This window comes from Bartonella sp. AD13SXNS, from assembly GCF_042196465.1.
Lineage (GTDB): Bacteria > Pseudomonadota > Alphaproteobacteria > Rhizobiales > Rhizobiaceae > Bartonella.
The window spans coordinates 1-381,885 of record NZ_JBHIQI010000001.1 but is presented as its reverse complement, the minus strand read 5'-3'; the positions used below and the strand labels follow the sequence as shown (position 1 = coordinate 381,885).

Genomic DNA, 381,885 nt, shown 5'->3' with positions numbered 1-381,885 from the left:
GACTGCGACTGCGACTGCGACTGCGACTGCGACTGCGACTGCGACTGCGACTGCGACTGCGACTGCGACTGCGACTGCGACTGAAAAAATGTGTTATTTCAAACTCATAAGCAAGAAAAAATAACGGATATCCTTCTTAAAATTAAGAAAAATTTGATCTTTTTTCTTCAAATACCCACGCTTCTGAAAACATTTCACCAAATTATTTCCTTTTAAAAACACTTTTTAAATATACAACTTAAATATACAATGCATTGATTTATAATGATAATGCTTCTTTCTTCATACTGACCCCAACATCGTAAGATTCTCTCATTTCAAATCCTTTGATCAAAATCATTCTCTTGCTCCATTACAAGTAAGGAAGATGGATAAAATGATTAAAGAAAAAACATCTCTTATAAACGCTCTCAAGGACCAAGAGCTTTCGTAAGATTAAGAGCTAAAATAATATAATGGTGCCAACCGGTACTTTATAAAATAAAGGTGGTACTCCCTAACGGCTTCTGCATTCATGAAAGCCCTTACATTATATTATTCACGGATAACATAGTAAAATGAATTCGAGCGTACTGAGAAACATTGACTTAAACAAGAAATGTAACAATACAATAATATTCTGTTTTGGTTGCTCTGCTTTGCATGAAAAACGCAACCCCATTAAAAAATGAGGGTAATAAAAGCGTGAAGAACTGGAACAGCTCCATGATAAAAAATATTGCTATGAACGCTTTTAAAAACGATAAAATCAAATAAAAAGATGGTAACGATAGACGCTCATTTTTACCTTTACGCTCCAAAATGAATCTGTGTTCTCATCAAAGGTAAAGACGATTAAGAGCTCTATAAGCAGTTCCAGCTTTTAAATGCCAAATAGGGGCAAGGGTATCGCGTATCTCTGTTTGTGTAATCTCAGAAACGGGTAGACAGCCTAATTTAGGGAGAATATGAAGGCGTAATGGTAAAAACCAACTTCCATCTTTTCCATCCCCTTTTAATTCAGCTTTACGACTTTCAAAAGTCTCTAAAGCAATGTCTTTTAAATAATGGAGATTGCTTATTGTTTCACGCTTTTGTTTTTCACGTTCTTTAATGGAGTCACGACCTTCACGTAAAACCGAACGCCACCCAGTTGCTAATTCACGTGACTGTTTTAAAGAGACATCTCGCAACGCTCCCAAGCCCATTTATGACAGCACCCATAAATGGTATAACAGTAAATCCATTGAGCACCTCCATCTTTACGCTTATGAAGTAACAAGCCGGCACCATCATTATATTTGCCAGCCCCCAATGTTGCGACAGATCTTGCATTAAGACGGTTCATAAGAGCCATTTTTAGTCCTTTCTTATACAAATTTGATACACACACTCATCCCGCTTGTGACGTGCAAGTGTGTGGTTTTGATTGATTCAAGATAAACAGATTTGAAATGAGAGAATCTTACGTTATTCAGGACTCTCATTCAATATAAATAACGATAAATTATCATTATAAATCAATGTATTGTCAAAGATAAATAAAGCAGATATAATATTTTTCACTCTAATTGGGCATAACATCAAAACGACTCGTACAGAACAAAAACATTTTATTTTCTGTTACATGCTGCTGTATGAGATTTGACTGTAAAACAACATCAAAAACACGACCTTCATTAAGCCCACACCCTTCATTTTAATATTGCGCCGACTTTAGAAAAAGCTTTATGGATCGATATCAATTTGAACCAGAACAGAACTGGGCATTTTGGAGTATACCGCTAAGCATTGCCCCCTTATCCAAAGAACATTGCTCCTAAAATAAAAAAAGCAGCAAAAACTGAAAACGATAACACCCCCGAACCAGAACCAAAGGCGCTTCTGCTCGTTTTATCACAAAGATATTTTTTCCCGTGGCTCTACTTAATGCAATGTACATATATCATATTTTGCTGCTAGGATGCTTATTCTGAATAATATAAGAGTTCAAGTAAAGCACCTTAAGCAAAGAGACCTTCACTTTATGCGATACTGGTTTTAGAAAAAACTTTGCGGATCAATATCAATTTGAACCCGAACGGAACTGGGCATTTTGGGTGTACCGCTAAGCATTGCACGTATAAACCCTTGTATATCAAAAGAACGCTGTCCTTGCAGCAAAAGCCGAAAACGATAACGCCCCCGAACCAGAGCCAAAGGCGCTTCTGCTGGTCCCATAACAGAGATATTTTTTTCCCGTGGCGCTGCTTGACGCAATGCGCGCGCATAATGTTCTGCTGCTTGGCGCTGTTGTGCCGACACAATCAAAGAGGCAAGCCGCCCATAGGGGGGCAAATGATAATGCTGACGCGCTGCAATCTCACGTGTGTAAAAATCTTCTGGCTGGCATGCAAGTAAGGCTTTGATGACCGGATGATCTGGTTGATAAGTTTGCAATAATCCTAAACTTTTCAATCCCACACGCCCTGCTCTTCCGGTAACTTGAGAAAGCAGCTGATAGGTACGTTCACTTGCGCGTAAATCGCCATTGGCAAGACCAAGATCAGCATCAATAACACCAACCAGAGAGAGCTTGGGAAAATGATGTCCTTTAGCAACCAGCTGTGTTCCAATAATAATGTCCACATCGCCATTGGCAATGGCTTGTAATTCGCTTCGCAACTGCCCAATCCCTCCTTTGAGATCTGTTGAAAGGATCAATGATCGCGCTTGAGGAAAAAGCATTTGTGTTTCTTCGGCAATTCTTTCCACACCTGGTCCGCAAGCCACAAGATGATCTAAGGTTCCGCATTCAGGACAGGCTTCAGGAAGTGGTTCATGATATCCACAATGATGACATTTCAGTTGCCCTTGCGCACGATGTTCTACCAACCAACTTGAACAATCGGTACAATGAAAACGATGTCCGCAAATTCGGCATAAAGTCAAAGGTGCATAACCACGACGATTAAGAAAAAGAAGAGCTTGTTCGCCCTTATCAAGCGTTTGTTTTAAAGCCCTTTCAAGAGCAAAGGAAATAAAGCGCCCCTTTTGCACCCCCCCTTGGCGCATATCAACCACCCGCAACTGTGGAAGTGCAACTTCTTTAAAACGGGAAGGTAAATGCACCTTTTGATAACGCCCTTTTAAAACATTGGCTTGGCTTTCAATCGACGGTGTGGCTGAAGATAAAATAACAGGAAAACACTCAAAAGAGCCTCGTGCAACAGCCATATCACGCGCATGATAAAAAATGCGCTCTTCTTGTTTATAAGCGCTATCATGTTCTTCATCGACAACAATCAAGCCAAGCTTAGGAAAGGGAAGAAAAAGCGCCGAACGAGCCCCAGCCACAACACGCACCCGCCCTTCTGCGACTTGCCGCCAGACGCGTTCTCTACGACGTGGCGTCAAATCAGAATGCCATTCTGCTGCCGCAGCGCCAAAGCGCGCATAAAAACGATCTAAAAACTGCTGAGTTAAAGCAATTTCCGGCAATAAAATTAAAACCTGCTTGCCCCCTTTGAAAGCTTGAGCAACCGCTTCAAAATAAACCTCTGTCTTTCCAGATCCAGTCACACCATCAAGCAAAAAAACTTGAAACTGAGAAGATAAAACACCTTCCCGCAATAATGTTGCTGCTTCATTTTGTGCTCCCTGTAACTGAGGGGGACAAAAATCAGGATCAGGCATTTCCACAAGGTCAGGAGCAGGGACCATAACATCTTCGAAAACCCCTAGAGCTTTTAAACCTTCAACAACAGAAACCGAAGTTCCAGCCGCATGTGCCAGACCAGAACGTGTCCATATCTTCTCATTACGCACCAATTCCAAAACCCGTGACCGCGCTGGTGTGAGACGTTCTACATTTCCACCACAATATCGCAACCCCAGCATCTGCGCTTCCGGCTCTAAAGCAGCCGGTACAGACAAAACCAATCGCGCTACAAGACCAAAAGGTGCCATTGTATAGCGACTAACAAAACGCAAAAATGTGATCATTTCTGTCTTTAATGGGGGGCAATCAAAAACATGAAGAAGAAAGCGTAATTTTTCACGCGCCACAGGAGCGGTCCCTTGCCCATCGGCTATCTTCTCTCCAACATCCACAACAAAACCGCAAAGTTCACGCCCCATTACCGGAACCCGAACAAAAGAACCAACGTTCACCTCCATAGAAGATGGAACTTTATAACTATAAGCGTGAGCAACAGGAAGAGGAACCAATACGGATACAATCTTTTCCTCTATCATGTTTGAATTCATCTTTTAAACCAATCTACGACCTATTGAGCACCAACAAGTCTACACCTTATCTTTAAACACTCTTATAAAATTCATTGCAGGATTCAATCCCCCCGATCACAACACTTTTTTAACAAAAATTCTTTTTAACACGCATTCCATCACCAAAGTACCAATAAAAGGACCAATCTCATCGTCTATAACAAAAAACTCTATAGCAAAAAAACAGCACCATTCTTCTGTGCAAATAAAGCGCATCATTATTAAGCATTCAACATGAGATCGTAAGTGCGTCCTTCAACAAAGCGATCCCATAGTATGACTTTTTTCCAACGCACACTTTTATTTTTTACTGCCTCATATCTCAATTTATCTTCAACAGACTGATTTATAAAGATATAATCATCATTTTACCTATTGTAATAAAAAAAACTCAATACGATGAATTTTTCTCATTTCAAACCCATCGAGGAACATTTGTAAATCCTTAGTGATGAAAGAGTATCCCATGATTTTAATTATAAGGAGAATAATATTGCAAATGGAGCCGTTACAATATTTACCTTGGCTTCATGCCAAAGCGTGAAAACACGTGCGTACATCTTTCAGTTTGATTGAGAATCAAGCAACAATACAAGCAATAATCCGGTACCAACACACACCTTGCCAGCTCGTGGATGTTGCAACAAGCCCCTTGGCACTTAAAATGATTCATAAAAGGTATTTTCTCTTCTTTCTTGGACAGTTTCACTCTCCACGGCTCTTCCCGTTTGTCACCTGCAAGAAAATGATTTTTATTGATTCAACATCAAACAGGTTTAGAATGAGAAAATCTACGATATTCGGGGTTCTCATTCAACATACAAAAAGTGAATTATCTTTATAAGTCAATGCAATGCAGTACAAAAGTATAGGGTTAAAAAATTGTTTATACAGATTTTTATTGTCAAAAGATCTTTCCAATAAAATTTCTAAGACATTAAACGCTATTTTAGCCCATTTTTCTCATCATCTTATGGAACTTCCAATGATCATAAGTCAGGGTCCTCGCCACATTTCAAAAATGAAGATTCTTAACCCCGCCGATCTATAAATAATGTCCTGTACATAATGTTTTGTAAATAATCCTGCTTCCTAAACGGACTTACAACCTCTTTATGTGGTTCATATCTCCCTCCTAAAGTAAGCTAATTTATAAGATACAGCTCCTTTCTCTAAATATTTATCAAACTCTCATACAAATCCACGCCCTTTTCGCAACGCAAACCATGAATAGTATAATGATAAATCCACTGATCACCACCATCTTTACACCTCACAAAAGAGTAAACCAGCACCATCACACACCTTGCCAGCTCATGGATGTTGCAACAAACCCCTTGGCACTTGAAACGATTCATAAGAAACATCTTGAGTACTTTCTGAAATACTTATTCCCCACATTCCTGCCCCTCTTATGACGTGCAAAAAAATGATTTTAATTGATTCAATATAAAGCAAAATACGTGATGAGAAAATCTTTCTGTCTTTGGCATTATAATTCAAGTTAAACAATTATTTATCATTATAAATCAATATTTTGACCATATAAAATACTTCATGCGTAAAATTTTACATGCCTTCTTCAATGGTGTTTTATTACGACACAATGAATCCATTCGCTTACACGTGAAAGAAAATTAAACGTAAACCACGTGAAAAAGAAAGACATCTTATGAACACTCTCAAATATCAAGAGCAATCGCAAATAGGAAATGAGCAAAGTGTGTGATAATGCTAGCTTATTTTCATAAGTATAAAAATACCGCTCCGCAAAGATGCCAATACGCAAAAATGTTTGTACGCAATGAATTCTATGTCTTATTACGAACAATGCTATGAAATAGGTGTGAAAACAATAAGTAATATTTATTTACCGAAAACGAGTATATGATTAACACCATAGCATTCTTGTTCTTTACACAGATATTAATTCTTTCTCTTGCTTTTGCAGTCAACAATAGCGCATAACAAAAAATAGGATAAAAGCTAAAAAGAAGAGGTTAGATATGAAATTTTTTGTGGATAGCGCCAATATTGAAGAAATTCAAGAGTTACAGAATTTAAGCCTTGTTGATGGTGTTACCACCAATCCCTCTCTTATCCTAAAATCGGGACGCAATATTCTTGATGTTACAAAAGAAATTTGCGCCCTTGTTCGTGGACCTGTTTCTGCTGAAGTTGCAGCAACTCAATTTGAAGACATGATGAAAGAAGCGGCTGTTTTAGCAAAGGTTGCCGACAATATTTGTATCAAGCTTCCCTTAACACTTGATGGATTAAAAGCCTGTAAAGCCCTCACAGCAGCAGGACTAAAAACAAATCTCACCCTTTGTTTTTCTGCCAATCAAGCCTTATTAGCAGCCAAAGCAGGCGCGACATTCGTTTCACCTTTTATTGGGAGACTTGATGATTGCGGAAATAATGGAAGTGAACTGCTTCATGAAATACGCACAATTTATGATAACTATAACTTTGAAACACAAATCTTGGCCGCTTCAATCCGCACCGTTAATCATGTCAAAGAAGCAGCGCTCAGTGGTGCGGACGTTGCAACAGTTCCACCAGCAATCTTAAAAGCCCTGGTCAAACACCCTCTCACTGATAAAGGGTTGCAAATATTTCTCGATGACTGGAAAAAAACAGGACAAAATATTGCTTAATATTTAGAATTTTTATTGGAAAGATCTTTTGAAAGTAACAAAAAGATCTGTTCAGCCAACTCTTCCGCAACACGTTTTTTTGCATCTTCTTCTGCTTGCAGCGTTGCATATTCTTGACGAAGGCGTTCAAAAGATGCATTCATCATTGCTGTTCCTTTTGCAACAAGAGTATTTTTCATATCCTGCAAAGTGTAAGAAGCTCTGCTCATAACAGTTCCAACAGAAGGTCGTCCCTTTCTCTTTTTCTCGAAATCAACCTCTATCTGCATCGATTCTCTGGTAAAGACGGATATCTGCAATGCCAATTGATAAGCAGGTAGAGAAGGTTTAGCACCATTTCCATACAAAAGAAATAGCAGATGATTGCGCACCATTTGTCCAAAACGATCCGAAGGTTCTTCCACAACAATAGAAGCAAGCTTTTGCGCTAATCCCAAAGAAGCTTGTCCAGAAGGGTGCCCAGAAGAAGAATTCCCATAAGAAGCAGAATCCATCGCCATTGAACTCTGCAATTCTTGACGGTAAAGCGGCTCAACTTTGCATCCACACAACAGTGTGAATACACCAGCTAAAACGAAAAGAATAAAACTTTTAAAGAACGACATTCACAATCCTTTTTGGAACAACAATGATTTTTTTCACGGGCTTTTCAATCAGCTGCGCCTTTACAAAATCTAACGCCAAAACCGCTTCTTTAATCATCACCTCATCAGCAGTTGCTGCAACGCTCACCTCACCGCGTTTTTTACCATTAATTTGTACTGGCAAAGTATAGCATTCCGCAACGGTTAACGTACGATCATAAACAGGCCAAGAAAGCGCAGATATTAAACTTTTTCCCCCTAAAGCAGCATGACATTCTTCTGCTAAATGGGGCATCATTGGTGCAATCATAGCAAGAAAAAAATCCATGGCTTGACGTAAAGAAGCTTTCATTTCATCGTCAACACTTTCTATCCTATTTAACAACGGCGCCATAATATTCAAGAATTCATAAAGGCGTGCAATAGCCCGATTAAAAGCGAATTTTTCCAAATCATCTTCTACAGCGTGGAGCGTGCGATGTGCGACCTTTGAGAGTTCCAAAGCCGCTCCCTGATGCCCTGCACAAGGCGCCACATCCTTTAAAATAGAAGCACTCACAGCCACATGGCGCCAAACACGCTGTACAAAGCGATGTGCACCTTCAACACCAGATTCTGTCCAAATGACATCCCGCTCGGGAGGAGAATCTGACAACACAAACCAACGCACAGTATCAGCGCCATAAGATGCAATAATATCATCAGGATCAACGACATTCTTTTTTGATTTTGACATTTTCTCAATCAAACCAATCGTCACTTCACTTTGATCGGTTAATTTATAAGCACACCGCTTTCCATCTTTTTCAACAATGGAAATATCCGCTGGAGAAACCCACCCTTGATCATCTCGATAGGTTTCATGCACCACCATACCTTGGGTAAAAAGCCCCTTAAAAGGCTCATCGACCGTCACATGACCGACCAATTTCATAGCACGCATAAAAAAGCGCGCATAAAGAAGATGCAAAATCGCGTGCTCAATTCCACCAATATATTGTTGCACAGGCAACCATTCAGCTGTTGCTTGTTTATCAACAGGTTCCTGCGCAAAAGGAGCCGTAAAGCGTGCATAATACCAAGAAGAGTCAACAAATGTGTCCATGGTATCGGTTTCGCGTTTGGCCGGTTGACCACAGGAAGGACAAGTAACATTCTGCCATGTTTCATGTCGTGCAAGAGGATTGCCCGGTTGATCAAAAGTAACATCATCAGGCAACACAACCGGTAAATTGGCACGTGGAACAGGAACAACCCCACAAGTTGTACAATGGATCATGGGAATGGGGCACCCCCAATAACGTTGCCGTGAAATCCCCCAATCACGCAAACGAAATTGCACTGTTTTCTTCCCTTGCGGTTGCCCATTGAGCATTTGTTTTTCAAGCTTTTTAGCAGCTTCTTCAAAAGCTTGTCGGGGTGTCAAACCATCCAAAAAACTGGAATTGATCATCACCCCATCACCCGTATAAGGTGTTTCAGGTGTGACAAAATCTTCTGCTTGCTCTCCTTTTGGCAAAACCACGGGTTTTATTGGAAGATCATATTTACGCGCAAAATCGAAATCTCTCTGATCATGAGCAGGACAACCAAAAACAACCCCTGTTCCATAGTCCATAAGCACAAAATTCGCGATATAAACAGGAATATGTACTGTTGAATCGAAAGGATGAACTGCCAAAAGGGGCGTGAGAAACCCTTGTTTTTCAGCTGTTTCAAGTGCTGCCGTTGTCGTTCCACCACACCGACAATTTTCAATAAAAGCACTCAACGCTTTGTCTTTTTTTGCCAAAGCTTGTGCAATAGGATGATCAACAGACAAAGCCAAAAAGGAGGCACCAAACAGTGTATCAGGACGCGTTGAATAACAAACAACCTCATCAAATTTCTCACAAACATCATCAGCATCACCCGCCGACTTTAAAGCCCAACGAATCAGCAAACCTTGTGATTTTCCAATCCAGTTTTTTTGCATGGTGCGAACTTTTTCCGGCCATTGGTTCAGCTCTTCAAGCCCTGCCAAGAGATCTTCACTAAAGTCGCTAATTTTGAAAAACCACTGCGTCAATTCCCGCTGTTCAACCAACGCACCAGAACGCCATCCCCGTCCATCAACCACCTGTTCATTAGCCAAAACAGTATGATCAACGGGGTCCCAATTCACCTTAGCCACTTTACGCGCAACCAACCCCTTTTGATAAAAATCAAGAAACAGCATTTGCTGGCGGTGGTAATATTCCACATCACAAGTCGCAAATTCCCGAGTCCAATCTATCGAGAGCCCTAATTGTTTTAATTGCCCACGCATCACCGCAATATTTTGATAAGTCCAAGTTTTAGGGTGCACTTTATTTTGCATAGCAGCATTTTCAGCCGGCATCCCAAAAGCGTCCCACCCCATAGGATGAAGCACATTAAACCCCTTTGCGCGTTTATAGCGTGCAACCACATCCCCCATGGCATAATTGCGCACATGCCCCATGTGAATGCGCCCAGAAGGGTAAGGAAACATCTCTAAAACATAATATTTTTCACGAGCATCTTCTTGGACAGTCTGAAAAATTTTCTTTTCATCCCAAATTTCTTGCCATTTTTTTTCTCTCGCACGTGGATTATAGCGTTCGCCTATCTTATAATGCTCAATCGTCATTCCCATTATACTCTTTTAATAAAACTGAACCAAAAAACTTGTTTTATTATGCTTGACCATGGATTAACCTCATCGTCAACATTTTCGTGAAATATTTCCCTAAGTATTTTATAAAACTTTAAAAAAAACGACCAACTCTTGAACAAAAACGGTAAAGCACAAAAACATGAATACACAAACACCCCTCGATACCCCTTCCATTGAAGCATGGCAAAACCTTCAAAAAGACATTGCTGAAACATGTCAAGAGTTACAACGCCCCGTAGAAGAAATTGAACTTATCGCGGTTTCAAAAACTGTTTCTGCCACTGATATACGTCCCTTTTTGCAAGCAGGACAATCTTTGTTTGCAGAAAACCGCGTACAAGAAGCAGCACAAAAATGGCCTGCTTTACGTCAACAATTTGAAAATATTAAACTCCATCTCATCGGTCCCCTACAATCAAATAAAGCTGCTGAAGCTGTCAAAATTTTTGATGTTATTCAAACGGTTGATCGTGAAAAAATAGCCAAAGTTTTGATGGACGAAATGCAAAAGCAAAAAAAGCATCTTCCCTGCTATGTTCAAGTCAACATTGGGTTAGAACCGCAAAAAAGTGGTGTTGCACCCCAAGAAGTGATCCCTTTTGTTTCTCAATGCAAAAACAACTATGGACTCGATATCATCGGTCTTATGGGCATCCCCCCCTTAGACGAAAATCCCGGTCCCTATTTCGCACTGTTAGCAAAGCTGGCAAAACAAGCCGGTCTTCCAAAACTTTCCATGGGCATGTCCAGTGACTTCAAAACCGCTCTACAGTTTGGCTCTAACGTCCTTCGCATTGGCTCTGCTTTATTTGGAAAACGCCCTGTTTAAAGCCATTATGTAAATTCATTCTCCCTTAACACAAATTCCCATTGAAAATTCTACGAACAAGCCAAAAACAGCAGAAATGAGAAAAATATTCCCCTCAATCTCAATAAAGGAGCAATTCTAGCAAAAAAGATTCCAGTCCCTCTTTCATCCTGTTAGCAAAATAAGCAAAAAAGCTAGTCTTCTCAAATTTCTCACCGGCACATCCACAACCCGTACAATAGCTTCAAAATAGTATTGAAATTTGGCTCTCATATTCTCGCACATTGGTTCTACTTCACCTCCCCTCTGACCGCCTCTCCACCAAAAGCACGCAAAAAAGAAATCCTGAATGTAAAAGCAAAATAACAAAAATAGAGGCGTTGCACATGAATGAAAAAACTGTCGCGAAATAAATAATTGCAAAAAAATATTGACTACGATTATCGCAATGATTGCCATTAAAAACCACGAATTCTCTTAACTTCTCCAACACGCGTAAACAATTTCCCCACATGCCAATGGCATAAAGCAGACAAAAAGAGGCTTATGGTTGCATAATACAGTAACAAAACTCTTTCATGTAAGCCACTTAGCAAAATAAACATCTCAAATGCCCAATAGAGCACTAAGAGCAGCGCTAAACAACATGAATAGCAATCTATAAGGTCCAACGATAGCATAAAGGCTTTCTATGCTCTACAAAGCGTAAAATACGGTCAATATTTGCCTGAAAAATAAAAGAACGAATCCCGTGCATATGTGCATAATACATGCAGCAAAACAATAGCAATGAGACCAATTTCAATAACGATATTCCTTTGTCGTTATTCCTTTATCGTTCTCATAAACAAAGAGAAAAACTTCAACTTTTCATATGCGCAATTTTTCTAAATTTAAACTTTAATTAAGAAAAACATGGTGTCATTATTTATATTTTAAAAATTTATAAGTAATATTATTATCTTCTTAAGAAGAATATTTCACATATAAAAAAGTATTAATATAATATAGTTATTATTTATACAGTATTTTTATTAATATTTTTAAAGTTTATCTTTGTAATTTCTCTAAAAATACGTGATATACATTTGAAGTGTATCATTATGATTAATATTTTTAATGTAGATAATATTAGGAATATTAAACTGAAACATTTTGGTTCAGGTTTAACTTATACGATACATGATTCAACACCTATCATTTATGGAAATACATGTAGTACTAATGATTTTATGTCTCACATAGACGCAGGGGGGTTACATGGAGCTTTTGATGGAGGAATAGGCGGAGCAATTCTAGGTGGTATAACTGGAAGATCAGCGGATGCATTTACAGGTGGACTCTTAGGCGCCGCAGGTGGATTCTTAGCAGATGGTCTTTGGACTTTTGGAGAAAAAGGTCGTGAATGTTGGTTCTAATTTATAGAGAATAACGACAAAGATATCTCTGAAATTAGTATTTTTGTCAATATATTCGAAAGAATATACCAAATATCTATATCTATGGATAAAATAGTTTTCAGAGGTATATACTATAAAAATATTATAATAAGGCTTTTTCTATAATGGATATTCTTTATAAAATGCAAGATTATTCTTAATACTTATTGTATTCATTCCTATATATACTACTTTTGTTAAAATATTCAATGAATGGAATTGGAAATTATTTATAATAACAGGATTATTGGTAGGAATTCTATTTTTTATTTCTGATTTTTTTGCGTAGATATTTTGGCTTATATTAATATCCATAATGGTATGTATTCTTTTTAAAACAAGAGAATACAAAAAACATTCAAAGCGATAATCAATAAAGCACCTTCATCTCCCTTTTTATAGGGTATTTTTTAATATCTTTATGCTTTTATAAAAAGCTCTTTACTACAATAGGTTCTGCCACATTTGAATATCCTAAAAGCATAAAATACTCTCTTAAAGACAAACGTATCAGATTTAAAAATTGACTATTCTAATCTTTGTCATTTAGTCTACCCTCACAATGAAAAGCTTTTGGGAAAACGCGACCATAAATATAAAAATACAATGGCTGATTTTTTCAAACAATAAACAGAGGGAAACATGACCGAAAAAACTTATCCAATATCAGAAGAGATCAAAAAAAATACTTTACTCGATGAGGAAACTTATCAACAATGGTATCGAGAAAGCATTAATGATCCAGAAAGCTTTTGGGCAAAACATGGTCAACGCATTGAATGGTTTAAACCTTTTACAAAAGTAAAAAACACTTCTTTTAACGGAGATGTCTCCATTCAATGGTACGAAGATGGAATAACAAATGTTGCCTATAATTGCATTGATCGCCACCTGAAAACCCATGGAGACAAAATCGCGTTCATTTGGGAAGGAGATAATCCTTATCATGATAAAAAAATAACCTATAACGAGCTTTATGAACATGTTTGTCGTTTTGCCAATCTTTTGAAAAGTCGTGGCATTAAGAAAGGCGATAAAGTAACCATTTATCTTCCTATGATTCCCGAAGCAGCCTATGCCATGCTCGCCTGCGCCCGCATTGGTGCTATTCATTCGGTTATTTTTGCAGGCTTTTCTGCTGAAGCAATAGCAGGACGTCTTGTTGACTGTGAATCAACCTTTATGATTACTGCTGATCACGGCTTGCGTGGCGGCAAACGGATTAACTTAAAAGACAACGTTGATCATGCCATTGAGATAGCAGCACGCCAAAATGTGCATGTGGACCAAGTCATGGTTATACGGCGAACTTGTGGACCCATTCAATGGGTAGAGGGGCGTGATTTTTGGTACCACGAAGAAATAGCTCATGCCAAAACAGACTGCCCACCAGAACCAATGAATGCTGAAGATCCACTTTTTATTCTTTATACTTCAGGCTCCACCGGCAAACCTAAAGGTGTTTTGCATACCACAGCAGGCTATCTTGTTTTTGCCGCAATGACACATCAATACGTTTTTGATTACCACCCCGATGAAGTTTACTGGTGTACAGCTGATATTGGTTGGATTACCGGTCATTCTTACTTGGTTTATGGACCTTTATGCAATGGTGCGACCACTTTAATGTTTGAAGGCACACCAACCTTTCCTGACAAAGGAAGATTTTGGCAAATTGTCGACAAGCATCAAGTCAATACACTCTATACCGCACCAACAGCTATCCGCGCCTTAATGGGAGCAGGAAATTCATTTGTTGAACACTCAGACAGAACATCGTTGCGTCTTTTAGGCACGGTAGGCGAACCGATTAACCCAGAAGCATGGGAATGGTTTTATCATATAATTGGAAATGACCGTTGTCCGATTCTCGATACATGGTGGCAAACGGAAACAGGGGGGCATATGATCACGCCCTTGCCCGGTGCAACCCCCCTTAAAGCAGGATCAGCTACACGTCCATTTTTTGGTGTTCAACCCCAAATTGTTGATGCCCAAGGCAATGTTTTAGAAGGTGAAGCAGAAGGCACTCTTTGTATCAGTGATTCATGGCCCGGACAAATGCGCACACTTTATAAGGATCATGAACGCTTTATTCAAACTTATTTTTCCTCCTATAAAGGAAAATATTTTTCAGGCGATAGCTGTAGGCGCGATAGTGACGGTTATTATTGGATCACAGGACGAGTTGATGACATTCTCAATGTTTCAGGGCACAGGCTAGGAACCGCTGAAATTGAATCAGCGCTTGTTTCGCATCCCTCTGTATCAGAAGCAGCTATTGTGGGTTACCCGCATCCCATTAAAGGACAAGGAATTTATAGTTTTGTGACCCTCATGGAAGGAACAGCGCCAAGTGAAGAATTGCAAAAAGACCTTATCAAGCATGTGAGACAAGAAATAGGTTCTATTGCCATATTGGATAAAATTCAGTTTGCTCCGCAGCTTCCCAAAACACGATCAGGGAAAATTATGAGACGTATTTTACGAAAAATCGCTGAAAACGATTTTGATACTCTCGGAGATATTTCAACCCTTGCCGAACCACAAGTTGTTGAAGATCTGATTGCCAACCGACAAAATTAAAGAAACCATGGTTTAATGCACAATACCACCGGTAAGCTTTAGCCTTTTACTGAAATAAACCTAGCATTTTTGCTAAAGCTACCGGTAAACATCCAAACCAGCACCACTATTCTGTTTGCAACCCAAAATATTGCCACCACTCTTATAATATAATCCTTAGACAATATATTGATTTATAATGATAATTCACTGTTTTGTATGTTGAATGAGAGTCTCGAATAACGTAGGATTCTCTCATTTCAAAGCTGTTTATCTTGAATCAATCAAAACCACTCATTTGCATATAACAAGTAGAATGAGTGTGTGGATCAAATTTGTATAAAAAAGGAATAAAATAGCTTTTATGAACCGTCTTAATGCAAGATCTGTCGCAACATTGGGGAGCTGGCAAATATAATGATGGTGCCAGCTTGTTACTTCATAAGAGATATATTTAAACTTCAGATGTTTTTATCCACACACACACATTTCAAGTCGCAAACGAATGCCATAAAAAACTTACCATAAGTAGTAAATTTCACTGTCGGTAAAATTTTTTTATCAATTTATCAAATTGTAAAATGATAAATTATTCTTATAAATTAATCTATTTTAGCAAAAGAAAAACCAATAAACAGACTTTCAAAGTCTTTGAAAAAAATAGTTTTTTCCATAACCAATAAAAAACAAACTAAAGATTAAAATTATAAAAGATGCGCTTTAACGCACATTAAAGCGAAAAAAGCACAAGCCCCATCAACCACAAAACGAGTAAGATCAAGATCAAATCGAAAAACAGGTAAAGCAGTTCTTATGTTTCTGCTAGAAACGCCTTGGAATTCCTGCTAAAATCATAAATAAAGATAAAATAAAGCAATATAAGAGATATTTTACAAACAATACTTCTCAAGCACAAATTAAGAAATATTGGAGGCTGTGAAGCATGAATAAGATATAAAAATAGGAGCAAAAGTTCTGAAAGTAATACACTATAAAAACGGAAGTGGTAACGAAAAGTGATTCATTTTGAAAATGTCGGCCTACGCTATGGAATGGGCCCTGAGGTCCTTCGTGATATTAGCTTTCATATTCCTCCTGGATCATTTCAATTTCTCACAGGTGCCTCTGGAGCAGGGAAAACGTCGTTGATGCGTCTTATGTTTTTGGCACTCAAACCCACCCGCGGTCATATTGATCTCTTTGGAACAGACACAGCATTACTCAAACGACAAGAGCTTCCAGCACTACGACAACGTATCGGTGTAGTTTTTCAAGATTTTCGTTTACTCGACCACATGACCACTTATGAAAATGTTTCCTTACCTTTACGCATTAAAGGACAAGAAGAAGCAACCTATCGCAGTGAAGTGGAAGATCTTCTCTGTTGGGTAGGTCTTGGAGATCATATTCATGTTTTACCACCAGTTCTTTCCGGCGGAGAAAAACAAAGGGTAGCCATTGCACGCGCGCTCATTGATCAACCTGAAATTCTGCTGGCCGATGAACCCACCGGAAATGTCGACCCCCCCTTGGCAAAACGCCTCCTCCGTTTGTTTATTGAATTAAATCGTTTTGGAACAGCTGTTATCATTGCCACCCATGATATCGCCTTAATGGAACAAGTTGCAGCACGGCGTATGCTTCTCCATAATGGACGGATGACGATTCATGAATAAATCTTTCCCCATTTTTACAAGCAATAAAAAAAACACAACGGCGATTATTCCCAGTAGTAATATTTCTGGGAAAGCGCTGGTTGCAGTGATTGCAATTATGACATTTCTCTCAAGTCTCACCTTAATTGGTGTTGATTTAGTCCAACGTGCCGCCCAAAATTGGAGTAATCAAATTAGCTATGAAGCAACAATACAAATACGCCCCGTTGACAATGTTGATATCAACAAAGCACTCCATGATGCTGTACAATTGGTTAAAACATTTTCCGGTGTCCAAGATGCGAAAATTGTTGACCAAAAAGCTACAGAAAAGTTACTGGAGCCATGGCTTGGAACAGGTTTTAATTTCAATGAACTACCTCTTCCCCGTCTTATCATTGTCACCCTAAAGGGGAATGAAACAATCAATTTTGCAGCCATTAATCACGCCATTAAAACCCAAATTCCAGGAGGTCAATTTGATGATCACCGTGTTTGGGTTCATCGTTTTGTGAAAATGGCACACACAACTGTTTTCATGGGTTTTTCAATTTTAGCATTGGTTCTAGGCTCTCTTATCCTCACCATCATTTTTGCTACCCGCAATGCATTGGCAGAAAATGCACATATTATCAATGTGTTATATTTCCTTGGTACTGAAACTCTTTTCATTGCTCGCCAATTTGACTGGCATTTTTTTAAAACTGCGCTGCGTGGTGCTTTATATGGTGGTCTCACAAGCATATTTCTGTTTTCAGCCTTTTGTTTCTGGACGAATTATAACTTGGGAAGAGTAGAAGCCAGCCAAGTAACAGCTTTATTTGGACATATTTCCATACGCTCCATCCCCTATGGAAAAATCATTCTCCTTATTATTTTCGTTTCTTTTCTCACCACCCTTACAAATCGCATGACTATTTTAGCGCAACTGAAAAAAATCGATCAATGTGAAAACGGTTTATTTTAATTTTATGACTCACCACTCCTATCATTCCAACTCATTGACGCAAAATAATTTAGAACGTCCTCTTCCACAACGGCCTCACTACAGTTGGTCTCCATGCCTCTTATTTCGTTATTTTCCACCAACGACCCTTACTCTTTCAATCATTGTTTTCATTTTCTGGGGTGGTTTTATTGTTTTTTCTGAAAAAACCGAACGACTTTATCCCCCAAAGCCTCTCCCCAAAGCCGATGCCATTATCGTGCTTACAGGTGGAGACAACCGAATAGAGACAGGACTCCATCTTTTACAAAAGGGGCTTGGTTCACGTCTCCTCATCAGTGGCGTAAACACCACAACCAATCTGAAAAGTCTCATGCATAACATGCATATTACCCCACGGCTTATCTCCTGTTGTATTGACATCGGGCATCAAGCGATTAACACCAGAGGAAATGCTAAAGAAAGCGCCGATTGGATCAAAAAACACCACTATAAAACCCTTTATATTGTCACCCATGATTACCATGTGTGGCGCTCGATGCGTGAACTTAAATATTTAATGCCTGATATCCACTTCATTGCCTATCCTGTTAAAAAGAGCAATGCTGAAAGCACAATACAACAGATCAATCAAATCCGCATTCTTATATTCCAATATATTAAAACACTCCAAGTCTATATCAGAACTGCCTTCTAATCTTTATCCTTCTGACTTTTTAAAAAACTTGCCCCCTACTGACCGATTCATAGCGTTTTGTCTTTTCACTTCCACACAGGTTTCCTCCATAAGATTATAGAAAAGTCCTGCCTCTCAAGGCAAAGCAAGCGCAAAACCTATTGTGTTAGGATTGATGCTTCGCAAAATATCTTATAGCCGGCACATCTCTCCAATCCATAGCCGATCTATTGACGGTTTTATGGCGTTGTTTACCTAAGAGAGCACGTGCTTTTGTTGTTTCTTGTAAATAACATCCAACCCCAAGGCAGCAGCATGTTTGAGACAAATATTAAGACGGCTCAGTGCGTTACGCACTGTATCAACTTTTGTATGCCAAATTAGGAGCAAGGATATAGCGTATCTCTATTTGTATAATCTCCTGAAAAAGACAGACAGCCTAATTTTGATAAAATGTGAAGTTTCAAAGGTAAAAACCAGTTTCCATCTTTAGCACCTCCTTTTAATTCAGCTTTACGATCTTTAAAAGTATCTAAAGCAATGTCTTTTAAATAATGGAGATTGCTTATTGCCTCACGTTTTTGTTTGTCACATTCTTTAATTGGGTCACGACCTTCGCGAAGAACAGAGCGCCCCCCAGTTACAGTTTCACGGGCTTGTTTAAAGAGACATTTCTTAACGCCCCCAAGCCCATTTCACGACAGCAACCATGAATGGCATAACGGTAAATCCATTGTGCACCTCCATCTGTACATTTGTGAAGAAGCAAGCCAGCACCATCACCACTTTGCCAGCCCATGGGTGTTGCAGCTCTTGGCACTTAAGACAGTTCATAAGAGCCATTTTTAATTCTTTCTTATACATTTTTTTCCCACATAGCCTACCCGCTTGTGACGTGCAAGCAAGTGATTTTAATTGATTCAAGATAAGCAGGTTTAAAATGAGAGAATTTTACGGTATTCAGTATTCTAATTCCAATTGAATAACGCCAAATTATCATTATAAATTAATGCCTTGTCTTAAGTGGTTCGTACATATCCTTTGTGTCATATCCATAAAGATCAGATTGATGGGGATATAGGGACTATCCTTGGCTTGAGAATATAAAGGCAAAGTAGAATGCCTCAATATACTGGCACATTCACGTGCTTGTTTTAAAGAAACATCTCTCACATCCAAAACTTATTTCGCTGCTCTGATTTGTAGATGATATCCCAATGGGATAAAAGCCCTCGTAAATGAATCCTCCCCAGATCACTATAAGATCTATTTATACCACCATCTTTATGTTTCATAAAAAATACAAGAAACCATACACTTTGCCCATATCCGAAATATCGCAACAGCCCTTATCACTGAGTGTAAAATATACCTCTTATCAATTATCCCAAGTTCTAAGCAGTATTACGGCAAATAGTGTAACGGTGCTGGCTTATTACTTCATGAAGCCTAAAGAGGGAGGGGATAAATAGACCTTATAGCAATCTAGGGAGCTTCCTCTCAACGAACACTCTCTTTTTAATACATGCTTCAGCACCATGAAATGAACTTTGAACGCACCAAGAGATGTTTCTTTAACATAAGTGCATAAATGTGCAACATAAGTATATTCTGTTTGCAGCATTCTTTTTACCATAAGAAAACGCCCCCCTTTAAAGAACGTGAAGAACAAAAACATAAGACAATACGCACCATTCACGAGAATGTGGAGGTTTGTTTCATTATTTTTATTTTTGTGAACTTCTTTTTGATGTTTCTCTATTTAAAAAGTTGAAAGCTTGATATCGCCTGAAGCTAAACGCAATTAAAATCTATCATAAAACCAATAATAAGCTATGCCAATACACATAATAATCAATATAGTTTTAGCTTCCCAGCAACATAAACCCATAGGTGTGTTTATCGCATCCTCCATACAAAGCTAAAGCTTCGCAGGAACCTATATCTCCATCGCATAAAGCTATAAGGAATCCCAAACCAAAGGTTACTCATACGAACGTCCCTTCTATTGCCATACAATGTGTGAAAAAAAGAACCGGTCTACGAATGAACAAAAGGAAAACTCTATAGATTAACACGCCTCGTATACCAGTTGTTTTTTTGGAGGGGTGGGTTTTAAGCTGTTTTTGTCTCGACTTGCTTTTTTGTTCTTTTGTTTGTTAAAAGATATACACTTCACTTTCCCCCGCTTTTTTAGATTAAATCTTAAAAGTCAGCGCGCATTATATTTCATTTAGCTTCCTTTCCGCATCTGAAAAGACAGGGATTCTTAACGAAATCCAGTCTGTAAACAGTCTCAATTCTAGCGGATTCCGCTTAGCTTTCTGCTTAATGGGATTCACTTACAAAAGGCGCGATAAGAAAAATTTAAGAATATTCGTAAAGCATTCCCAAAACATTTAATACCTCAAGGAAGATTATACACCCCTATACCACCACATCTCACATGATGTGTTGTGCTATAAATTCATGGTCTAGTAGCATTCCACTTAACGAATACAGCATTTTTTAGGAGAAAGAAGCGAATAGTGCTAAACTTTTCCCATCCATATTCTGCTTCACAAATGTTTCATCCAAATTGATATAACAACCAATATATCTTAAATTGATAACCGCTTAATCACGCGAGAGTGCAACGACAGGATCAAGCCGTGAAGCTTGTCGCGCTGGCGAAAAGCCAAAACATATCCCAATAAGCGTCGAAAAAGTAAGAGATACAACAATTGAATCAATTGTATAAACCAAGTGGATAGGTGCCTTAAAGAGCCAAAATAAGCCTCCAATAGAAAATCCAAAGAGGATTCCTAAACCGCCTCCAATCATACACACTAAAATTGCTTCAATGAGAAATTGTTGCAAAATATCACTCTGCCGTGCACCAACAGCCATACGCACCCCAATTTCATTGATCCGCTCAGAAACCGTGACCAACATAATATTCATCACGCCAATCCCCCCTACAATCAATGAAATTGCTGCAATTGAAGACACTAAAAGCGTTAAAATATGCGTACTCTCCATGATACGTTCACGAAAAAATTCGGAATTTCTAATAAAAAAATCTTCCCCTCCATGGCGCATAATGAGAAAACGTCGAACCATAGTCTCTGCTAAATGTGAATCAATCTCATCAGCAATCTTAACCATAATGGCACGAACCTGCGTGGTCCCAAGAAAACGAGTTTGCACGGTTGTATAGGGCAAATAGATCTGCAACGTATTTGAGTTACCTCCATTATTTTGCGGATCGACCACCCCCACAATACGTGCAGGAACCTTTCCCACATGCACCACTTTTCCAAGTGGACTCTCATGGCTATGAGGAAAAAGAACAGAAACGGCTTCCTTTTCAATAACGAGATCAACAGCCCTTTCACTCACACTTTTTTGATCAAACAATTGTCCTTCAACAGCTCTAAGCCCTTGTGTTTGAAAAAATTGTTCTCCCACCCCAGCAATTACAGCATTAGCTTCAACGGAACCAAAACGAATCGTAGAACTTGCTGAAATCTGAGGCGTTACACCAGAAACATAGGGCAAGCCAGAAAGAGCTTCTGCATCCGCTTCAACAAGACTGGTTATCTTCTCTGATTGTGGATCAGAAAAACTTTTCCCAGGAAAGATTGTCAAGGTATTGGAGCCCAAACTTTTAAAATTTTCCAGTATTTTTTCCCGCGTGCCAGTCCCCAAAGCCACCATGGCAATAATTGCTCCAATACCGATAATCACCCCGAGCATTGTTAAAAAAGTCCGCATACGATGGGCATTCATAGCTAACAAAGCCATAACAAATGTTTCACGAAAACGTTCAACAAAAGAACGAAAAAAACCTAATGTTTTTTGATCTTTCAAATTTTGCTTTTCCTGAATATAAGACGCAACCTTTGTTTTTTTACCCTTTGATACAGTATCTGAAATAATTTCCCCATCACTGATTTCGATAATACGATCTGCTTTTTCAGCCACCTGCATATCATGCGTTACAATAATAATGGTGCGCCCTTCTTGATGAAGCTCATCCAAAATACGCAACACTTCTTGACCACTATGTTTATCTAAAGCGCCTGTTGGCTCATCAGCGAGGATAACCTCCGCATTATTCATCAATGCTCGCGCAATAGACACCCGCTGTTGCTGTCCTCCTGAAAGCTGATTAGGACGATGATTAACTCTCTCTCCCATGCCTAAGCGTGTTAACAAGTCCTGGGCACGTTTTTTTCTCACATCTGGAGCACAACCTGCATAAATAGCTGGAATTTCAACATTTCCAAGAGCGGTGAGTTCATTCAACAAATGATAGCGTTGAAAAATAAATCCAAAATGATTGCGCCGCAAAGCTGATAATTCATCAGCAGAAAGAGAAGCTATTTCTTTTCCTGAAATCCAATAACGACCAGAACTTGGTCGATCAAGACAGCCTAAAATATTCATCAATGTGGACTTTCCAGAACCGGAAGCCCCTACAATCGCCACCATTTCACCACGTTTAATGGTTAGATTAATTTTTTTCAAAACAGTAACAAATGTTTCACCCGCAGGAAATTCGCGCACAATATTTTCTAAAACGAAAACAGCATCTGCTTTTTCTGCTTTCATAGCTTAATTCTCATCTTCGTTCTGTTCATAAGGGATTTCTGGCATCACACCATCGCGTGAACCGGTAATAACCACATCCCCCTCCTGAAGCCCTGAAACAATTTCTGCCATCACTTTGTTATTAAGCCCCACAGTCACTTGTTTTGCCACCACTTTATTTTTTCCCACCAAAAGTGAAACCCATGCTTTGTGTTCTTTTGTTTCATCACGCAAAGCATCACTTGGAACCAACAAAACATTCTGAGCACGTCCTAGAATAATATGAACTTGAGCGGTCATATAGGTTCGCAAAAAATTGTCTTTATTATCAACATGCACAACCCCATTATAATAAATTGCCGATGACACAAGAGAGCTAGATCCTCCTGCGCCAGGATTAATACTCACATCAGCACGAATGGATTCAGGAGCCGGCTCGACTCTTTCCAAAGTGCCCTCATAACGACGGTGTGAATTGCCCAATACTGTAAAATAAAGAGGTTGTCCGGCATGAACTTTAAGAATATCAGCTTCCGAAATTTGCGCTTTGACTGTCATCTTTGATAAATCGCCTAGAATAACAATTGTAGGCGCAGACTGAACAGCATTAACATTCTGTCCTTCTTCAACAACCGTTGCCAAAACGGTTCCCGCCGAAGGAGCAGTTATCCGCGTATAACCGAGATTAACCTCTGCACTCTCCACATCAATTTTGGCTTGTACAATCTGCTGTTGCAGTTGAGCAATTTGCGCTTCGCGTATTTTCACTTGTGTTTCTGCATCATCAAGATTAGCTTTTGAAATTGCACGCGATTCTATCATTTTTTTCTGCCGCGCTAAATTTTTCTGAGCAAGGGCAAGATAAGCTTCTTGTTCCACTAAATTCGCATAGTAATGAGATAAAGCTGCTTTTTTTCTTTTCAGATCATTTTCTTGATCTGTAGGATCAATTTCTGCCAACAGATCCCCTTCTTTGACAACACTGCCTGGAAGAACGCGCATGGAAACCACCCTCCCCGTAGCACGTGCCCCAACCGCCACCAACCGATAAGGACGCACAAGTCCAGAAGCCAAAACACTTTCCTCGATATCACCACGCTTCACCACAGCTGTCATATATATTGGTGTGGATGTTCCAAAAAAAACAGAGCGTAGCCACAACAAAATGAAGATAATGAAGAGAGAAATAAGAAATAACGAAAGTTTTTTGTGTTTTCTAATGAAATCTTTGATGAAATTTTTTTTCATTGCCCTACCCTTACAAGCGAACGGGATGTACCATCAACAACTTCCGGACGTGACACATCAACGACTCCATCCCATCCCCCCCCCAATGCTTTCATCAGAGCAATATATTGGGTAGCTAAAGCAATACGGCTATCTTTAAGTGCCATTTGCGCAGAATAATAGGAACGATCAGCATTTAACAATTCAAGGAAGCTGATATTTCCATTTTCAAAAAGGCTTCGTGAAAGTTGTAAAGAATGCAAAAAAGCTTTATTTGCAATGACAAGCTTTTCAAGACGCTGATGTTCTTTTGTTAATCTCACAAGCGCGTTTTCCACATCTTCTAAAGCACTCAATACAGCCGCCCGATAAGTAATAAAAGCCTGATCACGCTGTGCCCGCGCCATCGCAATAGAGGCAACAATCTGTCCTCCATTAAAGAAAGGGAAACGAAGACCAGGTCCAAAAGACCAGCCAATGGTTGAACTTTTCCATAATTGGTCCATTGCTGTTGCTGCTGTTGAAATATTCCCCGTTAAAGTGAGGGATGGATAACGTTCTGCCTCACGCTGACCAATGCGGGCTGTTGCTTGCGCATATTGGCGCTCTGCCCGTCGTAAATCTGGACGCGACAATAAAATATCTGCTGGAATTCCTGCTGATATTGGCCATTGTGGTTGTGGAATTTTCACTTGTTTGGCATTGTTTTGCAAAAGTCCCTTCAAAGCCGTAGGGACATGACCAGTCAAAACGGAAAGGCGATGCATACTCATTGCCACATTGGCTTCCATCTGAGATATATCGGCTTCTGTATTGGCCATTTGCGCTTTTGCATTTGAAACATCAAGTTCAGAAATATCACCTGCTGCTAATTTAGCACGCATCAATTCATATGTTTTGCGTTGTGTTGCAGCAATTTGCCGCACAATCAACAACTTTTGTTGCCAACCGCGCATTTGAACATAATTTGTTGCCACCTCTCCTAACAATATGACCATGGTAGCGCGCATATCTTCCACCACCGCTTCAAGACCATATCGTGCTGCTTCAACGCCTCGCTTATGCCCACCAAAAAAATCCAGCTCCCAACTAGCATCAAATCCACTACGATATTGGCTCAATGCACCAGATTGTTCAGATCCGCTACGGGTTCCTGAAATTGTATTTGACGCACTTGGCAACAAAGATCCCAATGCTTGCCCTAAACTCGCCCGTGCCTCACGAACTCGGGCTTTAGCAACTGCAACATCATTATTCCCAGAAATAGCCTCATCCATTAACGCATTTAAAACTGGATCATTTAACCGTCGCCACCATCCAGCAAGGGCAATTGAATGCCCAGATATCTGAGCAAATTTCTGTCCCCAAGCTGCTGGAACACGAAAAGATGTTTTCTGGTAATTAGGACCAACCATACATCCTGACAAAAGCAAACACAACAAGACACTAGAAAATAATCCACGAGAAGCACCCCATTTGAGATTTCTGATATACATCCAGTCTCCCGCATTCTTTCAGAATCATTATTTAATATTAATACTTTATTTACCTCTTATTTCAAACTTGACGTGAAAAATCAAATACAGTTTGCACAGGAATATGATCTGAAGGACGTTCCCATCCGCGCGCATCACGAAAAGTTGCAAGATCCGCCACAAAAGGCGCTAAATCTGGAGAGGACCAAACATGGTCAAGCCGCCGTCCGTAATCCGTAAGCGCCCAATTGCGTGCACGATAACTCCACCATGTGTAAAGTTTAGTAGGAACAGGAATATGCAACCGCATAAGATCAACCCACCCGCCTTGACAACACAAATCCTGTAAACGCTCAGTTTCAATGGGGGTATGGCTTACAACCTTCAACAATTGCTGATGAGACCAAACATCCTCTGCCAAAGGAGCAATATTCAAATCGCCCAGCAAAAGAGAAGATATCCCCTTTTCCTGATCTGCGCGGATAAGAGACATTTCCTCTAAAAAATCAAGCTTATGACGAAATTTTTCATTCACATCAGCGTCAGGAATATCTCCCCCAGCTGGAACATAAAAATTATGAATCCGCAAGATTCTCCCATGGACTTCCACAATTACTGAGATATAGCGGCAATCTTGATTTTGACAAAAAAAACGCTTTTTTACCTTTTTAAAAGGTAAACGAGAAACAATAGCCACCCCGTTATAAGATTTTTGTCCACTCAATGCGATATGCTTATATCCTGCTGCCTCAAAGTCCCTCACTGGAAATAAAGCATCTGGACATTTTGTTTCCTGTAGACACAATACATCTGTAGGAAAGAGTTCCAAATACTGAAAAACCTGTGCAAGACGCAAACGAATAGAGTTAATATTCCAAGTCGCAATACGAAAAAACATCTGTTTTAATCTCAATGACGTGACACTATTTCTTCATTTCTGCGAAGGAAGTTTAAACATTCCATTAGCGAATCGAACATCTGTCTGCACATTCATAATCTGCACAGTAGTTTCCAAATTTTGTTGGTCAACAATTGTCCACTGCCGCAAAGCAGAACCTTGAGAATCAAAAACCATCCTTATTTGCCCTACCCCAATTGTTTGATCACGCAAAACAATCGTCACGGCCCCAGGATCTTCACGAAAGGCCAACAAACGCCCAGAAGATACGTCAATTTTATCATCCAACAGAAATTTCATTGGCGTTTGCGAAAGTTGGGAAAAGTTCCAAGTATTCAAAGCTCGATTGTTAATGCCCACAAATTGACCATCTGCAATAATCTGTAAAGGCATTTTCTTGTAAATAAAACGAATTTTCCCTGGACGCTCTAGATAAAACGTTCCTTGAGACATCTTTCCCTTTGGACTAAATTGAATAAAATCACCTGTCATTGTTTTGATTGCCGCAAAGTGGTTCACAACATTCTGCGCCTTTGCCACTTTATTAGAGGCTTGCGAAAAAGCAGGAAAAGTTAAACACCAAAAGACAATAATCCCCACAAACCCAAAGACTCTTCTTTGCGACAAAAAAGACGTTTTCATAAAAATGCTCCCAAGCAATACTTAATTGGCTTTATCATAAACAACAAATGATGAATAAATACCCTGCTTTATAAGATATAAGATATTATTTGAAAAAACTATCAAAAGATTTTTAAAAGTATTCTTCTCCAAAAGTCCCCCCACAAAATTCCCGTTTTCCCGCATAATTTGCTGAACCAATGATGCCTTCTTCTTCCATTCCCTCAATCAATGTCGCCGCACGAATTATAAGCAATGCCTAAACAGTGTTGAATATAAGCATTTGAAGCCTAATCATCACAAAGCACAACAGCAACAGCTTGACAATAATCATCTGCTCAAGAAGAAGCCCCCCAAAACATCCGTCTTATATTCTTTAACCGTTTGCGGTATTGTTTCCAAAGAAACAATCTGCCTTTAAGCCTCCCCAAAGGACCAAAATTCCTACTTTTCTGCTAATTTGCTCAACGCATAATATATTTTTTCCCACTCATAATCTGTGAAGCAACATAGATTATAGGCAATACACGGAACCAATGAAGGACGAAACATAGTACTTTGCGAATCTGAAAACTCTTTTCAGAAACAAAAAGGTTTTTTGACTTCACCAAAAAGAATAAAAGTCCTCACCCGATCAGATCTATAAACAGTTTGGATTTTAGTAGGTTCCCCTTGGCTTCTCACCCCATATGCTTCACCTTACATAAAGCTGATAACCCCTACCTTAAATATTCAATACAGCCTTTAAAAAACACTTAATATATCAAGCCTTGCATACTTTTATACTACAGCACCTCACATGACATTATTTCACATCTATACCTTGATTTATAATGGTAAATTATCATTTTTCACCGTGAATCATAATGTCAAATACCGTAAGATTTTCTCACCATATACTTATCTCATATTGAATCAATTTAAATCATTGGCTTACATATCACAAGCAAGGCCGACATATGGATAAAAATTAATAAGCTAAAGAATAAAAATACTTCTTATGAATTGTCTCAAATACCAAGGACTGGAACAATGTATGATGATATCAACTTTTTACGGCAGAGTAGGATAACCACCTATTTTTATAAGATATTATTAAAAAACGCTTATCAAGATTTTTCAAAAGCGTTCTTCTTCAGCAGGAACTAAAATTTCTCGTTTCCCTGCATGATTTGCTGGACTAATAATCCCTTCTTCTTCCATTCTCTCAATCAATGTTGCAGCACGGTTATAACCAATGCCTAAACGGCGTTGAATATAAGAAATCGAAGCCTTACGGTCACGAAGAACAATAGCAACAGCTTGACTATAGGGATCATCTTCTGAAGGAGAAGCCAAAGAAACATCAGCATCATCCTCTTCAACTTCTTGTGTAATTGTTTCCAAATAATCAGGTCGTGCTTGCGCTTTGAGATGCGCAACAACCTGCTCCACTTCATCATCCGCGACAAAAGGTCCATGCACACGCTGAATACGTCCTCCTCCCATCATGAAGAGCATATCTCCCTGCCCCAAGAGTTGTTCGGCACCTTGTTCGCCTAGAATTGTTCGGCTATCAATTTTTGAACTCACTGAAAAAGAAATGCGTGTAGGAAAATTGGCTTTAATCGTCCCAGTAATAACATCAACAGAAGGACGCTGTGTTGCCATAATCACATGGATACCAGCGGCGCGCGCCATTTGCGCTAAGCGTTGAACCGCCCCTTCAATATCTTTACCAGCAACCATCATTAAATCAGCCATTTCATCAATAATGACAACAATATAGGGCATAGGACTAAAATCAAGCGTTTCCGTTTCATAAAGAGGCTCACCTGTCTCATGATCAAAGCCAACTTGAATTGTACGCACCATTGTCTCTCCTTGACCTTCTGACTCCTTGAGACGTGCATTAAACCCATCGATATTGCGAACGCCAAGTTTGGACATTTTACTATAGCGCTCTTCCATTTCACGAACAGCCCACTTTAAAGCAATGACGGCTTTTTTAGGATCTGTCACCACCGGTGTTAATAAATGAGGAATGCCATCATAAACCGAAAGTTCAAGCATTTTGGGATCCACCATAATGAGGCGACATTGTTCAGGTGTCATCCGATAAAGCAGAGATAAAATCATTGTATTGATAGCAACAGACTTTCCTGATCCTGTTGTACCAGCAACCAAAAGATGAGGCATTTTTGCTAAATCCGCAATAACAGCTTCTCCCCCAATTGTCTTGCCCAAAGCAAGCCCTAATTTTGCTTTGCTTTCAATAAACTCCTGCGCTTGCACAATTTCTCTTAAATAAACCATCTCACGCTTTGCATTGGGCAATTCTATTCCAATCACATTGCGCCCTGGAACCACAGCAACACGAGCAGAAATCGCACGCATCGAGCGCGCAATATCATCTGCTAGACTGATGATACGAGAAGACTTAATGCCAGCAGCCGGTTCAAATTCATATAAAGTAACCACCGGTCCAGGACAGGCATCTATAATTTTCCCTTTGACCCCAAAATCTAACAAAACCCCTTCAAGTTCCTGAGAATTTGCTTTTAAAGAAGCAGGTGAAAGTTTTGCATCCCTAACAGATGGTGGTGCAACCGAAAGATAATCTAAAAGTGGAAGAACAAAACCACCATTTGAAGAAGCGGTTAAACGCTTTCGACTTTTAACAGGAGAAATTTCATTTTCCTCACACTTTTCTTTTTCATCCAAAAAAGTTGGTTCAATCCGATCAAATGGCTTTCCTCGTTTCTTACTCTGAGAACGCTTCTTGAAACAAAAAAGGCGAAAAAAATGCGCTTGTAAAAAATAAAAAAGATGTAAAATAGCGCCAAGAGTTGTCACAAAAAAACCGTGTGACACACGATCATCCTCTGCAGCATGTTCCGTATCTTCTTCCTCCTCAAAAATTGGATGAATGATTTCGTTTTTGGGTATGCTTTTTTCTTTTCTTTTCTTTGTTTGACGCCGCCATATCACATTGCCAGCAAAAGCAGCGATAAAAAAACCTAAAAGAATAAAAACAATACTGAAGCACACAGTGTAAAGTGGAGAAAGAAGAAAAGGAAAGATTGAAGAAGCAACACTTAAAGCTTTATCGCCTAAAACCCCTCCCAAGCCCATTGGCAATGGCCAATAAGTAAAAGAAGCAATAGGCGTCATAAGGGAAAAGGCAATTAAAAAACAAATCGTTGATACCATCCACAAAAAAAAGCGCCAAGGCAAATTGTAGATATTCTTTTGTGCCAACAAAAGAAAAGACCAAAATAATGGCGGCAATAAAACAGCAAGACTTGCCAAGCCAAAAAACTGCATAATAAAATCTGAAAAAATCGCACCCAACCACCCCATAAGGTTTGTCACCTCATTGGTATTTGCATGGGTTAAAGATGGGTCCGCAACATTCCAAGTTGCCAAAGCAAATACACAAAAAATAATAAAGCCCAAAAGCCCAAGCCCAATGAAAACGCCAATCTGGCGTAAGAACATTTCAATAAGCCGAAAACCTTGAGAATTTCGTGCTTCTAATGAATCATAAGGAGAAGAACTTCGGTGCATCCATCAATTCCAAATACAAAACTTTTATATTGAAAGAGTTATACCTTCCTCCCTCTTAAAAAAAGACGAAGCTTAAACTCAGCGCCAATCTGTAAACAATCCAGCTTCTTATCTAGCAGATTCTACCTTCTAACCATTTCATATCGTTCATATACCACACCTTAAGGGACAATACTTCATAAGGCGGAAAAAAAAGCCCTACTTTAAATATCTATAACACGATCAACCAAAAAACACCTCATGTGTAAAGTTTTACATAATAATGCACTCCTAAACAGAAGATGTTTTACGCTACATCATGTTAATAGCAAAAGATTAATACCGTTTTAACCATCACTAATGAGCCCATTTTTCCTTATCTATCATACGCACTAAATGCACCCCTTCGAGGGACAAACATATTAAAGAGCATTCATACAAATTAAAAAATACAATATCTTCTTTGTTTAATTTTAGTTTTCTTTTTTATCAACCAAGTGTAAAAAGAATTGAAGAAGATATTCAAAAAAGCTTATCCGATAAATCTGTAAGATGAATCACATAAATGATTAAGCAAAAAAACTCTGAAAAACTAATCTGTCACCAGATTGGCGCCAAAAAGAAACCTCGTTCTTGTAAAGCAGAAAGAAAAATAAAAGTTAAGATATTTTAGGCAATGTAAAAAGATATTCTTTTTAAAAGAAAGCAAACTATAAACAATGGAAGAAGAAGTATTGTGTGTTCTAATCGCAATAAAGACGTACAACCCAATAAAAAAATAAAATCCCATAAAACCAAACAATGTGATCTCCTCATTGCGGGAGGAGCAGCTGTCGGCTTAACACTAGCAATAGCACTCAAGCAAACAGCCCCTAATCTGAAAATAAAAATCGTTGATGCTGCTCCACAAGGAGATACCCCTGCTTCTAACATACGAACCATTGCCCTTACTGCTGCTTCTATTCGTATGTTAAAACAATTACAATGTTGGGAACCTATAGAGCCCTATGCGCAACCCATTCGTTCAGTGATCATCACAGATACAGGGACAAATGACCCTGTCAAACCCACTCTTTTAACCTTTGAAGGCGATATCACCCCCAATGAACCCTTTGCTGCTATGGTAGAACATAGAGAACTCATCAACACTTTAAAAAAACGTGTCAAAGATCTCAATATCCCTGTTATTACAAACACACGTGTCATTGATTTTCATCAAGAAGATCAACATACAACCGTCACTTTAAATAATGAAGAGGTTTGGCAAACAAAATTGCTTATTGCAGCTGACGGAGCCCATTCGAAATTACGCAAAAAAGCAGGTCTTAAAAACTTTTCTCATCCCTACAAACAAACAGCAATTATCTGCACAATTGAACATGAAAAACCCCATTATGGTCAAGCAATTCAACATTTTTTACCTGCTGGCCCTTTCGCTCTTCTCCCTCTCAAAGGCAACCGGTCCGCTATTGTGTGGAATGAAGACCATAAAACTGCGCAATATTATCTCAAAGCGGATGCACTTATTTTTGAAACAGAACTTGAAAGACGCATCGGCCATCGATTAGGAAAACTATCTTGGAATGGCGAACGTCAAGCTTTTGCTTTGAGCCTTTCTTTAACACGTCAATGTATTAAGCCACGTTTTGCCCTCGCTGGTGATGCAGCCCATACCATCCACCCCATTGCAGGACAAGGACTAAATTTAGGATTACGCGATAGCGCTGCACTGGCTGAAGTCATTATTGAAACAGCACGTTTAGGTCTTGACATTGGCTCCCTCACTGCTTTAGAGCGCTATCAAAGCTGGAGACGTTTTGAAATTGTCCGTATGGCTTTAAGCAATGACTGGCTTAATAAACTCTTCTCCAACGATAACCTTCTCTTACGGATGCTGCGCGATACCGGTCTTGGAATTGTCAACCAAGCGCCAAAAATAAAAAAATATTTCATTCAAGAAGCTTCCGGACTCACCTCCAATGCCCCACGTCTCCTACACGGCTTTCCACTTTAAGAAAAAATCCATACCATTTCATTTTTTACATCCTTTGACTTCCTCACACACCTCAAAGAAGAAAAAAATCCCTCTCGACTTGATCTGTTTACAGTCCGGATTTTTATCGAGTAGGTTTCCCTTGACCTCTTTCTCACGCATTTTACTTAAACATTAAGACTCGATAAACAAGTCATCCTTTAAGAATATTCATAACACACTGAAAAAAACATTTAATATTTCAAGGAGGTTGTATCACCACACCTCAAAGGACGCTCTTTCACAGCATAACAAAATAAACAAAGCTTTTTAGCACATAACAGTTTTATTTATAATAATAACTCATTGTTCTCATATTGAATGAGAACTCTGAAGTTTGTAAAATACTCTTAATTTCAAATCTGTATATATTGAAATAATCAAAATTATATCTTTTGCACATCACAAGCGGAATTGGCGTATAGATAAAACAATTTAAAGAAAGCAATAAAAAGCCTCTCATGAACACTCTCAAGTGCAAAAGCTATCCGCAACATAGAAATTGGCAAAGTGCGTAACGGTACCACCTTACATCCTATTACTAAAATAAAGATGGTGGTGCACAATAGATTTTATATGATCATAGGAGAACTTATACGTTATATTATTCACGAGCAGTGTCATAAAATGAGCTTAGTTACATTGAAAAGGTTTCTTTTAAAAAGCATGTAAATTGGCAACACAAATGCATCCCGTTGCGCTCTATTTTACGACAAATCCTTCAATTTATATGGAAATGCCACAATTTCAAAAACTCTGATATACAACAAAGTGTTCCGCACTCTATACCATCACATATAATTGTAAACTTGCATATTACCCCTATTTTTGCACCATAAAAGAAAACGGATAGAAATAAAAAATGCTCAATCTTTTCATTTTCAATGCACTCTTTATTCCTGATACATACATGCATATCAATGATATTTTAATCACAAACACTTAGAAATATGTCATAAAATTCTATTAAAACCCATACTAGCCATAGAAAATTTCCATTTTCAACACACTTACTCACATCTACTATACGAATAATAAATAAAGTGAATGTCTCACATATATAGTCTTACAAAAAAGACTAAACAAAATCTATGAAAAACATAAAACTCTTGTTCTACAAAACCTATTTCAAAAATATAAGGATATTAATTTAACAACATATTGATTGATAAAATTATCATTTTACGTATTGGATTAGAATCCTGACGCAATCAATTTTCTCATTTCAATCCTTTTTGTAAGGAATCAATAAAACCCATTTATGTGCACAGACTAAAAAAAGCAACGTCAGTAAAACTATAAAAAAGGAGGTAAAATGCTCCTCTTAAAATCAATGCATTGATTTATAAGGATCATTTATCGTTTTCAACTTGAATAAGAAACCCCGAATATTGTTAACCCCTCTCATTTCAAATCTCGATATATTGAAGTAACCAAAATCATACTCTAACACGTCATAAGCAGGAATAACGTGGGAGTGAAAACACGAAAAAAAAAGCGTAAAAAGCCTCACACTCCCAAGTGCTAAGGGCTCTCGCACACAGAGTTCTCACAACACCAAAAAATGTCACAATATCCAAGAGCTGACGCAGTATAGATGCTGCCAGCTTTTTCTTTTATTAAGTGTAAAGATGAGAATGCTCTATTAAACTTTATATCCTTCCTGGTAGCGCTTTATCGTTATATCCCGCACGAGCTCCAACATGAAATGGGTGTAACGAGCTTTAAGACATATCTCTTAAAAAAGCACGCACATGTGCAGCACAATAGCGTTCTATTTTATATGAGGGACGTGATTCCATTAAATGTTAAGAGTAAAATTACAGCATTTTAAGCTGGCAAACTTAATGATGATGCCAATTTATTACAACAATACCTTTTTCATTTAAATACATTGGTTCATGCTCCCTATCGTTTTATTCGATCACTCAATACTCTACATCCGTTTATTATCTTTGTATATCAAATGATCAAAAAGAGCATACTTCTTGCATTCATATTTTTTAGTATTCCCTTATCTTGTAATATTGCACATGTGTTATGTTACTTCTAGTTCATCAAGTGTATACCCATTTTCCAACCACTCTTTAATCCACTTAGGTCTACGTCCCCGCCCATTCCATAATTCCCATTGGTTATTAGGATTTCGATAATGACGCTCTTTATTTACAAGATCAGCGATATCAATTCCATGGGCATTAGCAATTTCAAGAATTTTTCGTCGCGCATTTTGCTTTTCCTTTGCTTGCCGTTTTTTCAATTCCACATCGATTTGTGTACGCATCTCTTGTAGTTCATCAAAATTCATATTTTTGAGATCATTCACCTTAATTACTCCCCTTGCAAAAAAGAACTACTCTTTGCCATATTTTAAACATAATTATAGACGATTTTTGTCTATTTGTTATCGAAATTAAAATTACGATAAATATATCACTTTGACGGAGATGTGCTTTGAACTACAAAAAGCTGTTTATTGGTATATCAATTACCAGCACTGTATATTTTTTCAGTTCAATCATGAGAACTGGTAAGTACAGTGCACAAACACCATCACACCTCTCTGACTCTCATGAGTCAGTAGTCAAAGGTAAATATAAATCGCCATTCTATAAACTATGGCAATATGCGACAAAGAACAAGCCCTCTTCCTATAATGGTAGTGTAATTTATTATGAGAATAAGAGACCCCCTCAAGTACAATGGCTTTTTACTTCGTATAAATGTTTTTTGAAAAGATTTTTGCAACTAAAAAGTTGTATAAAACAAGTCCCTTCATTAAAATCTCAGCGATCATTCTTGCTTAAAAGCATCACTTTTTTCCGTAAGTCCAATAATATTGGTTGGCGTAATGTGTCCTATTTTATCCCTCACATTGACCTCAATGGTTGGATATTGGCATATATTAAACATCTCCTTAGAAAAGAACAGTTCAATAATCACAAAGAATATTCTGAGCTAAACAATCCCATTCTGCAAATTTATAAAATCAAAAGACGGAAACAAAAAGCACCACACAGAATTGGCATTTGTATCCATAAAATTTTTCATAATAAGGTGTATTGCTGATGATTGTCTCAGATTTCACAATGTTTGCTGCTGCATATATATCCAATACCCCCCCCTGCCCAGTATTTTCAGCTCTCATCGAACAAAGAGAACAGGATAATATTTATATAACAGATAATAATAAATTATTCCGTCAATCATTTTCATTTAGAAAAGGAAGCGCAACAAATCAGCAGTTTAAACAAAGTAAACATAATTTTGACGTAAACTTGAAACAAAGTGACGTCGGAGATGTGAAATCATTTTTTCTTTTTGACACATTTGGTTTTTGCAGAAATCCTAAAGCTAAACAAACCGCTTTAACCTACCACTATGAACCAACAGCATTTGTATATAACTCTAAAGAGGATACATTACAGTCCGCGCTAAATTTCTATAATATAGGAAATTTAAATAACCTTTATATGCAGAAGATTTCTTCATTTTTTGAAGTAAAAACTTCTCATCTTGTAAATGATCAAACGTCACAAGAATCTATAGAAATTCACGAAAGAGAACAAAGACAAACAACGAAGACAGAAGCTCTTTCCAAAGAAGAACTAGAAGATGTATTTGCACATAAAGCAAGTAGCGCTCATGATGCTTTTGCAACGGAGAATTCTTCTTCATTAAGAAAAAACTAGAGTGATGATTGATGTTATCACAAATTAAAACTAAAATTTTGATAGGATATTACAATGAAAAGTAGATAAAGAAATATTAAAGCTCTAATTAGTAAGATTAGATAAAATCTCTTCTAATTGAGGGCAAAAAAAATGAAAATGATAGAACAGAACAGCGTTGATATAGCATTTAATCAGAAAGCAGCACGAGAAATTACAATTGTGATGCGCTCGGAAAGGGAATGGTATTTTACGTTTGTTGCCGATGATCCAATCACCGGAAAACCAAATAAATATACGCTTCTTACACAAAGAGGAAAACTAAGGACTTGGGCAGATCCCAAATATCTCTTTAAGTTTCTTCATGAACGAGGGGTTATTTATGGGAGTTTTAATCTTAATCAGGATGAAAAACATGAAACAATTAAATATTCTTCAAACAATAGTTCGTAATAAAACAACTCAGATCTCTGTAACTTTAATTGCATTCTTTATGACTCATCCTGTATGGGCCCAAGCACAAGGTTTAGGAAATGCAAAAAAGGCTTTAGGCGAATTTCAAAAAGAATTAACAACGATTGTCCCTATCGCAGCTGCCGTTATACTTTTATGCCTAGCAATTGGTTATGCGGGACGCTACATCGAAAAAGACACATTTGTACGATGGGCAATCGGTGTCATCATCGCAGGTTCAGCAGCTGAACTTGTGGGGATGTTATTCACAAAACCATAAAACATCTTTTTATTCAAAGAGAAACCTAAATTTCAAAGATTTTATCTATATCAATAAAAGCCATATCAGAAAAATAAAGCATTCATATCAACTGTAATCTAAATTGGGGTAAAAAATATGAAACAATCAAATATCTTTCAAAGAGCAGTTAATACAAGCATCTCAAATGTGACAATAATGACTGCTTTTTTTCTAGCACATCCCGTGTATGCTCAAGCGCAAAAGTTAGAAAATGCCAAAAATGCTTTAGATAAATTCAAGACAGAATTGATTGGAATTATTCCAATCGCTGCTGCTGTTATACTTCTAGGCTTAGCAATTGGTTATGCAGGACGTTATATTGAAAAAGATACATTTGTACGGTGGGCAATCGGTGTCATCATCGCAGGTTCAGCAGGTGAGCTTGTTGCTTTATTATTTAAACCATGAAATGTTTCTCTCATAAAAGAAAAAACTTAAATTTCAGTATTTTATTGTGTGATAAATTATTTTTTGTCCCGCAAAAAGATATTTATGCCAACCACAATTTAATGAGAAAAAATAACATGAAGAAATTAATTAGCTTTCAGAAAAATAATAATAAAATTATCGCAATTTCTGCATTCATAGCTGTATTCGTTATGGGTTCCCCTGTATATGCCCAACAAACTTTAGGAAAAGCTAAAACAGCGCTAGAGGCTTTACGGGATGACCTCATTGCAAACATTATTCCTGTCGCTGCTGCCGTCATACTTTTGTGCTTAGCAATTGGTTATGCAGGACGCTACATCGAAAAGGATACTTTTATACGATGGGCAATCGGCGTTATCATTGCCGGCTCAGCGACCCAACTTGCTAAACTGTTATTCACAGGTGCAGCCGGCTAAATTTAACTGTGAAAACATATAATACAAAATGTTTGTATAAAAAGTAAAGTTATTCGTCAGTTATAAATAAACCAATAACGGTTTTATTTACATTGGATATATGAGATGTGATTTAAAGTATTAATAAGAGGAAAACATGCAAAAATTCATTAATCTTCAATCAAAAAGTAACAATAAAATTACCATACTTTTTTCAGCTATAAGTGCCTTTATTATAACGCATCCTGTATATGCACAAGCAAAACTAGATACTGCTAAAAAAGCTTTAGAAGGTCTCCAAACAGACCTTACAACCCACATTATCCCTCTCGCCGCTGCCGTTATACTTTTATGTCTAGCAATTGGTTATGCGGGACGCTACATCGAAAAGGATACATTTATACGGTGGGCAATTGGCGTTATCATCGCTGGCTCGGCAACCCAACTTGCTACGCTTTTATTCACAGGTAAATGAAAATAACTACGTGCCAGTATAGCACATAATATTCTCAAATATTTGTCAATTTATATATGCCTTAGCAATTAAGATAGTACATATTGAAAAAAATAAAGTGTGCTTATAACGTCTTTACTCGAGATAAAAAATATGAAACAAATAAGTAATCTTCACTTAAAAACCAAAAATGGAATCGCTGCAATTTCTGTAGCTACAAGTACCTTTTTTATAACGCATCCTGCATATGCAAACCTAGGCAAGGCTAAAACAGCTTTAGAGACTCTAAGAGACGATCTTATTAATAACATTATTCCTGTTGCTGCAGCCGTCATCCTTTTGTGCTTAGCAATTGGCTATGCAGGGCGTTACATCGGAAAAGATACATTTATACGGTGGGCAATCGGCGTTATCATTGCTGGCTCAGCAACCCAACTTGTTGCAATGTTATTCAAACCTAATTGAAATCAACCATAATCAATAAAATACAGAATGTTTTAAGCATATCTACCGAGTGTAAGTTTGCACCAACAATAATATCAACATATTGCAAAAAGGAAATGTTATTCATAACACCTTCAGTTTAAATAGGAATAAAAGATATGAAGCAATTAAATATTCTTCAAGCAAAAACGTGCAACAATATTAGTATTATTGTTATCGTTTTAATTGTGTGCTTAATAACTCAATCTGCATATGCTCAAACGGAAACAAGAAGTTTAGATGTTTTTATAGGGATGCAATATGGGTTAAGTATGGTTATTCCTATTGCCGCTGCCATCATTCTTTTATTTCTTTTGCTTATTTATATACTTCGCATCATTGCAAGATCTACATTCATACGGTGGGCATTCAGTGTCATTATTGCTGGTGCAGCCTTCTATATTAGCCACATATTATTTAACATCCAATAACAAGGACATTCCATGAAATCACAAGAACAGAAATCATTCCCATTATTCAAGGGAGCGACACGTGTTCCAACAATGTGGGGTGTCCCTATGATGCCGCTTATTGTTATGGTTATGGGGGTCGCTGTTATTGCTATGACAATAAATATCTTTTTGTGGATTATAGCCCCGCCATTATGGTTCGTTATGGCGCAAATTACAAAAAACGATGACAAAGCATTTCGTATCTGGTGGTTATGGATCGATACCAAGTTTCGCAATCGCAATAAAAGCTTTTGGGGTGCATCGAGTTATAGTCCCTCTAATTATAGTAAAAGGAGATAAGCATGACAGCTGTTGAAAGCAGCAAACGTCTCGCATCAGAGACACCTGTAAGCCTGTTCCTTCCCTATTCACATCATATTACAGATACGATTATCTCTACGAAGAATGCAGAATATTTGTCAATTTGGAAAATTGACGGACGCTCGCATCAAAGTGCTTCAGAAGAAGATATTTTTCAATGGACAAAAGAGTTTAATAATACTCTACGGGGTATTGCATCGGCTAATTTATCATTTTGGACGCATATTGTACGCCGTCGTGTTTATGAGTATCCTGATTCAACATTTGATCAAATGTTTTGCTATCAGCTTGATGAAAAATATCGACAAAGCTTTACTGGTTATAATCTGATGGTTAACGATCTGTATCTGACTATCGTTTTCCAACCAATAGCAGATAAAATTATGTCGTTCTTTTCTCAACATGAGCGCGAAACGCTTGATCAAAAAAAGATGCGACAAGACTTATGTATCAAAGAACTCAATGACATTAATCGTACTTTAGGCCAATCATTAAAGCATTATGGTGCAGAACTTCTTGGTACTTATGAAAAAAATGGCCATGCTTATTCTTCTGCACTTGAATTCCTCGGAATGCTTGTCAATGGCGAATATCGCCCTATGCCAATTTGCCATGACCGTTTTTCTGACTATATGTCTATCAATCGACCTTTTTTCTCAAAATGGGGTGCTCTTGGTGAACTGCGAACAATCAGTGGAATGCGTCGATTTGGAATGCTGGAAATTAAGGAATACGACGCAACAACCAAACCAGGACAATTGAATGTTTTGCTGGAAAGTGATTTCGAATTTGTATTGACGCAGAGTTTTTCTGTGCTCTCCCGACATGCTGCTAAAGACTATTTACAACGACATCAGCGTAATCTTATTGATGCACGAGATGTAGCAACGAGCCAAATTGAACAAATTGACGAAGCACTCAATCAGCTTGTCAGTGGGCATTTTGTTATGGGGGAGCATCACTGTACATTAACCATATATGGTGATACAATTCAACAAGTTCGTGACCATATGGCCAAAGCAAGTGCAGCACTCTTAGACGTTGCGGTATTACCTAAACCTGTAGATTTAGCGATAGAGGCTGGCTATTGGGCACAACTTCCTGGCAATTGGAAATGGAGGCCCCGTCCTGCTCCAATTACATCACTGAACTTTTTATCATTTTCATCTTTTCATAATTTTATGTCAGGAAAACCCACAGGTAACCCGTGGGGACCAGCCGTCACAATTCTTAAAACGACCAGTAAAACGCCGCTTTATTTCAATTTTCATGCCTCCAGACTTGAAGAGGATTCAACCGATAAACGATTACTCGGTAACACCGCACTTATCGGACAATCTGGATCTGGTAAGACTGTGCTGCTCGGCTTTTTATTAGCACAAGCGCAAAAATTTAAGCCAACAACTGTTGTTTTCGATAAAGATCGTGGTATGGAAATTGCCATCCGAGCGATGAATGGAAAATATCTGACATTCAAGCCAGGTAAGCCAAGTGGCTTTAATCCATTTCAACTCCCTCCCACACAAGAGAATCTGATTTTCTTAAAACAATTTGTTAAAAAATTAGCAGAAGCTGGTGGCGAAATCACACATCACGATGAGGAAGAAATTAACAAAGCCGTTATGTCTGTTATGAGTAGTAACATTGACCAATCGCTGCGTCGTTTGTCTTTTCTGGTGCAATTTTTACCAAATCCACATTTGAGTGATTATAACGCACACCCGTCTGTTCACGCTCGCTTACTAAAATGGTGTGAAGGTGGTGATTATGGATGGTTGTTTGATAATCCTCATGATGCTCTTGATCTTTCAACACATCAAATTTACGGCTTTGATATCACGGAATTCTTAGATAATCTAGAGACTCGTACTCCAGTGATGATGTATTTACTTTATCGTACAGAAGGCATGATTACCGGACAACGGTTTATGTATATCTTTGATGAATTTTGGAAGCCGTTGCAAGACCCATACTTTGAAGATTTGGCAAAAAATAAACAAAAGACTATCCGTAAGCAAAATGGTATTTTTGTTTACGCAACACAAGAGCCTAGCGATGCTTTGGAAAGTAATATTGCCAAAACACTCATTCAACAATGTGCAACTTACATTTTTCTAGCCAATCCCAAAGCAAATTATGAAGATTACACAAAAGGCTTTAAATTAACAGATACTGAGTTTGAACTCGTTAAAGGGCTTGGTGAATTTAGTCGCCAATTCCTCATTAAGCAGGGAGACCAATCCGCACTTGCAGAGCTAAATCTCGGTAAATTCCATGTAACAAGCGATGGAAAAACCATCGAACATGACTTTAGTGACGAACTCTTGGTGTTATCAGGTACGCCTGATAACGCAGAGTTGGTCGAAAGCATTATCACAGAAGTTGGTGATGATCCAGCAATATGGTTACCAATTTTCTTACAGCACGTAAAAAATGACAGGAGGGAAACATGAAGAAACAAGTCATTTCAATAGCAGTAGCAATAATGTTAGGAACACCAAGCTTAGCGATGGCTTGGAGTTTTGGCCTTGGAACCGCAACTTTGGCAGAAGAGATTTCGAATTCTTTGTCTTGGGGAAGTTCAAGAAAAGCACCTAAAAAGCCTTCATCTAAAAAGCCTTCTATGCCTCAGTATTATATAGAAATTATACAACTGATAAAACAACAGCTTGAGCAAGCAAGAAAAACACACCAATCAATAACGGGAAATCGGCAATTTGATATTAAAAATCCTGCAGAGCTACAAACAGATCACAGCAGTTTTTTTCTTAAAAATCCAGAGATTATCTACAATAAAAACATCCATTTAGCTATATCTCAGTCACTTGAAAGTGTCTTAAAAGAAGAAGAAATTCCTGTCTCTATTCGTGAGTCTCGCGATTCTATTAATAAACGTATCCAATATGCAACCGCCATTGATAAAATTGTAAGTTTACAAACTTTTCAAGAAACAGAAAATCGTTTTAACCAAATCTCAGAACTCTTAAAAAAAATAAATACAACAACCGACTTAAAAAGTATTGCTGAATTACAGGCGCACATAAAAGGCATGCTAGCCATGATCCAGAATGAAACAACAAAATTGCAAATGGTTGCATATTCACGCAATACAGAACGAGCACTTATTAGTCAACAAAAACAAAAACGTAATATGAAAATTCTTAACAGTGAAAATAAAGGAATGCCAATAATACGATCTATACGATGAAAACTTTATGATAATTTTCTTGTATTATCAGCTTTTTCTGTTTGTGTTTTGTTGCACTTCTTCTAGTAATTATATTTGAGCTTATTGATTAAGTATATTTAGTAGCTTACCCACGTAATCTACAACAGATCAGTAAAATAATAACTCATATGTAAGAACCTAAATTAAACATTTGGAAAAAGGATTTTATAAACTTAATCATGTTCTTTTTAAAATTATACTGCGAATATATTTGTTGGTAAAAATATTACATTTAAACACTTATAAAAATTAATGTCATAGCAGAATTTTTTGTCACAAAAGTTAGATAATAAAAATTCAACAGCGTAAAAAAATGTTAACACTGCACAATGAGTTTTCAATGAACAAAATAATCCCCAAAATACAAACAATTAAAAATTATATAATTTGTAATCAAAAGTAAAATTATAATAAAAATATTCTAGAATATATAAAATAATCAAGAGAAAAGTAACATGAAAAAAACTACTATTTTAATAGCAATAACTGTCGCTTTAGGGATTCAAAACCCAGCAATGGCTATCATAACTCCAGGAGTCACAGATTTATCCAAACCGGGAGGAAGTTTTTGGGATACATGGGATCTATTTAAGCATGGCATAAGTAGAAATAAAATATCTGGGCTGGGCACAAATAAAAATAAAGCTCCTTCAGAAAAAAAGCGAGAGCTTCCACAAGAAGAGAAAACGCCCCCTCCTATATCATCATTTTTAGATATTTTAAATAAACAACTTGACACAACAAAAAAGCAACTTAACGAAACAATAAAAATACACCAATCCATAACAGGATCTCGTAGAGATAACATACCAAGAACTAATATAGGTATTAATTATTATTTTCAAAATCCAAAATTTATCTACGGCAAAAGTGGATTTAAAGAAAGCAGTTTTTCAGAAAATAATATAACTTCCAAAACAACTACAATGGGAGATATTATTATGAGCCAAGATCTCAGCCATCTTTCAGTTCCTGAAGCACGTCAATTTATCGAAAAGCGTAGTCAATACGCAGCGATTGTAGATAAAGCCGTAAGTTTGCAAGTTTTTGGAGAAACAGAAAGTCGTTTTAAAAAAATTGAAAATGTTTTCCATATGATAGAAGGCCCGTTGGATTTGAAAGCCGTTGTAGAATTACAATCATACATGGAAGGTACACTTTCCATTTTCGAAAATGAGGCTATAAAATTGCAAATGGTTGCGCATTTACGTAATGCAGAGCAAGCACTGATCCACCAGCAGAAATATAAACGCAACATCAAGATTTTGCATCATCAGAACAAAGGCATGCCACAGGTGAAATACGTTAGTGCTATTCAATAAGCTTTTATACGGATTATATCATAAACTTTCTTTAGATCATGGAAAAAATGAAGACATCATTCCCAATCCATCTCGATACACTAAAAAATATGTAGAAAACTTTGAACAATTTCATAGCCAAAAATGCTTTTGATAAATCGCATAAATATAAAAAACTACACATACACCCCTATTTCAAAACAATGAAAATTCGTGAAAGAAAAATACCATGAGCTTCAAAATGTTCTCACAACTGTTCAATGAAATTGATCGCGTAACAGACACATATGTCATGGATATTTCATCAAAAGCAATCGTTGCAATCACCCCCATCGCATCAATCGGTCTCACTATCAGTTTCATCATATATGGATGGCTGGTTATTCGTGGTGCAATAGATATGCCTCTCGCTGGACTTGTGAACCGTTGCTTCCGAATAAGTATTATTACTTCTATTGCACTTACTGCAGGGCTTTATCAATACGAAATCAAAGACCTTATAATGAACACACCCGATGATTTAGTAGAAGCACTTGTGGACAATCCTCAGAACAGAAGTCAATTAGCTCAGCTAATCGACAAGGTTGCTGAGAAAGGATTTGAATGTGCAAGCAAAGCTTTCGAAGAAGCTGCTTTCTTAGAAGCTGATGGGGTCCTTTATGGTCTCTTTGGCATTCTTATCTTGCTTGCAACAAGCTTCCTTACTGCCGTCGGTGGTGCACTCATCTTGTTGGCAAACATTGCAATTACACTTCTTATCGGACTCGGACCGTTCTTCATCATTTCTTTGCTTTGGCAACCAACCTATCGCTTTTTTGAGCAATGGATAGCACAAATCTTAAGCTATACAATTTTCCTTGTGTTCCTAGCAACCATGTCTAGTTTATTAATGAATATCTTTGCAAATTACGTGGCAGATTTTAAATTTGATGGCAATCAGAATGTGAGTTATGCGCTTGGTGGTGTTCTCATCTTGTCCATTATCTCCACAGTGCTGTTGTTTAAATTGTCAAGCATAGCCAATGCTTTAGCAAAAGGCGTTACATTAGGACATCTATGGAAAATTAAATCCTAAAAGAAATGATTTTTTCCTAGTTGCCACACAACCAAATGAGTGGTTAGCACCAAAATATCTGCACTAAGATTGGATTATTTTTATAAACTAAAAAATGAAATTAAGAAAAGAGGACTTACCGCAAACTATACACTTTACTTTATTATCAAAATTATAATAATGATAAAAATATTAGTCTTTTATTTATTGTAAAAAAATAGATGAGTGTTAGAATGAAATTGATTGTTTTTATAATTTTGATTACAAACCTTTTATCTGCTTGTGCGTTAGCACCAAAACTAAAGCAACCAAATGATAGGAACCGCGTACCCATTAATAAAACAATCCCTGCCGAAATCAAGCGAGGAGACAGATGAAAAGGATTCTTATTATAACAGGAATGATTATGTTCTTTGAAATGCCAAGTTTAGCTCTGGCATTTATAAGTCAAGGTGAGCGTGTTGTAAAACAAGATGCGCCTGTATCGATGAAAAGTACTTCTTCACCAAAAGGGAATCTTGAAATTATTGAGTTATTAGAAAAACAGCTTACTGAAGCAAAAGCGCAACTCCACTACATTACACAAATACACCAATCTATAACGGGCTCTAAAACGCGAAGCTCCACCGTGAAAGATGGAGATCTTCTACTTACGGAGCCACAATACATTTATGATGTGAATAAAGAAATGGAAATTGATCCGAAATTTCCTCAATTGGTTGCAGATATAAAAAAACAAGAAGAGTATTCCGCAAACTCTACCCATGAAATGCGCGCACTTATTGATTTGCGTAGTCAATATGCTTCTATCATAGATAAAGTTGTAAGTTTGCAAGTTCTTGAAGAAACAGAAAATCGTTTTTTGCAAATCGCGCAATATTTAATGGCACTTAAGGATACAAAAGATTTGAGAGCTGTTGTCGAGATACACACGCACATTAAAAGTATGCATGCCATGATTCAGAATGAAAAAACAAAATTGCAAATGGTTGCGCATTTACGTAATGCAGAGCAAGCACTGATCCACCAGCAGAAATATAAACGCAACATCAAGATTTTGCATCATCAGAACAAAGGCATGCCACAGGTGAAATACGTTAGTGCTATTCAATAAGCTTTTATACGGATTATATCATAAACTTTCTTTAGATCATGGAAAAAATGAAGACATCATTCCCAATCCATCTCGATACACTAAAAAATATGTAGAAAACTTTGAACAATTTCATAGCCAAAAATGCTTTTGATAAATCGCATAAATATAAAAAACTACACATACACCCCTATTTCAAAACAATGAAAATTCGTGAAAGAAAAATACCATGAGCTTCAAAATGTTCTCACAACTGTTCAATGAAATTGATCGCGTAACAGACACATATGTCATGGATATTTCATCAAAAGCAATCGTTGCAATCACCCCCATCGCATCAATCGGTCTCACTATCAGTTTCATCATATATGGATGGCTGGTTATTCGTGGTGCAATAGATATGCCTCTCGCTGGACTTGTGAACCGTTGCTTCCGAATAAGTATTATTACTTCTATTGCACTTACTGCAGGGCTTTATCAATACGAAATCAAAGACCTTATAATGAACACACCCGATGATTTAGTAGAAGCACTTGTGGACAATCCTCAGAACAGAAGTCAATTAGCTCAGCTAATCGACAAGGTTGCTGAGAAAGGATTTGAATGTGCAAGCAAAGCTTTCGAAGAAGCTGCTTTCTTAGAAGCTGATGGGGTCCTTTATGGTCTCTTTGGCATTCTTATCTTGCTTGCAACAAGCTTCCTTACTGCCGTCGGTGGTGCACTCATCTTGTTGGCAAACATTGCAATTACACTTCTTATCGGACTCGGACCGTTCTTCATCATTTCTTTGCTTTGGCAACCAACCTATCGCTTTTTTGAGCAATGGATAGCACAAATCTTAAGCTATACAATTTTCCTTGTGTTCCTAGCAACCATGTCTAGTTTATTAATGAATATCTTTGCAAATTACGTGGCAGATTTTAAATTTGATGGCAATCAGAATGTGAGTTATGCGCTTGGTGGTGTTCTCATCTTGTCCATTATCTCCACAGTGCTGTTGTTTAAATTGTCAAGCATAGCCAATGCTTTAGCAAAAGGCGTTACATTAGGACATCTATGGAAAATTAAATCCTAAAAGAAATGATTTTTTCCTAGTTGCCACACAACCAAATGAGTGGTTAGCACCAAAATATCTGCACTAAGATTGGATTATTTTTATAAACTAAAAAATGAAATTAAGAAAAGAGGACTTACCGCAAACTATACACTTTACTTTATTATCAAAATTATAATAATGATAAAAATATTAGTCTTTTATTTATTGTAAAAAAATAGATGAGTGTTAGAATGAAATTGATTGTTTTTATAATTTTGATTACAAACCTTTTATCTGCTTGTGCGTTAGCACCAAAACTAAAGCAACCAAATGATAGGAACCGCGTACCCATTAATAAAACAATCCCTGCCGAAATCAAGCGAGGAGACAGATGAAAACAAAACAAACAAAACCAGTGAAAGCCGAACAATTAAATAGTTATTATGAAGAAAGCCGAGGTTTAGAACGTGATCTCATAAGTGAGTTTATAAGATCGCGTAGGACGGCATGGCGTGTAGCAGGTGCTGTTGGTCTTTTTGGCTTATTTGGTATGATATGTGGAGTTGTCGGTTTTTCTCAACCAGCTCCCACCCCTTTAGTATTACGTGTTGATAATGCAACAGGTGCAGTTGATGTTATCTCGATCATGCGTGAACATGAAACCAGCTATGGTGAAGTTGTAGACAGATATTGGCTCAATCAATATGTGCTTAACCGCGAAACTTACGACTACGATACCATTCAACTGAACTATGACACAACAGCACTTTTAAGCGCAGCAGCTGTTCAACAAGAATATTTAAAAATTTATGAAGGAGAAAATGCGCGGGATAAAGTTCTGTCTAACAAAGCACGTATCACAGTTAAAGTACGATCAATCCAACCTAATGGGCTCGGTCAAGCAACTGTACGTTTTACGACCCAACAACATGACAGCACCGGTGCTGCTGGAGCAAAACAACACCAAATCGCAACAATTGGCTACACTTATGTTGGTTCACCTATGAAATCATCTGATCGATTGCTTAACCCCCTTGGTTTCCAAGTGACAAGTTATCGTTCTGATCCAGAAATACTATTGAATGATTAAGGTATTGATTGTTATGAAAAAACTTGCATTCATTGTTCTATTGTCTTCGTTTTCTTCTCTTTATACGGTGCCTGTGCAAGCACTCAAAAGCCCATCAAATTCACAATATGATCATCGTATTCGCTATATAACATATAACGAAGCTGATGTGGTTCAAATTGAAACAGTTCTTGGTGTGGCAACACATATTATTCTTGAAGAAGGTGAACAGTATATCACTCATGCCTTTGGTGATTCAGAGGCCTATGCCTTTGCGCATAAAGGGAGGCATATTTTTATTAAACCAAAGGCAGAACTTGCCAATACCAATCTCATCGTTGTAACTGACAAACGAAGTTACAAATTCCGGCTACAATTTCGCAATGACCGTGCAGGAGCAACTTATGAATTGGCTTTCCATTATCCTGATTCAAACGATGAAAAATCAGACACAAACAACCAACGCCTTGCAATTGAACGTGGTTTTCATCAAAGCGTAAAAGGTTATAATCTTAGTTACACCATGAGCGGCCACCAAGATATTGCGCCGATAAATGCTTGGGACAATGGGCGTATTACTTATTTTAAGTTTCCCGCTAACATGGACATGCCATCGATTTATGTCGTAGATGCTGAGGGGAATGAAAGCTTAATACCACGCACCGTTGTTGGCAGTTCTAATGATATTATCGCCGTTCATAAAGTCAATCCTAAATGGCTTATACGACTTGGAAAACGTGCTTTAGCTGTTTTTAATGAAGCCTATGATCCCAATGGTATACCAAATACAACTGGAACAATATCTTCGGTGGTTCATCGCGTCAATAAAGGAGGAAAATGATGTTTGGTAATGAGAAGGGAGAGGGGAAAGGTACAAGACTAGACAATGCAGAGCAACGACATGTCGAAAGCGTGTATGGAGGATCGGAACTAGGTTCTGAACGCCGTCCGACAATTCCAGGTACTCGCGCATTGTTAATGGTAGGACTTATTGTCATAATAGCGGTACCGATTGCTTTGACCTGGAAATCTTTTAAAATGCGTAACACCGTAGAAGTGGAGGAAGAGAAATCACAACAAACAGTACAGCAAATTATACCAAGCTATACCCCCCGAGTTATAGAAGAGCCAAAGTTTGTAGAAGAAGCAGATAAACCAACACAAACAGAAGACTCAACTTTGGATATTTCACCAGCCTTGAGTAAGCTTCTTCAAACAACCATTCCCTCACATCTGCTTAAAGATTCTGAAGAATTAGCACGCAAACGTATGCTCAGTTCTAGTCTTAACAACGGTGGGAGTGAAGGATCTGCAGAAACAAAAAAAGCATCGAATGATGATGGAAATAGTGGCGCATTATTCGACCGTCTCCAACCAGTTCGTTTAGGTCAATCACATGCAGCACAACTTCGTAATCGTGACTTCTTGATTACGCAAGGAACACAAATAGATTGCGCATTGGAAACAAAGATCATCACATCACAACCAGGCATGACGACATGTCATCTAACACGTGATATTTACTCCACAAGTGGTCGCGTTGTTTTGCTCGACCGTGGTTCTAAAGTTGTTGGTTTTTACCAAAGTGGCATACAACAAGGACAAACGCGTGTATTTGTGCAATGGTCACGCATTGAAACGCCTTCTGGTGTTATTGTTAATCTTGACTCACCTGGTACAGGTCCTCTTGGTGAATCAGGTATCGACGGCTGGGTTGATAGACACTTTTGGGAACGTTTTGGCAGTGCCATTATGGTGAGTATCATCGGTGATTTAGGAGAATGGGTAAGAAGCAAAATTAATAAAAATAGCAAAGAGAATAAAGAGAATTCACAAACTCAAAGTGTTCAATCTCAAAGTGCTCAGAATGCTGAATCGATAGTGACCGATGTTCTTCAAGGTTCCATCAATATTGCACCAACACTTTATAAAAACCAAGGCGAACGAGTGAACATCTTTGTTGCTCGTGATCTGGATTTCAGCGATGTCTACAGTCTCGTCACACGTTAACCCAATACAGAAAGATCAAGCCGTTTCTCAGCTTTTGCAACCGCTTGATCATTTTTTAGAAGATCCGCAGATCACTGAATTATCGATCTGCCGCCCCTGTGAAGTATGGACAAAAAGCTTTAAGGGTTGGCAGGTATATAGCGTGCCAGAGTTAACCACTGCTTTTTTGCAAACGCTTATTACGGCTATTATTGTTTATAATGGTATGGCTCCAAAAAGTATTAATTATGTGCTATTGCCTGGTGGACAACGTGGTACAATTATACAAACACCAGCTGTCATTGATGGTGCTCTTTCTTTTGTAATTCGTAAACATTCTCTTGTAGTTAAAACGTTAGAAGAACTCAAAGAAGAAGGAGCATTTGATAATTTTTCTGATGTAAGTTTTAATAAACCTTCTGAAAAAGAAGCAAATAACTTGTTATCGAAGCAGGACTTTACACGGTTGGAGCCATTTGAAGTTCGACTCTTGCAACATAAACGTGAGGGTAAAATTCTTGAATTTTTGGAAGAATGCATCCTTCACAAACGCAATATTATCATCGCAGGCAAGACAGGATCTGGGAAAACAACATTTGCCCGCTCGCTTATTGAAAAGGTTCCTGTAGAAGAGCGTATTATCACAATTGAAGATGTTCATGAGCTTTTCCTCCCCAATCATCCTAATCATGTACATATGATTTATGGTAACAATGTGGGTCGTGTTTCAGCTGAAGAATGCCTAGATGCGTGTATGCGTCAATCGCCGGACCGAATTTTTCTCGCTGAATTACGAGGCAATGAAGCATGGGAATATCTCAATTCACTAAACACGGGTCATCCTGGATCAATTACAACGACGCATGCCAACAGTGCTTTGCAGACATTTGAACGATGTGCTACCTTGATTAAAAGATCTGAAGTTGGCCGCCAACTCGAGTTAGAAATGATAAAGATCGTTCTCTACACAACAGTTGATGTAGTGTTATTCTTTAAAGATAGGCAACTTTCTGAAGTCTTTTACGACCCAATTTTTGCTAAATCAAAAATCGCTTAAGAGGGATTCTTCTCTCGATAGTATTATACAAGACAAAAAAGCCGTAACCAATTAGTTACGGCTTTTTATTTCATCCCCCTCTTCCTTTGCTTCTTCAATGCATTTTCTACACTTTTAATGAATAAAAGAAGAAAAAAATTAAGAGAAAACAACTGTACAAAAAAACCAAATCACACATGAGATTCTTTCTCAATTCTCTTAACCTTTGATCATTCTTTTTCTTTTGAAAATGTATATTTGATGTGAAAAAAATGAAGCTTAATTCGCCTATAAAAAGCTGATTGACATAGATACTTTTAATCATCGCAAATAATTATCGTCTTAAAGACAAGAGCTTATCGTTTAAAAATTCTAAGTTTTATTTTCTTCAAATGATCAATAAATATGTTTTTTAACCAAATAATCTTCAAATACAGAAAACCTAATACAAGTATACTATCATTCTGATTTAGCATGCATAAATTACATTCCATTCAAGAATAGAAAGATAGGAGCATATCGACTTCTTCCTCAAACGAGGACTCATAAACGACCCATGTGTTTTTAGAGATTTAATCTCTAAAAACACGCACAATTTTCTCCATTGCGCTTTCTTTTGATCAATCAGTCAATTTTCAAAGACGGCGTTCAACCATGAGTTTTTTAATCTCAGCAATTGCCTTAGCTGGATTTAATCCCTTTGGACAAGTTTGCGCACAATTCATAATCGTATGACAACGATAAAGGCGGAAAGGATCTTCTAAATTATCAAGACGTTCACCACACATTTCATCACGTGAATCCGCAATCCAGCGATAAGCTTGAAGCAAAACAGCAGGGCCCAAATAACGATCACCGTTCCACCAATAACTTGGACATGATGTCTGACAACACGCACACAAAATACACTCATAAAGACCATCGATTTTTTGGCGATCGGAGTAACTTTGTAACCACTCTTTTGCAGGTTCAGGAGAAACTGTTTGCAACCAAGGCTCAATGACTCTGTGTTGTGCATAAAAGCGCTTTAAATCAGGAACCAGATCTTTAACAACCGGCATGGAAGGTAAAGGATAGACCTTAATGGGATGTTTTACATCATCCATACCTTTGGTACAAGCCAATGTATTAGCTCCATCAATATTCATCGCACATGAACCACAGATACCTTCACGGCATGATCGACGAAGTGTCAAAGTTGGATCAATATGGTTTTTAATAAACAAAAGCCCATCAAGAATCATCGGACCACAAGCGGAACGATCTACGTAATAGGTATCTAAACGAGGATTTTCCTCATCATCAGGCGACCAACGATAAACGTGAAATTCTGTTAGTTTTTTAGCGCCTTTAGGTTTAGGCCAAACCTTTCCCGGTTTTACTTGAGAGTTTTTGGGAAGCTTAATTTGTACCATAATTCATTCTCCCCCTAATAAACCCGTTTTTTAGGTGCAATGCGCTTTAAATCAATCCCACCATCAGCTTCAGATGTTAACGGGTCCACATGGACAGGTCGATAGGATAACATCACCTTACCCTCTTTTGACAAATGTGAAAGCGTATGTTTACGCCAGTTTTTATCATCACGCTCTGGATAATCTTCACGCGCATGGGCACCACGGCTTTCTAAACGTGCTTCCGCCGAATAAACAGTCATGATTGCATTCGCCATGAGATTTTCAAGCTCTAATGTTTCAACCAAATCAGAATTCCATATCAGAGAACGATCTGTGACTTTGATATCAGACAATTCCTCCCAGATTTTATTCATCCGCTGACATCCTTGTTGCAAAGAATCTTCAGTACGGAAGACAGCCGCATCTTCTTGCATCGTGCGTTGCATTTTTTCACGCAATACCACTGTTGGTACTGCCCCTTTTGCAAAACGCAAACGATCAAAACGCGCTATAATTTCATCAACAGCGGCTTCATTCAGGGGTGGAATTTCTGCATTCCGATCAATAACTTCACCTGCGCGAAGAGCAGCAGCACGACCAAATACCACAAGATCAATCAATGAATTTGACCCCAAGCGATTAGCACCATGAACAGAAGCACACCCCGCTTCTCCTACTGCCATCAGCCCGGGTTGAATACGATCAGGCGCATCAGCCGTTGGATTGAGAACTTCCCCATAGTAATTTGTAGGAATCCCACCCATGTTATAATGAACTGTTGGCAAGATGGGGATAGGTTCTTTTGTTACATCCACACCTGCAAAGATCCGTGCTGATTCCGAAATCCCCGGTAAACGCTCATGCAAGATTGCAGGATCAATATGATTGAGAACCAAATGAATATGGTCCTTCTTAGGTCCCACGCCACGCCCTTCACGAATTTCAAGAGTGATACAACGCGAAACCAAATCACGTGAAGCCAAATCCTTAAAGGAAGGTGCATAGCGCTCCATAAAGCGTTCACCCTCAGAATTGATTAAATAGCCCCCCTCACCCCGAGCTCCTTCTGTAATTAAGCAACCAGAACCATAAATCCCTGTAGGATGGAATTGCACAAATTCCATATCCTGAAGTGGCAATCCAGCACGTGCGATCATTCCACCACCATCACCCGTACAGGTATGCGCCGATGTCGCGGAAAAATAAGCACGCCCATAACCACCGGTTGCAAGAACAACCATTTTGGCAGAAAAACGGTGTATTGTACCATCATCGAGATTCCATGCTACAACCCCCGTACAAACCCCATCCGTCATGATGAGATCGAGTGCAAAATATTCAATAAAAAATTGCGCGTTATGCTTTAAACTTTGTCCATAAAGCGTATGCAAAATGGCATGTCCTGTACGATCAGCTGCTGCGCAAGTACGCTGAACAGGTGGGCCTTCACCAAATTGTGTCGTATGTCCACCAAAAGGACGTTGATAAATTTTGCCTTCTTGCGTTCGCGAAAAAGGAACGCCATAATGTTCTAATTCGTAGACAGCAGCAGGTGCATTACGCACCAAATACTCCATTGCATCGGTATCACCCAACCAATCAGAACCTTTCACGGTATCATATAAATGCCACTGCCAATTATCAGGTCCCATATTTGAAAGTGATGCAGCAATACCCCCTTGTGCTGCAACCGTATGTGAACGCGTTGGAAAAACCTTCGTGATACAAGCTGTTTTTAATCCCTGCTCTGCCATACCAAGTGTTGCACGTAATCCTGCACCGCCTGCCCCAACAACAACAACATCAAATTTATGATCTACAGTGCGATAAGGGGCGTTACCTGCTTTAGCGCCCAGAGATGATCTTGTACCCGCCATATGTGTTTAACCCCCTAATGCGATTTTCAAAAGAGAAAAAATAATGACACCACCTATGAGAAAACAAAATAAAATATTTAATGCTAAAAAGAATATCCGGAAACCTTCACGTGGAATGTAATCTTCAATCACCACCTGCATACCAAGTTTCATATGATAAAGGACTGAAAAAGTCATCAATCCCATCAAAATAGCAACAATAGGGTGTGCAAGCCGTTCACGGACAATACTATAGTCTTTGCCTACAAGCGAAAGAATAAGAACAATAAAAAACATCAAAAGCGGTAGATTGATAACCCCTGTCAAACGCTGTAGCCAAAAATGCTCTGTTCCTTCATGAGCACTCCCATGCCCCCGTACTTTTCCAAGTTCCGTTCGAAAATCTTTTTTCATCTCTCTTTTCACCCCCAGCTAAACAATGCTATATCCAATAATCCAAATTATAAAAGTAATAATAAGAGAAATAAACACTGTTACCCAAGCAGTAACTGTTGCCTTTTCTTTTGCTAGGAGGCAAGGCATCGCATCCCACACAATGTGGCGAACACCACCAACCATGTGATGAACCCCTGCCAAAGTATAAAGAAACAAGATACACAATCCAAACCAAGAACTATAAATCTCATGAACTGTTTTGAATGCCTCCTCCCCACATGCAATAGCAATTAACCAAACAGCAAGAAAGACCATTCCAACATAAAGAGCCATACCTGTAACGCGATGCGCAATAGACATGGCCATAGTAATTGTCCAACGATAAATACTTATATGAGGGGAACGAGGGCGCTCTTTTATCCTAGTTGTCTCTGTCATAAAATATCCTGACATGGTTTTTACTGCAACCGTAACAAACGAGAAAGCTCGCATAAAACGACTAAATATATTATCTCGCTTTTACTTGTTTGGCATCTCAAATACCAATATTACAGGTCGGTTGTCTCAAATAACGGATTAAAGGTCACGCATAAAAAAAACCGATTACTCAACGGATATACTCCGCAAAACTTGCCTTAATCTAATACAATTTTATCTTCACGTCAAAGGTCTAACATCTTTTCTCAAATATAAACAGACATTTTTTCAAACTATCATTGTACTCTTGAGTATTCACGATATGTACAATGATATTCTAAATTTGATCCATTATTTAAGAATAAAAAAGACAAAAAATTTGATAGATTAAACATTTTTATGTCTCTTCACAGCCTTTTAAATGACAAAACGAATCACGAAAGACACAAATAAGCGGCATAAAAGCCGCTTTTGCATAAAGTTTAGCCGATATAATCTTTACTCAGCAACTTTCTTTTCAACATCTGTGCTTACGAGTGTTGCTTCTACTTTCTCAACAACCTTTTCAGCTTTTTTCCGATAATCTCTCTTTTCAGCGATACGCGCAGCTTTACCTCTCAAACCACGAAGATAATAAAGTTTTGCACGACGCACTTTACCACGGCGCACAAGCTCAACACCTTCAATCAAAGGAGAATAAACAGGAAATACCCGTTCCACTCCTTCACCGTAAGAAATCTTGCGTACTGTAAAGGTTTCATTCAACCCACCACCTGAACGTGCAATACAAACACCTTCATATGCCTGAACACGTGTCCGTGTACCTTCCGTCACACGCACCATAACACGAACTGTATCTCCTGGCTGAAAGGCTGGAAATTTGCGCTTTTCTTCAATTTTTGCACATTGTTCAGCTTCAAGCTGTGCGATAATATTCATTTCTTCTATCCTTCATGTTCTTTATCGAACAGTCAGAGCGCTCAACTCTTACCTAAAAAACCTTTAATTAAAGAAAAGGAGCTCTTTAGGTTATGCCTTACAACAGGAGCGAATACACCATTCCTTCATTTTAATTTTGGAACTACAGAAAACCTTTTATAAAAAAACTCTCTAAAAAGAGAGCCATGCAATACACCACCTTATCATATGAATCAAGTTTTCTGATGTTTTTTATCATAACGCGCATAAAGATCAGGACGACGTTGACGTGTTAGCAATTCGGCTTGGCTTTGACGCCAATCTGCAATCGCCTTGTGATGACCTGAGATCAACACAGGCGGAATCCCCCGTCCTTCGAAAAGAGAAGGGCGGGTATATTGCGGATGTTCTAGCAAACCATTTTCAAAACTTTCACACTTTGCAGAAGCTTCATTTCCCATCACTCCGGGGAGAAGGCGTATAATAGCATCTAAGATAACCAGTGCAGCTGCCTCACCCCCTGAAAGGATATAATCACCAATAGAGACTTCTTCTAATTCCCGTGCTTCTATAATCCGCTCATCAACACCTTCAAAACGTCCACAAACCAACGTTACGCCCGAATCACGAGCCAAGCTACGCGCATAAGCTTGATCAAAAGGGCGCCCACGTGGACTCATCAATAATCTTGGCGAATCCTGTGGATAACTATCAAGTGCAGCCGCTAATACATCTGCCCGCATCACCATACCAGCCCCCCCACCAGCTGGTGTATCATCAACGCTATGGTGTTTATCCAAAGCAAAATCCCTAATCTGCACAGTCTCCAGTGACCAAATCCCACGCTCTAAAGCTTGCCCTGCTAAAGAATACCCTAAAAAACCAGGAAACATTTCAGGATAAAGGGTTAAAACGCGCGCCTGAAACTTCATTTTTATTTTTTCATCCTCATTTTCTTAAACATACTCTTATAGAAAAAAGAGCACAAACCAAACCTTATAACGCTATAGCGTTAATCTAGATCTCCTCTATCTTCGCCATATTTAATATTATCCCTCTCTTCAATATTTTCACTTTGAAAATAAGACCTTTACTTTCAAATTGCCTCTAAGAATCCAAAAAACTTTTAGAAATCAAAATACCCCTCCTGCTTGGATCACTTGCATTATTAGCATTTTCTCTTTTTGATTTTTTTAGATTCAAGCCATTTCCTTTTTATCATTTTCTCCTCTATCGCTAAAACCAGCTGCCATGGGATCAACAACAAGAAAACCAGAATCCATACAAATTTCTGGTACCGCCGCCTTACTAAAGGGAATAAGAACTCTTTTACCCGTATTCAAACGTATTTCAAGCAAATCACCAGCCCCGAAATTAAAAAAACCACATACCTCACCTAAGATTTTTCCCCCACAATCTTGGACACACAAACCCATTAAATCGACTTGATAAAACTCATCCTCCATCAAATCATCAATTAATTGATCACGCATCACATAAAGGCGAATACCGTTTAAAGACTCAGCAGTATTACGATTTTCTACCCCTTTAAAACGTACAATCGCCTTATTTTTTTGCATGCGAAGAGTTATAATTTCATAAGAACGCCCCATATCATCATAAAGAGTACCATAAGACTTGAAACGCTGGAGGTCAGCACTTAAAATTCTAACAAAAACATCCCCTTTTATACCATGAGGCGTACCAATAATGGCAAGATAGACTTTATTTTTAAGCTTTTCTTTATTATACTTCATGCAAAAATATTATCTCTCAAAAATGAGCCCTTCAATCTTATAGTTTTCTATTCAATCTTGTTGCCATATGAGACAATCTTCCAAAAAGACCTTTCTTGGTGACAAAAACAAATTAATAAAGGAGAAGTCTTATGGCAAATATTATGCTATTTTACAAAGATATTACCCCAATCAACAAAGTTTCCCATAAAAATCTAAAATTTGCTCCTCCAAGTGATATGTCTTTTGCCAAAGATACGCACTGGGTTCCTTTAGCAAGTACTGAATATTTTCAAGCAGCACTAGACTATCCTATTTTATTTATGTGCGCCGAAGATGAACAAAAAAAACGGCACTATACATCCGCTGCTCTTGTAGGACTTTCTAACGACGAAAATGACTACATTACCTCTGATAAAAGTTGGAAAACCGATACTTATGTTCCCGCCTTTGTCCGCCGCTACCCTTTTGTTTTGGCACAAATTAGCAATGAAAAAGAACTTTCTGTTTGCTTTGATCAACAGTCAGGTATGTTTAATGAAGTTGCAGGAACAGAACTTTTTAATTCCGATGGCTCTATTTCTCCTTTTATGGAAGAACGTATTCGTTTTCTTGAAAGTTTTAAAATCGCTATGGAGAAAACCTCTGAGTTTATTGATGCCCTTGTGGAAATGGATCTTCTAAGCCAAAAATCAATCAATGTGAAAAACGATAAAGGTCTTTCAGCGCAATTGGAACATTTTTGGGTTGTTGATGAAGAAAAATTGAATAAGCTATCAGCAAGCCAACTTGCCAAACTTCATAAAAATGGCTTTTTAGGATTAATTTTTGCGCACTTGATGTCAACACACAACCTTTTAAAAATACTCTCTCTCAAAGGTGAAAAACAACTTATCAATCGTGAAGATCAATCCCACAGCAAAAATGGTCATTCTAACGACGAAAAATCTAAAAAGAAAGAAACCCTCAACTAGATAATGCCCATCAAAAACGACAAGAGAAAAGATGAAAATATTCCTCTCATTCCAGCAGACCATGCAATTTTAAACGCAAGGAAAAACTGGTTAGAGTGTCTCATACAAACACGTCGTCTATCCGCACAAACAGCGCAAGCTTATGAACGTGATACACGGCAATTTTTATCTTTTCTCTGTCAACACTTAAGCCATACACCAACCCTTACAGATCTTGCTAATTTACGCGTTAGTGACTTGCGTGCTTATCTTGCTTATCGGCGAACAAATAATGTAAGTGCGCGCTCTTTAAGCCGAGGGGTGGCAGGCATCCGTTCTTTTTTCAAATACTTATCACGTGAAGGAATCGTCAATGTTCCCGCGGCTCAACTTATCCGAAGCCCCAAACACCCCAAATCGCTCCCAAAACCTTTAGCGATAAAATCAGCACTCCACATAGTCAAACAAGAAAATCAACTGGAAAGTGAACCTTGGATTACCGCTCGTAATGCTGCTGTCCTCATGCTTCTTTATGGCTGTGGAATGCGAATATCAGAAGCCTTAAGCCTCACACCAGAACAATTTTCTGATCCTGAAAAAACAAGTTTATTTATAACGGGAAAAGGGGGAAAAACACGCCTTGTTCCCCTCATAAAAATTGTTTACGAAGCCGTACAAAATTATCTTCAATGTTGCCCACATCCTTTAATAGACAACCAACCCATGTTTCGTGGTGCGCGGGGTGGTCCCCTACAGCCTGCCATTATTCAGAAAGCTGTCCGTAATTTACGTGCAAGTCTTGGTTTACCAGAAACTGCCACGCCTCATACACTACGCCATTCTTTTGCCACTCATCTTTTATCAAGGGGGGGAGATTTGCGCACAATTCAAGAACTTCTTGGGCATGCTAGCCTTTCCACCACACAAACCTATACCCATGTCGATACAGATCATTTGTTAGAAATTTATCAAAAGGCACATCCTCGCTCTTAACGGCTTCTCATCAAAAAAATCAAAGAGTTTCAACCTCAAGTGCCAAAGCGTGAACACAAGTAGCAAGCTCTTCTTTTAAAACTTGATAAATCGCTCGATGTATTTCTACACGCGTCATATTGGAAAAAGAAGAAGATAAAATTTTCACCCGAAAATGTGTTTCTCCTTTACCATCAAAAGCATGTTCATCATGAGGATGTCCCTCATGAAGATGACTTTCGTTAATCACTTCCAGTTTCTGCGGATGAAAAGCATCCTGAAGCTTTCTGTTGATGATTGTTTCTATAGACATTTTTCATTCCTCAAACAAAATGAACGTGCAAAAATACACTTTTTCATAATAGAATAAGTGTGAAAACAAATTTTTCAAAAGTCAATTCTTGTAAAATTGATCAATTTTGCATAAACCAAGAATATGACAATAACATCTAAATTATTCGATTCAATTCGCATAAGCTCAAATAAAAAACAAAAAGCTGAGCCAGAAGCACAACAGTGTCAGTGGGAAGGTTGTGAAAAAACAGGGACTCATAAAGCACCGGCAGGACGAAATCACGAAGGGCAATATCTATATTTTTGTATTGAACACGTACGCGCTTATAATAAAAATTTTAATTACTTCTCTGGTCTTAGCAATAAAGATATCGCAAAATTCCAAAAGGATGCTCTTACAGGGCATCGACCAACATGGCCTACAGATCTGAGCAATAGTACATTGAAAAAAACAGCCGCTAATTATGCAAAGATTCGCTCTGGAACAGCTGCCTATCAAAATCGTATGCGCGATCCTTTTACGCTTTTTACTGAGCGGCATTCAAAAAATAATTTCTCACGGAAATTAAAACCCTTAGAGGCGAAAGCTTTTGATACACTGGGACTACAAGCAAACGCTTCAGCAGAAGATATCAAAATGAAATATAAAGAGTTGGTAAAAAAACACCATCCCGATTCCAATGGTGGTAACCGTGCTTCAGAAGAGCGCTTTCGCGATGTTTTACATGCTTATAATTTGCTAAAAAAATCTGGTTTGTGCTAAAAACACGCGCTTATATGAACCCATTCTCATTTAGACTATGATGATTTGCACAAAATATTATTTTTTGTAAAACGTTATAGAACAGTAAGCAAGATCTTTCTGCAACTCTAAAGCTCTCGTTATAGAGCATTGCATAAATGCTTTAACTCTTGTATCGTTTTCTAATGAATAAATAGCGTCCTTTCCCTTCCAGAAACACAATGACAAATCTTACCGTTGAAAATTTGCCCGATATTACACTTTGCGCTCGTGATCTGTTTCACATTGAAACAGATATGAAAATCCCCGCTTTTAGCACAAAAAGCCCCCATGTCCCTGATATCGATCCCGATTATCTTTTTGATCAGCAAACAACTTTAGCGATTCTCGCAGGTTTTACCTTTAACCGTCGTGTAATGGTTTCCGGCTATCACGGTACAGGGAAATCAACGCATATTGAACAAGTTGCTGCCCGTCTTAACTGGCCTTGTCTTCGCATTAATCTTGACAGTCACGTAAGTCGTATCGATCTTGTAGGAAAAGACGCTATCGTTTTAAAAGATGGCTTACAAATCACTGAATTTAAAGAGGGCATTTTGCCCTGGGCTTATCAAAATAATGTTGCTCTTGTTTTCGACGAATATGATGCGGGGCGTCCCGATGTTATGTTTGTCATTCAACGCGTTCTTGAAACTTCTGGAAAACTAAGCTTACTTGATCAAAGCCGTGTCATCTCTCCACATCCAGCGTTTCGTCTTTTTGCAACAGCAAATACCATTGGTCTTGGCGATACAACCGGTCTTTATCATGGTACCCAACAAATTAATCAAGCTCAAATGGACCGCTGGTCTATTGTTGCGATACTCAATTATTTACCCCATGATAAAGAGGTTGATATCATTTGTTCAAAGGTCAAATCTTTTCAAACGACTGAAAGAAAAAAGATAATTTCACAAATGGTTCATGTTGCTGATATGGTACGCCAATCTTTTATCAATGGAGATCTTTCAACTGTCATGAGTCCACGTACCGTCATTACTTGGGCAGAAAATACAACAATTTTTCAAGATGTCGGCTTTGCCTTCCGATTAACCTTTCTCAATAAATGTGATGAACTCGAACGTGCCACTGTTGCAGAATTTTATCAACGCGCCTTTGGACAAGAGCTTCCCGAATCATTCATGCAGGGCGTCTTGTCTTAAAGGAGTATGTCAATCATGGCTATCGACTTTAACGACAAAAGCAAGAATCTGACAAATAACGCTTCACCCAAAATTCTTAATAATGAAACTTTTAAGAGAGCTCTTTCCACCTGTATGCGTGCAATTGCTGGAACATCTCACCTAGAAGTTTCCTTTAGTTCCAACAGACCCTCTTTGAGCGAAAGTTGTGCACGTTTACCAGAATTACCTCAATACGCAACGAATAAAGACATCACCATTACCCGCGGATTAGGTGATTCCATGGCTCTACGCAAAGCATGGCATGATAACCGCATTCACATGCAATTTGCTCCACTAGAATCAGAAGCACGTGCTGTCTTTGATGCTCTCGAACAAACACGTGTTGAAGCAATTGGCACGTTAACCATGGAGGGGCTTGCAAAAAACCTTGATGTCATGCTCGCCGATAAATACAAAAGAGCCCATTATCATAAGATTAGCAACCAAAGTGAGGCTCCCATCCAAGAAGCGATTGCACTTTTATTGCGTGAAAAAGTAACAAAGCGCCCTGCCCCAAAAGAAGCAGGCCCTGTTTTAGAATTGTGGCGTCAAGAACTCGAACAAAAAGCCGCAGCAGAGCTTAATGAACTTACACATCATATTTACAACCAACAGACTTTTGCACAGATTGTTCGCCAAATGCTTGTTACACTCAAAATGACAGTACAACAAGCTGAAGCTTCTAACAGTGAAAACAATAAAAAATTAAAAAACGAATATGAACCTCAAGACCAAGCAGAAGAAGAGAGTAAAAACAAAAAACACGCTCAAAGTGAAGAACAAACCAGCACTGAACAAGAAAGTGATGTGCAAGACGACGGAAAAACACAAGCGACACAATCAAACAACAATGATCAAGCTGACGGCGAGCAAAAAAATGGACCTTGGCAAGAAAAGCCGCACAAACCCAAACACCTTTTTTCTGATTCGGAACAAATGGAAAGACTTGGCAATTATCAAATATTCACCCGTCAATTTGATGAAATTTTGGAAGCAACAGATTTTTGTTCTGAAAACGAGTTAGATCACTTACGCCGTTATCTTGATAAGCAAATCAATCATCTCCAAAACATCGTTGGGCGTTTAGCAAACCGTCTCCAGCGCCGCTTGATGGCGCAACAAAATCGCAACTGGAACTTTGACCTTGAAGAAGGATATCTTGATACAGCACGGCTTCCACGTCTAATTATTGACCCCATGCAACCCCTTTCTTTTAAAATGGAAAGTAATACCCAATTTCGGGATACAGTTGTTTCACTTCTCATTGATAATTCTGGCTCAATGCGCGGACGCCCCATTAGCGTTGCTGCAAGTTGTGCCGATATTTTGGCACAAACTCTTGAACGTTGTGGTGTCAAAGTTGAAATTTTAGGTTTTACCACTAAAACTTGGAAAGGAGGAAAATCACGCGAACAATGGCTTAACCAAAACAAACCCCATAATCCTGGACGTCTTAATGATTTATGCCATATCATCTATAAAAGTGCTGATACCCCATGGCGTCGAGCGCGACGCAATTTAGGTTTGATGATGCAAGAAGGATTATTAAAAGAAAATATTGATGGAGAAGCTTTGATTTGGGCGCATCAACGCCTTTTATTACGGCGTGAACAACGTCGCATTCTTATGGTCATTTCTGATGGTGCTCCTGTTGACGATTCGACACTATCGGTCAACTCCAGCAATTATCTAGAAAAACATTTACGCGCAGTGATTCAAGAAATCCAAACCCATTCCCCCATCGAACTCATCGCCATTGGAATTGGTCATGACGTCACACGTTATTATCAACGTGCTGTAACAATTATGAATGCTGAAGAACTTGCCGACGCGATAACAAAACAATTAGAAGTACTTTTTAGTGATAAAAGTCCTCATAGTTATAAGAAATAAGCCTTCCTTGAATCAACAACGATTACATTTTAAAAAATTATTTCTATCATTAAACCATCGGAATTTGATGGCTAAAAACCTGAGAAGATAATCCCACAAATTGAATATAAAACTTTAAGGAAGGCTTCTACTTTACTAGATGCATTATGAATTCTAAAAGAAATGCTCTAACCATCTTCAAAAATTATAATGAGTTTGCTTTTACTTTCCGGTTTTATTGCAACGGATAAGTTTTACTTGGAATTCTCCATTTACGACCGTATCCCAAAGTGCCATTTAAATTAAAAGACTGAATAATCACCCGTTTTTGTCTCGATCTTGTGTTATTTCCCTATATTTTAGATATTGAAAGACACGTAGACAAAACAATATCTCTACTAAACATGCCTCTAAAATGTTGCTCTCACAGAAAATATAATACTTAACCTTTCATCTTCAGTAAAACGAGAAGATAAAATTCGTATTTATGATACAGACAAGAAGAATAATCCAAAGAGGCTGTTTTAAACACTAAGAATTATTTTATAAAAGAATCAGCATAAATGGATTCATAGCGATTTTTCGGCAAAATTGCTAAAAGCAAACGACAAGCCAAACTGACACTCCATAACCATTCCAAAACAGTACTCTCCACAAGTGAATGATCAACATAAGCTCCCATCTCATTAATAAAAGCAAAAACCTTTACTCACATAAAATATAAGAAAAAACACGAAAAAAAGAATATTGCTTCATTCACGAAAAAGAACACACCGTTATATAGTGTATTCGCACGCGCCTACTCGAAGAAACATTTCACCTTGAAGCCGATTTCACGACAGTACCCATATATAGCATAATGTAGAATTCGGAATCATCCTTTACGCTTTACAAGCAAAAAGCCAACAGCAGAAACCTATTTTCAAGCTTCCAATATTTTAAGGTCAATCAGTATACTTCCAGCGTCTAATATTGCACTTTTATTGCATTAAAGCTCTTCATAAGAAGTATTTCCTTTTCAAATGGCGTTGTCTCCACGCCAATTTCTCTTGTAACATAGACAAATAAATAATTTTTATTCACTCAATAATAAAAGTATTTAAAACGCGTAAAAGTTTATGATATTGGACTTTTTCACTCAAATGAAAAACATAATTATCATTTTTTTTCACCTTAAACCGCTCATAAGAAGTATATTTAGCCCCTTCTCAAACAATTTTATTCACATTGCCTTCTTGTGAGATACAAACAAATGACTCTATTTCTTCCTCACAAGAGAATTTTGAAAGAAGAAAAGTGTTTTGTGTTAGAGTTCTTACTTAAGTTGGTAAATGATAAAGTATCATTATAAATAACGTGCCATACTAAACATAGCGTACAATTTTTTTGGCTTCAGGAAAACAAAAAGACAAAGACTATTATTTGTTACAAACAAAAGAGGAAGCATCCTTTGAATGCCCTCGATAAAGAGGAAGCTTTATAATGTTAAGAATTGTCCCATAAGGAATCAACATAAACAGACTCATAACAATTTTTACCGAAAAATCACCAAAAGCAAGTGAGAGCCAAACTGGCATGCCTATTCCTCCCAAAACAGTACTTTCCACCAGAGAACTATCAGCATAGCCTGTTATCCTATCAAGAACGGCAAAAAAGCTAGAAAAAGCAAGAGAAAAAAACAGCACTGTATCCAAAGCCGAACCAACCAATGCTGCTGCTAAAGGCGCTTTCCACCATGTTTTACGTCGCAACGGAGTAAAAACAATAATATCAAGGAGTTGCCCAAATAAAAAAGCCAGACTAGAGGCAATTGCAAGCCGTGGGGTCGCCAATACCCAAGAAACAAAGACACCCGCAAAAAAACCAGCATAAACCACACGCCGCGCAGCAGATGGACCATAAAAACGATTGGTCAAATCATTAATCAGAAAAGCAAATGGATAGGTAAAAGCCCCATAAGTCAACAGCTCATTCAAATCAAACCAGTAGACAGGATATTGAACAAAAATATTAGAAGCAGTGACAGCAAGGCACATTGCTAAAATAGAAAAAACAATATACCTTTTCTTTTGCTGTTCTAATAAAGGACCGCTTGAAGACATTTTTTTTAACCTGGGGTATGGAACCAAATAAAGTAGAGCGATCAAAAAGAAAAAAGCCGGAAACAATGACGCTAAAAATTACGCTGCTTGCTCAGCTTTTTTCTCACCTTCTTGCTCAGATTTCTTCTTAATGATTTGGCGCTTTAACAAACGCGCACGTTGCGATAACTCTTTATCGTCTGCTTTCATTAAAAAAACATCAAGACCACCACGGTGCTCAACAGAACGCAACGCACTTGCAGAAATGCGCAAGCGATAACTTTGCTGTAACACTTCTGAAATCAATGTCACATTGCAAAGATTTGGTAAAAAACGACGCCGAGTCTTATTATTTGCATGGCTAACATTATTACCATACAGAACCGTCTTCCCTGTCAATTCACATGCACGAGACATAAACTTCACCCTTAAAACTCTAAGAAACTTTCAAATCCCTATACCCAAAGGATAGAATGAACGTAAAGCACGCACAACACTACCTCGAACGGGCACCATTGGGAAGTTTCTTTCTAATAGGGGGTCGACAACAAAAGGTCAAGTCTTTTATAAAACCTTTTTCATCTCTTATGGGAGCATTTTTCATCTTTTTCTGCAATAAGGCGTACAAAATGTTTTTTTAAAGTCACACCATGTTAGAATGAAAGCTTATTGTCCTGAAAGGAAATATAAATCATGAGTAAACAAGCGTCCCCCATGACAAAGCTTCAGGACAATCCCAACCGTTTTTCTTCTTTTTTGTTTGGAACTTTATGTGTTTGTTTTTTTCTTCTCTTCAGCGCATTAGGTATATGGCAAATACAACGGTTAAACTGGAAAACAAATCTTATCACCAGTGCCAATCAGCGCGTTCACTTGCCCCCCATAAAAGCCCCTCCCAAAAATCAATGGGCAGATGTTACTTTTGAAAAATATGAATATCAACCTGTTGTTATCACGGGAAAATTTTTAACAGATAAAAATATTTTGGTCACGGCTACCGCTCAAAATACTACGGGATATTGGGTTTTGACTCCTTTACAAACCACTAATGACAATACATTGACCTTTATCAACCGTGGTTTTATCCCCATGGATGAACGTAACAATTTTCAAAACTCAGAGCAATTGGATACAAATGCCCCATCTCAGCAACATTCTACCACGGACACAGAACAAACAACGATCATAGGTTTATTACGCATGAGTGAAAAAAATGGATTTTTTCCACGCAAAAATAATCCTGACAAAAATTTATGGTATACGCGCGATCTCCCCGCTATGGCACAAAAACTTGGTTTGTCTACTGTTGCCCCTTATTTCATTGATGCCGGGAAAAAAACAACCCCACAAGCAAACCTTCCCGTTTCTGGTCTTACGATTGTACATTTTCGAAACAATCATCTCGTTTATGCAATCACGTGGTTTATTTTAGCCGCTGGGATGTTAGGAGCTTTTCTTTTTCTGCTAAGGCAAAAAAACTAAAAAATTAAAAGTAAAATACCCATCCCCCAATATAGTCTCATTAATATGCTTCATAATAGAACATATCTTAACGCTGTTGTATTAAACACACCATAAAATCTGTTTTTTCAAGAAATAATAGTTTGATAATCCTATCATTTTATAACTAAAAAAGACTTCAGATATCGTAAGACTCTTTCACTTCAAATCTTCTTATGCTGAAGCAATCAAAATCATTCTCTTGGCTCCCCACAAGCAAAGATAACCGCACGGATAAAATTATTGAAAATAAATACCTCTTCCATCTCAAGGACCAAGAGTTGTTAAAATATTGAGAACCGATCAAGAATTAAGAATACCGACTTGCGCTTTTATTTAGTAAAAATCATAGGCATACAATGAATCTGTTATCCTATTCACGAAGAATTTACACGATACTCTTCAAAAGACCATCATAAAATAGGGAGTAATTCATTAAAAAATGTCTCTTTAAAATACACACACGTGAATTGGCACCATAATAGTATTTTATTGTGCACGAAAATCGTGACCTCATTAAAGAAGCAATGCACAAAAATGTGAAGCAATGCATTATCCTCATTCTAAAAAACCACTCTAAAAAAACATTGTTATAAACGCTTTTGAAAAAACTAACACACAATTTAAAAATAACAGGCAAGATGGGCACTCATTTCTATTATATTTTTGCCTCATTTGATTGTTTGCCGTTTCAGAGATTACTCAAATTTATATACGTAATCCTCTGATCTGTATCGAACATACAAAATCATAGAGCAGAAAACGTATGGATGCGTTTTTTATTTCAAACCTGCTGCTTCATGAAGATGAGATGTTGCGTTACAAGAAACAAAAGCTTTATGAGACATAACATACTATAAATTCACCAATATACCCGCAATGGATTGGAGAAATATGCTAAATTTTAAGATAATTAATAACAACAACAATAATATACTTAGCTTTGCGTTTATTTATTTTAGTAAGCACTCGTACATATTCTTTTTTTCTTTGCACCATATTCATAAAGATCAGCTTAACAATAATCTATGGACAATCTTTGGCGAGGAAACATAAGAAGAAACCCGACACAACAACAAAGCTTTTCGTATCTTGATCATCAATAATACTTTGATTTATAATAATAATTCATTGTTTTGTATGTTGAATGAGAGTCCCGAATATCTTAAGATTCTCTCATTTCAAATTTATTTATTTTGAATCAACAAAAACCATGTCTGTTGCACATTATAAGCAGGATGAGCGTGTGGATAAAATTTGTATAAGAAAGGCTAAAAATGGCTCTTATGAATCGTCTCAAGTGCCAAAATCTTGTAGCAACACCCACGAACTGGCAAATTGTGTGATGGTACCGGCTTATTACTTCAAAAGCACTAAACTCATTGAAAAAATTTATTATCTTTTCTTTTTCTGATCAAAGTCCTTTTGCACATGAATTACATCCAATTGACATCAAACATTCTAAATTTAGAACATATCTCCATAGTTTTCATTCCCATCTATGGAATTGCCTCGCTGAAATAACAGAGATTTCTTATGAAAGTATAAAACTATGTCAAGAAATATATATGAGAGGGTAAAGGTAAGCGTGCTTATCATCGTATAAACTTTTAAAATAGTATTGTGTTTTTATGCATTTGCTTTGACAAGATATCTTGTTTTGTTCTCAATTTCATCTTTTGACGGTGCTTATAAAGGATAAGCCTCCACGGTGCTTCATTTTTAGGTTTAGTCAAGGTATAAGCAAATATTATCTTATTTCTCAGCTCTCACTTTTACTCTATTTTTGCATTTAGGGAATGTATAAGAAAAGTTTTTGTTTCTGAATGCGAGGGATAAAATGAGAAAATCTAATAGTGTTCAGTGCCATCATTCAATATAGAAAACTAAATTACTATTCTAAATCAATTTATAGTAAGCAAAGATCTGCTTCTTTTTGGCTTCCTCGCACCATATCAAAGCATGAAGATTTTTAACCCAATCTGGTTTGTAAACAATCCGGATTCTTACCGTGTGTATTTCTCATGTAAAACAGAACGTCATTGACTTGCTAATTCACGAGCTTTTTTTCAAGAAACATTTCTTAAAGCACCCAAGCTCATTTCACGGCAGCGCCCATGAAGAGTATAACGGTAATCCATTGAGCACCTCTATCTTTACGCTTGATCTTCCTATTCATACGATTACAAAGGGTCTACAAAAAAGAACTATCTTAAGAATATTGACCATGCACTAAAACAACATTTAATGTATCAATGAAACGTGTATATCCTCTATCACCACATCTTCAATGACAGCATTCCAAGATAACAGAATAATAGAAAAAAGATGAGTCATTCTTAGTGTATTTTAACAAAGGAGTTTATTCTTTCAGTGTATTTTTCTAAAGGCTTATGCTATAAATGTATAAGTTTATTTTTCTGAAATTTTAACTCTTTCATTTTTAAGGCTTCTATAATGGGTGTTGTTGCCAAAAATTTTCCCATACCTGATCTTCATCAGATTCGTCGTGTTCTTCTTTCTGTATCTGATAAAACAGGTGTTGTTGCATTTGCACAAGCCCTTCATGCGAATTATAATATTGAATTGATTTCAACAGGAGGAACAGCCCAAGCACTCATAGCTGCTGGTTTACCCGTAAAAGATGTTGCTGAAGTTACCGGATTTCCTGAAATAATGGATGGGCGTGTTAAAACACTCCACCCTTTGATTCATGGTGCTTTGTTAGGGGTAAGAGAAAATCCTAGCCATAAAGATGCCATGGAAAAGAACAACATTCATGGAATTGATCTTTTAGTTGTGAATCTTTATCCTTTTGAAGAGACAGTCCAATCAGGCGCCGACAATCAAACAATTCTTGAAAATATTGATATCGGCGGACCGGCAATGATTCGCGCAGCGGCAAAAAATTATGCTTATACCGGTGTTGTAACAGCGATAAACGACTATGATTCGATTCTAGCCGAATTAAAACAGCATAACGGATGTTTAAGCTTATCCACACGTCGTCAGCTAGCAATGCGCGCTTATGCCCACACTGCTGCTTATGATACGGCAATAGCAGCGTGGTTTGCACGGGATTTAAAAATTGAAATGCCATCGTGGCAGAGTTTTTCTGGCCATCTTGAGAGTATTATGCGCTATGGAGAAAATCCACATCAACAAGCAGCATTTTATCGCAATAATGAAAAGCGTTTTGGTATTGCAACAGCAAGACTTTTACAAGGCAAAGCGCTCTCTTATAACAACCTGAATGATACAGATGCAGCCTTTGAACTTGTGGCAGAATTTGATCCGCAAAAAACTGCTGCTGTTGCTCTTATTAAACATGCCAATCCTTGTGGTGTTGCAGAAGGCAAAAATTTGAAAGAAGCTTATTTGAAAGCTCTTATGTGTGATAATGTATCGGCATTTGGTGGAATTGTTGCTTTAAATCAGCCCCTTGATGAAGAATGTGCAGAAGAGATTGTTAAAATTTTTACAGAAGTGATTATTGCACCTGATGCCACAATGGCGGCACGTGAAATTATTGCAAAGAAAAAAAATCTTCGTTTGCTTATTACAGGTGGTATCCCTAATCCACGTTGTGGAGGACTTCTTGCTAAAACATTAGCGGGAGGCATTTTAGTGCAATCGCGTGATAATGTGGTGGTTGATGATCTTAAATTGCAAGTGGTGACAAAGCGGGCACCAACTCAAGATGAAATGCGTGATCTTCAATTTGCTTTTCGTGTAGCAAAACACGTTAAATCGAATGCTATTGTTTACGCAAAAAATAGTGCAACAGTTGGAATTGGAGCTGGACAAATGAGCCGCATTGATTCAGCAAAAATTGCTGCAAGTAAAGCAGCAGAAAGTGCGCTAAGAGCAGGCTTAACAGAAACTCTCACTAAAGGGTCTGTTGTTGCATCAGATGCATTTTTTCCTTTTGCCGATGGTTTATTAGCAGCAGCTGAAGCAGGTGCAACAGCAATTATTCAACCAGGAGGCTCCATGCGTGATGAAGAAGTTATCACAGCTGCTGATGAGCAAGGTTTAGCTATGATCTTTACAGGAACACGACATTTCCGACATTAATCATTTTGTGGTTTTCCCTTCATATAAGATAAATATTTCAAGGAATTTTTCATAATCGTCATCTGTCGATTGATAACTGTTGCAATGAGAGCAGTTATTTAATTCAAAGAATCTACGCGTAATGAATAAATTTATCACCACAACGAACAAACATAATTTAGCCATTGTTTTAGAGATAGAACAGCGTAGTCATTATTAACTTTAATAGTCTGTCCTTATTATATGAGACAAGTGTTAAAGCGGTTTCTTTTATGTGTAGATGCATACCTGTTATGACATTATAGCACAACTATTTTTAGTAATATGTTCTATCTTTAAACTAAAAAGTGTAATATAAAATTTGAGTAGAGGACATGAATATTCTACGTTCTTATAGGAATTGGCGTCGTTATCGTCGAACCGTTAACGCATTGAACCGTCTTTCAACAGATGAGCTGAGTGATCTTGGCATTTATCGAGGTAATATTAAGTCCATTGCACGGCATTATTCGTATAGATCTTTCTAAAAGTTGTTTGAAGTTGAGAGAATGCTTATGTATGAGAAAATGAGCGTTGTGCAGTTGGTTATTATGACTTCATTTTTAGTATAATAGCAAAAAGCAGAAAGAATATTTATATTTTTTCCACATGTCGTTGCTATGTGTTATTTTTTGAATTCTTAATGCTTTTATAATGAACTACATTTGATTTATAAAAAGAGTTTATTGTTTTCCACATTGAATGAGAAGTTCTGATATTGTAGGCTTTTTCCATTTCAAATTGGTTCATGTTCAATCAATAAAAATCATTCGCTTGCATATCACAAGCGAGGTTGGCGTATAGGCAAAAAAACAATCAAGAAAGAAATAAAAAAAACTTTTATAAACACTCTCAAGAGCACAAGGCTATCGCACAACATTGAGCGTAGACAAAGTAGAGTACCAGCTTGCGCTTTTATTAAGCGTAAAGATGGAAGTGCGTGCGAGTATATGCAAAACTCTAGTGGAGTATCATGTCAATGTTTTTATGCCCAAACAAAGATTATCATAGATCCCCATCAATTTGATTTTTATAAATATAACGCAAAAAACATGTATGAATACTTGTAACAAAAGCAAAGCTTGAGGAGCATTCGTAAAACTAAGTGTGTGATTGTCATTGTTTGCTTAAATATCTGATAAAATCCGAAATATTTCCCCAATCCAGCACTGGTATGTTTTACCTTTTATGATATCGTTATACTTCTAAAGCCCGTACTGTTTTCTGTTGCTTATCAATCAACACCCCCAATCTTAACACAGTAATAATGTAAGATTAAGATGGCTTAATGCTTTTCTATATCAGCTTTTTATGCAAGATGGTGACAGAAAATATTGAATATATAGATTTGGTTTACTCCTAAAATGGTAAACAACCTAATTCGACAAGAAAAGAAAATCTTAAAGATAAAAACCCATTCTTATCTTTATTATAATTTTTTACTTTGCTTTACAATTTTCAAAAGCATTGAGAATAATAGTTTTAAAGAATGGAGATTACGCATGATCACACCTTTTTCTCTCACTCTTTAATAAAATCGTATCCCTCAGGCAAAATAAAAGATCCAAAATTAAAACGACATTATATGCTGCACATTCACACGATTTTGTTTTAAGGAAACATCCCTCAATGCTTGTGATCCCCCTCTCATGATAACATTTATGAAGAATCATAAAATCTCCTGAGCATTATCTCCTTTATGCTTATGAAGAAACAAACCGGCACCATCACACACTTTGCCAGCTTGTGGGTGTGTCGGACAGCCTTTAGCACGTAAAACAATTCAGAAGAGCTATTTTTAGTCCTTTCTTGATCGTTTTTTTGCCTATACGCCAACCTCGCTTGTGATATGCAAACAAGTGATTTTGATTGATTCAACATACACAAATTTGAAATCAAAAGAATCTTACAATATTCGGGGGGGTAATTCAACATAAATAACTATAAATTATCTTTATAAATCAATATCTTGTATGTTTAATAAAGGAACAAATTATAACATCATGCCATTTTCCAGCCCCCTCATGTTGTAATAATCCTCGATACTTAAGAGTGTTCAGAAGAGCTATTTTATTCCTTTCTTCCATAGGTTTTATCTACACGCCAAGTCTTCTTATAACGTACAAACCTATACTTTTAGTTGCCTCACTATAAACAGATTTGTAAAGAGAGAATCTCACAATTTTCGAATTTTAAGTTTTAAAAAATAATTGTTATAAATCAATATGTTAATCTCTTTAAAAATGTGAAAAATAAAGCATCATCCACATTCTTTAAAAGCTGTTATTCTAGATGCTTTGAAAAATCATAAAGCAAAATAAAAAGAAACGGTAAAAATGGGAGACACAATAACCCTACACCATTTACGGGAGATTTTTACGCTATATTCTATACGGATTCCATCGTAAAATGGGAACAATAAACATTGAACGATATTTCCTTAAAACAAGAATGTGCATTTGCAGGAAAACATTTGACTATCTTAAACATGCAGCTCTCTCAGAGATAAATATTGATCACAACAGTACATGCAAAAACTTTCTAAGACACGCAACAGCTTGACTTTTTCTCCACACTTTTAAAGGATAAAAATTCTTAACCAATACCGATCTGTCAAAAATTCTGTTTCTCTGGAACCAATCCCCTTAGCACCACCTCATGAGATTCTATAGGTAAACCTTTCCTAAGAATATCCATCACATACTCTAAAAAGCACCTCATGTATAAAAATTTACATGGCCTTCAAATTTTGAAAATATTACCACAATAAGCGATGATGTTTCGCGGTATGAAGATAAAATATATGAACTATAGATCAGAACATTGTTTTGATTTTTTATCAAATGCTTTACGGATAAAACGCCAACGAACTTTTTCCTGCAATGCAGGGCGAAAATATAAAACAATTTGTTGCGTCCGTTGTGGACCTGTTAATTCCGCAAAATCAATTGAATCTTCAAGACAAATATCCGCATCAGGCGAAATAAAATACCATACTTGCCCGTTCTTTACGTGCTCATTTTTTATGGCTAAACACACACGCTTGCCATCATAATTAACTTCAACTTGTGGATGAAGATGAAAGCGAACAGCAACATGATTCTGTTCACTTTGCGCACTCTTATGTCTCTTTCTCCCTTTATCTGGCATAAAAAAGCGATCAAACCCCTCGATCATATCTCCATTTGTCGCCAAAATAAGACCACGCTCATGAATAAGATTAAAAGAGCGCACATAACCATTATGACTCGCAATAAAACCTGTCTTCTCTGAATCCTCTATACGGCGCACTTGAACATCCGTTGGTCCATCAAACAAAAAGGAAGCGCCATTTTTCTTTTTTTTATAAAAAACGCCCACCGAACAATCATTAAGCGTAGCTGTAGAATGGGCTGCAGTAACACGCCCTAAATGTCGATAATCTTCCCGCCCATCAGGATTAACACCGGCATTGATAATAAAACGGTGCCCTTGTGAAGACATTTCAAAAGACAAACACCCCGAACAAGCCTGCTGCGCTACAGAGCGAGGTGGAAACTTTCCTGTATCTGCAAGCACTGTTGTTTGATTGGCTTTTAAGCGCTGAAATCCTGAATAACGGGCATAACTAAAAGGATGCCCCCCTGTTTCATCAAGCTCCAAAAGTGATGATAATCGTTCCGACACAAGAGGACCAACCCCATTAAAATGGGCCAACGTTTGATCCTCATGGATAAAGAATCGTAAAGCTGGCAACATACGCTCAACAGAATCAATCAAAATACGGGGTGCTGTTTCATTGCTACGCATAAAAAGATGCCGTAACGACAATAAATCCGATAACAAATTCAGCAAAATAACAGGACTACGGGAAATATGCCCACCATCAACTAAGATTTGACGTGAAAGCTCCTCTATAAGCGTCGTTTGTACCTTTTTTTTCACTGCCGCAGAAACAGGCAAAGCAAGAGAGGCGAAAGTCAAAGCTGTCGCTGCTTGTAAACGTTGATCATCATACTCCATACTGCAAATTGTTACGCGCAAATAACGAAATTGCAAACCAAGCGCACGTAAAAAGCGTTTTTCAAACCGCTCACTTGCCCCCTCTAACAACATTTTTGAATGACAAATCCACGAAATCAAGCGCCGTGCCACAACAGGACTACTCCAAGCAAGCCCTTTTACCTTCTTACCAGCATGATCAAGCCAATCTTCTAAAAGAGAGCGTGCATGTGCAGAAGCTAAATTACTTTCTGCTGCCTCCATATGGCGCAACCAATGAAAATCATGTAGAGCCGTTTCCCATTCAAGCGTTGGGGGAACCAATGAAAATGGAGAAACAGCACCAGAATGAACCACATGACGAGCAAAAGCAAAACGACCATGATAAAATTCATGGGCCATCATTGGGTCAGCCACATGCAAATCAATAGGATGTGCTAAAATTTTATGAGGGCGGAATCCTGAAAATCGCCAGCGAAACAATGGTCCAACCCATAAACGCCGCATAAAGTGCTGCAGCGTATCGACATAGGCCACCACTTTTACCTGAGGAGCTTTTACTGCAACCGCCAAAATTTTATCTCCATTTATGCTGAATCAAATACAATTTCGACCATTTTTGTAAATGAAGCGTTAATTAAGCAATTTTTCGTAAGCGCGCAGCGAAAAAACCATCCATTCCTAAAAATGCAGTTTTCTCAGCATCGAAATTTTTATGACAAAAATCCGCAGGCGTTGTACGCAACATCCCCTCACAAAGCAAATGTGCCAGTGCTCCCATTTCCTCTGGATAAATAGGTTCTAAAACAATATCGTTGCGTGTTGATAAAATTTTTTCAATGAGATCTTCACCTTCTTCTCTTGCCAAGGAACAATTGGAAAAAACAATACGTCCCCCCTCCTTTACTAAGCCAATTGCTGCGACAAGCAACTCATATTGCAACGCCGCTAACTTGATAATGTCTTCCCTCGACTTCGTCCATAAAATATCCGGATGACGACGAATTGTTCCTGTAGAAGAACAAGGAGCATCAAGAAGAACCGCATCAAAAAGCTGTGTGGGGTGGAAATTTCTCACATCACCCTGCCAAGTTTGAACTAAAAAATCAAGCCGTTCCATATTTTCTTTTAAACGCCTTACGCGGTTAGCAGAAAGCTCAATTGCTGTCACTTCTGCCCCCTGCAAAGCCAATTGTGCTGTTTTCCCCCCAGGGCTTGCACAAAGATCAGCAACGCGTTTACCCCGAATATTCCCAAGTAAACAAGCAGGCAAGGCTGCGGCAAAATCTTGAACCCACCAAGCTCCTTCACAATAGCCTGGTAAATCAGAAACAGAACACTCCAGACGATTCAATCGAACAGAGCCATTAGGCAACACAACACCGCCAAGTCTTTCAGCCCATCCAACGCTATCAGATTTCACTGTCAAATCGAGAGGGGGTTCCATACTTTGAATTGCTATAATCTGATGTGCCTTTTCTGTTCCATAAGCTGACACTAAAAGCTGTCCAAACCACGCTGGAACACCTTCAATGGTAGGAACTTGTTGGCATAAAAGCTCTGCCTCACGCGCAACATTGCGCAAAAGAGCATTCACAACCCCTGAAAAACGATGCATACGAGGATCAAGTTTTGCCACACGTACAGCTAAATCAATAGCCGCATGATCAGGAATATCAAGATAAAGAATTTGTGCGACACTGATATGCAAAAGATGCTGAAGTGAAAGTGCTTGTGAAGGCAAAGGACGCATCAAAAATCGTGAGAAAGCCGCTATAATCTGCCCTCGATGACGTAATGAAGCTATCAAAATAGCCCGACACAACAAACGATCTCGTTGTGAAAGTTTTAAATAGTGTGGATGTCCGTGTTCATTATCCGTCAAACCAGAAAGAGGCGTACACTTATCAACCACCGCCCCTAAAAGGCGCACACACACCTGCCGAACAGCTAATCCTGGAACATTTTTTTCAGACACATGCCCCGCTTTTTTGTGTTTCAAAACAACAACCTTTATATCACTGTTTTCTCAAGAACTCCCAGAAATCTCCTCAAAAAATTCTATGAACGAGATCTTTTTGAATTATCATAACGAAGCCAAGAAGGACGTTTTGTCATACGCTGAAAAGTGCTGTTTTCTTGCTCTCCTGATGCATAAGCCTGACCACTGCGAAAATCTCCATAATTCATCTCATCATTGCTTTTTTTATTCATACTGCCTTCTTCATTCCATCCCCCATTTTCAGCAAGAACCCCTTTCATCTCTTCTGCTTGCCGATAAAGAGCAGCAATACGATTTGCCGTTGCAGGATGTGTTGAAAAAAGACTATCCGCTCCCTCACCGCTCAAAGGATTGATAATAAATAGATGTGCTGTTGCTGGATTATGCTCTGCTTCTTCATTATATACCCCACGTCCCCCATCAGCAATCTTACGCAATGCCGAAGCTAACCATAGAGGATTACCGCATATTTCAGCCCCTCTCCGATCTGCAGCATATTCACGTGTACGGCTAATCGCCATTTGCACCAGCATCGCTGCAAAAGGAGCCACGAGCAAGGCAATAAATCCTCCAATTGCCCCAGCGCCATGAGAATCTTCTGAAGAGTTGCGCGGTCCTCCCATAAAGAAAGCAAAATTACCAAGCATTGAAATGGCTCCTGCAATCGTTGCGGTTAGAGTCATTGTTAATGTATCACGATGCTCAATATGTGCGAGCTCATGCGCCATAACGCCGGCAATTTCCTCCGAACTCAACCGCTCTAACAATCCAGTACTTGCAGCAACAGCTGCATTTTGCGGATTACGTCCCGTTGCAAAAGCGTTTGGCTGTGGATTCTCAATAACATAAACTTTTGGTTGAGGAAGAGAAGCTCTTTGCGCTAAATCACTTACAATTTTATAGTAAACCGGTGCAGAATGCTGATCAACTTCACGCGCCCCGTACATGCGTAAAACGATTTTATCTGAATTCCAATAAGAAAAAAAGTTCAAAGCACTTGCCACCAAAAGAGCAATGACCATGCCACTGCCCCCTCCAACAAGATAACCAACCCCCATAAAGAGAGCAGTTAAAAAAGCCAAAAGCATGGCTGTACGCATTATATTCATTACTCAAAAAACTCCATGAAAAAAGTCTATTAATACTATATGATGGGGTTTTCTTTCTGCTTCTTCAATAGAATAGGTGTAAAATGAATAAAAAAGATGAGAAAACAAGCAAAAAAAATGCAACTGTCATTAAACAGCAATCTCTTTCTCCCGCAGCACAACGCGCCCTCAAAGAAGCTGAAGAACGGCGAAAAAGCGCAACAAAAAAAGAACAACCTGTCGAAAATGGTGGACGCGGCGGCAAAGACCCTTCGCGCTATGGAGATTGGGAAATTAAAGGCCGCGCCATTGATTTTTAAAATTCAACTTTTAAAAAACTAACACTCTTTTAAAACATGCTTTTAAAAGAGATCCGTTTTTGATAGACAAAAACGGATAACATTCATTCTTCTAGAACTTTTAAAGACGCATTGATTGAACAATCATGCTTCTTATGCTGAAGCAGATTCTGCTTCAGTTGCTGCCGCCGCTTCTTCTGCTGCTTGCTTTGCTGCTGCGATACGTTCTTGTGCTTTTTTACCTGGTTCACCTTTATGTGGATTATTGCGGGTTGGACGCTTTTTTAAACCAGCCGCATCTAAAAACCGTAAAACACGATCAGTTGGTTGAGCCCCTTGCCCAAGCCAATACTGGATACGTTCTTCATTAAGTTTTACCCTTGGTCCATCTTTAGGCAACATTGGATCCCATGCACCAACACGTTCAAGAAATCGCCCATCGCGCGGACTACGAACATCTGCAACGACGATATGATAGTAAGGACGTTTTTTTGAACCTCCACGGGACAAACGAATTTTCAATGCCATATTTTATCTCCTATTGTCAGCTCTGGCTTTCGTTTAAATTGACTTTTTTTGTTTTTTGCTCTTCAGCAATCACTTCATGATGACTCACAACTTCTTTAATAATAAATTTTAAAAATCTTTCAGCAAAATCAGGATCAAGATGACTATCTATAGCCAATTGCCGCAAACGCGCTACTTGATGTTTCTCCCGTAAAGGATCTACTCTAGGCAAATCATAACGTGCTTTTAAACGCCCAACAGCTTTCGTACAACGAAAACGCTCTGCTAAGATATGAATTAAGGTTGCATCAAAATTATCAATAGATGCTCGTAAATGTGCCAATTCGTTTAATACTGTTTCCTGCATCATATTCCTTTCCCTCTTTACATCTTATTTTTTCTTAGGATGCTGAGGAAATTTTCCCCTATCGGCAATGCTATTGGAAAGACCAGGAAATATAGGCCCACGCTTGGGAAGTCCAGGCAAAATCTTCCCTCCATTATCATTTTCAATCTGCTTTTGAAGCGTTGAGAATTGCTTCAAATCCATTCCCGATAAATCAGGTATAACTGGAGAATCTCCACTCAAGTTTCCCTTGCCTCCAAATCCCATTTTGGAACCAAGGCCTCCCAACATTTTTCCCATCAAACCACTTTTTCCTTTACCACCCATGGCTTTCATCATGTCAGCCATTTGGCGATACATCTTCAAAAGTTTATTAATATCAGCCGCCGTTGTACCAGACCCCTTAGCAATTCGTTGTTTACGGCTATGTTTTAAAAGCTCTGGATTTGCACGCTCTTGAGGTGTCATAGATGAAATAATAGCCAATTGGCGATTAAACAAACGATCATCAAGCCCTGCAGCCGCAATTTGCTCTTTGACCTTCCCCAATCCTGGCAACATGCCCATAATACCGCCCATTCCACCAAGTTTTTTCATTTTCTGCAACTGTTCAGCAAGATCATTCAGATCAAATTTTCCGGCTTGCATTTTTTTTGCAAAAGCAGCGGCTTTCTCATGATCCATTGTTTCAGCAGCTTTTTCAACCAAAGAAACAATATCCCCCATTCCGAGAATACGATCAGCAATACGACTGGGATGAAATTCTTCTAAAGCATCTATTTTTTCACCAGTTCCAATTGCTTTAATTGGCTTGCCTGTAACAGCACGCATGGAAAGAGCAGCACCACCCCGCCCATCACTATCCATCCGTGTTAAAATAATTCCTGTAATCCCTACACGCTCATCAAAAGAACGAGCAAGATGAACGGCATCTTGCCCCGTCAAACTATCAGCCACCAACATAATTTCATGAGGAAGGGAACACGCTTTAATTTCAGCCAATTCAAGCATCAAAGCTTCATCAATATGATTACGCCCTGCCGTATCAAGAAGAAGCACATCATAACCACCCAATTTAGCAGCTTGCACAGCACGTGATGCAATATCAACGGGCAACTGTCCCGCAATAATAGGCAAGCTTACAAGTTTCGCCTGCTCTCCCAATTGGCGCAATTGCTCTTGTGCAGCGGGACGGCGTGTATCTAATGACGCCATGAGAACTTTTTTATTGTGCTTATCCGTTAACCGTTTTGCAAGCTTTGCTGTTGTGGTTGTTTTTCCGGAACCTTGCAAACCAATCATCATGATAACAACTGGAGAAGGTGCATTCAAATCACTCAGAACGCTTTCATTTCCAAGAATATGAACCAATTCATCATGAACAATTTTAACCACCATTTGGCCTGGCTTAATCGATTTAACGATTTCGGCCCCAACAGCTTTTTCCCGAACTCTATCGGTAAAAGAGCGCACAACATCAAGAGCAACATCAGCTTCCAATAAAGCGCGACGAATTTCACGCAGCGCTTCTGCAACATCCTGATCTGACAAAGCGCCCCGCCCTGTCAAATGAGACAAGATAGAACCAAGTCGCTCTTGCAAAGATTCAAACATCATTTACCTCATTGTTGCATAACAAACAAACCAAAGTTGCACCCGAGAACGCATCGCGCCGTCGGATGTTGACCTCTGAGATCTCTTTATACCCTTAAACTGGGGTCTCAGTCGGTGGCTCCAAGTTAATTTTGTCACTGAAAGCTTGCTCCTTCAAACAATAAAACCCCAGCTTTGTCAAGTTTTATCATAAAATGTCTTTTTATACGAAGAAATAAAAACAACAAATACTATACTTCAAAACTTTCAACTTCAACACGCATAAAACAACCTGTTTCCTGTTCCATGCTCCATAATTTTCCGCTAGAGATATCAAACCAAACCCCATGCAATGTCAAAAAACCTTGATCTTTGCGAAGCTTTATCCACGGAAACGTCTCTAAATTTCTCAACGAATGACGAATAGAAAGCTGCTCTAATGCCGTCTGTCTTTCTGTCCACGACAGCGACTTATTATTCAAAACGATTTCTGCTGCTGGTGCTAAGAGACTTATCCATTGACCGATAAAATCATTTGACGATAAAGATTTACACGTCTGCTTAAGAGCAGTATGAACTCCCCCACAATGGGCATGACCAAAAACAACAATATGTCTCACTTCAAGCAATTGCACGGCATATTCGAGAGCTGCTGATGTTGCATGATATTTGTTATCGGGAGAAAAAGGAGGAACCACATTTGCCACGTTGCGTAAGGTGAAAATTTCCCCCGGCTTAGCATCAAAAATCATTTCTGGTACTGCTCGCGAATCACAACAAGCAATGACCAAAACTTCAGGTTTCTGCCCCTCAATCGCCAATTGCTGATAATCTGCTATTTTATATAAAAAATGATTGTTTATAAAGTTTTGGTAACCCCTTAAAAGTCTTTCTGGTAAATGCGCCATTCTCTCTTTACTTTTGCTTCTTTTTTTACTTTCATTTTGTATATTTTAAAAAACAAACTATTAACATACAAAAATACTAAAAATGCCCTTTCATTGACGCAAAATATTTCTTTTAAAGTACAAACTATTACTAAAAAATAGAAAAAACAAATTTATTCTCTCCAAATAAAGAGCTATTTTCTTTAGGAAGAAGGTGTTACAGTATGTAAAAATATAATGGTCTGCTTTTAAAGACCCCTAAGAGCAAAAAGGGAGAGTGAATGTGTTACAACAAAAAAAAACAGAAACAAAAAACACCCAAGATAAAATAGAACAAATTCTTTTTGCTCAAACCGATGAAGAAGATATTGCTTATTACGAAAATAAAGAACTTCAAAAAGCGGCAGCCATCGCAGTAAAAGCTTTTAATCTCCATAAAACGGGAAAAAATACTATCTACTTTGAACAAAATTTGACCCGTAATAACAAACCTATAACTGTTATCACACTTGTCAATGATAACAAACCCTTCCTTCTCGATTCTATTTTAAATGTCTTCAATCAACACAAAAACCATATTTATTTGATTGCACACCCCATTCTTGATTGTGCTTCTGGAAAACGCATCAGTCTGATGCAAATTCACATCGAGTCACTCAATAAACAGCAGACGCAGAAACTTGAAAATGAACTCACCTTAGTTCTTGAGCAGGTTAATGCTGCTGTACAAGACTGGAAACCTATGCTTGAAGAAGTTGAAAAACATATTCATGCCTACCAAACAAACCTTCCCACACACTACAAGCAAGAAGGCGAAAAGGCTATTGAATTTCTTCATTGGCTAATGGATGATAATTTCACCTTCCTTGGTATGCGCACTTACAACTTCATCAAAGATCAAAAACCCTTAAAATCCTTTACAGCGAGTAATATTGAACTTGGTATACTCACGGATGCTTCTATTCATATTGTTGACGATAAAAGTATGAAAGAACCTCCTCAAGAAGTTTTATCCTTCATGGAAAGCGATAATCTATTTATCGTGACAAAAGCGAACAGCCGCTCCAAAATTCACCGTTCTGTTTGGCTGGATTATATTGGTCTTAAAATCTTTGATAAAGAAAAGCAACTCTGTGGAGAATTACGCATTGTAGGGCTTTTTACCTCCTCAGCTTATACACGTTCTATTTTACAAATTCCTTTCTTAAAAGAAAAAGCCCAAACCATCACTCAACGTCTTGGACACAATCAAGCTGATTATTCAGGAAAAGCACTCATCAGTGTTTTAGAAACTTATCCAAGAGATGAAATGTTTCGTTCTGATGTTGATACATTGACAGAAAACATTAAACTTATTCTACAATTAGATGAGCGTCCACGTTTACGGGTTCTTGCTCACACTGATTCTTTTGGGCGCTTTGTTTCTATCCTTGTCTACGTACCACGTGACCAATACAGCAGCAGCCTACGTGAAAAAGTTGGCGAACATTTTGTTGAGCTCTATAAAGGTGATTTTTTTGAATCCTATCCGCTATTTTTGGAAAGCACCCTTATACGTGTCTATTACATCATCCATCGCAAAGGAAATGAAACTGCTCCTCTTATTGAGCGCTCCACACTTGAACAACATGTGCGTTTGATTGCACGAAGTTGGGAAGACAGAGTTCAAGCCATCGCTCTTACCCAGAAAATAACAGAGCAACAAACACATCTAGCCAGCCAATTCCCCAACAGTTATCGAGATTTATTTTCAGCTGAAGACGCTATTAACGATGCCGGACACATTCTAAGTCTTCATGATGAAAAGCCCCTTTTCGTAATCTTTTATCACGCACAAAACAAAGAAAAACAGTGCATTTCTCTTCGACTTTTTCATCGCCATGAAGCACTTGCCCTTTCCAAACGTGTGCCACTTCTTGAAAATATGGGGTTTCGCGTTATTGCTGAACAAACCCTTGAATTACCAGATGGCAATGGACACTCTGTATATCTTCATGATATGCAACTGGAAAGTATTTTCCAACGCTGTATTGATTTTGAAAAAGACGGTCAAAAACACGCTGAAACTTTTGAAGCCATTTGGGCACAAAATGCTGATAATGATGCCTTTAATGCTCTCACCCAAACAGCTGGGCTTAATTGGCATGAAATTGTTATTTTGCGCCATTATGGGCGCTATCTCCAACAAGCAGGAATTCCCTATTCGCAAGATCGCGTTGCCCAAACTTTAAATGCTTATCCTGACATTACCCAAGACCTTTATGCTTTATTTCACTTAAAGTTTCATCAAAGCCATACAGAAAAAGAACGAGAAAAAAACCAACAAGTCATTCAAAAGCGCATTGAAGAAAAATTACGGAAAGTATCTGGTTTAGATGATGATCTCATCTTACGCCGTTATTGTAATCTTATCGAGGCAAGTTTACGAACGAATGCTTTTACACCTCTCCCCGATGGAAGTCCACGACGTATTTTAGCCACCAAATTAAATCCGCGTCAGATTGAAGGTTTGCCTGAACCGCGCCCTTACCGAGAAATTTTTGTTTATGGACCAGAAGTTGAAGGGGTTCATTTGCGTTTTGGACCTATTGCCCGTGGCGGAATTCGTTGGTCTGACCGTGCATTAGATTATCGCACCGAAATTCTAAGCTTAGTCAAAGCCCAACAAGTTAAAAATGCGGTTATCGTTCCTGCCGGTGCAAAAGGTGGATTCTATCCCCACCGTCTTCCCCAAACAAATGACCGTGCTGTCATCATAGAAGCAGCACGTCAAGCTTATACAGACTTTATCACTGCTTTGCTCTCCATCACAGACAATCTGGTTAATAGCAAAATAAGTGCGCCCCACAATATCATCTGTCATGATGACCCTGACCCCTATTTTGTTGTAGCAGCAGACAAAGGGACTGCGACTTTTTCTGATACAGCCAACGCCATTAGCCAAGCAAACCACTTTTGGCTTGATGATGCTTTTGCCTCTGGTGGCTCAGCAGGCTATGATCACAAAGCCATTGCTATTACAGCCAAAGGTGCGTGGGAAGCCGTCAAAAGACATTTTAGAGAATCATTTAATCACGATATTCAAACAATGCCTTTCACCTGTATCGGTGTTGGCGATATGTCTGGTGATGTCTTTGGTAATGGAATGCTTCTTTCCAAACAAACAAAATTGATTGCCGCTTTTGATCACCGCGATATCTTTATTGATCCAGATCCAAACATAGACGAAAGCTACGCAGAGCGTACGCGCCTTTTTAAACTTCCTCGCTCAAGTTGGCAAGATTACGATAAAAGCAAATTATCAAAGGGCGGTGGTATCTTCTCACGAAAAGAAAAAACCATTACTCTCTCACCTGAAGCAGCACAAGCTATTGGTTTTGAAAAGCAAACAGGAACCCCCTTTGAAATTATCTCTGCTCTTCTCAAAGCCCCTGTTGATCTTTTATGGTTCGGCGGTATTGGCACTTATATCCGTGCGACAACAGAAAACGATGCCCAAGTAGGTGATCGTGCAAATGATGCAATACGCATTACCGGAGAACAAGTACGTGCAAAAATTATTGGCGAAGGAGCGAATCTTGGTGTTACACAACGTGGACGGATTGAATATGTCTCAAATGGTGGTCGATGTAATACGGATGCCATTGACAATTCTGCCGGTGTGAATTGTTCCGATATTGAGGTCAATCTCAAAATTGTTCTTGCATCAGCACTACGTGCCAAAACACTAACCCGCGAAGAACGCAATAAGCTCTTGAAGAAAATGACACCTCAAGTCGAACAACTCGTCTTGCGCAACAATTATCTACAACCCCTTGCGCTTTCTTTATCAGAAAACCACAGCATTGCTGATTTGCCCTATCAAATACGCTTTATGCGCGATTTGGAACAAAAAAAGCTTCTAGACCGCAGAGTTGAAATGCTCCCTGATGAACAAGTTTTACAGCAAAGAACAACCCAAGGAAAAGGTCTTTTCCGCCCAGAACTCGCCGTTATTCTTGCATATGCTAAATTGACCTTAAAAGAAGAAATTGCTAATAGCCCCATTGTTGATGATCACTATTTCAATACAGCCTTGCTGAACTATTTTCCAACCCAAATTCAAGAAAATTTTAAGAAGGAAGTTATTAACCATCAATTGCGTCGTAATATTATCGCAACGCTGATTGCCAACGACATTGTAAATCGTGGAGGTCCCACTTTTGTTAATCGACTACACGATGAAACACAACAAAAGGTTGAAAACATTATTCGCGTTTTTATTGCCATCCGCGATGGTTTTGAAATTCCTCAATTGTCTGATCAAATTGATAAGCTTGATAATAAAATACCTGGTCTTGTCCAAAACAAATTCTATGCAGCAATGACCCCAATGCTCTTTGAAACAACCAATTGGGGTTTGCACAACATGGATCTCTCACGTCCACTAGAAGAAATTGTAAAAACAATAAAGCAAGCCCGTAGTATTATTGAAAAAGAGCTTATGCATTCTCCCAACAACGATATTAATCAAAAGATTGAAGAAAAAGCACTACACTACAGTGAAGAAGGAGCACCAAAAGCATTAGCAAAACAATTGGCTCTCTTGGAAGCAGCACCAATAATCTGTGATATTTCTTTGATTGCAAAACAAAGCAACAGTGATCTTATTAAAACTGCAGAGATTTATTTCTCGCTTGCACAAATCATTCGTATAAACCGCATTAATGAAGCTCGTCGAACAATTCCCATCTTAGATTATTATGATAGTATGGCTCTAAGCCAAGCCAAAGAAAATGTTTCCGAAAGCTTACGGCAAATCGTTATGAAAATCCTCAAAAATTATGGCAAGAAAAAAGATCCTTTTGACACTTGGAAAAAAACAGAAGAAAATAATATTCATAATATTACAAACCGCATTAGTGCCCTTATTGAAAATGATCTCAATATTTCTCGTTTTACTTTTGCAGCAGGATTAATTTCTCAACTTCAAAATACTGGCTTTCAAACTTAAAAGCTGTATAAAACAGCTAAGTTTTTGCCCCTGTTCTATCTCCCCACAGCGAAACGGCAAAAATAGAGGGGGAGGTTATGTTTTTAGACATAACACCCAAAATAAAAATTCTGCTACTTATTACAACGGAATTGTTTGTAACAATTTCAAAACAACATCAGGATTGATTTCTCAACTTAAAAACATAAACTTTCAAGCTTAAAAGTAGTACAAAACAGCTAACTTTTTTCCCCTGTTTTATCCATTCGTGGCTAAACAACAAGGAAAAAACGAGGAGGTCGTTCCGCATTTTTATACAACAGATTGATTTATATTGATAATTTGGCGTTTTGCATATTGAATCAGAATCCCAAATCTCATAAGATTCTTTCATTTCAAGTCTGTTTTGTTGAATCAACCAAAACCTTTCGTTTTCACATCACAAGCAGAATAAGTGTATAGATAAAACTGTACAAGAAAAGATTAAAAATATCTCTTATGAATCGTCTCAAATGCCAAAAACTGTCGCAACACTAGAGGTTGGCAAAATGTGTGATGGTGTATGTACTCCTTCATAAGCGTAAAGATGAGAGTGCTCAATGGATTCGGTATACCATTTACGAGCACCATCGGGAAATGAGCTTGGAAGCGGTTGCAACATATCTCTTTTAAAAAAGCCCGTGAATATGCAACCTAAGTTGGTTTGGAGTGTTCTATTTTTCGTGCAGGGCATGATCCCATTAAGCAAGTACCAAAAATAAAAAATAACCCTTAAAGATTATTGGCTTGCGCGGGAAACAAGTGTTCAAAGCGTCAAGAAGCTCCATGAGCTGAACAAAGATAAGTTCAAATTTTGCTGTCAAATATCCTTCATTATAAAAGTATAATGTTTTGATTTACAATCATAATTTTATCATTTTGTATATTGAAAAAGCGTTACGATATCTTCGATTTCTTTTATTTCAAATCTATTTATATTCAATCAATTAACTCCATTTCCCCTTGCATATTGCAAATGGGAAAGCCGAATAGATAAAAACAGTAAAGAAAGGACTAAAAATGCCCCTCATAAACCGCCCCAAGTGCCAAAAGCTGCAGTAACATTGGGAGTTAGCAAATATAATATGATGGTGTTGCCCCTTATCTTATTACTCCATAACCGAAAAGATGATAGCCCTTAATGGCTTTATCGTTATACCATTCATAGACGACATCGTGAAACAAGAATTACTGAGAAATATTTTTTTAACAAATGCGTAAATATGCAATACAAATATATTCTGTTTTACGTGGAAGACATATGGCTTCATTAAAAAACATCAGAAATAAAAGGATAAGCTTAATCCATTATTTAAAAGATATAACTGTAACTGCTTTTGAAATGCGTAAAATCAAATAAAAAATGACAGTAAAGATGGATGTTGATTTTTCCCTTTACAACTTCATATTCTCCTCCAGCTAGCCTGTTTACTTGTTTTAAGAGGTTACTCCCAAACAGATATATGCAATATGCTCATTCCATATATAAAGAAAAAGGTTCCTAACAAGTACCACACCACCTGTATAAAAAGGCAATTCAGCATATTTTAAAATGCCACTTTTTCCATACAAACACTGTTGTTATATGTAGTTTGACATAAGATTTTGTACTAAGTGAAAAAAGGTTGGACGAGTTAGGAGTAGGTGGTAATTTTTTATTTTTATAGCTATTTTTTTACCATTAAATACGTATTTTGTTAAAATAGATTTTGACACTCTAAAATTGCAAAAAAGTGTGAAAATCAGAAAAAATCGAAATTTGGTAGTAAAAATGAAAAAAGACTTCGGTACAATATCTAAAGCGGAGCAAGACGACCAAGTTTTAAAAATCCTAGTTTTACCCACCCTTTGTTAATGAGCAAAGGAAGAACGGGGGCGCCATCCGCGTTTTTAGGAAAAGCACCCAAAATAAAAAATAACGCCTGAAGACTATTGGCTTGCGCAGGAAATAAGCGCTGCAGAGTGTCAAGAAGCTTCATGGACTGAACAAAGACAAGTTCAAATTTTGCTGTCAAATATCCTTCATCATCAAAAGAAAAAGGTCCACTAATACGTACCGCACCACCTGTATGAAAAGCCAACTCGCTATGCTTTAAAAGTCCACTTTTTCCATACAATCGCTGTTGCCAATTTTTTCCTTCATTTTCAGATAGAAGAGAGACATCATTCAAAATCCATTTCAAATTGCCATCAATTTTAGGAATATCAACAAAAGAAGATGTAAAAAAGAGAGAAGCATCAAAACCATCAAAAGTTATATGTCCCGATAAATGATTCTTTTCATGTTTAAGATCAAGTCGGAAAAATTCTGCCGTTATTTTTTGGGAGGCATCTTTTGGTTCTAATGGCTGAATAATTACGTCATGCGTATTTTGCAAAGATGCCGAATCTTCAATATTTTCTTGTGTTGTTTTTTTATCTGTTGTTTGTGCTCCTAATGCTTCTTGAAGCTTTTGATCTTCAAGGGAAGAGGAAAGAAATGAAATCTCAAGCCCTTCAGTTATCAACTTCAATGTCTCACCCGTTTTCCAATAAGGTTCTGTTTCAATCACCAAATTGCGCCAACGGGATACTATGGGAGCTTTTCCAGAAAAAACAATCGATGCAGGAGAATGAACATTAAACTCGACCAAATAAGGTGAATAAATTGGTGCACCAGCCGTCAAACGCCCCGTCGATAAAGAAACCCCATGTAAAGGCCAAGAAAATTGAAACTTATCACAAATAACACCGACACGTAAAGGATAACCACCCCTGCGTACATTCTCGCATACCACCGCCATATTATGGGAAGATACTTTTGCGAATATATCAGAAACATGGTCTTCTATTTTACGTGAAAAAAAAACCAGAGTGCGCTATAAATAAATATTAGAGCAAAACAAAAAAGCCCAAAAATTAAATAGCTTAAAGAAAAACTTTTTCGTCTTAATGGTAATTGAGAGGATTTGGACAACATTAAAACTTTCTTTATCTCTTAACTTTCTCCCACCCTAAAAAGGACAAAGATTTCTAACCCCGGTCAGTTTATACACAATCCACCTTCTTAATCGACCGGATTTTATCTACTGGTCACTTCAAGAAGACCCCATACATCGTTCTAAAGTACTGTATCTCATAAACTCAACAAGGTTTTCTTAAGAAGAATGATTATACCCTTTAACAAAAAATACCTCATGTGTAAAGTTTTACATAGGCCTTCTATCTCAGTCTTCAACCATACTGTTTTATAGCACAACAAAAATGATAATGAATAATGTCTCTTAACGATAAAGCCATTGAGCCCCTCCATCTTTACGCTTATGGAAGAGCAAGCCAGCACCATCATTATATTTGGCTAACCCCCAAATGTTGCAACAGCCCTTGGCACTTAAGACAGTTTATAAGAGGCATTTTTAGTCTTTTCTTATACAGTTTTTGCCCACACGTCAGCCCTACTTGTAATATGCAAGCAAGAGGTTTTTATTGAGTCAACATACACAGGTTTGGAATGAGAAAACCTTACTATATTCAGGATTCTCATTCAATATTCAAAACAGTAAATTACCTATATAAACCAAAGCGTTGCCAACAATCACACAAGTGCGGTCGGTGTACAAAAAATCTGGCGTAATGCACCTTCAAACCATTGGCTCAAAGCTCGATCATAGATTAAACGACCTTTCAAATGTGCACAAGCAGGTTGAGCACCTTTTTCAGTCAATTTATGTGCCGAACGTACAACCAAACGCCGCATCATAGCACGTGTAAATTCAGCATGAAATTGCAAACCCCATGCATTGTTTCCATAACGAAAAGCTTGTGTAGGATACGTATGCCCTGTTGCCAAAAGCATCGCCTCTTTCGGTAAATCATAAATACCCTCATCATGGAAATGGTAGACCATTTCTGGCCAATTCATCAATTCTTTCCCTTGTGGGGTTGCTTCTAGTGGATACCAACCCACTTCAACGGTTCCATCACTTCTTGTACCAACGCGCGCGCCTAGATTGCGCGCTAACATTTGTGCTCCAAGACAAATACCCAAAAAAGGCTTATTTTCCTTTAGCAACAACGAAATCCAGTCAATTTCCTCACCAATATAAGCTTCGCTGTCATTCACACTCATCGGTCCCCCTAAAATAACAACGCCAGCATAATGCTCTAATGTATCAGGAAGCTTTTGTCCAAAAATAGGACGATAAATATCAAGAACAAAACCATTTTGTTGTAAAAATTTTCCCAAACGACCAGTATAGGTAGAGCGCCGATGAATAACGACAGCAATCCTTGGTTTGTTATTTTTTTGTTTTTTATCAAGACATCTCTGATTTAAAAACATTTTTTAACCAATCACCTCTGCTACCAAGCAAAACTTTATTTTTAAAGCATAAGAGAATAATTTTATTGGACAAGACTAACGATATTTTTTCTTCTAGGTCAATTGTTTCTTCTGAAAAAACGCTCATACTACCATATTGATGTAATTTAAAATAAACGAAATTTTTTCCTCGTTAAAGACGTTTCTTCTTCTGTTTTAACCCCTGGGTCATCAACATTTAAGTGAGTTTGACTGAACATTTTTACATCTTGTTCTTTCATATCTTGTTTTTCCACCTGCGCATTATGCAAAAGAGAATCATCTATAGGTGTTAATTTTTCAAGCTTCTTATCTTCAATACCATCACTTTTTCCCATAATGTCTTCTTTATCTTCTTTTTTCTGCACACGATTAGCCGCCTCTAATGTGAGAGAAGGTGCACAAGGAGGCGCTTTCCATTCAAAACAGCCTAAACGTCCACTGATTGGAGAAACAGCTGACCAAGAAGAAAAAATAGACCCATCACACATCCATACTGGATCACGTTCAGCACGAAGTGCTAAAGAAAGCCATTGACGCACAGCGCCTTGATTATTTCCCTGTGCTTCTTCAATATCTGCCAATAATAAATAAACACTTTCCCGTGGATGACACTGCAATGCTTTTTGTGCCTGCTCTCTTGCTAATGCCGTTTCACCAGCATCCAAAGCTGCTTTAGCAAGAAGAAAAGCCGACTCAAATGCCTCTTTATTATAAGAAGCAAGTGTCTCAGCCCTTTTCAATCGCCCAATGGCTCCTTCTTCTCTTTCAAGATAAAGCATCCCCAAATCAGGATGAGGATCCTTTTGCCAAGCCGCTATAATCATTTTATCCGCTTTACGCGTTTCATTTAATTTATAAAGAATATCAGCAGCAATAACTGTTATTGGAACAAAATCAGGCGCCAATTTATGGGCTTTCAAAATTACAGCACGTGCTTGTACAGGATGTGTATCAAACAAATGAAGTGCCTGCCCACTTAACAATAAAACCTGCATATGCTGCCGCTCTGGAGTCGAGCGAACAGAACGCGGGAGAGCTTTATTTGCTCTTTCAAAAACAGTAAGTGCCTTATCCCATTTACCCTCAGCACTTAACCGATCAAGCACCACCTGATGCGCCCATAAAAGTGCTGGCGATAAAGTCAGTGCCTCTTCGGCATATTGTTGTGCTGCCTCATAAGCTTTACTCTTCATCGCTTCACGAAACAAACCATAAAGTCCAACTAATTTTGTCGAATCTTCCTTTCTCATTTCCTCGTAAAGACCGATGGCGCGAGCAGAGTTATTTTGTAAAGACAAGGTTTGTGCTTGTAAAAATTTTACCAATGGCTCTTGTTTCCCTGCAAGATATTTAGCAACCCGTGCTTCCATTTCTTGCGCTACCATAGCATCACCAGCAAAGGTTGCAAGAATCCCCTTTGAAAGAGCTTCATAACCGCGCTTTTGATAGCGTTTATAAAAATAATTGGAAAGAGCACTAGGTATGGAAAAAAAGAACGATAATAACCACCATAAAAGCACCAGCATTGCAAAAAGCAAAATAAGCACACTTAACACTGTAAGAAATGAAGCAGAAAATCTGAAATGCAAAAATGTGAGGACAAAAACACCGTTGTGGTTAGCAACCCACCCGAAAGCTAAACCGAGGATACAAACAACAAAAATATAAATAAAAACACGAATCATCTGGAGCCTATTTACATCTTTGTTGCTTTAAAAGATCCTTGTTGTACAGACAATAACAATTGCTGCAACAACTGTTGAATAGCAATATGTCTTTCAAGCTGCTTAACAAAATCCTCTGAAACATCTTTTGCACTTTGGGGCAATGATTGCCATTCGCTCAAAGCCTTTTCGTAATCACCGGTTTGAATGGCAACTTCCATGCGCGCCGCAATAGCTTCCAGCGTTGTCCCTTCAACATTTCCAATCGGTCGCGAAACAATGAGCCCTTTTATCCAAGCTAAAATTCTGTCAAAAAAACCAGCATTTGACGTAACAAGATTTTGCGTACCAACAATTGCATCAGCAACATAAGCAAAATCAACTGAAAGTTGTGCTGAGCTTGGAAGACCCACAGTAGCTGTTTTTTGTAACAAATCAATTCCATTAATCGAAGGCGATAGTTGCTGCAACAGCTTTAATTCATTATTATAAGATCCACCACGCTCTACAGCATTTTTTAATGAACTAATTGCAGTAAAGAGCGCGGTATCTATTTCTTTTTTCTTACTATTTTTAACAGCAGTTTCTTCCTGTAGTGCTTCTAACTGTTGTTTTAACGCAGCAAGATCATTTGCGTTGCTCTGCCCAACAGACAAAGCCGTCTCTATCTCTTTCGACTCTCTAACAAAAGTTTGTACAGTTTCTTCAAGAGCTTTTACTTTTTCCTCTAAAATTGCAAAAGCTTTTTTGCTTTCTTCTTTCGATAGTTCATCATTTTTCGTTGTTTTAAACTGTTGTGATGAAAAAGAAGAAAACTCTGTTTTTAACGCATCGATTTCTTGAAAGACCCGGCTCAATTGTTCCTTTGTGTCTTCACTTTGACTTTTTGCGGCTTCAGCAATCTGCAAGGCTTTTTCCTCCCCAGCAGAATTTGCCACAAAAGGAGAAGGAAAAAAACCAGCCCATTGAAGCCCCATAAAAATTCCCAAAGCAATGAATCCCCCCAAAATCCCAGAAAGGGACAAGAAAAGCCAAGTTGTACTAGAGGTACTTTTATCCTGACCTTGCATATTCTGTTTTTCTCGCGCAGGAGATTCTACAGAATTGTGGATTTTTTCCTCTGAATCATGGGGTATAGCTTCATGTTCAATAACTGGTTTCTTACGGCGCGTACCAGTATAATGTGATTTAACTTTTGGTTTTGAAGAATCGACCATCTCTGTCACTTTTTGTGCACACTTTTTTCAAAAATAAAATAATAAAATGAAAAAAGTTTTAAAAATGAAGCTTTTCTCAAATATCTTCGAAAGAGTATAAATTTACAGAAATTTTCCAAAACTCATTTTTCTCAAGAATAGTTACAATTATAGACTTTAATAGACAAGTTTTAAAAAAACATTTGCATTTTATACTCGAAAATACAGCTTTATTTTTTAATCAACGATATCATAAAATTCAAAGAAAATGCCAAAACACATATTTTTCATAGAAAAATCAATTCTAAGAGAAATACTTTGCATCTTTTTCTGTTCATGGTACGCACGCAGGAAAGAAGCTTCAATATAAGGTTTTGTTTAAAATGCGTCTGCTGGGAATAGAAACAAGTTGTGATGAAACGGCAGCGGCTGTTATTGAATATAACAATGAATCAAACAGCCGAATTCTTTCCAATGTTGTTTGGAGTCAAATTGATCACCATGCACCTTACGGCGGTGTTGTTCCTGAAATTGCTGCTCGTGCCCATGTTGAAGTTCTTGATCGTTTAATTCTGCAAGCACTAACAGAAGCAAACACAAAATTAAAAGATATTGATGGCATTGCAGCCACCAGTGGACCTGGTTTGATAGGAGGACTGTTGGTAGGGGTTATGAGCGCAAAAGCACTCTCTCTTGCTACTGGAAAACCATTTATTGCCATAAATCACTTAGAGGGACATGCTTTAACAGCTGTGTTGACGCACAATGTCAACTTTCCTTATTTATTACTTTTAGTTTCAGGTGGCCATACACAAACAATCCTTGTTCATGGAGTAGGAAACTACCAGCGTTTAGGAACCACCATTGATGATGCATTAGGAGAAGCCTTTGATAAAACAGCAAAACTTTTAGGTCTTCCTTATCCTGGTGGACCAGCACTTGAAAAAGCTGCTTTATTGGGTGATAAAAATCGCATCCCTCTTCCACGACCTTTAAAAGGTGAAAAACGGTTAGATTTTTCTTTTTCAGGACTCAAAACTGCTGTTCGACAAGCCGCAACAGCCATAGCTCCCCTTACAGAAAATGATATTGCTGACATTGCCGCAAGTTTTCAAGCCGCTGTGACTGATACGGTACGTGATCGTGTTCACCTAGCTTTACAACACTTTACCCACCAATATCCTCTCTCTGATAATCAAGAAAGGCGTTCTCCTGCTTTAGTTGTTGCGGGCGGCGTTGCCGCAAACCAAGCCATTCGCTCTACATTGCAAGAACTTGCCCATCAACATGGTTTTGAATTTATAGCCCCTCCTCTTTCCTTGTGTACCGATAATGCTGCGATGATTGCTTTTGCTGGTGCACAAAAGCTTGTACGAGGAGAAACAAGCCCTCTTGATATTGCTCCTCGCTCACGCTGGCCATTAGATGAAAAAGCCCTCCCCTTGATTGGGATGGGACGCCGTGGAACAAAAGCATAAGAAAATTGTCATCTCTCAAAGAAAGAAGACTTCCACTCAATCTGAATCTGTAAACAGTCCGAATTTCTTATCAAGCGAATTTCCCTTGGCTTCCAAATCACACAATTCACTTAACTCAAAGCTCGATACAAAAACCTCAATATTGACCACACATTCTAAAAACACTTCAGTCTCAAGAAAACAGCCTTATATCACACACCTTAAATGAAGTATTCAAGGCATTTATTTATAATGATAATTCACTGTTTGTATGTTGAATGAGAGTCTCGAATAACGTAGGATTCTCTCATTTCAAATCTGTTTATATTGCATCAATCAAAACCATTCCCTTGCACATCACAAGCGGGATGAGTGTGTGGATAAAATTTATATAAGAAAGGACTAAAAATGGCTCTTATGAACCGTCTTAATGCAAGGGCTGTCCCAACATTGGGAGCTGGCAAATATAATGATGGTGCCGGCTTGTTACTCCATAAGCGTAAAGATGGAGGTACACAATGGATTTTACGGTTTCACGGCATAATAAGACGCACTCTATCCCACAAAGCATAATATCAAGCCATCCTTTGACATTATCACCTTTGACCTTTTGTTTGTTTCATTGCCATTGTAATCTTAAAACTTTTTAGAATCAATTTTTTTGCCAAATTTTCTCCAACGCAATGCTCCAATGATCCTATAGTAACTGCGTTTCAAACCGTCGCTGAGAAGATGATTGAGCCTCCACATGGCTGAGCAATTTTAAGTCTATTCTTCGATACACTGATATATTTTTCTGCTACAAGATAAGTAAAATACCTTTATACACCATAAAGTATCAATGGAGTGCGTTTTTCTACTACAAATTATTTTGAAATAAGAAAAAACAGATAATGCCCGTTCTTTACTCCATTTTAAAAATCACCCTTGATGATATGACAAAGATACTTATAAAAAATTGGACATGACGAATGCATAACAATCTATGAAAAAGGTGAACACATGGCTTATTGGCTTTTTAAATCTGAACCCCATAAATGGTCATGGGAGATGCAAAAGAAAAAAGGAGTTAATGGCGAACAATGGGATGGTGTACGCAATTATCAAGCCCGTAACAATATGCGCGCTATGAAATATGGTGATAAAGGTTTTTTTTATCACTCAAATAAAGGTTTAGAAATTGTAGGAATTGTAGAAATATGTGCTGAAGCACACCCTGATTCTACAAGCTCTGATCCACGCTGGGAATGTGTGGATATCCGAGCACTTTATGACATGCCAACACCTGTTTCATTAAAACAAATCAAAGCCAATCCTAAACTAGCAAATATGGTGTTGGTCAAGGCCAGCCGCTTATCAGTACAACCCGTGACAGAAGAGGAATGGACAGAAGTCTGTTTGATGGGCAACCTTAAGAAGGAAATGCTTTTATCTTAAAACAATAAATTTTATTCATTAATAATACATTGATTTATAATGATAAATTACTGTTTTGCATGTTGAATAAGAGTCCCGAATATCGTAAGATTCTCTCATTTCAAATTTGTCCCCTGTTGAATCAATTAAAACCACTTTCTTGCACATAAAAAGCGGGATGAGTGTGTGAATACAAATTGTTAAAGAAAGGAGTGAAAATGGCTCTTATGAACCGTCTTAAGTGCTAAGGGCTGTCTCGACAACACCCACGAGCTGGCAAAGTGTATGATCCGGCTTACTTGTTCATAAGCGTAAAGATGGGAGTGTTCGATGGATTTACCGTTAGACTCATATGAAAAAGCACTTCATGTCGCACAAGGCATCCCTCTCTATTGATGTGTTTTCACGCTAAATACATAAATAGGATACTCTTCCTTATCATTTTTCATTCTGCACTCTTCTCAAGATAAAATGCCCCAAAACTGCCCCTCCTTCATTAGGTATTTTTTAGGCATTGCGACCAAATGTAAAGCTTAAGCAACGATTATAATAAGCAACACCACGAACATAACACACAGACCCCTTCGCACACAAATGCAACAAAAAACAAAACTGAACGTGGATAAAAAACAATAAAAATGACCGTGAAATTCTCCTAAACAGTGCATATCTGCTAGGTGTTGCACAGTTCTCTTCACGCTTAAAAAACGCATCATATTGAGTGTTCATTGTTTTGCATGTTGGATGAGAGCCTCTCATGCCGCTGGATTCTCTCATTCCCAACCTGTTTATATTGAATCAATCAAAAGCTATTTGCTTGCACATTACAAGCGGGGAAAATCCCGTATAGATAAAAAACGTGAAAGAAAGGACTAAAAATTCCTCTTATGAAGAGTCTCAAGTGCCAAGGACTGTCCGAAACACCCACGAGCTGGCAAAGTGAATGATAGTGCTAGCTTGTTTCTCTATAAGCGTAAAGATGATTGACATCTCAATGGCTAAAACACGTTCTAGAGCATAAAAAAACGCTTCCAACCAATACGTAAAATACTCTGCAAACGGAAACACCTTTTTTCAGCAAGCAACCATAGAAATTATAAAAGTTTATTTTTTCAAAGACTTTTTTTAATTTTCCTCTTTTAATTTTTCTTGCATGAAATCTCATTTTTCGTGAAACTACTTCACCAATCAGTACATCAACATGCCTATAAGGAAAAACATGAATCACTATACTCTTTTAATCATTGAAGATGATGATCTACGTCCCGTTTTGGTAGAACAATTACAAATGCATCAAGAGTTTGAAATTTTCCAAGAAAACACAGCTGAAGCAGGAATGAAAATAATCCAAGAAAAAAATATTGATCTCGCTATTTTGGGACTTGAACTTCCTGATCTTGATGGTCGCAAAGCCGTTAAACAATTACGCACTCAAGGATTTCGTGCTCCCATTATCATGATAACAAATTATGATACAGACTGCGACACCATTTTAGATCTTGAAACAGGTGCCAATGATTATGTGACAAAACCCTTTCGCTTTGCGGTGTTATTAGCGCGAATTCGAGCACAGTTACGTCAATATGAACAAAATGAAGATGCGACCTTTCAAATTGGTCACCATACTTTTAAACTAGGGCAAAAACTCCTTCTTGATCAGAACAACAATAAAATCCGTCTCACAGAAAAAGAAGCAGCGATTCTTAAGTGCCTCTATTACGCCAATGATAAAATTGTCAGCCGTGAAACATTGTTAGAACAAGTTTGGGGTTATAATGAAAATGTTATCACCCATACTTTAGAAACCCATATTTATCGTTTACGACAAAAAATCGAAAAAGATCCCTCCAATGCACAAATTCTCATGACAGATCAAAATGGTTATTGTTTAAACCTCTAATTTGATATTTACTGTTTCAAAAATAATTTTAATATCTTTCAATTAAAATACAAACAAGATGAAAAAAAATGCTTATATGCAATTTGAGTAATGCCGTATAGAACTTCCCTTATCAGCGTTCTTATGACAAAATATCACCCTCCCTTATGAAAATATTCCAACACGAAAACCCGCAACAGAAATGCTTTTACGACATACTTTGCAGCTTCTGCTTCATATGTTTTTGCTCCCTTTAAAATTTTAAATATATTTCGTCTACAAACAATCGTAATATCTTGTAGCAACATTCTTTATCATAATCATTTTCTTTAGAATATTGATATTTATCATTGTTTTTTTAAAGATACCGCTTCACGCACTGCTTTACCTCACATTTACTCGCCTAAATTGAGAGAATATTTCTTATATTTTTCCTCCATCCTTTACTTATCTCCTCTTAAAAAAACAAAATAATTAATTATATAATCTGTTTATCCTAACGATAAAGACAACCATTAAGCACAACTATCTTTATACTTAATAAAAGGGTAAGCTAGTACCATCACACACTTGAGCTTGCTCTAAAATGTTGCGATAACCCTACAGCTCTTGAGACAGTCCATAAGAAGCATGTTTTTTCTTATCCAATTTTCCCTACATGGCCCACCCACTTGCGACGTACAAGAAAATGATTTTGTTTGATTCAATATGAGGGTAATTTGACATAAGAGAATTCTCCTATATTTGCGGTTCCTATGCCAATGGCAAAATGATTAATTATCTTTATAAATTAAAATATTTCTTGTCTGTGGTGATAAAGCAGGAATAAAAATACGCCGCGACTGACGACGCTGTACCAGCAAACCTTGATAAACACGTTTTTGTGCTTGACACATTAAGAGTCCACCAAAATAAGGCAAAAGATGGCGTGCAAATGGCTCATAAAAAAATGAAAACAAGCGCGAACTATAACCTGTAGAGGGCATATAATGTACAATTTCTTGTATTGGTCCAGAAATAAAATTTGTTTTTTCGAACAAACGAATAATCTGTTGTGGACTATAAGGTTCGCCATAACCAAAAGGCGTAGTCGTATTGCGCGCCCAAAAGCCAGAGCGATTAGGAACAATAACGATCAAATGACCATTGGGTGCTAAAACACGCCATATTTCATTCAACGTTTCAAATGAATTTTCTGTATATTCTAATGCATGAACCAATAAAATACAATCAACTGACGCATCAGGAAGCGGCAAATCTTCTTCAAAAACAAGCGCTGTAGCAACTTTCTCAGCACAAGGCCAAGGCGAAGCACCCTGAACAGCTGGCATAAAAGCAAAACATTGTCGGGTACGTTCACGCAATACAGAAAGATAAGGAATCGCATAACCCAACCCCATAATCCGTTTATCCGTAAGATCAGGCCACCATAAATTTAATTGGTCACACAGCGTCTTTTGCACACGCAGCCCAAGTGCAGAAGCATAAAAATCTTTCAGCGTAACGATATCCAACTCAATATACCATGTAGAAACAAATTTCAAACATTACAGATTTTCATATATCCAACTTATATGGACTTCTGCTCTTTCTCCGCAATAGCGAACACTTCAATATTTCATATTTTAAACTTAAATGATTAAAAAAGCAGTACAACAGAATGATTATCGCGTTACAAGTGCTTTAATTATTTTCTTTGAAGATGAACTCCATAGAGGTTTTTCACACACTGCTTCTGACATCAATGAAGAAAAAAGCCAATATTGATTAATGAAAATGAAGTAATCTTTCAAGATAGTTTTTTTCTTCTTCTGAAATATGCTCCTTACCAAGGCGTTTGCGAATTTCATCCAAAATTTGCCGCGTACGCATTTGATCACTTTCTTGTGGGAGCGCCTCACCTTCTTGTTCTTCATCTGTTTTTGAAGAAAGTGGACGCCCTAACGGATCTTTAGGACCAGAATCAGCATTTTGATCATTTCCCGTTTCTTTGAGTGTTTCGCGCATTTTTTTCAAAACATTTTGTGCACCTTGCCGCAAAGATTCCAAAGCATCAGACTGATTTTTTATAGATACCTGATGATTTCCATTATCAAGAGCACTTTCTGCAAAATTCATTTGTTCTTCTGCCCTTTTCAATGCGCCACCTGTTTCAAATCCCTGTTCTGATAATTCTTTTTCTAATGTTGATAATTCAGACTGCAATTCAGCTTGACGTTTTTTTAAAGACTTTTTTTGCTGTTCAGGCACATTTTCTCCGCGTTTTTGTTCCATCTCCAATTGATGTGTTTCATTGAGAATTTCTTGCTGACGACGCATTAAATCTCCAAGCTGGTCCATCTTTTCTTTCATTTGTGCAGATTGGCTTTTTTCTCCCTCATTTTGATTACCTTTTTGCACATGCAAATGATCAAGCGTCTGTTCAACTTCCGCCAAGAGCTGTTCAGCTGCTAAAGAAGAGCCAGTTTTAGCCATTTCTTCAATGAGATTCAGCTTTTCTTGTAATGTATTCTCAGAAAGATTAGGACTTTTTAAGCTTTTAGAATTTTTAGAAACTTGACTATCTTGCGCTTTTTCAGCCAAAGCACGAATATACGCATCCATAGCTTGACGTAAATCTGCCATAAGCCGTTCGATTTCTGCCGCTGGGGCGCCATAACGCAGTGCATCCCGTAAAGCAGCTTGTGCTTGTTTTAACTTTTTTTGCACGGATTCAAGTTGATTACCTTCAATACCCAAAGCAATTTGCCATAAATAATCCACCACATCGCGCAAATCCTCTTCTGTTTGAGCCAACGAAAGTTTTGTCCACGCACTTTGTAGAACAATAAAATGTGTTGCATTTTTCAACCCCTTTTCTGGACGCACGAGCAAAGCAGAAAGCATATCCAATACACGCTCTCTCGCAGAAGCATCAAGCGCTAATAAACGACGCAATTCACTTACAGCACGCGCAACAGGATTTGAAAAAACACGCTGTGGTAATGTCATCACAAAAGTTCTGCTACGTCCTTTCTGCCCCGCACCATCTTCTGCCACTAAAGTAATTTTGACCTGCGACCCCGCCCATGGATGCGCTGATACATCTTGTACCATCCGCATTTTACCCTTTCCACCACGCGGAAGAAGAAGCTCTATTTCCGGAGCTTTATAAAGAGAAGGAACGCTTTTATTCTGAGGAAGAAAAGGCTCTATTTCAACAAAAGCCTTTGTCACACCATAATCATCATCTAACTCATATCGTAATTCTAACGACCCCGTTAAAATTCGCCCTGGTTTTTCCAGCCAGCGAATTGTTGGAAACGCGTCCTTAATCATCTGCAAATGCCACTGCTGTTTTTTATGACGTGATGATACAAACAAATTGATTGAATGCTCTAAATGTGTTTCAAAATGAACGATTGGATCACTCAAAGCTGTTTTTTCATTTTTCTCTAAAAACGAAACTTCCTTCCCATCTTCTACAGACTTTGCTTTTACTGTAACACCAGCACCATTGACAACACGCACAACAACATCACTCCCTTCAGGGATTACCAGTTGTGTTTTCTCATCTTTTGTCAAATAAATAGGTGCCACACCGGTATAAGCAGGTGGTGTTACCCAAGCATCAATTCGCATGAATTTTTCATCAACAACAGGACGAAAATCAAAGGCATCAGTCAAACGCCCCCCTCGTGAACCAAAAGAAAAACTAAAAGCACACACAAAAAGGAGAACACACAAAGCCCTCAAAGCCAAAGGATCATAAGCCGCACTATTAAGCGAGATAAATCCGGTTTTTAAATGGTACAATTGCTTTGCCATTCGGCGTTGATGTTCACGCCAAATAACAGCACCAAAATCTTCATCATTTTCAGAACATAGATGATCTGTCTGAATATTCAAAGGCTGGTGTTTAAGACCATTGACGCGTTCAAGACGGTGATCCACTTCCCGCATGGTAGGAAACTGAAAACCAATAAGAAAAAATAAACTTACCCCAGCACAAACAAGCATAACCCCGAGTAAAAGCCAATGGGACCAATAGCCCAAAACGCCAAAAAGTCCCAACCAGCTAAACGAACAAAACAGACTAAGAACAAGGAAAAATGGTAATAACCGACCCCAGATCCGTTCCAATGAAATGATCCCCCACATCAAAATGCGCACACACAAAAGCTTCATTGCAAAGCCTTTGATGTTTTTATTTTTCATAAACAAGCATTTTTCCCCTTTTACCGTGGTGCATTAAGATCATAAAACCCATAAAAGATAATTTCCAGAATAAATTGTTCCATCAAAGTTTAGTAAAAATAAGACCAAAAATATTTAAGAATGCTCAACCCAATCAGGAATATGATCACATCCCATCAATTGCGCATAATCAAGACGTGGACGAATAACTGCATAACGCATATCTTGAACGAGAACTTCAGGGACCAGAAGTCTGCTATTATAAGTACTCGCCATCACGGCACCATAAGCCCCAGCTTGCGTAATTGCCAAAAGATCACTGGGTGCCAAAATTGGCAAGCAACGATCTAATGCTAAATAATCACCAGTCTCACAAACGGAACCCACAATATCTGCACGAATAAGGGGGGCGTCTTTTGCTGCTTGTTTCACAAGGACGACATTCTGCCAAGCGTCATAAAGCGTTGGACGCATCAGATCATTCATCGCCGCATCCACAATAACAAAATTCCGCCCTTGCCCTTTTTTTAAATAGAGAACAGAGGTTACCAACACACCAGCTTGACCCACAATGCTCCGCCCCGGCTCCACCACAATATTAATCCCTAAAGGAGCAATATGCTTCTTTACCAGCGCGGCATAATCAAAAGGGGAGGGTACGGTATGTTGTTCACAACCATAGGCAATACCAAGCCCGCCACCAATATCTATATGCGTTATTGCATAACCATCACTCCACAATTGACGCACCAAATCTACGATAATAATAAATGCCTCCTCAAACGGCTTTAAATCACAAATTTGACTGCCAATATGCATATCAATACCGCAAACCTGCAATCCAGGTAAAGAGGACGCTCTTTTATAAGCCTCTCTTGCCAACAACAAGGGAATACCAAATTTATTTTCAGATTTTCCTGTTGTAATTTTCTTATGGGTCTTTGCATCAACATCTGGATTAATGCGTAATGAAACACGCGCTCTTTTTGAAAGTGCAACAGCGCGTTGCGATAACTGTTCAAGTTCCGGCTCTGATTCAACATTAAAACAATAAATATTCTGAGAAAGAGCAAAATCTATCTCTCTCACGGTTTTACCAACACCAGAATAAACAATACGATGCGCCGGAATACCAACAGCAAGAGCACGCCGTAATTCACCTTCTGAAACCACATCAGCTCCCGCTCCATTGTTAGCTAAAAGCCGCAAAACTGCTTGATTAGAATTCGCTTTAACCGCATAAGCAATCAGACTGGGCATCCCTTGAAATGCTCTTTGATAGTCCTTAAAATGTGTAACCAATGCATTGGCTGAATAACAGTAAAAAGGAGTTCCCACCTCCTGTGCAAGCATAGCAAGTGAACAACCCTCAGCATGAAGCATACCTTGATGATAGGAGAAAAAATCCACACTTGCCTCCTACTTTATCAAACGATCAAGAATAAAAGGTTTATCATCTTCACTTTTAGCAACAGATGTTCCCTGCGTAGGTTTTTCCACACTTGTAGGAGGCATCTCCAATGACCCTTTACGCCCACACCCAACAACACCCAAGCCCCCAAAAAGGACAACCATCAACCCCTTTATTATAATTTTCATCTGTCCTCTTTCCTCATCTTGCTCTCTTTTAAAATACAATCATTCAAGCTGTTATAAGACGCTTTTTCCAATACGCAATTTGCCGAAGAACCTCTGAAGGTGCTGTTCCCCCAAAGCTTTTGCGACTTTCAACAGATTTTTCAACGGTCAAAACATCAAAAAGTGTCGCATTGACATCAGGACAAATTGCTTGAAGTTCATCTAATGATAAATCCTGAAGGCGACATTGTTTTCCTTCTGCCAATGCCACAGCACGCCCTGTTATGTGATGTGCTTCACGAAAAGGAATCCCTAACTCACGGACAAGCCAATCAGCAAAATCCGTAGCGGTTGCATACCCCAAATCCGCTGCTTGTTTCATAGCTTTTTTATTCACTTTCAAGTCAGCAATCATCCCTGTCATTGCTGCTAGTGATAATTCCAAACTCAAAGCCCCATCAAATACATATTCTTTATCTTCTTGCATATCCTTTGAATAAGCAAGCGGTAATCCTTTCATCACCGTTAACAATCCCATAAGCGCTCCATTCAATCGACCTGCTTTCGCCCGTACTAACTCTGCCGCATCAGGATTTCTCTTTTGTGGCATAATAGACGAACCCGTTGAAAAAGCATCTGACAAATGAATAAAACAAAACTGTTCACTTGACCAAAGAATTATTTCTTCCGCTAAACGCGAAAGATGCATCGCACAAAGAGCACCAGCACTTAAAAACTCCAATGCAAAGTCACGATCAGAAACACTATCAATTGAATTGCGTGTAGGTTCCCGAAAACCTAGTGCTTGTGCTGTCATAAAGCGATCAATCGGAAAACTTGTTCCTGCTAAAGCAGCAGCACCCAAAGGGGATTCATTCATTCGCTCAAGAGCATCACGCATCCGCGATAAATCTCGACCAAACATTTCAACATAAGCCATCATATAATGGCCAAATGTTACGGGTTGAGCCAATTGTAAATGCGTAAAGCCTGGCATAAAGGTATCAACATGTTGTTCTGCGCGAATAAGTAATTGCTCTATCAATCCTTTTAAAGCTTGTGCTATCTTTTGCGTTGCTTCACGTACCCACAAGCGAAAATCAACAGCCACTTGATCATTGCGTGAACGCGCCGTATGCAAACGCCCAGCAACAGGACCAATCAACGCACTCAGCCGCGCTTCAATATTCATATGAATATCTTCAAGCTTTCGTGAAAAAATAAATTTATTCTCTTCAATTTCTTGGTGAATAATTTTTAAACCATGAGAAATTTTTTCATAATCAGACTGTAAAATAATCTTTGTTTGCGCTAACATCGCAGCATGAGAAAGCGAACCTTCAATATCTTGCCGATAGAGTTTTTGATCAACATCAATTGAGGCGTTAATTTCTTCCATAACTGCAGCAGGTCCTGCAATAAACCGTCCCCCCCACATTGGGTTTTTTAACTTCTCATCTGTCATAGTCTAAAAACACCTATAAAAAGGATAAAAATCATGATTCCTCAAAAATTTAATAGTCCAAAGAAGAAAAATAAAAAGCGGCAAATTTTCATAGCATCCTTTTTTGTTGTCATAATCTTCGTTGGTATCAGTTTATACGCAATAAAAAGTTATCATGACAAGAGTGGTGCTTCTTATGCCACCTTTATTTCAAAAGAAAATATCGAAAAAGTACAAGACAAAAAAATGACAGCAATCCAAAAAGCTGCAACCGGTTTGTTTGCTCACATGCGATTTACTGATACGCTCTTAGATATGAAAAATCTTTCTTTTAAGGATATTCAAAGAAAAGATCATACACTCGCTGATTTTACCGGAAAACCTATACTCATCAATCTATGGGCTATCTGGTGCGTTCCCTGCCGCACAGAAATGCCCGAACTTGCGCAATTAAAACGCGAATTGGGTGGAGAAAACTTCGACGTCATAGCGATTAATATCGATAAAGCAGCTTCTCCCGAAAAAATTCAGCAATTTTTGCAAGATATTCACGCTGATAATTTAGTCTACTATCGCGATGAAACCATGAATATCTTCAACGACATGAGAAAACAAGGACTTGCTTTAGGATTACCCGTCACTCTTCTCGTTGATAAAAATGGTTATCTCATTGCTTCATATAATGGTGCAGCTCCATGGGCCAATGACGATGCCAAAGCACTTATAAAAGCTGTCATGAAAGAAGCACAATAACCTAATAACCGCGCCTTTTTAAACGTTGGATAGTCAAATCCAATGCTGACAAAAAAGTAGAACGATCTGTACCACAAAAAGAACGCGGTCCTCCTGTGACGTGCCCCTGCTCTCTTAAATTTTCCATCAAATTGCGCATTGCTAACGCTTGACCAATTGAATTTGCATCAAAAATACGCCCTGTTGGAGAAAGACAAAAACCCCCAGCTTGCACAACCCGTGCTGCTAAAGGAATATCACTGGTAATAACGATACTCGCCTCATGTACATGTTCTACAATCCAATCATCCGCACTATCGAGCCCACCAGAAACGACGATTCTTTCAATGAGTGCTTCATCGGGAAGAGAAAGAAAACGGTTTGCGACAATGAATGTTTTAAGCTGATAACGATTCATAACACGATAAATTTCATCTTTTACAGGACAAGCATCCGCATCAACCAACAAAGTAATGGCAGGTCTTATTCTTCTATCTATCTTTTGATTTTCGTACGATCTACAGTTTTTTTCATTCATCGAAGAGAGCGCCAATAGTTACGATAAAACATTATTGCAGCGTTTATTTCACCTCCCAAAATAAAAATTGCGCTTAAGATGTAAAGAAAAATAATGGCAACCATAATAGATGCTAACCCCGCATAGGTTGAAATATAATCAAACATCGTCAAATATTGTGCAAAAGCAAGAGAAGCCATAAACCATACAAACATTGTCACCACGATTCCTGGTAAAATATCTATAAATTTCCGCCGCCCTGCTGGAAGCCATTTATGAACAATCAAAAGACTGATAAACAAAATAACGACTGCAACTGTATAACGCCATAAACGAATAATACCAATGTATTCAGTCATAAAAAAAGAATGATTTTGCATAATTTTGGTTAGCAAAGGTGCGAGAATCAATAAAAAGCTAATCACAACAAGACCAAAAGCTCCAAGGATTACAAAAAACAGACTTTGAAAACGACAAAACAACAAACTCCGTCGATCAGTAACACGGTAAGCTTTATTTAAAGCCGTACGCAAAGCCTCTATCCCATTAGAAGCAAAATAAGCCGCTCCAATGACAGAAAGCGTCAATACACCTCCTCGATGAATGGTTAAAACATTGACAATTTCCTGAGATAAAGGCTCTGCAATGACATCAGGCAATAACTGCACCAATGCTTTAATTTTTTGTGGTGTATAGGTAAAAGCCCCTAGAAAACGAGCAAAAGATATTCCAAAAATAAAGAAAGGGAAAAATGCTAAAAGCCCTGATAGCGCAACATGGCTTGCAAAAGCACTTCCATTATCACGCCAATAATGGCTTATTGCGTCACAAAAAATACGATAGCTATACCAAAAGATATTTTTTAACAAACCTCAATACTTTCTGGTAACATCCTTTTTTCAGATATCCTAAGCTTTATAAAAACCATCAAGACTTTAAAAACAAACATTTTTTAGTATAAAGGGCAATAATCCACGCGGTCAAGTCTCACTCTGTCCCAAAAATGAAAAGAATAAGCCAACAAATTGTACCAAGCAATTGTATTCTGTTTGAAGCCTTTTGTTTTACATTAAGTAGCGTAATCATAAAACGCGAAAAAAAATGTGAGGCAAAAATATTTCAATGAATTTTTTTTCACAGTGTAAAATTTCATTAAAAGGAGATAGATGAAAAAGAATTTCTCCCTTTACTTCTTTTATTATAGTGTTCTCAAATGAAGTTGTTTTCTCGCTTCAACAGATCAATCAAACAGAGAGGATATTCCCGCCCCAAACAGGCATACAAAAGCTAAAAAAACGAAAACACTGAAGCATCTTAATATTTATTTCAAACATGTTGCTGCATGAGATTTGAATATTAATTTACAATTGACAGCAATTATACAAGCTTTATGAAGAAAACCATATCATAAAATGAAAAATATACTGGCTACCGATTAGAGAATACTCTCCTATTTTTTATAAAATACTTTGCGAGACAACACTCATAATACAACACTCTTTGCATTGATTTACAGAAACTCATACACCCCCTTCTCCCTGAAAAACCCTTCGCAAATCTCTTAGATTATATTCGTGAAAATCAAATTATAGAAGAGTTTTATAGGTCTTTACTCTCAGCAATACGAAAGATTATTGAACAAAGATTTTATCTTTCAAAAAATGATTTTATACTTTTTCTAATCGTAATCCTTTGAATGAGAATTATATGTCCATTTATATGAAATAAATCAAAATTAAAGCATATCTCCATAAATTTCGCTTTAATTTTTGCGATTAGCTAACCAAAACCACAAGCACTCCTCATAAAGGTCAAAAATCATTTTAAAACATAGACTAAAAGACAAAGATAAGTGCACTTATTATCCTACAAATTATTGAGAATTGCGCTGTATTTTTATCACAACGCACAATTTAAAAGGACATATATCCCAATAAAGAGGCATAATAGGAATAAGCAAAATAACGCAAAATTCAAAAATCTCTTAATTTACATCCTCTCTTTAGGAAGACTATGACGCCCAAAGTCAGGGGCATCAATTTCCTGTCCCGCTGCGATGATATTACGGCGTACAGCACGCGTACGCGTAAAAAAATTAAACAGCGTTTCACCATCCCCTAAACGAATTGCCTGTTCTAAAAAAGCAAGCCCTTCACTAAAACGACCTAGCATTTCTAAAATAGCATCTTTATTATGCAAACAAATATCCCGCCACATAACGGGATCAGAAGATGCCAAACGCGTAAAATCACGAAAACCAGAAGCAGAATAAGCAATCACTTCTGAATTTGTTACTTTTTCTAAATCACTCGCTGTCCCAACAGTATTATACGCAATCAAATGGGGTAAATGTGAAACAATAGCCAAAACAAGATCATGATGCTTAGGCTCCATCTTTTCGACACGCGCACCACAAGCTTCCCAAAACGCTGTCAATCGTGCTACAGCCTCCGCATCACTATCTGCAAAAGGCGTTAAAATACACCAGCGATTGATAAACAAATCAGCAAAACCAGCGTCTGGACCTGAATATTCCGTTCCAGCAATAGGATGCCCTGGAATAAAATGAACCGTTTTGGGCAATAAAGGCGCCATTTCTGTAATAACCAATTCTTTTGTAGAACCAACATCACTTACAATCGCCCCCTGTTTTAGATGATCATGAATGTCTTTTGCCACCTCTGCACTTGCTCCAACAGGAACAGAAATAATAACGAGATCTGCACCTTTAACAGCCTCTGCATTATCTGTTGTATAAAAATCTCCAAGTTCTAATTCGCGCGCTCTTTTCAGTGTTTCTTGACGACGCGTTGCAATAGAAGTCTGAACTGAAAGATTTTTCTTTTTAATCACTCTTGCTAAAGAAGATCCAATCAAACCAATCCCTATGAGCGCTATTTTTTCAAATTGAATATGGAGCATCTTTCACCTTTAAAGATTCTGTGCAAAGAACAACAAAGACAATTGTAAAAATCATAATTGTCCTGTCTGTTTGTTTAAGAGTTATGCGCAAAACATTAAAAAACTACAACTAGAGAATAAAGAATAACGCAGCTTACAATCATCACCTATGCCAAGCTGACAACAGATCATTTTACCTACAAAAAATACTAAAATGAGTGATGAAAAATGTAAATGCACTCTCACCCCCCTTTATCAAGATAACAACGACGCTACACAAAATCTTACTAGTTTACTTTATCTCACTAATTTACTCTCAAAAAAAAGAATAAAAAGCCTCATATTCTCTAATGCCAAGGACTGTAACAACATTAAAAGCGAGCAAAATATATAAAGCACATAATGAGTGCCGGTTTGCACTTTCATTAAAAGCGTAAAGATAGGAGTATCCTACAGATTTTATATTCTTCGAAATTTTACCGCTATAACATTCATGAGCGTCGCCGCGAAATAGATATGATGCGCATTGAAAAATATTTCTAAAAAAGCGTAGAATTTGCCACACAAGTATATTCTGTTTGGAACATTCTGTCTTTCATGAAAGGGATTACGCTATTAGGACTCTCTGAGGACGTTTAATATTCACCACATCCTCATACAAAAACACCGAAGGCGTAAAATTTCACCTGAGCCTTATATTACTAACCTAAAGTACAGTGTTTTGCGGCACAATAAGATAATAAAACTGTATCAAAATTGTCTTTTGAAGGAAAGTTTTTATCAAACTTTCAAGCTCTAAAAACGCCTCCTCAAAAATACAGCACCTTTAACCTCTACCTGATAACGCAAGAGCTGTAATTGCTGAAAATGTCTCTGTGCTGTACTTAAAATAAAAAATCATAATATTTTTAAAACACTAAGCGGCCATCTGGCGTCGTGCAATAATTGTAAGCCCTAACAAAACTTGACGAATGATAGCTTCGCCCAAAAGCGGATTTTTACGGCTGTCTAAAACAGCACTCTGAATTCTTTCCATTGCATAAGAAATTTGTTCTAACTTCCAATATTTTAAAGCTTGTTCAACAGTTTTTTTCCGTTGAAAAAAAATAGGAGGACGTGCTTGAGAAACCACCGTAAAAGGCGATTTTCCTTCAATCTCTACCTGATAACGCAAGAGCTGTAATTGCTGAAAATGCCTCTGTGCTGTACTTAAAATAAAAAAAAGCGTTCCTTGTAATGCTACATGTCGGTTAAAATGCGCTTCAAAGCCTGATATATCGCCCAATAAAAGAGCATCAATGACTTCATCTTGAGAAAGAACACTTACATCACTTACAACAGCTTTCACATCTTCAAGAGTAATATGAACATTTTCAGCGTAAAGACAAAGCTTCTCTAATTCACCGCGAGATACAAGACGATCCGCCCCTAAACTTTCATGTAACCATCTACGTGCATCCAAAGAAAGAGTCTTCTTAAATTGTCCTAAAACCTCATCAATTAAACTGTCAAGAGAACGCATATCATCAGCAAAACAAGGCAAAGCCATTGCTTTTGACGCTGTTTCAACAACATTGCGCAACCCTGTTCCTTTTTTTAAATCCCCTGCCTCAATGAGAATAAAACAAGCTTCTGGTGGATTCTCAATTAAAAGCTTTAAAGCAGCAAGAAAACCTTTTTGGTTAGCCGCATTAGAAATCCATATCAAACGATCTCCCCCAAAAAGCGATAACGTACGCGCTTCATTTTCCAAACGTGCAGGATCTTTATCAATTTCAGCAGCATCCAAACGAACTGTTGAAAATGGATCTTCTATTGCCACCCGTGTAAGCTTAGCAAAACATTGTGCACGTTCACAAATAAGACCACGATCTGTCCCATAAATGAGAACAATAGGAAAAGCACGTGAAAAACGCGTTAGAAATTGATCAACTTCATGTGCTTTTTTCTGAGCCACATTATTAACCTATTAACAGTTCATCATCATCAAGAACTTCCCCGCGAACTTTCTGAAACATACCAATTAAATCATTTACATCCAAGCCCTTACGCTCTTCATAACTCACATCCAAAATCACTTTTCCACCATGCAACATCAATGTGCGATCACCAAAATCAAGAGCCTGACGCATAGAATGGGTCACCATGATAGTCGTTAATTTTTTCTCTTCAACGATTTTTTCAGTCAACCGCATCACAAAATCAGCCATTCCAGGATCAAGCGCTGAGGTATGTTCATCAAGCAATAAAACATCCGCATGTGCTAACGTTGCCATCACAAGACAAACGGCTTGGCGTTGTCCACCTGATAGACTATCCATAGGATTATGAATATATGCTTCAAGACCAATGCCTAATTGAGCAATTTTTTCTCGAAAAAGTTGCCGTTTCTCATGGTTTAAAGCTGAACGCAAACCACGACGGCTTCCTCGAAGAGCAGCAAGAGCCAAATTTTCTTCAATTGTTAAAGAACCACAACTTCCCTCTAAGGAATCTTGAAAAACACAAGCAATCTTTCCCGCGCGTTCACTGACTGATTGCCCAGAAACATTTTGTCCATTAATAACGACTCTTCCTTCTGTAGGAAGCGTTGCACCTGCCAAAACACTAAGCAAAGTGGATTTACCAGCACCATTTGAACCAATAACCGTAACAAAACTACCCTGCTCAATTTTGAGGTTAATATCAATTAAAGCCTGTTTTTCCAAAGGCGTTTGCGGTTTAAATGTGACCCCAACATGAAACAACTCAATCACGTTTACGCCTCCTCCAATAACGTGGCACAATAAGAGTTAAAACAACCAACAGCGAAGTAATCAACTGAAGATCTGTCGATGTATCAATACCAATACCATTTGCTTCAAATGCAAATTGCACCGCTACACGATAAAGCACAGACCCTACAATACAGCTGATTATAATCCAAAAAATATTGCGCGTACGAAAAAGAGTTTCACCGATAATCACGGCTGCCAACCCAAAAACAATAGTTCCAATTCCACCGGTAATATCTGTTGCGATGGCAGTTTGAATATAAAGAGAACCACCAAGGGCAACACATGCATTGGAAAGCCCCATACCAAAATAAATCAATGCTGATGTATGAACACCTTGCGCCGTCGCCATGCGTGGATTAGCGCCCATTGCACGCATAGCAAGACCAATTTCACTTTCCAAAAAGCGCCAAATCAAAAATGCTACAATCAGCAACACAGTACCAACGAAAAGAGGACGCACAAAAATATCAGACAAACCAAACAGATTATAAAAGGGTGTTAAAGCTGTATCAGCAAGAGCTAAATTAACATTAGACCCTCCCATAATTCCCATAATACGAAGATTAACCGTATAAAGTGCCGACATTGTTAAAATGGAAGCCAAAAGATTCAAAATGCCAAAACGCAAATTCAATAGAGCTGTTAATAAACCAGCCACCATACCTGCACAAAAAGCGCATGCCATAGCTGTCCATGCATTGAAACCCAAAAGAATCAAAACACCACAGACACAGGATCCCAGAAGAAACGAGCCATCAACTGTTAAATCAGGAAAATCCAAAACGCGAAATGAGAGATAAACCCCTATAGCAACAAACGCGTAAATAAGGCCTAATTCCACAGCGCCAGAAAACGCAAATATATTCATATAAAGACAATCCCCATGAAAACTTAACGTATTTTATTGCATCAACATCCTATTAATAAAAAATTATTGAATCACTTTTGTCGCACGGTCAATAACTGCCTGCGGAATAATAATCCCTGCTTTTTTAGCTGCTTTCATATCAATTCGAATGTCATTATTAGCCGCCTGCACAATATCAATATCACCAGGCTTTTCACCTTTTAAAATACGTACAACTAACTTACCAGCATCAACTCCTACATCATAGAAATTCACACCTTGCGTCATAAAAGGCCCGCGTCCGATAGTATTCGCATCAACAGTAAATACAGGCATATTTGCTTCTTGTGTAACCTTTATTGCACCCTCTAAAACAGATAAAATCGTATTATCAGCAGGAACAAAAATAATATCTACCTTACCGATTAAAGCACGTGTTGCTGCCTGAACATCTGAAGGTTTTGGTGCCGATGAAGGAATGATTTCAATTCCTGCTTTTTTTGCTACATCCTTTAACACCTTAAGTGTTGAAACAGAATTTGCTTCAGAAGCGTTATAAAGGTAACCAATTTTTTTCAAATCTGGTTTTACTTCTTGCAAAAGTTTAATGCTTTCTGCAACATCTATACGATCAGAACTCCCCGTCATATTACCACCAGGTTTGGTAAGCGAAGAAACTATTTTAGCTCCGATAGGATCAGAAATCGCTGCAAAGACGATAGGAATTGTTTTTGTTGCCGCAAGCATTGTTTGAGCTGAAGGCGTGGTAATTGCTACAATAACATCGGGTTTATCACCAACAAATTTACGTGCAATTTGCGTTGCTGTTGAAATATTGCCCTGCGCTGATAAAAAGGTAAGTTGAAAATTTTCACCTTGCTTATAACCATTTTCTGCAAGAACATCTTCTACACCCTTACGAACGGCATCCGCAGCAGGATGGATCATAATTTGTGTGAGCGCAACTTTAATGTGTTTAACTTGGTCATCCGCTTTTACAACACTGTTCATCATAAAAACAGCCGCCATAACAATCCCAAATATATTTACTCTCTTCAACATTATACTCCACCCCTCTCCATGCAAAAATTAAAAAAGGAATGATTTATTACTGAAGAATCTTATAAAATCAATCTTTATTTCATTTTATCGAAACATAGACAAAATAAATCAAACAGAAATGATATTTTTTTGTTGCAATTCGTAAAAGCCTACGCCATACAGACAAGATATATATCGAATCGGTGAGCGGGTGTAGCTCAGGGGTAGAGCACAACCTTGCCAAGGTTGGGGTCGTGGGTTCGAATCCCATCGCCCGCTCCATTGAATTTTGTATTTATTCATTCTTGTATGAAGTTATAGCTTGTCATCGGTTGTTGTAGCTGTATGTAGCTTGCCAGTGGGTTTTGTATCAATTTATTTTTTTCAAAGTTTTTCTAAGATTCGTAATTTCTTGTGAAGCATCCATTGGATTGGGAGCTTAGATCTAAGATAATAATTTTTAACTTAGACGAATTTTTTACAGCCCCCGTATAAAAGATTAATTTAGAAATGATGAGCAATGAAAAGAAAAACAAATGTTAAACAAATCAAAAATTGACTTATCATTAGAGAATAATTTTTTCAAAAGTACGTTTTTTACCAAAATTGTGCCCTAAAATGAAGATTGTTGATTTTTCAAATGGCGTGTCTTCTATTAATTCAACATTGGCTTCAGATACATTCAATATTATCTCTGCTAAAAATTTACAAGAAACTATACCTGTAGAGCAGGCAAAATCTATAATCGATTCCTTTAATGCGCTGAAACTACCTTTAGCTTAGTGGGTTGGACTTCATTCGTCTCATTATAAAGTTGATGAAGTTCTCTTATCTATTGGCTTAGAGCATGTTGAAACAGAGGTAGGAATGGCAGCTTTAGCGCAAGATATAGACTCACATGTTACTTCTATGCCAGATAGCTTCAAAATCAAGGAAGTTAAATCACTTCAAGATTTTAGAGATTACGGAAATGTTATGGCATCAGTATCCGATCCTTTTGATGAAGAAGCAGTTATATTTTATGAAACAATAGGAAGCTGTTATAAAAAAGATCCTGATGTAGAGATGTTCGTTGGTTATATAAATAACAATCCTGTAGCAATATGTTTTTGTATTAAAGCAGATGGAGTTGGTGGAGTGTATGATATTGTCACCAATCCAGATTTTCAAAAAAGAGGTGTGGGGACATTCATGACAAAAATTGCTATTGAGCATTTAAAAAGAAAAAGATGTCATGTTATTGGTATGCAAGCCTCTCACGAGGGAATTAGCATTTATAAAAAATTTGGTTTTACAAACTTTGGTGAATTTAAAATTTATTCCAATAAACACATGATCATTGAATAATGAATTCTTTTTCGCTCATCAACTAAAAGAATTTATTATTTTCAGCAGAGCTCAAATATGATCAAGCAATCGATAAAACCAAGGACGCTTGGCCAATCCCCTTTAATAATGATAGTGAAAAGCTAAAATCATTACAAATATAATTGTTTTAAATGACTCACTCAAATTTTCTTACTTTTATGATTTTCAGGATCATTGTCTTAAAAAAGATATCTATCACAAATCTAAGTTGAATAAGTAAAAATTTTTTATTTGATATGATCTATAATTTACTGATTATTACTGATAACTATGAAGAACTCGAAGGCAAACATTTAAAACGACAGTTGCATCATAGTTTGTTAGATGGTTAGTCTGTTAATTAATTAATAGAAAAAATTTTTGCTTTATACAATAACCAAAGGAGCTTAAAAAAACTTTCAAAGATCATTTAAAGCCTCTTTCATGAATCTTTTTCTTTTCTCAAAAATCACAATTTGAGATGATTGATTCTTGAACCGGAGACGGTTTCTTTAAACCACATGATTAAGATGTATTCACCTCTTTTATCTTAAATTTGCTAAAGGTTTTTTGGATCTGAAGGACATCATTGAGAGACAGTAGAAACTTCCCCTTAGGTATGCAAAGCATGAAAAACAATTCATTCTGAGCACTATCATAAAGCGATCAGTAATCGGCTTTTATATTGCCCTCTTCATAACAAGTATCTATGTTTCAAAAAAATATACAAAAAACGAACCCAATTCGCCATCTCAAATAATTAAAATTTTAGTTCATGCATAACCTTTCATTGCATCCAATACCTGTTGACTTATCTCCTGATGGGTAAGCCACCGCCATCCATTTTATGTTGTTTTTCGTCCTAATTTAACAGATATAAAATCAACTTTATTTTTGCGCGCACAATCAACAAGCATTTAATCATGAGAATCGAAACCAAAAATATGAAGAATACATGGTGGATTAGGTAAAAGAGCCAACTGCTCAATCAACGCGCAAGAAAATGCATGGGCAGGTGAATAAATCTATAATATGCAAATTTTAACCCACGCCATTGCATCACAGTTTCTAAAAATTGTGTCTGAGAAGTCGTACAATAATAATCCAACGGCACACACATATAGTTTTTTTGCAATACCTCAAGCTGATCCTGATGAGAAAGAAAGCGCGCGCCGCAATAATCACTTCTTGTGGCTTTAGCGACTGACACAAAGGAGCAAGCATCCCCGTGCCACCTACCACTAAATAACGATATTTCTCATCATTTTTTATCATCTCTCCCAGCTTTTTGATTTAAAAATGCACACATTTCATCAGCAAGCCGCTCACAACGTGTCCGTACCTCTTTGCTTATGACTTTCCATGCACGACCTTCATCATCTGATGTAAAATCCTCTTTAGCCGAAGCGACTTGACATTGTAGCGCATACCCATAAAGCGTACGCACCACCGGCAACAAATGTTCACACGGTTGTGCACATCTTTTTGCCGTACTCCCATGAGAAATAAGCCCAACCGGTTTACTTAAAAAGGCATCATAGGCTAAATGATCAAGAGCATTTTTTAAAACACCAGAATAAGATCCTTGATAAAGGGGGCTAGCGAGTATAACACCATCAGCTGCTGCAATTGTTTTAACAAATTGGCGGACGGCAGTACTTGGATTAGCCTCTACATGATGGTGATAATCTGGATCAGCAATCGGCAAAGGCTGTTCACGTAAATCAACCCAATGAAGAGATGCACCACGCGTCAATAGGCAATCAGCCAAGCAGTTAGCTAAAGCTCTTGTTAACGAGGGTTGACGTATAGATCCCAAAACAATCGCAATATTCAATAGGATTCTCCTTTATTTTTCATCCCATAGTTTACAAAAATGGTGAAGCGGCCCTCGCCCTTTTCCTACTTGCAAAACAGTTGAAGCTGCTAAAGTATCATTGAGATAATCTTTTGCTTGTTTAACAGCGCAAACCAAAGGTGTTGTCGGTAAAAGTGCTGCAATTGCAGCTGCAATAGTACAACCTGTACCATGATCATTGGTCGTTATGATACGTGAAGCTTCAAGTATAACAAGGTTTTCACAATCACAATAAAGATCTGGACTAGAATAATCGTAATTTTCTGTACTATTTCTGGTAAGCGTATTCAAATGCCCTCCTTTTAACAGAGCGGCATGGCACCCTAGCGCCAAGAGTCGTGGAGCATATTGATACATAGTCTCTAAAGACCATTGCACTTCACCTCCCAATAACAGTGCAGCTTCAGGCAAATTTGGTGTGATCAAAGTTGACATCGGCACAAGAACATCACGCATAATTTCAATTGCATCAGACTTTAAAAGAACATCACCACTTTTTGCAACCATAACCGGATCAAAAACAATGAAACGCGCTTTATGATAAGCAAGACGTTCTGCAATAACCTGTGCAATTTGAGCATTTGCAACCATACCAATTTTAACGGCATCAACATGGATATCCTCAAAAACAGAATCAATTTGATCTGCAACAAAAGAAGCATCTAATGCCTGAAAAGAACGCACACCCTGAGTATTTTGTGCAACAACAGCTGTAACCACACTCATACCATAAGTTTTCATAGCTGAAAAAACCTTCAAATCCGCCTGCATTCCAGCGCCACCAGAAGGATCTGTTCCCGCAATAGATAAAATCCGTGGAATAAAAAGTTTATCTTTTTGTAATTCCATTAACCTCTTTCCTTCTGTTTTTAAATATCGGAAAATGAGTTACCGAAAAAATAGATGCTTGAGAAAACATAAAGAAGATGTTTTCTCATGTAAATTATATTATATATGAAAGTTCTCTTATAGCTATAAAATGGAAAATGTAGTGCTTATCCTTCGTTCTGTTCTTTTTACGTTTGCTTTTTATACAACCACTTTCATACAAATGATTCTTTACGCTCCCGTTTATTTTTTAATGCCACGTAAAAAAGCATGGATTGTACCTAAAACATGGGCGCGCGTCACACTCTTTTTGCAAAAATACATCGCAGGCACAAGTTATGAGATTGAAGGTTTAGAAAATCTTCCCAAAGGAGCCTATATCATTGCTCCAAAGCATCAATCAGCTTGGGAAACTTTCAGTCTTGTTCCCTATTTTGATGATCCCACTCTCATTTTAAAACGTGAATTGATGTGGATTCCATTGTTTGGTTGGTATATGGCAAAAACACAAATTATCCCCATTAACCGTACAACACCCATCAAAGCCTTAAAAATGATTATACAAAAAGCAAAAGAGAAAGTAAAACAAGGGCGCCAAATCTTGATTTTTCCCGAAGGAACACGCCGACAACCCGGTCAAGAACCAGATTATAAGTCAGGAATTGTCGCGCTCTATAATGAATTAGGGCTTAAAGTAGTGCCTATTGCACACAATGCGGGTTTATATTGGCCACGCAATAATTTTCGCCGTTATCCTGGAACAATCCGCGTTCGTATTCTTCCCCCGATAGAGGCTGGTTTAAGCAAACGTGATTTTCTAGATCAACTGGTCCAAAAGACTGAAAAAGCCTGTGATGAACTGCTTCTCTTAGCAGCTCAAGATCCTACCCCTCCTCCTATGCCACCATCCGCTGTTCAAAAACTTCAAAAACTAAACCAAGACACTCATTAATTAGAATAATGCATCGCTTTGTATATTGAGCGGAGTATAGGGAACAAAAATATAAGAAAAACACTTAAAATTTCCTCATTCAAAATTATAAAAAACGATCAATGTATAAATTTTTTGAAAAAGAAATCTTCTTATCTTGAAAATCGTTTAAATAATAAACACAACATTGACAGCAAATAATAAATGCCAACATCTTTCTCCATAAACATAAGGATGAGGTTTTCTGTAAGCTTCATGTTATACTTCTTACGAGCGACGTCTTAAAAGAAACATAACGACTAATAAATATTTCTTTAAAACAGACACATGAATCGGCAACGCAACAGTATTTTATTGTGAGCGTTTTGCCTTGCACAAGGAACGTATTCTCCTATTAAAGTAAGTACATAAAGGAACCGCATAATAAGGACTTTATACTTATGCACAAACAATGCTAAAAATGCTTGACGGAGTGGAATTAGGAGAAAAATAAACAACTTCTTTAAAGAAAAGAGATAAATAAACAATATAGCATCGTATTACTTTTATGTATAAAAAATTGATTTATAATGATAAATAACTTTTCATATTAAATAATAACTCCCAATATAGTAAAATCAGCTCATTCTCCTCCTTCTCATATTGAATCTCATTAAAATTACTTCCTTGTCTGTCATAAGCAAGGTTCATGTATAGATAAAAAATACCTCATAGGCCATCTCAAGTGCCAAGAGTTGTCCTAACACAACCTAACAGAAGAGCGAGCAAAATGTATGATTATACCGGCTTGTTCCTTCCTGCGAAACATCAATTCTCCCAAAAACCTGAAATCTTGCACAATCTTCATTATTTAAAAAGTATTTCTTGAGATACTTAAGCTATCAAACCAAATTCAAGGGGAAAATGAAGATGAGTGTTGGTTTTTATCCCTGAAACACAACTGATACAGCAATTAACCATCTGTCCTTTCAATCCTGGACTCAAAAGCTTTGTGTGTTACATTAAAATAATTCTAAATAACGAATAAAAAGGAACTCGATTTAAATTAATGAAACATCTCTTCTATAATTTATTTTTTTCTTTCGTTTTGAGTTTATCCAGCGCTTCTGCTCTAGCGCAGCCTTTTATTTCTGTTGATGTTACAACGGGGCATATCTTAAAACATAATCAAGCTTTTGAGCGTTGGTATCCTGCTTCCTTGACAAAATTAATGACCGCTTATGTTATTTTTCGTGCCATGAGCCGAGGAGAAGTTTCACCAAACAAACCTATCACCATCAGCGAATACGCCGCAAAAGCTCCCTCATATCGTTCAGGCTATAAAGCTGGTTCTGTACTCACACTTGATACAGCCTTAAGTATCACCATGGTTAAATCTACCAATGATTTAGCCATTGCCATGAGTGAAGCTGTTGCAGGTTCACAGAAAGATTTTGTACGTAAAATGAATAGCGAAGCTAAACGTTTAGGCATGTTTGGCACCCATTTTGCGAACGCAAGTGGTTTACCAGACCCTCAAAACTACTCCACGGCACGCGATATTGCTCTTTTAGCCGTTCAAATACGTCGAGAATTTCCACAATATGCTCATTATTTTTCTATTCCAGCCATTGATTTTGGTAATAATCGAAAAATCCAGCATAACTCAAACAACCTCATTGGCCGTTTTTATGGGATAGACGGTATGAAAACAGGCTTTATTTGTGCCTCTGGTTTTAATCTTGTTGCCTCAGCCACCCGCAATAAACGTACAATTATTGCTGTTATTCTAGGTGCTAACAACATAAGTGAAAGAGAAGAAAAAGCTGCACAACTTCTTGAAACAGGCTTTTTGCATCAAGGAACCCCTCAATTAACACTAGCAACATTAAAACCTTATGGTAGCAAGATAACACAAGCCAGCAATATGGGAAAACAAACATGCACACCTGAAGCCATAAAAATGCATGCAAATTCATATGATGATCAAGGGAATATTATTCTCACCTCACCTTTTATCACTGCTGCACCTTCTTTTTCTCATCCTTTAGTAGTACACCTCATTCGTACGCCACAGACACCCAAAATGACAGTAAAACCACTAAGAAAACCCCATAGTGTGTCTAAAAGAAGTGCAAACTATTCTATAAAAAAGCCGTAAGCCATAATCTATAATTAATTGTAATTGATTGATTTATAATAATAATTTTGCACCTTATGTCAGAAGCACAAATATCGTAAGGTTTCCTCATTTCAAATCTGTATCTGTCGAATCAATTAAAATCAGTTTCTTGCACATCACCAGTTGGATGAACATAGAGGTAAAATAATTAAAGAAGGGAATTAAAATTCCTCTTATAAGTCTTTTCAAGTACCAAAAGTTATCACAACACTGGTCTCTGAAGAAGTGTAGCGAGTGCCTACGTATACCTTTATAAGCATAAGAATAGTGGTATAATGGATTTATGGAGAGTTTACCATTATATCCCTCACAAGTACCATTATAAATGAGATTAAACATATTAAGATATGTTTCTTTAAAACAACAAGATATTGATTTATAATGATAATTTAGCATTATTCATATTGAATTGAGAGTCCCGAATAACGTAAGATTCTCTCATTTCAAATTTGTTTATCTTGAATCAATCAAAATCACTTGCTTGCACGTCACAAGCGGGGCTAGCCATATGGATAAAAAACTATTAAGAAAGGATTAAAGTAGCTCTTATGAACCGTCTTAAGTTCTAAGAGCTGTCGCGCAACATTGGAAGCTAGCAAATAGTGTGATAATGCCGGCTTGCTTATCTACAAACGTAAAGCTGGTGGTGTTCAATGGCTTTATCGTTATACCATTCATGGTCGGCGCCATGAAATGGGATTGGGTGCTTTAAAAGATGTTTCTTTAAAACAAAACCACGGTTGATGATTAATATGAAAATAAAGCGCATTCCTCTCACGCTTATTACTGGTTTTTTAGGCTCTGGCAAAACAACTTTGCTCAACCGTATGCTAAAAGACCCTCTTCTAACAGAATGTGCTGTTATCATCAATGAATTCGGCGAAATCAGTATTGACCACCTTCTGGTTGAAAAGGCGACAGAAGGAATTATTGAGCTTGCCAATGGTTGCTTATGCTGTAATTTACGCAGTGATCTCATCGACACATTAACCGATTTAATCAATCGCGTCCAAACAGGACAAATCAAACAACTCAATCACATTATCATTGAAACAACAGGGGTGGCTGATCCTGCTCCTATTTTACAAATACTTTTAAGCCACCCACTGTTTATTCAAACATTGTCCATAAATGCTGTTTTTGCAACATTTGATACATTAAGCACGCTTTCCATATGTGAGCACTATCCTGAAATATATAAACAATTAATCTTTGCTGATAAAATTATTCTCACCAAAACAGATCTCACAGCCCCACAAATGCTTTCAAATACGCTCCTTAACACACTTAAAGCCATTAATCCTACAGCACAAATAATTGACGCCCATTCTGAAGATTTCTGCTCAAATCTATTAATAAATAACACATTATGGAATGAAAAAGTAGAAAATACAAAACTTAAACAAAATCTTACGACTACCCTCCATGATCATCCCCCCCATAAAACCATTCGTACCTTTTCACTAAACTGTGAGAGTCCTGTTGATTACGCTACAATTGAAGCTTTTTTAGATCTCCTACAAAACCGTTATGGTGCAAAGTTACTCCGTATTAAAGCAATTATCGCATTGCGTGATGATCCTTATCGCCCACTTGTATTACATGGCGTACAAACATTTTTTCATCCTCCCATAAGATTGCCAGCATGGCCAAAAGGAATAAAACAAACACGTTTTGTCATCATTGCCGATGGTGTTGAAAAAGAAGCGATAGAAAAACTTCTCAATGCTTTTTTTAATAAACCAGCAATAGATACTGCAGACAAAACAGCTCTCTTAGAAAATCCTCTGGTCATTCCAGGAATAAAGTTTTAATTTTTTCTCCCCTTCAATGATATAATATTAAATTCATTGGCACCACCATCTTTATGCTTTTAAAGGAGCAAACCGGCACCATTACACACTTTGCTAATTCCCAATGTTGAAACATCTCTTGGTACTTGAGACGGTTTGTAAAAAGCATTTTAGTCTTTCGTGCACAGTTTCACCCACGCGGCTATCCCCGCTTGTAACGTGCAAGAAAATGGTTTTAATTTATTCAACATGGAACGGCTTTGAAATGAGAGAATCTTACGGCATTCAGGGTTCTAATTTAACTTGAATAACACTAAATTATCATTACAAATCAAATTGTTATGATAAAAAATTTAATACCCATCAATCTGAAAATAGATTGTTTTCTCTCTAAATGCGCTTCATCTGCAAACCACTTCATGTGATTCATTTCACAGACCGATTAGCAAAATTATTGGTTCTAAAATATTCTGCTCAACTTTATATTTATTCAAGCTAATTGAAATCAAAATCCCTGTTAAGAAAAAAACTAAAATCAGACAGAAGCAATATCGCATTTTAAAATATGTGAATGTATCTTATATAACAGCACGACAAGACAATATTTCACAGCATAAAAGAACAAAACTCTTTTAAAGAAATAAAAAGAGAGGTACATTTTATGTTAACTTACTCTTCACTAAAAACGAAGATTGATATCAGTACCGATGTGCAAACAATCCAACTTCTTTGAGAAAATTCCTCTTGGCGTCCCACCTCAATCTAATTTACTAACATAAAGCTCTATGAACAAGACCAACGCTTTAAAATATTGACGCCTCACTTAAAAAAAGCACCTCATGCATAAAGTTATATATCCTATCTCATCACCATAAGCGACAGTGTTTTACGGTACGCAGCAGGATAAAATAACACTCACTGCATCAGAGAAACTGAAGTTTTACCAATATCGCGATTAAAAACGTAACGTTTTTCATAAACTTCAACGATTGGAGGTTTACGATTTTCTTCAAAAAAATCATAACCTTTCTTAAGCATAACCCAGAATTGATAATGAGGATCATTGCTATGACGTGACATATTATCCTCAGTCATGCGGAAAGGAAAAGCTTGTAACTGAAATGCTCTTTGCCCTCCTTTAAAAGCATCCCGTGCAAACGCATAAATTTGAGCCATATTTCTATCACTCATAGAATAACAACCAGCGGAAAAGCAAGAACCATGTACCATAAGATTGCTTCCTGTACGGCCATTTTCCTGATCATAAAGGTTTGGATATCCTATATTAAAAGAAAGATAATATTTTGAATAAGGATTCATTTGGTTTGCGCTAATCGTATAAAAACCCTCTGGTGTCTGAAGATCCCCTTCCTTATATTTAGGACCAAGCTTACCAGACCATTTGCAAATGCCATAGCGCGCCACCAACACAAAAGATCCTGAACGAGATTGCTTCCAAATTTCAGCAACATTTTCTTCCTTAAAAAACCGCATCATAATCGGTGCATATGGGTCTATATTGTACAGAGCCATTCTATTTCGGATTTCCTGCGGAAGAGGTTGCTCAACTTTAGCACGAATAGAAGCTGGTAATCTTCCTTCACATGCCGTCAATATTCCCATTACAAACACAACACACAGAGCGAGGAATCTGTTAAATGTCATCGAATAAAACTCCAATCCAAAACCCCTCACTAAAAATGACTTATACTAGTGAGCGACCAATTTGAAGGTATTTTTCCCTTCGCTCTTGTTTAAGCACTTGACCATCCTTTCCAGCCATCGCTTTTAAAGCCTCTGAAATAACATCACCCGTTGCATCAATAGCAATTTCTTTTCCACGATGTGCTCCTCCTAAAGGCTCCGAAATAATACCATCAATAATCTTTAAGCGATACAAATCTTGAGCGGTAATACGCATATTCATTGCAGCATCTTTTGCACGGGCTGGATCACGCCATAAAATAGAAGCTGCTCCTTCTGGAGAAATAACAGAGTAAATCGCATGTTCCAACATATAAACTTTATTGGCAGCCGCAATTGCTATAGCTCCCCCAGAACCACCTTCTCCAATAACAACGGATACAACAGGAACCTTTAGGCGCAAAGTTGCTGCTGTTGATTGAGCAATTGCTTCCGCTTGCCCACGTTCTTCAGCGCTTACTCCAGGATAAGCACCCGCTGTATCAATAAAAGTGAGGAGTGGCAAACCAAAGCGGTCAGCCATTTCCATAATACGTACCGCTTTACGATATCCTTCTGGACGTGCAGAACCAAAATTATAGCGCAAACGTGTTTGCGTATCGTGACCTTTCTCTTGACCAATGTAAGCAACGGCCTCCCCCTTAAAACGAGCAAAACCAGCTTGAATAGCTTCATCTTCAGCAAATTTGCGATCTCCTGCCAAAGGTGTAACATCACTCAATAAGCGTTTAGAATAGTCCATAAAATGCGGACGATCAGGATGACGAGCGACTTGTGTTTTTTGCCACGGTGTCAATTTTTTATAAATATCATTCAATGCCGTTTGGGAACGCTTTTCAAGACGCGCAATCTCGTCGCTCATATCAAGACTGTCTTTTTCCTGAGAAATTTTTTTTAATTCAAGAATTTTCCCATCGAGATCAGCAACTGGTTTTTCAAAATCAAGATAATTATACATTGTACCAACTCACTCAGTGTCACTTATACACTTATAATTCGCTTTATAAAGTCTTTTTCAAAAACAACACCTTTTCTTTAACGAGCCTTTTGCTCATCGGCAAGTGGATGATGCTCATTGACTAAACGATAAAGTCCCTCTTCCAATACATGGGTATAAATCTGAGTGGTAGAAATATCAGAATGACCCAACAAATGTTGAACGGCACGCAAATCAGCGCCATTTTGTAAAAGATGGCTAGCAAAAGCATGGCGTAACACATGGGGAGAAAAGTGATTACTTTTTATTCCAGCTCTTTTAGCAAGGTTTTTCAATTCCCGTGCAACAACTTGACGGGCAATATACCCTGTTTCTGAATGCGCTGGAAAAAGATAAAGACTTGTTGCATCTTTTCCTTGATCACGCAAATTCAACCACTGCAACAGAACTTGATATGCTTTTTTTGATAACAGCACCATTCGTTCTTTTTTTCCCTTACCACAAACCAAAATACTGTATTCTTTCCCCCGAACAGCCTGCACTGGCAAACTCACCAACTCACTAATGCGTAATCCTGTTGCATAAAGCATTTCACTCAACAACTGAAGACGCAATGCTCGCAAATAATCCTTGGACCCATAAATTGCTTGATTAACCTCCAACTGCGCCAAATCAAGAAATTTTGTCACCACATCTTCACTGATAATTTTGGGCAAAGGGCGTCCTTGGCGAGGTGCATCAATATCATGGGAAGGATCATCTGCTCTTAATCCTTCTGCATAAAGAAACTGATAAAATTGACGCAACGTCGATAAACGACGCGCTTGTGAAGATGCAGCAAAACCAAACGTATGCATAAGCGACAAAAGACCAATCAAATCTTCCTTTTGTGCTGCAAAAAGCGAAACAGAATGGGAGGACAATTCATCTTGCGCCCACTGTAAATCATGTTGATAAGCCGCAAGCGTATGAACAGAAGCACCTCGTTCAGCACTCATCATTTCAAGAAAACGTTCTATCACACTGTTATTTTTCATTGATTCATTCTCAAGGAAAGACTCAATGAATCCAAAGGGACATCAACAGACATATCCACAGTTACAGGCTCAACAAAAACCACAAGAATAATCATTATACTAAAAAGAATAATAAGCAAAATAAAAAGAATCATCAAAAATCTGGTCAATGTTGGCATAAAATAATAAACTTTTTCCAAAATACTCTATCTCTTATTCTATCTTATAAAGATTAACAGGAATTGACTTTCAAGCAGATAAATGCCGAAATAAGCTATGAAAAATAATCGACCCCAACATCCCTCTATGTCACAAGTAAAGAAACAACTCTTATCATCTCTCGATAACCAAGCTCTTGTGTTTGTTGGTCTTATGGGGGCAGGAAAATCAGTCATCGGAAAACGTGTTGCTAACATGCTTGGTTTACCCTTTTATGATTCTGATCAAGAAATCGAAAAAGCAGCACAAATGCCTATCACAGAAATTTTTAAAATCTACGGTGAAGCGGAATTTCGTACTCTTGAACAGCGTGTTATTCTCAATCTCATAAAAAAAAGCCCTCTTGTTTTAGCGACAGGTGGTGGCGCCTACATGAATCAAGATACACGAAAAGCCATCCATCAAAATGGAATATCCATCTGGCTGAAAGTAGATCTTGATATCCTTATGCAACGTGTTTCCAAGCGTCCAACACGACCACTTCTTCAAACAGCAAACCCTAAAGAAACGATGCAACAACTCATGGAACAGCGCTATCCTCTCTATGAAAAAGCAAATTTAACAATTAACAGTCATAAAGAAAGCCCCTACAGAGTAGCAAAAAATGTCATACGATCTATACAGCACTACCTCTATACAAAAAAATAACGATAGAAAGAACAAGCATGAAAGCCAAAACCGTCACCATTAAATTAGACAAGCACTGTTATAATATCATCATTGGTCCGGGTCTCATTACACAAGCTTCTTTACAGATTAAACATGCTCTTCAGCAAAAAAATTTTCATCAAACGCGTTTAGCAATTGTTACAGATACAAATGTTGCATCCCTCCATTTGGATACATTACAAACAGAGTTTAAAAAAAATAAAATCCATACTGTCCCTATTATTGTAGAAGCGGGAGAACAATCAAAATCATTTTCAACCCTGCAAGTTGTCATCGATCAAATTCTTGCTGCGCGTTTAGAAAGAGGGGACTGTGTTATTGCTTTTGGTGGTGGTGTCATTGGCGATCTAGCAGGATTTGCGGCAAGTATGATCCGCCGTGGTATGAACTTCATCCAAATGCCCACAACGCTTCTTGCGCAAATTGATTCCTCTGTTGGTGGAAAAACGGGTATCAACAGCCGATATGGCAAAAATCTTATTGGTGCGTTTTATCAACCGCAATGCGTTATTGCTGACACATGTATCCTTGATACCCTACCACTACGTGAATTTCGTGCTGGTTACGCAGAAATAGTCAAGTATGGACTCATTAACCAACCTGATTTCTTTGAATGGCTTGAAAAAAATGGACAAGAAATTTTTTCTAATGGCTCTATACGAACAGAAGCAATTGTTCGCTCATGCCAATTTAAAGCTACCATTGTAGCACGTGATGAATATGAGAAAGGAGAGCGTGCACTCTTAAACCTCGGCCATACATTTGGACACATGCTTGAAACAGCAACCGCTTATGACTCAAAGCGTTTAATTCACGGTGAAGCTGTAGCAATTGGAATGGTTCTCGCGCATCAATTCTCTGCCCAACTGAATCTAATAGACTCCACGCTCATACACCGCATCGAAGCACACCTTAAAACCATAGGATTACCTACACAATTAACAGATATCCCAGGGGGTCTACCAGATGCTGAAACTTTAATGACTCTCATCGCCCAAGACAAAAAAGTTTCACAAAATAATTTGACCTTCATCTTAACGCGCGGACTTGGTCAATCATTTATTGCAAAAAATGTTCCACCAGATGCAGTTTTGTCCTTTTTGGAACAAAAATTAACAGAAATTCGTTAATTCATATTGAATATAATTGATTCGTTTTTATACTTCTATTAAAGGAATAAAGATGATGATGTCTGCGTAGCTCAGTAGGATAGAGCACAGGATTCCTAAAGAAATTGGGCACTTTGAGGGGAAATCCCCAAAGTGAATCTGCTCAAATTCGGGGAAAGCTTCATGGGCAACTATATGCCAATCCCGAGCCAAGTCTCTCTTCAAATGAGAGAAAGGTGTAGAGACTGAACGGGCAGCACCTAAAAGGCGTAAGCTTCAAGGTGAAGAGACAGTCCAGACCACAAACAGCCGATAAGGCTGGCGGTGAAAATCGAAGTGGTATGAATCCTGGGGTCGCAGGTTCGAATCCTGCCGTAGACACCATCATATAGGATAAATTACTTTTCATATAGGGAAGCATTATGAAAAAAACTCTACATATTTTAGGATTTTTTTCCTCTTTATTATTTTTCAATGTCAGCTGTGCCTTGGCTGCTTCTTTAATCATTGAGGTATCAGATAATCCAGAAAAACAAACTATAACCTATCAATGTAATATAGGAGGAAATAAAGAACGCGTTGAAGCAACCTATCACAACGCTGACAATATTTCATTAGTTGATTTCAAATGGAAAGGCGATCACATTATCGCTGCTAATGTTATTGCTGCTTCTGGAGCAAAGTATGTGGGGGAGCAATATATTTGGTGGGAAAAAAATAAAGAAGTAACACTTTATGATCTTATTCAAGATCCAGAAGAAAAAAATCCCATCCTCTGTAAGGATGAATCACTGTTATTATTTTAAATAACTGAGGAAATATCATGAAAAAAATTACTTTTATTGTAGGATTTTTTGCTGCTTTAAGTATGCCACTATTCGGTTCACTCAATGCCCTTGCTGGCTCTTTAGTTATTGAGGTACCGGATGATCCAGAACCAACAACAGAAGTTGCTACCTATCAATGCGATACAGGCACAAGTAAAGAGCGTGTTGAAGCGACCTATCTCAATGCTGGTAACATTTCACTTGTTGATTTCAAATGGAACGGAAAGCGTATCATCGCTTCCCGTAGCATAAGTGCTTCTGGAGCAAAATATATGGGAGGACCATATATATGGTGGACAAAAGGAAACGAAGCCATACTTTCTGATCTCATTAATGATCCAGAAAATAAAAAACCTATTCAATGTGTAGAAGAACAAAAAACAGAATAAAAAAGCTTATCATCTTAAAAGTCGCTCTGGCTCGTATCACATGATATTTCTTCTGAAGCAGATGTTTGTTCTTCCATCTGACGTGATAAAAGAGCCAGCGGTTTTTTTAATTTATTTTTTGAATAGTGCCGATAAGCCGACGCTTGTGATACGAGCATAGAAGCGACAGGCATTGTTATAAATAAAAAAATCATCAACAAAAATTCATGAAAAACAAAATGATGATCTATAAAAATTGAATAAAGAAACGACGCAATAAGAATACTGCCAGCACCCCAACTTGTACTCAACGAAAGCATATGTAAACGCTTATAAAACGTGGGAAGGCGCACCAATCCTATTGTTCCAATCAATGTGAGACCAGATCCTAATATCAAAAAAAACGTAACAGCAATAGCAACAACAAGCGATACATCCTTCATTCAATAATTTCTCCTCGCATGAGAAATTTTGCCAACGCAATACTTGATACAGGACCCAACAAGCCAATAATAAGCGCCGCAACAAAATAAATAGTTGTTCCTGAACGGATATCGAATGTAAGAAATAAAAGAATAGTGATTATATAAAGAGCATCCAACCCTACAATCCGATCTTGCGCCCGTGGCCCACGAATCAACCGAAACAGTGCAAGAATCATTGCCAAACTTAAAAAAAACTGCGAAAGATAAAGTCCCCAATAAAGGATCACCATACTCATTAAAAAATCTCCAAAAGTAATTGCTCATAGCGTTTTTTGATCAATTTTTGATAATCATATTCATTTTTAAAATTTAAGACATGAAGTAAAAGTTCACTATTTTTTCTATTATAGGCAATCCAAACAGTACCTGGAGTTGCTGAAAGAATACATGCCAAAACAGCTAAAGCTGTACGACTTTCGAGCGAAATGGACACCACAATAAAACCAGACTGATGTTTTCGAGATCTTTTGGTTAAAACGAAGCAAGCCACTGCAATATTTGAAACGATAGAATCGATAAACACGCGAAAAAACAACTGAAAAACTGCCCGCCAACTTTTAATGGTTATCTTTTCCGACTCAAGAAGCCGCATCATCCAGCCCCCAAACAACGCGATGATAACACCTAAAAGAAATTGGCCGAAACTAAAGCCATTTAAGATCAGCCACATAAAAACAATTGCTACGCTAGAAAAAGGGAAAAAATAACAATATTTCATTGATTCATCCCCCTATTTTCTAGAGAAAAATCATCCAAAACGCTTCCAATATAGTTTTGAGGTTCATACAAAGTTCTGGCCGTTTCCAACATATAATGACTAACAGGACCAGCAACAATTGTAATAAGAAAACACAAAGCAAGGAGAACGGCAACAGAAGCAAATTCAATCACCTGCACCCTTGGAATTCTGCCTTCAAGAGAAACCCAAAAAGTTCGAATCCCCGTTCGTGTCATCGCAATTAAAGCCGCAAAACTAGATATGGTAACAAAAATCATAAAAAGCCAATCATGATAAACGGGCAGAGAGGTAGAAATATTTTCTTTACTATAGTTTAAGAGTGCCACGAACATCATAAACTTAGCAACAAAACCAGAAAAAGGTGGTAGACCAATAATCAAAAGTGCACAAAGCCCAAAACAAGCCCCAAGAATTGCCAAAGTTACCGGCAAATAGGTTCCCACTTCATCTTCTTCCTCCTCTTCATCGTCACCATAAACTTCCATTGTAACCGTCAAAACATTGGCTGCCACATCTTGACAACGTTCAACCAACTCCACAACAAGAAAAAAAGCACCAAGTGCCAATGTTGAGGAAACAATATAAAAGAGTGCACCTGCAATCAATGCTGTGTTGCCAATCCCAATCGCTGTCAACAAAGTCCCAGAAGAAACCAAAACACTATAAGCTGCCAAACGTACTAAGACTTGGCTTGCCAACACCCCAATAAAACCAAAAGCCATAGTGGCAAGACCACCGTAAAATAAAACCGTTTGACCAAAATGGCTAAAATGTCCACTTTCAGGCCCAAACCATAACAATGTTAAACGTAAAATAATATAAATACCAACTTTGCTTAAAAGTGCAAAAGAAGCTCCAACGGGCGCTACTGCTGCACTGTACGTTGGCATCAACCAAAAATTCAATGGCCACACTCCTGCTTTAAGCAAGAAAGCAACTCCCAAAAGCTCAGCTCCTATTTCGAATAAAATCATATCGCTAGAGGCTATATATTTTATTTTTACAGCCAAATCAGCCATATTGAGCGTGCCCACAATTCCATAAATAAGCGCCGCGCCAACCAGAAAAAACAATGAAGCAACCAGATTAACCACGACATAATGCAACCCAGCACGCACACGTAACGGACCAGATCCATGCAACGCAAGCCCATAAGAGGCTGTTAACATTACTTCGAAAAATACAAATAAATTAAATAAATCACCTGTCAAAAAAGCGCCGTTTATTCCAACCATGAAAAATTGCATCAATGACTGAAAATGAGAACCCGCTTTATACCAATGTGCTCGTGCAAAAACCAATGCTGCAGTGGTCAACAGACTAGAAAGTAAAAGCATCATAGCACTTAAGCGATCAAGCACCAAAACAATACCGAAAGGGGAAGGCCAATTACCAAGCCGATAAACATCCAAGGCTGGTGCAACTTCAAGAGCACGCCTCACCAATAAAACAGCAATAATAATTAACAATACAGCGGAAAAAATACTTATAAGTGATTTCAGTTTTGAACGGCGTTCATCATAGAAAAGAAGAAGAGCCCCTGTAATTAACGGCAAAAGAATAGGCAAAATAAGAAGATAATGCACGCAAGCTCCCATCACTGTACCTCACGTCCATCAACGTGATCTGAACCTGTTAAACCGCGTGAAACCAACAAGATAACCAAAAATAACGCTGTCGTTGCAAAACTGATCACAATCGCAGTTAAAATCAAAGCCTGAGGAAGAGGATCAACATAATTAGCTGTATTAATCACTGTAGTAGGATCAACAATTGGCGCCGCATTACTGCGGGGTCTACTCATTGCAAATATGAAAAGATTAACACCATGAGATATTAAAGACAAACCAAGAATGATTTGAAAAGTTCTAGGACGCAAAATAAGCCAAATTCCAGATCCAACAAGAACACCAATAGCCAAAGAAAGAATAATTTCCATCAATTTTCCTTCTCTTTCAAAGCGGGTTTTTTACCGATTCGGTAACTACGAATTGACTGATGTGCAAGTGCAATTAAAATGAGAACCGTTGCTCCCAACACAAGAGAAAACACACCAAAATCAAACAAAAAAGCAGATGCTATAGGAATCTTTCCAATCAACGGCACATGAATATATTGAAAAAATGATGTTAAAAAAGGATACCCAAAAAACAAAGCCCCTATTCCCGTTAGAGCCGATAGCAATAACCCGAAACCCATCCAGCGTAAAGGCAAGACTCTCAAATGGTTTTCTACCCAACGAATATCTTGTGCAAGGTATTGCAAAATAAAGCCTATCGCTAAAGTGACTCCACCGACAAATCCCCCTCCTGGAAGATCATGGCCTCGCACGAATAAATAAACAGCAAAAGCGATAATAACCGGAAAAAGCCACCCCATAATAACAGAAGGAATAACGAGATAATTCAACACTGTATCCCCCACATTCCGATCCGGCTGAGCCTTATCAAAAGCTTCCTGAACACGTTGTTGAAACGGTGCATCAATACTTTCAGGAGCAGGACGGAAGCGACGCAAAAGAGCAAAGACAGTCAGTGAAACAGCCCCCAAAACCACAATTTCTCCCATAGTATCAAAACCACGGAAATCAACCAATAACACATTCACAACATTGCGACCACCAGCACTAGAATAAGCATTCTTCAGAAAAAAATGAGAAACTGTTGTTCCTTGAGGACGTGTCATCACCGCAAAAGAGAGCCATGCAACACCAGCACCTCCCATAATTGCTATGATGAAATCACGGGCACGACGTACACGCACCCAAAAGTGAACAGACGTTGGAGCAGGATTATGCACACGCTTAGGCAACCAACGCAAACCAAGCAATAATAAAACAGCTGTCACGATTTCAACAACCAATTGCGTTATTGCCAAATCGGGCGCAGAAAGCCATAAAAAGGTTGCACAAGTCATTAGTCCTGCTCCCCCCAACAGCATGAGTGAAGCAAGACGGTGAAACTTTGCTTGCCAGGCCACTAAAAGAGCGCACAATCCACCGACTAACCAAAGAGCAAGAAAAGGGATATCAAGTGGAAAAAGTGGTAATCCTCCTAGTGCGATTAAACCATCACACCAAAGCAAAAGACCAACAAAAATAAAACACACACCAAAGATCCAATGCAACTGTATTTGCAAACGGCGTGTTGACAAAACAGATTCCACCGCACGTGCCCATTTCCAAGAAATAATCACAAGAACACGTTCAAAAATACGTGGTCCATTCAAATGACGAAAAAAAGGAGCACCATCATCACAGGATAAAAAATAACGATGCCCGACAACATAGAGCAATCCGCCCCCTAATAAAGCCACCAAGCTCATCATTAATGGCGTATTAATCCCATGCCAAACAGCTAAACTATAAGAGATCTTCATCGGTCCTAAAACAGACACAACAGCATTATCTAAAATAGGCCCGATTGTTAAATTAGGAAAAATACCAACTGCCAAACAAATAAACACCAAAAGCTCCATTGGTAAACGCATAAAATGCGGAGGTTCATGCGGAGTTTTGGGTAATTTATCCGGTTTTGGTCCCCAAAAGACACCATGAATAAAGCGTATAGAATAAGTCACACTAAACAAGCTAGCCAGCGTTGCTACATAAGGAGCAATCCAATCAAGCCATGATTCCATATGCGTTTCAACAGCCTCAGCAAAAAACATTTCTTTCGATAAAAAACCATTTAATAAAGGAACACCAGCCATCGCTGCACTTGCCACTAAAGCAAGAGTTGCTGTAATCGGCATAAAGCGATAAAGGCCTGTCAACTTACGCATATCACGTGTTCCGGTTTCATGATCAATAATGCCAGCAGCCATAAATAAAGAGGCTTTAAAAGTAGCATGATTGGCCATATGAAAAATCGCTGCAACACATGCAAGGGGACTCCCAAGGCTTAAAAGCGTGGTAATCAATCCAAGATGACTAATAGTCGAATAAGCAAGCAGTCCTTTCAAATCTTGCTGAAACATAGAAAAATAAGCTCCAAGAAGAAGTGTTGAAAGTCCTGAAAAGCCAACCAGCAAAAACCAAAGCTCTGTCCCAGAAAGCACGGGCCATAAACGAACCAGCAAAAACAACCCTGCTTTCACCATCGTTGCCGAATGCAAATAAGCCGATACAGGTGTTGGAGCAGCCATCGCGTTGGGTAGCCAAAAATGAAAGGGAAACTGCGCGCTTTTTGTTAATCCTCCCAATAAAATACAAATAAGGACAGGACTATAAAGAGAACTTGACCGGATCACATCTCCAGACTGCAGCACCTTATCCAAATCAAAACTGCCAACAATGTACCCAATCAATAAAACCCCAATAAAAAGGGCAAAACCACCAAAACCTGTAATCGTTAAAGCCATACGCGCCCCTTCACGCGCGCTAGCATTATGATACCAATAACCAATCAACAAAAAAGAAAAAATACTGGTAAGTTCCCAAAAAACAACCAAAAAAACGAGATTACCTGATAAAACAATCCCTGTCATCGAACCCATAAAGGCCAGAAAAAAGGAAAAAAATCGTGGTACAGAATCCGCCGGATCCATATAATAACGCGCATAAACAACAACAAGCAGCCCAATTCCTGTAATGAGCAAGCAAAAAAGCCACGATAGACCATCCATCCGAAGGATTAAATTTCCTCCCCATTCTGGAAGCCAAGAAATATCTAAACGTATAATATGATTTCCACAAACCGCAGGATAAAGCATGATTGTAAAAAAAAGACAGAAAAGTGCGACAATCCCAGCAAACCACGCTTCATTATTTTTTGCTGTCGAACGAAAAAAGCCAATGACAGCACTTCCACCAAAGGGAAGCAAAACGAGCAATACCAACATTGCTTCCCGTATTATCATTCTTTCAGCTCCATACTGCCCTTAAATATTTTGTCATTGACAAAACAAAATTTATATTTCCCCCCCCATTCCACACTTAATGATAATAAGATTTAATAAAACTTAAAAGCATTTAAATTTTTCAAAAACAATGCTTGCGTAAAAATACTGCGCACCATACAAGTTTTCTCCTTATTGTAAGAACAATAACGCCCACGACAAGAAGCAATTAAAATTTTATTTAATAATTCTATCCTTTAAAAAAGTGCGATAAACACTGTTTACGAGGACCATGAAAAGGCTGGAAACTATTATCATTTTTATTATAAGAGCGATAACGCACACGGCAAGATTCAATATGTTGTTTAAGCATCCATGGCTCTTTTTTTTCTAATTTTTCTGAAGAAGAAGCTAAAAACTCTCTTTTAGTATCTGATACAACTTTTAATGATGCGCCTTGTGTGCTTAAGTGCGGAGATGTAACAAATGCCGCTTCAGGATACCACCAATTATCTTTATACTTAACATAACCACGTCGATAATCATGATACCCCTTAAAACCATTAAGTTCTCTACGCCCAGTAAAAATCAAAGACACCGAATCCTCTTGGACAGAGGCGTTAGAAATCAGTTTGGCTTTAGCATCACTCCTATTTTGCACCAAATGAGTAAGAGTGGTTGTTATAATGAAAAAACTGCTAACAAATACAAAAGCTAAAGCATAATATAATTTTTTTTTCATACTCATAACGCAAAACTCAAAATAATAAACGACAGCAGTTACAGAAAGTCTTTCATTGCTAGACAGAAACAGTTTCTTTTCCTAAAATCCTTTTTTCTTGATACATTCTGTTACTCTTTATACTAAACGTTTATCTTGGCAATAAGATCCTTCAAAAAGAATGAATAAATGATGATAAAAACCCCCTATTATCTTATAGACAAATCGAAACTCATCAAAAATATGCAAACGATTTCTCGCTTACGGGAAATATCCGGAGCAAAAGTTTTGCTTGCTTTGAAATGTTTTGCCACATGGAGTGTTTTTGATTTAATGTCTGAGTTTATGGATGGAACTACATCATCATCCCTTTATGAACTTCATTTAGGAAGAGAAAAGTTTGGCAAAGAAACGCATGCCTATTCGGTTGCTTGGGCCGATCATGAAATTGATGAAGCCTGTGGTTATGCAGATAAAATTATCTTTAACTCAATCCAACAACTTCAACGCTTTTCTAATGCAACAAAAACCATTCAACGAGGTCTAAGATTAAATCCAGGAATTAGTGCATCGAATTTTGATCTTGCCAATCCATCCCGCCCTTTTAGTCGCTTAGGAGAAACAAATCAAAGTGCTATTAAAGAAGTCCTGCCTCTCATCAACGGCTTGATGATCCATAATAATTGTGAAAATGCTGATTTTAATCTTTTTAATCAAATGCTTGGGTATATGGAAGAAAAGTTTTCAGAGCTTTTTTCTGCCGTTGACTGGATAAGCCTTGGCGGCGGAATCCATTTTACCGCTGAAAATTATCCTCTAGAAGCTTTCGCAGAACGCTTAAAACACTTTTCCAAAACTCATGGTGTTACGCTTTTTCTAGAACCAGGAGAAGCCGCGATTACCAAAAGCACCACCCTAGAAGTCAGCGTTCTTGACACATTGTATAATCAAAAGAATCTTGCCATCGTCGACAGCTCAATTGAAGCACATATGCTTGACCTTCTCATTTATCGTGAAAATGCCAAATTAGAACCCAATCAAGGAGAATATGAAATTATGATCTGCGGAAAATCCTGCCTTGCCGGTGATGTTTTTGGAACTTTTCAGTTTCCAAAACCTCTTAAAATAGGGGATAGGCTGTCTTTTCAAGATGCAGCAGGGTATACAATGGTCAAGAAAAACTGGTTTAATGGTGTTACAATGCCTGCTATTGTTCTCAAAGAATGCGATGGCACATTAACACTGCAACGCCAGTTTAGCTATAACGACTATCAGGAAAGTCTTTCATAAAGATAACCATAAAAAACGTCATACAACAGTATTAAAAAGGAGATGAACCTACAATGAAGAAAAATGTTCTCATTATTGGTGCTGGAGGTGTTGCACAAGTTGTGGCGCACAAATGTGCTCAAAACAACGATATTCTTGGTGAAATTCACATTGCTTCACGAACGCTCAAAAAATGTGAAGCCATCATTGCTTCTATTAAAGAAAAAAACGCAATGAAAGAACAAGGTGTCTTCAAAAGCCATACACTCAATGCAATGAATGTAGAAGAAACTGTAAAGCTCATCCAAAAAACCAAATGCGAAATTGTCATTAATGTTGGTTCTGCCTTTCTTAATATGTCTATTCTTTCAGCTTGTATCGAAACCAAATGCGCTTATATCGATACTGCCATCCACGAAGATCCTCTTAAAATTTGTGAGACTCCTCCTTGGTATGGCAATTATGAATGGCCACGGCGTCAAGAATGTGAAAAAGCTGGTATCACCGCTATTTTGGGTGCGGGATTTGATCCCGGTGTCGTTAATGCTTACGCAGCATTAGCCCATAAATGTTATTTTGATAAAATCACAGACATCGATATTATCGATATTAATGCTGGGAATCATGGGCGTTGGTTTGCTACAAATTTTGATCCAGAAATTAACTTCCGTGAATTTACAGGACAAGTATGGTCATGGCAAAATAAAAAATGGACTTCCAATAAAATGTTTGAAGTCAGCCATGAATGGGATCTTCCAGTTGTGGGAAAACAAAAAGCCTATATGACAGGACATGATGAAATTCATTCACTTTCCAAAAATCTTGATGTAGAGAATGTCCGTTTCTGGATGGGATTTGGTGATCGTTATATCACTGTTTTTACGGTTCTAAAAAATCTTGGTCTCTTATCTGAACAGCCCATTAAGACAGCAGAAGGACAAGAAGTCGTACCCTTGAAAGTCGTAAAGGCCGTCTTACCCGACCCTTCCTCTCTCGCCCCAGACTACACAGGAAAAACCTGTATTGGAGATCTTATTAAAGGCGAAAAAGATGGAAAACCGAGAGAAATTTTTATCTATAATATAGCCGATCACAAACAAGCTTTTCATGAAACTGGGGCACAAGGCATTTCCTATACAGCTGGTGTACCAGCAGCCGCAACAGCTCTTCTTATTGCCACAGGTGAATGGGATGTTAAAACAATGGTCAACGTAGAAGAATTACCACCCCACCCTTTCCTCAAATATCTTGATCATATGGGGCTTCCCACTTTTATAAGAGAACAACAAGAGGATAAAAAATTACAATTCTAATACCTATAAAAAGCATAAACTTAATTTTTCAAGTTATCACAAAACTGCCAAATGAAAACAAACTTAATATTCTTATGAAATTATGTTTTTTCAAAAAAATTTTAGCTATTCGTTATATTTTGGTAACATTGGGATTTCTTAAAAACATTAAAGAAGATACAGATCATCTTTTTAAGATATAGCAAACCATGATAAAGAAAAATAGAATGGCAAAAAGAACTGATTTAATCACACTCTATGATCTGCCATTGTCATCAAAAAGATAGTGTTATCAACAAAAGATATAAAAATACCGCTCTTAAAAAAAGAGCGGTATTTTGTAAAATATTTGACATCCATCTTCACCTTAAAGGATGAAAATTTTTAACCGGCGCCAATCATTAAATAATTCAATTCCTCTTAATTTCTCACTTCATATGATTCATCATAATATATAACATTTTGATTTATAATGATACAATTTTCGTTCTTAATTTGAATCATAACGCCGAATACTGTAAAATTCTCTCATCATAAACTCTCTCTTATTGAATCAATTAAAATCTCTTGTCTGCACATCACAAACAAAGAAAGCGTGTAAACAAAAAACGATAAAAGAAAAGCTCCTCTTATGAAAACTCTCGAATAATAAATAGCTTTAGCAATGTTGAGGAATGGAAAAATTTAGGATAGTGTCAGCGTACATTTTTACTAAACGTGAAGATGACAGTTCATAATGAGTTTTATATACTTCACAAGGAATTTTATAGTTATACTATTCACAAACACCATAACGAAATAGCCTCTCGGAGCTTTGAAGAGATATTTTCTTAAAACAAAGCGCGCAAATAGGCTTCTACGCTCCATACCCTAGATATTTTATAACACTATAAAAAATACCTCATACGTAAATTTTTACGTAGACCAAATATCACCGCTCTAAACGATAAGATTTTACAGTACACCACGATAATCAATCAAAATAGCACAATCGAGCTCTAAAACAACAACTATTGAGCATACAACATTAAATGGAATATCTCATTATTGGTTTTATTCCTTCTAAAGTGCTATTGTATGCTTCACAAGCATTTGCTGCCCCCCTTGCTCTTTTTAAAATGTACCTTTTAAAAGATTTTTAAATATGAAGCGGTTTCGCAAATGTTGCTAAAGCTGCTTCACGCACTGCTTCCGATAAGGTAGGATGTGCATGGCAACAACGTCCCAGATCTTCTGATGAACCACCAAATTCCATTAAAACTGCAATTTCATGGATCATTTCACCAGCACCAAATCCAAGAATATGTCCCCCTAGCACCCGATCTGTTTTTTTATCAGAAAGGATTTTAACAAACCCATCACTCTTTTGCATTGCACGTGCACGACCATTAGCCATAAAAGGAAATTTGCCAACATTATACTCAATACCAGCAGTTTTTAATTCTTCTTCTGTTTTTCCTACACTAGCAATTTCCGGCTGAGTATAAACTACACTAGGAATAACATCAAAATTAACATGTCCTTTTTGACCTGCCAAAATTTCTGCCACAGCAACGCCTTCTTCCTCTGCTTTATGGGCTAACATTGGCCCTTTTACGACATCACCAATCGCATAAATTCCTGGAACATTCGTCTGCCAATGAGCATCAATTGCTATAAATCCGCGTTCATCTAACTGAACACCAGCCTCTTGTAAGCCAAGCCCCTCTGTATAGGGAGAACGTCCAGTAGCAATAAGCACAACATCAGCCTCTAAAGTTTCAGCCTCCCCCCCTTTGACAGTTTCAAAGCTCACCTGAGCCGTTGAGCCAGATTGTGTAATGGCTGTTACCTTTGCACCAGTTTTATATTCAATTCCTTGTTTTTCCATTAACTTCTGAAATTGCCGTGAAATTTCACCATCCATTGAACCCAAAATTTTATTATGATATTCAATAATGGTCACTTTAGCACCTAAACGGCTCCAAACTGATCCAAGTTCTGAACCAATAACACCAGCACCCACGACAATCATACGCGCAGGTACCTTTTCAAGTGAAAGCGCTCCCGTAGAAGAGACGATAGTCTTTTCATCAATTTCAACATTCACCCCTGGAATGCCCGAACTCTCCGAACCTGTCGCAATAATAATATTTTTTGTTTCAATCGTTTGTTTATTACCATCCTTGGCAACAACTTCCACATGACTCGCACTTAAAATTTTAGCTGTTCCCAAAAAAGTATCAATTTTATTTTTTTTCATCAAAAAAGAAACACCACTTGTATTGGCTGTCACTACAGCTTTCTTATGAACCATCATTTGTTCAAGATTAAGCTTAGGTTTCCCAATAGAAATACCAAGCGTTTCAAAACCATGCTGGATTTCAGCAAACACTTCTGAAGCATGCAACAATGCTTTAGAAGGAATACAACCAACATTGAGACATGTTCCCCCTAATGTTGTACGCTTTTCAATAATCGCTACTTTAAGCCCTAGTTGTGCCGCCTTTATTGCTGCTACATAACCACCTGGACCCGCTCCGATCACAGCCACATCATAAGACATCCGTTTCTCCTTTCATCCTGAAAACTGTATTTTACAAATCAAGAACAAGGCGTTCCGGATCTTCTAAGCTTTCCTTAACACGCACAAGGAAAGTTACAGCTTCTTGCCCATCCACAATACGGTGATCATAAGAAAGCGCTAAATACATCATGGGTCGGATTACCACTTGGCCCTCAACAACCATTGCTCGCTCTTTAATCGCATGCATTCCCAAAATACCAGATTGTGGTGCATTCAAAATCGGTGTCGACATCAACGACCCATACACACCACCATTGGTAATGGTAAAAGTTCCGCCTTGCATATCAGAAACAGCTAATTTTCCATCACGCGCAAGACGTCCCAAACGGCCAATTTCTTTTTCAATCTCTGCCAATGACATTTGATCTGCATCACGCACCACTGGAACGACAAGCCCTTTATCCGTTCCAACAGCAATTCCAACATTGACATAGTTTTTGTAAACAATATCTGTTCCATCAATTTCGGCATTAACAGCAGGAAGTTCTTTCAATGCATGACAAACAGCCTTAGTAAAAAAACCCATAAAACCAAGTTTAACACCATGTTTCTTTTCAAAAAGGTCCTTATAACGCTTGCGCAAATCCATCACCGCTGACATATCAACCTCATTAAATGTGGTTAACATTGCTGCTACATTTTGCGCATCTTTAAGACGGCGCGCAATTGTTTGACGCAATTTCGTCATACGAACCCGCTCTTCACGTATTTCTTGGACAGGAATTACCGAAGAACTTGTCGCAGAAGAAGAAAGTGTAGAGACGCTTGCTCTTTGTTCTAATCCACCAAGAACATCTTCTTTAAGAATTTGTCCACGTTTTCCAGAACCTGAAATATCGCTTTTTGCAACATTATTTTCAGCCATTAACTTTGCTGCCGAAGGTGAAGGAGGCATAGTGCTGCTCGAAGCAGGCTTCTCTGATTCAGATGAAGCAACTGGAACAGGTGCAGCAGAAGACGAAAATGATTGGGAGACACCAGCTTCGCCAGCTTCCACCGCTCCTAAAAGAGCATTCACTTCAACCGTATCGCCTTCTTTTGCGATGATTTCAGATAACTTCCCCGCAACAGGAGAAGGAACTTCAACTGTTACCTTATCAGTTTCTAATTCAACCAAAGGCTCATCCATAGCGACAGCTTCGCCAAGTTTTTTAAACCATTTGCCAACCGTTGCTTCAGTAACCGATTCGCCTAAAGTAGGAACACGGATTTCAGTAGTCATAATATTCTTTCCATACATCAGAGTAATAATAAGTTAAGAACCTAACGCGTCTTTAAGAAACGCAGCCAGTTGCTCAAGGTGTTTCACCATCAACCCAGAGGCCGGTGATGCACTCGCAGGACGTCCAGCATAACGAGCACGTGAATATTGCGCATTAATATGTGTCAAAACCCATTCCAAATAAGGCTCAATAAATGACCACGCCCCCATGTTTTTTGGTTCCTCTTGGCACCAAAAAACTTCTGCCTGCAAAAAGCGCGATAACACATTCACCAAAACTTTTGCAGGAAAAGGATAAAGTTGTTCAACACGAAGGAGATAAACATCATCGATACCCTTTTTTTCACGTTCTTCATAAAGGTCGTAATAAACCTTGCCCGTACAAAGAACGATACGACGAATTTTATTATCCTTTTGCAATTTAACGACAGAATCTTTGAGACATTCTGCATCATCAAGCAACACACGACGGAAACTCGTTTCTGGTCCCATTTCATCGAGAAAAGAAATAGCCCGCTTATGACGTAAAAGTGATTTTGGTGTCATTAAAATCAAAGGCTTACGGAAATCACGCTTAATTTGTCGACGCAAAATATGAAAATAATTTGCAGGAGTTGTACAATTAGCAACCTGCATATTATCTTCCGCACAAAGTTGAAGAAACCGTTCTAAACGTGCAGAAGAATGCTCCGGTCCTTGCCCTTCAAAACCATGAGGCAATAAGCACACAAGACCAGACATACGAAGCCACTTACGCTCTGCGGATGAAATAAATTGATCAAAAATGACCTGTGCACCATTAGAAAAATCACCAAATTGAGCTTCCCAAAGTGTTAATCCTCGCGGTTCAGCAAGAGAATACCCATATTCAAAACCAAGAACAGCTTCTTCAGAAAGCATAGAATTAACAACTTCATAAAGCGCTTGCCCCTTTTGTAAATGATTCAAAGGAATATAACGCGCTTCATTCTCTTGATCATAAAGAACTGAATGACGTTGTGAAAAAGTTCCACGTTCAACGTCCTCACCAGAAAGACGAACCGGCGCTCCTTCCAAACAAAGTGAACCAAAAGCTAAAGCTTCAGCAGTTGCCCAGTCAATTCCTTCACCGGTTTCAAACATTTTAGTACGGTTGTTTAAAAAACGCTGAATGGTTTTGTGAACATGAAAACCTTCTGGAATTTCGACAAGTTTTTGACCAATTTCCTTTAAAGTTTTTAACTCAACACCCGTTGTTTTGGAATTTTGCTCATCAGCATTACTAAAAGCTTTGATTCCCGTCCAACTTCCATCAAGCCAATCAGCCTTATTAGGCTTATAAGAAACACTTGCTTCAAACTCACCTTCAAGCTTATCGCGCCATAATTTTTTTTGTTGTTCAATTTCTTCTGAAGTAACTATTCCTTCTGCAATCAATTGGTCACCATAAAGCTGAAGAGTTGTTTTATGATTACGAATCGCCTTATACATAAGTGGCTGCGTAAAGGAAGGTTCATCACCTTCATTATGCCCATAACGGCGATAACAAAACATATCAATGACCACCGGTTTATGGAAAATTTGACGAAATTCTGTTGCTACTTTAGCAACAAAAACAACAGCCTCAGGATCATCACCATTCACATGGAAAATTGGTGCATCAATCATTTTTGCGACATCTGATGGATAAGGCGAAGAACGTGAAAAACGTGGAGCTGTTGTAAAACCAATCTGATTATTGATAATAACATGAAGTGAGCCTGCAACACGATAACCTTTAAGACCTGAAAGACCAAAAGTTTCTTGGATAACGCCTTGTCCTGCAAAAGCAGCATCACCATGAATAAGCAATGGCAACACTTTTGAACGCTCACTTAATGGGAGCGAATCAGTGTGCGTAGGTCCCACAAGTTGATCTTGTTTAGCACGAGCTTTTCCCATAACAACCGGATCAACAATCTCAAGATGAGAAGGATTAGGCAAAAGCGATAAATGAATTTTATTCCCATCAAAATCCAAATCAGCGGTAGTTCCTAAATGATATTTAACATCACCTGATCCTTCTACATCATCAGGCTTATAAGATCCGCCTTTGAATTCATGAAAGATAGCTCTATGTGGCTTGGCGAGAACTTGTGAAAGAACATTTAAACGACCACGGTGTGCCATTCCTAAAATAACTTCCCTAACCCCTAAAGCACTACCACATTTAATAATCTGTTCAAGAGCAGGAATCAGCGCTTCACCACCATCTAATCCAAAACGCTTTGTGCCTTTATATTTAGTATCTAAAAATTGTTCGAATCCTTCTGCTTGAATAAGCTTATTCAGGATAGCCTTCTTGTCTTGTTGTGTGAAAGCAATTTTATTATCTCGCCCTTCAATGCGCTCTTGAAGCCATGCTTTCTGAACCGGATCAGAAACATGCATATATTCCACACCGATTGTTGAACAATAGGTACGATTGAGGATCTCAAGCATTTGTGGAATAGTTGCATATTCCAACCCTAAAACATTATCAATAAAAATGGGACGCTCGTAATCAGCTGGAGTAAAGCCATAAGCCTCAGGAGAAAGTTCCTTATAATCTTCCAATTTTTCTGCCAATTGAAGAGGATCAAGCCGCGCACGAAGATGCCCTCGTGCTCGAAACGCACGAATCATCATAATTGCATGAACAGAATCACGCGTTGCACGAATAATATCTTGTGCACTGGAAGTTTTTTCCTTTTTTGCAGCACCTGTTACTGCTTTTTCCTTTAATTTATCACCAAGATATTTTTCAAGAGAAGACCAATCACCATCAAGAGCAGAAACCAACTCACCACCCGCCTTTAATGGCCAATGATCACGTTGCCATGTCGCTCCTTCAGCATTTTTGAGAACATCTTCTTTGTTATCATGAAGGCCTTCAAAAAAAGCACGCCACTGTGAATCAACACTGGTGTGATCTTTTTCATATTGAGCATAAAGTTGATCTATATAATCCGCATTCCCACCATAAAGAAATGACGTCTGTGCAAAAAGACTATTTATCTCATCCTGCCTTGCCATATACCTCTCCGGAACATCTATTCCGTCTCCTTATATCTTTTTTCGACCTTTCAATGCTCACAAAGCAAGCGACGCTTTGAACATTCAAAAAAGTTTTACCTTTTTATACTCAAGTTTTTTTTCACCTGAATTAAGAATATATTCTTATTCAGGTGAAATTTTCTTTTAGCCTTTCAAAACTGACATCAAAGTCTTACCTATCTGTGATGGTGAAGGAGAAACACGAATCCCTGCGGATTCCATTGCTGCAATTTTATCTTCTGCTCCACCTTTACCACCAGAAATGACAGCACCAGCATGTCCCATTGTACGTCCTGGAGGAGCCGTACGACCAGCAATAAAGCCAACAACTGGCTTTTTACGCCCTTTTCTTGCTTCATCTTGCAGAAACTGTGCGGCCTCTTCTTCAGCAGAACCACCAATTTCACCAATCATAACAATAGACTGGGTTTCATCATCCGCTAAAAACATTTCCAACACATCAATAAATTCAGTACCCTTAACAGGATCACCACCAATTCCTATAGCTGTCGTTTGTCCGAGACCTTCCTGACTCGTTTGAAAAACGGCTTCATAAGTCAAAGTTCCCGACCGTGAGACAACCCCAACAGAACCTTTTCTAAAAATAGAACCAGGCATAATACCAATTTTACATTCGTTTGGCGTGAGAATACCAGGACAATTAGGACCAATAAGACGAGATTTTGAGTTTTCTAATCGCGCCTTTACTTTCACCATATCCATAACAGGAATACCTTCCGTAATACAGATAATTAAACGAACTTCAGCTTCAATAGCTTCTATAATAGCTGCCGCAGCCCCTGCAGGAGGAACATAAATAACGGAAGCATCCGCGCCTGTTTTTTCTTTTGCTTCTGCAACATTAGCAAAGATAGGAAGAGTTTCACCTTTTGAACCTTCCCATGTTTCTCCACCTTTTTTAGGATTAACGCCACCAACCATTTGCGTGCCATGATAAGCAAGCGCCTGTTCTGTATGAAATGTTCCTGTTTTTCCTGTAAGCCCTTGAACGAGAACTTTCGTCTCTTTATTCACCAGAATCGACATAACTTACGCTCCCTTCACGGCTGCAACAATTTTTTGAGCAGCATCATCTAAATCATCAGCAGGAATAACATTCAAACCACTATCATTGATAATCGCTTTTCCCTGCTCAACATTAGTGCCTTCAAGACGAACAACCAAGGGAACCTTTAAACCAACCTCACGAACAGCAGCAACCACACCTTCAGCAATGACATCACAACGCATAATACCACCAAAAATGTTAACCAAAATGCCCTTAACATTTGGATCGGCCGTAATAATCTTAAAAGCAGCTGTCACCTTTTCCTTTGATGCTCCACCACCAACATCCAAAAAATTCGCCGGCTCAGCTCCGTAAAGTTTAATGATATCCATTGTTGCCATAGCAAGACCAGCGCCATTGACCATACAACCAATTGTGCCCTCAAGAGCAACATAAGCAAGATCATGCTTTGAAGCTTCGATTTCTTTTGGATCTTCTTCTGAAAGATCGCGCAATTCTAAAATATCTGGATGACGAAATAGAGCATTATTATCAAAAGAAACTTTCGCATCAAGAACGCGCAAGTGACCATCTTTCATCACAATAAGCGGATTGATTTCTAAAAGGCTCATATCTTTTTCACAAAATGCCTTATAGAGAATCGGAAAAAGCTTTTCACCATCTTCCCGTGCACTATCGCGCAATTCCAATGCATCACAAAGCCTTGCACAATCATCAGAAGTAACACCCTCTACAGCATCAATAGGCAGCGTGAATATTTTTTCTGGTGTCTCTTCAGCAACTGTTTCAATATCCATTCCACCTTCTGTTGAAACAACAAAAGCAATCCGACCAACGCTACGATCAACCAAAAGTGAAAGATAAAGCTCCCGTTCAATATCGGCACCATCTTCAATATAAAGGCGATTGACCTGCTTACCCTCTGGACCTGTTTGTTTTGTTACCAACGTTTTCCCAAGCATTTCTTGAACATTTGCAACAACTTCTTCAACAGATTGTGCAAGCCGAACACCACCCTTTGCATCAGAACCAAGTTCTTTAAACTTACCCTTACCACGACCACCAGCGTGTATCTGACTTTTAACCACATAGAGAGGTCCGGGTAATTTTTTTGCCCATTTTTCAGCTTGCTCTACAGAATAAACAGCAACACCATTTGCAATTGGTGCTCCATATTCATGAAGCAGACGTTTGGCCTGATACTCATGGATATTCATGCATTTGTCCTTTTCTTTTATGGATTATTATTAATCCTAAAGTTATAATATTCTAAATACTTTAATTTTAATGAACAAAATCCTGTTCAATTTACTTGAGACTAGGCACAAGAGCAATACAAGCTTCACAAAGCTTTTTAACCGCATTTACTGAATAATCAAAAGCATCTCTTTCCTCTTTATCAAGATCAATTTCAATGACCCGTTCAACACCACCTGCACCAAGTACAACAGGAACACCAACGTATGTATCGTTAACCCCATATTCCCCTGAAAGATAGGCTGCAACAGGCACAACACGCTTAGTATCCTTTAAATAGGCTTCAGCCATACAAACAGCAGAAGCTGCTGGTGCATAATAAGCAGAACCTGTTTTTAACAAACTAACAACCTCTGCACCACCATCACGGGTACGTTGAATAATTTGATCAATTCTTTCCTGTGTTGTCCAACCCATTTTAACAAGATCAGGCAAAGAAATACCACCAACTGTTGAATAACGCACCAAGGGCACCATTGAATCACCATGCCCACCTAAAACAAAAGCTGTCACATCTTTGACAGAGACTTTAAATTCTTCAGATAAAAAGTAACGAAAACGCGCTGAATCCAGAATACCAGCCATACCAACCACTTTATGCACCGGAAGACCTGAAAATTTCTGCAATGCCCATACCATTACATCAAGGGGATTTGTAACACAAATAACAAAAGCTGAAGGTGCATATTTTTTAATTCCAGCACCAACTTGTTCCATAACTTTTAGATTAACACCCAAAAGATCATCACGGCTCATACCAGGTTTCCGTGCAACCCCTGCTGTTACAATAACAACATCAACCCCTTCAATTGCATCATAAGCATTTGCCCCTTTTAAATGAACATCGAAACTATCAACAGGTGAGGACTCAGCAATATCAAGAGCTTTACCTTGTGGTACACCTTCTGCAATATCAAACAAGATAACATCACCAAGCTCTTTAAGCCCAATAATATGTGCCAAAGTACCACCAATCATACCTGAACCAATGAGAGCTATTTTTTTTCGTGCCATTTTATTTTTTCCTAACTTTTAGACAATCCAGCGCACACTCATTTGCGTCCGTATACTGAATATTTTTGACTTCAACCATATTTAAACAATATCATAAAAAGGAGTAAAGAAATGAAATTTACAAATTTCTCTCTTCACAAAAACAATAACCCTCCGCACAAACAACTATTAGAAAATTATCATGATGTATCGATAAAGTGAATTTTAAAAAAATACAACAGAATTATTGCATATCTTTAATTTCAAAGAGTTATTATTTTTACAGTTTACGTAAAGGTAAAAGTATAATCAACGCTTCTTCTTCAAAAGAAAATGTTCTTCCCAAAGTTTCAAATAATCGTGACTTTGCATTTCAAAAAGACGTGACTGTGTTCTTTGAAACTCAAATGTTTCCGTGATCTGCGCATGCCCCTTATACAAATGCTCCACATCTGCTGCTGCAGACATAAATAATCGTATGTGGCGCTCATAAAGAATATCAATAAGCAAAATAAACCGTTTTGTTTCATTGCGACATGTATCATCCATAACCGGTACATTATCGATAAAAATCGTATGATAACGCTCGCCTAATACCAAATACTCAGCCGCTGCCAAAGGCTGTACACACAAATCTCGATAATCAAAGCGTGCACATCCCGCACCAAAACGCGGAATAGGAATAAGGCGCCCTTTTATAGAAAGCTCATCAGATATCTCCTTATTTCCTTGCAATACAAGTGCCCATGCTTGATCCATGCATTCATCTGCTTTTTTCCCTAAAGGTGTTACATACACAGGCTGTAGATTTGATTTTTCAAGACGATAATCTGTTTTTGCATCAAGATTAACAACACAAACATATGCTTTCAAAATTTGAATAAAAGGCAAAAAGAGTTCGCGATTTAAACCGTTATAATAAAGGTTATCGGGCGCCACATTTGAAGTTGCAATAAAGAAAATTCCTTTGTCAAACAAAGCAGAAATAAGCCGCCCCAACACCATAGCATCAGCAATATCTGTTACACTAAATTCATCAAAACAAAGCACCTTTGCTTCTCGTGCAATATCTTCAGCAACAGCTAAAATAGGATTATCTTGTTTAGATTTTGTACGCCCAGATGCTTGACGATAAAAATTAATGCGCTCATGCACATCAGCCATAAAGTCATTAAAATGGGCGCGCTTTTTATGACCTTTCGGCAAACAAGAAAAGAACAAATCCATCAGCATGGTTTTGCCCCGTCCTACTTCACCATAAATATACAGCCCCTGAAAAGATCCATTTTCATCCCCTTGTTTTGCAACACGAGCAATATTTTGTTTTTTCCTTTTAAGTATTCTTTTTAAAAAAGACCAAAATACCCAAAACCAAGGACGAGAAACATTTTGTTCCTCAATTTTTTTTAATAAATGATCAAAATGCTCTGTTACAACTAATTGAGCTGGATCAAAACAAACTTCTCCTTCAGAGACCAACTCCTTATAGCGTGTTGAAACGAGAATCATCCAAACAACCTTTTTCAAACCGTTCTCAATGAAAAATACAAATTCTTTTCACGAATCTGTTTCTATAACTTACTTTTTCATAAACGGTCAAAAATGATCTAACGGCTTAAAACAACATGACGATCGTCAAGTGTACGTCCCTCAAAACGATCAACACTTGAAGAATAAAGAGCAACGATAACACGTCCAGAGTTATTATAAAAATATAATTTTTTTCCTTTAACCGCCCACGATCTTACTTGAGAAACAATCCCTGGACAGTGTAAAGGACCAGCACGGTACCCTTGTCCAAACTTTGTTTGTGGCGTCGCAATTCGGCAAACCTTACCCCCCATAGAAAGACTCCATACCCCAGCAATACTTGCAGGAAATAAATCAGTGGCATTGCTTGGCAATTCGAGACTAACCATTCGTCCATCACTCTGAGAATCTCCTTTTTCATACATCGAAGTATTTGCATCTTCAGATATCGACGAAGAAGCAGACGACAGATCAGACGCTTCCAATATTGTCGTTTGTTGAGATGGATAAAAAACTTCTAATGCGTTACTATTGTCATTACTACCAAACCGCGCTGTTGAACATCCCTCTAAAAGCATTACAGTTGATAGTGCAACGAAAAACGAAATTTTTGAAAACGACATATCTGTACTCTCTCCCACAGCAATAAATAAGCTTATAAAAAATCAAGTGAATATTTGTTATAGTTACAAAGATAAATTAACAAATGAAAAAAAACAGGATTAAAATTACTTATTTTAAATGAAATAATTTATATACCCAGTTTTATATTTATTAAACACTAGAAATTTATAAGATTTTCAGTCATATATCCCTTAATAAGTAATCATTAGAAATAGAGAAATTTCATGAAAACGCCATTTAGCAAAATGGACGGTCTTGGAAATCAAATTATTGTTGCGGATATGCGTGAAAGCGCACATGCTTTTACACCACAAGCAATCCTTGCTTTATCGGTAGATCCCGAAATGCATTTTGATCAAATCATGGCTATCCACACACCAACCCAGAAAGAAGCTGACTTCCGCATCGAAATATGGAATGCTGATGGTTCGAAAGCTAAAGCTTGTGGCAATGGTACCCGCTGTGTTATTGCATGGCTCACAGACCACAATTTTGGTGAAAATTTTCGTTTAGAAACCCCTGCTGGCATTATTGAAGGAAAACGCCAAACCGGCAATCTTATCTCTGTTGATATGGGATGCCCAAATTTCAATGCAAAAGAAATGCCTGTTTCACGTGAAATCATTGATACCAATCACGTAGAAATTACGGCTGGTCCTCTAAAAGATGCTTGCCTTATATCCATTGGCAATCTCCATGCTATCTTTTTTATTGAAAATGATATTCAACATTTTCCTTTAGAAAAATATGGACCCAAACTTGAACATGATCCCCTGTTTCCAGAACGGTGTAATATTTCCATTGCTTGCATAACGTCAAAGAAAAGTCTAAATTTACGCACATGGGAGAGAGGGGCAGGATTAACACAAGCATGTGGGAGTGCTGCTTGTGCAAGTGCTGTGGCTGCTTATCGTCGTGGACTTACAGAGCGCCATGTTGATGTGAATTTACCAAAGGGAACACTTAATATTTTTTACCGAGAAGACGATCATATTATCATGACAGGACCAATAAAATATCAATTTAGTGGTTTTTTAAGCCCTTTAACAGGGTGCTACAAAAAGGATCACTCCTGATGGCAGTAGAAATTGTAACTTTTGGTTGTCGACTCAATAGCTACGAATCGGAAATAATTCGCAAAGAAAGCACTTCTTCAGGGCTAGACCAGCTTAAAGATGGTGCTATTATTTTTAATACCTGCGCTGTCACTGCCGAAGCCGTACGACAAGCAAAACAAGCTATCCGCAAAGCGCACCGTGAAAATCCTCATGCGCGCATAATTGTAACAGGATGTGCAGCCCAAACAGAAGCACAAAATTTTGCCTCAATGACAGAAGTGGATCTCGTTTTAGGAAACGAAGATAAACTTCACGCCCATTCTTATCGTCAACTTCCTGATTTTGGTATTAACCATTCCGAAAAGGTGCGTATCAATGATATCATGGAAGTGAAAAAAATTGCTCCACATATGGTTGGTGCAATGCAAGAACGTACCCGCGCTTTTGTACAGGTACAAAACGGATGCGATCACCGCTGTACATTTTGCATTATTCCTTATGGACGTGGACCATCTCGTTCAGTTCCCATGGGTGCTGTCATAGAACAAATTAAAAAGCTGACAGATGTGGGTATTCAAGAAGTGGTCCTTACAGGTGTTGACCTTACAAGTTATGGTCACGATCTGCCTGGAAAAGCAAATTTGGGAAAATTAACTTCAGCAATCTTGCATCATATTCCTGACTTAGCGCGATTACGCCTCTCATCTATTGACTCTATTGAAGCAGATGAAGAACTCATAAATCTTTTAGCCTATGAAAAAAGAATCATGCCACATTTGCATTTATCCTTGCAAGCAGGTGATAATATGATTTTAAAACGGATGAAACGACGACATTTGCGTGAACATGCCATTCAATTTTGCCAAGAATTGCATGCCAAACGTCCTACAATGGTTTATGGTGCCGACTTAATTGCTGGTTTTCCTACCGAAACAGAAGAGATGTTTCAAAACAGTCTTGCTTTGATTAAAGAGTGTAATTTAACCCACCTACATGTCTTTCCCTTTAGTCCAAGAGAAGGAACACCTGCCGCACGTATGCCACAAATCAACCGTAAAATAGTGAAAATGCGTGCTGAAAGACTGCGTAAAGCAGGTGAGGAAGCTTACCAAAAGCATCTTGCTCATTTAAAAAACAGTCAACAAACAATTCTCGTTGAAAAAGATGAAATCGGACGAACGGAAGATTATACTCTTGTACAAATTAAAGGTGTAAAAGCAGGAACAATTGTTCAAGCCCTTATCGTTGACCATGATGGCGATAAATTAATTGCTGTCCTTCCAAAATTAAACGCTGCTTGAACAGGAAATTTCTTATGACAAAATCTTTTATAAAAAAAATATTTTCTTTTAACAAATCTAAAGAGCAGGAAATGGAACAAATTTCTATTCCTGATAAAAGCGATATCATAGAAAAAAAGAAGGACAAAAATGAAAGAACAAAAAACAACGAAATCTCTATAGATACAGAAAAAGAAGAACAAACAAAAAATCAAAAATCAACACCTACAAAGTGTGATAAAAAATCACCACCTTTAGAATCTCATTCTGATAAAGCTCCCCTTTCCCCTTATGGCAAAATTATTGTCACAAACACCATCCGTGAAAAAAAGGATGAAGAAATTTTGTCTGAATCCTCTGTTGAACAAAAAAAGACAGCGTGGTTTGGACGCCTTAAAAAAGGTCTATCGCTTTCTTCACAACGCCTAAGCGGATCAATTAGTGACCTCTTTGTTAAAAGAAAACTTGATGAAGCTACACTGCAAGAGCTCGAAGATATTCTGATTCAAGCTGACCTCGGTGTAGAAACGGCAACGCGCATCACGAATACTTTAGCTTCCAGTCGTTATGGAAAAGACCTCTCTCCAGATGACATTCATACTATTGTAGCTGATGAGATCAAAAAAGTTCTGGAACCTGTTGCAATACCATTAGAACTTGATCTCAGCCATAAGCCTCATGTTATTTTGCTAGTAGGTGTAAATGGCACTGGAAAAACGACAACTATTGGAAAACTTGCAGCCAAATTAACAGCAGGGGGATTAAAAGTTATGCTTGCAGCCGGTGACACTTTCCGAGCCGCAGCTATTGAGCAACTGCATATTTGGGGTGAACGTACTGATTCTCCTGTTATTTCTACAAAATTAGGTGCAGATGCTGCAAGTTTAGCCTTTGATGCTTTTGAGAAAGCAAAAAAAGCAAACAGTGATGTATTAATTATTGATACAGCAGGACGTTTACAAAATAAATCTGAATTGATGGATGAGTTAGCAAAAATTATTCGTGTTTTAAGAAAACACACCCCCCAAGCGCCCCATACAATCCTTCAAACACTTGATGCAACGACCGGACAAAATGCACTTAACCAAGTGGACATTTTCCGTGACATTGCTGGTGTTAATGGTTTGGTCATGACAAAGCTGGATGGAACAGCACGAGGAGGAATTCTTGTCGCTATCGCAGCAAAATATAAATTACCCGTTTATTTTATCGGTATAGGAGAAAATATTGAAGACCTTCAACCCTTTTCTGCTTCTGACTTTGCCGAAACTATCGCAGGAAAACATGTATGAAACAGCCTTTATCTAACCCTAATTCACATAATAATTCTGAAAAAAATGTGAATAACAATAAAAAAACGCCCCTTTCACCAACACTTAAATTTCTTTTAGAAATGGGACCATTGGTCGCCTTCTTTTTTGCCAATTATAAAGGAGAATGGTTGATAAAAAACATTGAATTTTTTCAAAATTTTAGCAAGCCTATTTTCCCTGCAACAGCTATTTTTATGGTAGCAATTATTATTTCTCTAAGCTTATCATGGATCCTTGCAAAACAAATTCCTATTATGCCTCTTATTTCGGGAATATTTGTTCTCATTTTTGGTTTTTTAACTCTCTGGCTTCATAATGAAACTTTCATAAAAATGAAACCAACAATCATTAATAGCTTATTTGCTTTGATACTTTTTGGTGGAATGTTTTTTAAAAAACCGCTTTTGCGTTATGCTCTTGACTCTACCTTAAAACTTGATGATTTAGGCTGGCAAAAACTGACCTATCGTTGGGCGTTTTTTTTCGTTTTTCTTGCTCTTTTGAATGAAATTATTTGGCGCAATTTTAGCGATAATTTTTGGACGAGTTTCAAAGTTTTTGGCGTCATGCCTATAACAGTTCTTTTCATGCTTACCCAAATGCCTATCATTATAAAACATTCAAAAGGACTTTTTACAGAAGAGGACAAATCTGATTCTTAAAAAACTTACCATTACAAATTATTTCATAGATTCATTACGAAACACTGTTCAGGAGAAAAAACATGTTGATTGAACAGTTTATCTGTCGAGAAGATAATTTTGGTGTGCTCATTCATGATGAAAAAAGCGGTATGACAGCCGCAATAGATGCTCCAGAAAGCAAAGCGATTCATAACGCTTTAAAGCGCCGCAATTGGACACTTAACACTATTTTTGTGACTCACCATCACCACGACCATGTAGAAGCCCTAGCAGAATTAAAGCAAGTTTACAATGCTATAGTTATTGGACCAGAAGCAGAAAAAGACAAGATTCACCATCTTGATCAAACACTTCACCATGATGAAAAACTTTTTTTTGGTTCTCACACACTTTTAGCTCTATCAACACCTGGCCATACGCTAGGAGCGCTATCTTACTATTTTCCTGAAAAAAAATTACTGTTTGCTGGAGATACGCTTTTTTCACTTGGTTGTGGACGTCTTTTTGAAGGAACAGCTGCACAAATGCTAAATTCTTTAAAAAAACTTCGTAAACTTCCAGATGAAACACTCCTCTATTGTGGACACGAGTACACAAAAAATAATGCTCTTTTCGCGCTAACAATTGACCCACATAATAAAAAGCTCCACCAAAGAGTAGAAGATGTTTTTTTATTGCGCGCAAAAAATGCCATGACTCTTCCTGTCACTTTAGGGCAAGAAAAAACAACAAATCCCTTTCTCCGCTGGGATGACGGTACGTTGCGAAAAAAACTTGCAATGGAAGAAGAAACAGATGAAGAAGTTTTTGCTGAAATTCGAAAAAGAAAGGATAATTTTTAATCATGTTTAAATTTCTATTGTTCTTTTTCTTTTTTTTCCCTTTTGTATCATATGCTCAAGAAAAAAAATAAGAAATAGATAATTTTTCTCTTACATCACATCTTATTGCAAATTATCCCTTAACAGAAGAACTTCTTTTAAAGCTGGAAAAAATTGAAAAAGAATGTAAAAATTCACCTCCAAAAACAAAAAATGATCTTATCACTTATGATTCTAATATTCACTCTAGTACTGAAAACTACACTTCTTATATTTCTAATAAACCAAAACTTGTGAATATTTAAAAAAAATAATATTACTCCTAAAGAGTTTTCTGCTGGGACCTTAGCACTTAAAGAAATATCAACACTTCTTGTATTTGTACCTGAAAAGGAATATTCCACTGAAAAGAATATTATATGTTCTAAACAATTTTGAATTTGTTAAAAAATATTTTTACAAAATAACGACTCTTTTAGGAGACTGTCAAAAACTCATTTTGAGTAACTAATCAGTTATGAGACGTCGAAAAATATCAATACGTTTCTATAATAAGTCAATGTATTGATTTATAATGATAATTCACTATTTTATACATTGAATCGATAAAACACATTACAAGTGAGGAGAGTTGTGTGGAGTGAAACTCTACAATAAAAATACCTTTGATAAATAGTCTTAAGTACCAAGGATTTTGAGTACATTGAGAACTGGCAGAATGTGTGATGATGCGGCTTATTTTTTCATAAGCCATAAATATAGAGAAGCTCTGTAATTTTATATTATTCATGGAGCTTTATTCTTTATACCATTTCGCAGACACCGTCCAGAAATAGACTTGAAAGCGCAAAATGCTCTTTTAAAACAAGTGCATAAATTAGCAATCCAATGGCGTCCTATTCTTCATTAGAGGCATGACTTTATTTAAATAATCATCATATTTTCAACATTCCGAATAATTACCTTATATTCCTATTATATTTATAAAATGATTTCTCTAAAAATAAAGAGCTACAGATGAGAAGTTTTTTGTTAAAATTCGAAAAATAAAGGATAATTTTTAATTATGTTTAAATTTCTATTGTTCTTTTTCTTTATTTTCCCTTTTGTATCATACGCTCAAGAAACAAAACAAGAGACAGATAAGCCTTCTTTTACATCACCTCTTATTGCAAATTATCTCTTAACAGAAGATCTTCTTTTAAAATTAGAAAAAATTGAAAAAGAATGTAAAAATTTATCACAAAATTTAAAAAAAACACATACAAAAAGGTATAGCACCACTGATAGTGATAGTATTGAAAATGATATTGCCTACATTTCTAATAAACAAGGACTCGTAAATATTTTAAGAGAAAATAATCTCACACCAAAAGATTTTATTATTGCTCTCCGTGCACTTCAAGCAAGCTTGATTGTGCTAACAAATGAAGAGAATTCTACTTATGAAAAAAACGCTATATCCTCAAGCAATATAGAATTTTCTAAAAATCATATGTATAGAATGATCAAAATTTTAAAAGGTAATTGTGAAGAAAATTCTTTTTAGAATAATTAGTTAACTTTGTAAACGTCGACAAATTTCATCTAATTGTTCTAATGAAGAGTAATGTATTTTTAAATCTCCACCTTTTTTACCATGGCGAATAATAACTTTCATTCCGATCACATCTGCAAGTAACTTTTCTAAAGATTTTGTTTCTGTATCTTTCTCTATAGTAGTACGTTTTTTAGTTTTAGGATTAGCTTGTTCATATGCAAGTATTTCTGTTTGACGTACAGAAAGCCCTTCACGTATAATTTTTTCAGCTAAATCTTGTGGATTATCCACGGTTATAAGGCAACGAGCATGACCTGCTGAAAGTTTTCCATCCGTTAAGAATTGTTGTACTTTTTCTGGAAGTTTTAATAAACGAAGCGTATTTGCAACATGACTACGACTTTTTCCAATAACTTGTGCTAAATCTACCTGCGTATAATCATGTTCATTCAAAAGCATCTCATATCCTTTTGCTTCTTCGATAGGATTAAGATCTGCTCGCTGAACATTTTCAATAATAGCCAATTCCAAAGCGGTTTTATCATCCACATCACGAATAATAACGGGTAATTGGCTTAAATTTGCACGTTGTGCAGCACGCCAACGCCGTTCACCCGCGATTAATTCAAACCGATGAGGATGATCTCTTAAAGGCCTTACAATAACAGGTTGAACCACACCGTGCTGACGAATTGATTGTGCCAAATTATCAAGTTCTGTTTCTGTAAAATGACGCCGAGGATTGTGAGGATTACGTGAAATAGATTCAAGTGGAACAAATCGTTCAGAAATGCTACCGGATTCATTTAATTTATCAAAGCTTGATGAACGTGCAAGATTGTTGTTTAAATTGATATCTCCAATCAATGCTGCTAATCCACGTCCTAGTCTTTTTTTTGAGAGATCATCATTCATAACTTTTCTCTTTGAATTTTTAGATTATTTTTTATATTTTTAAGCAGCAGCCCGTGCTTGTTTTTCACGTTGAATCACTTCTGATGCTAGACGCAAATAAGCTTGACTTCCAGCACATTTGAGATCGTAAAGCAATACGGGTTTACCAAAAGAGGGCGCTTCTGATACTCTTACATTTCGTGGAATAACAGTACGGTAAACTTTATCTCCCATAAAAGAGCGTACATCTTCAACAACTTGATTTGAGAGATTATTACGTCCATCATACATTGTTAGAACAATTCCTTGGATTTCTAAAGATGGATTAAGGACGGATCGCACCTGTTTTACTGTTTCCAGTAATTGACTTAAACCTTCAAGTGCGAGAAATTCGCATTGCATGGGTACCAAAACAGAATCTGCAGCTCCCATAGCATTGAGTGTAAGAAGATTAAGTGATGGTGGGCAATCAATTAAAACATAATTGAATTTTTTTTCCATTTCCGGATCATCATAGAGAGCTTTACGTAAGCGTTGTATGCGATCTTGTGACGAAGAAATTTCCATTTCCACGCCTAAAAGATCAAGTGTAGAGGGAACTATATGAAGATTAGGTACTGCTGTTTTTAAAGCCGCTTGTGTAATTGAAACACCTGAAACCAGAACATCATAAGACGATAAAGGACGACTATTACGATCAATTCCCAAGCCTGTACTTGCATTACCTTGTGGATCAACATCCATAATAAGGACACTTTCACCAATAGCCGCTAAAGCTGTTGCAAGATTAATTGCTGTGGTTGTTTTTCCGACTCCACCCTTTTGGTTTGCAATAGCGATAATTCGTGTTTCGCTCATTTTGCTTTACCCTCTATATGATCGAATATGAGAAATTTCCAAAATAACAGAATTTTCATCAACTTTACTTTTATGTTTTAACAGATCAAAGTGCCAATTGGCAGAGGCATTTTTTATTTCTGTAGCGTAATCCCGACCTTTTTGCAAAAGAGCGACTGTTTTTTCTGTTAATAAAGGAAAAATAAGCTGTAAAAGATTATTGAGCGGCGCTAATCCTCGGGCCGTTATAATATCAGATATAGGAATTTTTTGATATACATCTTCAATTCTAGCGTGATAAACCGTTGCTGGAAGATTAAGTTGGGCAATAACTGTTCGCAAAAAAGCGACTTTTTTTCCATTACTTTCAACAAGATTGATATGTCCTGCTTTTTTTTCTTTTAGAAAGATAGCAATCACAATTGCGGGAAAACCTCCTCCTGACCCTAAATCACACCAATGTAAAGAATGACTATACAAAGGAAAAATTTGTGCTGAATCTAAAATATGCCGTGTCCATAGATCTGGTATTGTTGCAGCAGATATCAAATTAATATGTGCATTCCATTGAAGTATTAAAGACTCAAACTGAATTAAATTTTCCATCGTTTCACGTGAAACAGAAGGTATAATATTTAATAGTTGTTGATATTTTTGTTCTGTAGAAAAATTCATTAAGCTGTTTTAGCCTTTTCACGTCGTTGACGTTGAATATATGTAATAATAAGTGATAACGCAGCGGGTGTCATGCCATCAATTTTTTGTGCATCAGCAATTGAACGAGGCGATACTTCTTGAATTTTTGATTTAAGTTCATTTGAAAGACCTGAAATTGCCTCAATATTAAGAGAAGAAGGAATTTCTAAACGTTCATCTCTTTGAAGAGAGGCAATATCTTGTGCTTGTTTATCCAAATAAACCGCATATTGTGCTTCAATTTCTAAAGCCTCAACTGTTTTAGAATCAATTACTTGTAATTGTGGCCATAAATGTGAAAGACGCTCTAAAGTCATATGAGGATAAGCAAGAAAATCATACGCCGAACGCCGAATTCCATCATGGTTAACGTGTAATCCATGAGCAGAAGCTTCATTAGGTGTTAAAAAAAGATTTTGACATATTGATCGTGCTTGATCAAGCCGTTGTTGTTTTTTCTGATAACAATCCCAACGCACTTTACTCACAATACCCCATTCTTTTGCCAAAGGTGTTAAACGCGTATCAGCATTATCAGATCTTAAAGATAAACGAAATTCAGCACGTGATGTAAACATTCTATAAGGTTCACAAACACCACGTGAAACCAAATCATCAATCATAACACCAATATAAGCAGTAGAACGACTTATAAGTATTTCATCTAATTTACCTACCTTGCGTGCAGCATTTAATCCAGCTAAAAGACCTTGTGCTGCCGCTTCCTCATATCCTGTTGTGCCATTAATTTGTCCCGCTAAAAACAAACCTGGTAAAGAGCGTACTTCCAAACTTCTCGTTAATTGTTGAGGATTAACAAAATCATATTCAATAGCATAACCAGGTTGCAAAACTGTAGCATTTTCCAATCCTTCAATGGTTTTTAATAAAGAAATTTGTACATCTTCAGGAAGAGAAGTAGAAAGACCATTTGGATAAACAGTATCATCATTTAATCCTTCTGGTTCTAGAAAAATCTGATGTCCATCACGTTCCCCAAATTTAACGATTTTATCTTCAATTGAGGGACAATAACGTGGTCCTAATCCTTCAATATTTCCAGAATATAAAGCAGAACGATAGATATTTTCGCGAATAATTTTATGTGTTTGTGCATTTGTACGCGTTATTGCACATTCAATTTGTGGCTGTTTAATTTTCTCTGTTAAAAGAGAAAAGGGAACGGGATTTTCATCTGCTTGTTGTTTTTGGAGAGTTTCCCAAGCAATTGTTTTTTTACTCAGACGAGCAGGGGTTCCTGTTTTTAATCGTCCAAGTTTTATATGATAATTTTTTAAATGTTCAGCAAGTTTGACACTTGACTGATCTCCCATACGGCCAGCAGCCCATGTTTTATCACCAATATGAATAAAGCCATTTAAAAACGTACCTGTTGTTAAAACAACAGCGCCAGAAAAAAATGTTCCTTGTTTTTTTAAAATTACACCTGATACACAATTATCTTTAACAACCAAATCAAGTACTTCATCCTCAATAAGAGTAAGATTTTCTTGTTCTTTTAAAAGTTTTTGAATTGCTTTTTTATAAAGTTGTCTATCTGCCTGTGTCCGCGGTCCTCTTACTGCCGGTCCTTTACGTCTATTAAGGAGTCTAAACTGAATTCCAGCAGCATCTGCTGCTCTTCCCATGAGACCATCTAACGCATCTATTTCACGAACAAGATGCCCTTTTCCAAGACCACCAATAGCAGGATTACACGACATTGTTCCCAGTGCTGATATTTTATGTGTAATAAGTGCTGTTTGTGCTCCTATACGCGCTGAAGCTGAAGCTGCTTCACAGCCAGCATGACCACCACCAACAATGATAACATCATATGATTGCATTTAATTCATTCCATAGAGAATATTCTAAGGTTTCACGTGAAACAAGATATAAATTACATAATCTTTATAATCTGTCTATGAAATAATCAATGTTTCACGTGAATCATTATTTACCAATACAAAACTCTGAAAAAATGATATCAAGTAAATCTTCAACATCAATATCTCCCGTAATTTTTCCAAGAAAATCACTTGCACGACGGAGATGTTCTGCACGTAAACTGAGATCAAAAGAATGATAATTGAGAGAAAATTCAATCTCTTTAACAGCTTCTTTTAATAATTGAAGTTGCCTTTTACGCGCCGGAACAAGATTTCCAATTTCACAAGCACGATGATGGCAAAATAATTCAAGTTCTTTGATAAAAGAATCAAAATTTAAACCAGTTAATGCGGAAAATTGTATAGACCAACACTGGTCGTTTTTTTCATAAAGATCAAGCTTATTACCAACATGCCATATTTCAGCCGATGTTTCTGGTAAATCAACTTGCTTAGGATTTCCTATATCATAAACCAAAATAACCAAATCAGCTTCTCTAACATGCTGTTTAGCAACTTCTATTCCCATCTGTTCTATTTTATTTTCTGTTTTTCTAAAACCAGCAGTATCGGTTAAAAAAACAGGTAAACCACCAAGAATAATTCTCATTTCTAAAGCATCACGGGTTGTTCCTGCTTCTTCCGTTACAATAGCAACAGATCGTCCTGAAAGACGATTCATAATACTTGATTTTCCAGAATTTGGGGCACCTGCAATAACAATTTTTAATCCATCACGTAAAATACTTGCACGCTCTCCTTCACTAATATGTTTTCGAAGAGAAATACAAAGATCTTCTACATCTTTCCAAACTTTATCAGATATTGCATCAGGAATATTTTCTTCATCGACAAAATCAAGTTCTGCCTCAATAAAAGCACGAACCTTCATAAGCTTATGGCGCCAATCACGATAAAGTTTTGTTAAATGTCCACTTGTCCCCATAACAGCTAAACGACGCTGGCTTTCTGTTTCTGCTTCTATTAAATCAGCAAGTCCTTCCGCTTGAACAAGATCTAATTTTCCTTCCATAAATGCACGACGTGAAAATTCACCTGCCTCTGCAATACGGCATCCGGAAAATGTAGATAATTCATCGAGAAAACGATTAACAACTGCTTTTCCTCCATGCAAATGGAATTCTGCACAATCTTCTCCCGTAAAACTATGAGGAGCAGGAAAAAAAACAGTTAAAGCAGAATCTAAAAAACTGCCATCACGAGCTATGAGATTTCCATAATGCATAAAGCGTGCTTTAGGTAAACAACCACAAAGCGTTTTAACTATATCCACAACATGAGGACCAGAAAGCCGAATGACTGCAACCCCTGAAGGTAACAATCCACTCGAAACAGCAAAGATTGTATCCACAGGTTCTATCCTAATAAAAAACTTAATGACTCTATGTATTCATTGAATCAAAAAATTCGCTATTGTTTTTTGTTTGCTTTAACTTATCAATCAAAAACTCAATTGCATCTGTTACATTCATAGGTGCTAAAATACGACGAAGAACAAAAATTTTATGTAAATCTTGTCGTGCGACCAGAAGCTCTTCCTTACGCGTTCCTGACTTTAAAATATCCATAGCAGGGAAAATTCGCTTATCAGCAACTTTACGATCAAGAACAATTTCCGAATTACCTGTTCCTTTAAATTCTTCAAAAATAACCTCATCCATACGGCTACCTGTATCAATCAAAGCCGTTGCAATAATAGTCAAAGATCCGCCTTCCTCAATATTACGTGCTGCACCAAAGAAACGTTTTGGACGCTGTAGAGCATTTGCATCCACACCCCCTGTCAAAACTTTACCTGAAGAAGGAACAACCGTATTATATGCACGCCCAAGACGTGTAATAGAGTCGAGAAGAATAACAACATCACGCCCATATTCAACGAGACGTTTGGCTTTTTCAATGACCATTTCTGCCACTTGCACATGACGTATTGCAGGTTCATCAAAAGTAGAAGAAACCACCTCTCCTTTTACTGAACGCTGCATATCAGTAACCTCTTCTGGTCTTTCATCGATTAAAAGAACAATGAGATAACATTCAGGATGATTAGTGGTAATAGAATGAGCAATATTTTGAAGTAAAACTGTCTTTCCCGTCCGTGGTGGCGCGACAATTAGTCCCCTCTGTCCTTTTCCCAATGGAGATATCAAATCAATCACACGTGATGACATATCCTTCTCTGTAGGATCTTGTATTTCCATTTGGAAACGTTCATTTGAATAAAGGGGAGTAAGATTATCAAAGTGAATTTTATAACGGATCTTTTCAGGTTTTTCAAAATTAATTGTATTAATTTTAAGGAGAGCAAAATAACGTTCCCCTTCTTTTGGACTGCGTATAAGCCCTTCAATAGTATCACCTGTTTTTAAAGAAAACGACTGAATTTGTGCAGGTGAAAGATAGATATCATCAGGCCCAGGAAGATAATTAGCATCAGCAGAGCGCAAGAATCCAAATCCATCTTGTAAAACTTCAACAACACCTTCTCCTATAATTTCTACATCTTGTAGGGCTAGTTTTTTCAAGATTGCAAACATTAATTCTTGTTTACGCATAAGGGAAGCATTTTCAACTTCTAAAGTTTCAGCAAAAGAAACAAGTTCAACTGGTTTTTTGCTTTTAAGTTCTTGTAGTTTCATTTTTTGCATGAAATATGCTCTTTTAATTAAGAAGAGGATTACCCTGAACAATTTATGGAGATTTTATGAATGAAATATTCTTTAAGAAAAAATTATTTTACACTCAATTTTTTTAATCTGCAAGTACCATTTATATGAAATTTATTTGTGTAATATCAAGTAATTGTATAAAAATTTTAAAAAACATAAAATCCGAACAGTATTTAATTATTTCGTAAGAAAAATATGAATAAAATCTATATCACTAATGAAATGCTATTCAAAAGAATTTTTTATTAATAAATTTATATTTAAAAGAGGATTCTTATTATTAAAGACTGTGGTTAATGTGAATTATTATTTATACTGTATTTATCCTCAATTTTATCCACAAAATAGAAGAAAAAAAGAATATAAATAACACTATCTTAAAGATATTATCCCCTCTTTTTTTTATAATAGGTGTTTGATTATCACAAGCATTTGATTTGTGCATAATAATGGAGAATTTTTTCTAAATTTTAGTTTTATAAAAAACAGTGAGGGTATATACACATATCTTAACAAGGAGTTAAAATTTTTGTGACAAAAGAAAAAAAATCCTTTCATTTACACATGCTTTCTGATGCAACGGGGGAGACATTAATTTCTGTTGGGAGAGCTGTAGCATCCCAATATGCAATGTGTCAGGCAACAGAGCATATCTATCCTATGATTCGTAATAAAATACAGTTGCAAAAAGTTCTTGATGAAATACAACAAGAGCCAGGTATTGTTCTTTACACAATGATTGATGAAGAACTTAAACTACTCCTTCAAAAAAAATGCAAAAAAATAGAAGTTCCCTGTATTGATATATTGTATCCTGTTTTAAATGCTTTTCAGTCTTACCTTGGAATGCCAACTCATTTACGTGTTAGTGCACAACATGATCTTAATGCAGATTATTTTCGTCGTATTGAGGCACTGGATTTTACAATAGAGCATGATGATGGACAGTCTTCCAGTAGCTTATCTGAAGCGGATGTAATCCTTGTAGGAATTTCAAGAACCTCTAAAACGCCAACAAGCATCTATTTAGCAAATCGCGGAATCAAAACGGCTAATGTTCCTCTTATTCCAGGAATTGATTTGCCAGAATCTCTTTTAGAGGTAAAAAATTCTTTAATTATTGGTTTAATTGCTTCAGCTGAAAGAATCTCACATATTCGTCAAAATAGAGATTTAGGAGAAGGTTTTGCTCTTGATAATTATACTAATCGTATCAACATAGCTGAAGAATTAATCCATGCAAAACGCATTTGCGAACGTTTTGGTTGGCCTATTATTGATGTCACAAGGCGCTCTATTGAAGAAACTGCTGCTGCAATATTTGAACTTTTATCACGGTTTCGTGAAGGAAAATGAGAGAAAATCCTCATGGACGCAGATACGTTAATATTAGCATCTCTTAGTTTTTATCGTGCACAGTTGTTGAAAAAGGCAGGTTTAAATTTTTTAATTGAAGGTGCTTCTTTTGATGAGAGAGAAGTGGAAAAAACAACAAAAGAAAAAACACCCAAAGAACTTAGCTGTTTTCTTGCAAGTGCAAAAGCAAAAAATGTTTCAGATCGTTTTCCTGATGCTTTCGTTATTGGTTGTGATCAAGTTCTTGATTTGGAAGGTAAAGTTTTTCATAAAGCAAGAAATATTAAGGAAGCACATCAACGTTTATGTGAGTTATCAGGAAAAATCCATTCTCTTCATAGTGCGGTAGCTTTATTTAAAAATGGTCAAAAAATTTGGGTTGAAGCTTTTAGTGCACATATGTCCGTCCGTTTGCTCTCGTCAGAATTTATTGAACATTATTTAGCACGCATAGGAAAAGATGTTTTAAACAGCGTGGGAGTATATCAAATTGAAGGAGAAGGGATTCATCTCTTTGAAAAAATTGAAGGAGATTTTTTTACCATTGTTGGTTTACCTTTACTGCCTTTACTCATAAAACTGCGCCACTTAGGAATTATTGATGGTTGACTTAACAATAAAAAAAACAAATTATCCGCGTGCTTTTGTTGTTGGTTCTCCAATTCATCATTCAAAATCGCCAAAAATTCACAATTTTTGGCTTAAACAATATGGTTTACAAGGAGAATATCTTGCACAGGAAGTAACATCCGAAGAATTTAGTCATTTTATTGTTTCTTTACAAAAAATGGGCTTTTGTGGAGGAAATGTTACTTTGCCTCATAAACAAGAAGCCTTTCGTTTAGCAGATTATAAAGATGAGAGAGCAACAATGATTGGTGCTGCTAATACACTTTGGTATGAAGGAGATAAGCTTTGTGCCACGAATAGCGATGCCTATGGTTTTAGCGCTAATCTTGATGATTTTGCATCTGATTGGGAAGGGGAAACAGCTCTTGTTTTTGGAGCAGGTGGTGCCGCACGCGCTATCCTATATGCTTTAAAAAAACGCGGATTTGAACAGATTTATTTGATTAACCGTACAAAACAACGCGCTGATAATTTAGCTCAGCATTTTGGAAAAATCATTAAAGTTTACGATTGGCATAAAATCCATGAAATACTTCATCAAGCTGATTTGATTGTTAATACAACCTCTATAGGCATAAAAAATCCAGAAGAAAAAAGAGATTCTTTTTTTTGTGATTTTCATAAAGCAAAAACAACGGCATTAGTAACAGATATTGTTTATACACCATTGATAACTCCTTTTTTACAACAGGCAAAGGCTTGTGATCTCAAAACGGTTGATGGGCTTGGGATGCTTCTACATCAGGCTGTTATAGGATTTGAACGGTGGTTTGGAATAAAACCACAGGTAACAAAAGCGTTAAGGACAGCCATTTTAGAGGATATGAGTGAAGAAAAAGAATGAAAATTATAGGATTAACCGGATCAATAGCTATGGGAAAATCAACAGTTGCTGATTTTTTCAGACAAGCGGGTATTTCTATTTTTAGTGCTGATGAGGCGGTACAACAACTCTATAAAAGTGAGCCAGTTTTGCCACTCATAGAGCGTATTTTTCCTGGAGTTGTTGAAAACGATGAAGTTAATCGTTTGAAACTTTCTGAAATTTTGATTGATGATAAGGAAAAATTACAAACATTAGAAAAAATAATTCATCCTTTGGTGCAAGAAAAAGAAAGAGAATTTATTGATACAGCGCGCAAACAAGGGGAAAAATTAGTTATTCTTGATATTCCACTTCTGTTTGAAACAAATGGTGAAAATCGTGTAGATAGCGTTATTGTTGTTTCTGCTCCACCAGAAATACAAAAAGAACGTGTAATGATTCGCCAAGGTATGAATGAGAAAAAATTTGCCTTTATCAATGCCCAACAAATGCCAGATGAAAAAAAACGAGAACGTGCTGATTTTATTATTGATACAGGGAAAGATTTAGAAAATACCCGTCAACAGGTTTTTGATGTGATAAAAAAATTGCTAAAGAATTAAAATCATGCGTGAAATTATTTTTGATACAGAAACAACAGGTTTAGATAAAGAGAAAGATCGCATAATCGAAATTGGTTGTGTAGAAATGGTTGATCGTTATCTTACAGGGCGCCAATTTCATGTTTATTTAAACCCTGAAGGCGTTATTATTCCTGATGAAGTTGTAGCAATTCACGGATTAACCAATGAACGCCTAAAAAACGAGAAAAGTTTTAGTGATATTGTTGATGAATTTTTGGAATTTATTAATGGCGCGACAATGATTGCGCATAATGCGAGTTTTGATATTGGTTTTATTAATGCAGAATTAAAACGCGTCAATAAGCCGCTCATCAGTGTTGATAATATTCTTGATACATTGGCTATGGCACGGCGTAAATTCCCTATGGGCCCTAATTCTCTTGATATTTTATGCAAACGCTTTGGAATTGATAACAGCCATCGTGTTCTTCATGGTGCTTTACTTGATGCAGAGATTTTGGCCGATGTTTATATTGAATTGATTGGTGGAAAGCAGGGCATATTGGGTTTTTATAACAGAAAGAGTGTTGATGAACATATTCGAAGTGACAAAGATATGCCTTATGCAGTTAAATTTCGCCCACAGGCTTTACCTTCAAGATTGAGTGCGCAAGAAAAAAGCTTGCATGCTGATTTTATCAATAAAATGGGTGAAAAAGCTCTGTGGAATAACTTCAAAGTTTATGAATAATATTCTTATCTTTTCTCTAAACAAGCTATTTAAGGTTAAAAATATAAAATTATGGATACCAAAAAAACGGTCGTTGTGGGGAGGGGAACACCACAACGACCTTGTCGCTACATTGTACCTCAGCTATCATAGGAGGAGCAAAATGAAAGCTATTAATCCTGTAACAGCAAAGAAAAGCTCTAGGTACTTAATATAAAGTGCAACGACTTCATGTCTTATGGAAAGAAAAAATGGCTTTTTAGAGGCAAAAATAAAATAAAAATGAAAAAAATATATACAGGTAATTTGTTTTTTAGCTGAAATGGAGAAATAAAATTGTCATGAAAGCAACAGATCATCTTTTGTTGGTTGACGGATCAGGCTACATTTTTCGTGCTTACTATGCTTTGCCGCCTTTAAAACGTAAAAAGGATGGACTACCAATAGGAGCGGTAGCTGGTTTTTGTAATATGTTATGGAAATTACTTTGTGATGCTCGTAATACTGCTATGGGTATTGTTCCAACACATTTTGCTGTTATTTTTGATTATTCATCTGATACTTTTCGGAAACAAATTTATCCTCAATATAAAGCGAATCGCGCTGAACCTCCTGAAGATCTAATTCCTCAATTTTCTCTGATACGCCAAGCAACAAAAGCTTTTAATTTGCCTTGTATTGAAAAGGAAGGTTTTGAAGCGGATGATTTAATTGCTACTTATGCAAAACTGGCAACGAAGGTTGGGGCAAAGACAACCATTATCTCTTCTGATAAGGATCTTATGCAACTCGTAAATACGCATGTGTCCTTGTATGATGGAATGAAAGACAAACATATAGGGATTTCAGAAGTTATAGAAAAATGGGGTGTTGCACCTGAAAAAATGATTGATTTACAAGCTTTGATTGGAGATTCAACGGATAATATACCGGGTGTTCCAGGAATTGGTCCCAAAACTGCATCCCAGTTGTTAAATGAATTTGGTTCTCTTGATCTTTTATTGCAACGCGTAACAGAAATTAAACAGACAAAACGGCGTGAAAACATTCAAGCTTATAGAGAACAAGTTAAAATGTCTCGTGAACTTGTTAGGCTTAAAACAGATGTTCCTATGGATAATGATTTAGATGATTTTGTTTTGGAGCCGCAAGATGGTCCACGTTTAATTGCTTTTTTGAAAGCGATGGAATTTTCAACATTAACGCGTCGCGTGGCAGAGGCAACGTCATGCGATGCAGCTGTTATTAATGCACTTGATATAGATGTTGAATGGGAAAAACTAAGCCCCAGGAATGATTCTGATATCAGGCATGATTCTGAAATCAAGAATACTGAGCGCGTATCTTTTCATAATTTTTCTGAAAATTCTCCACAAGTTTTTGCACAAAAACGTAAAGATCAAGCACTGTCTCAAAAAATTACAAGAGATACTTACATAACGATTCTTGAGGAGGAAACTTTAAAAGAATGGTTATGGCAAGCGCAAGAACAGGGCTTTTTTGCTTTTGATACTGAAACTACATCTCTTGATCCGATGCAAGCAAAGCTTGTTGGTTTTTCACTCGCATTACAACCAGGAAAAGCAGCCTATATACCACTTGAACATTTTGAGGAAAAAGAGGACCTTTTAAGGGATGGGCGTATTGCCTCGCAGATTGAGACCCAAAAAGCTTTAGCACTTTTAAAACCGCTATTAGAAGATTCAGCGGTGTTAAAAATTGGTCAGAATATAAAATATGATTGGTTGGTGATGAAGCAATACGACATTGTTATACGTTCTTTTGATGACACTATGCTTTTGTCATATGCTTTTGATGCTGGAATTTTAACCCATAATATGGATGATTTGTCTGAACGTTGGCTTGGACATAAACCAATTGCCTATAAGGATTTAACGCATAAAGGAAAAAAAATTACTTCTTTTGCACAAGTAGATTTAAAACAAGCTACCCTTTATGCGGCGGAAGATGCCGATATAACGCTACGCCTTTGGCAAGTTTTGAAACCGCAACTTGTTGCTCAGAAAATGGCAAAAATTTATGATCGCCTTGATCGACCACTCATAGAAGTTCTTGCAAGAATGGAAGAACGTGGGATTCTTGTTGATAGGCAGATTTTATTGCGCCTTTCAGGAGAATTGGCGCAAGCTACTTTGATTCTAGAAGAGGAAATTTACAAACAAGCTGGTGAAAAGTTTAATCTTGCTTCACCCAAGCAATTGGGGGATATCCTTTTTGGCAAAATGGGACTACCTGGAGGCGCTAAAACCAAGGGCGGACAATGGTCAACTTCTGCACAGACCTTAGAAGAGTTGTCTGCTGAAGGTCATCTATTACCGCGTAAAATTATTGAGTGGCGTCAACTTGCAAAGCTAAAATCTACCTATGCCGATGCTTTGCCTTCTTATATTTTACCAAAAACAGGGCGTGTTCATACGAATTATTCTTTGGCAATAACATCAACAGGGCGATTATCATCATCAGAGCCAAATTTGCAAAATATTCCAGTACGAACTGTTGAAGGACGTAAAATTCGAACAGCTTTTATTGCTCCCAAAGGGCACGTGTTGCTTTCTGCTGATTATAGTCAGATTGAATTGCGCATTCTTGCACATATTGCGGATATAAAAGCGTTAAAAGAAGCTTTTGCTAAAGGACACGATATTCACGCTATAACGGCGTCACAAATGTTTGGCGTTGCGATAGAGGGAATGCATTCAGATATACGACGGCGTGCAAAAGCGATTAATTTTGGTATCATTTATGGTATTTCAGCTTTTGGCTTAGCCAATCAATTAGGAATTTCACGCCAAGAAGCGGGTCGTTATATTCAATTGTATTTTGAAAGGTTTCCAGGAATTAAAGATTATATGGAAAAGACAAAAAACTTTGCACGTGAAAATGGTTATGTAGAAACAATTTTTGGACGTCGTATCCATTATCCAGAAATAAAAGCAAAGAATGTAAAAATTCGTTCCCTTAATGAACGGGCAGCGATTAATGCCCCGATTCAAGGCTCTGCTGCAGATATTATTCGCCGCGCTATGATACAGATGGAAGATGTTTTAAAAGGAGAAAATCTGTCAGCAAAAATGTTGCTGCAAGTACATGATGAACTGATTTTTGAAGTACCAAAAGAAGAGAGTAAAAAAACCATGGACGTTGTTAAAAATGTTATGGAAAATGCTACAATGCCGGTTTTATCTTTATCTGTACCCCTTGAAGTAAAAGTCATGACAGCTCAAAATTGGGATGAGGCACATTAACTTTTTTTATTTATTTTATGTTCAAGAACGTTCATGGCGTTGGCAAGATTAAGGTAGGCTTTTATAGGCAAATGATCTGAGGCAATACGTGCAAGTGGTGAATGATGATTTTCAATATTTGTTACCAATTGGTGGGGAAAAGCAAAAACGCGATCAAGGGCTAAAAGAGGAAAACGCGAAGGAAAGCTTGGCACAACTTCAAGCGTGTTATCAAAATAGGGAGAAAAATGGTTCAAAGATGAGCCTTTTCCTATCCGCCATTCATTAAAATCTCCAATGAGGAGTGTAGGCATAAGGGAGCGTTTTTGCAAAATTGCAAGGAGCATTTTTGTTTGTTGTTTACGAGAATAACGTAATAAGCCAAAATGAGCCGCAATAATACGAATAGGGCCTGCTTGCATTTCCAATTCTACAATTACAGCCCCACGTGGTTCAATACCAGGAAGAGTGACTTGTAAAGTTTCATGTACATATCCCTTTCGCAAAAAAAGAGCGTTCCCATGCCAACCATGACCATGAGGTGACATGGTATTGAGAGGCACAGGAATCAAGCCAGTTTCAGCTTTTAATAACTGAAGATTAATCAAACCAACGCGCTCTCCAAAACGTTTATCTGCTTCTTGAAGAGCAAGGATATCAACTTGTAATTCATTAATAACACGTACAATACGTGTAGGATTAAAAATTTTATCAATACCTACACATTTATGCACATTATAGGAAGCAACGGTTAGATCATAATTATCATTTGGCTTGATGATGTTTGGTTGATGATGAGAGCGGCTATAGATTGCCTTTAAAAGGGAATTATGGAGCTTTTGTTGGATAAAACCGGTAAACCAAGGAAACTTTTGCTTGTAAGGTATTTTTGTCATTTTGCGAAAAGAATATAATCTCTAAGAGGCAAAGGGTAAAAACTTACACTAAAAACAAAAGAACCTTGTTTCTTTTGGAAACAAGGTTCTTTCGTTAAGCGATGATCTTTTAAAATCAATCACGGTTTGAACCAAGAAATTGTAGCAAGAAGACAAACATATTGATGAAATCAAGATAAAGATTCAATGCACCCATAATAACTTTACGTCCTCTTGTGTCACCTTCATCTCCTTCGTAATACATCAACTTAATGTTTTGAGTATCGTAAGCTGTTAAACCAGCAAAGATAAAAACACCAATAACGGAGATAGCAAATTGCAAAGCACTTGATCCAAGAAAAATGTTCACAATCATAGAAAGTAACAAACCAATCAATCCCATAAATAAGAATGAACCGATTGCTGTAAGATCACGCTTTGTTGTGTATCCATAAAGTGAAAGAGCTCCAAAAGTTGCAGCGGAAATAACAAAGGTTTGTACAATACTTTCTGTCGTATAACGCAAAACGATTGAAGATAGTGAAAGACCAACCAGAGCAGCATAACCAAAAAAGAGGCTACGAGCAGTATTTGTGCTCAGTGTATTAATTTTAAAACTGAGGAATAAGACCGCTATGAGTGGTGCAAACATAACAATATAAGAGAATGGTGATGTATAAAATGTTACTCCAAAAGATGTTAAATAAACACTGCTATTGATTTGAGCTGCTGCTTGACTCATATCTGTTGTCGTTGCTAATGATACAATTGCATAAGCGGCAGCAGCTGTAATAAGCAAACCAATGGCCATTGTATTGTAGACACCCAACATATAGTCGCGCAATCCCAGATCAATTGATGCATCGGCATGAGAAGCAGGCGCCGAACGTAAATTTTTAAAATTAGCCATAATATAAAATCCTTTAGCATATGTTCCGTCAGATATTGGGGTTTAAAAGTATCTCTGTCATTACAGATACACACTTCGTATAAGCCTTAAATTGGCTAACACAAAAACCCTAAGAATCACTGGCGGAATTCCAGCATATCTGCTCTTATTATGGAGATTTATTTAAAAATTACAAGAGATTTATCTGAAGAAGGAACCTTACAAATTGGTAAGGAAATAGTTTATTTTGATGAAATAATATTTCCATTTTTTGCCATATTTTTGCAAGATAAAAAGACTATACTTAAAATTTTTTTACTGTTCATAGAAATTGTGTAATACAATTCTCTATAAGGTATCAACTATCTTTGCTTTGATGAAGAGAGAGGCAAGTGTCGTCGCACTGTTTTTCAACTTACAATATTACATCATTGCATCTGCTCTATACGGTTAGAAGACCTATTGAATTGAACCTTTTTATATAAAAATTGATATAAATAATAAATTATCGTTTTGTATGCTAAATTCTTCTCCGAATATCGTAAGATTCTCTGATGACAAATTTTCTTATATTAAATCAATCAAGGTTATTTATTTGCTTGCTCCACACAAGCAAGATTGGTGTGTAAAAGACATGGTTTTAATTAATTCAACATGCGAAAGTTCGAAATAAAAGAAATTTAGGGTTCTCATTCAATATACAAAATGGTAAACTATTATTATATATCAATATGTTGTATTATCAATAAAACATTGAAAATAGTTAAAGGATATTGCTTATTAAGCAATATAAATAAAAGAGGGATGTTTTTACACGAAGCGCTTAAGAAAAACACTGTAAAAATGACGCCTGTAAAAACTAAAAAACATATGAAAAGCAATTGTTTTAAGCAAATGAACAGAATTTAAATGCTGTAAAATATTTCCTCTCAGAATGGGATATAGGACATATGAGTAAAAAATTATTGGTTTCTATTTGAGTTCATTCCTTTTACACGGATCAAGTATATAAAGATCAAGTGAAAGTAAGGTCTTATAATTCCATGAAAAGAAACACATGAAATTATTAGCAAGAAGAATTGATCAAGAGAAATCAATTTGTAATCAGGCTTATGATGATCAAGAATCTCTGGTTTTTAAGGCGCTGAACATATCAATGAGAAGATGTACTGTTGGAATGACGTTTTGCCTTCATCCAAGTACGCAATTCTTCAATAAGGATGGCAATAACACCAAGAGTGATAAAACTATCTGCAAGGTTGAAAATAGCAAAATGAAAGATATCATCAATATGAAAAAGTATATAATCAGTGACATGATGAAAGCGAATACGATCAATGAGATTGCCGATTGCTCCCCCAATAATAAGGATAAGACCAAAGCGCATAAAAGATTTATTATATTCAGTATTTTTCCATAACCATAGAAGAAAGATAATCACAATGATCGTGATGGCGATGATTCCCCAGTGAGAAAAGGAAGAAAAAAATGAAAATGCAATGCCAGAATTGCGCACATGATAAAGGGAAAGAAAAGGAATAAGCGAAATTTCTGTTCCTAAAGGCATATTGTGCATAACCCAGTATTTGACAGCTTGATCAAGTACTACTGTAAAAGCCAAGCCCAAGAGAAGAAAAGGGAGTGATTTACGAATCATGTTTTTCCTCACATGGTTCCAGTATTAAATAAGGGCGACGGATTTCATAAAGCATAACAGCTGTTGCTACTGCTAGATTAAGCGAATCAGCACGTCCACTTTGTGGAATACGCGCGAGTTTATTACACCGCCTTGTAAGACGATCTGATAATCCCTGTTTTTCATTTCCCATTAAAAGGATAACAGGACCATTTTTGAAATCAAGTGTCCGATAATCCAGAGATCCTTTAAGATGCGTGCCAACGATCATGCCTTTAAAGTGAGCAGACCAGTTTAAAAAGGCGCTTTCATCAAAACGATAAAGCGGTATAGAGAAAATTGATCCCATAGTTGCACGAACTGTTTCAGGCGAGAAAGGATCTGTTGTTTCGCCAATTAAAATAACACCTTTAGCACCTACGGCATCGGCAGTTCGGATAATGGTACCAAGATTTCCAGGATCACGCACACGATCAAGCGCGATATAAACATCTTTAGTCTGTTCAGTTATCATTTCAAGAGGTTGCCATTTTTGTTTAAAAATACCAATAACTGTTTGTGGATTATCGCGTCGGGTAAGTGATTCCATAACCTTTTGTGAAGCTTTAATCACAAAACCACCATTGGCTACAACGCGTGCAGCAATATTTTCGATAGCAGCATTACCGATTTTGCTTTTAGAAAAAATAAGCGTCTGTATTGTCCAGCCGAGATCGAGAGCATCAATGACCAATTTCAATCCCTCTGCCATGAAAAGACCCTCTTTATTACGATTTTTCTTTTGGCTGAGCGCTTTAAGATCTTTTATAATAGGGTTGCTAAGAGAAGTAATTTCTTTCACTTTGCCAGTTTTAGGTCTAAACATATTCAAGCAATCCAACGGCTAAAAAGGGAAGTAGAAAGAGCACGTCCTGCAACTTCTTCACGCAAAATAAGTTCTCCTGATTCGACCGTACCACCAAGATTTACAAATGCATCACGCATTAAAGCATGAAGTGCAAAGAAGGAAGCACGAATAGAATAAGCTGTAAGCACAACAGAAAGCGGTTTATCAGAGAGAAGTTTACGACAATTTGTGATCATATCTGGTAAATGATCAAACAGTTGCCAAACTTCACCATGGGGTCCACGCCCATAAGCAGGGGGATCAAGGAGAATCATATCATAGCTTTTCTTACGACGCAGTTCACGCTCGACAAATTTCACAGCATCATCACAAATCCAGCGAATAGAATGATCTGGTAATCCTGCTCTTTCCTGATTAGCTTTTGCCCACGCAATGGCTTTTTTAGAAGCATCAACATGGGTAACGTTCGCACCCGCTCGTGCTCCAATCAAAGAGGCAACACCTGTATAGCCAAAAAGATTCAACAATTTTATAGGACGTGCGGCTTTAAAAATTTGTTCTTCTATAGAGCGCCAATGGGCATCTTGTTCAGGAAAAACCCCCACGTGACGAAAAGAAGTAAAACGGCCTAGAAAAGACAGTCCATTCCAAGAAAGTGGCCATGTCTCATTAAGTGGCTTTTTAGGAAAATGCCAACGACCAACCCCTTCTTCATCACGGTTTCCCGTGAAAATAGCATCCACATCTGCCCATTGTTTCTGTGATAAAGCGGGTTTCCATAGCGCTTGACCTTCTGGTCGAATAATGCGGTAAGCTCCATAACGTTCTAATTTTTGTCCATGACCAGAATCAATAAGGGCATAATTTTCACTTATGGCTGTTTCTAAAATAAGAGGCAACTTTTCCTGCGGATACTGATTAGTGTGGGAGGATTGAAAGCATTGTGCAGGCATGTTTTGTATCATGGTTATGAGGTATAAAAATTATATTATAAAGCTCTTAAATGTTTCGTAAAAGTACAAAAAAGCTAACGTCAATTAAAACATGTATAAAAAAAAGAAAAAGAGCACTTTTAAACTCCGTATTAATATAAAATACAGAGAGAAAAAGATTTCATTAAAATACCATTACACCAGATTTGATATAGTCGTTTTCAATTTCTCGATCTCGGCTTTACTTTTTTTGAGAGCTTTTTTACATTTGTGATAGGAAAACCAACGGATCAGATTTCCTAATAAGATACCAAAACCAAAGAAAATAAAGAGCCATATAAAGAGGGGAGCATGATAAGTAAAACTTTCAGAATTTGCTCGAAAAGGATCAAGGTTTAACGGAACCATTTGACGATTAGCTACGATAAAAACAATCAAAAACGCTGTGAGAATCACACTGATACTTGTTAGAAGAATACGTTTAATAATCATAAGTTTCTCATTGATTAAGACGGTCACGTAAATCCTTGCCAGTTTTAAAAAAGGGAATCCATTTTTCATCAACAGTAACGGCTTCACCTGTTCGTGGATTACGTCCATTACGAGCTGAACGGCTCTTTACAGAAAAAGCTCCAAATCCACGAAGTTCAACGCGATTGCCATTTGCAAGTGCTGTTGAAATTTCCTCAAAAATAGCGTTCACAATATTTTCCACATCTCTTTGAAAAAGATGCGGGTTATGACGAGCAATAATTTGCACAAGCTCTGATTTAACCACAATAGCCTCACTTTCACACAAAAAACTTTTTTATAATTGTGCACTCCATGCATATTACAATATATAAGCGGATAAAAGCAAAATAAAACAAAGAAAAAACAAATTGCAAGAAACAAAATTTTAAAATACCTCTTATAAAGGTTATACAGATTAAAAATGCGGAACATTTAAGAGATTAGGAGAATATGTTCGTACACAAACCTTATGAAGTCTTTTCTACGCGATCATCTTTTGGAGATGTTTTTAAAAAAGCATCCCGTCATTCGCGTCGCATTAGCATATTAAAAATTTTTTTACCTTTCTTAGCGTTGGTTTCAGCGTTGGTTTTTTGCTGGTTTACGTTTTTCTCAGTTCCTGTTACTTCTAATTCTATGCCTTTGAATAGCGAAGAGAGTGAAGTGATGAATTTGACGATACTCAATCCAAAATTAGAAGGGTATACGCGTGCTCATGAACCTTATTGGCTTAAAGCAGAAAAGGCATTTCAAGATCATACACACTCTGGAATAATTAGGTTGCAAAACATTACGGCTAAAGCGTCTATGGGCCAACAAAGACAGGTTTTTCTCGCAGCACAAGGGGGAGTTTACGATAATATTAATGGTTTTTTACAGTTGGATAAGCCATTCACTGTTACAACAAATGATGGGATGATAGCACAATTTATATCCGCTAGTATTAATTTATCTGAGGGGCAGTTAAAAACAGATCAACGTGTTAATATTCAGCGAGCTGGTTTGCATCTTGCAGCAAATGCTTTGCAAATTCGAGAAAAAGGAAAAAACATGTATTTTCATGGTGGTGTGCATTTAGTGCTTCAAAAGCAATGACGGAATATCAATACGAATCTTTAAAGTGGATATTTGTAAAGAAAAGTATGTGTATATAAACATGAAGAATTGAAATCATGAGATCATACAAAAGATGGATAGGTATGGCATTAGCTTTTAGCATGGGAATGTTAGAAGGAGGGATGGTTTTAGGATATGCTGAAGGGACTCATTTGGGAATAAGTCTATCAAGCGACAAAGAACCAGTAGAACTTCATGCAGATTCTTTAGAAATACGTGATAAAGAGGGGATAGCGCTTTTTCAGGGTGATGTTTCAGTAGTGCAAGGTGAACGTCTTTTACGAGCGGCAAAATTAGTTGTTTACTACGATAAAGCCTATAAAAAAACGGATAGAAACAAAGAATATACAAAGGCATCACCTGTTTCTTTATTGGGTTCGTCAAGCATAAAAAAAATGGAAGCTTTAGGAAAGGTCTATATAAAAATTGCTACGCAAATTGCTACAGGTGATAAAGGCGTTTTTGATGGAAAGTCAAAAATGATGAGTTTGACTGGGAAGCATGTTGTGTTAACTGATGGTGATAATGTGGCAACGGGGTGCAAATTAACGGCAAATATGGAAAGCGGAAAGGCTTTTTTAGAAGGTTGTGAGACGCCTGAGAAAAAAGGCCGTGTTTCTATTATTTTTAAACAAAATCAAAAGAATGGCCATTAAGATTTCATGTTTGGAATCAAAAGAAAAAAACAGACTGATAGGTATGACCTTGCAAGTGAAGCTTCAAAAAAGCGCTTAAAGGGGACCTTGATTGCCAGTCATTTAGTTAAAGTTTATAGAGGAAGACGAACTGTTAATGGTGTTTCTTTTGGCATTCGTACAGGAGAAGCTGTTGGTATTTTAGGGCCCAATGGGGCTGGTAAAACAACTTGTTTTTATATGGTTATGGGGCTCATAAAATCTGATGGAGGCTCCATTAAGATTGATGGATTTGATATTACACATTTTCCGATGTATCGACGTGCACGTTTAGGTATTGGATATCTTCCGCAGGAGGCCTCTATTTTTCGTGGACTTTCAGTAGAAAATAATATTAAAGCTGTTTTAGAGGTTGTTGAAAAAGATCGCCTTAAACAACGTGAAGAGTTAGATAGCCTTTTACATGAATTTAAAATTGATCATTTACGTAAAATGCCTGCACTTTCTTTATCTGGGGGTGAGCGTCGGCGACTTGAAATTGCGCGCGCTTTAGCGTCTCGTCCCAATTTTATGTTACTTGATGAACCATTTGCAGGAATTGATCCTATCGCTATTTTCGATATTCAACAACTTATTCGTCATTTAACGAGGCGTGGCATTGGTGTTTTAATAACGGATCATAATGTGCGTGAGACATTAGGACTTGTCGACCGCGCTTATATTATTCACACAGGTAAGGTGTTAGTTCACGGTTGTCCTAATGATATTATCAACAACGTTGATGTACGCAGAATTTATTTGGGAAATCAGTTTTCTCTTTGATTTTACAATTTTCACGAGTTTCCATTTAAGTTTAACCGAACATTATTAATTACTGAAAATCTCCTTATTTATGCCAAAACTTCTTTTATGACTATAATCTTAAAATGTTTTTATGGAGTGGTGCAGAAAGCTTCATCACTATAAGGTGAATTTGTTGCTTTATTGGTTTAGATTACGCATGATTGTATCGTAGAAAAGATATCACTAGATTAACTTGATAATGAGTGATAAATGAGGCTGTAAATAAATGTATGTGTTATTGAAAGGTAAGAGATATTCACCATATTTTTTTCTGTCGAATCAAATAACATATCGATAATGCTGTTTTGGGTATTTTGATGGGAGCACCAATTATATATTGCGGTTATTCAAGAGGGATTGTCGTGTTTTATTGGTTTGTATGGCATATTTCAAAATAGGAGCTCGTCTGTAGATATCAGAATAGATCTATAAATCTTTTAAAACAGTCATTAATTTTCTAGAAGCCTTTAGATTGTTGTCATAAGGCAGTGTTCAAGCTATACCGTAATTGTATAAAGTAAAGGTCTATTTCGCTCAGTATGTTTCCCATGTTATTAAGAGCTCGTTTTAAAAGAAAGAAAAAATTTAATTGGGAATTGTGCATTAACTCTTGTGATAAGTCTAATAAATTTTATCAATAATGACCTTTTCTAGTGTCTTAAGGAAATTAATTTTATGAGCAATTTTATTTCTTTTTTTTCTCATGCTGTTAATGAGGAGCTAAATATTATTTATTGTTGTGTTAAAAGTGATATGACATGTATTAAATCATCACCCATTATAAATTGAAAAATAAAAACACATGCAATGATGCATGAAAGTGAAAGAACTTTAAGTATCTATACCGTTTATAGGTTTATTGATTGAGCATTTGAGCGTGTAAGAGGAAAATTAAAGGATGAATTTGAGTGAGTTAATAGCACCAGAAGCAATCATTCCGACCCTTAAGGCTAATTCAAAAAAACAGGTTCTGCAAATTTTAGCCGAAAAAGCGTCTCAGCTGACAGGTCTTAGTGAGCATGTGATTTTTGATGTTGTTTTGCAACGCGAGAAGCTTGGTTCAACGGGTCTGGGTGGTGGTATTGCGATTCCTCATGGGAAATTGCCAGATATTAATCGTATTATTGGTATATTTGCACGTCTTGAAAACCCTGTTGATTTTGAAGCTCTCGATGATGAACCTATAGATCTCGTTTTTCTCCTTTTAGCACCTGAAAATGCTGGTGCAGATCACTTAAAAGCTTTATCGCAAATTGCGCGTGTTTTGCGTCACGCTGATGTTGTGCAAAAATTGCGCAATACGCATAATGCCAATGCGCTTTATGCTTTATTGATTCAAACTTCAGAATCAAATGCAGCTTAAAAGGTATTATGAGCGTGTAAGTTGCGAGGTATGCGCTACAGAGTGTAGGAAAATAATATAATTTGCATCTTAAGACTAATAACAAAAGGTTATGTCATGAGATTTAAGAAAATCACTTCTAAGTGAATCTTCTTTTTAAAAAGCAAGCAACAAAAACGGAGGGCTTGTCCTTTCTTGTTCTCGTATATTAAAGCATCTAATCATTATGTTCGTGGATTCTTTTATCCTATTATACTGTAAAAACACGATCATTTCAGATGTGGTAAAGTATGTAAGTTTCTTTAATATACTAAGAGCTTTTAGAATGTGTGGTAAATATTCTTAAAGCAGGACTTGCTTGTAGAACCTTGAGTTAACTTAATTTCATGAGTGGAAAAACAAGAGGAGCTGCGCTCGACTAAGAATCTAAACTGTTCATAAGCCAAATTGGATTAAGAATTTTCGTCCTTTGAGGGCGGGGAAGAAATCAGCGGGAAAGTTTATTTGTGCATTGAATTTTTTCGTAAGTTAATTTTGAGTATCTATGGATAATATTATTAAGGTTCAAGCTGAAATAAGGGATATTGCGTCCTTTGTATGAGAGAGGAGAGAGATCAACTATTTTAATAGATATGGTTTAGATGCCAGCTCATACTAAACAATAATTTTGCACGGTAAGAATGAAAATTATAGCTTTGGGTTGAGTGAAAGAGCTTTGTACATGGGAAGCTTTATTCAGATCCACTTTAATTGATTAAAATATTGTTTTAAAAACGGTAATGTTAGAACTGCTATAGAAAAAAGTTTTAAATTTCTTTTTATAAATTTACTTAGAAATAAGATAAGGAGACTTTCCAAAAGAGTTCTTAAGAAGTTTTTTATAACAGAAAGAAAAATATCGTCTAATACATTAAAATAATACGATTAAGCTATTATAAGCGATTAAAACCATTTTAGAAATTAATAATTGGAGATGAAATATATAGGGAAATAAGATCAAAAGAAACAAAGTTGTATGTGATTATTAATATAGAATCTAAATTCTTTATGTTTTATTATTAATATCTTGATAATATTTTATTATTTTTACAAGGTATTTTGAAGATTGAGAAAAAGTGTTATCGGGACGATATTGAATACGAAATATGAATGCACTATAATGAGTAAAAGGTGGAGTATTTTGTGAACATAAATGTATTGAATGCATAAAGTCGAGAAGTGATATTCGTAAGGCGATTAAGCTTTTTTGCGGGGAGTTCGGGGTGTATTTTCAAAATTTTGCATCAGATTGCTTGTGATATAATGCTTGTGATATAAAGAGTATGGTTTATTTCTTAACAGAGTGATGGTATATTTTTATCTCGTTTTGAAGTTCTATAGCTTAAAGAGATCGTTTTTTATACAAAAACGAAATAAGTAGCGTAAAATGAAGATGTTATTTTTTAATGTGGTTATTGAATAAGAAGTTTATGTTTTGGTAACGATTAAAAGGTCACAATGAAACGTATAAATCTATTTTGATTAGTGTGAAAATATTTCGCTTATTGAAGGAATTAGGACAATAACACATGAATATCGAGGAGTTTTTATTGAACTTTTCCAATGAAGAAATCTTGTTAGAGACTAAAGAAGTGAGCTAAATGAAGATGTTTGAAAAGACTGTTATTGCTGCATCTGTAATGGTTCTTGTTACAGCGGGAGTGGCATATGCACAAACGCCAAGCCGTTTAAATCAATTTGAAGCGTGGGGAGCCTATTCTTATAAATCGCCCAAAAATACGATTTGCTATGTGTTATCGGTACCTTTGAAGGCTCTTCCAACGACAGTTAATCATGGTGATAACTTTTTCTTGGTTACCAAGCGTTCTCATTCTCCTATTTCGTTTGAACCGCAGTTCATGGCTGGTTATACGCTTCAAGAAGGGTCTAGAGTGACAGTGACCATTGGAGGTAAGGACTTTGATTTTTTCACGAAAGATTCCTCAGCTTGGTTGGCGTCATCAGAGCTAGAAAAGCAGCTTGTTTCTGCTATGCGTGCTGGAAGCGATATGACAGTGAAAGCGATATCAAAACGAGGAACGCATACCACTTATACTTATTCCTTAAAAGGGGTTACTGCTGCATTAAATGCAGTTCAAAAGTGCCATTAAGGTTTCGATAACTCTAAAATAGTAATGTAAATTGGAAAGCAATGGCCATTTCCTATGACCTTAGACCAGTTGGTTCATGTTCAGCACGAAAAACAGATAATGTGGTCGTGAAGGAGAGTTCAAAGCTTTCTTTAATTGGTTTATCGCAAGATGAAATGGTGCAGGCATTAAAGACCGTTGGTGTACCAGAGCGTCAAACACGTATGCGTGTACGCCAGCTTTGGCATTGGCTTTATGTACGTGGTGTTTCAAATTTTGATGAAATGCTGAATATTTCTAAAGCAATGCAAGAAACACTTAAGTGTCATTTTTCCATTGCGCGCCCAGAAATTGTTGGAGAACAAATATCAAAAGATGGTACACGTAAATGGCTCTTACGTTTTCCTGCACGTGGAGCTGGGAGGCCTGTTGAGATTGAAACGGTTTATATTCCTGAGGAAGGGCGTGGTACTTTATGTCTTTCATCGCAAGTAGGGTGTACGTTAACCTGCTCCTTTTGCCATACGGGAACACAGATGCTTGTTCGCAATCTGACTGCAGAAGAAATTTTGGCACAGTTATTGGTTGCACGTGATTGTTTGGGTGATTTTCCTGATAAGAATACTCCTGATGGAGCAATTGTTCCCATTGAAGGGCGCAAAATTACCAATATTGTTATGATGGGAATGGGAGAACCTCTTTATAATTTTGAAGCTGTTAAAAAAGCTTTATTGATTGCTTCTGATGGCGATGGACTTTCTTTATCAAAACGTCGGATTACGCTTTCAACCAGTGGGGTTGTTCCTGGAATTGTCCGAACCGGAGAAGAAATTGGTGTTATGTTGGCGATTTCACTCCACGCAGTACACGATACATTAAGGGATATGCTTGTTCCCATTAATAAAAAATATCCGCTTGCTTTACTAATGGATGCTTGCCGTAATTATCCTGGTCTCTCTAATGCAAAGCGAATCACATTTGAATATGTTATGCTAAAAGATATCAATGATAGTTTAGATGATGCAAAGCGATTGATTCAGCTATTGAAAGGGATTCCTGCTAAGATCAATTTAATTCCTTTTAATCCGTGGCCAGGGAGTAACTATCAGTGTTCTGATTGGGATCAAATCGAGCGTTTTGCTGATGTCGTTAATCGAGCGGGTTATGCTTCTCCTATTCGGATACCGCGTGGACGCGATATTTTAGCTGCATGTGGACAGCTTAAATCGGCTTCAGAGCGCTTACGGAAATCTGAACGTTTACGACTTGAAAATGCTGTTGGTCATTAGTTAATGCAATTTTCAGCTATATAGCGAAGCGATATAAAGTCTGTGCTTTTTTGTTTGTAAATTAATATCCAAACCTCGTGCGATAGCATATGTGAGATAGAGATTAAGATTGGATAAATTCTAGACAAACAGTTTCAACTTTATATGCTAAATAGAAAGAAAGATATTGTATATAGTCTGTTTGCGGAATCTCTGAAATAAAGAGGCAGCCTATTTTAGAGGAAATATGAAGTTTTAGGGGGGGGCGTAAAGAATTTGAACCTTATTATCATACTCTCTAATTCGGCTTTATGGTTTTTAAAAGCATTGACGGTAATATCTTTTAAAGAGTGGAAATATACAATGCCTCATGTTTTTGTTTGTTACATTTTTTAACAAGATCACGGTTTATACATAAAACGGCGTGTCTAAAATATAAATTCCATTGTGTTGTCCATTAAAATGTTTTTAAAAAAATATTTTTTAATGTACTCCCCATCTCACGACAATGCCTGCGAAAAGTATAATACAAAATCCTCTGTGAAATATATGATACTTTAATAAAGCTGTAAGTTGGTGGCTGCATTCTATTTTTAGCTTTTCTTGTGATGTACAAGGGAAAGCTATTGTTTAATTCAACATAAACAGATTTAAAATAATAGAGTTGCACAAATATATAGAGTTATCATTTAAATTAAAAACGATAAATTACACCTTATAAATCAATTTTTTGTAACGATAAGAAGATGGAGGGCAAAGCTGGTAAAAATACCTGCAATAAGCCAGTCGAGAAAGCGAAGATAAAGAGGGTTCTGTTTAAGGATTTTGGTAAGTTTATGCGCTGTAAAAACGATTGCAATTGTAATGGGGAAAGAAATAGGAATATAAGAGAGTCCCAAAAAGAGCAGCTTTTGTGTTGCCATAGGATCATTCGCATTGATAAATTGTGGTAAGAATGTTGCGTTAAAGAGTATGACTTTAGGATTTAGAAGATTAATTCCAATACCAGCAAGATAGTTACGTTTAGAGCTTTGAGGTTTAGAAGATGTTGGTTCAAAGGAAAGTGTCGGGTTTCTCCGTAATGCTTGAAAGGCAAACCATAAAAGATAAAAGGCGCCAACAATTTTCAGAAAAACAAAGGCGTGTGGCGCAGCAAAAATAAGCGCTGATAAACCAAGTGCTACAGCTGTAACCTGAATGGCAAATCCTGTTGCACTTCCCAAGGCGCACATAATTCCAGCTTTTTTGCTTTGTGTAATGGTTCGTCCTACAGAAAGCATCATATCAGGTCCTGGAATAAGTGCTAAAATCAACGATGCTAAAGCAAACTGTACAACAATAGACCACTCCGGTAGAAATGACACGTCGATCTCCTCTTATTTTTAAGTAATGTTCATTATTTATACTTTGAGGCGTCTTTATTTATGCTTTTTGAGTCTTTTTAATGTTGTTTAAAGAGAATTTATTTTTATATTTCTTGTGTCGTTTTAATTTTTTAGAAAAAAAGAACAATTCGTATAGAGCTTTATAATGAAAAAGTGGCAAAGTATTAGAAAAGTTGTTTTGGCTTATTCGGGGGGATTGGATACGTCAATTATTCTCAAATGGTTACAAAGTGCGCTAGGCGTTGAAGTTGTGACTTTTACAGCAGATTTGGGGCAGGGAGAAGAATTAGAGCTTGCTCGTCGTAAAGCTGAAATGCTAGGTGTTAAAGAAATCTACATTGAAGATTTGCGTGAAGAATTTGTGCGTGATTTTGTTTTTCCGATGTTTCGAGCCAATACCGTTTATGAAGGGACTTATCTTTTAGGAACATCAATTGCACGTCCACTTATTTCAAAACGTCTTATTGAAATTGCTAAGGAAACAGGGGCAGATGCCATTGCTCATGGAGCAACGGGCAAAGGCAATGATCAGGTACGCTTTGAACTTTCTGCTTATGCACTTAATCCTAATATAAAGATTATTGCTCCGTGGCGTGATTGGGATTTTAAGAGTCGGACAGATCTGTTTGAATTTGCGCGTATGCATCAAATTCCTGTAGAAAAAGATAAGCAAGGCGAAGCACCTTTTTCAGTGGATGCAAATTTATTACATTCTTCATCAGAAGGAAAGATTTTAGAAAATCCAGCCCTTCCTGCTCCTGAATATGTCCATATGCGTACTCTTTCGGTGGAAGATGCTCCAGATGAAGCAACCAGAATCACTCTTGGCTTTAAAAAAGGCGATGCAGTTTCAATCAATGGAAAAAATTTATCTCCTGCAACTTTACTTGCAGAACTAAATCATTATGGGCGGGATAATGGTATTGGTCGGTTGGATTTGGTAGAAAATCGTTTTGTAGGTATGAAATCGCGGGGTATTTATGAAACACCAGGAGGGACCATTCTTTTAACAGCTCATAGAGCAATAGAATCTTTAACACTAGATCGTGGTGCAGCGCATTTGAAAGATGAATTGATGCCACGTTATGCAGAACTCATTTATTATGGCTTTTGGTTTTCTCCCGAACGTAAGATGTTGCAAGCAGCGATTGATTTATCTCAAGAACATGTTGAAGGTGAAGTCACGTTAAAGCTCTATAAAGGGAACGTGATTGTTGAAGGGCGCCAAAGCAAAAAATCACTTTATTCAAGTGAATTGGTAACTTTCGAGGATGATCAAGGTGCTTATGATCAAAGAGATGCAACTGGTTTTATTAAATTAAATGCCCTACGTTTACGTACATTAGCAAGGCGTCATCAAGGTGATAAAGAAAAGAAATAAAAATTACTTTGATAAGTATCATGTGGGGGAGTGTTTTTGTATAAAACGCTTAATTTAAGAATTTTTACCTGTTGGTTTTTACAGTTCTTTCGTTGAATGTTAGAGTTTTCGTTTTTTTGCGAATGACGGTAATAAGCAAGATCCACGAAAATAATAATGAAGGCTCTGATAATCAAAACAAGACAATTTTGCTTTATAACGTTCAATGTTTTTATTTCACTCAGAACGAAATATGTTTACAGTGAGGGTGGTTTTTGTATTGTGACTTAGGAGTATAAAGAAATTTACATCTTTTTGCTTGCTATTATTGACGAATAAATTCAAGAACCATACACCCTATTTTGGAAGATTATAATTTTTAGGATAAATAATGATGCGTAATCAGTGTGATGCCCTTAGCCTTACGTCTGAATTAAAGGATGCGGCTGCTCAATCGAGAACTTGGCCATTTGAAGAAGCACGTAAGATTATAAAACGGTATGAAAAGACGGGTTACCCAGACAGTATAATATTTGAGACCGGTTATGGACCTTCTGGTTTACCGCATATTGGAACTTTTGGGGAAGTTGCACGTACAACCATGGTGCGTCATGCATTTCATATTCTCACAGAGAATAAAGTAAAAACAAAATTACTTTGTTTTTCTGATGATATGGATGGTTTGCGCAAGGTTCCTGAGAATGTGCCTGATCGCGAGAGGATGGAACATTATCTTGGTCAACCGTTGAGCCGTGTACCTGATCCTTTTGGAGATGATTATCCTTCTTTTGGAGCGGCCAATAACGCACGTTTACGGGCTTTCCTTGATCGTTTTGGTTTTGATTATGAATTTGCAAGTGCTACGGATTATTACAATTCTGGTCGTTTTGATGAAACACTTTTAAAAATTCTTGCTTGTTATGACAAGGTGATGGCAATTATTTTACCAACATTGGGTGAAGAGCGACAGGCGACTTATTCTCTCTTTTTACCGATTTCTCCTTTTTCTGGAAAAGTATTACAAGTACCAATGATTGCGCGTAATGTTGAAAAAGGGACAGTCACTTATATTGAACCTGAAACAGGAGAAACCATAGAAACAGAGGTTACAGGGGGTAAAGTTAAGTGTCAGTGGAAGGTCGATTGGGCTATGCGTTGGGCAGCGCTTGGCATTGATTATGAAATGGCAGGAAAAGATCTTATCGATTCCACAAATCTTTCTTCTAAAATTTGTAAAGTACTGGGTGGAAAGCCTCCAGAGGGATTTAACTATGAACTCTTTTTAGATGATAAAGGGCAAAAAATTTCCAAATCCAAGGGAAATGGCTTAACCATTGATGAATGGCTTACATATGCTCCAACAGAGAGCTTAGGGCTTTATATGTTTTCAAAGCCCAAGACAGCAAAACGACTTTATTTTGATGTTATTCCCAAAGCTGTGGATGAATATTATGCGCATCTTTCTGCCTATGGTCGTCAAAGTTGGCAAGAACGGCTTAGTAATCCTGTATGGCATATTCATAATGGTTGTCCACCGCAGGTTGATTTACCTGTACCTTTTGCGATGCTTTTAAATTTGGTAAGTGCTTCAAATGCAGAGAATGCAGGGGTTCTTTGGGGTTTTATTTCTCGTTACGCTAAGGGGGCAAATGCGCAAACTTGTCCAGAACTTGATCAATTGGTGAAATTTGCCATTAAATATTTTGATGTTTTTGTTAAACCAAACAAAAAATTTCGTATACCAGATGACAGCGAACGAGCAACATTAGCACAAATTGATGCAAAATTAGCCAATTTGCCTGAAACTGTTGATGGCAACACACTACAAAATACACTTCTTGATGTTGCACGGTTAACGGAACGCTATCAAGATCATAGCAAAAAAAGCCCTGAAGGTGGGCCTGGTGTTTCCAATGTTTTTTTTCAAATGTTGTATGAGGTCCTTTTAGGACAAGAGAGAGGTCCACGATGGGGATCATTTATAGCGCTTTATGGGATTAATGAAATGCGTGCACTGATTGCTGAAGCACTTGCACGACCTATGGAGGAATAATGGAACGAAGAGTACAGGAAGTAAAGCGGCGTCGTACATTTGCAATTATTGCTCACCCAGATGCTGGGAAAACAACATTGACGGAAAAGCTTTTATTGTTTGGTGGTGCTATTCAACTTGCAGGAGAAGTAAAAGCCAAAAAAGATCGTATTCAAACTCGTTCTGACTGGATGAATATTGAGCGTGATCGTGGTATTTCTGTTGTGACTTCTGTGATGACGTTTGAATATGAAAATCATATTTTTAATCTCCTAGATACCCCAGGCCATGAAGATTTTGCAGACGATACTTATCGCACGCTTACAGCGGTTGATAGTGCTATCATGGTATTGGATGGGGCCCGCGGGATTGAGCCTAGAACATTAAAACTGTTTGAAGTGTGTCGGATGCGGGATATTCCTATTGTTACTTTTATCAATAAAATGGATCGTGAGGCGCGTGATCCTATAGAGCTTTTAGATGAAATTGAGGAAAAACTTGCGCTTGATACCGCACCCATAACATGGCCCATTGGGACAGGTAAAGATTTTGTTGGGACTTTTGATCTCCATCATAACCGTTTTCGCCAAAAAGATGATGAGATAACACAGCGGATCGTTTCAAATCCCAGTGAGGTTGTCCATTTACTTCCAGAGTATCAACGTTCCACTTTTCTTGAAGGAGTAGAACTCGCTCAAAGTGTTTGCAAGAATTTTGATCTTCAAGCTTTCCGTGAAGGTCATATGACACCGGTTTATTTTGGTTCAGCTTTACGAAATTTTGGTGTTCGTGATTTGATCAATGCGCTTATTGATTTTGGTCAAAGTCCCCGTGATCAAAGTGCAGATCAGCGCAATATCATAGCAACTGAACCTAAAATGACGGGATTTGTTTTTAAAATTCAAGCGAATATGGATCCTAATCATCGTGATCGTATTGCATTTTTTCGGGTATGTTCGGGAACACTTGAACGTGGTATGAAGACAAAATTGGTCAGAACAGGAAAACCGATGACACTTTCGGCTCCACAATTTTTCTTTGCGCGTTCGCGCCAAATTGCTGATCAAGCCTATGCTGGTGATATCGTAGGGATTCCTAATCATGGAACATTGCGTATTGGCGATACTTTGACTGAAGGAGAAGATATTCTTTTTAAGGGAGTACCCAATTTTGCACCAGAGATTTTGCGTCGTGTTTGTTTGGGCGATCCAATGAAAGCAAAAAAGCTCAAAGAAGCTTTGCAACAAATGGCTGAAGAAGGGGTTGTGCAATTGTTTATTCCTGATGATGGGTCGCCTTCTCTCATTGGTGTTATTGGTGCTTTGCAAATTGATGTTTTAAAAGAGCGATTAAAAATAGAATATTCTTTGCCAGTGAATTTTGAGTCTGCACGCTTTAATTTATGCCGTTGGATTTCAGCGCAGAGCAAAGATGAGTTGCAAAAGTTTCTCAACAATCATCGCTCTGCTCTTGCGTATGATTTAGAAGGTGATCCAGTTTTTTTAGCGGAGAACCATTTTTCATTAAATTATGAAGCAGAAAGAGCTCCTAAGATAAAATTTTCTACTTTTAAAGATTATCAAGTAAGCTCTTAATGTAAAGAAGAATTTTTTATGTAACAATTTGGTTGATAATGATTTTTCATATTGAGTTAGGGATCTGAATATTGTTATTTTTTTCTGAAAACAAAAGGAATATGTAAAAAACACTTTCAGATTGTGTTATATAAAGAGAGAAGTAAATTTATTTATAATATTCAATAAGTTATAATATATTTGTAATTGTAACGTCTTTTAAAATTTTGATATATTTTTTCACAATAGCTTAAGCCAAGGTTATATATTTAAGTATTTTGAATGTCAGCTAAAAATCTCCTGTATAAATAGAGCTTTTCAGTTTTTTCTTGTATGAAAATTGTATACAGTCAAAATAAAGCAAATAATCAATAAGATGAAATTTGTTATTCCCAATATGAGATCATATGACTTATAAGCCACGTGTCTTTTCTATATCTTCTGGAACGGCTTTTTTGCCTCACTTTGTTGATGCACTGCTCTCTGGTACCCTTATTGATAATTTCGCTCCCAATGGAGATATTCAAACTGCTCTTGCTGATAGCCTTATTTATGTTCCGACACGTCGTGCTGCGCGCGCTTTGCGTTTAGCTTTTGTTGAAAGAAGTGATACACAATCAACCTTTTTGCCAACTATTCGTGCTCTAGGAGATGTAGATGAAGACAGTTTTCTTTTTGTTGAAAATCATACTAGCGCTTTAAATCCGCCCATTGGTGAAAGTGAACGCCTACTGCTTTTAGCGCGCCTTATTCGTCCATGGCGTGAAAATTTGCCTGCGCATCTGCGTGCCATGTTTGGTACAGAAGATGTGCTTATTCCAGCTCATAGTGCTGATGCAATTTGGCTTGCTCAAGATTTAGCACATTTGATGGATGAAATTGAAACAGAAGGAGCAGATTGGTCGAAACTTAAAGATATTGCACCTGACATGGTCGCTGAATGGTGGCAGATAACGCTCGATTTTCTGACTATTGTTACGCAAAATTGGCCACAAATCTTGACAGAAAGACAACGAAGTAATCCCGCTGAATGGCGTAATCAAGCACTCACAATGCGTGCAGAGACTTTACGACGTATACAGCCTGATAAACCTATCATTGCAGCTGGTGTATCAGGTTCTATTCCCGCTGTTTCTCATCTTTTAAAGGTTATAGCTTCTCTGCCAAAAGGGGCTGTTGTTCTTCCTGGACTTGATCTCCATATGGATGAAGAACAATGGAATGCACTAAGCACAAGCAATAAAGAAAAAACAGCTTGTGATTTTTTTAATCATGCAGAAAATGTTTTTAGTCATCCTCAATATCATTTAAAAAAACTTCTTTCTCTCATGGAGTTTCAACGTCGTCATGTTTGCGAGATTGGCCAACAGAGTAGCACAAAGAAAAGGCGAATGGCTCTTTTATCGGAAGCACTCCGACCAGCTTCTACAACAGATAAATGGATACAAATTGACCGCGATGATTATGAGAATCTTTGTGCAGACTGGTCATTTATTGAAGCTATAAACGAACGTGAAGAAGCTCTTGCTATTGCTGTTGCTTTACGCAAAGCTATTGAAAAACCCCAAAAAACCGCAGCTCTTATTACAAATGATCGTAATTTAGCACGTCGTGTTTCCGCGGAATTACAGCGATTTGGAATTGAAGCAAATGATTCTGGAGGTATACCACTTGCACAAACATTGCCTGTAACGCTTTTGCGACTTATTTTAGAAAATGTGTTGCAACCTGATGATTCCATAGCTTTTCTTTCTCTCCTTAAACATCCCCTTACAGCACTCCAACAAAACCGCCATCGTTTACGGGAAATGGCAGAAAATTTTGAACTTTTTGTTCTTAGGGGGAACACAGGGCACATCAATCTTTGCGAATGTGATCAGTTTCTTGAAAAATGGATTGAAACATATTTCCATGATCGTTCTGAAATAAAAGCCCTTGATCAACAGAAATGTGAAGAAGCACATCTCCTCTGTCATCTTTTGAAGAAAGCTGTTGAACCTTTAACATCTCTTATGAAAAAAGAGAAAGAATGCACTATCAGCGAAGCCGCAATAGCAACTGTTGAGGTTTTTGAAAATTTTGGTCGCGATGAGGATAACTCTCTTGCACATCTCTATCAACACGAAGCAGGACAAGCCTTATCAAATTTTTTGCGTGAATTGGTCAGTGATCAATCAGGATTAACATTTCATCTTTGTGAATGGCCTGCTATGTTTTCTGCATTGATCGCAATGCGTTCCGTTACACCTTCTCCTGGAGGACATCCACGTTTATTCATCTGGGGTACTTTGGAATCACGTTTACAAACGGTTGATACAGTGGTTATCGGCGGTCTTAATGAAGGATCATGGCCGATATCAACCCGAAACGATGCTTTTTTATCGCGACCGATGAAAATGATGTTAACTTTGGAACCACCAGAGCAGCGTATTGGTTTTTCCGCGCATGATTTTCAATGGGCGATGGGAATGGATAAAGTGGTGATGAGTCGCGCATTGCGCGTTAATCATACCCCTTCCATTCCTTCACGTTGGCTACAACGCATAGAAACAGTTGTAGGAAAACAGGTTTGGAAACAAATCCGTGAACGAGGTGAAATACTCCTTCATTGGGCAAAGATGCTTGATCATACAAGCATGATTTCTGAGGTGAAACGTCCCTGCCCTGTACCACCTCTTGATATGCGTCCACGTCATTTTTCAGTTACTGAAATAGAAACATTGCGGTATGACCCTTATGCTATTTATGCAAAAAAAGTCTTACGGCTCAAACCTCTTAAAGCTCTTATTCATGACCCTAGTGCTTCTGAACGTGGAACACTTTATCATGCTATTCTTGCAGATTTTTGCACAAAAATAAAAGATCCGAATGCTGCAAATACATTAGATGTGTTACTCGCTATTGGACGTAAAGAATTTGATAAATTCAATTTTCCATCCGATATTGAAGTCATTTGGTGGAATAGCTTTGAAAATCTTGCTCCACGCCTTATTCAATGGGAACAAAGTTTAGGACCGCGAGAACGATATCCAGAAGTGGTATCACAAAAAATCCCTATAGGGGGAACAGGGGTAACCCTTTCCGGACGTGTGGATCGTCTTGATATTTTGCCAGATAAAACGGTTGAAATTTTAGATTTTAAAACTGGAACGCCTCCTTCATCAAAACAGGTTCGCGAATTATTATTTCCGCAATTGGCTTTAGAAACAGCTTTGCTGATGGAAGGGGCATTCCCAGATTTTCAAGATTTTACCCCCTCAAATTTATTTTACATTCCCCTTAACGGAAAAGGTGAAATTAAATCCCAATCAATTCTTTTAAAGAAAAAAGAAGGAAAAACTCACTTAGATGCTGTTAAGCTTGGTGAAATTGCGTGGAAAAATCTTATCACACTCATAACTTATTATCAAAATCCACAACAAGGCTATCTTTCACATGCCGTTCCTATGTCAAAACGATATGAAGGTGATTACGACCATTTGGCGCGGTTGTGGGAATGGTCAAGTGGTCTTCATAAAGAAGAACAATCATGACTTTTTTTTCTATTCCTGAAGTCGCTCTTGATGCACAAGAAATGGCAACACATCCCCAAAAAAACGTGTGGGTTTCTGCAAATGCTGGATCTGGAAAAACGCATGTTTTAAGTGAACGTGTTATCCGTTTGCTTTTAAACGGTACACCTCCAGCACGTATTTTATGCCTTACTTATACAAGAGCTGCTGCTGCTGTTATGCAATCACGTATTTTTCGCACGCTTTCCAGTTGGAATGAACTCGATGATGCACAGCTGCAAGAAACCTTAACACGGTTTGAAAATAAACCCGTCAATGCGCAAAAATTAACTTATGCACGACAACTCTTCGCGCGTGCTCTCGAAACACCTGGTGGCTTAAAAATCCAAACGATTCATGCTTTTTGTGAATCTCTTTTGCATCAATTTATGTTAGAAGCCAATATTGCAGGGCATTTTGAACTTCCCGATGATATCAGTCGAAAAAAATTAATACAAGAATCGCGTCGTCAACTTTTAGCGCGTCATGATGTGCAACCCGCTTTACAACAGTTACTTAAATTTATCAGTGAACATACTTTTAACCAATTGCTCTATGAAGCAACGGAAAAGCAACATAAATTGTCTGATTTTTTATCTTCCCTTCTATCTGAGAATGGAGAAGAAAAATTGCGTGCGCTTTTTAACTTAGCGCCCGATGAAACAACCCAATACCTATTGGAACAAATGCAACAGATTGCGCGCCTTCCCCTTTATGCTCTTAACCATTGTGAAACCAATGGCAGTCAAAGCTTCAAGGATATGGTGGCAAAACTTTCCCAATTAGAAGAGGTACATGATGAGACAAATATTCTCAATAGTATTTCTGATATTTATTTTACAACAAAAGGTGAGCCACGGAATTTCTCAAATTTATCTCGTAAAAAATCAGACGAAATTTGGCCTTTTATTCAACAAATGCTTGAAGATAAACAAAGCGAGCTTTCTATTCTTTTAGAGAAATATCAATGCGCAAAAGTTGCGACCCTCAATATGGCTGCTTTTCAGCTCTGTGCCGTTTATCTCAAAATATATACGAATCTAAAAAAGGCTAATAGCTTCTTAGACTTTGACGACCTTATTGAGCGTACGCTTCATTTGTTACAGCGCAAAGGTGCAAGTCAATGGGTGCATTATAAACTTGATCGTGGGCTTGATCACATTCTACTTGATGAAGCACAAGATACCAACCCCGAGCAATGGCAAATTATTCAATTGTTGGTACAAGAGTTTTTCTCAGGTTATAGCCAACGAACAAATATACGTACTCTTTTTGCTGTTGGAGATGAAAAGCAATCTATTTATTCTTTTCAAGGCGCTGCTCCAGAAAATTTTGCTGCAAATGGACGAATTATTCAAAAAAAAGTGCAGCAAACAAATCAGCAATTTGAAAAAATACAATTGCATTACTCTTTTCGCTCTACAGCAGATGTTCTTAAAAGCGTTGATCTTGTTTTTGAAACACCAGAAAATTATAAAGGGCTTTCGGCAGAAAATACAAAAACAGTGCATGAAGCTATTCGTGTTCATAGTCCGGGTGAAGTTGTTATATGGGATGCTGTTTCTAAAGAAACGAGTGAATTTCCTCAGGATTGGCATTTAAGCGTTGATCATTTAGATACACCTGAAGTCCGTTTAGCAGAAAAAATTGCTGAAACTATTGCTAATTGGTTACAAAGAGGCGAAATGCTTCTAGCAAAAGGGCGCTTAATACGAGCAAGTGATATTATGATTTTGGTCCGTAAGCGGGATCAATTTGTCTCAGCGCTTTCTCGTGCTTTTAAACACCGCAATATTCCTGTAGCAGGGGCTGACCGTTTACAACTTACTAAACATATTAGTATCCGTGATTTAATGGCACTTGCGCGTTTTGTTTTGCAGCCACAAGATGATCTTTCTCTTGCTTGTGTTTTAAAAAGTCCCCTTTTTGCTCTTAGTGAAGAGGAACTCTATCTGCTTGCCGCACACCGCACTGGCTCTCTTTGGCAAAGTTTGTGTACGCATACATCATCGCGGGTATCTTTTAAAGATGCTTTTGAAAAGCTGAACCATTATCGTACTTTAGTAGATCAAATACCGGTTTTTGAATTCTATAGCCATATTCTGAATAATGATAAGGGAAGACAAAAAATTCTGTCTCGTTTAGGATCTGAAGCAAATGACGTGCTCGATGCTTTTATGGATTATACGCTCACTATTCAAAAGACCGGATTACCAGGATTACAAGCTTTTTTAGAAACATTAAGTGCAAGCGAACCAGAAATTAAACGTGAGTTTGAACAAAATAATGAAGAAATTCGTATTATGACTGTTCACGCCGCAAAAGGACTAGAGGCTGCTGTTGTGTTTTTAGTTGATCCCGGTAGTGCGATTTGGCATCCTCAGCATGCCCCTCACTTGCTTAAAGTTCCTTTAGATAAGGCACAAGTGAATGGACAACAAGCTTTTATTTGGCGCCCCAATGAAAAGTTTGATACAAAACTTTCTAAACAAGCAATTTCACATTTAAAAGAGCGTGCAGAAGAAGAATATAGGCGCCTTCTTTATGTAGGAATGACACGCGCTGAAGATCGCTTGTTTATTTGTGGATATAAAAGTCAGAAAACGCCATCTCATACATGGTTACAACTGGTAAAAAAAGCTCTTGAACCTCATGCGGTTGCTATAAAAGGTCCTGCGGAAGATATTGCAGCTTGGCGTTATTGCATTACACCGCCTTCTTCTACTTCTATAATCCCCGAAATCGCCTGTTCTGAATGCCAAACTTTACCGCCTTTGCCTGCTTTTTTCTCTCATAAAGTACCAGCAGAACCAATTCTCCCAAAACCGTTAAAACCCTCAGTAGCGAGCCTTTCTATTGAAGCTGATACAGAACCTTCCTCAAGTCCAAAACAACTTACTATTTCACCTGTTTTAGGAGCAACGAACACAAATAGAGCTTTTTCCATTGAATATGGTAATCTCATTCACCGATTGTTACAATATTTACCCGATTGTCCCCCACAAAAACGTCGAGATTATGCTCGAAACTATCTCAATATAAAAGCCTCTCATTGGCATGAGAGCCAAAGAGAAGATGCTCTTTGCCATATTTGGAAAATATTAGATCATGTTTATCTCAAACCTCTTTTTTCTGAGCATTCACGTGCTGAGGTTTCCTTGATGGGCATTGTAAAAATTCGTGGAAAAGAACAAGCAATTTCTGGTCAAATTGACCGTCTCTACATCACGCAAAACAGCATTATCTTTGCCGATTTTAAAACGGGAATCCCACCAGAAAATGAAGCAGCTATTGCTTCTCATCATTGGTTGCAAATGGCTCTTTACCGAAAATTGTTGCAATCCATTCATCCTGATAAAGATGTTCAAGCTCTGCTTATCTACAGTAAAGAAGCCAAAATTTTCAAACTTTCTCCAGAAAAACTCGAGGCATTTCTTGGTGAAATTGCTTTATAAGTTGTTTTTTCCCTTCAAAGCATCTTAAGGCTTTTTTACTTTCATAAAATCGCCAATAAACATAATGCATAATCTCAGGTGTAAAAGAGTCTCTTAATAATTTATCTTTGCAATAACTTGATATGAATTGTTATCATACCAATGTATAGAAGTGAATATAAAGGATAAATTAATGACATGTATAAAAATTGATAAGGACAATTTCGAAAGTGAAGTTTTAACCTCTTCCACCCCTGTTGTGGTTGATTTTTGGGCAGAATGGTGTGGTCCTTGCAAAATGATTGCTCCAATTTTGGATGAAATTTCAATAGAAATGCAAAATCAAGTTAAAATTGCCAAAGTGAATATTGATGAAAATCCGGAACTTGCTACCCAATATGGAGTGCGCTCTATCCCTACATTATTAATGTTTAAAAATGGAAATGTTTCATCGAATATGATTGGCGCTGCCCCTAAAGGACGTCTTTCTGAGTGGATAAAAAATGGCCTTAATTGATGCCATACACAGTAACGATAAAGGAGAGAAATTTTAGTCTCTCCTTTTGATTTTTTTTAAACATTCTTTTCTGTAATACATTGTAAGAGCAATTCAATTAAACCAAAAATTTAAATGATTTTAAGAATCCACACTGTTATACATGATTCAATAGATCATTTTTTATCAAAAAATTGTCCTGTATGAACAATGTAGGCAATTCCTTATTTATGTGCGCGCCAACAAATATTAGGTGACGGATATTTTTTTTGGATAAGGCTATCGAGATAGGGGGGACAATACATAAAAAAGCAAATACCACTCTAGCAATAAAGAAGTTTCTGCTTGGAGTGTTTGGCAATAACAAAAGGAGATTTTAAGCAAAAATTTTACAAATTACTTTTCTAAAGTTTACAATTTTTAAGGAGAAAGAAGAAAGAAATTCACGATTGGTAAGTTAATGCTCTTCTGAGAAAATGATCACCTTGATATAAAATTCTTTTACACGTTTCTCTAAAATCAAAAGAGTTTTTTAAAAATTTTCAAAAAAAATAATCTCTAAAAGAAACGGATTAATTCCTACCAATTAACGGATGCTCTCTGCGAATTGTGCTATTTTTATAAAAGTATCAGTGTTTTGTTTTATCTTCATGGTTGGTGCATCCAGCAGGGCTTCATTTTATTCATCATTTCAAGTTTCATAGGTACTGAGGCATCACAAACTAAAAAATGATGATATCCATGATCACGTCTATGTTTTTTTTAATGTATGAATTGCAAAAGCCTGTTGCAAACGTTTAATGGAATGTGGTGCTGATCTAAGTGTTACATGGCGCCCATGAACTTCGTATTGTAAGGTAAGCGCGAAAGTGGCAAGCTCTAAAAGGGCTACACTTCTTTCTGGCCATTCAACGAGTAAAATATTGTTCTCGCATGCTTCATAAAGCCCTAATTCATCAATTTCTTCTTCCATAGAAAGGCGATAAAGATCAGCATGAATAATTTCAAACTGTGGAAGCTGATAGCTTTGCATAAGAGTAAAAGTAGGGCTTGGAACATCTATAGTGTTATCGTTTGCAAGTGTTTGGATGATTGTACGTGCAATGGTTGATTTTCCGGTTCCAAGATCTCCTTGCAGTGTTATAAGATCTCCCGGCTTTAAAGAAAGGGCTAAATTTTGTGCAAAAAGCTTTGTTGCCTCTTCATTTTCAAGAAAAAAACTAAAATTCATTAAGAGTTCCATGAGATGGATGAAAAATTTTTATTATAATAAAGGCTAAAATTAAAAAATCTTATCTCCTTTGGAGAGTGGGAAAAAACATTTAACTGTTGTTCCTTTTCCAGAACCGGTAAGAATTTCAACATGTCCACCGTGTAGTTCAACGAAACTTTTTACAAGGGAAAGGCCAAGACCTGCTCCCGCACGCCCACCATGGTGTGAATGAGAAGAAAAACGTTTAAAAACACGATCAAGAATGTCTTTAGGAATATCAGAGCCCTCATTGTGAACGCTAAAGACAATACTATCATCTTGTTCATCGACGCAAAATTCAATAGTACTCGCCTCCGTTGCAAAATTAATAGCATTACTCAGAACATTCACAAAAATTTGATGCAAACGTTTTTCATCAGCAGAAATAGAGTTTAAGGAAGGAGAAATTTGTTGTAAAAGCGTAATATGACGTCCATTAAGACGATCTTCTACACGTGCTACCGCTTGTATCATAGCATCGGCAATGTTAACCGATTTTATGTCCAACGTCATAATGCCTGCATCAAGGGTGGCAAGATCAAGAATATCGTTAACAATATTTAAAAGAGTTCCTGATTCTGAATGAATATGTCCAAGATATTCTTGTTGACGTTCATTGATAGAGCCGAAAATTTGATCACGTAAAATATCAGAAAATCCAATAATATTGGTGAGAGGTGTACGCAATTCATAGGAAACATGTTGGACAAATTCATTACGCAAACGATCAGCACTTTCTAATGCTTCATTTTTTTCTTGAAGAGCACGCGCAACATGGACAGTATCCGTAACATTCACAAAAGTAAGCATCGTTTGTCCATCGGGAAGAGGGACCAGAGTATAATCAATAATCATATCATTTTTAAGATCTATACGACCAGAATATGTTTCACGTTTTTCAGCAAAACCAGTAATAAATTTGGTAAATTGATTCCATTCTTGTCCCAAGGTTAAGGTTGAACAATGGCTTTCTAACTGCGTAATATGGGTCCCTTCTACCAGTAAATTATAAGGAAGCGACCACAATTTCGACAAGGCAGGATTAGATAAACGAAGGCGTCCATCAGTACCAAAAACGACTACGCCTTCAGAAAGTTTATCAAGTGTTTCACCTTGTATTTTAATAAGTGTATTATAACGGCGTTCAAGATCAATTTTTTCTGTAAGGTTTTCGTAAAGCCAAGTGACACCTCCTTGTGGATGAGGGTTCGAGACAACACGCACCGTACGCCCATCTGGAAGATTCCAAATTTGTTGGTTTGATTCTGTTTGTCGATAGGCTTTAAAAAGTTCTTCTTTCCACGTGCGCCAATCAGGGTGTTCAGCAATGAGACCCTTTTCACGTAAACGTTCAAGAAACAATGTATGGCTTGGTTCACTTTCTAAAAAGGAACTCTCCAACGGCCATAAAATTTTAAAAGCGTGATTGCAGAATTTTAATTTTTGGTTTGTATCAAAAATGGCTACAGCTGTTGAGATTTGGTCAAGTGTTTCACAATGGCTTTGAAGAACATATCTTAATTCATGGGCAAGATTTTCATAGGCGCTGTCATCACGTGCAAAAGCTGCCATCCCTTCGGCCGTTGTAATCCGTGTGAGATGAAAATGGTGTCGTTCTCCATCAATAACTGTGTGAACATGTTCTTGAAAAATTGTTTCTGTTTCATTTGTTTTGCGTTGTGTGTTTTCATTGAAAAGATCTCTCACTTCATCACTGCCTTCACGAAAGTTTGTCATCTCTCTAAAGGCACGGTTGACAAAACAAACTTTTCCTTCACAATCTTTTATCCATACGGGTTCTTGAATAAGATCAAGAAGATTGCGCTGCATTCTCAGTTCAGTAAGAAGGCGGGCGATATCTTTCTGTAAACGAGCGTTTTCACTTTGTTGTTTTGAAATATCTTGAAAACGAGCAATGGCAACTGTTCCTGCGATGACCCCTGTAACTTGCAGCAGCACATTGTTTGTGGTGGTGATAGAAAGTTCAAAAGGGTGACATTTACAACGGAGTTGAGTCAATGCATAATCAAGTTCTCGCAGAGAGTTTTCTTCAACCCAGAGCTCAAAACGCTGAAAATCTTTCTGATCGATTCCTATTTTTTGCAATGCAGAAAGAGCACCAACGACACGGGGTAAGGTTGTTGGATTTTCCCAAATAAGAAGGAATTGCTCGGTTTCTTCCAGAAGCCATTCATAATATTTAAGTTTTTCAGAAAAATCTGCCTGAATTATCTTCAAAGGCTTCTGTGCAGTTTTTTTTGCACGCATGATAACAGCTATGCATATGAGAAGTGAAGCACAAGAAATTCCTCCACACAGCGCTAAAAGCAGCCATGGACCATTGGGCAAAGTGAAAGAAAATGGTAAATAGTTTTCCAATGACTGAGCAACAGTGCATGTAGGAGAAAAAAAGAAAAAAAGGCAAAATATATACGTATAGATTCGGATCATTTTCTGAGCTTTTTCTTTGGGGGTATAGTCACCAAAGCTGAGCACGATATCTTTCCCTTTTTTAAAACCCAAGGAAGCATTTTAGTAACGGTAATGGTTTGGTTTATAAGGTCCTTGTGGTGTGACTCCAATATAAGCGGCTTGCTCTTCTGATAAAACAGTTAATTTTATTCCTAACCGATCAAGATGTAGGCGTGCAACTTTCTCATCAAGATGTTTAGGCAAAACAGTGACTTCATTTGTATAGTGTTCTGTACGGGTAAAAAGTTCAATTTGCGCTAAAACTTGATTGGTAAACGAAGCTGACATGACAAAAGAAGGATGCCCTGTCGCATTGCCGAGGTTTAACAATCGTCCTTCAGAGAGCAAAATAATGCGTTTTCCATCGGGAAAGGTAATCATATCAACTTGTGGTTTAATATTTGTCCATGGCAAATTTCTAAGGGCTGCGACTTGGATTTCGTTATCAAAATGACCAATATTTCCAAGAATACACATATCCTTTACTTGTCGCATATGGTCTAAACGGACAACATCTTTATTGCCTGTTGTGGTGATGATAATATCAGCACTGGAAGCAGCATCATCCAAATTAACAACTTCATAGCCATCCATAGCTGCTTGAAGAGCGCAAATAGGGTCAATTTCTGTCACTTTAACACGAGCCCCAGCACCTGAAAGAGATGCCGCTGAACCTTTTCCTACATCACCATAACCACAGACAATGGCAGTTTTACCAGCGATCATTACGTCTGTTCCACGTCGAATACCATCGACCAATGATTCTTTACATCCATATTTATTATCAAACTTTGATTTAGTGACGCTATCATTAACATTAATTGCAGGAAAAGGCAGAAGCCCTTCTTTTTGTAATTTATAAAGACGGTTTACACCTGTTGTAGTTTCTTCGCTTACACCTTTAATTGCTGCGCGCTGTCGGGTAAAAAAACCTGGCGTTGCATCCATACGCTTTTGTATTTGTTTGAAAAAAATTTCTTCTTCTTCTGTTTTGGGACGCGAGAGAATATCTTTATTTTGTTCTGCATGACTTCCCATTAAAATATAGTTTGTGGCGTCAGCTCCATCATCTAAAATCATGTTGGAAGGATTGCCATCAGGCCATTGGAAAATTGCATCTATATAAGTCCAATATTCTTCCAATGTTTCACCTTTAACGGCGAATACAGGAATACCAGTTGCGGCAATAGCTGCTGCTGCATGATCTTGCGTAGAAAAAATATTGCTAGAGCTCCACCGTATATTGGCGCCAATCGCTTTTAATGTTTCAATTAAAACAGCTGTTTGAATTGTCATATGCAATGAGCCAGAAATACGTGCTCCACGCAAAGGTTGACTGGAGGAAAACTCCTTGCGACAAGCCATCAAACCGGGCATTTCAGTTTCAGCAATGTCAAGTTCTTTACGACCATAAGCGGCAAGAGCAATATCTTTGACAACAAAATCTTGAGCTGTCATTCTTCATTCCTTTAAAATCAGTTTTCCAAGACGGTAGGAGAAATTAAAAAAAAATGCAAGACAAGAAGAAGACTTCTTTATGTGAAAAAGTTCTTTTAAAATCTTCATAAATTTGTGCAACAAATATGCATTTATGAATCTGAGTAATGATGTTACTGAGAAGGTAAGAGATTTCATGATAAGTTTGGTTATATAAACAAAATATATCAAAAAATTTTTAGTTTTCAAAATGTAAGAAATGCTAATCAATAACATCAATTAAGAGAAAAAGTTATAGAAATATGCTTCAAGTATAATTTTTTCCTATTAAACATCCGTGTCATTTCTTTAAAGGAACGCATAATTGGTAAGAAAAGAAGATAATTACTTTGTAGAGAGATAATGGATTTGTTCAATAATTTTGTGAGTTATTTCATAATAAAGGTACACAAAAATCTGTAATGCTCTTATATCTTCTTTTGATATTCTCTAACCAAGAAGTGTTTATATATTATCCTCAATTTGATCTTTATGAAGACGACATAGAGGACACATACAAACACCCATGAGATGCGTTAATGTAAAGTAAAAGATGTTCCTAATGTCGTTTTGCTGAGTAAGTGATAAAAAGCTATGCCAACATAGCGAGGACATTTTCATTTTTATAGAGTTATTTATTTAACAAACTCTATGCGTTAAGTGTTATCAAGTATTGTCGTAAATTTCTTTCAATCTAATTTTTACGAGTATGACGCAAAAAATTTATACGACCACCTGTAAGGATGAGAAAATATAAATTCAAATGTGTTATAGCCATTATTTTTGCAAAGCATCTGAAAAATCCGGAATATTTTCTCACTTCATAATAGCTGGTATGTTTTGTGTGGTGTTGTTTTCTTCATAAAACTTATGCTTTGGCTGTTATGTATAAATTAACATTTAACTTTAAGGCAATTACATAGTTAAAACAAATATTGAAATGATTAAAAACGCCCTATAAGGAACTCCAACTTTATTATATGCCAGAGTAGGGCAGATAATTATTACTGATATCTTTTCAGTAATCTCTAAACTGAAACACAAGCTAATTTAAAAAATATAAAGACATAAAGATAAAAACAAAATTCTATTCTTTTAATAGCTTTACAATTTTTAAAAATCTCTAAAGAAATATCTTTTAAATAATAAAAAATCATGTATTGCGTCATAATTTTTATATCGATTTTTTATGAGATAATATCAAAAAGAGTATCCTTTATCACTCATGCGATTATTGAAAAAGGTATTGTTACCTTTTTTAATCTTATTATTAAGCTTTTTAGCAAAATAATATAATACAGAATTATAGGTTATCATCTTTATATTTATGAATATCTAATCCAGAATCGGCTCTTCTGGATTTCAATGTTGCATCTGCTCTTACATGAAGACAGTTTATAAGAGGTGCTTTTTCTTTTTTCCAACAGTTTTTATAAAAATACTATAGATGTGCGAGGAAACATGTTTTGTGATACTAAATGGAGCATTAAAAATGCAAAAATATCACTCTAATTTAAATTTAACACTCTGACTTTAAAACAGTTAACAATAGGATATTAATCACAAATCCAATAATTAACTAGGTTCTAGGAGAATTTATTCTAGACGAGTAAGTTTTGGGAAAATTGACCATGTGGACGAAATCGCCAGAGATAACTTGGCAAGAATGCTGCCATTGCTCTAGGAGTAACTCCTACTCCTTCTAGCGTATATCCATTTTCAATAGCTTCTTGAGAAACTATATTGTCCGTTTGCAAAAAGCGTATTTGATTGGCTGTTACGAGTGTTGGTACAAGAGGCAACTTACCAATCGTTCCTAAAACTCCTCCAATCAATAGACCGACAGAAAGAGGCATAGATAGGATTGTTTTTTTACGACGAATGATTTTAAGTATATTTTCAAGAGCATTTTGGAGGGTGATAATCTGGGGACCACCAAGATCATATTTTTTTCCCCAAGCTACCTGTCCATCTAAAGCACGCGCGATAAACTCAGCAACGTCACCAACATACACGGGTTGCAATTTGCTTTGTCCACCTCCAAAAAGAGGCATAATTGGTAAAAAACGTGACAAATCTGCTAAGGTGTTAAAGAAACAATCTTCTGGTCCAAAGATAATGGATGGACGTATAATAATTGCTTGAGGATTCTTGTTATGAATGATTTGTTCACCCATAAACTTAACACGTGCATAAAGACATGCAGCGTTCTCGCTAGCCACAAGAGTCGACATATAGATAAGAGGAATACCAGCTTCTACTGTTAATTCAGCAATATTGTAAGCACCATCAATTTGTGTGCTTTTAAAATTCGATTGATTTGCCTGTTTTAAGCTACCGGGTAAAAACACTGCTGCATCAGCTCCAAGCAATGCGCGTGCAACAGAGGCACGATGCTTGATATCTGTTTTAAGCATTTGGGTTTGTCCTACTTCTCCTATTTGGAGCATGTAATAAGCTTTTTGTGGACAACGAACAGCGATGCGAACGCGATATCCCCGCTTAGTCAAAGTTTCAACGACATGTCGTCCTACAAAACCAGATCCGCCAAAAACAGTAATGAGTTTAGGATGTTTATAAAGTGCACAATCAAGTTGCATGATTAAAAAGTCTATCTTTCAAAGCTTTAAAAATAGCTAATTATCTAGCACGGTGGTGTTTTATTGTCACGCAAAATATCACCCGCAAGATAAAGAGAACCACTAATAAGGACAATAGCCTCTTTATATTCCATTTTAATTTTATGCAAAGCATCTTGTAGATGTGCTTGTGGAGTAGCAAAGATTCCTGCTTTTTGGGCTGATTCAGCTAAGTTTATTGGAGAGAGACTGGCATTATTGTCAAGCAGCGGTATCGTATATACTTTATCGACAAGGTTAGCTAAAGGACGAAAATAACCGACAGCATCTTTGGTATTAAGCATGCCAGCAATCATAATAATGGGGCGATCTGTTTTTTTTCTCCATTGTGTAAGTTCTGCCGCAATAACTTTTCCTGCAGCAGGATTGTGACCACCATCTAACCATAAATCAATATCAGGAGATAGTTGATCAACCAAAAGTCCTTGGGTAAGATGCTGCATTCGTGCGGGCCAATAAATATTTTTCAAAGCGTCATTTATGGTTTGTTCTGAAAGTTGAAAACCCGCTTGATAAACTGCTTCAAGAGATGCACCAGCATTAGCAATTTGGTGGTCTCCAATAAGGTTAGGAAGAGGAAGATCCATGAGACCTTGATGGTTTTGAAAAACCATACGTCCATGTTCTTTATAGCTTTGATAATCTTGATCAAAGAGAGCATAAGATGCTTTATTTTTATCGGCAAGGGGTATTAAAGTAGCAAGAGTTTCTTCATAATTTTGCTTTCCTATGACCACTGGAACGTTTGGTTTTATAATCCCCCCTTTTTGAAAAGCGATTTGAGCAATTGTATTTCCAAGAAAGCTCTCATGATCATAATCAATGGGCATAATAAGCGATACAGCTGGTTTGTTAACGACATTGGTAGCATCAAAACGTCCTCCCAATCCAACTTCTAAAATAACAACATCAGCTGGATGTATACTAAACAGCATAAAGGCAGCAGCTGTAAAAATTTCAAAAATAGTAATCGGCTCTTGACGATTTACTTTTATAATTTCATGGATTGTCTCAGCCAATTGGTTTTCTGTAACAAGTTGACCACCTCCTTTTTGACCTAACCGGCAGCGTTCATTCCAGTTGACGAGATGGGGCGAGCTATAAACATGAACGCGGTATCCTGCACTTTCCAAAAGAGCACGGCAAATTGCTGAAGCAGATCCTTTGCCATTTGTTCCAGCGATGTGAATAACAGGTGCAAGTTTTAAATGTGGATTACCAAGACGCTCTAAAAGGTGAACAATACGCTCTAAAGAAAGATCAAATTTTTTCGGATAATTTTTTAGTAAATCATCCACCACCCTTTGTATTTGACTTTGTTGCATAAACTTAAGCTGCTTTTGTCCTAGAAAGCGATGTTTGAGAATCTGTAGGGGATGGATCATAAGGGTTAAAAACAGCAGGGCGTTTCATCATCAAGCGTAAAATACGCGCAATTGTTGTTTTCATTTCTAAACGCGATACAACCATATCAATCATACCATGTTCAAGCAGATATTCACTACTTTGAAAACCTTCTGGTAGGGTTTCGCGTATCGTTTGTTGAATCACACGCGGACCAGCAAAACCAATCATAGCGCCAGGTTCGGCAATGTGAATATCACCAAGCATGGCGTAAGAAGCAGTAACACCACCAGTGGTTGGATTGGTTAGCACAACAATATAGGGAAGTTTTGCTTCTTTCAACATTTCAATCGCTACTGTTGTACGGGGCATTTGCATCAATGAGAGTGTTCCTTCTTGCATGCGTGCACCGCCAGAAGCAGTAAAAAGAACCAAAGGGCATCTTTCGGCAATGGCAGTATCAAAAGCTTTGATAATAGCTTCTCCTGAGGCCATACCGAGTGATCCCCCCATAAAGGCGAAATCTTGAACGGTTGCAATAATTGGCAAACCCTCAATCGTACCGCGTGCACTCAAAATATTGTCCTCAACACCGAGTTTAGAACGGTACTCTTTTAACCGATCAATATAGCGTTTTTCGTCGCGAAACTTTAAAGGGTCTGTCACAACTTTTGGATTTTCAAGAGCTGTATAAACACCATCATCAAAAAAATGCATGAGACGATTTTTGGCACTGATACGCATATGATAGCCAGAATTAGGAGCCACAAATTGATTGGCTTCCAAATCTTTATGGAAGATCATTTCACCACTGGTAGGATCTTTAATCCATAGATTTTCTGGAATTTCACGGCGTCCCAATATAGAATTAATTTTAGGGCGAACATAATTTGTAATCCAGTTCATCTTTATAACCTTCCTTTAAAATATTATACACCTTTTGCATGATTTGAAAGAATATAGAATTTAAGCAGTCACATTTGCTTTACCGGCTGACCAAACGAGTCTATTTAATACTTTTATCAGTATACGTATAGCTCTCACCTCACTGTTTTTTAATTTTTCCAATTTTACAACAATCATATGCATGAAGAGTATTTCCTATAACAAACTTCTCAGAAGTTTTAAGAACTGACATGTTTTTATTCTTTGATTTTTGTATTAAAACTCACTCCTTGCGCTCATTAACAAACGCCTTATTTTCTTTTAATGAAAATGAACATCCAGTTAATCATTAATATCAACAATTTTTAAATCAAGAAACCTTATAATATAAGCCACACTCATTCATTAAAGATAATGACTATGATAATGTTATGTTAGCGAAACGCCAACACCAGAGCAATATTTTTTCAGAATGGTCTTTCAAAGTGCACGCTTTTCACATAAAATAGAACGTCAAAAACAAAATATTGTTCTTGTTATGTATTCACGCGTTGCTAGATTTAACAGTCTCAATATTCCCAAAACTCTCTTATGACGGTACCCATGAAGAGTATAATAATCATTTCTCTATGAAGGGTATAAAATACATTATGCTCTCCATTTTTACTGAAATATAAGGTACAAAGCGGCACCATCATACTCTTTTCCAGTTCCAATGTAACAATAATTCTTGCATTGAGAGGGGGCATGAGAGGTATTTTATATCTTTTTAAAAGTTCTTTTATCCATACGACCGCCTCCGTTTATGACATTTCAACAAACGATTTTAAGTGATTCAACATGAATAGGTTAAAATAAGAAAGCTTTATGATATTTAGTTTTTTTACTTATGTCATAAAATGATAAATTATCATTATAAATCAATATATTGCCTTAATAAAAGGAAAAGAATAAAATTTTATATTATGCTTTTTGGGGCTCACAAGTTTTGTTTGATTTAAAGTTAAGGAGCATTATTTTTGTGTGATGTGTGCTATGGTTTTTTGGGAAAGCATTTTGTGTAAATGTGTCATAAAGGCGGCGGCAAAAAGCGGTGTTGCTAGATTAATAATAGGAATCGAAACAAAAATCGCTATCAATAATCCTGCGCCAAAAACTGTTGTGTAATGAGTATGTAAAAAAACACGCGCATTTTGCTCTGTTCGAAAACGGTAAGCAGCAAACAAGAAATATTCATGACCAAGCAAATAACCATTAATAACATAAAAAGCAATCAAATTAACCCCGGGTATGAAGAATAAAATAAAAGCAATTCCATTCCCAAGAAGGCTTAAAATAACAAATTTAAAGGAAATAATAAGAGAACGCCTAAATGACAGAGCTTGTCCAATAGGCTCGTTTGGATAATCCTCCTTTTCAATGATTTCAGCAGCAGAATCAATGAAAAAACCACCAATCATAGCTGTGATGGGTGCAATCAAAAAAGCCAATAAAAGAGCCAACCCAAGATTAAAGATGATAAGCATGCTAAAACCAATCCATCCCGCCCAACTAGGGAGTCCAGGAAGAAATTGAGCAATCCAAGGCCAAAAATAAGACACAAAAAGTTGGTGCACACATAACCATAGAATGGCGAGCACGAAAAAAGTAACACCCAATGCTTTTAGTATCATAATGCTGTATTGCGAGGTCAGAAGGCGTTGTAAAGCACGATAGGCAGCAGTAAAAATCATAGATTAGTAAATTAAGGAAAGAAGCAAAAAAAACAAGAAATATATTTATTGTATGATTTTTTCTTTCTTTGAATTACAAGCTCTATTTTCAATAACATTATAAAAAAACGGCTAAGGTTTCTTCATTTAAAATAAATTTTGAATAAATAAAAGTTTTGACTTTTAAAAACCAATAAGAATTTAAGAGGAAGTTATTGTAGAAGAACTTTCTAAATATTTTTGTACAGAGTTTAGATGATTGCGCTTATATGATATATAGAAAAAATTAAGGGAGTAGAGTTATTAGGGAGGGGATTTTTTTGCTTTCATTTATCTAGTAGAGCTGTTTAAGTTTGTTTATCTGCGTCCTTACTTATTTTTCAACATCTCTAATGTTTTGTAATTTTCTACCATTTGGCTGCATGCCTTTGATTCTCGATTCTATTCAAAACAATATTGAGGTTAATGGAATAAGGGTAACATAGTCGTTCTGAAGATATTCTTGTTTTGGGCGATGGAATGATTCATGGGATATAGCAATAAGGAAGGAAAGAAGCTTCAATGATTTACTGTCCATATTCCATGGCAGAGCAGTTTATTGGGGAGAAAAAAAGAAAGATGTCACTAATGATTAAAAATGGTGAGATTTTTAATTTTAAGAGCGATCAATGCAATAAAGTAAGAATTCATTGAGGCATTTTTTCATACAAGAGGTGCATTGTATCAAATAATTTTTAGGTAATAACACCATTAATTTATGAAGAGAATTGATCATTTTCAACTTGAATAAGAATCCAAAATATAGAAATATTCTTTAATTTCAAAGACTCTATTCAACATCAAAAAATTATTTACTTGCACATTATAGGCGAGACCAATGTATGGATACAAAGCTTTCGATAAAGGAATAAAAATGCTTCTCATGAAACATCACAATGTGAGGATATCATGGATAAAATTCTAGTTTTTGTGGTCTTGGTATTCTGGAGAGAGGACACAGACATTTCATCTTAAAGACTGATCATTGAGGAAAATAATAAAAGCGTTAATTTCATAAACTTATAGACAGTGGTACAATGAATTTTGTCTACACTCTTTATGAGCGTCAGCATGAAGTATGCTTAAAATTGCATTGAGATATTATAATATATTGATTTATACATTATTTTCATAGTGAATAAGAGCTCCAAATAAATTTGCCATATTTTCTTATTAGCTGCTCTCATCATGAAACAATCAAAATCATTTATTCGTATATCATAAATAGGACCAATATGGGGATAAAAACATTGAAGAGAGAAAATGCTTTTTATAAATTTTATCCAGTGCAAGAGCTTTCTCAAAATTGATGGTAGGCAAAGTGAATGATAGCTTGTTTTTTTATAAGCTGGCGAGACAGTGGTGCAATAGATCCTGCTTTTATGAAGGCTAGGGTGAGATAGGATTTTTTAAAAAACATTTCCCAACGCTCATCACACCCATTTCGCAACAGCGTTTGTGAATGGTCTATGGGTAAAGCTCTCGTGAATAATATAAAACTTATAGGGCATCACTAACTTTACGCTTAATAAAAAGAGCACGCTGGCACCATCATCCTCAGTGTTGTCTGAGACAAGCTCTTGGTTCTTGAGACGGTCCATTATAAGCGTTTTTAGTTCTTTCTTAAACGTTTTGTATTCATACAGTTATCCTTGTTTACAACGTGTAAGAAAATGATTTTTATTGATTCAACATGAGAGAGATTGGAAATGAGAGAATCTTACGATGTCTGGGATTCTAATAATATGAACAATGCTAGGTTATCATTATAAATCAAAATATTATATACTAATCGAGATAGATAGACACCTATCGTCAGTTCTATTTTATAGGTTTTTTAATATCAACGCGTTTGAAGAGTTATTATTTGAAATGGGGTATATTTTCCTCATGAGGAGTAGGTGTTTGGGGGGCAAAAAACGATACAATCACGTTTGCTAATTTTTGCGCTACGTGTTGTTTACTCATATGTTGCCATTGTTCAACTTTTTCTCTACTCACAAGATAAACTTGATTTGTATCAGAACCCATGACACTTGTACCATCTACTTGAAGAGAAATATCATTAGCAAGAATGAAATCAGCTCCTTTTTCAACACATTTCTTTTGCGCATTAGCAATAATATCGCATGTTTCAGCAGCAAAACCAATGACCAATGAGGGGCGATTTGGAGCGTGTCCAATCGTTGCTAAAATGTCAGGATTTTCAACCATGTGAAGGGATGGTGGTGTTTTATGAGCATCCTTTTTAATTTTGTGTAAAGATTGGGTTTGACTACGCCAGTCACAAACAGCGGCAACAAAGATGGCACCATCAGCAGGCAATGCGGTTTGAACGGCTTTTAACATCTGTTGTGCTGTTTCAACATGAATTGTTTTTACTTCTTGTGGGTCTGCAAGATGAACAGGTCCACAAATAAGTGTTACTTTTGCACCCAAATGTGCAAGAGCGGTTGCAATGGCATGACCTTGTTTACCTGAGGACCGATTAGCAAGATAACGTACTGGATCAATTGGTTCATGGGTAGGGCCAGAGGTAACAATGAAATGGCGGCCAAAGAGAGGTTTTTCATGCACATTCAAAAGATTCTCTATAGCAGCGACAATGGTTAAAGGTTCGCTCATACGTCCATATCCAATCTCGTCACGTTCAGCCATCTTTCCGATTTCTGGTCCGATGATATGAACGCCATCTGCGTGCAATTGTGCAACATTACGAATAGTTGCTGGATGCACCCACATGGCTGGATTCATGGCGGGTGCAATCAAGAGTGGACAGCGTGCTGCTAAAAGGACACAATCAGCCAGATCATCTCCTATGCCATGGGCTATTTTTGCAATGCGGTTGGCTGTAGCAGGAGCTAAAATAATCAGGTCAGCATCACGTGCTAATCGGATATGTCCGATATCATGTTCTTCTTCGCGTGAAAATAAATCAGTATATACAGTACCACCGCTTAAAGCTTCAGCGGCTAAAGGCGTAATAAATTTTTGCGCTGCTTTTGTCATCACAACTTTTAAATGTGCTCCACGTTCTTGTAAACGGCGAATCAAATCAAGGGCTTTATAGGATGCAATACTTCCACCAATAATAAGAAGAAGTGATTTTGATTTCAATGATTGCAATTCAACAGCACTGGCATGAAGGGGTTGTGTGGTGAGAGGAATGGGATTGCTTAAAAGGCGTCGGACTTCTTCTTCCATAGAAATACCATTTTGCGCGGCGCGTATGCGTAAAGCTTCTTTGGTTTCAGGAGACAGGTTACGAATGGTAATACTGGCCATAAAATACCTCCAAGAAATAAAATGATTGCAATGATTTCATTGTTGATATTTTTAGCATATTAAGGAGATTAGAAAAGATGAAAAAAGTAAAAAGTAAGACAAGCGCAACAAAGTGCAATGATAAAAAGACTATAACGACCATAACGGTTTCTATGACTTTGTTCCACAGCAAGTTGTTTGAGGGTAGCAGGAGAAAGATTAAAACCTGTTTTTCTCATTTGATTGAAATCTTCTTCTATTCGTTGGAAATTTTGAACCAATTGTGGTGTTTTGCGTGCCAGTGAAAGGAGAGCTTGTGCTCCTTCACTAAAGTCTTTTGCAATGCCTACGGGTCCTAAATTTTTACCAATCCATTCTTTGACAATGGGTTCAGAAGCTTTCCACATATTAAAAGTGGGGTCTAATGTGCGGGCAACACCTTCCACGACAACCATCGTTTTTTGCAGCAATAAAAGTTCAGGTCGCGTTTGCATGTCAAATAATTCAGTGACTTCAAACAATAAAGTGAGCAATTTAGCCATGGAAATGCTTTGTGCTGATTGTCCGTGAATTGGTTCGCCAATAGCGCGGTTGGCTTGCGCAAAGCTTTCAATATTATGGTGTGAAGGAACATAGCCTGCCTCAAAATGGGCACGTGCAACTCGATGGTAATCGCGGGTAATAAAGCCGTAAAGAATTTCAGCAAGGAAATGCTTTTCTTTTTTGCCAAGCCTTCCTGTAATGCCTAGATCAACAGCGACAATACATCCTTTTTCATCTACAAATAAATTACCAGGATGCATATCGGCGTGAAAAAAACCATCACGCAATGTATGGCGAAGAAAAGACTGAATAAGCGTAATAGCGAGCGCCTTCAAATCAAATCCTGCTTCTTTGAGTTTGGAAGTTTCGGATATTCTTATACCATCAATCCATTCCATTGTAAGAACATTACGTCCTGTCCGTTCCCAGTCAATACGTGGAACCCGAAAGCCTGTATCATGTTGAATATTTTCAGCCATTTCAGATATAGCTGCTGCTTCTAAGCGTAAATCCATTTCAAGCCGTGTTGTTTGTGCTAAAGTATCCACTACACAAACAGGACGAAGCCTTCGAGAGGCAGGGATATAGCGCTCTTGTAAATGAGCAATGAGATAGAATCCTCTAAGATCTTTAGAAAAACGTGCTCTGATATTGGGACGAATAACTTTTACAGCACATTTTTTCTTATGGCCAGTTTCATCACTGTATTCAGCTGGATGAACTTGAGCAATAGAAGCGGCGGCAATGGGGGGATAAAAATTTACGAATAAATCATCAATAGAGCGACCAAGAGAACTTTCAATTTGAGTAATAGCGGCGGTGCAAGAAAATGTTTGGACGCGATCTTGTAGTTGTGACAAATCTTCCGCAATATCACGGCCGACAATATCAGGCCTTGTTGCAAGAAATTGACCAAGTTTTATGTAAGAGGGTCCAAGCTTATTAATGGCATATGAAATATTTTCAGATCGCTGTTTTTTTTTCGTTTTGCGTCGTGCTAATACACGCGCTATACGATGACATAACGCTGGAAATCCTTGAAGATCATCATGAGGAAGAGCACTTAAAACACCTTCACGTGTTAAAATCCATCCTGCACGCATCAATTGAAAATAAGGGGAAATTTGCACCATTTTAAATTTTCCAACCTGAATGCAGTGCTGCAATCGCACCGGTGAGATTGCGGTACAATACCCGCGAAAATCCCGCATGCTTAATCATATGGGTAAAATCATCTTGCTTAGGAAATTTGCGAATAGATTCAACTAAATAGCGATAAGCATCACCATCATTTGCAATAAATTGACCCAGCTTAGGGATAGCATGGAAAGACCAAAGATCATAAATTTTATCCAACCAAGGCATCTCGACATTTGAAAATTCTAAACATAAGAAACGTCCACCGGGCTTTAAGACACGAAAAGCTTCTCTAAGGGCTTGATCAATATGAGGAACATTGCGAATTCCAAAAGCAATCGTGTAAGCGTCAAAGCTTTGATCTTCAAAGGGGAGATGTTCTGCATTGGCTTCAACAAAATCAATTAGAGGAGCAAGACCATTTTTTTGTGCGCGTTTTTTACCAACGCTGAGCATTGAGCCATTAATATCAAGCACTGTAGCATGGGCTTTTTGGCGTGAAGCATTAAGAATACGAAAAGCAATATCACCTGTACCGCCAGCAACATCAAGAACTTTCCAATGGGAAAGTGCTGGTGGGGAAAGCCATGCAATCATGGAATTTTTCCACACACGATGTAGCCCCAATGATAGGATATCATTCATCTTGTCATAATTTTCAGCAACAGAATGAAATACACCATCCACCATGGATTGTTTTTGTGTTTCATTAATTCTTTTAAAACCAAAAGAGCGCTCCATGCCACCTTTGGCTCCTACACGTTCTGTTTCAGCTGTCATATGGATGACCTTTCTTATTTTTCTTTTATCGTAAATGAAAGAGAGAGGGAATGTTCAAATACGAAAAAATAACGTGTAAAACTGCGATGTTTATACAGCCAAAAACAGAAGAGTACCTTTAGATATCAAGATTAGCAACGCTTAAGGCATTGTCTTGAATAAAAATACGTCTAGGTTCAACTTCATCACCCATGAGACGAGAAAAGAGTGAATCTGCATCAGTTGCATCATTAATTTTTACTTGTAAAAGAGAACGTGCATTGGGATCAAGAGTTGTTTCCCAAAGTTGTTCAGCATTCATTTCCCCAAGACCTTTATAACGTTGAAGAGTAACACCTTTTTTACCGCTTGTAAAAATGCTCTCTAAAAGGCTCATAGGACCAAAAATACGCTCTGTTTTATCTTTGCGACGTAAAAGAACAGGAGGATGATATATGTCGATAAAATTTTGGGCAATGCGATCAATTTGACGTGCATCGGTTGAGTTTATAAGTCCTGCATCGAGCGTAATAACATCTTTAACGCCACGCAAAATGCGTTCAAAACATAAACTTCCATCTGCTGTATATTGTCCACTCCAACCTTGCTCCATATCATCAGCAATCAGATTAAGGCGGTGTGCTACAGAATCTACTATTTTTTGCGCTTTTTCTGGTGTTGCAAGGGCTTCGAGATTAAAAGCACCAACAATTGCTGCTTGCTCAACAATATTGCGATCATAACGGGTATGAAGACCATTTAAAAGTTGACGTAATATACGAGCATCTTTAGCGAGTTGATACAAATCAGCTCCTGCACGAACTTCTCCCGTTGAAAGCTCAAGTGTTGTTTCTTCTAATCCAGTATCGATCAAGAATTCTTCAAACGCTGCTTCATTTTTAATATATTGGGAAGATTTTCCACGCGATACTTTATAAAGAGGAGGCTGAGCAATATAAAGATGTCCACGTTCAATCAACTCGGGCATTTGTCTAAAAAAGAAAGTGAGCAGCAGAGTACGAATATGGGCTCCATCAACGTCCGCATCCGTCATGATAATAATCTTATGATAACGTAATTTATCCGGTGAAAATTCATCTTTACCGATAGAAGTTCCAAGAGCTGTAATAAGTGTTCCAATCATATCAGATGAGAGCATGCGGTCGAAACGTGCTCGTTCAACATTGAGGATTTTACCACGAAGGGGTAAAATTGCTTGATTTTGACGTGAGCGCCCACTTTTTGCTGAACCGCCAGCCGAATCCCCCTCGACAATAAAGATTTCTGATTTTGCAGGATCTCGTTCTTGGCAATCGGCAAGCTTTCCTGGTAGAGAAGTGATATCAAGCGCTCCTTTTCGCCTTGTGAGTTCACGTGCTTTGCGTGCTGCTTCACGTGCTGTTGCAGCTTCTACCACTTTACTAATGAGAAGCTTTGCTTCATTAGGATGTTCTTCCAGCCATATCGAAAGCCCTTCATTGACCAAACTTTCAACAATAGGGCGCACTTCAGAAGAAACCAATTTGTCCTTTGTTTGTGAAGAAAATTTAGGATCAGGAACTTTGACAGAAAGAATAGCTGTTAATCCTTCACGGCAGTCGTCACCAGTTAGGTTCACTTTTTCTTTTTTGGCAATACCTGAAGATTCAGCGTAGCCATTAATTTGTCGCGTAAGAGCACTTCTAAAACCTATCAAATGGGTTCCACCGTCACGCTGAGGAATATTATTGGTAAAACACAAGACCTTTTCATGGTAGGAATCATTCCACCATAGGGCAACATCAACGCTCATACCATCTTTTTCACTTGCAATGTAAATAGGCGTGTCTAGGAGCGCTTTTTTTGATTGATCAATATATTTAACAAACTCTATTAATCCGCCTTCATAATGCAATTCAACTGATTGAATGTCAGCATGACGCTCGTCAACAAGAAGAATATGAACCCCAGAATTTAGAAAGGCCAATTCCCGTAAACGACGCTCTAAAGTTTCAAAATCAAACTCAACCATAGTAAAGGTTTCAGAACTTGGTAAAAATCTAATTTCTGTTCCACTTTCTTGATCACAATCTCCAACAACTTTTAATGGAGCATCGGCCACCCCATGGGTAAATGATATTTCATAAATTTTACCATTCCGTCTGATTTGTAATTTAAGCCAAACAGAGAGTGCATTCACAACAGAGACACCAACACCGTGTAATCCACCTGAAACTTTATAAGAGTTTTGATCAAATTTCCCGCCGGCATGAAGCTGTGTCATGATAACTTCAGCGGCAGAAATACCTTCTGTTGGATGGATATCTGTTGGAATTCCACGTCCATTATCACGAACAGAACAAGAACCATCAGCATGGAGTGTGACGTTTACAAGAGTAGCATGACCGGCTAAAGCTTCATCGATAGCATTGTCTACAACTTCATAGACCATATGGTGTAAACCCGATCCATCATCAGTGTCACCGATATACATCCCAGGACGTTTGCGTACAGCATCAAGACCTTTGAGAACTTTGATAGAAGCGGCATCATAGTCATGGCTTTGTGCCGGTGAGGTTATTTCATCACTCATAAGTTAGTCCATTCCTGTGTTCAATTTCAATATTTTATCCGCTTTTTTAAAGCTCAATGTTCTGATCAGTTATTTATGGAATAACCACATTAAACATTTACCGTATATCAGATCTAGATTCAATATCTGTCGATATATAATGGAAAGAATGATGAAATGATATGACACCATTATACAGTAAAATACCGTCATTTAGGGTGATAATATAAGACAAGTAAGCACCTCTTTGGTATATTTAAGTATTTTTACAGTGCGTGGTGAATATTCAGGGCAGGGCTTGAAAGCCTTCAGTCTAAGTGAATCACTATGGGAAGACTAAAGAAATTAAAAGCGTAATTTATCGAGAGAAGCCGACTGTTTACAGAACAACGTTGGTACGAATCCTTTTCCTTTAAAATTTGGGGACGAGGTCAATTATGCTTTACGTAAACTTTAAACGTAAATTTTTAAATTATGTGAAGAGTGATATTATTGTCTATTTTTGCATATGCATAATATTTCAAAATTAGTTGTACATCTTTATGTTACACTAACGAGACTTTTACTTTCTTACCTATAAATCAATCTTCAATCTTAATGAAGTTAATATTACGCGTTCTCTAAGTTTTTTAACTTTTTGTATGTTAAATTGAGGTGAGAATATTGTGTATATTTGTTTGTATTATTCCTGTCCATGGAGGTTACATTTCTTATTCAAAATAAAACGCCATTGTGTGGCTTATTCACGCACTTTTTTTAAGAAGCATTTTCAATGTATTTTAAAAAAATATATGAAAATTTTTAACAGTTTTAGAAAAGTGCAAGAATTTTATTGATTAAGCGCCAGATATTTTGGTGAAGTGCATTAGATAATAGCTAAGAAGAGTTACATCTTAGCTTTAAAATGGGGGAGAGATTTTGAAAATAAGAAAACCTATATGTGTAAAACAACTTCAATTGCGTTTACGGTACTTTTTACTCAATAATTTATACAATATTTTTATTCGTATTTTATTTGTAGCAGGGGGCTTTCTATTTTTCTCTTATGCAGAAGCTGAAATAACTGGAAACTTGCCTTCTTTTTTTGATTCGCATGAATATTTGATACAACCTGATACAACGGATATTGTTCGTTTGCGTTTTGTAACAACTTTTGATTTTCCTCCTTTTAATTTTCTTGATCAAACGGGCCATCTTGCAGGTTATAATATCGATTTATTGCGTGCTATTTGCTCAAAATTAGAATTAGAGAAGTTTTGTGAAGTAGAAGTTGTTCCTTGGAAAGAGCTTGTAGAGCATGTTAAAAATGGTAGTGCAGAAGTCATTATTGCAGGTTTAAAAAAAACAAATAAAACCCAGCAAGATCTTATTTTTACAAAGCCATATTTGCGTTTTCCAGCGCGATTTGTTGCTACTCGACGTTTAAATCTCGACGAACCAATAAGCGATCAATTGGTACATTTAACCAGTGGTGTTTTATCTAAAAGTGTTCACGAAAATCTCTTTCATCACTATTTTCCTGAAGCCAAAGGACAAGAATTTAAAGACAGGACGGAGCTCTATAAAGCGTTACAGGAGCGTAAAATTGATCTTATTTTTGATGATGGATTTGCTTTATCTTTATGGCTAAACGATTCAAAAACTGCGAATTGCTGTCATTTTGTTGGGGGGGCATATATGGCGCCACAGTTATTGGGGCAAGGAATGCAGCTTGCTGTTACAAAAAAGAATGAAAAATTGGTTGATATACTCAATTATGCGCTGAAATCTCTAGAAGAGGATGGTAAACTTACAGAACTTTATTTGCGTTATTTTCCAATAAGTTTTTATTGATGAATAGTTTTTTAATTAAGGGTTGTTAATCTTTCTGTACCTAGTCGATAGGAAATAGCTTCTGCGAGATGCTGGCGTGCAAGATTATCTGATCCGTCAAGATCAGCAATTGTGCGTGCAACTTTGAGAATACGATGATAAGCACGTGCGGAAAGGTGCATTTTTTCACTTACATCGCGTAAGAGTATGGCTGCACTTTTATCAGGAATGGCAATTTGTTCTATAATTTTGGCAGGGCAATCGCCATTGGTACGAATATGATCAAATCCCAATTTTCTAAAACGCTTAGACTGAATGGTACGGCACCGTGCGACGCGTTTGGCAACATCGCAGCTTTTTTCTGATTGTTCTGGTTGCATAAGGTCCATAGCCGTCAAAGCAGGGACATCAATCCGTAAATCAATTCGGTCGAGCAGAGGACCAGAAATACGGGACTGATAATCGATTTGACAGCGTATTCCTTTAGAGCAAACATGGCCTTTTTCGCCTGCCATACCACAACGGCAAGGATTCATTGCGGCAATGAGTTGGAAGCGAGCAGGATAGCTGATATGATGATTAGCCCTAGCGATAACCGATTCCCCACTTTCTAAAGGTTGACGAAGAGAATCAAGAACTTGCGGAGAAAATTCAGGCAATTCATCAAGAAATAACACACCATTATGGGCAAGAGAGATCTCTCCCGGTCGTCCTTTAAGTCCTCCACCAATCATTGCGGCCATGGAAGCGGAATGATGTGGGGAACGAAAGGGGCAATGAAGTGAAATACTATTATGAACCGTTTCTCCTGTAATAGAAGCAATCAGACAGACATCTAAAAGCTCACGGCTATCAAGAGGTGGTAAAATGGAAGGTAAGCGTTGAGCTAACATGGATTTTCCAGCACCAGGAGGACCTACAAACAAGAGGTTATGGCGTCCAGCAGCACAAACTTCTAAGGCACGTTTGGCTGTTTTCTGTCCTTTTATTTCGCAAAGATCTGGAAGTTCAGTTTCAATAGTATATTGGCGCGGTTGTGGACGTTTTTGAATTTGCGTCCCTTTAAAATGATTAACTATAGTGAGCAGAGTCTCTGGGGCAAGAATATTTATTTCTGCATTTGCCCATGCTGCCTCAGGTCCACATTGAAAGGGACAAATCAGTCCTTTATCGAGTGATAAAGCTGTCATGGCGGCTGGTAAAACACCATTAACAGCGGTAAGTGAACCATCCAATGATAATTCTCCTAAAATAACATAGTCTTGTGCTACTTCAGGAGGGAGGATTCCCATAGCAATCATTAAGCCTACGGCAATTGGCAAATCATAATGTGATCCCTCTTTAGGTAAATCAGCTGGTGCAAGATTAATCGTAATTCGTTTGGTAGGCATAGAAAGTCCACAAGCATGGAGGGCTGCTTGTACACGTTCTCGGCTTTCTGCTACTGCCTTATCGGCTAATCCAACAATAGCCATTCCTATTTTACCGGATGAAATCATAACCTGTACATCGACAGGAACGGCTTCTAGACCGCGAAAAGCAACAGTTGTAATATGTGCGATCATTGAGTTGTTTCCCCCCTTTAGATTTAGGAAAGACAATCATATCTATACATAAAAATCAAGAAGCATTTCTATGGTTTTTTTTATGGAGAAATCTATATACATACGCAGGTTTTTGTAGCGTTTTCATGGTAAGTCATTTGTACAAATTTAACCATGATAATATGTTGTGCAATAAAACAGTTATAAACATTTATAATAAGCTAAATAAATGTGTTAGGAAAAAGGAATGAGGCTGTTCGTGTTACGCAACAGTGCAGAATTTTGTGAAGATATAAGGGGTGGGTTACGTTATGTATCGCAGAGCGTTCTTTGATGTGATAAAACGTGTAAAATATGCAAAGTAATTATATTTACCTTTCTTATTTGTATATTATTTAAAGCGTAGTAGATGCAAAGTGTATTAAAGGTATCTGATTTTATGGTATACCAGACAAGAATTTTATTAAAATCAGGAACTGTGCGCTGTGTATTTATGGGCTTGTGTTTTGCTTTTGCTTTTCCACAGCCACTTGCGGCGTTTGATTTTTTGGGTCTCTCTCTTTTTGGTCAAAAGAAAACAAATTCTCCTTCAAATAATGTCAAAAGTACAGAGCGATTTTATAAAGTTGATGTTGTTGCTCCGCCAGGGGCACCATTAGAAGGTGTAAAAATAGTTAAATCTGTCTCTTCTCTTGTTGCTGATAAAGAAAAATCATCTGCTAGTTCTTCTGGTTTGTTAGCCAAAGCGCGTTCAGATTATCGGGTAATTCTTTCTGCTCTTTATGCTGATGGACGCTACGGTGGTGTTATTAGTATTAAAATTAATGGTTTAGAAGTTGCTGATTTAAGTCCGGTAACTCAACTTCCAGCACAATCTAATATTGTTATTACGATTAATGCTGGTCCACAATATGTTTTTAGTATTGCAAATATTGATAAAGTTGCTCCGTTTGCAAAACATCAAAAGCATAAAATACCCACAATTGAAGAATTGGACTATAAAGTTGGAGCTATTGCCAAATCTGAAACTATTTTGAAAGCAGAAAAATGGGCGGTAGAAGGATGGCGCCAACAAGGTTATCCTAAAGCTAAAGTTATAAAGAGAGAGATTGTGGCTGACCATGCTGCGTTGCGTGTAGAAGGACGGATTATTGTTGATCCTGGACAAAAGGCTTATTATGGTCCTTTAAGTGTGCGCAATATCAGTAATAAACCACGTGTAGATTCAGCTTATATCGCATGGATGACAGGATTGAAACCAGGACAGCAATACGATTCTGATGCATTAACCAAGGCTAGTGAGCGTCTTGCGCGCCTTGGTATTTTTCGTGCTATCAATATACGTGAGGCTGATACAATTAATCCTGATGGACGTTTACCACTTACGCTTGTTGTACAAGAACGCAAACCGCGTCGTTTTGGTATAGGTGGCGGCTACTCAACATTAGATGGTGCTGGTTTTGAGGCTTATTGGATGCATAACAATCTTTTTGGTCATGCAGAAGTCCTTAAAGTTGAGACGAAAATAAGTGGTGTTGGTAGAGATAAAAAGCAGTCATATAATTTTAAAAATTTTGATTATCTTTTGGGTGGCACATTTATAAAGCCTGGTGTATTTACTCCTAATACGGACTTCAGATCAGAATTAAAAATACAGCAAGATATTCTAGAAAATTATACGACAAAAGCGATAAAAGGGAAATTAGGTATTACGCATATTTTCAATGGTAATCTATCGGGACAGGCTGCTGTAGAAGTTTCGAATAGTTATTCACGTGATATCTATTTTGGGAACCGTAATTTTACAACAATTGGGTTTCCTAGTGGTTTGATTTACGATAGTCGTAATAATAAGCTCAATGCAACAAAAGGTTTGTATGGTGAAGTTCTGATTGAGCCTTTTTATGAAATGCGTTTTAGCAATTTTGTGACAAAAATAACGGCAGAAGGTCGTTCTTATTGGGCGTTAGATGAAGGTGGTCGTTTTGTTTTTGCTGCGCGGGCAAAGCTTGGGACCATTCTTGGGAATGAGACAGCACAGGTTCCTGCGGATACGCTTTTTTTTGCTGGTGGTGGAGGCTCTATTCGTGGTTATGCTTATCGTAATATTGGTATCAAAACAGAAAATGATGCTATTGTTGGTGGAAGGTCACTTATTGAGGGATCGGCAGAATTGCGTGTTTCTTTAAATGATAAGATAGGATTTGTCAGTTTTCTTGATGGAGGTCTCGCAGGGAAAAAGGCGAATTTTGATTTTTCTCAAAAAATTAAATGGGGAGCTGGTATAGGAGGTCGTTATATGACGGGTCTTGGTCCTTTACGCGTTGATTTAGCCTTTCCTTTAAAGAGAGAGCAGGGCGATCCTCGCATTGGTTTTTATGTGGGTATAGGACAAGCATTTTAATGAAAAAAGGTGTACGTTTATCAGTTTTCTTCTTTGGATTTTTGTGTTTTGTGGTGGGGAGTTTTGTTTTTGCGCAAAGAGGAGGAAATCTTTTCTCTAACGAGATGAAAACAGATGATCACTCATGGTTTGTTTCTTTAATTGAACGCAAGCTTTCAGCACCTAATTGTCAAGTTCGTTTACACAATATGCAAGGGACTCTGTCTTCTCAAACGTCCATTGATGCTATTACTATCAGTGATAAAAAAGGAGTTTGGCTTAAAATTACCAATGCTAAAATGGATTGGAATCGTCTAGCGTTGCTGAGAGGGCGGCTGGATATTAATCAACTTTCGGCAGAACAAGTTACGTTTTTACGCAAACCGCAAGGCAATTCTTCTCTTGTTTCTTCCCTTGAGATGGGTAAGTTTTCTCTCCCAAAATTGCCGCTTGCTCTTTCTATCAATACGCTTACAGCTCAACATATAACGTTTGAACAGAATCTTTTTGGTTTTTCTGCTGATGTGTCTTTAGAAGGCAATGTCACTTTAGATAGTGGTGATTTTAATGTTGATATAGAGACACATCGTTTAGATGCACCTGGTTCTTTTTCTATTCTAACGAAGATATCTGATAGCAATCGTACAGCCAAAATTGATATTTCTACTAATGAGCCACAAAATGGCATTTTAGCGAATGTTTTCAACATTGAAAAACACCCAGCATTAAATCTCGCCATTAAAGGTGAAGGTACTTTTGATGATTTGGTTGTTAGACTTTCGTTGGAGGCTGATCATTCTTCTGTTTTAGAGGGCAATATTATTTTTGCAAATATTGCAGAAGGACATAGTTTGTCTACGAAACTAGTGGGCAAACTGAACCCTTTAATGCCTTCTCAATATCGTGACATCTTTGAGTCTGATGTAACGTTGAAAGCACAAGCAAGAAGGACAAGAGAAGGTGTGATGCATCTTGATCAGATGGTTATTCAGAGCAAGGAAATGAATGTTTTAGCCAATGCTGAAATAACAGCTGATGGATTTTTGCGGCGGCTTTTTGTTGATGGAAAAATGGCTCTTGAGAAAGAAAAAGGATTTGTTCATTTACCAGTATCAGAGGCACATAAGCATGCGAAGAATATTTCTTTGAACATTGACTATGGTCGTGAAGGGCAACAATCTTGGAATGGGCAGCTCCTTGTACGTCATTTAAGCAATAAAAATATTTATATTCATGATGCGATTTTTGATATGGGGGGAGTGAGTGAAAATCTTGATAATGCAGCTTCTCGTCATGTTGGTATTCAGATTAATGGTAAGCTTCAAGGGATTAAAAAGATTAAGGGGTCATTAGTAGAAAATTTAAGCCAAGTGGTTCATGTGCATCTAGATACGGATATTGTTTCTAGAAAACCAATTTTGATTCATGATTTTAGTATGACGTCTCAGGGTTTTTCTTCTTGGTTAAAAGGGACGATGGAGCATTTTATTTTTAAAGGCGATCTTGGTTTAAAAGCTCAAACATTAGCTCCTTTGGAAGTATTCAGTAAGCAATCGTTCTCTGGTAGTGCAGATATTAAAGCCAAAGGAACTATCGGTTTATTGAGTGGCATTTTTGATCTCAAATTATCAGGAATGGCTAACAATATGCAAATAGGTGTGCAGCCTTTTGATCGTTTATTCAAAAATAATATCACTCTTTCAGGTGAAGCTGCTCGAAATACGAAGGGTTTTATTTTGCGTCATTTAAATTTGAAAAATCAATATGCAAACATAAAGGCTGATGGTTATTTTTCAGATGAAAGTGCTAAAATGGACTTATCTGCTCAAGTATTTGATCTAGCTCAATTAGATCCGAAGATAAGTGGTGCACTTACAATTCAAGGTACGGCGAGGGGGCGCAATAGCCATATAAAACTCAATACACGTGCTCATGTGACTGAAGCACTCTTTGTGGGGAAGAAACTTCAAAACACAACACTTAACATAGAGGCACTTATGGATAATACAGCACCGATTACTTCTTTAACAGGAGTTGTAAAAGGTGAAGGAACTTTTGCTAAAAAGCCTTTGTATTTATCTGCTTCTTTTCAAAATTCTCAGAAGATGAGAAAACTTAGAGATATCGATATTAGAGGGGGAAATGCAAAAATAACCGGTGATCTTTCTCAACAACTTGGAGGTTTTGTGAAAGGAGCGTTGCATATTGATGCCGATGATATTTCAGTGCTTTCAGCGTTATTTTTGCAGGATGGTAGTGGAAAAGTAAAAGGAGATTTTATTTTTGATGAACGAAATGGCAGACAAACAACCAATGTGAAGGCATCTGTTAACCATTTGAGTTTTGCCAAGAATAAAATAAAAAAATTGGCAATAGATGCTGACATATTCGATCCTTTTGGCATGACTCAGTTTGAAGGATTTATCAATGCAGAACATATTCAAACACCTTTGGTAATGGTCAATCGTTTAAATGCTCACGCTGATAGGAATAATGGACAAACGGTTTTTACTGTCCAGGCGATGTTGCATGATACTCTCAATGCACGGTTTTCTGGTCGTTTAATGATTGAGGAAATTGCAGACAGTATAAAACGAGAAGTGCAAATTGAAACTGTGGACTTAAAACAACATACTTTTCATGCAACATTGCCGAAGCCATCCATAATTGCTTTTGATAAAGATGGAATGACAATCAATGAATTAGGAATTGCAATAAATGGAGGCAACATCATCCTTGCAGGGAATATTCAAGATACTCTGAATTTGCAACTTACAATGAATGCACTTCCTGCTACTTTAGTCAATCTGTGGAAATCCGATCTCGGAGCAGCAGGGAGTGTAACAGGACAGGTTATGATTCGTGGTCATTTAAAAAAACCTGATATAACTTACGATATAAAAGGTGAAGGACTGACAACCGTTGCTTTTCAAGATAAAAAAATTATGCCTTTTTCTCTCTCTGCTACGGGAAAAACCGTAGATCAAAACCTTACTTTGAATGCAAATTTAATAGGAGAAGGAGTGCAAGCACAAGCACAAGGACGTGTATCTTTAGATCAAGCCAAGCTTGATCTTCATATTAATTTACAAAATGTATCTGCGCGCTTGGCGAATAGTTTTATTACAGGACAAGCGTTTGATGGGGCGGTGATAGGCACGGTTGATATTGGTGGAACAATAAAGGGTCCATCTGCTCATTTCGAGCTTTCTGGCCAAAGTTTGACCACTATGACGCCTAAAGGACCGATGTCAGTCAATATAAATGCTCGTGGTTCTTACAAAAAATCGACATTTCATATCGAGAATATGGTAGCTACTGGAGATAAAGGGTTAGATCTCTCCATCAATGGTCCTGTTTCTGTCAATGGTTTAGAGGCAAAACTAAACATTAAAGGGATAATGCCTCTTGATTTTATTAATCTCTTACTAGCGAAGCGTGGTGCATATATAACGGGTACAGCAAGAATTGATACAGCTCTTAATGGTGCGTTATCAAAGCCACAATTGATAGGAAATATTTCTATAGGCGACGGGAGCTTTTTTGATTCACAAACCAATGTAGGATTGAATAATGTAACACTTGAAGGCAAATTAAAAGGCGATCATATTCTTATAGAGAAAGCTTCAGCTTCTTCGTTTGATGGGGGGGGGATTTCTGCTTCAGGTCGTATCTCTAATGATCTAGAGGCAGATTTGATCTTTCATCTTGATAATGCCAACTATAATGATGGTTCTATGATTCTTGCAACATTGTCAGGTAAGATGACAATGACAGGTCATTTTTTGAGTGATCTTGTTATTGGTGGTGATATTATCGTTGAAAAAGCTGAAATTCTGGTTCCTGATCATTTTAAAAGTGCTAAGTTTCTTGATGTCAGAAATAAGAATTTAACCAAATCGATTCAAACAACACTTGAGCGTGCTGATGTTAAGAACGCGACCAAAAGCCGTGTTGTCACGCAAGAATCTTCATCTGTTGTGCTATCAAATATGCGCGTTACAGCACGCAATCAATTTTTTGTACGCGGAAAAGGGTTAGATGCTGAACTGGGAGGACGCATTAATTTAGCGGGCCCATTGAATGATGTACATCCAGTTGGTGAATTTAGAATGATTCGTGGACGTTTTGATATTCTTTCGCAACGTCTTAATTTTGATCAAGGACAAGCGAGTTTTAGTGGTAATCTTAATCCTACGGTTTATTTTGTAACCAACAATACCAGTGGTGATATTCGCGTCACTGTAACTGTAAGTGGGACAATTGATAATCTTGATATTAATTTTTCTTCACAACCGAATTTGCCACAGGATGAGATTTTAGCACGTTTGATTTTTAATCGCTCTCTTAATGAACTATCACCATTTCAGATTGCTCAACTTGCGGCAGCAGCAGCTGATCTTGCGGGTGCTTCTAATACATCTTTGTTGAATACTTTACGAACTAAAATTGGGCTTGATGATCTTGATGTTATGGTTAATGAAAAGGGTAAGACAGGTTTACGTATTGGACGCTACATACACAATAATATTTATTTAGGCTTTGAAGCAGGTTCTGATGGAACGACGAAAGGGACAATTAATTTGGATATTTCGCGTCATCTCAAAGCTAAAGGAGCCATAGGAAGTGAACAAAATTCTAGTATTGGTCTCTTTTATGAAAAAGACTATTAAAGATTAAATTTTCAAAAAACCAATTTCTTCGTTTTTTGTCTCTCATTTCTAAGTCTGAGGAAGGAAGCATAGGCTAGAAATCCTCTCAAAGAAGAGGGTTTTTATTGAGGCGTGAAGAGAACTATCTGAAATATTTGTTTTTTTGTTTATGACATTTTTCTAAAGAGACAAAATCTTCACGAAGGACTGTATATTATCCTATTATGCCGTAAAACACCGTTGTTTAGAGCGGTGATATAAGACATAAAAAGCTTTACATATTAAGTGTTTTCTAGATATCGTGATTAGTATTCAGGGCAGAGCTTATCTGTCGCGCTTATAAAGTAAACCGTGTGAGTGGTCAGCAGGTAGGACACGCAGAAAGAAGCTAGACTGTTGACAGCCCGATGGCTGGTTGGAATCTCTATCCTTTGAGGTGTGGGAAGGGGAGGATAATTTACTATTGTATACTTATTTTAGAGAAATACCTTACTTGAGTTTTCAACTTCATTTCATGCTATTTTTTGAAGTGTATAATGTAGAATTCATAGAGTGCCAATTTTATTTCCAAAAGCATTTAAAACAATATTTTTTAAGTAATGAAACTTACTATTTCACATTTTTGTTGATTATGTTCTTTAATAAGATCACTTTTCCTATAACGAATAGCCTCCCAAACGGAACACTCCAAAATATAATACTATTGTGTTGCGAGTTTATGTGCTTGTTTTAAAGAAGCATTTCTCAGTGTGCGCTTGAGCCTATTTCATAAGATTGCTTGTGAAATGGTATAAAATACCTCTTATGAATGGTATAAAATCCATACTACCGTTATTAATAAAGGTATAAGTATTTATTAAAGATATAAGCCGGCATTATTATCTATTTTTTAGCTTGTCATGTTGACGATAACCTTTGCACTTGAAAGCATAGAGGTATTTTTATTGCTGATCTTAAGAGTTTTTATGAACACGCTAATGTCTCTTATGGCGTACAACAAGTGCTTTGGATTGATTCATCCTCAATATAAAGAAGATTTGCAATAAGCAAATTACATCGTATTTTTTATTTGAGATGTAAAATAATAAATTATGATTATAAATAAGTGTTAAGATGTATGTCGACAGATATTTTTTGTAAAAATATTTATCAGAGTTATATGTCGTATTTTTCTATTTTAGCGGTTAAAAGAAAGAGGAATGCCATTTTGCTTTTCATCTGTTTTTTTGCATATTGAATCATAGCCTTATATAAGCATTAACGTTGTGCATTTATAAACTCTTCAAGCAGTTAAGGTATTGGAGGAATATCATTTTAGTTTCTAGATGTAGAAAAAACAGCAAAGCTTGCTTTAAAGCAAGCTACAACAGTAAAAAAGTTTTATAAAATCCTCTCTTATTTTTTCAATATTTTTCTTTTACATGGAGTGTATCTATAATTTGCAGCACAATTTATAATTGTTAGCTTATCCTGCTGTGCCATAAAAGATCATCATTTGAGGGTGTGGTAAAAGGTATGGAAGCCTCTTTGACCAAATGTTTTGAAAGCCTGTGGTGAATATTTAAGGTAGAGCTTGTTTGTTGAGCCTTGTATAGTGAATCGCATACGTCGTTATCAAGTGAAACGAACTCGATAAGAATCTGGATTATTTACAAATCAAATTGAGTAGGAATCTTTGTCCTTTAAGGTGTGTGGAGGAAAACATTGTCAGTACAAGGATTAAACACGAAAAAAGTGATCTCAATTCATCATCATAATCTGCAGGCAATTTTTTCAAAATTTGATGTTTCTCTCTTTGAGGATTCATAATACTTACGAATGTTTCATCATTTGTTTGAGTAAAGGAGAGGATTTTTGTTCTCAAGTTTCATTGTTAAAATTAATTGCATTCAACAAAATAGGAGGTAGAATTTCTAGTTTTCATCTAAATGCAAGAAGTTTATTCTTAATACAGCATCACTTCTTTGCCAATCCTTGATTGAGGGAATCCTTTTCTTTGGTAACATTTCTGTTCTACAAATGGAGTGTTATCTTCTATCAATTTCTTATTTCAAATTTTATGTAAGTATCTAGAAATTATGACGTGTGTTTTTTGAATTGAATATTATGAAGTTTTTTATAAAATCCATGTTCTTTTGCGAGCAATTCTTTCTGAGTACCTTGTTCAATTAGTTGTCCATTTTGTATGACCACAATTTTATGAGCACGAGCAATCGTTGAAAGGCGATGAGCAATAATGATCGTTGTGCGTCCTTTAGTAAGGTGGTGAATGGCTTCATTAATTTGTGCTTCGGTGTGTGAATCGAGCGCACTCGTTGCTTCATCAAGAATCAGAATTTCACTATCGTGAATCATTGCTCTAGCAATAGCAAGTCGTTGCTTTTGCCCCCCTGAAAGAGTACAGCCATTATCACCTATCTGTGTATCATAACCATTTGGCAAACTCATAATAAAGTCATGAGCATTTGCTGCTTTTGCTGCTTCGATAATTTCGTCATCACTAGCTCCTTCTTTTCCAAGCCCGATATTATATTTAACAGTTCCTTGAAAGAGAAAAGTATCCTGTCCTACATAGGCCATCAGGTTTCTCAGAGAGCGAAATGTTGTGTAGCGAATGTCTTGATCATTAATCAATATGCGTCCTTTTGTGGGGTCATAGAGGCGCATAATAAGGTTGATAAGGGTTGACTTTCCCGAACCGGATGGTCCCACCAAGGCTGTCATTTTGCCAGCTTCTATTTCTAGGTTGATGTCTTTTAATACTATTTTGTTATCAGTGTAGGCAAAAGAAACATGTTCGAAACGAATAGCTCCTTGCGTTTTATTCAGATCTTTAGCGTCTTTATGTTCTATAACGGTAAGGGGACGATCAAGTATTTCAAACATCGTACGGATATTGACCAAACCAGATTCAATTTTAACGCGTACATTTGCTAGTCTTTTTGCAGGCTCATAAGCTAAAAGTAAAGCAACAATAAAAGACATAAATTCACCTTGAACACCTGCGCGTTGAGTTGCAAGGTAACCGGAAAAACAGATAATACCAGCAATGGCGACACCCGTGAGTGTTTCCATAATCGGATTGGTAATAGCTTCGAGTGTTGCAATATGATTTGTTTGTTTTTCAACATCACAAATGGCTTTATCCATTCTTTTTTTCATGACTTCTTCTAGTGAAAAGGCCTTAATAACTCGAATGCCAACAGCCGTTTCCTGTACGATTTTGATAATTTCACCAAGTGAAAAGAGCTCTTTTTCCATAAGGTTGCGAATTCGTTTTAAAGCCATTCGAACGCCTAAAAAAGCTAGTGGTCCTACGAGTAAAGTAATGGAGATTAACACAAAGTTTTGAATGAACATGACAAGCAACAGACCACTAACGGAAAGCAAATCACGTACAAAAGTTGTGATAATAGTATCCATGATATTACGTACGGCTGTAGCATTGTGAGTTACACGAACAAGAAGATCAGATGAAGTGTTATTATGATAAAAAGAGACTCCTTGTTCCATAAGTCGTGCAAAAATTTTGCGTTGTTGTTCAGCAATGATACTATTGCCTGCTTTATTCAGAAAATAAGTTTGGGCAAAAGTTGCAACTCCTTTGAGAATAAAAATAAAAGCAATGAAGCTAGAAATCAAAACAATCATAGGAAAATTTTGTGCATCAATAATCTGATTAACAACATCCCGCATAATCCATGCACTGGTTGCTGTGGTACAAGAAATGATGATCATTGAGAAGATAGCCGCACTGTACCAACGCATATGTTTACGAAAATTTTCTCGCAAAAGGCGGATAATAAGATGTTTGTCAAAAGAGGAAATTTGTTTTTTAGCCATGAAGAGCTTCTATATTCTCTCATTATTTTATGCAAGATTGAAACACTCTTAATTAAAAAGCCCCTTAATCTTTTTTACAAAAATAGCTTTCTCTTTCAAGGTTCATCACATCAATTTCACAACGGTGAGAGTGAAGAATGTAGTGCAAAGTTTCTGTGAAAGGTATAACGAAAATTCGTTGTTCATCATTATTTTTAGTTTTCAATAAAAGGTACCGGCGAGTTTCACTATTGTATTTACCAATTTCCATATTGTGATAGCCTTTGGCACTTGAAATGGTTCACAAAACATTTCTGCTTTTTTAATAATTTTATGTATCATCTCCATTTGTGATGTGTAAGCAAACAATTTTGCCGCATTGCATGATAAGAGAGCTTAAAATAAGAAGACCTTACGATGTTTGAGTTTTCTCATTTAATATGCAAAATAACGAATTCTTCTTATAAATTGATAAAGCATTATTAAACTCTTAAAAGGATTTATACACATTTATAAAACCTTAAAAGCACCACAAAAATTCTATGTGGTGCTTCTAAATAATACTATACACATCATTTTGATGAGTTGCATGCGAATATTATTCCAATGCAAAACTATTTAGGTGCTATCACCATCATCATTTGCCGGCCTTCAAGCTTTGGCTCCAATTCGATTTTGGCAATTTCACTTGTATCTTCTTTCACACGCTGAAGAAGCTTTAATCCAAGATCTTGGTGAGCCATCTCACGACCACGAAAACGCAAAGTAATCTTTACTTTATCACCATGATCAATAAAGCGATGAACAGCCTTGAGTTTGACTCCATAATCATGGACATCAACATTTGGGCGCATCTTAATCTCTTTGATTTCGATGACTTTTTGCTTCTTACGTGTTTCAGCAGCTTTTTTTTGGGTTTGATATTTTAATTTTCCCAAATCGATGATTTTACATACAGGTGGCTCCGCATTTGGTACAATTTCAACCAAATCAAGTCCCGCATCTGCAGCCATAGCAAGAGCTTCTTGTATCGCAACGACTCCCTGATGTTGTCCCTCATCATTGATAAGCTGAACATGAGGTACCCGAATATCCTGATTTGAACGTGGTCCGTCTTTTTGGGTAGGTGTCATTTTAAACGGTTTACGAATGGTTTATGCTCCTTAAATTTTGATTCAACTACAGTTAATTTAATATACAATTATGCACCTAAAAACAACTATAATTCGTGTTATTTTCATTATTTGATTTATTACTTTTTGGAATGATTTAGATTATAAAAGTTTTTCTCTTAATTTAAAGAAATTGTTTTATGGAGGATAAAGAATCATGGATCAAAATATTCCTTGCCAGTTTTTTTCGTTTGAGAACACCGCACTTGCGGTACGCTATCGCAAGGGGCGCCAATCTCCAGGTTTGGTTTGGCTTCCTGGCTATCAATCCGATATGTTGGGAAGTAAGGCAACATTAGTTGATCAGTTTGCTCAGCAGAATGATTTATCTTGTTTACGTTTTGATTATTCTGGACATGGAGAATCTGAAGGTGATTTTTTTCAAGGAACAATTTCGCGTTGGGTTGAGGAAAGCTTAGCGGTTTTTGAAACCTATTGTGAGGGGCCGCAAATTTTGGTTGGTTCCTCTATGGGGGGGTGGATTGCGCTAAAGCTTGCTATGATGCTAGCACAAAAAAATAAGAAGCTTGCTGGCATGATATTGATTGCTCCAGCGCCTGATTTTACACAAACATTGGTAGAACCAAAATTAGGCCCAGAAGAATGGAAAATTTTGGAAGAAAAAGGCTATATTGAACGACCTGCTGTTGGTGATACAGAGCCAATGCCCTTTACAAAAACATTGATTGAAGATGGACGCGAAAATTGTGTTATGAAAGGATGCATTGATGTTGGGTGTCCAGTTCATATTCTACAAGGGATGGAAGATGAAGAGATACCCTATCAGCATACATTGACTTTACTTGATCATTTACCTCTCCATGATGTAACATTGACACTTGTTCGTGATGCAGATCATCGCTTTTCTCGTCCACAAGATTTAGATTGCCTTGAAACAGTATTGAGATCTTTTATTAATCAGATTAATGCAAAATAAGGGGTGCATTTATTTATTAATGATGAAGATAAGAATATATGAGCATTTCTGAACAACATTTTATTTTTTCTGATCGCTCTGTACCTGTACGGGTGCAGGAAAATAAGCACGCGCGCCGTCTTACCTTACGTATTGATGCCAGAAGTCAGGAGATTTGTGTAACAACACCACCAACGATAAATCTCTATGCTGTTGAAAATTTTATTGAAAAACATCGTTCTTGGATAGAGTCACGTCTTGCGCGTGTACAAATCTCTCCTGAAAATACTTCTCTAAAAGAGGGGGCGATGATTCCTTTATTAGGTGTTTCCCATACCATAAAGCATAGAGAGGGACGTGGGATAACAGAAATTATTACAGCAGATGCAGAACAAGGACCTAAAATTATTGTTTATGGTCAATTAGAATATCTTCCAAGACGCGTTGCTGACGTTTTGAAAAAACAAGCAGCACTTATTATAACACCTTTGGTGGCGCATTATGCTCATAAGGTGGAGCGTAAAGTCAAATCAATTTGTTACAAAGATACGAAAAGTCGTTGGGGGTCTTGTTCAATAGATAAGCGCCTTTCTTTTTCTTGGCGCCTTGTTATGGCACCCAAAGAAGTTGTTGAATATGTTGTTGCCCACGAAGTTGCTCATCTTGTTGAAATGAATCACGGACCAAGATTTTGGGCTCTTTGTGAAGAACTATGTCCTGATAGTAAAACGTATCGTGCTTGGTTGAAGGAAAATGCTCATAGATTGCAAGCAATTAATTTTGATTCATATAAATTAGAGGCGTAAAAAACTTTCAAATGAAGACAACATTTAACGGAACTTTTTGTTGAGTGTTTTGTTGAATGTGTGCTTGCTCATGCATAATGAGGAAGCCATTGAAGCTCTCAGCACGATTGTTCTCCCCTGCTTGGTTTGCTGAGTGTCTTCAATGTTTTGCTTTATCTTTTTTGTAATTCAGCGTAATAACCCTAAGTTCCGATGACTTATAAAAAAATGGGAAGGTTTTTTATGTCTGTTCTTACAGATCCACTTCAGCTATTACAGGCACTTATTCGTTGTCCTTCTGTTACACCTCATGAAGCAGGGGCTTTATCAACTTTGGAACAATTTTTGAAAAAAATGGGATTTCACGTCGATCGCCCTGTTTTTACGGATAAAAATACAGATAATGTTGAAAATCTTTATGCAAAAATGGGAAGTGAAGGACCCCATCTTATGTTTGCGGGTCATACGGATGTCGTACCGCCAGGCGCATTGGAAGATTGGACTTATCCACCTTTTGAAGCTGTTATAGATCAGGGGAAATTATATGGGCGGGGTGCTGTTGATATGAAGGGTGGTATCGCTTGTTTTATTGCGGCTCTAGCGCGAGTTCTTGAGAAACGACCCATTAAAGGAAGGGTAAGCCTTTTAATTACTGGTGATGAAGAAGGACCTGCCGTTAATGGTACGGTAAAACTTCTCAAATGGGCAGAAAAAAAAGGCGAAAAATGGACTGCGGCTCTTGTGGGAGAACCAACAAGCGTAAAGACTGTTGGTGATATTATCAAAATTGGTCGCCGCGGATCGATTTCTGGTGTCATTACCGTGAAGGGTTGCCAAGGTCATGTTGCTTTTCCAGAGAGGGCTGCCAATCCCTTACCTTTGGCAAGTAAGCTTATTCAAGCATTGACACAAACCGTTTTAGATAAAGGGACAGAGAATTTTCAACCGAGTAATTTAGAACTAACAACCATCGATACTGGTAACTTGGCAGTCAATGTTATTCCAGCGCAGACAACGGTTCGTTTTAATATACGCTACAATGATCTTTGGACAAAAGAAACACTGATGGAGGAAATTGAAAAGCGCCTTGCTTTGGTGCAAGCAAAAAACAATAGTGATCAATATCCCTCTTATCAGCTTGAATGGATTCCAAGTTTAGGGGATGTTTTTTTGACTAAAAATGATAAACTCATTCAAACTTTATCCAATGCTATTAAAAGTGTAACAGGGAGTATACCAGAATGTTCTACTTCTGGTGGTACTTCAGATGCGCGATTTATTAAGGATTATTGCCCAGTGGTTGAATTTGGCTTACCAGGGCAAACGATGCATATGGTAGATGAGTGTGTATCTCTTGAAGCCGTGGAAACTCTTACTACTATTTATGAGCGTTTTATTATTGAATTTTTTGCATAAAGAAATGATTGCTGGTTCAAAAATACCTTTATCTTGTTGTGCCATAAGATATTGCCATTTAAGGTGTGGTGATACGAGATTCGTAAAACTTAATATATTAAGTAGTTTTAGAGTGTATGGTGAGTATTCTTAAGTTGAGATTCTTGCCTGTAGAGTCTTTCGTTAAATGAATCTCATGAGTGGAAAGTCAAGTAGAATCTGTTTTAAGGAGCAGAACTGTGCGACAAGATTGTGTTAAAAATATTTGTCCTTTAAGATGTAGGGGGAAGTTAACACGCAAGCATATATGGAAAACAATGAACAGTTATATCACCAATTGTATGATGACAGATTGAAGCCACAAAGATATACAAAAATACGTTGCTGTTGCAAAAAGTTCGTACAACGTAAATGCATTCATTCATACCACATGTCTTAATATGATTTCTGCATGTTCATAAAATGCTTTCCTTGTTTCAATGAACTTCTCTTAAAATAAAGCCTATAGAAATACGCTTCAAGTTTATTTTATCCATATATTTTGCCATGCTCTTTTTACTCCAAAGAACCTTTATTGTAGAAAAAATCATTATGAGATAGAAAGTAAGCTTATCCAATCAGCTTTAATATTTTTGATGATAAAGATATATAGAAATTCTTCTATAGCATCACATTGACTTTTTTAGCCAAGGATTGTCCTATATTATTATTTTCAATTAGTTATAAAATAACCTTAAAGGACGTGTATAGATACCCATAAGCATGTACACATACAAGTAAGATGATATGCAACAAATACCATTTTGCTCGCCAACGAAGCAATGCCGATTCATATTTAGTATATTTGTGATTTTATGGCATTGTGTGTTTAATAAAATTCGTGATTTTGCTGTTACCTATAAATTAATATCCAGCACACAACGGCATGTCTCAAATATTGGTTCACAATTTTCTTTGTTACAACAGTTTTTATATGTCAGGGTGAGATAAAATGTTGCATGTATATCTGTTTTTGTAATCTCTTAAGATACATCACATTGATTTATAAGAATAATTCATTGTTTTGCATGTTGGGTAAGAGCCCTAATATTCGAGGATTCTCTCATTTCAAACCTGTTTATCTTAAATCAATCAATCATTTGCTTGCACATAACAAGCGAGATGAGTGTGTGGGTAAAAACTATAGAAGAAAGGAATACAAATGTCTCTTATGAACCGTCTCAAGTGCCAAGGGCCATCGCAACACCCACGAGCTGGCAAAGTTATGTGATGGTGCTCGGCTTTGCTTCTTCACAAGCAGATATACAGTCTCATTGAGGGAGGATATAAAAGCATAAAGGTGAAAATAAACGTACCTTTTTACTATCCTTTTTCATGCGATTTTACAGTTTTCAAAAGGATCTAGAGTAATATCTTTTAAATAATAGAGATTGTTTCATGTTTATGTCTCTGGTTCTTTAATAGTGCCACGATCTCATAAAGAACAAAAATCATCGTGTTATATATTCATGTGCTTGTTTTAAAGAAATTTTCTCAATGTTTATCACATTCGTGCTACAATGGTTCTTATGAATAGTGTAATATAGAATTTTCCGTGAAGTGTATAAAGTCTATAGTATTTCATCATCTTTGCGCTTATGAAAAAAGCTAGACCACTATACACTTTCCAGCTCAAAATATTGCGATATCTTTCATTTGAGAGTGTTCATAAAAGGTATTTTGCCTCTTTTTTATAGTTTTTATCCACATTCCCTATTTTTAAGGTGTAAGCGAATGGTTGTAATTAATTGACTATAAACAGATTTAAAATAAGGGAATCTTACAATATTTTAGTCTCGCTTTTGCTATAAAAAATGATCATTATGACTAAAATCAATATGTTTTTATGGAAAATTTAGTTTGCGAGCTGGCTGATGATGTGATTAAGAACAATACGTCCTTTGGCTGTTGCTTTTAAGCGTTGGTTATCGACCATTTCTATCAATTCTTGGTGTTGTAACTCGATCAGTTTTTCCATAGGGATGCGTTTGGGACTTAAGGTTTCATAGCGTATAAGTTCTAAGCCTTCGCATAGGCGTAACCCCATAAGGAGCATTTCATTTGCCTGTTGCTCAGGGGTTAATTGTTCTGTTTCAATACAGCCATGTCCTGTTGTTTCTACCAAATTAAGCCACTGTTCGGGATGCTTTTCATTTATTGTGACATAACGTTCACGGTTTTTAAGGTGTGATAATGATGTTTTTGAACAGGAAGAGGAATGATTTGGTGCATACTCAATGAAACGTCCATGTGCTCCTGGACCAAAGCCTGCATACTGGTGATAACGCCAATAAAGAAGATTATGTGCTGATTCAGCACCGGGCATGGCGTGGTTTGAAATTTCATAGGCAGGAAGTCCACGCAGTGCTGTTATTTCTTGGGTAAGATGATACAGATCTGCTGCTAGCTCTGATGGGGGGAGGATAAGTTTTCCTGCATCATGAAGGCGTTTAAAGGCGGTTCCTTCTTCGATCGTTAATTGATAAAGAGAAAGATGGTCTGCTGCCAAATCAATTGCTTGGGAAATTTCAGATTTCCATTCTTCGAGAGTTTGTTCGGGGCGGGCATAAATGAGATCAAAGGATAAACGTGGAAAAATTTGTCGTGCTAAAGCAATGGCACAAAGAGCTTGTTCCACATTATGGAGTCGTCCAAGTTTTCGCAATGCTTTATCATTAAGCGCTTGTATACCTAAAGATAAGCGATTAACACCTGCTGCACGGTATCCACGAAAGCGCTCTGCTTCCACACTGGATGGGTTAGCTTCTAATGTAATTTCAACTTTATCATCGACTATCCACTTTTTGGCAAGTGCTTGCAATAGGGCATCAACAGTTTGCGGCTCCATAAGGGAAGGGGTTCCCCCACCAATAAAAATACTTGTAATATGGCGTGGGCCTATTTTGGGGTATTGCGTTTCTATTTCGCGCTCAAACGCGGTGACAAAACGTGGTTGATCAACACCATGGATGCGAACATGTGAATTAAAGTCACAATAAGGACATTTAGCTGCACAAAAGGGCCAATGAATGTAAATGCCAAAAGGTTCATTCATGAGAATGTCAAAAGGTTTTTTGCCAAAAGTTTGAAAGCACGTGCGCGATGTGAAAGAGGGGGAATGTCATTGCGTTTCCAGCCATGTTTTTGCTCTGTTGACATTTCTCCAAAGGTATTTTCATATCCATCTGGTAAAAAAATAGGGTCAAAGCCAAAGCCTTTATCTCCTCGTGGAGGCCAAACGAATGTTCCTTCAACACATCCGCGGAAGTAATCTGCATGAGCATCAGGCCATGCAATGCAAATGACGGATATAAAACGGCATTTTCGTTGGCTTTTTTCTTTCGCTCCGACTTTTTGGAGTTTATTTTCTATTTTTTCCATAGCTTTTGGAAAATTACGTGTACCATCGGTTTGAATCGTCCAATCAGCTGTATAAACGCCTGGCGCACCATCCAATGCATCTACCTCTAATCCTGAATCATCAGACAGGGCAGGAAGTCCTGTCTTTTTTGCTGCTGAAAAAGCTTTGATATAGGCATTTTCTTCAAATGTTATTCCTGTTTCTTTTGGTTCTGGCAAGCCAAGCTCTTTTGCAGATTGTATTATTAAACCGAAAGGCGCAACCAAAGTAGTGATTTCATGCAATTTACAAGTGTTATGTGTAGCAATGACAAGTTTTTTATCTGTTATGTTTCTCATATAGATTTCTCCAAAAATGCAAGAGGAACTATTTCTGTGCTAAAAACCGGCTTAAATGCTCATATACACATATTCTGCTCGATTTTACATGATACGACCTTTTCTACATGTTTTATGATATTTTATTCAAATAAATTTTTTGTATTTTATGAAGATAACGATTGAAAAAGATACGAAAGACATGCCTTTTTCATGATAGCATTTTTACGGAAAATATCTAATTTTCTACTTGCTCTAAAGGACGAAAATTCTACTTACATTGGTTTTTGAACAATCCAGTTTCTCTTAGCACGTCGCTACAGCAGACTACTTCTACAGCCCTCTGCCTTAAATATCCATAACATAACTCTAACAAACACTACCCAATGCATAATTATATGCCTTATATCATTGCTTTAAAAGATGGTATTTTATGGCTCAATAAGATAATATAGACTATTTGACCAACCCTTAGCAAAACTTATATAAGAGAAGAGTTTTTTAAGTAGTGAAACAATTGTGATGAAACACAAACCTATTGATAATGAACTAAAATATCTTGATGAGCGTTCGCGTGATATTTTTCGCCATATTGTTGAAGCTTATCTTAATGATGGGGAACCTGTAGGGTCACGTAATCTTTCGCGGCTTTTGCAACAGACATTATCACCTGCGACGATTCGTAACGTGATGAGTGATCTTGAACATCTTGGTTTGATTTATGCACCGCATGTTTCTGCGGGACGAATGCCGACACAATCAGGTTTGCGCTTTTTTGTTGATGCCTTTATGGAAGCGGGTGATTTGCCAAATGAGGAGAGAGAAAATATTGAAATGCAAGTCAAAGAGGCTGGTCATGTGCAATCGGTTGAACATTTTCTTGTTCAAGCAAGCCGTGTTCTTTCAGATCTTTCACGTGGGGCAGGGCTTGTTCTAGCAACAAAACAAGAAGGAACATTGAAACATATTGAATTTGTGCGTCTTGATAGGGAGCATGCTCTTGCTGTTTTGGTGACTCAACAAGGTGAAGTTGAAAATCGTATTGTTCATTTACCCGAAGGGGTTACCCATGCACAATTGACAGAAGCAATGAATTTTCTTAATGCCCATATTCAAGGGCGCACACTAAGTGAAGCTAAAGGGGAAATAGCCCGCTTATGCGCAGAAACACGGGCTGCACTTGATGATTTATCGCATCATCTTGTTGAAACGGGATTAGCTCTTTGGGGAGGAGAAGATGCTGATCATAAAATACACCTCATTGTTCGCGGGCGTAGCAATTTGCTTGAAGATGTAAAAGCAGAAGAAGATTTAGAACGGTTGCGCCATTTGTTTGATGATCTTGAAACACGTGAGAGTATGGCACAGCTTCTTGATTTAACGGATGAAGGTTCGGGGGTTCGAATTTTTATTGGTTCAGAAAATAAGCTATTTTCACTTTCTGGTTCTTCTTTAGTTGTAGCTCCTTATCGTGATTCACAACAAAGAGTCATTGGTGCTTTAGGCGTTATTGGTCCCACACGGCTTAATTATGCAAGGATTGTGCCCATGGTTGATTATACAGCTCAACTTGTGTCACAGTTATTGCGTTAAAACAATGCAGGTAAGTATTTGTGCTATAAAAGCTCATTATATTAATATACATCCATACCCCTTGATTTTTGTCTGTAAAATTTCGATATCGAGAATAACAAATCTTATGAAGGAATAAAATTTTTATGTCTGATGAAAAAAACAAATTTACTGACGCTTCATTTGAAAATTGCGATTTAAAAAATTCAGCAGATCGTAATACACTTAAACAAGCGGCCGATGAATTTTTAAAAACACATAAAACAGAATCACACGGAGACGTTGAAGAAGAAGGCAATGAGATCAGTGATCCTTTAGCATCTTTGCAGGATGAAAATAAAGAACTGAAAGATCAGCTTTTACGTCTTGCTGCAGATATGGAAAATCTTCGACGTCGTACTGCGCGTGATGTGGCAGATGCGAGAACTTATTCTATTGCTAATTTTGCACGGGATATGTTATCTGTTTCTGACAATCTCAATCGTGCTTTGGAAGCGATTCCAGAAGGTGCACGGGAGAGTGATACTGGTTTGAAATCATTGGCAGAAGGCGTTGAAATGACTGAACGTGTCATGATGTCAGCGCTAGAACGTCATGGGGTGCAAAAAATTCATCCAGAGGGGCAAAAGTTTGACCCTCACTTTCATCAAGCGATGTTTGAAATTTCTAACGCTGATGTTCCAGATAATACTGTTCAACAAGTTGTTCAGGCAGGTTATATTATTGGAGAGAGAGTGCTACGTCCAGCTATAGTGGGTGTAGCCAAAGGAGGAGCAAAAGAAACTTCTGTTGAAGATGATTCGGCTTAAAATACATCAATAACAAGTTTCCAATGTAAAATGCAGCATTCTCTGCAATTTCGCATGTGTGGGATTTTTCTCAATCAAAGAGCTTTAAAGGGTGTTATAAACACCCTTTTATCTTTGAAGCGCCCAACTTCCTTTTACAAGATATACAGCATTGCTTGAGGGGGATGGCGATGACAATAAAACAAAATGATCGACCTCAAAAGGATAAAATGAAGAATTCCTTCGAAAGAACAGATAAGGAACAAGGTCTTCAGGTTTAGTATCGATTAGTCGCGCAAGAGTAATATGCGGAGTAAATTGCCTTTCATCAGGCTTTAACTCTAATTTATTTCGGATATATTGCATCTTTTCATGTAAAAGATTGAGAGCTTCACAAGGTTTAACGCGAAGAACAAGAGAGGGAGAAGCATTTTCTGAACTAAAAATATCAAAACCCTCTATTTGTAGCATAAAAGGAGGAAGCTTTATTGTATCAAAGGCGTACATAAGTGTTTTTGCTGTAGTACTTTCAATTTTACCAAAAAAAGATAAAGTGATATGAAAATTTTGCGGGTTAATCCACTGCGCATTTGGTAAGCCATTTTGCAATGATACAAGTTGTTGGATCGTTTGTTGAGGAATCTGAAGAGCACCAAATAGACGGTCCATAATGTTATCTTCTTTATAAGAAAAGATGCTACTGCTAAGCGCAATAAATGAGAACCGAATTCTACCATAGAAGATAAGGCAATAATATAGAAAAAATATCTAAAAATGCTCACCATAATTATGAATGGACAAAGCTTATTCGTTTTAAGAAAATGGTTATGATACCAATAAGAATTGCATTTTCATGATCTGCATCACAAGAATGGGCAATGGAAGATTACTTGTGCACTATAAAGGCTATAAAGTTAGCAAAAAATAAGAAAAACCGATAGATTTCTGATATGCGAAATTATCCTATTATGCCGTAAAACACCGTTGTTTAGAGCAGTGATATAAGGCATTATAAGCTTTATATATTAAATGTTTTTAGACTATCGTGATCAGTATTTTAAGGCAGGGCTTGCCCGGAGAGCCTATGAAATGGACTACATGAGTAGTTAGCAGGAGGAACCCGCCGAAAGAAGCTGGACTGTTGATAGGCCAGTGGCTGGTAAGAAGCCCTATCCTTTGAGGTGTGGGGAGGAGGTCAATTTAACATTTTTTTAGCTTAAAATATATTCAGTACAAAGTGAAGAGTTCTCTTTTCTGTAAAGATTTAATTATACGATTAAGTTGGGGAATAGCTATAATACGCAAAACTATTCAAATTGGCCAAATAATATTAGGAGAAGAAGAAAAAATTTTGCATAACAAAATTACTACAAATATTTAACGTTTATGACAATTCTGCCAATCCATAGAGGATATGAATATTGTTATAAAAGTAGAAAAAACAATAAAAATTCAAATTAGTGATGGAAAATTTCTATTCTACAAGGATATTCATCCTTTTTATAGTCAGAGGTATTAATTTTCCTCTCCAAAATTGTTATTGATGAGCTTTTCAAGAGCATTAAGGGCATCTGTTGCTTCTGGTCCTGAAACACGAATGGTGAGGTTGCAACCAGATGAGGCTGCTAACATCATAAGTCCCATAATTGATGATCCGCCAACGATTTTTCCATCCTTTTCAACTTCAACAGTAACATTAAAATTGTCAACAGTTTGTACAAATTTTGCAGAAGCACGTGCATGCAACCCACGTTTATTACAGATATTGAAATGACGACTTATACATGGGAGGGTATCTTTGGAAAGCATTGGTATTTTATTATCCGCTATGAAATCATACTTGGCACATTAATATATTTACGTCCCGCTTCTTGTGCTATTCTTAACGCATCTGATAATGAAATATCAGGACATTGGCGAATAGAAATCAGTTTAATAAGCATGGGCAAATTAACACCCGCAATCATTTCAACGCGTCCTTTTTCAATAGCAGGAATAGCTATATTTGATGGTGTTCCACCAAACACATCTGTTAATATGATGACGCCATGATCTGTATCTGTATCGGTTACTGCGGCTATGATATCACCTCGGCGCTGATCTATATCATCATCGGGATAAACGCATATTGTTGCGAACTTTTCTTGTACTCCAACAACATGTTCCACGGCATGTAAAAATTCGACAGCCAGCTCACCGTGCGTTACAAGCACGAGTCCAATCATTTACGCAAACTCCTGTTAACTAATAAGATCCGACCATATTGGTGGGAAGGATATTTTACAAGGCTTTGTCTTGCTGCCAAGAAAAATTTGCAAAAAAAAGGCAAAAAATGTGATTTTTTTATTTTTAGAAAAAAATTAAACAGGTTTACGCCACATTTTTCTAAACAAGAATGCTTCAATAGCTTGACAAATGGCTGTACAATCGGCTTCACGAAGAGAGGGTAGTTTTAAAAGAGGAATGTGCAAATTTTCAAATTGAAAAGTTTTATTTGTGGAAAAACGTTCATATTCAGGACCGAGAGAAACAACGCAATCGATAATTGTGTGTTTTTTAAATTCTATCATATAAAGACCAACACCACGAATCTCGATACCGCCCTCTAAGCTGTCAGGCGTGTACCCGTGAAGTTTTCCATTTTCCGCACGCAGCATTGTATAATCATCACTAACAAGTTTTGCTTCACGTTTTGACCACTCAGCACGGTCGATTAAAGAAAGGGTAAGGGTTGATTTTCCTGATCCCGATGGCCCTATAATTAACAGCCCCTTTTCACCCAGTTTAAGGCAATTTGCGTGGAGTATTTCACATTTTGTTTTCATGTCTTTTACTTTAGATAAAAGCTTTATTTTGCGAGGGGAAGTATAATAATAAAACGTGCACCGGTTTTATTCTTCCCAAGTGCGGGATCAATAATATTTTCGGCTGTAATTGTCCCATTATGGGCTTCGATGATTTGCCGACTAATAGAAAGACCAAGTCCAGAGTTTTGTCCAAAAGCATCTTCATTTGGTCGATCTGTATAAAAACGTTCAAAAATGCGTTCAATGTTTTCTGAACGAATACCTGGGCCATTATCTTCAATGGTTAAAATAAGGGTTGAAGCATGACTTTTCATAGTGATGCAAATTTTGCCATGATCACGGGGAATAAAGGAACGTGCATTTTCAAGAAGATTTGAAATCACTTGCCCTAAACGGAGTTCATGTCCCAATACAAGATATGCTTTTCCATGAGGACGTGGAATAATATTAAGGCTTACATCAAGAGTTTGCGTATTACGGTATACTTCCTGAACAGCATGAACAAGACTTTCCAACAGCGGTGTCATATCAACGATCTCTGCGGTTTCTCGTGCAAGTTCTGCATCGAGCCGCGATGCATCGGAAATATCCGTAATCAACCGATCAAGACGACGCACATCATGTTGAATAATTTCAAGTAATTTCTCTTGTGCTTCTTCAGTTTTAGCTAAAGGGAGCGTTTCAACAGCACTGCGTAGAGAGGTGAGGGGATTTTTTAATTCGTGGCTTACATCAGCAGCAAAGCGTTCAATGGCTTCAATACGCATATAAAGCGCATTGGTCATATCGCGAATAGAAGTTGAAAGGTGACCAATTTCATCTTCACGCATTGAAAAATCAGGAATTTCTACACGCTGATTATTGCCATTACGCACTCGGTTAGCAGAAGCAGATAATTTGCTTAGTGGATTGGCAATCGTATGGGCTAAAAAGAGAGAAAGGACCAAAAGTACGCTGCCTACAACGGCAAAAACTTTGAATATAACCAGTCTTTCACCCTTTACAATATCATCAATATCGGAGCCAGTGGTTGAAAGAAGAAGGGCTCCAACCACTGCGCGATAGCGTTGAACAGGAACGGCAACAGAAACAATTAATTGACCTTGTCTGTTACGTCTTTTGGCGGTAGCAAGAGATCCGTTTAAGGCTCGATACACTTCTGGATAAGCAATACCGCTGGTTTTTATTTGTTCTCTGTCCAGAGCAATACCTTTGCCATAAAAAATACGTGAATACCATGAAGTGAGGTGATCCCACATGTTTTGTTCTGTTTTTATTGGAGGTAAATCATAGCTAAAAACTTCTCCACTAGAATAAAGAACGCGTGAATCAAGAAGTAAAGTAGCATCACGATCATAGATACGTGCTCTTGTCGTTTTAGGTGTGATGAGACGCCGTAAAAGAGGGGCAACTTGTTCAGGGTTAATGGGGAAATCCCAAGAGTCGGTTGATTGAGGGGCGGGTGTAATGCTTTCTCCAGCCTGTAACTCTAAGAGCTTTTGGGGATCAATGAGGATAGAATTTGTATCTACGGTTGCAGAAGCAGCAATAGCCCCAGCGATAATTTTTCCTTGGGTACATAGACTTTTAATTTTTGCTTCAATTAAACCATCGCGAAATTGGTTAAGGTATAAAATGCCTGTAACCAGAACGGCAAGGGCAGCAATGTTTAATATAACAATGCGGCGTGTGAGACTGGAAAAAAGCAATTGTCTGAAGAGACGTTGTGTTTGAAGATGCAAACGAGCAAACATCAGAAATGACGTTGAGGATATGCCGTTAGAGGCTGTTTTTTGTAGAGTTTTCAGTTGAGAATTGTTTGCCATCGATTTGATTGCCGTTCAAATTTTTGCGACAAAGTAGTTTTATACCTCGTGAAAACGATAACCTACACCATAAAGTGTTTCAATCATTGCAAAATCATCATCCACTTGTTTAAACTTTTTACGCAGACGTTTAATATGACTATCAATGGTGCGATCATCTACGTAGACTTGATCACTATAGGCAGCATCCATTAAAGCATCACGACTTTTTACAACTCCTGGTCTTTGTGCTAGAGTTTGCAGAATCAAAAATTCTGTAACAGTTAGAATAACAGGTTTATCTTTCCATGTACAGGTGTGGCGTTCTTGATCCATCACAAGATCTCCACGTTTAAGAGAAGAGGTGGAAGCAGTTCCTGTAGAAGGCGGTTGGTTACGTGCATTGGAACGGCGTAAAATAGCTTTCACACGCTCAATAAGAAGACGTTGGGAGAAAGGCTTCGTAATAAAATCATCAGCGCCCATTTTGAGACCAAATAATTCATCAATTTCATCATCTTTAGAGGTCAGAAAAATAACTGGGAGATCAGATTTTTGACGCAAACGGCGCAAGAGCTCCATTCCATCCATTCGGGGCATTTTAATATCAAAAATAGCCAAGTGTGGGGGGTGAAGTGTGAGACCTTTGAGTGCAGATGCTCCATCTGTATAGCTTTCAACCCGATATCCTTCTGTCTCAAGCGCAAAAGATAGAGACGTCAGAATATTGCGATCATCATCAACAAGTACAATCGTTTGCGTGATTGTTGGTGTATCTTTCATGGTTTCTTAGACCTTTCTATTGCTGTGGTAGCAAATTACCCACACTTGTTTATATGGGAGTTCACATTTTTTTTGCAAAACAAATATGATACAAATTGTAGCAAAGTAAAAACCCTTTTGTCATTACTGTAAAATCTTGTTTTGCTTTCATAATTTATAATGTTTCTACGTCTATTAAGATCCCTTCGTTTGAGAGAAAATTTTCATAAAAGCTTTTTTTATCAAAGTTTAGTGCACAGTTTATTAGTGTTTTTGTCCCAGAATTGAACAGGTTTAGTTTTGATTGTTGAAGTTTAAAAAATCCGCCTATGTGTTTTAAGAGCAAAGAAAAGAATGTGGCGATATATACACAAAAATTTGTTTCTGTTACACGAAAGGAGGTCATAATGGGATTTTTTAATTTTATTAAAACTGTAGGGGAAAAGTTAGGTATTGGTGATCATGAACCAACAGAAAAAGACTTTAAGGCAGCATTTGATCATTTTCAACTCGGTACAGAAAAAGTAAATATTCAAGTTAAAGATGGCAAAGCTATTTTAAGCGGTGAGGTTCCAGATAGAGAAACACTTGAAAAAGCACTTCTTGTTGTTGGCAATTCACAAGGTATCTCTTCTGTAGATGTTGATCAATTAAAGGTTATAGATACGACGACTAGAAAGACTTCTCACTTTTATGAGGTTAAATCTGGTGATAATCTTTGGAAAATTGCTGAAGAAGTTTATGGAAAAGGGCAAGGTGATAAAAACACATTTATTTTTGAGGCCAATAAGCCAATGCTAAAATCTCCCGATAAAATTTATCCTGGGCAAGTTTTGCGTATTCCTGAAATTGACCATACTTAATTCATAAAAGGGATAATTTTGATTGATGGCATTAAACAAAACATAAGGAGCATGAAAAAATTTCATGCTCCTTATTTTTATAACATGTGTGTTTATAATAAAAGGAGTTTAATGAGCAGGAATGGATTTAGAAGGTGATATAGCTTTCATAGCATTTACAGAGAAATCAACATTAATGGTTCCTGCTTTTTCAAATGTCAATTTTGCACTAATTTTATCACCTAGCCTGAATGGTTGTGAAAGTCCCATAAACATAATGTGATCACCGCCAGGCTTAAGCGTAATTTCGCCATTTCCTGGAATTTCAATGCCATTGTGCATTTTTTCCATTTTCATAATATCATTAACAACTGCCATAGAGTGGATCTCTGTTGTTTTTACGCCGTTTGTTGAAATAGAAACCAAACGGTCTGGGGTATTACTATGATTAATAATGTAGAGATAACCGCTACCAACCCTTATACCTCTAGGTGTCTCTCGTGTCCAAGGATTGAGAATTTCTATGTCACCAAGTTGATATTGTTGAGCGTTTGCTGGCAGAATTATAGCAGAAAAGAGAAGAGCACACACAATATTTATAATAACTTTTTTGTATGGATATTGTGCATGTATTGTATTCTTAAAGATGAGATTTATTATTTTCTTAATAATAGATGTCATCATTGATTCACCCTCCTTCATAAAATTCACATTTTAAATGTCCTTTTTTATTTTAGCAGAGTTCTCATTTAAAATAAAAGAGAGAATTATTAAACTTAAATTGATTTGAATATAAAAATAGAAATCATAGAATTTCAGGATTTTAAAAGAAGACAGTAAAGTTTACAACGACAAAAATTTCTCAACGTTTCCATATTTATCTTATAATATTATTTGTAAACAGTATAAAATTTATAGTGCATCACTATTTTTTTAATAGAGACAAACCAAACCGATCATATACTTTATCAAAGCTTAATATTGCGATATCTTTGTGCATTTTTATATGTTTTCAAATTTCAGAATTATACAAGTAAAAAAGCTTTTTAGGTGGGTTTAGAGCACAGCTTTCAGATAGCGGTGAACAATGAGGCCATTAGAAGGGGAGTTTTTGAGAGGAGATTGATAGAGAATGTCTTTACTGATATGCGTATTTGGAAAAGTACAGCTTAACATTATGAAGGAGTCTCGTAAAAAATAGCTTCATAAGATATGATGTCTATTTTAGTTTAAGGAAGGGTTATAATATTTATGATATAAGTTATTCGCCTTTAAGCGATATTTTTAAAAAGCTTTTATGTGAGTATCTTTTATTAAAGGTGGGAGATAAAGAACAAAAGTGCAATCACTCTTTTTATTTTTTAATTTTTATAGACAGATATATTTGTTGAGAATTGCAAGAAAAATATATTATAATCTCAAGTCTTTCATAAATATGGTATTTATAGGTCATTAGAGTGCCTATTTTAAAAGAAATTTTTTATTTTGGAGATGTTTCTCTCATTATTCTCTTGTAGCAATAAAAGCCTGTTCTTATATACGAGGCAGCAAGGCTTGTTGCGACTTGCAGTTTATTATTATTTTATGTTGCTTGAAGCAATATATGGGCTTTAAGTGTTATGAGGAGCTGTCTTAAAAAGATGCTTTATAAAGGTTGAGGTAGCTTGCTGAATGGAGATTATAATATGGCAAAAGTAATTGGTATTGATTTAGGGACAACGAATTCTTGTGTGGCTGTTATGGATGGCAAAAACGCAAAGGTTATCGAAAACTCAGAAGGAGCGCGAACGACACCTTCCGTTGTTGCTTTTACTGATGGGGGCGAACGGCTTGTTGGACAGCCTGCTAAACGGCAGGCGGTAACAAATCCTGAAGGGACAGTTTTTGCAGTTAAACGTTTAATAGGGCGTCGTTTTGATGACCCTATGGTTGAAAAAGATAAAGCACTTGTTCCTTATAAAATTGTTAAAGGTGACAATGGTGATGCATGGGTTGAAGAAGCGGGTAAGAAATATTCTCCATCGCAAATTTCAGCTATGATTTTGCAAAAGATGAAGGAAACAGCTGAATCTTATCTTGGTGAAAAAGTTGAACAAGCGGTTATTACTGTTCCTGCTTATTTTAATGATGCACAACGTCAAGCGACAAAAGACGCTGGTAAAATTGCTGGACTTGAAGTTTTGCGGATTATTAATGAGCCAACTGCTGCTGCCTTAGCTTATGGTTTGGATAAGAAAGACGGGAAAACAATTGCTGTTTACGACCTTGGTGGTGGTACATTTGATATTTCAGTACTTGAAATTGGAGATGGCGTTTTTGAAGTTAAATCAACCAATGGGGATACGTTTTTAGGTGGTGAAGACTTTGATATGCGCTTGGTCGGTTATTTGGCAGATGAATTCAAAAAAGAGCAAGGGATTGATCTGAAAAATGATAAACTCGCTTTACAGCGCTTAAAAGAAGCAGCAGAAAAAGCAAAGATTGAGCTTTCTTCGTCACAGCAAACAGAAATCAATTTACCATTTATCACGGCAGATCAATCAGGTCCCAAGCATTTAACAATGAAATTGACTCGGGCAAAATTTGAATCACTCGTTGATGATTTAGTACAGCGTACCATCGAGCCTTGTAAGGCTGCGTTGAAAGATGCTGGATTAAAGGCTGGTGAAATTGACGAAGTTGTTTTAGTGGGTGGTATGACACGTATGCCCAAGATTCAGGAAGTTGTGCAGAGATTCTTTGGTAAGGACCCACATAAAGGTGTTAATCCTGATGAAGTGGTTGCAATGGGCGCTGCCATCCAAGGAGGTGTATTGCAAGGCGATGTCAAAGATGTATTGCTGTTAGATGTAACACCTTTATCTTTGGGTATTGAAACCTTAGGTGGGGTTTTCACACGCCTCATTGAGCGCAATACCACTATTCCAACGAAAAAATCGCAAGTTTTTTCGACAGCTGATGATAATCAAAGTGCTGTGACTATTCGCGTTTTCCAAGGTGAACGGGAAATGGCGAGTGATAATAAGTTATTGGCGCAATTTGATCTTGTTGGCATTCCACCAGCACCGCGTGGTATACCTCAAATTGAAGTTACTTTTGATATTGATGCGAATGGTATTGTTAATGTTTCTGCTAAGGATAAAGGAACTGGTAAAGAGCATCAAATTCGTATTCAGGCATCAGGTGGTTTAAGTGATTCTGATATTGAAAAAATGGTACAAGATGCGGAAGAGCATGCGGCTGAGGATAAAAAGCGCCGTGAAGGTGTTGAAGCCAGAAATCAAGCCGAAGCTCTTATTCATTCAACTGAAAAATCGCTTAACGAATATGGCGATAAAGTGTCAGTTGAACAAAAGGAACAGATTGAGAAAGCAATATCTGATTTGAAGTCTGCGCTTGAAGGTAGTGATACTGAAGAAATAACGACAAAGATGCAAAAATTAGCAGAAGTTAGTATGAAGTTGGGACAGGCTATGTATGAAGCTTCACAAGCAGAAACTGCTGATACTGAAACAGAGACAAAGAATGATGATGTTGTCGATGCTGATTTTGAAGAAGTTAATGATAAGAAGAAATAGTGTCAGCATATGTGTTGATTAATTTATAAACCCGGCCTTTGAAATATAAGGCTGGGCTTTGTTATTTGAGTGAGTTGCAACTTTGTTGCTAAAAATATAAATTAAAAGCAATATTATCCATAAAAATGGATGATAGAAAAATTATCAGGAATACATGATGAAGGTTGACTATTATGAAATTCTTGGCGTGACTCGAGAATGCGATGATAAAAAGTTGAAATCTGCTTTTCGTAAGTTAGCAATGCAATATCATCCTGATCGCAATGCGGGGGATAAAGAGGCAGAGCGAAAATTCAAAGAAATTGGCGAAGCCTATGAAGTTCTTAAAGACCCTCAAAAGCGTGCTGCTTATGATCGATTTGGTCACGCGGCTTTTGAAAACAGTGGTGGTCAAGGGGGAGCAAATCCCTTTAGCGGTTTTGCTGCTGGTGGTGGATTTGCTGATATTTTTGAAGACTTTTTTGGCGAAATTATGGGAGGTACCCACCGTAAGCGTGGTGATAGTCGCGAACGTGGTGCAGATTTGAGTTATAATATGGAAGTGACCTTAGAAGAGGCATTTTCAGGAAAAACAGCAGAAATTAATATTCCCAGTTCCGTTACATGCGATGTTTGTGAAGGATCAGGAGCGAGAAAGGGCTCTAAGCCACAGGTTTGTGGAACATGCCATGGATCTGGACGTGTGCGTGCTGCGCAAGGTTTCTTTTCTATTGAGAGAACATGTCCTACATGTCATGGACGGGGTGAAACTATTACCGATCCGTGCCCAAAATGTCAGGGGACAAGACGCATAGAAAAAAAACGTTCATTGAGCGTGAATGTTCCTGCTGGTATTGAAGATGGTACGCGTATTCGTCTTTCTGGTGAGGGTGATGCTGGTATTCGTGGTGGTCCCAATGGTGATCTTTATATTTTCCTTTCCGTTAAACCACATGAATTTTTTCAACGAGAAGGGGCAGATCTTCACTGTCGCGTTCCTATTTCAATGGTAACAGCTGCTTTAGGAGGAGAGTTTGAAGTTTCTGACCTTGAGGGTGTTAAAGCACGTGTTAAGATCCCAGAAGGAACACAAAATGGACGTCAATTCCGCCTTAAAGGCAAAGGAATGCCCATGTTACGGCGTCAGCAAGCAAGGGGTGATCTTTACATCCATATCACGATTGAGACACCGCAGAAATTAACGCAAGAGCAACGTGAATTGTTGCAAAAATTTGAAAAACTCTCAAATCATGAGAATTCACCGCAATCACACGGTTTTTTTTCTCGTATGAAAGAATTTTTTGAAAATATTTCTGGTTAGAATATGTGAATGTGCGTAGAATAAATTAGAAAGAACTTTGGGAAGGTTATTTTTTATTAAGCTTTCATTGTCTCTTTCATCTTTGAAAAGCTTTGTTCTTGAAAAGAAAGAGATAGCTAATTTAGAGTAAGCTCCCGCTACTGATGGTTTTGTACATTTTATGAGTTTTATGGATAAGTCTTATTTTTGAGTGTCTATGACATTTCAAAAAGGGTTTATCCATATAAGAACGCGATTGAGTGACGGATAATCAGTATTTCCAGTATCATAATAACTGCTTTTATGCATTCAGAGTTTTTTGTATTTCTTTTTAAAGGCTCTATAATAAAACTGTAAAATAGACAAGAGCTTACAAAGCAGCGCTCAATAAGCTGTTAGGCAATCCATCTTTTCAAATAAAGTATCAACTTCTTATAACCGATTTTATTTCTGGCATTTTCATAGCCTTAAACCATTGCTTTCCTTAAAATACGGGTTATTCTTATTCAAAATAACCTTTACATGCTTCATCTCAGCTTTTAGCAGTAATCATGTCTTTTTAGATTGCGGATTTAGTTTTGTATTTTAATAAAGCGCTTGCTTTTGCTGTTATCTGTAAATCAATTCAGATCTCATGGAGCAGTATGGTTGAGATAAATGAATAAATGTTAAGGCAGTTCAGTATGTTCTTTACTGTTGCAACTTTTTTATGTCGGAGTGAAACAAGAGTATTGTATATATCTGTTTAAGTAATTTTTGCAACGAGGATATAGCTAAAGTTGAGGAGAATATAAAAGCATAAAAGTAGAAAATTCCAGCTTTGCCACCTCTTTTTCACTTAGCTTTGCGCCTTTCAGAAATATTCAAAGTAGTATTTAAATAATGCAATACATAGTCCCTCACGCTTTTGTTTTCGCGATCTTTAATAGAGGTAAATCTCTTACGCCCATACAGAAGATCATTGTGTTACAAATCTATACGCTTATTTTGAAGAAACATTTCCTAATGGATGTACCCCTATTGCATGCGATGGTGCTTGAAAGGGTATAAAACTTCATTGTACACCACTTTTTTTACGCTCATGTATGCGTAAGTTGATACTATCATTCCTCGTTTCAAACATTGCTGCATCTTACTATTGAGAGCATTAATAAGAGGTATTTTAAGCTTTCTATAGTATTTATATACCAAGTTCATTTGTAACGTACAAGCCAACGGTTTTTATTGATTTGAAATGTGAGAGTTAACATGACAAAATATTCTTATATTCAGACTTCTCATTTAGGATTTTATACTATAAATATATAAATTATTATTATAAATAAATGTATTATAATTCTTCATAAAGGGATATTTAATTGACATTTTTTCATGTTCAATGATTGAAAAAAGTCAAATTTTTAAAACCCAAATTATAGTTTTCAGTCGAACTTCGTTTGACAATTTCATTAAAGAAAAATTGAGATAGGTTACTAAAGCGGTTGAGTGATTGCTTATCTTGATGATAGGTTAATTTTATATGATAAGAAACTTTATTTTTATCTTACAAAATCAATGGTTGTATATATTCTTATTCATTGTTAAGTATCCATAGGTATAAATTAATGAATTGAATATAGGGCGTCGCTTAAAAAATTTTCAAAATTTTGCTTTCCAATTTTATACATAAGATCATAAAATAATGACGTTTTTTGACACCTATTTTGTTTAATTTTTTACTGTCAATTTTTAAAGGACGTTTTTTGTGTTTCATCTTCATAAATTAAAAGAAAATTGACGATTTTCAGGGGGATGGATAGAGTAAAGCTTTGTTTTATTGTTTTCACTTTTCCTAAATTCTATTAAGAGATGGTAAAAAGTGATGAGGAGGCTCTATTAATGGATGATGCTAAAAACGGTGCTGTAGATGTTTTGGAAAAACAAGCAGCATTTTTATCGTCTGCTTTACCTTATATGCAAAAATACGAAAATGAAACGGTCGTGGTAAAATATGGCGGCCATGCTATGGGTGATCCTACTTTGGGGCGAGCATTTGCACGCGATATTGCTCTATTAAAGCAATCAGGGATTAATCCTATTGTTGTTCATGGTGGTGGACCTCAAATTGCTAAAATTTTAATGAAAATGGGGATTGAATCACGATTTGAAAACGGTTTACGGGTAACCGATGAACGGATTGTTGAAGTTGTTGAAATGGTTTTAGCGGGATCCATAAACAAAGAAATTGTTGCTCTCATCAACGCTGAGGGTGAATGGGCAATAGGGTTGTGCGGCAAGGATGGCAATATGGTTTTTGCCGAAAAGGCTTATAAAACTGTCATTGATCCTGATTCTCATATTGAACGTGTTTTAGATTTGGGATTTGTTGGTGAGCCTATTGAAGTTGATCGCACATTGCTAGATCTCTTAGCGTGTTCTGAAATGATACCAGTTCTTGCTCCTGTGGCTCCAGGACGCGATGGTAAAACTTACAATATTAATGCTGATATTTTTGCTGGAGCTATTGCTGGTGCATTAGAGGCTAAACGCCTTTTATTTCTTACTGATGTTCCTGGTGTTTTGGATAAACAGGGTAAACTTTTAAAAGAATTGACAGTTTCTGAAGCTGAGAAACTTATCAAAAATGGGACAATTTCAGGAGGCATGATTCCAAAAGTAGAGACTTGTATAAAAGCTCTTCAAAACGGCGTGGAAGGTGTTGTCATTTTAAACGGTAAAACCCCTCATCCTGTTTTACTAGAACTGTTTACCGAACAGGGAGTTGGTACGCTTATTGTTTCATAAAATTGTGAGGAAAATTGGAAGAGAAAGTTTTTCATGGTAAATCTAAAACAGTTTAAATATCCTTTATTAAGTAAGCCAGAATTGGCAATATTTACTGCGACAATATTGTGGGGCATTACATTTTTAGTCATTCACATTGCGGTACGCTATAGCGGTCCTCTGTTTTTTGTTGGATTTCGTTTTATTGTTGCATCTCTTATATGCGGGATAATTTTTTGGCGCTCTATAAAAGGTATAACTGTTTATGAAGTTTTCGCTGGGATGGCGATTGGTTTAGCCATGTTTTTTGGTTATGCTTTTCAAGCAGCTGGACTTCAAACAATAATTAGTAGTCAGTCAGCTTTTATCACAGCGCTTTATGTACCGATGGTTCCAATCTTGCAATGGATTGTGTTTAAAAAACCTCCCCGTTTAGCCTGTTGGATTGGCATTGTTTTCGCTTTTATTGGGCTTGTATTTGTTTCAGGACAAAAGCCAGGAAGTTTTGATTTTTCAAAAGGCGAAATTTTAACTTTGTTAGGCGCTTTAGCGATTGCTGGAGAAGTCATACTCATTGGAATTTTTGCGAATAAGGTTGATAGTCGGCGTGTAACCATTATTCAGTTATTTTTTAGTGGTTTTTTTTCATTTGCTTGTATGCCTTTGATGGGTGAAAGCATCCCTGAATTTTCGTGGGTGTGGTTTAATATTGGTATAGGATTGGCATTAATGAGCGCCATCATTCAGTTAGCTATGAATTGGGCACAAAAGTCTATTTCCCCTACGCGTGCGACACTCATTTACGCCGGTGAACCGGTATGGGCTGGTATTGTTGGGCGTTTGGCTGGAGAACATTTATCTCCCTTAGCTTTATTGGGCGGTTTGCTTATTCTGATTGGGATCATTGTGGCTGAATTACAACCTTCACAATGGCGTAAAAAAAATAAAGCAATTAAAAAAATTGATTAGCTATACATTTTTTTATTATGATTTTATTGCATGAGCTTTTTGCTTATAGAGTTTTCATTTTCGGAGCTTTTTTAATATTCAGATGATTAAGAAGTTCTATAAATTATTCCAGTTTTTGCATACCAAATTGGAGAAATAGTATGCTTCTATCTGTTTTCTAACCTCTGAAAACGCAAAACAAACTTCATTGAGCCAAGCATGAAGTTGTAAAAGTGAAAATTAACGCGCATCTTTACGATCATTTTTAAATTCAGCTTTAACAATTTTCCAAAACATCTACGGTAATATTTTTTAATAATGAAAATTATGCACCGTCGCACGTTATTCCTTTTGTTCTTTAACTCCCATGCAAAATAGAAACGCTCAAAGCAGGTCCCATAATGGTGTACATTAACGCACTTTTTTAAAAGACATATTTTTTCAATGGATGTTGTACCCATTGATGGTCCATGTGAAATGTATAAAGGCCATGAAATATCACCATTTTTACTTAAAATAAAAAGTTAAAGTTAATAGCATTATTTTCTTTATCAATTCCCATTACGACAAGTTTTGGTACTTGAAAGAGTTTATTAAGAGGTATTTTACTCATTCCTTAAACGGCTTTATCCACACACCAGTCCTGTTTGTCCAGTTCTGTTTGTAATGTGTAAAAAATTTGACTAATTTACTATAAGCAAGCTTAAGATGAAAAAGGCTCGCGATATTCAGGGTTTTCATTTAAATTGCAAAACAATAAATAGTCATTATAAATCAAAGCACTAATAAATTAATAGAAGAGATTTGATGTTTTTTTATCTTTAATGAAAGAAGAAAGGCGTTATATAAAAGGGCATAAAAACTTTACTCAATAAAGCCTATTTCTAAAGTTTTAAACATTGAGAAGAAAATTATCTCTCTCAATATCCATTTTATTTTATAAGATTGCTGAAAAAAACAGATTATTGCGTACAAATAAAAAAGCATTTCTTGTGAATTTTATTGCAAGCCTTAGTGATATACGCATCCATAATTGCGTTGCATATTCACGGGCTTGTTTTAAAGAAACATCTCTTAACGCTCTCAATCCCATTTCGCGACGGTGCCTATGAATAGTATAACGGTAAATCCATTGAGCACCTCCATCTTTACGCTTATGAAAAAGTAAGTCGGCACCATCATTATATTTGCAAGCTCGTGGGTGTTGCCGACAGCTCTTGCATTAAAACGGGTTCATAAGAGCCATTTTAGTTCTTTCTTATATAAATTTTATCCACACACTTATGCCGCTTGTAATGTGCAAGCAAGTGATTTTAATTGATTCAAGAGATACAGATTTGAAATGAGAGAATCTTACGGTACTCAAGGTTTTAATTCAATATAAATAATGCTAAATTATATTTATAAATCAATATCTTATTATATAATGCCAGCATATGAGTTATCAAACAAGATGTGAAAAGGTCATTTTAGCACCCTTGGATTTAATTTAGCAAACAAAAGCCTCATTTTTTAGGCTATGAAAAGTTGTGTTTTGAGAAGCTTTTTAGGTTTATATTCTTTTGATAGAAGCCGGAGCATAATTGGTCTTTGCGTTTTGTATTATTCTTTGCTAAATCGCCTTATATGACAATAGATCGTAATTATATTCGTAATTTTTCCATCGTGGCGCATATTGATCACGGCAAATCCACTTTAGCTGATCGTTTGATTCAAATAACAGGTGGGCTTGAAACACGTGAGATGAAAGAACAAGTACTCGATTCCATGGATATTGAGCGTGAACGTGGAATTACTATTAAAGCACAAACGGTACGTTTACACTATAAGGCAAAGAATGGTGAAACCTATATTTTAAATCTTATGGATACACCTGGTCATGTGGATTTTGCTTATGAGGTTTCGCGTTCATTGGCAGCTTGTGAAGGTTCTCTGTTAGTGGTGGATGCAAGCCAAGGCGTAGAGGCGCAGACGTTAGCAAATGTTTATCAAGCCATTGATAATTCCCATGAGTTAGTTGTTGTTCTCAATAAAGTTGATCTTCCAGCAGCAGAACCTGAGCGTGTTAAAGAACAAATTGAAGATGTGATAGGCATTGATACATCTCAAGCAGTAGAAATATCAGCAAAAACAGGTTTGGGTGTTCCTGATGTTTTGGAGGCAATTGTTGCACAATTACCACCTCCACGTACAGGCGATGTTGCAAATCCCTTGAAAGCAATGTTGGTTGATAGCTGGTATGATGCATATCTTGGTGTCATTGTTTTGGTACGGGTGATAGATGGTATTTTAAAAAAAGGCCAAACCATTCGTATGATGGGTACAGGAGCAAAGTATCCAGTTGAGCGCGTTGGGGTTTTTACACCTAAAATGGTACAGGTTGATGAATTAGGACCAGGCGAGATTGGTTTTATCACTGCTTCTATCAAAGAGGTAGCAGATACACGGGTTGGGGATACGATTACTGAAGAGCGTCGTCCTTGTGAAAATGCTTTGCCTGGTTTTAAGCCGGCGCAACCTGTTGTCTTTTGTGGACTTTTTCCAATTGATGCTGCCGATTTTGATGATTTGCGTGCAGCCATGGGCAAATTACGCTTAAATGATGCGAGTTTTTCTTTTGAAATGGAAACATCTGCAGCTTTGGGGTTTGGTTTTCGCTGTGGCTTTTTGGGACTTCTGCATCTTGAAATTATTCAAGAGCGATTAGAGCGTGAGTTTAATTTGGATTTAATCGCGACAGCACCTTCGGTTGTTTATCGCATGAATATGAATGATGGTTCTGTTAAAGAGTTGCACAATCCAGCGGATATGCCTGATATGGTTAAAATTTCTTCCATAGAAGAACCATGGATTCGGGCGACAATCATGACTCCTGATAATTATCTTGGGTCAATTTTAGAGCTATGTCAAGAGCGGCGCGGGGTACAGGTTGGTTTGTCCTATGTTGGAACCCGTGCTATGGTAACGTATGATTTACCACTGAATGAAGTTGTTTTTGATTTTTATGATCGGCTAAAATCGATTTCAAAGGGTTATGCTTCTTTTGATTATCAAATGACAGATTATGCAGAAGGTGATTTAGTTAAAATGTCTATTTTGGTGAATGGAGAGCCTATTGATGCATTGTCTATGCTTGTTCACCGTACGATTGCAGAAAAGCGCGGGCGTTCCATGTGTGAAAAACTGAAAGATCTTATTCCCCAGCATATGTTTCAGATTCCAGTTCAAGCGGCTATTGGTGGTAAAGTTATAGCGCGTGAAACGATTCGTGCTTTGCGTAAAGATGTAACAGCGAAATGTTACGGGGGTGATGTTACGCGTAAGCGCAAACTTTTGGAAAAGCAAAAAGAAGGCAAAAAGCGGATGCGCCAATTTGGAAAAGTAGAAATTCCACAATCGGCATTTATTCAAGCGCTCAAAATGAACAAATAACGAAAAAAGGGGTATTTTCTCTCATTGATTGCGCTTTTGATTTTGTCGATTGATTCCGTTGTTCAAGAGTGCTTTTTAATGGAAATTGCGCAATATTCACACTTTTTGGTATAATGTTTTTCATTGTGTCATATTGCTCACGTAAAACAGAATACTTTAAATAAAATACATCTGTTGTGTTGCACGTTTACGCACTTGTTTCAAAGAAACATTTCTCAACGCAACAAGCTCCATTTCACAATGGGTGCTTAAAAAAATATAATGTAAAATACACTGTGAATGATATAAAATCCATTTGGCATTACCGCCTTTACGCGTCAGAAAGGTGCAAAGCGCACCCATCATACTCTTTTTCAGCTCAAAATATTATTGACAGTTCTTATCACTTGAGAGAATTCATAAAAGTATTTCACTCTTTTCTTAAATTGTTTCTTACCTACACGCCAACTACGTTTGTAACGTGCAAGGAAATGATAGTGATTGATTCACTATGAAAGGATTTGAAATGAGAGAATCCTTGTATTTGAGGTTATTATTCAAGTTAAAAAACGAGAAAATATTATTATTGCATTAATCTTGTGTCTAAGCACGTAAAAGATCATTAATGGATGTTTTTTCTCGTGTTTTTTGATCAACGCGTTTTACAATAACAGCACAATAAAGGTTTGGGCCTGCTTCACCATTTGGTAAAGGTTTTCCGGGGAGAGAACCTGGTACAACCACTGAATAGGCTGGTACTTCACCAATAAAAATTTCACCTGTTGTACGATCAATAATCTTTGTTGATTTTCCAATAAAGACTCCCATTCCCAAAACAGCACCTTCACGGATAATACAGCCTTCAACAATTTCAGAGCGAGCACCGATAAAGCAATGATCTTCAATGATTGTTGGATTTGCTTGCAGTGGTTCTAAAACACCTCCAATACCAACACCACCAGAAAGATGGACATGTTTACCAATTTGTGCACAAGAACCAACGGTGGTCCATGTATCAACCATTGTGCCCTCATCGATAAAAGCACCAAGATTGATAAAGGATGGCATCAATATAACATTGGGTGCAATATAAGCAGAATGACGTACAATGGCTCCAGGAACGGAACGGAAATCAGCACTTTTAAAATCTGCCTCTTTCCAACCAGAGAATTTTGAAGGAACTTTATCCCACCAATGTGTCCCATTGATTCCACCAGTAATAATTTGCATAGGATTAAGCCGAAAAGAGAGTAAAACCGCTTTTTTCAACCATTGATGAACATGCCATTGTCCATTTTTTTGTCGTTCTGCAACACGGATTTCACCTTTATCAAGAAGGTTCAATGCATGTTCAACACTCTCACGTATTTCGCCTTTTGTGGTAGTATCGATAGAATCACGATCATCAAATGCTTTTTCGATAATGATTGCGAGTTGCGTAAGATGGGTCATGAGGAAAGTTCCGTTAAACAAGTTGAAAGCTTCAGGATTTATTCTTTATGACTTACGCGAAGAAATGTTTTCAGTCAATAAAACGATGAGGAAGTAGGGCAAGTGCATGAAAAAAGGCTGTAAAGAAAAAAGAAAAGCAGAGCAAGAAAACTGGACACCACTTCTCCATACGAAGGATGCTCTACAACAAATACATAAAGTCTCTAATTCAGCACAGGTGCGTTCGTCTACTTATCGTTTAGCCTATATCGATCAAGAGTTTATGATGCGTCCAGAGCTGCGCTCACAACGTATTGGTCTTGAATTTTTAAAGCCGGAAATAACCCTTAAAGAATATGATATTCAATCAACAGTTGTTTTGTTTGGTGGTGCGCGCATTCCTGAACCTGGGCAAGCAGCGTGGGCTGCAAAGAATGAAATACAAAAGAAAAATTTGCATGCTATGTCACATTATTACGATGAAGCAAGAGAGTTTGCGCGTTTGTGCTCACTTTATTCTGCTACGACAGAATATCGTGAATTTGTGGTTGTTACGGGGGGCGGACCAGGAATCATGGAGGCGGGAAATCGTGGTGCTTGTGATGTTGGGGCTCCAACAATTGGCTTGAATATTATTTTACCGCATGAGCAAGAGCCTAATTCATATGTGTCGCCGCATTTGTGTTTCAATTTTCATTATTTGGGGATGCGAAAAATGCATTTTTTAGTACGAGCGAAAGCATTAGCCATTTTTCCTGGAGGATTTGGGACTCTGGATGAACTGTTTGAAACGTTAACTTTAGTACAGACGGGGCGTATGAAACAGGTACCAATTTTATTGTTTGGCAAAGAATTTTGGAGCAATACTGTCAATTTTGAGTATCTGTCTGCACAAGGTACAATTTCTCCTACTGATATTAATTTTGTGAAATTTGTTAATACAGCAGCAGAAGCTTTTGAAGAAATTCGTTCTTTTTATAAACTGCCTTAACGACTTTTGAGATACTCACTCTTGAAGGATCATTAATACTCTACTTTGGTTAAATAAAGTCCTGAGGGGGGGGCAACAACACCACAACGTTTGCGATCTTTAGCTTGAAGAGCTGCTTCAAGATCTTGTGTTGTCCAACGCCCAATACCCACTTCCATGAGGCTTCCTGCGAATGAACGGATTTGATGATGAAGAAAAGAACGAGCTTGCGCATAAAGGAAGATTTCCTCTCCTTCTCTTTGAACATCAAGGCGTTCAAGGGTACGAATAGGGCTTTTGGCTTGGCAATGTGCTGAACGGAAAGTTGTAAAATCATGTTGTCCAACAAGCTTTTGCGCAGCTTCATGCATAGCTTCAGCATTAAGAAGCTTTGGTATCCACCATACGCGTTTGGCATTTAGAGCTGGTGGAGAGCGGCGATTGAGAATTTTAAAAAGATAATGGCGCTTTACAGCGGAAAATCGTGCATCAAAGTCATCAGGGACATTTTGTACGTTTAAGATTGAAATTGCTTCCCTCTGTTTACGTAAGAGAGCATTGAGCGCGTCACGCACAGTATGGGGATGCCAGTTTTTTATGAAATCAACATGGGCAACTTGTCCCGTAGCATGCACCCCTGCATCCGTTCGTCCTGCTGTTGTTATGGTCAATTGTTGTCCACTGAAGCAAAAAATTGCTTGTTCAAGAGCTCCTTGTATCGTGTGAAGTTCTGCTTGACGCTGCCAACCAGCATAATTTGAACCATCATATTCAAGAGTGAGTTTAAAACGTGGCATATTAAAAAACAGCAGAAATATGGGCGCCTCGCAAGAATGTTGCGCTATCAAGAATTTTACCGCCAGATCTTTGAAGAGAGGTTATTTCTATCCGTCCTTGTCCACAATGAATAATCAAAGAATTTGGTTCTATCCTCCCAATTTCAAAAGAAGCTCCTGTTGTTAAGCGACTTTCAATAATTTTTACGCGTTCTTCTCGTCCACCGATATTCATATTGCACCAGCAACTAGGAGATGGAGAGAGCGCACGGATATGTCTATGAATAAACTCTGCGGGTTTTGTCCAATCAATGCGGGTTTCTTCTTTTCTAATTTTGGCTGCATAGGTGATGCCTTCCTCTGATTGTGGGGTCAGTTTAAGTTGTCCTTTTTCAAGGGTTGATAAAGTTTCTACCATAAGTTCTGCGCCAATATGTGAAAGTCTGTTTGAAAGCTCAGCAGTGGTTGTGTTATCAGTAATGGGGATGGAGCGAGAAAGAGCGATAGGCCCTGTATCAAGTCCTTCATCCATTTTCATGATCATGATACCTGTTTCTTTATCACCAGCCATAATTGCTCGTTGAATAGGCGCAGCACCACGCCAACGTGGTAAGAGTGAAGCGTGGGTATTAAAACAACCAAAACGCGGTGCTTCGAGAATAGCTTTGGGTAACAGGAGTCCATAAGCCACCACAATAGCAGCATCAACAGAAAGTGCTGCAAATTTCTCTTGTTGTTCGGCTGTTTTAAGTGTTTGAGGCGTAAAGATAGGAATAGATTTTTCTTTTGCTACGGTGTGAACAGCTGAAGGGACTAATTTAAGCCCCCGACGTCCTGCTGGACGAGGGGGTTGACTATAAACAGCGACAACATCATGACCAGCATCCAATAAAGCGTGTAAAATGGGAACAGAAAAATCTGGTGTTCCCATAAAACTTAACCGTAATGCCATTACAAAACTGCTTCCTGTGTGTTTTTTTCTTTTGCGCGTTTTTTAAATTTTCGTATCACCATATCGCGTTTAATCTTTGAAATGTAATCAATAAAAAGACGCCCATTTAAATGATCAATTTCATGCTGTAAGCAAGTCGCCAAGAGATCATCTGCTTCGATTTCTGTCTGTTTTCCTTCACGGTCCTGATAGCGAACGCGCAGACGTTTAGGGCGTTCAACTTCCGCAAAATAGTCAGGAATAGAAAGACAACCTTCTTTATAAATATTGCGCTCATCTGAAAGCCATAAAATCTCAGGGTTGATAATAACAAGCGGTTTTTTCTGCTCATCTTCAGAATTTCCAGAGACATCCATAACCAACATACGTAGTGGTATACCAATTTGAATAGCAGCAAGACCAACACCTTTAGAATGATACATGGTCTCCAACATATCATCTGCGAGCTTTTGGAGAGCTGAATCGACCTGCTCAACGGGTTTGGACTCTTCCCGTAAAATCGGATCAGGTAAAATAACTAAAGATCTTATTGGCATAAGAAGAGATTAATCAAAGGTTTTTTATTGGTCAATATTGAATAACGGATTCTTGCATTTTTTTACCATAAGAGCGTTATATTACCTTTTATGTTTGATTCGTTTTTTTCTATACTCGTTGGTGAGTTTTTTTCTAAATTAATCGTTTTACTTTTATTTACACTTGTCTGTTTGGCATTTTTTATGCTGATACATTCTCATCGAAAAAGAACATTTTTAGAACAAGAAACTGCTGAACGTGCGCGTGAGGCACAAATGCAGATGGCTACCTTGCTAAAAACACAAGCTGAAATGCAAGGGCGAATGCAAACGATGGCGGAAATTTTTGGTCAACGGCAAGCTGAATTGAATAAATCGCTCAGTGAGCAACTCAATGGAATGACAACAAGCTTAGGTCAAACACTTCAGGTACAGACTAAATCCACTTATGAAAATTTGAATCGTTTGCAAGAACGTTTAGCAGTGATTGATGCGGCACAAAATAATATTCAATCGCTTACGGGACAAGTTGTTCAGTTGCAATCCATTTTAAGCAATAAGCAGACACGTGGTACCTTTGGTCAGGGGCGGATGGAAGCAATTATTGCTGATGCCTTACCAGCAAATGCCTATGCTTTTCAGGCTGTTCTTTCCAACGGAAAGCGCCCAGATTGTCTTATTCATATGCCCAATAAAGCACCTTCTCTTGTTGTTGATGCTAAATTCCCTCTAGAGGCTTGGAATGCTATGCGTAAAGCCGCATCAACGCAAGAGCGTCAAGAGGCAGAACGCCAATTTCGTACCGATATGGAAGTCCATATCCGTGATATTGCGCAGAAATATTTAATTCCTGGAGAAACTCATGACACCGCTTTTCTTTTTGTGCCATCGGAATCAATTTTTGCCACAATTTATGAGGACTTTGAGGCATTGGTACAAAAAGCCAATAGAGCCCATGTGATTATTGTTTCACCATCTTTGTTGATGCTCTCTGTCCAGGTTGTACAAACCATTATGAAAGATGCGCGGATGCGTGAACAAGCGCATTTAATTCAATCGGAAGTGGCAAAACTGATGGAAGATTTTGGACGAATGGATATGCGTGTTCGCGCACTACAGAAGCACTTTTACAAAGCAGGTGAAGATATAGAGGGAATTTTAATATCATCTTCCAAAATTATGAAACGGGCAAATCGCATTGAAACTTTCGAATTAAAAGAAAATTACTCTGAGCCAACAAAAATGACAACATCCGCTCAGTCACAAACATTGCGTTTAGTTGATGAGGAATAACGCAAAACAATTTTCTTAAATATCACAAGTTAGATCACGCTCTTTATTGATTGGTAATCATTTTTTAGTATCTCTATCTTGTTTTATTTCTTAAACGAGAGGAATAGAGAATATGCGACACCTTTTGTTTTTAGGGGCATTGGTGTTTCTGCTAGGGGGCTGTGCAACAACCACTCCCACTCACACAAACAACGCTTGCGCTATTTTAGCACAAAAAAATGGTTTTTTTGATAATTGGGGTAAGGCGTCTCAAAGAGCAGAAATACGCTATGGGATTCCTATGCCTATTATTCTTGCAACCATTAAGATGGAATCGAGTTTTCGTCATAATGCACGCCCTCCACGCAAAAAACTACTTGGTTTTATCCCATGGAAGCGTCGGTCGACAGCTTATGGTTATGCTCAAGCGCTTGACAGTACATGGGCAATGTATCTTCGTTCTACAGGAAAGTCTTTTGCATGGCGTACGAATTTCGCAGATGCTGCTGATTTTGTTGCTTGGTACCATCGTCAAAGTGTTCAACGCAATGGCGTGAGGTTTGATGATGCATATAGCCTTTATTTAAATTATCATATGGGACATGGGGCTTATGCGCGTAGTGGGGGGCATGCCACTGTTGCACTTTCACAGGCAGCACAGCGCATGGCGAGAATATCGAAGCTCTATGACCAGCAATTAAAGAGATGTGGATGGCGTTAGGGAGGATTTTTGAAAATATCAATTAGGGAATTGAGGGGATAAAATTATTTGAGGGCAAAATTTCTTATGGTGCGACAAGGTTATCCCGTTTTTCTGGTTTTCGAATAAAATAAATTGTTATTGAATAGAATAAACTCAAGCGACAGAAAGCTGTTGCAATGCACGATATATTTGAGCGCAATCTCTATATTTTCCCTCTTTGTTCAAAGAGTTGACAATAGAAACGATCTTCCATTTAGCGCTGGCATTGAGCACTGGGTGAAATACCAGAGATTATTGAAGGAAAAAATATAATCTCTTTTTTATTTTCATTATACGCATTATTGGTTGATTATTATATGAATATTTTCTTTGTTAAGCGTATAAAATAGCAATTAAAACAAATGCAGTTCGGGCATCATAAAAAGGGTAAAATATTCAATATAAAAAAAACGAGAAATGCATTAAATGAAAGAGTATCGTTTCATAAAAACTTTTCTTTGTATAAAGGGAGTGCTACAGCTCTTCAGAAACCTAAGTGTATTGAGTATTGTATGGAATGAAGCGTGTCTATTCATCTTTCCTGCCCCATCATTAATTAAAAAAATTATCTTGTAGTGTTGTAAAACACTATCATTTATAGGACTGTAAAGTATATATAACTTTACAGAGCAGAATATTCTGGGAAGGATTTTTCTGTAACGCCTATGAAAAAACAAATAAGCCTTCAATGTTGTGATAGCGCTTGCATTTGAGACTATTTATGAGAGGCATTTTTATTCTTTTCTTAAACGGTTTTTACTAAAAATCATTGTTTTATAACAGTAATATACCTTTATTCATATTGAATTAAGAGTTTTGAATAGCTTAGGATTTTGTCATTTCAGATCTCTTGATGTTTAACCAAGAAAAACCATTGGCTTGTACATAAGCGCGATTGGCATGTGGATAAAAACACATAAAGAAAGGACTAAAAATACCTCTTATGAACATTCTCAAATATAAGAATTTTTGCAACATTAGGGATTGAAAAGTATAATGATAGCACTGCTTTACTCCTACACCTCCAACATCGTTTGTGATGTGTAAGGAAGGAATCCTATTGATTCAATGCGTTATGGCTTATGGTGAGAGAAGTTTATTTTGTTTAGAGTTATCACTTAATAATATAAATAATTTATAATGATAACAATATGTTATTTAAGATTTAACATGCTTCAGTATTGAGTTGGTGAATACTACTCAAGGGGATAATTTTTAAAACTGGTAGGACATCTGATAAGACTAAAAATATTCAACAAAAGTTCTGATTCGCAATAATTGGAAAATATATCTTAGTCTTCTATTCCCAAATCTTTGTTTAGGTACTTCTTATCTTTTAAAAGGATATCGATAATCAACAGATTATGATTTTGTGGTGAAGAAGGATTCAAATTTTGTCCTTTAAAATATAAGGTGTCAGTTAAACAGCCCCTTTTTTATTTCTGTATAAAGCATAAAAAATGATCTCTTTCCATTGTTATGTAAAGTAAAACTTTACAATCCAACAAATGATTAGAAACGCATAATGATAGCATTAAAGCAAGGAACGCGCTACTGGAACAATGGTTACAGAGCACATAAATCTTTTAAATTGATGCACAGATTCTATAACTGATTCTCTTGATAGAAAAGCTAACCCTTTTGGTGGAGCTAAGCGGGATCGAACCGCTGACCTCTTGCATGCCATGCAAGCGCTCTCCCAGCTGAGCTATAGCCCCTATAAAAACAAACTTTCTCAAAAGAACAATACACACCCTCAGCCTTTTAAAGCGAGAAAAATTGAAGATCAAGAAGAATTTGCATTCAATAGAAAAGATGCTTTCTTTTACTTCTTTTAAGTGTCGTCATCGTTAGAAACACCGCCTCCGAGAATATCAGTAACGTCATCATCTTCATCGTCACCATCATGAGACAAAAATGTATCATCATCATCACCAAGATCTACATCACTATCTTCTAAATCAGGAAGATCGTCATCTTTAGAATCCACATCATCATCTTCAAGAAGCATAAAAGCAGATTTTTCAAGTGCTGTATCAAGCTCTTCAGTATCAACTTCTTCTTCGTTGTTTGCTTCAGCTGCCGCAACCTCAAAATAAGAACGTGGATAAGAAATTCCTGTATAAGGCGACACAATAGGATCGCGATTTAGATCGTAAAATTTTTTTCCTGTTTCTGGATCAACACGTTTAGTTCCGAGTTCTTGTTTTGCCATAAGCCGTGCCTCTTTGATTAACTATTATTCCATTAAAAGATGAATTTTATGGTGCTTAATCGAAAAATAATGCCTTTGTCAAAGATAAATACATTGCTCCGCATAGATTTTCTCATGACGTCCTTTAAAGCATGTGCTAAAGGATGCATAATTTCATAAAAGTTAGATAGAATTAAATAGAATTTCCATGCAAAAAGCAATCCCTATAACCGCCTATAAATCGAGTAGTCTCTCTGGAAAAATTCAAATACCAGGAGATAAATCAATCTCCCATCGCTCTCTTATATTGGGAGGATTAGCAAGTGGTGAGACATATATCCACGGATTACTTGAAAGCGCTGATGTACTCAATACAGCTGCTGCTATGCAAGCTATGGGCGCTTGTATTATTAAAAAAGATGACGTTTGGATCATACGAGGAACAGGGAATGGTTGCCTCTTAGCTGCGCAAAAACCTTTAGACTTTGGAAACGCTGGAACAGGTGCTCGTTTGGTTATGGGAATGGTTGGTCCGTATCATATGAAAACAACCTTTATTGGTGATGCTTCTCTCTCTAAACGTCCAATGGGACGTATCCTTGATCCACTGCGTCTCATGGGAGTTGAAATTGAAGCAACGCACGATGATCACCTTCCTTTAACGCTTTATGGACCGAAAATGGCTAATCCGATTCGCTACCGTGTTCCAATAGCTTCCTCCCAAATTAAATCAGCAATCCTGCTTGCTGGACTCAATACCGCCGGCACTACAACTGTTATTGAACCTGTTCTGACACGAGATCATACGGAAAAAATGTTAAAAGCATTCGGTGCGCAACTTGAAATAGAAAAAGATAACGAAGGTGCACGTTTGATTCATCTTAATGGTCAACCCCATCTTATTGGACAAACAATTCATATTCCGGGGGATCCTTCTTCTGCTGCTTTTCCAATTATCGCAGCCCTTCTTGTAGAAGACTCTGATATCACCATTGAAAATGTTTTGATAAATAACTCTCGCATAGGACTTATCGAAACATTGTGGGAAATGGGTGCTCAAATTGAATTTTTGAACCGACGTCAAACAGGTGGAGAGGATGTTGCTGATCTACGGATAAGATCATCGGTCCTTAGAGGCGTTACGGTGCCCAAAGAACGTGCTCCATCGATGATAGATGAATATCCTGCTTTGGCAGTAGCAGCAGCCTTTGCAGAAGGCAAAACAGTTATGTTAGGCATTAAAGAATTGCGTGTTAAAGAATCAGATCGGCTGTCTGCTGTTGCTCAAGGGTTAAAAATTAATGGCGTAGACTGTGAAGAAGGTCAAGATTTTCTTGTTGTTTATGGGAAAGCTTCCGCCAAAGGTTTGGGTGGTGGCCATGTCTCCACACATTTTGATCATCGAATTGCTATGTCTTTTCTCATTTTTGGGCTTGTATCAGAAAAACCTGTTACCATTGATGATAAACGAATGATCGCTACGAGCTTTCCAGAATTTATTTCTTTTATAAAACAACTTGGGGGGAAAATCGCTTGAAGCCTTTTGTTATTGCCATTGATGGACCAGCAGCTTCAGGCAAAGGAACCTTAGCACGCAAAATTGCTGCACATTATCATCTTCATCATCTCGATACTGGTCTCACTTATCGTGGTGTTGCTTATGCGCTTTTACAACAAAATTTATCTCTTCATGATGAAAGTAATGCTATTATTTATGCTAAAGAACTTGATTTTAATACCTTAAATCCTGCACTTCTTTCTTCTCATGAACTTGGTGAAGCGGCTTCAAAAATAGCGCTTAACCCTTCTGTACGCAAAATTCTTATCGACAAACAACGGGATTTTGCCAAAACTTTACCTGGAAGCGTACTGGATGGGCGTGATATCGGAACTATTGTTTGTCCTGATGCCGATATCAAGTTTTATATTCTAGCCAATATTCAAATACGCGCCAAACGCCGCTACCAAGAGATTTTAAAAAAAGGTATTCAGGCAAATTATCATGAAATTCTCGCTCAACTCGAACAGCGAGACAGTCGCGATATAACACGCAAACAAAGCCCACTAAAACCAGCAAAAAACGCCCACTTGCTTGATACGTCAGAATTGAGTATAGAAGCAACATTTGAAATTGCATGTAGTTTTATTGATCCAATCATAAAAATGCATATAATTGGATAAATTCGTCAAGGTGACTTCCGGCCTAGCGCTAACTTTTCTTCCTGTATTTAAGGAAAAAGGCAAGAAGTTGCTTATATTAACACTAACCTAGCGCTCATACCTTATTACATAAGGTGTATATTAGGAGTTCTTATGTCACAATACAATCCCACAACAGCGGATTTTGAAGCCCTTTTAACAGAATCTTTTCAAACTAATGATCTTAATGAAGGGTCTGTTGTTAAAGGCCGTGTTATTGCAATTGAAAAAGACATGGCCATTATTGATGCTGGACTTAAAGTCGAAGGACGTATTCCTCTCAGAGAATTTGGAGTTAAAGCAAAAGACGGCTCTTTGCAAGTTGGCGATGAAGTTGAGGTTTACATTGAACGCATTGAAAATGCGATGGGTGAAGCTGTTTTATCGCGTGAAAAAGCACGGCGCGAAGAAAGTTGGGTTCGTTTGGAAGAAAAATTCAACGCTGGTGCACGCGTTGATGGCGTTATCTTTAACCAAGTAAAAGGTGGTTTTACAGTCGATCTTGATGGTGCCATAGCTTTCTTGCCTCGCAGCCAAGTTGATATTCGTCCCATTCGTGATGTTTCACCTCTCATGCATAATTTACAGTCCTTTGAGATTTTGAAGATGGATCGTCGTCGTGGCAATATTGTTGTCTCACGTCGCACTGTCTTAGAAGAAAGTCGCGCCGAGCAACGTTCAGAAATCGTACAAAATCTTGAAGAAAATCAAATCGTTGAAGGTGTGGTGAAAAATATCACAGACTATGGTGCTTTTGTTGATCTTGGTGGGATTGATGGTCTCTTACACGTCACAGATATGGCATGGCGGCGTGTTAATCATCCATCTGAAGTCCTCACAATTGGTCAAACGATTAAAGTTCAGATTATTCGCATCAATCAAGATACGCACCGTATTTCTCTTGGAATGAAACAGCTTGAAAGTGATCCTTGGGAAAGCATCAGTGTCAGATATCCGATTGGTAAAAAAATTACGGGTGCTGTTACCAACATTACTGATTACGGTGGTTTTGTTGAAATTGAACCAGGAATCGAAGGGCTAATCCACGTTTCTGAAATGAGTTGGACAAAGAAAAATGTTCATCCTGGAAAAATTCTGTCTACATCACAGGAAGTAGAAGTGGTTGTTCTTGAAATTGATCCTTCTAAACGGCGTATTTCTCTTGGTTTAAAGCAAACATTTGAAAATCCATGGGAAGCTTTTGCCAATAAATTTCCTGTCAATTCGCAAATTGAAGGAGAGGTTAAAAATAAAACAGAATTTGGTCTCTTTATTGGGCTTGAAGGCGATGTTGACGGTATGGTTCATCTGTCTGATCTTGATTGGAACCGTCCTGGTGAACAAGTCATTGATACTTACAATAAAGGCGATATCGTTAAAGCTGTGGTTCTTGATGTTGACATTGAAAAAGAGCGTATCTCTCTTGGAATTAAGCAGCTTTCCAGCGATAAAGTTGGAGAAGCAGCTGCTTCTGGCGAATTGCGAAAAGGTGCAGTTGTAACATGCGAAGTGATTGCTGTTAACGACAATGGCATTGATGTGAAATTGATTGACCACAACCTTGAGACAACCATTCGGCGTGTTGACTTAGCGCGTGATCGTGATGAACAACGTCCTGAGCGTTTTGCAATTGGGCAAAAGGTTGATGCTCGCATCACAGCATTTGATAAAAAAACACGTAAAATTTCAGTATCAATCAAAGCGTTAGAAATTGCAGAGGAAAAAGAAGCTGTTGCACAATATGGCTCTACAGACTCAGGTGCTTCTCTTGGTGATATTCTGGGTGCAGCTTTGAAAAAACAAGAACAAGATTAATTATCAATCATTAAAGTTGATGTTGTTATTAAGGTCACTCATTTTAAGAGTGACCTTTTTATTTTCTAAAGAAATTGTCTGCTTATTTTTTAATTATTGCGTCAAAAATTGCAAATACTTGCAAATAAAAACAAAAAGTTTGTTTTTTATCTATCAACGGTTCACTATTCAGATAAAATGCTTACAATTTAAATAAAAAACGATGTAATTGAATAAACAATGGGACATGGCGTGCATAATACCCTTCATAAAATACTTTTTTCTCAAACAGAGGGAAAAGATCATTTTACTAATACAGATTTTCCTCTTCGTGCAATTTATAAAGTACAGGAAGATCTTTATAATTTAGGGCATGATATAGCTTCTGGTAAAGAAATTTTACTCCCTGAATATGAGGGAGTAGAAGATTTTCGCAAGAGATTGAATGAAAATGCTAAACTTATTCTTCATGCCTTTCATACCAGTGATTTTGCTGCCCAAAATGATGAGACCATCGCACCGTCTGCTCAATGGCTCATTGATAATCATTACGCCATTGATAAAACCATACAACAGCTACGCCGTAACCTCCCCAAGTCCTTTATAAAGCAACTTCCTCTTTCTAGACAAAAAGCAGGAATGCCACGAATTTTTATTTTAACTTGGCTTTATATCGCGCATACTGATAGTAGTTTTTCACAAGAAACACTGACTGCTATGATTAATGGATTTCAAGAAGTTTGTGCGCTCACAATTGGTGAATTGTGGGCTCTTCCTTCTGTGATGCAGATGCTGCTCATTGAAAATGTCCGTCGTCTTTCAGTCCGTATTGAAAAAGCGCGGCGTATGCGTCATCTTGCTAGTCAAGTGGCTGATAAAATTTCTCTTGTAGAAAATAAACCAAAACTCCATTCTATTTTTACGCAGTATCAACCACTTACTATTGATCCAACCTTTTCAGCGCATTTATTTTATCGTTTGCGTAGTGCATCTGTCGATTCAACCGTAGCATTAACTTGGCTTGAAAAACAATTGGAAAGCCAAGGCAGTAGCTTAGAGATTGCAACAGCCGATGAACACACCCGACAAGCAGCAGATGGTGTAACCATGGGCAATATTATCCGTGCTCTTAAAGCTATAGATGATGTTGATTGGACAGTATGGTTTGAAACAGTAAGTTGTGTCGATTCTATTTTGCGTAAAAATAGTGAATTTTCTGAAATTGATTCTCACTCACGCAATATTTATCGACAAGTCATTGAAAAAGTTGCACGCTTTTCGCCTCTTAGTGAATTGGAAGCTGCACATAAAGTCGTAGAAATAGCAAATTCCACTTCTGAAGATACGCCTCATCATTCTTGTGTGGGGTGGTATCTTGTCGATGATGGCCGTGGCATATTTGAAAAGGCTTGTGGATATACCCCGCCTTTTTTCATAAAATGGGCACGCGCTTCCTGTAGCTCAAAATTGAGAGTCATCGCCATTCCTGTCTCTTTTCTGACGCTTGCTCTTTTGCTTGCAATTTACGCTTTTTTACAAGTGTCTGGCATAACACCATGGATGTCCCTTTGCTTTACTATATTGGCGCTTTTTCCTGCTATGGATGCTACTTTTTCCTTTTTTAATACTGTTGTTTCGTGGTTTGTCCCATCAAGACAGCTTATTGGTTATGAATATAAAGAAGGTATTCCGGGATATGCACGGACAATGGTTGTTGTACCTACTTTGATGACATCACGAGATGATATTGATGAACAAGTGCGCAATCTTGAAGTGCACTATCTTTCCAATTCTAAAGGTGCCATTCATTTTGCACTCATTACAGATTGGGCGGATTCTCCCTTGAGAGAAACGCAAGATGATCTTGATTTATTGCACTATGCGCAACAGAATATTGATAAACTCAATGGTCGTTATCCTCGTGATGAATTTCCGCTTTTTTTCCTTTTGCATCGCCGACGCCTTTATAATACAAGCGAAAAATGTTGGATGGGATGGGAACGAAAGCGAGGAAAACTTCATGAACTCAATCGGCTCTTAAGAGGCGATAAAAACACGAGTTTTTATCCCCCCGATCCACACCTTCCTCTGGATTGCCGTTTTGTTATGACTCTGGATTGTGATACACGTCTTACTCCAGAGAGCGTCACACAACTTGTTGGAAAGCTTAACCATCCACTCAATCATCCCCTTTTTGATCCACAAAGTGGAAAGGTTGTAAAAGGCTATAGCATTTTACAACCACGCATTATTCCTTCTCTTACAACAGAAAAAAAAACATCAATTCTCCAACGCGTTTTTTCTACCAACCGTGGTATTGATCCTTATGTTTTTGCTGTTTTTGATACGTATCAAGATCTTTTAGGAGAAGGCACCTTTACCGGTAAAGGGCTTTATAATATTGATGCATTTGAACGAGCACTTTACGGCAAAATTAAAGAAAATACTGTTCTCAGTCATGATCTCTTAGAAGGAGGATATGCTCGTACTGCTTTTGTAAGTAGCGTAGAAATTATTGAAGATTATCCGACAGCTTATAATATTGATGTTATGCGGTATCATCGCTGGATCCGCGGTGATTGGCAACTTTTACCTTATCTTTTTTTCCCTCGTCAAATAAGTTCCGTGACGCGTTGGAAAATGCAGGATAATTTACGTCGTTCTCTTACGCCACTTATGTGGTTAATCGCAGCATTTGCAGGATGGACTCTTTTGCCATTAAAGAGTGCAATCGTCTGGCAAATATTCTTATTATTTAGCTCCTTCATTTCACCCATTCTATGTGTATTAAAAACGCTTGTCTTATCCAATATAGATCATTCTTTGCGTGGACATTTTCAATTAATTTGGAACAAAATTGCTCTTACAAGCGCTGATATATTTCTTAAAACGACGTTTCTTGCGCATTCGGCGTATTTTATGACCGATGCGATTATTCGTACACTCTATCGTATGACGATTTCAAAACAACATCTTCTTGAATGGAAAACTTCTGCCGTAACAAAATCAATGCCCAATAGTTTGCGTTTCTATGTTTTTACAATGGCACCAGCATCGCTTATTGGTATTCTTACTATAGCACTCCCTCTTTTTTCTGATAGTTTTGTAAGCTTGATTGCTTTGCCTTTTGGGATAGCATGGTTTTTTTCACCCTTTATTGCTTGGATTGTGAGTCAACCTTCAACCTTTCAAGAGAGCCTTGATATTTCTTCAAAAGATGAAAAAATTCTCCGTTCTATTGCACGGCGGACATGGCTTTATTATACAACCTTTGTCAATGCACAAAACAACTATTTGCCTCCTGATAATTTTCAAGAAGATCCTGAACCTCTTGTGGCTCAACGTACATCTCCTACGAATATCGGGGTTTATCTCCTTTCTATTATTGCAGCACGTGATTTTGGTTGGATTGGTATTGAAGAGACCATCACCCGTATTGAATGTACATTACGCTCTCTTGCAAAAATGGAAAAGTTTCGTGGTCATCTCTATAATTGGTATGAAACGGATACACTCAGACCTCTTTTACCTACTTATGTATCAACCGTTGATTCAGGAAATCTTGCCGGTCATTTGGTAACACTCTCTTCTGCTTTAAGTGAATGGGCTGAAAAACCTCATATTTTTTTTCAAAGTGACCGAGAAGGCTTATTGGATGTTTGTACTATTCTTGATGAGACTGTCAAAGAAATTCCAGATCATCAATCCAGTTTACGCCCTTTACGCCAAAGAACCGAAGAAAAAATCACTCGTTTTCATGACTCTGTCTTCATTTTTTTAGAACAAGAAAATACGATCCCTTCTCACATCATGGACCTTTCACAGGCAGCCCACGATATTGTACACTTAGTCGATGAACTTGATCAAAAAATTCAAACGATAGAATCTGCTCGTGCACTCTCTTGGGCTAAATGCCTTCTCGACACCTGCAACGCTCATCATCATGATGCTACTGATAATTGTGATACTGAAAAATTATGTAAAAAACTAAACCAGTTGGCTATAGCAGCACGGCAAATAGCCTTTGATATGGAATTTGACTTTTTAGAACAGCCTAAACGGCACCTTTTATCCATTGGATATCGTGTGCAAGAAAACAAACTCGATGAAAATTGTTATGATCTTCTTGCTTCAGAAGCACGTCTTGCAAGCTTTTTTGCTATCGCAAAGGGAGATATAAAACTTAAACATTGGTTTCATCTTGGTCGACTCCTTGTACCGATAGGTTGGAAAGGTGCACTCCTATCATGGTCTGGTTCCATGTTCGAATACCTTATGCCCTCTCTTGTGATGCATGAACCGTTAGGATCTCTACTAGATCAAACAAATCGATTAATTATTCGATGTCAAATACAATATGCCCATAAACGGGAATTGCCATGGGGTATTTCAGAGGCTGCATTTAATGCTCGCGATCATTTAATGAACTATCAATACGCTCATTTTGGTGTTCCAAGTCTCGGACTCCAACGTGGACTCTCACGCAATGCTGTCATTGCCCCCTATGCTAGTCTTCTAGCGGCACAATATGCACCTTCTTGCGCTGTCGCTAATTTAAAACGACTCCGTGATCTTGGAGCTTTAGGAACATATGGTTATTATGATTCTGTCGATTTTACCCCTTCACGCGTAAAGATAGGGGAAAAATATGCTGTTGTACGCAATTATTATGCGCACCATCATGGCATGTCTATCCTTGCTCTTAACAATGTTATTTTTCAAGGGCGAATGCGTGATCGTTTTCACCGTAATCCCGTTATTGAAGCAACTCAATTGCTCTTACAAGAAAGAGCACCCCATTTTATTCCTATTATTCATACCAAAGCTGTTAATCGTATGCGCAATAAGTCTCAAGCATTTGACGCTGCCCTTTTGCGTATTATTAAAAATCCGTTGCTCAAACCACGAGCAACTTTGCTTTTGTCTAATGGCTCTTATTCTACCATGTTAACAGCTAATGGTTCTGGTTACAGCCGTTGGCACGATTATGCGATTACGCGCTTTATTCCTGATGCAACAGAAGATCAACAAGGTACTTTATTCTTTCTACGTAATACGCATAGTGGACGCTGGTGGTCTGTTACTGGTGAACCAACACGCGTTATTGAAGAAGAAGCTGTCAGCATTTTTACAGATGAAAAGGCTGAATATACAAAAATAGTTGATGGTATTAAATCAACACTTGAATGTCTTATTACATCTGAAGGATGTGGCGAAGGGAGACGTCTTCAACTGATGAATACGACACATAAAGATTGTCTTATTGAAGTTACTTCTTATGGTGAACTGGCACTCGCAACAATGGACGTAGATAGTGCTCATCCTGTTTTTTCTCGTATGTTTATAGAGACAGAAATTGCTGAGGAAGGCAAAACAATTTTTGCCAAAAGGCGTAAACGCTCACCTAGCGACCCTGATATTCATATTGCTCATTTTGTTTCTAGTACAACAGATACTCTCCAAGAGACAGAAGCTGAAACAGATCGCTCTCTGTTTATTGGTCGGGGGCGATCTATTCATCGTCCCGCTGCATTTGACCAAAATACTCGTTTTAGTAACAGTCAAGGTTGTGTTCTAGATCCTATTATGTCATTGCGCTGCTGTGTACAAATTCCAGCCCATGGCAAAGCAGAACTTATTTTTTGGACTTTCGCTGCTCATACAAAAGAAGCGTTGCATAATCATATTAAACATTATCGACAACCTGATATGTTTCAAAAAGAACTTTCAATGGCATGGACGCGCTCACAAGTTGCACTGTATCAGAGTGGAACTCAACTTAAAGAAGCTATTGTTTATCAAAAATATGCAACACCGCTTATCTATCCAGACCGCACATGGCGTCTTCCTTCTGAAATATTAGCAAAAATGCTTGGAAAACAGTCTGATCTTTGGCCCATGTCCATTTCAGGAGACAATCCACTCTGTCTTCTTAGATTAAATAACGAGGGAAATATAACTGTACTGCGTGAGCTTCTTAAAGCACACGAATATTGGCGTATGCGCGGTCTTATTGTTGATTTGGTCATTCTCAATGAACAAGCATTTTCCTATATACAAAATACACAACGTGCTCTTGAATGGGTCTGTGAATCTTATCGTCGCCACACGCAAGAAGCAGATGGATGCCAACATATTTTCACGCTTCGGCGCGATCAAATAAGTGAACAGAGTTTTAAAACGCTTCTTGCATCAGCGCGTATTGTTCTTGATGCCCAAAATGGCTCTTTATCTGAACAGCTTAAACGGCTTGATGAGAATGATTTTGATCTCGCAATCCGTAAAAATTATCAAGGATCTTATGAACAATTAGACTCTCCGAAATATAATGAAGGAAGGCAAGTTACATCACAAACGGAACAAAATCTTTTTGCTTCCATTGGTCTTGTTAGCCAACAAAAACCATCTTCTTTCCCTACGAATGGAGAAGATCTAAGATATTGGAATGGTTACGGTGGTTTTAATCAGCATAATCATTATGTAATACGTCTTCATGGACGTACCAATACACCGCATCCGTGGATTAATGTCATTGCTAATCACAGGTTTGGTTTTCATGTCTCTGCTGAAGGTGCAATTTTTACTTGGGCTAACAATAGCCGCGATTATCAATTAACTCCTTGGGCGAATGATCCAACGTCTAACCGACCAGGAGAAGCTCTTTATCTGATTGATCGCCAGTCTTTAAAACGTTTCTCACCCGTTTCTACTGTTGAATGTGACGAAAATATTGCCTATGAGGCTTGTCATGGGTTTGGATTCTCAACTTTTAAATCAACACATTCAGAAATCGCATTAGAACTGACCCATACACTTGATCCCGAAAAACCTATTCGCTTTTCACGTCTTATCCTTACGAATGAAGGGAAAAAAACACGCAGTTTACGCCTTTATAATTATGTTGAATGGGTTTTGGGAAATGTCCGTACCAAATATACCCCCTTTATTGTTTTTTCTTATGAGGCTAGATGGGGGGCGCATTTTATTCAAAATCCCTATCACATAGAAAAATCTCAACAAGTCACATTTTTATCAGCATCCGAAATGCCAACCAGCACGACCACCAATCGCGCTGAATTTATCGGTGCAACGGGAACCGTAACACATCCAAATGCGATCCGTAAAGCTGGTGCTCTTTCGAATACCATTGCAGCAGGATGTGATCCTTGTTCAGCATTTGCCTATGATATTGATCTTTTACCAGGGCAAACAAAAGAAATCATCTTCTATCTTGGCAGTGCTGAAAATAGGCAAGAAGCTGAAAAACTACTTGATCAAGCACGTGCAAGTGATTTTGAAATTCTGCTCACAAAACAAAAACAACAATGGAGTGATTTTGTTTCTCCTTTCCAAGTCAAAACACCTGACTCTTCTTTTAATCTTATGGTCAACCACTGGCTTCCCTATCAAATTTATGCATGCCGCATCATGGCACGCGCAGGCTTTTACCAAGCGAGTGGTGCATTTGGCTTTCGTGATCAGCTACAAGATAGCTTGTCTTTGTTATTGCTGGAACCACAATTGGCTCATGACCAATTGTTAAATGCTGCAGCGCACCAATTTCTTGAAGGGGATGTGCAACATTGGTGGTTGCCTGATACAAATGCTGGTGTTCGTACGCGGATTTCTGATGATATCGTTTGGCTTGCATATGCAACAGCTCTTTATGTCAATACCACTGGCGATGATGCCTTTCTTGATACGCTCATTCCTTTTATTGAAGGTGATGTTCTCAAAAGTGGGCAACAGGATGCTTATTTTCAACCCACCCAATCCTCAAAGGTTGCAACGGTTTATGAACATTGTGCTTTAGCTTTAGACCTTGCCATTAAACGCTGCGGACCACATGGTCTCCCTCTTATTTTAGGTGGGGATTGGAATGATGGCATGAATTTGGTAGGTGTGGAAGGAAAAGGCGAAAGCATTTGGTTAGGATGGTTTCTTGGGTATACATTACAAGCATTTATCTCTTTAGCAAAGAAACGTGGTGACAACAGCCATATGCAAATATGGAGTACGTATCTTGAACATTTAACAAAATCCCTAGAGAAAAACGGTTGGGATGGTGCTTGGTATCGACGTGGTTATTTTGATGATGGAACACCTCTTGGCTCTAAAATTAATGATGAATGTCAAATTGATACCATTGCTCAATCTTGGGCTGTCATTTCTCAAATGGCATCGCTTGAACGTCAAAAACAAGCAATGACATCAATGCTGGAACATCTCTATGATAAAAAAGGTGGACTCATTCGCCTTTTTTGGCCGCCTTTTGATAAAAGTACACTCGAGCCTGGTTATATAAAAGGTTATCCTCCAGGAATTCGAGAAAATGGTGGTCAATACACGCATGGTGCCATTTGGAGTATTTTAGCATTGGCTGAAATGGGACAAAACGATGAAGCTTATGCTTTATTTTCCGCGATTAACCCTATTAATCATGGACAAGATCCTGAAACTTATCGTGTTGAACCTTATGTGATGGCGGCAGATATTTATGCTGTTGAACCACGATGTGGTCAAGGTGGCTGGACATGGTATACAGGTTCAGCTGGTTGGTTTTATCGCGCCGCAACACAAGCGATTCTTGGAATACAACGTCAGGGAGACTTGTTATTTTTACAGCCACATTTACCCTCTATTTGGCCAAAATACGAAGCAAAAATGAAATTTTGTGATGCCGTTTATACCATTAAAGTAAAATGTGGATCTGAAAATATGCTCTATGTTAATGGCAAAGAATATACTGAAGTTCATACAGGGATAAAGTTACAAAAAACAGGTCAGCATGAAATTTTACGTATTATTAAATCTTAAAAACGAAAAAAGAGAGTAGGCTTTTTTATTCTTGCCCAAAATTGTAGAGTTGTTATAGTCCTTGCGTCGCCTATATTAACCGTGTTGGTGCATAATAATTTTAGATTCGATGAGACTGAAAGAAAAAGGTTATGAATCATCCGGATATTGCTAGACGTGTTTACAATCATACTTGGAAACTTGATCCCATTATTCGTTCACTTCTTGATACGGATTTTTATAAGCTTCTTATGGTACAGATGATTTGGGGACTTTATCCCACTGTCAATGTTACTTTTTCCCTTATAAACCGCTCTAAAACAATACGTCTTGCCGATGATATTGATGAGAGTGAATTACGTGCCCAACTTGATCATGCTCTTAGTTTGCGTTTTACAAAAAAAGAAATGATCTGGCTCGCTGGTAATACATTTTATGGACGAAAGCAAATTTTTGAACCTGATTTTCTTCAGTGGCTTGAGAATTTTCAATTACCAGAATATGAATTAACCCGTAAAGATGGCCAATATATTCTTCAGTTTCATGGTCCGTGGGCGCATAGCTCTATGTGGGAAATTCCAGCTCTTGCGATTATCAGCGAATTACGTTCACGTACTGCTATGAAAAAGTTAGATCGTTTTGCTCTTGATGTACTTTATGCGCGTGCTAAAGCAAAAATGTGGAGTAAAGTTGAACGTCTCAAAAAATTGCCTGATATTAAAATATCCGACTTTGGTACAAGGCGCCGCCATTCTTTTTTATGGCAGCGCTGGTGTGTGGAAGCATTAAAAGAAGGCATTGGTAATTCTTTTACTGGAACGTCTAATGTCCTTCTCGCCATGGATACAGATTTAGAAGCTCTTGGAACCAATGCACACGAATTGCCTATGGTCATTGCTGCTCTTAGCAACAACGATGATGAATTACGCAGAGCTCCGTATCAAGTCTTGCAAGATTGGAACCGTTATTATGGTGGAAATCTTCTCATTGTTTTACCAGATACCTTTGGTACAGAAGCATTTTTACGCGATGCTCCAGATTGGGTAGCAGATTGGACGGGGTTTAGACCTGATAGTGCACCCCCTATTGAAGGTGGCGAACGTATTATTCAATGGTGGAAAGAAAAAGGAAAAGATCCACGCGAAAAACTTTTAATTTTTTCTGATGCTCTTGATGTCAATACAATCGAAAAAACCTATCATCATTTTCATGGAAGAGTGCGCATGAGTTTTGGATGGGGAACTGATCTTACCAACGACTTTACGGGCTGTGCACCTCAAGAAATTGCAACACTTGATGCTCTTTCCCTTGTTTGTAAGGTGACTCATGCCAGTGGTCGGCCAGCTGTAAAACTCTCAGATAATGCTGAAAAAACTATCGGTGATCCAGAAGAAGTACAACGTTATCTCAATTTTTTTGGTAATAAAAACGCGTTTCTAGACCTATAACGACCTAATTTCCAGCTCTTTAAACGGATATATTAACGCATCATATTATTGATAAGGTTGATCTTTCTAAGGATGAAGGTTCTTAACCTTTGCTGGTCTGAAATAGTTCGGCTGTTTTTTGAGCAGATTCTATTTAGCCTACCGCGCATACGCTTCACTTATATAAGGATCAACAGATCAGACTTAAAAATATTCACGACGCATTAAAAAAATACTTAACGTGCCAAGGAAGTTTAGCCAAGGAGATTTTCTTATATCATTGTCATAAATAACGGTGTTATACAGCATAACAAGATACTATCATTTTTCATGTTGAATGAGCGCGCACGAATATCATAAATTTTTCTCATTTCAACCCGGTTAAATCAAGCAAACTCATCTCCTTGTATGTATGAAGGTTTTCAAGTTTTAAGGGTTATTGTTGTGGTTTGACAGTAGGTTTTATACTAAGTGGGAAAAAGTGGGATTAAGTAGGAATACGTGGTAATTTATTGTTTTTATGTACAGTTTTTACAATTAAATGCGCGTTTTATGAAAATAGATTTTGACACCTAAAATTGCAAAAATTACCGAAAATCAGAAAAAAGTGCGTTTCTATAGTAAAAATGAGAAAAGGCTTTCAAAATTCTTTGAGAACACCTTTAAAACTCTTTGAAAAAATAAATTGGTACAAAATCTAGTGTCAAAATATACAAAACCATATGACAAGCTACAATTGTAACATTAAGAATTTCTATGGTAACATTGGAGAATAACAAATAGCATGGTGACTATTGGTTTGCATTTTGCAAGGCAAGGATGATGGTGCTCAATGGATTTTATACACTTTACAGGAAAAATTACTTTATCCATGTATGGACTACCATCATGAAATGAGTAAAGCATTGAGAAATGTTTCGTTAAAATAAGTGTGTAAATAACACGATTTGGGGAACCTTTTGTTTTAAAGAAACATCTCTTAAAATACCTAAGCCCGTTTTACGGCGCCGACCATGAATGGTATAATGATAAAGCCATTGAGTGTTCCCATCTTTACGTTTTTGAAGCAACAAGCCGGCATCATCATTATATATTTGCCAGCCCCCAATGTTGCAATAGCCCTTAGCACGTGAAACAGCTTATTAGGTAGGGGCTATTTCTTTTTATACAACTTTACCTACACGCCAGCTCCGTTTGTGACGTGCAAGCAAGTGATTCTGATTGATTCAACAGGGAATAGATTTGCAATGAGAGAATCCTACGATATTCGGGGTTCTAATTCAATATGAATAACGAAAGATTATCTATATAAATCAATATCTTGGTTTTAAGGGCATGGACTCATTAAAAAAACAGAGAGTGCAATAATATTTTTATTTTGAATAAGCTTTATGCAAAGTCAAAAAATTCATTCATTCGCATATTATTAAAAGAATGTGTATATGCATAAAACCATTTAAAAAGAACTCTGTTGTTTTTTATAAATTATCTTTAAGCTAAAAACAGATGCAACATTAAGATTGATATAATAGACTGGCTTCTTAACTGTATAAATATAAAAAGAGATGGTGTTGAGTAAGCTTTGTATTCTATCAAGTCCTCATCAAGAGATATCAAAACAAATGAGATGTCTTGTTAGAAAGAAATGACTATAACATCTAATGGCTTCTCAATATAGATATATATAGAGAGATCCATACGAGCATTTCTCACAAAGCAATGCTTCTCTTCATGAATGTGATCCATCATGTCTTATAAAGAAACTTTTTATGGAGACTTCGTGTTTGTGCATAGTTTTTTTCTCATAAAAATTATTTGACAAACATTTCATTGATTAATTTCTTTAAAAAAGCTTGTTATTTCATAGGTATCTTGGATATGGAGAGGTAATATCTAAAACTTGAAAATCCGCTCTCTCAATAGTTTTTACAAATAAGCCAAAGTGTAAAAAGCATCTCATAAAGCCTTTGCTATCATTATGAAGATGGACGCGTTACAATATAAACAGCAATCAACGATAATATAACCCCAGTGAATAAAGAAAACCATAAAGGAGGATGTATCATCAAGAAAAAGGATAAAAATCCTCCTGTCATACTCATCATTGCAAAAACTTTAACGAATGGAGAGATTGCTTTTTTTTCTTCCCATCGCTTAATAGGGGGACCGAAAATACGATGATTATTCAACCATTGATGAAAACGTGGAGAAGAACGCGTAAAACACCATGAGGCAACCAATAAAAAAGGCACAGTTGGCATAATAGGTAATACTACGCCGATAATACCTAATATAACCATTGCCCACCCTGCTATATAATAGCAGATACGCAAAGGGTGCGATATCTTCAAATCTTTTTTCATTTTCTCGTACTATTTTCCTCTACGCAAAACTCTACATAAAACACTGTACCTATTTTCTTATTGTTCAGATGTCTGAGCGCACAATCACTCTCTATCACTTCATGCGTAAGCATTTTTTCTGTCATAAGTTCCTTGAAAATACCGAATAGTTTACGCAATATGATAATCATTTTAAATGATTTCAAGAAATGAGAAAAAGTTTTAGAAAAAAATAAAAAGGCTGCAGAATAAATCAATGCAGCCTCTTAATTAAAATGCAGTCTTGGGGGGGGAGAATATACACTGCATTCAGTTGCTAGGCATTAGGAGGAAAATAACCTAGCGACCCAGTCTCTAACTAAAATAGGCACGAGAGACAATACATAAAAATGCATGGCTGATATGCAAGAATTTTATCATCTTAAAGTTTCTTGAACTGTATTTTGACGAAAGAAAATCATCATGAAAATAGCAATAAAAATCAATGTTAAGATTAACACAATTGTGGAAGCAGAATCAGAGCCGATAAATAAGCTGAGATAAATCCCTAAAAAACCAGAAAAAGCGGCAACAAGTATCGCGATTATTAACATAAAAGAAAATCGCTTCGTCGTAAGATAAGCAATTGCTCCCGGCGCTATTAATAAAGAAATAACAAGCACAATTCCAACAGCTTTCAAGGCCGCAACAATTGTAAGAGAAATCATTGTTAGAAGGGTATAGTGGAGTAGAGATATTGGCAATCCCATTGCACGACCTTGAATTGAATCAAAAATATACAGCATAAAGTCACGCCATTTTGCTCCTAAAATAAGAGTGACAACAATAGAAATAATTGCTGTCTGCGTAATATCAAGCCAGTTAACACCCAAGAGATTACCAAATAGAATATGATTCAAATCTAAGCTACTATAAATAGAGGTGGCTAAAACAAGCCCCAAACCAAACATTGAAGAAAAGACCACACCCATCACCGTGTCCTGTTTGATACGGCTATTGCTTCCTAAAAAACCCGTTAATAATGCACACACCATTCCTGCCACAAAAGCACCGCAAGTAATCAAAGTCATTGTAATATTCTCTGGACGCATATGCTGAACCCAAGCAAATGGCAAAGAAGTCAAAAATGCGATTACCCATGGTGTTGTCATATAACCAACAACAACACCGGGAAAAACTGCATGGGAAATGGCATCACCTAACAGTGCCCATCCTTTTAAGATAAGAAAGCAGGAAAGCATTGCCATTGGAACAGAAAGAATCATGACAATAAGCATACCCTTAAGCATAAAAGAAAATTGAAACGGAAGCAGTAATTGATCAATCATGATAATATCACACCCTTTTTTGCTGCATTTATACGTAAGCGTGCAGCAATAAACCCGTGTTTAGGAGCAAAAATAAAAGCCAAAATAAATAAAAATGCCTGAAAAAGTACCACAACCCCGCCTGTTTGCGCATTCAAAAAATAACTTACATAAACACCCAAGACACTTGTGAATGTTCCAATTATAACTGCAATAATCAAGACATTTACGAAACGATCACTTAAAAGATAGGCTGTTGCTCCAGGTGTCACGACAAGGCAAATGACCAAGAACGCTCCAACGGTTTGCATTGCAGCAACGGTACAAGCTGCCAGCAATGTGAAAAAGAGAATCTTTAAAAACTTTACGTTTAATCCAATGGCATGCGCATGCGTTTCATCAAATAATGAAACAAGAAGATCTTTCCATTTCAAAAGCAATATAAGCAAAGAAAAAAAGCCGATAAAAGCCAATTGTAGAATATCTGTTGAACTAACTGCTAAAATATTTCCTAAAACAATCGTATCAATATTAACAGCCATTGGTTTTAATGATTTGAGAAATAACCCAAAGGCAAAAAAGGAAGAAAAAATGAGCCCAATAATGGTATCTTCTTTAAGCTTTGTCCGATGGTTAAAAAAGAGCATTGCTGCTGCTGCAAGACCACCAGAAAAAAAAGCGCCAAGTGAAAAAGGTAACCCTAAAAGGTAAGCTCCTGCTACACCAGGAACAATCGAATGGGAAAGTGCATCACCAATCAATGACCAACCTTTTAACATCAAAAAAGCCGAAAGAAAGGCACAAACACACCCAACTAACCCAGAAACCCACATTGCATTCACCATATATTGATAGCTCAGTGGCTCAAGCAACCAAGAAATCATGCAACGTGCTCCACTCTTTCAATATCTTCACAAGCTGCAGACTGCTTTCTTCCCATGAAAACATCATTTTTTTTTGCGCTTTGAAGGTCAAAAATATGGTGGTGCAAAGATCCTCCAAAAGTTTTTTCCAGATTTTGCTTTGTAAAGATTTTTTCAGTTAATCCGGAAGCTAACACTGTTCCTTTTATTAAAACCGTATGATCACAAAATTCACGAACAGAACCCAAATTGTGAGTTGAAACCAAGATCACAGCTCCTTCTTTACGAAGATCTTGTAACAAAGCAATGATTTTATCTTCTGTTGTAACGTCAACCCCTGTAAACGGCTCATCTAATAAAATAGCTTTTGCTTTCTGTGCAAGAGCGCGTGCTAGGAAAACACGCTTTTTCTGTCCACCAGAAAGTTCTCCAATTTGGCGCTTGGCAAAAGCCAGCATATCAACACGTTCTAAGGCAATACGAACGGCTTCATAATCTTGTGTACGGGCATAGCGAAAGAAATTCATATGACCGTACCGCCCCATCAATACAACATCTTCAACCAAGACAGGAAAATTCCAATCAACATCTTCACTTTGAGGAACATAAGCAATAAGATTTTTTTTCAAAGCCACATCAACGGGCAAATCAAACATGCGAATTTTTCCCTTTGAGGGGCGTACAAACCCCATAATTGCTTTAAATAACGTTGACTTACCGGATCCATTAACACCAACCAATGCCGTAATAGAACCCTTTGGACTTTCAAAATTCACTTCGCGTAAAGCTGTATGTCCATTACGATAAGTTACCGTTACCCCTTGGGCAAATATTCCACATTCCGTCATTGGCTTTTTACTCCCTCTGCTAGAGCATTGCTAATACGCCCACTCGTGACACGTAATAAATCAATATAAGTGGGGACCTCACCATTTTTCTCACTCAGAGAATCAACATAGAGAACACCACCGTATTTAGCCCCTGTTTCTTTGGCAACCTGCTTAGCAGGCGCAGGGGAAATAGTGCTTTCAGAAAAAACTGCATGAATATTGTATTTGCGAACCATATCAATAACATGCTTGACCTGCTGTGGTGTTCCTTGTTGGTCAGCATTGATGGGCCATAAATAAAGTTCTTTTAGATCAAAATCACGTGCCAAATAGCTAAAAGCCCCTTCACTGGTCACAAGCCAACGCTTATCTTGCGGTACGGCTTCTAATTCAGCCCTAATTGGATCAATCGTTGCACGAATTTTCTGTTTATAAATTTCAGCATTCTGTTTATAAATTTCAGCATGTTCAGGATCATATTTTACAAAAGCATCGCGAATATTATCAACGTAAATCAAAGCAGAGGTCGGTGACATCCACGCATGAGGATTGGGTTTACCGCTAAAGGGGCCCTCACCAATTTTAATGGGTACAATACCTTTTGAAACAACAACACTTGGAACATCCTTGATATTTTGAAAAAACTTTTCAAACCAAAGCTCTAACTCTAAACCATTCCACAATACAAGGTTAGCTCCCTGAGCACGCATAAGATCGCGTGGGGTGGGTTGATATTCATGAATTTCCGCACCTGGTTTTGTAATGGATTCAACATCAGCGGCATCACCTGCTACATTGCGTGCCATATCAGCAATGATAGTGAATGTCGTAACAGCTTTAAATTTACCAGCACACAAAGCAAAATTGGGTGTAAAAAAAATAACACTTCCAAAAACTATGGTGAAAAACGTTCTTACGTTCATTGATTCTCTCTTTTCTTTATATGCCTTCTTTTTATTGCAAATAATTTGCATTATCATTTAGCAATAGCAGTTATCTTTTAAATTTGCAATGAAGGATTAAGAGAAAAAATAACTTTTCAAGATGTTTAAAAACAGTTTTTTTATATTGAAAAAATTGATAATTTAAGCAGCTTGTTTTACTAAAGAGATCCCCTTTCAAGAAGCTCTATAGCTCTTGAACGCCAAACAAAAAGGAGCACTCAAAAATGCTCCCACTTCATGTAAAATATCTTATAAAAAATGAGAATACTCAATAGCGCAAATATGCACCTGTCATTTTGGTAACATTATCCACGATCTTTGAGGCAAGCTTTTCTAAATCTTCATCTGTTAGAGTCCGTTCTATGGGCTGAATAGTTACTTCAATTGCAACAGATTTTTTATTTTCACCAAAGCTTAAATCTTCAAAAATATCAAAAACCTGCACTGAATGAATAAGTTTTTTATCAGCTCCACTTGCCGCCCGAATAATAAGAGAAGAGGCAACAGTTTTATCCGCTATAAAGGCAAAATCACGCCGCACCATTTGAAAAGGTAAGAGTTTCAAAGGAGGACGGCTTTTGGTCGTTTTTTTCTTTGATTCTGGAATTCGATCTAGAAAAATTTCAAAGCCGCATAAAGGGCCACTGACATCTAACTTTTCTAATGTAGCAGGATGAAAAACACCAAAAAAACCAAGAATAATCTTTGATCCAAGTTTTATGACACCTGAACGACCAGGATGATACCAATCCGGTGCTCCAACTTCAATCTGCACTTTCCCAACATCCATATCGCATGCTTCTAAAATAGCTAAAGCATCTGCTTTGGCATCAAAAACATCAACGACGGTTGCATTTCCATTCCAAAAACGCCCAGCCCCTTTAAATTGCTCTGTTCCGCGACGAATTCCACTAACAACACGGTGTTGTTTATCAGGGGTGTCGCCCTCATAAATACTTGAAACTTCAAACAAAGCAAGATCGGAAAAACCACGATCAGCATTTCTTTGTGCCGCCATAATCAAGCCAGGTAAAAGGGAAGGACGCATCATTGACATATCAGCAGCAATAGGATTAACTAATTTAAGCTCTTCTTGACCTCCTCCAAAAGCAAGAGCTTGATTTTCAGAAATAAAAGACCATGTCACCGCTTCTTTCATACCACGTTGCACTAGAGCCAAACGTGTAGCACGTGAACGAATTTGTGCGCATGTTAAAATTTGATCTTTTCCTTCTGCAAAGTTTTCCAAAGGAATAGGTTTAATTTTATCTAACCCATAAATTCTCATAACCTCTTCCACCAAATCGGCTTTACCCATAATATCAGGGCGCCATGATGGTACTTTTACCGTAACGACATCTCCTTTTCTTTCAACGAAAAATCCAAGTTTTGTTAAAATAGAGATGACTTTTTCAGGCTCTATTTCCAAATTTGTTAAACGTTTAATTTCAGAAAAAGGAAAAGCGATCTGTTTGATTTCTTGTTGTTGATAGCCGATGATCCTCTTCTTAGATACTTCACCACCACAAAGACGTAAGACCAATTCTGTTGCAATCTCAAGCCCTGTTTCTATAAAAGCTGGATCAACACCTCGTTCAAATCTATAACGTGCATCACTGATAAGACTTAATGCTCTTCCTGTTTGTGCAATGCTTTGCGCATCCCAAAGCGCCGATTCAATAATCACGCGATGTGTTGTTTCATCACAACTCGTTCTTTCACCGCCCATGATACCGGCAATCGAAACAACCCCCTCGTCATCTGCAATGACACAATTCTTAGCGCCCAGATGATAGACTTTTCCGTTCAGTGCTTGAAGCTGTTCTCCCTCACGAGCACAACGTACACACAAATTACCTTTAATTTTATCTGCATCAAAAACATGGAGTGGACGACCAAGGTCAAAACTGATGTAATTGGTCATATCAACAAGCGCATTAATCGGTCTCAAACCAATTGCATTCAAACGCTGTTGCATCCACTGTGGTGATTCGCCATTTTGAACATTGCGTACTTCACGCCAAGCGAAACCTAAACATAATGATGAACCTTGCGAAAAATCTAATGAAACATCGAGAGGTGTTTCAAAAGAAGGCTCAAATGTTGACAAAGATAATTCTTTTAATTTTCCCATTCCAGCGGCAGCAAGATCACGGGCAATACCGCGAACACCTGTACAATCGGAACGATTGGGGGTCAAGCCAATATCAATGATCGGATCATCTAAACCAGCATAAGCTGCAAATGAATCTCCAATAGGTGCATCTTCTGGAAGTTCGATAATTCCCTCATGTTCATTTGATAATTCAAGCTCCGCTTGCGAACACATCATCCCAAAACTTTCAACCCCGCGGATTTTTCCTACAGATAGTGTCACATCAAGTCCTGGGATATAAGTGCCTGGTAGTGCCAGAACACCAATAAGACCTGCACGTGCATTTGGTGCTCCACAGACAACTTGAACAGGTGTAGCAGTTCCTGTATCCACTGATAAAATTTGAAGTTTATCGGCATCAGGATGTTTTATTGCTGTTAAAACTTTTGCAATCACAAAACCTTTTAAAGAAGACCGATCATCAACGTGATCAACCTCAAGACCGATAGCGGTTAATTTTTCACAAATTTCATCTAAAGATGCATTTGTCTCTAAGTGATCTTTTAACCACGACAATGTAAATTTCATTTTAAAACCTCACATGAAAGCGATGACTAAGATCACACATTTCTATTAGGAAAAAAAGCAGGCATATCAAAGCAACGAAAGCCATAATGGTCTAACCAACGCAGATCAGCATCAAAAAAAGCCCGTAAATCAGGCATACCGTATTTCAACATGGCAATACGATCAATGCCCATTCCCCATGCAAAGCCTTGATATTCATCGGGATCTAAACCAACATTTTTCAACACATGAGGATGCACCATTCCGCATCCTAAAATTTCCAACCAATCCTGTCCTTCTCCGAACTTTACTTCTGAACCAGAACGATCACATTGAATATCCACTTCCATAGATGGCTCGGTAAAAGGGAAAAAAGAGGGACGAAAACGCATTTTTACAGAGGGAACTTCAAAAAATTCTTTACAAAAGGTTTCATGTAGCCACATCATATGGGCAATGGTGGAGGTTTTATCAATGACAAGACCCTCGACCTGATGGAACATGGGAGAATGCGTTGCATCCGAATCCATGCGGTAAGTTTTTCCAGGAATAATGATCCGTATCGGTGCTTTTTGTTTTTCTAGTGTGCGAATTTGTACAGGTGATGTATGGGTCCGCAATAATTTTCTCTCTCCCATTTTATCAACGTCAAAAAAGAATGTATCATGCATTTCACGCGCTGGATGCCCTTCAGGAAAATTTAATGCTGTAAAATTATAATAGTCTGTTTCAATATCTGGACCTTCTGCAAGAGAAAAACCCAACGTTGTATAAATGGCAATAATTTCCTCAATCACCTGTGAAATAGGATGAATACGCCCCCGTTCTATAGGAGAAGAACGAACAGGTAAGGTAACATCCACCGTTTCACGAGAAAGACGAGCATCCATTGCTTGTCTTTTTAGAAGATCACGCTTTTGCGCCCATAACTCTAAAATACGATTTTTTAATCCATTAAGAACAGGTCCAACTTTATGACGCTCGCTAGCCTCCATTTTTCCTAATTCTTTTAATTTTTCAGAGATGCTCCCCTTTTTCCCCAATGCTGCAATACGCACTGTTTCAAGTGCCTGTTCATCACTTGCAGCTTCTAAGGCTAAACAAATTTCTTGTTCCAAACGCTCAATATCGTTCATATTTTTGCCTATTTTTTTAATAAAAAAAAACCCGTACTCGCCATAGCCAGCACGGGACCTCGAATAAATAAATGCTTTAAGAGAACACGACTGGCTTACTTGACAGCGCCTTCAAAAGCATTAGGTGTTGTGTCTTTTAAATATTCTAAAGCTTTTTTTGCTGAAGCGACTAGAGCAGAAAATGCTTCTGCCTCATAGATTGCTATGTCTGAAAGAACTTTACGATCAACTTCAATACCGGCTTTTGATAAGCCATCAATAAAACGTCCATAAGTTAAACCTTCTGCACGAACAGCCGCATTAATTCTCTGAATCCACAAAGCACGGAAAGTACGCTTTCTATTTTTGCGGTCACGATAAGCATACTGCTTTGAACGATCAACTGCTGCTTTAGCAGCACGAATGGTATTTTTACGTCGACCATAAAAGCCTTCAGCTTGTTTAAGAACTTTTTTGTGCTTAGCGTGTGCTGTCACACCTCTTTTCACACGAGCCATATTATAATCTCCTCAAAATCAAAAGCGTAAGGTTTAAATACCATTCGGCAAATAATGCTGAATGACTTTTTTAGCATCTTGTTCACATAAAACCATTGTTCCACGTGCATCGCGAATAAATTTATTCGAACGCTTAATCATGCCGTGGCGCTTACCAGCAGCTGCTACTTTAATTTTGCCTGACGCAGTGATTTTAAACCGCTTTTTAGCGGATGATTTGGTCTTCATTTTGGGCATTTTGCTACTCCATACATTAGTTTATTCAATCAAACATCTATTCACTCAAGCGGACCAACGCTTGAACAAGCATTTAAACAGCCACGGCATGCCCTGCCGGGCGGTTCCAAAAATGTTCTCATAAGCTAGTATACACAAAATAGCAAGACTGTATTACAAAAAAATCGGAGCGCCATTACCTTGAATTTCAACCAGAGGTGCTGGGATAGCATTTGTTTTACTTGCGGCTTTACATAAATCGGCAATAATGCATTGCGCACATTTTGCTTGACGTGCTTGACAAATATAGCGTCCATGTAAAATTAACCAATGATGCGCATGACGAAGATAATAGATCGGTATAATCTTTAATAATTTTTCTTCGACAATCTCTGGTGTTTTGCCAGGCGCTAAACCAAGACGATTGCTTAAGCGAAAAATATGTGTATCTACTGCCAATGTAGGTTGACCAAAAGCAATATTCAAAACAACATTAGCCGTTTTTCGTCCCACTCCAGGAAGGGTCATAAGTGCTTCACGCGTATCAGGGACTTGACCGCCATATTGATTAATTAAACAGTTGCAAAGTGCATAAACATTGCGTGCTTTTGCTCGCCAAAGACCAATTGAACGGATATGAAGTGCTATTTCTTCTTCCCCTAATGCAACCATTTTTTCCGGTTGATCAGCAAGGCGAAATAATTCTTTTGTCGCTTTATTAACGCTTACATCTGTCGCTTGAGCTGAAAGTACAACTGCCACCAAAAGCGTAAAAATATTTGTATAGATAAGATCACTCTTAGGCGCTGGGCGTTGCACAGAAAAACGGCGAAATATTTCTGCAATTTCATCTTTATTATATAATATACCAGATAAATTTCGCGCTTTTGATAATTTTATGGTACGTTGAGTCATTGAACTCTCTTAATCTTCTCTCTTGAAGTTATCATTTACGCTCGCCATATGAGAGGAATGCAGCGAACACTTTGTATAGAGTTTGGTCAAGTAACGCCGCTTTTCAAAGAGGATACTCATGAATGACACATGTGACGCCTTTCTCCAATCCTTTTCTTTTAGGATTTGAAACCGTAGAAAAAACATTGCAACGTATCGGTAAAGCTGATGAAGCTTACCCAGCCTATAACATTGAACGTTTACATAAAAACGATGATGCAAATCATATCCGGATAACTTTGGCTGTTGCTGGATTTAAGATTAATCATCTTAATATTTTGCTCGATGATAATCAATTGGTTATTCATGGTAAACAAACAGACAACCAAAGTCATCAATATTTATATCGCGGTATAGCAGCGCGACAATTCCAGCGGATCTTTATTCTTGCGGAAGGGATGCACGTCGCAAATGCCGAGTTGAAAAATGGTCTTTTATCAATTAATCTGTATCAACCAAGATTAAAAAAAGAAATAAAACAGATTCCAATTAAAGTCAGTAGTGGTGAGTCATAAAAGTTAAGGCGTAAAGGAACCGTGAAATGGGAGAACATAAACAAAACTTATCGTTTCAGAACACAGCCTACTCTGATGCGGGACAGATTGCCTATTTAAAAAAAGTTTGTACAGATGACTTGGCTAAAAACTTTCCAGATCTTCCACCAATGACCCCAGGCATTACCATATGGGCTCTCTTTGGTGAAACAGGTTATCCTATCATTTTATCCGATGAACGCTCTATCGCTCTTGCTGGAGCCAATGAGCATGAACTACAAATTGTAACTCTGCACTAGATTTCCTTACGAGGAAAACGAAATCCTTTATAAATTCTATTCGTTTTTCTCATAAAGGGTATAATGATATAAGACATTGATTTATATTCATAATTAATTTTTACAACTGGAATGAGCCCCGAATATCATAGGGTCTTCTCATGTGAGATCTTCTTATATTGAAACAATTAAAGTCACTTGCTTGATGTCATAAGCAGGGAGAGCCATGTGGATAAAAACACTTGAAGAAAGGGATAAAAATATCTCTTTTTAATTGTCTTAATTGCCAAGGATTTCGCAACATTGGGGATGAAAAAATGTATGATGGTGTCAGTTTTCTTCTTCATAAGTGTGAAGATGTCCCTTATAGATTTATATTATTCACGGGGGCTGTTATACCATTCATAGGCGCTATCGTGAAATGGGCTCGAGTGCATTGAAAGATGTCTCTTTAAAATGAGTACATAAAGGCTATACAAGTGTATTTGTTTGGGGCGTTCTGTTTTTCCTAAGGGGCTAACTCTATTGAAGAGTGTGAAAAACAAAAGCATGAGACAGCGGCTCATCATTATTTAAAAGATATTACTATGGAAGCTTTTGAAAGGTGTAGAGCTGAATTGTAAGGAGATGATAGGTTTTAACTATTAGATCTTTATATTTTTTCCAAATTAGATTGTCTTTTTGTTTCAGAAATTACGCAAATAGATATACGCAATATAGCCATCAAATCTGGCATACAAAAATCTAGAACAGTTCATACTACACTGAATCGTCTTGACATTTTTCTCAAACATAGAGTTACGCAGGGATGGGATGTTGATTGATAAGGAATAGAAAAAACAAAAGCTTTATGAGGAAGTTTATGCAAATCTTTTAATTTTGTGCTTCAAATGCCTCAGTCCAAGGTATTTTTCTCTTTTGAATATTAAAGCTCTTGTTTTTATAATGAAGTTACAGCACAACAAGAAAAATGGAATTATTTGAGGGGAAAAAAATAATGCCTTCTTACCGTTCAAGAATATCGACTCACGGGCGTAATATGGCAGGAGCCCGCGGTCTTTGGCGTGCAACAGGGATGAAAGATGCAGATTTTGGTAAACCCATTATTGCGATTGCGAATTCTTTTACACAATTTGTACCAGGACATGTCCATTTAAAGGATCTTGGGCAATTGGTTGCACAACAGATAGCCGTTGCTGGTGGTGTTGCGAAAGAGTTTAACACTATTGCTGTAGATGATGGAATTGCGATGGGGCATGATGGAATGCTTTATTCTTTGCCTTCACGCGAAATTATTGCTGATTCTGTAGAGTATATGGTTAATGCACATTGTGCGGATGCACTTGTTTGTATTTCTAATTGTGACAAAATTACGCCTGGTATGTTAATGGCTGCTTTACGGTTGAATATTCCAACAATCTTTGTTTCAGGCGGTCCTATGGAAGCAGGTAAGATTAAATGGAAAGATCAAGATCTAATGGTTGATTTGGTTGATGCCATGGTCGCAGCAGCTTCAGAACAGAATTCAGAAGAAGAAGTTGCTGAAATGGAGCGCGCTGCTTGTCCTACATGTGGTTCTTGTTCAGGAATGTTTACGGCCAACTCTATGAATTGTTTAACGGAAGCATTGGGGCTTTCGCTTCCCGGAAATGGATCAATGCTAGCAACACATGCAGATCGACGGATGCTTTTTGAAGAAGCTGGAAAACAGATTGTTACATTGGTCAAGCGTTATTATGAAGAAGATGATGAAACAGTTTTGCCACGCTCTATTGCTTCACGCAAGGCTTTTGAAAATGCAATGACCGTTGATATTGCCATGGGAGGATCAACCAATACAGTACTGCATCTTTTAGCAGCGGCGCAAGAAGGTGAGGTGGATTTTACCATGACGGATATTGATCATCTTTCACGTCGTGTTCCTGTTTTATGCAAGGTTGCTCCTGCTGTTGCGAATGTGCATATGGAAGATGTTCATCGTGCCGGTGGTATTATGGGGCTTTTAGGCGAATTGGATGCGGCGGGACTCATTGATACGTCAACTTATACGGTTCATGCAAAAACGATGAAAGAAGCTCTGTACCGTTGGGATGTAAAACAAACCAATGAACCAACAGTTCGTGCATTTTATCGTGCTGCTCCAGGTGGCATTCCAACCCAAACCGCTTTTAGCCAATCTAGTCGCTATGAGACTCTTGATCTTGATCGTGAAAAAGGTGTGATTCGCGATAGGAAACATGCTTATTCACAAGATGGAGGATTGGCAGTTCTTTATGGAAATCTTGCAAAAGATGGCTGTATTGTAAAGACAGCAGGTGTTGATCAGTCAATTTTAACCTTTAAAGGTCCAGCAAGAATTTTTGAAAGCCAAGATTCAGCTGTTTCAGCTATATTAACGGATAAGATTAAAACAGGTGAAATTGTTTTAATCCGTTATGAAGGTCCTCGTGGTGGACCTGGAATGCAAGAAATGCTTTATCCAACGAGTTATCTCAAATCTAAAGGATTGGGCAAGGTTTGTGCACTTGTTACGGATGGACGTTTTTCAGGGGGGAGCTCAGGGCTCTCGATAGGACATATTTCACCAGAAGCTGCTGAAGGAGGAGAAATTGCGTTGGTAGAAGAGGGGGATATCATAGAAATTGATATTCCAAATCGTAGCATTCATATATTGGTTGATGACATTGAAATGAAGCAGCGTCGTGCTAAGATGGACGCAAAAGGAAAAGGTGCTTGGCAACCGGTTGAGAAGCGTCAGCGTAAAATTTCAAAGGCTCTCAAAGCTTATGCAGCGATGACCACATCTGCTTCAAAGGGTGCAGTTCGTAATATTTGATGAGATAAAGGATGCGTTTTAAGAGACATCTCTCAATGCTCCCAAGTTCATTTTATGATGGCATCCGTGAATGGTATAATGGTAGATTCCCCATCTTTACGCTTGAGAAGAAGCAAGCCGGCACCATCACACACTTTGCCAGCTCATGGATGTTGCTACAATCCTTGGGGTTCATAAGAGGCATTTGTATTATAGTTTTTCCCACACACTCATCCCGCTTGTGATGTGCAAGCAAGTGATTTTGATTGGTTTAAGATAAACAGGTTTAAAATGAAAGAATATTATTACGATATTTAGGGGGGGGCTAATTCAAGTTGAATAACGCTAAACTTTAATTATAAATCAATGTATTGATTTATAAAAGAAAGAGTGTCCTCTAAGAGATTTTTTGGTATCTTTTGTACGATATTCTAAGCGGATAAGTTTATGAGCTTATCAGGATATTTTGAATTATCGTAAGTATGATTAAAAGGCGATGCATAAAATTTATAAAAGCTGCTGCGGATTTTTTTAGTAGTTGTGTAAGACAGGTGAGGTCGTATCAAGCGCTTTTCATATCATATTCTAGTTTTATGCAAGGTTATAATCTCTTATTACTCATCTTATGAAAGATATTTATTGTACTGGTGATATTATTTTGTTGGGTTATAAAACACTGTCATTGAGGCGCGGGATATAAGAAAGCTTTCAACATTTAAGTGTTTTTAACGTGTGTTGTGAATATTCTTAGGCTTGTTTGTCAAGTCCTTGTGTAAGTTAATTACATGAGTGGGAAGCTTAAGAGGAAGCCGCTAGAATTGGGACTGTTTACAGATCAAATTCGAGTGGAAATCTTCGTCGTTTAAGGTTGGGAAGGATTTCAAAAGCTTTTTTTAGGAAAATAAAATGCAACTAGGATATCATTGATATACTTAATTATATGATTCATGTGGAAACAGTAAAAGAGTTCTTTATCATTTAAAATATAAAGAAAAGGCGTAATCTAGTGCACGTGAATTTATCATGCAAAAAGGGGTAGTATGATACACACAGACAGCTTTAAACCCAAGCTGTTGCTATGAGTAAGATAATATTGGGCGTGAAAAAGCGTAATTCATTAAACATGCATGTTGGCAAGGTGGAGGAGAATTCAAGATAATCGTTGCAAAAAATGATTGTCTTGTAAAAAGAATCGATGTGGATCAATTTTTTGTATAAGCGCCAAGATTGATCTAAGGAAATATGAAATATAATGCATAGGATTTTTCCTCTAGATGCATTCTACTTATCAAAATATATTGCGTAGAAAAGCAATAGGAATAAGGTAAACAAATATTTGTACCAAAACATATCAAAAAAGGACACTTTATTTCCTATTAAGAAAGCTTATTTAATAAAAAATAACATCTGTTTTCTATAGGGGGGTACTCTCTTCAAGCTGTTTGAGGTGGTAAATTGTTTCTAAAGCTTGCTTAGGAGAGAGTTCATCAGGATGGATATTTTTTAAAGCTTCGTGAAGAACACAATGTTTGTTTCTTTCTTCATTGACAGGAGATGTTGCTTTAAGAGAAAAGAGGGGTAAATCATCAATGAGTTTATGCCCTTTTCCAGCCATTTCACCTTGTTCTAGTTGATGGAGGACATCTGTCGCTCGTGTAATAACGGCTGGGGGAAGTCCAGCAAGCTTTGCAACTTGTACACCATAGGAACGGTCAGCAGCTCCTGGTATGACTTCATGAAGGAAAACCACATCACCATCCCAATTTTTGACTTTCATGGTTACATTATGCAGTCTATCAAGTTTTTCGGTAAGCGCAGTCATTTCATGAAAATGGGTAGCAAGAATAGCACGACAATGGTTAACTTCATGGAGATATTCAACGGCTGCCCAAGCAATAGATAGTCCATCAAAGGTTGATGTTCCACGTCCTATTTCATCAAGAATAACAAGGGAGTGGTGACTTGCATGGTTGAGAATCGTTGCTGTTTCAACCATTTCCATCATAAAGGTTGAGCGCCCTCGTGCAAGATCATCGGAAGCACCAACACGGCTAAACAGACGATCAACGACGCCAATATGCGCTGAAGTTGCTGGAACAAAGGACCCCATTTGTGCCATAATAGCAATGAGAGCATTTTGCCGCAAAAAAGTTGATTTTCCTCCCATATTAGGTCCAGTTAAAAGCCAGATTGCTGCATACTGTTGATTTTTTTGTACAGAGAGATCACAATTATTGGCAATAAAGGGTTCTGCGGCTTGTTTTCGGAGTGCTTGCTCGACGACAGGGTGGCGTCCTGCTGTAATATGAAAGGTCAGTGAATGATCAATTTTAGGGCGGCAATATCCTTGTTCTTCAGCAAGATGTGCTAGAGCGACAGAGACATCTAAAATGGCAAGTGCTTCAGAGGCTTTACGAATAAAGTCAACTTGTTCGGTAATTTCCTGAACGAGAATATCAAAGATTTCTAATTCAAGCGTCAATGCATGGTTGGCAGCATGGGCAATACGGCTTTCAAGGTCAGCAAGCTCTGTTGTTGTAAAACGCATAGCGTTTGCCATTGTTTGGCGATGAATAAAACGTGCTTTAGCCTGTGGATTATTTGTGAGAGCAGATGCTTGTGTACTGGTTACTTCAATGAAATAGCCTAGAATATTATTATGCTTTATTTTAAGTGTCTTAATATCTGTTTCTTGGGCATATTGCGCTTGAAGTTCAGCGATAACGCGGCGAGATTCGTCACGTAAAGCCCGCATTTCATCGAGTTCTTTATGATAATTGGAACGAATAAATCCCCCATCACGTTTAAGCAGTGGGAGATCATCAGCTAATGCTTGCTCTAAATGAATGTATAAAGCTGTGGGTAAGTTTGAGAATATCTGCTGTACATCACTTATTTCTTGAGGCAGGAGCTCATTATTAAGGAGTTGATGCAGTTCACGAATGATTTCAAAACCGCGTTGGATTGTCGCCATATCACGGGGTCCTCCTCGTCCAAGAGCCAAACGTGAAACGGCGCGGGGCATATCTGGTCCCCCTTTTAAAATAAGCTTTATCGCTTCTGCAAGAGAAGGATTACGTAGAAAAAAATCGATAGAATCCAAACGCGTATCAATCGCTGAAGGAGTGGTGAGGGGAGCAATAAGGCGGTCAATAAGAAGGCGTGACCCTCCTCCTGTTACAGTGCGATCAATAGCTTTTAATAAACTTCCATCCCGTTGACCTGATGTCGTACGAATAAGTTCAAGGCTTAGTCTGGTTGCAGCATCAATAAAAAGAGTCGCACTTTCATTTTGGCGCTCAGGCTGCATGAGGGGAGGACGATGCGTGATTTGTGTTTTTTCGATATAACGAATAGCCGCCACAATTGCAGAGAGTTCGGAACGTGAATAATCGGCAACACCCTCAAGAGTTGAGAGTTTAAAATAATTGCAAATATCGCGTTCAGCGGTGAGTGCATCAAAGAGACAAGCAGGTTGAGGTGAAACGATACGATCAAGAACATTAAAAAGCGATTTGTGAGATTTATCATGAAAAAAGGAATCAGCAACAATGATTTCTTGTGGATCCACACGCATAATATCTGCCAAAAGTTTTTCTTGGCGGCTTTCTGTTACACGAAATATGCCTGTTGAGATATCAATCCAAGAAAGAGCAAACTCTTCTCCATCACTGGTTTTTATACGGGAAAGCGTCATCAAATAATTTGCACGCGTTGGATCAAGGAGTTTTTCTTCTGTTATTGTTCCAGGTGTTACAAGACGAACAACATCACGCCGAACAACAGATTTTGAGCCACGTTTTTTCGCTTCAGCAGGATCTTCTATTTGTTCACAAACAGCAACGCGATAACCACAAGCAATTAGTTTTTGCAAATAATCATCTGCCGCATGAACGGGAACACCACACATAGGAATATCTTGTCCTAAATGTTTTCCGCGTGCTGTGAGTGTGATTCCTAAAGCCTGAGCAGCTTCAATTGCATCATTAAAAAATAATTCATAGAAATCCCCCATTCTATAAAAGAGAAGGGAATCGTGATTGATGGCTTTGATTTCTATGTACTGCTCCATCATAGGTGTAAGACGTTCTTGAGAGGAAGCAGATGAGGAGGCAGGCTGTGGAATTAAATTATTTTTATCGTTGTTTTTTTTATCCATTTTTATGTGGCCTGTTCCCTTTCAGTGAAGCTTTTAGTCTTTTTTTGTTTACTTCGATATTTATTTATCTCTAAATTGCAACGTATCATTAGATTTGCTAAGGCAAGAATAGCGATTTCTAACATATGAATCAAATTTAATGACTATACGCATTATCAAGCAAAATTTACACTGTTTTTGGAGAAAATAAAGTGAGATGAAAAAGAGCGAGAAGGATCAAAAAACACCTCAAGTGATTTATAGTGCTAGTGAGCGAGAAGCTCTTGATTTTCATAGTCGTGGTCGACCAGGAAAGCTTGAGATTGTTGCAACAAAGTCTATGGCAACACAACATGATTTAGCACTTGCTTATTCACCAGGTGTTGCGGTTCCAGTTAAGGCAATTGCTCAAAATCCAGCACTCGCTTACGATTATACAGCAAAAGGCAATCTTGTTGCTGTTATTTCAAATGGTACAGCTATTTTAGGGTTAGGCAATTTAGGTGCTCTTGCCTCTAAACCGGTCATGGAAGGCAAAGCAGTGCTGTTTAAGCGTTTTGCGGATATTGATTCCATTGATTTAGAAATTGATATAAATGATACGGAAAGTTTTATCAATTTGGTGCGTCATTTAGAACCTTCTTTTGGTGGAATCAATCTTGAAGACATTAAGGCACCTGAGTGCTTTATGATTGAAAGCCGCCTACGCGAGGTGATGAATATTCCTGTTTTTCACGATGATCAACATGGTACAGCGATTATTGTTGCTGCGGGTGTTCTCAATGCTTTGACTTTAACAGGGCGCGATATGCAAAATACGCGGTTAGTCTGTAATGGTGCTGGTTCTGCTGGGATTGCTTGTATTGAACTGATTAAAGCAATGGGCTTTCGTTCTGAAAATATCATATTATGTGATACAAAGGGTGTGGTCTATGAAGGTCGTAAAGAGGGAATGAATCAGTGGAAATCTGCGCATGCTATTCGAACGGATAAACGTACGCTTATGGAAGCAATGGAAGGAGCAGATATATTTTTCGGGGTTTCTGCTAAAGGTGCCCTTACCCCTGAAATGGTAAAATCCATGGCGCCGCAGCCGATCATTTTTGCTATGGCCAATCCCGATCCAGAAATTACGCCGGAAGAGGTTATGCAAGTGCGTCATGATGCTATTGTTGCAACAGGGCGTTCCGATTATCCAAATCAGATTAATAATGTTCTCTGTTTTCCTTATATATTTCGTGGTGCGCTTGATGTGCGTGCAACAGTTATTAATGAAGACATGAAGATTGCTGCGGCAAGGGCTCTTGCCGATTTAGCGCATGAGGAAGTACCTGACAGCGTTGCAGAAGCTTATCGTGGAAAGCGATTAAAATTTGGTCCTAATTATATCATTCCCGTTCCTTTTGATCCGCGTTTGTTCACAGTTGTTTCAATAGCGGTAGCAAAAGCAGCAATGGAAAGCGGTGTTGCACAAAAGAACATAGATGACTTAGAGGCCTATGAGCGCGATTTGAATGCGAGGCGTGATCCTACTTCTTCGATAATGCGTGGGGTTTATAACCATGTTCGTCAAGCGCCAAAACAAATTGTTTTTGCAGAAGGTGAAGAAGAACAAGTTATGCGGGCAGCCGTTTCTTATGTTCATCAAAAATTAGGACAAGCGATTTTGGTTGGTCGGGAAGAGCAAATAAGAGAAGCAGCAGTTATCGCTGGAATTGATTTGGAGCGTGAAGGTATTTCTATTATAAATGCCAAGCTTTCTTGCCGTACAGATGCTTATGCGAATTATCTTTATAAAAAGATGCAGCGTCAAGGCTGGCTATTGCGTGATTGTCATCGTCGTATCAATAATGATCGCAATTATTTTGCTGCGTGTATGGTGGCACTAGGAGATGCTGATGCAATGGTTACAGGAGTGACACGCAATTATGAAACAGCGTTGATCGATATACGTCGGGCAATTGATGAAAAACCAAAAGAACGATTGATTGGTATTTCAATGGCCATTTGCCGTGGCCGAACTGTGTTTATTGCCGATACAGCTGTTTATGAAAATCCTAATGCTGAAGAATTTGCTGATATAGCGGAACAAACAGCTTCATTTGTACGTGGATTTGGGTATCAACCACGGGTAGCATTTTTAGCATTTTCTACGTTTGGCTACATGAAAGGGCAGACGACGCAGCAAATTCAGGATGCGATTAATATTTTGCACGAACGCAAGGTTGATTTTGAGTTTGATGGAGAAATAAGCGCTGATGTGGCGCTCAATTCCAAATTGATGCAGCAATACCCATTTATGGGATTAACAGAGACTGCTAATATTTTAGTTATGCCTGGATATCACGCGTCTTCCATTGCCAGCAAAATGTTACAAGAACTTGGTGAAGCAACCATCATTGGTCCTATTTTAATTGGATTGGAAAAATCTGTCCAAATTGTACCATTTAGTGGAAGCGATACAGATGTTGTCAATATTGCAATGCTTGCGGCTTATCATGCCGCAAAAGCCGTCTAAAGGAAAAAAGCCCCTAATATACCAATATATATCAAGGGGCTTTTTGATAGCAAAAGAATAAACTTTTTAAGAGGGCTGTATTTGACTGTCTTTTTGTTCTTCAGCAAGACGCTTTTGGAAGAGTGCTGCAAAATCAATAGGATCAATCCACAAAGGTGGAAAACCACCATTTTGAGTAGCATCAGATATAATTTGTCGAGCAAATGGAAATAAAAGACGGGGACATTCAATAAAGACCAGAGGCATAACATGTTCTTGTGGAATATTTTTAAGGTGAAAAACACCACCGTAAATCAGCTCTACATGAAATAAGATTTCAGTATCATCATTAGCTTTGACGGAGAGAGACAAAACGACATCATAATTGTCATCACCAATTGGGTTGGCATTGACATTGATGTTGATATCAATTTGTGGTGATTTTTCACGCGCACGCAATGAATGAGGAGCGCCTGGATTCTCGAATGAGAAATCTTTTAAATATTGAGTTAATACAGCAAAAATCGTCTCTCCACCACTGTTGTTCATTTCACCTTCGGCCATGCTACAAACCTCTCTCATTATAATATGTACATTTATTTTAGATCTAAAGGTTGAACTGGTTATCACGCCTTACAGAAGGTTGCAAGGAATGCACTCTTTATCTTGAATATTTTTTTAGTTCGTTACAGATCTTTTAAGCATTTTAATGGTTATCATCATTTTTGCGCCATGGAGATTCTGTCGTATCATGAATTTTATAATCTTCTGCGTTAAGGTCAATTATTTTTTCAGAGTTATTTTTTCTTTTAGTACTTTGATTCATTTTGTTTTTTAATGATAAAAAGAAATGCCAAGCAACAGAGCGAATTGGTTTAATAAGAAGTAATATTCCCAAAAGATCAGTTACAAAGCCGGGAAGAATAAGTAAAATCGCACTGAACATAATGAAAGCATCATTAATAATATTATTTTCTAACGTGCGTCCTTGGATAAGTTCAGTTTGTATGTTTTTTAAAAGGCTAATCCCTTGAATTCGCAATAAAACAACCCCAACTATGGTTGTGAGAATAACCAAACTCAAAGTTGCCAAAATACCAATTTCTTGACCAACAAAGATAAAACTAGCGATCTCGATTAAAAGAATGCAAAGAAAAATAACAACAAAAAAACGAGGATTTATAGAATAAAGTTTTATCACATGAAAATTTCCTTCTGGGTGAGTAGGGGAGAAATTCTTAAGAGCACTCCGTTTAAATATAAAATCTATAAAAATATTTGAATGATAGGATTCCTTATTTTACATATTTATTGATAAATGGTATTGACTGCAATGTTTATTAGAGACTTAAGCTTTGGAGATTGATAGCGCCTATGGAATTTGACGTTATACTTGTCATAGCTCTTGTTGTTATGGTTGTTGTTTTTGTGCAACTCCGTAATGTATTAGGGAAACGAATTGGGTTTGAAAAGCCACCCTTTGATCCTTATTCACGACGTTCTAAAAAACAAGGTGAAGCAGAAACGGCTGATAATATTGTTTCGTTCCCTCATCAGAAAAATTCACAAAAAGACGACTTTAGTGAAATTGATAAAATTTCACCGGAGGGGAGTATTTTAAATAAAAATTTGCGGGAATTGCATAAAATTGATCCTCATTTTTCTCCTCAACTTTTTATAAAAGGTGCACAAATTGCGTATGAAATGATTGTAACAGCTTTTGCCAAAGGTGATCGCAATCAACTTAAAAGCTTGCTTTGTCAGGGTGTTTTTGAGAGCTTTTGTACGGCTATTGAGCAACGAGAAAAAAACAAAGAAAGAATAGAGTTTACTTTTGTTGGAATTAATAAGATTGAGTTTGTCGCGGCGGCAATACAAGAAAAAGACGAACTTTTAACGATACGTATTGTCAGTGAGATGATTTCTGTTACTTATAATGAACAGGGCGAGCGTATAGATGGTGATCCTGATGCTATTGTAGAGATTAGGGATATTTGGACTTTTGTTCGCAGTAGCTTATCATCAGATCCAAACTGGAAGCTTTTTGCTACAGAAGATGAAAATTAAAGTATTTTTAGTTTTTCTTCCATAAGCATTCAATGATTTATGAGAAATTAAAATGTCCTCAAATGAATGGAGACAAAAAAGATATTTATTGGCTTCACAAGATCGCCTTTTATGGGAGATGGTTTGTCGTACAATAACACCGCTTCACGGTAAGATGCTCTCTTCTACTTCAGAAACTATTGCAAATATTAATGATAAAAAACAGCCTATAACTCAAATCTCCTCATTGTCTCAGGAAAATCAACAACCCTCGACAATTATTAAAAGAGAAAAGAGGGCAGTTACACAAGCACAAAAGGTTCATTTCTTTGATCATGTTGCGCATCGTAAAATTTCCCAAGGTCGTTATCCTCTTGAGGCGCGTCTTGATCTCCACGGTTATATGCAGGAAGAAGCTTATTTTTTCTTAAAAAAATTTTTACAATCCTCTCAGCAGAGAGGATTGCGTTATGTTCTTGTGATTACAGGAAAAGGACGATCCGTTGGGAGCGATGGAGCTTTGTATAGATTTGTTCCGTATTGGTTATCAACACCATCTTTTCGATATTATGTCCATGCGTTTGAGCAAGCAGCGCGTCAACATGGCGGTGAAGGTGCGCTTTATGTTTGGTTGCGGCGTTTCGTATCGGGAAAAGAAATGTGATGTTATTGTGGTCGTTTCAGGTTCAATATTGATTTTATAAGATTTCGTATGTTTCAGGTTATAGAAAAGATGTGATAATGTACTGATTAATAATGATAATTAATTATTTCCCATATATTGCGCAAAAACCTTAAATACAATATTCCCTTATTTTTTAATTTTCTTATAAAGACATTGTTTTACACTCTCTCATTGCCTCATACTTTTGTTTTTTACAGATTTAATGTGATAACAGCACTCACGAAAAACAGAATGTTTAAGGCAGAACATACTTATGTTACATATTCACATGCTTATTAAAAAGCAATCTCCATGAGGTGTATAAAATTCATTGTATACCACCATCTTTACACTTAAATATAAAGTGCAAGGTTGGATATTCTAACGTGATTTACCAATTCCCAATATGGCGACAGCCCTTGAATCTTCCTTAGTACTTGAGAAAGTTTATAAGCGGTATGCCTTTCTTTAAGTGTTTTTACTCTACACGGCTCTCATCTCGTTTGTGATGTGCAAACGAAAGATTTTTATTAATTCAATATAAGAAGACTTAAAATGAGAGAGTCTTATCATATTTGCGGATCTAATTCAGGATGTAAAATGATAAATTGTTTTATAAATCAATGCATTAATCTATTAAGTATATGAAGAATAAAAACATGAGAAATTGAGAAACTACGTTACTCAAAAGATATTGCTATGGATAGTTTTAAAAACTGTGTAACTGAATTAAAGAGAATCGTGAAAATAAATAACAATAAACACTTTATAATACCTAGCCGCACACTCGCATCAAAAGATACAATTTAGATGAATGCTTTCATGAAGAAATTTTTTCATTCATTAAAGGGCAAAACCCTTTCTCATAATAATTAAAAATAATGAGGCGTAGAAGTAGAATATGAGATTCTACTGTGGGCATTATACTCTTATTCGCCGTCTTTCAGATATTGGTTGAAATGCTAGCTTCGCATGAAAGGCACAGTAGGGACTATTTTCATCAGAATCGGCACCACAAAAATGAAAATCTGCTGATAATGGATCACCAACTGGCCATCTACATGTATTTTCACTCAATTGTAGAAGATTAAGTTGACGTGATATAGGGACAACTACATTGGGTTTTGTAGACATATCAACTTCTTTTACATCGTCCACTACAAATTCTGTCTTTAAAGCTGTTTCTTCAATACTTACAGATGATGTGTTTATTGGCGATACCGTGGATGTGTTGCGACGCACACGTGGAGATGATGGGCTGCTGCTTCCCACAGGAGTTTTTTGCGAACGTGCGCTTCCTTGTGTTGTCTTACCACGACCTGGTAACTTTAATCGATGTACTTTGCCGATGACTGCATTTCTGCTGACCCCACCTAATTGAGCAGCAATTTGACTTGCACTTAACCCTTCACTCCAAAGCTTTTTAAGAAGCTCAACGCGTTCACATGTCCAACCCATACCAGCACTCCATTCCGATTACGTCACTAAGATGCTCTCCCCCTTTGCATCTTCAAATGTTTCAATAATGTTTTCATTGCACTGAATGAAAGAACTTTACACTCTAAACGAGCATAAAAAAATCATCCAACCTATGGAACTCACAAATCAAAACACATCATTCTTTTCACTATATCATAAATTACAATATGCACTCACTTTATGACAAGAGTCTTTGCCTTTTGAAGAGTTTATTTAGAATGTTTTCCCCAACTTGCCAATCAATCATAGGTTAAGCTTTCACTTTTGTTTAGGTTTTTTTCCAAAACGCTTATTTATAGAACCTTCATTGACTTTTTTTCAATTGGTGTAATGATCTATTCCATAGGTGTAATCATTAATCGCAATGAAAGTTGAAAGCACCGTAACGAAATGTACCATGTTGTTTTATTTGTAGTGTTGCTTTGTATATATATTGAAAAGGTTAAAATATAAAGGAAATTATGATGGACACCATCTCTGTACAACCACTTTATGAATGCTTCGCACGACGAAATTTGCATTTTGAACAAGGGCATGGTGTATGGCTTATTTCCGATAAAGGAGAACATTATCTTGATTTCACATCTGGCATTGCTGTTAATGCATTAGGGTATTCACATCCAAAATTGGTTGATACACTCAAAATACAAGCTGAAAAGCTTTGGCATGTTTCCAATCTTTTTCAATCTCCTGAACAAGCAGCTCTTGCTACGCGGCTTTGTGCAAATAGTTTTGCAGATAAGGTTTTTTTCTGCAATTCAGGCACTGAAGCATTAGAATGCGCATTTAAAACAGCGCGTCATTATTACTATGCCGCTGGTCATTCAACACGCATTGAAATAATTACTTTTGAAGGGGCATTTCATGGACGTACACTTGCAGCACTTGCTGCGACTGGGCATGAAAAATATCTTGAAGGCTTTGGACCTAAAGCTGGTGGATTTATTCAAGTCCCTTTTTGTGATGAAATCGCTTTGCGTAACGTTATTAATAAAAATACCGCCGCTATTCTTATTGAACCTATTCAAGGAGAAGGAGGAATACGAACGGTCCCTCATGAATATTTAAGATTTTTGCGCAAAATATGCGATGATAATGGTCTGTTGTTGATTTTGGATGAAGTTCAAACAGGCATGGGACGAACAGGAAAACTTTTTGCCTATGAATGGAGTGATGTCACGCCTGATATTCTTACCCTTGCAAAAGGACTAGGAGGTGGATTTCCATTAGGCGCTTGCCTTGCAACGGATAAAGTTGCAAAAAGTATGACACCTGGGACCCATGGATCAACCTTTGGAGGCAATTTGCTTGGAATGGCTGTAGGAAATAGTATTCTTGATATTTTGTTAGAGCCAAGTTTTCTCAACCATGTTCAGCGTATGGGGGATAAATTAAAAAATGGACTTTTGCACATTCTCAATATCTATCCTGATATTATCTGCGCAGTTCAGGGGATGGGGCTTATGATGGGCGTTCAGTGTGTTGTGCCTTCAAATCTTGTTGTTAATGCTTTGGAAAGTGAATATCTCTTAAGTGTTGCTGCCAACAATAACGTTGTGCGCTTATTGCCTCCTCTTATTATCAAGGAAGAAGAAATAGATGAAAGTTTGCGTCGTATTGAAAAAGCAATAGCTTATCTTTCGAAAATAAATAAGGACAGACAAATATCACACACATGACAAATGCTCTTCGTCATTTCACGGATTTATCCATTTTAACGCCGGCAATGGCACGTGCATTAATTGATTATGCAAAAAGCCTTAAAGCATCTTTTAAAGCAGGAAAAGGTTCAAAACCTTTTATAGGTAAAACGCTCGCGATGATTTTTGAAAAACCATCCACACGAACTCGTATTTCATTCGATATTAGTATGCGCCAGCTTGGGGGAGACACAATTATGCTTACGGGCTCAGAGATGCAGCTTGGTCATAGTGAAACCATAGCTGACACAGCACGCGTTTTATCCCGTTTTGTAGATATTGTGATATTGCGAACAACAAAACATCAACGTATGCTCGAATTAGCACAATATGCACAAATTCCTGTCATTAATGCTCTTACAGATGATACACATCCTTGTCAAATTCTAGCAGATATCTTAACCTATGAAGAACATCGAGGGCCTATTACGGGTAAAATATTTGCATGGATGGGAGATGGTAATAATGTGCTCCATTCCTTAATTGAAGCCGCAGCTCTTTTTGATTTTCATTTGCGTATTGCTACTCCAAAGGGCAATGAACCACAGGAAAAATTTATAGATTGGGCACGTGAACGAGGAGCGTGTCTTACGCTAACCCATAATCCCCAAGAAGCGGCTCAAGATGCTGATTGTATTATGACCGATACATGGGTCTCTATGGGACAAGAATTTCGTGCTCGCAGTCATTCTATTTTTCAGCCTTATCAAGTTAATGAAGCGCTCATGAAATTAGCAAAATCTGACGCTCTTTTTATGCATTGTCTTCCTGCTCACCGTGGTAAAGAAGTTGTCGATACTGTGATTGATGGACCGCACTCTGTCGTTTTTGATGAGGCTGAAAATCGTCTTCATGTTCAAAAAGCAATTCTTTCTTGGTGTTTACAAGATGCGTTTTTCTCTCCACAATAGCCTCCCTACAACAAATTATATAAAAGGCAAAGCCATGAGTGAACAAGCTAGAGATGAAGCCTCTTTCAACAACATCTACTTAGATGAAGATGATAGTGTTATTCCTTTTCAAGTTGAAGAACTTGATATCCGTGGACGTGCCGTGCAACTTGGGGAAACTTTAAATTCTATTCTCACAAGACATCAATACCCTGAACCGGTTTCTTATCTTTTGGCAGAAGCTTTACTTTTAACGGTTCTGCTTGGAACTTCTCTAAAGCTTATGGGAAAATTTATTTTACAAACCCATTCCGATGGACCAGTTAATATGTTGGTATGCGATTTTTCGCCTCCATCCAGTTTACGCGGATACGCTCGTTTTGATAAAGAACAGCTTAAACAAGCCATAGACAATGGTCAAATCTCTTCAGAAACACTTTTAGGAAAAGGCACTTTAGCTTTTACGATTGATCAAGGTCCCCACATGCAACCCTATCAAGGGATAGTTGCATTAGAGGGATCAAGTTTACAAGAAGCTTCTCGTATTTATTTTGATCAATCAGAGCAAATTCCTACCGATATTCGTTTGGCTGTTGCCATATTAATTAATCGTGACCAACAAGGAAAACCGCAGAAAAGCTGGCGAGCTGGAGGTATTTTGACCCAACTTTTACCCCAAGAATCGTCTCATCATAAAATAGATGCTCCTCATCAAAAGCGAGAAGAAAAGAAAACCAACACCCAATTGGATAACCAATGGCAAGAAACTAAAATACTCATGAAAACGATTGAAAGCGCAGAATTAACAGATCCCCAAGTGGGTAGTAAACAGTTATTGTTTCGTCTTTTTCATGAACAAGGTGTTAGAGTTTTTAATTCTTTTTCTCTTGTCGATCAATGTTCTTGTTCATGCGAAAAAATTAAAGGAGTCCTAGAAGGTTTTCCTATTGATGAACGCAATAAAATGGTTAAAGATAACTATATTTCAGTTACATGTGAATTTTGCTCAAAAACGTATCGTTTTACACCGCAAGAATTTTTGGAAGAAAAAACATAATCAAATATTTTTCATAAAAAATGATGATTGCAATAAAAGCCTATTTTATTTGCGTCATAAAAGTTTGCGCATAAGCTCATATGAACTTCTAGAATATTTCTTTACTTAGCTTTTTTCGATGTATGCTAATGATCTTTCTTTGACAATCAGTATTTACATCATAGAGTGCTTAAAAAAGAGTTCTCTGTAAAATATACTTTCTCCTCTCGAAAAAGCTTCTTTTGTACTTTTTACATCTCAAAAGTTTATTTCTTACAATGAATTCTTTTATAATGTTCATTGATAGATTGATTATCTACTCATAACTTATCTTCTCTGTTAAATGAGACTTTTTGATTGTAGTCATATTTTCTTACTCGAATTTATCTTATTAAGACTCAATAAAGCTTATTAGTTATAATCATAAGGGAAATTATCGAGAGAATAAGAATGTATAGATTCAATATAGATTTTATGGAGTCTATTACGAACAGATAGTGTAATGGGAATAAATATAACAATGACGCTGCAAAAGAGCAGATTTATTATTTTATAAAGATGAGAATAGTGGTGAAGTCTCCTCATAATAATGTGTATTTCAGATAAAAAGCGGAGAAAAAACACTATATAATTTTGAAAACAATAGTCGGTTGCTGTCACTAAGCTAATGATGGTTCTATAGCAATATTGTTTTGTCCAAATAATCAAAAATAAAGCTCCCAAACAGATATTTAATCGCTAAAGAAAAATGAAAACTACTTAAATTTTTGTCATATTTTGGAGGTTTGCTCTACAGATATTTCTTTACACATGTTTTTGAATCAACAATGATAATACTCTTGTCAAATTTTTCTAAGAAGAATAAGTGGCCGTATAAATAAAATAGCATACATAGCATGATAAAACGTTATGTTTTTACAAACTTGCATTATTCATCTTCTGGCATGATCGCTTGTTCAATTTTAGGAAGAATTTTTTTTTGATAAATTTGCCATGTTAAGGGACCAACATGTTTGGCAATAATAATGCTCTCTTTATTCAAGAGAAAAGTTTCTGGTGGTCCATACACTCCCCAGTCAATAGCTGTATATCCTGAATCATCAAAGCCAATAAATTTAAAAGGATTACCAAAACTGTTTAAAAAGCGCAGGGCGTTTGCTTTGTTATCCTTATAATTAATGCCAATTAGATCAAAACGTTTATCTTGTGCAATTTGCATAAGAAGAGGATGCTCTTCGCGACAGGGTAAACACCAAGAACTCCAAAAATTGATCAATGTGACACGTCCTTTAAACTGTTTTGAATTGAGATAACTTGCTTGATCAAGGAGAGGAAGATAAATATTGGGGGCAGGCTTTTTAGCCAATGCGTTTGGGAGAAGAGCTGGATCTTGAGGGTATTTTTTATCCATAAAATTGAAAAAAAACACTATGAGCAGAAGAAAAAGCACAAATGGTCCAAAAAGAACAAACAAAACAGGCAAAGATATATTTTTTTTAAATTTTGGAGTGGTATTTTTCATTCTATTTTTCTTTTTGTGGCAGCTCTTTGTTGTTTAGCTGTTGGAGAATTTTTTTTTGGTAGAGGGCTTTGCAAAGAATATATCCAATAAGAAAGAAGAGGGATATTGCAGAGAGCATATAGCTTAAAATAACAATTTGCTCGTGTTTAAGGGTTCCAAGGAAAAAATCAATTTTCAAAGATAGATTTCCTAAAAGTCCGCTTTGGATGCCATTTAGGTCGAGCATGATGAAGAGTCCTGTTGTTGTGCACGACGGGATTTTTTCATCTGAAGTATTTGGATATAACGATGATTGATTTCATTTCGCATAGCCATCAAATAGAGCGTAATAAACATAAAGATGAAACAAAAGAGCATTGTTATAAGGGGCCATAACATAGCATTGTCGATTGTTGGTCCTCCAGCGCGTAACAATGATGCTGGTTGATGCAATGTATTCCACCAATTAACAGAAAATTTAATAATAGGGATATTAACAAATCCAACAAGTGTAAGAATTGCAGTAGCACGCGCGGCTTTTATTTGATTGTCGAAAGCTCGTCCAAGCAGGATAATAGCAAGATAGATAAAAAGCAGAATTAAAACTGATGTTAACCGAGCATCCCAGACCCACCATGTTCCCCATGTAGGTCTCCCCCAAAGTGCTCCTGTCATGAGAGCCAAGGCGGTCAAAATTGCCCCAATAGGCGCTCCACATTTAAGTGCCACGTCAGCAAGATGATATTTCCAGATCAGATTTCCTAATGCCGCTGCACTCATTGTTACATAGCAGAATGTAGACAACCACGCAAAGGGTACATGAAGGTACATAATCTTAACAGTAATGCCTTGTTGATAGTCATCAGGGGAATGCATCACTAGAATAAGCCCTAAGATAAGGAAACACAATGTTATGCCGGCTAACCAAGGTAAGACGATACTGCTTATTTTCATGAAAAGGGTGAAACTTGCAGGGAGTGACCTGATTTTATATGTACGAGATAGTTTATTCATAAAATCCATAATAGGCAGAGTTTTGCTATGCGGCAATCATCTTTTATTATTCTGATAAAAGTTTAAGCGTTATCGCAGCAACAAAAGAGCTAAAGAGACTCAAAAGAAGTGAAAAAGCGCTGAGAAGAGCTAGGGATGTAAGAAAAGAGGTATTTGGGTTTATTGGGGCTGTAGCAGCGGAAACACCAAAAATCATAATTGGAATGATCCACGGCAAGATAATGATGAAAATAAGAAGGGTACTTTGCAACAATGAGGTTGCCAATGCTGCTCCTATAGCGCCAATAAAAATAATGGCTGGTGTTCCGCATAAAAGGGTAAGTATTGTTGTAAAAGTTAGCGTGACATCTAAATGGAGTATGATGGCTAAAATAGGCGTAGCAAAAATGAGCGGAAGCATTGTTCCTACCCAATGGGCAAGGCATTTAGTAAAAACAATCAGTGTAAAACTTTGTCTTTGTCCTGAAAGGATAAATTGGTCGAGATTGCCATCATCACGATCAATTTGGAACAGTTTGTTCAGATTAAGGAGTCCTGCGAGAAGGGCTCCAAACCACAATATACCTGGTCCTATTTGTGCAAGAATTTTGAGGTCTGGTCCAATGGCAAAGGGGGCTATGACAACAACAGCGATGAAAAATAATAGTCCTGTTAGTGAAGAGGCTTGTGGCGCTAATAATAGTTTAAGATCACGCCAGAATAATGCTTTCATTTTATTCTTTCCTAGAGAGGTAAAAATTTTTCCAGAGCGATTTTATGGTTTTCTGGAATACCTAGAGAATTATGAGTTGCGGCAATAATCATACCACCTTGATTTAGATGACGTTGGAAAATACGGGCAAGGAGTTTTTGAGCATGGTTATCGAGACCAGATATTGGTTCATCCAAAATCCAAAGAGGACGATAGGAGAGTAAAAGGCGGGCAATAGCTACGCGTCTTTGTTGTCCAGTTGACAGAGTGTTAAAGGGTAAATGTTCAAGATCAGAAAGACCAATATCGGCAAGTGCTTCATGCACAAAGCGTAAGTGTTGACCGTAAAATTCTGCCCAAAATTGCAAATTATCAATGACAGATAAGAGAGGTTTCATAGCATTTTGAGGACCAAGATAATGACACGCAGTTGCAACAGGGTATATTTGTTCATGATCTTTAAGTATTATATGGCCTTCAGCAGCTTCAAGAAGACCAACAATGATTCGGAGTAATGTTGATTTTCCGATACCATTTGGTCCACTGATTGTCATAAGTTGCTGTGGAAATAAACAAAAAGAAAGACCTTTAAATAGAATTTCCTCGTTTCTGTAAGCAGCTAAGTTTTTGCCTGATAATACCATGTGATTGCCTATTTTGCTTTTATTTTCATATTTTTATTGCATTATAGAATAAAAAACACGTTTTTTATGCAATTGTACCTAGAATAGTTCTAGAAATAGTTCTATAAGGAATGCCTTACATCAATATCTGGTGTAGAATGGTTTTCAGCGCTGATTTCCGCATTTGCCTATGAGAATGTGGAGGGGGAAATGGATAGCGGAGGTATTGCGTCTGCGCTCAAGCTGCGACCTTGACTCGTAGTTTGTGTTGTTCATTCCTAGAAATTGGGTGGTTTTTAGTATGAGGGTGGACAGTCATGACTCAAATTGATAGCTTTAATTGTCGCAGAACGTTAAATGTTGGTGGCAAAGAATATACTTATTATAGCTTAATCGAAGCAGAGAAGAATGGACTTGAAGGTATTTCTCGGTTGCCGTTTTCGATGAAAGTTATTCTCGAAAATTTATTGCGATTTGAAGATGGTCGCACGGTTAAAAAAGAGGATATCCTCAATGTTGCTAAGTGGTTAAGCGACAAAGGGAGCGCTGGGGCAGAAATTGCCTACCGTCCTGCACGTGTCCTTATGCAGGATTTTACAGGTGTTCCCGCGGTTGTTGATCTTTCTGCAATGCGTGATGCTATGGTCAAACTTGGCGGTAACGCTGAAAAAATCAATCCTCTCATCCCTGTTGATCTCGTCATAGATCACTCAGTTATTGTTGATGCTTTTGGCAATTCCATGGCTTTTAAGGAAAACGTTGAGCATGAATATGAACGCAATGGTGAACGCTATCGTTTCCTTAAATGGGGGCAACAAGCCTTTCAAAATTTTCGCGTTGTTCCTCCAGGAACAGGGATTTGTCATCAGGTTAACTTAGAATATTTAGCACAATGTGTATGGATGAAGAATGAAGAGGGCTGTGAGACGATTTATCCTGACACCTGTGTGGGAACCGATTCGCATACGACTATGGTGAATGGTTTAGGTGTTTTAGGTTGGGGTGTTGGTGGTATTGAAGCAGAAGCGGCAATGTTAGGCCAACCTGTTTCTATGTTGTTACCTGAAGTGATTGGTTTTCGTCTAACAGGGAAACTTAAAGAAGGTGTAACCGCCACCGATCTCGTGTTGACGGTGACCCAAGTGTTACGCCAAAAGGGTGTTGTTGGTAAATTTGTTGAGTTTTTTGGTCCTGGTTTGGAGCATATGACGCTTGCTGATCGGGCTACGATTGGAAATATGGCACCTGAATATGGAGCAACGTGTGGTTTTTTCCCAATTGATAAGGAGACAGTGCGTTATCTCAATATGACAGGGCGTGATGAAAATCGGATTGCCTTAGTGGAGGCTTATTCCAAAGCACAAGGGATGTGGCATGACGAAATGGGGGCTAATCCCATTTTTAGTGACACAATTGAATTAGATATGGAAACCGTTGTCCCTTCTATGGCTGGTCCTAAACGTCCTGAAGGGCGTATTGCATTGGAAAGTGTTGGGCAGGGTTTTGAGAAAGCATTGGTCGAAGACTATAAAAAAACGTCTGGACAAGATGAGCGCTATCAGGTTGAGGGTGAAGAATATACACTGAGTCACGGTGATGTGGTGATTGCTGCGATTACTTCTTGTACGAATACATCGAATCCAAGTGTTCTTATTGCAGCAGGTCTTTTGGCACGAAATGCTGTAGCAAAAGGTCTCAAGAGTAAACCATGGGTAAAAACTTCTCTTGCACCTGGGTCACAAGTCGTTGAAGCTTACCTTCAAAATTCGGGTCTACAAAAAGATTTAGATGCGTTAGGATTTAACTTAGTAGGGTTTGGGTGCACGACATGTATTGGGAATTCTGGTCCTTTACATCCAGCTATTTCCAAAACGATAAATGACAATGGTGTCATTGCAGCTGCAGTTCTTTCAGGAAATCGTAATTTTGAAGGGCGTGTTTCCCCTGATGTGCAAGCCAATTATTTAGCTTCACCACCGTTAGTTGTTGCACATGCGCTCATTGGGACGGTGTGTAAAGATTTAACCAAGGAGCCTCTTGGTGAAGATTCAGATGGTCAACCGATTTACTTGAGAGATATTTGGCCAACATCTCAAGAAATACAGGCCTTTATTGAAGAAAATGTGACGCGTAAGGTTTTTGCTGAAAAATATGCAGATGTCTTTAAGGGAGATGAAAATTGGCAAAAAGTTCAGATCCCTACGGGGTCTACCTATTCTTGGGATGAACAATCTACCTATGTACGCAATCCACCTTATTTTGATGATATGCAGAAAACTCCTAATGCCTTGCCAGATATTAAGGATGCACGGATTTTAGGTTTATTTGGTGATAAAATCACGACAGATCATATTTCTCCTGCAGGTTCCATTAAGGCAGCTTCTCCTGCAGGAAAGTATTTAATGGATCATGGTGTTAAAGTGGCGGATTTTAATCAGTATGGAACACGTCGTGGGAATCATGAAGTTATGGTTCGTGGGACCTTTGCCAATATTCGCATTCGTAATTTCATGCTAGGAGAAAATGGTCGAGAAGGAGGGTATACGGTTCATTATCCGTCAGCGGTAGAACAAACCATTTACGATGCAGCAATGGCGTATAAACAAGAAGGTGTTCCGCTTGTTGTTTTGGCTGGTATTGAATATGGGAATGGATCATCACGTGATTGGGCAGCCAAAGGGACCAATCTTCTTGGTATAAAAGCAGTGATTGTGCAGTCTTTTGAAAGGATTCATCGCTCTAATCTTGTTGGTATGGGCATTGTCCCTTTTGTCTTTGAGGAGGGGCTAAGTTGGAAATCTTTAGGCTTAAAGGGAGATGAAAAGGTGACAATTGAAGGGATTCATAATTTGAAACCTCGTCAAAAGACAGTAGCGATAATTACTTTTTCTGATGGTACGGTAAAAACTGTTCCATTGTTATGCCGCGTTGATACTGAAGATGAGCTAGATTATTTACATCATGGTGGAATTTTGCAATATGTCTTGCGTAAGTTAGCCGTTTAAATACCTTTGTTTGTTGAGGAGTGTCTTTAAACTATAGAACTATAAAGTTGCAGATCAAAGATTTTGGCTTCGTTTTTTATCTCTATCTTTGAAAATTTAATTGACGTTGGCTTTGAGATTGCGCTATAAGCCATACAGTTATAAACAGCTTTATAGTTTTGCTTTTGTTAGTAGAGTTGTTATTGAGACTCATTTTATCAAGGTATTGAAAGAGAGATTATATTTATGGCGAATACACCTTCTGCTCGAAAAGCGGTGCGCAAGGTTGCAGCACGCACACAGGTTAATAGGGCCCGCCGTTCACGCGTTCGTACTTTTATGCGTAAGTTTGATGATGCTTTAGCTGGTGGCGATAAGGCGTGTGCAGAAATTGCATTTAAGAATTTTGAGCCTGAAATTATGCGTGCGGTTTCTAAAGGGGTTTTTCATAAAAATGCTGCTGCACGGAAAGTATCGCGTTTAGCTAAACGTTTGAAGGCTTTCAGCGTTTAAGCTTTTTCTTTTTTATTGGGAAACAAGCCAGTATCCGTAAGGATACTGGCTTTTTGTTTTTTGTTTCAAAAAGCTTCCATTGAAAATAAGAATCGACAACGATTCTCTTCTTTAAAAAGGAGAGAAAGTTTATAGAGGGAGTAAGGTTATCCACAAGCTTTGTGGATTTTTACAGAGTCTTTTTTGTCAAGCATTTTATTTTTTTTTTTTTTAATCTGAAGAGATTCTTTAATTGTTAATAAATTCAGAAAAAAAATGAGTTGAATCAATTATTTTTCTCATTCCTCATTGATGTAAGCATTTTAAAAGCATTTTTTGGGGGCTTTTGATTGTATTTTGACCTCTTGCATTTTACCTCTGCTGTTTTGTATGGTTTCTATGAGGACTAAAAAGCATGAAGGGGTCATATCAGCGCATTATCCTGTATTTTGTTGGATACAAGATGCTTTGGTTTAGGCTTTTCGAAGCTTTTGTGTTGGATAGGTTTTCTGATGGTTTTTTAGTTTTCATGATTGGTATGTTTACCATTTTAAAAGGGTGGATCATATCAGTGAGTGCAAGTAAATCTTATTGGTCATCTTTGTTAATGGGGTTGTAATGAGGCTACCCTAGGGGAGGATGAGGAATCTTATTGGGGGTAGGGCGTTTTGCCTTCGCTAGATTTATTTTAGCTGTTTGGCAGGACAGAATTTTATTTTTATCAGGATGAAAGATGGTGGATAAATTGAACTCTAAAGCTAGTTCCTTTAAAAGGGTTTCGGTGAACATTCTGCCGGCAGAGAATATAATAAAGAATAGGATGATGGGTGGGGAGGGGACTGTTTGTAAAAATGCTTCTATAGCGCCCTCTCTTGTTTCAGAGGAGGAAGGTGCGGCGGCTTTTGTCCGTGTTATGGCACAATTAAAGGTGCAGGTTGGTGTTGAGGCTTATACCAGTTGGTTTGGTCGTGTAAAGCTTGCTGAATATAGTCATACTCTTGTAAAGCTTTCTGTTCCTACTGCTTTTTTGCGTTCATGGATTAATAATCACTATGGTTCTCTTTTGACTCATTTATGGAAACAAGAGAATTCGGCGATTCTTCGTGTTGAAGTCATTGTTCGCGGTATGGAACGTGTTTCAAGAGAAGTCATTTGTAAAACAAGTGCACCTTCTGTTGTGCTGCAGGAGCAGGCAGCTTCATCTTTTGTTGAGAGTTGTGCAGAGCATTCAGTCAAGAGTTCTCAGACTGGGGTTTTTGGATCTCCACTTGATTCTCGCTATACTTTTGAAAGTTTTGTTGAGGGGGCTTCTAATCGTGTTGCTTTAGCGGCTGCACGTTCAATTGCGGAGGGGCATAAAAGCGCTTTACGTTTTAATCCTCTTTTTATTCATGCATCTGTTGGTTTGGGAAAAACACATTTGCTTCAAGCGATTGCGGCTTCTGCATTGAAGCGTTTAACATCTGCACGTGTTATTTATTTAACTGCTGAATACTTTATGTGGCGTTTTGCGACAGCTATTCGTGATAATGATGCTCTTTCTTTTAAAGAACAGCTTCGCGATATCGACCTTTTGATTATTGATGATATGCAGTTTTTGCAGGGTAAGTCGATACAACATGAGTTTTGCCATTTGCTTAATATGTTGCTTGATAGTGCAAAACAAGTTGTTGTCGCTGCAGATCGCCCACCGGCGGAATTAGAATCGCTTGATCTTCGCGTTCGATCTCGTCTTCAAGGAGGGGTCGCACTTGAAATTGAAGCACCAGATTATGAAATGCGTTTACAAATGTTGCGCCAGCGGTTAAAGGTGGCACAACAAGATGATGGCATGATATCAATCTCTGATGATATCTTGGAATATATTGCGAAAACGGTTTTAGGGTCGGGACGTGATATTGAAGGGGCATTTAATCAGTTGTTATTTCGTCAATCTTTTGAGTCTAATTTATCTTTAGAACGGATTGATGAGTTATTAGGTCACTTGACACGTCCTGGAGAACCTAAGCGAATTCGGATTGAAGAAATTCAGCGTACGGTAGCGCGCCATTATAATGTTTCTAAACAGGACTTGTTGTCTAATCGCCGAACACGTACGGTTGTGAAGCCACGGCAAGTTGCGATGTATTTAGCAAAAGTATTAACTCCCCGTTCGTTGCCAGAAATTGGACGCCGTTTTGGTGGGCGTGATCATACAACAGTTTTACACGCTGTGCGTAAAATTGAGGATTTGGTTTGTGGTGATCAGACCTTAGCCAAGGAACTTGAATTGCTTAAGCGGTTGATTGGAGAACAGGCTGTATAATGTTTATCGTTTCTTTCTTTAGAGAAACTTTAAAGGATTTAATAAAAGGATTTGTTTTTTCTTATGCAGTAGTGGCTTGTCATTTTAAGAGAGGTTTAATAAACTCTATTAGGCGATTCTTTAAAGAGGATCTGTTGTTTTAATTCTAAAGAATTCTTATAGTTTTTGGTAAATCATACGAGGCTTTTATGCGCATTACAGTTGATCGCAGTCAATTTCTCAAGTCTCTAGGTCGTGTTCATCGTGTGGTAGAGCGCCGTAATACTGTTCCTATTTTATCGAATGTGCTGATTGATGCAGAAAATGGTCGTGTGCAGTTAAAGGCAACAGATCTTGATTTAGAGGTTACAGAATCTTTTACGGTAAATGTTGAACAAGCTGGAGCAATAACTGTTCCAGCACATTTGCTTTATGATATTATTCGGAAGCTGAGTGATGGCAGTGAAGTTGTATTATCCGTTGATGAGAATCAAGCAAGTACAATGTCTGTTGTTTCGGGTTGTGCACATTTTCAGCTTCAATGTCTTCCGAAGGTAGATTTTCCAGAGTCACTTCCTGGGCAGTTTGGTTATCGCTTTTCTCTATCGGCATCAGGGTTAAGACGTTTACTTGATTGTACGCAATTTGCTATTTCTACTGAAGAAACCCGTTATTATCTTAATGGTATTTACTTCCATGTTGTTAATGATGGTGTTTTGAAACTGCGTTTGGTTGCAACGGATGGTCATCGTTTGGCACAAGTTGAGATGGAGGCTCCTTCAGGAGTTGAGGGAATGCCCGGTGTTATTGTTCCCCGTAAAACTGTAGGAGAGTTGCAGAAACTTCTTTCAGAAGAAAATGATGGTGATGTATGTATAGAGCTTTCAGAGACAAAGATTCGTTTTTCTGTGGGTTCTGTTATTTTTACATCAAAGTTAATTGATGGAACATTTCCAGATTATCAGCGCGTTATCCCTCTTGGAAATGATAAAGAATTAATTGTTAATAGGCAGGGTTTTTCTTCTGCAGTTGATCGTGTTTCAACGATTTCAAGTGATCGGGGGCGTGCAGTCAAGTTAACGATTGAGCATGGACAGTTAAAGCTTATCGTTAATAGTCCTGATTCGGGCAGTGCAGAAGATCAATTATCAGTAACTTACACATCTGAACCGCTTGAGATAGGGTTTAATTCACGTTATCTTTTGGATATCGCTGGGCAGCTTTCAAGCGATGAGATGGTTTTTATGTTGGCTGAGGCTGGAGCACCGGCTCTGATTCGTGATAATGATGATGCAGATGTGCTCTATGTGCTGATGCCTATTCGCGTTTAGGGGCAATTGTTTTGCAATGCATGGCGAGTTGTGTGCACAAAGTGGCAGTGAGGCAGCTGAAGCTTTTACGTTATCGCAATTATTCTTTTTTTAATATTCATTTTTCGGGTCAGCATGTGGTTTTTACTGGCCATAACGGCGCTGGTAAGACGAATCTTTTAGAGGCGTTATCTTTTCTTTCTCCTGGTCGTGGTTTGCGACGTGCTGCTTATTCTGATGTTAGCTTTGTAGAGGGCGGAGGTGAAGGATTCGTTGTATTTGCACGTCTTGAATGTGCTCTTTATGGTGAAGTAAAGATTGGTACAGCTTTGGAGGTTAGCGATAACAGTCGAAAGGTCCATATTAATGGTGTGAATGAGTCGAATGATTGTCTAACAGATTATTGTCATATTAGTGTCCTAACACCGTCTATGGATGGTCTTTTTACAGGTCCTTCACTTGAGCGCCGTAGTTTTTTGGATCGTATGGTTTTAGCGATTGATCCCTTGCATAGGCGCCGCATAGCCGATTATGATAGAGTTATGCGTGCACGTAATCGCTTATTTTTGGATGGAAATGAAGATTGTGCTTGGTTTGATGCTTTAGAAAAACAGATGGCAGAATTGGCGACAGCTATTTCTGCGGCGCGTGTTGATGTTATTCGGCTTTTAAATGACATGTTTACACAAATGCCGTCTCATATACCTTTTCCACGAGCTTTTTTGCAAATTGATGGTTTTTTAGAAACAGCTCTTAGTGAAATATCAGCAACTGAAGTTGAAGAGCGATTTTGTGATCAGTTGCAGCGTAATCGCGCAATGGATCGTGCTGCTGGGCGAACATTAGAAGGACCACATCGCGCAGATTTGCAGGTTTTTTATGCTGATAAGAATATAGCAGCAACATCTTGTTCAACAGGTGAACAAAAAGCGCTGCTGACAGGTTTAGTTTTATGTCATGCACGTCTAACAGGTATGATGTCGGAAAGGGCTCCCATTCTTCTTCTTGATGAAATGGCTGCTCATCTTGATTTGCATCGACGTGCTGCTTTATTTGATATTCTTGATGATTTAGCTGTGCAAACATTCATGACAGGAACAGATCGTGTTTTATTTGATGCCTTAAAAGGACGCGCAGAATTTTTTGAGATTAAGAATGGAGCTTTATTGCTGTAAAAAATAAAAAACATGCTAAATATTTTTCTAATAAGTGATGACTCTGAAAGAAAAGGCTTGCTATGTCTGTAACGATAACGATTTTAAATGGTCCTAATTTAAACTTTTTGGGTCAACGTGAGCCAGGAATTTATGGAACTGAAACTCTAGAAGATATTGAGAAATTTTGCAGAGAATGGGCAAAAAAAGCTGATGTTATAATAAATTTTTATCAAAGTAACTGTGAAGGTCAGTTAGTAGAATGGATACAAGAAGCAATAGGGGTAAGTTCTGGATTGATTATCAACCCAGCTGCTTACAGTCACACATCGATTGCACTTCTTGATGCACTAAAAATGTTTTCAGGGACGAAAGTAGAAGTTCATTTATCTCATATTTATCAGCGTGAAGCTTTTCGCCACCATTCTTATACATCTGCAGGTGTAGACGCTATCATAGCTGGGTGTGGAGGTGATGGATATCGGTTTGCACTTGAATATATTGCAAAACAATTAAGTTGTAATCGGTAAAGAGCAAACGTTGGATAAGAGTAGTATTGGCATTGAATTCACTTGATAATTATTTTCAAATCTGTACAATATTAAGGTGTTATATTATGACAATTTTTAGTGCGTATGACGGGGGTAAATGAAGATGAAAAGCTTTGTTAGACAATTAGAGATGCTTGTGATTTTAGGGGGAGCACTGCTTTTGTCTGGTTGTAAAATTGATGTTATACAGCCATCAGGTTATGTTGCACGTCAACAGTTAATTTTGATTGTTGTTTGTGTGGCTGTTATGCTTTGCGTTGTCATTCCAGTAATGGTGAGTGTGGTATTTTTAGCTATAAAATATCGTGCATCGAATGTGAAAGCGGACTATTCTCCTGATTGGGCGCATTCAAATAAAATTGAAGCGTTGATGTGGAGTATTCCCGTTGTAATCATAATGGTTTTAGGTTCATTAACAACTTATTATACCTATAAGCTTGAGCCTACAAATCCCCTTCCAGTAGAGGTGGTGGGTGAAGGAAAGCCATTGCAGATTGATGCTGTAGCTCTTGATTGGAAATGGCTTTTTATTTATCCTGAATATGGTGTTGCATCGATTAATGAAATTTACGCGCCTGAAGGACGTCAAGTTTTATTGCAATTGACGTCAGAGAATTCTGTCAATGCCTTTTGGGTTCCCAAATTGGGTACGGTTCTTTATGCTATGCCGCAGATGAATGCTAAGTTGCATTTGGTTGCTGAAGAACAAGGGGTATTCAAAGGGACCTCAGCAAATTACAGTGGTGATGGTTTTTCGGGTATGCGGTTTAAGTGGCATTCTGTGTCTTCGCAGGATTTTGAGGATTGGATTGTAAAAGCTCGGGCTAATGGTCGAGTACTTGATCGTACATCTTATCGTCAACTTTCTATTGCGCCTCGTATGGGTGATATTGCTGCGAAGGAAAAAGATGCTGAAGTTCGTTATTTTGCACCTGTTGAGAAGCGGCTTTACTATCGTGTTGTTAATCGATGTGTCGATGAAAATACGGTGTGTAATGAAGATTTAATGAAACGTGCTGCTGCTCAGACGCTATGGGGTGCACTGTGTTCAGTATTTGATCCTGATGTTATTTAAAGGGTCAATAGAGAAAGAGCCCTTTTAATATTTTTAATATAAGGTTTCTTTTAAACTTAAATTTCATTTGAAATGGGTTGAGAAATGTTTGGAAGACTTACAGATCCTACGGCAGGTGCTTTTCATGCGCTTGCACATGAACCAATCGTTTTGTATACATGTATTGCGATTGTTTTGGTTGGTTTAATTGCTGTCGTTGCTCTGACAGCGCTTGGGTGGTGGGGAATTTTATGGCGAAATTGGATTACAACTGTTGACCATAAGCGCATAGGCATAATGTATATAGTTCTTGGAATTATTATGCTTGTTCGCGGTTTTGCGGATGCACTTATGATGCGAACGCATCAAGCTTTAGCTCTTGGGAGTGAAACAGCAGGTTATTTACCTCCTGAGCATTTTGATCAAATTTTTTCGGCGCATGGTACGATCATGATTTTTTTCATGGCTACGCCTATTTTATTTGGTCTTTTTAATTATCTGATACCGCTTCAAATTGGTGCGCGTGATGTTGCTTTTCCCTTTGCAAATAATCTGGGTTTTTGGATTACGGCAGCTGGGGCGATTTTGATTAATATATCCCTAGGTGTTGGTAATTTTGGTCGTGGTGGTTGGTTGATGTATCCACCTTTTACAGAATTACAAACGAGTCCAGATACAGGGGTAGATTATTATTTATGGTCTCTTCAGCTTTCTGGTATTGCAACAACAATGGGATCAGTGAATTTTATTGCAACGATGATTAAAATGCGTGCTCCTGGAATGACAATGATGAAAATGCCTATTTTTTGTTGGAGCGCTTTTGTCAGCAATGTTCTTATTGTAGTTATTTATCCTGTCTTAACTGTTGCTTTTGCGCTCTTGGCATGTGATCGTTATTTGAACATGAATTTCTTTACTAACGTTGGTGGTGGAAATCCAATGGTGTGGATTAATTATGTTTGGGTTTTTGGTCACCCTGAAGTGTATGTTTTGGTTGTTCCTGCTTTTGGCATTGTGTCTGAAGTTGTCTCAACTTTTTCTTCAAAACGCCTCTTTGGTTATACTTCCATGATATGGGCTATGGTGGTTATTTTGATTCTTTCGCTTCTTGTTTGGGGACATCATTTCTTTACAATGGGTGGTGGTGAAGCTGTAAATACCTTCTTTAGTATTGCTACGATGATCATCGCAGTTCCAACAGGTGTAAAAGTCTTTAATTGGCTGCTCACGATGTATAAAGGTCGGATTCGCTTTGAGCCTCCAATGCTTTGGTGCATGGGAATGATCTTTACGTTTGTTGGTGGTGGGTTAACTGGTGTTTTATTATCTATTGTTCCTGCAGATTGGCAGTTTCATAATTCGCTCTTTTTGATAGCGCATTTCCATCATACAATTATTGGAGGTGTGGTTTTCGCTTATTTAGCAGGGCTTGCTTTTTGGTTTCCAAAAGCTTTTGGTTATAAACCAAATCGCATATTAGGTATTGCATCTTTCTGGTGTTGGTTTATTGGTTTTTACCTTGCGTTTTTCCCTGTTTATGCGCTTGGTTTAATGGGTGCAACACGTCGTCTCCAGCATTACATGGAACCTAGTTGGCAGCCGATGTTTATTATTGCTGCTCTAGGTGCTTTTATTATCTTGCTTGGTATCCTTTGTTTTGTGTTACAGGTTGTTTTGGCGATTTGGTACGGTATTAAGCATAAAGGTCACCTACCGGTAACGTTGAATGATTCTTGGGGTGATGCACGTACACTTGAATGGTTTACCTCTTCACCGCCTCCTGCCTACAATTTTGCCCTCCTTCCAAAGATACAGTCTGATGATGCTTATTGGAATATGAAGAAAAGTGGTTATCAACGCCCGACAAGTGGATTCACAAAAATTCATATGCCGTCGAATACATCGGCTGGAATTATTGCGGGATTCTTCTTATTAGTTGTTGGTTTTGCACTTGTTTGGCATATTTGGTGGCTTGCTGCTGTTGGACTGATTGGTTTTATTGCAACGCTTGTGTGTCATTCATTAACAGGTGATCATCATGGTTATTATATTCCAGCTGAAGAAGTACAAAAAACTGAAGATGCCTTTACAGCTGTTCTTAAAGAACAAGGAGTGACAGTATGAGTGCAGTAACAATGAATAATGCGAGTACCGTGGATGAACATCACCATGATAATAGCTCGGTAATGACGTTTGGTTTTTGGGTCTATATTCTTTCAGATTTGATCCTATTTTCGACACTTTTTTCAAGTTTTGCTGTTTTTTCTGCTTCTTATGGTGGTGGTAAGGCGGGTAATGAATTTATTGATTTAAAATTTGTTTTGGTTGAGACGGCTTTTTTATTGTTTTCATCCGTTACTTATGGCTTTGCAATGGTACAAGCTCATAAAAATAACATCAGTGGTGTGCGTTTATGGATGGCTATTACCTTTGTATTGGGGTGTTGCTTTATTGGCATGGAACTTTATGAATTTCATGAACTTTTGAGTGAAGTATTTTATTATGATCCAAATGCTTATGCTGGTATTGATTCTGCAACAGGTTTACAGCTTTTCGGACGGGAGATACTTTCTGCTTATTGGTCCGCATTTTTTGCTTTGGTTGGCACCCATGGTCTTCACGTGAGTGTTGGTCTTCTTTGGATGGTCGTGATGTTTTGTCATCTTCGTCGTAATGGCTTGGATCAGGATAATAAAACACGTTTAGCGTGCCTTTCCATTTTTTGGCATTTACTTGATATTGTATGGGTTGGTGTTTTCACCATGGTTTATCTATTAGGAGCGTTGTGATGAGCATGCAAAATGAAACACATGGTCCCAGTACTGGTTCCTATTTGGTCGGTTTTATTCTGGCTGTATTTTTCACTTTGGGTTCTTTTATTCCTGTGATGTGTGGAATGATGGAAAGTTGGGCAGTCAGTACAAAAGTTGCATATCTTATTGGGATGGCGATTATTCAGATTGTAGTACAAATTGTTTTCTTTTTACACTTGAGTTCTGGTCCAGATGCCAAGTGGAATTTAAGTGCGTTATGGTTTGCTGCTATTTGCGTTTTTATTATTATTGGGGGTACATGGTGGGCTATTTCTCATTTGAATTATAATATGATGGGTGGCTCAGGACGTGTTATTGAACCGGAAGTATCAAGTAGAGATGGTTCTTCAGTATCTGAGCCGTTATCAAACAAAGATGTATCCGTAAGCAAACAACCAGAAAAAATATTGGGTTCAGAGGTTTCCATGGAGCGGGTACCAAGTACGCAATCTCCTGTAGATCAAATTCTTGGCTCAGAGGTGCCTATTGAGCATGTACCAAGTACGCATTCTCCTGTAGATCAAGTTCCTGGCTCAGAGGTGCCAATGGAGCATGTACCAAGTACGCATTCTCCTGTAGATCAAGTTCCTGGCTCAGAGGTGCCAATGGAGCAGGTACCAAGTACGCATTCTCCTGTAGATCAGATTCCTGGCTCAGAGGTGCCAATGGAGCATGTACCAAGTACGCATTCTCCTGTAGATCAAGTTCCTGGCTCAGAGGTGCCTATGGAGCAAGTACCAAGTACGCAGTTTCCTGTAGAGTAGTTGTTAGAAATATCTGTGGAGCTGATGCGGCATGTATCAGCTCTTACAGATGTCATCGCAGGAATTTGTAGGATATAAAGAGGGCTAAGTACAAGATATTGGTTGAATGAGTACCATGATTTTGAATATGCTTTTATTTTAAATGAGAAAGTCCATGGAATATTTAGTCAAGCTTTGATTTTTGAGACAAATAGCTATTGTAGAATATACAAAAATTATATTTGTATGATTAAGTACAAATAAAGAGGGTTTGAGAAACAAGTTTTATGGTATGTTAGAGAAAGCTACTAAAAAGTAACATTTTTAGATTTACAGGATTTATATTAGAGATAGCATTGAAGTTATTGGTAATAATAATATGCGATTGAAATCAAAAATTTAGAGAATAATCAGAAAACTTAATGAAAACCGTTGCAATGACCGTTATTGGTGCTGGTTCTTTTGGTACTGCATTAGCAATTGCTCTTGCTCGTAATGGCCATAGTGTTTTACTTTGGGGATATAATTCTCAACATATCACAGAATTACAGGAACAACGTTGTAATCAGGCATATTTACCCGATATACGATTTCCTGAAAATTTATTACTTGAAACTTCACTTGAAACTGCGATAACAGCAAGTCACAATACATTAATTGCTGTTCCAAGCCATGTCTTTCATCAAGTTTTGTATAATATTCAGCCTTATTTGGATCAGCATTCACGTGTTATTTGGGCAACGAAGGGGTTAGAACATGGTACAGGACGTTTCTTACAAGAAGTTGCTCGTGAGATTTTAGGGGAAAAAATTCCTTTAGCTATTTTTTCTGGACCCACTTTTGCTAAAGAATTGGCTATTGGTTGGCCTACTGCAATGACGATAGCAGCTTCTGATGTTGTGTTTGGTAAAGAATTGCAGCAACTTTTTCATTGTGATAAAAATTTTAGAGTTTATAAAAGCTCAGATATGATTGGCGTTCAATTAGGGGGAGCAGTTAAAAATGTTATTGCTATTGGTGCAGGAATATCAGATGGCATGGGATTTGGGGCAAATGCACGAATAGCTCTCATCACACGAGGACTAACTGAAATCAGTCGTTTAGGGGAAGCTATGGGTGCTGAGCTTTCCACATTTATGGGAATGACAGGCTTAGGTGATTTGGTTTTGACATGTACTGATAATCAGTCGCGTAATCGCCGTTTTGGAATACTTCTTGGTAAAGGAATAGATATAAAAGAAGCAGAAAAACAAATTGGTCAGGTTGTGGAAGGATACTTAAATACCAAGGAAGTACATACGTTGGCGCAGCGTATTGGGGTAGAAATGCCTATTGTAGAACAAATTTATCAAATTCTCTATTGTGGTAAAAACATAACTGAAGCGGCTAATGCATTACTAAGCCGCACTCTCAAGGACGAAATATATTGATATCCGGTGTTTCTAAATAATTCCAATCATAAAAAATAGAAATATGCTATGATAGAAATATAAAATAGATTGTATTGATGACTGCAATCATATTGCGGAAAATTGACAGATTCATATAATTCGATTCTTTATAAAATATGGTTGAAATATAAAAGTTTTGGCTTTTGTCTAAGTCATTTCTTTGAAAATAAATTATTGTTTCTACTTACACATGTTGATGTAAGGTTAATTAAAGAGATATTTTTATTTTAAACTTATCTCGCAATGATATTTGCAAACAGAATAATAGAAGAGATGCATTGGAAAGAAGGAGCATATTTATGGTAGGTATAGGCTAGAAATATCATTACTATTATACAATATTATCTACTACTTTTGGTGTTTGAGATGTTTTAGTAATGATATTTACGCTTTTTCTTTTCCCACATGTCAATTCTACATTGTATATGCAAGAGACGTTTTTTTTAATTCTAAATGTAAAAGTCTGAAATTGAAAGAATGTTATTGTATTTATGGTTATCATTTAAACTAAAAAATGATGTGATTACAAAGATAAGAGGTTAATCTACATTCATAATTTATTGTATTTTTATATTGAATTAATCAAAATCATTTACTTGTTACAAATGGGGTGGCGTGTGAATAAAAGTTATTTAAAAAAGGAATAAAAATACTTCTAATGAATTATCTCAAATGTCAAGGGATATTACAACATGAGGATTTGGCAAGTAAAATGATGGTGTTGGCTTTATTATCCGCATAAACGTCAAGATTATGGTGTCAAAAGGCTGTTGTATACTTCACAGAGATTTTAATTATATATTCATGGATATCGTTGTGAAATGGAATTGCATGCATTGAGAGATGCCTTTTTAAAAAAGTAGATGAATGAGCAACAGAAATAGTATTTTAGGGTGTTTTACTTTACCTGATGCATTAGTTATGCCTTCTATTAAAGAACGTGCAAAACAAGAGTGTGATGTAAGGCGTAATCGCCATTATTAAAAAAATATTGATGTAGATGCTTTTAAAAACCGTAAAATCTCATTAAAGAATGGAGATTACGCATTGCCTCACGTTTTTGTTTATTGTGTTCTTTAATAGGGTCACGTCCTTCGCGAAGAACAGAGCACTATAGAGTTACACATTAACGGGCTTGTTTTAAAGAAACGTTTCTCAAGGTACCCAAACCTATTTCACGATGACACTGGGTATTAACGGTAAATCCATTGAGCACTCCCATCTTTACGCTTATGGAGAAGCAATTCGGCACCATCATTATATTTGTCATCCCCCAATGTTGCGACCGCCTTAGAACTTAAAGATGGTTCATAAGAGCCAGTTTAGTCTTTTCTTGTACAGTTTTTACCTACACGCCAGCCCCGCTTTTGACGTGCAAGGGAATGGGTTTTATTGATTCAAGATAAACAGGTTTGAAATAAGAGTGTCTTATAACATTCAGGTCTATCATTCAACATACAAAACAGAAAATTATTATTATTATAAATCAATATATTGTCAATGAAGGATGATAAAATTAATGATTGATTTCTTTATGCCTTCATATTCTTCCTAAATTAGATTGTATTTACCTTATCAAGGATAAATCAAACGATAGGCAATATTTTCTTTAATCTAATATATAAAAGCTAAGGGTTTTAATAGTCCTAATTTCTGTCTCAAACTATGTCGGCATGAGAGGTGGATATTGATCTACAGGCAACAGTAAAAACGGCTTTAGTAAGGTAAATAACGTCACAAAACACAAAATTTAACTAAAATGGACTGAAGAAGTATTCCGGTTTTTATAAAATAATTTACAAAACAACGGGCGTCATACACTTTGTTTTGTGTTTACTGACTCTTACAAACATCTACATACGTTTTTTACGTCATATTTTTATGAGTTAATACACTATTATAATGCAGAAGAAGTACTCAATATGCGATTAAAGTACTATGCGTATGATTAATTTTATTTTTTTAATGTGATGATTTTTATCCTTCTTGGGCATCGTCACTTTTTTTCAGTTCTTCAAGTATTGGCATAGACATGATGTTATAGCCTGAATCAACATAATGGATTTCACCTGTAACGCCTGATGATAAATCAGAGAGTAGATAAAGAGCAGATTTTCCAATTTCATGAATATTCACGGTACGACGTAATGGGGCATTACGGCGTTGATGTGAAAATATTGCCCGTGCAGCTGCAATACCATTACCTGCTAAGGTTCTAACAGGACCAGCTGAAATTGCATTGACGCGGATATTTTGAGGACCAAAGTCCGCTGCTAAATAACGTACCATAGCTTCTAAAGCAGCCTTAGCAACGCCCATGATGTTATAATTAGGGACAACTTGCTGTGAAGCACCATAGGTAAGGGTTAGAAGTGTTCCTCCATTGGGCATAAGTTTACCCGCACGCTGGGCAATTTCAGTAAAGGAATAAGCTGAAATCACCATCGTGCGTTGAAAGTTTTCACGTGTTGTAACATCAACGTAACGCCCTTTTAGCTGAGTTTTATCTGAAAAACCAATGGCATGGACAATAAAATCAATAGTTTTCCATTCTTTTTCAAGTTGCTCAAAGACGTAGTCAACGTCTTCAATTTTTTCAACATCGCACTCTAGCACTAATTTGCAGCCAAGTTTATCGGCTAGGGGCTGAACACGTTTTCCGAAAGCATCTCCTTGATAAGTTAATGCTAATTCAGCTCCTGCTTGTGCGAGTTGACAGGCAATACCCCAAGCAATTGAATGGTCATTCGCAATTCCCATAATAAGGCCGCGTTTGCCCTCCATCAAACCTTTCATATTATTCTCCGTAAGACCGTACTTTTTCAATTACTAAGCACTTTCGTTTATACATAGCGTTGGAAAACTAGCGTTGCATTGGTACCGCCAAAGCCAAAAGTATTTGACAATACGGTATTCAATTGTTGATGATCACGTCGTTCACGAACGATTGGCATATCAGCAAAAGCTGGATCAAGTTCTTCAATATGGGCACTTTCACAAATAAAATTATGATTCATCATTAACAATGTATAGATTGCTTCGTGAACACCTGCTGCTCCCAAGGAATGTCCTGTTAGAGATTTGGTAGCGGAAATGGGGGGACATTGATCACCCTCTCCAAAGATACGGCGGATAGCTTCTATTTCAGGAGGATCACCAACAGGGGTTGCTGTTGCATGGGGATTAATGTAATCAATTTTATTATTAACAGTTGCAAGGGCCATGCGCATGCACCGTTCTGCTCCCTCTCCTGATGGGGCGACCATATCATGTCCATCGGATGTAGCTCCATATCCAATGATTTCTCCATAGATTTTTGCACCACGTGCTTTAGCAAGTTCTAGATCTTCAAGGACCAAAACGCCAGCTCCTCCAGCAATGACAAAACCATCACGATTGACATCATAAGCACGCGAAGCTTTTTGAGGGATGTCATTATATCTGCTAGACATAGCGCCCATCGCATCGAATAAAACAGAGAGTGTCCAATCCAAATCTTCGCAGCCACCGGCAAAGACGCGCTTCTGTTTACCATATTGGATCATTTCATAAGCATTACCAATACAATGATTGGAAGTAGCACAAGCTGAAGAGATTGAATAGTTTACCCCTTTTATTTTAAAGAAAGTTGCCAGTGTTGCAGATGCTGTAGAACTCATCGCTTTAGGGACAACAAAAGGTCCAACACGTTTGGGACCTTTTTGACGTGTAATGTCAGCAGCTTCTACGATTGATTGAGTTGAAGAACCTCCAGAACCCATAATAATACCCGTGTGTTCGTTTGATACTTCATGAGGCTCTAGACCAGCATCTAAGATTGCTTGATCCATAGCGATGTGATTCCACGCTGTTCCACGTCCATGAAAACGGAGAGCACGTCGATCTACGAGCTCTTCTATATTAATATCGGGTTTTCCGTAAACTCTGCTACGAAAGCCTAATTCGGCATATTGAGGTGCGTAAGAAATTCCGGATTTTGCTTCACGTAAACTGGTTAAAACAGCTTGAGGTCCATTTCCAATCGCGGAGACAATTCCCATTCCGGTTACAACAACTCGACGCATTTATACCTCCTTGTTCCATACAGAATAGTAAAAAATTCTTTCTGAATGAAAATAACGTTCAATCTTCTTTAAATAAAGCAACGCGTAAATCATTCGCTTTATAAATAGTCTCTCCATCTGCTTTTAGCCACCCATCGGCTATTCCTAAGACTAAATTTCCACGCCGAATACGCTTGAAATCTATTCCATATTCAAGAAGTTTGGTTTGTGGAGTTATCATACCTGATAACTTTACTTCACCTGTTGATATCGCTCTTCCTTTCCCTGGTTCGCCTAGCCAACCAAGAAAAAAACCTGTTAATTGCCACATACCATCTAGTCCAAGACATCCTGGCATGACAGGATCACCTATAAAGTGACAATCAAAGAACCACAGGTCTGGTGTAATGTCAAATTCGGCACGAACCATTCCTTTATCGTATTCACCACCAGTTTCACTAATTTGAGTGATTCGATGAATCATCAACATTGGCGGTGCCGGCAATTGCGCATTACCCCTACCAAACATTTCACCGCGAGCACAGCTTAGAAGCTCTTCATAAGTGTAGTGAGACTTTTGTTTAGCCATTGTTACTCCATTTATTTGCATATATCTTTATTTCTGCGCTTTTCCCGAACCTACTTTTAGAGCAAATTTTAAAGAGAGGGAAACGATTTTATATCATTTTTAATGACAAAGTCCCTTTTTTATGTATTCTGCATAGGTAATTATTTAAAAATGAAATACAAGATTACACCATACTATTCGCATTTTTTTGTATTTTAATCTTATTTACACAGAAATATATTTTGGTTTGTAATATGTCAGTGAGTGCAGACAATTTTGATATGAATGAAGAGCAACAGTCCACAAAAGAGTGTAGAAAAGTTGTGCAATATTATTCCATTTCTATGTTAGAAAAACGTTTGCGTCAAAATGGTTTGCGTCCAACACGTCAGCGGTTAGAACTTGCACATATGATTTTTTCTCAGGGAAACCGTCATGTTACTGCTGAAGAGCTCTATGAGGAGGCGGTGAGGGCAGGCGTTCCTGTATCTTTAGCAACAGTTTATAATACGCTTCATCAATTTACGGAAGCGAGATTATTACGGATTATTGCCGTAGAAGGTTCGAAAACTTGGTTTGATACCAATACTTCTGATCACTACCATTTTTATATAGAAGGCGAAAATCGTATTCTTGATATTCCATGCAATTTGGAAGAAGCTCCCATTATTAGAAATTTGCCTAAGCCACCAAAAGGTATGGAAATTTCACATGTTGATTTGATCGTGCGATTGAAACCAAAAAATCAATCTTGTGATAGGGAGTGAGAATGTTCAATGAGGAATAAAAATTAAATTTGATGCGTTTAAGCATTCACCAACTTTTTATTTTTTCATCAGGATAGATCCCCCATAACTGAGGTTGTTGAAGCCACCCATGAACATTATTAATAGTGATTTCGCACCATTGTCCATCGCATTGGCGGATATTACCAATGACATTAGGCTCTACTTCTGCTACGAGTTCTGCGTTGTCGGTGGGGTTTTTTCGTAGCATCAGTCTTTTTGTTTTATCTTTTTGCCATGGAAGAGTTATAGCAGTTCGTTTTCCCGATAAAAGCGATTGATATACCCATCCCTCATCACCTTCTGCATCACGAATTTTGCGCCATTGATCATATTCTTGGATGATTTCAATAGGTAACCCCTTCTTTTGGTAGGTAAAAATAATAGAATAATTGCTTCCTGGTCCGACGCGTACATTAACACGGGTAGGTTTAATCGAAGCAAATCGTGGAAGTGGTAAACCACTGGGCCCTAAATTTTGATTAAATGTTTGTGCGTGCAACAAATGAGGTGAACCCAATACAATGACTTTTGCTATTAAGAGACATGATAAAAGCCTTGAAACACGAAACCAACGAGAATTTTGCAAACTTAACTCCTTTATTTCGTCATATATTGGAAATTTAAAATCTGGAAGATAAGATTAGAAACTGATAAAAATTATGACATATTGCTCGTTAAAGAGATCTAAACGATGCAAAAATTATTACGAGAATAGCAAAATAAGGGAAACAAAAGTTTGAATTTCTTAGCGCTTATCTTTTTTATGAGGAGATGACTGTAAATAAAATTGGATTTTTATAGAGCTATATGCGTGATAAAATAGTAAAGTATATTGCGGACATAGCAGTTTTGTACAGGAGATCAGGGCTAAAGTATTGTATCTCTTTTCTGAGTTTATTTCTCGAAATAAAAGTACAGGTATGCATATTCTAAGCAAAAAACTGTTCAGTAAAGGGATTATTGTGTGGCTTGAAAAGACGTTTTAAATGAACAAAATAATACAATGAATGAAGCATTTAAGCGTAAAAGTATGAGAAACATTATAGAGTAAATTGCTATATGAAAGGCTAATTTTAACAGGACAGTTTTCCGTAATAATCCATTTTATAAAATTTGCTATACCCATAATCTTATGCCACGATAATGCTTATCCGTATAGTAGATAAGCTGGATCCATTATTCTACTTACCAGCCTCCCAATGTTATATGCAGTTTTATTATTTATAGCGTTCCTAAGAAGCATTTTTATAGCTGTTAGTTCCATTTGTATATGAATCCCGCTTGTGATGTATAAGCAAAAAACTTTGATTGATTCAATATGAGAGGGTGTATGATGAGAGCTTTACGGTATTCATAGTTATTATTTAATATGAAAAACGCTTACTTATAATAATAAATCAATATGTTATACATTTTAATCGTTATTTAAATTGTAAAAATATTTTCATAAAAAATGGTAATATAAGGCACATATTCACACATATTAAAATCACAGTGGTTTCTTTGTTTATTGTCAATTTTCTTTTATACTGAGTTAGAGAAAAAGAAAATTAAATGAAATATTCAGGGGAAGGTTTGCTCGATACGCTATGAGGTGAATAACATAATTGATGAGGGGAAGAAATTTATTAAGAAAAACCAATCTGTAATGCAGTGGTTAAAATTCTTCCCTTTGTAAAGGGATAAAATCAAGAGATATCGAAAATTATGGAATCATTTCATTACATAAGTGAAGAGAAAGAGGATTATGTATTTGATATCATATCTCTACACATACATAATCGCATATTGCGATAGTAATTTGTGCTTTGCAATATGATCTAGGATTTTCGAAAGATGCAGAATATTTTAATAAAAAGAAAACCAGCACGTGAGCTGTACATAAGAAAGAGTTATTTGAGAGATGAAAAACTATAGCAAAATGCTATTACAAAATATCCAGTACTCTCTCCTTAATTTTGTACAGCAATAAGTCGATTTAAAGAACTGAACTGCAGTTTGTTATGCAGTGCTTGAAATGCCGAAGAGTGAAGTAAAAATCACTACATTTATAGACCCAAAACACCCATTATGCTCAGATAATTCTAAACATTATAACACACGCCTTATGAGAAAAATTCATTTACAATATTCTATAAGTACAAAATTCCTGATAACCTATTTACACTACAATTCATGCCATTTAGATAACGCATATACAACAACATATTACTTCACCGCAACAGCTCGTCCGTTACTAACAAAACCTTCTCTTTGCGCACGCTTACGAGCAAGCTTACGTGTACGACGAATAGCCTCAGCTTTTTCACGAGCACGCCTCTCCGATGGCTTCTCATAATAACTACGCATTTTCATTTCACGGAAGATACCTTCACGCTGCATCTTTTTTTTCAACGCGCGGAGCGCTTGATCAACATTATTATCACGAACGAGTACTTGCACTATTTATCCTGCTTTTTTCAGTGTCACAAATAATAGGAAAACCTACGTCCTTTTAAAGGCATATCCAAAAGGACAAAAACTTATATCATATAAATAAGACATTTGTCTATATCGCTTTTAAAAATTCTATTTTTTTTGTAATAAAATGCTTTTTATAATGAATGATAGAGTTCATGATTATAAACTTATGAAAGTCCTTGTATTTGATCATTTTCATCAAGATGAATTTTTTCAGCCGTGGGATAATGGGGTAGTCCAGGCATGGTCATAACATCTCCACAAATGACAACGATAAAGCCGGCTCCCGCACAGAGACGAACTTCTCGTACGGGAATTTCAAAATCAACAGGCGCACCATATTGCTTGGGATCAGCAGAAAAAGAATAAGGTGTTTTTGCCATACAAATAGGGTAGGCGCCAAAACCTTCTTTTTCCCAAGATTCAAGTTGTTTGAGAATAGGGGCTGAGATAATGGCGCCACGTCCACCGTATAGCTTTGTTATAATACAATTAATTTTTTGAACGAGGGGAATATCATCTTGATAGAGAACTTTAAAATGAGAATGTTTTTCTTCAATCAAGGTAACGAGTTCTTGTGCAAGTTCTATAGCGCCTTTTCCACCTTGTTCCCAATGCTTACAGATAATAGCTTTGTGTCCAGTTGTTGCAACTATTTTTTGTAATGTTTTTATTTCAGCATCGCTATCGCTGTCAAAATGATTGATAGCCACAACACAAGGAATACCGTAGTGCTTCATATTTTTTATGTGTCGTAAAAGATTGGCTGCTCCTTTTTCTAAAGCGGTGATATTTTCTTCTGTCAGGTTATTTTTATCCACACCACCATTCATTTTTAATGCACGAATAGTTGCGACGATCACGGTAGCATTTGGTACAATACCTGCTTGCCGACATTTGATGTCGAAAAACTTTTCTGCTCCAAGATCGGCCCCAAATCCTGCTTCTGTGACAACATAATCAGCGAGTTTTAAAGCAGTTTTTGTTGCTATAACTGAGTTGCAGCCATGAGCAATATTAGCAAAAGGTCCTCCATGAACGAGAACAGGATTATTTTCAATTGTCTGTACGAGATTGGGTTGTATAGCATCTTTGAGAAGAACTGCCATTGCACCTTCCGCATTGAGATCAGAAACAGTGATGGGCGTTTTATCATAACGATAAGCAACAATAATTTTCTTGAGTCTTTGTGTAAGGTTTTCTAAATTTTCAGAGAGACAAAGAAGCGCCATAACTTCTGATGCAACAGTAATATCAAAACCTGTTTGGCGTGGAAAACCATTTGTTATGCCTCCCAATGAAATAACGATATCACGCAATGCACGGTCATTCATATCAAGAACGCGTTTCCAAACAATGCGACGTGGATCAATGTTTAGAGCATTTCCCCAATAAAGATGATTATCTATCATTGCGGCAAGAAGATTATGAGCAGCTGTAATAGCATGAAAATCACCGGTAAAATGTAAATTAAGGTCATCCATTGGAATGACTTGCGCATAACCCCCACCAGCAGCACCACCTTTTACACCAAAACAGGGACCTAAAGACGGTTCTCTCAAGGTAGCTATTGTTTTTTTACCAATAAGATTAAGAGCATCACTTAATCCAACTGTTGTTGTTGTTTTTCCTTCTCCGGCCGGTGTGGGATTGATAGCCGTGACGAGGATAAGTTTACCATCTGGATTTTTATTAAGCGATTTTATGTATGCAGAAGAAATTTTAGCTTTATCATGGCCATAGGGAATGAGATTTTCATGAGAGATACCGATCTTTTGTGCAATTTCAGTAATATGATTCTTTTTAGCAGTGCGAGCAATTTCAATATCTGTTTTAGGCATGGGAAAATTCTTTAAATTGAGCTTTTATTAACGTTTGGGATCTCTCCTCTATGGATTAATGGGAAGAATCTATAGAGAATAGAAAGTATAAGAGATCATAGAGGTCGATGATGTGCTGTGCAAGAGATAATGCTAAAAGAGCACAAGAAGAATTTTATTGTTTTTTGAGAAAAAAGAATCTCCACGCTTTAAGTTTCGATAAGTTTTTAGTCAACTTGCAATATCACTCTCAATAATAGCTGATGAGGAATGTTAGGAGAAAGTCTTTGTGGTATTAATTTTAAAACTTTTTATGCAGGAAAATTATAGCACTTCATTATTCTAGACCTTTTATATCTTAAGAATATGGGGGCTTTGAAAGTTCTGTTAAAGAGGACTTTATTAAAGTGGCAAAGATTCTTCAAAAGGTAATCTAGGATATTTAGTTTTAAATCTTAAATCATGCGAATGAAGAAAAAACTTTAAAGCTATTTGCTTTTAAGAAATTAAAAACATCTCGAGAAGAAGCTTTGATTTGCAGTAAAATTCTGATGGTATTAACGGGTTCCATAAGTGTTTTACGGTGGTACGTTTGAGAAGTAGTTTATTTGTTATTTCCAATAACACACTAAAAAATTTTACATGGTGGTAAACCTGAATTTATTGCGGAGCACCTGAAGTTCTCCTTAAGATGAGGCTACCAGAAATGAAATATTTAGAACATCCATTGATGGAAAAGGTAGAAAGAAGCACGTAAAAAACTATCCAACTGATTAAGGAGTATAGTCCGGAAAAAATCAAAATAGGCACATAGATTGAGAAACGAAAACAATAACACACGCTATTCATGCAATCGCTACGATTATCGCTAATAACAACGCCTTGGGGCTGAATTGAAGGCCGCATAACATTCCATTCTATCAAAATAGCTAAAAAAACGATTCACAATAGAATGAAGTAACAAATCGCAAAAAGATCAAAGATAGGCAAAAAATAAATCACATAAAAAGAATTCAAAGAAACCGAATATGAGCAAGATCAAAATTATCTATTTCCAAATCGTCAATTGTATGACTTTCAGGTGTAATTGTATTGCGATCAATTTCACTGACTTCTGCAATAATAACTGATTTTTGCAATAATAATTGAATCTATTGAGAGAGATGGCGCACCCGAAGAGATTCGAACTCCTGACCCCCAGATTCGTAGTCTGGTGCTCTATCCAGCTGAGCTACGGGTGCACTTTCTACATTGTCTAAGATAAAGGGTTCCTAATCGTTTCATTAAAGAAATGCAAGTGAAACTTGAGTCGTCATAAAAAAAATTCTCTTTTTTATGAGATATTTTAAAAAAGGATATACTATAATTATGGTTTCAGTTGGTTTTGATATGATCATTTTCTTGTTGTAACTGTACAAAGTAATATGAACGATAGTTAACTTGACGTTTTAGTCTATGAAAGATAGTTAAGCGAAAATGAGATATGTTTTTTGCGGTGGGGGTAAGATATGCACCTGCTGTTTGGTTTTTGTGTAAGACGCTGATATTACAGTTGAAAACTATTTCAGATAAACATGATACAGCAAGGGTAGATGTATGGCGTTATTAAAAAAGAGTTTTCCATTAGTGTTTTTAATTGTCGTTTTAACGGTTACTTATTGGGCTGGAAAACGAAGTGCAGAACACCCCATTTCTATGGTGAGTAAAACAAGAGTATCGTATAAAGATTCAAATGGAAAAATGGCAAAACCACCGGCGAATGTTGTTGTTGATCTTGTAAAAATTCAAGATTTTTATGAACAACTTAATGTTCTAGGGAGTGGACAAGCACTTGCAGAAGTCGAGCTTACCCCTTTATCTCCAGGTGTTATTGATAAGCTTTTTGTGTCAGCTGGTACAAAAGTACAAGTAGGTGATGTGATTGCAAAGCTTGATTCTAAAAAAGAAGAAATAGCGGCTGCAAAAGCAAAAGTACAACGTGATAATAATGCGTTAACGCTTTCGCGTATTCTTAAGTTACGTGCCAGCAATACAGCAACGGAAGTTCAAGAAATTACAGCACGCTTAGAGTTGGATAATGCAAATTTAGTTTTGCGTAATGCTGAATTAGATCTCGATCGGCGAACAATTCGTGCACCGATTCCTGGAGTTGTTGGTATTTTGCCCGTAGATGCGGGGAATAACGTGACCCTTAATACTGTAATAGGCCGTGTTGAGAATAGAGAACGTATTTTGGTCGATATATGGGCCCCTGAACGTTATGTGTCGCGCATCCATAAAGGAGATGAGGTAACGGCAACGTTAATCGCGCAGCCGGATAGATCTTTTGTTGGTCATATTTATGCGATTGATAATATCGTTGATCCAGAAAGTCGCACACTTCATGCTCAGGTTGAAATCAATAATGAAAAAGATACGCTCATGTCTGGTATGTCTTTTTCTGTTGCCTTGCAATTTCATGGTGGTTCTTTTCCTGTCGTTAATCCTCTTGCCGTTCAATGGAATAGTAAAGGGTCATTCGTTTGGCGTGTGAGAGAAGGAAAAGTAGAGGCTATACCCGTATCAATTATTCAGCATAAAGCAGATCAAGTTTTCGTAAAAGCACCCCTAGAAAATGGTGATCAAGTTGTCATTCAAGGAGTACAAATGCTTTATCCAGGAAGTAAAGTAACGATTGATGACCCAAAGTCTCATCAACAGCAATTACCAGTAGTTTACGGAACGGATATACAATGAGCCAAGAATTGAGCACAAAACAGCCGATGTCACAGGTCGAGCAAGGTGGTCTCATTACCTTATTTATTCGCAGACCGGTTTTTACTTTTGTTTTAAATGCTATGATCATCATTGCAGGATTTGCAGCATGGTTAAATGTTGATGTAAGAGAATTACCCGATGTTGATACTCCCGTAACAACGATTGTGACGGTGTTTTCAGGTGCGTCGGCAGAAACAATTGATCGTGAAGTTACAAAAATTATAGAAGATGCTGTTTCTCGTGTTTCAGGTGTTAAGACGATTTCTTCAACGTCTTCTTTTGGGCGCTCCCGTGTGCAGATTAATTTTAATGTTGGTGTTGATTTGAATGTTGCAGCATCTGATATTCGTGATGCTCTCTCCCGTATTACCTATTCTTTACCGAAAGATGCGGATTCGCCTTTGATTATTAAAGCAGATTCCAATGCTGCTGCCATGATGTATTTGGTTGTGACGTCACCAACAATGAGTGTTGATGATTTAACCACGATTGTAAACGATCAGATTGTTGATGCAATTTCTGCTGTTGATGGTGTTGGTGATGTACAGGTCGATAGTGCTCGCACAAAGATTTTTCAGATTGATATAGATCAAGCAAAACTTGCCAGTTATGGATTAACTGTAGCAGATATTTCACGTGTTCTTGCTGATATGACAACGGATGTGCCAGTAGGATCATTACGCAATTCTAAACAAACTTTAGTTGTGCGTGCTACTGCACGTTTAACAACACCAGAATCTTTTGAACAAGTTGTTTTAAAGCCTCGTGTGCATCTTGGTGATGTTGCGCATGTTACTTTATCGCCGGATATAGAAACGGTTATTCTTCGTATTAATGGAAAGACAGGTATTGGATTAGGGATTGTGCGTAAAGCACAATCCAACACTCTTAATATTTCTAAAGGAGTGAGAACTGTTGTTGATAATCTCAAAAGTGTTGTTCCTTCTTCTGTACATATAGACGTTATTAATGACGATGCAGTTTTTATTAAAAGCGCTCTTCATGAGGTTGAAGTTGCGTTGGTTATTGCTATTTTGAGTGTTATCTTGGTCATTTTTCTTTTTCTCAGAGACATTCGTGCAACACTGATACCTGCTGTATCTCTTCCTGTCGCTTTGATTGGTACCATTGCAGCTATTTATCTTGTAGGATTTTCATTGAATATTCTCACATTTTTAGGACTTGTTTTAGCAACAGGGCTTGTTGTGGATGATGCTATTGTTGTTCTTGAGAATATTGTTCGGTGGCGCAACATGGGTTTAGGGTCTAGGGCTGCGGCGGTGATAGGAACACGTGAAGTGTTTTTTGCTGTTTTAGCAACAACATTGACTTTAGTGGCTGTGTTTGTTCCTATTTCCTTTCTTCCTGGGCAAGTTGGAGGTCTTTTTAGAGAATTTGGTTTTGTTTTGGCAATTTCTATTTTGCTTTCTTCAGTTGTTGCCTTAACGCTTTGTCCCATGTTGGCTTCGCGTTTTCTCAAAGAACATATTGAGGAGAAAGAGGAAGAGTCTCATCATTTTGCTTTTTTATATAAATTAGGTACTTTTTTTCATAAGGCATATACTTACAGTTTGCATAAGTGTTTAGAAAAGCCTTGGGCTGTTGTTTTTGCTTCACTTATTTTTGCGGGTCTTTGTATTGGAGGCTATACGAAGCTACAACAGGAATTAACGCCAGCAGAAGACAGAGCTGTGATCTTTTTGGTTATTAATGGACCACAAGGTATTTCAACACAATATTTGAACGAGCAAATAGAGCAAATTGAAGCAAGTCTACAGCCATTACGTGATGCAGGGGAGATTGCTAACAGTTACTCTATTGCGGGTGCTGGCGGTTCACCCAATACTGCTTTTTTAATTTTATTGCTTTCATCTTGGGATAAACGTTTACGGAGTCAGCAAGAAATCGTGAAAGATATTAATGAAAAAGTTAAACAGTTTCCTGCAGTTTTTGTGTTTGCTGCGCAGGGAAATTCTCTAGGTGTGAGAGGAACTGGGCAAGGATTACAATTTGCAATTCTTGGCAATGATTATGCAACATTACAACCCATTGCTGATAAGCTGGTGAGTACTTTACAAGATGATCCGCGTTTTATTCGCCCACGTCTTACTGTTGATGCAACACAACCGCAATTTTTCATTGAAATCAATCGAAAAAAAGCCTCCGATTTAGGGATTGATATCACCAATTTGGGCGATACATTACAAGCAATGTTGGATGGTAAAAAGATTGGTTCCATTAACGTGGATGATCATTCTTACGATGTTAAATTGATGTCGCGTAAAAATTCTATGAAGAGTCCTAGTGATTTAGAAAACATTTTTTTAAAGACCAAAGACAATCGATATGTTCCTTTATCGGTTATTGCGCGTTTACATGAAAAAGCTATCTCTCCCCAATTAAAACGGGAAAAACGCATGAGTGCTGTTATTTTAAGCGCAAATCTTGCTCCAGGTATTGCTTTAGGGGAAGCCTACCAAACGGTACAGAAAATTGCTTCTCCTTTGTTATCGAAAGGGACCTATGTAGTTCCCTTAGGGGAAGCTGAAACACTTAATGAAACATCCTCTAGTTTTATGATTGTTTTTGGCATTGCCTTTTTGATTATTTTATTGATTTTGGCGGCTCAGTTTGAAAGCTTTATTTCAGGATTTATTATCATGGCCACTGTCCCATTAGGGATTGGTTGTGCTGTAATTGCTATGCTATTGAGTGGTGTGAGTCTGAATATTTACAGCCAAATTGGATTAATTTTGTTAATTGGCGTTATGGCAAAAAATGGTATTCTTATTGTTGAATTTGCAGATCAATTACGTGATCAGGGAAGAAGCGTGCGTGAAGCCGTAGAAGAAGCAGCAAACATTCGCCTTCGTCCGGTTTGTATGACAATGATTTGTGCCATTTTAGGAGGTATTCCTTTGGTTTTAGCCAAAGGTGCTGGCGCAGAGGCGCGTATAGCTTTAGGTTGGGTTATCGTTGGTGGTTTAGGTTTAGCAACTATTTTTACGCTTTATGTTACACCGGTTGTTTATCTTTTTTTAGGGCGTTTTATAAGACCAAAAGCAGAAGAAGCTATATTATTAACAAAAGAACTCAATAAAGTTAAATGATGTATCGAGTGGAAAAGATTTAAAAGTTTATTCTTGTAAAAATATCATCTTCGAATTTTATTTTTTACTTTTATATTCCTTAGTTTTTATGTGAACAGTAAAGATAGCGAGCAATAAAGGAGATGCTTTCTGCTTTGTTATTGTTTGGGCATAGATTTCATTGTCAATAACTGTATAGGATAAGCTTATGGGAGATAGCTTTTCGATTCGAAATGAAAAGGCTTTTGAAGCCGCATTAAATGCTTTAAGGAGCCATGCCGCAAAGGATGGGGTCTATGATATTCGTCGACATTTTTTAGCAGATGAACAGCGTTTTTCCAATTTTTCTCTCAGACTTGATGATCTTCTTTTCGATTTTTCAAAATGTGGGGTAACATTTAAAACATTGCAACTTTTAGATAATTTAGCTGTTGCAGCAGATGTGTTAGGACGGCGTGATGCAATGTTTTCTGGTCAAGCGATTAATACAACTGAAAAACGCTCAGTTCTTCATGTTGCATTACGTTTACCTGCTGACGAAATTTTCATGTTGGATGGTCATGATCTTATTCGCGATATTCAAGATGTTCTTGAAGACATGGAAAGATTTTCTGAAAAGGTACGTGATGGAAGCTATCAGGGAAGCAATGGAGAGAGAATAAGTGATATTGTAAACATTGGTATTGGTGGATCTGATCTTGGCCCTGCAATGGTTACATATGCTTTAAAACCTTATCATGATGGTCCACGTTGTCATTTTGTTTCTAACGCTGACAGTGCTCATATTTCTGATACTCTCTCTATTTTGAATCCAGCAACAACGCTGTTTGTCATTGCTTCTAAAACTTTTACAACGGCTGAAACAATGGTAAATGCTCAAGTTGCACGTCAGTGGATTTGTTCACATTTAGGAGAAGAAGCCATTTGCACGCATTTTGTTGCTGTTTCGAGTGCGCTTGATAAAGTGGCAGAATTTGGCATAGATTCGACAAGAGTTTTTAAATTTTGGAATTGGGTTGGAGGGCGTTATTCAATTTGGTCAGCCATTGGGCTTGTTGTGATGTTTGCAATAGGTGGTCGAAATTTTCGCCAATTTCTCAATGGTGCTTTGCAAATGGACCAACATTTTAAAACCATGCCTTTGCATAAAAATATTCCTATTCGTTTTGCTCTTTTAGGGTTTTGGCATCGTGTTATTTGCGGTTATTCATCACGCTCTATTATTCCCTATGCGCAGCGTTTAATACATTTTCCAGCTTATTTACAACAGCTTGATATGGAATCAAATGGTAAGCAAGTCTCGTTGGATGGAAAACCATTAAGTTTTTCAAGTGGTCCGATTGTTTGGGGGGATTCAGGAACAAATAGTCAACATGCTTTTTTTCAGCTTCTGCATCAAGGAACAGATATTATTCCTGTAGAATTTATTTTATTTATAAAAGGGCATGAGAAAAAATTACATTCTATGTATGAGATGTTGTTAGCAAACGGTTTAGCACAATCAAAAGCTTTGATGAAGGGGCGTAGTATTGAAGATGCTCGGCATATCTTGATAAAAAATGGAGTTGATGAGGGTGAAGCAGATCATTTAGCACGTCATAGAAGTTTTAAAGGAAACCGTCCCAGCATTACGCTGGTTCAGGATTTATTAACACCTTTTGCACTCGGTCGTCTCATTGCGCTTTATGAACATCGTATTTTTGTTGAAGGGATTTTAATGAATATTAATTCATTTGATCAATGGGGGGTTGAACTTGGTAAAGAATTAGCAGAGGAGTTATTACCAATTCTTCGTGGAGAAAGTAAAGCGGATAAGCGCGATAGTTCAACGTTAGGGTTGCTAGCACATATTCAAGCAAGACGTACACAATAAATATAATTTTATAAAAGGTTCTGTACTCATTAAGCAAAGGTAGAATGAGAGAGAAATAAGAGATAATTCCTTATTTTACTATGTGCTCCCTCTTATTGTCTGAATTAGATTTTTGTGACAGAAAATCAAAAAAGTGCAAAAATTGTAAAAATGAGAATTTATGAGCAAAACCAACAAACAACTTTGAAAGGTTTTAAAGACCTTTTGTGAATTCTTTTAAAATCTTTTGAAAAATAACTTGGTACAAAAACCTAGTGGCAAAATATACAAAACCCGCTGGCAAGCTACAGTGGCGGAGAGAGAGGGATTTGAACCCCCGATAGAGTTGCCCCTATGCCGCATTTCGAGTGCGGTGCTTTCAACCACTCAGCCATCTCTCCATAATAAAGTGAAACAAAAATCGGCACTATTCGAGTGTATAAGGGGTAGATAACCTTCAATTGTTTTTGGTACAACCTTTTTTTCTTTTTTATGGGACTTTATTGACAGAGAATAGAAATTCCTTCATATATACAAAATATAAGCGTGGGGAAATCTGCGCATATTTGTGTTGAAGAGGGTTTTAACCTTCTTTGAGATCTATTACGACTGATAAAAAGCAGCCTATTTTCCCTTATTTCAAGGCAGAAATTAAATAAGAGCTGGAGTGAACGGAAGGATAAAAAATGTTCGCAGTCATTAAAACTGGTGGTAAGCAATACCGCATTGTTGCTAATCAAGTGATAAAAGTTGAAAAAGTTAGTGGAGATGCGGGTGATGTTGTTGAATTCAATGACATATTAATGGTTGGGCAAGAAGGTAATGCGGTTATTGGTACCCCTGTCGTTGCTGATGCATTGGTGACAGCTGAGATTTTAGAACAGGCACGTGAGCGCAAGGTTATCGCATTTAAGAAGCGCCGTCGTCAAAATTCTAAACGCACGCGTGGCCATCGTCAAGAATTTACGAGGCTTCGTGTTTTAGAAATTTTAATGGGTGGTTCAAAACCTAAAAAAGCAGCTACGAAACCGATAAAAGAAGAAGAAACTACACCAAAAGAAACAAGAGCTGCTGCTTCCGTTGAGAAGACGGCTAAAAAAACGGTTGAAAAAAAGACTGCATCGCAGAAAAAAGCGTCTGTAGTATCAAAGAGTAAGAAAGATTAAAGGAGAGCGTCTATGGCACATAAAAAAGCTGGTGGTTCCTCGCGTAATGGTCGCGATTCAGAATCGAAACGTCTAGGCGTTAAAAAATTTGGTGGTGAAACCGTTATTGCCGGAAATATTATTATTCGCCAGCGTGGTACACGTTGGCATCCTGGCAACAATGTCGGTATTGGAAAAGACCATACGCTTTTTGCATTATCAAATGGAAAGGTTTCTTTTCAACGCAAAGCGGGTAATCGTTCCTATGTTTCAGTCATTCCTATGGTGGAGGCAGCAGAGTAATCTGTAACACTCTCTAGCCATCAACGGGATTTCATTGAATTGTAGTTGTGGTTTTATAAGTATTAAAAGGGAAAGATAGAATCTCATCTTTCCCTTTTTGCGTTGGTACTATAATAAATGTAGAAGATAAAAAGGTAGAATTGGGGAAATGGCTTTTCTCAATGAGGGAAAAAGTTTGTGCGTTGTTATGTTAGTATTTAGTGCTGAACATATTGATATTATGATAGAATTTGTTGATAAATTTCTGTATACTAATAGTGAGGAGAGACTTTCTTTTTATGTATAAAGAAGTGTCTAGTAATTTCTTATAAGAGAAGCAGTTTGTTTTCAGAAAATTATGAGAAATTTAATGAGAGCATTATTTATGTAATCATTTTGATAAAGATGGGTCTTTTTATCGGCATTGTGGTATTGATGAGTTGTCATACTGTTTTAGGTGGTAGTGTGGATAGGTGGGGCTATTCATTTAAAAAGACATAGCGATAAAAAATCCATAAGAAGGCAGTCAAAAATACTTTGAAAGTGACGTGCATTAGGGAATTTTCGGTAAATCGATAGTGAAATTATATTTTTAAGGAGGACGGTGTTTAAAGATATAAAAATAACCAACGTGCAATCAGCGCCCTTCAAGAATATTTTTCTGATTTCACTATTATTGTGTATTGTTGAAAATAAACCAGCATAAGAGCTAGGGTTAAGACAGTAATTTCTTTTCATTTTTGTGCTTTATGTATCTCATTTATCGAAATGTCTAGAAAGTAAAGATTATTTGTAGAGTTTTTCTTGGTTTTAATGGTTGAGGATAGCGCGTTTTGGGGATGGGTGTACTTTGCAAATGCGCAACAGAGAATATGTGTGTTTGCTATATTGATTGAAGCAAAGGAGTAGCTTAAAATATATCAATATTATATATTAAGAGGATCAGTATCGTGGAATGAGCTGCACAGAATTTTAAGGATGGTAAGTTGTAGGGAGAAATTTGTAATAATTTGTAATTATGTAATGAATTTAAAAGAGGGACACTAGATGAGATCAACTTGGGGGAATAAATTAAAGTGTTAGCCGAAGTTACAGGTGATTAAGGAAGATGCTTTCTTGGAGGGGGAAATAATGATAAGTTATATTAAATAACTTAGGATAATAAAAGCGTTTTTAAAACATAGTTTTTCAGGTGATTGTAGCTGTAAAAATCGAGGTTTTGTCTTTGTAAAGTAGAGTAAGAGTCAGATTTGCTTATGATGGTTCTAAGCAACCCGCGGGATGGTAATATCCAATTGTTTTATCGGTGATATTGAGGTATTTAAGCACCTCACTTAGCTATATTCCATAAAATAAAAGAAAATTGTGGTGTTGTTTATAGCTTGTATTTTGGGAAATGCAGCTTTGAAAAGGAATTTATCAGAGATATTCGTGTTCAAATATGAGGCAATTTGAATTCATGATGGGATGTAAGAAAGCAGAAGCAATGAATGTAGATTTTACCGAGAGTGAAATCTTGTCGATAGGATCTGTACAACTTGCGGCTGCTTTTGATCATAAAAATGATGCGATCTATGCTGCTGCTGAGTTGCTTGTGCAGGTTGGTGCTGTTGATAAATGTTATCTGGAAAGCATGCTTGCACGTGAAGAAATAACCAATACTTGGCTGGGGAATGGTATAGCTATTCCTCATGGTATGGTTGAGAATCGTGATTTAATTATCAAGGACGCTGTTGCTGTTATACAAGTTCCTGCTGGTGTTGAGTGGCAAGATGGAAAGAAAGCACATTTGGTTATTGCCATTGCAGCGTGTCCAGAGCTCTATAGAGAAATTTGCAAAAAATTGACGTCTCTTTTATTTGATAAAAAACAGCTTGAAGTACTTGCAACAACTGCGGACAAACAGCAAATTGTTACAACTCTATTTGATCAAGATATGAAGATAGAAAAAAATGTTATTGGTGATCTTTCGGTGTGTCAGGAATGGATGTTAGATTATCCAAGCGGTCTTCATGCACGACCAGCTTCTCTTTGGGTTGATTTTGCGAAAAAGATTCAGAACTCTATCAGAGTTCGCCATGGTCAATATGCCGTTGAAATGAAAAATTTAGTTGGTTTATTGCAATTAGGAGTAAAAAACGGCGATGTTCTTATTTTTTCTACAGATGCTGCAGAAGGAGCACAACTTCTTAAGGATGCGATTTCTATTGTAAAAAAGGTAAGTATTAGTGAAAAATGCGTGATGAAAGAAATGGAATCTCAAACAAAGACTTTTCATGGTTGGCATCCACGCTCCATGCACAAAGGTATTTCTGGTGTTGGAGCAAGCTCAGGGTTAGCGTTTGGTAAGATTTTTGTTTTAAGGCAAAATGATATTTCCATAATAGATCAGCCAATTGATTTTGCAGCTGGTGCAGCATGTCTTGACAATGCTCTTACAAAAACAAAACATAAAATGGCATCAGTGATTTCTGATATTACAGTGCGTATGGGAGCGGATTCTGCTGCGATTTTTTCTGCGCAAATGGTTTTGCTTGAAGATGAAAATTTAATAGCTCAAGCTTATCGTTTTATAGCAGAAGGTCATGGTGTTGCTTGGTCTTGGGATAGAGCGGTTCGTCAATTTTCAGATATGTTTTTTAAGGTAGATAATCCTTTGTTAGCAGCACGTGCTGTTAATTTAGTTGATGTTGGTCGACGTGTTTTAGGTGAAATCAATCCATCCTATAGATCGTTCTTTTTAAATGATATTCCACATGGTGTAATTCTGGTTACAAATGACCTTTCTCCTTCTGATGTAGCACAACTTGATTGTACAAGGGTAAAAGGATTAGCAACAGCATGGGGAGGTCCGTTATCTCATACAGCTATTTTGGCGCGTACTCTTGGTATTCCAATGGTTGTGGCTGCAGGTGATGATATTTTAGCAATTCAGTCTGATATTCAGGCTATTATTGATGGCGATAACGGGTTTATCTACCTTGATCCTACACTTGAAGACGTTGAAGATGCTCAAAGGAAAATTGATATTGTTGCGCAAGAACGTATCAGTGAGATAAATGCGTGTAGATTACCAGCGCAAACGATAGATGGCCAAAGAATTCGTATTATGGCTAATGTCAACTACGCAAATCAGGTTCCTATTGCGTTTGATTTTGGGGCTGAAGGTGTTGGGCTCATGCGCACGGAATTTTTGTTTTTAGAAAATCCGCATATTCCGGATGAAGAGGTACAATTTGATATATATCGGACGATGATTACAGCTGTAGGAGATAAGCCATTAATTATTCGTGCGCTCGATATTGGTGGGGATAAACAGGTTACACATTTACATTTATCTAAAGAAGACAATCCTTTTTTAGGTGTTCGAGGAACGCGGCTTTTGTTACGTCGACGTGATCTTTTGGTTCCTCAATTACGTGCTTTGTATCGAGCAGCAAAAGAGGGTGGAGATCTATGGATTGTGTTTCCAATGGTGATGTCTGTTTCAGAGATTGTTGCTATAAAAAAGATTGCAGAAGAAATCCGAAACGATATTAATGCACCAAAATTAAAACTTGGTATTATGATCGAAGTTCCAGCGGCAGCCATTATGGCAGACGTGTTAAGTGCCCATGTTGACTTTTTCTCAATTGGAACCAACGATTTAACACAGTATACAATGGCTGTTGATCGGCAAAATCCATACCTTGTGTCTGAAGCTGATAGCCTTGATCCAGCAGTTTTGCGTATGATTTACCAGACTATTCAGGGAGCAGCACAACATAAATGTTGGGTTAGTGTATGTGGTGGTATGGCTGGAGATCCTTTTGGGGCGATGATTTTGACTGGATTGGGAATTAATGAGCTTTCTATGATATCTTGCGATATTTCTCCAGTAAAGGCTTGTTTGCGGACACATAGTTTTGAGGATATGAAAATTTTAGCACAAAAAGCATTGCAATGTGAAACTGCACGAGCTGTACGTGCTCTAAGCAAAGATATAAGGTGATAAAAAACATTAAGGGATAGAACGAGTTTATTTTGCAAAGTAATCAGATTTTAGTGTTGTAAAACATTGTTCTTTAGGACGATTATAGGCAACATTATTAATTTAGAATGATAATTTGTCGTTTTTTATAATGGGAATCCCGAATGTTATAAGATTTTCTCATCACAAGCTCTCTCATATTGATTAATTAAAATCATTTTCTTGTGCGCCATAAGTAGGGATGATATGTGGATAAAAAAACTTTAAGAAAGGATAATTGCTTTTTATGAATTCTCTCAAATAGCAAGGGACGTTGCAATATTTTGGGCTGGCAAATAGCATGATGGTACCAGCTGTCTCGATCCTATCCTAAATATTTCATTTCATACTTCTACACTTAGTTGATAGAAAATAAAATTCAGATACAAAAGGCTGTTGTATCTTTAATTTAATATGCATGAATGTATATTATTCTCTGAAATGAGAAAACAGTTTAATTTTGGCAAGACATAAAATCATAAAGATGCAAATCTGTTTTCCTCTTTACCATATACTCTTAAATTCAGCTTTATAGTTTTCAAAATATCTAAAGCAATCTCTTTTAAATAAGAGATATTATGTATTGCTTCACATTTTATGTTTATCACATTCTTTAAGTAGGGTATGCTTCTCATAAAAAACAGAACACTCTAAGAATACTATTATTTTTCTCATCCACATGTTTGTAAAAAATATTTCTCAAAGCTTGTCACATCCGTCTCATAACGGTATCTATGAATAGTATAAAATCTATTGGATAGAACCTTCTTTCCTTAAATAAAAAGCACAAGCCAAGATCATATTATTTACCAATACCCAATCCCTTGCTATTTGAGAGAATTCCTAAGAGACATTTATCCTTTCTTAAAGTTTTTTATCCACATATCATCCTTGTTGATGGCGTACAAGAAAATGGTTTTGAGAGGGTTTGTGATGAGAAAATCTTACGATATTTTGGGTTCTCATTACATAATGATGATAATTTATTATTTATAAATCAATATATTATATATGAAGTGAAACATAAAAATGATTAGCAGGTAGATCTCATCTCAAGAAAGAGCAGTTTGTCATAAAATTTATAGCGGTTAAGAATCTTCATCCTTGGGGACATGAGGAGGTTAAAAATGATTTTTATTGAAATGAAATTTATTATCTGAATAAACAATTTTAATATTAGGGATATAAGAATTTCATATCGTTATTATTCTATTTATTATTAGGGTAATCAATGCTGTGAAGCGAGAGATATTTAATTATTTGATCGTGCAGAACCATGGACTGTATGCCAATTTTAAGAGAAGTATTTTTTCGTGAAGCAGAAAGTGTGTAAGTGAGCATGAATGTTTATGATTGTGACAATCTTTTTATTCCCATTATTGCATTGTAGACAGCTATCCACGGAAAAAGTTTTTTCTTAAAAAGAAAGGATGTGCTTGTTATTCAACAGATATCATCTCTTACTTGAATAAATGAATTTGTGTTTTGAGTTTTGAATGTAGAGTTTAGACTTGCACGTTATTTCTTTCTGGGTATAGTGCAAACTTCTGGAGAGGTGGCCGAGTGGTTGAAGGCGCACGCCTGGAACGCGTGTATATGGGAAACCATATCGAGGGTTCGAATCCCTCTCTCTCCGCCATTAATTTAAAACGAACTTTCATATGCTTGATATGACATAGTTTAAAAAGCTCAGCATTTGCAGGATTTTTTATTGTTTGAATTTGACCAGTTCGCGTCGATCTATGCCTATCATTATGTACACCTAGAAATTGCTGTTGAATTTCCATGAATTTTATACTTTTTAAGCTCCTCTCCTCTCGATCTTTAAATAACCTGATCTAGCATAAACGATCTCTTCAAATATCATTAAAGGATTTTTGCCATTATCACTAACTTCTGGTAGAGCTTTTAGAATTAATGGTGATCATAGTGCTATTTGCAATTTCGTTGATTAATGGGCTAAATGCGTTTTATCCACATGAGAGGTAACAAACACCTCAGCTTTTCTCACGCAATGTGTTTATTTAAAATTAATGTCATGAATATTTGTACAAAATTTTTATCCATACGATAATCAAAAAAAGGCTGACGTAATATAATAATTGAACATCATTCATGCGGCGCTTTCTTTTATCTCTAAACTTTGTATGTAAATAGATAGTCCGTGCAAAATAAATAAAGGGGCGCAAAAGCCTATAAATACACACAGGACGTATAATATAGAAAATGAAAAAAATTTTCCTGCATATAAAAGCACAATAGAGAATAAAGCTGTTATGATGCGTACACTGGCATCGCCTGCCAAAATCACCTCGGCTAAATTTTCACTAGGTGTGATAGCTTGTCCAATTGTTATTCCCGATACCCTAAAATAAAATTGCCCAATACCTAATAAAAATCCCATAATATAAAGGGAATATTGAGTAAAATTTAAATATAAAACAAAAGAGATTGCGATCACGGCAAAAGCCGGTGCCCCCCATACAAAAAAACGAATTAAAGATGGAAATTTCCGTAAATAATAAGATGAGATAAGACCATTGATCACAAAACCCAGTGCTGACAAAGCAAAAATAGAATTTTGAATGGCTGTAAATTTTATATTATCTGATGTTATAGAAGCAAGAACAAGTGGCAATAAAACAATAGGCCCCGTATAGAGAGAATTATTCAAAATACGATTAATCGTTAAAAAACGCAACGCAGAAATCCGCCAAAGGCACCTGAACCCAACTCCATAAGCTTTTTGAGATGGCTTTTTTAATAGCTCTTTTGCTCTGTTTAGTTGTTGTATAGACTTTATACGAAACCATAAGCAGGCATTCAAAAGATAGATAAATACAATAAAGGCTATGGCTATTTTGTGCCCCAAATGCGCAATTATAAAATATATAAGCAATGGGGATATAATAACAAAAAACTGACAGCAACTAGTATAAAATGCAAAAATTCCAGCTTTTTGTTTGGGAGCTGGAACCAGCAGATTCAAGGCACTATTGTTATTTGGATTATCAGCCCCCATCAAGAGAGCAAGTAAAAAAAATACAAATAAAATAAGTACTGGATTGTTCATAAATAATAAGAAAGACAATAAACAAGCGCAAGTAATTTGACTATAAAACCCAATTATAAAGCCTTGATAGTGCGCCAACACGTTTCCCAAACATAAGCCAGCAATTCCAATTGCGATTAAATTAACGACATTTAAAGTAGCAGATGCTTCTCCCGTTGTATCTTGGAATTGTAACAAAGAAAGGCCAATAGATAATACACCACTAGCACAAAAACTCGTCAAACAACCAATCACAATCATAAGAAAAACAGAATTACGCAATAGCCTCTTTCCTTTTAAACAGAGACTCAAGCCATTTTATGATTTTCTCCATTGTCGAATATGGTTCGGTACTAAATTCCAGTTTTTCATAAAAGTTTAGTTCAAATGCGTTATAGGCACTTATTTTTTGAAAGTCATCTGTCAGCATGAATTCTATACTTGGTAACGTTGTACCTATAGATTGAGATAAATAATAGGAAATTACTTTCCAATACATATAGGTACGCTCTCTTGCCAAATAATTTTCCAAGGCATATTTCAAGTAACAACCATCTAAAATATGTTTCGGACAACAGTGCAATAGATAAAAAATACGAGGTGCATCCACTTCGTGCACGAAACAAAAAGAAATATTTTGACCTATCATGATATTATAAAAATTTTCAGCAAGCGGATCTTCTAAATTAACTCTAATCACAAAAAGATTGGTCTAATGTTTGAGCAACATGAGACAAAGACAATTGCACTGCTAAAGTTTCAATAACCTCTAAGTCAGATTCGGGATACGCTTTTTGAAAAATTCCCGCTCAATCTATCTCTGCTGCACCTAATAATTGACCAACTTCGTCTGAATGAACAAGATGCAATTTTAACCAACATTGGTGCAAAGTTTTCGGCTTTTGCTCTCTTTGTCTCCTCTGTATCCCAATTTTGTATTCCTAACACTCTCACAGGAACTAAAGAATCTTTAGGTATTCGAACTTTTATTAAACTTTGTAACAATGGATTAGAATCTCCTCCTCCACTAACTCCGACAATTATTTTTTCACCATTCAACGAACGAAAAAAGTTATCTATAAATTTGCTAACTTTTAGCGAGACAAATGAATGATATTCTTTCTTACTAATAAAAACATGTTCCCTAACTTTTTCTTTATGGTTATCAAAAATATATTTTGCCACAATTTTATCATCAACTTTAGAATAAATATTATTCTTTTGGTTTAATTAATTGTTATAATCAAAATTTCTATCTGTTCTAAAAATAAGCTCTTCTTCTCCTAGATTTTCTAGTAACTGCTGTACAGTCTTTCCAAGAAAAGACACTACCTCAACACTCCCATCCTGAAAAATTTTATATGCACACACTGCATTATATGGAATGCCATGTATTTTAAAACTTGTTCAACTATAACTCTTCTGATGGGAAAAATAAATCACGAAACCCATGTGCTGTTACAACCCGAAAAACAATCATACATCTCCCTCTAATGATAGACGATGTCATTAGAAGAAAGCTTCAACGATATAGGTAGAATAAATAAATTAACCAAAAAAACTGAAGAGCTGATAGAAAAAAATTTATTTCATACCTTGTAACTCTATTTAAATTTTAATCATTTTTGTTAAAGGTTCTTATGCAACTTTTTCTACATTTAGCACTATCTCTCCACTGGTTTGCAACAACGGATTAATAGCTAGCTTCGTCTGTGTCATAATAGTCCTCCTTTTGTAAAACAGAGCTTAAATCTCGATGTATAAACATTGTTATTCTTTAATATATTCTCTTCATATGCTTTAGATTAACAACACACCAAAACCCAAAATAAAAATATTTATTTTACTTAAGTTATTGAATATTATTTAAAAAGTATGGAAATAAAGTGATTAAAGAGTTAAAAAATTATTTAAAAGTTCAAATCCATCTACATTTTAGAGCCATCACGCATGGTAATAGCAGTTATCATTAAGGTATACTAAGTATGCTTGATAACTTTTCTGCCTCTTGCCTATAGGGAGTTCTAGATAGAGATAATACTAGAATCCATCCGCGAATGCTCGACAATAAAGCTGTAAACAAAATTATTTCTTTGTTGTTTAATCCGTTAAGCTGGATCCATTTTTCATATTTGTCTATATTTTTAATTATTTGCGCTGCTGAATCCCTGTATTCCTCCCAATTGTTGTATTTTATAAAAAATTGCTACGAATTATCCTTTCCAAAGTCGATAATTCATCATCACTCTCGCCCAAAATTGCTATAATGGCTGGACAGGTATTTAAATCAATGGTCAGGGGGAGGGGTTCATTTTCTTTAAAAAAGAGCATAAAATGGACGACATTTTCCCAAGAATGAAGCTTTTGCTGCCATAGATTAATATCTTGTATGATACGACCATCAATTTTATTGATAAGAAAGATAATACGCCCTTTTTTCTTAAAGCGACTTGGTGTTTGCGAAAACACTCCCGTAATAAGGTTAATGGAGCTTTCAAGTAAATCATTTTCATAGCAATGTGCAAACAAAGTGGGCGCAATCCCCCCGTGGAGGCGGGCTCCTACTTCGATCATCACTGGACCACGAGCTGTTTGCATGATTTCCATATGCGCAGGCCCATATTCAATCCCCACCGCGCGAATGCACTGTTTTGCATAAGAGATAAGAGCGGCATAAAGGGGATCTTGAGCATCAAGCACATCAAGCGATTCATAAACAAAAGCACTTCCATTATGAATACCTTTTTTATATCGCGATAAAGCACATACCTTTATAGCCTCTCCCTTTACGATGGCGTCGACGATGTATTCCTCTCCCTCCAATCTTTCTTGGAGCAAATAAGCCTCGTTAGGTGCGCCAAAAATATTTTTTTGCGTCCAGTCGATTCTAGAGGACCATGCCGCCACTTCCTCAAGATTAGAGAAAAATAAAACACCATCGCTTCCTGCAGAATCATTTGGCTTTACCACATAGCCGCTGTGGCTTTCAAAACCATCGAAAGTATAATTGTCTTTTGTAAGAATTTTTGATCGGATATAAGATAAACCGTTTTCACAAAGGTGCTTCTGCATTGCTGCCTTTTTCCGTCGCCAATCTGTGGTTGAGGGATTATTCCCAGGGCAATTATAATAAGCCGCCAATTGATCTGCACAATAAATACCCCCTTCGGCACCCGCTATTACAGCCTCTATCGTTCCGATAGGAAAGCGTGTCTTTATCTCATCTACATTATGAAGTTTCGCTTCTGCCATGCCCTCTCCCTGATAAGAAAGCATATAGTGTGAAAAAGGAGCTTGTTGAGAGATAACACCATAACAAGCATAGCCTAATTTTTGCAAAGCAGGGCCATAGAGGGCACCTGTGGAGAAAGGGTCGACAATAAGAATAGGTTTTCTCATACTTTGTTCCGCTGTAATAAAAGGAAAAGAACATAAATAAAGATTATTAGCCCTATAAGGGGGAGAAGATAAACAGCTGCTTGAGGACCCATAAGGGCAGAGCTTGTAAGAAGACCAAGAATGATATAACCTGTCGATTGGGAGAGAGTATAAAGCATACCGCTATAGCTTCCCAGCAGCTCTGCTTGAGCCTCTGTTTTGGTCGCTTCAATCGTATGTTTGCGGGCATTAATTCGCATGGTATTCATTGAAAGTCCAATAAAAAAGCAAAAGACCACAGCCAAATAGGGCGATTGTGTGGTGCTAAAAATAAGATCAGCTACGCTCAACATAAGGGCTGGGAGAATAAATTCAAAGCGCGGGATTTTGATAAAAGCAGCTAGAAAAGCCCCCACACCCGCAACTGCGCTGCACAGCCCATAATATTCAGAGCCAAAATTTTTTACACTCTGAAAAAGAATAGTTGCCAGCGTATTATAAGCGCAAATATGAAAGCCAATAAGTCCTATGAAGACGCATAAAAGTTTAAGCTCACGGGAGAGCCCATCCGCTTGCGGTGTAGGCGCTGGCTTCTTACCAATTTCAAGTGCTGTGGTATCTGTGGCGTTATATTCATCGCAAAAGATAATATATCCGGCTATAATGCTTATAATTATGTCAAACACACAAAGTGTCACAATCAAACCATTATAGCCGATTTCAGCTGCAGCCCCTTGAGGGCTGGTTGCTTCCAAGAGATAACCACTCAATGCTGCTCCCAAAAAGGCGCCAATCTGCACCACTGTTTGCATAATGCGGGAAGCCTTTTGAGCACTAATATAGCCACTAAGCGAGAGTTTAGTATTATAAGTCTCCAGCGTACTTAAAGTGATCAAAGAGAGATAACCAATAGAGATAGAGACAGCGATAAAACCAAAGGGGGAATCAGCGTAATGGAAAAATGCAATCAATAAAAGAAGGCTATAGATAATGATCCGCCTTTTGTATAAATCTACCAACCGCAGTGAGGCTTTAATGCGCACAAGTCCGCTTTTTTTCAAAAGATAGGGCATAAGGGTGCCCAAAGCCATGGTTACGCCTAGGAAAACCGATGAGGAGGTTATGCGATAAGCATTCCAAAGATTACTTAAAAATAAAACCATATCAGAAAGATACAGCAGGACAACAAGCCCATAAAACCGAAACATTAATTCTTTGCGCCCATCACCTTCCCCCCATGTTCGTATATCTAAAAATATACATCTATACGTTTTTATAAAAAACTAATATCTGTGTCGTTAGGCATGTCAAGTTCTTTCGATAAGAGCATGATATAAATTTGAACAATAATGTTTATCATTGTGATAGCTAATTTTCGGAGAGACTGAGAGCAGAGACAGTTGGTGTTTTTATTGTGCTTCTTGTAGGATGTTTTGCCAATAAGAAGTTTCTTCGCTAAACGGCTAGCATAGCTATGTTCTTGGGGGGGGGATGTGCTCGATCCTATTTGAGTGTGAAAATAAGTTAAGGGGGGAGGCAATAATGGCGCTTATGTTTTCGTTGTTACCTTAAAAAACTTTCTCCTTCTGACTTTAATGTAGCAATAGCACAAGTTTTTTCTTTGCTATGTAACAGCACCATAGGCATTGTTATTTTTTATTCGTATTTGTCACTTTCATTTTTTGGCGCTTCCAATATGACTTTTGTAGTACATTCACTTTGTTTCTCATGGCAATAAATGATGAGGCTTTCTATTTTTCATTGCTTTCCTTAAGAAAGTTTTGTACCAGAAGAGATTGATCAACCATCATTTCTGGTTATTTTTCAAGTACTAAAGAATCTATTTTGATGGAATAATAAAGTTTTCCTTTTTAATATAGCAACTAAAGCTTTTTCTGAACATGTATAATAACGATGCAAATGCTATGCTAGACTTTTTAGGTTTGTCTGAATCTGAGTTACGACTATTGCTCTTTGGTAAGAGCAAAAGAATAAGCTTCAACGATACTATATTGCATTCACGATGTGTAGGTAAACTTCCTGTAAGATAATGATACGTATGAATCTTCAATACCGTAAAATTGTTTTACATTATTTATAAAGGTATAGTTTCTGAATAAATGCACATAAAATATTAATTTTGTTCTATCTTTATATGTAAATATTTTATTTTCATATAAAAAATTGATCATACGACAGAATAGAGATTTTAAAAGCCTAAAAAAGGATTTTGCTTTCTTAAATTTAATGATCTAAAATGAAAATTGTAAGAATGCCTGTTTTTAAACAGGATGTATCATGCATATCGACTGGTATTCATTTTAGAGGATAATTTATGTTCACTTCAAATTTGAAGGAACGCATTGCTTTATTTGAAAATAGAACTTTTCTCTATTTTACTTTGAGCGGCTTATTTGCTACATTTGGAAGTGGACTAAATTATATTACATTGTCATGGCTCGCTTACAATCAGACGGGCTCAATCCGTGGTGTAGCGTTGATGATGCTTTTTCTTTGGACGCCTGGCATTATTTTTGCGCCTATTTTTGGCATATTGGCAGATAAATATAACCGTAAAACGCAGATTATTATTTCAAATCTTGTGAGAGGTTTGGTAATCGTAAGCTGGGTAATGCTTTGGCATTTTGGTATAGAAATTGAATTGATGGTCTTATCTGCTCTTTTGGGTATTTTTATCCCTTTTTATATGCCATCAGCTATTTCTTTAATTCAAAGTATTGTGCTGAAGGAACAGCTCATCAATGCAAATGCGACCATCGATATGGTTTATGAACTTGGCACTATCGTAGGTATGGGCTTAAGTGGATTTATACTGTCCTATGCAGGAACAAAAGGAACTCTTCTAATAGGTGGTATATTCTTTATCATTGCTGGTTTATTTAATTTTGCAATGAAGGTACCTAAAAACCGAAGATCTAAAAATCAAAACCAGCAAAATTGGTGGGAAAATTATACAGCATCCCTTCATTATTTTAAACAGAATCCGGCTCTTTTTGTACCTTATATAAGCCAGATGATTATTATGACTCTTTTGATGACCATTCCTGTTATTCTTGTTCCTTATATACAAGAGGTTTTACATGCGGATAGCACGACCTTTGCAATATTTGAGGTGCTTTATTCTATGGGCGTATTGACAGGTGCGTTTTTTTCACCACTTCTTTGTAAAGTTTTATCCATAAGGAAAACATTAGCCATTTTATTAGCTTTTATGGCTATTGGCCTCGCTATTTTATCTGTTAATACACACAATTTTGTTGTTTTTCCTGTTTACTTTATGATTGGGTTTGGACTTTCGAGTTGGGCTCTTTCGATTTCTTTATCACAACTCTCTTGTGATCCTGAATACCAAGGAAGATTGCAGGCAAGTTTTAATGGTATCTCTGGATGCTTGATCCTCGGAGTCTACCTCACTATGGCAAGCGATAGCAGTAGCATATCACCCCAATCGATATATTTTTTTCAAAGCATTGTTGCGTTTGTTGGAATACTCATAGTGCTGTTTTATAAACATGAAAAACAATAAATTACGTTTAAGTGTGGTCAATATACGCTATTTTATAAATATTTACGCTGCAGCACATTTCATATTTTGCTTTTAAAGGAGAGTTGAGAAAATGTAAAAGTTGGTACTTAATGAATAAAGCATAAATTGATGTATGCTAGAGAATACCCTTTACTTTTTGATAATGACCCAAAAGAATTGATGCGTTTCTTTAATTCACCTCACTGCTGTTAAGAAGACGAAAACGGAACACTTTAAATCTTCTTGAAAGTTTTTTGTCTAAGCGTAGCAGAAAGTAAAGCGATGAGGGAATATCTTATCATACGGGGAGAGTATTGCATTATTTTTGTTTTTCAAAATCCATATGAAAAATTGTATCAATTTCATCTTCATTGGAATGAGTATTTCTACGACGATGCAAGGTTTGCACAATCTCTTTTTTTAAAACAGCATCTGTTTCACTTAAACGGTGAATACTGAGTTCCAATTCAAGAGATAACGCCAAATCCACGCACAATTTAAGCTCTTCTCCAATGTCGAAACCGCGTTGATAGTCGTCATAAAGACCAACCAGTGTATCAGATAATTCTTTATCGCATAAAGAGGTCATGCTTAATTCCTCAACGTTGCGGGTTTCCATGCAGCTTTTTTAAGTATCACTCCACTATCATCACTTAAAATTGCCATGTATACGAACCTCATGGTTTTGTCAATTTTCTGCAAAATACGCGCTTTTAAATCAAAGCCTATTAAAGATTTTATTACTCCAAGATTTTGAAGCGCCCAATTGTAAATATGGATGGCAATGTGTTTACTATAGAATTTATAGCATTTAAAATACATTGCCAAAAGGCTTTTAATATGCGTAGAGGAAGAGTATTCTGACGATAAACCAAACACCCTGAAATCTCTATTGCCAGTTACAGCTAAATCAGTGCCATTAATATATAAAATAAGCAAACAGGGTTTGTAAACGTCTAACTTTTTAATAACGAGTGATAATCTCATTTTTTGTAGAATACCAATTATTTTGCCTATTTTATATTGATTTTTAGACATTGATAAACTTTTTACCTTATAAAAACCTATGGGAAATGCGTTTGCATATTTTTGTAATAAGATTTCAGTGGTATATTGCACAGCATGAAATGAAGAGAATCGTATTAGGCTTTTTGCTTTTGAAAGAATATGACTGCGACTTTTGAGAAAGCAGTTGGCAACAATTGGCTTGGCATGCGAACTGATAGAGTTGGCAGTGGTGCGTTTAGTTTTTTCATTGGCCTGTGTCCAAATGTTTTTGACTCTGGAAAATAGCCTCTGATAGGCTTAAGTTTTTCCAAGATTATATTACAGGGGCGCAGCTCAGAAAAATACCACGGCGATTGCATTTTTTGTAATTGTCATAATTTTCGCTCCTGCTTAAATGGATGCTATAACATCCGTTTTTGTGGGGTATGTATGTGATAACTGCTCTTCTTAAGGGGCAGTAATGATAGATATAAATCAATATAATTATTTAGTCAACAATTATATTGATTTTGGAGTGTTTTTTTTGGCTCGTCCGGAAGCAAAACCTAAAACTGAGTTGGCAAAACGTTTTCGTGAAGTGCGTCACGCTCTTGGTTTTACAGAGCGTAAGCAGTTTGCTGAACATCTTGGTATCACTGCTGGCTCTATAGGAACTTATGAAACTGGTATAAGTGAGCCTACAGCCTCTGCGCTCTCCAAATATCAAGAAATTTGTGGTGTTTCATTAGATTGGCTTGTAACGGGTGATGGTGAGATGTTTTCAGATGTGGCAAAGGCGAAAGCAGCTGGTTTTAAACCGCAGGCGATTCCTACTGGGCTGATGAAAAAGCTGGGACATTTAGTTTATACGACCTATCATGATGCAAAAATAACACTTTCTCCTGAAGATGTTGCGGAATTAGCAGCAGAGCTTTATGGAAGATTGCAAGAGCTTATTCAAAACCTCAATGATATAGAAGAAGTCGAAGCCACTTTGCCACTTTTAAAATTACATTTAAAGCGTAAAATCGAAACTGAAAAGCACATCTAGAAATTTCATAAGATACGATTGAACAGCCTTTTAAAAAAATAAAACTTTTTTGATCTTCTGCTGTATAACCAAGTTTGGAATGTGAAAATCTCACGATTTTCGAGTCTCTTATTCGATCTGAAAAACGAGAAACTATCATTATAAATCAATACATTGCTCTAATACAGATAAAAAGAATGACGAGTAGTGATACAAACAAAATTTCTACAAAAGGAAGCGAGTATAGCATCATTCCTGAAATATTTGTTGGTTGAAGAAAAGGTACGGACAACAGTGAAAATACAGTGGGTTATGTGAGAGGAAAGAGTTTAGAAAACAGCTTCTTTTCGATTTGTAATATTAAAAAAATTCATACAATAGTGAAAATACAAGGACGGTGTTTGATGACTATAGAAGGGGAATAGACATGAAAGAGAGAAGAATGAAAGATTATTTATAGCGCTTTTATCTTTTTTATGAAGACGATGAGATGAGTACGTTAAAACTTTTAATAGGAAGTTTCTCATTATATTGGATATAAAAAAATTCTTTCAAAGATGTACATCATATATTGAAACAGATTACTTCGCAGCAAAGAGTGATGTTATCATGATAATCGTCATTATTACATTATGCTATAAGTTAAAAAATCATAAATTTGTGCTTATAAGAACAGCTATTTTATTGAGAAGTATTTTTACAAATTTATAAAAATTTATTTTTACACTCTTGCCATTCTTTTAATGCGCTTTATTTGAAAAGTAGAATTGCTCTTTAGTGAAACTATTTTTGTTAAGAGATAAATCGCAGTATTTTTGAATGGAGATAACGGTATATTTTCAAAGTTTTGTGTTTTTATTTATTTTTTAGCTTGAATCCCTCTAGCTAAAAGGGTTGGGGACTTTTCTAGATTCGATGTTGTTGCAAAGATTTTAGGGCGATGCCGTAAAAATATCGGCATCGGAAGGGGAGGGTTTTGTCTTGATTTATTGGTTTTTGAAGTGCGCAAACTAAGGGTTTTGCCATGAGTGTTTCCGCGCGTTGTAATGATGTTGAACTCTGTTGGAGGAGGTTCTTATGAAAAAAAAATATTCCACACCAAATTTAATTAAAGTTGTCTCTCTTAGTACGGTAATGGCTACACTCTTATCGAGTGTTTCTCCTGTTTTCGCGGCGAATCTCTCAATAACAGGAGAGCTGGTTAGAAGCACAAATGGTGGTGATGTCAGGTATCCGCATGGTAGTCATGGGAGTGTTGTTTTTGCTGGTGATGATGATTTTTGTGGTGCAGACAATGTTATTGGTCGTGGCGGCAAACAACAGCAGGCAATTCCTGATACTGGACGAATAACCGCAGAAGAACAATATGAAAGATTTGTTGGTGAGAAAACTTTTGGAGGTCGTAGTCCTTATGGTACGACCACTGAACAGGTTATTTGGGGGGGTGATGGATACACGACTAGCACTAATGGTAGAGTTTTAGGTGGTTATATGGGGGGACTTACTGGTGGTATCGCTAATGCTATGCCTGAGGCTTATGGCGTTTATTCTTTTGCAACAGGTTGTGGGTCTGCAGCGACGGGTAATTATTCAACCGTTTTGGGTGCAGGCGCGACAGCAAAGGCAGGGGGTGCACAAGCTTTTGGTGTTTCCGCACTTGCAAGTGGTATAGCAAGTGTTGCTATGGGTGTAGGCTCAGAAGCATCGGGGAAATCTGCTGTTGCTTTTGGTGGTCTCGCAACCGCTTCTGGTAAGAATAGCATTTCTATAGGTGTGCGTTCCCAAGCTACGTTGGATGATGCGATTGCGTTTGGTTCAGATGCAACAGCGAGCGGTATAAATAGTGTTGCTATTGGTAAGGTGGCATCTGCATCTGGTTACGGTAGTATTGCATTAGGATTAAAGACCAAAGCAACTGACGAGTACGCGGTTGCTATAGGCACGAAGGCTGAAGCGGAAGCTCTTGGTTCTATTGCAATAGGTGGTGGGGAACCTGCAGACAACGGGGAGGAAAGAAAAGTAATAGCAAAGGGTAAAAATTCGATTGCCATAGGTACTCATACTTATGCTGAGATGGCTCATTCAGTTGCAATTGGTATAAATGCACAAGTACGTGTTATAGATGGTGTTGCTGTGGGGGGAGGATCTGTCTCTCGTGTTAATGGGGAAGTTTTGGGGTATGATCCTGTAACAAATACTACAACAACAAAAAGTGATCTTGCATGGAAAAGCACTGCAGGTGATTTTAGTGTTGGTAATACTAACCAGAATTTAACGCGACAGATTACAAATGTCGCAGCAGGGAGTAAAGACACTGATGCAGTGAATGTTGCACAGTTGAAAGCTATGAGAGATGTCATAGCAGAGGGAGGGGGTTGGAAACTTTCTGCTAACGATACCGATCCGACAGATGTGAATTCAGGTAATATCGTAGATTTTTCAGTGAAAAGTGAAAAAGAAGCGGGAAAAGACAACTTAAAGATTAAAAGAGAAACTGCAGATAATAAGCATAAAATTGAATTTACTTTAAATGATCATCTTAAATTGACGCAAGTCACCACAGGCCAAAGCACGATGAGTGATGATGGCTTTTTTGTTAACGGTGAAAGCGGTTCACGCATGACTGTAGACGGCTTTTTTATTAATGGTAATGATGGTCCAAGCATGACTGTTGATGGTATTGATGCTGGAAATCAAAAGATCACAAACGTAGCAGATGGGTCTGAACCTAACGATGCAGTGAATTATAAACAGTTGCAAGAGGTGAAAAACGCGAACAAAACGAGTTGGCAGCTTGCTGTTAACGGTGGAAATGCTACGGCTATTGGTCCAAATGGTACAGTAAATTTTCAGTCAGTTGACAATAAAGGTACAAAAAATATCAAGATCGAAAAAGATAATGATCACAATGTCACATTTGATCTAGCTGATGATATTCAGGTAATGACTGTCACAGCAGGAGACAGCATTATGGATGCTGCTGGCTTTAGATTTGACGGTGATGAGGGGCCGAGCATAACTGTTAATGGTATTCATGCTGGTGATAAAACGATTAAAGGAGTAGCGGCAGGGGAAGAAGATACTGATGCTGTAAATTATAAGCAGTTGACAGAGGTAAGAACACTTGCTGAAGCAGGCTGGAAACTTTCTGTTGATGGTAACAATGCTACAGATGTTAAAGCTGGGAGTACAGTAGATCTTGTTGCGGATGCGGGTGAGGACGGAAGCAAAAATATAAAAATTGCAAAAGACAGTAATAAAGTTACATTTGCTTTGAATGATAACCTTAAGCTTACGAGTGTCACGACAGGCAACAGCATTATGAGTGATGAGGGCTTTAAGTTTATTGATGGTAATGGACCAAGCATAACTTTAAATGGTATTCATGCTGGTGATAAAAAAATTACAGGAGTAGCTAAGGGGGAAGAAGAAACCGATGCTGTAAATTATAAGCAGTTGACAGAGGTAAGAACACTTGCAGAAAATGGCTGGAAGCTTTCTGTTGATGGGAATAATGCTACAGATGTTAAAGCTGGGAGTACAGTAGATTTTGTTGCTGGTGCGAGTGATGATGGAAGCAAAAATATCAAAATTGTAAAAGATAATAACAAAGTCACATTTTCTTTGAATGAACAGATTAAGCTCACGAGTGTTACAACAGGCAACAGCATTATGAGCAACGATGGCTTCAAGTTTGTTGATGGAGGACCAAGCATAACTGTTGATGGTATTGATGCTTACAATAAAAAAATCACAAAAGTTGCTAACGGAACTGATGATACCGATGCTGTGAATTTTAAGCAGCTGAAAGATGTTACAGCGGGAATTAAAACGGGTTGGAAGCTTGCTGTTGAAGACGGAGAAGCTACAGATGTTAAAGCTGGGAGTACAGTAAAGTTTGTAGCTGCTGCAGATAAGAATGATCACAAAAATCTCAAAATTGTAAGAGGCAATAATAACGAGGTAACATTTGATTTAAACGAACTTATTAAAGTTAATAAAATAAAAGTAGGGGATGAAGTTACTATAACTGATAATGGCTTGGTGATTAAACGTGGTCCAAGTATAACATATGGCGGTATTGATGCGGGCGATAAAGTAATTAGAAGAGTGGAAGACGGTATTTTGGGTACGGATGCAGTTAATCTTAACCAGTTGAAGACAGTAGAAGAGAAAATAAAAGAAGTGGCGGACGATAGTCTTGTTAAATGGAAAGAAGATGGAAAGCTTATCACTATTGGTGCCGAAAAAGAAGGTGTTGAAATAAATGTTTCTAACAGTAAAGATGAAACTCGAGTTATTGCTGGTGTTAGAGCTGGAAAAATCGGACGTAATTCGACAGAAGCAATTAATGGTGATCAGCTCTTGAGTATTACAGAGACTATAGCGGATTTTTTTGGTGGTGAGCAGACAGATATATATAATGGTATCAAACCAACGTTTACTGTTCAGAAGACAAAACATAATAATGTAACTGATGCTTTTGCTGCTGTTGATACTTCTATCACAGATATTTATAGTCAGATTAATAATGTAACAGAAAATAGTCTTGTTAAATGGAAAGAAGATCAGAAGCTTATCACTATTGGTGCTGAAAAAGGCGGTACGAAAATTGATATCACAGGTACTGAGGGAGAGCGAACCATTGCAGGTGTGAAAAATGGTGAAATTTCCAAAGACTCCATGGAAGCTGTAAATGGTAGTCAAATTAATACAATAGCTGGAGATGTTGCAAAATTCTTTGGTGGGGATGCAGCGTTTGAAGACGGTGCTTTTAAAGGACCAAAATATAGTTTATCTGTTATTGTTGAAGATGGTACTATAGAAAATGCTAATTATCGTGATGTTGGTTCTGCATTGAAAGGACTTGATGGGAATGTCAAAAGTGTGAATAATCGTTTGACGAATGTTACTAATGAATTCACTCAGAGATTTGATACTCTCTCTCAAGATGCGTTACTTTGGAGTGAAGAAGAACAAGCGTTTGTTGCACGGCATGGTGGAGAGGGTAATAAAACAAAAAGTAAGATTAGCTATCTTATGAATGGGGAAATTCACGAAGAATCAACAGATGCAATTAATGGTAGCCAAATTAATAAAATATCTGGAGATATCGCGAGTTTCTTTGGTGGTGGTACTTCATTTGAAAATGGTGTTTTTGTTGGACCACAGTATAATTTATCTACAGTTTCGACAGATGGTATAGTAGCACAGAAAACTTTTGAAGATGTTGGTTCGGCTTTAGAAGGACTTGATGTAAATGTCAAAAATGTGAATAAACATATACAATATGTAGACAAGAAATTTGATGATAAATTTGATAAATTTTCTCAAGACGCGTTACTTTGGAGTGAAGAGGAACAAGCGTTTGTTGCACTGCGTGGACCAAATGGACAGAAGACAGATAGTAAGATTAAGTTCCTTGCGGATGGCGATATTTCAGGAGATTCAACAGATGCAATAAATGGTTCTCAACTTTATAAGATGGGCGATAAGATTGCGAATTATTTTGGCGGTGGTGCTCGCTATGAGAATGGAGAGTGGATAGATCCTACTTTCAAAGTTTCTCAGCGTAATGAGGATGGCACTATTGTTGAGAAAAAGCATCATAATGTCGCTGATGCTTTTGAAGGTGTCGATAATTCTATTACGGATATCTATAATCAGATTAATAATGTAACAGAAAATAGCCTTGTAAAACAGGAGGGAGAAGATGGTCTTATTACTGTGGGTAAAGCAACCGGTGGTACTGAAATCAGCCTTGTAAATAAAGATAATCAAGAAAGAACACTTTCTGGTGTGAAAGATGGAGAACTTTCTCAAACATCAACGCAAGCGGTAAATGGTTCACAGCTTTTTGCTACGGATAAGAAGGTTACAACTGTTACTGACAATCTTACAACAGTCGCTCAAAATACATCGAAATATTTTGGGGGTAGTACAGATGTACTGAATGGTGTAGAACCAGCTTTCCTTATTCAGGGGGAGACATATCATAATGTTACGGAAGCGTTTACAGGTGTTAATACTTCGATCACAAATATTGATAATAAGATTTCCGAAGTGGTAAAAAATAGTCTTGTTAAGCAAGACGGAGTTTCTGCTCCTATCACTATTGGTAAGGATACAGCTGGTACTGAGATCAATATTGCGGGATATGCTGGTGTAGCGCGTTCTATTTCTGGTGTTAAGGCAGCAGAGAAGGGCGATGAAGCTGTTAACAAAGACCAACTGGATAAAAGCATAAAGGATATTACAAAAGATATTGAGACAGTAACTGCTTCTGCAGTTCTCTACGATAAAGGTGAAAATGGCAATGTTAATTACAGTAGTGTAACTTTAGGTGGCGATAAGAGCAATGGGCCGGTTGCTCTCTTGAATGTTAAGGATGGTGCAATTTCCCAGGATTCTCATGATGCAATCAATGGTAGCCAGATTAATAAAATATCAGGAGATATTGCAAATTACTTTGGTGGTGGTGCCGCATTCGAAAATGGTGCTTTTAAACAACCAAAATATAGCTTATCTACCATTGTTGAAGATGGCCAAGTAGCAAAAGTTAACTATTATAATGTTGGTGATGCTTTGACGGGGCTTGATGCGAATGTCAAAAGTGTGAATCAGCGCTTAACGAATGTATCCAATGAGTTTAATCAGAAAATTGAAGGTATCTCAAAAGATGCTTTATTATGGGATGATGAAGAAGGAGCATTTGTTGCACGTCATGAAAAAGATGGGCAGAAGACAAAGAGCAAATTAAAGTATCTTTTGGATGGTGAGATTGCCGAAGGTTCAACGGATGCCATTACAGGTAACCAACTTTATCTCATGAGCAACAAGCTTGCTAATTATTTCGGTGGTGGTGCTAAATATGAGAATGGTCAATGGACAGACCCTACCTTCAAGATTTCTAAAGTCGATGAGAATGGCAATACTGCTGAGAAAGAGCACCATAATGTCGCTGATGCTTTTGGTGATATTAATACGGGGATGTCAAATATTAATAACCGTATTAATGATGTCATCAACAAGGTTGATTCAGATGTTCTACACTGGAATAAGGAGAAAGGAGCCTATGACGCTAACCATGATGGTCAACCAAGTAAGATTATCAATGTAGCCGATGGTAAAGTTGAAAAAGGTTCGAAAGATGCGGTTAATGGTGGACAACTTTGGGAAACCAATGAACGTATCACTGGTGTTGAAAAAGATGTTAAGCATATTTCAAATAGAGTTGATAACATTTCCAATACCATTGCTGATATTGGTGATACAGTTCTCAATATTAATGGTAAAGTTGATAACATCAATAATAGAGTTGACAACATTGAAGAGGATGCGGTTCGTTATGATAGAGATGAAAACGGCAAAAAAACCAATAAAATCACATTAGCGGGTGGTGATGCCAGTGAACCTGTTCTGATTGATAATGTCGCTGATGGTAAAATTGAAAAAGGTTCGAAAGAGGCTGTAAATGGTGGACAATTGCATGATTACACCCAAGAACAGATGAAGATTATTCTTGATGAATCCAAGCAGTATACGGATCAACGGGTTAATAATATTGTGATTGATGCGATTGATGATGCTGTTGATCGGGCTAAGCAATATACAGATATGAAGTTTGATGTTTTAAACTATAGTATTGAGAGTGTGAAAAAAGAGGCCAGACAAGCAGCGGCTATTGGGCTAGCGGTTTCTAACTTACGCTACAATGATACACCTGGAAAATTAAGCGTTGGATTTGGTACTGGTTTATGGCGTAGTCAATCTGCATTTGCCTTTGGTGCAGGTTACACCTCAGAAAATGGAAAATACCGTTCTAATATATCCGCAACAACTTCTGGAGGTCACTGGGGTATAGGTGCGGGATTCAATATGACATTGAATTGATAATAAACAAAATACATAAAAATTTCTTTTCACCCCTGTCTCATGAGGCAGGGGTGGAATTTTTTTTACGTATGTAAAAAATATATAAATTGATAAGTGATATAATGATAACTACAGGTAAAAAAACAGCAAAAGCTTGCAAGATTTCAACAAAGCGAACTTCTTTTTCAAAATAAGATAATAAGCTTTTTCATATAATATATGTTCATTATTTGCTGCTTTAAGTTTTAAATCTAAAAGATCTATAGAGCTTTATAGATAGAAAAAATAAATACCCTTTCACTTTCTCCAAAGTTGCAAATTTACTAAAAAACTCTCTGATAAGGTAGAAGTATATCGTTAAATTTATTTCAATTTTATTAGAGGAGGTTATAAAAACAATATACTAAACTAACTCCGCCCTATGCACAAATTAGCTTTTCTATAGGAGCTACATGTCAGAAGATAGAAAGATTTGCTCTAATTTATCGATTACAAGTGCTGGCGAACAATGGGGATATGCACAGGGTTTAGTGTAACGCTGAATTAGCAATAAAAAACTCAAACCCAAAAGGTTTATCCTAAATAAGACGAAGCAAACAGATTTTAACCATCAACGCCGTTAAGTCTTTATTTTTGTTGATTTTAATGAGAGGTTTGTGGTTAAAGTATAAAGGGTGCAGATGATACAAAGGAGAGGTATAGATTGCATCCATAATTGAATATTACAAGATTTTTAGCGACGCGCTAAATTATGATGCTGTACAGTGCCCCTGCATTTCTTACAAGCATTCTGCTTTTATTGCAAAAAGGACACACTAGAATCCATAATGATATACTTTATTGAAAAGACTCATTTTTTTCTTGCTATTTTATTTTAATTGCTTAATCGTAGATGAAATATCTTAGTAGGACTCGTTTTGATGGAAACCTTTCAAAGGGGGAAAGTAAAAATGCGTATAGAATATATTTCAAACGTACATTTCGTTTTGATGTTATAGCTTAAGGCTAAAAGAGCTACGGATTCTGAAATATTTAGGCGTTCACTCATTAATAGCTAATAAATCCTTAATAGAAAGAAATTACAAGTAAGAGAACAATTAAAAAACCCTTACTTTAAAGCAGCTTATTAAAAAAACACCTCAAGTAAAACCCTTTTTAATACATATTTAATATTTATATACACTAATATAATACAGAAAAGCCCTTTTACACTTAATATATAAAACAAAAACCCGTTTTCAATAAGAACCTAAAAATATTTTCCATACTCATGAAAGAGTTTCATTTAGGTCTGGTTATAGAAATCACATGCAACACAAACATAAAAAGATTTAAAATGCTAACAACAAAACATTCAAAATCCAAATCTCACGCGCTTCTTATCATTAAAATATGTCTTTTTTGTGTTCTTAAGTGTGTTTCTAAAGGTTTTTTTGGGGAGTTCATTATGAAGAAATTATATACCACACAAGGGGCGAGTGAATTACAACTTTCTCGTTTTTCTTTTGTTAAAATTCTTTCATTGGCTGTGGTAGCTACATTTGTATCGAATATTACCTCTGTTTTTTCAGCAAATCCTGATTTTAGAAATACATTTGTTGAAGGTTTAAAAAGTGCTGATATATCTTATCCAAAAAGTATCGTCTCTGTTGCTGGTTCGAATACTTCTGATGACTACGCAAATTTTTTAGCCAAAATCTTGTCTAATGTCAGTGATTATAGTCCTGTTGTGAATGTTTTAGCTCCAGATAATAGTACTGCATCGAAAGGTGTATCAAGTATATTCAAAGCTGAAAATGTGAGTGATAAAAAAGTACAACAGTTCACAAAAAGTATTCATACAAATTCTATAGATGGTGTAGATTTTTCAAACTCTCCTGGTTTGTTAAGAGCAGTATCGACCCAAAGAGCTGCAGCAAAAGGCAATGGTCATCCTTTGGAGCAGGGTTATAGTGCGAGTGCAAAAGGTTATGATGCTGTTGCGTTAGGTCCATTGGCGGAAGCAAAACAAGATAGAAGTGTTGCTATAGGTTTATCTTCTTACGCTAATGCTCATAATAGTATTGCGATTGGTTCTGCTCCAGACTATGCTACTGGAGAGCAAAGAACAACTGCTGGAGATGAAAAAGCAATTGCCATAGGTTTTCAAGCTAGAGCTTTCGGCAAGTTTACAATAGCGTTGGGGGATTCTGCTGGCACTACGCAGGAAGATGCGATTGCTATTGGTCATCATGCAAATGCTTTTAGTCAGCATTCAATAGCTATAGGTTCTAAGGCACAGGTGGATGAGGGGGGAGAGCGTGGTATTGCTCTAGGTTATCAAGCACGGGTATCAAGTGAAGTGGATGGCATTGCTATAGGCTACATGGCTCATGCTTTAGGTAAAGACAGTGTTGCGATAGGTTCCGAATATAATGAAACGGTTGGGCCAGACGATCATACCTTTGCGAAGGGTGATTATTCAACGGCTGTGGGTGCTGTTTCTAAGGCTTTGGAGTATGGTACGACTGCTGTTGGTCATCGTGCACAGGCACTTAGTAAGCATGCTATTTCTCTTGGATTTTATTCGAAAGCAGAGGGAGAGGGAGCTATCGCTATCGGTGTTGATTCTGTGGTTTCGGTGAATGATGGCGTTGCTATAGGGAGATATTCTGTATCCGATAGGGCTGCTGGTGTTTTGGGGTATACTTCTTTGCTGCAGGGGCCGGCAAAAAACACTAAAGCGCACTGGAAGAGCACGCAGGGTGCCGTTAGTATTGGTGATCTTAGTAAGGGCATAACGCGGCAGATTATAGGTGTAGCAGCTGGTAGTGAACCTACTGATGCAGTAAATGTTATACAGTTAAAAGACTTAGAAAGTCTCGTAAGAAATGACGGTTGGAAGCTATCTGTTGGGGGTAAGAATGGTAAGACCGTTATTATGGACAGCGCGGTAGATTTTTCCGCTGGAAGTACAAATCTTACGATTACAAAAAGTGATAAAGATAATAATGTAAAATTTGATCTAGCTAAGGAAATTGCAGTCAATAAAGTAACTGCAGGAAGCAGTACCCTAGACGCAACAGGCTTAGTGATTTCTGGTGGACCGAAAATAATCATTTCTGGGATAGATGCTGGGGGTAAAAAGATTACAGGAGTGTCTGATGGCACTGGAGCGAACGATGCAGTTAATTTTTCACAGTTAAGCAAAACCAATGAGAGTCTTTCGTCGACAGCGAGAAATCTGGAAACGGCTATGGCGAATACATCAAAATATTTTGGTGGAGGTGCAGGCGTTGCTGGTTCTGCCATGACGGGACCAACTTATAACTTATCCAAGATTGATACAAAGGGTAATATAACAGAGGGCTCTTTTAATGATGTTGGGAGTGCTTTTGCAGGTCTTGATACAAATATCAAGAATGTGAATACACGGATTAAAGAAGTTTCTGAAGGAGTGGCACAGGATTCTTTGTTATGGAATGATGAGGTCAATGCCTTTGTAGCGCGTCATGAAAAGAAAAAAGAAGAAAAAGGCAAAGCTGTAAGAACACAAGAAAACAGTAGAATTACGTTTCTAGAAAAGGCTGAGATCAGCCCCGACTCAACGGATGCTGTCATTGGTAGTCAACTTTATGCAATGGGTAACACGCTTGCAACCTATTTTGGTGGTGGTGCAGGTTATGATGAGCAAGGACAATGGACTGCTCCAAGTTTTAAGGTTAAGACAGTTAAGGATGATGGTAAATCTGAAGAGATAGACTATGGCAATGTGGCGGATGCTTTGGCTGGAGTTGGTAATTCTTTCACAAATATTAGAAATGAGATTAGTAAAGAAATTAATAATGAGATTACCAATGTGAAAGGTGATAGCCTTGTTAAGAAAGATCAAACAACCAATCTTATCACTATTGGTAAAGAAGTAGAAGGCAGTGAAATCAACATAGCCAACAAGACTGGTGCGGATCGGACACTTTCAGGTGTTGGTGAAGCAACAAAGGATAATGAAGCTGTTAACAAAGGTCAGCTAGATAAAGGTTTGAAGGATCTTTCTAACAGTCTTCAGTCAGATGACTCGGCTGTTGTTCATTACGATAAAACAGAGGG

268 protein-coding genes, 5 tRNA genes and 12 pseudogenes are annotated in these 381,885 nt (G+C 37.4%); 135 read left to right on the top strand and 150 right to left on the bottom strand.

Translation table 11 applies throughout. The features are described from left to right. Positions 1-821 precede the first annotated feature (821 nt). Positions 822-1,336: pseudogene (locus tag ACFIMQ_RS01425) on the bottom strand (integrase arm-type DNA-binding domain-containing protein); the annotation flags it as partial. Positions 1,337-2,019: 683 nt separating this feature from the next. Continuing rightward, the gene (locus tag ACFIMQ_RS01420; protein WP_375615786.1) at positions 2,020-4,215 is read right to left on the bottom strand and encodes a primosomal protein N'; all 2,196 of its coding nucleotides are present in this window, start codon (positions 4,213-4,215) and stop codon (positions 2,020-2,022) included. Positions 4,216-6,254: 2,039 nt separating this feature from the next. Here ACFIMQ_RS01420 and fsa point away from each other — a divergent pair. Continuing rightward, positions 6,255-6,908: a fructose-6-phosphate aldolase gene (fsa, locus tag ACFIMQ_RS01415; RefSeq protein WP_375615785.1), complete on the top strand. Its 654-nt coding sequence runs from the start codon at positions 6,255-6,257 to the stop codon at positions 6,906-6,908. On the opposite strand, the gene lptE is transcribed toward fsa, so the two are convergent. Beyond that, positions 6,905-7,513: an LPS assembly lipoprotein LptE gene (lptE, locus tag ACFIMQ_RS01410; RefSeq protein ID WP_375615784.1), complete on the bottom strand. Its 609-nt coding sequence runs from the start codon at positions 7,511-7,513 to the stop codon at positions 6,905-6,907. The genes fsa and lptE overlap by 4 nt on opposite strands. Continuing rightward, positions 7,500-10,142, bottom strand: coding sequence for a leucine--tRNA ligase (gene leuS, locus ACFIMQ_RS01405; RefSeq protein ID WP_375703290.1), 2,643 nt, complete (start codon positions 10,140-10,142; stop codon positions 7,500-7,502). The genes lptE and leuS overlap by 14 nt, the downstream gene beginning before the upstream one ends. 166 nt (positions 10,143-10,308) lie before the next feature. On the opposite strand from leuS, the gene ACFIMQ_RS01400 reads away from it, so the two are divergent. The 6 genes from ACFIMQ_RS01400 (at position 10,309) to ACFIMQ_RS01375 (ending at position 18,279) form a co-directional block, all read left to right on the top strand. Further along, complete coding sequence (locus ACFIMQ_RS01400) at positions 10,309-10,998, top strand: YggS family pyridoxal phosphate-dependent enzyme (protein WP_375681898.1); 690 nt, start codon at positions 10,309-10,311, stop codon at positions 10,996-10,998. 1,067 nt (positions 10,999-12,065) lie between these two features. Continuing rightward, complete coding sequence (locus ACFIMQ_RS01395; protein WP_375703243.1) at positions 12,066-12,395, top strand: hypothetical protein; 330 nt, start codon at positions 12,066-12,068, stop codon at positions 12,393-12,395. A 663-nt stretch (positions 12,396-13,058) separates the two neighbouring features. Further along, positions 13,059-15,002, top strand: coding sequence for an acetate--CoA ligase (acs, locus tag ACFIMQ_RS01390; protein WP_375703242.1), 1,944 nt, complete (start codon positions 13,059-13,061; stop codon positions 15,000-15,002). 995 nt (positions 15,003-15,997) lie between these two features. After that, positions 15,998-16,657, top strand: coding sequence for a cell division ATP-binding protein FtsE (gene ftsE, locus ACFIMQ_RS01385; protein ID WP_273723097.1), 660 nt, complete (start codon positions 15,998-16,000; stop codon positions 16,655-16,657). Next, positions 16,650-17,603 (top strand): cell division protein FtsX, encoded by a 954-nt coding sequence (locus ACFIMQ_RS01380; protein WP_375615779.1) that lies wholly within the window; start codon positions 16,650-16,652, stop codon positions 17,601-17,603. Before ftsE ends, ACFIMQ_RS01380 begins: the two co-directional genes overlap by 8 nt. Positions 17,604-17,607: 4 nt before the next feature. Then, positions 17,608-18,279 carry a YdcF family protein gene (locus ACFIMQ_RS01375; protein WP_375615778.1) on the top strand — a complete coding sequence of 224 codons (672 nt, stop codon included), beginning with the start codon at positions 17,608-17,610 and terminating at the stop codon, positions 18,277-18,279. A gap of 175 nt (positions 18,280-18,454) precedes the next feature. Here ACFIMQ_RS01375 and ACFIMQ_RS01370 read toward each other — a convergent pair. The 8 genes and pseudogenes from ACFIMQ_RS01370 to ACFIMQ_RS01335 all read right to left on the bottom strand — a co-directional run. Further along, positions 18,455-19,101 (bottom strand): annotated as a pseudogene (locus ACFIMQ_RS01370) (integrase arm-type DNA-binding domain-containing protein); the annotation flags it as partial. Between the two features lie 1,773 nt (positions 19,102-20,874). Further along, entirely contained in the window at positions 20,875-22,854 is a 1,980-nt protein-coding gene (locus ACFIMQ_RS01365) for a MacB family efflux pump subunit (RefSeq protein WP_375703241.1), read from the bottom strand. Between the two features lie 3 nt (positions 22,855-22,857). Further along, positions 22,858-24,081, bottom strand: coding sequence for an efflux RND transporter periplasmic adaptor subunit (locus ACFIMQ_RS01360; protein WP_375703240.1), 1,224 nt, complete (start codon positions 24,079-24,081; stop codon positions 22,858-22,860). Further along, positions 24,078-25,556: an efflux transporter outer membrane subunit gene (locus tag ACFIMQ_RS01355; RefSeq protein ID WP_375703239.1), complete on the bottom strand. Its 1,479-nt coding sequence runs from the start codon at positions 25,554-25,556 to the stop codon at positions 24,078-24,080. The genes ACFIMQ_RS01360 and ACFIMQ_RS01355 overlap by 4 nt, the downstream gene beginning before the upstream one ends. A gap of 61 nt (positions 25,557-25,617) precedes the next feature. Next, positions 25,618-26,433 carry an exodeoxyribonuclease III gene (locus ACFIMQ_RS01350; RefSeq protein ID WP_375615774.1) on the bottom strand — a complete coding sequence of 272 codons (816 nt, stop codon included), beginning with the start codon at positions 26,431-26,433 and terminating at the stop codon, positions 25,618-25,620. Positions 26,434-26,466: 33 nt separating this feature from the next. Then, a complete protein-coding gene (locus tag ACFIMQ_RS01345) occupies positions 26,467-27,075 on the bottom strand; it encodes an outer membrane lipoprotein carrier protein LolA (RefSeq protein ID WP_375615773.1) in 609 nt (202 codons plus the stop codon). 112 nt (positions 27,076-27,187) lie between these two features. After that, positions 27,188-27,310 carry a hypothetical protein gene (locus tag ACFIMQ_RS01340; RefSeq protein ID WP_375703238.1) on the bottom strand — a complete coding sequence of 41 codons (123 nt, stop codon included), beginning with the start codon at positions 27,308-27,310 and terminating at the stop codon, positions 27,188-27,190. Between the two features lie 863 nt (positions 27,311-28,173). Further along, positions 28,174-30,603, bottom strand: a complete 2,430-nt coding sequence (locus tag ACFIMQ_RS01335) for a DNA translocase FtsK (protein ID WP_375703237.1) — start codon at positions 30,601-30,603, stop codon at positions 28,174-28,176. Between the two features lie 715 nt (positions 30,604-31,318). On the opposite strand from ACFIMQ_RS01335, the gene ACFIMQ_RS01330 reads away from it, so the two are divergent. Next, positions 31,319-32,596: a ubiquinone biosynthesis hydroxylase gene (locus ACFIMQ_RS01330; protein WP_375615771.1), complete on the top strand. Its 1,278-nt coding sequence runs from the start codon at positions 31,319-31,321 to the stop codon at positions 32,594-32,596. Positions 32,597-34,652: 2,056 nt separating this feature from the next. Here the strand turns inward: ACFIMQ_RS01330 and ACFIMQ_RS01325 are convergent. Continuing rightward, positions 34,653-34,940, bottom strand: coding sequence for an H-NS family nucleoid-associated regulatory protein (locus tag ACFIMQ_RS01325; RefSeq protein ID WP_375608594.1), 288 nt, complete (start codon positions 34,938-34,940; stop codon positions 34,653-34,655). A 742-nt stretch (positions 34,941-35,682) separates the two neighbouring features. Here ACFIMQ_RS01325 and ACFIMQ_RS01320 point away from each other — a divergent pair. The 21 genes from ACFIMQ_RS01320 (at position 35,683) to virB11 (ending at position 51,401) form a co-directional block, all read left to right on the top strand. Next, positions 35,683-36,306, top strand: coding sequence for a hypothetical protein (locus ACFIMQ_RS01320; RefSeq protein WP_375703236.1), 624 nt, complete (start codon positions 35,683-35,685; stop codon positions 36,304-36,306). A 132-nt stretch (positions 36,307-36,438) separates the two neighbouring features. Continuing rightward, the gene (korA, locus tag ACFIMQ_RS01315; RefSeq protein WP_375703235.1) at positions 36,439-36,738 is read left to right on the top strand and encodes a KorA family transcriptional regulator; all 300 of its coding nucleotides are present in this window, start codon (positions 36,439-36,441) and stop codon (positions 36,736-36,738) included. Continuing rightward, positions 36,701-37,018, top strand: coding sequence for a VirB2 family type IV secretion system major pilin TrwL (gene trwL, locus ACFIMQ_RS01310; protein ID WP_375703234.1), 318 nt, complete (start codon positions 36,701-36,703; stop codon positions 37,016-37,018). Before korA ends, trwL (ACFIMQ_RS01310) begins: the two co-directional genes overlap by 38 nt. 117 nt (positions 37,019-37,135) lie before the next feature. Beyond that, on the top strand, positions 37,136-37,447 hold the full coding sequence (gene trwL / locus ACFIMQ_RS01305) for a VirB2 family type IV secretion system major pilin TrwL (RefSeq protein WP_375703233.1): 312 nt from the start codon (positions 37,136-37,138) through the stop codon (positions 37,445-37,447). A gap of 116 nt (positions 37,448-37,563) precedes the next feature. Then, positions 37,564-37,884 carry a VirB2 family type IV secretion system major pilin TrwL gene (gene trwL / locus ACFIMQ_RS01300; RefSeq protein WP_375703232.1) on the top strand — a complete coding sequence of 107 codons (321 nt, stop codon included), beginning with the start codon at positions 37,564-37,566 and terminating at the stop codon, positions 37,882-37,884. A gap of 136 nt (positions 37,885-38,020) precedes the next feature. Next, the gene (gene trwL / locus ACFIMQ_RS01295; RefSeq protein ID WP_375703231.1) at positions 38,021-38,338 is read left to right on the top strand and encodes a VirB2 family type IV secretion system major pilin TrwL; all 318 of its coding nucleotides are present in this window, start codon (positions 38,021-38,023) and stop codon (positions 38,336-38,338) included. A gap of 132 nt (positions 38,339-38,470) precedes the next feature. After that, positions 38,471-38,782 (top strand): VirB2 family type IV secretion system major pilin TrwL, encoded by a 312-nt coding sequence (gene trwL / locus ACFIMQ_RS01290; protein WP_375703230.1) that lies wholly within the window; start codon positions 38,471-38,473, stop codon positions 38,780-38,782. A 137-nt stretch (positions 38,783-38,919) separates the two neighbouring features. Then, positions 38,920-39,231, top strand: a complete 312-nt coding sequence (locus tag ACFIMQ_RS01285) for a conjugal transfer protein (RefSeq protein ID WP_375703229.1) — start codon at positions 38,920-38,922, stop codon at positions 39,229-39,231. A 12-nt stretch (positions 39,232-39,243) separates the two neighbouring features. Continuing rightward, positions 39,244-39,552, top strand: coding sequence for a type IV secretion system protein VirB3 (locus ACFIMQ_RS01280; protein ID WP_375608584.1), 309 nt, complete (start codon positions 39,244-39,246; stop codon positions 39,550-39,552). 2 nt (positions 39,553-39,554) lie between these two features. Further along, positions 39,555-42,026 (top strand): VirB4 family type IV secretion/conjugal transfer ATPase, encoded by a 2,472-nt coding sequence (locus tag ACFIMQ_RS01275; protein WP_375703228.1) that lies wholly within the window; start codon positions 39,555-39,557, stop codon positions 42,024-42,026. Then, positions 42,023-42,781, top strand: a complete 759-nt coding sequence (locus tag ACFIMQ_RS01270; protein ID WP_375703227.1) for a type IV secretion system protein — start codon at positions 42,023-42,025, stop codon at positions 42,779-42,781. Before ACFIMQ_RS01275 ends, ACFIMQ_RS01270 begins: the two co-directional genes overlap by 4 nt. A 476-nt stretch (positions 42,782-43,257) precedes the next feature. Beyond that, entirely contained in the window at positions 43,258-44,124 is an 867-nt protein-coding gene (locus ACFIMQ_RS01265; RefSeq protein WP_375703226.1) for a type IV secretion system protein, read from the top strand. 208 nt (positions 44,125-44,332) lie between these two features. Continuing rightward, positions 44,333-45,178 (top strand): type IV secretion system protein, encoded by an 846-nt coding sequence (locus ACFIMQ_RS01260; RefSeq protein WP_375703224.1) that lies wholly within the window; start codon positions 44,333-44,335, stop codon positions 45,176-45,178. A 212-nt stretch (positions 45,179-45,390) separates the two neighbouring features. Then, positions 45,391-45,534: a TrwH protein gene (locus ACFIMQ_RS01255; RefSeq protein WP_375703223.1), complete on the top strand. Its 144-nt coding sequence runs from the start codon at positions 45,391-45,393 to the stop codon at positions 45,532-45,534. Then, positions 45,531-46,271: a type IV secretion system protein gene (locus tag ACFIMQ_RS01250; protein ID WP_375703225.1), complete on the top strand. Its 741-nt coding sequence runs from the start codon at positions 45,531-45,533 to the stop codon at positions 46,269-46,271. Before ACFIMQ_RS01255 ends, ACFIMQ_RS01250 begins: the two co-directional genes overlap by 4 nt. A 208-nt stretch (positions 46,272-46,479) precedes the next feature. Beyond that, positions 46,480-47,325, top strand: a complete 846-nt coding sequence (locus ACFIMQ_RS01245) for a type IV secretion system protein (protein ID WP_375703224.1) — start codon at positions 46,480-46,482, stop codon at positions 47,323-47,325. A gap of 212 nt (positions 47,326-47,537) precedes the next feature. Beyond that, positions 47,538-47,681, top strand: a complete 144-nt coding sequence (locus ACFIMQ_RS01240) for a TrwH protein (protein WP_375703223.1) — start codon at positions 47,538-47,540, stop codon at positions 47,679-47,681. Next, positions 47,678-48,376 (top strand): virB8 family protein, encoded by a 699-nt coding sequence (locus ACFIMQ_RS01235; protein ID WP_375608478.1) that lies wholly within the window; start codon positions 47,678-47,680, stop codon positions 48,374-48,376. Before ACFIMQ_RS01240 ends, ACFIMQ_RS01235 begins: the two co-directional genes overlap by 4 nt. A gap of 13 nt (positions 48,377-48,389) precedes the next feature. Next, positions 48,390-49,196: a P-type conjugative transfer protein VirB9 gene (virB9, locus tag ACFIMQ_RS01230; protein WP_375609048.1), complete on the top strand. Its 807-nt coding sequence runs from the start codon at positions 48,390-48,392 to the stop codon at positions 49,194-49,196. Further along, complete coding sequence (gene virB10, locus ACFIMQ_RS01225; protein WP_375703289.1) at positions 49,196-50,365, top strand: type IV secretion system protein VirB10; 1,170 nt, start codon at positions 49,196-49,198, stop codon at positions 50,363-50,365. Before virB9 ends, virB10 begins: the two co-directional genes overlap by 1 nt. Continuing rightward, complete coding sequence (virB11, locus tag ACFIMQ_RS01220; RefSeq protein ID WP_375615748.1) at positions 50,340-51,401, top strand: P-type DNA transfer ATPase VirB11; 1,062 nt, start codon at positions 50,340-50,342, stop codon at positions 51,399-51,401. Before virB10 ends, virB11 begins: the two co-directional genes overlap by 26 nt. A gap of 614 nt (positions 51,402-52,015) precedes the next feature. Here virB11 and ACFIMQ_RS01215 read toward each other — a convergent pair. The 7 genes from ACFIMQ_RS01215 to rimM form a co-directional block, all read right to left on the bottom strand. Further along, a complete protein-coding gene (locus ACFIMQ_RS01215) occupies positions 52,016-52,795 on the bottom strand; it encodes a succinate dehydrogenase iron-sulfur subunit (RefSeq protein WP_375615747.1) in 780 nt (259 codons plus the stop codon). Positions 52,796-52,809: 14 nt separating this feature from the next. Continuing rightward, complete coding sequence (gene sdhA / locus ACFIMQ_RS01210; RefSeq protein WP_375703222.1) at positions 52,810-54,654, bottom strand: succinate dehydrogenase flavoprotein subunit; 1,845 nt, start codon at positions 54,652-54,654, stop codon at positions 52,810-52,812. Between the two features lie 6 nt (positions 54,655-54,660). After that, positions 54,661-55,047: a succinate dehydrogenase, hydrophobic membrane anchor protein gene (gene sdhD, locus ACFIMQ_RS01205; protein WP_375703221.1), complete on the bottom strand. Its 387-nt coding sequence runs from the start codon at positions 55,045-55,047 to the stop codon at positions 54,661-54,663. A gap of 18 nt (positions 55,048-55,065) precedes the next feature. Next, complete coding sequence (gene sdhC, locus ACFIMQ_RS01200; protein ID WP_375703220.1) at positions 55,066-55,467, bottom strand: succinate dehydrogenase, cytochrome b556 subunit; 402 nt, start codon at positions 55,465-55,467, stop codon at positions 55,066-55,068. A gap of 477 nt (positions 55,468-55,944) precedes the next feature. Continuing rightward, on the bottom strand, positions 55,945-56,385 hold the full coding sequence (rplS, locus tag ACFIMQ_RS01195) for a 50S ribosomal protein L19 (RefSeq protein ID WP_375615743.1): 441 nt from the start codon (positions 56,383-56,385) through the stop codon (positions 55,945-55,947). Positions 56,386-56,597: 212 nt separating this feature from the next. Continuing rightward, positions 56,598-57,296, bottom strand: a complete 699-nt coding sequence (gene trmD, locus ACFIMQ_RS01190; protein WP_375615742.1) for a tRNA (guanosine(37)-N1)-methyltransferase TrmD — start codon at positions 57,294-57,296, stop codon at positions 56,598-56,600. A 267-nt stretch (positions 57,297-57,563) separates the two neighbouring features. After that, positions 57,564-58,121 carry a ribosome maturation factor RimM gene (rimM, locus tag ACFIMQ_RS01185; protein ID WP_375703219.1) on the bottom strand — a complete coding sequence of 186 codons (558 nt, stop codon included), beginning with the start codon at positions 58,119-58,121 and terminating at the stop codon, positions 57,564-57,566. Positions 58,122-58,252: 131 nt separating this feature from the next. On the opposite strand from rimM, the gene ACFIMQ_RS01180 reads away from it, so the two are divergent. Both ACFIMQ_RS01180 and ACFIMQ_RS01175 read left to right on the top strand, forming a co-directional pair. Further along, positions 58,253-59,074 carry a SapC family protein gene (locus ACFIMQ_RS01180; RefSeq protein ID WP_375615740.1) on the top strand — a complete coding sequence of 274 codons (822 nt, stop codon included), beginning with the start codon at positions 58,253-58,255 and terminating at the stop codon, positions 59,072-59,074. Positions 59,075-59,077: 3 nt separating this feature from the next. Next, positions 59,078-60,046, top strand: a complete 969-nt coding sequence (locus tag ACFIMQ_RS01175; protein ID WP_375703218.1) for a tyrosine recombinase XerC — start codon at positions 59,078-59,080, stop codon at positions 60,044-60,046. Between the two features lie 19 nt (positions 60,047-60,065). On the opposite strand, the gene ACFIMQ_RS01170 is transcribed toward ACFIMQ_RS01175, so the two are convergent. Continuing rightward, positions 60,066-60,338, bottom strand: coding sequence for a BolA family protein (locus ACFIMQ_RS01170; RefSeq protein ID WP_375606020.1), 273 nt, complete (start codon positions 60,336-60,338; stop codon positions 60,066-60,068). Positions 60,339-60,461: 123 nt separating this feature from the next. On the opposite strand from ACFIMQ_RS01170, the gene ACFIMQ_RS01165 reads away from it, so the two are divergent. The 3 genes from ACFIMQ_RS01165 (at position 60,462) to cobT (ending at position 64,177) form a co-directional block, all read left to right on the top strand. Beyond that, positions 60,462-61,082, top strand: a complete 621-nt coding sequence (locus tag ACFIMQ_RS01165) for a J domain-containing protein (protein WP_375615738.1) — start codon at positions 60,462-60,464, stop codon at positions 61,080-61,082. Positions 61,083-61,282: 200 nt separating this feature from the next. Further along, positions 61,283-62,263: a cobaltochelatase subunit CobS gene (gene cobS, locus ACFIMQ_RS01160; RefSeq protein ID WP_375615737.1), complete on the top strand. Its 981-nt coding sequence runs from the start codon at positions 61,283-61,285 to the stop codon at positions 62,261-62,263. 15 nt (positions 62,264-62,278) lie between these two features. Beyond that, the gene (cobT, locus tag ACFIMQ_RS01155; RefSeq protein WP_375615736.1) at positions 62,279-64,177 is read left to right on the top strand and encodes a cobaltochelatase subunit CobT; all 1,899 of its coding nucleotides are present in this window, start codon (positions 62,279-62,281) and stop codon (positions 64,175-64,177) included. A 517-nt stretch (positions 64,178-64,694) separates the two neighbouring features. Here cobT and ACFIMQ_RS01150 read toward each other — a convergent pair. The 3 genes from ACFIMQ_RS01150 to rpmB form a co-directional block, all read right to left on the bottom strand. Further along, positions 64,695-64,838, bottom strand: a complete 144-nt coding sequence (locus ACFIMQ_RS01150; RefSeq protein WP_375606024.1) for a hypothetical protein — start codon at positions 64,836-64,838, stop codon at positions 64,695-64,697. Between the two features lie 736 nt (positions 64,839-65,574). After that, positions 65,575-66,258 carry a VUT family protein gene (locus ACFIMQ_RS01145; protein WP_375609043.1) on the bottom strand — a complete coding sequence of 228 codons (684 nt, stop codon included), beginning with the start codon at positions 66,256-66,258 and terminating at the stop codon, positions 65,575-65,577. 78 nt (positions 66,259-66,336) lie between these two features. Further along, on the bottom strand, positions 66,337-66,654 hold the full coding sequence (gene rpmB / locus ACFIMQ_RS01140) for a 50S ribosomal protein L28 (protein ID WP_375606026.1): 318 nt from the start codon (positions 66,652-66,654) through the stop codon (positions 66,337-66,339). A gap of 276 nt (positions 66,655-66,930) precedes the next feature. Between rpmB and ACFIMQ_RS01135 the strand changes: the two genes are divergently transcribed. From ACFIMQ_RS01135 to ACFIMQ_RS01125, 3 genes are all read left to right on the top strand, one after another. Continuing rightward, positions 66,931-67,719, top strand: coding sequence for an SURF1 family protein (locus ACFIMQ_RS01135; RefSeq protein WP_375703217.1), 789 nt, complete (start codon positions 66,931-66,933; stop codon positions 67,717-67,719). Between the two features lie 2,475 nt (positions 67,720-70,194). After that, positions 70,195-71,814, top strand: a complete 1,620-nt coding sequence (gene purH / locus ACFIMQ_RS01130; protein WP_375703216.1) for a bifunctional phosphoribosylaminoimidazolecarboxamide formyltransferase/IMP cyclohydrolase — start codon at positions 70,195-70,197, stop codon at positions 71,812-71,814. Positions 71,815-72,167: 353 nt separating this feature from the next. Further along, a complete protein-coding gene (locus tag ACFIMQ_RS01125; protein WP_375615733.1) occupies positions 72,168-72,320 on the top strand; it encodes a DUF1127 domain-containing protein in 153 nt (50 codons plus the stop codon). Between the two features lie 2,320 nt (positions 72,321-74,640). On the opposite strand, the gene ACFIMQ_RS01120 is transcribed toward ACFIMQ_RS01125, so the two are convergent. The 3 genes from ACFIMQ_RS01120 to htpX all read right to left on the bottom strand — a co-directional run bounded on the left by ACFIMQ_RS01120 (position 74,641) and on the right by htpX (position 78,924). Beyond that, the gene (locus ACFIMQ_RS01120) at positions 74,641-76,386 is read right to left on the bottom strand and encodes a heparinase II/III family protein (protein ID WP_375615732.1); all 1,746 of its coding nucleotides are present in this window, start codon (positions 76,384-76,386) and stop codon (positions 74,641-74,643) included. A 64-nt stretch (positions 76,387-76,450) separates the two neighbouring features. Then, positions 76,451-77,815: an RsmB/NOP family class I SAM-dependent RNA methyltransferase gene (locus ACFIMQ_RS01115; protein ID WP_375615731.1), complete on the bottom strand. Its 1,365-nt coding sequence runs from the start codon at positions 77,813-77,815 to the stop codon at positions 76,451-76,453. Positions 77,816-77,874: 59 nt separating this feature from the next. Continuing rightward, complete coding sequence (gene htpX, locus ACFIMQ_RS01110; protein WP_375615730.1) at positions 77,875-78,924, bottom strand: zinc metalloprotease HtpX; 1,050 nt, start codon at positions 78,922-78,924, stop codon at positions 77,875-77,877. An 83-nt stretch (positions 78,925-79,007) separates the two neighbouring features. On the opposite strand from htpX, the gene ACFIMQ_RS01105 reads away from it, so the two are divergent. After that, positions 79,008-79,223: a DUF1674 domain-containing protein gene (locus ACFIMQ_RS01105; RefSeq protein WP_375615729.1), complete on the top strand. Its 216-nt coding sequence runs from the start codon at positions 79,008-79,010 to the stop codon at positions 79,221-79,223. Positions 79,224-79,355: 132 nt separating this feature from the next. On the opposite strand, the gene rpsP is transcribed toward ACFIMQ_RS01105, so the two are convergent. From rpsP to ACFIMQ_RS01085, 4 genes are all read right to left on the bottom strand, one after another. Further along, a complete protein-coding gene (gene rpsP, locus ACFIMQ_RS01100; protein WP_375615728.1) occupies positions 79,356-79,730 on the bottom strand; it encodes a 30S ribosomal protein S16 in 375 nt (124 codons plus the stop codon). 16 nt (positions 79,731-79,746) lie between these two features. Next, positions 79,747-80,076 carry a chorismate mutase gene (locus tag ACFIMQ_RS01095; RefSeq protein ID WP_375615758.1) on the bottom strand — a complete coding sequence of 110 codons (330 nt, stop codon included), beginning with the start codon at positions 80,074-80,076 and terminating at the stop codon, positions 79,747-79,749. Positions 80,077-80,100: 24 nt separating this feature from the next. Continuing rightward, positions 80,101-81,669: a signal recognition particle protein gene (gene ffh, locus ACFIMQ_RS01090; RefSeq protein WP_375615757.1), complete on the bottom strand. Its 1,569-nt coding sequence runs from the start codon at positions 81,667-81,669 to the stop codon at positions 80,101-80,103. 230 nt (positions 81,670-81,899) lie between these two features. After that, entirely contained in the window at positions 81,900-82,556 is a 657-nt protein-coding gene (locus ACFIMQ_RS01085) for a carbonic anhydrase (RefSeq protein WP_375615727.1), read from the bottom strand. A 262-nt stretch (positions 82,557-82,818) separates the two neighbouring features. On the opposite strand from ACFIMQ_RS01085, the gene ACFIMQ_RS01080 reads away from it, so the two are divergent. Then, the gene (locus tag ACFIMQ_RS01080) at positions 82,819-87,528 is read left to right on the top strand and encodes an NAD-glutamate dehydrogenase (RefSeq protein WP_375615726.1); all 4,710 of its coding nucleotides are present in this window, start codon (positions 82,819-82,821) and stop codon (positions 87,526-87,528) included. A gap of 487 nt (positions 87,529-88,015) precedes the next feature. Here ACFIMQ_RS01080 and ACFIMQ_RS01075 read toward each other — a convergent pair whose 3' ends face one another. The 5 genes from ACFIMQ_RS01075 to ACFIMQ_RS01055 form a co-directional block, all read right to left on the bottom strand. Next, positions 88,016-88,168 carry a hypothetical protein gene (locus ACFIMQ_RS01075; RefSeq protein ID WP_375615725.1) on the bottom strand — a complete coding sequence of 51 codons (153 nt, stop codon included), beginning with the start codon at positions 88,166-88,168 and terminating at the stop codon, positions 88,016-88,018. 1,174 nt (positions 88,169-89,342) lie between these two features. Continuing rightward, on the bottom strand, positions 89,343-90,329 hold the full coding sequence (locus ACFIMQ_RS01070) for a DUF2125 domain-containing protein (protein WP_375615724.1): 987 nt from the start codon (positions 90,327-90,329) through the stop codon (positions 89,343-89,345). Between the two features lie 791 nt (positions 90,330-91,120). Next, complete coding sequence (locus tag ACFIMQ_RS01065; protein ID WP_375615723.1) at positions 91,121-91,867, bottom strand: glutamine amidotransferase; 747 nt, start codon at positions 91,865-91,867, stop codon at positions 91,121-91,123. Between the two features lie 146 nt (positions 91,868-92,013). Continuing rightward, positions 92,014-93,573, bottom strand: coding sequence for a heme biosynthesis protein HemY (locus tag ACFIMQ_RS01060; RefSeq protein WP_375615722.1), 1,560 nt, complete (start codon positions 93,571-93,573; stop codon positions 92,014-92,016). A gap of 11 nt (positions 93,574-93,584) precedes the next feature. Further along, positions 93,585-94,769 carry a mitofilin family membrane protein gene (locus tag ACFIMQ_RS01055; protein ID WP_375615721.1) on the bottom strand — a complete coding sequence of 395 codons (1,185 nt, stop codon included), beginning with the start codon at positions 94,767-94,769 and terminating at the stop codon, positions 93,585-93,587. Between the two features lie 362 nt (positions 94,770-95,131). Between ACFIMQ_RS01055 and tsaD the strand changes: the two genes are divergently transcribed. The 4 genes and pseudogenes from tsaD (at position 95,132) to ACFIMQ_RS01035 (ending at position 99,521) form a co-directional block, all read left to right on the top strand. Next, the gene (tsaD, locus tag ACFIMQ_RS01050; protein WP_375615720.1) at positions 95,132-96,226 is read left to right on the top strand and encodes a tRNA (adenosine(37)-N6)-threonylcarbamoyltransferase complex transferase subunit TsaD; all 1,095 of its coding nucleotides are present in this window, start codon (positions 95,132-95,134) and stop codon (positions 96,224-96,226) included. 387 nt (positions 96,227-96,613) lie between these two features. Beyond that, a pseudogene (locus ACFIMQ_RS01045) lies at positions 96,614-96,745 on the top strand (integrase); the annotation flags it as partial. A gap of 462 nt (positions 96,746-97,207) precedes the next feature. After that, a complete protein-coding gene (locus ACFIMQ_RS01040) occupies positions 97,208-97,642 on the top strand; it encodes an EVE domain-containing protein (RefSeq protein WP_375615719.1) in 435 nt (144 codons plus the stop codon). 1,198 nt (positions 97,643-98,840) lie between these two features. After that, complete coding sequence (locus ACFIMQ_RS01035; protein ID WP_375615718.1) at positions 98,841-99,521, top strand: response regulator transcription factor; 681 nt, start codon at positions 98,841-98,843, stop codon at positions 99,519-99,521. Between the two features lie 752 nt (positions 99,522-100,273). On the opposite strand, the gene ACFIMQ_RS01030 is transcribed toward ACFIMQ_RS01035, so the two are convergent. From ACFIMQ_RS01030 to argH, 5 genes are all read right to left on the bottom strand, one after another. Beyond that, positions 100,274-101,044, bottom strand: coding sequence for a class I SAM-dependent methyltransferase (locus ACFIMQ_RS01030; RefSeq protein ID WP_375703215.1), 771 nt, complete (start codon positions 101,042-101,044; stop codon positions 100,274-100,276). A gap of 223 nt (positions 101,045-101,267) precedes the next feature. After that, positions 101,268-103,697 (bottom strand): TIGR02302 family protein, encoded by a 2,430-nt coding sequence (locus ACFIMQ_RS01025; protein WP_375703214.1) that lies wholly within the window; start codon positions 103,695-103,697, stop codon positions 101,268-101,270. 114 nt (positions 103,698-103,811) lie between these two features. Next, on the bottom strand, positions 103,812-105,086 hold the full coding sequence (gene lysA / locus ACFIMQ_RS01020) for a diaminopimelate decarboxylase (RefSeq protein WP_375615715.1): 1,275 nt from the start codon (positions 105,084-105,086) through the stop codon (positions 103,812-103,814). Between the two features lie 9 nt (positions 105,087-105,095). Beyond that, complete coding sequence (locus ACFIMQ_RS01015; RefSeq protein ID WP_375615714.1) at positions 105,096-105,275, bottom strand: LPS translocon maturation chaperone LptM; 180 nt, start codon at positions 105,273-105,275, stop codon at positions 105,096-105,098. A 43-nt stretch (positions 105,276-105,318) separates the two neighbouring features. Continuing rightward, the gene (gene argH, locus ACFIMQ_RS01010) at positions 105,319-106,719 is read right to left on the bottom strand and encodes an argininosuccinate lyase (RefSeq protein ID WP_375615713.1); all 1,401 of its coding nucleotides are present in this window, start codon (positions 106,717-106,719) and stop codon (positions 105,319-105,321) included. Positions 106,720-106,752: 33 nt separating this feature from the next. Here argH and ACFIMQ_RS01005 point away from each other — a divergent pair, with 33 nt between their 5' ends. Continuing rightward, entirely contained in the window at positions 106,753-107,451 is a 699-nt protein-coding gene (locus ACFIMQ_RS01005) for a TlpA disulfide reductase family protein (protein WP_375703213.1), read from the top strand. Between the two features lies 1 nt (position 107,452). On the opposite strand, the gene ACFIMQ_RS01000 is transcribed toward ACFIMQ_RS01005, so the two are convergent. The 7 genes from ACFIMQ_RS01000 to ACFIMQ_RS00970 form a co-directional block, all read right to left on the bottom strand. Further along, positions 107,453-107,968 carry a YaiI/YqxD family protein gene (locus tag ACFIMQ_RS01000; protein ID WP_375615711.1) on the bottom strand — a complete coding sequence of 172 codons (516 nt, stop codon included), beginning with the start codon at positions 107,966-107,968 and terminating at the stop codon, positions 107,453-107,455. Beyond that, complete coding sequence (locus ACFIMQ_RS00995; protein ID WP_375703212.1) at positions 107,965-108,816, bottom strand: YihY/virulence factor BrkB family protein; 852 nt, start codon at positions 108,814-108,816, stop codon at positions 107,965-107,967. The genes ACFIMQ_RS01000 and ACFIMQ_RS00995 overlap by 4 nt, the downstream gene beginning before the upstream one ends. A gap of 1,120 nt (positions 108,817-109,936) precedes the next feature. Next, a complete protein-coding gene (locus ACFIMQ_RS00990; protein WP_375615709.1) occupies positions 109,937-110,869 on the bottom strand; it encodes a prephenate/arogenate dehydrogenase family protein in 933 nt (310 codons plus the stop codon). 895 nt (positions 110,870-111,764) lie between these two features. Further along, entirely contained in the window at positions 111,765-112,805 is a 1,041-nt protein-coding gene (gene holA, locus ACFIMQ_RS00985) for a DNA polymerase III subunit delta (RefSeq protein WP_375703211.1), read from the bottom strand. 4 nt (positions 112,806-112,809) lie between these two features. After that, positions 112,810-113,604 (bottom strand): ABC transporter ATP-binding protein, encoded by a 795-nt coding sequence (locus ACFIMQ_RS00980; RefSeq protein ID WP_375703210.1) that lies wholly within the window; start codon positions 113,602-113,604, stop codon positions 112,810-112,812. Further along, positions 113,597-114,493 carry an ABC transporter permease gene (locus ACFIMQ_RS00975; RefSeq protein WP_375703209.1) on the bottom strand — a complete coding sequence of 299 codons (897 nt, stop codon included), beginning with the start codon at positions 114,491-114,493 and terminating at the stop codon, positions 113,597-113,599. Before ACFIMQ_RS00975 ends, ACFIMQ_RS00980 begins: the two co-directional genes overlap by 8 nt. 63 nt (positions 114,494-114,556) lie before the next feature. Further along, positions 114,557-115,534: an ABC transporter substrate-binding protein gene (locus ACFIMQ_RS00970; RefSeq protein ID WP_375703208.1), complete on the bottom strand. Its 978-nt coding sequence runs from the start codon at positions 115,532-115,534 to the stop codon at positions 114,557-114,559. A 186-nt stretch (positions 115,535-115,720) separates the two neighbouring features. Here ACFIMQ_RS00970 and ACFIMQ_RS00965 point away from each other — a divergent pair. The 3 genes from ACFIMQ_RS00965 (at position 115,721) to ACFIMQ_RS00955 (ending at position 116,860) form a co-directional block, all read left to right on the top strand. Next, positions 115,721-115,795, top strand: a tRNA-Gly gene (locus ACFIMQ_RS00965). Between the two features lie 336 nt (positions 115,796-116,131). Further along, positions 116,132-116,296 (top strand): hypothetical protein, encoded by a 165-nt coding sequence (locus ACFIMQ_RS00960; protein WP_375703207.1) that lies wholly within the window; start codon positions 116,132-116,134, stop codon positions 116,294-116,296. An 84-nt stretch (positions 116,297-116,380) separates the two neighbouring features. After that, positions 116,381-116,860, top strand: coding sequence for a GNAT family N-acetyltransferase (locus ACFIMQ_RS00955; RefSeq protein WP_375703206.1), 480 nt, complete (start codon positions 116,381-116,383; stop codon positions 116,858-116,860). 462 nt (positions 116,861-117,322) lie between these two features. Here the strand turns inward: ACFIMQ_RS00955 and ACFIMQ_RS00950 are convergent. The 3 genes and pseudogenes from ACFIMQ_RS00950 to thiD form a co-directional block, all read right to left on the bottom strand. Beyond that, positions 117,323-117,475 (bottom strand): annotated as a pseudogene (locus ACFIMQ_RS00950) (DNA adenine methylase); the annotation flags it as partial. A gap of 646 nt (positions 117,476-118,121) precedes the next feature. Further along, positions 118,122-118,697, bottom strand: coding sequence for an NADPH-dependent FMN reductase (locus ACFIMQ_RS00945; RefSeq protein ID WP_375703205.1), 576 nt, complete (start codon positions 118,695-118,697; stop codon positions 118,122-118,124). Between the two features lie 12 nt (positions 118,698-118,709). Continuing rightward, on the bottom strand, positions 118,710-119,567 hold the full coding sequence (gene thiD, locus ACFIMQ_RS00940; RefSeq protein ID WP_375615702.1) for a bifunctional hydroxymethylpyrimidine kinase/phosphomethylpyrimidine kinase: 858 nt from the start codon (positions 119,565-119,567) through the stop codon (positions 118,710-118,712). A 130-nt stretch (positions 119,568-119,697) separates the two neighbouring features. On the opposite strand from thiD, the gene ACFIMQ_RS00935 reads away from it, so the two are divergent. The 4 genes and pseudogenes from ACFIMQ_RS00935 (at position 119,698) to ACFIMQ_RS00920 (ending at position 124,452) form a co-directional block, all read left to right on the top strand. Further along, positions 119,698-120,498, top strand: coding sequence for a lysophospholipid acyltransferase family protein (locus ACFIMQ_RS00935; RefSeq protein ID WP_375615701.1), 801 nt, complete (start codon positions 119,698-119,700; stop codon positions 120,496-120,498). A 1,027-nt stretch (positions 120,499-121,525) separates the two neighbouring features. Continuing rightward, on the top strand, positions 121,526-122,617 hold the full coding sequence (locus ACFIMQ_RS00930) for a D-alanyl-D-alanine carboxypeptidase family protein (protein ID WP_375703204.1): 1,092 nt from the start codon (positions 121,526-121,528) through the stop codon (positions 122,615-122,617). A gap of 639 nt (positions 122,618-123,256) precedes the next feature. Next, positions 123,257-123,370 (top strand): annotated as a pseudogene (locus ACFIMQ_RS00925) (integrase); the annotation flags it as partial. A 20-nt stretch (positions 123,371-123,390) separates the two neighbouring features. Beyond that, complete coding sequence (locus ACFIMQ_RS00920) at positions 123,391-124,452, top strand: CobW family GTP-binding protein (RefSeq protein WP_375615699.1); 1,062 nt, start codon at positions 123,391-123,393, stop codon at positions 124,450-124,452. An 894-nt stretch (positions 124,453-125,346) separates the two neighbouring features. Here the strand turns inward: ACFIMQ_RS00920 and ACFIMQ_RS00915 are convergent. The 3 genes from ACFIMQ_RS00915 to ACFIMQ_RS00905 all read right to left on the bottom strand — a co-directional run bounded on the left by ACFIMQ_RS00915 (position 125,347) and on the right by ACFIMQ_RS00905 (position 128,109). After that, positions 125,347-126,096 carry a L,D-transpeptidase family protein gene (locus tag ACFIMQ_RS00915; protein ID WP_375615698.1) on the bottom strand — a complete coding sequence of 250 codons (750 nt, stop codon included), beginning with the start codon at positions 126,094-126,096 and terminating at the stop codon, positions 125,347-125,349. 40 nt (positions 126,097-126,136) lie between these two features. Then, positions 126,137-127,093, bottom strand: coding sequence for an acetyl-CoA carboxylase carboxyltransferase subunit alpha (locus ACFIMQ_RS00910; protein WP_375615697.1), 957 nt, complete (start codon positions 127,091-127,093; stop codon positions 126,137-126,139). A gap of 77 nt (positions 127,094-127,170) precedes the next feature. After that, on the bottom strand, positions 127,171-128,109 hold the full coding sequence (locus ACFIMQ_RS00905; RefSeq protein WP_375615696.1) for a site-specific tyrosine recombinase XerD: 939 nt from the start codon (positions 128,107-128,109) through the stop codon (positions 127,171-127,173). A 255-nt stretch (positions 128,110-128,364) separates the two neighbouring features. Between ACFIMQ_RS00905 and ACFIMQ_RS00900 the strand changes: the two are divergent. The 4 genes and pseudogenes from ACFIMQ_RS00900 to ACFIMQ_RS00885 all read left to right on the top strand — a co-directional run bounded on the left by ACFIMQ_RS00900 (position 128,365) and on the right by ACFIMQ_RS00885 (position 131,301). Beyond that, positions 128,365-128,998 (top strand): annotated as a pseudogene (locus ACFIMQ_RS00900) (shikimate kinase). Then, positions 128,973-130,106: a 3-dehydroquinate synthase gene (aroB, locus tag ACFIMQ_RS00895; RefSeq protein ID WP_375703203.1), complete on the top strand. Its 1,134-nt coding sequence runs from the start codon at positions 128,973-128,975 to the stop codon at positions 130,104-130,106. The pseudogene ACFIMQ_RS00900 and the gene aroB overlap by 26 nt, the downstream one beginning before the upstream one ends. Before the next feature lie 401 nt (positions 130,107-130,507). Further along, positions 130,508-130,891 carry an MliC family protein gene (locus ACFIMQ_RS00890; RefSeq protein ID WP_375615694.1) on the top strand — a complete coding sequence of 128 codons (384 nt, stop codon included), beginning with the start codon at positions 130,508-130,510 and terminating at the stop codon, positions 130,889-130,891. A gap of 17 nt (positions 130,892-130,908) precedes the next feature. After that, positions 130,909-131,301 (top strand): MliC family protein, encoded by a 393-nt coding sequence (locus ACFIMQ_RS00885; RefSeq protein ID WP_375703202.1) that lies wholly within the window; start codon positions 130,909-130,911, stop codon positions 131,299-131,301. 14 nt (positions 131,302-131,315) lie between these two features. Here the strand turns inward: ACFIMQ_RS00885 and mnhG are convergent, their stop codons facing one another. The 7 genes from mnhG to ACFIMQ_RS00850 all read right to left on the bottom strand — a co-directional run bounded on the left by mnhG (position 131,316) and on the right by ACFIMQ_RS00850 (position 138,091). Continuing rightward, complete coding sequence (gene mnhG / locus ACFIMQ_RS00880) at positions 131,316-131,723, bottom strand: monovalent cation/H(+) antiporter subunit G (protein WP_375615692.1); 408 nt, start codon at positions 131,721-131,723, stop codon at positions 131,316-131,318. After that, a complete protein-coding gene (locus ACFIMQ_RS00875) occupies positions 131,720-132,001 on the bottom strand; it encodes a K+/H+ antiporter subunit F (RefSeq protein ID WP_375607884.1) in 282 nt (93 codons plus the stop codon). Before ACFIMQ_RS00875 ends, mnhG begins: the two co-directional genes overlap by 4 nt. Then, a complete protein-coding gene (locus ACFIMQ_RS00870; protein WP_375615691.1) occupies positions 132,001-132,483 on the bottom strand; it encodes a Na+/H+ antiporter subunit E in 483 nt (160 codons plus the stop codon). Before ACFIMQ_RS00870 ends, ACFIMQ_RS00875 begins: the two co-directional genes overlap by 1 nt. Next, a complete protein-coding gene (locus tag ACFIMQ_RS00865; RefSeq protein WP_375703201.1) occupies positions 132,480-134,102 on the bottom strand; it encodes a monovalent cation/H+ antiporter subunit D in 1,623 nt (540 codons plus the stop codon). Before ACFIMQ_RS00865 ends, ACFIMQ_RS00870 begins: the two co-directional genes overlap by 4 nt. Further along, entirely contained in the window at positions 134,102-134,443 is a 342-nt protein-coding gene (locus ACFIMQ_RS00860; protein ID WP_375703200.1) for a Na+/H+ antiporter subunit C, read from the bottom strand. Before ACFIMQ_RS00860 ends, ACFIMQ_RS00865 begins: the two co-directional genes overlap by 1 nt. Next, positions 134,443-137,364 carry a monovalent cation/H+ antiporter subunit A gene (locus tag ACFIMQ_RS00855; RefSeq protein ID WP_375615688.1) on the bottom strand — a complete coding sequence of 974 codons (2,922 nt, stop codon included), beginning with the start codon at positions 137,362-137,364 and terminating at the stop codon, positions 134,443-134,445. The genes ACFIMQ_RS00860 and ACFIMQ_RS00855 overlap by 1 nt, the downstream gene beginning before the upstream one ends. A gap of 229 nt (positions 137,365-137,593) precedes the next feature. Then, positions 137,594-138,091: a BA14K family protein gene (locus ACFIMQ_RS00850; protein ID WP_375703199.1), complete on the bottom strand. Its 498-nt coding sequence runs from the start codon at positions 138,089-138,091 to the stop codon at positions 137,594-137,596. A 165-nt stretch (positions 138,092-138,256) separates the two neighbouring features. Between ACFIMQ_RS00850 and ACFIMQ_RS00845 the strand changes: the two genes are divergently transcribed. Both ACFIMQ_RS00845 and ACFIMQ_RS00840 read left to right on the top strand, forming a co-directional pair. Further along, positions 138,257-139,354, top strand: a complete 1,098-nt coding sequence (locus ACFIMQ_RS00845; protein ID WP_375703288.1) for a carboxynorspermidine decarboxylase — start codon at positions 138,257-138,259, stop codon at positions 139,352-139,354. A 53-nt stretch (positions 139,355-139,407) separates the two neighbouring features. Further along, complete coding sequence (locus ACFIMQ_RS00840; protein WP_375615687.1) at positions 139,408-140,646, top strand: saccharopine dehydrogenase NADP-binding domain-containing protein; 1,239 nt, start codon at positions 139,408-139,410, stop codon at positions 140,644-140,646. A gap of 1,117 nt (positions 140,647-141,763) precedes the next feature. Here ACFIMQ_RS00840 and lpdA read toward each other — a convergent pair. The 8 genes from lpdA to ACFIMQ_RS00800 all read right to left on the bottom strand — a co-directional run bounded on the left by lpdA (position 141,764) and on the right by ACFIMQ_RS00800 (position 152,900). Beyond that, a complete protein-coding gene (gene lpdA, locus ACFIMQ_RS00835) occupies positions 141,764-143,170 on the bottom strand; it encodes a dihydrolipoyl dehydrogenase (RefSeq protein ID WP_375615686.1) in 1,407 nt (468 codons plus the stop codon). 31 nt (positions 143,171-143,201) lie between these two features. Further along, complete coding sequence (gene odhB, locus ACFIMQ_RS00830; protein WP_375615685.1) at positions 143,202-144,413, bottom strand: 2-oxoglutarate dehydrogenase complex dihydrolipoyllysine-residue succinyltransferase; 1,212 nt, start codon at positions 144,411-144,413, stop codon at positions 143,202-143,204. A 33-nt stretch (positions 144,414-144,446) separates the two neighbouring features. Next, a complete protein-coding gene (locus ACFIMQ_RS00825; RefSeq protein WP_375615684.1) occupies positions 144,447-147,446 on the bottom strand; it encodes a 2-oxoglutarate dehydrogenase E1 component in 3,000 nt (999 codons plus the stop codon). Between the two features lie 165 nt (positions 147,447-147,611). After that, positions 147,612-148,514: a succinate--CoA ligase subunit alpha gene (gene sucD, locus ACFIMQ_RS00820; protein WP_375615683.1), complete on the bottom strand. Its 903-nt coding sequence runs from the start codon at positions 148,512-148,514 to the stop codon at positions 147,612-147,614. A 3-nt stretch (positions 148,515-148,517) separates the two neighbouring features. Then, a complete protein-coding gene (gene sucC, locus ACFIMQ_RS00815) occupies positions 148,518-149,714 on the bottom strand; it encodes an ADP-forming succinate--CoA ligase subunit beta (protein WP_375615682.1) in 1,197 nt (398 codons plus the stop codon). Positions 149,715-149,805: 91 nt separating this feature from the next. Continuing rightward, positions 149,806-150,768 carry a malate dehydrogenase gene (gene mdh, locus ACFIMQ_RS00810; protein ID WP_375703198.1) on the bottom strand — a complete coding sequence of 321 codons (963 nt, stop codon included), beginning with the start codon at positions 150,766-150,768 and terminating at the stop codon, positions 149,806-149,808. Between the two features lie 288 nt (positions 150,769-151,056). Continuing rightward, positions 151,057-152,256 carry a cell division protein ZapE gene (gene zapE, locus ACFIMQ_RS00805; protein WP_375615755.1) on the bottom strand — a complete coding sequence of 400 codons (1,200 nt, stop codon included), beginning with the start codon at positions 152,254-152,256 and terminating at the stop codon, positions 151,057-151,059. 98 nt (positions 152,257-152,354) lie between these two features. Then, the gene (locus ACFIMQ_RS00800) at positions 152,355-152,900 is read right to left on the bottom strand and encodes an AprI/Inh family metalloprotease inhibitor (protein WP_375615680.1); all 546 of its coding nucleotides are present in this window, start codon (positions 152,898-152,900) and stop codon (positions 152,355-152,357) included. A gap of 225 nt (positions 152,901-153,125) precedes the next feature. Between ACFIMQ_RS00800 and dapF the strand changes: the two genes are divergently transcribed. The 6 genes from dapF (at position 153,126) to ACFIMQ_RS00770 (ending at position 159,566) form a co-directional block, all read left to right on the top strand. Continuing rightward, entirely contained in the window at positions 153,126-153,977 is an 852-nt protein-coding gene (dapF, locus tag ACFIMQ_RS00795) for a diaminopimelate epimerase (RefSeq protein WP_375703197.1), read from the top strand. Beyond that, positions 153,977-155,260, top strand: a complete 1,284-nt coding sequence (mtaB, locus tag ACFIMQ_RS00790) for a tRNA (N(6)-L-threonylcarbamoyladenosine(37)-C(2))-methylthiotransferase MtaB (RefSeq protein ID WP_375703196.1) — start codon at positions 153,977-153,979, stop codon at positions 155,258-155,260. The genes dapF and mtaB overlap by 1 nt, the downstream gene beginning before the upstream one ends. Before the next feature lie 14 nt (positions 155,261-155,274). After that, entirely contained in the window at positions 155,275-156,531 is a 1,257-nt protein-coding gene (gene ftsY, locus ACFIMQ_RS00785) for a signal recognition particle-docking protein FtsY (RefSeq protein ID WP_375703195.1), read from the top strand. After that, entirely contained in the window at positions 156,528-157,214 is a 687-nt protein-coding gene (locus ACFIMQ_RS00780) for a septation protein A (protein WP_375615676.1), read from the top strand. The genes ftsY and ACFIMQ_RS00780 overlap by 4 nt, the downstream gene beginning before the upstream one ends. 62 nt (positions 157,215-157,276) lie before the next feature. Next, the gene (gene gloB, locus ACFIMQ_RS00775; protein ID WP_375703194.1) at positions 157,277-158,038 is read left to right on the top strand and encodes a hydroxyacylglutathione hydrolase; all 762 of its coding nucleotides are present in this window, start codon (positions 157,277-157,279) and stop codon (positions 158,036-158,038) included. Between the two features lie 1,045 nt (positions 158,039-159,083). Further along, positions 159,084-159,566: a hypothetical protein gene (locus ACFIMQ_RS00770; protein ID WP_375703193.1), complete on the top strand. Its 483-nt coding sequence runs from the start codon at positions 159,084-159,086 to the stop codon at positions 159,564-159,566. Positions 159,567-159,575: 9 nt separating this feature from the next. Here ACFIMQ_RS00770 and ACFIMQ_RS00765 read toward each other — a convergent pair whose 3' ends face one another. From ACFIMQ_RS00765 to rho, 6 genes are all read right to left on the bottom strand, one after another. After that, complete coding sequence (locus ACFIMQ_RS00765) at positions 159,576-160,472, bottom strand: ParB/RepB/Spo0J family partition protein (RefSeq protein WP_375615674.1); 897 nt, start codon at positions 160,470-160,472, stop codon at positions 159,576-159,578. 39 nt (positions 160,473-160,511) lie between these two features. Continuing rightward, positions 160,512-161,309 (bottom strand): ParA family protein, encoded by a 798-nt coding sequence (locus ACFIMQ_RS00760; protein WP_375703192.1) that lies wholly within the window; start codon positions 161,307-161,309, stop codon positions 160,512-160,514. 6 nt (positions 161,310-161,315) lie between these two features. Beyond that, complete coding sequence (rsmG, locus tag ACFIMQ_RS00755) at positions 161,316-161,963, bottom strand: 16S rRNA (guanine(527)-N(7))-methyltransferase RsmG (protein ID WP_375703191.1); 648 nt, start codon at positions 161,961-161,963, stop codon at positions 161,316-161,318. Then, on the bottom strand, positions 161,963-163,831 hold the full coding sequence (gene mnmG / locus ACFIMQ_RS00750) for a tRNA uridine-5-carboxymethylaminomethyl(34) synthesis enzyme MnmG (RefSeq protein ID WP_375703190.1): 1,869 nt from the start codon (positions 163,829-163,831) through the stop codon (positions 161,963-161,965). The genes rsmG and mnmG overlap by 1 nt, the downstream gene beginning before the upstream one ends. 106 nt (positions 163,832-163,937) lie before the next feature. Beyond that, positions 163,938-165,245, bottom strand: a complete 1,308-nt coding sequence (gene mnmE, locus ACFIMQ_RS00745) for a tRNA uridine-5-carboxymethylaminomethyl(34) synthesis GTPase MnmE (protein ID WP_375703189.1) — start codon at positions 165,243-165,245, stop codon at positions 163,938-163,940. Positions 165,246-165,276: 31 nt separating this feature from the next. Beyond that, positions 165,277-166,542 (bottom strand): transcription termination factor Rho, encoded by a 1,266-nt coding sequence (gene rho / locus ACFIMQ_RS00740; protein WP_375615670.1) that lies wholly within the window; start codon positions 166,540-166,542, stop codon positions 165,277-165,279. A 552-nt stretch (positions 166,543-167,094) separates the two neighbouring features. Here rho and ACFIMQ_RS00735 point away from each other — a divergent pair. The 6 genes from ACFIMQ_RS00735 to polA all read left to right on the top strand — a co-directional run bounded on the left by ACFIMQ_RS00735 (position 167,095) and on the right by polA (position 173,934). Beyond that, the gene (locus ACFIMQ_RS00735; RefSeq protein WP_375615669.1) at positions 167,095-167,919 is read left to right on the top strand and encodes a pyruvate, water dikinase regulatory protein; all 825 of its coding nucleotides are present in this window, start codon (positions 167,095-167,097) and stop codon (positions 167,917-167,919) included. A 12-nt stretch (positions 167,920-167,931) separates the two neighbouring features. Further along, positions 167,932-168,528 carry a Maf family nucleotide pyrophosphatase gene (locus tag ACFIMQ_RS00730; protein ID WP_375703188.1) on the top strand — a complete coding sequence of 199 codons (597 nt, stop codon included), beginning with the start codon at positions 167,932-167,934 and terminating at the stop codon, positions 168,526-168,528. After that, a complete protein-coding gene (locus ACFIMQ_RS00725; RefSeq protein ID WP_375615667.1) occupies positions 168,521-169,393 on the top strand; it encodes a shikimate dehydrogenase in 873 nt (290 codons plus the stop codon). Before ACFIMQ_RS00730 ends, ACFIMQ_RS00725 begins: the two co-directional genes overlap by 8 nt. After that, complete coding sequence (coaE, locus tag ACFIMQ_RS00720) at positions 169,390-169,977, top strand: dephospho-CoA kinase (RefSeq protein WP_375615666.1); 588 nt, start codon at positions 169,390-169,392, stop codon at positions 169,975-169,977. The genes ACFIMQ_RS00725 and coaE overlap by 4 nt, the downstream gene beginning before the upstream one ends. 4 nt (positions 169,978-169,981) lie before the next feature. Beyond that, positions 169,982-170,689 (top strand): DNA polymerase III subunit epsilon, encoded by a 708-nt coding sequence (gene dnaQ, locus ACFIMQ_RS00715; protein ID WP_375703187.1) that lies wholly within the window; start codon positions 169,982-169,984, stop codon positions 170,687-170,689. A gap of 320 nt (positions 170,690-171,009) precedes the next feature. After that, positions 171,010-173,934 carry a DNA polymerase I gene (gene polA / locus ACFIMQ_RS00710; protein ID WP_375703186.1) on the top strand — a complete coding sequence of 975 codons (2,925 nt, stop codon included), beginning with the start codon at positions 171,010-171,012 and terminating at the stop codon, positions 173,932-173,934. Here polA and ACFIMQ_RS00705 read toward each other — a convergent pair. The 7 genes from ACFIMQ_RS00705 to ihfB form a co-directional block, all read right to left on the bottom strand. Then, complete coding sequence (locus ACFIMQ_RS00705; RefSeq protein WP_375615663.1) at positions 173,931-174,809, bottom strand: endonuclease/exonuclease/phosphatase family protein; 879 nt, start codon at positions 174,807-174,809, stop codon at positions 173,931-173,933. The two genes, polA and ACFIMQ_RS00705, sit on opposite strands and share 4 nt — an antisense overlap. Positions 174,810-174,924: 115 nt before the next feature. Beyond that, positions 174,925-175,698, bottom strand: coding sequence for a Bax inhibitor-1/YccA family protein (locus ACFIMQ_RS00700; protein WP_375615662.1), 774 nt, complete (start codon positions 175,696-175,698; stop codon positions 174,925-174,927). A gap of 1,132 nt (positions 175,699-176,830) precedes the next feature. After that, a complete protein-coding gene (lspA, locus tag ACFIMQ_RS00695; protein ID WP_375703185.1) occupies positions 176,831-177,334 on the bottom strand; it encodes a signal peptidase II in 504 nt (167 codons plus the stop codon). Further along, a complete protein-coding gene (locus ACFIMQ_RS00690; RefSeq protein ID WP_375615660.1) occupies positions 177,324-178,178 on the bottom strand; it encodes a TrmH family RNA methyltransferase in 855 nt (284 codons plus the stop codon). The genes lspA and ACFIMQ_RS00690 overlap by 11 nt, the downstream gene beginning before the upstream one ends. A 2-nt stretch (positions 178,179-178,180) precedes the next feature. After that, a complete protein-coding gene (locus ACFIMQ_RS00685; RefSeq protein ID WP_375615659.1) occupies positions 178,181-179,113 on the bottom strand; it encodes a class I SAM-dependent methyltransferase in 933 nt (310 codons plus the stop codon). A 174-nt stretch (positions 179,114-179,287) separates the two neighbouring features. Next, positions 179,288-179,584: a lipopolysaccharide assembly protein LapA domain-containing protein gene (locus tag ACFIMQ_RS00680; protein ID WP_375615658.1), complete on the bottom strand. Its 297-nt coding sequence runs from the start codon at positions 179,582-179,584 to the stop codon at positions 179,288-179,290. Between the two features lie 7 nt (positions 179,585-179,591). Next, positions 179,592-179,870, bottom strand: coding sequence for an integration host factor subunit beta (ihfB, locus tag ACFIMQ_RS00675; RefSeq protein ID WP_375607912.1), 279 nt, complete (start codon positions 179,868-179,870; stop codon positions 179,592-179,594). Between the two features lie 185 nt (positions 179,871-180,055). On the opposite strand from ihfB, the gene lptC reads away from it, so the two are divergent. The 6 genes from lptC (at position 180,056) to rlmN (ending at position 186,959) form a co-directional block, all read left to right on the top strand. Then, positions 180,056-180,700: an LPS export ABC transporter periplasmic protein LptC gene (lptC, locus tag ACFIMQ_RS00670; RefSeq protein WP_375615657.1), complete on the top strand. Its 645-nt coding sequence runs from the start codon at positions 180,056-180,058 to the stop codon at positions 180,698-180,700. A gap of 104 nt (positions 180,701-180,804) precedes the next feature. Beyond that, positions 180,805-181,377 carry an LptA/OstA family protein gene (locus ACFIMQ_RS00665; RefSeq protein WP_375615656.1) on the top strand — a complete coding sequence of 191 codons (573 nt, stop codon included), beginning with the start codon at positions 180,805-180,807 and terminating at the stop codon, positions 181,375-181,377. Positions 181,378-181,383: 6 nt separating this feature from the next. Beyond that, a complete protein-coding gene (gene lptB, locus ACFIMQ_RS00660) occupies positions 181,384-182,178 on the top strand; it encodes an LPS export ABC transporter ATP-binding protein (protein ID WP_375607915.1) in 795 nt (264 codons plus the stop codon). 919 nt (positions 182,179-183,097) lie between these two features. Continuing rightward, positions 183,098-183,562 carry a PTS IIA-like nitrogen regulatory protein PtsN gene (ptsN, locus tag ACFIMQ_RS00655; protein ID WP_375615655.1) on the top strand — a complete coding sequence of 155 codons (465 nt, stop codon included), beginning with the start codon at positions 183,098-183,100 and terminating at the stop codon, positions 183,560-183,562. Positions 183,563-185,187: 1,625 nt separating this feature from the next. After that, the gene (locus ACFIMQ_RS00650; protein WP_375607984.1) at positions 185,188-185,691 is read left to right on the top strand and encodes an invasion associated locus B family protein; all 504 of its coding nucleotides are present in this window, start codon (positions 185,188-185,190) and stop codon (positions 185,689-185,691) included. A gap of 41 nt (positions 185,692-185,732) precedes the next feature. Continuing rightward, complete coding sequence (gene rlmN / locus ACFIMQ_RS00645) at positions 185,733-186,959, top strand: 23S rRNA (adenine(2503)-C(2))-methyltransferase RlmN (protein WP_375615654.1); 1,227 nt, start codon at positions 185,733-185,735, stop codon at positions 186,957-186,959. Between the two features lie 701 nt (positions 186,960-187,660). Here the strand turns inward: rlmN and ACFIMQ_RS00640 are convergent. Next, complete coding sequence (locus ACFIMQ_RS00640) at positions 187,661-188,302, bottom strand: LysE family translocator (RefSeq protein ID WP_375703184.1); 642 nt, start codon at positions 188,300-188,302, stop codon at positions 187,661-187,663. A gap of 166 nt (positions 188,303-188,468) precedes the next feature. Here ACFIMQ_RS00640 and ACFIMQ_RS00635 point away from each other — a divergent pair, with 166 nt between their 5' ends. The 6 genes from ACFIMQ_RS00635 (at position 188,469) to trxA (ending at position 200,791) form a co-directional block, all read left to right on the top strand. Then, positions 188,469-189,704, top strand: a complete 1,236-nt coding sequence (locus tag ACFIMQ_RS00635; protein WP_375615652.1) for an argininosuccinate synthase — start codon at positions 188,469-188,471, stop codon at positions 189,702-189,704. A gap of 370 nt (positions 189,705-190,074) precedes the next feature. Beyond that, positions 190,075-191,736 carry a lysine--tRNA ligase gene (locus ACFIMQ_RS00630; protein WP_375703183.1) on the top strand — a complete coding sequence of 554 codons (1,662 nt, stop codon included), beginning with the start codon at positions 190,075-190,077 and terminating at the stop codon, positions 191,734-191,736. Beyond that, complete coding sequence (locus tag ACFIMQ_RS00625) at positions 191,736-193,310, top strand: peptide chain release factor 3 (RefSeq protein ID WP_375615650.1); 1,575 nt, start codon at positions 191,736-191,738, stop codon at positions 193,308-193,310. The genes ACFIMQ_RS00630 and ACFIMQ_RS00625 overlap by 1 nt, the downstream gene beginning before the upstream one ends. Positions 193,311-193,696: 386 nt before the next feature. Next, positions 193,697-196,822, top strand: coding sequence for a double-strand break repair protein AddB (gene addB, locus ACFIMQ_RS00620; protein WP_375615649.1), 3,126 nt, complete (start codon positions 193,697-193,699; stop codon positions 196,820-196,822). Continuing rightward, complete coding sequence (gene addA, locus ACFIMQ_RS00615; protein WP_375703182.1) at positions 196,819-200,295, top strand: double-strand break repair helicase AddA; 3,477 nt, start codon at positions 196,819-196,821, stop codon at positions 200,293-200,295. Before addB ends, addA begins: the two co-directional genes overlap by 4 nt. A 172-nt stretch (positions 200,296-200,467) precedes the next feature. Further along, complete coding sequence (gene trxA / locus ACFIMQ_RS00610; protein ID WP_375703181.1) at positions 200,468-200,791, top strand: thioredoxin; 324 nt, start codon at positions 200,468-200,470, stop codon at positions 200,789-200,791. A 730-nt stretch (positions 200,792-201,521) separates the two neighbouring features. Here the strand turns inward: trxA and tsaE are convergent. The 11 genes from tsaE to gyrB all read right to left on the bottom strand — a co-directional run bounded on the left by tsaE (position 201,522) and on the right by gyrB (position 220,864). After that, complete coding sequence (tsaE, locus tag ACFIMQ_RS00605; protein WP_375703180.1) at positions 201,522-202,001, bottom strand: tRNA (adenosine(37)-N6)-threonylcarbamoyltransferase complex ATPase subunit type 1 TsaE; 480 nt, start codon at positions 201,999-202,001, stop codon at positions 201,522-201,524. Positions 202,002-202,052: 51 nt separating this feature from the next. Further along, a complete protein-coding gene (locus tag ACFIMQ_RS00600) occupies positions 202,053-204,518 on the bottom strand; it encodes an ATP-binding protein (RefSeq protein WP_375703179.1) in 2,466 nt (821 codons plus the stop codon). A gap of 36 nt (positions 204,519-204,554) precedes the next feature. After that, on the bottom strand, positions 204,555-205,952 hold the full coding sequence (ahcY, locus tag ACFIMQ_RS00595; protein ID WP_375703178.1) for an adenosylhomocysteinase: 1,398 nt from the start codon (positions 205,950-205,952) through the stop codon (positions 204,555-204,557). Between the two features lie 1,619 nt (positions 205,953-207,571). Beyond that, positions 207,572-208,570, bottom strand: coding sequence for a complex I NDUFA9 subunit family protein (locus ACFIMQ_RS00590; RefSeq protein WP_375703177.1), 999 nt, complete (start codon positions 208,568-208,570; stop codon positions 207,572-207,574). A 44-nt stretch (positions 208,571-208,614) separates the two neighbouring features. Continuing rightward, positions 208,615-209,934, bottom strand: a complete 1,320-nt coding sequence (locus ACFIMQ_RS00585; protein ID WP_375615642.1) for a bifunctional folylpolyglutamate synthase/dihydrofolate synthase — start codon at positions 209,932-209,934, stop codon at positions 208,615-208,617. Positions 209,935-209,938: 4 nt separating this feature from the next. Next, positions 209,939-210,859, bottom strand: a complete 921-nt coding sequence (gene accD / locus ACFIMQ_RS00580; RefSeq protein ID WP_375615641.1) for an acetyl-CoA carboxylase, carboxyltransferase subunit beta — start codon at positions 210,857-210,859, stop codon at positions 209,939-209,941. Between the two features lie 992 nt (positions 210,860-211,851). Next, positions 211,852-212,571, bottom strand: a complete 720-nt coding sequence (locus ACFIMQ_RS00575) for a sulfate transporter family protein (protein ID WP_375615640.1) — start codon at positions 212,569-212,571, stop codon at positions 211,852-211,854. A 1,881-nt stretch (positions 212,572-214,452) separates the two neighbouring features. Further along, positions 214,453-215,874 (bottom strand): bifunctional phosphopantothenoylcysteine decarboxylase/phosphopantothenate--cysteine ligase CoaBC, encoded by a 1,422-nt coding sequence (coaBC, locus tag ACFIMQ_RS00570; protein WP_375615639.1) that lies wholly within the window; start codon positions 215,872-215,874, stop codon positions 214,453-214,455. 68 nt (positions 215,875-215,942) lie between these two features. Further along, entirely contained in the window at positions 215,943-217,529 is a 1,587-nt protein-coding gene (gene ubiB / locus ACFIMQ_RS00565) for a 2-polyprenylphenol 6-hydroxylase (RefSeq protein ID WP_375703176.1), read from the bottom strand. Between the two features lies 1 nt (position 217,530). Continuing rightward, positions 217,531-218,313 (bottom strand): bifunctional demethylmenaquinone methyltransferase/2-methoxy-6-polyprenyl-1,4-benzoquinol methylase UbiE, encoded by a 783-nt coding sequence (gene ubiE / locus ACFIMQ_RS00560; RefSeq protein WP_375703175.1) that lies wholly within the window; start codon positions 218,311-218,313, stop codon positions 217,531-217,533. A 118-nt stretch (positions 218,314-218,431) separates the two neighbouring features. After that, the gene (gene gyrB / locus ACFIMQ_RS00555) at positions 218,432-220,864 is read right to left on the bottom strand and encodes a DNA topoisomerase (ATP-hydrolyzing) subunit B (protein ID WP_375615636.1); all 2,433 of its coding nucleotides are present in this window, start codon (positions 220,862-220,864) and stop codon (positions 218,432-218,434) included. 897 nt (positions 220,865-221,761) lie between these two features. Here gyrB and ACFIMQ_RS00550 point away from each other — a divergent pair. Then, positions 221,762-222,676, top strand: coding sequence for a transporter substrate-binding domain-containing protein (locus ACFIMQ_RS00550; protein ID WP_375615635.1), 915 nt, complete (start codon positions 221,762-221,764; stop codon positions 222,674-222,676). 11 nt (positions 222,677-222,687) lie between these two features. On the opposite strand, the gene ACFIMQ_RS00545 is transcribed toward ACFIMQ_RS00550, so the two are convergent. Then, entirely contained in the window at positions 222,688-224,220 is a 1,533-nt protein-coding gene (locus ACFIMQ_RS00545) for a YifB family Mg chelatase-like AAA ATPase (RefSeq protein ID WP_375615634.1), read from the bottom strand. A 418-nt stretch (positions 224,221-224,638) separates the two neighbouring features. Between ACFIMQ_RS00545 and ACFIMQ_RS00540 the strand changes: the two genes are divergently transcribed. Together ACFIMQ_RS00540 and ACFIMQ_RS00535 are read left to right on the top strand one after the other, a co-directional pair. After that, positions 224,639-226,603, top strand: coding sequence for an autotransporter assembly complex family protein (locus tag ACFIMQ_RS00540; RefSeq protein ID WP_375615754.1), 1,965 nt, complete (start codon positions 224,639-224,641; stop codon positions 226,601-226,603). Continuing rightward, positions 226,603-231,255, top strand: a complete 4,653-nt coding sequence (locus tag ACFIMQ_RS00535) for a translocation/assembly module TamB domain-containing protein (protein WP_375703174.1) — start codon at positions 226,603-226,605, stop codon at positions 231,253-231,255. Before ACFIMQ_RS00540 ends, ACFIMQ_RS00535 begins: the two co-directional genes overlap by 1 nt. A gap of 2,055 nt (positions 231,256-233,310) precedes the next feature. Here ACFIMQ_RS00535 and ACFIMQ_RS00530 read toward each other — a convergent pair. Beyond that, positions 233,311-235,077 (bottom strand): ABC transporter ATP-binding protein, encoded by a 1,767-nt coding sequence (locus ACFIMQ_RS00530; protein ID WP_375615632.1) that lies wholly within the window; start codon positions 235,075-235,077, stop codon positions 233,311-233,313. A gap of 593 nt (positions 235,078-235,670) precedes the next feature. Next, positions 235,671-236,189, bottom strand: a complete 519-nt coding sequence (infC, locus tag ACFIMQ_RS00525) for a translation initiation factor IF-3 (RefSeq protein WP_026500140.1) — start codon at positions 236,187-236,189, stop codon at positions 235,671-235,673. Between the two features lie 196 nt (positions 236,190-236,385). On the opposite strand from infC, the gene ACFIMQ_RS00520 reads away from it, so the two are divergent. The 3 genes from ACFIMQ_RS00520 to dapE all read left to right on the top strand — a co-directional run bounded on the left by ACFIMQ_RS00520 (position 236,386) and on the right by dapE (position 239,345). Beyond that, positions 236,386-237,165: an alpha/beta hydrolase gene (locus tag ACFIMQ_RS00520; RefSeq protein WP_375615631.1), complete on the top strand. Its 780-nt coding sequence runs from the start codon at positions 236,386-236,388 to the stop codon at positions 237,163-237,165. Positions 237,166-237,203: 38 nt separating this feature from the next. Further along, positions 237,204-237,950: a M48 family metallopeptidase gene (locus ACFIMQ_RS00515; RefSeq protein ID WP_375615630.1), complete on the top strand. Its 747-nt coding sequence runs from the start codon at positions 237,204-237,206 to the stop codon at positions 237,948-237,950. 222 nt (positions 237,951-238,172) lie between these two features. Next, on the top strand, positions 238,173-239,345 hold the full coding sequence (gene dapE, locus ACFIMQ_RS00510) for a succinyl-diaminopimelate desuccinylase (protein WP_375703173.1): 1,173 nt from the start codon (positions 238,173-238,175) through the stop codon (positions 239,343-239,345). A 1,873-nt stretch (positions 239,346-241,218) separates the two neighbouring features. Here dapE and hemW read toward each other — a convergent pair. Then, entirely contained in the window at positions 241,219-242,418 is a 1,200-nt protein-coding gene (gene hemW / locus ACFIMQ_RS00505; protein WP_375615628.1) for a radical SAM family heme chaperone HemW, read from the bottom strand. Then, positions 242,415-243,062: an RdgB/HAM1 family non-canonical purine NTP pyrophosphatase gene (rdgB, locus tag ACFIMQ_RS00500; protein ID WP_375615627.1), complete on the bottom strand. Its 648-nt coding sequence runs from the start codon at positions 243,060-243,062 to the stop codon at positions 242,415-242,417. Before rdgB ends, hemW begins: the two co-directional genes overlap by 4 nt. Before the next feature lie 501 nt (positions 243,063-243,563). Between rdgB and hrcA the strand changes: the two genes are divergently transcribed. Both hrcA and grpE read left to right on the top strand, forming a co-directional pair. Further along, positions 243,564-244,634 carry a heat-inducible transcriptional repressor HrcA gene (hrcA, locus tag ACFIMQ_RS00495; protein ID WP_375703287.1) on the top strand — a complete coding sequence of 357 codons (1,071 nt, stop codon included), beginning with the start codon at positions 243,564-243,566 and terminating at the stop codon, positions 244,632-244,634. A 125-nt stretch (positions 244,635-244,759) separates the two neighbouring features. Beyond that, a complete protein-coding gene (grpE, locus tag ACFIMQ_RS00490) occupies positions 244,760-245,422 on the top strand; it encodes a nucleotide exchange factor GrpE (RefSeq protein ID WP_375615626.1) in 663 nt (220 codons plus the stop codon). 108 nt (positions 245,423-245,530) lie between these two features. On the opposite strand, the gene thpR is transcribed toward grpE, so the two are convergent. From thpR to ACFIMQ_RS00460, 6 genes are all read right to left on the bottom strand, one after another. After that, positions 245,531-246,070 carry an RNA 2',3'-cyclic phosphodiesterase gene (thpR, locus tag ACFIMQ_RS00485; protein WP_375703172.1) on the bottom strand — a complete coding sequence of 180 codons (540 nt, stop codon included), beginning with the start codon at positions 246,068-246,070 and terminating at the stop codon, positions 245,531-245,533. Positions 246,071-246,916: 846 nt separating this feature from the next. Continuing rightward, entirely contained in the window at positions 246,917-247,210 is a 294-nt protein-coding gene (locus tag ACFIMQ_RS00480) for an HPr family phosphocarrier protein (RefSeq protein WP_375703171.1), read from the bottom strand. Between the two features lie 17 nt (positions 247,211-247,227). Beyond that, complete coding sequence (locus tag ACFIMQ_RS00475; RefSeq protein WP_183193561.1) at positions 247,228-247,626, bottom strand: PTS sugar transporter subunit IIA; 399 nt, start codon at positions 247,624-247,626, stop codon at positions 247,228-247,230. Between the two features lie 135 nt (positions 247,627-247,761). Then, positions 247,762-248,226 carry an HPr kinase/phosphatase C-terminal domain-containing protein gene (locus tag ACFIMQ_RS00470; RefSeq protein WP_375703170.1) on the bottom strand — a complete coding sequence of 155 codons (465 nt, stop codon included), beginning with the start codon at positions 248,224-248,226 and terminating at the stop codon, positions 247,762-247,764. A gap of 23 nt (positions 248,227-248,249) precedes the next feature. Beyond that, complete coding sequence (locus ACFIMQ_RS00465) at positions 248,250-250,034, bottom strand: stimulus-sensing domain-containing protein (RefSeq protein WP_375703169.1); 1,785 nt, start codon at positions 250,032-250,034, stop codon at positions 248,250-248,252. A gap of 39 nt (positions 250,035-250,073) precedes the next feature. Next, positions 250,074-250,796 carry a response regulator transcription factor gene (locus tag ACFIMQ_RS00460; protein WP_375607942.1) on the bottom strand — a complete coding sequence of 241 codons (723 nt, stop codon included), beginning with the start codon at positions 250,794-250,796 and terminating at the stop codon, positions 250,074-250,076. Positions 250,797-251,182: 386 nt separating this feature from the next. Here ACFIMQ_RS00460 and lysM point away from each other — a divergent pair, with 386 nt between their 5' ends. Beyond that, positions 251,183-251,638, top strand: a complete 456-nt coding sequence (gene lysM, locus ACFIMQ_RS00455; protein ID WP_375615621.1) for a peptidoglycan-binding protein LysM — start codon at positions 251,183-251,185, stop codon at positions 251,636-251,638. A 108-nt stretch (positions 251,639-251,746) separates the two neighbouring features. Here lysM and ACFIMQ_RS00450 read toward each other — a convergent pair whose 3' ends face one another. Continuing rightward, entirely contained in the window at positions 251,747-252,301 is a 555-nt protein-coding gene (locus tag ACFIMQ_RS00450; protein ID WP_375703168.1) for a copper chaperone PCu(A)C, read from the bottom strand. 1,001 nt (positions 252,302-253,302) lie between these two features. On the opposite strand from ACFIMQ_RS00450, the gene dnaK reads away from it, so the two are divergent. The 4 genes from dnaK (at position 253,303) to ACFIMQ_RS00430 (ending at position 260,206) form a co-directional block, all read left to right on the top strand. Next, positions 253,303-255,195 (top strand): molecular chaperone DnaK, encoded by a 1,893-nt coding sequence (gene dnaK / locus ACFIMQ_RS00445; protein WP_375703167.1) that lies wholly within the window; start codon positions 253,303-253,305, stop codon positions 255,193-255,195. 157 nt (positions 255,196-255,352) lie between these two features. Next, a complete protein-coding gene (dnaJ, locus tag ACFIMQ_RS00440) occupies positions 255,353-256,495 on the top strand; it encodes a molecular chaperone DnaJ (protein WP_375703286.1) in 1,143 nt (380 codons plus the stop codon). Positions 256,496-258,352: 1,857 nt separating this feature from the next. Further along, positions 258,353-259,258: an acetylglutamate kinase gene (gene argB, locus ACFIMQ_RS00435; RefSeq protein WP_375615618.1), complete on the top strand. Its 906-nt coding sequence runs from the start codon at positions 258,353-258,355 to the stop codon at positions 259,256-259,258. Between the two features lie 33 nt (positions 259,259-259,291). After that, positions 259,292-260,206 carry a DMT family transporter gene (locus ACFIMQ_RS00430; RefSeq protein WP_375615617.1) on the top strand — a complete coding sequence of 305 codons (915 nt, stop codon included), beginning with the start codon at positions 259,292-259,294 and terminating at the stop codon, positions 260,204-260,206. A 1,015-nt stretch (positions 260,207-261,221) separates the two neighbouring features. Here the strand turns inward: ACFIMQ_RS00430 and ACFIMQ_RS00425 are convergent. Then, a pseudogene (locus tag ACFIMQ_RS00425) lies at positions 261,222-261,431 on the bottom strand (Arm DNA-binding domain-containing protein); the annotation flags it as partial. Positions 261,432-261,811: 380 nt separating this feature from the next. On the opposite strand from ACFIMQ_RS00425, the gene lepA reads away from it, so the two are divergent. Further along, on the top strand, positions 261,812-263,617 hold the full coding sequence (lepA, locus tag ACFIMQ_RS00420) for a translation elongation factor 4 (RefSeq protein ID WP_375615752.1): 1,806 nt from the start codon (positions 261,812-261,814) through the stop codon (positions 263,615-263,617). A 582-nt stretch (positions 263,618-264,199) separates the two neighbouring features. Here lepA and dapD read toward each other — a convergent pair. Further along, complete coding sequence (gene dapD / locus ACFIMQ_RS00415; protein ID WP_375703166.1) at positions 264,200-265,048, bottom strand: 2,3,4,5-tetrahydropyridine-2,6-dicarboxylate N-succinyltransferase; 849 nt, start codon at positions 265,046-265,048, stop codon at positions 264,200-264,202. Positions 265,049-265,154: 106 nt separating this feature from the next. On the opposite strand from dapD, the gene ACFIMQ_RS00410 reads away from it, so the two are divergent. Beyond that, the gene (locus ACFIMQ_RS00410) at positions 265,155-266,018 is read left to right on the top strand and encodes an LOG family protein (protein WP_375703165.1); all 864 of its coding nucleotides are present in this window, start codon (positions 265,155-265,157) and stop codon (positions 266,016-266,018) included. A 32-nt stretch (positions 266,019-266,050) separates the two neighbouring features. On the opposite strand, the gene truA is transcribed toward ACFIMQ_RS00410, so the two are convergent. Genes truA through def form a run of 3 tightly spaced genes read right to left on the bottom strand, consistent with a single transcriptional unit; the run spans position 266,051 to position 268,261 of the window. Beyond that, positions 266,051-266,794 carry a tRNA pseudouridine(38-40) synthase TruA gene (gene truA / locus ACFIMQ_RS00405; RefSeq protein WP_375703164.1) on the bottom strand — a complete coding sequence of 248 codons (744 nt, stop codon included), beginning with the start codon at positions 266,792-266,794 and terminating at the stop codon, positions 266,051-266,053. 1 nt (position 266,795) lies between these two features. Beyond that, positions 266,796-267,725: a methionyl-tRNA formyltransferase gene (fmt, locus tag ACFIMQ_RS00400; protein ID WP_375615613.1), complete on the bottom strand. Its 930-nt coding sequence runs from the start codon at positions 267,723-267,725 to the stop codon at positions 266,796-266,798. Continuing rightward, positions 267,725-268,261, bottom strand: a complete 537-nt coding sequence (def, locus tag ACFIMQ_RS00395; protein ID WP_375606155.1) for a peptide deformylase — start codon at positions 268,259-268,261, stop codon at positions 267,725-267,727. Before def ends, fmt begins: the two co-directional genes overlap by 1 nt. A gap of 90 nt (positions 268,262-268,351) precedes the next feature. On the opposite strand from def, the gene ACFIMQ_RS00390 reads away from it, so the two are divergent. Next, a complete protein-coding gene (locus tag ACFIMQ_RS00390) occupies positions 268,352-269,533 on the top strand; it encodes a DNA recombination protein RmuC (RefSeq protein ID WP_375615612.1) in 1,182 nt (393 codons plus the stop codon). Between the two features lie 112 nt (positions 269,534-269,645). Next, on the top strand, positions 269,646-270,233 hold the full coding sequence (locus tag ACFIMQ_RS00385; protein WP_375703163.1) for a hypothetical protein: 588 nt from the start codon (positions 269,646-269,648) through the stop codon (positions 270,231-270,233). Between the two features lie 1,663 nt (positions 270,234-271,896). Here the strand turns inward: ACFIMQ_RS00385 and ACFIMQ_RS00380 are convergent. Together ACFIMQ_RS00380 and ACFIMQ_RS00375 are read right to left on the bottom strand one after the other, a co-directional pair. Further along, positions 271,897-271,972: transfer RNA gene (locus ACFIMQ_RS00380), tRNA-Ala, on the bottom strand. 116 nt (positions 271,973-272,088) lie between these two features. Next, a complete protein-coding gene (locus ACFIMQ_RS00375) occupies positions 272,089-272,469 on the bottom strand; it encodes a TIGR02300 family protein (protein ID WP_375703162.1) in 381 nt (126 codons plus the stop codon). A gap of 187 nt (positions 272,470-272,656) precedes the next feature. Here ACFIMQ_RS00375 and aroA point away from each other — a divergent pair, with 187 nt between their 5' ends. The 5 genes and pseudogenes from aroA (at position 272,657) to pncB (ending at position 286,693) form a co-directional block, all read left to right on the top strand. Continuing rightward, the gene (gene aroA / locus ACFIMQ_RS00370; RefSeq protein ID WP_375703161.1) at positions 272,657-273,985 is read left to right on the top strand and encodes a 3-phosphoshikimate 1-carboxyvinyltransferase; all 1,329 of its coding nucleotides are present in this window, start codon (positions 272,657-272,659) and stop codon (positions 273,983-273,985) included. Beyond that, positions 273,982-274,629 (top strand): (d)CMP kinase, encoded by a 648-nt coding sequence (gene cmk, locus ACFIMQ_RS00365; RefSeq protein ID WP_375608961.1) that lies wholly within the window; start codon positions 273,982-273,984, stop codon positions 274,627-274,629. The genes aroA and cmk overlap by 4 nt, the downstream gene beginning before the upstream one ends. 132 nt (positions 274,630-274,761) lie before the next feature. Next, a complete protein-coding gene (rpsA, locus tag ACFIMQ_RS00360; RefSeq protein ID WP_375615609.1) occupies positions 274,762-276,462 on the top strand; it encodes a 30S ribosomal protein S1 in 1,701 nt (566 codons plus the stop codon). Positions 276,463-276,688: 226 nt separating this feature from the next. Next, a pseudogene (locus ACFIMQ_RS00355) lies at positions 276,689-285,258 on the top strand (GH36-type glycosyl hydrolase domain-containing protein). Positions 285,259-285,389: 131 nt separating this feature from the next. Then, positions 285,390-286,693: pseudogene (gene pncB / locus ACFIMQ_RS00350) on the top strand (nicotinate phosphoribosyltransferase). Between the two features lie 930 nt (positions 286,694-287,623). Here pncB and ACFIMQ_RS00345 read toward each other — a convergent pair. From ACFIMQ_RS00345 to nth, 11 genes and pseudogenes are all read right to left on the bottom strand, one after another. Beyond that, positions 287,624-287,793 (bottom strand): annotated as a pseudogene (locus ACFIMQ_RS00345) (integrase); the annotation flags it as partial. Between the two features lie 847 nt (positions 287,794-288,640). Continuing rightward, positions 288,641-289,027 carry a YbaN family protein gene (locus ACFIMQ_RS00340; RefSeq protein WP_375615607.1) on the bottom strand — a complete coding sequence of 129 codons (387 nt, stop codon included), beginning with the start codon at positions 289,025-289,027 and terminating at the stop codon, positions 288,641-288,643. A 395-nt stretch (positions 289,028-289,422) separates the two neighbouring features. Next, positions 289,423-290,334 (bottom strand): metal ABC transporter permease, encoded by a 912-nt coding sequence (locus ACFIMQ_RS00335; protein WP_375615606.1) that lies wholly within the window; start codon positions 290,332-290,334, stop codon positions 289,423-289,425. Further along, positions 290,331-291,197, bottom strand: a complete 867-nt coding sequence (locus ACFIMQ_RS00330) for a metal ABC transporter permease (protein WP_375606165.1) — start codon at positions 291,195-291,197, stop codon at positions 290,331-290,333. Before ACFIMQ_RS00330 ends, ACFIMQ_RS00335 begins: the two co-directional genes overlap by 4 nt. After that, positions 291,194-292,024: a manganese/iron ABC transporter ATP-binding protein gene (locus tag ACFIMQ_RS00325; protein WP_375615605.1), complete on the bottom strand. Its 831-nt coding sequence runs from the start codon at positions 292,022-292,024 to the stop codon at positions 291,194-291,196. The genes ACFIMQ_RS00330 and ACFIMQ_RS00325 overlap by 4 nt, the downstream gene beginning before the upstream one ends. Beyond that, a complete protein-coding gene (locus ACFIMQ_RS00320; RefSeq protein ID WP_375615604.1) occupies positions 292,021-292,929 on the bottom strand; it encodes a metal ABC transporter substrate-binding protein in 909 nt (302 codons plus the stop codon). Before ACFIMQ_RS00320 ends, ACFIMQ_RS00325 begins: the two co-directional genes overlap by 4 nt. A 289-nt stretch (positions 292,930-293,218) precedes the next feature. Beyond that, entirely contained in the window at positions 293,219-295,633 is a 2,415-nt protein-coding gene (pheT, locus tag ACFIMQ_RS00315; RefSeq protein WP_375615603.1) for a phenylalanine--tRNA ligase subunit beta, read from the bottom strand. 32 nt (positions 295,634-295,665) lie between these two features. After that, the gene (pheS, locus tag ACFIMQ_RS00310) at positions 295,666-296,748 is read right to left on the bottom strand and encodes a phenylalanine--tRNA ligase subunit alpha (RefSeq protein ID WP_375703160.1); all 1,083 of its coding nucleotides are present in this window, start codon (positions 296,746-296,748) and stop codon (positions 295,666-295,668) included. Positions 296,749-296,843: 95 nt separating this feature from the next. Continuing rightward, positions 296,844-297,245 (bottom strand): 50S ribosomal protein L20, encoded by a 402-nt coding sequence (gene rplT / locus ACFIMQ_RS00305; protein WP_012230420.1) that lies wholly within the window; start codon positions 297,243-297,245, stop codon positions 296,844-296,846. 33 nt (positions 297,246-297,278) lie between these two features. Next, positions 297,279-297,482 carry a 50S ribosomal protein L35 gene (gene rpmI, locus ACFIMQ_RS00300; protein ID WP_183193590.1) on the bottom strand — a complete coding sequence of 68 codons (204 nt, stop codon included), beginning with the start codon at positions 297,480-297,482 and terminating at the stop codon, positions 297,279-297,281. Positions 297,483-297,635: 153 nt separating this feature from the next. Then, on the bottom strand, positions 297,636-298,376 hold the full coding sequence (gene nth, locus ACFIMQ_RS00295) for an endonuclease III (protein ID WP_375703159.1): 741 nt from the start codon (positions 298,374-298,376) through the stop codon (positions 297,636-297,638). Positions 298,377-298,498: 122 nt separating this feature from the next. On the opposite strand from nth, the gene ACFIMQ_RS00290 reads away from it, so the two are divergent. From ACFIMQ_RS00290 to ilvD, 3 genes are all read left to right on the top strand, one after another. Further along, the gene (locus tag ACFIMQ_RS00290; protein ID WP_375615600.1) at positions 298,499-298,930 is read left to right on the top strand and encodes an Hsp20 family protein; all 432 of its coding nucleotides are present in this window, start codon (positions 298,499-298,501) and stop codon (positions 298,928-298,930) included. Positions 298,931-298,956: 26 nt separating this feature from the next. Continuing rightward, a complete protein-coding gene (locus ACFIMQ_RS00285) occupies positions 298,957-299,208 on the top strand; it encodes a DUF1150 family protein (RefSeq protein ID WP_375606172.1) in 252 nt (83 codons plus the stop codon). Positions 299,209-300,184: 976 nt separating this feature from the next. After that, on the top strand, positions 300,185-302,023 hold the full coding sequence (gene ilvD / locus ACFIMQ_RS00280; protein WP_375703158.1) for a dihydroxy-acid dehydratase: 1,839 nt from the start codon (positions 300,185-300,187) through the stop codon (positions 302,021-302,023). A 1,393-nt stretch (positions 302,024-303,416) separates the two neighbouring features. Here ilvD and mutS read toward each other — a convergent pair. Further along, positions 303,417-306,161, bottom strand: coding sequence for a DNA mismatch repair protein MutS (mutS, locus tag ACFIMQ_RS00275; protein WP_375703157.1), 2,745 nt, complete (start codon positions 306,159-306,161; stop codon positions 303,417-303,419). A gap of 196 nt (positions 306,162-306,357) precedes the next feature. Here mutS and ACFIMQ_RS00270 point away from each other — a divergent pair, with 196 nt between their 5' ends. Continuing rightward, on the top strand, positions 306,358-308,658 hold the full coding sequence (locus ACFIMQ_RS00270) for an NADP-dependent malic enzyme (protein WP_375703156.1): 2,301 nt from the start codon (positions 306,358-306,360) through the stop codon (positions 308,656-308,658). Between the two features lie 66 nt (positions 308,659-308,724). On the opposite strand, the gene secB is transcribed toward ACFIMQ_RS00270, so the two are convergent. Next, positions 308,725-309,201, bottom strand: coding sequence for a protein-export chaperone SecB (gene secB / locus ACFIMQ_RS00265; RefSeq protein WP_375615596.1), 477 nt, complete (start codon positions 309,199-309,201; stop codon positions 308,725-308,727). 142 nt (positions 309,202-309,343) lie between these two features. Next, positions 309,344-309,838, bottom strand: coding sequence for an FxsA family protein (locus ACFIMQ_RS00260; RefSeq protein ID WP_375615595.1), 495 nt, complete (start codon positions 309,836-309,838; stop codon positions 309,344-309,346). A 173-nt stretch (positions 309,839-310,011) separates the two neighbouring features. Here ACFIMQ_RS00260 and ACFIMQ_RS00255 point away from each other — a divergent pair, with 173 nt between their 5' ends. Together ACFIMQ_RS00255 and ACFIMQ_RS00250 are read left to right on the top strand one after the other, a co-directional pair. Next, positions 310,012-310,704: a Tim44/TimA family putative adaptor protein gene (locus ACFIMQ_RS00255; RefSeq protein ID WP_375615594.1), complete on the top strand. Its 693-nt coding sequence runs from the start codon at positions 310,012-310,014 to the stop codon at positions 310,702-310,704. Between the two features lie 52 nt (positions 310,705-310,756). Then, complete coding sequence (locus ACFIMQ_RS00250; protein ID WP_375615593.1) at positions 310,757-311,347, top strand: Smr/MutS family protein; 591 nt, start codon at positions 310,757-310,759, stop codon at positions 311,345-311,347. A 921-nt stretch (positions 311,348-312,268) separates the two neighbouring features. On the opposite strand, the gene ACFIMQ_RS00245 is transcribed toward ACFIMQ_RS00250, so the two are convergent. Then, entirely contained in the window at positions 312,269-312,805 is a 537-nt protein-coding gene (locus ACFIMQ_RS00245) for a GcrA family cell cycle regulator (RefSeq protein WP_375703155.1), read from the bottom strand. Between the two features lie 485 nt (positions 312,806-313,290). Here ACFIMQ_RS00245 and ACFIMQ_RS00240 point away from each other — a divergent pair, with 485 nt between their 5' ends. From ACFIMQ_RS00240 to ACFIMQ_RS00230, 3 genes are read left to right on the top strand one after another with little or no spacing between them, the layout of a single operon-like run. Beyond that, positions 313,291-314,505 carry an aspartate aminotransferase family protein gene (locus ACFIMQ_RS00240; protein ID WP_375615751.1) on the top strand — a complete coding sequence of 405 codons (1,215 nt, stop codon included), beginning with the start codon at positions 313,291-313,293 and terminating at the stop codon, positions 314,503-314,505. Next, complete coding sequence (gene argF, locus ACFIMQ_RS00235; RefSeq protein ID WP_375703154.1) at positions 314,502-315,437, top strand: ornithine carbamoyltransferase; 936 nt, start codon at positions 314,502-314,504, stop codon at positions 315,435-315,437. Before ACFIMQ_RS00240 ends, argF begins: the two co-directional genes overlap by 4 nt. A 34-nt stretch (positions 315,438-315,471) precedes the next feature. Then, complete coding sequence (locus ACFIMQ_RS00230; RefSeq protein ID WP_375703153.1) at positions 315,472-316,473, top strand: Hsp33 family molecular chaperone; 1,002 nt, start codon at positions 315,472-315,474, stop codon at positions 316,471-316,473. Between the two features lie 907 nt (positions 316,474-317,380). Here ACFIMQ_RS00230 and ACFIMQ_RS00225 read toward each other — a convergent pair. The 5 genes from ACFIMQ_RS00225 to ccmA are packed head-to-tail and all read right to left on the bottom strand — an operon-like array spanning position 317,381 to position 320,302. After that, a complete protein-coding gene (locus tag ACFIMQ_RS00225) occupies positions 317,381-317,974 on the bottom strand; it encodes a DsbE family thiol:disulfide interchange protein (RefSeq protein WP_375703152.1) in 594 nt (197 codons plus the stop codon). Position 317,975: 1 nt separating this feature from the next. Further along, positions 317,976-318,200 carry a hypothetical protein gene (locus ACFIMQ_RS00220; protein WP_375703151.1) on the bottom strand — a complete coding sequence of 75 codons (225 nt, stop codon included), beginning with the start codon at positions 318,198-318,200 and terminating at the stop codon, positions 317,976-317,978. Further along, positions 318,188-318,967: a heme ABC transporter permease gene (locus tag ACFIMQ_RS00215; RefSeq protein WP_375703150.1), complete on the bottom strand. Its 780-nt coding sequence runs from the start codon at positions 318,965-318,967 to the stop codon at positions 318,188-318,190. The genes ACFIMQ_RS00220 and ACFIMQ_RS00215 overlap by 13 nt, the downstream gene beginning before the upstream one ends. A gap of 46 nt (positions 318,968-319,013) precedes the next feature. Continuing rightward, a complete protein-coding gene (gene ccmB / locus ACFIMQ_RS00210) occupies positions 319,014-319,679 on the bottom strand; it encodes a heme exporter protein CcmB (RefSeq protein ID WP_375615585.1) in 666 nt (221 codons plus the stop codon). A gap of 11 nt (positions 319,680-319,690) precedes the next feature. Next, positions 319,691-320,302 carry a heme ABC exporter ATP-binding protein CcmA gene (ccmA, locus tag ACFIMQ_RS00205; protein ID WP_375703149.1) on the bottom strand — a complete coding sequence of 204 codons (612 nt, stop codon included), beginning with the start codon at positions 320,300-320,302 and terminating at the stop codon, positions 319,691-319,693. Between the two features lie 296 nt (positions 320,303-320,598). On the opposite strand from ccmA, the gene acnA reads away from it, so the two are divergent. The 11 genes from acnA to gpsA all read left to right on the top strand — a co-directional run bounded on the left by acnA (position 320,599) and on the right by gpsA (position 335,096). Then, positions 320,599-323,286, top strand: coding sequence for an aconitate hydratase AcnA (gene acnA, locus ACFIMQ_RS00200; protein WP_375615583.1), 2,688 nt, complete (start codon positions 320,599-320,601; stop codon positions 323,284-323,286). A gap of 225 nt (positions 323,287-323,511) precedes the next feature. After that, complete coding sequence (rpsT, locus tag ACFIMQ_RS00195) at positions 323,512-323,778, top strand: 30S ribosomal protein S20 (RefSeq protein ID WP_375615582.1); 267 nt, start codon at positions 323,512-323,514, stop codon at positions 323,776-323,778. Positions 323,779-324,490: 712 nt separating this feature from the next. Then, positions 324,491-326,062, top strand: coding sequence for a chromosomal replication initiator protein DnaA (gene dnaA, locus ACFIMQ_RS00190; protein WP_375615581.1), 1,572 nt, complete (start codon positions 324,491-324,493; stop codon positions 326,060-326,062). 188 nt (positions 326,063-326,250) lie between these two features. Further along, positions 326,251-327,372 (top strand): DNA polymerase III subunit beta, encoded by a 1,122-nt coding sequence (dnaN, locus tag ACFIMQ_RS00185; RefSeq protein ID WP_375615580.1) that lies wholly within the window; start codon positions 326,251-326,253, stop codon positions 327,370-327,372. 20 nt (positions 327,373-327,392) lie between these two features. Then, the gene (recF, locus tag ACFIMQ_RS00180) at positions 327,393-328,526 is read left to right on the top strand and encodes a DNA replication/repair protein RecF (RefSeq protein WP_375615579.1); all 1,134 of its coding nucleotides are present in this window, start codon (positions 327,393-327,395) and stop codon (positions 328,524-328,526) included. A 62-nt stretch (positions 328,527-328,588) separates the two neighbouring features. Then, complete coding sequence (gene aroQ / locus ACFIMQ_RS00175) at positions 328,589-329,035, top strand: type II 3-dehydroquinate dehydratase (RefSeq protein WP_375615578.1); 447 nt, start codon at positions 328,589-328,591, stop codon at positions 329,033-329,035. 124 nt (positions 329,036-329,159) lie between these two features. Next, positions 329,160-330,131: a ubiquinol oxidase subunit II gene (gene cyoA, locus ACFIMQ_RS00170; RefSeq protein ID WP_375615577.1), complete on the top strand. Its 972-nt coding sequence runs from the start codon at positions 329,160-329,162 to the stop codon at positions 330,129-330,131. 84 nt (positions 330,132-330,215) lie between these two features. Further along, positions 330,216-332,234, top strand: coding sequence for a cytochrome o ubiquinol oxidase subunit I (gene cyoB / locus ACFIMQ_RS00165; protein ID WP_375607850.1), 2,019 nt, complete (start codon positions 330,216-330,218; stop codon positions 332,232-332,234). After that, on the top strand, positions 332,231-332,899 hold the full coding sequence (locus ACFIMQ_RS00160) for a cytochrome (ubi)quinol oxidase subunit III (protein ID WP_375615576.1): 669 nt from the start codon (positions 332,231-332,233) through the stop codon (positions 332,897-332,899). The genes cyoB and ACFIMQ_RS00160 overlap by 4 nt, the downstream gene beginning before the upstream one ends. Continuing rightward, entirely contained in the window at positions 332,899-333,687 is a 789-nt protein-coding gene (cyoD, locus tag ACFIMQ_RS00155; protein ID WP_375703148.1) for a cytochrome o ubiquinol oxidase subunit IV, read from the top strand. Before ACFIMQ_RS00160 ends, cyoD begins: the two co-directional genes overlap by 1 nt. A gap of 401 nt (positions 333,688-334,088) precedes the next feature. Next, positions 334,089-335,096 carry an NAD(P)H-dependent glycerol-3-phosphate dehydrogenase gene (gpsA, locus tag ACFIMQ_RS00150; RefSeq protein WP_375615574.1) on the top strand — a complete coding sequence of 336 codons (1,008 nt, stop codon included), beginning with the start codon at positions 334,089-334,091 and terminating at the stop codon, positions 335,094-335,096. A gap of 1,048 nt (positions 335,097-336,144) precedes the next feature. Here the strand turns inward: gpsA and ACFIMQ_RS00145 are convergent. The 4 genes and pseudogenes from ACFIMQ_RS00145 to fabA form a co-directional block, all read right to left on the bottom strand. Then, positions 336,145-336,438, bottom strand: a pseudogene (locus ACFIMQ_RS00145) (integrase arm-type DNA-binding domain-containing protein); the annotation flags it as partial. Between the two features lie 656 nt (positions 336,439-337,094). After that, positions 337,095-337,913, bottom strand: a complete 819-nt coding sequence (gene fabI, locus ACFIMQ_RS00140; RefSeq protein WP_375615572.1) for an enoyl-ACP reductase FabI — start codon at positions 337,911-337,913, stop codon at positions 337,095-337,097. A 47-nt stretch (positions 337,914-337,960) separates the two neighbouring features. Further along, on the bottom strand, positions 337,961-339,181 hold the full coding sequence (fabB, locus tag ACFIMQ_RS00135) for a beta-ketoacyl-ACP synthase I (RefSeq protein ID WP_375703147.1): 1,221 nt from the start codon (positions 339,179-339,181) through the stop codon (positions 337,961-337,963). A gap of 58 nt (positions 339,182-339,239) precedes the next feature. Further along, positions 339,240-339,749, bottom strand: a complete 510-nt coding sequence (fabA, locus tag ACFIMQ_RS00130; protein WP_375607845.1) for a 3-hydroxyacyl-[acyl-carrier-protein] dehydratase FabA — start codon at positions 339,747-339,749, stop codon at positions 339,240-339,242. A gap of 233 nt (positions 339,750-339,982) precedes the next feature. Between fabA and irrA the strand changes: the two genes are divergently transcribed. Continuing rightward, positions 339,983-340,495 (top strand): iron response transcriptional regulator IrrA, encoded by a 513-nt coding sequence (gene irrA, locus ACFIMQ_RS00125; protein WP_375615570.1) that lies wholly within the window; start codon positions 339,983-339,985, stop codon positions 340,493-340,495. 46 nt (positions 340,496-340,541) lie between these two features. Here irrA and ACFIMQ_RS00120 read toward each other — a convergent pair whose 3' ends face one another. The 5 genes from ACFIMQ_RS00120 to ACFIMQ_RS00100 all read right to left on the bottom strand — a co-directional run bounded on the left by ACFIMQ_RS00120 (position 340,542) and on the right by ACFIMQ_RS00100 (position 346,037). After that, entirely contained in the window at positions 340,542-341,102 is a 561-nt protein-coding gene (locus tag ACFIMQ_RS00120) for an SH3 domain-containing protein (protein WP_375615569.1), read from the bottom strand. Positions 341,103-342,724: 1,622 nt separating this feature from the next. Beyond that, the gene (rpsU, locus tag ACFIMQ_RS00115; protein ID WP_375615568.1) at positions 342,725-342,958 is read right to left on the bottom strand and encodes a 30S ribosomal protein S21; all 234 of its coding nucleotides are present in this window, start codon (positions 342,956-342,958) and stop codon (positions 342,725-342,727) included. Between the two features lie 185 nt (positions 342,959-343,143). After that, on the bottom strand, positions 343,144-344,817 hold the full coding sequence (locus tag ACFIMQ_RS00110) for a formate--tetrahydrofolate ligase (protein ID WP_375615567.1): 1,674 nt from the start codon (positions 344,815-344,817) through the stop codon (positions 343,144-343,146). A 992-nt stretch (positions 344,818-345,809) separates the two neighbouring features. Beyond that, on the bottom strand, positions 345,810-345,935 hold the full coding sequence (locus ACFIMQ_RS00105) for a hypothetical protein (protein ID WP_375615566.1): 126 nt from the start codon (positions 345,933-345,935) through the stop codon (positions 345,810-345,812). 25 nt (positions 345,936-345,960) lie between these two features. Further along, positions 345,961-346,037 (bottom strand) — tRNA-Arg (locus ACFIMQ_RS00100). A gap of 355 nt (positions 346,038-346,392) precedes the next feature. On the opposite strand from ACFIMQ_RS00100, the gene ACFIMQ_RS00095 reads away from it, so the two are divergent. From ACFIMQ_RS00095 to pgi, 3 genes are all read left to right on the top strand, one after another. Beyond that, positions 346,393-347,532 (top strand): efflux RND transporter periplasmic adaptor subunit, encoded by a 1,140-nt coding sequence (locus ACFIMQ_RS00095; RefSeq protein WP_375615565.1) that lies wholly within the window; start codon positions 346,393-346,395, stop codon positions 347,530-347,532. After that, positions 347,529-350,663, top strand: a complete 3,135-nt coding sequence (locus ACFIMQ_RS00090) for an efflux RND transporter permease subunit (protein WP_375615564.1) — start codon at positions 347,529-347,531, stop codon at positions 350,661-350,663. Before ACFIMQ_RS00095 ends, ACFIMQ_RS00090 begins: the two co-directional genes overlap by 4 nt. Before the next feature lie 187 nt (positions 350,664-350,850). Further along, positions 350,851-352,515 (top strand): glucose-6-phosphate isomerase, encoded by a 1,665-nt coding sequence (gene pgi / locus ACFIMQ_RS00085; RefSeq protein ID WP_375703146.1) that lies wholly within the window; start codon positions 350,851-350,853, stop codon positions 352,513-352,515. 290 nt (positions 352,516-352,805) lie between these two features. On the opposite strand, the gene ACFIMQ_RS00080 is transcribed toward pgi, so the two are convergent. Beyond that, a tRNA-Ser gene (locus tag ACFIMQ_RS00080) sits at positions 352,806-352,895 on the bottom strand. A gap of 285 nt (positions 352,896-353,180) precedes the next feature. Between ACFIMQ_RS00080 and rplU the strand changes: the two genes are divergently transcribed. From rplU to ACFIMQ_RS00060, 4 genes are all read left to right on the top strand, one after another. Then, positions 353,181-353,660, top strand: coding sequence for a 50S ribosomal protein L21 (rplU, locus tag ACFIMQ_RS00075; RefSeq protein ID WP_375615562.1), 480 nt, complete (start codon positions 353,181-353,183; stop codon positions 353,658-353,660). A 12-nt stretch (positions 353,661-353,672) separates the two neighbouring features. Further along, positions 353,673-353,942: a 50S ribosomal protein L27 gene (rpmA, locus tag ACFIMQ_RS00070; protein ID WP_273723965.1), complete on the top strand. Its 270-nt coding sequence runs from the start codon at positions 353,673-353,675 to the stop codon at positions 353,940-353,942. A 1,465-nt stretch (positions 353,943-355,407) separates the two neighbouring features. Further along, entirely contained in the window at positions 355,408-357,912 is a 2,505-nt protein-coding gene (gene ptsP, locus ACFIMQ_RS00065) for a phosphoenolpyruvate--protein phosphotransferase (protein ID WP_375703285.1), read from the top strand. 1,567 nt (positions 357,913-359,479) lie between these two features. Continuing rightward, positions 359,480-359,569: transfer RNA gene (locus tag ACFIMQ_RS00060), tRNA-Ser, on the top strand. A gap of 474 nt (positions 359,570-360,043) precedes the next feature. On the opposite strand, the gene ACFIMQ_RS00055 is transcribed toward ACFIMQ_RS00060, so the two are convergent. From ACFIMQ_RS00055 to ACFIMQ_RS00035, 5 genes are all read right to left on the bottom strand, one after another. Next, on the bottom strand, positions 360,044-361,264 hold the full coding sequence (locus ACFIMQ_RS00055; protein ID WP_375703145.1) for an MFS transporter: 1,221 nt from the start codon (positions 361,262-361,264) through the stop codon (positions 360,044-360,046). Further along, positions 361,257-361,682 carry a hypothetical protein gene (locus tag ACFIMQ_RS00050; RefSeq protein ID WP_375615559.1) on the bottom strand — a complete coding sequence of 142 codons (426 nt, stop codon included), beginning with the start codon at positions 361,680-361,682 and terminating at the stop codon, positions 361,257-361,259. The genes ACFIMQ_RS00055 and ACFIMQ_RS00050 overlap by 8 nt, the downstream gene beginning before the upstream one ends. A gap of 74 nt (positions 361,683-361,756) precedes the next feature. Beyond that, the gene (locus ACFIMQ_RS00045; protein ID WP_375615558.1) at positions 361,757-362,167 is read right to left on the bottom strand and encodes a hypothetical protein; all 411 of its coding nucleotides are present in this window, start codon (positions 362,165-362,167) and stop codon (positions 361,757-361,759) included. 1,008 nt (positions 362,168-363,175) lie between these two features. Then, positions 363,176-364,381 (bottom strand): ATP-grasp domain-containing protein, encoded by a 1,206-nt coding sequence (locus ACFIMQ_RS00040; RefSeq protein WP_375703144.1) that lies wholly within the window; start codon positions 364,379-364,381, stop codon positions 363,176-363,178. Further along, positions 364,378-365,568, bottom strand: coding sequence for a hypothetical protein (locus ACFIMQ_RS00035; RefSeq protein WP_375703143.1), 1,191 nt, complete (start codon positions 365,566-365,568; stop codon positions 364,378-364,380). Before ACFIMQ_RS00035 ends, ACFIMQ_RS00040 begins: the two co-directional genes overlap by 4 nt. 1,127 nt (positions 365,569-366,695) lie before the next feature. Between ACFIMQ_RS00035 and ACFIMQ_RS00030 the strand changes: the two genes are divergently transcribed. Beyond that, positions 366,696-367,907 carry an MFS transporter gene (locus tag ACFIMQ_RS00030; protein WP_375615554.1) on the top strand — a complete coding sequence of 404 codons (1,212 nt, stop codon included), beginning with the start codon at positions 366,696-366,698 and terminating at the stop codon, positions 367,905-367,907. A gap of 319 nt (positions 367,908-368,226) precedes the next feature. Here ACFIMQ_RS00030 and ACFIMQ_RS00025 read toward each other — a convergent pair whose 3' ends face one another. Both ACFIMQ_RS00025 and ACFIMQ_RS00020 read right to left on the bottom strand, forming a co-directional pair. After that, positions 368,227-368,496: a hypothetical protein gene (locus ACFIMQ_RS00025; protein ID WP_012754562.1), complete on the bottom strand. Its 270-nt coding sequence runs from the start codon at positions 368,494-368,496 to the stop codon at positions 368,227-368,229. A gap of 2 nt (positions 368,497-368,498) precedes the next feature. Continuing rightward, entirely contained in the window at positions 368,499-368,945 is a 447-nt protein-coding gene (locus ACFIMQ_RS00020) for a hypothetical protein (RefSeq protein WP_375608751.1), read from the bottom strand. Positions 368,946-369,438: 493 nt separating this feature from the next. Between ACFIMQ_RS00020 and ACFIMQ_RS00015 the strand changes: the two genes are divergently transcribed. From ACFIMQ_RS00015 to ACFIMQ_RS00005, 3 genes and pseudogenes are all read left to right on the top strand, one after another. Next, positions 369,439-369,945: a helix-turn-helix domain-containing protein gene (locus ACFIMQ_RS00015; protein WP_375615750.1), complete on the top strand. Its 507-nt coding sequence runs from the start codon at positions 369,439-369,441 to the stop codon at positions 369,943-369,945. A 1,056-nt stretch (positions 369,946-371,001) separates the two neighbouring features. Beyond that, positions 371,002-377,817: a Vomp family autotransporter gene (locus ACFIMQ_RS00010; protein WP_375703142.1), complete on the top strand. Its 6,816-nt coding sequence runs from the start codon at positions 371,002-371,004 to the stop codon at positions 377,815-377,817. Positions 377,818-379,246: 1,429 nt separating this feature from the next. Beyond that, positions 379,247-381,885, top strand: a pseudogene (locus tag ACFIMQ_RS00005) (hypothetical protein); the annotation flags it as partial.

Excerpts from the sequence above, each read along its gene's own strand:
- ACFIMQ_RS01420 (WP_375615786.1), bottom strand. The coding sequence starts at position 4,215 with ATGATAGAGGAAAAGATTGTATCCGTATTGGTTCCTCTTCCTGTTGCT.
- fsa (WP_375615785.1), top strand. The coding sequence starts at position 6,255 with ATGAAATTTTTTGTGGATAGCGCCAATATTGAAGAAATTCAAGAGTTA.
- lptE (WP_375615784.1), bottom strand. The coding sequence starts at position 7,513 with ATGTCGTTCTTTAAAAGTTTTATTCTTTTCGTTTTAGCTGGTGTATTC.
- leuS (WP_375703290.1), bottom strand. The coding sequence starts at position 10,142 with ATGACGATTGAGCATTATAAGATAGGCGAACGCTATAATCCACGTGCG.
- ACFIMQ_RS01400 (WP_375681898.1), top strand. The coding sequence starts at position 10,309 with ATGAATACACAAACACCCCTCGATACCCCTTCCATTGAAGCATGGCAA.
- acs (WP_375703242.1), top strand. The coding sequence starts at position 13,059 with ATGACCGAAAAAACTTATCCAATATCAGAAGAGATCAAAAAAAATACT.
- ACFIMQ_RS01380 (WP_375615779.1), top strand. The coding sequence starts at position 16,650 with ATGAATAAATCTTTCCCCATTTTTACAAGCAATAAAAAAAACACAACG.
- ACFIMQ_RS01375 (WP_375615778.1), top strand. The coding sequence starts at position 17,608 with ATGACTCACCACTCCTATCATTCCAACTCATTGACGCAAAATAATTTA.
- ACFIMQ_RS01365 (WP_375703241.1), bottom strand. The coding sequence starts at position 22,854 with ATGAAAGCAGAAAAAGCAGATGCTGTTTTCGTTTTAGAAAATATTGTG.
- ACFIMQ_RS01360 (WP_375703240.1), bottom strand. The coding sequence starts at position 24,081 with ATGAAAAAAAATTTCATCAAAGATTTCATTAGAAAACACAAAAAACTT.
- ACFIMQ_RS01355 (WP_375703239.1), bottom strand. The coding sequence starts at position 25,556 with ATGTATATCAGAAATCTCAAATGGGGTGCTTCTCGTGGATTATTTTCT.
- ACFIMQ_RS01350 (WP_375615774.1), bottom strand. The coding sequence starts at position 26,433 with ATGTTTTTTCGTATTGCGACTTGGAATATTAACTCTATTCGTTTGCGT.
- ACFIMQ_RS01345 (WP_375615773.1), bottom strand. The coding sequence starts at position 27,075 with ATGAAAACGTCTTTTTTGTCGCAAAGAAGAGTCTTTGGGTTTGTGGGG.
- ACFIMQ_RS01335 (WP_375703237.1), bottom strand. The coding sequence starts at position 30,603 with ATGCACCGAAGTTCTTCTCCTTATGATTCATTAGAAGCACGAAATTCT.
- ACFIMQ_RS01320 (WP_375703236.1), top strand. The coding sequence starts at position 35,683 with ATGATTGTCTCAGATTTCACAATGTTTGCTGCTGCATATATATCCAAT.
- korA (WP_375703235.1), top strand. The coding sequence starts at position 36,439 with ATGAAAATGATAGAACAGAACAGCGTTGATATAGCATTTAATCAGAAA.
- trwL (WP_375703234.1), top strand. The coding sequence starts at position 36,701 with ATGAAACAATTAAATATTCTTCAAACAATAGTTCGTAATAAAACAACT.
- trwL (WP_375703233.1), top strand. The coding sequence starts at position 37,136 with ATGAAACAATCAAATATCTTTCAAAGAGCAGTTAATACAAGCATCTCA.
- trwL (WP_375703232.1), top strand. The coding sequence starts at position 37,564 with ATGAAGAAATTAATTAGCTTTCAGAAAAATAATAATAAAATTATCGCA.
- trwL (WP_375703231.1), top strand. The coding sequence starts at position 38,021 with ATGCAAAAATTCATTAATCTTCAATCAAAAAGTAACAATAAAATTACC.
- trwL (WP_375703230.1), top strand. The coding sequence starts at position 38,471 with ATGAAACAAATAAGTAATCTTCACTTAAAAACCAAAAATGGAATCGCT.
- ACFIMQ_RS01285 (WP_375703229.1), top strand. The coding sequence starts at position 38,920 with ATGAAGCAATTAAATATTCTTCAAGCAAAAACGTGCAACAATATTAGT.
- ACFIMQ_RS01280 (WP_375608584.1), top strand. The coding sequence starts at position 39,244 with ATGAAATCACAAGAACAGAAATCATTCCCATTATTCAAGGGAGCGACA.
- ACFIMQ_RS01275 (WP_375703228.1), top strand. The coding sequence starts at position 39,555 with ATGACAGCTGTTGAAAGCAGCAAACGTCTCGCATCAGAGACACCTGTA.
- ACFIMQ_RS01270 (WP_375703227.1), top strand. The coding sequence starts at position 42,023 with ATGAAGAAACAAGTCATTTCAATAGCAGTAGCAATAATGTTAGGAACA.
- ACFIMQ_RS01265 (WP_375703226.1), top strand. The coding sequence starts at position 43,258 with ATGAAAAAAACTACTATTTTAATAGCAATAACTGTCGCTTTAGGGATT.
- ACFIMQ_RS01260 (WP_375703224.1), top strand. The coding sequence starts at position 44,333 with ATGAGCTTCAAAATGTTCTCACAACTGTTCAATGAAATTGATCGCGTA.
- ACFIMQ_RS01255 (WP_375703223.1), top strand. The coding sequence starts at position 45,391 with ATGAAATTGATTGTTTTTATAATTTTGATTACAAACCTTTTATCTGCT.
- ACFIMQ_RS01250 (WP_375703225.1), top strand. The coding sequence starts at position 45,531 with ATGAAAAGGATTCTTATTATAACAGGAATGATTATGTTCTTTGAAATG.
- ACFIMQ_RS01245 (WP_375703224.1), top strand. The coding sequence starts at position 46,480 with ATGAGCTTCAAAATGTTCTCACAACTGTTCAATGAAATTGATCGCGTA.
- ACFIMQ_RS01240 (WP_375703223.1), top strand. The coding sequence starts at position 47,538 with ATGAAATTGATTGTTTTTATAATTTTGATTACAAACCTTTTATCTGCT.
- ACFIMQ_RS01235 (WP_375608478.1), top strand. The coding sequence starts at position 47,678 with ATGAAAACAAAACAAACAAAACCAGTGAAAGCCGAACAATTAAATAGT.
- virB9 (WP_375609048.1), top strand. The coding sequence starts at position 48,390 with ATGAAAAAACTTGCATTCATTGTTCTATTGTCTTCGTTTTCTTCTCTT.
- virB10 (WP_375703289.1), top strand. The coding sequence starts at position 49,196 with ATGTTTGGTAATGAGAAGGGAGAGGGGAAAGGTACAAGACTAGACAAT.
- virB11 (WP_375615748.1), top strand. The coding sequence starts at position 50,340 with ATGTCTACAGTCTCGTCACACGTTAACCCAATACAGAAAGATCAAGCC.
- ACFIMQ_RS01215 (WP_375615747.1), bottom strand. The coding sequence starts at position 52,795 with ATGGTACAAATTAAGCTTCCCAAAAACTCTCAAGTAAAACCGGGAAAG.
- sdhA (WP_375703222.1), bottom strand. The coding sequence starts at position 54,654 with ATGGCGGGTACAAGATCATCTCTGGGCGCTAAAGCAGGTAACGCCCCT.
- sdhD (WP_375703221.1), bottom strand. The coding sequence starts at position 55,047 with ATGAAAAAAGATTTTCGAACGGAACTTGGAAAAGTACGGGGGCATGGG.
- sdhC (WP_375703220.1), bottom strand. The coding sequence starts at position 55,467 with ATGACAGAGACAACTAGGATAAAAGAGCGCCCTCGTTCCCCTCATATA.
- rplS (WP_375615743.1), bottom strand. The coding sequence starts at position 56,385 with ATGAATATTATCGCACAGCTTGAAGCTGAACAATGTGCAAAAATTGAA.
- trmD (WP_375615742.1), bottom strand. The coding sequence starts at position 57,296 with ATGAAGTTTCAGGCGCGCGTTTTAACCCTTTATCCTGAAATGTTTCCT.
- rimM (WP_375703219.1), bottom strand. The coding sequence starts at position 58,121 with ATGAAGTATAATAAAGAAAAGCTTAAAAATAAAGTCTATCTTGCCATT.
- ACFIMQ_RS01180 (WP_375615740.1), top strand. The coding sequence starts at position 58,253 with ATGGCAAATATTATGCTATTTTACAAAGATATTACCCCAATCAACAAA.
- ACFIMQ_RS01175 (WP_375703218.1), top strand. The coding sequence starts at position 59,078 with ATGCCCATCAAAAACGACAAGAGAAAAGATGAAAATATTCCTCTCATT.
- ACFIMQ_RS01170 (WP_375606020.1), bottom strand. The coding sequence starts at position 60,338 with ATGTCTATAGAAACAATCATCAACAGAAAGCTTCAGGATGCTTTTCAT.
- ACFIMQ_RS01165 (WP_375615738.1), top strand. The coding sequence starts at position 60,462 with ATGACAATAACATCTAAATTATTCGATTCAATTCGCATAAGCTCAAAT.
- cobS (WP_375615737.1), top strand. The coding sequence starts at position 61,283 with ATGACAAATCTTACCGTTGAAAATTTGCCCGATATTACACTTTGCGCT.
- cobT (WP_375615736.1), top strand. The coding sequence starts at position 62,279 with ATGGCTATCGACTTTAACGACAAAAGCAAGAATCTGACAAATAACGCT.
- ACFIMQ_RS01150 (WP_375606024.1), bottom strand. The coding sequence starts at position 64,838 with ATGGGAGCTTATGTTGATCATTCACTTGTGGAGAGTACTGTTTTGGAA.
- ACFIMQ_RS01145 (WP_375609043.1), bottom strand. The coding sequence starts at position 66,258 with ATGTCTTCAAGCGGTCCTTTATTAGAACAGCAAAAGAAAAGGTATATT.
- rpmB (WP_375606026.1), bottom strand. The coding sequence starts at position 66,654 with ATGTCTCGTGCATGTGAATTGACAGGGAAGACGGTTCTGTATGGTAAT.
- ACFIMQ_RS01135 (WP_375703217.1), top strand. The coding sequence starts at position 66,931 with ATGAGTAAACAAGCGTCCCCCATGACAAAGCTTCAGGACAATCCCAAC.
- purH (WP_375703216.1), top strand. The coding sequence starts at position 70,195 with ATGGGTGTTGTTGCCAAAAATTTTCCCATACCTGATCTTCATCAGATT.
- ACFIMQ_RS01125 (WP_375615733.1), top strand. The coding sequence starts at position 72,168 with ATGAATATTCTACGTTCTTATAGGAATTGGCGTCGTTATCGTCGAACC.
- htpX (WP_375615730.1), bottom strand. The coding sequence starts at position 78,924 with ATGAATATAATGCGTACAGCCATGCTTTTGGCTTTTTTAACTGCTCTC.
- ACFIMQ_RS01105 (WP_375615729.1), top strand. The coding sequence starts at position 79,008 with ATGAATAAAAAAGATGAGAAAACAAGCAAAAAAAATGCAACTGTCATT.
- rpsP (WP_375615728.1), bottom strand. The coding sequence starts at position 79,730 with ATGGCATTGAAAATTCGTTTGTCCCGTGGAGGTTCAAAAAAACGTCCT.
- ACFIMQ_RS01095 (WP_375615758.1), bottom strand. The coding sequence starts at position 80,076 with ATGCAGGAAACAGTATTAAACGAATTGGCACATTTACGAGCATCTATT.
- ffh (WP_375615757.1), bottom strand. The coding sequence starts at position 81,669 with ATGTTTGAATCTTTGCAAGAGCGACTTGGTTCTATCTTGTCTCATTTG.
- ACFIMQ_RS01085 (WP_375615727.1), bottom strand. The coding sequence starts at position 82,556 with ATGGCGCATTTACCAGAAAGACTTTTAAGGGGTTACCAAAACTTTATA.
- ACFIMQ_RS01075 (WP_375615725.1), bottom strand. The coding sequence starts at position 88,168 with ATGTTGCAACCGCTTCCAAGCTCATTTCCCGATGGTGCTCGTAAATGG.
- ACFIMQ_RS01070 (WP_375615724.1), bottom strand. The coding sequence starts at position 90,329 with ATGGCGGTGGTATGCGAGAATGTACGCAGGGGTGGTTATCCTTTACGT.
- ACFIMQ_RS01065 (WP_375615723.1), bottom strand. The coding sequence starts at position 91,867 with ATGTTTTTAAATCAGAGATGTCTTGATAAAAAACAAAAAAATAACAAA.
- ACFIMQ_RS01060 (WP_375615722.1), bottom strand. The coding sequence starts at position 93,573 with ATGATTCGTGTTTTTATTTATATTTTTGTTGTTTGTATCCTCGGTTTA.
- ACFIMQ_RS01055 (WP_375615721.1), bottom strand. The coding sequence starts at position 94,769 with ATGGTCGATTCTTCAAAACCAAAAGTTAAATCACATTATACTGGTACG.
- tsaD (WP_375615720.1), top strand. The coding sequence starts at position 95,132 with ATGCGTCTGCTGGGAATAGAAACAAGTTGTGATGAAACGGCAGCGGCT.
- ACFIMQ_RS01040 (WP_375615719.1), top strand. The coding sequence starts at position 97,208 with ATGGCTTATTGGCTTTTTAAATCTGAACCCCATAAATGGTCATGGGAG.
- ACFIMQ_RS01035 (WP_375615718.1), top strand. The coding sequence starts at position 98,841 with ATGAATCACTATACTCTTTTAATCATTGAAGATGATGATCTACGTCCC.
- ACFIMQ_RS01025 (WP_375703214.1), bottom strand. The coding sequence starts at position 103,697 with ATGAAAAATAAAAACATCAAAGGCTTTGCAATGAAGCTTTTGTGTGTG.
- ACFIMQ_RS01015 (WP_375615714.1), bottom strand. The coding sequence starts at position 105,275 with ATGAAAATTATAATAAAGGGGTTGATGGTTGTCCTTTTTGGGGGCTTG.
- argH (WP_375615713.1), bottom strand. The coding sequence starts at position 106,719 with ATGACAGATGAGAAGTTAAAAAACCCAATGTGGGGGGGACGGTTTATT.
- ACFIMQ_RS01005 (WP_375703213.1), top strand. The coding sequence starts at position 106,753 with ATGATTCCTCAAAAATTTAATAGTCCAAAGAAGAAAAATAAAAAGCGG.
- ACFIMQ_RS01000 (WP_375615711.1), bottom strand. The coding sequence starts at position 107,968 with ATGAATGAAAAAAACTGTAGATCGTACGAAAATCAAAAGATAGATAGA.
- ACFIMQ_RS00990 (WP_375615709.1), bottom strand. The coding sequence starts at position 110,869 with ATGCTCCATATTCAATTTGAAAAAATAGCGCTCATAGGGATTGGTTTG.
- ACFIMQ_RS00975 (WP_375703209.1), bottom strand. The coding sequence starts at position 114,493 with ATGAATATATTTGCGTTTTCTGGCGCTGTGGAATTAGGCCTTATTTAC.
- ACFIMQ_RS00970 (WP_375703208.1), bottom strand. The coding sequence starts at position 115,534 with ATGTTGAAGAGAGTAAATATATTTGGGATTGTTATGGCGGCTGTTTTT.
- ACFIMQ_RS00960 (WP_375703207.1), top strand. The coding sequence starts at position 116,132 with ATGAAGATTGTTGATTTTTCAAATGGCGTGTCTTCTATTAATTCAACA.
- ACFIMQ_RS00955 (WP_375703206.1), top strand. The coding sequence starts at position 116,381 with ATGGCAGCTTTAGCGCAAGATATAGACTCACATGTTACTTCTATGCCA.
- thiD (WP_375615702.1), bottom strand. The coding sequence starts at position 119,567 with ATGGAATTACAAAAAGATAAACTTTTTATTCCACGGATTTTATCTATT.
- ACFIMQ_RS00935 (WP_375615701.1), top strand. The coding sequence starts at position 119,698 with ATGGAAAATGTAGTGCTTATCCTTCGTTCTGTTCTTTTTACGTTTGCT.
- ACFIMQ_RS00930 (WP_375703204.1), top strand. The coding sequence starts at position 121,526 with ATGAAACATCTCTTCTATAATTTATTTTTTTCTTTCGTTTTGAGTTTA.
- ACFIMQ_RS00920 (WP_375615699.1), top strand. The coding sequence starts at position 123,391 with ATGAAAATAAAGCGCATTCCTCTCACGCTTATTACTGGTTTTTTAGGC.
- ACFIMQ_RS00915 (WP_375615698.1), bottom strand. The coding sequence starts at position 126,096 with ATGACATTTAACAGATTCCTCGCTCTGTGTGTTGTGTTTGTAATGGGA.
- ACFIMQ_RS00910 (WP_375615697.1), bottom strand. The coding sequence starts at position 127,093 with ATGTATAATTATCTTGATTTTGAAAAACCAGTTGCTGATCTCGATGGG.
- ACFIMQ_RS00905 (WP_375615696.1), bottom strand. The coding sequence starts at position 128,109 with ATGAAAAATAACAGTGTGATAGAACGTTTTCTTGAAATGATGAGTGCT.
- aroB (WP_375703203.1), top strand. The coding sequence starts at position 128,973 with ATGAAAGCCAAAACCGTCACCATTAAATTAGACAAGCACTGTTATAAT.
- ACFIMQ_RS00890 (WP_375615694.1), top strand. The coding sequence starts at position 130,508 with ATGAAAAAAACTCTACATATTTTAGGATTTTTTTCCTCTTTATTATTT.
- ACFIMQ_RS00885 (WP_375703202.1), top strand. The coding sequence starts at position 130,909 with ATGAAAAAAATTACTTTTATTGTAGGATTTTTTGCTGCTTTAAGTATG.
- mnhG (WP_375615692.1), bottom strand. The coding sequence starts at position 131,723 with ATGAAGGATGTATCGCTTGTTGTTGCTATTGCTGTTACGTTTTTTTTG.
- ACFIMQ_RS00875 (WP_375607884.1), bottom strand. The coding sequence starts at position 132,001 with ATGAGTATGGTGATCCTTTATTGGGGACTTTATCTTTCGCAGTTTTTT.
- ACFIMQ_RS00870 (WP_375615691.1), bottom strand. The coding sequence starts at position 132,483 with ATGAAATATTGTTATTTTTTCCCTTTTTCTAGCGTAGCAATTGTTTTT.
- ACFIMQ_RS00865 (WP_375703201.1), bottom strand. The coding sequence starts at position 134,102 with ATGGGAGCTTGCGTGCATTATCTTCTTATTTTGCCTATTCTTTTGCCG.
- ACFIMQ_RS00860 (WP_375703200.1), bottom strand. The coding sequence starts at position 134,443 with ATGGAAATTATTCTTTCTTTGGCTATTGGTGTTCTTGTTGGATCTGGA.
- ACFIMQ_RS00855 (WP_375615688.1), bottom strand. The coding sequence starts at position 137,364 with ATGATAATACGGGAAGCAATGTTGGTATTGCTCGTTTTGCTTCCCTTT.
- ACFIMQ_RS00850 (WP_375703199.1), bottom strand. The coding sequence starts at position 138,091 with ATGAGTATGAAAAAAAAATTATATTATGCTTTAGCTTTTGTATTTGTT.
- ACFIMQ_RS00845 (WP_375703288.1), top strand. The coding sequence starts at position 138,257 with ATGATAAAAACCCCCTATTATCTTATAGACAAATCGAAACTCATCAAA.
- ACFIMQ_RS00840 (WP_375615687.1), top strand. The coding sequence starts at position 139,408 with ATGAAGAAAAATGTTCTCATTATTGGTGCTGGAGGTGTTGCACAAGTT.
- lpdA (WP_375615686.1), bottom strand. The coding sequence starts at position 143,170 with ATGTCTTATGATGTGGCTGTGATCGGAGCGGGTCCAGGTGGTTATGTA.
- odhB (WP_375615685.1), bottom strand. The coding sequence starts at position 144,413 with ATGACTACTGAAATCCGTGTTCCTACTTTAGGCGAATCGGTTACTGAA.
- ACFIMQ_RS00825 (WP_375615684.1), bottom strand. The coding sequence starts at position 147,446 with ATGGCAAGGCAGGATGAGATAAATAGTCTTTTTGCACAGACGTCATTT.
- sucD (WP_375615683.1), bottom strand. The coding sequence starts at position 148,514 with ATGTCGATTCTGGTGAATAAAGAGACGAAAGTTCTCGTTCAAGGGCTT.
- sucC (WP_375615682.1), bottom strand. The coding sequence starts at position 149,714 with ATGAATATCCATGAGTATCAGGCCAAACGTCTGCTTCATGAATATGGA.
- mdh (WP_375703198.1), bottom strand. The coding sequence starts at position 150,768 with ATGGCACGAAAAAAAATAGCTCTCATTGGTTCAGGTATGATTGGTGGT.
- zapE (WP_375615755.1), bottom strand. The coding sequence starts at position 152,256 with ATGATTCTCGTTTCAACACGCTATAAGGAGTTGGTCTCTGAAGGAGAA.
- ACFIMQ_RS00800 (WP_375615680.1), bottom strand. The coding sequence starts at position 152,900 with ATGTCGTTTTCAAAAATTTCGTTTTTCGTTGCACTATCAACTGTAATG.
- dapF (WP_375703197.1), top strand. The coding sequence starts at position 153,126 with ATGAAAACGCCATTTAGCAAAATGGACGGTCTTGGAAATCAAATTATT.
- mtaB (WP_375703196.1), top strand. The coding sequence starts at position 153,977 with ATGGCAGTAGAAATTGTAACTTTTGGTTGTCGACTCAATAGCTACGAA.
- ftsY (WP_375703195.1), top strand. The coding sequence starts at position 155,275 with ATGACAAAATCTTTTATAAAAAAAATATTTTCTTTTAACAAATCTAAA.
- ACFIMQ_RS00780 (WP_375615676.1), top strand. The coding sequence starts at position 156,528 with ATGAAACAGCCTTTATCTAACCCTAATTCACATAATAATTCTGAAAAA.
- gloB (WP_375703194.1), top strand. The coding sequence starts at position 157,277 with ATGTTGATTGAACAGTTTATCTGTCGAGAAGATAATTTTGGTGTGCTC.
- ACFIMQ_RS00770 (WP_375703193.1), top strand. The coding sequence starts at position 159,084 with ATGTTTAAATTTCTATTGTTCTTTTTCTTTATTTTCCCTTTTGTATCA.
- ACFIMQ_RS00765 (WP_375615674.1), bottom strand. The coding sequence starts at position 160,472 with ATGAATGATGATCTCTCAAAAAAAAGACTAGGACGTGGATTAGCAGCA.
- ACFIMQ_RS00760 (WP_375703192.1), bottom strand. The coding sequence starts at position 161,309 with ATGAGCGAAACACGAATTATCGCTATTGCAAACCAAAAGGGTGGAGTC.
- rsmG (WP_375703191.1), bottom strand. The coding sequence starts at position 161,963 with ATGAATTTTTCTACAGAACAAAAATATCAACAACTATTAAATATTATA.
- mnmG (WP_375703190.1), bottom strand. The coding sequence starts at position 163,831 with ATGCAATCATATGATGTTATCATTGTTGGTGGTGGTCATGCTGGCTGT.
- rho (WP_375615670.1), bottom strand. The coding sequence starts at position 166,542 with ATGCAAAAAATGAAACTACAAGAACTTAAAAGCAAAAAACCAGTTGAA.
- ACFIMQ_RS00730 (WP_375703188.1), top strand. The coding sequence starts at position 167,932 with ATGGACGCAGATACGTTAATATTAGCATCTCTTAGTTTTTATCGTGCA.
- ACFIMQ_RS00725 (WP_375615667.1), top strand. The coding sequence starts at position 168,521 with ATGGTTGACTTAACAATAAAAAAAACAAATTATCCGCGTGCTTTTGTT.
- coaE (WP_375615666.1), top strand. The coding sequence starts at position 169,390 with ATGAAAATTATAGGATTAACCGGATCAATAGCTATGGGAAAATCAACA.
- dnaQ (WP_375703187.1), top strand. The coding sequence starts at position 169,982 with ATGCGTGAAATTATTTTTGATACAGAAACAACAGGTTTAGATAAAGAG.
- polA (WP_375703186.1), top strand. The coding sequence starts at position 171,010 with ATGAAAGCAACAGATCATCTTTTGTTGGTTGACGGATCAGGCTACATT.
- ACFIMQ_RS00705 (WP_375615663.1), bottom strand. The coding sequence starts at position 174,809 with ATGACAAAAATACCTTACAAGCAAAAGTTTCCTTGGTTTACCGGTTTT.
- ACFIMQ_RS00700 (WP_375615662.1), bottom strand. The coding sequence starts at position 175,698 with ATGGCTAATTTTAAAAATTTACGTTCGGCGCCTGCTTCTCATGCCGAT.
- lspA (WP_375703185.1), bottom strand. The coding sequence starts at position 177,334 with ATGATTCGTAAATCACTCCCTTTTCTTCTCTTGGGCTTGGCTTTTACA.
- ACFIMQ_RS00690 (WP_375615660.1), bottom strand. The coding sequence starts at position 178,178 with ATGTTTAGACCTAAAACTGGCAAAGTGAAAGAAATTACTTCTCTTAGC.
- ACFIMQ_RS00685 (WP_375615659.1), bottom strand. The coding sequence starts at position 179,113 with ATGCCTGCACAATGCTTTCAATCCTCCCACACTAATCAGTATCCGCAG.
- ACFIMQ_RS00680 (WP_375615658.1), bottom strand. The coding sequence starts at position 179,584 with ATGATTATTAAACGTATTCTTCTAACAAGTATCAGTGTGATTCTCACA.
- lptC (WP_375615657.1), top strand. The coding sequence starts at position 180,056 with ATGTTCGTACACAAACCTTATGAAGTCTTTTCTACGCGATCATCTTTT.
- ACFIMQ_RS00665 (WP_375615656.1), top strand. The coding sequence starts at position 180,805 with ATGGCATTAGCTTTTAGCATGGGAATGTTAGAAGGAGGGATGGTTTTA.
- lptB (WP_375607915.1), top strand. The coding sequence starts at position 181,384 with ATGTTTGGAATCAAAAGAAAAAAACAGACTGATAGGTATGACCTTGCA.
- ptsN (WP_375615655.1), top strand. The coding sequence starts at position 183,098 with ATGAATTTGAGTGAGTTAATAGCACCAGAAGCAATCATTCCGACCCTT.
- ACFIMQ_RS00650 (WP_375607984.1), top strand. The coding sequence starts at position 185,188 with ATGTTTGAAAAGACTGTTATTGCTGCATCTGTAATGGTTCTTGTTACA.
- rlmN (WP_375615654.1), top strand. The coding sequence starts at position 185,733 with ATGGCCATTTCCTATGACCTTAGACCAGTTGGTTCATGTTCAGCACGA.
- ACFIMQ_RS00635 (WP_375615652.1), top strand. The coding sequence starts at position 188,469 with ATGAAAAAGTGGCAAAGTATTAGAAAAGTTGTTTTGGCTTATTCGGGG.
- ACFIMQ_RS00630 (WP_375703183.1), top strand. The coding sequence starts at position 190,075 with ATGATGCGTAATCAGTGTGATGCCCTTAGCCTTACGTCTGAATTAAAG.
- ACFIMQ_RS00625 (WP_375615650.1), top strand. The coding sequence starts at position 191,736 with ATGGAACGAAGAGTACAGGAAGTAAAGCGGCGTCGTACATTTGCAATT.
- addB (WP_375615649.1), top strand. The coding sequence starts at position 193,697 with ATGACTTATAAGCCACGTGTCTTTTCTATATCTTCTGGAACGGCTTTT.
- addA (WP_375703182.1), top strand. The coding sequence starts at position 196,819 with ATGACTTTTTTTTCTATTCCTGAAGTCGCTCTTGATGCACAAGAAATG.
- trxA (WP_375703181.1), top strand. The coding sequence starts at position 200,468 with ATGACATGTATAAAAATTGATAAGGACAATTTCGAAAGTGAAGTTTTA.
- tsaE (WP_375703180.1), bottom strand. The coding sequence starts at position 202,001 with ATGAATTTTAGTTTTTTTCTTGAAAATGAAGAGGCAACAAAGCTTTTT.
- ahcY (WP_375703178.1), bottom strand. The coding sequence starts at position 205,952 with ATGACAGCTCAAGATTTTGTTGTCAAAGATATTGCTCTTGCCGCTTAT.
- ACFIMQ_RS00590 (WP_375703177.1), bottom strand. The coding sequence starts at position 208,570 with ATGCAACTTGATTGTGCACTTTATAAACATCCTAAACTCATTACTGTT.
- ACFIMQ_RS00585 (WP_375615642.1), bottom strand. The coding sequence starts at position 209,934 with ATGCAACAAAGTCAAATACAAAGGGTGGTGGATGATTTACTAAAAAAT.
- accD (WP_375615641.1), bottom strand. The coding sequence starts at position 210,859 with ATGAACTGGATTACAAATTATGTTCGCCCTAAAATTAATTCTATATTG.
- ACFIMQ_RS00575 (WP_375615640.1), bottom strand. The coding sequence starts at position 212,571 with ATGATTTTTACTGCTGCCTATCGTGCTTTACAACGCCTTCTGACCTCG.
- coaBC (WP_375615639.1), bottom strand. The coding sequence starts at position 215,874 with ATGGCCAGTATTACCATTCGTAACCTGTCTCCTGAAACCAAAGAAGCT.
- ubiB (WP_375703176.1), bottom strand. The coding sequence starts at position 217,529 with ATGGTGCAAATTTCCCCTTATTTTCAATTGATGCGTGCAGGATGGATT.
- ubiE (WP_375703175.1), bottom strand. The coding sequence starts at position 218,313 with ATGACAGCTGAAACAGAACGTGTAGGAGCCAAAGGTGGCATGGAGCGC.
- gyrB (WP_375615636.1), bottom strand. The coding sequence starts at position 220,864 with ATGAGTGATGAAATAACCTCACCGGCACAAAGCCATGACTATGATGCC.
- ACFIMQ_RS00545 (WP_375615634.1), bottom strand. The coding sequence starts at position 224,220 with ATGATCGCACATATTACAACTGTTGCTTTTCGCGGTCTAGAAGCCGTT.
- ACFIMQ_RS00540 (WP_375615754.1), top strand. The coding sequence starts at position 224,639 with ATGGTATACCAGACAAGAATTTTATTAAAATCAGGAACTGTGCGCTGT.
- ACFIMQ_RS00535 (WP_375703174.1), top strand. The coding sequence starts at position 226,603 with ATGAAAAAAGGTGTACGTTTATCAGTTTTCTTCTTTGGATTTTTGTGT.
- ACFIMQ_RS00530 (WP_375615632.1), bottom strand. The coding sequence starts at position 235,077 with ATGGCTAAAAAACAAATTTCCTCTTTTGACAAACATCTTATTATCCGC.
- infC (WP_026500140.1), bottom strand. The coding sequence starts at position 236,189 with ATGACACCTACCCAAAAAGACGGACCACGTTCAAATCAGGATATTCGG.
- ACFIMQ_RS00520 (WP_375615631.1), top strand. The coding sequence starts at position 236,386 with ATGGATCAAAATATTCCTTGCCAGTTTTTTTCGTTTGAGAACACCGCA.
- ACFIMQ_RS00515 (WP_375615630.1), top strand. The coding sequence starts at position 237,204 with ATGAGCATTTCTGAACAACATTTTATTTTTTCTGATCGCTCTGTACCT.
- dapE (WP_375703173.1), top strand. The coding sequence starts at position 238,173 with ATGTCTGTTCTTACAGATCCACTTCAGCTATTACAGGCACTTATTCGT.
- hemW (WP_375615628.1), bottom strand. The coding sequence starts at position 242,418 with ATGAATGAACCTTTTGGCATTTACATTCATTGGCCCTTTTGTGCAGCT.
- rdgB (WP_375615627.1), bottom strand. The coding sequence starts at position 243,062 with ATGAGAAACATAACAGATAAAAAACTTGTCATTGCTACACATAACACT.
- hrcA (WP_375703287.1), top strand. The coding sequence starts at position 243,564 with ATGAAACACAAACCTATTGATAATGAACTAAAATATCTTGATGAGCGT.
- grpE (WP_375615626.1), top strand. The coding sequence starts at position 244,760 with ATGTCTGATGAAAAAAACAAATTTACTGACGCTTCATTTGAAAATTGC.
- thpR (WP_375703172.1), bottom strand. The coding sequence starts at position 246,070 with ATGGACCGTCTATTTGGTGCTCTTCAGATTCCTCAACAAACGATCCAA.
- ACFIMQ_RS00480 (WP_375703171.1), bottom strand. The coding sequence starts at position 247,210 with ATGCTTTCCAAAGATACCCTCCCATGTATAAGTCGTCATTTCAATATC.
- ACFIMQ_RS00475 (WP_183193561.1), bottom strand. The coding sequence starts at position 247,626 with ATGATTGGACTCGTGCTTGTAACGCACGGTGAGCTGGCTGTCGAATTT.
- ACFIMQ_RS00470 (WP_375703170.1), bottom strand. The coding sequence starts at position 248,226 with ATGAAAACAAAATGTGAAATACTCCACGCAAATTGCCTTAAACTGGGT.
- ACFIMQ_RS00465 (WP_375703169.1), bottom strand. The coding sequence starts at position 250,034 with ATGGCAAACAATTCTCAACTGAAAACTCTACAAAAAACAGCCTCTAAC.
- ACFIMQ_RS00460 (WP_375607942.1), bottom strand. The coding sequence starts at position 250,796 with ATGAAAGATACACCAACAATCACGCAAACGATTGTACTTGTTGATGAT.
- lysM (WP_375615621.1), top strand. The coding sequence starts at position 251,183 with ATGGGATTTTTTAATTTTATTAAAACTGTAGGGGAAAAGTTAGGTATT.
- ACFIMQ_RS00450 (WP_375703168.1), bottom strand. The coding sequence starts at position 252,301 with ATGATGACATCTATTATTAAGAAAATAATAAATCTCATCTTTAAGAAT.
- dnaK (WP_375703167.1), top strand. The coding sequence starts at position 253,303 with ATGGCAAAAGTAATTGGTATTGATTTAGGGACAACGAATTCTTGTGTG.
- dnaJ (WP_375703286.1), top strand. The coding sequence starts at position 255,353 with ATGAAGGTTGACTATTATGAAATTCTTGGCGTGACTCGAGAATGCGAT.
- argB (WP_375615618.1), top strand. The coding sequence starts at position 258,353 with ATGGATGATGCTAAAAACGGTGCTGTAGATGTTTTGGAAAAACAAGCA.
- ACFIMQ_RS00430 (WP_375615617.1), top strand. The coding sequence starts at position 259,292 with ATGGTAAATCTAAAACAGTTTAAATATCCTTTATTAAGTAAGCCAGAA.
- lepA (WP_375615752.1), top strand. The coding sequence starts at position 261,812 with ATGACAATAGATCGTAATTATATTCGTAATTTTTCCATCGTGGCGCAT.
- dapD (WP_375703166.1), bottom strand. The coding sequence starts at position 265,048 with ATGACCCATCTTACGCAACTCGCAATCATTATCGAAAAAGCATTTGAT.
- ACFIMQ_RS00410 (WP_375703165.1), top strand. The coding sequence starts at position 265,155 with ATGAAAAAAGGCTGTAAAGAAAAAAGAAAAGCAGAGCAAGAAAACTGG.
- truA (WP_375703164.1), bottom strand. The coding sequence starts at position 266,794 with ATGCCACGTTTTAAACTCACTCTTGAATATGATGGTTCAAATTATGCT.
- fmt (WP_375615613.1), bottom strand. The coding sequence starts at position 267,725 with ATGGCATTACGGTTAAGTTTTATGGGAACACCAGATTTTTCTGTTCCC.
- def (WP_375606155.1), bottom strand. The coding sequence starts at position 268,261 with ATGCCAATAAGATCTTTAGTTATTTTACCTGATCCGATTTTACGGGAA.
- ACFIMQ_RS00390 (WP_375615612.1), top strand. The coding sequence starts at position 268,352 with ATGTTTGATTCGTTTTTTTCTATACTCGTTGGTGAGTTTTTTTCTAAA.
- ACFIMQ_RS00385 (WP_375703163.1), top strand. The coding sequence starts at position 269,646 with ATGCGACACCTTTTGTTTTTAGGGGCATTGGTGTTTCTGCTAGGGGGC.
- ACFIMQ_RS00375 (WP_375703162.1), bottom strand. The coding sequence starts at position 272,469 with ATGGCAAAACAAGAACTCGGAACTAAACGTGTTGATCCAGAAACAGGA.
- aroA (WP_375703161.1), top strand. The coding sequence starts at position 272,657 with ATGCAAAAAGCAATCCCTATAACCGCCTATAAATCGAGTAGTCTCTCT.
- rpsA (WP_375615609.1), top strand. The coding sequence starts at position 274,762 with ATGTCACAATACAATCCCACAACAGCGGATTTTGAAGCCCTTTTAACA.
- ACFIMQ_RS00340 (WP_375615607.1), bottom strand. The coding sequence starts at position 289,027 with ATGAAAAAAGATTTGAAGATATCGCACCCTTTGCGTATCTGCTATTAT.
- ACFIMQ_RS00335 (WP_375615606.1), bottom strand. The coding sequence starts at position 290,334 with ATGATTGATCAATTACTGCTTCCGTTTCAATTTTCTTTTATGCTTAAG.
- ACFIMQ_RS00330 (WP_375606165.1), bottom strand. The coding sequence starts at position 291,197 with ATGATTTCTTGGTTGCTTGAGCCACTGAGCTATCAATATATGGTGAAT.
- ACFIMQ_RS00325 (WP_375615605.1), bottom strand. The coding sequence starts at position 292,024 with ATGACGGAATGTGGAATATTTGCCCAAGGGGTAACGGTAACTTATCGT.
- ACFIMQ_RS00320 (WP_375615604.1), bottom strand. The coding sequence starts at position 292,929 with ATGAACGTAAGAACGTTTTTCACCATAGTTTTTGGAAGTGTTATTTTT.
- pheT (WP_375615603.1), bottom strand. The coding sequence starts at position 295,633 with ATGAAATTTACATTGTCGTGGTTAAAAGATCACTTAGAGACAAATGCA.
- pheS (WP_375703160.1), bottom strand. The coding sequence starts at position 296,748 with ATGAACGATATTGAGCGTTTGGAACAAGAAATTTGTTTAGCCTTAGAA.
- rplT (WP_012230420.1), bottom strand. The coding sequence starts at position 297,245 with ATGGCTCGTGTGAAAAGAGGTGTGACAGCACACGCTAAGCACAAAAAA.
- rpmI (WP_183193590.1), bottom strand. The coding sequence starts at position 297,482 with ATGCCCAAAATGAAGACCAAATCATCCGCTAAAAAGCGGTTTAAAATC.
- nth (WP_375703159.1), bottom strand. The coding sequence starts at position 298,376 with ATGACTCAACGTACCATAAAATTATCAAAAGCGCGAAATTTATCTGGT.
- ACFIMQ_RS00290 (WP_375615600.1), top strand. The coding sequence starts at position 298,499 with ATGACACATGTGACGCCTTTCTCCAATCCTTTTCTTTTAGGATTTGAA.
- ACFIMQ_RS00285 (WP_375606172.1), top strand. The coding sequence starts at position 298,957 with ATGGGAGAACATAAACAAAACTTATCGTTTCAGAACACAGCCTACTCT.
- ilvD (WP_375703158.1), top strand. The coding sequence starts at position 300,185 with ATGCCTTCTTACCGTTCAAGAATATCGACTCACGGGCGTAATATGGCA.
- mutS (WP_375703157.1), bottom strand. The coding sequence starts at position 306,161 with ATGGATAAAAAAAACAACGATAAAAATAATTTAATTCCACAGCCTGCC.
- ACFIMQ_RS00270 (WP_375703156.1), top strand. The coding sequence starts at position 306,358 with ATGAAAAAGAGCGAGAAGGATCAAAAAACACCTCAAGTGATTTATAGT.
- secB (WP_375615596.1), bottom strand. The coding sequence starts at position 309,201 with ATGGCCGAAGGTGAAATGAACAACAGTGGTGGAGAGACGATTTTTGCT.
- ACFIMQ_RS00255 (WP_375615594.1), top strand. The coding sequence starts at position 310,012 with ATGGAATTTGACGTTATACTTGTCATAGCTCTTGTTGTTATGGTTGTT.
- ACFIMQ_RS00250 (WP_375615593.1), top strand. The coding sequence starts at position 310,757 with ATGTCCTCAAATGAATGGAGACAAAAAAGATATTTATTGGCTTCACAA.
- ACFIMQ_RS00245 (WP_375703155.1), bottom strand. The coding sequence starts at position 312,805 with ATGGGTTGGACATGTGAACGCGTTGAGCTTCTTAAAAAGCTTTGGAGT.
- ACFIMQ_RS00240 (WP_375615751.1), top strand. The coding sequence starts at position 313,291 with ATGGACACCATCTCTGTACAACCACTTTATGAATGCTTCGCACGACGA.
- argF (WP_375703154.1), top strand. The coding sequence starts at position 314,502 with ATGACAAATGCTCTTCGTCATTTCACGGATTTATCCATTTTAACGCCG.
- ACFIMQ_RS00230 (WP_375703153.1), top strand. The coding sequence starts at position 315,472 with ATGAGTGAACAAGCTAGAGATGAAGCCTCTTTCAACAACATCTACTTA.
- ACFIMQ_RS00225 (WP_375703152.1), bottom strand. The coding sequence starts at position 317,974 with ATGAAAAATACCACTCCAAAATTTAAAAAAAATATATCTTTGCCTGTT.
- ACFIMQ_RS00220 (WP_375703151.1), bottom strand. The coding sequence starts at position 318,200 with ATGCTCGACCTAAATGGCATCCAAAGCGGACTTTTAGGAAATCTATCT.
- ACFIMQ_RS00215 (WP_375703150.1), bottom strand. The coding sequence starts at position 318,967 with ATGAATAAACTATCTCGTACATATAAAATCAGGTCACTCCCTGCAAGT.
- ccmB (WP_375615585.1), bottom strand. The coding sequence starts at position 319,679 with ATGAAAGCATTATTCTGGCGTGATCTTAAACTATTATTAGCGCCACAA.
- ccmA (WP_375703149.1), bottom strand. The coding sequence starts at position 320,302 with ATGGTATTATCAGGCAAAAACTTAGCTGCTTACAGAAACGAGGAAATT.
- acnA (WP_375615583.1), top strand. The coding sequence starts at position 320,599 with ATGACTCAAATTGATAGCTTTAATTGTCGCAGAACGTTAAATGTTGGT.
- rpsT (WP_375615582.1), top strand. The coding sequence starts at position 323,512 with ATGGCGAATACACCTTCTGCTCGAAAAGCGGTGCGCAAGGTTGCAGCA.
- dnaA (WP_375615581.1), top strand. The coding sequence starts at position 324,491 with ATGGTGGATAAATTGAACTCTAAAGCTAGTTCCTTTAAAAGGGTTTCG.
- dnaN (WP_375615580.1), top strand. The coding sequence starts at position 326,251 with ATGCGCATTACAGTTGATCGCAGTCAATTTCTCAAGTCTCTAGGTCGT.
- recF (WP_375615579.1), top strand. The coding sequence starts at position 327,393 with ATGGCGAGTTGTGTGCACAAAGTGGCAGTGAGGCAGCTGAAGCTTTTA.
- aroQ (WP_375615578.1), top strand. The coding sequence starts at position 328,589 with ATGTCTGTAACGATAACGATTTTAAATGGTCCTAATTTAAACTTTTTG.
- cyoA (WP_375615577.1), top strand. The coding sequence starts at position 329,160 with ATGAAAAGCTTTGTTAGACAATTAGAGATGCTTGTGATTTTAGGGGGA.
- cyoB (WP_375607850.1), top strand. The coding sequence starts at position 330,216 with ATGTTTGGAAGACTTACAGATCCTACGGCAGGTGCTTTTCATGCGCTT.
- ACFIMQ_RS00160 (WP_375615576.1), top strand. The coding sequence starts at position 332,231 with ATGAGTGCAGTAACAATGAATAATGCGAGTACCGTGGATGAACATCAC.
- cyoD (WP_375703148.1), top strand. The coding sequence starts at position 332,899 with ATGAGCATGCAAAATGAAACACATGGTCCCAGTACTGGTTCCTATTTG.
- gpsA (WP_375615574.1), top strand. The coding sequence starts at position 334,089 with ATGAAAACCGTTGCAATGACCGTTATTGGTGCTGGTTCTTTTGGTACT.
- fabI (WP_375615572.1), bottom strand. The coding sequence starts at position 337,913 with ATGAAAGGTTTGATGGAGGGCAAACGCGGCCTTATTATGGGAATTGCG.
- fabB (WP_375703147.1), bottom strand. The coding sequence starts at position 339,181 with ATGCGTCGAGTTGTTGTAACCGGAATGGGAATTGTCTCCGCGATTGGA.
- fabA (WP_375607845.1), bottom strand. The coding sequence starts at position 339,749 with ATGGCTAAACAAAAGTCTCACTACACTTATGAAGAGCTTCTAAGCTGT.
- irrA (WP_375615570.1), top strand. The coding sequence starts at position 339,983 with ATGTCAGTGAGTGCAGACAATTTTGATATGAATGAAGAGCAACAGTCC.
- ACFIMQ_RS00110 (WP_375615567.1), bottom strand. The coding sequence starts at position 344,817 with ATGCCTAAAACAGATATTGAAATTGCTCGCACTGCTAAAAAGAATCAT.
- ACFIMQ_RS00095 (WP_375615565.1), top strand. The coding sequence starts at position 346,393 with ATGGCGTTATTAAAAAAGAGTTTTCCATTAGTGTTTTTAATTGTCGTT.
- ACFIMQ_RS00090 (WP_375615564.1), top strand. The coding sequence starts at position 347,529 with ATGAGCCAAGAATTGAGCACAAAACAGCCGATGTCACAGGTCGAGCAA.
- pgi (WP_375703146.1), top strand. The coding sequence starts at position 350,851 with ATGGGAGATAGCTTTTCGATTCGAAATGAAAAGGCTTTTGAAGCCGCA.
- rplU (WP_375615562.1), top strand. The coding sequence starts at position 353,181 with ATGTTCGCAGTCATTAAAACTGGTGGTAAGCAATACCGCATTGTTGCT.
- rpmA (WP_273723965.1), top strand. The coding sequence starts at position 353,673 with ATGGCACATAAAAAAGCTGGTGGTTCCTCGCGTAATGGTCGCGATTCA.
- ptsP (WP_375703285.1), top strand. The coding sequence starts at position 355,408 with ATGAATGTAGATTTTACCGAGAGTGAAATCTTGTCGATAGGATCTGTA.
- ACFIMQ_RS00040 (WP_375703144.1), bottom strand. The coding sequence starts at position 364,381 with ATGAGAAAACCTATTCTTATTGTCGACCCTTTCTCCACAGGTGCCCTC.
- ACFIMQ_RS00035 (WP_375703143.1), bottom strand. The coding sequence starts at position 365,568 with ATGTTTCGGTTTTATGGGCTTGTTGTCCTGCTGTATCTTTCTGATATG.
- ACFIMQ_RS00030 (WP_375615554.1), top strand. The coding sequence starts at position 366,696 with ATGTTCACTTCAAATTTGAAGGAACGCATTGCTTTATTTGAAAATAGA.
- ACFIMQ_RS00025 (WP_012754562.1), bottom strand. The coding sequence starts at position 368,496 with ATGACCTCTTTATGCGATAAAGAATTATCTGATACACTGGTTGGTCTT.
- ACFIMQ_RS00020 (WP_375608751.1), bottom strand. The coding sequence starts at position 368,945 with ATGTCTAAAAATCAATATAAAATAGGCAAAATAATTGGTATTCTACAA.
- ACFIMQ_RS00010 (WP_375703142.1), top strand. The coding sequence starts at position 371,002 with ATGAAAAAAAAATATTCCACACCAAATTTAATTAAAGTTGTCTCTCTT.